This window comes from Kribbella sp. CA-247076, assembly GCF_050942445.1.
Classification (GTDB): domain Bacteria; phylum Actinomycetota; class Actinomycetes; order Propionibacteriales; family Kribbellaceae; genus Kribbella.
Map to the genome: position 1 here is coordinate 4440680 of NZ_CP192051.1, position 461373 is coordinate 4902052.

396 protein-coding genes and 1 pseudogene (2 of these 397 only partly in view) are annotated in these 461373 nt (G+C 70.6%); 142 read left to right on the plus strand and 255 right to left on the minus strand.

Annotated elements, in window-relative coordinates; translation table 11 throughout:
• Positions 1–1208, minus strand: partial view of a macrolide family glycosyltransferase gene (locus ACQPYZ_RS21030; protein WP_433158536.1) — the 5' portion only. Its footprint begins 10 nt before the window's first position; 1208 of the gene's 1218 nt are visible here — the first part of the coding sequence; it begins with the start codon at positions 1206–1208; its stop codon lies beyond the left edge, outside the window.
• The gene (locus ACQPYZ_RS21035; RefSeq protein WP_433158539.1) at positions 1205–2161 is read right to left on the minus strand and encodes a patatin-like phospholipase family protein; all 957 of its coding nucleotides are present in this window, start codon (positions 2159–2161) and stop codon (positions 1205–1207) included. Before ACQPYZ_RS21035 ends, ACQPYZ_RS21030 begins: the two co-directional genes overlap by 4 nt.
• 159 nt (positions 2162–2320) lie before the next feature.
• Between ACQPYZ_RS21035 and ACQPYZ_RS21040 the strand changes: the two genes are divergently transcribed.
• The gene (locus ACQPYZ_RS21040; protein ID WP_433158541.1) at positions 2321–3241 is read left to right on the plus strand and encodes a hypothetical protein; all 921 of its coding nucleotides are present in this window, start codon (positions 2321–2323) and stop codon (positions 3239–3241) included.
• Between the two features lie 74 nt (positions 3242–3315).
• On the opposite strand, the gene ACQPYZ_RS21045 is transcribed toward ACQPYZ_RS21040, so the two are convergent.
• On the minus strand, positions 3316–6090 hold the full coding sequence (locus ACQPYZ_RS21045; RefSeq protein WP_433158543.1) for an AfsR/SARP family transcriptional regulator: 2775 nt from the start codon (positions 6088–6090) through the stop codon (positions 3316–3318).
• A gap of 113 nt (positions 6091–6203) precedes the next feature.
• Here ACQPYZ_RS21045 and ACQPYZ_RS21050 point away from each other — a divergent pair, with 113 nt between their 5' ends.
• The 3 genes from ACQPYZ_RS21050 (at position 6204) to ACQPYZ_RS21060 (ending at position 9820) form a co-directional block, all read left to right on the plus strand.
• The gene (locus tag ACQPYZ_RS21050) at positions 6204–7076 is read left to right on the plus strand and encodes a carbohydrate kinase family protein (RefSeq protein WP_433158546.1); all 873 of its coding nucleotides are present in this window, start codon (positions 6204–6206) and stop codon (positions 7074–7076) included.
• Positions 7077–7200: 124 nt separating this feature from the next.
• Positions 7201–8118, plus strand: coding sequence for a pseudouridine-5'-phosphate glycosidase (locus tag ACQPYZ_RS21055; RefSeq protein WP_433158549.1), 918 nt, complete (start codon positions 7201–7203; stop codon positions 8116–8118).
• Positions 8119–8482: 364 nt separating this feature from the next.
• Positions 8483–9820, plus strand: coding sequence for a sigma-54-dependent transcriptional regulator (locus tag ACQPYZ_RS21060; RefSeq protein WP_433158551.1), 1338 nt, complete (start codon positions 8483–8485; stop codon positions 9818–9820).
• Here the strand turns inward: ACQPYZ_RS21060 and ACQPYZ_RS21065 are convergent.
• The 11 genes from ACQPYZ_RS21065 to ACQPYZ_RS21115 all read right to left on the minus strand — a co-directional run bounded on the left by ACQPYZ_RS21065 (position 9817) and on the right by ACQPYZ_RS21115 (position 21382).
• Positions 9817–10434, minus strand: coding sequence for a hypothetical protein (locus tag ACQPYZ_RS21065; protein ID WP_433158553.1), 618 nt, complete (start codon positions 10432–10434; stop codon positions 9817–9819). The two genes, ACQPYZ_RS21060 and ACQPYZ_RS21065, sit on opposite strands and share 4 nt — an antisense overlap.
• Entirely contained in the window at positions 10431–11240 is an 810-nt protein-coding gene (locus tag ACQPYZ_RS21070) for an amidohydrolase family protein (RefSeq protein ID WP_433158555.1), read from the minus strand. The genes ACQPYZ_RS21065 and ACQPYZ_RS21070 overlap by 4 nt, the downstream gene beginning before the upstream one ends.
• On the minus strand, positions 11237–12286 hold the full coding sequence (locus tag ACQPYZ_RS21075) for an aminotransferase class I/II-fold pyridoxal phosphate-dependent enzyme (RefSeq protein ID WP_433158557.1): 1050 nt from the start codon (positions 12284–12286) through the stop codon (positions 11237–11239). The genes ACQPYZ_RS21070 and ACQPYZ_RS21075 overlap by 4 nt, the downstream gene beginning before the upstream one ends.
• A complete protein-coding gene (locus ACQPYZ_RS21080; protein WP_433158559.1) occupies positions 12283–13890 on the minus strand; it encodes a hypothetical protein in 1608 nt (535 codons plus the stop codon). Before ACQPYZ_RS21080 ends, ACQPYZ_RS21075 begins: the two co-directional genes overlap by 4 nt.
• 22 nt (positions 13891–13912) lie before the next feature.
• The gene (locus ACQPYZ_RS21085) at positions 13913–15217 is read right to left on the minus strand and encodes a hypothetical protein (RefSeq protein WP_433158561.1); all 1305 of its coding nucleotides are present in this window, start codon (positions 15215–15217) and stop codon (positions 13913–13915) included.
• Positions 15218–15226: 9 nt separating this feature from the next.
• Entirely contained in the window at positions 15227–16111 is an 885-nt protein-coding gene (locus ACQPYZ_RS21090) for a hypothetical protein (RefSeq protein WP_433158564.1), read from the minus strand.
• Positions 16104–16724 carry a hypothetical protein gene (locus ACQPYZ_RS21095; RefSeq protein ID WP_433158567.1) on the minus strand — a complete coding sequence of 207 codons (621 nt, stop codon included), beginning with the start codon at positions 16722–16724 and terminating at the stop codon, positions 16104–16106. Before ACQPYZ_RS21095 ends, ACQPYZ_RS21090 begins: the two co-directional genes overlap by 8 nt.
• Positions 16725–16845: 121 nt before the next feature.
• Positions 16846–18132, minus strand: coding sequence for a helix-turn-helix domain-containing protein (locus ACQPYZ_RS21100; protein ID WP_433158570.1), 1287 nt, complete (start codon positions 18130–18132; stop codon positions 16846–16848).
• Between the two features lie 39 nt (positions 18133–18171).
• Positions 18172–19611 (minus strand): Gfo/Idh/MocA family protein, encoded by a 1440-nt coding sequence (locus ACQPYZ_RS21105; protein WP_433158572.1) that lies wholly within the window; start codon positions 19609–19611, stop codon positions 18172–18174.
• A gap of 196 nt (positions 19612–19807) precedes the next feature.
• Positions 19808–21076: a protein kinase domain-containing protein gene (locus ACQPYZ_RS21110; RefSeq protein WP_433158575.1), complete on the minus strand. Its 1269-nt coding sequence runs from the start codon at positions 21074–21076 to the stop codon at positions 19808–19810.
• A 27-nt stretch (positions 21077–21103) separates the two neighbouring features.
• Positions 21104–21382, minus strand: a complete 279-nt coding sequence (locus ACQPYZ_RS21115) for a hypothetical protein (protein ID WP_433158578.1) — start codon at positions 21380–21382, stop codon at positions 21104–21106.
• A gap of 317 nt (positions 21383–21699) precedes the next feature.
• Here ACQPYZ_RS21115 and ACQPYZ_RS21120 point away from each other — a divergent pair, with 317 nt between their 5' ends.
• Both ACQPYZ_RS21120 and ACQPYZ_RS21125 read left to right on the plus strand, forming a co-directional pair.
• Positions 21700–22500 carry an NPP1 family protein gene (locus ACQPYZ_RS21120; protein ID WP_433158580.1) on the plus strand — a complete coding sequence of 267 codons (801 nt, stop codon included), beginning with the start codon at positions 21700–21702 and terminating at the stop codon, positions 22498–22500.
• Between the two features lie 91 nt (positions 22501–22591).
• Positions 22592–24151: a PucR family transcriptional regulator gene (locus tag ACQPYZ_RS21125; protein ID WP_433158582.1), complete on the plus strand. Its 1560-nt coding sequence runs from the start codon at positions 22592–22594 to the stop codon at positions 24149–24151.
• On the opposite strand, the gene ACQPYZ_RS21130 is transcribed toward ACQPYZ_RS21125, so the two are convergent.
• The 7 genes from ACQPYZ_RS21130 to ACQPYZ_RS21160 all read right to left on the minus strand — a co-directional run bounded on the left by ACQPYZ_RS21130 (position 24139) and on the right by ACQPYZ_RS21160 (position 33004).
• Positions 24139–24999: a polysaccharide deacetylase family protein gene (locus tag ACQPYZ_RS21130; RefSeq protein WP_433158585.1), complete on the minus strand. Its 861-nt coding sequence runs from the start codon at positions 24997–24999 to the stop codon at positions 24139–24141. The two genes, ACQPYZ_RS21125 and ACQPYZ_RS21130, sit on opposite strands and share 13 nt — an antisense overlap.
• Complete coding sequence (locus ACQPYZ_RS21135) at positions 24986–26107, minus strand: tRNA-dihydrouridine synthase (protein WP_433158588.1); 1122 nt, start codon at positions 26105–26107, stop codon at positions 24986–24988. The genes ACQPYZ_RS21130 and ACQPYZ_RS21135 overlap by 14 nt, the downstream gene beginning before the upstream one ends.
• Complete coding sequence (locus tag ACQPYZ_RS21140) at positions 26104–26733, minus strand: DUF1989 domain-containing protein (protein WP_433158590.1); 630 nt, start codon at positions 26731–26733, stop codon at positions 26104–26106. The genes ACQPYZ_RS21135 and ACQPYZ_RS21140 overlap by 4 nt, the downstream gene beginning before the upstream one ends.
• 81 nt (positions 26734–26814) lie before the next feature.
• Positions 26815–28236, minus strand: a complete 1422-nt coding sequence (locus tag ACQPYZ_RS21145; RefSeq protein ID WP_433158593.1) for a purine-cytosine permease family protein — start codon at positions 28234–28236, stop codon at positions 26815–26817.
• A gap of 277 nt (positions 28237–28513) precedes the next feature.
• Entirely contained in the window at positions 28514–29533 is a 1020-nt protein-coding gene (locus tag ACQPYZ_RS21150) for a GlxA family transcriptional regulator (protein ID WP_433158595.1), read from the minus strand.
• 7 nt (positions 29534–29540) lie between these two features.
• Positions 29541–31253, minus strand: coding sequence for an ATP-binding cassette domain-containing protein (locus tag ACQPYZ_RS21155; protein WP_433158598.1), 1713 nt, complete (start codon positions 31251–31253; stop codon positions 29541–29543).
• Complete coding sequence (locus tag ACQPYZ_RS21160) at positions 31250–33004, minus strand: ABC transporter ATP-binding protein (protein ID WP_433158601.1); 1755 nt, start codon at positions 33002–33004, stop codon at positions 31250–31252. Before ACQPYZ_RS21160 ends, ACQPYZ_RS21155 begins: the two co-directional genes overlap by 4 nt.
• A 114-nt stretch (positions 33005–33118) precedes the next feature.
• Here ACQPYZ_RS21160 and ACQPYZ_RS21165 point away from each other — a divergent pair, with 114 nt between their 5' ends.
• Positions 33119–34411 carry a TolB family protein gene (locus tag ACQPYZ_RS21165; protein ID WP_433158604.1) on the plus strand — a complete coding sequence of 431 codons (1293 nt, stop codon included), beginning with the start codon at positions 33119–33121 and terminating at the stop codon, positions 34409–34411.
• Positions 34412–34413: 2 nt separating this feature from the next.
• Here ACQPYZ_RS21165 and ACQPYZ_RS21170 read toward each other — a convergent pair whose 3' ends face one another.
• On the minus strand, positions 34414–35682 hold the full coding sequence (locus ACQPYZ_RS21170; RefSeq protein WP_433158606.1) for a hypothetical protein: 1269 nt from the start codon (positions 35680–35682) through the stop codon (positions 34414–34416).
• Between the two features lie 87 nt (positions 35683–35769).
• A complete protein-coding gene (locus tag ACQPYZ_RS21175) occupies positions 35770–37758 on the minus strand; it encodes an acyl-CoA dehydrogenase family protein (RefSeq protein WP_433158609.1) in 1989 nt (662 codons plus the stop codon).
• Between the two features lie 144 nt (positions 37759–37902).
• Between ACQPYZ_RS21175 and ACQPYZ_RS21180 the strand changes: the two genes are divergently transcribed.
• On the plus strand, positions 37903–39846 hold the full coding sequence (locus ACQPYZ_RS21180; RefSeq protein WP_433158612.1) for a heparinase II/III domain-containing protein: 1944 nt from the start codon (positions 37903–37905) through the stop codon (positions 39844–39846).
• 50 nt (positions 39847–39896) lie between these two features.
• On the plus strand, positions 39897–40409 hold the full coding sequence (locus ACQPYZ_RS21185; RefSeq protein WP_433158614.1) for a DUF1801 domain-containing protein: 513 nt from the start codon (positions 39897–39899) through the stop codon (positions 40407–40409).
• 7 nt (positions 40410–40416) lie between these two features.
• On the opposite strand, the gene ACQPYZ_RS21190 is transcribed toward ACQPYZ_RS21185, so the two are convergent.
• From ACQPYZ_RS21190 to ACQPYZ_RS21205, 4 genes are read right to left on the minus strand one after another with little or no spacing between them, the layout of a single operon-like run.
• Positions 40417–40845: a hypothetical protein gene (locus ACQPYZ_RS21190; RefSeq protein WP_433158617.1), complete on the minus strand. Its 429-nt coding sequence runs from the start codon at positions 40843–40845 to the stop codon at positions 40417–40419.
• A gap of 9 nt (positions 40846–40854) precedes the next feature.
• Complete coding sequence (locus tag ACQPYZ_RS21195) at positions 40855–41964, minus strand: NAD(P)/FAD-dependent oxidoreductase (protein ID WP_433158620.1); 1110 nt, start codon at positions 41962–41964, stop codon at positions 40855–40857.
• A complete protein-coding gene (locus ACQPYZ_RS21200) occupies positions 41961–42728 on the minus strand; it encodes a hypothetical protein (RefSeq protein ID WP_433158622.1) in 768 nt (255 codons plus the stop codon). The genes ACQPYZ_RS21195 and ACQPYZ_RS21200 overlap by 4 nt, the downstream gene beginning before the upstream one ends.
• On the minus strand, positions 42725–43654 hold the full coding sequence (locus ACQPYZ_RS21205) for an ABC transporter ATP-binding protein (protein ID WP_433158625.1): 930 nt from the start codon (positions 43652–43654) through the stop codon (positions 42725–42727). Before ACQPYZ_RS21205 ends, ACQPYZ_RS21200 begins: the two co-directional genes overlap by 4 nt.
• Before the next feature lie 85 nt (positions 43655–43739).
• Here ACQPYZ_RS21205 and ACQPYZ_RS21210 point away from each other — a divergent pair, with 85 nt between their 5' ends.
• Positions 43740–44165 (plus strand): hypothetical protein, encoded by a 426-nt coding sequence (locus ACQPYZ_RS21210; protein WP_433158628.1) that lies wholly within the window; start codon positions 43740–43742, stop codon positions 44163–44165.
• Positions 44143–44817 (plus strand): hypothetical protein, encoded by a 675-nt coding sequence (locus ACQPYZ_RS21215; protein ID WP_433158631.1) that lies wholly within the window; start codon positions 44143–44145, stop codon positions 44815–44817. Before ACQPYZ_RS21210 ends, ACQPYZ_RS21215 begins: the two co-directional genes overlap by 23 nt.
• Here the strand turns inward: ACQPYZ_RS21215 and ACQPYZ_RS21220 are convergent.
• The 3 genes from ACQPYZ_RS21220 to ACQPYZ_RS21230 all read right to left on the minus strand — a co-directional run bounded on the left by ACQPYZ_RS21220 (position 44759) and on the right by ACQPYZ_RS21230 (position 49657).
• The gene (locus tag ACQPYZ_RS21220; RefSeq protein WP_433158634.1) at positions 44759–47176 is read right to left on the minus strand and encodes a glycosyl hydrolase; all 2418 of its coding nucleotides are present in this window, start codon (positions 47174–47176) and stop codon (positions 44759–44761) included. The two genes, ACQPYZ_RS21215 and ACQPYZ_RS21220, sit on opposite strands and share 59 nt — an antisense overlap.
• 82 nt (positions 47177–47258) lie before the next feature.
• Entirely contained in the window at positions 47259–48992 is a 1734-nt protein-coding gene (locus ACQPYZ_RS21225; RefSeq protein ID WP_433158637.1) for an L-aspartate oxidase, read from the minus strand.
• Positions 48993–49096: 104 nt separating this feature from the next.
• Positions 49097–49657: a GNAT family N-acetyltransferase gene (locus tag ACQPYZ_RS21230; RefSeq protein WP_433158640.1), complete on the minus strand. Its 561-nt coding sequence runs from the start codon at positions 49655–49657 to the stop codon at positions 49097–49099.
• A 176-nt stretch (positions 49658–49833) separates the two neighbouring features.
• Between ACQPYZ_RS21230 and ACQPYZ_RS21235 the strand changes: the two genes are divergently transcribed.
• The 3 genes from ACQPYZ_RS21235 to ACQPYZ_RS21245 all read left to right on the plus strand — a co-directional run bounded on the left by ACQPYZ_RS21235 (position 49834) and on the right by ACQPYZ_RS21245 (position 54668).
• Complete coding sequence (locus tag ACQPYZ_RS21235) at positions 49834–50448, plus strand: sigma-70 family RNA polymerase sigma factor (protein ID WP_433158643.1); 615 nt, start codon at positions 49834–49836, stop codon at positions 50446–50448.
• Positions 50449–50528: 80 nt separating this feature from the next.
• The gene (locus tag ACQPYZ_RS21240; RefSeq protein ID WP_433158645.1) at positions 50529–53264 is read left to right on the plus strand and encodes a helix-turn-helix transcriptional regulator; all 2736 of its coding nucleotides are present in this window, start codon (positions 50529–50531) and stop codon (positions 53262–53264) included.
• A gap of 66 nt (positions 53265–53330) precedes the next feature.
• The gene (locus ACQPYZ_RS21245; RefSeq protein ID WP_433158648.1) at positions 53331–54668 is read left to right on the plus strand and encodes an NAD(P)/FAD-dependent oxidoreductase; all 1338 of its coding nucleotides are present in this window, start codon (positions 53331–53333) and stop codon (positions 54666–54668) included.
• Positions 54669–54670: 2 nt separating this feature from the next.
• Here ACQPYZ_RS21245 and ACQPYZ_RS21250 read toward each other — a convergent pair whose 3' ends face one another.
• The gene (locus ACQPYZ_RS21250; protein WP_433158651.1) at positions 54671–55135 is read right to left on the minus strand and encodes a hypothetical protein; all 465 of its coding nucleotides are present in this window, start codon (positions 55133–55135) and stop codon (positions 54671–54673) included.
• Positions 55136–55277: 142 nt separating this feature from the next.
• Between ACQPYZ_RS21250 and ACQPYZ_RS21255 the strand changes: the two genes are divergently transcribed.
• Complete coding sequence (locus ACQPYZ_RS21255) at positions 55278–56717, plus strand: alkaline phosphatase PhoX (RefSeq protein WP_433158653.1); 1440 nt, start codon at positions 55278–55280, stop codon at positions 56715–56717.
• On the opposite strand, the gene ACQPYZ_RS21260 is transcribed toward ACQPYZ_RS21255, so the two are convergent.
• Both ACQPYZ_RS21260 and ACQPYZ_RS21265 read right to left on the minus strand, forming a co-directional pair.
• On the minus strand, positions 56705–57373 hold the full coding sequence (locus tag ACQPYZ_RS21260; RefSeq protein ID WP_433158656.1) for a lysoplasmalogenase: 669 nt from the start codon (positions 57371–57373) through the stop codon (positions 56705–56707). The genes ACQPYZ_RS21255 and ACQPYZ_RS21260 overlap by 13 nt on opposite strands.
• A 38-nt stretch (positions 57374–57411) precedes the next feature.
• On the minus strand, positions 57412–58491 hold the full coding sequence (locus ACQPYZ_RS21265; RefSeq protein ID WP_433158658.1) for a mandelate racemase/muconate lactonizing enzyme family protein: 1080 nt from the start codon (positions 58489–58491) through the stop codon (positions 57412–57414).
• Positions 58492–58574: 83 nt separating this feature from the next.
• Here ACQPYZ_RS21265 and ACQPYZ_RS21270 point away from each other — a divergent pair, with 83 nt between their 5' ends.
• The 3 genes from ACQPYZ_RS21270 to ACQPYZ_RS21280 all read left to right on the plus strand — a co-directional run bounded on the left by ACQPYZ_RS21270 (position 58575) and on the right by ACQPYZ_RS21280 (position 61891).
• Positions 58575–60086 carry a hypothetical protein gene (locus ACQPYZ_RS21270; RefSeq protein ID WP_433158661.1) on the plus strand — a complete coding sequence of 504 codons (1512 nt, stop codon included), beginning with the start codon at positions 58575–58577 and terminating at the stop codon, positions 60084–60086.
• Positions 60087–60158: 72 nt separating this feature from the next.
• A complete protein-coding gene (locus ACQPYZ_RS21275; RefSeq protein WP_433158664.1) occupies positions 60159–61118 on the plus strand; it encodes an ATP-binding cassette domain-containing protein in 960 nt (319 codons plus the stop codon).
• Positions 61115–61891 carry an ABC transporter permease gene (locus tag ACQPYZ_RS21280; RefSeq protein WP_433158667.1) on the plus strand — a complete coding sequence of 259 codons (777 nt, stop codon included), beginning with the start codon at positions 61115–61117 and terminating at the stop codon, positions 61889–61891. The genes ACQPYZ_RS21275 and ACQPYZ_RS21280 overlap by 4 nt, the downstream gene beginning before the upstream one ends.
• Positions 61892–61894: 3 nt before the next feature.
• Here the strand turns inward: ACQPYZ_RS21280 and ACQPYZ_RS21285 are convergent, their stop codons facing one another.
• Both ACQPYZ_RS21285 and ACQPYZ_RS21290 read right to left on the minus strand, forming a co-directional pair.
• Entirely contained in the window at positions 61895–63187 is a 1293-nt protein-coding gene (locus ACQPYZ_RS21285; protein ID WP_433158670.1) for a BNR-4 repeat-containing protein, read from the minus strand.
• Between the two features lie 39 nt (positions 63188–63226).
• Positions 63227–64315, minus strand: a complete 1089-nt coding sequence (locus tag ACQPYZ_RS21290) for a serine hydrolase domain-containing protein (RefSeq protein WP_433158673.1) — start codon at positions 64313–64315, stop codon at positions 63227–63229.
• Between the two features lie 80 nt (positions 64316–64395).
• Between ACQPYZ_RS21290 and ACQPYZ_RS21295 the strand changes: the two genes are divergently transcribed.
• Positions 64396–64977 (plus strand): TetR/AcrR family transcriptional regulator, encoded by a 582-nt coding sequence (locus ACQPYZ_RS21295; protein WP_433158676.1) that lies wholly within the window; start codon positions 64396–64398, stop codon positions 64975–64977.
• On the opposite strand, the gene ACQPYZ_RS21300 is transcribed toward ACQPYZ_RS21295, so the two are convergent.
• The 6 genes from ACQPYZ_RS21300 to ACQPYZ_RS21325 are packed head-to-tail and all read right to left on the minus strand — an operon-like array spanning position 64946 to position 70330.
• Positions 64946–66079: an MFS transporter gene (locus ACQPYZ_RS21300; RefSeq protein ID WP_433158679.1), complete on the minus strand. Its 1134-nt coding sequence runs from the start codon at positions 66077–66079 to the stop codon at positions 64946–64948. The genes ACQPYZ_RS21295 and ACQPYZ_RS21300 overlap by 32 nt on opposite strands.
• 35 nt (positions 66080–66114) lie before the next feature.
• A complete protein-coding gene (locus ACQPYZ_RS21305) occupies positions 66115–67080 on the minus strand; it encodes a quinone oxidoreductase family protein (RefSeq protein WP_433158681.1) in 966 nt (321 codons plus the stop codon).
• A gap of 9 nt (positions 67081–67089) precedes the next feature.
• Complete coding sequence (locus ACQPYZ_RS21310) at positions 67090–67449, minus strand: hypothetical protein (RefSeq protein ID WP_433158684.1); 360 nt, start codon at positions 67447–67449, stop codon at positions 67090–67092.
• A complete protein-coding gene (locus ACQPYZ_RS21315) occupies positions 67446–68309 on the minus strand; it encodes a hypothetical protein (protein ID WP_433158686.1) in 864 nt (287 codons plus the stop codon). The genes ACQPYZ_RS21310 and ACQPYZ_RS21315 overlap by 4 nt, the downstream gene beginning before the upstream one ends.
• 24 nt (positions 68310–68333) lie before the next feature.
• Positions 68334–69182: a citryl-CoA lyase gene (locus ACQPYZ_RS21320; RefSeq protein WP_433158689.1), complete on the minus strand. Its 849-nt coding sequence runs from the start codon at positions 69180–69182 to the stop codon at positions 68334–68336.
• The gene (locus ACQPYZ_RS21325; protein ID WP_433158692.1) at positions 69179–70330 is read right to left on the minus strand and encodes a CaiB/BaiF CoA transferase family protein; all 1152 of its coding nucleotides are present in this window, start codon (positions 70328–70330) and stop codon (positions 69179–69181) included. Before ACQPYZ_RS21325 ends, ACQPYZ_RS21320 begins: the two co-directional genes overlap by 4 nt.
• 183 nt (positions 70331–70513) lie before the next feature.
• On the opposite strand from ACQPYZ_RS21325, the gene ACQPYZ_RS21330 reads away from it, so the two are divergent.
• Both ACQPYZ_RS21330 and ACQPYZ_RS21335 read left to right on the plus strand, forming a co-directional pair.
• Positions 70514–71986 (plus strand): amidohydrolase family protein, encoded by a 1473-nt coding sequence (locus ACQPYZ_RS21330; protein WP_433158695.1) that lies wholly within the window; start codon positions 70514–70516, stop codon positions 71984–71986.
• A gap of 189 nt (positions 71987–72175) precedes the next feature.
• The gene (locus ACQPYZ_RS21335) at positions 72176–73024 is read left to right on the plus strand and encodes an IclR family transcriptional regulator domain-containing protein (protein ID WP_433158697.1); all 849 of its coding nucleotides are present in this window, start codon (positions 72176–72178) and stop codon (positions 73022–73024) included.
• Here ACQPYZ_RS21335 and ACQPYZ_RS21340 read toward each other — a convergent pair.
• Complete coding sequence (locus ACQPYZ_RS21340; protein WP_433158700.1) at positions 72924–73472, minus strand: DUF4386 family protein; 549 nt, start codon at positions 73470–73472, stop codon at positions 72924–72926. The two genes, ACQPYZ_RS21335 and ACQPYZ_RS21340, sit on opposite strands and share 101 nt — an antisense overlap.
• Positions 73469–74062 (minus strand): DUF4386 domain-containing protein, encoded by a 594-nt coding sequence (locus ACQPYZ_RS21345; RefSeq protein ID WP_433158703.1) that lies wholly within the window; start codon positions 74060–74062, stop codon positions 73469–73471. The genes ACQPYZ_RS21340 and ACQPYZ_RS21345 overlap by 4 nt, the downstream gene beginning before the upstream one ends.
• 1159 nt (positions 74063–75221) lie before the next feature.
• Here ACQPYZ_RS21345 and ACQPYZ_RS21350 point away from each other — a divergent pair.
• From ACQPYZ_RS21350 to ACQPYZ_RS21360, 3 genes are all read left to right on the plus strand, one after another.
• Positions 75222–76706, plus strand: a complete 1485-nt coding sequence (locus ACQPYZ_RS21350; protein WP_433158706.1) for a hypothetical protein — start codon at positions 75222–75224, stop codon at positions 76704–76706.
• 113 nt (positions 76707–76819) lie between these two features.
• Positions 76820–77287, plus strand: a complete 468-nt coding sequence (locus ACQPYZ_RS21355) for an RDD family protein (protein WP_433158709.1) — start codon at positions 76820–76822, stop codon at positions 77285–77287.
• Between the two features lie 32 nt (positions 77288–77319).
• Positions 77320–77961 (plus strand): neutral zinc metallopeptidase, encoded by a 642-nt coding sequence (locus tag ACQPYZ_RS21360; protein WP_433158712.1) that lies wholly within the window; start codon positions 77320–77322, stop codon positions 77959–77961.
• A gap of 32 nt (positions 77962–77993) precedes the next feature.
• Here the strand turns inward: ACQPYZ_RS21360 and ACQPYZ_RS21365 are convergent, their stop codons facing one another.
• The 3 genes from ACQPYZ_RS21365 to ACQPYZ_RS21375 all read right to left on the minus strand — a co-directional run bounded on the left by ACQPYZ_RS21365 (position 77994) and on the right by ACQPYZ_RS21375 (position 83326).
• Positions 77994–78893 (minus strand): TIGR03619 family F420-dependent LLM class oxidoreductase, encoded by a 900-nt coding sequence (locus ACQPYZ_RS21365; RefSeq protein ID WP_433158715.1) that lies wholly within the window; start codon positions 78891–78893, stop codon positions 77994–77996.
• Positions 78894–78965: 72 nt separating this feature from the next.
• Positions 78966–79406: an SRPBCC family protein gene (locus ACQPYZ_RS21370; protein ID WP_433158718.1), complete on the minus strand. Its 441-nt coding sequence runs from the start codon at positions 79404–79406 to the stop codon at positions 78966–78968.
• Between the two features lie 485 nt (positions 79407–79891).
• The gene (locus tag ACQPYZ_RS21375; RefSeq protein WP_433158721.1) at positions 79892–83326 is read right to left on the minus strand and encodes an error-prone DNA polymerase; all 3435 of its coding nucleotides are present in this window, start codon (positions 83324–83326) and stop codon (positions 79892–79894) included.
• 64 nt (positions 83327–83390) lie between these two features.
• Here ACQPYZ_RS21375 and ACQPYZ_RS21380 point away from each other — a divergent pair, with 64 nt between their 5' ends.
• Complete coding sequence (locus ACQPYZ_RS21380; protein WP_433158724.1) at positions 83391–83726, plus strand: hypothetical protein; 336 nt, start codon at positions 83391–83393, stop codon at positions 83724–83726.
• An 88-nt stretch (positions 83727–83814) separates the two neighbouring features.
• On the opposite strand, the gene ACQPYZ_RS21385 is transcribed toward ACQPYZ_RS21380, so the two are convergent.
• The 5 genes from ACQPYZ_RS21385 to ACQPYZ_RS21405 all read right to left on the minus strand — a co-directional run bounded on the left by ACQPYZ_RS21385 (position 83815) and on the right by ACQPYZ_RS21405 (position 93950).
• Entirely contained in the window at positions 83815–86085 is a 2271-nt protein-coding gene (locus tag ACQPYZ_RS21385) for a penicillin-binding protein (RefSeq protein WP_433158727.1), read from the minus strand.
• Positions 86086–86094: 9 nt separating this feature from the next.
• Positions 86095–91608 carry a carboxyl transferase domain-containing protein gene (locus ACQPYZ_RS21390; RefSeq protein ID WP_433158730.1) on the minus strand — a complete coding sequence of 1838 codons (5514 nt, stop codon included), beginning with the start codon at positions 91606–91608 and terminating at the stop codon, positions 86095–86097.
• Between the two features lie 125 nt (positions 91609–91733).
• Entirely contained in the window at positions 91734–92615 is an 882-nt protein-coding gene (locus ACQPYZ_RS21395) for an LLM class flavin-dependent oxidoreductase (RefSeq protein WP_433158733.1), read from the minus strand.
• 46 nt (positions 92616–92661) lie between these two features.
• On the minus strand, positions 92662–93273 hold the full coding sequence (locus tag ACQPYZ_RS21400) for a DUF6529 family protein (RefSeq protein WP_433158736.1): 612 nt from the start codon (positions 93271–93273) through the stop codon (positions 92662–92664).
• Positions 93274–93281: 8 nt separating this feature from the next.
• Positions 93282–93950, minus strand: a complete 669-nt coding sequence (locus tag ACQPYZ_RS21405) for a hypothetical protein (RefSeq protein WP_433158739.1) — start codon at positions 93948–93950, stop codon at positions 93282–93284.
• A 105-nt stretch (positions 93951–94055) separates the two neighbouring features.
• Between ACQPYZ_RS21405 and ACQPYZ_RS21410 the strand changes: the two genes are divergently transcribed.
• Both ACQPYZ_RS21410 and ACQPYZ_RS21415 read left to right on the plus strand, forming a co-directional pair.
• The gene (locus tag ACQPYZ_RS21410) at positions 94056–94775 is read left to right on the plus strand and encodes an alanyl-tRNA editing protein (protein ID WP_433158741.1); all 720 of its coding nucleotides are present in this window, start codon (positions 94056–94058) and stop codon (positions 94773–94775) included.
• A gap of 43 nt (positions 94776–94818) precedes the next feature.
• Positions 94819–96174, plus strand: a complete 1356-nt coding sequence (locus ACQPYZ_RS21415; RefSeq protein ID WP_433158744.1) for an FAD-binding oxidoreductase — start codon at positions 94819–94821, stop codon at positions 96172–96174.
• On the opposite strand, the gene ACQPYZ_RS21420 is transcribed toward ACQPYZ_RS21415, so the two are convergent.
• On the minus strand, positions 96171–97019 hold the full coding sequence (locus tag ACQPYZ_RS21420) for an NAD-dependent epimerase/dehydratase family protein (protein WP_433158747.1): 849 nt from the start codon (positions 97017–97019) through the stop codon (positions 96171–96173). The genes ACQPYZ_RS21415 and ACQPYZ_RS21420 overlap by 4 nt on opposite strands.
• 91 nt (positions 97020–97110) lie before the next feature.
• Between ACQPYZ_RS21420 and ACQPYZ_RS21425 the strand changes: the two genes are divergently transcribed.
• From ACQPYZ_RS21425 to ACQPYZ_RS21435, 3 genes are read left to right on the plus strand one after another with little or no spacing between them, the layout of a single operon-like run.
• A complete protein-coding gene (locus ACQPYZ_RS21425; protein ID WP_433158750.1) occupies positions 97111–98280 on the plus strand; it encodes a pyridoxal phosphate-dependent aminotransferase in 1170 nt (389 codons plus the stop codon).
• A gap of 11 nt (positions 98281–98291) precedes the next feature.
• Positions 98292–99245, plus strand: a complete 954-nt coding sequence (locus ACQPYZ_RS21430) for an MBL fold metallo-hydrolase (RefSeq protein WP_433158753.1) — start codon at positions 98292–98294, stop codon at positions 99243–99245.
• Entirely contained in the window at positions 99238–100794 is a 1557-nt protein-coding gene (locus tag ACQPYZ_RS21435) for an FAD-dependent monooxygenase (RefSeq protein ID WP_433158756.1), read from the plus strand. The genes ACQPYZ_RS21430 and ACQPYZ_RS21435 overlap by 8 nt, the downstream gene beginning before the upstream one ends.
• On the opposite strand, the gene ACQPYZ_RS21440 is transcribed toward ACQPYZ_RS21435, so the two are convergent.
• From ACQPYZ_RS21440 to ACQPYZ_RS21450, 3 genes are read right to left on the minus strand one after another with little or no spacing between them, the layout of a single operon-like run.
• Positions 100757–101449 (minus strand): hypothetical protein, encoded by a 693-nt coding sequence (locus ACQPYZ_RS21440; RefSeq protein WP_433158759.1) that lies wholly within the window; start codon positions 101447–101449, stop codon positions 100757–100759. The genes ACQPYZ_RS21435 and ACQPYZ_RS21440 overlap by 38 nt on opposite strands.
• Before the next feature lie 56 nt (positions 101450–101505).
• Positions 101506–101991: an N-acetyltransferase family protein gene (locus ACQPYZ_RS21445; RefSeq protein WP_433158762.1), complete on the minus strand. Its 486-nt coding sequence runs from the start codon at positions 101989–101991 to the stop codon at positions 101506–101508.
• A gap of 5 nt (positions 101992–101996) precedes the next feature.
• Positions 101997–102374 (minus strand): DUF5997 family protein, encoded by a 378-nt coding sequence (locus ACQPYZ_RS21450; protein ID WP_433158765.1) that lies wholly within the window; start codon positions 102372–102374, stop codon positions 101997–101999.
• Positions 102375–102432: 58 nt separating this feature from the next.
• On the opposite strand from ACQPYZ_RS21450, the gene ACQPYZ_RS21455 reads away from it, so the two are divergent.
• Both ACQPYZ_RS21455 and ACQPYZ_RS21460 read left to right on the plus strand, forming a co-directional pair.
• Positions 102433–103128, plus strand: coding sequence for a LysR substrate-binding domain-containing protein (locus tag ACQPYZ_RS21455; RefSeq protein ID WP_433158767.1), 696 nt, complete (start codon positions 102433–102435; stop codon positions 103126–103128).
• Between the two features lie 40 nt (positions 103129–103168).
• Positions 103169–103714: a VOC family protein gene (locus ACQPYZ_RS21460; RefSeq protein WP_433158770.1), complete on the plus strand. Its 546-nt coding sequence runs from the start codon at positions 103169–103171 to the stop codon at positions 103712–103714.
• Positions 103715–103762: 48 nt separating this feature from the next.
• On the opposite strand, the gene ACQPYZ_RS21465 is transcribed toward ACQPYZ_RS21460, so the two are convergent.
• On the minus strand, positions 103763–105778 hold the full coding sequence (locus ACQPYZ_RS21465) for a GMC oxidoreductase (RefSeq protein ID WP_433158773.1): 2016 nt from the start codon (positions 105776–105778) through the stop codon (positions 103763–103765).
• Between the two features lie 98 nt (positions 105779–105876).
• Here ACQPYZ_RS21465 and ACQPYZ_RS21470 point away from each other — a divergent pair, with 98 nt between their 5' ends.
• Entirely contained in the window at positions 105877–106971 is a 1095-nt protein-coding gene (locus ACQPYZ_RS21470) for an aldo/keto reductase (protein WP_433158776.1), read from the plus strand.
• Here ACQPYZ_RS21470 and ACQPYZ_RS21475 read toward each other — a convergent pair.
• Positions 106958–107548: a TetR/AcrR family transcriptional regulator gene (locus ACQPYZ_RS21475; RefSeq protein WP_433158779.1), complete on the minus strand. Its 591-nt coding sequence runs from the start codon at positions 107546–107548 to the stop codon at positions 106958–106960. The genes ACQPYZ_RS21470 and ACQPYZ_RS21475 overlap by 14 nt on opposite strands.
• Before the next feature lie 90 nt (positions 107549–107638).
• Here ACQPYZ_RS21475 and ACQPYZ_RS21480 point away from each other — a divergent pair, with 90 nt between their 5' ends.
• A complete protein-coding gene (locus ACQPYZ_RS21480) occupies positions 107639–108598 on the plus strand; it encodes a TIGR03885 family FMN-dependent LLM class oxidoreductase (RefSeq protein WP_433158782.1) in 960 nt (319 codons plus the stop codon).
• On the opposite strand, the gene ACQPYZ_RS21485 is transcribed toward ACQPYZ_RS21480, so the two are convergent.
• The 11 genes from ACQPYZ_RS21485 to ACQPYZ_RS21535 form a co-directional block, all read right to left on the minus strand.
• Entirely contained in the window at positions 108595–109749 is a 1155-nt protein-coding gene (locus ACQPYZ_RS21485; RefSeq protein WP_433158785.1) for an alkaline phosphatase PhoX, read from the minus strand. The two genes, ACQPYZ_RS21480 and ACQPYZ_RS21485, sit on opposite strands and share 4 nt — an antisense overlap.
• Before the next feature lie 107 nt (positions 109750–109856).
• Positions 109857–110396, minus strand: a complete 540-nt coding sequence (gene cpt, locus ACQPYZ_RS21490; RefSeq protein WP_433158788.1) for a chloramphenicol phosphotransferase CPT — start codon at positions 110394–110396, stop codon at positions 109857–109859.
• A 36-nt stretch (positions 110397–110432) separates the two neighbouring features.
• The gene (locus ACQPYZ_RS21495; protein ID WP_433158790.1) at positions 110433–111125 is read right to left on the minus strand and encodes a GAF and ANTAR domain-containing protein; all 693 of its coding nucleotides are present in this window, start codon (positions 111123–111125) and stop codon (positions 110433–110435) included.
• 29 nt (positions 111126–111154) lie between these two features.
• Entirely contained in the window at positions 111155–112405 is a 1251-nt protein-coding gene (locus tag ACQPYZ_RS21500; protein ID WP_433158793.1) for an MFS transporter, read from the minus strand.
• A 65-nt stretch (positions 112406–112470) separates the two neighbouring features.
• Complete coding sequence (locus ACQPYZ_RS21505) at positions 112471–113076, minus strand: maleylpyruvate isomerase family mycothiol-dependent enzyme (protein ID WP_433158795.1); 606 nt, start codon at positions 113074–113076, stop codon at positions 112471–112473.
• 59 nt (positions 113077–113135) lie between these two features.
• A complete protein-coding gene (locus ACQPYZ_RS21510) occupies positions 113136–113948 on the minus strand; it encodes a class I SAM-dependent methyltransferase (protein WP_433158798.1) in 813 nt (270 codons plus the stop codon).
• A gap of 75 nt (positions 113949–114023) precedes the next feature.
• Positions 114024–115901 carry an FAD-dependent monooxygenase gene (locus tag ACQPYZ_RS21515; protein WP_433158801.1) on the minus strand — a complete coding sequence of 626 codons (1878 nt, stop codon included), beginning with the start codon at positions 115899–115901 and terminating at the stop codon, positions 114024–114026.
• Positions 115898–117061 carry an MFS transporter gene (locus ACQPYZ_RS21520; RefSeq protein ID WP_433158804.1) on the minus strand — a complete coding sequence of 388 codons (1164 nt, stop codon included), beginning with the start codon at positions 117059–117061 and terminating at the stop codon, positions 115898–115900. The genes ACQPYZ_RS21515 and ACQPYZ_RS21520 overlap by 4 nt, the downstream gene beginning before the upstream one ends.
• Positions 117062–117113: 52 nt before the next feature.
• Positions 117114–120257: a BTAD domain-containing putative transcriptional regulator gene (locus ACQPYZ_RS21525; protein ID WP_433158806.1), complete on the minus strand. Its 3144-nt coding sequence runs from the start codon at positions 120255–120257 to the stop codon at positions 117114–117116.
• 15 nt (positions 120258–120272) lie between these two features.
• Positions 120273–120683, minus strand: a complete 411-nt coding sequence (locus ACQPYZ_RS21530; RefSeq protein WP_433158809.1) for a PRC-barrel domain-containing protein — start codon at positions 120681–120683, stop codon at positions 120273–120275.
• Positions 120684–120798: 115 nt separating this feature from the next.
• A complete protein-coding gene (locus ACQPYZ_RS21535; RefSeq protein ID WP_433158812.1) occupies positions 120799–121659 on the minus strand; it encodes a Gfo/Idh/MocA family oxidoreductase in 861 nt (286 codons plus the stop codon).
• Between the two features lie 79 nt (positions 121660–121738).
• On the opposite strand from ACQPYZ_RS21535, the gene ACQPYZ_RS21540 reads away from it, so the two are divergent.
• The 6 genes from ACQPYZ_RS21540 (at position 121739) to ACQPYZ_RS21565 (ending at position 129741) form a co-directional block, all read left to right on the plus strand.
• On the plus strand, positions 121739–122950 hold the full coding sequence (locus tag ACQPYZ_RS21540; protein WP_433158815.1) for a helix-turn-helix domain-containing protein: 1212 nt from the start codon (positions 121739–121741) through the stop codon (positions 122948–122950).
• Positions 122951–123064: 114 nt separating this feature from the next.
• Positions 123065–125005, plus strand: coding sequence for a PQQ-binding-like beta-propeller repeat protein (locus ACQPYZ_RS21545; RefSeq protein WP_433158818.1), 1941 nt, complete (start codon positions 123065–123067; stop codon positions 125003–125005).
• A 9-nt stretch (positions 125006–125014) separates the two neighbouring features.
• Positions 125015–126970, plus strand: a complete 1956-nt coding sequence (locus tag ACQPYZ_RS21550) for a hypothetical protein (RefSeq protein ID WP_433158820.1) — start codon at positions 125015–125017, stop codon at positions 126968–126970.
• A complete protein-coding gene (locus tag ACQPYZ_RS21555) occupies positions 126967–128226 on the plus strand; it encodes a DegT/DnrJ/EryC1/StrS family aminotransferase (RefSeq protein WP_433158823.1) in 1260 nt (419 codons plus the stop codon). Before ACQPYZ_RS21550 ends, ACQPYZ_RS21555 begins: the two co-directional genes overlap by 4 nt.
• Positions 128223–128948, plus strand: coding sequence for a hypothetical protein (locus ACQPYZ_RS21560; protein WP_433158826.1), 726 nt, complete (start codon positions 128223–128225; stop codon positions 128946–128948). The genes ACQPYZ_RS21555 and ACQPYZ_RS21560 overlap by 4 nt, the downstream gene beginning before the upstream one ends.
• Positions 128949–129009: 61 nt before the next feature.
• Positions 129010–129741: an amidohydrolase family protein gene (locus ACQPYZ_RS21565; RefSeq protein WP_433158828.1), complete on the plus strand. Its 732-nt coding sequence runs from the start codon at positions 129010–129012 to the stop codon at positions 129739–129741.
• 76 nt (positions 129742–129817) lie between these two features.
• On the opposite strand, the gene ACQPYZ_RS21570 is transcribed toward ACQPYZ_RS21565, so the two are convergent.
• The gene (locus ACQPYZ_RS21570) at positions 129818–130354 is read right to left on the minus strand and encodes a GNAT family N-acetyltransferase (RefSeq protein WP_433158830.1); all 537 of its coding nucleotides are present in this window, start codon (positions 130352–130354) and stop codon (positions 129818–129820) included.
• Positions 130355–130474: 120 nt separating this feature from the next.
• Here ACQPYZ_RS21570 and ACQPYZ_RS21575 point away from each other — a divergent pair, with 120 nt between their 5' ends.
• The 5 genes from ACQPYZ_RS21575 to ACQPYZ_RS21595 all read left to right on the plus strand — a co-directional run bounded on the left by ACQPYZ_RS21575 (position 130475) and on the right by ACQPYZ_RS21595 (position 137656).
• Positions 130475–131554 carry a HupE/UreJ family protein gene (locus tag ACQPYZ_RS21575; protein WP_433158833.1) on the plus strand — a complete coding sequence of 360 codons (1080 nt, stop codon included), beginning with the start codon at positions 130475–130477 and terminating at the stop codon, positions 131552–131554.
• The gene (locus tag ACQPYZ_RS21580; RefSeq protein WP_433158836.1) at positions 131551–135189 is read left to right on the plus strand and encodes a PQQ-binding-like beta-propeller repeat protein; all 3639 of its coding nucleotides are present in this window, start codon (positions 131551–131553) and stop codon (positions 135187–135189) included. The genes ACQPYZ_RS21575 and ACQPYZ_RS21580 overlap by 4 nt, the downstream gene beginning before the upstream one ends.
• Positions 135190–135235: 46 nt before the next feature.
• Positions 135236–136054, plus strand: coding sequence for an endonuclease/exonuclease/phosphatase family protein (locus ACQPYZ_RS21585; protein ID WP_433158839.1), 819 nt, complete (start codon positions 135236–135238; stop codon positions 136052–136054).
• A 9-nt stretch (positions 136055–136063) separates the two neighbouring features.
• Complete coding sequence (locus tag ACQPYZ_RS21590) at positions 136064–136831, plus strand: helix-turn-helix transcriptional regulator (RefSeq protein ID WP_433158842.1); 768 nt, start codon at positions 136064–136066, stop codon at positions 136829–136831.
• A 69-nt stretch (positions 136832–136900) separates the two neighbouring features.
• Positions 136901–137656, plus strand: a complete 756-nt coding sequence (locus ACQPYZ_RS21595; protein WP_433158845.1) for an SDR family NAD(P)-dependent oxidoreductase — start codon at positions 136901–136903, stop codon at positions 137654–137656.
• A gap of 94 nt (positions 137657–137750) precedes the next feature.
• On the opposite strand, the gene ACQPYZ_RS21600 is transcribed toward ACQPYZ_RS21595, so the two are convergent.
• The 3 genes from ACQPYZ_RS21600 to ACQPYZ_RS21610 are packed head-to-tail and all read right to left on the minus strand — an operon-like array spanning position 137751 to position 139485.
• Entirely contained in the window at positions 137751–138026 is a 276-nt protein-coding gene (locus ACQPYZ_RS21600; RefSeq protein WP_433158847.1) for a hypothetical protein, read from the minus strand.
• A gap of 48 nt (positions 138027–138074) precedes the next feature.
• The gene (locus ACQPYZ_RS21605) at positions 138075–138869 is read right to left on the minus strand and encodes a CPBP family intramembrane glutamic endopeptidase (protein ID WP_433158850.1); all 795 of its coding nucleotides are present in this window, start codon (positions 138867–138869) and stop codon (positions 138075–138077) included.
• 7 nt (positions 138870–138876) lie between these two features.
• On the minus strand, positions 138877–139485 hold the full coding sequence (locus ACQPYZ_RS21610; RefSeq protein WP_433158853.1) for a TetR/AcrR family transcriptional regulator: 609 nt from the start codon (positions 139483–139485) through the stop codon (positions 138877–138879).
• Between the two features lie 47 nt (positions 139486–139532).
• Here ACQPYZ_RS21610 and ACQPYZ_RS21615 point away from each other — a divergent pair, with 47 nt between their 5' ends.
• On the plus strand, positions 139533–141953 hold the full coding sequence (locus ACQPYZ_RS21615) for a glycoside hydrolase family 3 protein (protein WP_433158856.1): 2421 nt from the start codon (positions 139533–139535) through the stop codon (positions 141951–141953).
• Between the two features lie 31 nt (positions 141954–141984).
• Here the strand turns inward: ACQPYZ_RS21615 and ACQPYZ_RS21620 are convergent, their stop codons facing one another.
• Complete coding sequence (locus ACQPYZ_RS21620) at positions 141985–142953, minus strand: ArsR/SmtB family transcription factor (RefSeq protein WP_433158859.1); 969 nt, start codon at positions 142951–142953, stop codon at positions 141985–141987.
• 59 nt (positions 142954–143012) lie between these two features.
• On the opposite strand from ACQPYZ_RS21620, the gene ACQPYZ_RS21625 reads away from it, so the two are divergent.
• From ACQPYZ_RS21625 to ACQPYZ_RS21635, 3 genes are read left to right on the plus strand one after another with little or no spacing between them, the layout of a single operon-like run.
• Entirely contained in the window at positions 143013–144242 is a 1230-nt protein-coding gene (locus tag ACQPYZ_RS21625) for a hypothetical protein (protein WP_433158862.1), read from the plus strand.
• Positions 144190–145008, plus strand: a complete 819-nt coding sequence (locus ACQPYZ_RS21630; RefSeq protein ID WP_433158864.1) for an ATP-binding cassette domain-containing protein — start codon at positions 144190–144192, stop codon at positions 145006–145008. Before ACQPYZ_RS21625 ends, ACQPYZ_RS21630 begins: the two co-directional genes overlap by 53 nt.
• Positions 145005–145652 carry a hypothetical protein gene (locus ACQPYZ_RS21635; RefSeq protein WP_433158867.1) on the plus strand — a complete coding sequence of 216 codons (648 nt, stop codon included), beginning with the start codon at positions 145005–145007 and terminating at the stop codon, positions 145650–145652. The genes ACQPYZ_RS21630 and ACQPYZ_RS21635 overlap by 4 nt, the downstream gene beginning before the upstream one ends.
• Here the strand turns inward: ACQPYZ_RS21635 and ACQPYZ_RS21640 are convergent, their stop codons facing one another.
• The 3 genes from ACQPYZ_RS21640 to ACQPYZ_RS21650 are packed head-to-tail and all read right to left on the minus strand — an operon-like array spanning position 145653 to position 148879.
• On the minus strand, positions 145653–146555 hold the full coding sequence (locus ACQPYZ_RS21640) for a carbohydrate ABC transporter permease (protein WP_433158870.1): 903 nt from the start codon (positions 146553–146555) through the stop codon (positions 145653–145655).
• 1 nt (position 146556) lies between these two features.
• The gene (locus ACQPYZ_RS21645) at positions 146557–147522 is read right to left on the minus strand and encodes a carbohydrate ABC transporter permease (protein WP_433158872.1); all 966 of its coding nucleotides are present in this window, start codon (positions 147520–147522) and stop codon (positions 146557–146559) included.
• A gap of 1 nt (position 147523) precedes the next feature.
• Positions 147524–148879 (minus strand): extracellular solute-binding protein, encoded by a 1356-nt coding sequence (locus ACQPYZ_RS21650; RefSeq protein ID WP_433158875.1) that lies wholly within the window; start codon positions 148877–148879, stop codon positions 147524–147526.
• 300 nt (positions 148880–149179) lie between these two features.
• On the opposite strand from ACQPYZ_RS21650, the gene ACQPYZ_RS21655 reads away from it, so the two are divergent.
• The 4 genes from ACQPYZ_RS21655 to ACQPYZ_RS21670 all read left to right on the plus strand — a co-directional run bounded on the left by ACQPYZ_RS21655 (position 149180) and on the right by ACQPYZ_RS21670 (position 156464).
• The gene (locus tag ACQPYZ_RS21655) at positions 149180–151558 is read left to right on the plus strand and encodes a glycoside hydrolase family 3 N-terminal domain-containing protein (protein WP_433158878.1); all 2379 of its coding nucleotides are present in this window, start codon (positions 149180–149182) and stop codon (positions 151556–151558) included.
• A 4-nt stretch (positions 151559–151562) separates the two neighbouring features.
• Positions 151563–152609, plus strand: a complete 1047-nt coding sequence (locus ACQPYZ_RS21660; protein ID WP_433158881.1) for a LacI family DNA-binding transcriptional regulator — start codon at positions 151563–151565, stop codon at positions 152607–152609.
• Between the two features lie 107 nt (positions 152610–152716).
• Complete coding sequence (locus tag ACQPYZ_RS21665) at positions 152717–155134, plus strand: penicillin-binding protein (protein ID WP_433158884.1); 2418 nt, start codon at positions 152717–152719, stop codon at positions 155132–155134.
• Positions 155135–155219: 85 nt separating this feature from the next.
• Positions 155220–156464: an aminotransferase class I/II-fold pyridoxal phosphate-dependent enzyme gene (locus ACQPYZ_RS21670; protein ID WP_433158886.1), complete on the plus strand. Its 1245-nt coding sequence runs from the start codon at positions 155220–155222 to the stop codon at positions 156462–156464.
• A 2-nt stretch (positions 156465–156466) separates the two neighbouring features.
• Here the strand turns inward: ACQPYZ_RS21670 and ACQPYZ_RS21675 are convergent, their stop codons facing one another.
• Positions 156467–157234: a phytanoyl-CoA dioxygenase family protein gene (locus ACQPYZ_RS21675; RefSeq protein WP_433158888.1), complete on the minus strand. Its 768-nt coding sequence runs from the start codon at positions 157232–157234 to the stop codon at positions 156467–156469.
• A gap of 85 nt (positions 157235–157319) precedes the next feature.
• Between ACQPYZ_RS21675 and ACQPYZ_RS21680 the strand changes: the two genes are divergently transcribed.
• Positions 157320–158069: an AraC family transcriptional regulator gene (locus ACQPYZ_RS21680; protein WP_433158891.1), complete on the plus strand. Its 750-nt coding sequence runs from the start codon at positions 157320–157322 to the stop codon at positions 158067–158069.
• On the opposite strand, the gene ACQPYZ_RS21685 is transcribed toward ACQPYZ_RS21680, so the two are convergent.
• On the minus strand, positions 158063–158575 hold the full coding sequence (locus ACQPYZ_RS21685; RefSeq protein WP_433158894.1) for a PaaI family thioesterase: 513 nt from the start codon (positions 158573–158575) through the stop codon (positions 158063–158065). The two genes, ACQPYZ_RS21680 and ACQPYZ_RS21685, sit on opposite strands and share 7 nt — an antisense overlap.
• Before the next feature lie 65 nt (positions 158576–158640).
• On the opposite strand from ACQPYZ_RS21685, the gene ACQPYZ_RS21690 reads away from it, so the two are divergent.
• Positions 158641–159129: a winged helix-turn-helix transcriptional regulator gene (locus ACQPYZ_RS21690; RefSeq protein ID WP_433158896.1), complete on the plus strand. Its 489-nt coding sequence runs from the start codon at positions 158641–158643 to the stop codon at positions 159127–159129.
• Here the strand turns inward: ACQPYZ_RS21690 and ACQPYZ_RS21695 are convergent.
• The 3 genes from ACQPYZ_RS21695 to ACQPYZ_RS21705 form a co-directional block, all read right to left on the minus strand.
• Positions 159062–159952: a hypothetical protein gene (locus ACQPYZ_RS21695; RefSeq protein WP_433158898.1), complete on the minus strand. Its 891-nt coding sequence runs from the start codon at positions 159950–159952 to the stop codon at positions 159062–159064. The genes ACQPYZ_RS21690 and ACQPYZ_RS21695 overlap by 68 nt on opposite strands.
• Positions 159953–160042: 90 nt before the next feature.
• Positions 160043–160996: a trypsin-like serine peptidase gene (locus tag ACQPYZ_RS21700; protein WP_433158901.1), complete on the minus strand. Its 954-nt coding sequence runs from the start codon at positions 160994–160996 to the stop codon at positions 160043–160045.
• A gap of 139 nt (positions 160997–161135) precedes the next feature.
• Positions 161136–162494 (minus strand): NAD-dependent succinate-semialdehyde dehydrogenase, encoded by a 1359-nt coding sequence (locus tag ACQPYZ_RS21705; protein WP_433158904.1) that lies wholly within the window; start codon positions 162492–162494, stop codon positions 161136–161138.
• A 427-nt stretch (positions 162495–162921) separates the two neighbouring features.
• Here ACQPYZ_RS21705 and ACQPYZ_RS21710 point away from each other — a divergent pair, with 427 nt between their 5' ends.
• Positions 162922–164952: a M6 family metalloprotease domain-containing protein gene (locus tag ACQPYZ_RS21710; protein ID WP_433158907.1), complete on the plus strand. Its 2031-nt coding sequence runs from the start codon at positions 162922–162924 to the stop codon at positions 164950–164952.
• On the opposite strand, the gene ACQPYZ_RS21715 is transcribed toward ACQPYZ_RS21710, so the two are convergent.
• The gene (locus ACQPYZ_RS21715; RefSeq protein ID WP_433158910.1) at positions 164942–165562 is read right to left on the minus strand and encodes a histone deacetylase; all 621 of its coding nucleotides are present in this window, start codon (positions 165560–165562) and stop codon (positions 164942–164944) included. The two genes, ACQPYZ_RS21710 and ACQPYZ_RS21715, sit on opposite strands and share 11 nt — an antisense overlap.
• Before the next feature lie 138 nt (positions 165563–165700).
• Between ACQPYZ_RS21715 and ACQPYZ_RS21720 the strand changes: the two genes are divergently transcribed.
• The 3 genes from ACQPYZ_RS21720 to ACQPYZ_RS21730 all read left to right on the plus strand — a co-directional run bounded on the left by ACQPYZ_RS21720 (position 165701) and on the right by ACQPYZ_RS21730 (position 171550).
• Positions 165701–167737, plus strand: a complete 2037-nt coding sequence (locus ACQPYZ_RS21720) for a phosphocholine-specific phospholipase C (protein WP_433158912.1) — start codon at positions 165701–165703, stop codon at positions 167735–167737.
• A gap of 198 nt (positions 167738–167935) precedes the next feature.
• Positions 167936–170728: a BTAD domain-containing putative transcriptional regulator gene (locus tag ACQPYZ_RS21725; protein WP_433158915.1), complete on the plus strand. Its 2793-nt coding sequence runs from the start codon at positions 167936–167938 to the stop codon at positions 170726–170728.
• 42 nt (positions 170729–170770) lie between these two features.
• Complete coding sequence (locus ACQPYZ_RS21730; protein ID WP_433158918.1) at positions 170771–171550, plus strand: class I SAM-dependent methyltransferase; 780 nt, start codon at positions 170771–170773, stop codon at positions 171548–171550.
• Here the strand turns inward: ACQPYZ_RS21730 and ACQPYZ_RS21735 are convergent.
• The 5 genes from ACQPYZ_RS21735 to ACQPYZ_RS21755 are packed head-to-tail and all read right to left on the minus strand — an operon-like array spanning position 171543 to position 177045.
• Positions 171543–172436, minus strand: coding sequence for an ABC transporter ATP-binding protein (locus ACQPYZ_RS21735; RefSeq protein ID WP_433158920.1), 894 nt, complete (start codon positions 172434–172436; stop codon positions 171543–171545). The genes ACQPYZ_RS21730 and ACQPYZ_RS21735 overlap by 8 nt on opposite strands.
• Positions 172433–173245 (minus strand): ABC transporter ATP-binding protein, encoded by an 813-nt coding sequence (locus tag ACQPYZ_RS21740; RefSeq protein ID WP_433158923.1) that lies wholly within the window; start codon positions 173243–173245, stop codon positions 172433–172435. The genes ACQPYZ_RS21735 and ACQPYZ_RS21740 overlap by 4 nt, the downstream gene beginning before the upstream one ends.
• The gene (locus ACQPYZ_RS21745; protein WP_433158926.1) at positions 173238–174113 is read right to left on the minus strand and encodes an ABC transporter permease; all 876 of its coding nucleotides are present in this window, start codon (positions 174111–174113) and stop codon (positions 173238–173240) included. Before ACQPYZ_RS21745 ends, ACQPYZ_RS21740 begins: the two co-directional genes overlap by 8 nt.
• Before the next feature lie 5 nt (positions 174114–174118).
• Entirely contained in the window at positions 174119–175192 is a 1074-nt protein-coding gene (locus ACQPYZ_RS21750; RefSeq protein WP_433158929.1) for an ABC transporter permease, read from the minus strand.
• Between the two features lie 17 nt (positions 175193–175209).
• Entirely contained in the window at positions 175210–177045 is a 1836-nt protein-coding gene (locus tag ACQPYZ_RS21755) for an ABC transporter substrate-binding protein (RefSeq protein ID WP_433158932.1), read from the minus strand.
• 299 nt (positions 177046–177344) lie between these two features.
• Here ACQPYZ_RS21755 and ACQPYZ_RS21760 point away from each other — a divergent pair, with 299 nt between their 5' ends.
• Positions 177345–178160 carry a class I SAM-dependent methyltransferase gene (locus ACQPYZ_RS21760; RefSeq protein WP_433158935.1) on the plus strand — a complete coding sequence of 272 codons (816 nt, stop codon included), beginning with the start codon at positions 177345–177347 and terminating at the stop codon, positions 178158–178160.
• Between the two features lie 227 nt (positions 178161–178387).
• Entirely contained in the window at positions 178388–180274 is a 1887-nt protein-coding gene (locus tag ACQPYZ_RS21765) for a BTAD domain-containing putative transcriptional regulator (protein WP_433158938.1), read from the plus strand.
• Here the strand turns inward: ACQPYZ_RS21765 and ACQPYZ_RS21770 are convergent.
• Positions 180265–183225, minus strand: coding sequence for a sacsin N-terminal ATP-binding-like domain-containing protein (locus ACQPYZ_RS21770; RefSeq protein WP_433158941.1), 2961 nt, complete (start codon positions 183223–183225; stop codon positions 180265–180267). The two genes, ACQPYZ_RS21765 and ACQPYZ_RS21770, sit on opposite strands and share 10 nt — an antisense overlap.
• Before the next feature lie 42 nt (positions 183226–183267).
• On the opposite strand from ACQPYZ_RS21770, the gene ACQPYZ_RS21775 reads away from it, so the two are divergent.
• Positions 183268–184062 carry an SGNH/GDSL hydrolase family protein gene (locus ACQPYZ_RS21775; RefSeq protein ID WP_433158943.1) on the plus strand — a complete coding sequence of 265 codons (795 nt, stop codon included), beginning with the start codon at positions 183268–183270 and terminating at the stop codon, positions 184060–184062.
• 9 nt (positions 184063–184071) lie between these two features.
• On the plus strand, positions 184072–184650 hold the full coding sequence (locus ACQPYZ_RS21780; protein ID WP_433158946.1) for a GNAT family N-acetyltransferase: 579 nt from the start codon (positions 184072–184074) through the stop codon (positions 184648–184650).
• Here ACQPYZ_RS21780 and ACQPYZ_RS21785 read toward each other — a convergent pair.
• The 11 genes from ACQPYZ_RS21785 to ACQPYZ_RS21835 all read right to left on the minus strand — a co-directional run bounded on the left by ACQPYZ_RS21785 (position 184647) and on the right by ACQPYZ_RS21835 (position 199912).
• On the minus strand, positions 184647–184811 hold the full coding sequence (locus ACQPYZ_RS21785) for a hypothetical protein (protein WP_433158949.1): 165 nt from the start codon (positions 184809–184811) through the stop codon (positions 184647–184649). The genes ACQPYZ_RS21780 and ACQPYZ_RS21785 overlap by 4 nt on opposite strands.
• Before the next feature lie 84 nt (positions 184812–184895).
• Entirely contained in the window at positions 184896–185618 is a 723-nt protein-coding gene (locus ACQPYZ_RS21790) for a YqjF family protein (protein ID WP_433158951.1), read from the minus strand.
• Between the two features lie 4 nt (positions 185619–185622).
• The gene (locus ACQPYZ_RS21795) at positions 185623–185946 is read right to left on the minus strand and encodes a hypothetical protein (RefSeq protein WP_433158954.1); all 324 of its coding nucleotides are present in this window, start codon (positions 185944–185946) and stop codon (positions 185623–185625) included.
• A gap of 59 nt (positions 185947–186005) precedes the next feature.
• Positions 186006–187007 carry a sugar phosphate isomerase/epimerase family protein gene (locus ACQPYZ_RS21800; RefSeq protein ID WP_433158956.1) on the minus strand — a complete coding sequence of 334 codons (1002 nt, stop codon included), beginning with the start codon at positions 187005–187007 and terminating at the stop codon, positions 186006–186008.
• 217 nt (positions 187008–187224) lie between these two features.
• Positions 187225–192597, minus strand: coding sequence for a ThuA domain-containing protein (locus ACQPYZ_RS21805; RefSeq protein ID WP_433158958.1), 5373 nt, complete (start codon positions 192595–192597; stop codon positions 187225–187227).
• An 89-nt stretch (positions 192598–192686) separates the two neighbouring features.
• Positions 192687–193847, minus strand: a complete 1161-nt coding sequence (gene xylA, locus ACQPYZ_RS21810) for a xylose isomerase (RefSeq protein ID WP_433158960.1) — start codon at positions 193845–193847, stop codon at positions 192687–192689.
• Positions 193844–195007 (minus strand): Gfo/Idh/MocA family protein, encoded by a 1164-nt coding sequence (locus ACQPYZ_RS21815; protein ID WP_433158962.1) that lies wholly within the window; start codon positions 195005–195007, stop codon positions 193844–193846. Before ACQPYZ_RS21815 ends, xylA begins: the two co-directional genes overlap by 4 nt.
• A 9-nt stretch (positions 195008–195016) precedes the next feature.
• Positions 195017–196063 carry a substrate-binding domain-containing protein gene (locus ACQPYZ_RS21820; RefSeq protein WP_433158965.1) on the minus strand — a complete coding sequence of 349 codons (1047 nt, stop codon included), beginning with the start codon at positions 196061–196063 and terminating at the stop codon, positions 195017–195019.
• 14 nt (positions 196064–196077) lie between these two features.
• Complete coding sequence (locus tag ACQPYZ_RS21825; RefSeq protein WP_433158968.1) at positions 196078–197145, minus strand: ABC transporter permease; 1068 nt, start codon at positions 197143–197145, stop codon at positions 196078–196080.
• Complete coding sequence (locus ACQPYZ_RS21830) at positions 197142–198644, minus strand: sugar ABC transporter ATP-binding protein (protein ID WP_433158971.1); 1503 nt, start codon at positions 198642–198644, stop codon at positions 197142–197144. Before ACQPYZ_RS21830 ends, ACQPYZ_RS21825 begins: the two co-directional genes overlap by 4 nt.
• The gene (locus ACQPYZ_RS21835) at positions 198641–199912 is read right to left on the minus strand and encodes an ROK family protein (RefSeq protein WP_433158973.1); all 1272 of its coding nucleotides are present in this window, start codon (positions 199910–199912) and stop codon (positions 198641–198643) included. Before ACQPYZ_RS21835 ends, ACQPYZ_RS21830 begins: the two co-directional genes overlap by 4 nt.
• 255 nt (positions 199913–200167) lie before the next feature.
• On the opposite strand from ACQPYZ_RS21835, the gene ACQPYZ_RS21840 reads away from it, so the two are divergent.
• Positions 200168–201673 carry a lectin gene (locus tag ACQPYZ_RS21840; protein ID WP_433158976.1) on the plus strand — a complete coding sequence of 502 codons (1506 nt, stop codon included), beginning with the start codon at positions 200168–200170 and terminating at the stop codon, positions 201671–201673.
• Positions 201674–201684: 11 nt separating this feature from the next.
• Here the strand turns inward: ACQPYZ_RS21840 and ACQPYZ_RS21845 are convergent, their stop codons facing one another.
• Positions 201685–202347, minus strand: a complete 663-nt coding sequence (locus ACQPYZ_RS21845; protein WP_433158978.1) for a hypothetical protein — start codon at positions 202345–202347, stop codon at positions 201685–201687.
• Between the two features lie 384 nt (positions 202348–202731).
• Between ACQPYZ_RS21845 and ACQPYZ_RS21850 the strand changes: the two genes are divergently transcribed.
• Positions 202732–205584: a S8 family serine peptidase gene (locus ACQPYZ_RS21850; protein ID WP_433158980.1), complete on the plus strand. Its 2853-nt coding sequence runs from the start codon at positions 202732–202734 to the stop codon at positions 205582–205584.
• A 48-nt stretch (positions 205585–205632) separates the two neighbouring features.
• Here ACQPYZ_RS21850 and ACQPYZ_RS21855 read toward each other — a convergent pair whose 3' ends face one another.
• Positions 205633–206988 carry an amidohydrolase gene (locus tag ACQPYZ_RS21855; protein WP_433158983.1) on the minus strand — a complete coding sequence of 452 codons (1356 nt, stop codon included), beginning with the start codon at positions 206986–206988 and terminating at the stop codon, positions 205633–205635.
• 75 nt (positions 206989–207063) lie between these two features.
• Positions 207064–207843: a 4a-hydroxytetrahydrobiopterin dehydratase gene (locus ACQPYZ_RS21860; RefSeq protein WP_433158985.1), complete on the minus strand. Its 780-nt coding sequence runs from the start codon at positions 207841–207843 to the stop codon at positions 207064–207066.
• Positions 207844–207907: 64 nt separating this feature from the next.
• On the opposite strand from ACQPYZ_RS21860, the gene ACQPYZ_RS21865 reads away from it, so the two are divergent.
• Both ACQPYZ_RS21865 and ACQPYZ_RS21870 read left to right on the plus strand, forming a co-directional pair.
• On the plus strand, positions 207908–208879 hold the full coding sequence (locus ACQPYZ_RS21865; RefSeq protein WP_433158988.1) for a helix-turn-helix transcriptional regulator: 972 nt from the start codon (positions 207908–207910) through the stop codon (positions 208877–208879).
• 87 nt (positions 208880–208966) lie between these two features.
• The gene (locus ACQPYZ_RS21870; protein ID WP_433158990.1) at positions 208967–209611 is read left to right on the plus strand and encodes an alpha-ketoglutarate-dependent dioxygenase AlkB; all 645 of its coding nucleotides are present in this window, start codon (positions 208967–208969) and stop codon (positions 209609–209611) included.
• A gap of 55 nt (positions 209612–209666) precedes the next feature.
• Here ACQPYZ_RS21870 and ACQPYZ_RS21875 read toward each other — a convergent pair whose 3' ends face one another.
• Entirely contained in the window at positions 209667–210119 is a 453-nt protein-coding gene (locus ACQPYZ_RS21875; protein ID WP_433158993.1) for a hypothetical protein, read from the minus strand.
• A gap of 143 nt (positions 210120–210262) precedes the next feature.
• Between ACQPYZ_RS21875 and ACQPYZ_RS21880 the strand changes: the two genes are divergently transcribed.
• The 3 genes from ACQPYZ_RS21880 to ACQPYZ_RS21890 all read left to right on the plus strand — a co-directional run bounded on the left by ACQPYZ_RS21880 (position 210263) and on the right by ACQPYZ_RS21890 (position 213396).
• Positions 210263–211540 (plus strand): MFS transporter, encoded by a 1278-nt coding sequence (locus tag ACQPYZ_RS21880; RefSeq protein WP_433158995.1) that lies wholly within the window; start codon positions 210263–210265, stop codon positions 211538–211540.
• Positions 211540–212178 (plus strand): MSMEG_1061 family FMN-dependent PPOX-type flavoprotein, encoded by a 639-nt coding sequence (locus tag ACQPYZ_RS21885; protein WP_433158998.1) that lies wholly within the window; start codon positions 211540–211542, stop codon positions 212176–212178. The genes ACQPYZ_RS21880 and ACQPYZ_RS21885 overlap by 1 nt, the downstream gene beginning before the upstream one ends.
• A gap of 78 nt (positions 212179–212256) precedes the next feature.
• Positions 212257–213396 carry a sensor histidine kinase gene (locus tag ACQPYZ_RS21890; RefSeq protein WP_433159001.1) on the plus strand — a complete coding sequence of 380 codons (1140 nt, stop codon included), beginning with the start codon at positions 212257–212259 and terminating at the stop codon, positions 213394–213396.
• A 23-nt stretch (positions 213397–213419) separates the two neighbouring features.
• On the opposite strand, the gene ACQPYZ_RS21895 is transcribed toward ACQPYZ_RS21890, so the two are convergent.
• A complete protein-coding gene (locus ACQPYZ_RS21895) occupies positions 213420–214637 on the minus strand; it encodes an alpha-hydroxy acid oxidase (RefSeq protein WP_433159003.1) in 1218 nt (405 codons plus the stop codon).
• A 149-nt stretch (positions 214638–214786) separates the two neighbouring features.
• Between ACQPYZ_RS21895 and ACQPYZ_RS21900 the strand changes: the two genes are divergently transcribed.
• The gene (locus ACQPYZ_RS21900) at positions 214787–215503 is read left to right on the plus strand and encodes a FadR/GntR family transcriptional regulator (RefSeq protein ID WP_433159005.1); all 717 of its coding nucleotides are present in this window, start codon (positions 214787–214789) and stop codon (positions 215501–215503) included.
• Here the strand turns inward: ACQPYZ_RS21900 and ACQPYZ_RS21905 are convergent.
• A complete protein-coding gene (locus ACQPYZ_RS21905) occupies positions 215487–215915 on the minus strand; it encodes a DUF6069 family protein (protein ID WP_433159008.1) in 429 nt (142 codons plus the stop codon). The two genes, ACQPYZ_RS21900 and ACQPYZ_RS21905, sit on opposite strands and share 17 nt — an antisense overlap.
• Before the next feature lie 156 nt (positions 215916–216071).
• Here ACQPYZ_RS21905 and ACQPYZ_RS21910 point away from each other — a divergent pair, with 156 nt between their 5' ends.
• The 6 genes from ACQPYZ_RS21910 (at position 216072) to ACQPYZ_RS21935 (ending at position 220919) form a co-directional block, all read left to right on the plus strand.
• A complete protein-coding gene (locus ACQPYZ_RS21910) occupies positions 216072–217232 on the plus strand; it encodes a sensor histidine kinase (protein ID WP_433159011.1) in 1161 nt (386 codons plus the stop codon).
• Positions 217233–217308: 76 nt separating this feature from the next.
• Positions 217309–217962: a response regulator gene (locus ACQPYZ_RS21915; protein ID WP_433159013.1), complete on the plus strand. Its 654-nt coding sequence runs from the start codon at positions 217309–217311 to the stop codon at positions 217960–217962.
• Positions 217963–217983: 21 nt separating this feature from the next.
• Positions 217984–218649 carry a response regulator gene (locus tag ACQPYZ_RS21920; protein WP_433159015.1) on the plus strand — a complete coding sequence of 222 codons (666 nt, stop codon included), beginning with the start codon at positions 217984–217986 and terminating at the stop codon, positions 218647–218649.
• A 51-nt stretch (positions 218650–218700) separates the two neighbouring features.
• Positions 218701–219111, plus strand: coding sequence for a hypothetical protein (locus tag ACQPYZ_RS21925; protein WP_433159018.1), 411 nt, complete (start codon positions 218701–218703; stop codon positions 219109–219111).
• Between the two features lie 76 nt (positions 219112–219187).
• On the plus strand, positions 219188–220084 hold the full coding sequence (locus ACQPYZ_RS21930) for an ABC transporter ATP-binding protein (RefSeq protein WP_433159020.1): 897 nt from the start codon (positions 219188–219190) through the stop codon (positions 220082–220084).
• Positions 220074–220919 carry an ABC transporter permease subunit gene (locus ACQPYZ_RS21935; protein ID WP_433159023.1) on the plus strand — a complete coding sequence of 282 codons (846 nt, stop codon included), beginning with the start codon at positions 220074–220076 and terminating at the stop codon, positions 220917–220919. Before ACQPYZ_RS21930 ends, ACQPYZ_RS21935 begins: the two co-directional genes overlap by 11 nt.
• On the opposite strand, the gene ACQPYZ_RS21940 is transcribed toward ACQPYZ_RS21935, so the two are convergent.
• From ACQPYZ_RS21940 to ACQPYZ_RS21955, 4 genes are read right to left on the minus strand one after another with little or no spacing between them, the layout of a single operon-like run.
• Positions 220912–222180: a glycoside hydrolase family 125 protein gene (locus ACQPYZ_RS21940; protein ID WP_433159026.1), complete on the minus strand. Its 1269-nt coding sequence runs from the start codon at positions 222178–222180 to the stop codon at positions 220912–220914. The genes ACQPYZ_RS21935 and ACQPYZ_RS21940 overlap by 8 nt on opposite strands.
• A 7-nt stretch (positions 222181–222187) precedes the next feature.
• Positions 222188–223459, minus strand: a complete 1272-nt coding sequence (locus ACQPYZ_RS21945) for an ROK family transcriptional regulator (RefSeq protein WP_433159028.1) — start codon at positions 223457–223459, stop codon at positions 222188–222190.
• Complete coding sequence (locus ACQPYZ_RS21950; protein ID WP_433159031.1) at positions 223456–225024, minus strand: hypothetical protein; 1569 nt, start codon at positions 225022–225024, stop codon at positions 223456–223458. The genes ACQPYZ_RS21945 and ACQPYZ_RS21950 overlap by 4 nt, the downstream gene beginning before the upstream one ends.
• A gap of 39 nt (positions 225025–225063) precedes the next feature.
• Complete coding sequence (locus tag ACQPYZ_RS21955) at positions 225064–226266, minus strand: cysteine desulfurase-like protein (protein ID WP_433159034.1); 1203 nt, start codon at positions 226264–226266, stop codon at positions 225064–225066.
• 128 nt (positions 226267–226394) lie between these two features.
• On the opposite strand from ACQPYZ_RS21955, the gene ACQPYZ_RS21960 reads away from it, so the two are divergent.
• Positions 226395–227345, plus strand: a complete 951-nt coding sequence (locus ACQPYZ_RS21960) for a DMT family transporter (protein WP_433159037.1) — start codon at positions 226395–226397, stop codon at positions 227343–227345.
• A 5-nt stretch (positions 227346–227350) separates the two neighbouring features.
• On the opposite strand, the gene ACQPYZ_RS21965 is transcribed toward ACQPYZ_RS21960, so the two are convergent.
• From ACQPYZ_RS21965 to def, 4 genes are read right to left on the minus strand one after another with little or no spacing between them, the layout of a single operon-like run.
• Positions 227351–228340 (minus strand): DMT family transporter, encoded by a 990-nt coding sequence (locus ACQPYZ_RS21965; protein ID WP_433159040.1) that lies wholly within the window; start codon positions 228338–228340, stop codon positions 227351–227353.
• 48 nt (positions 228341–228388) lie between these two features.
• On the minus strand, positions 228389–229822 hold the full coding sequence (locus tag ACQPYZ_RS21970; protein ID WP_433159043.1) for an RsmB/NOP family class I SAM-dependent RNA methyltransferase: 1434 nt from the start codon (positions 229820–229822) through the stop codon (positions 228389–228391).
• A complete protein-coding gene (gene fmt, locus ACQPYZ_RS21975) occupies positions 229819–230748 on the minus strand; it encodes a methionyl-tRNA formyltransferase (RefSeq protein ID WP_433159046.1) in 930 nt (309 codons plus the stop codon). Before fmt ends, ACQPYZ_RS21970 begins: the two co-directional genes overlap by 4 nt.
• On the minus strand, positions 230745–231293 hold the full coding sequence (gene def, locus ACQPYZ_RS21980; RefSeq protein WP_433159048.1) for a peptide deformylase: 549 nt from the start codon (positions 231291–231293) through the stop codon (positions 230745–230747). Before def ends, fmt begins: the two co-directional genes overlap by 4 nt.
• Before the next feature lie 159 nt (positions 231294–231452).
• Here def and ACQPYZ_RS21985 point away from each other — a divergent pair, with 159 nt between their 5' ends.
• Together ACQPYZ_RS21985 and ACQPYZ_RS21990 are read left to right on the plus strand one after the other, a co-directional pair.
• Positions 231453–232763 carry a C39 family peptidase gene (locus ACQPYZ_RS21985; protein WP_433159051.1) on the plus strand — a complete coding sequence of 437 codons (1311 nt, stop codon included), beginning with the start codon at positions 231453–231455 and terminating at the stop codon, positions 232761–232763.
• Between the two features lies 1 nt (position 232764).
• On the plus strand, positions 232765–233901 hold the full coding sequence (locus ACQPYZ_RS21990; RefSeq protein ID WP_433159054.1) for a hypothetical protein: 1137 nt from the start codon (positions 232765–232767) through the stop codon (positions 233899–233901).
• On the opposite strand, the gene ACQPYZ_RS21995 is transcribed toward ACQPYZ_RS21990, so the two are convergent.
• Together ACQPYZ_RS21995 and ACQPYZ_RS22000 are read right to left on the minus strand one after the other, a co-directional pair.
• Positions 233894–234514, minus strand: a complete 621-nt coding sequence (locus ACQPYZ_RS21995) for an HAD family hydrolase (protein ID WP_433159057.1) — start codon at positions 234512–234514, stop codon at positions 233894–233896. The two genes, ACQPYZ_RS21990 and ACQPYZ_RS21995, sit on opposite strands and share 8 nt — an antisense overlap.
• A 23-nt stretch (positions 234515–234537) precedes the next feature.
• Entirely contained in the window at positions 234538–235752 is a 1215-nt protein-coding gene (locus ACQPYZ_RS22000) for an MDR family MFS transporter (RefSeq protein ID WP_433159060.1), read from the minus strand.
• Between the two features lie 73 nt (positions 235753–235825).
• Here ACQPYZ_RS22000 and ACQPYZ_RS22005 point away from each other — a divergent pair, with 73 nt between their 5' ends.
• Complete coding sequence (locus tag ACQPYZ_RS22005; RefSeq protein WP_433159062.1) at positions 235826–236815, plus strand: helix-turn-helix domain-containing protein; 990 nt, start codon at positions 235826–235828, stop codon at positions 236813–236815.
• An 11-nt stretch (positions 236816–236826) separates the two neighbouring features.
• Here ACQPYZ_RS22005 and ACQPYZ_RS22010 read toward each other — a convergent pair whose 3' ends face one another.
• The 10 genes from ACQPYZ_RS22010 to ACQPYZ_RS22055 form a co-directional block, all read right to left on the minus strand.
• A complete protein-coding gene (locus ACQPYZ_RS22010; RefSeq protein WP_433159065.1) occupies positions 236827–238851 on the minus strand; it encodes a primosomal protein N' in 2025 nt (674 codons plus the stop codon).
• A 93-nt stretch (positions 238852–238944) separates the two neighbouring features.
• Positions 238945–240138, minus strand: coding sequence for a methionine adenosyltransferase (metK, locus tag ACQPYZ_RS22015; RefSeq protein WP_433159068.1), 1194 nt, complete (start codon positions 240136–240138; stop codon positions 238945–238947).
• Positions 240139–240319: 181 nt separating this feature from the next.
• Complete coding sequence (locus ACQPYZ_RS22020) at positions 240320–241435, minus strand: winged helix DNA-binding domain-containing protein (RefSeq protein WP_433159071.1); 1116 nt, start codon at positions 241433–241435, stop codon at positions 240320–240322.
• Between the two features lie 41 nt (positions 241436–241476).
• Complete coding sequence (locus tag ACQPYZ_RS22025; protein WP_433159073.1) at positions 241477–241959, minus strand: GNAT family N-acetyltransferase; 483 nt, start codon at positions 241957–241959, stop codon at positions 241477–241479.
• A 48-nt stretch (positions 241960–242007) separates the two neighbouring features.
• The gene (gene coaBC, locus ACQPYZ_RS22030; RefSeq protein WP_433159076.1) at positions 242008–243372 is read right to left on the minus strand and encodes a bifunctional phosphopantothenoylcysteine decarboxylase/phosphopantothenate--cysteine ligase CoaBC; all 1365 of its coding nucleotides are present in this window, start codon (positions 243370–243372) and stop codon (positions 242008–242010) included.
• Between the two features lie 36 nt (positions 243373–243408).
• On the minus strand, positions 243409–243711 hold the full coding sequence (gene rpoZ, locus ACQPYZ_RS22035; RefSeq protein ID WP_132320044.1) for a DNA-directed RNA polymerase subunit omega: 303 nt from the start codon (positions 243709–243711) through the stop codon (positions 243409–243411).
• Between the two features lie 2 nt (positions 243712–243713).
• Positions 243714–244325, minus strand: a complete 612-nt coding sequence (gene gmk / locus ACQPYZ_RS22040; protein ID WP_433159080.1) for a guanylate kinase — start codon at positions 244323–244325, stop codon at positions 243714–243716.
• Between the two features lie 119 nt (positions 244326–244444).
• Complete coding sequence (mihF, locus tag ACQPYZ_RS22045) at positions 244445–244759, minus strand: integration host factor, actinobacterial type (RefSeq protein WP_132320042.1); 315 nt, start codon at positions 244757–244759, stop codon at positions 244445–244447.
• Positions 244760–244907: 148 nt separating this feature from the next.
• Complete coding sequence (locus ACQPYZ_RS22050) at positions 244908–245282, minus strand: hypothetical protein (RefSeq protein ID WP_433159083.1); 375 nt, start codon at positions 245280–245282, stop codon at positions 244908–244910.
• Between the two features lie 94 nt (positions 245283–245376).
• Positions 245377–246270 carry an EamA family transporter gene (locus tag ACQPYZ_RS22055; RefSeq protein ID WP_433159085.1) on the minus strand — a complete coding sequence of 298 codons (894 nt, stop codon included), beginning with the start codon at positions 246268–246270 and terminating at the stop codon, positions 245377–245379.
• A 68-nt stretch (positions 246271–246338) separates the two neighbouring features.
• Here ACQPYZ_RS22055 and ACQPYZ_RS22060 point away from each other — a divergent pair, with 68 nt between their 5' ends.
• Entirely contained in the window at positions 246339–247193 is an 855-nt protein-coding gene (locus tag ACQPYZ_RS22060; RefSeq protein ID WP_433159088.1) for a LysR family transcriptional regulator, read from the plus strand.
• On the opposite strand, the gene ACQPYZ_RS22065 is transcribed toward ACQPYZ_RS22060, so the two are convergent.
• From ACQPYZ_RS22065 to pyrR, 9 genes are all read right to left on the minus strand, one after another.
• Positions 247190–248152: a DUF4037 domain-containing protein gene (locus ACQPYZ_RS22065; RefSeq protein ID WP_433159091.1), complete on the minus strand. Its 963-nt coding sequence runs from the start codon at positions 248150–248152 to the stop codon at positions 247190–247192. The two genes, ACQPYZ_RS22060 and ACQPYZ_RS22065, sit on opposite strands and share 4 nt — an antisense overlap.
• Positions 248153–248265: 113 nt before the next feature.
• The gene (gene pyrF, locus ACQPYZ_RS22070; protein WP_433159094.1) at positions 248266–249102 is read right to left on the minus strand and encodes an orotidine-5'-phosphate decarboxylase; all 837 of its coding nucleotides are present in this window, start codon (positions 249100–249102) and stop codon (positions 248266–248268) included.
• Positions 249099–250136 carry a quinone-dependent dihydroorotate dehydrogenase gene (locus tag ACQPYZ_RS22075; protein WP_433159097.1) on the minus strand — a complete coding sequence of 346 codons (1038 nt, stop codon included), beginning with the start codon at positions 250134–250136 and terminating at the stop codon, positions 249099–249101. Before ACQPYZ_RS22075 ends, pyrF begins: the two co-directional genes overlap by 4 nt.
• The gene (carB, locus tag ACQPYZ_RS22080; protein ID WP_433159100.1) at positions 250129–253434 is read right to left on the minus strand and encodes a carbamoyl-phosphate synthase large subunit; all 3306 of its coding nucleotides are present in this window, start codon (positions 253432–253434) and stop codon (positions 250129–250131) included. The genes ACQPYZ_RS22075 and carB overlap by 8 nt, the downstream gene beginning before the upstream one ends.
• Positions 253434–254567 carry a glutamine-hydrolyzing carbamoyl-phosphate synthase small subunit gene (carA, locus tag ACQPYZ_RS22085; RefSeq protein ID WP_433159103.1) on the minus strand — a complete coding sequence of 378 codons (1134 nt, stop codon included), beginning with the start codon at positions 254565–254567 and terminating at the stop codon, positions 253434–253436. The genes carB and carA overlap by 1 nt, the downstream gene beginning before the upstream one ends.
• Positions 254564–255058: a hypothetical protein gene (locus ACQPYZ_RS22090; RefSeq protein ID WP_433159106.1), complete on the minus strand. Its 495-nt coding sequence runs from the start codon at positions 255056–255058 to the stop codon at positions 254564–254566. The genes carA and ACQPYZ_RS22090 overlap by 4 nt, the downstream gene beginning before the upstream one ends.
• A complete protein-coding gene (locus tag ACQPYZ_RS22095) occupies positions 255055–256359 on the minus strand; it encodes a dihydroorotase (protein ID WP_433159109.1) in 1305 nt (434 codons plus the stop codon). The genes ACQPYZ_RS22090 and ACQPYZ_RS22095 overlap by 4 nt, the downstream gene beginning before the upstream one ends.
• Positions 256356–257291 carry an aspartate carbamoyltransferase catalytic subunit gene (locus ACQPYZ_RS22100; RefSeq protein WP_433159112.1) on the minus strand — a complete coding sequence of 312 codons (936 nt, stop codon included), beginning with the start codon at positions 257289–257291 and terminating at the stop codon, positions 256356–256358. The genes ACQPYZ_RS22095 and ACQPYZ_RS22100 overlap by 4 nt, the downstream gene beginning before the upstream one ends.
• The gene (pyrR, locus tag ACQPYZ_RS22105) at positions 257291–257887 is read right to left on the minus strand and encodes a bifunctional pyr operon transcriptional regulator/uracil phosphoribosyltransferase PyrR (protein ID WP_433159115.1); all 597 of its coding nucleotides are present in this window, start codon (positions 257885–257887) and stop codon (positions 257291–257293) included. The genes ACQPYZ_RS22100 and pyrR overlap by 1 nt, the downstream gene beginning before the upstream one ends.
• 206 nt (positions 257888–258093) lie before the next feature.
• Here pyrR and bldD point away from each other — a divergent pair, with 206 nt between their 5' ends.
• Positions 258094–258606, plus strand: a complete 513-nt coding sequence (bldD, locus tag ACQPYZ_RS22110) for a transcriptional regulator BldD (protein ID WP_026163359.1) — start codon at positions 258094–258096, stop codon at positions 258604–258606.
• Between the two features lie 280 nt (positions 258607–258886).
• On the opposite strand, the gene nusB is transcribed toward bldD, so the two are convergent.
• Positions 258887–259297: a transcription antitermination factor NusB gene (nusB, locus tag ACQPYZ_RS22115; protein WP_433159118.1), complete on the minus strand. Its 411-nt coding sequence runs from the start codon at positions 259295–259297 to the stop codon at positions 258887–258889.
• Between the two features lie 25 nt (positions 259298–259322).
• Positions 259323–259856 carry an elongation factor P gene (efp, locus tag ACQPYZ_RS22120; RefSeq protein WP_433169727.1) on the minus strand — a complete coding sequence of 178 codons (534 nt, stop codon included), beginning with the start codon at positions 259854–259856 and terminating at the stop codon, positions 259323–259325.
• A gap of 173 nt (positions 259857–260029) precedes the next feature.
• On the opposite strand from efp, the gene ACQPYZ_RS22125 reads away from it, so the two are divergent.
• Complete coding sequence (locus ACQPYZ_RS22125; protein WP_433159121.1) at positions 260030–260803, plus strand: hypothetical protein; 774 nt, start codon at positions 260030–260032, stop codon at positions 260801–260803.
• Here the strand turns inward: ACQPYZ_RS22125 and fxlM are convergent.
• The 7 genes from fxlM to aroC form a co-directional block, all read right to left on the minus strand.
• The gene (fxlM, locus tag ACQPYZ_RS22130) at positions 260787–261986 is read right to left on the minus strand and encodes a methyltransferase, FxLD system (protein WP_433159124.1); all 1200 of its coding nucleotides are present in this window, start codon (positions 261984–261986) and stop codon (positions 260787–260789) included. The two genes, ACQPYZ_RS22125 and fxlM, sit on opposite strands and share 17 nt — an antisense overlap.
• A gap of 30 nt (positions 261987–262016) precedes the next feature.
• Positions 262017–262694 carry a LuxR C-terminal-related transcriptional regulator gene (locus ACQPYZ_RS22135; RefSeq protein ID WP_433159127.1) on the minus strand — a complete coding sequence of 226 codons (678 nt, stop codon included), beginning with the start codon at positions 262692–262694 and terminating at the stop codon, positions 262017–262019.
• Positions 262695–262799: 105 nt separating this feature from the next.
• A complete protein-coding gene (gene aroQ, locus ACQPYZ_RS22140) occupies positions 262800–263240 on the minus strand; it encodes a type II 3-dehydroquinate dehydratase (protein ID WP_433169729.1) in 441 nt (146 codons plus the stop codon).
• A 26-nt stretch (positions 263241–263266) separates the two neighbouring features.
• Complete coding sequence (locus ACQPYZ_RS22145; protein WP_433159130.1) at positions 263267–264352, minus strand: Gfo/Idh/MocA family protein; 1086 nt, start codon at positions 264350–264352, stop codon at positions 263267–263269.
• 130 nt (positions 264353–264482) lie between these two features.
• Complete coding sequence (gene aroB / locus ACQPYZ_RS22150) at positions 264483–265571, minus strand: 3-dehydroquinate synthase (RefSeq protein ID WP_433159132.1); 1089 nt, start codon at positions 265569–265571, stop codon at positions 264483–264485.
• On the minus strand, positions 265568–266065 hold the full coding sequence (locus tag ACQPYZ_RS22155) for a shikimate kinase (protein ID WP_433159134.1): 498 nt from the start codon (positions 266063–266065) through the stop codon (positions 265568–265570). The genes aroB and ACQPYZ_RS22155 overlap by 4 nt, the downstream gene beginning before the upstream one ends.
• Positions 266062–267267 carry a chorismate synthase gene (aroC, locus tag ACQPYZ_RS22160; protein WP_433159137.1) on the minus strand — a complete coding sequence of 402 codons (1206 nt, stop codon included), beginning with the start codon at positions 267265–267267 and terminating at the stop codon, positions 266062–266064. Before aroC ends, ACQPYZ_RS22155 begins: the two co-directional genes overlap by 4 nt.
• A 67-nt stretch (positions 267268–267334) precedes the next feature.
• On the opposite strand from aroC, the gene ACQPYZ_RS22165 reads away from it, so the two are divergent.
• On the plus strand, positions 267335–268459 hold the full coding sequence (locus ACQPYZ_RS22165) for an ADP-ribosylglycohydrolase family protein (protein WP_433159139.1): 1125 nt from the start codon (positions 267335–267337) through the stop codon (positions 268457–268459).
• Here ACQPYZ_RS22165 and ACQPYZ_RS22170 read toward each other — a convergent pair.
• The 10 genes and pseudogenes from ACQPYZ_RS22170 to ACQPYZ_RS22215 form a co-directional block, all read right to left on the minus strand.
• Positions 268444–270042, minus strand: coding sequence for an FAD-binding protein (locus ACQPYZ_RS22170; protein WP_433159142.1), 1599 nt, complete (start codon positions 270040–270042; stop codon positions 268444–268446). The genes ACQPYZ_RS22165 and ACQPYZ_RS22170 overlap by 16 nt on opposite strands.
• Before the next feature lie 86 nt (positions 270043–270128).
• Positions 270129–270836 (minus strand): prepilin peptidase, encoded by a 708-nt coding sequence (locus ACQPYZ_RS22175; protein WP_433159145.1) that lies wholly within the window; start codon positions 270834–270836, stop codon positions 270129–270131.
• 31 nt (positions 270837–270867) lie between these two features.
• On the minus strand, positions 270868–271911 hold the full coding sequence (locus tag ACQPYZ_RS22180; RefSeq protein ID WP_433159147.1) for a DUF2330 domain-containing protein: 1044 nt from the start codon (positions 271909–271911) through the stop codon (positions 270868–270870).
• Between the two features lie 13 nt (positions 271912–271924).
• Positions 271925–273403, minus strand: a complete 1479-nt coding sequence (locus tag ACQPYZ_RS22185) for an FAD-binding oxidoreductase (protein ID WP_433159150.1) — start codon at positions 273401–273403, stop codon at positions 271925–271927.
• Entirely contained in the window at positions 273390–274211 is an 822-nt protein-coding gene (locus ACQPYZ_RS22190) for a shikimate dehydrogenase (RefSeq protein ID WP_433159152.1), read from the minus strand. The genes ACQPYZ_RS22185 and ACQPYZ_RS22190 overlap by 14 nt, the downstream gene beginning before the upstream one ends.
• Entirely contained in the window at positions 274212–275408 is a 1197-nt protein-coding gene (gene mltG / locus ACQPYZ_RS22195; RefSeq protein WP_433159155.1) for an endolytic transglycosylase MltG, read from the minus strand. It abuts the gene before it with no gap.
• Complete coding sequence (gene ruvX / locus ACQPYZ_RS22200; RefSeq protein WP_433159158.1) at positions 275405–275863, minus strand: Holliday junction resolvase RuvX; 459 nt, start codon at positions 275861–275863, stop codon at positions 275405–275407. Before ruvX ends, mltG begins: the two co-directional genes overlap by 4 nt.
• A gap of 10 nt (positions 275864–275873) precedes the next feature.
• Entirely contained in the window at positions 275874–278543 is a 2670-nt protein-coding gene (gene alaS / locus ACQPYZ_RS22205; RefSeq protein WP_433159160.1) for an alanine--tRNA ligase, read from the minus strand.
• Between the two features lie 5 nt (positions 278544–278548).
• A complete protein-coding gene (locus ACQPYZ_RS22210; protein WP_433159162.1) occupies positions 278549–278785 on the minus strand; it encodes a DUF6167 family protein in 237 nt (78 codons plus the stop codon).
• A 224-nt stretch (positions 278786–279009) separates the two neighbouring features.
• A pseudogene (locus ACQPYZ_RS22215) lies at positions 279010–279204 on the minus strand (DUF948 domain-containing protein); the annotation flags it as partial.
• A gap of 131 nt (positions 279205–279335) precedes the next feature.
• On the opposite strand from ACQPYZ_RS22215, the gene ACQPYZ_RS22220 reads away from it, so the two are divergent.
• Positions 279336–280265: a hypothetical protein gene (locus tag ACQPYZ_RS22220; protein ID WP_433159164.1), complete on the plus strand. Its 930-nt coding sequence runs from the start codon at positions 279336–279338 to the stop codon at positions 280263–280265.
• On the opposite strand, the gene ACQPYZ_RS22225 is transcribed toward ACQPYZ_RS22220, so the two are convergent.
• From ACQPYZ_RS22225 to ACQPYZ_RS22240, 4 genes are all read right to left on the minus strand, one after another.
• Positions 280246–280368 (minus strand): hypothetical protein, encoded by a 123-nt coding sequence (locus ACQPYZ_RS22225; protein WP_433159166.1) that lies wholly within the window; start codon positions 280366–280368, stop codon positions 280246–280248. The two genes, ACQPYZ_RS22220 and ACQPYZ_RS22225, sit on opposite strands and share 20 nt — an antisense overlap.
• A gap of 181 nt (positions 280369–280549) precedes the next feature.
• Positions 280550–281917 carry a replication-associated recombination protein A gene (locus tag ACQPYZ_RS22230; RefSeq protein WP_433159169.1) on the minus strand — a complete coding sequence of 456 codons (1368 nt, stop codon included), beginning with the start codon at positions 281915–281917 and terminating at the stop codon, positions 280550–280552.
• 216 nt (positions 281918–282133) lie between these two features.
• The gene (secA2, locus tag ACQPYZ_RS22235; RefSeq protein ID WP_433159172.1) at positions 282134–284656 is read right to left on the minus strand and encodes an accessory Sec system translocase SecA2; all 2523 of its coding nucleotides are present in this window, start codon (positions 284654–284656) and stop codon (positions 282134–282136) included.
• A gap of 85 nt (positions 284657–284741) precedes the next feature.
• On the minus strand, positions 284742–285539 hold the full coding sequence (locus tag ACQPYZ_RS22240; protein WP_433159175.1) for a GNAT family N-acetyltransferase: 798 nt from the start codon (positions 285537–285539) through the stop codon (positions 284742–284744).
• A gap of 63 nt (positions 285540–285602) precedes the next feature.
• Here ACQPYZ_RS22240 and ACQPYZ_RS22245 point away from each other — a divergent pair, with 63 nt between their 5' ends.
• Entirely contained in the window at positions 285603–286208 is a 606-nt protein-coding gene (locus tag ACQPYZ_RS22245) for an AMIN-like domain-containing (lipo)protein (protein ID WP_433159178.1), read from the plus strand.
• 57 nt (positions 286209–286265) lie between these two features.
• On the opposite strand, the gene ACQPYZ_RS22250 is transcribed toward ACQPYZ_RS22245, so the two are convergent.
• The 5 genes from ACQPYZ_RS22250 to ACQPYZ_RS22270 all read right to left on the minus strand — a co-directional run bounded on the left by ACQPYZ_RS22250 (position 286266) and on the right by ACQPYZ_RS22270 (position 291092).
• Positions 286266–288317, minus strand: coding sequence for a GxGYxYP domain-containing protein (locus ACQPYZ_RS22250; RefSeq protein ID WP_433159181.1), 2052 nt, complete (start codon positions 288315–288317; stop codon positions 286266–286268).
• A 645-nt stretch (positions 288318–288962) separates the two neighbouring features.
• Positions 288963–289316, minus strand: a complete 354-nt coding sequence (locus ACQPYZ_RS22255) for a GntR family transcriptional regulator (RefSeq protein WP_433159183.1) — start codon at positions 289314–289316, stop codon at positions 288963–288965.
• On the minus strand, positions 289313–290137 hold the full coding sequence (locus tag ACQPYZ_RS22260; RefSeq protein ID WP_433159186.1) for a hypothetical protein: 825 nt from the start codon (positions 290135–290137) through the stop codon (positions 289313–289315). The genes ACQPYZ_RS22255 and ACQPYZ_RS22260 overlap by 4 nt, the downstream gene beginning before the upstream one ends.
• Positions 290138–290202: 65 nt before the next feature.
• The gene (locus ACQPYZ_RS22265; RefSeq protein ID WP_433159189.1) at positions 290203–290628 is read right to left on the minus strand and encodes a VOC family protein; all 426 of its coding nucleotides are present in this window, start codon (positions 290626–290628) and stop codon (positions 290203–290205) included.
• Positions 290625–291092 carry a helix-turn-helix transcriptional regulator gene (locus tag ACQPYZ_RS22270; RefSeq protein ID WP_433159191.1) on the minus strand — a complete coding sequence of 156 codons (468 nt, stop codon included), beginning with the start codon at positions 291090–291092 and terminating at the stop codon, positions 290625–290627. Before ACQPYZ_RS22270 ends, ACQPYZ_RS22265 begins: the two co-directional genes overlap by 4 nt.
• Positions 291093–291116: 24 nt before the next feature.
• Between ACQPYZ_RS22270 and ACQPYZ_RS22275 the strand changes: the two genes are divergently transcribed.
• A complete protein-coding gene (locus ACQPYZ_RS22275; RefSeq protein WP_433159194.1) occupies positions 291117–292484 on the plus strand; it encodes a DUF2254 domain-containing protein in 1368 nt (455 codons plus the stop codon).
• Here the strand turns inward: ACQPYZ_RS22275 and ACQPYZ_RS22280 are convergent.
• From ACQPYZ_RS22280 to ACQPYZ_RS22295, 4 genes are all read right to left on the minus strand, one after another.
• Positions 292478–293410: a glycoside hydrolase family 19 protein gene (locus tag ACQPYZ_RS22280; RefSeq protein ID WP_433159197.1), complete on the minus strand. Its 933-nt coding sequence runs from the start codon at positions 293408–293410 to the stop codon at positions 292478–292480. The two genes, ACQPYZ_RS22275 and ACQPYZ_RS22280, sit on opposite strands and share 7 nt — an antisense overlap.
• Before the next feature lie 110 nt (positions 293411–293520).
• A complete protein-coding gene (aspS, locus tag ACQPYZ_RS22285) occupies positions 293521–295299 on the minus strand; it encodes an aspartate--tRNA ligase (protein ID WP_433159200.1) in 1779 nt (592 codons plus the stop codon).
• Positions 295296–296627: a histidine--tRNA ligase gene (gene hisS, locus ACQPYZ_RS22290; protein WP_433159202.1), complete on the minus strand. Its 1332-nt coding sequence runs from the start codon at positions 296625–296627 to the stop codon at positions 295296–295298. The genes aspS and hisS overlap by 4 nt, the downstream gene beginning before the upstream one ends.
• Complete coding sequence (locus ACQPYZ_RS22295) at positions 296624–297313, minus strand: MBL fold metallo-hydrolase (protein WP_433159205.1); 690 nt, start codon at positions 297311–297313, stop codon at positions 296624–296626. The genes hisS and ACQPYZ_RS22295 overlap by 4 nt, the downstream gene beginning before the upstream one ends.
• 235 nt (positions 297314–297548) lie before the next feature.
• Between ACQPYZ_RS22295 and ACQPYZ_RS22300 the strand changes: the two genes are divergently transcribed.
• Together ACQPYZ_RS22300 and ACQPYZ_RS22305 are read left to right on the plus strand one after the other, a co-directional pair.
• Positions 297549–298775: a DUF349 domain-containing protein gene (locus tag ACQPYZ_RS22300; protein WP_433159208.1), complete on the plus strand. Its 1227-nt coding sequence runs from the start codon at positions 297549–297551 to the stop codon at positions 298773–298775.
• A 99-nt stretch (positions 298776–298874) separates the two neighbouring features.
• Entirely contained in the window at positions 298875–299738 is an 864-nt protein-coding gene (locus tag ACQPYZ_RS22305; protein WP_433159211.1) for a hypothetical protein, read from the plus strand.
• A gap of 20 nt (positions 299739–299758) precedes the next feature.
• On the opposite strand, the gene ACQPYZ_RS22310 is transcribed toward ACQPYZ_RS22305, so the two are convergent.
• The 11 genes from ACQPYZ_RS22310 to ACQPYZ_RS22360 form a co-directional block, all read right to left on the minus strand.
• Positions 299759–302134 carry a RelA/SpoT family protein gene (locus tag ACQPYZ_RS22310; protein ID WP_433159214.1) on the minus strand — a complete coding sequence of 792 codons (2376 nt, stop codon included), beginning with the start codon at positions 302132–302134 and terminating at the stop codon, positions 299759–299761.
• Between the two features lie 142 nt (positions 302135–302276).
• A complete protein-coding gene (locus ACQPYZ_RS22315) occupies positions 302277–302816 on the minus strand; it encodes an adenine phosphoribosyltransferase (protein WP_433159216.1) in 540 nt (179 codons plus the stop codon).
• Positions 302816–303997, minus strand: coding sequence for a protein translocase subunit SecF (gene secF / locus ACQPYZ_RS22320; RefSeq protein WP_433159219.1), 1182 nt, complete (start codon positions 303995–303997; stop codon positions 302816–302818). Before secF ends, ACQPYZ_RS22315 begins: the two co-directional genes overlap by 1 nt.
• The gene (secD, locus tag ACQPYZ_RS22325) at positions 303997–305769 is read right to left on the minus strand and encodes a protein translocase subunit SecD (RefSeq protein WP_433159222.1); all 1773 of its coding nucleotides are present in this window, start codon (positions 305767–305769) and stop codon (positions 303997–303999) included. Before secD ends, secF begins: the two co-directional genes overlap by 1 nt.
• Before the next feature lie 88 nt (positions 305770–305857).
• On the minus strand, positions 305858–306334 hold the full coding sequence (gene yajC / locus ACQPYZ_RS22330) for a preprotein translocase subunit YajC (RefSeq protein WP_433159225.1): 477 nt from the start codon (positions 306332–306334) through the stop codon (positions 305858–305860).
• A gap of 181 nt (positions 306335–306515) precedes the next feature.
• Positions 306516–307562, minus strand: a complete 1047-nt coding sequence (gene ruvB, locus ACQPYZ_RS22335) for a Holliday junction branch migration DNA helicase RuvB (protein WP_433159228.1) — start codon at positions 307560–307562, stop codon at positions 306516–306518.
• Between the two features lie 3 nt (positions 307563–307565).
• Complete coding sequence (ruvA, locus tag ACQPYZ_RS22340; protein WP_433159230.1) at positions 307566–308168, minus strand: Holliday junction branch migration protein RuvA; 603 nt, start codon at positions 308166–308168, stop codon at positions 307566–307568.
• A gap of 25 nt (positions 308169–308193) precedes the next feature.
• On the minus strand, positions 308194–308790 hold the full coding sequence (gene ruvC, locus ACQPYZ_RS22345; RefSeq protein ID WP_433159233.1) for a crossover junction endodeoxyribonuclease RuvC: 597 nt from the start codon (positions 308788–308790) through the stop codon (positions 308194–308196).
• A gap of 45 nt (positions 308791–308835) precedes the next feature.
• On the minus strand, positions 308836–309996 hold the full coding sequence (locus ACQPYZ_RS22350; RefSeq protein ID WP_433159235.1) for a GNAT family N-acetyltransferase: 1161 nt from the start codon (positions 309994–309996) through the stop codon (positions 308836–308838).
• A 38-nt stretch (positions 309997–310034) separates the two neighbouring features.
• Positions 310035–310496, minus strand: coding sequence for a hotdog fold domain-containing protein (locus ACQPYZ_RS22355; protein WP_433159238.1), 462 nt, complete (start codon positions 310494–310496; stop codon positions 310035–310037).
• A gap of 42 nt (positions 310497–310538) precedes the next feature.
• Positions 310539–311963, minus strand: coding sequence for a PLP-dependent aminotransferase family protein (locus ACQPYZ_RS22360; RefSeq protein ID WP_433159241.1), 1425 nt, complete (start codon positions 311961–311963; stop codon positions 310539–310541).
• Between the two features lie 161 nt (positions 311964–312124).
• Here ACQPYZ_RS22360 and ACQPYZ_RS22365 point away from each other — a divergent pair, with 161 nt between their 5' ends.
• The 8 genes from ACQPYZ_RS22365 to ACQPYZ_RS22400 are packed head-to-tail and all read left to right on the plus strand — an operon-like array spanning position 312125 to position 319909.
• Complete coding sequence (locus ACQPYZ_RS22365) at positions 312125–313414, plus strand: ABC transporter substrate-binding protein (RefSeq protein WP_433159244.1); 1290 nt, start codon at positions 312125–312127, stop codon at positions 313412–313414.
• Positions 313411–314307 (plus strand): carbohydrate ABC transporter permease, encoded by an 897-nt coding sequence (locus ACQPYZ_RS22370; RefSeq protein ID WP_433159247.1) that lies wholly within the window; start codon positions 313411–313413, stop codon positions 314305–314307. The genes ACQPYZ_RS22365 and ACQPYZ_RS22370 overlap by 4 nt, the downstream gene beginning before the upstream one ends.
• Positions 314308–314312: 5 nt before the next feature.
• Positions 314313–315137 (plus strand): carbohydrate ABC transporter permease, encoded by an 825-nt coding sequence (locus tag ACQPYZ_RS22375; RefSeq protein ID WP_433159250.1) that lies wholly within the window; start codon positions 314313–314315, stop codon positions 315135–315137.
• Positions 315134–316189 (plus strand): Gfo/Idh/MocA family protein, encoded by a 1056-nt coding sequence (locus ACQPYZ_RS22380; protein WP_433159253.1) that lies wholly within the window; start codon positions 315134–315136, stop codon positions 316187–316189. Before ACQPYZ_RS22375 ends, ACQPYZ_RS22380 begins: the two co-directional genes overlap by 4 nt.
• Positions 316190–316192: 3 nt before the next feature.
• Entirely contained in the window at positions 316193–316555 is a 363-nt protein-coding gene (locus ACQPYZ_RS22385; RefSeq protein WP_433159256.1) for a cupin domain-containing protein, read from the plus strand.
• Position 316556: 1 nt separating this feature from the next.
• Positions 316557–317774, plus strand: a complete 1218-nt coding sequence (locus tag ACQPYZ_RS22390; protein ID WP_433159259.1) for a Tm-1-like ATP-binding domain-containing protein — start codon at positions 316557–316559, stop codon at positions 317772–317774.
• A 2-nt stretch (positions 317775–317776) separates the two neighbouring features.
• A complete protein-coding gene (locus ACQPYZ_RS22395) occupies positions 317777–318601 on the plus strand; it encodes a phosphoenolpyruvate hydrolase family protein (RefSeq protein ID WP_433159262.1) in 825 nt (274 codons plus the stop codon).
• A gap of 36 nt (positions 318602–318637) precedes the next feature.
• Positions 318638–319909: an aminotransferase class V-fold PLP-dependent enzyme gene (locus ACQPYZ_RS22400; protein WP_433159265.1), complete on the plus strand. Its 1272-nt coding sequence runs from the start codon at positions 318638–318640 to the stop codon at positions 319907–319909.
• On the opposite strand, the gene ACQPYZ_RS22405 is transcribed toward ACQPYZ_RS22400, so the two are convergent.
• From ACQPYZ_RS22405 to ACQPYZ_RS22430, 6 genes are all read right to left on the minus strand, one after another.
• Positions 319906–320448: a hypothetical protein gene (locus ACQPYZ_RS22405; RefSeq protein ID WP_433159268.1), complete on the minus strand. Its 543-nt coding sequence runs from the start codon at positions 320446–320448 to the stop codon at positions 319906–319908. The two genes, ACQPYZ_RS22400 and ACQPYZ_RS22405, sit on opposite strands and share 4 nt — an antisense overlap.
• Before the next feature lie 184 nt (positions 320449–320632).
• Complete coding sequence (locus tag ACQPYZ_RS22410; protein ID WP_132316240.1) at positions 320633–321397, minus strand: YebC/PmpR family DNA-binding transcriptional regulator; 765 nt, start codon at positions 321395–321397, stop codon at positions 320633–320635.
• Between the two features lie 33 nt (positions 321398–321430).
• Positions 321431–322024: a pyridoxal 5'-phosphate synthase glutaminase subunit PdxT gene (pdxT, locus tag ACQPYZ_RS22415; RefSeq protein ID WP_433159272.1), complete on the minus strand. Its 594-nt coding sequence runs from the start codon at positions 322022–322024 to the stop codon at positions 321431–321433.
• On the minus strand, positions 322021–322593 hold the full coding sequence (locus ACQPYZ_RS22420) for a DUF6891 domain-containing protein (RefSeq protein ID WP_433159275.1): 573 nt from the start codon (positions 322591–322593) through the stop codon (positions 322021–322023). The genes pdxT and ACQPYZ_RS22420 overlap by 4 nt, the downstream gene beginning before the upstream one ends.
• Positions 322590–323438, minus strand: coding sequence for a pyridoxal 5'-phosphate synthase lyase subunit PdxS (gene pdxS, locus ACQPYZ_RS22425; protein ID WP_433169731.1), 849 nt, complete (start codon positions 323436–323438; stop codon positions 322590–322592). The genes ACQPYZ_RS22420 and pdxS overlap by 4 nt, the downstream gene beginning before the upstream one ends.
• A 177-nt stretch (positions 323439–323615) precedes the next feature.
• Positions 323616–324968: a PLP-dependent aminotransferase family protein gene (locus tag ACQPYZ_RS22430; RefSeq protein ID WP_433159278.1), complete on the minus strand. Its 1353-nt coding sequence runs from the start codon at positions 324966–324968 to the stop codon at positions 323616–323618.
• 136 nt (positions 324969–325104) lie between these two features.
• Between ACQPYZ_RS22430 and ACQPYZ_RS22435 the strand changes: the two genes are divergently transcribed.
• A complete protein-coding gene (locus ACQPYZ_RS22435; protein WP_433159281.1) occupies positions 325105–325608 on the plus strand; it encodes a hypothetical protein in 504 nt (167 codons plus the stop codon).
• Positions 325609–325677: 69 nt separating this feature from the next.
• Here ACQPYZ_RS22435 and ACQPYZ_RS22440 read toward each other — a convergent pair whose 3' ends face one another.
• The 3 genes from ACQPYZ_RS22440 to ACQPYZ_RS22450 all read right to left on the minus strand — a co-directional run bounded on the left by ACQPYZ_RS22440 (position 325678) and on the right by ACQPYZ_RS22450 (position 337135).
• The gene (locus ACQPYZ_RS22440; protein ID WP_433159284.1) at positions 325678–326334 is read right to left on the minus strand and encodes a response regulator transcription factor; all 657 of its coding nucleotides are present in this window, start codon (positions 326332–326334) and stop codon (positions 325678–325680) included.
• Positions 326331–327794: an ATP-binding protein gene (locus tag ACQPYZ_RS22445; protein ID WP_433159287.1), complete on the minus strand. Its 1464-nt coding sequence runs from the start codon at positions 327792–327794 to the stop codon at positions 326331–326333. Before ACQPYZ_RS22445 ends, ACQPYZ_RS22440 begins: the two co-directional genes overlap by 4 nt.
• 98 nt (positions 327795–327892) lie before the next feature.
• Positions 327893–337135, minus strand: a complete 9243-nt coding sequence (locus ACQPYZ_RS22450; protein ID WP_433159290.1) for a right-handed parallel beta-helix repeat-containing protein — start codon at positions 337133–337135, stop codon at positions 327893–327895.
• A 304-nt stretch (positions 337136–337439) separates the two neighbouring features.
• On the opposite strand from ACQPYZ_RS22450, the gene ACQPYZ_RS22455 reads away from it, so the two are divergent.
• Together ACQPYZ_RS22455 and ACQPYZ_RS22460 are read left to right on the plus strand one after the other, a co-directional pair.
• On the plus strand, positions 337440–339095 hold the full coding sequence (locus tag ACQPYZ_RS22455; protein ID WP_433159293.1) for a bifunctional 3'-5' exonuclease/DNA polymerase: 1656 nt from the start codon (positions 337440–337442) through the stop codon (positions 339093–339095).
• 98 nt (positions 339096–339193) lie between these two features.
• Positions 339194–339373: a hypothetical protein gene (locus ACQPYZ_RS22460; protein ID WP_433159296.1), complete on the plus strand. Its 180-nt coding sequence runs from the start codon at positions 339194–339196 to the stop codon at positions 339371–339373.
• Between the two features lie 186 nt (positions 339374–339559).
• Here ACQPYZ_RS22460 and ACQPYZ_RS22465 read toward each other — a convergent pair whose 3' ends face one another.
• The 3 genes from ACQPYZ_RS22465 to ACQPYZ_RS22475 are packed head-to-tail and all read right to left on the minus strand — an operon-like array spanning position 339560 to position 341870.
• Positions 339560–340045 (minus strand): hypothetical protein, encoded by a 486-nt coding sequence (locus ACQPYZ_RS22465; RefSeq protein ID WP_433159299.1) that lies wholly within the window; start codon positions 340043–340045, stop codon positions 339560–339562.
• Positions 340042–341175, minus strand: a complete 1134-nt coding sequence (locus ACQPYZ_RS22470; RefSeq protein ID WP_433159302.1) for a sensor histidine kinase — start codon at positions 341173–341175, stop codon at positions 340042–340044. Before ACQPYZ_RS22470 ends, ACQPYZ_RS22465 begins: the two co-directional genes overlap by 4 nt.
• Positions 341172–341870, minus strand: a complete 699-nt coding sequence (locus ACQPYZ_RS22475) for a response regulator transcription factor (protein ID WP_433159305.1) — start codon at positions 341868–341870, stop codon at positions 341172–341174. Before ACQPYZ_RS22475 ends, ACQPYZ_RS22470 begins: the two co-directional genes overlap by 4 nt.
• A 101-nt stretch (positions 341871–341971) precedes the next feature.
• On the opposite strand from ACQPYZ_RS22475, the gene ACQPYZ_RS22480 reads away from it, so the two are divergent.
• Complete coding sequence (locus ACQPYZ_RS22480) at positions 341972–342820, plus strand: ATP-grasp domain-containing protein (RefSeq protein ID WP_433159308.1); 849 nt, start codon at positions 341972–341974, stop codon at positions 342818–342820.
• A 26-nt stretch (positions 342821–342846) separates the two neighbouring features.
• On the plus strand, positions 342847–343776 hold the full coding sequence (locus ACQPYZ_RS22485; RefSeq protein WP_433159311.1) for a threonine ammonia-lyase: 930 nt from the start codon (positions 342847–342849) through the stop codon (positions 343774–343776).
• On the opposite strand, the gene ACQPYZ_RS22490 is transcribed toward ACQPYZ_RS22485, so the two are convergent.
• From ACQPYZ_RS22490 to ACQPYZ_RS22500, 3 genes are all read right to left on the minus strand, one after another.
• Positions 343773–345224, minus strand: coding sequence for a glycosyltransferase family 87 protein (locus ACQPYZ_RS22490; RefSeq protein WP_433169733.1), 1452 nt, complete (start codon positions 345222–345224; stop codon positions 343773–343775). The genes ACQPYZ_RS22485 and ACQPYZ_RS22490 overlap by 4 nt on opposite strands.
• Positions 345225–345329: 105 nt before the next feature.
• A complete protein-coding gene (locus ACQPYZ_RS22495) occupies positions 345330–347246 on the minus strand; it encodes a glycosyltransferase family 4 protein (protein ID WP_433159314.1) in 1917 nt (638 codons plus the stop codon).
• A gap of 152 nt (positions 347247–347398) precedes the next feature.
• Positions 347399–347893 carry a MarR family winged helix-turn-helix transcriptional regulator gene (locus ACQPYZ_RS22500; protein WP_433159317.1) on the minus strand — a complete coding sequence of 165 codons (495 nt, stop codon included), beginning with the start codon at positions 347891–347893 and terminating at the stop codon, positions 347399–347401.
• A gap of 39 nt (positions 347894–347932) precedes the next feature.
• Between ACQPYZ_RS22500 and ACQPYZ_RS22505 the strand changes: the two genes are divergently transcribed.
• A complete protein-coding gene (locus tag ACQPYZ_RS22505) occupies positions 347933–348826 on the plus strand; it encodes an EamA family transporter (protein ID WP_433159320.1) in 894 nt (297 codons plus the stop codon).
• The gene (locus ACQPYZ_RS22510) at positions 348823–350826 is read left to right on the plus strand and encodes a glycoside hydrolase family 36 protein (RefSeq protein WP_433159323.1); all 2004 of its coding nucleotides are present in this window, start codon (positions 348823–348825) and stop codon (positions 350824–350826) included. The genes ACQPYZ_RS22505 and ACQPYZ_RS22510 overlap by 4 nt, the downstream gene beginning before the upstream one ends.
• Here ACQPYZ_RS22510 and ACQPYZ_RS22515 read toward each other — a convergent pair.
• Positions 350816–352339, minus strand: coding sequence for an FAD-dependent monooxygenase (locus tag ACQPYZ_RS22515; RefSeq protein WP_433159326.1), 1524 nt, complete (start codon positions 352337–352339; stop codon positions 350816–350818). The genes ACQPYZ_RS22510 and ACQPYZ_RS22515 overlap by 11 nt on opposite strands.
• Before the next feature lie 198 nt (positions 352340–352537).
• Between ACQPYZ_RS22515 and ACQPYZ_RS22520 the strand changes: the two genes are divergently transcribed.
• Positions 352538–353593, plus strand: coding sequence for a LacI family DNA-binding transcriptional regulator (locus tag ACQPYZ_RS22520; protein ID WP_433159329.1), 1056 nt, complete (start codon positions 352538–352540; stop codon positions 353591–353593).
• Here ACQPYZ_RS22520 and ACQPYZ_RS22525 read toward each other — a convergent pair.
• Together ACQPYZ_RS22525 and yicI are read right to left on the minus strand one after the other, a co-directional pair.
• On the minus strand, positions 353525–355447 hold the full coding sequence (locus ACQPYZ_RS22525; RefSeq protein ID WP_433159332.1) for a beta-galactosidase: 1923 nt from the start codon (positions 355445–355447) through the stop codon (positions 353525–353527). The genes ACQPYZ_RS22520 and ACQPYZ_RS22525 overlap by 69 nt on opposite strands.
• Positions 355444–357645 (minus strand): alpha-xylosidase, encoded by a 2202-nt coding sequence (gene yicI, locus ACQPYZ_RS22530; RefSeq protein WP_433159335.1) that lies wholly within the window; start codon positions 357643–357645, stop codon positions 355444–355446. The genes ACQPYZ_RS22525 and yicI overlap by 4 nt, the downstream gene beginning before the upstream one ends.
• 104 nt (positions 357646–357749) lie before the next feature.
• Here yicI and ACQPYZ_RS22535 point away from each other — a divergent pair, with 104 nt between their 5' ends.
• Together ACQPYZ_RS22535 and ACQPYZ_RS22540 are read left to right on the plus strand one after the other, a co-directional pair.
• Positions 357750–358397 carry a LysE family translocator gene (locus ACQPYZ_RS22535; protein WP_433159338.1) on the plus strand — a complete coding sequence of 216 codons (648 nt, stop codon included), beginning with the start codon at positions 357750–357752 and terminating at the stop codon, positions 358395–358397.
• Between the two features lie 73 nt (positions 358398–358470).
• Complete coding sequence (locus tag ACQPYZ_RS22540; RefSeq protein ID WP_433159341.1) at positions 358471–358659, plus strand: DUF1918 domain-containing protein; 189 nt, start codon at positions 358471–358473, stop codon at positions 358657–358659.
• 9 nt (positions 358660–358668) lie between these two features.
• Here ACQPYZ_RS22540 and ACQPYZ_RS22545 read toward each other — a convergent pair whose 3' ends face one another.
• The 7 genes from ACQPYZ_RS22545 to ACQPYZ_RS22575 form a co-directional block, all read right to left on the minus strand.
• Entirely contained in the window at positions 358669–359328 is a 660-nt protein-coding gene (locus tag ACQPYZ_RS22545) for a response regulator transcription factor (protein WP_433159344.1), read from the minus strand.
• Positions 359325–360770, minus strand: coding sequence for a sensor histidine kinase (locus ACQPYZ_RS22550; RefSeq protein ID WP_433159347.1), 1446 nt, complete (start codon positions 360768–360770; stop codon positions 359325–359327). Before ACQPYZ_RS22550 ends, ACQPYZ_RS22545 begins: the two co-directional genes overlap by 4 nt.
• Positions 360727–361068: a hypothetical protein gene (locus ACQPYZ_RS22555; protein WP_433159350.1), complete on the minus strand. Its 342-nt coding sequence runs from the start codon at positions 361066–361068 to the stop codon at positions 360727–360729. Before ACQPYZ_RS22555 ends, ACQPYZ_RS22550 begins: the two co-directional genes overlap by 44 nt.
• A gap of 71 nt (positions 361069–361139) precedes the next feature.
• A complete protein-coding gene (locus ACQPYZ_RS22560; protein ID WP_433159352.1) occupies positions 361140–361709 on the minus strand; it encodes a superoxide dismutase family protein in 570 nt (189 codons plus the stop codon).
• Positions 361710–361805: 96 nt separating this feature from the next.
• On the minus strand, positions 361806–363224 hold the full coding sequence (locus tag ACQPYZ_RS22565; RefSeq protein WP_433159355.1) for a ricin-type beta-trefoil lectin domain protein: 1419 nt from the start codon (positions 363222–363224) through the stop codon (positions 361806–361808).
• Positions 363225–363348: 124 nt separating this feature from the next.
• Positions 363349–364233, minus strand: coding sequence for a hypothetical protein (locus tag ACQPYZ_RS22570; protein ID WP_433159358.1), 885 nt, complete (start codon positions 364231–364233; stop codon positions 363349–363351).
• Between the two features lie 35 nt (positions 364234–364268).
• The gene (locus tag ACQPYZ_RS22575) at positions 364269–365366 is read right to left on the minus strand and encodes a DNA glycosylase AlkZ-like family protein (protein WP_433159361.1); all 1098 of its coding nucleotides are present in this window, start codon (positions 365364–365366) and stop codon (positions 364269–364271) included.
• 65 nt (positions 365367–365431) lie between these two features.
• Here ACQPYZ_RS22575 and ACQPYZ_RS22580 point away from each other — a divergent pair, with 65 nt between their 5' ends.
• Entirely contained in the window at positions 365432–366721 is a 1290-nt protein-coding gene (locus ACQPYZ_RS22580; protein WP_433159364.1) for an NTP transferase domain-containing protein, read from the plus strand.
• A gap of 14 nt (positions 366722–366735) precedes the next feature.
• Here ACQPYZ_RS22580 and ACQPYZ_RS22585 read toward each other — a convergent pair whose 3' ends face one another.
• The 4 genes from ACQPYZ_RS22585 to ACQPYZ_RS22600 are packed head-to-tail and all read right to left on the minus strand — an operon-like array spanning position 366736 to position 371251.
• A complete protein-coding gene (locus ACQPYZ_RS22585) occupies positions 366736–369108 on the minus strand; it encodes a glycoside hydrolase family 65 protein (RefSeq protein ID WP_433159367.1) in 2373 nt (790 codons plus the stop codon).
• On the minus strand, positions 369105–369851 hold the full coding sequence (locus tag ACQPYZ_RS22590; RefSeq protein WP_433159370.1) for a beta-phosphoglucomutase family hydrolase: 747 nt from the start codon (positions 369849–369851) through the stop codon (positions 369105–369107). Before ACQPYZ_RS22590 ends, ACQPYZ_RS22585 begins: the two co-directional genes overlap by 4 nt.
• 9 nt (positions 369852–369860) lie before the next feature.
• Positions 369861–370829 carry an RNA polymerase subunit sigma-70 gene (locus tag ACQPYZ_RS22595; RefSeq protein ID WP_433159373.1) on the minus strand — a complete coding sequence of 323 codons (969 nt, stop codon included), beginning with the start codon at positions 370827–370829 and terminating at the stop codon, positions 369861–369863.
• The gene (locus ACQPYZ_RS22600) at positions 370826–371251 is read right to left on the minus strand and encodes a VOC family protein (protein WP_433159376.1); all 426 of its coding nucleotides are present in this window, start codon (positions 371249–371251) and stop codon (positions 370826–370828) included. Before ACQPYZ_RS22600 ends, ACQPYZ_RS22595 begins: the two co-directional genes overlap by 4 nt.
• 123 nt (positions 371252–371374) lie before the next feature.
• Here ACQPYZ_RS22600 and ACQPYZ_RS22605 point away from each other — a divergent pair, with 123 nt between their 5' ends.
• The 3 genes from ACQPYZ_RS22605 to ACQPYZ_RS22615 all read left to right on the plus strand — a co-directional run bounded on the left by ACQPYZ_RS22605 (position 371375) and on the right by ACQPYZ_RS22615 (position 373892).
• The gene (locus ACQPYZ_RS22605) at positions 371375–372898 is read left to right on the plus strand and encodes a sulfatase family protein (protein ID WP_433159379.1); all 1524 of its coding nucleotides are present in this window, start codon (positions 371375–371377) and stop codon (positions 372896–372898) included.
• Positions 372899–373039: 141 nt separating this feature from the next.
• The gene (locus ACQPYZ_RS22610; RefSeq protein ID WP_433159382.1) at positions 373040–373288 is read left to right on the plus strand and encodes a hypothetical protein; all 249 of its coding nucleotides are present in this window, start codon (positions 373040–373042) and stop codon (positions 373286–373288) included.
• A 31-nt stretch (positions 373289–373319) separates the two neighbouring features.
• On the plus strand, positions 373320–373892 hold the full coding sequence (locus ACQPYZ_RS22615) for a GNAT family N-acetyltransferase (protein WP_433159385.1): 573 nt from the start codon (positions 373320–373322) through the stop codon (positions 373890–373892).
• A 46-nt stretch (positions 373893–373938) separates the two neighbouring features.
• Here ACQPYZ_RS22615 and ACQPYZ_RS22620 read toward each other — a convergent pair whose 3' ends face one another.
• Together ACQPYZ_RS22620 and ACQPYZ_RS22625 are read right to left on the minus strand one after the other, a co-directional pair.
• Entirely contained in the window at positions 373939–375570 is a 1632-nt protein-coding gene (locus ACQPYZ_RS22620) for an ABC-F family ATP-binding cassette domain-containing protein (protein WP_433159388.1), read from the minus strand.
• 210 nt (positions 375571–375780) lie between these two features.
• Positions 375781–377016, minus strand: coding sequence for an alpha/beta hydrolase family protein (locus ACQPYZ_RS22625; protein ID WP_433159391.1), 1236 nt, complete (start codon positions 377014–377016; stop codon positions 375781–375783).
• 142 nt (positions 377017–377158) lie between these two features.
• On the opposite strand from ACQPYZ_RS22625, the gene ACQPYZ_RS22630 reads away from it, so the two are divergent.
• The 5 genes from ACQPYZ_RS22630 (at position 377159) to ACQPYZ_RS22650 (ending at position 382670) form a co-directional block, all read left to right on the plus strand.
• A complete protein-coding gene (locus tag ACQPYZ_RS22630) occupies positions 377159–378172 on the plus strand; it encodes a LacI family DNA-binding transcriptional regulator (protein ID WP_433159393.1) in 1014 nt (337 codons plus the stop codon).
• An 87-nt stretch (positions 378173–378259) separates the two neighbouring features.
• On the plus strand, positions 378260–379360 hold the full coding sequence (locus tag ACQPYZ_RS22635; RefSeq protein ID WP_433159396.1) for a glycoside hydrolase family 172 protein: 1101 nt from the start codon (positions 378260–378262) through the stop codon (positions 379358–379360).
• Positions 379361–379367: 7 nt separating this feature from the next.
• Positions 379368–380675, plus strand: a complete 1308-nt coding sequence (locus tag ACQPYZ_RS22640) for a glycoside hydrolase family 32 protein (RefSeq protein ID WP_433159399.1) — start codon at positions 379368–379370, stop codon at positions 380673–380675.
• 37 nt (positions 380676–380712) lie between these two features.
• Positions 380713–382188, plus strand: a complete 1476-nt coding sequence (locus ACQPYZ_RS22645) for an SDR family oxidoreductase (protein ID WP_433159402.1) — start codon at positions 380713–380715, stop codon at positions 382186–382188.
• On the plus strand, positions 382185–382670 hold the full coding sequence (locus ACQPYZ_RS22650) for a TspO/MBR family protein (protein WP_433159405.1): 486 nt from the start codon (positions 382185–382187) through the stop codon (positions 382668–382670). Before ACQPYZ_RS22645 ends, ACQPYZ_RS22650 begins: the two co-directional genes overlap by 4 nt.
• Here the strand turns inward: ACQPYZ_RS22650 and ACQPYZ_RS22655 are convergent.
• On the minus strand, positions 382660–382851 hold the full coding sequence (locus tag ACQPYZ_RS22655) for a hypothetical protein (RefSeq protein ID WP_433159407.1): 192 nt from the start codon (positions 382849–382851) through the stop codon (positions 382660–382662). The two genes, ACQPYZ_RS22650 and ACQPYZ_RS22655, sit on opposite strands and share 11 nt — an antisense overlap.
• Positions 382852–383184: 333 nt before the next feature.
• Here ACQPYZ_RS22655 and ACQPYZ_RS22660 point away from each other — a divergent pair, with 333 nt between their 5' ends.
• The gene (locus tag ACQPYZ_RS22660; protein ID WP_433159410.1) at positions 383185–383535 is read left to right on the plus strand and encodes a hypothetical protein; all 351 of its coding nucleotides are present in this window, start codon (positions 383185–383187) and stop codon (positions 383533–383535) included.
• 36 nt (positions 383536–383571) lie between these two features.
• Here ACQPYZ_RS22660 and ACQPYZ_RS22665 read toward each other — a convergent pair whose 3' ends face one another.
• From ACQPYZ_RS22665 to ACQPYZ_RS22675, 3 genes are all read right to left on the minus strand, one after another.
• Entirely contained in the window at positions 383572–384582 is a 1011-nt protein-coding gene (locus ACQPYZ_RS22665; RefSeq protein ID WP_433159412.1) for an aldo/keto reductase, read from the minus strand.
• Positions 384583–384699: 117 nt separating this feature from the next.
• Complete coding sequence (qcrB, locus tag ACQPYZ_RS22670) at positions 384700–386253, minus strand: cytochrome bc1 complex cytochrome b subunit (protein WP_433159414.1); 1554 nt, start codon at positions 386251–386253, stop codon at positions 384700–384702.
• Positions 386254–386371: 118 nt separating this feature from the next.
• The gene (locus ACQPYZ_RS22675; protein WP_433159416.1) at positions 386372–388945 is read right to left on the minus strand and encodes a BTAD domain-containing putative transcriptional regulator; all 2574 of its coding nucleotides are present in this window, start codon (positions 388943–388945) and stop codon (positions 386372–386374) included.
• A gap of 68 nt (positions 388946–389013) precedes the next feature.
• On the opposite strand from ACQPYZ_RS22675, the gene ACQPYZ_RS22680 reads away from it, so the two are divergent.
• On the plus strand, positions 389014–389817 hold the full coding sequence (locus ACQPYZ_RS22680) for an alpha/beta fold hydrolase (protein WP_433159418.1): 804 nt from the start codon (positions 389014–389016) through the stop codon (positions 389815–389817).
• Between the two features lie 7 nt (positions 389818–389824).
• Here ACQPYZ_RS22680 and ACQPYZ_RS22685 read toward each other — a convergent pair whose 3' ends face one another.
• Complete coding sequence (locus ACQPYZ_RS22685; RefSeq protein WP_433159420.1) at positions 389825–391723, minus strand: serine/threonine-protein kinase; 1899 nt, start codon at positions 391721–391723, stop codon at positions 389825–389827.
• A 189-nt stretch (positions 391724–391912) separates the two neighbouring features.
• Between ACQPYZ_RS22685 and ACQPYZ_RS22690 the strand changes: the two genes are divergently transcribed.
• Together ACQPYZ_RS22690 and ACQPYZ_RS22695 are read left to right on the plus strand one after the other, a co-directional pair.
• The gene (locus ACQPYZ_RS22690) at positions 391913–393052 is read left to right on the plus strand and encodes a zinc-dependent alcohol dehydrogenase (RefSeq protein ID WP_433169734.1); all 1140 of its coding nucleotides are present in this window, start codon (positions 391913–391915) and stop codon (positions 393050–393052) included.
• 12 nt (positions 393053–393064) lie between these two features.
• Positions 393065–393637: a hypothetical protein gene (locus ACQPYZ_RS22695; protein WP_433159422.1), complete on the plus strand. Its 573-nt coding sequence runs from the start codon at positions 393065–393067 to the stop codon at positions 393635–393637.
• 62 nt (positions 393638–393699) lie between these two features.
• Here ACQPYZ_RS22695 and ACQPYZ_RS22700 read toward each other — a convergent pair whose 3' ends face one another.
• Positions 393700–394548 (minus strand): alpha/beta fold hydrolase, encoded by an 849-nt coding sequence (locus ACQPYZ_RS22700; RefSeq protein WP_433159425.1) that lies wholly within the window; start codon positions 394546–394548, stop codon positions 393700–393702.
• A 165-nt stretch (positions 394549–394713) separates the two neighbouring features.
• Here ACQPYZ_RS22700 and ACQPYZ_RS22705 point away from each other — a divergent pair, with 165 nt between their 5' ends.
• On the plus strand, positions 394714–395061 hold the full coding sequence (locus tag ACQPYZ_RS22705) for a hypothetical protein (protein WP_433159427.1): 348 nt from the start codon (positions 394714–394716) through the stop codon (positions 395059–395061).
• On the opposite strand, the gene ACQPYZ_RS22710 is transcribed toward ACQPYZ_RS22705, so the two are convergent.
• The 5 genes from ACQPYZ_RS22710 to ACQPYZ_RS22730 all read right to left on the minus strand — a co-directional run bounded on the left by ACQPYZ_RS22710 (position 395058) and on the right by ACQPYZ_RS22730 (position 398418).
• Positions 395058–395375, minus strand: coding sequence for a J domain-containing protein (locus tag ACQPYZ_RS22710; protein ID WP_433159430.1), 318 nt, complete (start codon positions 395373–395375; stop codon positions 395058–395060). The two genes, ACQPYZ_RS22705 and ACQPYZ_RS22710, sit on opposite strands and share 4 nt — an antisense overlap.
• Positions 395372–395848: an Hsp20/alpha crystallin family protein gene (locus tag ACQPYZ_RS22715; protein ID WP_433159433.1), complete on the minus strand. Its 477-nt coding sequence runs from the start codon at positions 395846–395848 to the stop codon at positions 395372–395374. The genes ACQPYZ_RS22710 and ACQPYZ_RS22715 overlap by 4 nt, the downstream gene beginning before the upstream one ends.
• A gap of 593 nt (positions 395849–396441) precedes the next feature.
• A complete protein-coding gene (locus ACQPYZ_RS22720; RefSeq protein WP_433159436.1) occupies positions 396442–396885 on the minus strand; it encodes an Hsp20/alpha crystallin family protein in 444 nt (147 codons plus the stop codon).
• 109 nt (positions 396886–396994) lie between these two features.
• A complete protein-coding gene (locus ACQPYZ_RS22725) occupies positions 396995–397654 on the minus strand; it encodes a trimeric intracellular cation channel family protein (RefSeq protein ID WP_433159438.1) in 660 nt (219 codons plus the stop codon).
• 65 nt (positions 397655–397719) lie between these two features.
• Entirely contained in the window at positions 397720–398418 is a 699-nt protein-coding gene (locus ACQPYZ_RS22730) for an alpha/beta fold hydrolase (protein WP_433159441.1), read from the minus strand.
• 86 nt (positions 398419–398504) lie between these two features.
• Here ACQPYZ_RS22730 and ACQPYZ_RS22735 point away from each other — a divergent pair, with 86 nt between their 5' ends.
• Positions 398505–399236, plus strand: a complete 732-nt coding sequence (locus tag ACQPYZ_RS22735) for a GntR family transcriptional regulator (protein ID WP_433159444.1) — start codon at positions 398505–398507, stop codon at positions 399234–399236.
• 130 nt (positions 399237–399366) lie between these two features.
• Here the strand turns inward: ACQPYZ_RS22735 and ACQPYZ_RS22740 are convergent, their stop codons facing one another.
• The 5 genes from ACQPYZ_RS22740 to ACQPYZ_RS22760 form a co-directional block, all read right to left on the minus strand.
• Positions 399367–399966, minus strand: a complete 600-nt coding sequence (locus ACQPYZ_RS22740; RefSeq protein ID WP_433159447.1) for a hypothetical protein — start codon at positions 399964–399966, stop codon at positions 399367–399369.
• A gap of 109 nt (positions 399967–400075) precedes the next feature.
• Positions 400076–403018, minus strand: coding sequence for an AfsR/SARP family transcriptional regulator (locus ACQPYZ_RS22745; RefSeq protein ID WP_433159450.1), 2943 nt, complete (start codon positions 403016–403018; stop codon positions 400076–400078).
• Between the two features lie 62 nt (positions 403019–403080).
• Complete coding sequence (locus tag ACQPYZ_RS22750) at positions 403081–403563, minus strand: hypothetical protein (protein ID WP_433159452.1); 483 nt, start codon at positions 403561–403563, stop codon at positions 403081–403083.
• A complete protein-coding gene (locus tag ACQPYZ_RS22755) occupies positions 403560–404396 on the minus strand; it encodes a PrsW family intramembrane metalloprotease (protein ID WP_433159455.1) in 837 nt (278 codons plus the stop codon). The genes ACQPYZ_RS22750 and ACQPYZ_RS22755 overlap by 4 nt, the downstream gene beginning before the upstream one ends.
• A gap of 27 nt (positions 404397–404423) precedes the next feature.
• Positions 404424–405092, minus strand: a complete 669-nt coding sequence (locus ACQPYZ_RS22760; protein ID WP_433159458.1) for a hypothetical protein — start codon at positions 405090–405092, stop codon at positions 404424–404426.
• Between the two features lie 189 nt (positions 405093–405281).
• On the opposite strand from ACQPYZ_RS22760, the gene ACQPYZ_RS22765 reads away from it, so the two are divergent.
• Positions 405282–405737: a VOC family protein gene (locus ACQPYZ_RS22765; protein ID WP_433159460.1), complete on the plus strand. Its 456-nt coding sequence runs from the start codon at positions 405282–405284 to the stop codon at positions 405735–405737.
• Between the two features lie 359 nt (positions 405738–406096).
• Here ACQPYZ_RS22765 and ACQPYZ_RS22770 read toward each other — a convergent pair whose 3' ends face one another.
• A complete protein-coding gene (locus ACQPYZ_RS22770) occupies positions 406097–406552 on the minus strand; it encodes a hypothetical protein (protein WP_433159462.1) in 456 nt (151 codons plus the stop codon).
• 332 nt (positions 406553–406884) lie between these two features.
• On the opposite strand from ACQPYZ_RS22770, the gene ACQPYZ_RS22775 reads away from it, so the two are divergent.
• Positions 406885–407736: an alpha/beta hydrolase fold domain-containing protein gene (locus ACQPYZ_RS22775; RefSeq protein WP_433159465.1), complete on the plus strand. Its 852-nt coding sequence runs from the start codon at positions 406885–406887 to the stop codon at positions 407734–407736.
• Positions 407737–408099: 363 nt separating this feature from the next.
• Positions 408100–408651 carry a hypothetical protein gene (locus tag ACQPYZ_RS22780; RefSeq protein WP_433159468.1) on the plus strand — a complete coding sequence of 184 codons (552 nt, stop codon included), beginning with the start codon at positions 408100–408102 and terminating at the stop codon, positions 408649–408651.
• Positions 408652–409253: 602 nt separating this feature from the next.
• Here ACQPYZ_RS22780 and ACQPYZ_RS22785 read toward each other — a convergent pair.
• From ACQPYZ_RS22785 to ACQPYZ_RS22795, 3 genes are all read right to left on the minus strand, one after another.
• Positions 409254–410462, minus strand: coding sequence for an acyl-CoA dehydrogenase family protein (locus ACQPYZ_RS22785; protein ID WP_433159471.1), 1209 nt, complete (start codon positions 410460–410462; stop codon positions 409254–409256).
• Complete coding sequence (locus ACQPYZ_RS22790; protein WP_433159474.1) at positions 410462–411769, minus strand: acyl-CoA dehydrogenase family protein; 1308 nt, start codon at positions 411767–411769, stop codon at positions 410462–410464. Before ACQPYZ_RS22790 ends, ACQPYZ_RS22785 begins: the two co-directional genes overlap by 1 nt.
• Before the next feature lie 176 nt (positions 411770–411945).
• On the minus strand, positions 411946–413163 hold the full coding sequence (locus ACQPYZ_RS22795) for an alpha/beta hydrolase fold domain-containing protein (protein WP_433159476.1): 1218 nt from the start codon (positions 413161–413163) through the stop codon (positions 411946–411948).
• Between the two features lie 109 nt (positions 413164–413272).
• On the opposite strand from ACQPYZ_RS22795, the gene ACQPYZ_RS22800 reads away from it, so the two are divergent.
• Positions 413273–413689, plus strand: coding sequence for an alpha/beta hydrolase (locus ACQPYZ_RS22800; RefSeq protein WP_433159478.1), 417 nt, complete (start codon positions 413273–413275; stop codon positions 413687–413689).
• Positions 413686–415215, plus strand: coding sequence for an MFS transporter (locus ACQPYZ_RS22805; RefSeq protein WP_433159481.1), 1530 nt, complete (start codon positions 413686–413688; stop codon positions 415213–415215). Before ACQPYZ_RS22800 ends, ACQPYZ_RS22805 begins: the two co-directional genes overlap by 4 nt.
• A gap of 4 nt (positions 415216–415219) precedes the next feature.
• On the opposite strand, the gene ACQPYZ_RS22810 is transcribed toward ACQPYZ_RS22805, so the two are convergent.
• Both ACQPYZ_RS22810 and ACQPYZ_RS22815 read right to left on the minus strand, forming a co-directional pair.
• Positions 415220–416416, minus strand: coding sequence for an RNA polymerase sigma factor (locus tag ACQPYZ_RS22810; protein ID WP_433159483.1), 1197 nt, complete (start codon positions 416414–416416; stop codon positions 415220–415222).
• Positions 416417–416735: 319 nt separating this feature from the next.
• Positions 416736–417341 carry a TetR/AcrR family transcriptional regulator gene (locus ACQPYZ_RS22815; RefSeq protein ID WP_433159485.1) on the minus strand — a complete coding sequence of 202 codons (606 nt, stop codon included), beginning with the start codon at positions 417339–417341 and terminating at the stop codon, positions 416736–416738.
• Between the two features lie 96 nt (positions 417342–417437).
• Between ACQPYZ_RS22815 and ACQPYZ_RS22820 the strand changes: the two genes are divergently transcribed.
• Positions 417438–419207 (plus strand): ABC transporter ATP-binding protein, encoded by a 1770-nt coding sequence (locus ACQPYZ_RS22820; protein WP_433159488.1) that lies wholly within the window; start codon positions 417438–417440, stop codon positions 419205–419207.
• Here the strand turns inward: ACQPYZ_RS22820 and ACQPYZ_RS22825 are convergent.
• Genes ACQPYZ_RS22825 through ACQPYZ_RS22855 form a run of 7 tightly spaced genes read right to left on the minus strand, consistent with a single transcriptional unit; the run spans position 419198 to position 427394 of the window.
• A complete protein-coding gene (locus ACQPYZ_RS22825) occupies positions 419198–419605 on the minus strand; it encodes a TIGR03668 family PPOX class F420-dependent oxidoreductase (RefSeq protein WP_433159491.1) in 408 nt (135 codons plus the stop codon). The genes ACQPYZ_RS22820 and ACQPYZ_RS22825 overlap by 10 nt on opposite strands.
• A gap of 7 nt (positions 419606–419612) precedes the next feature.
• Entirely contained in the window at positions 419613–421205 is a 1593-nt protein-coding gene (locus ACQPYZ_RS22830; protein WP_433159493.1) for a phytoene desaturase family protein, read from the minus strand.
• 9 nt (positions 421206–421214) lie between these two features.
• Positions 421215–422042: an HpcH/HpaI aldolase/citrate lyase family protein gene (locus ACQPYZ_RS22835; protein ID WP_433159495.1), complete on the minus strand. Its 828-nt coding sequence runs from the start codon at positions 422040–422042 to the stop codon at positions 421215–421217.
• 1 nt (position 422043) lies between these two features.
• On the minus strand, positions 422044–423231 hold the full coding sequence (locus tag ACQPYZ_RS22840) for a CaiB/BaiF CoA transferase family protein (RefSeq protein ID WP_433159497.1): 1188 nt from the start codon (positions 423229–423231) through the stop codon (positions 422044–422046).
• Positions 423228–425216, minus strand: a complete 1989-nt coding sequence (locus tag ACQPYZ_RS22845) for an SUMF1/EgtB/PvdO family nonheme iron enzyme (RefSeq protein ID WP_433159499.1) — start codon at positions 425214–425216, stop codon at positions 423228–423230. Before ACQPYZ_RS22845 ends, ACQPYZ_RS22840 begins: the two co-directional genes overlap by 4 nt.
• Positions 425213–426106 (minus strand): ribokinase, encoded by an 894-nt coding sequence (locus tag ACQPYZ_RS22850; protein ID WP_433159501.1) that lies wholly within the window; start codon positions 426104–426106, stop codon positions 425213–425215. The genes ACQPYZ_RS22845 and ACQPYZ_RS22850 overlap by 4 nt, the downstream gene beginning before the upstream one ends.
• A complete protein-coding gene (locus ACQPYZ_RS22855; protein ID WP_433159503.1) occupies positions 426096–427394 on the minus strand; it encodes an ADP-ribosylglycohydrolase family protein in 1299 nt (432 codons plus the stop codon). The genes ACQPYZ_RS22850 and ACQPYZ_RS22855 overlap by 11 nt, the downstream gene beginning before the upstream one ends.
• A gap of 80 nt (positions 427395–427474) precedes the next feature.
• Here ACQPYZ_RS22855 and ACQPYZ_RS22860 point away from each other — a divergent pair, with 80 nt between their 5' ends.
• Both ACQPYZ_RS22860 and ACQPYZ_RS22865 read left to right on the plus strand, forming a co-directional pair.
• Positions 427475–429040, plus strand: coding sequence for an alkaline phosphatase D family protein (locus tag ACQPYZ_RS22860; protein ID WP_433159506.1), 1566 nt, complete (start codon positions 427475–427477; stop codon positions 429038–429040).
• Positions 429041–429052: 12 nt separating this feature from the next.
• Positions 429053–429871, plus strand: a complete 819-nt coding sequence (locus tag ACQPYZ_RS22865; RefSeq protein ID WP_433159508.1) for a galactose-binding domain-containing protein — start codon at positions 429053–429055, stop codon at positions 429869–429871.
• 3 nt (positions 429872–429874) lie between these two features.
• Here ACQPYZ_RS22865 and ACQPYZ_RS22870 read toward each other — a convergent pair whose 3' ends face one another.
• From ACQPYZ_RS22870 to ACQPYZ_RS22905, 8 genes are all read right to left on the minus strand, one after another.
• A complete protein-coding gene (locus ACQPYZ_RS22870) occupies positions 429875–431011 on the minus strand; it encodes an ADP-ribosylglycohydrolase family protein (RefSeq protein WP_433159511.1) in 1137 nt (378 codons plus the stop codon).
• On the minus strand, positions 431008–432285 hold the full coding sequence (locus ACQPYZ_RS22875) for an ABC transporter substrate-binding protein (RefSeq protein ID WP_433159514.1): 1278 nt from the start codon (positions 432283–432285) through the stop codon (positions 431008–431010). Before ACQPYZ_RS22875 ends, ACQPYZ_RS22870 begins: the two co-directional genes overlap by 4 nt.
• Positions 432286–432293: 8 nt before the next feature.
• On the minus strand, positions 432294–433127 hold the full coding sequence (locus ACQPYZ_RS22880; protein ID WP_433159516.1) for a carbohydrate ABC transporter permease: 834 nt from the start codon (positions 433125–433127) through the stop codon (positions 432294–432296).
• Complete coding sequence (locus ACQPYZ_RS22885) at positions 433124–434047, minus strand: carbohydrate ABC transporter permease (protein ID WP_433159518.1); 924 nt, start codon at positions 434045–434047, stop codon at positions 433124–433126. The genes ACQPYZ_RS22880 and ACQPYZ_RS22885 overlap by 4 nt, the downstream gene beginning before the upstream one ends.
• Before the next feature lie 115 nt (positions 434048–434162).
• The gene (locus ACQPYZ_RS22890; RefSeq protein WP_433159521.1) at positions 434163–435155 is read right to left on the minus strand and encodes a LacI family DNA-binding transcriptional regulator; all 993 of its coding nucleotides are present in this window, start codon (positions 435153–435155) and stop codon (positions 434163–434165) included.
• Positions 435156–435265: 110 nt separating this feature from the next.
• Positions 435266–436216: a potassium channel family protein gene (locus tag ACQPYZ_RS22895; RefSeq protein WP_433159523.1), complete on the minus strand. Its 951-nt coding sequence runs from the start codon at positions 436214–436216 to the stop codon at positions 435266–435268.
• A complete protein-coding gene (locus tag ACQPYZ_RS22900) occupies positions 436188–437303 on the minus strand; it encodes a GNAT family N-acetyltransferase (RefSeq protein ID WP_433159525.1) in 1116 nt (371 codons plus the stop codon). Before ACQPYZ_RS22900 ends, ACQPYZ_RS22895 begins: the two co-directional genes overlap by 29 nt.
• A 127-nt stretch (positions 437304–437430) precedes the next feature.
• Positions 437431–437829: a hypothetical protein gene (locus ACQPYZ_RS22905; RefSeq protein WP_433159528.1), complete on the minus strand. Its 399-nt coding sequence runs from the start codon at positions 437827–437829 to the stop codon at positions 437431–437433.
• A gap of 59 nt (positions 437830–437888) precedes the next feature.
• Here ACQPYZ_RS22905 and ACQPYZ_RS22910 point away from each other — a divergent pair, with 59 nt between their 5' ends.
• The gene (locus ACQPYZ_RS22910; protein ID WP_433169736.1) at positions 437889–438503 is read left to right on the plus strand and encodes a hypothetical protein; all 615 of its coding nucleotides are present in this window, start codon (positions 437889–437891) and stop codon (positions 438501–438503) included.
• Positions 438504–438784: 281 nt separating this feature from the next.
• On the opposite strand, the gene ACQPYZ_RS22915 is transcribed toward ACQPYZ_RS22910, so the two are convergent.
• The gene (locus ACQPYZ_RS22915; RefSeq protein WP_433159530.1) at positions 438785–442153 is read right to left on the minus strand and encodes a S8 family serine peptidase; all 3369 of its coding nucleotides are present in this window, start codon (positions 442151–442153) and stop codon (positions 438785–438787) included.
• Positions 442154–442306: 153 nt separating this feature from the next.
• Here ACQPYZ_RS22915 and ACQPYZ_RS22920 point away from each other — a divergent pair, with 153 nt between their 5' ends.
• The 4 genes from ACQPYZ_RS22920 to ACQPYZ_RS22935 all read left to right on the plus strand — a co-directional run bounded on the left by ACQPYZ_RS22920 (position 442307) and on the right by ACQPYZ_RS22935 (position 448642).
• Complete coding sequence (locus ACQPYZ_RS22920) at positions 442307–443272, plus strand: hypothetical protein (RefSeq protein ID WP_433159532.1); 966 nt, start codon at positions 442307–442309, stop codon at positions 443270–443272.
• A 74-nt stretch (positions 443273–443346) separates the two neighbouring features.
• Positions 443347–444093, plus strand: coding sequence for an ABC transporter ATP-binding protein (locus ACQPYZ_RS22925; protein ID WP_433159535.1), 747 nt, complete (start codon positions 443347–443349; stop codon positions 444091–444093).
• Positions 444090–446744, plus strand: a complete 2655-nt coding sequence (locus ACQPYZ_RS22930) for an ABC transporter permease (RefSeq protein WP_433159537.1) — start codon at positions 444090–444092, stop codon at positions 446742–446744. Before ACQPYZ_RS22925 ends, ACQPYZ_RS22930 begins: the two co-directional genes overlap by 4 nt.
• Before the next feature lie 122 nt (positions 446745–446866).
• The gene (locus ACQPYZ_RS22935; protein ID WP_433159540.1) at positions 446867–448642 is read left to right on the plus strand and encodes a glycerophosphodiester phosphodiesterase family protein; all 1776 of its coding nucleotides are present in this window, start codon (positions 446867–446869) and stop codon (positions 448640–448642) included.
• 7 nt (positions 448643–448649) lie between these two features.
• Here the strand turns inward: ACQPYZ_RS22935 and ACQPYZ_RS22940 are convergent, their stop codons facing one another.
• Entirely contained in the window at positions 448650–449705 is a 1056-nt protein-coding gene (locus tag ACQPYZ_RS22940) for a carboxylate-amine ligase (protein WP_433159542.1), read from the minus strand.
• A gap of 57 nt (positions 449706–449762) precedes the next feature.
• Between ACQPYZ_RS22940 and ACQPYZ_RS22945 the strand changes: the two genes are divergently transcribed.
• Together ACQPYZ_RS22945 and ACQPYZ_RS22950 are read left to right on the plus strand one after the other, a co-directional pair.
• A complete protein-coding gene (locus ACQPYZ_RS22945) occupies positions 449763–450500 on the plus strand; it encodes a HipA family kinase (protein WP_433159545.1) in 738 nt (245 codons plus the stop codon).
• Positions 450497–450883 carry a DUF3037 domain-containing protein gene (locus ACQPYZ_RS22950; RefSeq protein WP_433159547.1) on the plus strand — a complete coding sequence of 129 codons (387 nt, stop codon included), beginning with the start codon at positions 450497–450499 and terminating at the stop codon, positions 450881–450883. The genes ACQPYZ_RS22945 and ACQPYZ_RS22950 overlap by 4 nt, the downstream gene beginning before the upstream one ends.
• Positions 450884–450987: 104 nt before the next feature.
• Here ACQPYZ_RS22950 and pgm read toward each other — a convergent pair whose 3' ends face one another.
• Both pgm and ACQPYZ_RS22960 read right to left on the minus strand, forming a co-directional pair.
• Positions 450988–452610 (minus strand): phosphoglucomutase (alpha-D-glucose-1,6-bisphosphate-dependent), encoded by a 1623-nt coding sequence (gene pgm / locus ACQPYZ_RS22955; RefSeq protein ID WP_433159550.1) that lies wholly within the window; start codon positions 452608–452610, stop codon positions 450988–450990.
• 52 nt (positions 452611–452662) lie between these two features.
• A complete protein-coding gene (locus tag ACQPYZ_RS22960; RefSeq protein WP_433159552.1) occupies positions 452663–454129 on the minus strand; it encodes a fused MFS/spermidine synthase in 1467 nt (488 codons plus the stop codon).
• A 49-nt stretch (positions 454130–454178) separates the two neighbouring features.
• On the opposite strand from ACQPYZ_RS22960, the gene ACQPYZ_RS22965 reads away from it, so the two are divergent.
• Genes ACQPYZ_RS22965 through ACQPYZ_RS22975 form a run of 3 tightly spaced genes read left to right on the plus strand, consistent with a single transcriptional unit; the run spans position 454179 to position 456205 of the window.
• Positions 454179–454871, plus strand: coding sequence for a maleylpyruvate isomerase N-terminal domain-containing protein (locus ACQPYZ_RS22965; protein WP_433159555.1), 693 nt, complete (start codon positions 454179–454181; stop codon positions 454869–454871).
• 34 nt (positions 454872–454905) lie between these two features.
• A complete protein-coding gene (locus ACQPYZ_RS22970) occupies positions 454906–455391 on the plus strand; it encodes a VOC family protein (RefSeq protein WP_433159558.1) in 486 nt (161 codons plus the stop codon).
• Positions 455392–455404: 13 nt separating this feature from the next.
• Positions 455405–456205 carry a MerR family transcriptional regulator gene (locus tag ACQPYZ_RS22975; protein WP_433159561.1) on the plus strand — a complete coding sequence of 267 codons (801 nt, stop codon included), beginning with the start codon at positions 455405–455407 and terminating at the stop codon, positions 456203–456205.
• Between the two features lie 6 nt (positions 456206–456211).
• Here the strand turns inward: ACQPYZ_RS22975 and ACQPYZ_RS22980 are convergent, their stop codons facing one another.
• From ACQPYZ_RS22980 to ACQPYZ_RS23000, 5 genes are read right to left on the minus strand one after another with little or no spacing between them, the layout of a single operon-like run.
• The gene (locus ACQPYZ_RS22980) at positions 456212–457258 is read right to left on the minus strand and encodes a DUF2332 domain-containing protein (protein ID WP_433159564.1); all 1047 of its coding nucleotides are present in this window, start codon (positions 457256–457258) and stop codon (positions 456212–456214) included.
• Complete coding sequence (locus tag ACQPYZ_RS22985; RefSeq protein ID WP_433159567.1) at positions 457258–457617, minus strand: MmcQ/YjbR family DNA-binding protein; 360 nt, start codon at positions 457615–457617, stop codon at positions 457258–457260. Before ACQPYZ_RS22985 ends, ACQPYZ_RS22980 begins: the two co-directional genes overlap by 1 nt.
• A gap of 10 nt (positions 457618–457627) precedes the next feature.
• Positions 457628–458293 (minus strand): response regulator, encoded by a 666-nt coding sequence (locus ACQPYZ_RS22990; protein WP_433159569.1) that lies wholly within the window; start codon positions 458291–458293, stop codon positions 457628–457630.
• Complete coding sequence (locus ACQPYZ_RS22995) at positions 458268–459581, minus strand: histidine kinase (protein WP_433159572.1); 1314 nt, start codon at positions 459579–459581, stop codon at positions 458268–458270. Before ACQPYZ_RS22995 ends, ACQPYZ_RS22990 begins: the two co-directional genes overlap by 26 nt.
• Positions 459582–459606: 25 nt before the next feature.
• The gene (locus tag ACQPYZ_RS23000) at positions 459607–459867 is read right to left on the minus strand and encodes a hypothetical protein (protein ID WP_433159575.1); all 261 of its coding nucleotides are present in this window, start codon (positions 459865–459867) and stop codon (positions 459607–459609) included.
• 509 nt (positions 459868–460376) lie between these two features.
• Between ACQPYZ_RS23000 and ACQPYZ_RS23005 the strand changes: the two genes are divergently transcribed.
• On the plus strand, positions 460377–460922 hold the full coding sequence (locus ACQPYZ_RS23005) for a hypothetical protein (RefSeq protein ID WP_433159577.1): 546 nt from the start codon (positions 460377–460379) through the stop codon (positions 460920–460922).
• A gap of 323 nt (positions 460923–461245) precedes the next feature.
• Here ACQPYZ_RS23005 and ACQPYZ_RS23010 read toward each other — a convergent pair whose 3' ends face one another.
• Positions 461246–461373, minus strand: partial view of a hypothetical protein gene (locus ACQPYZ_RS23010; RefSeq protein WP_433159580.1) — the final stretch only. 376 nt of this gene lie beyond the right edge of the window; 128 of the gene's 504 nt are visible here — the last part of the coding sequence; the start codon falls outside the window, past its right edge — the gene reads right to left on this strand; it ends in the stop codon at positions 461246–461248.

Genomic DNA, 461373 nt, shown 5'->3' on the forward strand with positions numbered 1-461373 from the left:
TGCGCGGGATCGGCGGCGCGGGAGGCTCCGCCGGAGGCGCTCAGGTAGCGCTCGAGCTCGTCGGCCGCACGGACGTAGCCGCCCGCCTCTCGCTGGGCAGCCTGCAGCTTGGCCGCCGCGGCCTGGAACTGCGGGTCGTCCAGCAGTTGCCGGGCGGACGTATGCACGGTCGCCTCGGCCACCTCGTCGGTCCGCAAGGTCAGACCGGCGCCGAGCTCGACGATCCGGGCGGCCACCAAGGGCTGGTCGGCACCCTGCGGAACCACGAGCATCGGCACTCCGGCGTACATCGCCTCGTTGACGCTGTTCATCCCGCCGTGGGTGACGAACAGCGCGGCCCGGGCGAGTACGTCGGGTTGCGGCACGGAACGGCGTACGAGCACGTTGTCCGGCAGCACGCCGAGCGCGGACGGATCGGTCTGGCCGGTCGAGACCACGACCGTGCCACCGAGGGGGGCGAGGGCGGTGGTGATCGTGCGCAGCAGCGCCGGCTCGGCCTTGAAGACGGTCCCCAGCGAGACGTACAGGACCGGATCCTGGAGCTCGCCGGCCGGGAACTGCGGGTCGGGGGGACGGGCGCCGATGCTCGGGCCGACGAACCGGTACGACTGGTCGAACTCGTCGGCGCCGGGCTGGAAGGCGGATGACGTGTAGACCAGATTGAGCCCTTGCTCGATGTTGCCCAGGTCAACCAGTGGCAGCGTGCTGACGTCGTACTTGCGGCGCAGCTCCCAGCGGGCACGCAGGTAGCCCTGGGCGCTGCCCGGACGAGACAGTGCCGAGAGCAACAGGTCCGCGGACGGACCGGTGGGACTGGACACCTGCTCGTTGAACGCGAAGGTGGTGTACGACGAAGCCGCCGGCACCCCCAGCTCACGAGCCGCGACCGCTCCCCACACGCACGCGGCGTCGTGGACGATCAGGTCCGGCCGGATCTCCCGCAGCTCCGTGAGCACCTTGGGCAGCACGCGGACCGCGGTCTCGGCGAGCCCCTCCAGCAACCCGAGCGGGATCGGTGGATCGGGCAACGGCTGCTCGCCGCCCGAGTAGAGCCGGACGGTCGCACCGGCGGCCTCGATCTCCGCCTGGAAGGCGGGCGTGGCGTGGTAGCTGACCGTGTGCCCACGGCGGACGAGCTCGGCGACGACCGGCAGCGTCGGGTTGACGTGGCCGTGCATGCCGATGTTCAGGAACGCGACGGTGCTCACTGTCCGGCCCCCGATCGGGAGGAGGGGATGGCTGAGGCGATGCTGCCCGCGGGATCGTCGGTCCGGTACAGACCGGGCCCGCTGATCCGCAACCCGTCGAGGAAGCGCCCGGCGGTGACGGACGCGGTGCTGATCAGCCGCTGGGAATGACTGAAGTCCCAGGGTGCGGGCCACTCGTCCACGCCGGTCGGCAGCACGACGGTCGGGATGCGCTTGGCGACGTCCTGCAGGTCGACCTCGATCTGGTGGTGCACCTGCAGGACCGCGGCCCGCGAGGCGATCGCGCCGGGACGCCGGCGCGGCAGGGTCGGGCGCACCGGCCAACTGGCCGGACCGGTCGACAGCACCACCACGCTGGCGGCACCAGCCTGCTCGGCCTCACGGACCGGCACGTAGGCGACCAGCCCGCCGTCGACCAAGGTCCGCCCTTGCCGTACGACGGGAGGCAGCGCGCCCGGGATCGCCGCACTCGCCAGCAATGCGGACGGCAGATCCCCGTGGTCCAGGCAGACCGGGTCGCCGGTCGCCAGATCCATCGCGACGGCCGTGAACGGGATCGGCAACTGCTCGATCCTGGCCGGCAACTCGGCTCGTTCGATCAGCCGGCGCAGGCCGCGGTCGGTAAAGATGCTGGTCCGCGAGGACAGGTAGCCCAGTGGGAACACGTCCCGGCGGCGCAGGTTGGTCCAGACGTGGTCAAGCCAGGGCGCGGCCCGGTCCGGGTGGGCCGCCGCGATCGCGCCGGTGAGCGCTCCCACCGACGTACCGACGACCAGGTCGGGGACGAACTTGCGGTGCTCCAGCGCGTAGCCGACGCCGACGTGCGCCGCTCCGAGCACTCCTCCGCCACCCAGCGCCACGGCGACCGGACGGGGCAGCGCGTCCAGACCCGCCGACCGCGGATCGTCGGGCGGGTCGTCGGGCGGGTTGTCGGGGCGCCACGTCGTACTCATGCCTTCCTCTTCCTGACCAGGTCCTCGGCTACCTGTCACCAAAGATGACCGGACAGCGACGCCGCCTGTGACAGTCAGCGGTCGAACTTTTCGGCGGCGGCCGGAATCCAACGCACGACGAAGGTCAGGGGGCCTTCGCCCACAGGGGAGGAAATCCACATGCTTCGCAAGACCACAGGTCTGGCCGCTGCCGCCGTACTCGCGGCCGGCCTCGGCTTCGCCGCCGGTGCACCCGCGCAGGCCGGCACCTCGGCGACCACCGGCACCAGTGCCGCGAACGCCGCCTGCTCGCTGCGGCTGGGCTCGGTGACCGCCACCGGGGCGCACACCAGCCGTACGGTCACCGCGACCGCGCCGATCACCGTCGGCGGCGTCCGCGGAACGGCCGGCGTGTTCGCGCCGGGCCAGGTCCAGCACACTGGCACGTTCGTCGGTTCGCCGTTCGGCAACGGCGAGTCCCGCCGGGGACTGACCGTGCTCGGCGGCGCGCTGCACTCGAGCGCGTACGTCGTCGACGGCCAGAGCCAGATCGACCCGCACTACCCGCACAACAACCTCCGGATCGGCGGCGGCTGGGGCAACTTCCGGTGGATCGAGCAGTCCATCCACCGGCCGTCGCGGAACACGCTGTACGGCCAGCAGACCGACGGCACCATGCACCGCTGGGTCGCCGAGGGTGCCGGCTGGCGCAAGACCGGTGGCGTCGGTGGGCTCAGCACGGTGAAGTCGATGACGCTGATCAGCCGCACGGCGACGTACGAGACGTTCCTCGCGAACACCCGGTCCGGCCAGCTCATGACCGTCCGGTGGCCGACCAGCTACCTGAGTGTGCCGAGCGCGAGCACGGTCCGGGCCACCACCTGGCAGGGCTTCGAGCAGCTGATCGCGACCAAGTGCGGCGCGACCGGGACGCTGCTGCTCGGCATCGACCGGGACACGCAGTCCGGTTACCTGTACGCCGTCGGGCACGCGGCCGGCGGCAGCACCGTGATCAAGAGTCTGGGCAAGGTCCCGATGACCTTCTCCGACCCGAAGTACTTCCGCTGGGCGCCGGTGAACGACACCCTCAACGGCGACTGACCCCACCGGACGGTCCCGCCCCTGGGAGCGGGACCGTCCGACGTGGTTCAGACCTCGGGCGCGACCGGCGTGAGTCAGTGAGTGTCGAGGTCGTGGAGCAGTTGCTCCACCTCGGCGGCCCTGGGATTCGAGGCGGCGAGGAGTAGGTCGCGGGCCTCTTCCCAGGCCTTCGCGGCCTCGTCGACCGCCCCGGCAGCCAGGTGGGCGCGGCCCAGCACGATCAGCGTGTTGGGCTTGCCCTGCTTGCTGTCGATGGACGCGAACAGGTCCAGCGCCTGCCCGCAGTAGTGCCGGGCCTGGCCGAAGTCGCCCAGCGACAGGTAGCCCTCGGCCACGTTCGACAGCGCGAGTGCCTCCATGGTGGCGTTGCCACGCTCGCGGAACTGGGCGGCGGCGGCCTCGCCGTACCGGATCGCCTCGTGGTAGTTGCCAAGGGCACCTTGTGACGCGCTCAGGTTGAGGGCGGTGGTGCTGACCGCACGCTCCGACGACGGCGCGGCCGCTTCGGCGACCAGAGCCTGCTCGTGGAACTCGACCGCCCGCCCGTGGTCGCCCTGGTTGGCGAAGACCAGGCCGAGGTTGGACAGCGACGTGGCCTCGCGGGCGCGGTCGCCGAGGCGTCGCGCCATCTCCAGGGCGGTCCGGAAGCCCTCGGCGCTCTCCTCGAACCGCAACGACTCGAGGTGCATGATGGCCTCGGTGTTGGCCGCGAACAGGACCGCGCGGTCGTCATCGAGCCGCTCTGCCGCCTGACGGCCGATCATGGCGGTGGTCCGCCAGTCGTCGAGGTGCTGCCGGGTCGCGTAGAACGGGAGCAGTGACCAGGCGAGCTGCCAGGTGTGGGCGTCGAAGCCGAGGTCGTAGGCCCGGCGGACCAGGTCGAGCAGCGTCTCCCGCTCGGTCTCGAACCAGTCCAGCGCCTGCGCCGGACCGGCGACCCGCAACGGGGCCGTAGCCGGATCGGGTGCGTCGACGACGTCCTGGGCCGAGCCGCGCGAGCGAACGAGCCGCCCGGACACGGCCACGGTCCGCAGGTACCAGTCCAGCATCCGCCGGGTGGTCGCGTGCAGGTCCGGCGCAGACTCCTCCGCGGTGGCCAGCTCCGCGGCGTACAGGCGGAGCAGGTCGTGCAGTTTGAAGCGGCCCGGTTGAGGCTCCTCGAGCAGGTGGTGGGCGACGAGCCGGTCCAGGGAGCGGCGTACCTGGCTCGCCGGCCGATCGGTGAGGATCGCGGCCGCGGGCAGGCCGAGGGTGCCGGACGGGTGCAATCCGAGCAGCCGGAACGTCCGGGCGTCGTCCGCGGCGAGGGTCCGGTACGACCACGAGAACGCGGCCCGCAGATCCGCGGCCGGGTCATCGGCGCCGGCCAGCCGGTCGAGTCGATGGTGCTCGTCGGACAGCTCGGCGGCCAGCTCCGCCAGCCCGTGCCCCGGGAACCGGGACGCGCGTTCACCGGCGATCCGCAACGCCAGCGGAACCCGGCCGCACAGCTCGGCCAACTCGGCCACAGCAGCGGGATCGTCGGCCGAACGGCGGCTGCCGACCGCGCCGGTGAGCACCCCGCCGGCCGCCTCCGCGGTGAGCGGACGCAGCGTGATCCGACAAGCGCCGTCATGCACCGCCAGACCGCGGAGCTGGTTGCGGCTGGTGACGAGCAGGAGGCAACCGGCTGCCGGCAGGAGCGGCCGCACCTGCTCCGCGCCGCGGACGTTGTCCAGCACGATCAGCATCCGGTGACCGGTCAGGCAGGACCGCAACATCGCCGACCGCTCGTCCAGGCCCTCGGGAATCCCGTCCGGTGGAACTCCGAGAGCGCGCAGCAGCATGCGCAGAGCCGCGGACGACTCGACCGGCTCGCCGGACGAGTAGCCGCGCAGGTCAACGAAGAGCTGGCCGTCACCGTAGCGCTCGCGCACCCGGTGGGCGGCGTGTACGGCGAAGGTCGTCTTACCGATGCCGGCCGGGCCGTCGATCGCGACCACCAGCGGTGAGGAGGCGGCGTCATGCTTGTCGACCAGGTCGGTCAGCTCGTTCAGCTCCGCGGCCCGCCCGACCACGTCGGCTGGATCCGGCGGCAGCTGCTGCGGCCGGACCGGGTCGGGGCCCGCTGTCCCGACCTCGATCTCGTCAGCCGCGGCCAGAATCGTCGCCTGCGCCCGGCGCAACTCCTCACCAGGCTCGAGGCCCAGCTCCTCGATCAGCTGGGCGCGGGCCCGCTGGTACGCCGCCAGCGCCTCGGCGCGTCGCCCGCACTGGTGCAGGCCGAGCATCAGCAGCGCGGACAGCCGTTCGCGCAGCGGATGAGCGCCGGCGAGCTCCGAGAGCTCGGCGAGTATGTCCGCCGCGGATCCGCGCCGGATCTCCCCGTCGTACAGGTCCTCCAGTACGGCGAGACGCTCGCTGCTCAACCTGGCCGACTCGGCGGCGACCTGCGGTGGATCGTCGATTCCGGTGAAGGGGTCGCCCCGCCAGACGTCGACGGCTTCCCGCAGCCGTCGTACCGCCTCGTCCGGATCGTCGGCGTTGAGGGCGGCGGCACCTGCTCGCCGGAGACCCAGGAATCGGTCCACGTCGAGCTCTCCCGGCGCGACGGTGACCCGGTAGCTGCTGTGGTCGTGCTGGATCCGGTCCGCGTCACCGAGGGACTTCCGCAGGCGGGAGACCAACACCTGCAGGCGCGCCTGGCTGGTGCCCTCGGCGCCCCACAAGGCGTCGGCCAGCGCGTCCGCGCGGATCCACTGGTTGGGCTGGCACAGCAGCACCGCGAGCAGTCGCCCCTGCGCCCGGGTGACGGTCAGCGGCTCGCCGGCCACCCGCACCGTCAGCGGACCGAGTACCGCGAACTCCATGCGCCGCTCCCCAGTCATCCTGAGCACGCCAACCTACCCGAATCGGCGACGCCGTGCTCCCGTGCCCGGACCGTTGCCTGGGTCAACGTTCTTGTTCGTTAGGCTCTGCCCCAATGCTCGTGTGCATCGGAGATCTGGTCGAGGACGTCGTGGTCTGGCCGCTGGGCGGTGGTCCGCTCACCGGGACGGACAATCCGGCGCGCGTCCAGCGTGTGCGCGGCGGTGCGGCCGCCAACGTCGCGGCGTTCGCGGCCGGTCTTGGTACGCCGGTTCGGTTCATCGGCCGCGTCGGCGACGACCCGGCCGGCGAGGCCCTCGTCCAGCAGTTGACGACCGCCGGCGTCGACGCCCGGGTGCAGCGTCAGGGACGGACCGGCACGATCGTCGTCCTGGTCGACGCCTCCGGCGAGCGCACGATGTACCCGGACCGGGCCGCCGCGGCCGAGCTCGCCGACGTCCCCGATTCCTGGATCTCCGGCGCGTCGGCCATCCACCTGTCGGCGTACTCCCTCAGTGGCCCGTGCCGGCAGGTCCTCCGCCAGGCCGCTGCGATCGCGTACGCCGAGCGCGCGGTCCTCAGCGTGGACGCGTCCTCGGTCGCGTTGATCTCCTCCGTCGGCCCGGCGGCCTTTCGCGACCAGATCGGCCGACTGCGACCGGCGTACCTGTTCGCGAACGGCGCCGAGGCCGACCTCGGTTCCCTGCGCGACCTGGCCGGCCCAGGTACGACGGTCGTCGTCAAGAACGGCGTGGGGCCGACCGAGGTCCACGTCGGCGGCGACCGGCCGGCCACTGTCGCGGTCCCGCCGGTCGACCACGTGCTGGACACGACCGGCGCCGGGGACGCGTTCGCGGCCGGCTTCCTGACCGCCGTACTGCGGAACGCCGGAGTCATCGAGGCGGTCGAGGCCGGGCATGCGCTGGCCAGTAGGGTCCTGACGGCGCCCGGAGCCACCATCGACCTCAAGGACGCTGCTCGTGACTGAAGGATGTTGCTCGCGACTGCGGACGTTGCTCGTGACCGGGGATGCTGCTCGTGACCGGGATGCTGCTCGTGACCGGGATGCTGCTCGTGATTGGGGATGCTGCTCGTGATTGGGGATGTTGCTCGTGACTGACACCGCTGCCGGACTTGTCGTCGCCGAGGACGTAGCGCACGCGCTCGCCGAGGGACGCGCCGTCGTCGCGCTGGAGTCGACGATCTTCTCCAACCTCGGGCTGCCCGCGCCGGCGAACGCCGAGGCGCTCGAGCTCTGCAAACGCGCCGTCCTCGACCAGGGCGCCACCCCGGCCGTGACCGCGATCCTCGACGGCCGGCCGCACGTCGGTCTCACTGCCGACGAGGAGAAGCGCGTGCTGCACGGCAGCCGGAAGGTCGCCGAGCGGGACCTCGCGGTCGCCCGCGCCCAGAGGTGGGACGTCGGGGTCACCACGGTCTCGGCGACGGTCGCGCTGGCTCACGCGGCCGGCATCTCGGTGTTCGCCACCGGCGGGATCGGCGGCGTCCACCGCGCGTCGGAGCTCACCGGCGACATCTCGGCCGACCTCGACGCGATCGCGAACCACCCGGTGATCACCGTGAGCGCCGGCGCCAAGGCGTTCCTCGACCTGCCGCGCACGCTCGAGTACCTCGAGACCGCCGGCGTGCCCGTCCTCGGGTGGCAGCACGACTGGTTCCCGGCGTTCTACACCCGGTCGAGCGGGCTGCCCGTTCCGCACCGGGTCGACGACGAACAGGTGGTCTGCGACGTCCTGCGCTTCCGGACCCGCCCGTCCACCGGGGTCCTGCTGACCGTCCCGATCCCGGTCGACGACGAGATCCCGGCCGAACGCATCGACGCCGTCCTCGCCGCCGCCCTCGAGTCGAGCACCCAGGCCGGCATCACCGGCCCGGCCGTCACGCCGTACGTCCTCGAACGCATCGAGAAGGAAACCGACGGCCGCAGCATCCCCGCCAACCTCGCCCTCGCCCGCAACAACGCCACCATCGCCGCCCGGATCGCGACCGCCCTGGCCGCGAACCCCTGACGGACAAGCGCGAGCACCGGGCCTGGACGGTATGGAGTGACCGCTCGCGGCTGGGTGGTTGCGGGCCGGGGCCTCACTCACACAGATTCGTGGGTTGCCGAGTAGGGGTTCAGAGCAGCGTCAGCGGGGGACACGAAGGCCTCCGGTTGGTGAAGCGGTTCCTTGGACAGCTCCACTTCACAACCGGAGGCCTTCACCTGTCGGACAGGCTCACCGACACCGACCGGGACAACCTCCCTGGACATCACACCTAGTGGAACCGGTGAGTGCCGTTTAGGCTGGAAATCAGGGCTGGGTGGCCGGTTGACGGCCGGTCGGGGTGAGTGTGGGCCCATGCCCTAGCGGGGTGCTCCCGGGGGATCTCATGACGTGGGTGCTCGACCTTGGCGTGGGTGCACGGACGAAGGCGATCGCGCGCGCCCTCTGCTCGGCCCACCGCGACCTGCGGCTGGTGACGTCGCCCGAGCCGGACGACCTCACCGGAGTTGTCGTGTGCTCGGAGTTCTCCCAGGAGCTCGAGCAGACGCTGTCGACGGCAGCGGCGGCCAACGCGCACGTGATCGTGGTGGCGGATCCCCGGCACGCGCTCGAACCGTGGTCGCTGCTGGCGTGCGGGGCGACCGACCTGATGAGCTGGTACGACGATCCCCAGCCGGTCCTGGCCCGCCTCGCGCGGCTGATCGAGGTGGAGAAGGTGGTCGAGTCGCCGCCGGTCGCCGACGTCATCCGGGGCACCAGCCCGGCACTGCGCCAGGCCCTGCGCGACCTGGTCACCGCCGCCAAGTTCGGTGGTGGACCGATCCTGATCACCGGTGAGACCGGAACCGGCAAGGAGCTCGCCGCGAAGGTCGCCCACGCGGTCAGCACGTCCGGCCGGTCCGGGCACCTGGTCGTGGTCGACTGCACGACGATCGTGCCCAGCCTCTCGGGCTCGGAGCTGTTCGGCCACGAACGCGGCGCGTTCACCGGCGCGGTGAGCGTCCGGACCGGGGCTTGTGCCGCCGCGAACGGCGGCACGCTGATGCTCGACGAAGTCGGTGAGCTCCCGCTGGAGCTGCAACCCGAACTGCTGCGCGTGGTCCAGGAGGGCATGTACAAGCGGGTCGGCGCGGACACCTGGCAGCACACCAGCTTCCGGCTGATCTGCGCCACCAACCGCGTCCTCGAGGACGACGTCTCGGCCGGCCGGTTCCGGGCCGACTTCTACTACCGCATCGCGGCGTACTCCGTGCGGCTGCCGCCGCTGCGGGACCGCCCCGACGACCTCCTCCCGCTGTTCCGCAGCTTCGTGTCCGAGGCACAGGGTCAGACCGAACCGGCCGAGGTCACGCCCGAGGTGGAGCAGGCCCTGCGGCGACGCGACTACCCCGGCAACCTCCGCGACCTCCGGCAGCTGGCCCACCGGGTCGCGTCCCGGCACGTCGGGCCCGGACCGGTCACCCCGGGCGATCTGCCGCCGTCGGACCGGCCGATGCCGACCGCCGGTACGGCGGACCGCCGGGCACCCAGCCTGATGGACTCGATCCGGCAGCAGCTGCGGCAGGGCATGACCCTGAAGGAACTGCGGGACCACGTCGCGGACCTCGCAGTCACGGCCGCGCTCGAGGAGTCCGGTGGCAGCATGCGCGCGGCAGCGGCCCGGCTCGGCGTCACCGATCGGGCCCTGCAGTTGCGCCGCGCCAAACGCCGGACCGCGGGCTAGGCGGCCATCGCCTCCAGCTCCGAGGCCAGCTCGGCGTACAGCGGATCGCGCAGCTCGCGGGCGAGCTCGCGGTAGAAGCCGGCGAGCTCGGAGTACGTCATGTCCGGGCCTGCGGCCGGACCGCCGCCGAGCGTCCACAACCGCTTCGGCGTCGACAGCGCGACCCCGAGCTTCACCTGCGCCTGGACGACCGGCTCGACCGCCCAGCCGAACGCGGGCGCGTGGTCCACCGGCGGATGACTGATCGTGTCCCGCAGGGTGCTGGTCCCCAGGTAGTGCCACTTGCCGGGTCGGTTGTACTGCGCGAGCGTGGGTTTCGGCGTCGCGTTCACGAGCACCCCGTAGACCCGGAGGTGGGTCGCCTTGCCCTTGCGGAGCGGATTGCCGCGGGAGTCGGTTCCCAGGTAGGTCGCCAGGACTCCAGTCGGAAAGTTGGCCTTCGCCAGGCGGGCGCCGAGTTGAGTCAGGCCGGAGCGGATCCCGGAGAGCGTGTGTGGCTTGATCTCCACGAACCCCGGCGTCGTCAGGTTCAGGCCGCGCCCCGGCGAGGTGGCGGGCGGAAGGATGTTGGTCACCCAGTTCCGGACCTCGGACTCCTGCGATGTGATGGTCATCGTGTGTACCTCGGATTCTTGCCGGCCGCTCGGCGAGCGGTCCGGGTCAGGCGGAGCAGATTGCCGCCGAGCACCAGGGCGGCGTCCGCGACGGGCAGGTGGAGGGCGTGGATCTTGCTGATCTCGACCGCCGGATGGAGGAACGGGCCGTCGGAGCCGAACAGCACCTTGTCCGGCCCCGCGCGCCGGACCGCGTCGGCCAGGACGTCGAAGTACCGCACCCCCGAGGTGTCGGCGAACAGGTTCGGCAGCCGGACCAGCTGGTCGACGAACGCGACCTGCGCCTTCCAGTCGTCGGCGAAAGACGACAAGTGCGGCACGATCCAGGTGACGTCCGGGTACGACGTCACTGCCAGCTCCACCGTGGCGGTGTCGCCGGCCGGGTCGTAGAGCACCGGCAGGTCGCGGCGGCGGGCGACCTCGGCGATCTCCCGGGTGATCCGGCCGTCGCTCCAATGGACCTTGATGCCGCACGCGCCCCAGCCTCTGGCCTCGTCCACCATCGCGCCGATCCGCCCCCGGTCGGCGACCGGATTGACGAACGCGAAACCGAGGAAGCGACGCGGCGCCGCGGTCACCAACTCCCCGACCACCCGGTTGGCGCGGCGGTAGTCGGTGGTGAGCGGCGCCAGGAGCACGGTCCGGTCGATGCCGGCCTCGCGGGCCCGTTCGCGGTAGCGGTCGAGCGACGTGTCGGGGTCCCACGGGTTGTCCCACGGCTTGTTCCATGGCTTGTCCCATGGCTTGGTGAAGCCGTCGCCGAGGCCGGCGTGGCAGTGCGAGTCGACGACGAGTGGGCGTCTCATGCCGCACCTCGCCGTACGGCTCGCAGCGCCGCGGTGAGTCGATCGAGATCGGCGGGCGAGTGATCGGCTCGAACCAGCACGCTCAGCATCACCCCGGGCCGGCAGCGCGACTGCTGCAGTACGGCGCGGATGCCGGCGGACCGGAGTTCGGACCACCACTCGTAGGCGTCCGGCACGCGGATGCTCACGACCGGAAAGGGCAGGCCGTTGACCGGCAGCCCCAGGTCGCGCAGGCGGTTGCGCAAGCGCAGCACGTTGGACTGCAGTTGGGAGCGTCGGGCGCGGTGGTCGCCGTACAGGGCCATGGTCGCGGCACCGAGGTCGGCGGACGAAGGCGGACTGCTGTGGACCCGGTTACCGCCGGTCCGCGCCAGTCGCCGGATCGTCGCACGGTCTCCGGTCGTCACCGCGAGCGGTGCTCCGCAGGCCTTGGCCAGCGACGCGACCCAGAGGATGGCTTGGTGATCCAGTCCGCGCCAGGTCGGCGTACCGCTGCCCTCGCCGAAGGCGTCACCACGCCGTCGACGGCCGAGGACGCCGAAGGCGAGTGAGTCGTCGACGACCAGGGTGCCGCCGGCCTCGACGGCAGCGCGCTGCAACTCCCGCAGCGGCGCCGGCTGGTTGCAGCCCGGGCACCAGCCGTCGGTCAGCAGGAAAAGGCGCCGGCCGGACTCGGCGGCGAACTCCGGCCTGTGGTGCGGGTACTTGCGCACCACAGCGCCGTTCGCCGCCGCCCGCAGCGCCGCCCACCAGGCGAGCGGGTACGCCGCAGCGTCGATCGCGACGACGTCACCACGGTGCGGAAGCATTCCCATCACATCCATCAGCGCGTGCAGTGCGGACCGTCCGACCACACCCGCCTGCGCACCCTGGGCGGCCGCGACGGTCGCGGCGATCCGGTGGGCGGCGGCGGGCTCGTGCAGTACGGCGGGGACCCCGGTCGTGAGCGTGGTGAACGACGGCAGGGTCCCGGTGCCGTACCGCAGACCGAGGAACGACGACGACGTGAAGTCGAGCCCCGGGTCACCGACGGCATGGTCGGTCACGCTCGGCGGATCTGCCGGCTGCCGCGGCGGGCCAGCAGGACCGAGGGCATGGTGGCGTCGATCGTGGTGGCCAGGTCGACGCCGGTGACGGTCCGGTAGGCGTGGATGTAGCGCTGCACCTCGTTGCGCCACGTCAGCGCCCAGTTCGCCGCGTCCTCGCGGGTGCGGCCGGACTCGTTCCAGCGGCCGTGCCGGATCGACAGCAGCAACTGCTCGCCGTGGACGGCCAGCTCGAAGAAGTGCGTGATGCTCGCCTCGGGCCAGCCCTGGATGTTCTTCATCGTGTCCACGCGGTCCATCCAGTCCTCCTCGTACGGCACCATGGTCGGCCCGCCGAGGAACTCCCGCATCTCCGGCTGCGCGAGGATCCACTGCATCGTCAGCATCTCCGCGCGGGCGACCAGCGGCAGGTCGGCGAACTGGTTGTGCGCGCCGTGCGCCAGCACCAGGTGAACCTCGCGCAGGCTGCTGAGCAGCGGGAACGCGTCGGCGTCGACGGTCTTGTCGTCGCGTTCCTTGTAGAACTCGTACGCCGCGTGCAGCAGCGCGTGGAAGCCCTCCAGGAACTGCGTCCGCCGATCCACGATCGTGTGCGCCGGCGGCACCGCCCGGCCGACCAGCGGCAGCCCGTACTGCACCATGTACTCCGCCGCCCGCCGGCGGACCGTCAGCCGGCTCTGCTCGTCCTCGGCGAACCCCCACAACAGGTTGCGCAGCGGGAGCAGCGGATTCAGGTCGAACCGGGCGAGGACGTCGTACCGGGGCCCGACCCGGCGGTTCTGGAAGCGGGCGAGGATGTGGTTCATCGTCTGCACCAGCCCGCCCTCCTCGTGCCAGTAGTTCCAGATCAGCTCGACGAACGGCACGTTCGGCAGCGGGAACTGGGCGGCGTTGCCGCCGGTCCCCCGGGCGACCGTGCCCTGCTGGTTGCTGAAGGCAACGTCAGGGGCGAACCGCAGGAACGGCTGCGCCAGGTCGTCGCGCTCACTGCTCACGTAGGACCGCTGGAGACCGCCGCTGACGGTGCCCGGGGAGATCTCGTGCTTGAGCAGGTTCCGCCGTTCGGCCGCCCGGGTCGGATCGGCGGCTGCCTCGACGAACGTCTCGGCGGCCCGGAACAGCCGGCGGTAGGCGTCGGTCCCGAACCACTCCGGCCCGGACAGTCCGGTGAGCCTCGGCTCGACGAACTCGTGGAACTCCTCGAACCGCAACTGCGCGGTGAGCTGGCGGATGAAGCTCCAGAGCACCTCGTCGGCGCTCTGCGGCGGATCGCCGGCGACGAGCGCGACCGTCTGGGTCGGCACCGGCGCGGTGATCGCGCCGAGCACCGGGATGACGACCTCCGGATCGCCCTCGTTCGGGCCTTCCTTGCCCCGCGTGATCGTCAGCGTCTTGTTGCCCTCGACAGTGAACAGGGCCTCGGGTTCGAAGTCCGATCCGCGCCGCATCCGGTGGGTGATGCCGGCGCCGAACGGGTTCGTCTCCTCGGCGTCCACCGCGAGCCGGAAGGTGTAGTCGCCCGGGTCGTCGGTGTCCTCGAGCAGGATCTGCAGGACCGCCAACTGGCCGGCCCGGACAGGATCCGGTGTCCACGAAACGTGCACGGTCGTGTCCTTTCGCTAGGTCTTACGACGCCCGTCGTACGGACGGCGTGGAAGTGCGGTGGGGGCGCTGGACGACGTCGAGGCTGCTGCGGACCGCCCAGGCCTTGAGCAGGACCGTCAGCAGGTGGCTCTCCGCCTCCGGGCTGATCAGGCCGGCCGCCTTGGCCTGGCCGACGACCGCGAACACCAGCGACGGCGGCTGGCGGGCCATCACCGCGACGTCACCGCCCCACGCGTGGTGCAGCCGGATCAGTCGGGCCGGCCGGCGTTCGGCGGCCGGCCAGAGATCGCCGAGCCGCCGGCCGTGCAGCGCGGGCGGCCGGTGCTCGAGCAGTAGCCGGACGAACGCGGGGATCGACGCCTCGAGCCGTTCGAGCTCGGTCCGGCGATCTGGCGGCAGGTCATGGGTCGGGTACAACTGCTTCCAGGTGCGCCGCATCGCGGCCCACTGCGGATGGGGATAGATCGCCTCGCCGATGGTCGCGCTGACCAGGACCCGCAGGTACGGGACCGGGTGCGGGTCGTCGCCGGACGGCCGGAAGACGAAGAAGGCCGGCAGGCTGACGACCGCGAGCAGGCCGATGGTGGAGGTGATCCCGAGTTTGCCGACCGACCAGCAGTCGGCGACGATCTCGCTGATCCACTTGTCCCAGGTCGGCCAGGTGCCTTCCAGACCCTTGCTCGCCGCACCGGCGAGGTCGACGCGCAGCGACTCCACCAGCCCGAGTTGCGCGGCGCCCTGGTGTCCGGTCTCGTGCAGCAGCGAGCTCGCGATCCCACTGCCGACCATCCGCTCCCGCGGGACCCGGATGATCGCCACCGGGTTCGCCTGGCCGCCGGGCAGTCGCGTGCGGGCCCGCCGGATCGCCGCGCCCGGCCCGCGGGCCAGGTAGCAGACGGCCGGCACCTGTTCGTAGCCGTCCACGTCGACCCGCAGCGCGTCCCGCGCCAGTGAGTCGAGTCCGGACAACCAGACGCCGGTCTCGTGCTCGCTGCGCTGGGTCACGACCTCGGTGAACAGGTCGAACTGCGACAGGACGTCGTTGAAGCCCAGCCGGATCAGCACGAAGCGTCGCTGCTGCTCCTCCGGACCGGCCCGGAGCCCCGGGCCGCGCAGCCAGTCGACGTACCCGTGCACTTTCTCCCGGAGGCGGCCGCGGCTCGCGTGCAGGAAACGCTCGATGATCAGCTGCGCCTCGTACGGCAGGGCGGCGGCGAGCACCATCGTCTCGTGCAGCGCGAACGGCCGCACCTGGTCCAGCCGGGCCAGCAGGCCGCGAGCCTCGTGCTCGAGCAGGCGGGTCGCCAAGCCTCCGGGATCGGCCATCGGAACCTCTCACACCCCGAGCAGGACGATCTTGCCGCCGCGGCGGACCCACCGGCCGGACGCGGCGCGCGATCCGCCGCCGCCGCCCGGCCGGCCCGGGGCCTCGCCCTCGCCTTCGCCTTCGGACTCGTAGTCGTCGCCCTGCCACCACTGGTCCGGCTCGTAGCCGCCGCCGGCGTAGTCGTCGCCACCGCCGTACCACGGCGCCGGCTCGGCGTACTGCCAGGACTGGCGGTAGCGCCCGCCGCCGTACCCACGGCGACGCGAGCGCCACTGCGACGAGCGCCGGTCGGAGCCGCCGAGCAGGCTGGGTGCGTACCGCCGCGCGGAGCTGATGCTGGCCGCCCGGACGGCGGCCCGGGTCGGCACGTTGCGCGGTGCCCTCGCGGCGTTGGCGAACGCCCCGCGGGCGAACCGGACGTAGCGGCTCGCGGCCTCCCACTCGGCCTCGACCTCGCCCATCGACTCGGCTTCCTGCGCCTCGAGCAGCCCGCCGGCCATCGACCCGAGCTTGGCGCCGATCGCGGTCCCGGCGCCCGGTAGCACCAGCGATCCGAGGGCGCCGCCGACGGCCGGCAGCGCAGTCTTGGCGACGTTCTTGAGTACGCCGCCCAGCGCCTTCCCGATCGGTGACTTGACGAACTTGGACGCACCCTTCATCACGGTGCTCGCGAGCTTGCCGAGGAACTGGTCGAGTTCGGCCTCGGTGGTGATCTCGAACAGCTCCTGCACGAGCTCGGCCTCCAGTGCCTCGGCCTCGCTCTCGTACGTCTCGCCGGACTCCCACTCGGTCGACTGCTCGGCCTCACCGGGGAACTCGAAGCTCTCCCCCGGGATCTCGAACGCGGTCTCGTACATGCCGATGTCCCTTTCTTCGTTGGCTGTTTCACGCATCCAGGACGATGATTCGGTCGCCCCGCCGGATCCAGCGGCCCTCCGCGCCGCGACCGCCGGCCGCTCCCTGCGGCCGCAGCAGTCCGGGCAGGTGTCGCTGCGCGGCGGCGACCGCGGCCCGCTGGGCCGCGAGGGCCGGCGGCATCCCCGGCGGAGCCTGCGCCGCCCGGCCGGCCGTCTCGTTCGCGAACCGCACGAACGCGCGGGCGACCTCGTATTCCTCGTCCTCGGCCGACAACCCCTCGGTCTGCAACCCGAGCTCGAGCCGGCTGCCCAGCCACTGGCCGGCACGCTGCCCGAGCGCACCGCCGCGGCCGGGTGCCACCACGTCGCCGACTGCCTTGCCGAGCTGCGGCAGCGCCTGCTTGGCCACCGACTTGAGCACCCCGCCGACAGCGCGGCCGGCGTCGGACCCGGCGAAGCTGCGGGCGGCCGAGAGCGCGCCGCTGACCAGCTTGCCGAGGAACCGGTCGAGCTCGGCCTCGGTGGTGATCTCCAGCAGCTCGGAGGCCAGCGCCAGCTCGCTCTCCGACGCCTGACCGAACTCCTGGTACTCCTCCTCCCCCTCGCCGAAGGTTTCGGACTCGAACAGCGCCCGGTCGATGTCGTGCATGGGTGTCTCCTTCTCCGCGTGGTCTGACCCACCTACCGCACAATTCGTGCCAACCCGGCCGGAGCGCGCTGCGCGGGCCGTGCGCCCGAAATGCTGTTCGCGGCGACGGCCACCGACGAAGTCAGCTTCGGCGCAGGCCGCCCGCCTCGATCCCCAGCTCCGCGCGGTACTTCGCGACCGTCCGGCGGGCGACGACATACCCGCTGTCGGCAAGCGCACGGCACAGCCGGGCGTCGCTGACGCGCCCCGCCGCCGCGAGCTCGGCGATGCGTGCCTTGATCGCCACCGCGCCGCCCAGCAGGTCGGCGAGGGCGGCGATCCGGCCGTCCGGGCGTCGCATCGTCTTGCCGCGGACGCACCGGCTGACCGTGGATGGATGGAGTCCGAGAGCGCGCGCGACATCGGTCCGGGTGAGCGGGACATGGGCCGCCGGGCCGCCATCGAAGTACCCGGCCTGACGATCGACCAGGTACGTCGCCACCCGGCGCAGCACACTCGCCCGCGTATCCACCTGTCGCAGCAACTCCCTGGCCTCCCGTTCGTGTCCGGCAAGCCAGGCCGAGGCGTACGCGTCGGCAAGTACGGCGGGCTGGACCTCGGCCAGCGCGAGTCCGAACCACCCGCTGTCGGGCACCTCCACCTCGACATGCCCGTCGGCAGCCCGGTAGACGAAAACGTCCGGAAAGGCCGTGAACTCTGGGCCTTCCGGGATCTCGACGACCGCGACCGGCCGCAGCCGCTCGCGGACCAGGCAGAACGCTTCCCCGACCTCGGCCGGCGAGATGCACAGCTTCTGGGCGACGGTGTCGACGTCGTTCGCGGCGACTGCCTCGAGATCGTTCCGGACCAGCTCGACGATCCACGGCGCCGCGACCCCGGTCGCGACGAGTTCGTGCGCCTGGGCGACCAACAGGTCGCGGACGGACGTCTCCGCCACGCCGACCGGACCGGCCGCCTTGATCGCCCGAACGGCTTCGACGACGACGTCGGCCGGGAGGTCGTGGGCCGCCGCGATCCGGTCCGGTTCGGCGTCGAGGAGTCCTCGTCCGGTGAGATGTGCGATGAGGACCGGCAGCGCGGACCGGCAGTCGGACCTGATCTCGCAGGCGGCCGCGGCTTCCAGGTTGTCGAAGGGCGTGACCGCCGGGTCCTGGACGGCGTACCGGAGAACGCTCGGGCAGCGCGGGCAGGTGCTCGACCGGTGGTGGCGGCCGCAGCCGGGGCAGGTCGTCCCCGGCGATCGCTCGAGCATCGGGTTGTCGATCAGCGCCTGCTCGACGGTTTCGCGCAGGGCGTCGGAGCCGAGTGGCAGCAGGCGCAGCGACTGCAGAACGCCGGGACGGAGCTGGAGCTCGGCCCGAGCTCCCAGCTGCAGCCCCACCCCGGGGCCGGCCGCCCCCTTCCCCACCCTTCAACAGTAGGGCGTGGCGACCGGCCCGTCAGGTGCTCAGCGGCCTTCGAGCCAGGGGTCGTCCGGGCGCGGGCGGTCGAAGGTGGGGCGGGCTTTCTTCCAGTGGCCGCGGGTGAAGTCGGGGATCTTCACCGGGCGCAGGTGCTTGGTCTTCATCGACTCGTGGCTGAGCGGGACCACCGAGCACCACGCGGCCGAGTCGTACACGTCGATGTCCGGCGTCATCCCGAGCCGCATCAGCTGGATCAGCCGGAAGATCGCCACGAAGTCGCCGCCACCGTGGCCGCCGTACTGCTCGGCGAGACGTTCGAGGGCCGGCCAGAGCCAGTGGTCGTGCTGGGACAGGATGCTGCTGTAGCTGCTGCCGGTCCGCCAGGTGTGGTTGGTGTGCCCGAGGGACTCCAGGTAGACGCGGGCGTTGTCGAGCTCGATCGAACCCCGGGTCCCGGTCAGCGTCGTCTCGCGGGTGTACGGGTGCGGCGAGTTGACGTCGTGTTCGACCCGGATGAACCGGCCGGACGCCGTGGTGACGAACGCGCTGTGCCGGTCCCCGGAGATGTACGGCCGGTCGTCCCAGGACGAGTGGTCCGGACCGACCCGCGGGTCCTCGGACCGGAACAACGCCAGCGCCTTCGGCGGGCTCGACACCGCGACGATCTCCTCGAACCGGTCGCCGCGGTTGATCCCCATCGCCGCCGAGACCGGGCCGAGCCCGTGCATCGGGTAGTGCAGCGCGTTCATCCGGGTCTGCCAGCGTCGCCGCCAGTGCTCCGGGTAGTAGGCGCCGCCGAACAGGTAGGGCCAGCGCAGGTCGTGGACGTAGCCGCCGGAGGCGTGCTGGACGTCGCCGAAGAGCCCGGCCGAGACCATATTGAACAGTTGCAGCTCGGGTCGGAAGTAGTTCACGTTCTCCAGCAGCATGCAGTGTTTGCGAGTGCGTTCGGACGTGCGGACCAGGTCCCAGATCTCGTGCAGGTGCGGGGAGATCGGCAGCTCGATCGCGACGTGTTTGCCGTGTTCCATCGCGGCCTTGGCCTGCGGGTAGTGCCACTCCCACGGGGTCGCGATGTACACCAGGTCGATGTCGTCGCGCTTGACCAGGTTGAGGTAGTCCTCCTCTCCGTCGGAGTAGCCGGCCGGCGGGGTGTCCTGGAACCCCTGGGCCATGATCCGGCCGATCGTGCGCTCGACCTGGGCGGGCCGGAGGTCGCACACGGCGGTCACGGTCGAGACGGCGCCGAAGCGCACGTCCTGACCGCCGCCGCGGTTGCCCAGGCCGATCAGCCCGACCCGGACCTTGTCGAACCCTTCGAACGGTACGTCGACCATCGGCTTCTCACCGCGGTCGCGGACCGGCTCCCAGGCGGCCGCCTCGGCCGGACCGGCGACGGCACCGACGCCGACCCCGGCACCGAGGACGGCACCGGACCTGATGAGATCGCGGCGAGAGGGTTGGTAACGGCTCGGAGACGACACAGTGATCACTTCCCTTGGGCGGTAGGTGTGATTGAACATGTCCCGTAGCAAGACGTAACGAGCAGTATTGGTCACCCCACCAACCAACACAAGACAAACTCCCCAGTAGTCCCCACCCACCCACCAACACCCGACCCACCCACCGCTTGCCGACCCGTCGCCGTCCCGAGCCGTCGTCGCTCGAGCCCTGGTTGAGCTAGTCGTCGTCGGACTCGTCGTCGTTCTCGTCGTCGTTCTCGTCGTCGTCGCCGTCGTCGTCGTCGCTGGGTGCGGGCTTGCGGGCTCTTTCGGGTCGCTCGGGTTTCTTCTTTTCGATCCGGTTGGCCTTGGTGGTCTTCGTAGCCGGGCGTTGCTCGGCTGCGGGAGCGGGCGGCTTCGGCTTGAGCGAGGTGCGGGTGCTCGGTCGGGGCGGCCTGGCCGTCGCCCGGGGCTCGGGTGCCTTGGCCGGCGTGGTGGACGGCGCCGACGGCACCGGGGACGCGCCGGCTCCAGGGGCGAGCCCGGTCGTCGCCGGTAGTTGCACGCCCCTCGTCTCCAGGATCAGGCCGACGGTGGCGGCGACGACCAGGGCGATCCCGGCGGCCACCGCGGCGAGCACGGGCCGTACGCGCGTCCGGCGTACCGGCGTGAGGTCGGTCGTCTCCGCGAGTTGAGGGGGCTGTACGCCGTCCGCGAGTTGCACCGCGGTCGGGCGGCGGGCCGGGTCCTTGGCGAGCATCCAGAAGAGCAGCGGCTCGAGACCGGCCAGGTCGGGGCGGAGCTCGCTCGGCGGCACCGGGTCGTTCGTGACGTGCTGGTACATGATCGCGGCCGGCGACTCGGCCATGAACGGCGGATGCCCGGTGACGAGCTGATACAGCACACAGCCCAGCGCGTAGATGTCGGACGGCGGCTCGGCCGGCTGACCGACGGCACGCTCCGGCGCCAGATAGTGGCTCGTGCCGACGATCTGCCCGGTCGACGTCAGGGTCGTCGTGGCCTCGTCCAGGAACCGGGCGATGCCGAAGTCGGCGACCTTCACCGTGCCGTCGTCGGCGAGCAGCAGGTTGCCAGCCTTGACGTCACGATGCACGATGCCGTGCCGGTGGACCGCGGCCAGCCCGGCCGCCGCCTGCCGGATCACCCGTTCGGCCCGCTCGGCAGTGAACAGCCCGTCGCGCGTGAGCTCGTCGGCGACCGACCGGCCGGTGACCAACTCCATCGCCAGGTAGTAGCCGTCGCCGTACTCACCGAAATCGTAGGCGGCGACCACGTGCGGGCTGCGGATCCGTGCGGTCGCCCGCGCTTCCCGGAGGAATCGCTCGGACGCGGCCAGGGTCTGCGGGATCGGCAGCATCAACTTGACCGCGACCTCGCGTCCCAGCACCTCGTCGGTCGCCCGGCGGACCTCGCCCATGCCGCCGCGGCCGAGCACCTCACCGAGCCGGTAACGCCCGGCGACCAGTCCCTCGTCAGCGTGACTCACCGCATGTCGGTACCCGCCCGCATGCGTCTACGTCGCCAGCGCGACGATCACCAGGACGGCGGCCAGGAAGGCGAGCACCATCAGCGCGACGGCGACGCCGGAACTGCGGGCGCGGGGTGACCGGCCGTGCTCGAAGAAGTAGTCGCGGCCGTTGCCGAACTCCGGCCCCCAGCCGAGGTCCGGCAGCACGGGATCGCCGCCAGGCATCCCCGGCAGCGGATGATCGCCGTACAACGGCATCGAGCCGTCAGGCAGCGGGCCTGGCGGACCGTCCGTCGCCGGCCGTGTCGAGTCCTCGTCGGGCACCGCGGCTCCCCACCCCTAGGACGCCCCTCGCAAGTCGCTGAACGGTTGCTGACTTCTCAACAATCCGGCGTATCGCAGTCTGCCACCGCGACTCCGGCCCGCACCAGTCCCCGAAATCGTTGCCGACAGCGCACACTCCGTCGCCAATCGATGCCCTTGGCAACTGTCTCGGATCACCGACGTGTTCACGGAACGTCAACCTGTAGGCACGTGACGTATGGGCACCGGTGGGTCCGGGCTGTCATCGTCGTCTCGTTGTTCCCGCCCCGGGATCCCGTCGTACGCGGCGGGATCCGACGTTCCTGAAGGAGCGATGCATGACCGAGTCCGCCCCTCCCCCACGACGCCGGCGGCTCCGCCGTCTGCTCGGCGTAGTCCTCGCCACCACCGCACTGATGGTCACCTCGGCCGCGGTCGCGTACGCCGCCCCGCCGCCACACCTCCCGCAGAACGCCGACGGGTACGAGCAGTCGTTCTCACCGGCGTACGACTACGACACCGACGGGTGCTACGCGACGCCGGCCATCGGCCCGGACGGCACGCTGAACCCCGGCCTCAACCCGACCGGCGCCGTCAACGGCAACTGCCGCGACCAGTCCGATCTCGACAACTCCCAGACCTACGCCCGCTCGAAGTGCAACAACGGCTGGTGCGCGGTGGTGTACGCCAGCTACTTCGAGAAGGACCAGGCGCTGCCCGGCAGCAGCCTCGGCGGCCATCGACACGACTTCGAGCACGTCATCTCGTGGGTCGACCAGGCGGCCAACCGGGTCGAGTTCGTCACCACGACCCAGCACGCGACGCAGGTCACCTACCCGCGTTCGCAGGTCCGCTTCGACGGCACGCACCCCAAGGTCGTCTACCACAAGGACGGCGCGAGCACGCACTTCTTCCGGCTCGCCAACAGCAACGACGACCCGCCGGAGAACCACTACCACACCTGGCGGTACCCGCCGCTGGTCGGCTGGGGCGGCTGGCCCGGCACCTCGCTGCGTGACCAGTTGATGAACGCGAACTTCGGCTCGGCCACCATCAAGATCACCGACAAGGACGACCGCTTCCGCAACCTCCTGAACGCCGCCAAGCCCGCCGGCATCCCCTTCAACCCCTGGGCCTGACCCCACCACAAGGCCCGGTCATCCCGACCGGGCCTTGTGCGGTTGGGCGGTTCTCTAGTGGATCGCGGGGTTCGGTGGATATGTTCACAGCATGCTCACGCTTCAGGCTCTGGTGGCGGATGCGGCGCTCGAGTTGCGGGTGCTGGAGGCCGGTGAGCCGGGGGCGCTCGAGGCCCGGGCGCTCTGGCTGCACAACACCGAGCTCGCGGACCCGTCGCCGTACGTGCGGGAAGGCGAGATCGTGCTCACGAACGGGCTCTGGCTGGCGGAGGCCACCCCGGCGGAGTTCGTCGCGAACGTCCGGCGGGCCGGCGCGGCGGGGATGGTGTTCGGGCTGCGGGAGCAGACGCCGACGACACCGGCCGAGCTGATCAAGGCGTGCCGCGCGGCCCGGTTCCCGTTGCTGGAGATCTCGATCCGGGTCCCGTTCACCGCGGTCACCGAGGCGGCCGCCGCCATCTACACCGAGCAACGCCAGGACGCGCTGGTCGGCCTGGTCCGCCGGGGCAACGCGCTGGCGGCCGCGATCTCGCACGGCGCCGGCGCCTCCGGCGTTCTGTCCGTACTGCGTCGTGAGCACGAGCTCCCGCTGGCCGTCGTCGACCGGATGGCGCGGCAGCTTGCGGCGGCCGGTGCCGACCTGACTGCCGACCAGCTCCGGCGGGCCGCGGACGGTCTGGCCCGCCGGCCACCGCCACTGGAGATCGACCTGGGTGAGGCCGGCCGCGCGAGCATGTTCCTGGTCAGTGCGGTCGGCGATATCGACGCGGCCCTGCTGTGCCTGCGACCGATCACCGAGCTGTCCCGCGCTGAGCAGGACGCACTCGAGCAGACCGCCCGGTTCCTCAGCCTGGAGGTCGCGAAGCAGCAGGCCGTGCAGGCGATCGAGCAGCGGTACGCGAGCGAGCTGCTCGACATGATCCTGTCCGGCCCGCAGCGTGCGGCAGAGGTGCCGGACCGGTTGCGCGCCTTCGGTGTCGACCCGGACGGCGCGCTGGCGGTCTGCACGCTGGCGTTCGCGGACGGCGAGACGTTGCCCGGGATCGCCGAGGCGGTGACCGACTTCTTCCTCGACAACAGCACGGCCGTCGTGGTCGCGGCCGGCAGCCAGGACGTGGTCGCTGTGCTGCCCTGGCGGCGGCCGGACGACGAGTTGCCCGAGCTGGCCGGCCGGCTGCGGGACGCCGTACGCCGGAAGTTCCCCGGGCATCGGCCGGTGGTCGGGATCGGCGAGCCGGCGGCGTCGGCCGCCGAGCTGCGCCGTCCGCTGGTGCAGTCGCGCGAAGCCTGTCAGGTCCTGCGCCGTCGACCGGGCTCCGACGTCGCCACGATCGGGCAGCTCGGCACGCACCGGTTGCTGCTCGGGCTCCACGACGCCGAGACGCTGACCGGCTTCGCCCACCGCGTGCTCGGCCCGCTGCGCGCGCACGACCAGCGGCACAGCGGGGAGCTCGAGCACACGCTGCGCGTCTTCCTGGAGCACGACGCGCAGTTCGGCGCGACCGCCGCCGCGCTCTACGTGCACGTCAACACCTTGCGGAACCGGCTGGCGAAGGTTGCCGAGCTCACCGGTCTCGACGTCGCCCGGACCGTCGACCGGGTCGACCTCTTCCTCGCCCTTGAGGCCGACTCGATGCGTCAGTCGGGGTAGACCGTCGGGTCCGCGTCCACCTCCGGCAGCGGAGCCTTCCGTACGTCGGCATCCGCCAACGCGGCCTCCGCGACCTCCCGGCAACGGGCGAACCGGACGTCACCGCAGGACAGCGCGTACTCGACCAGCTCGCGCAACGCCTGCAATCGGCCCGGCCGACCGGACAGGAACGGATGTATGCACAGGTTGAACAGGCATTGGTAGTGCCGCATGCCGTCCAGTTCCGCGCGCCACAGCTCAAGGACCTTGCGCGGCGACTGGATCACCGACCCGATGTCCGGCTCCGGCAGGAACGCGTACTGCTCCCAGTCGTCCAGCGACCAGTGCACCGGCAACTCGACGATCGCCGACGCACCGAGGTCGAGCAGGTAAGGGCGATCGTCACCCATCAGCGAGGAGTCGTACAGCAGACCGTGCTCGGCGAGCCGCCCGTAGGTGGTCCGGCTCGCCTCCCACAAGGCGGCCCGGTAGCCCCTGATCTCGACGCCCTGCCGGGCGAACACGTCCAGCCCGCGTTCGAAGTCGGCCCGCTCCGCCGACGGGTCCAGCGACGTCGGCGCCCGGTGGCTGTAGGTGTGATGGGCGATCTCGTGCCCATGCTCGGCGATCGTCGCGACCGTCTCCGGCCGCCGCTCCGCCACCCACCCCGGCACGAAGAACGTGGCCGGCACCGCCAGCTCGTCCAGCAGCGCGAGGATCCGCGGTACGCCGACGTCCGGCCCGTACCCCTGGTGCGACATCGTCATCAGGTGGTCGGCGTACCGGCGTCCGTGGGCGAGGATCGGGGTCTCGGCGTCGACGTCGAAGGTGAGCGTGGCCACCGCGGCCGCGCCGTCATGCCAGGTCATGAGCAGCAGCTTGCCGCCACCGGCGGACGTTGGCCAGCGTCACCGTCGGCTGCAGCATGTCGTGGTCGAACCGGGCGACGTCGGCGTCCTTCGCCCAGCGGGTCGGCAGATCCGGGTTCGCGAGCGCGCCGCGGGCGACCGACAGCAGGTCGGCGTGCCCGTCGGCGAGCACCTGCTCGGCCTGGCCGAGGTGGTGCATGCCGCCGTTCGCGATCACCGGCAGCCCGCTGATCCGCCGGGCCAGCCCGGTGATCGTCTGGCCGCCGTCGAGCCGCGCGGTGTCCAGCCAGTTGCGGCCCTCGCTGGCGATGTGCAGGTAGCTCGCGCCGGCGCCGGCGAGCGCCTCGAAGATGATCTCGCCGTCGCGCGCGCCACCCGGCCAGCGGTACTCGAAGTCGTTCACCTTGGTCTGCGACAACCGCACCCCGACCAGGAAGTCGCCGGGTACGGCGGCCTTGATCGCGGCGGTCACCTCGGCGGTCAGCCGGATCCGGTTCGCGACCGGTCCGCCGTACGAGTCCGAACGCCGGTTGGTGTAGACCGTGATGAACTGGTCCAGCAGGTAGCCGTTGGCGGCGTGGATCTCGATCCCGTCGAACCCGGCCGCCCGGGCGTTGGCCGCGGCCGCGACGAACCCGTCGACCACGTCGTTGATCTCGGCAACGGTCAGCTCGCGGGGCGCGGTCCACGGGCCGCTGCCGCCGTACTCCGGCATCATCTCGCCGAGCGGCTGGACGGCGGACGGGCCGACCCGCTCGGTGCCGTACGCGCTTCCCTGCGAGAGCGCGCCCGCGTGCATCAGCTGCGCGACGATCGGCCGGCCGGCGGCGTGCACGCGCGCGGTCACCGCCCGCCAGCCCTCGACGTGCTCGCCGGTCGCGAGCCCGGGCTGGTTGAAGTAGCCCTGGCTATAAGCGGTGTCGGGGTAGATCCCTTCGGTGATCACCAGGCCGAATCCGCCGGCCGCGAACTCGGCGTAGTAGTCCGCCATCTCCAGGGTCGGTACGCCGTCCGGCGACGCGGACACCCTGGTCATCGGCGCGACCGCGAGCCGGTTGGTCAGGTCGTGCGAGCCGAGCCGGGCCGGCTGCAGCGCGGGATGGGTCATCGGTGGTCAACTCCTAGCTGGTCGATGGCAAGGGGGGACGGCTCGGTGCCGTTGATCCCGGTCAGGTCCTGCGGGCAGGCCGAGACGACGACCACGCAGTCGGTCATCGCCTCGAAGGTGATCGAGTCGCCGGGCGCGGTCGGCGCCGGCAGCCAGCGCAGGCTGCCGTCGGCCGCCACCGGGACGTTCATGAAGACGTTGACCGGCTGCGGGACCGGGACGCCGCTGCCGAGTCCGAGACGCTCGAGAGCGTCGGTCAGGTTCTGCGCGCACGACGGGTGATCGGGTACGCCGAGAACGGCGTACCGCTCGGGGTCACAGGCCGCGATCAGCAGGTCGTGCCGCCCGGGCGAGTCGTCCGCGACCAGGCGGAGGATCGGCCGCCGCCGGTCGGTGACGAAGTCCTCGCCGACCGCCGGGAAGGTCCGCTCGGTGTGCGCCCGGGTGTGCGACGCGCTGAGGTGTTCGGTGAGGACCGGGCGGCCGTCGTACCCGAAGGCGAACAGGTCGCCGACCTGCGCGCCGGCCAGGTCGACGATCCGGAACCGCGCGCCGCGGTCCAGCCGGATCGCCCGGCCGGACCGCGCCGGCACCACCACGCGCCCGCTGAGAGTCTCGGTCACCATGCGGAGAACTCAACCAGTTCGCCGACGCCGACTCGATGGACAGACGAACAGCAAGTCGCGTGGACAGTGGAGAATCCTCCATCAGCGCGGCTCGAGACCGCTCAGCACAGGGCGAGGGCTCCGCTGGCGAGAGAGCGCGTAGTAGCAGCCGCCCGCGACGACGGCGCCCGACAACCAGGAGAAGTCGGTGTTGTTCAGGCTGGTCGCGATCGGACCCTGCATCGCGGGGACCAGACCGTACTGACAGGACCAGGCCGCCACCAGCCCGAGGCCGAGACTGACCAGGCCGCGCGCGTTCACCGCGCCGTACCGGGAGTCCTCGGCGTACAGCGCGGACACGTCGATCCGGCCCTTGCGCAGCAGGAAGAAGTCGACCAGGACGACGCTCGCCCAGGGGCTGATCCAGACCAGGATCGACACCATCCAGTGGTCGAACGCGAGCGCGAAGCTGTCCGCCCGGACGAACACCGCGAGTACGACGCTCGCGATCAGGCCGGCCACCAGCGTCACCTTCCACCGGCTGACCCGGAGCCCGATCGACAGGGCGGCGAGCGAGCAGGAGTACAGGTTCAGGATGTTGGTCGCCACCGGGCCGTGCATGATCAGCAGCAGGACGGGCAGCGCCATGATGCCGAAGGCACCGATCACCAGCGCGGACGGATCACTGCCCGCGCCGGCACTGGCCAGGCACGCGCCGAGTCCGGCCAGCCACACCGTCGGCACGTACATGCCGAGCGCGGTCGACCAGAACACCTTGCGATCGGGGACGTCGGTCCGCACGAACCGGCTGTAATCCGCCGAGTACGGAATCCACGAGATGCCCCAGCCGACCCCGATCGCGGTCAGCAACTGGGTCACGGCGGTCAGCTTGGCGCCGGGACTGTCGGCGGTCGCGCCGGTCCAGTTCAGCTCGGTCTGGCTCAGCGCGAGCACGGTCATCACCACCATCACGACCGCGGTCGCCGGCACCGTGTACTTCTCGAAGGTGCGGATCGCGTAGAAGCCGTACAGCGCGAGCCCGAGCTGGACCACCATGATCACCACCGCGACCGCGACCTTCAGGCCCGCGCCGCCGGTCACACCGAGCTCGCGGAGCACCGCGAGCGCGAGGTCGAGCACGACCCAGGTGTTCACGCCGACCCAGGCCATCGTCAGCAGACCCTGGACCACTCCTGGCACGACCGCACCCCGGCGGCCGAACGGCGCCCGGCCGAGGACCATCTGGTTGACCGCGGTCCGGTGCCCGATCACGTTGAACAACCCGAACGCCGCGCAGCCCAGCACGTTGCCGAGGGCAATCACGATGAGGGTCTCCAGCAGGCTCAGGCCCAGGGTGATCCCGAGCGCGCCGAGCACCCAGTTGATCGGGGCCAGGTTCGCCCCGGTCCAGATCCAGAACTGCTCCCACGGCGTCGAGTCCCGGCTGCTCGCCGGGATCGGCCGGATCCCGTGCGCGTCGAACGGGACCGCCTCGGGCTGTTGTACGGTCTGCCGGCTGTTCATCTGCCACCTCCGCAAGGCTGAGTTGCCTCACCCAAGCAGTCCACCTCGCCGTCGAGCAGTGGGCGATCCTCCAGCGCTGGGCGCGTCGGACTGGAGAACCGCACACCGACCTAGGGCGTGTCTGACAATTCAGCGCCGTAGCGAGCAGGTGCTCGGTGCGGTAGCTCGGCGTGCTGGAGTGAAGGCCTCGATGTGGGTTTCATCGTGGCCTTTGCTCCAGTGCGGCGAGGTGCCGTGCCGAGTGCCGCGCAGTAGGCGATGGATTGTCAGACACGCCCTAGACCTGGGCGGTCCGGAAGCGGTCGCGGTACTCCGACGGTGCGATCCCGACCAGCCGGTGGAACGCCCGGCGCAGCGTCTCCGCCGTCCCGAAACCGTTCCGCCGGGCGATGCTGTCCAGCGTGTCGTTGCCATCGGCAAGCGCCCGCTGGGCCGCCTCGACCCGGACGCGTTCGACGTACGCCGCCGGTGGCAGGCCGACCTCCTGGGTGAAGCGGCGCTGCAGGTGCCGCGGACTGAGCCCGGCCAGCGTGGCCAGGTCGGCGAGCGCGTGATCGCCGCCGGGATCGGTATGGATCGCGTCGACGACCGCCCGCAGCGCGTCGCCCTCGGCCGGCTGGCGCGACCACAGCGGCACGCTGAACTGCGACTGGTTCCCCGGCCGGCGCAGGAACAGCACGAGCTCGCGGGCGACGTCCAGCGCCACCTCACGGCCGAGATCGTGCTCGACGAGCGCCAGCGCCAGGTCCATCCCGGCCGTCACCCCGGCCGAGGTCCAGCAGCGGCCGTCGTGCACGAAGATCGGTGCGCCGTCGACCTGGATCGACGGGAACTCCTGCGCCAACTGATCGACGTGCCGCCAGTGCGTGGTGGCCCGTCGACCGTCCAGGACACCGGTCTCGGCCAGCAGGAAGGCGCCGGTGCACACCGACGTGACCCGCCGGGCCTTCGACGCCGCCGCCGCGACCCAGTCCACCAGCGCCCGGTCGGAGCGCGCCGTCCACACCCCGTCCCCGCCGGCCACGACCAGCGTGTCCGTCGGCCGTACGTCGACGTCCGCCATGCTGACGTCCGCGTGCACGGCGAGGCCCCGGCTGGACCGGACCGGTCCGGCTGACGGCGCGACGATCCGGCAGTTGTACCCCGGCCGGCGCAACACCTCGTACGGGCCGGTCAGATCGAGGCTCTGGTAGCCGTCGAAGATCACGAAGGTGACGTCACGTGCCTTCATACGACCCAGCATCGCCATCACCGCCGGCGTCGTCCAGGGCGTCGTACCCACCGATCGCGCCGTCATGCCGCCGTCACGCCGCCGTCTCCTGGGTCAGCGTCGCGGACACGACCCGGCCGTGGTCGAGGGTGACCACCTGGTCGGCCCGGGCGATCGTGGCCGGACGGTTCGACACGACCAGGAGGGTACGGCCCGGCTCGGCGAGCAGCCGGTCCCACAGGCGGCGCTCGGTCTCCACGTCGAGCGCACTCGACACGTCGTCCAGCACGAGCAGGTCGGCCGGACGTGCCAGCGCCCGCGCGATGGCCGCGCGCTGCGCCTGACCACCGGACAACCGCACCCCGCGCGCGCCGACCTCGGTGTCCAGTCCGGCGGGCATCGACGTGACGTCCTGATCCAGTACGGCGGTGTGCACGGCTCGGGACAGACCGGACTCGTGGTCGGCGCCGAGCAGCAGGTTCTCCCGCAGCGACTCGGAGAACAGTCGCGGTACCTGCGGGACGTACGCCGACCTCGGCGGCACGAAGAACTCCGCGGGGTCGGTGACGTCGGCGCCGTTCCAGGACATCGTGCCGGCGCGCAACGGCAGCAGACCGAGGACTGCGCGCAGCAGCGTCGTCTTGCCCGCGCCCGCCGGGCCGGTGATCACTGTGAAGCTCCCGCGGTCGACCGTGAGGTCGATTCCGTGGATGCCACGAGTCGAGGCCGGATAGGTCGCGGTCACCCCACGCAGTGTTAGGCAGCTCAGCGGCCCGAGATCCGGTGCCGTGCTGGCCAGGCTCTCCGGATCCCGCAGCGGTCGGTGAACGGTGAGGGCGGCCGGCTCACCGGCCGGAAGCAGGGCGGCCATCCGCTCGATCGACACGCCGGCCTGACGATGCTTGGCCAGCACCCGGCCTGCGTACACCGGCGCCCAGACGAGCGTCCCCAGATAGCTGACGAACAACGCGAGCTCGCCGACGGTGAAGTCGCCGCGCCGAGCGGCCGGCACGGCCAGCAGCAGGACGACGCCGAGACTCAGGTCCATGGTCACGTGCACGAACCGGCTGAGCAGCCGGGTGACGAGCTCGTCCCGCAGGCCGGTCCGGCGCCGGCGTTCGTTGTGGTCACGCAGCCGCGCGAGCACCCCGGCCTCGGCCTGTGCGGTCTTCACCGCGAGCACACCACCGAAGAGGTCACCGAGCAGCCCGGTCACCGCCGCCGACGCCCGGCGGTAGGCGGCGCGATGCGCACGAATGCGTCGGCTGACCAGGCGTGTGACCACCACGATCAGAATCAGCGGCACGACGACGGCCAGCACCAGCATCGGCTCGATCGTCGTCATGATGATCAGCGAGCCGAGCACCAGCGCGACCTTGCCGGCGGCGGAGATCACCGTGGACAGGAAGTCGAGGAAGTCGTCGACGTCATCCCGGAACCGGCTCACCGCCTCGCCCGGCGACGTCACCGGCGGACCCGCCTGCGGGCCGCCACTGGCCAGTTGTGCACGGATCAGGTTGAGCCGGAGCAGACTGCGCATCTGCTCCCAGCAGCGGCTGCGCACCACGTTGGCCCAGATGATGCCGATTTTGCTCGCCTCGGCGGCGGCCAGCACCGCGATCAGGTGGTAGATCCCCAGCTCCGTCGCGGCTCCGCCGAGCGCGTCGAACACCAGCTTTAGTGCCCAGCCGATCAGCAGCGTCGAACCGTCCATCGCCATCAGCAGGACGAGACTCAGCACGAACAGCCCGAGCCGGTAGCGCGACATCCGGCCGGTCAGCCGCCAGGTCGAGAGTCGCTCGGTCATCGCAGTACTCCTTCCGAGGCCGTGGCCAGCAGGCCGGCGAAACGCGATCCGGGATCGGCGGCCAGGTCTCGCCGCGGCCCGTGCTCGACGATCCGTCCCCGCTCGAGGACGACGATGTCGTCCGCCCGGTCGAGCGTGCTCAGGCGGTGCGCGATGACGATGGCCGTCCGGCCGGCGACGAGTCTGTCGATCGCGCGCTCGATCAGCCGCTCGCTGACCGGATCGAGTCGGGACGTCGCCTCGTCGAGGATGACGACGCCGGGATCGCGCAGGAACACCCGGGCGAAGGCGACCAGCTGGGCCTCCCCCGCCGACGCGCCGGCCCCGCCCGCGCCGAGCTCGGTGTCGAGTCCGTCGGGCAGCGCGTCGTACCACGGGCCGAGGCCGAGCTCCCGCAGTACGTCGGTCAGCCGGTCGTCGCCGGCCTGGAACGCGCCGAAGAGGGTCAGGTTGTCGCGCAGCGTCGCCTCGAACAGCTGCACGTCCTGGGTCACGAGCGCCACGTGCTTCCGCAGCTCGGCCAGGCGGACCTCCTGCACCGGCAGGCCACCGATCCGCAGTTCGCCTTCCGTTGCCTCCAGCAACCGAAGCAGCAGCCGGGTCAGCGTGGTCTTCCCACTTCCGGTCCGGCCCACCACCCCGAGTACGCCGCCCGCCGGCACTGTGAGATCGATGTCGTGCAGGACCTTCGCACCGTTGGGGTACACGAAGCTCACGCGGTCGAGCGCGACCGGGAGCGGACCGGTGGGCAGCGCGTGCCGGCCGAGATCGCTGATCGCAGGTCGCTCGTCGAGCAACTGCTGCACCCGCGAGAAGCCGGCGATCGCCTCTTGCGCGACGTGTTGCTGGTCGGCGATCTGCTCGAGTGGATCGCGGACCATGGTGGTGTACCGGAACAGCAGGTAGACGGTCCCGAGCGTGATCGCGCCGGCCTCGAAGAGCGCCGACCCCGCGACCAGACTCAGGATGCCGCCGGCGGCGAAGACGGCGATCGTGACGACCCAGGTGGTGCGGGTCGCGATCGCGGCCCGGATCGACGCCCGCGAGAAGACCGCGAGCACGTCCTGGAACCGGCGGACCGCGTGGCTGCCGCCCGCGTTCGCGCGCAGGTCCTCGGCGCCGTACAGCCGCTCCTCGATCTCGCCGAACATCCGCGCCGAGGCGGCCCGCAGCTCGGTCGCGCGCGGTACGGCGACGTTGCGCAAGGCCGCGATCGTCGCGGTGGCGACCGCGACGAAGCCGAGCAGACCCGCCCCGAGGCGCCAGTCCTCCAGGAACACGAGCACCAGCACGCCGATCAGCGTCAACGTGCTGCCGGCCAGCTGGACGACGAACGACGAGACGAACGACGACAGCGCGGACACGTCCCCGTCGGTCCGCTCGATCAGCTCACCCGGCGTGTGGCGGTCGTGGAACGCGGGGTCCAGCCGGAGGACGTGGTCGGCCACCTCCTCGCGGAGCTCGTTCGTGGTGTCCCACGCCAGCCGGGCGCTCGCGTACGCGACCACGACGGAAAGGACCTGGTTCACGATCGAGACAGCCAGGAAGCCCGCCGCGATCAGGATCAGCAGCCGGACCGGCCGGCCGAGGACCGCCTGGTCGATGAACAGCCGGATCAACTGCGGCCCGGCGAGCGGGACCGCCGAGCTCACGACCAGCAGCACACCCAGACCGGCGAGCTGCTTGCTCCGCCCGCGAACGAGCAGGCCAACCAACCGCTGCCGCGACGCCGGACGAACCACAAGCTCCATACATCTACCCTGGCCGCGTCCTTCGCGTGGCGTCCACGACGCACACCCCACACATCACGCCATAACTTCGGACCGAATGGGTGCATCGAGCTAAGTGTCCTGAAGGGGGGCACCATGAGACTCCGCAGTGCAGTCGCAGTCCTTGTTGTAGCCGCTGTCCCGCTGAGCGCGGTCGTCGCGCCGGCGAACGCCGGAGGTGACCGGATCGACCTGGTGTCGGTCGGCGTGGACGGAGGTGGTGGCAACGGCCCGTCGTTCGCGGGGACCGAGAAGGGACTGGGGGTCTCGGCGCACGGCCGGTACGTCGTCTTCTCGTCGTACGCGAGCGACCTGGTCGCCGGCGACACCAACGGCGACCGGGACGTCTTCGTCCGGGACACCGTGACCGGACGGACGACGCTGGTGTCGGTCGGTGTGAACGGCGCGCAGGGCAACGGCGAGAGCCGGCAGGGCTCGATCTCGGCCGACGGCCGGTACGTCGCCTTCAACTCCTACGCGACCAACCTGTTCCCCGGCGACACCAACGACGGCCCCGACGTCTTCGTCCGGGACCTGCGGACCGGCCGGACGACGCTGGTCTCGACCGGCCTGGAACGGCTGGCGAACCACGGCGCGCACCAGCCGGAGATCTCGGCCGACGGCCGGCACGTGGTCTTCACCTCGGCCTCGACGAACCTGGTCGCCGGCGACACGAACGACTTCGAGGACATCTTCGTCCGCGACCTGCGCGCCGGCCGGACCGAGCGGGTCTCGCTGACCGCCGACGGGCAGCAGACCGCGATCTTCTCCCGTGATCCCGCGATCTCCGCGGACGGCCGGATCGTCGCCTTCACCTCCGAGAACAGTCGCGTCCTGGTCCGCGACCGCGCGAAGAAGACCACCCGGGTGGTCTCGGACGGCGTCGTCATCGACCCTGGAACCTTCATCGTCGAGATGGTGTACCTCTCGGTGTCCGGCGACGGTGGGTCCGTCCTGTTCACGGTGGTCGAGTACGGCGGGCCCTTCGATGCGGTCGCGAACATCTGGCTGCGCGATCTGCGCACCGACCGGCTGCGACTGATCACCGCCGACGACCAGGGCAGACCGAACTCGACCGTCGGGCCGGTGTTCCGCAGCGACGTGTCCGCAGACGGCCGCTACGTGACGTTCGGGACACCGGCGCGCCTGACCGCGGCGGACACCGGGAACCTCAGCGACGTGTTCCGCCTCGACCGCAGGACCGGTGCGCGCGTGTGGATCACCCGGAAACAGGACCAGAACCCGCCCAACGGCGGCAACGGGAGTGTCGGTCCGGCGATCTCCGACGATGGGCAGCATGTCGCGTTCGACTCCGACAACCAGCAACTCGTCCCCGGCGGCAGCCCGTCCGGCAACGACACGTACCTCTGGAGTACCGCCCGGCGGTGAGGTCAGCGGACCGGGGCGGCGTCGACGGTCGGGTACGGCGAGTCCGGGAGGCCGAGGTTGCGCCAGACGAAGCGGGGGATGCGGGCGAGGAAGCCGCGGAGGAACAGCGAGCAGTGGGCGATCGTCGGCTGGTTGTGGTCGCCCGGTGAGAACCAGGCCCAGTCGTCGGCGATCCGGAAGGACACTGGCGGGTTCGCCATTAGGTACTCCATCTGCCGGGGATGGATGACGTCGTAGGCCCACTTCGTGTCCTGCGCGGTGACCGCGAACTGGTCGTTGAACGCCGCGCTCTCGAAGCTGATCCCGCGGCTGAACCCACGCTTGCCGACCTGGAGCCAGGGCATGCGTGCCGGCAACTGGAAGCCGAGGATCGCCTCGCTGTGGTTCTCGGTGACCGTGCGGGTCTGCGTCCGGCCCTCGCTGTCGGTGTAGGTCTCGGTCCGGGTCGTCTTCCAGTGGTGGGTGAACGCGACGAACGGCGGGCCGTCGCCGTCGCGCCCACGGACGACCTCACTGGTGCTGTGCCCGTGGCCTGACTGCGTCACCGGCGGCAGGTGCAGCAAGCTGTCGTCGACACCGACCCAGTACCAGTCCGGGTGGTGGTAGAAGGTTAGCCGGGCGGGCTGCTCGGGCTGGATCCACGCGTCCAGCGGCGCGGCGTCGATCGCGGCGGCGACGGTGGCCAGCAGTTCGAGCCAGGGCCCGAGCAGCTCGACCTCCTTGCGCGGCGGGTCGAGCACGACCAGCTGGTCGCCGTCGATGCTCAGGTTCACCCCAGCCTGCCCGGCGGCCAGCGCGTGCAGCCGCTCGGCCACCTGCGACGTCAGCACGGCCGACGCGAAGGTCTGGTCCAGCGCGCCGACCTGCCAGCCCGGCCCGAGCTGCGGCGCCGGTACGACGGTCGCGTCCACGCCGTACCGCGGTTGCGTCTCGCCGCCGGTGACCCACAGCTCCGGGAGCCGGCGGCTGAGCGTGACCATCCCGACCCAGCCCGACCAGTGCTCGGTCGCGTACTCGATCACCTGGAACGGCCGGCCCAGGCTGGTGTGCCCGACGATCTGGTCGTCCGGCTGCCGGCGGAAGCCGAGCCCGAACGGCGGGTTGCCCAACCTCGCGACCGCCTCGAACGTCGGACTGTTCACGAATGTCCAGCCGCGATCCCGCAACGACTTGATGTACCGCTGCCGCCGGACCAGCGCGACGATGCCCCACGTGATCCCGGCCGCGACCAGCAGCACGACGAACAGGCCGACGAACCCCACACCGTCCACAGCAACCTCCTCGGTTCACGGCCGAATCCAGGGCGACGATAGCCGCCGACCTGGTCAACCAGCCGGAAAGGGATGCGGTTCGAGGTGTCAGCGGTAGCGGCGGGAGGCGTCGGTCGCCTTCGACTCGCCCGGCTGCCACTGGGCGATCCAGGGGCCGGTCCCCTCGGACGGATCGACGATGCCGTCCTCGAGCCAGTCGTAGGCGCCGTCCAGCACCCGGCTCGCCAGCCGCCGGTCGAGATCGTCGGAGTTGTTCCACAGCTGCTCGAACAGGTGGTCCACCCGCAGCCGCGACTGCTCGCAGAACGCCTCCGCCAGCTCGTACGCCGGCCCGCCGCGCGACGGGTCCTCGGAGCGCAGCTGCTCGGCCCGGGTGCACGCGGCCGCCATCGCGAACAGCTCCGCACCGATGTCGACGATCCGGGCCAGGAACCCCTGCCGGTACTCGAGTTTCGCCTGCCACCGGCCCATCCCGTAGAACGTCTGCCGCGCCAGCTTGCGCGACGACCGCTCCACGTACCGCAGGTGCTTGGCGAGCGGCCCGAGCTCGGCGTACGACCGCGGCACGGTTCCCTTGCCGACGGCAAGCTTCGGCAGCCACTTCGCGTAGAAGCCGCTCGCGCCGACGGCCGCCTTCGCCTTGGCCTGCAGGTCGGCGTCCGCGGAGGCGAGGTCGCCGGCCGCGGCCAGGTGCGCGTCGACCGCCTCGCGGGCAATCAGCAGGTGCATGATCTCGGTCGAGCCCTCGAAGATCCGGTTGATCCGCAGGTCCCGCAGGACCTGCTCGGCCGGCACGGCGCGCTCACCGCGGGCGGCCTGGGAGTCGGCGGTCTCGTACCCCCGCCCGCCGCGAATCTGCACGAGCTCATCGGCCAGCTTCCACGCCATCTCGCTGGCCCACAACTTGGCCAGCGCCGCCTCGATCCGGATGTCCTTGCCGCCCGCATCGGACAGCCGGGCGGACAGCTCGAACACCGACTCGAGCGCGTACGTCGTCGCCGCGATGAACGAGATCTTCTCCGCCACCGCCGCGTGCTTGCCGATCGGCCGGCCCCACTGCACGCGTTCGGCCGACCACTCCCGGGCGATCTTCAGGCACCACTTGCCGGCTGCCGTACAGGTCGCCGGGATCGACAGCCGACCGGTATTCAGGGTGGTCAGCGCGATCCGCAGGCCGTCGCCCTCGCGGCCGAGCCGGTTCTCGGCCGGCACCCGGACCTGGTGGAACCGGGTCACGCCGTTCTCGATGCCGCGGAGCCCCATGAAGGAGTTGCGGTTCTCCACGGTGACGCCCGGCGCGTCCGCCTCGACCACGAACGCGCTGATGCCGCCGCGACCGCCGTCGTGCTCCGGCACGCGCGCCATCACCACGACCAACTCGGCGATCACGCCGTTCGTGGTCCACAGCTTCACCCCGTCGAGCAGGTACGCCGAGCCGTCCTCGGTCGGGGTCGCGGTCGACGCCATCCGCGCCGGGTCCGACCCGACATCCGGCTCGGTGAGCAGGAACGCCGTGACCGCGCCGGCCGCGCAGCGCGGGAGGAACCGCTGCTTCTGGTCGTCGGTGCCGAACATCTTCACCGGCTCCGGGACCCCGATCGACTGGTGCGCCGAGACCAGCGCGCTCAGGCTGGGGTGGACCGAGGCGACCATCATCAGGGCCCGGCCGTAGTACAGCATCGGCAGGCCCAGACCGCCGTACTCCACCGGGATCTTGATGCCGAAGGCGCCGAGGTCGGCGAGACCGCGCAGGTACTCGTCCGGGATCCGGTCCTCGCGCTCGATCAGCAGCCCGTCGAGCGTCTCGCAGTACGCCGTCAGCCGGGCGAGGAACTCGTCGCCGCGGGCACTGGCCTCGGCGGGCGGCCGCGGGTGCGGATGGATCAGGGACAGGTCGAAGTCGCCGAGGTACAGCTTCTTGGCGAAACTCGGCCGGGTCCACTCGGTCTCGCGAGCCTCCTCGGCGACCTGCCGGGCCTCACGCTCGCTGGCGTTCCGGCCGGTCACCGGCTGCCCGGTGGACGAGGCCGTGCCCTGGTCCGTGCCCTGGTCCGTCGCTACCCGATCCGTGGTCATGCCACTTCCCTTCCGCCTGGGGCCGCGCACTACCCACCAGTCTTACCCGGAAGTAGCCCGCACGGAACCGCACGCGCCAAGTCCGGCGATGCTCGACCCCACGTTCTGGTATATATCTTTACGGCGGGGTGGGGGGAGGCTGGGGTGTTGTCGCGGCGACCGCGGGTGCGGACCACGATCGGGCTGACTGCGGTCTGCCTGCTCGTGTGTGCGGTCGCGTTCGCCGGCGCGGTCACGGTGCTGATGCCGGGTGGGCGCGAGCGCAGTGTGGCGGCGACCGTCCCCGGTGCGTCGGTCACTCCGAGCGTGCCCTCGGCATCCGCCCCGCAGAGCCCCACACCGACGCGGGCCCCGTCGACGCCGGTCGCGCAGACGGGCACCTACCAGTGCACCGGGTTCAGCGGGATCGACGCGAAGATCCCGTTGCCGATGCTCTTCAAGGACACGTTCGCCTGGGGCGACGATCCGCCGTACCAGGTCGGTGACGGCTCCGGCGACATCCGCTGGCGGTCCGATCCGTACGCCAAACCGAGCTGGTACATGTGGCTGCACTCGCTGCGCTGGCTCGGGCAGGGCATCACCGCGGCCGGCAAGGGGAACCGTCAGGCGCTGACGCATGTGACGGCGGTGATCCAGGACTGGGTGCGCGACAACCCGTACTCCTGGAAGGGCGACGTCGGCGCCTGGGAGTCCACGATGCACCGGACCAACGTGCTGATCTGTGCCCGGCAGGCGGTGCTGTCCGGTCTGCGGGTCCGCCGACTCCCGGCGCAGTACGCGTGGCTCGACCAGGCGTTGCTCGACCACGCCAGGTTCCTGCAGGAGACCTGGGGTGGCCCGTCGAACCACGGGACGGACGAGAGCATCGCGCTGTTCGGCGTCGGCTGCACCCTCAACCGCCCCGAGTTGAAGACGCTCGCGGTCGAGCGGCTGACCGAGGCCATCACCACCGCGATCGACCCGCAGGGCTCGACCAACGAGCAGTCGATCGGGTACGCGATGTTCAACTACCAACTCTGGGGCCGGGCCACGACCGCACTGCAGCGCTGCGGCGCGAATCCGAGTCCCACCATCAACGAGCGACGCCGTGCGCTGGCGGAGTGGCTGGCCCTCGCCACCACGCCGACCGGGCAACTCCCCCAGGTCGGCGACGCGATCCGCCAGAAGCCCGACGTCGTGCGCGGCACGTCCCTGGAGTACGCCGCCTCCCTCGGCAAGCACGGAACCCGGCCACCTCGCCGTACGGCCGTCTTCGACGCCGGTTACGTCTTCGGGCGGACCGGTTGGGGTGAGACCCGGCCGTTCACGCAGGAGTCGGCGTACACGATCCGGTTCGGGCCCGGGCGCCGGTACCACGGCCACGAGGACCGCACCTCGATCACCTACGTCTCGCACGGGCGGGACATCCTGATCGACCCGGGCCACTCCGGCTATCAGCACGACAAGTGGCAGGCGTGGACGAAGAGTCAGTCGGCGCACAACGTGATGACCGTGCCGAACGGCACGCCGACCGGGTCGGAGACGCGCCTGACCGGAGCGGCCATCGCCCCGACCTCGGAGTACTACGCCCTCGCCGACACCCCCGTCGAAGGCGTGGAGCGGACCCGGGACGTCCTGGTGCTGAAGGACCCCGACCTGATCATCACGCTGGACCGCGGGAAGTCGGGCAGCGAGCAGCGGTACGAGACGTTGTGGCACCTGGCCGCCGACCAGAAGGTGACCGTGCAGTCGCCGACCACCGTGGTGGCCGCCAAACCCGGCGACACCGTCCGGACCCACCTGCTGCAGATCCCGTACCAGCAGGAGTTGCCCGCCGACGCCGTCAGTGTGGAGCAGGGCCGGAGCGACCCCGTCCAGGGCTGGTACTACCCGACGATCTTCGACCGGCTCCAGGCACCGGTGGTGAAGTTCAACCGCACCGGCGCGAACGCCACCGTCCTGTCCGCGATCGTGCCGTCGAACCGCGGCGAGACCGTTGCCTTCAGCACCCGAACGGCCGGGGGTATGTTCTTCGTCGACCTCACCGTCGGTGCCCGGAAGACCACCGTCCGCATCACCGAGAACGGCCGCCTGTCCCGGATCAGCTGAGCGGCCGGCCGTGAAGGTGAATTGAAAGCGGCCTACGTGACCCTCGTGTCATGGAACGTCCGTCCCTGCGTGCGGCCGCGCTGGCGCTCAGCCACTCCTGGCTCTCGCCGACCGGCCCTCCCCGGCAGACTGGTGCCATGGCGGAGACGACAGGAGTGGTGAACGCGGCCGGGCGGGAGCACGACGCGGACTTCGAGCGCGTGATCGCGGACTCGAGCGACCACGTGCAGGCGGTGGCACGCGCCGTCCGGGACCTGGTGTACGACGTCCTGCCCGGGACCGTCGAGGTGGTCTGGGCGCAGCAGGGGTCGGTCGGCTGGGGTGTCGGGCCGAAGAAGTTCAGCGAGCAGTTCGCCTACCTGATGCCGTCCAAGAATCACGTCACGCTCGGCTTCTACCGCGGCGGCGAACTCCCCGATCCCGAAGGCCTGCTGCCTACGACCGGCGGCCGCCAGGCCGGCGGCAAGCTGAGCATGCGCAGCTTGAAGCTCACCAGCCTCGACGACGTGAACCGGCCGGCGCTGCGTGACCTGATCGACGTGTCGACCCGAACGGGTATCTGACCGTCCCTCAGGCCGGGCCGTCGACCTCCTCGAGTCGGAGGTCGAGCAGTTGCCGCAAGGGCATGGACTCGCCGTCGCGGGCACCGAGGCCCACAGTCAGAGGTGGGTCCGACGGCAGCAGCCGCACGCCGGCGAGCCGGGACTTCAGGCCGGCGGGCGTGGCCAAGATGTAGAAGTTGCCGTCGGCGTCGACTCCGAGGGAACGGTTGCGCCGGAGGTACCAGCCGGTGACGTTCGTCCGGTAGCTCGCACTCGAGCCCGCGACCGGCGCCCGCAGCGGCTGCGGTTCGATGCCGCGCGCCTGCAACTGCCGGACGAAGTCGGTCAGCAACGCCCGGGCCTGCGCGGTCTCGGCGGCCTTGCGCTGCTCGAGGGCCGCGGCGTGCGCGGCGGACGCTTCCCGCCGCTTGTCCCGCCAACTCGGCTCAGTGTCCACCCCGCGAGCCTAGCTGGTGGGGAACGAGCGGTCGCCGAAGAGGATCCGCCGGGCGGCGGCCTGCCCGGCGGATGTCCGGAGGACCTTGAAAGCCAGCGCCGCGGCCGCGGGCGTCCGCACCTGTGCCAGTCCCCGACGCAGCAGGAGCCGCCCGCGGAATGAGGCCCGCAGCCCCGCGCCGTCGTACCTCGTCAGTGCCGCCGGCCTGCCCCGCAGAGCGTCGTCGAGTACGTCGGCCGCCAGCGAGGACAGCCGCAGACACGGATCAAGGCCGCCGGCTGTCAACGGAGAGACCGCTCCGGCCGCGTCGCCGACGAGCAGCCCGTCCACACAGCCGATCCGGCGCAGCAGCCCGCCGACCGGGATCGGGCCGCCACGTCGCTCAACGTCGATCGGACGGTCCGCACCGGGCAGGCCTGGGGCTTCCTTCGCGAACCGATCGAGCGCGCGGCGCATCCCGTCCGGGAAGCGGTCGGCGTACCCGGCGACCCCGACGTGGGCGTGCTGTCCGTCGTTGACCACCCAGGCCAGGTAGCCCGGTGCGAGCGAGGGATCGAGCACGCAGTGGAACGTCGGCGGCTCGTGGCCGCGGGGAATCGCGAACACCTCCTCGGCACCGATCAGCAGGTGCCGGTTGCGGTCCAGCCCCAGGTCGCGAGCCACCCGGGACCGGGCTCCGTCCGCGCCGACGACGTACCGCGCCCGGACCGTCGTCGGCCTGCTCGGATAGACCACGACGAACCCGTCGCTACGCCGGCCGGCGTAGCGCGTGCCCAGCCGGAGCTGTACCCCGGCATCACGTGCTCGCTGCGCCGCGGCGACGTACAACGGAGCCATGTCACCGACCCGGTACTCGTCGCGATCGCTGACCAGCGTCACCGGCCGGCGCAGGTCCGGCGGGTAGAGCGCGACCCGGCGGATCGGTGGGCCGAGACACTCGGCCGGCAAGGTGAAGTCGTCGAGCGTCTTCCGGACGAAGATGCCCGTCGTGCGGATCGCGGTGGTGAGGTTCGTACGCCGTTCGACCAGGAGGACCTCGTGTCCGCGCTCGGCCAGCAGCGTGGCGGTGTGGAGGCCGGCCAGCCCGGCCCCCACGACGAGCACGTCGGTCGTGGTCATCGGTCGGCGTCGGTGCGCATCAACCGGAGCCCGCCGGCCACGAGCAGGGCGACCGCCCACAGCCCGAGCGTGAGCCGGGCCGACGCGGTCGTCATGTCGTCCCGCGGGCCCTCGCCGAAGATCAGGAACAACGCTCCGGAACCTGGCATCCGGGCGGACAGGTCCACGGACCACTCGTACGGGAGCTGAGCCAGCAGCAGCGGCAGGACGAGCACCAGCGCGATCACGCTCACCAGCGCGGCCGCGGTGCTGCGGGTCACCAGTCCGAGGCCGACCGCGAGCCCGGCGGCCGCGGCGTACACGAAACCGAGCTCGGCCAGCGTCTCGACGCCGGCACCGAACGGCAGCCCGAGCGACGGCCGGAACGCCCAGACGATCGCACTCGCCCCGGCCACGAACAGCGCGCCGAGCACGGTCATGGTCGCGACGATGACGCCGGTCCGGGCCGCCAGCAGCACGCCCCGCCGCGGGGTCCACTGCAGGGTCGGCACGATCCCGCCGGTGCCGTGGTCGGCGGTGCTGGTGACCACGGCCATCGCGAGTACGCCGAACAACGCGAACATCGCGGTGAACCGGCCACCGTCCCAGGCGGTCGCGTCCGGCCCCGGACCGGTCGGATCGTCGGAGACGTCGTACCCCATGATCGTGCCGAAACCGAGCACCACCAGCGCGGTCGCGGCGGCGAAGATCCAGGTCGAGCGGACGCTCCACAGCCGGCTCCACTCGGCGCTGCCGGTGCGGGCGAGGACGGTCGGGGTGCTCATCGGTTCGCTCCGTCCGCGTACGACGGCGTGCTGCCGTGGTAGTCGACGCTCTCCTCGGTCAGGGCGAGGTAGGCGTGTTCGAGCGACTGCTCGAGCTCGGCCAGGTGGTGGACCGGCAGACCGAGCGCGTGCGCGAGGTCGCCGATCTCGGTCGCGCCGAGACCGGTGATCTCGAGCTCCTCCGGGGCCGTGCGCTCGACCGCGGCCCGGTCGGCCAGCGCGTGCTGCAGTTCCTCGATCCGCGGCGTCCGGATGCGGACGCGCTGCCCGCCGAGGCCGCGGAGGATGTCGTCGACCGGCGCCTCGGCGATCAGCCGGCCGCGGCCGATGATCACGATGCGGTCGGCGATCAACTGCATCTCGCTCATCAGGTGGCTGGAGACCAGCACGGTGCGGCCCTCGTCGGCGAAGCCGCGCAGCAGCGAACGGATCCAGCGGACACCGTCCAGGTCGAGGCCGTTCACCGGCTCGTCGAACAGCAGCACCTCCGGGTCACCGAGCAAGGCGGCCGCGATGCCGAGTCGTTGCCGCATGCCGAGCGAGTACCCCTTGATCCGCCGGCGGGCTGCCGAGCCGAGGCCGACCTGTTCGATCACCTCCTCGACCCGCTTCAGCGGGATGCCGTTGGTCCGCGCGCCGATCCGGAGGTGACCGCGGCCGGTCCGCCCGGGGTGCATCGCGCCCGCGTCGAGCAACGCCCCGACCTGGTACAGCGGCTCCGCGAGGTCGACGTACCGCTGCCCGTTCACCAGCGCCGTCCCCGCGGTCGGCCGGTCGAGGCCCATCACGATCCGCATCGTCGTCGACTTGCCGGCGCCGTTCGGCCCGAGGAACCCGGTCACCTCCCCGGCCGGCACGTCGAAGGTCAGATCGTCCACGGCCCGCACGGCGCCGTACTGCTTGCTGAGTCCCCGCACGCTGATCACCTATCGATAATCGATCCTCACCTATCGACTGTCAACACTCAGGCAACGATTTTCAATCGCGGGCTGAACAGTGCAGAGTGGTCGCATGGGTCTGGTCGCCGTGCTGCTGGTGTTCGTCGTCGTCGCCGGTCCAGGGCTGTTCCTCTGGGGGCGCGCGCTGGTGACCGGCCGCTGGCGGCGCAGCGCGGCCTGGTACGCCGGGACCGGCGTCCTGCTGGTGGTGGCGACGGGGGTCACGTATCTCGCCGGGGCACTGGCCGGGGCGAGCCTGGATCCGGAGGAGGCTTGTCATGCCGACGGCGAGCCGTACGACCGGGCCTACCGGCGGGCGAACTTCGAGGAGTACACGCGGTGGTTCCCGCTGCACGACAAGTGCCATGCCGGCTACGACCTCGTGCCGGCGTGGGTGAATCCGACGCTGGTGGTGCTGCCCGTGCTGGCCGTGGCCTGTCTGGCCTACGCGGCGTGGTGCCGGTCACACTCAGGGCATGAGATCACTCGAGGGTGTTGACGCGGGCAAGCCACATGCGCAGTTCCTGGCGACCGAGCACTGGAGTCTGCTGGCCACGCGGAGCATGACGTGGCAGGAGATCTTCAGCCGGACCGGGACCTACCTGACCGTTCTCTCGGCCGCCGTGGTCGCCCTCTCGCTGGTCGCCAACGCCACCGGGTTCGGGCGCGGTTTCATCACCTTCGCGTTGCTCGTCCTGCCGGTCGCCCTGCTGGTCGGGCTCGGCACGTTCTTCCGGCTGGTCGAGGCCGACATCGAGGACACCTGGCTGATCATCGGGATGAACCGGCTGCGGCACGCGTACGTCGAGCTCGCCCCCGAGCTCGAGCCGTACCTGGTCGCGAGCCACCACGACGACGTACCCGGCGTGCTGGAGACCTACAGCTTTCGCAGCCGGGTCGGCATCACCCACTGGCTGTCGGGATCGCCGGTGATCGTCGGCGTCATCAACGCCCTCGTCACCGGCGTCCTGGCGGCGGTGATCTGCGAATCCGCCGGCACCGGCGACACGCTCCGCACGACCGTCGCGATCGCCGCCGCGGTCGTCACGCTGCTGGTGCTCGCGTACCTCGGGCTGCGCAAGATCCAGCACTTCAGGCGGACCTACCGCCCCCGCTTCCCGAACGACGAAGGATCAGCGCCGGCGGCCTGAACAACCCCGAGCTGACCGAGTCGGCGGCGTGCTCGAGGTCCTGCAGGTCGAACCGGCGGCCGTAGCGAGCCGTCACCGACTCGACCAGCGGGGCCAGGTGCTCGTCCGCCGACAAGGCGTTCGCGGCCGTGTTGTGCACGACGACCCGCAACGCGTTGGCGCCCGGCTTCGCCGCCTCGGTGATGTCGACGCGGTAGGGCGGAGCCCACACCGCCCCGCAGCGCACGTCGTTCACCCACACCTCGGCGGCGACCCCGACCGGCGGCTCGAGCAACGCGTGATACGAGTGCGCCGGCAGATGAGCCGACCGCTCGGCCGGCGAGCCGTCACCGAAGTCCAGCATCACCCGTCCGTCGTACTCCGGAAGGTCGAGCTCGAGCTCGTACGACGCCGAGCCCGAGTACGCCGCCCGCGCCGGATCGTCCTCCCACCGATGCGGCAACCGGACCGAGTCACCGAACACCCGCCACGACCCGTCCACTACGCCCAGCGGTACGTCGACCACCTGCTCGGCATCACCTGTCGACACCGGCACGAGCACAGCCGCCTCGTACGGCGCGAGCGTCACCTCGGCCGGGCCGATCACCGTCGTCGACCCGGTCCCAGGATCCCACCGCTCGGCCGTCGGCACGTCGAGCGTGAAGGTCCGCGTGCGGTTGCCCGTGTTCGCGACGAAGTACACGTCGCCGTCGTCGAGCCGCCGGTGCACGATCCCGACGTCGTCCGGCAGCCGCTCCGGGAGGTGATCGGCCAACTCGGCCGGATCGTCGACCACCACTCCCCCGGCCGCAACGACGGCCTCGAGCCAACGCCTCGTCTCCGCCGGCACGTTCGTCGTGGGTACGACGACCAGCCCGGCCGCCGCGGGGTCGACGACGGCGATCGCGTCGTCGTCGATCAGGTCGAAGTCGAGCCCGGACTCGCGGATCATCCGCGGGAGGTCGTCGCCGATCAGCCGCCGGGCCGTGCGATACAGGTTGAGCGACCCGGTCGCGTAGGCGTCCGAGGCCGGGACGTACACCTTGACCGGGCGGACCGGCGTGCCCTGCTGAAGCAGCCAGGACAGCCGGTGCAGGTAGCCGAACAGGTCGGGCGCGACCGGCCACCACGGGTTGCGGTCGTCCAGCGCACCGGCGGCGTAGAAGATCCAGCCAAGTCCTGGTTCGCCCGAGGGCGAGTACGGCCAGCCGTGCCCCATCAACTGGTTCACCCCGGACAGGAAGTGCTCGTGCGCCTCACCCTTGAGATCGAGCGGCGTCGCCCGGAACGACGGTGAGTGCACCCAGGTCCACGCCTCGGCCGACACCACCGGCCGGCCGTAGAGGCTCGCGGCCGACGACGCCCAGCGCGTCTCCGGCAGCCGCGTCCACCCCCAGCCCTCCCCCTCGAACAGGTCGGCGTGCCGGTAGCTGCTCACGGTCGCCGGCGGCTCGCCGTACGACTGGATCCGGAACGGTACGCCGCGGCCGGCCGCCCAGCGCCGGACGACGGCGAGGAAGTTCTCCTCGTACAGCTCCGACAAGGTCCGGTAGAAGTCGATCCGGACCTGCTCCGAATCGGTTAGCAACTCCCACAGCCGCGGTCGCAGGTCGTACCCACGCCGCCGCTCGAACTCCACGGGCAAGGACGGCGTCCAGTCCGCCTGGTACACCTCGAGACTGTCGCAGAACACCGAGCCCACCAGCTCAGGTGTCGCCGCCGAGAGCAAGGGGTGCGCCACCGACCTGAGGTGCTCCTCCGCGGCGGCGACCGAGTAGTGGTCGAGCACCGGCCCTTCCGCACCGGCCGCGGCCCGCTTGACGTTCTGCCCGGTCAGCCGGGAGGTCGCGATCAGCACCTCGCGCGGCCCGTTCCCGGTCGGGACCCGGATCATCCCGTTGCTGATGGCAACTTCGTCGTACGTCGAGGGGACGCCGGCCGACCCGTCACCGACGAACGCCGCGACCACCTGGTCGCCCGGCCACGCCTCGGCCACGGGCACGTCGTACGCCTCGGCGCCGATCTCGCGCCGGTCCCAGCTGAGCCTGCGCGCCGCCAGCTCCGGCGGGATGTGGCCGCCGCCGAAGGACCACCCGCTGCCGAGGGTCAGGTCGAACCGCAGCCCGAGCGCACGGGCCGTCCGGGCCGCGAACCCCACGTCCTGGAGGAACTTCTCCGAACCGAACGGCGCGTCGACCGCGCTCATCGGGTAGACGAAGGCGGCCTCGACCCCGCCGAGTCCGGCCGCCGCCATCGCGGTCAGCTGGCGTTCGAGCTCCCGCCGGTCCACCGCCGGGCCGAACCACCACCACCGCATCATCACCCGGCCGTGACCCGGCGGCGCCGCGAACCCCCGTCGTACGTCGTGCACCGTCGCCACAGGTCCCGACCTCCGCAAGTCTCGGTTCGGTCCACCCCATCCCGAGCCCTGACGTCCGGTCAACGCCGGTGACCACTACCGGTCACTCGACCAGCTTGCCCTCGGTGGAGATGTCGTCGCGCATGAGTGCGCGGATCTCGTCGGGGATCGGCGGGATGCTCTCGTGCTCGACCTCGCCCGGCCCGGACCAGACCATGTTGACCTGGAGGGACTCATCGAGGTCGGGGAAGTCCGAGCGGTTGTGGCAGCCCCGGGTCTCGCGGCGTTCGAGGGCGGCGTCCAGGGTGGCCCGCGCGGCCAGCGCGGACGCCTTCAGGTCGAACGCGTGCGCCAGGTCCTGGAACCCGGCGATGTCCGGGTGGACGCCCATCCGGGTCATCCGCTCCTCGAGGTCGCCCAGCTCGGAGATGCCGGCCAGCAGCCCGGCCGCGTCCCGGACCACGCCGGCGCGGTTCGTCATGGTGTCCCGGAGCGCGCGCTGCAGGGCGCGGACGTTCTCCTCGCCGTCGTTGGCGAGCAGGTCGTCGATCTCGGCCCGGGCCTCGGCGACGGCCTCCGCGGACCGCTCCTGCGACTGCCGCCCGACCGAGAACTTCGCCGCCTCCTCGGCCACGATCCGGCCGAACACCAGCAGCTCGATCAGCGAGTTGCCGCCCAGCCGGTTCGCGCCGTGCAGGCCGCTGGCCGCCTCACCGAGCGCGAACAGCCCCTCGACGTCGGTGCTGTGGTCGTCCGGGCGGACCCACACCCCGCCCATCGAGTAGTGCGCGGTCGGGGCGATCTCGATCGGCTGCTTGGTGATGTCGAGCATCTGCAGCTCGAGCAGCGTCTGGTAGACCCGCGGCAGCCGGCGCATGATCGTCTCCCGCGGCAGGTGCGACACGTCCAGCCAGACCCCGCCGTTCGGCGTACCGCGGCCGGCCATGATCTCGGTGTACGCCGCCAGCGCGACCCGGTCCCGGGTCGACAGCTCCATCCGCTCGGCGTCGTACCGGGTCATGAACCGCTCGCCCAGCGCGTTCCGCAGCTGACCACCCTCACCGCGGGCCGCCTCGGAGACCAGCGTGCCGGCCGCGTTCTCGGGCTCGATCAGGCCGGACGGGTGGAACTGCACCAGCTCGGGGTCGCGGATCCGTCCACCGGCGAGTACGGCCAGGCGGAAGGAGTCGCCGGTGTTCTCGTCCCGCCGCGACGACGTCCGCCGCCAGATCCGGGTGTGACCGCCCGCGGCCAGGATCACCGCGTCGGCGTGGATGACGTAGCGCCGCCCGGTCGTCAGGTCGAAGCCGTAGGCGCCGAACACCCGGTTGTCCTTGACCAGGATCCGGGTCACGTAGACGGTGTCCAGGATCGGCACGCCCAGCTGGACGGCGCGGTTGATCAGCGTGCGCTGGATCTCCAGCCCGGTGTAGTCGCCGGCGAACGCCGTCCGGCGGTAGCGGTGCGCGCCGAAGAACCGCTGGGAGATCCGGCCGTCGGCCTCGCGCGCGAACGGCATGCCGTAGCGCTCCAGGTCCTCGATGCCCTGGGCCGCACCCTCGGTGACGATCCGGACGGTCTCCGGGTTCGCCAGCAGGTAGCTCTCCTGCAGGGTGTCGGCGGCGTGCTGCTGCCAGGAGTCCTCCGGGTCCATCGTGGCCAGCGCCGCGTTGATCCCGCCGGCGGCCAGCGAGGTGTGCGCGTCCGAGCGCGGGCGCTTGCCGAGGGCGAGCACCTCGACCCCCTGCTCGGCCAGCTCGATCGCGGCCCGCAGACCGCCACCACCGGTTCCGATCACCAGGACGGACGTGGCGATCTGCTGCTCGGTGGTCTTCATCGGGTCTCCTTCGACTCGGCTCCGGAGGCCTCGTTGCCTCCGCAGCTAAGACAACTCAAGGCAGCGGTCTGTGACTATCGGACCGGTCACAATCTGACTGTCTGTCACCTCTCACCGGCGTCCTCCTCCGGGGTGTCCGCGTGATAGGCGAGGTCGTAGTGGCGCAACCGGTACAGGTTCAGGCGCTGACCGTGGTACTGGTCGGTCTCGCCGATCAGCTCCATCCCGATCCGCTTGGCGGTGCCGGCCGCACGGGCGTTCGTCGGGCCGACCAGGGCGAACACCTCCTCGAGGTCGGTGTGGTGCATCGTCCAGTCGGCCACCGCCGCCCCGGCCTCCGCGGCGTACCCGTGCCCCCACGCCGTCCGGGCCAGTTGCCAGCCGATCTCGATGTCCTCCCAGGGTGCGAGCCGGAGCAGCGCCACTCCGCCGACCACCCGGCCGGTGTCCCGCAGCTCGACGGCCCAGTGACCGGCCGGCGCGGTGTCCTCCGCCTTCCAGCGGTGCAGCAGGTCGCGCATGGCGAGCACGTTCGGCACCCAGGTCATCTCCGGGGTGAGCCACCGGGTGACGTGCTCGTCGCCGTAGATCACCAGCGCGTCCGTGGCGTCGGTGTCGCGCCACGGCCTGATCACCAGTCGTTCGGTCTCGATGCTCGGCTTCATCTCGTCCCTTCCGCGGCAGGAACCTGCAGAGGGTAGGACCGCGTAGCCGACGCCGTTGTGACACAGCGGTCCGTGGGGGGACCACGGACCGCACCACGTACTTCCGGGGCGCGACGGCCACGGACCCGCGGCCAGGCTGGAACCACCATCCCGGGAACGGAGCAGAGGAGCCGACCATGAACCTGGACCAGGCAGCCGACGACTTCGCCGTACTCCGTCCCCGCCTGTTCGGGATCGCCTACCGGATCGTCGGCAACGCGCCCGAGGCCGAGGACATCGTCCAGGACGTCTGGCTGCGCTGGCAGCGCACCGACCGGTCGGCGGTCGTCGACCCGGCCGCCTTCCTGGCCACCGCCACGACCCGGCTGGCGATCAACCTCGCCCGCTGCGCCCGCCGCCGGCACGAGACGTACGTCGCCTCCTGGCAGACCGAGGAGCGCGCGGCCGACGACGCCGATCCGCACCTGCTGGCGGAGCGTGACGACTCCATCGACCGGGCCGCCCGGCTGCTGCTCGAACGCCTCTCCCCCGCCGAGCGGGCCACCTACGTACTGCGGGAAGGCTTCGAGTACCCGTACCGGCAGATCGCGGAGACGCTGCGGATCGGCGCCCCGAACGCCCGGCAGCTCGTGAAACGGGCTCGCGACCGGTTGGCCTCCGACCGGCGCCGTCCGTACAGCCCGGTCGCGCACAGCCAGTTCGTCCGCGCGCTGGCGTCGGCATCGCGGGCCGGTCAGTTGGCCGACCTCGAGCAGTTCCTCACCGCGGGCCTGGCCGAGCAGGCAGCCTGACCCAGTTTCGGCGTACCGGCCCGTACTCCTACCCCCGAACGCTATCGCCCTCTAGCCTCTGATGGGGAGGGTGTTGAGCGGTGACGGGTGCGACGGACAACCTTCGCGGCCGGGCTGCGGAGTGCGCACGTCTGGACCGTCTGGTGGCCGGCGTGCGCGCCGGCCGGGGACAGGTGCTGGTCGTCCGGGGTGAGGCCGGGATCGGCAAGTCCGCGCTGCTGAACCACCTCGCGCACAACGCCGAGGGATGCCGGGTCGCCCGGGCGTCGGGAGTCGAGTCCGAGATGGAGCTCCCGTTCGCCGGTCTGCACCAGTTGTGCGGCCCGATGCTGAACCTCGCCGAGGAGTTGCCGCCACCGCAGCGGGCGGCGCTTTCCGTTGCCTTCGGCATCGAGTTCGGCGGTCCGCCGGACCGGTTCCTGGTCGGCGCGGCCGTCCTCAGCCTGTTGTCGGAGGTGGCCGACCGCAAGCCGCTGCTGTGCGTGGTGGACGACGCGCAGTGGCTCGACCAGGCCTCCGCGCAGGCGCTCACCTTCGTCGGCCGGCGGCTGTTCGCCGACCGCATCGGCATCGTGTTCGCGGTCCGCGAGCCGGTGACCGCGCCGGAGTGGCGCGGCTCGCCGGAGCTGGTGGTCGGCGGTCTGCCGGACGAGGACGCGGGCGCGCTGCTCGATTCCGTGGTGCCGGGCCGGCTGGACGAGCACATCCGCGACCGGATCGTGGCGGAGACCCGTGGCAATCCGCTGGCGCTGCTCGAGCTGCCGCGCGGCCTGACCGTGTCCGAGTTGGCCGGCGGGTTCGAAGCCCCGGACGCGCGGCCGCTGGCGAGCCAGATCGAGCAGAACTTCACCCAGCGCGTGCAACTCCTCCCGCCACCCACCCAGCACCTCCTGCTGACGGCCGCCGCCGAACCGCTCGGCGACCTGCCGCTGCTGCTCCGTGCGCTGCGGAACCTGGACGTGCCGTTCACCGAGGCCGAACCCGCGGAGGCTTCCGGGCTGATCGAGTTCGGCGCGCGTGTGCGGTTCCGCCATCCGCTGGTCCGGTCGGCGGTCTACCGGACCGCCCGCCCGTCCGACCGGCGCGCGGTGCACGCCGCCCTGGCCGCGGCGATCGACCCCGGCCTCGACCCCGACCGGCGCGCGTGGCACCGGGCCCAAGCGGCCGACGAACCGGACGAGGACGTCGCCCGCGAGCTGATCGCCTCGGCCGCCCGGGCCGAGCGCCGTGGCGGCCTGGCCGCCGGCGCGGCGTTCCTGCGGCGCGCGACCGACCTGACACCGGACCCGGCCGTCCGGGCGGGCCGGGCGTTGTCCGCCGCCCAGGCCACCTTCCGGGCCGGCGCCTTCGAGGCCGCGCACAAGCTGCTCGTCGTCGCGGACGAGTCGACCGACGAACTGCAGCAGGCCACCGTGAGCCTGCTCCGGGCCCAGATCACGTTCGCCTCCGGGCACGGCGGTGCGGCCGCCCCGCTGCTGCTCGACGCGGCCCAGCGCCTGGAGCCGCTCGACCCCGCGCTGGCCCGCGACACCTATCTCGACGCCTTCGTGGCGGCCATGTTCGCCGGTGTGCTCGCACCGGGCTCGCCGCACGTCGACGTGGCCAGGGCGGCGCGCGCGGCGCCACAACCGCCGACGCGCCGCAAGCACGATCTGCTGCTCGAGACCCTCGCGGTCTCGTTCACCGACGGGTACCCGGCCGCCGTGCCACTGGCCCGGGCGGCGATCGAGGCGTTCGCGGACCCCGCCCAGGCAGCGCCGGACGACGCACGCTGGTTGTGGATGGCGGCGCGCATCTCCGTCGACCTCTGGGACTACGAGCACTGGGACGTCCTCACCGACGCGCACACCCGGATGGCCCGCGAGCTCGGCGACCTCGCCGAGCTGCCGCTGGTGCTCAACTCGCGGCTGATGATGCTCCTGTTCGGCGGCGAGGTCGGGACCGCTGTCTCCCTGCAGGCGGAGATCCGGACGATCGAGGAGGCGACCGGCAGCGCGATGGCGCCGTACGGCGAGATCGGCCTGGCCGTCCTGGGTGGACGGGTCGACGAGGCCGTCCCGCTGATCGCCCGGTCCTTGGAGGACGTCGTCGCGCGCGGGGAAGGCGGCGGCCTGACCTACACCCGGTGGGCGAACTCGGTCCTGCTGAACAGCCTCGGCCGGTACCCGGAGGCACTGGCGTCGGCCCAGGCGGCCACCGCGGACCCGAACGACCGCGGGGTCGGCAACTGGGCACTGCCCGAGGTGGTCGAGGCGGCCGCCAGGAGCGGGCGGCGGGAGCAGGCGACCGAGGCGTTCGACCGGATGGAAATGCTCGCGCAGGCCACCGGGACGGACTGGGCGCTCGGTCTGCTGGCCCGCTCGAAGGCCCTGCTGTCGTCCGGTGCCGCGGCGGAGCCGTGCTACCAGGAGGCCGTCGAGCGATTCGGCCGGACCCGTCTGCGGATCGAGCTCGCCCGGTCGCACCTGCTGTACGGCGAGTGGCTCCGGCGCGCGGGCCGTCGCCACGACGCCCGGGCCGAGCTGCGGACGGCGTACGAGCAGCTGGTCGCGGTCGGCTCCGACGCGTTCGCCGAGCGCGCCCGGCACGAGCTGGCAGCCGCGGGCGAGGCCGTCGACGAGCGGACGAGCCGCCCCGCCGATGCGCTCACCGCGCAGGAGGCCCACATCGCCGAGCTCGCCGCGGACGGGCTCACCAACGCCCAGATCGGCGCGAAGATGTTCCTCAGCCAGCACACGGTCGAGTGGCACCTCCGGAAGGTCTACACCAAACTCGGCATCTCCTCCCGCCGTCAGCTGCGCCCGCAGCAGGGCTGAACCTGTCACAAACGGGTCGCCTGACTTGTCTTAACTGGTGACAAGACAGACAGCTGGAGGCACTAAGTGCGCAGGATCCTCGTGGTCGGCGGCGGGTACGCCGGCTTCTACGCGGCATGGAAGTTGGAGAAGAAGCTTCGCAAGGGTGAAGCCGAGGTCGTCGTGGTCGATCCCCGGCCGTACATGACCTATCAACCGTTCCTCCCGGAGGTCCTGTCCGGGAACGTCGAGGCCCGGCACGCCGCGATCTCGCTGCGCCGCAACCTGCACCGGACCAAGCTCGTCGCCGGCGCGGTCACCTCGATCGAGCACGCCCGGCGCGTGGTCACGGTGCACCCGGTCCAGGGCGCCGACTTCGAGCTCCCGTACGACATCATCGTCGTGACCGCCGGTGCGGTCACCCGGACGCTCGCGCTGCCCGGCGTGGCCGAGCGCGCGATCGGGATGAAGCACGTCGAGGAGGCGGTCGCGATCCGCGACCAGCTGCTGACCGCCTTCGACCGGGCGTCGGTGCTGCCGCCGGGCCCGGAGCGCAAGCGACTGCTGACGGTCACCTTCGTCGGCGGCGGGTTCGCCGGCGTCGAGGGCTTCGCCGAGCTGCTCTCGCTGGCGAACGGGCTGCTCAAGACCTACCCGGAGCTCCAGCCGAGTGACCTCGCCTTCCACCTGGTCGAGGCGAGCCACCGGATCCTGCCGGAGGTCACCGACAAGCCGGCCGCCTGGGTGCGCGCCACCCTCGAGCGGCGCGGTGCGCAGATCCACCTGGACACCACGCTGGTGTCCGCCGCCGACGGACACGTGGTGCTGTCGGACGGTACGACGTACGAGTCGGACCTGATCGTCTGGACGGCCGGCAACGCGGCCACCCGGCTCGTCCGCGGCCACACCGACCTCCCGGTGACGCCGCGCGGGCTGGTCCAGGTCCGGGCCGACCTCCGGGTCGGCAGCGAGGACGAGATCGTGCCGGACGCGTGGGCGGCCGGTGACGACGCCGCCGTCCCCGACCTGGCGTCGCCGGTGCCCGGGGCGTTCACGGTGCCGAACGCGCAGAACGCCGTACGCCAGGGCAAGCTGCTGGCGAAGAACCTGCTGCGTACGCTGCGCGGGCGGAAGCCGAAGAACTACGTCCACCACACGCTGGGCGCGGTCGCCACCCTCGGCCTCGGCCGCGGGGTCTTCCAGTACAAGCGGATCGTGGTCAAGGGGTTCCTGGCGTGGCTCATGCACCGCGGGTACCACGTGCTGGCGGTGCCGACCTGGGACCGGAAGATCCGCGTGCTGTCGGTCTGGCTGGCCGCCGCGTTCTACGGGCGGGACATCGTCTCGCTGGCGTCGGTGCAGCGGCCGCGGGACGCGTTCGTGACCGAGGCCGACCTCCCGGAGCTGATGTCCAAATCCGCCTGAGGTCAGCGCGGGTTGGTGCAGAGGAACGGCGGGCGGGTGCCGCCCGAGTGGTAGTGGTACTCCTTCCCGCCGGCCTCGAGCACGACCCGGCTGCCCGGGACCAGGGCCTGGGTGTAGTTCATCCCCGGCTCGGGACAGCCGAGGCTGCCGTCCGGCCAGGTCACCTCGCCGGCGCTGACCACGGTCACCTGATTGGCCTCGATCCCCAGCCGCTTCACCAGGTCGGCCTTGGCCTGCTCGATCGCGCCGGCCGCGGGGCTCCCCGGCCCGGACGGCTCCGGGCTCGGTGTCCCCGGGCTCGGTGTCCCCGGGCTCGGTGTGCCGGGGTCCGGGGTGCCGGGGCTGGGTGTGCCCGGGCTGGGTGTGGTGCTCACAGTCGGCCGTCCTTCCGTGCCAGATTCGTTGCCGCACGCAACCAGTAGGGCGGCGGCCGCGAGCACGGCGGCGGCCACGGTCGGGTTTCGCATCCGATCACCTCCCCCTCTGGACGCCGGCGGCGCCCGGTTCGTTGCGGCGTCAGTTGTTCAGGTCCCGTTTCCCCGGCGGCAGCCGTCCGGGGGCAGGATCGCGTGGGGCCGCCCGCCCGCCAACGTACCAAGGAGCATCGTCATGTCTGTTGACCGCCGTTCCGTCCTCCGGGGTGCCGCCGCCGGCGCCGCGGGAGTCGGCTTCGCCACCGTCGGCACCGTTCCGTCGCTCGCCGCGGCGACGCCCGGTCCGCGGCACACCCCGTTCCCGACCCACCGGCCGTTCCCGCCGCTGCTGGACGACCCGAACGGCATCCTCGCGCTGCCGCCGGGCTTCCGGTACCGGATCGTCACCAAGGCCGGCGAGACCAAGCTCCGCACCGGCCAGCCGACCCCGTCGCTGCACGACGGTACGGCGGTCTTCGACGGCGGCCGGAACCGGTACCTGCTGATCCAGAACCACGAGGTCGGCAGCAACAACGCGCTCGGCGTCCCGCCGATCGAGGGCACCGTGTACGACGCCGGCGTCGGCTCGGCCGGTGGTTGCACGGTCATCTCCGTCGACCGCGACGGCAAGAACCTGGGCGAATGGGTCGGCATCTCCGGCACGCTGACGAACTGCGCCGGCGGCCACACCCCGTGGGGCACCTGGCTGACCTGCGAGGAGACCGAGTCCAAGGCCAACGGCACCACCCGGCTGAAGGACCACGGCTACGTCTTCGAGGTCTGGGGCGACGGCAGGACCGCGCACCCGGTCCCGCTGAAGGCACTCGGCCGCTACGCCCACGAGGCGCTCGCGGTCGACAAGGAGGGCGACCACATCTACCTGTCCGAGGACGCCTCCGGCCCGAACGGGCTGTTCTACCGGTGGTCCGCCCCGCGCGGCTACCAGCTCGGCCCGTACAGCTGGCGGCACCTGGCCGACGTGAACTTCGGCACGCTCGAGGCGATGGCCATCCTCGGTGACGACGGCAAGCCGATCCCGGACGTCGCGTACCTGACGTCGGCGCAGCTCCTCCGGCCGTTCCGGGTCGCGTGGGTGCCGGTGCCGGACCGGGACGCGGTCTCGGTCTCCTGCCGCAAGCAGTTCACCGACGACCAGGTCACCCGGGGCAAGAAGTTCGAGGGCGTCTTCGGCACCGACGAGGGCGTGTACGTCGTCAACTCCTACGCCGAGTCCGGCACCGCCGACCTCCCGGCCGACGCCGTACCGCACGACGGCATGGTGTGGTTCTACAACTACCGGAACCGGACCATCCAGCTGGTCACCTACTTCCCGGAGAGCGCGGCCGCCGACCTCGGCTCCGAGGCGCGGTACGACGACTACAACTTCGACAGCCCGGACAACGTCACCGTCACCCCGTGGGGTTCGCTCGTGCTCGCCGAGGACGGCAACGCCAGCAGCCACGTGCTCAGCTCGACCCCGGGCGGCCCGACGTACGCGATCGCCCGGAACATGCTGAACGACTCCGAGTTCACCGGCCCGGCGTTCTCCGACGACGGCCGGATCCTCTTCGTCAACCTGCAGACCCCCGGCATCACCTTCGCCATCACCGGCCCCTGGCGCGACTACCTCGACTGATTCTTCGGAGGGCCGTCCGGTGGGTTGTTCACCGGGCGGCCCGCCGCGGTGTCCCGCAGGGCGCCGGAGGTGAGGAAGTACTGACCGGCGGCGTACGTCGTCATCACCAGGATCCCGCGGCCGCGGAAGTTGTGGCCGGCCAGGCGCATCGCGATCAGCGCGTCCGAGATCAGGAACAGCGTCCCGCCGAGGCCGCTGCGCGGACTGTGCCAGCGGGACACGATGGCGGTTGCCGTCAGCAACAACGCGTACGCCGCGACCGGAACCCGCTGGCCGCCGAGGCCCGGGGACAGCACCGCCACCAGCGCCGCCCACAGCGCGCCGTACGCCGCGACGACCCGCCACGACCGCTGACCGGGTTTGCCCAGGTAGACCGCGAGGTAGCAGACGTGCGCCGCGGCGAAGGCGGCGATCCCGGCAAGCTGCAGGTCCGTCTCCAGCAGCAGGTCCCCGGCGGCCGAGGCGAGCAGCGCGGCCTGTATCAGGGGCGGCGCCTTCTCGGACCGCGACCAGGAGAGTAGCAACGGCATCAGCGACACCTTGCTGGCCTGCTTCAGCGCCTTGGCGTCGCAGGCGATGGCGACCACCTGCACCACCGTCGCGCCCCAGTACGCCGCCAACCGCCGCCGCCCGTTCGCCAGCTGACCCAGTCTCATGGCGGCGAGTGTGGACCACCCCGGTGAACTCCCGGGAACTACCCGGCCAAGTCGATCCCGAACCCGGGGCGGTCGGACAGCGTGAGATGACCGTCGTCCAGCCGGAAGCCGTCACCGTCGACGCCGAGGATGCGACCGGGGACGCCTTCGATGATGGCGACGTTCCCCAGGCCGGCCGCGATGTGGGCGGCGTACACGGTCTTGAGCGGCGCGCCCCAAGCGTGCGGCGACGCCTCGGCGCCGGCGGCCTGTAGTTGCGGCATGAACCGCCGCCATGCGGTGAAACCGAAGCCGACGCCGTCCATCAGCGCGACGTCGATCAGACCGGCCTGCGCGAGCCGCAGGATGTAGCCGGCGTCCGGGTCGAACTCGCCGTCGGCGATCCGCGGCTGCCAGGGCAGCGTGGCGAGGTGGCTGCGGAGGAACTCGAGGTCCTCACGCCGCTCGGCGTACACCTCCTCGAGCCAGTAGAGCCGGCAGTCCGAGACGGCCGCGAGGTACTCGGTCAGTGCGTTCACCGAGAAGCCGTCGTTCGGGTCGACCAGGATCTCCGCGTCCGGGTAGAGCTCGCGGGCGAGCCGGGTCACCTCGATGTCGCGCTCGAGGCCGGCCTGGTACGGCATCCAGCGGTAGCCGCGGCCGAGCTTCAGCTTGAAGTCCCGGAAGCCGAACGCGTGGTCCTGCGCCAGGTTCTGCTTGATCGCGGTCAGCCCGGCCGGTGCGGCCTCCGGGTCGAGGTCGTCCAGGTAAATCCCGCCGCTGTAGCACCGCACCCGCGGTGACCCCGCGGCCCCGATCATCGCGTACACCGGTACGTCGAGGATCCGCGCCGCCAGGTCGTGCAACGGATAGTCCAGGAACAGAGCCCGCGCGTCGATCACCCCGGCGTCCGGGTCGATCAACTCGGCGACGGACCGTCCGATCACCGCGTCCGGATCGCCCACGGACAGCGGCAGTCCCCATCCGCTCGCGCCCCGGTCGGTCTCGACCACGTACGCCGTCTCCGCGCCGCCCCGCCCGTGATGCCCCCGGAACGAGTTCCGCCCCACCTCCCGGAGGTACTCCGACCCCACCTGAACAGTCCGGACCCCAGTCACCACATGCCGGGAAAGGCTCATCAGTCCTCCGCAGTCAGCCGCGAGCGATCACCTCTGACCCTACGGGGCGGGATGCTGTGGACGCTGACGAACTGGAGGGTCGGATGTCGGACTGGTACACCGAGCGGCGGCAGAACCAGGAGCTCGAGGAGCTTCGCAGTGAGATGTCGGTGGCGATGTCGGAGGCGTCCAGCCTGCGGTCGCGGGTGTCGCAGCTGCAGGGCAGTCTCGACTCGCGGCTGCGGCAGTTGACCGACGCGTTCGACGCCTTCGTAGAGCTGTCCGACATCCGGTACGAGCTGATCGGCTTCGCCGACGCGGCCGAGGTACGGCGGCATGCCGGCCAGGTGCTGACCGCCCTCGCGTCCGCGAAGCAGCCGCCCGCGGCCGGTGCCGACGTCCCCGGCTACTGGTTGCATCCCGCGGTCGCGGCGATCCACGACCTGACCCCCGAGACGACCGAGCTGCCCCCGGGACAGTTGTCCCAGGCAATGACTCTCGACGAGACCCGGACGGCGACGTTCCTCTGCCTGGCGCTGGCGGCCCTGGGTCGTCGCGACCTCGTCCGCACCACCTGGCTGGAGACCGCCTTCGGTACGCCGGCCGACGGCAAGGTCACCCGGGTGCAGCGGGCCCTGTGGTCCACCGGAGCCCGGGGTGGGCTCGGCGCGGACGGGCTGACGCTGGTCGTCGAGCGGCTGCGGGAACACGTGAAGGGCCTGAGGTGGCTGGAGTCCGTCGTCAGCCGGGCCCGGCCGGGGACGCTCACCGGCCCGGACTTCCAGGAGATCGCCACCGCCCGGAACGCCCGCGCCCGGCTCAGCCAGCTCCGCGCCGCGGTCGAGACGATCGCCGGCCACACCGCCGTCCGCGAACCCGACAGCGAGCTCGCGTACGGCGAACCCGACCCGGACAGCGCGTCCGCCGTCCTGCGGATGCTGATCTCCGAAGGCAGCGAGCCCGAACGCGAGCCGCTGGCCCGGGTCGCCGAGCTGCGCAGCCGGATCACCAACAGCAGCGCCGCCTCGACCGGCGCGATCACGGACCAGGTCGACACGATCGAGAACCTGCTGCGCGCCGACCTGCGGCGGGACGACGAGCCGCACCTGTCGGCGACCGCTCTGCGGGTGGTGGCGGCCGACGTACTGCCCGAGGCGGAGGAGCTCGCGCGGACCGCGAACGCGCTCACCCCGACCGAGGTCGTCTGCAACTACGGCCGCCGGCAGATCACCGTGCGCCCGGACGGTCCGGACGCCCGGTCGATGGCGGCCGCGGTCGACAGCATCAAGGCCGAGGCTCCCCCGCTGACCGTGCGCGCGCTCGGCGGACCGATCGCGATCGCCGCGACCGGGCTGGTGGTCGGGGTCGGCCTCGGCTTCGTGCACTGGTTCTGGATTGTCGTCGGGCTGGCCGTCCTCGGGATCGCGGCCTACCGGTACTCGCGGGCGCGGACGCGGGCCGCCCAGGACCGGGCCGACGTGGCGAACCAGCTCGTCGGGCTGGAGGAGGCGACCGCTGAGTCGGTCGCGGCGCTGGCGTCGTACAAGGCGGACGCCCGCGATCGCGAGACCGCGGTCACCGCCGACCTGGACGCGATCCGCAAGCAGTTGGCTTAGGCAACCGACGTTGACGAGGTGCTGATCGAGTAGTCGACTGGGAGGCCACACCGAGCTGGGAGGGCGCGGCGGATGGACCACTCGATCTGGGCGGAAGGTCTGACCAAGCGGTTCGGCGAGACGCAGGCACTGGCCGGCGTGGATCTCGCCGTACCGACCGGCAGCGTGCTGGGCCTCCTCGGCCCGAACGGCGCGGGGAAGACCACGGCCGTGCGTGTGCTGGCGACCCTGCTGCGACCGGACGCGGGCCGGGCCACCGTCGGCGGGTACGACGTCCTCGAGCAGGCACACCAGGTCCGGCAGCTGATCGGGCTGACCGGCCAGTACGCCGCCGTCGACGAGAACCTCACCGGCACCGAGAACCTGCTGCTGATCGGCCGCCTACTCGGTCAGTCCAGGCGGGATGCCCGGCACCGCGCCGCCGAGCTGCTCGAGGATTTCGGCCTCTCCGACGCCGCCGACCGGGCCGCGAAGACGTACTCCGGCGGCATGCGGCGCCGCCTCGACCTGGCCGCCAGCCTGGTCGGCCGGCCACAGATCCTCTTCCTCGACGAGCCGACGACCGGGCTCGACCCGCGTGCCCGCCTGGAGCTCTGGAACCTCGTCCGCGACCTCGTCCGCGGCGGATCCACGGTCCTGCTGACCACGCAGTACCTCGACGAGGCCGACGCGCTGGCCGACAACATCGCCGTCATCGACCACGGCCGGCTGATCGCGACCGGTACACCGGACGAGCTGAAGGCCAAGGCCGGTGCCCAGTCGCTCGCGGTCCGACCGGCCGACTCGTCGGACCTGCCCACGGTCATCGCGGTCGTCGGCGAGCTGGCCCAGGCCGAGCCGGAGGTCGAGCGCGACCAGGTGACCGCTCCGGTGACGGACCCGGCCGTGCTCCCGGCCGTCGTACGGCGGCTGGACGACGCGGGCGTGGTGATCAACACGCTCACACTGCGCGGCGCCAGCCTGAACGAGGTCTTCCTCTCGCTCACCGGCCACGCCGCGGAGGAAGCGGCCGACGAGGAGGTGCGGGCATGAACACGCGCGTCACCCCGGTGCAGGGGTTGCGGCAGTCGGCCACGCTGGCGTGGCGGACGATCGTGCAGATCAAGCACAACCCGTGGGAGCTGGGCGACTACAGCTTCCAGCCGATCCTGTTCGTCGTGCTGTTCACCTACGTGTTCGGCGGCGCGATCTCCGGCAGCACCGACGAGTACCTGCGGTTCACGCTGCCCGGGATCATCGTGATGAACATGTTCTTCGTCGCGATGTACGTCGGCACCGGCCTGAACTCCGACCTCACCAAGGGCGTGTTCGACCGGCTGCGGTCGCTGCCGATCGCCCGCTGGGCGCCGCTGGCCGGCCGGATCGCGGCCGACCTGGTCAAGCACGCCTGGTCGGTGTTCCTGCTGCTCGCCGTCGGCTACCTGCTCGGCTTCCGGGTGGAGACGTCGTTCCTGCGGCTGCTCGCGATGGTCGGCCTGGTGCTGTTCTTCGCGCTGGCGTTCTCCTGGATCTCGGTGCTGATCGGGGTGCTCGCGCGCGACCCGGAGCAGGTGCAGATCTTCGGCTACACGGTGCTCTTCCCGGTGACCTTCGTCAGCAACGTGTTCGTGCCGACCGAGACGATGCCGGGCTGGCTCCGCCCGATCGTCGAGGCCAACCCGGTGACGATCCTGTCCGACGCGGCCCGCGGCCTGCTCATCGGCGGCCCGGTCGCGGAGCCGGTCGCCTGGACCCTGCTCTGGGCCGGCGGGATCCTGCTCGTCTTCGCGCCGCTGTCCGTCTACGCCCTGCAACGCAAGGTCTGACGGTCACTCCCGCGGCCGGTCGAGCAGGACGACCTCGCAGTCGTAGTGCTGGGAGGCGGTCATCTCGCCGCGGAACCAGAGCAGCGGGACGCGATCCGGGTCCCCGGGCGCGACGATCGGCCGGAGGTTGTCGGCGGCGGAGTTCTCGGTCACCGGCGTCCACGTCGTCCCGCTGCCGTTGACGCGGGCGTGGAAGATCTCGCGGTGGGCGAGCTCCGTGCCGTCACGCGGGTCGATCGGCGTCGAGACGTAGAGCGACTCCACGTCGTACGGGTCGATCGCGACCAGACCGGTGTAGTCCTGCTCGTGCGGCAGCAGACCCGGTCCGGCCTTCGCCAGTTGCCGGACGTCCCACTCGCCGCCGGGCACGAGGCGCGCGTAGAAGTAGCGGTGGTCGAGGACGTTGCGCCGCCGCGCGAACGCGTCCTCGGGCTGGTCCGGTGTGTCCTGCCGGGCGAGCAGGACCGCCGCCACCGTGCCGTCGTCCGCCCGCCGGATGTCGATCGTCCAGCAGTGCGTCATCGGCTCGCCGTCCCAGACCGATCCGGCCTCGAGCACGGTGGTGAGCTCCACCTGGGACGGCGCCTCGCCCTTGAGCGCGACCGGGTCCACGACGGTCCCGTCCGACCGATGCAGGGCACCGCCCTCGAGGTAGCCGTGGTAGATCGAGTTGTCGTAGTCGCGCGGGTGGTGGTCGGTCGTCACCAGATCGACCCGCGTCGGCGTCGAGACGTACCGCGTGTAGCCGTTGACGTAGCCGACCTTCGGCCGGGTGAACAGCTTGCCGGCGTACGTCCAGCTGTCGCCGTGGTCGTCGGAGACCAGCGCGCACGGGTCGTCGTTGACCGCGCGGGCGAAGCAGTACAGCCGGCCGTCGAGCTCGTGCAGGTTCGAGTACGTCACCCCACGGCCGCCGGTGAACTCGCTCCAGTCGAACGTCCGCACCGGACCCCACGTCCGCGGATCCCCGGGCTCGCTCACCCGCCAACGGGTCAGGTCGTCCGTCTTGTGCTTCGTGTACACCGCCAGCCATCGCCCGTCCGGCCGCCGCCACAACGCCGGTACGTCGTGGTCGTCCGCCTCGAACCGTTCGTCGAGTACGACGACCTCGCTCGCGCCGGACCGCAGGTCGACGACCGTCAGCTCGACGTTCCCGGACCGCTCCGCACCACCCGGACCTTCGGGCGCCGCGATCGACCCGACCACCAGCGTCTGGCTGTCGGGGTCGACCAGCGCCCGCTCGTCCTGGAACCAGCACCAAGCACCGTTGTCATTGATCACCAAAGGCTCACGCATGGGCCCCCAGTCTGCCAGCAAGCGCTTACCAAGACGACTTCACCCGGCGTTTTCCAGGGCGGTCAGGAGGTCGAGCGGCCGCTCGTCGGGTGCCGCACGGACCTCGTTCATCAGATAGGAGAAGGCGATTCTCCGGCTCGGCCAGGCACCGTGCCGGGAGCCGCCGGCGCCGCCGTGCCCGAACGAGTCACCGGGTCGTCCGAGATGGCCCGACGGGACGTGCAGCTCGAAGCCGGCGCCGTACGCGATCTCGCCTCCCCAGGTCGGTTCGATGCCCCGGCGGAGCTCGCGCCGGCCGAGCTCGACCGTCTCCGGAGCCAGCACGCCCCCGCCGAGCAGTGAGGAGTAGAAGCGCGCCATGCCGCGAGCCGTCGCGAATCCGCCGACCGCGGCCAGACCGGCGGCGCGGTACTCGGTGCTGTTCCAGATCTTCTCCGCACCGGGCACCCAGAGCGGGTTCCGGTTGAGCCGGAGCAGTGCATCGGTCTGCGGCTCATCCACGAGTACGCCGTCCGGTGCGACCATCGTCGTCGCCCGCCGGTGCAGCTCGTCCGGGAGGCCGATCCACACCTCCAGGTCGAGCGGGGCCGCGAACTCGTCGGCGAAGAACCGGCCCGCGGTCCGACCGTCCACCCGCCGGATCAGCTCGTCGAGCAGCCAGCCCCAGGTGATCGCGTGGTACATGAACCCGGCCCGCGGGTCGGTCGCCGGCGCCTGCGCGGCGAGCTGGGCGGCCATGACGTCGTGGTCGAGCAGGTCGGCGTACCCGGTCTCGACCCAGGGCAGCCGAGCCTGGTGGGACAGCACCTCGGCGACCGAGGTCGCGTCGGACCTGAACTCCGGCCAGTAGCGTCCCAGCGGATCGTCGAGCGACAGCACTCCCCGTTGCACCAGCAGCAGGACGCACGCAGACACGAGTCCCTTGGTGCCCGAGAACATCAGCTGGATCGCGTCCCGCTCCCACGGACGCCCGGTGTCGCGATCGGCGACGCCACCCCACAGATCGACCACCAGCTCGCCGTCCCGGTACGCCGCGAACGCCGCGCCGAGCTCGCCGCGCTCGGCGAAGTTCCGCGCGAACGCCGCGGCCACACCCTCGAATCCCGTTGCCGTCCATCCGTTGACCATGGCCGAGATGGTACCGATCGGTTTTATTTGGCGCCAGCACATGACACCGATCGGTACTATGAGTGCCGGAGGTGGTGGACATGCCGGTCAAGGCGGGCGAGCGACTGGATCCCGAGGCGACCCGGGCGCGGATCCTGGCGGCCGCGTCGGACGTCTTCCTGCGGCGGGGAATCCATGCCGTCGGGATCAACGAGGTCGCCGAGGCGGCCGGTGCCTCGAAGCTCACCATCTACCGCAACTTCGGCTCCAAGGAGGGCCTGGTCGAGGCCGTGCTGACCGACCGCACCCGGCGGGTCCGCGCCTGGCACGAGCAGGCGGTCGAGCAGGGCGGGTCCGGGCGCGAGCGGATCCTGGCCGTCTTCGACCTCGTCGCGACCTGGTACGCCGAGGCCGGATTCCGGGGCTGCGCGATGATGAACGCGGCGACCGAGGATCGCGGTCATGACGGCGCGCCCCGGCGGCTCGCCCAGGACCATCTGAACTTCTACCGCGACCTGTTCGGCCGGCTGCTGACCGAGGCCGGAGCACGCGACCCCGCGACCACGGCCCGCCAGCTGGTCGTCGTCCTCGAAGGCGCCACCGTGATCAGTGCGGTCGACCGGGACCCGGGGCTCGGCGCGGAGGCACGGGTCATCGTGGAGACCCTGCTCGACGCGGCCTGAGGAACACCAGGCACACGGTCAGACACACCGCACCGGCGCCCGCGGCACCGAAGAACGCGGCCGGGAATCCGTGGCGTTCCGCGACGAGTCCACCGAGTGGGCCTGCGGCCAGCACGCCGAGATCCCAGCACGACGTCAGCACCCCCGTCGACAACCCGGGCCGCAACCCGCCGACACGGTCGAGCGTCAGCGACACGCAGGCCGGATAGACGAGCGCCAGCCCCACCCCGGCCAGGGCGGTGAAGAGCAACGAGGCCACCGGACCACCGGCGGTGGCGATACCGGCCAAGGCCACGACTTCCAGCGTGATCGTCGACGCCGCCACCGCGCGGCCGCCGTACCGGTCGACCAGCGGACTGCCGGCGAACCGGGCCACCAGGAACGCCGCGGCGAACACGCCGAGCGCGTAGCCGTCGACGCCGATCCCGTCCGCGCGCAACCGCAGGACCAGCAACGCCGCGATCGTGCCGTAGCAGTACGCCGCCAGTCCTATGGTTGCTCCGGGCAACGGTACGCCGGCCGGCAGCAGGTCCCGCAGACCCCGGATCCGGGTCGGCGGACCGGTCCGGGTGGAATCCGCCCGGGTCGTCAGCACGAGCACCGTCGACGCGACCGCCAGGCCGACGACCGTCCACCAGACCCGGTCGCCGACAAGGGACGCGACCACCGGCCCACCGGCCAGACCGCCCCACATCGACAGTCCGAACCAACCCGCGGCCCGGCCGCGCTGCGCGACTCGCGTCCCGGCCAGCACCCACGGCAAAGCGGCCGAGAACAAGGCCGCCTCACCAGCTCCCATCACCAGTCGAGCCACGAACAGCGATCCGAGATTCGGCGCCACCAGCTGCCCGAGGCCGCCGATCGCAGTCAGCACTCCCCCGGCCAGTACGACGGGACGCGACCAGCCGCCGTCCGCCAGTCGGCCCGCGAACGGCCGGGCACACGCGGTGGCAAGGAAGGCGATCCCCACCGCGGTCCCGCCGGCCAGCGCGCCGCCGCCGTACTTCTCCGCCACGTGTGTCGGCAGCGCCTGCAGCGTGGCGCCGAAGGCGAGGTATCCACACAGCACCGCCACCCACAACCGCCGGACCGGAACAGCCATGGACTAGATGATACCGATCGGTGTTATCTGGTCTGCTAGAGGGTGAGGACGAGGCGGCCGGTGGTGTCGCCCTTGGACTGGCGGGCCCACGCGGCGGTGATGCCGGGCAGCGGGACCGTTTCATGAGCGACGGTGATCTCGCCGGCGGCGGCGTGCCGGAGGACGGCGGTCAGCGCGTCGCGCCGCTGGTCGGACGTGATCGCGTTGTTGGTGTAGCCGAGGATGCTCGCGGACCGGCTGCGGAGGATCGCCGACGAGAACGTCGCCTCGTCCCCCGATGCACCGCCGAGATTCACCAGCCGGCCACCCGGCGCGAGCAGTCGAGCGGCCGCGGACGCGAGCTCGCCGAAGACCGGATCCACCACCACGTCCACCGCACCACCCGTTGCCTCAGTCAACTGTTTGGCGAAGTCCTCGGCAGCCACGGTGACTACCTCGTCCGCCCCCGCCGCGAGCGCCCGGCCGCGGGCCTCCTCGGAGCGGCAGACGGCGACGACCCGGCTCGCTCCGAGCACTCGCGCCGTACCGATCGCGGCCTGCCCGACCGCTCCCCCGCCACCCAGCACCAACACCCGCTCCCCCGGCTGAAGCTGCGCCCGCCAGGTCAACACCATCCACGCAGCCACGCCGGACAAACCGATCGCCGCCACCGCCGCGTCGGGCACTGGCGTGTCGAGAACCACCAGATCCTCGTCCGGCACCGCACACCGCTCGGCGAAGCTCCCGTCACCCGGCGCCATCCCCGCCGACGTCGCGAAGAACACCTTCGTCCCCAGCGCCACCACCGCCGACTCCTCCACCACCCCGACCCCTTGTACTCCGGGCACGTACGGCACCGCGGGCGCACCGAAGTACGACGTACCCGAAGCACACAACAGATCGAGCGGTACGACGGGAGCGGCCGTCACGCGAACGATCGACTCCCCCTCGGCCGGCACGGGATCCGGACGTTCACCGTGAGCCGGCGCCTCACCGTGGACATGGACTACGGCTGCTTGCACGCCAATCTCCTACGTCGCGATGTCCGGATACGGCAGCGTCAGGTGCTGGAGCGCCTTGCCGTAGGCCTTCTGGTACTCCAGCGGACCGTGGTCGCGCTCGAACATCGCGATGAACAACGTCAACGTGAGGAACGGATGCGCGCCCATCCGGAACAGCGTCACGTGGTCCTGCGCGACCAGCGCCTGCCGCTCCTCGTCCGTGAACGCCAGCCAGGTCGACCGCTCGCCGGAGGTGCAGTTGAGGATCCGGTTCGCCAGCTCCTCCTCCCACCACGCGACCGTGCCCGCGGCGTCCTCGCGGTACCGCTCGACCAACTCCGGATCGCGGTCGATCGTGAACAAGAACTTGTCCAACAGGTACTTACTCATGCCGGCACCCCGTTCGGATACCAGGTGAAGTACGCCTCCATGGTGTGGAAGAGGTCGAGCGAGTCGACGTGGTCGGCCTTCTCGCCCGCGCCGGCCACACCCATCATCAGCATGAAGTCCATGAACCCGTGGGTCGCGTTCCCGGGCAGGTGCAGGCTGTCCAGCGTCACCTCGGCCAGGCAGCCGTCGATGTCGCCACTGGCGATCCACTCGATCGCCTTCCGGTCGAACTCCGGATCGGGGCCGTGGGCACCGAACTGGCGCGGCCCGCCGAGCTCGAGCGAGAGGTGACCGGTGCCGATGATCGCCACCCGCTTGTCGTCCGGCCAGGACTCGACCAGCCGCCGGATCGTCCGCCCCAGCTCGACGAACCGCTTCGGCCGCGGCAGCGGCGGCGCGAAGATGTTGGTGTAGATCGGCACGATCGGCAGGTCCGCCTCCGGCCGGAGCGTGATGATCGGGCAGGTGATGCTGTGGTCGATCCGCAGTTCGTTGCTGAAGGCAAGGTCGAAGTCGGCGTCCAGCCCGTTCCGCAGGATGTGCGCGGCCAGCCGCTCCTCCCCCGCCAGCGTCATCCGCGGCAACCCGAACTCGCGCTCCTCGTTGTACCAGTTCGCATCGAAGTACGGCGCCTTGCCGACCAGGAACTGCGGCATGTTGTCCAGCCAGAGCTGGTGGAAGTGGTCGCTGCCGACCATCACCAGGATGTCCGGCCGGGCCTTGGTCAGGGTCTCCCGGAAGGCCTCGATCTTGGCCACCCACTCGTCGGCGAACGGCGGCCGGTCGGCGCCGGTCGCCGTACTCGCCCGGTAGTAGAACGGATGGTGGGTGGAGGCGATGACCGCAACCACGGTGGCCATGTGCTGCTCCCCTCGGCTCTGGTCTCAGGTCTGGGTCGGGTCGACGTAGACCGCGTTGCGGTCGACGGTGAGGTAGGTGTCCATGCCGATCGGGCGGCGGCGCTCCTCGGCGAGCTGACCGAGCAGGCCGGCCGCCCTGGCCAGCAAGGCGAATCCGCGGAGCAGCTCGACCGGCAGGCCCAGGTCGGCGAGCGCCGCACCGCAGACCCCGGCGCCGTTCAGCGGGAGCTTGCGGCCGAGCACCTGCTCGTGGGTCCGCCCGATGGCCTGGAACAGCTGCAGGTGTGGTCCCAGGAGGCCTTCCTCCGTGGCGATCCCGATCAGCACCGGCGTGCGTGGGTCCTGCACCTTGTGCACCGGGTGCCCGAGACCCGGGACGTACCTGCCCGCCGCCTTCGCCTCCCGCACAACCTCCAGCGCCAGCGCGTCCCAGCCGTCCTCATCGGTCGGCAGCCCACGCCCCGCACGAGCCTCATCGCTTGGCAACTCGCGCCCCGCGAGGGCCTCGTCGGTCGGCAGGTCGCGCCGTGCGAGCGCCTCGTCGAGGAAGATCCCGCAGTCCTCGGTCACCCCGAGGAAGCGGGAGCCGCCGCCGAGCAGACCGGCGGCCAGCGCGCCCTGCAGGGAGTCGGGCGCGGAGAGGTAGGTCAGCCGCGCGGCGATCGCCGTCGGCGTGAACCCGTGATCGGCCAGCGCGACCAGCACCGCCTCGAAGAGTCTCGTCTCGGACGGCGTCGGCCGGCGCAGCGCGACCAGCCAGAACGCGAGCTCGCCGAACCCGACCTTGCCCATCAGGTCGGCGGTGAGGTCCTGGCCGAGCAACCGGATCTCGTCCGCGGTCGACGTACCGAGTGAGGTCGGGAAGCTCGTCATGCCGAACGCTCCTCGTCGGTCAGCCAGCGGCGCAGCTCGGCGCCGTGCTCGTCCAGCTCCGGCGGCGGCAGCCGGTACGACGCCTGCGTCTCGGAGAAGGTGATCGGGTTGCGCACGGTCGGGATCGCTCCGAGCGTCACCACCGGGTCGAGCCCGATGTCCTCGGCGAACGCCACGCCGGCGTCGACGGTGTTGATCGGCCCGCACGGCACACCCGCGGCGATGATGTCGCCGAACCACTCCATCCGGGTGCGGGTCCGCAGCCGCTCGACCAGCAGCGGCCGCAGGTCCTCGCGGTTCGCGGTCCGCTTCTCGTTCTGGTCGAACCGCGGATCGTCGGCGAGCTCCGGCACGCCGAGCACCTCGGTGAGTTTGCGGAACTGGCCGTTGTTCCCGGCCGTGATGATCAGCTCGCCGTCGGAGCACGGCAAGGGTTCGTACGGGAACAGGCTCGGATGGCTGTTGCCCATCCGCAGCGGTACGACGCCGCCGGCGACGTACGCGCTCGACTGGTTGACCAGCCCGGACAGCGCCGACGACAGCAGATTCACCTCGACGTGCTGACCGCGGCCCGACTCGTGGCGAGCGTTGAGCCCGGACAGTACGCCGATCGTCGCGTGCAGCCCGGCCATCACGTCGAACACCGAGATGCCGGCCCGGAACGGCTCGCCGTCCGGGTCACCGGTCAGACTCATCAACCCGGAGATCGCCTGGACGATCAGGTCGTACCCGGGCAGCGCCGCCCCCTTCGGCCCGCTGCCGAAACCGCTGATCGACGCGTACACCACCCGCGGGTTGGTCGCCGCGACCGAGTCGTAGTCCAGCCCGAACCGCGCCAGCCCACCCGGCCGGAAGTTCTCCAGCAGAACGTCGGCCCGCCGCGCCAGCTCCCGCGCGACCGCCACGTCCTTCGGGTCCTTGAGGTCGAGCGCGATCGACCGCTTGTTCCGGTTCACCGCGAGGTAGTACGTCGAGATGCCGTCGCGGACCGGCGGCTGCCACGACCGGGTGTCGTCGCCGCCCGGGGCCTCGACCTTGACCACCTCGGCACCGAGGTCGGCCAGCAGCATGGTCGCGTACGGCCCGGCCAGGATGCGGGAGAAGTCGGCGACCAGCAGGCCGGCCAGCGGACCTCGAGCATCGGGCACGAACCTGCTCCCTTCGGACATCTGTCCGCAAACGCACTGTTGCCCCAGTCTCGGAGCGCACCCGGCACCTGTCAAGCGTCGATGGTTGAACTCTTGACACCGACCAGACCCGCTCGGATAGTGACGCTATCGCCGTGGTGACCGGCATACGGACGTATGTCCGGCACGACTCTGGAGGGGATCATGACCACTGCCGAGACGCCGGTGCCGGGCCGGCCGGTGCTGCTGCGCGGCGGGACCGTATTGACCATGGACGACAACCACACCGTGGTGACCGAGGGCGACGTACTGGTCGTGGACGACCGGATTGAGGCCGTCGGTGCGGCCCTCGACGCGCCCGAGGGCACGCAGGAGATCGACGCCCGGGGCGGGATCGTGATGCCCGGGATGATCGACACCCACCGGCACATGTGGCAGACGGCGATGCGCGCGTACGGCGCCGACTGGACGCTGACGCAGTACTTCGTCTGGTACTACCTCGAGCACGGCAAGACCTTCCGGCCCGAGGACATCCACGCCGGCAACCTGACGTCGGCCTGGGAGTCGCTCGAGGCCGGGGTCACCACCACGGTCGACTGGTCGCACGGCCTGCAGTCCGTCGACCACGCCGAGGCCGCCGCGGACGCCCTCCGGTCCGTCCCCGGCCGGTTCGTCCTTGCCTATGGCAACATCCAAGCCGGGCCGTGGGAATGGACCGCCGACCCGTCCGTGCGCTCCTTCCTGGAGCGGCTGCGGGACGACGACCGGCTCGGGCTGCAACTCGCCTTCGACGTCACCGGCGACCCGTCGTTCCCGGAGCGGGCAGCGTTCGAGGTGGCCCGCGAACTCGGGCTGGGCGTAACCACGCACGCCGGCGTGTGGGGCGCGACCAACGACGACGGCATCCGGCTGATGCACGAGAACGGGTTCATGACCCCGCAGAACATCTACGTGCACGCGGCCACGCTGACCGAGGACTCGTACCAGCGGATCGCCGCGACCGGCGGGTCGGTGTCGGTCTCCACGGAGTCCGAGCAGAGCGCCGGCCAGGGCTATCCGCCCACCTGGCAGGTCCGCAAGTACGGGATCCCGGTGTCGCTGTCGATGGACACCAGCGTGTGGTGGAGCGGCGATCTGTTCACCGCGATGCGGACGACGCTCGGCGCCGACCGGGCCCGTGAGCACCTCGAGGCCCACGCGAAGGGCGACACCGTGACCCACAGCCACCTGCGCGCCGAGCACGTGGTCGACTGGGCGACCCGAGGCGGCGCCCGCGCAATCGGGCGGGACGACCTCGGCAGCCTCGAGCCGGGCAAGAAGGCCGACGTCGTGCTGATCAAGAACGACTCCTCGCCGGTGTCGTTCCCGCTGGTCAATCCCTACGGTCACGTGGCGTTCCAGGCGCAGCGCGGCGATGTCCACACCGTGCTGGTCGACGGGCAGGTGGTGAAGTACGCGAACCGGCTGACCGGCGTCGACCTTCCCGCCGTACGCCGGGCGGTCGAGGCGACCGTGGATTATCTGCGCGGGGCGCTCGGCGACGAGGCGTGGGCCGGCGGGATGAACCCGGACCTGCCGAAGGACGAGGTGCTCGACAATCCGTACCAGTACACCGAGTACAAGTCCGAGTCGACGCGAGAGGCGCGCGGCACGATCTTCGGCGACCCAGGCTCGTGAGCCCGAGCCACGATCTCCGGCGCGGGCTTGTGAGGCCGCGGTCCGACCTCGGCGGACTCGTGGGTCCGCGGTACGGGCCTGAGTCGTGCTCGCGGGACGTGCGGGGCATCGTGGGCGAGCCGGGGTCGTGGCGCGGGCGGGCGTCGTAGGCTCGTCGGCGAGCGGACGTCGTACGGAAGGCAGGAACTGATGGCAGGACGCGGCGCAGGCCCGGACTTCGTCGAGTCGCTGGCGCGCGGGCTGGACGTGCTCGCCTGCTTCGACGCCGACCACCGGACCATGTCGCTGTCCGAGGTGGCAACCGCGGCCGGCCTCGCCCGCCCGACCGCGCGCCGCCTCCTGCTGACACTGGAAGAGCTCGGTTTCGTACGCTCCACCGACGGCTCCTTCCAGCTCACGCCGAAGGTGCTCACCCTCGGCATGGCGTACGTCGGCGCGCTCGGACTCTGGGACATCGCCCGCCCGCATCTCGAAACCCTGGTCGGCCGGACCGGGGAGTCGTCCTCGATGGCGCAGCTCGACGGCTCCGACATCGTGTACGTCGCCCGCGTGTCGGTACCGAAGATCATCGCGCTCCGGGTCGACATCGGCACCCGGTTCCCGGCCGCGCAGACCTCACAAGGCAAGGTCCTGCTCGCGGCCCTCTCCCCGGCCGAACTCGCGGATACGCTCGCGCAACCCAGTCGCGCTGGGCTTCCGCCGTACATCGGCCGAACGGCTGAGCAACTACGCGACGAACTGACCGAGATCCGCGCCCGCGGCTGGGCCCTCGCGGACGAGGAGCTCGCGCCAGGCGTACGCTCGGTCGCCGCCCCGGTCCGCGACGGCACCGGAACCGTCCGCGCCGCGATGAACGTCACCGTGCACGCGGCCGAGACGACCACCGAGAAACTCCTGCACGACTACCTGCCACTGCTCCTGCGCACCGCCGGCGACGTCAGCGCCGAATGGGCCCTGTGGCAATCTCGCCCTCATCACGAGGTGGGCCCGTCGTCGTCCCAGTCGTCGACCCCGTCGTCGTCGCAGTCGTCGGCTTGAAGCCGCGCGCGATCAGCAGCACGCCCAAGGCGAGCTCGAACAGGCCGCCGGGAATCGAGCACACGAGTCCCACGCCGTACCCTCCGAGTTCCAGAATCCCGCCGAGCACGAGTACGGCGTACCCAATCAGTCCCAGTTGGGCGAGCCGGCGAGGGACCAAGCGGTCCTGCAGCAACACCCGGCAGAACGGCAGGCTCCCCAACCCGAGGCCGATCATGGCAGGCCAGTACGCAACCTCACCGTTGCCGACAGCAAGCACCAGGCCCTCGAAGATCCTGGTCCCCAGGTAGGCGACCGCGACTCGTGGGTGCGACCGCCACAGCACCGGAAAGACCAGGACGCCGATCGCGATGACCGCGACCGAGTTGAGCAGCATCAGCGCGTCGACGCCGGAGCCGTAGAGGACGAAGGCGAGCAGGAAGAGTACGCCGACAACTCGTGACCTCATGGGATTCGCCTCAGCTGCCGGGCGCGGATCAGGAGCCAGATCGCGAGGAGAAGCTCGCCGAGGAACGTGTACGTCGACACGGTCAGCTCCACGGCGAAGAAGACGCCCATGCTGTCGACGACGTACCCGAGGCCGGCAACAGCAAGCAGAACACCCAACCAACTGGGCAGCAGGCTCGACCGGAACGCCAGGTAGCCGACGACCACCAGATGCGCGCCGAACAGCCCGAGCCCTGCCTTCCAAAGATCCGAGAACGCCTCGACATGCGCCAGCGCTTCGTCGTCCAGCATGCGAAGCGCCTCGAGCAGACTGCCCAACGCGACCATGAACACCCCCGCGTAGACCAGCCTGAACGCTGCCGCCAGCAAGGACATCGTCCGATCGACCTCGCTGAACACCCGATAGAGCGCCGCGGCAACCACCACATCCAGCACAACCACCAGGAACAGACTCGCCACCCCCGCCCGGAACAACCCCTCCGACCCCGCAATGTCCCGCGCCGTCCCCGCCGGGTCGCCCGCCGTCACCAACCCCTCAACAGCCACAAAGTTCCCGAACCCCGCCAGCACCGCCATCACCAACAACCCCACACCCCCAACCCCAGCCCACGCACGCATAGCCCTCACGTTCCCCTCCTGGTCTTCGTACTTAGTACGGCCAGAGTAACGTACTAAGTACGAAACCGCGACATGTCGCAGACCCCGCAGCTCCGGACCGCGCAGGCGGCAGCCCTCAAACTTCGTCAGCTCACCCCGGCACGGCGCACGTCCCGGGCACGGCCCGCCATCCGTCACGCGCCACCACCCAACGCCCGCCGTACGAGACCACCCCGGCCGCCCGCCGTACCCTCGTCAGCTCCCCCAGCACCCGTCGTCCATCGCCCACGACCCCGGCAGGCGCCATATGCCCACTGACCCGGCCTGCCATACGTCACACGCGCACACCCGACGCTCACCCCCGCCTCCCGACGGGACCGTGAACACCTGGCGGTGGCCTTGCACAGAAAATTCCATGTCCAAGCCCACCACAGGCTGTTCAAGGCCCCGACAAATCAACGGCGACCGTCGTACGACCGGACCACCCCGCCACCTGTCGTCCATCGCCGACCACCCGGCCAACGTCGTACGCCCGCCGGCACGGACTGCCGTAAACGCAAGCGCACACCCGACGCTCGCCCCCACCCCGGCAACCGTCGTAGCCCGGACCACCCCGCCACCTGTCGACCAGCCTGCCAACGTCGTACGTGCGCCTGACCCCTGCAGTCGTCGTAGGCCCGCTGGCGCCGACTGCCGCACATCGCGTCCCCACACCGCACGTTCGCCCACATCCGAGCCCACACCGGCAACCGTCGTACATCCCGAGTCGACCCCGGCACCAGTCGTCCATCGCGGACGACCCGGAACGCGTCGTACGTGCGCCCGACCTCTGCAGTCGTTGTACGCCCGCTGGCGCCGACTGCCGCACATCGCGCGTTCACACCCGGCGCTCACCCCCACCCCGGAGCCCACCCCGGCAGCCGTCGTACATCGCGGACCATCCCGGCAACCCGCCGTACACCGCGGACCACACCGGCAACTGTCGTCCATCGCGGACGACTCGGCGCGCGTCGTACGTCGGGTCCGAGCATGCAGTCGTCGCAGGTGCCGACCCGCGCCGGTGATCCGGGCGGTTCACCCGGGGCGGGGGATCCGGCGTTGCGTACGAACAATCAGGGTGAGCACCACCAGCGACTGCCGGGAGGTGCCTGCGATGAGTCACCCCGAGTCCGCGAGCGCCCCCGGCCGGCTGATCGGCCGCATCGCCGGCAAGGTCACCGGCCGCGTCGTCGAAACCGTCCCACCCGACATCATCCTCGAACACATCGACGTCGACGCCCTGGTCGATCGCATAGACATCAACCGCCTCCTCTCCCGAGTGGACGCCAACCACCTCCTCGACCGCATCGACCTCAACCGCCTCCTCCCCCGTCTCGACCTCAACGCCGTCCTCGAACGACTCGACGTCAACCCCCTGCTCGAACGGATCGACGTCGACCAGCTCCTCAACACGGTCGACCTCGACGCAGCAGCCGACCGCATCGACCTCAACCGCCTCCTCGCTCGCCTCAACCTCAACCCGCTGCTCGAACGGCTCGATCTGAACGCGACGCTGGAACAGGTCGACCTCGACCGGTTGCTGGCGCGGGTCGACGTCGGGCGGTTGCTGGACGGGGTGGATCTCGATGCCGTGGTCGAGCGCGTCGACGTGAACCGAGTCCTGGCGCGCGCCGACCTGAACGCCGTACTGCGCGACGTCGACCTCGATGCCGTGGTCGAGCGGATCGACGTGAACCGGGTCCTGGCGCGGGTCGACGTGAACGCCGTACTACGCGAGGTCGACCTCGACGCCGTGGTTGGACAGCTGGACCTGAACGCCGTACTGCGCGACGTCGACCTCAACCCACTGCTCGAACGGCTCGACCTAAACGCGGCGCTGGAACAGATCGACCTCAACCGGTTGCTGGCACGGGTCGACGTCGGGCGGTTGCTGGACGGGGTGAATCTCGACGCCGTGATCGAGCGCATCGACGTGAACCGGGTCCTGGCGCGGGTCGACGTGAACGCCGTACTCCGCGAGGTCGACCTCGACGCCGTGGTTGCACGGCTGGACCTGAACGCCGTACTGCGCGACGTCGAGCTCAACCCGCTGCTCGAACGGCTCGACCTGAACGCGGCGCTGGAACAGATCGACCTCGACCGGCTACTGGCACGGGTCGACGTCGGGCGGTTGCTGGACCGAGTGGAGCTCGACGCCGTGGTCGAGCGCGTCGACGTGAACCGGATCCTGGCGCGCGCCGACGTGAACGCCGTACTGCGCGACGTCGACCTCGATGCCGTGGTTGGGCGGCTGGATCTGGACCGGATGCTGGCGCGGGTCGACGTGAACGCCGTATTGCGGGGCGTTGACCTCGACGCGGTGGTTGGGCGGGTTGATGTTGATCGGGTGCTCGGGCGGGTTGATCTGGACGCGGTGTTGGGGCGGGTGGATGTGGAGGGGTTGGTTCGGCGGGCTGGGGTGGCGGAGGTTGTTGCGGAGAGCACCGGGCGGGTGGCGGGGTCGGTGCTTGATCTCGTACGGCGTCAGCTGGCCGGGCTGGACACGGTGCTGGACCGCTTGGTCGCGAAGCTGTTGCGCCGGGATCTGGCGTCGCTGCCGACGGCGCCGGCTCTGCTGTCCGGCCCGGACAAGACATGAGCGAGCGGGTCAGTCCGGGTACGGGTGGGGAGATGAGCGGCGCTGTCGGGCGGGAAGGTGCGGCTGGCCGGATTGGTGTTAGTGGGCATTACGCCGGAGTGGTCAGTCGGTTGGTGGCTGGGGTTCTTGATGTGGTGTTCGTGTTCGGGTCGTACACGTTGGGGCTTGCGGGGCTTGATCTGTTGACCAGCGCCTTTCTGGGCGTGTCGTTGCGCGCCGATCCGTCGGCTCCGGCGGCGTCGGTTGTGCTGGTCGGCTGGGCGTTCTGCTACACGTTCGGTTGTCTTGCGGTCGCCGGGCGTACGCCGGGGAAAGGCATCGTCGGGTTGCGGGTGGTACGGGCGGACGGCGGGACGCTGCCGACTGGGCGCGCGCTTGTGCGGGTGTGCGCCGTACCGTTGAGCATGGCGTTCTTCGGCGCGGGTTTCGTCCTCTCCGTCTTCCAGCGCGAGCATCGGGCGCTGCACGATCTGATCGCGGGGACCGCCGTCGTGTACGACTGGGGTGAGCGGCCGGCTGAGCTTCCCGGACCACTGTCCGACTTCCTCCGGCGCGCCAACGCGACCGGTACGCGCCGATGAGAGCCGGCACGCCGACTTCAGCCTCCGCGCTGATGAGAGTTGTTGCGCTGGTCTTGGGGCTCTTTCTTGCCGGGTGCACCATCACGACGCCGACCGAGTCCGAGGCGCCGTCCGTCGACCGCGGGGCGATGGCGGAGGACGAGGGTACGGCGGTGGACGCGGTGAGTGGGTTCTGGTCCAGGAACTTCACGCGGGCGTTCAACCAGCCGTATCAGAGTCCGCGGGTGGCGGGTGCGTACACCGGGACCGATGGGCCGACGTGTGGAGGTGAGCCGTCGGTTGCGTTCAACGCGTACTACTGCCGGCCTGGCGACTACCTCGCCTGGGACGAGGAGCTGATGGCCGCCGGCTACAGCCAGATCGGGGATGCGTGGGTGTACTTGATCATTGCCCACGAGTGGGGACACGCGATCCAGGCGCGGCTCAACGCCGAGCTCGTCTCGGTCGCCGCCGAACTGCAGGCGGACTGTCTGGCCGGGGCGGCTCTCCAGGGAGCCGCGCAGGACGGGGTGATCGCGATCGAGCCCGGTGACGCTCAGGAGCTCGCGCAGACGCTCGCGGCTGTGGCGGACGACTACCCATGGACCGACGTGAGCGACCACGGGAACGCCGAACAACGGACCGCATCGTTCAACACCGGCGTCCGCGGCGGCATCCCCGCCTGCATCACCTAAGCCACCGAGTCGCTGCTGGAGGTGGCGGGGAGTCAGGTGGGGAGTTTGTGGAGGAGGGTGGCGAGGGTGGTCAGTTGGTCTTCGGGGGTGGTGTCCATCGTCCAGACGACGTGGTCTATGCCGGCGGTGCGGAGGCGGTCGAGGTCCTCGAGGACCTGCTCCACGCCGCCGGTGAGGGGCGCTCGGTCGTCGGTCGAGGAATTCGTCACGGTGCCGTTCACCTTGACGATGATCGGGAGCGAGTCGTGGCCGGCCTTCTCCGCGGCCGACCGGAACAGCGCGACCGCGCCGTCGAACATCTCCCACGTCATCATGATCGGCAGCAGCCCGACCCCGAGGCGGCCGGCCCGTTCGATCGCGGCCGGCGCCATCGACCCGGCCAGCAGCCGGACGCCATCCGGCGACACAGGCTTCGGCCCGGCGTACGACGGTGCGATCCGGTAGAACCGGCCCTGATGCTCGACCGGGTCCGGTCCCCACACCGTGCGCATCGCGGTGATGTGCTCCCCCAGCCGTGGCCCACGCTGCGCCTCGGGTACGCCGGCCGCCTCGTACTCCTGGGCCATCCAGCCCACGCCCAGACCGGCGAGCAGCCGCCCACCGCTCAGCCGGTCCAAGGTCGCGAGCCGCCGGGCCAGCACGATCGGGCTGTGCAGCACCGCATCGATCACGCAGGTCCCGAGGGTGATCGACGTCGTCCGCGCGGCGACGTACGCGAGCGTGGTGACCGGGTCCCACACGCTGCCGTAGCTGTCCGGCAGCGGTACGGCGTCGCCGCCGCCGATCGGGGTCGCGCCGTCGACCGGGTTCATCAGCCGCTCGAACGTCCAGACCGACGCCAGCCCGATCCGCTCGGCCTCCGCGGCCACCTGACCGAGGCTCTCCGGGCTCACGTCCGGGCCACCGGTGGGCAGTGTCAGTCCGAGCTTCATCCCCTGGTCCTCCTTCGACGTCCGGGCCACCACTCAACCGGGCACGCCTTTCAAATCGCTTTCATCCCGCGTTCACCGGGACTCGAGGAGGGTCTTGAGGCGGCCGAGGTCCTTCTGGTTCGCGCGCCGGATGGCGGCCGACATCAGCGGCGCCGCGATCCCGGCGAAGCCCGACGGTTCCCCGCGGTTGCGCAAGGTCATGTGCGTGGACCGGTTGTCCGGCGCGGACCACCGGTAGCTCGTCTCCATCGGGAACGGTCCCTGCGCGGTCCGCATCACCAGCCGCTCCCCCTCGACGAACTCGACGACCTCGTAGGTGTAGGCGATCCGCCGCCCGAGGAAGTGGGCGACGAAGTCCAACCGCGAACCAGCCGCGACCGGTGGTTCGGTCCGCCACTCGACCGACTCGATGTTCGTGTACCACTCGGGCGCGTTCGACGGATCGGCGACGTACTCCGCCACCTCCCGCACCGGCCGGTCGATCACGATCTCGGTCAGGACGTCGACTGCCATGCGTGCCTCCCCTCACCCCGACAGTACGCCGTTTCGTGATCGGAGGTTGACCGTCTCGACGCCGTTCGCGGACTAGCCTGGAGACATGGCCACGTACGGGCACAGCCCTCGAGGCGATGTGGGGCTGGAGCAACTTCTCGACGAGTCGCCGGCGCCGCGGGCACGGATGTCCGCCGCCGCCGAGACCGCGCTGGTCTGCGGCCTCGGAGCGGTGCTCACGGCAACGTTCTCGATCCTGTTCGGCGTGTCCCTCGCCCTCGGCGCCCTCGCCGTCCTGGCCGGTCTGATCGGCCTCGTCAGCACCCACCGCGCCGACGTCGCCGGCAGCGCCTCAACGTTCTCGGACTCCTCCTCGCCCTGCTCGCCCTGGCCCTCCTCGGCATCCGGTACCTCGGCCTCGACACCGCCGTCGGCGATCCCCTCGTCCCCTGGCTCACCGATCAGCTCCACCACTGGAACACCAAGCTTCCGCAGCCCTGACGATCTCAGCGGAAGTCGCGAGAGGCCGTCCTGGCGGCCAGCGGGAGGCGTTGGAGGTGTTCGGCGGAGAGGTTGGTGACCTCGCCGGCGCGTTCGACGCGGCCGCGGATGATCAGGGCGCCGGCGGTGCGGGCGACGGTGGCGTGACGATGCCAGCAGCCGACGGTGACGACGATGTTGGCCATGCCGGTCTCGTCCTCGAGGTTCATGAAGGTGACCCCGGACGCGGTCGCCGGGCGCTGGCGATGGGTGACCACGCCGGCCACCCGGACCCGGGCGCCGTCGGGGGCCTCGCGCAACTGGGCGGCGGACAGGATGCCCTCGGCCCGGAGTTGGTCGCGGATGCGCTGCATCGGGTGGCTGGTGGTGGTGATCGAGGTCGACCACAGGTCGGCCATGTCGGACTCGATGTCGGTCATCCCGGGCAGGGTGGGCGGCGGCCCGGCGGCGGTGATACCGGCGAGCTGGCCGGGGCGTTCCTCGGCGGCCCGGCCGGCCTCCCACAACGCCTGCCGGCGGTCGAGGCCGAAGCAGTCGAAGGCGCCCGCGGTGGCCAGCGCCTCCACCTGCGCGGCGGTGATCCCGGTCCGGCGGACGAGGTCGGCCATCTCCGCGAACGGCCCGTTGCGCTCGCGCTCCTCGACGATCAGCTTCGCGCCCTTCTCGCCGACCGTCCGCACCTCCGACAACCCCAGCCGGACCGCGAACGCGCCGTCGCGGCGATGGGCGGTGGTGTCGAACGGCGCCTTCGGGTCGAACGCCCCGACCAGCGGCTGCGGGTCGACCAGACATCCCGGATCCCCCGTCGGCCCGGTGAGCTCCTGCCCGTCGACCAGTTGCTCGAGGCCCGCGTCGATGCCCGAGAGGTGCAGGTCGGGGCGGCGTACTTCCACGCCGTGGCGGCGGGCGTCGGCGACCAGGGACTGCGGTGAGTAGAACCCCATCGGCTGGGCCCGCAGCAGCGCGGCCAGGAACGCGGCCGGGTAGTGCAGCCGCAGCCACGTGCTGGAGTAGACCAGCAGGGCGAAGCTGATCGAGTGCGACTCGGCGAACCCGAAGTTCGCGAAGGCTTCGATCTTGTCGTAGATCTCGTCGGCCAGGTCGCCGGTGATGCCGTTGTCCGCCATCCCGGCGTACAGCTTGTCCTTCAGGGACGAGATCTTCTCGATCCCGCGTTTCGACCCCATCGCGCGCCGGAGCAGATCGGCCTCGTCGCCGTCGATCCCGCCGACCGCCATCGCCATCTGCATCAGCTGCTCCTGGAACAGCGGCACGCCCATGGTCCGCTCGAGCACCGGCCGGAGCTTCGGGTGCAGGTAGGTGACCGGCTCCTCGCCGGTCCGGCGGCGGATGTACGGATGGACCGCGCCACCCTGGATCGGACCGGGCCGGATCAGCGCGATCTCGGTGACCAGGTCGTAGAACCGCCGCGGTTTCAGCCGGGGCAGGGTCGCCATCTGCGCCCGCGACTCCACCTGGAACACACCGACCGAGTCCGCCCGGCACAGCTGGTCGTAGACGCCGGCCTCCTCCTTCGGGATCGTGTGCAGCAGCCACGACTCCCCCACGTGCTCGCGGACCAGATCCATGCAGTACTGCAGCGCGGCCAGCATCCCGAGACCGAGCAGGTCGAACTTCACCAGCCCCATCCAGGCGCAGTCGTCCTTGTCCCACTGCAGGACCGTGCGGTTCTCCATCCGGGCGTGCTCGATCGGCACCACCTCCCCCACCGGCCGCTCGGTCAGCACCATCCCGCCCGAGTGGATCCCCAGGTGCCGCGGGAACTTCAGCAGCCCGGTCGCCATCTCCACCACCCGCGGCGGGATGTCGTGCTCGGTCGAAGTGATCTCCGGGCTCCAGCCGTCCACCTGTTTCGACCACGCGTCCTGCTGACCGACCGAGTACCCCAGGGCCTTGGCCATGTCGCGGACGGCGGACTTCGGCCGGTAGCTGATCACGTTCGCGACCTGGGCGGCGTTCCGGCGGCCGTACTTCGCGTAGACGTGCTGGATCACCTCCTCCCGGCGGTCGGAGTCGAAGTCGACGTCGATGTCCGGCTCCTCCGTCCGGGTCGAGGCGAGGAAGCGCTCGAACGGCAGGTTGTAGAGGATGCTGTCGACCGCGGTGATGCCGAGCGCGTAGCAGACCGCCGAGTTCGCCGCGGAACCGCGGCCCTGGCAGAGGATGCCGTGGTCGTGCGCGAACTTCACGATGTCGTGGACGATCAGGAAATACCCCGGGAAGCCTTTCTCCTCGATGACGTCGAGCTCACGCTGCAGCCGCTCGTAGGCGTCCGGGCGCTCCGTGCGCGTCCCGTACCGCAGGGCGGCGCCCTCGAAGGTGAGGTGCCGCAGCCAGGACATCGGGTCGTGCCCGTCCGGCACGTCGCGCAGCGGCAGCTTCGGCTTCGCCCGGGCCAGGTCGAAGGACAGCTGGTCGGCCAGCGTGACCGAACGCGCCACCGCCCCCGGGAACCTCCGGAACCGGCCGGCCATCTCGGCCCCCAACCGCAGGAACGCCATCCCGGCCGGGGGCAGCCAGCCGTCCATCGAGTCCAGGTCGCGGCGGGCCCGGACGGCGGCGACCGCCGAGGCCAGCTTGCGCTGCGCCGGGGTCGCGTAGTGAACGTTGTTGGTGGCAACCACCGGGAGCCCGCGGTCGGCGGCCAGGCCGGCGAGCACCTGGTTCCGGGTCGAGTCGGCAGGCAGGTGGTGGTCGATCAGCTCGACCACCACCCGGTCCTTGCCGAACAGGCCGGTCAGCCGGTCGAGCTCCCGCCCGGCGGCGGCCGGACCGTCGGCGAACCCGCCGAGCTCCAGCGCCTGCCGGACCAGCCCCTTCCGGCACCCGGTCAGGATCAGCCAGCGGTCGCGACCACGCTCGGCGAGCTCCTCCAGCTCGTAGACCGGCTTGCCCTTCTCACCACCGGCCAACTGCGCCTCGGTGATCGCGCCCGCCAGCCGGTGATACCCCTCCTGTCCCTCCGCGAGCACCAGCAGGTGGCTGCCCTCCGGATCGGCCACGCCGTTCTGCGGGCCGGTCAGGCCGAGGGAGAGCTCCGCCCCGAACACCGTCGGCAACGAGTACGCCGCGGCCGCCTCGGCGAACCGGGCGGCGCCGTAGAACCCGTCGTGATCGGTCAGCGCCAGCGCGTGCAGCCCCTGCCGGACCGCGGCCTCGACCAGGTCCTCCGGCTGGGACGCGCCGTCCAGGAAGGAGAAGTTCGAGTGCACGTGGAGCTCGGCGTACGGCACCGCGTGCTCCGGCCGGCGGGCGGCGAGGGCCCGGGCAGGCACGTACGGACCGCGGTGCTGTGACCAGGCCGGGCTGTCGCCGCCGTCGGCCGTCACCGGACGGTCGCCGTGGCTGCCCGGGCGTGACCGGTTCGACAGTTTGCGCTCCAGCTCCGACCACTTGATCGGCGGATTGTTGTAGCCCATCGCACACACCTCCCATCGACCACAAGACTAGAACATGTGTTCGAAGTAGCGCTAATCTGAGGTCATGCTTGGGCGGTTCACGGTGCGGCCTCTCGACGACGGATCGGGCAGATTCGGCGTCTGGGACGGCGCGGTCAACGGGTGGCGGGCAACAGACATCGACGACGAGACGGAGGCACACCGGACAGCCAGCGATCTCGACGTCCAGTACGACGCCCACGGCCCGCGGCCGGCCGACGCCGTCCGGAAGGTGGACCCGGCCCAGCCGGTCCAGCGGGCGCAGTGGCACAACGGCGAGCTCGACGTCTGGATCCGGGACAACGGCGAGTGGCTCGGCCGCGTCCGCGACCAGGACGGCCGGATCTCCTGGATCCCGGGCGCGGACCTGCGCCCGCTGTAGGAACCGCCGGAGAACCGGTAGGTCACCGCTGGACCCAGGCGCCCGCGGGCTCAGGCGCCAGCGGGCCCAGGCGCCGATCAGTCGCCGGTCAGTCGCCGTTGGAGATGTGGATGGTGATCAGGGAGCCCTCCGGGGCGCCCTCGCGGAATCTCGGGTCGGTGTAGGCGACGGTGCCCTCGTTCTCCGCGGAGCGGACCCGGTCCTCGGCGACGACGACGTCGAACCCGGCCTGCCGCAGCCGGTCCTCGGCGTCGTCGGGGTTCATCCCGTTCACCGGCGGGATGTCCTTGCGGGCGCCGTCCCCGGCCACGACCGGCCGGGGCGCCACGAAGCGGCGCAGCGGCATCCCCTTGAGGGCACCCTCCATCGCGGTCTGCCAGAGCGGGCCGGCGGTGCCGGAGCCGGTCGGGTCGGAGATGTCCCGGCCGTCCAGGGTGTGCCGGTACATCAGGTTCGTGTACGGCAGGTTCGCGTCGGCCACCACGGCAGCGGCGGCCAGGTTCGGCGCGTAGCCGGCGTACCAGACGGCCTTGTTGTCCTGGATCGTGCCGGTCTTGCCGGCCAGGTCCCAGTTGCCGAAGTTCAGCCGGCCGCCGGTGCCGCCGGGCTCCATCACCGCGCTGAGGACCCGGTTCACGCCGTCCGCGACCTCGGGCTTGAGCGCCTGCTTGCACTCGATGCCCGGGGTCTCGATCGGCCGCCGCGACTTGTCCTGGACCGCCGTCACCAGCAGCGGCTTGCAGTACTTGCCGCGGGCCGCGAAGGTCGCGTACGCGTTCGACAGCATCAGCGGTGTCACGTAGCCGACGCCCAGCGTCATCGAGATCACCTGGTCGAGCGGCTCCATCGTCTGCCCGTTGTACATCCCCAGCGACTGGGCGATCTTCGCGATCGGGCACAGGCCGACGCGCTGGGACAACTGGAGGAAGTACGTGTTGGTCGAGTAGCGGGTCGCCTCGACCATGGTGAGGTTGCCGCCCTGGGTGGAGTTCTGCGGCGTGTAGTCCGGGTCCCTGGTCCAGCCCGTGCAGGTCTTGAACCGCTTGCCGCTGAGGTTGATCTGCTGCGGCGAGTTGATCCGGTAGTCCAGCGGGACGCCCCGCGAGATCGCGGCCGCTACCGTGAACGCCTTCATCGTCGAGCCGTTCTGGAACCCGCCGAACCCACCGGCGTACGACTTCTCCACGTTGTAGTTGTACGCCGTCTGGAACGACCCGCGCCCGTACTCGCGGCTCTGCACCATCGCCTTCACCAGACCGGTGCCCGGCTCGACCACGGTGATCGCCGCGACCGCGCTGTCGGTCCGCTTGGTGTGCTCGTCGATCGAGGCCTGCGCGGCCTTCTGGATCCGCCGGTCGAGTGACGTGGTCACGGTCAGGCCGCCGGTCTTGAGGTAGTGCTCCCGGTCCTTGACCGTCCGCCCGAGCGCCGGGTTCTGCAGCAGCTTCGAGACGACGTACTCGCAGTAGAAGGGGTACTTCGAGCTCGCGCAGCCGTTGGGGACCTTGAGGACCCTGGCCGGGTCGATCACCGGGGTCTTCAGCGCGGTGTTCGCCTGGTGCACCGAGATGACCTTCAGCTCGAGCATCCGGCGGATCACCACGTCGCGGCGGGCCTTGGCCCGGGCCATGTTGTTGGTCGGGTCGTACCCGGTCGGGTTCTTCACCAGGCCGGCCAGCAGCGCGGCCTGCGGGAGGGTGAGGTTCTTGGCGGTGGTCCGGAAGTAGTGCTGCGCGGCGGCCTGGACGCCGTACGCGCCGTCGCCGAAGTTGACCACGTTCAGGTACCGCTCGAGGATCTCGTCCTTGGAGTACTCGCTCTCGACCGCGATCGCGTACCGCAGCTCGGTCAGCTTGCGCTCGTACGTCACCGCGGTCGCCTTGTGCCGCTCCTCGGCGGTCTTGGCCTTCTCGACCAGGCTGAGCTTCACGTACTGCTGGGTGATGCTCGACCCGCCCTGCTGGACGTCGCCCGCGGTCTGGTTGCGCAGCATCGCCCGCAGCGTGCCCTTGAGGTCGAGGGCGCCGTGCTCGTAGAAGCGGGAGTCCTCGATCGCCACGATCGCCTTGCGCATGATCGGGTTGATGTAGCTCAGCGACACCGGCACCCGGTTCTGCTCGTAGAGCGTGGCGATCAGCGTGCCGTCCGCGGCCAGGATCCGGCTGCGGACGGCCACCGGCTCGATCTCCAGCTCGCGCGGCAGCGTCTGCACGGTCTCCACGACCTTCTCGCTGCCGACACCGGCCAGGCCGGCGAACGGGATCGCGAGCCCGGCCGCCAGCGCACCCGACATGACGCTCACGGCGAGAAAGGTCACCAGTGCGCGTGCTTTGTTGCGACCGCCCCTGTCGGTACGCATACCTCAAGGTTAGAGGGGCTCGGCTCCTCGGGCCAGGCCACCGGCGATTGCCTCGATCAACCGGGGGCGCAGCTCGGCCGCGCTGATGACCGCATCCACCGAGCCGACCTCGACGGCCCGCTGGATGCTGTGCACCCGGTCGAACCCGGTCGCGACCTCGCCCAGCTTCTCCGCGCGGACGGCGGTCCGGACCTCGGCCAGCTCGGTCGCCAGCGCGGCCCGCTCGGCGCCGCTCGCCTCCCGGACGCGCTCGGCCAGCGACGCCACCCGCGGGTCGGACGCGGTCCGCGCGTCCACCTCGCCGGCGAAAACCACGGCCGCCGCGGGCGCGCCGCCGATCACGGACGCGAACGAGCCCTCGACCGCGAGCACCGTCATCGACGGGTTGAGCGCCTTGGAGAACACCACGAACGCGCCGCCGTGGTACCGCGACACCACGCAGAACACGATCGGGCCCCGGAAGTTCACGATCGCGCGGCCGATCTCGGCGCCGTACTCGAGTTGCAGGTTGCGCATCGAGTCGGGCGAGCCGTCGAAGCCGGACAGGTTGGCCAGCACGACCAGCGGCCGGTTCCCGCTGGCCGCGTTGATCGCCCGGGCCGCCTTCTTCGACGACCGCGGGAACAGCGTGCCGGCGGTGTAGGTGTCCGGGCCGTCGGTGGGCGGGAAGCCGCGGCGCGGCACCGAGCGGGACTCGATCCCGAGCAGGCAGACCGGGTAGCCGCCGAGCCGCGCGTCCTGCACGACCGCGGTGTCCGCGTCGGCCATCCCGGCCCAGCGCTCCAGCACCGGATGGTCCTGGTCGGTGACGGCCCGCATCAGCGTGCGGATGTCGAACGCCTTCTTGCGTTCCGGGTTCGTCTCCGCCGAGAAGATCTCGCCGACGGTGCGGAAGTCGCTGCCCGCGACGGTGTGCGGGTACGTCGTCACGTCGCGGTCCACCGGGTCCGACGTCTCGGCCCGCCGCGGCCCGCGCTCGCCGGGAACGACGTACGTGTGGTCGTAGTGGGCCATCAGCACGTCCCGGGCACCCTTGAGGTCGGGCGCCCAGTACTGCGCCTGGCCGTTCGGGCCCATCACCCGGTCGTAGCCGCCGATGCCGAAGTTGTCCTCCGCGGACACCCCGCCGGAGAAGTCCAGCGACTGCTTGCCGGTGAGCACCATCGCGCTGTCCGGGGTCATCACCAGGATGCCCTTGGTGTGCATCAGCATGGTGGCCTCGGCGTTCCAGTACGGCTGCGCGCCGACGTTGATGCCGGCCACCACGATGTTGATCTCGCCGCCGTCCTGGGTGAACTCGACGATCCGCTTCAGCGCCTTCGCCACCCAGTCCATGTTCTCGGTGCCGGAGTCCATCGAGATCCGGGCACCGGCGGACAGCGAGTACCACTCGACCGGCACCCGCATCCGCTCGGCCAGGTCGAGCGCCGCGATGATCCGCGAGCACTCCGCCTCCGCGACCGCGCCGAGCGCCTTGGTCGGGTCGCCGCTGAGCACCACCCGGGTGACGCCCTCTGGATGCCGCGTGGTCGGCGTGGTCACCACACCGGCGATCAGCCCGGCCTTGTTCAGCCCGCGCGGACGCTCGGCCGGCATCAGCGTGCCCGTGTCGTCCAGGTCGTACTCCGTCCACGTGCCACCCGGCCCGGCCACCATGCCGGCGACCTCGTACGGGTACACGGTGTTGCGGCGGCGGGACCGCTGCACCTTCTGCGCGTAGTCGTCGAGCGGCTTCAGCCGCTCGGTCGGTGGCTGCTCGACCGACGTGACCACACCGGCGCCGTGCTGGTAGTAGAACCGCGCGGCCAGCGTGTTGACCGAGCCGTCCGGGGTGGCGACCGAGCCCTGGACGAGGACCTCCTCGATCCCGGCGCCGGCGGTCATCGGCGCGATGTTGCGGCGCAGGGCGGTGAGCTCGTCGACCTGGGCGTCGATCTGCGGCCAGATGTGCACCCAGACGTGGTTCATGTCCAGCTTGGCGCCGGCCGCGCCGCGCTCGGTGCGGGCCCGGCGGATCGCCTCCAGGCAGTTCGCGATAGCCCGCTCCGCGTGCGGCAGCGAGGTGACCTGCCCGTCCTCGTCCCGGACCACCGCGAACTGGCGGACCTGGGCGAGCGCGACCAGCCGCTGGTCGGCTTCGTTGTCGCGGGCGACACAGTGGTAGAGCAGCACGTCCTCGGGCCCGTCCAGCCGGGTGATCCGGAAGTCGTGCAGCCGCCACAGCGTCAGCCGCCGGCCGACCATTGGGTGCACGCCGCGGACGTTGTCGTCCTCGGTCATCGAACCGGCGGCCGGGCGGTACGTGAAGTACCAGACCGGGTGGCCCTCACCCGGGGCGATCGCGACCGACAGGCGCCGTACCTGGTGGGAGACCGGGAGGGCGGCGACCAGGTCGCGCAGGTGGTCGGACGCCTCCTGCTGTCCCTGCGGGATGTCCGGGCCGTACAGGTACAGCTCGGCGACGACCTCGTGCCCGGCCGGGCGGGCGTCCACCTGGGCCGTCAGCGCCTGGACCAGCCCGCTATCGGGGTCGGCCAGCTCGGCGACCGTGCCGACCGTGGTGACGAGGTGGCTCAGCCGGTCGTCGATCGAGTAGTCGGCGGTCACGAACGGCCGTCCCTCGACCGCGAACTCCCGCAGGTCGTGCAGCTCGTACTCGCGGTAATGCCGGCGGACGAGCACCTCGAGCATCGGCTCCTGCTCGCTCCAGCCGTGCTCGAGCCGCTGCGCGAGGAACCGGACGATCGGCTCCGGGATGGACGCCAGCGCGTCGATCCGCTCCTTGCGGTTCGGCGCCGACGGGTCTGCGGCGAGCGCGGCGACCTCGTCGCTGACCCCGGCCAGCACCGAGGCCCGCTCCGCGTCCACGAGCGGCTGGTCGTACCAGCGGAACCGGACGCTCCGGGCCAGGTCGCCGATCACCGGGAAGCGCAGCTGGGTGGCCACGACCAGGCGGTCGAGCAGGTCGTGCGCGCTCTCGTCCAGGGCGGCGGCCGGTCGCGGCTCGGCGATCCAGCGCTGCAGCACCGAGGTCACCAGCAGCACGTCCGGCGTGGACCGCTGCTGGGCGAGGAAGACCCGGAAGACCGCTTCCTCCAGCTCGGTACTGCGCTCGAAGTCGGTCACCCCGTAGTGGCCGAGCACCCGGGCGAGCCGGGTCCGGAACTCGGTCGGCAGGCCGCCGCGTTCGGGGTCCAGGCTCTGCAGGTAGGTGTGGAAGTGCTCGCGCGGGCTGTGCACCCGGTTCTCGGTGCTGATCTCCTCACCGGCCGGCCGGTTGCGGCTCAGCTCGGCGAAGTCCGCGAACACCTGCAGCAGGTCGATCTCGGCCGGCACCGGCGGCTCCGGCAGCTCGGACCGCGCGGCCAGGTAGTCGGCCAGCATGCCGCCCTCGTCCTGCGGGTCGATGTCGAACCCGAGCAGCATGCTGCGCAAGTCGTCCAGCCCTCGCTCGACCCGCTCGGCCGCGGACTTCTCCCCCGACCCGTTCGGCAGGTCCAGCTGTACGCCGTTGTCCACCGGAGCGGCCTCCTCCGCAACGGCCTCGTCGTCGACCGGCTCGAGCCGGACCAGCGGCGCACCGGTCTCCACCTGGCTGCCGGTGGCGACCAGCAACTCCTTCACGGTGGCCTTGAACGGCGCGTTCAGCACCGTCTCCATCTTCATGCTCTCCAGCACGAGCACGGGCGCACCGGACTCGACCACGCTGCCCGGCTGGACCGGCGTCGCGACCACGAGCGCCGGCGCGGGCGAACGCAGTACGCCGCCCTCGTCGCGGCTCACGCGATGGGTGACTCCGTCGACCTCGACCAGGTGCACCGGGCCGTGGGTCGCGGTGACCAGGCGGAACCGCTGCCCGCCGACGACCAGCCGGCCGGTGTAGGAGTCCAGCCGCTCCAGCTCGGCGTCCACGACCTTGAACTCGGTGCCGTTGCCGACGCCGACCCGGAACCGGTCCGGGCCGATCCGGGCGACCGTGACCCGGTAGCCGACGCCGCGGAGCTTGAGGTCGATCGCCCGGCCGACCTCGTGCTGCACCTGCGGCCGGCCGCCGTGCGCGGTCTCCAGGAGCCGGGTCCGCTCGACCTGCTCGGCGTCCTCGTAGCCCTCGATCGCGGCCGCGACCAGCGCGACGCCGGAGTGCCGGTGCGAGACCAGCCGGCCCTCGCCGCGGACCCGGTCGATCCAGCCGGTGTCCGCGCTGCCGTCGATCACCTCGGGCTGGTCGAGCAGCTCGAGGATGAAGCTCTTGTTCGTCGTCCCGCCCTCGATCAGCACGGTGGTCGCGGCGACCGCCCGGCGCAGCCGCGCGAGCGCCTCGTCGCGGGTCCGGCCGTAGGCGATGATCTTCGCGATCATCGAGTCGAAGTCGGCGGGGATGCTGTCGCCCGCGCTGACGCCGGTGTCGACCCGGACGCCCGGGCCGGCCGGCAGGTCCAGGACGGCGATCCGCCCCGGCGACGGCGCGAAGTCGCGGTCCGGGTCCTCGGCGTTCAGCCGGGCCTCGACCGCGTGGCCGGTCTCGGCCGGCTTGCCGCCTTCCAGCCGGCCGCCGGCGGCGACGTGCAACTGGGCCTTCACCAGGTCGAAGTCGGTGGTCAGCTCGGTGATCGGGTGCTCGACCTGCAGCCGGGTGTTCACCTCGAGGAAGGCGAACGCCTTGTCGCCCGGGTGGTACAGGAACTCGACGGTCGCGGCGCCGCGGTAGCCGACCGCCAGGGCCAGCCGCTCGGCCGACGCCTTCAGGTCCTCGACCTGGGACGCGGACAGCAGCGGCGAGGCGGACTCCTCGATCACCTTCTGGTTGCGTCGCTGCACCGAGCAGTCCCGGACGCCGAGCGCCCAGGCCGTGCCCTGCCCGTCCGCGATCACCTGCACCTCGACGTGCCGCGCGCCGGTCACCAGACGCTCCAGGAACACCACGCCGCTGCCGAACGCACGGGCCGCCTCGTCGCTGGTCCGCGCGTACGCGTCCGTCAGCTCCTCGGCCGACCGGATCACCCGGATCCCGCGGCCGCCACCGCCCGCGGTGGCCTTCAGCATCAGCGGATAGCCGATCGACGCCGCCGACTCCAGCGCCGCCTCGAGCGACTCGACCGCGCCACGGCTCCACGGCGCGACCGGTACGCCGACCTCCTCGGCGATCAGCTTGGACCCGATCTTGTCGCCCAGCTTGCGCATCGCCTCCGGCGGCGGACCGATGAACGTGATTCCGAGCCGCTCGCACAGCTCCGCGAACGCGGGATCCTCGGCGACGAAGCCCCAGCCGACCCAGGCGGCGTCCGCGCCGGTCTCGCGCAGGGCGCGCTCGAGCACCTCGAGGTCCAGGTACGGCCGGGCGGACGCCGGTCCGAGCGGGTAGGTGAGGTCGGCCTCGCGGACGAACGTCGCGGTCCTCTCACCCTCCGTGTACAGCGCGATCGTCTCGATCGGCTCACCGCCCTCGGCGTTGAGCTCCCGAACCGCGTTGATCAGCCGCATCGCGGCCTCGCCCCGGTTCACCACTGCGATACGCTTGAACATCGACCGCCTCCGTGTCTCACCCTGCGTTGCGCGGCTGGGATCGCCTGCCGCGCGCACAGGTTTTCAGCCCGGAAGGCCTACCGTCGAGTCGGCCCCCTCTTCGGCGGCAATGTCACGCGTGGTAGTCAGTCCAGGAGCGCCTTCGTCGCGGGTACGACGTCGTGGGCGAACCGGCCGAGCTGGGTCAGGTCGTGCTGCTCCGGCCAGAAGACGAACGTCCGGAACGGCTGCTCGGTGGCCAGCCGGGCGAAGAACGCGGCCCACTGGTCCGGCGTACCGCGGACCGGGGCGTCGCCCCGGGTGGTGTCGGTGTCGCCGGGGACGTCGGTGATCGTGCCGACGATCTGCGCGATCCGGCGGACGTCGGCCGGATCCCGGCCGGCCGCGGTGGCAGCCTCGTCGATGATCGCGTTCGCTCCGGCCCACTCCTCGTACGGCAGGTACTGCGGGATCGGGGCCGCCCACCCGTCGGCCAGCCGGCCGGTGAGCCGCATCGACCTCGGCCCGACCGAGCCGACCCAGATCGCGATGTCGTGCACCGGCAGCGGGCCGGGACGCACGTTCACCGGATAGTACTTGCCGTCGGCAACCACGCGGCCGGGCTCGGTCCACAGCCGCCGCAGGAGCGGGATGGCTTCGGCGAGCGCCTCGAGCGACTCCCCCGGCGTACGGTCCGGGCCGCCGATGCCGGTGATGCCGCGCGGGATCCCGCCGGCCCCGAGCCCGAGCTCGAACCGCCCGCCGGACAGGACGTCGAGCGCCGCGGCGGCCTGCGCGAGCATGCCCGGCGGCCGGAGCGGTAGCGGCGCCACGTCGGGGAAGAACCGCAGCCGCTCGGTCCGGGCCAGCAGATCGCCGATCAGCGTCATCGCGTCGAGCTGGCTGGGCGCGTACGGATGGTCCTGGACGGCGACCAGGTCGAGACCACCCTCGTCCGCCGCCGCGACCAACTCCCGGTGCAGGCCGACCTCGGCGGTCGGCGTCACCTGTACTCCGAATTCGACCATGCCGTCAGCATGTCAGTTCAAGAACACTTGAGCTCAACGAAGACTGTCACCGGATGAGGCCGAAGGTGGTGAAGAACCACAACGACGACGTGAGCCAGAGGCAGACCAGTCCGGTGAAGACCGCGCCGCCGACCGCGGGCAACAGCCAGCGCGGCAGGTCGTTCCGGCTCAGCGTCAGCATCTTGGCGGCGAACGCTCCGTAGAAGAAGCAGCCGAGCAACGAGTGCACGAGCACCCGCGGCTCGTCGTACTGGAATCCCAACGCGTACAGGCAATGCGCAACGACCGGCAGCGTCACCGCGACCGCGGCCCGCCCCGACCACCGATGCACCGGGCCGATCCACCTCCGCCCGGCCAACGGCCCGAGCTGCCCGAACAACGCGAGCGCCGAGACCAGTTGTACGACGGCCAGCACCAGCGCGACCGTGGTCAGCCAGGCCTTCACCGCCTGCGGACTGGAGAAGCCGGCCAGGTTGACGGCGACTCCGGTCGGCTCGTGCAGCCGGCCGTAGACGCCGAGCGCCACGGCGACCGCCGCGCCGACCGACAACGGGATCACGGCTCTGCCCGCGGCCCGGACCGGCCCGGTCGTCGTCACGGTCATCGGCCCGGTCGTCGGCCCGGTCTTCGTCTTGGTCGTCGTCTTGGTCGGCCTCATGGTTGGCCTCAGAACGTCTCGTCGCCGGTGATCGACCTGGCCGTGACCGCCGTGCCGCCGACGGTCGCCGTACCGCTGGCGGGGTCGAGGGCGGGCGCCGGGCCCGGGGTGCCGTCGTTGTCGACGCCGACCTGGCTGCCGTCGGGCAGGACGATCCAGCCGATGGTGCCGCGGGACGTGCGGCCGCGGTACAGGCCGGCGGGCGGGGCCGCCTGGTCGATCGTGAAGGACAGTGGGCGGCCGCGCACGGTGAGCGAGCCGGTGACGGCGTCGGCAGCGACCGTGGCCGCCAGCCGGTCGCCGCGTTTGGAGCGCAAGGCGAGCCGGCCGGCGTCCTGCGTTCCGGTGAACCAGGCTTCGACGCGGCGGCCGTCGCAGACGTACGCCACCGCCCGGCCGCCTTTCACCGCCACCGCGAGGGTGGCTTCGCGTCCCGTCGTCCGGCCGGTGAACACCCCGACGAGCTGCCGGGTCGGGATTGCCGAAGGAGTCGGAGTGGCGTCCGGTGAGGGCGTCGGGGTGGTGGCGGGGGCTGAGGTCGGGCCTGAGGTTGGGGCTGAGGTCGGGGCGGTGCCGGGCGCGGCCAAGGTGCCGGTCTGGGTGCTGCTCACGACCAGTAGCGCCACCAGGCCGACGGCGGCGACTGCGAGCGTGACCAGCGGACTGCGTTGCCCCATGGCTCCCCCTTACCCTGCGACCGAGAATCCACGCGCGCTCCCGCCGCGGTCAACTCCTGGGCAAACGCCGAGCGACGCCGGCCGCGGCGCGCTAGATTCGGCAGGGTGACGCACACGCATCGGCTGGATCTCGACGACGCCACGCTGCGCGAGTGGGACGCGACCGTCGTCGGTGTCGACCCCGAGCGCGGCATCGTGCTCGACCGGTCCGCGTTCTACCCCGGCGGTGGCGGTCAGCCGCCGGACCACGGCGTACTGCTCTGGGGCGGGGTGCGGACGCGCATCCTCGGCACGGCCAAGGGCGACGACCTGTACCTGGTGCCGCACGAGGAGGATCCGGTGCCGCCGGTCGGCACGGCGGTCCGCGGCGCGCTCGACGACGAGCGCCGGACGGACCTGATGCGGACGCACTCCGGTCTGCACGTGCTCACCGGTGTGGTCTTCCGCGACTTCGGTGCGCTGGTCACCGGCGGGAACATGGAGCCGCTGACCGCCCGGATGGACTTCGACCTGGCCGAGGTGCCGCCGGACTTCAAGGACCGGGTCGCCGAGGCGGTGAACGCGGAGATCCGCACCGACCGCCGGATCACGGTGAGCAACCTGCCGCGGGCGGAGGCGTTCGCGATCCCGGACATCATCCGGACCGCCACCAACCTGCTGCCGCCGGACATCGAGGTCGTCCGGATCGTCGACATCGACGGCCTGGACACCCAGGCCGACGGCGGCACACATGTCGCGTCCACGGCGATGATCGGCCGGATGGAGGTCGTGAAGATGGAGAGCAAGGGCCGCGGCTTCCGCCGGCTCCGGGTGCGGATCGTCTGACCCCTTCGCGGGAAAGACTGCCGTCTGGAGAGGGGAGGCACTGATGGGTGCGTTGGCAGAACAGCTTCGGGGCGCGGTGCGGGGGCCGGTGTTCGGGCCGGAGGACGAGGGTTTCGCGGCGGAGGTGTCGGGGTTCAACCTCGCCGTCCGGCACACGCCCGAGGTGGCCGTCGGGATCACGTCCGAGGCGGACGCCGCCGCGGTCGTGCGGGCCGCGGCCGACAGCGGTACGCCGGTCCGCGTGCTGGCGACCGGGCACGGTTCGGCCCGCGCGATCGAGGACGGCGTACTGGTCACCACCTCGCGGATGGCGAACGTGACCATCGACGGCCGGATCGCGCGCATCGAGGCGGGCTGCCGCTGGGCCGAGGTGGTCGCGGCCGCGGCCGAGCACGGGCTGGCGCCGATCACCGGAGCCTCCGACGCGGTCGGCTGCATCGGCTACACCCTCGGCGGCGGCCTCGGCCCGCTGTCGCGGACGTACGGCGTCTCCTCCGACTGGGTCCGCGGATTCCGGGTCGTCACCGGCGCCGGTGAGGTCGTGACCGCGACCGCCGACGAGAATCCGGACCTCTTCTGGGCGCTGCGCGGCGGCAAGGGTGGCCTCGGCCTGGTCACCTCGATGGACTTCGAGCTGGTCGAGCTCACCTCGTTGTACGGCGGCTCGCTGTTCTTCGGCCCCGAGGACGTCGAGTCGGTGCTCACCACCTGGCTCGAGTGGACCACGTCGGTCCCCGAGACGGTGAACTCCTCGGTCGCGATCCTCCGGCTGCCGCCGCTGGACGCGATCCCCGAGCCGATCCGCGGCAAGACCACGCTGACCGTGCGCTACGCGTTCGTCGGCGACCCGGCCGAGGGCGAGCGGCTGTTCCAGCCGGTCCGGGACGCCGGTACGCCGATTCTCGGCGGCGTCGGCGAGATGCCGGCGAGCGACATCGCGCTGATCCACAACGACCCCAAGGACCCGGTGCCGGCCTGGGACCGCGGGGCGCTGCTGACCGAGGTCGACGCCGAGTTCGCGGCGACGTTCGTCGACGTCGCCGGACCGGACCGTCAGTTGCCGCTGGTCGCGATCGAGATCCGGCACCTCGGTGGCGCGATCCACCGCGACGTACCGGCGGGCAGCGCGGTCGGCGGGCGCGGGGCGGCGTACAGCCTGGTGATCATCGGCGTGCCCGACCCGACGCTGTTCGCGGACGTCCTGCCGGGCGCGGCCAACGGCGTACTCGGGCCGCTCGGCCGCTGGATCTCCCCCGAGATGACCGTCAACTTCGCCGGCGCGCTCTCGGTGCCCGGGGTCTACGAGGCGTGCTGGCCGGCCGACACCCTGACCCGCCTGACCGAGATCCGCACGGCGTACGACCCGGACAACCTGTTCCCGTACGGTCCGCCGCGCTAGTCGCGCCAGGAGTGCTGCGGTTCGTAGCCGAGGAGGTTGCGGGCCTTGTCGATGGACAGCAGCGTCTCGTTCGGGCCGAACGGCCGCTTCACCGGGACGCCCGGGAAGACCTCGGCCAGGAGCTCCTCGTTCGGCCGGGTCATCACCGTGTCGGCGTTGGCGATGATGAACACGTCCGTGCCGGTGACGTCGTACTCGAGGGCCTTGCGGACCGCCTGGGCGCCGTCACGCGCGTCGATGTAGCCCCACAGGTTCCACTTGCGGAGCCGGGCGTCGGCGTCGAACGACGGGAAGTTCGCGTAGTCCTCGGGGTACATCACGTTGGAGAACCGCAGGCCGATCAGCTTCAGGTCCGGATGCCACCGGACCAGTTGCCGGGCCAGCTCCTCCTCCAGCGTCTTCACCAGTGAGTACGTGCTGTTCGGCCGCGGCGGGTACTCCTCGTCCACCGGCACGTACGGCGGGAACTCGTCGAACGGCAACCCGAGCACGGTCTCGCTCGACGCCCAGACGAGGTTGCGCACACCGGCCCGGACGGCCGCCGAGAACACGTTGTACGTGGCCACCATGTTGTTCTCGAAGGTCGCCGCGTTCGGCCGCAGCCCCGGCGCCGGGATCGCGGCCAGGTGGACGACCGCGTCGACGCCGTCGTGCCGGTCGTCGATCCCCGCGATCGCCTCGTAGGTCTGGCCGAAATCGGTCAGGTCGACCCGGGATGCCGTCACCCCGGTCCGTGCCGGCGGAGCCTGGTCGAGGGCCACCACGTCCCAGCCGTGGTCCTGCAGGTGATCGACCACCGCCCGGCCGAGTTTCCCGCTGCTTCCGGTGACCGCTACCCGTGGCATCCGCACTCCTTCTCGAGCTCCTGATCCTGATGATTCCACGGGCGGCCGGCGGTGTCGGCGGGTAACCGACGGGTGGACTAGGCTCGGTGGGATGAGGCTTGCTGGGCGGATGGGGCGGCTGGGGACCGAGTCTGCGTTCGAGGTGCTGGCGAAGGCCAAGGCGCTGGCCGCGAGCGGCCGCGAGGTCGTGCACCTGGAGATCGGCGAGCCGGACTTCGACACTCCGGCCCACGTCGCGGCGGCCGCGCAGCAGGCCATCGACAAGGGTCACACGCACTACGTGCCGGCGCCCGGCATCCCCGAGTTGCGGACCGCGGTCACCGACTTCCTCGAACGCACCGGCCGGCTGCGGACGACGCCCGACCAGGTGGTCGTGACGCCCGGTGCCAAGCCGATCATGTTCTTCACGATCATGGCGCTGTGCGAGGAGGGCGACGAGGTCCTCTACCCCGACCCCGGCTTCCCGATGTACGCGTCGATCGCCGCGTTCGCCGGGGCGACACCGGTCCCGGTGCCGCTGCGCGAGGAGAACGGCTTCGTCATCGACCCCGACGAGCTCGCGTCGCTGATCACCCCGCGGACCAAGCTGCTCATCCTCAACTCCCCGCACAACCCGTGCGGCAGCGCGTCCACGCCGGAGCAGCTCGCGGCGATCGCCGAGCTCGCGGTCCGGCACGACCTCGTCGTGCTCAGCGACGAGGTCTACTGGGCGCTGCGGTACGACGGTGACGGTTCCGGGGCGCACCACAGCGTGCTCGACCTCGACGGGATGGCGGACCGGACGATCCTGCTCGACGGCTGGTCGAAGACGTTCGCGATGACCGGCTGGCGGCTCGGTTTCGGCGTGTTCCCGCAGCCGCTGGTCGAGCCGATCACCCGGCTGGTGATCAACTCGGTCTCGTGTACGTCGGCCTTCAGCCAGTACGCCGCGATCGCCGCCCTCGAAGGCCCGTGGGACGACGTGGACACCATGGTCGAGGCGTTCCGCGAGCGCCGCGAGGTGATCGTCTCCGGCCTGAACGCCGTACCAGGGGTGTCGTGTGTGGAGCCGGACGGCGCGTTCTACGCCTTCCCGAACATCACCGGAACCGGCCTGTCCGCGGCCACGCTGGCCGACCGCCTGCTCGAGGAGGCCGGCGTCGCCTGCCTGCCGGGGACGGCGTTCGGCGAGTACGGCGAGGGCCACCTGCGGTTCTCGTACGCGAACTCGGTCGAGAACATCCGGCGTGCCCTGTCCGCCTTCCGGGACCTGACGTCGTAGCGAGGGCCGGCATGAAACCGTTCGCATCCTCGGCCGACCTGTCGGCGAAGACCGAGACGCTCGAGATCCTCGCCGACGGGGTGTACGCGCTGACCGCCGAGGGCGATCCGAACGTCGGGGCGATCGAGGCCGAGGACTTCCTGATCGCGTTCGAGGCCAGGGCCACCCCAGTCGCCGCCCGCGCCTGGCTGGACAAGCTCCGCGAGCACACCACCAAACCCGTGCGCTACCTGGTGCTCAGCCACTACCACGCGGTCCGGGTGCTCGGCGCGTCCGCGTTCGGCGCCGACGTGATCATCACCCACGACACCACCCGTGCGCTGATCGAGGAGCGCGGCCGGGAGGACTGGGAGAGCGAGTTCGGCCGGATGCCGCGGCTGTTCACCGAGCCCGGCTCGATCCCCGGACTGACCCGGCCGGACGTGACGTTCTCCGACCGGCTCACCATCGACCTCGGCGGCGACCGCGGTGAGCTCGTCCTGCAGTACTGCGGCCGCGGCCACACCGCCGGAGACATCGTCGCCTGGTTGCCCAAGCAGCGCGTGCTGTTCGCCGGTGACCTGGTCGAGGCCCAGGCCGCGCTGTACACCGGGGACGCGTTCCACACCGACTGGTCGACGTCGACGCTGGACCGGGTGAAGGAGTTCGGGGCCGAGATCCTCGTCGGCGGCCGCGGCGCGGTGCCGCGGGGACGCGAGGCGGTGCATGCGGCGATCGAGCAGACCAGGAACTTCCTGCTCGTGCTGCGGGAGGAGGTCGGCGCCGTGCACGCGCGCGGTGGGACGGTGGCCGAGGCGTTCCGGGCCGCGCACGACGCGCTCGCCCCGCAGTACGGTCGCTGGCCGATCTTCGAGCACTGCCTGCCGTTCGACGTACAGCGGTTGTGGGACGAGTTGGACGGCATCGACTGGCCGCGGATCTGGACCGCCGAGCGGGATCGCGAGGTCTGGGACAGCCTTGCCTGACGGCGGCGCGGTCGCGGTGATCGGCAACGGACCGGTCGGGCAGACCACCGCGTTGCTGCTGGCCCGCTGGGGCGTCCCGGTGATCCTGCTCGACCGGCGACCGGCCCGGGACGTCGTCGGCTCGAAGTCGATCTGCCAGCAGCGGGACGTCCTCGACATCTGGGCGTCGGTCGGTGCGGACCGGATCGCCCGCGAAGGGCTGGCGTGGACGACCGCGCGGACGTTCTACCGCGACCGCGAGCTTTTCTCCTGGACGTTCGCGGATCCGGGCCGCTCGGCGCTGCCGCCGTGCGTGAACATCTCCCAGAGCCGCACCGAGGCGATCCTCGACGACTGCATCGCCGCCCAGCCGCTGATCGACGTCCGGTGGGGCTGCGAGGTCACCGCGATCTCGCAGGACGACGCCGGCGTCACGCTGACCTGCGACGCCGGGCCGGTGCGGGTCGAGTACGCCGTACTGTGCGCCGGCGCCCGGGCCGAGTCGCTGCGGCGGCACCTCGGCATCACCTTCACCGGCGAGAGCTTCGACGACCGGTTCCTGATCTGCGACATCCGGGCGATCCTGCCGGGCCGGGAGACCGAACGGCGGTTCTTCTTCGACCCGGTCTGGAACCCGGACCGCCAGGTACTCATCCATCCGTGCCCGGACTCGACGTACCGGATCGACTGGCAGGTGCCTGCAGACTTCGACGCGGATGCGGAACGGGCCGACGGGCGGCTGGACGCGCGCATCCGGCACGTCATCGGCGACCGTCCGTACGAGCTCGAGTGGCAGTCGGTCTACCGGTTCCAGTCCCGCTGCGTGGACCGGATGCGGGCCGGCCGGGTGCTGCTGGCCGGCGACTGCGCCCACCTGTACGCGCCGTTCGGCGCCCGCGGGCTGAACTCGGGCGTCCCCGACGCGGAGAACGCCGCCTGGAAGCTCGCGTTCGTCCTGCACGGCTGGGCGCCGCCGGAGCTCCTAGAGACCTATCACGTCGAGCGGCACGCGGCCGCGCTCGAGAACCTGGCCGTCACCAGCGCGACCATGCGGTTCCTGGTCCCGCCGGACGAAGAGCACTGGGTACGCCGCCGCGCCCTCCTCGACGCCGCCGTGAGCGATCCGGCCAAGGTCGCCGAGGTGGACTCCGGCCGGTTCGCGGAACCTTTCTGGTACGTCGATTCGCCGCTGACCACTCCTGATCCGACCCGCCCGTTCGGCGGCCGGCCGACCCGCGGACAGCTCCCGATGCCGGGTCCGGGCATCATCGTCCCGGACACGCCGGTCACCGGAGGCAGCCGACTCCGGGAGCTGGTCCGGGACGGGTTGTTGCTCTTGACAACCACAGGCACGGCGGAGCTGCCGACCTCTGCTCCACACCGGACCCTGAGCCTCACCAAGCTCGGCGTCGACCCCGCGATCCTCGGCGCCCGGCCCGGCGAAGCGTGGCTCCTCCGCCCGGACGGCTACGTGGCCGCGGTCCTTCCCGATCCGACACCCCGTTCAGTCGCCGCCGCCGTCCGCCGTACCCTCAGTCAGCCGGCACCGCCATCACCCAGTCCGCGCTGACCACGCGGTAGCCGAGCGTGTAGAGGCCCCGCAGGATGCCCGGCACGTGCGCGGCGCCGTACACCACCCCGACGTCGATCCGTTCCTCGGCGCGGTCGCGCACGATCTCGGCGAGCGCGGCGATGACTCTGACGTCGCGGTTGCCCAGCAGCACGTCCGCGAACCTGTCCAACTCCTCGCCGCGCAGTTCCTCGGCCGCGGTCGGCAGGTCGTTCACCTCGACGTTCAGCAAGGTCCGGCGGCCGGAGAAGAACTGCCCGACCGTGACCACCGGGATCACCGCCCAGGTGACCAGCTTGGTCTTCCACGACAACCCGCGGAAGCCCTCGTCGAGCTCCTCCGCGGTCACGTCCGGAAGCACGACCGGTACGCCGAGGTCGCCGTACGGGATGTCGTCCTCGACCAGCCCCGACTCGTCGTTGGCGGGCATCACCTTGTACGTCGTCATCAGCGCATTCCCCATCGCGGAGTCGCCGTCGACGCCCTCGACCACAAGCAGGTCGCACGCGCGCAGCCGCTGCTCGACCTCCCGGTAGAACTCCGGCGCGGCCACGTGCAGCATGGGAAACACCAGCACGACCGGCCCACCACCACGTCGCGTCAACCGCAGCACCGCGGACCGCGTCCCGATCACACTGCTCTCGACGATCTGCACGTCCCCACCCCCACGTCACACCCCACGGACACCCCAATGGACGCCCCCGGAACGCCTCACGTTCCCAGTGGTGCGGTGGAGAGTGTGGGGTGGGGGTGGAGGTTCGCGGGGCGCAGCATGAAGACGTCGATCGGATCCTCGTGTTCCACGCTGAAGCCGTGGCGCTCGTACAGTCGTCGAGCTGCGCTGCCCTGCAGGACATTCAGCCGGACGGGAACGCCGTCGGCGTCACTGCGGGCCAGCAGGCCTCGCAGGATCGCCGAGCCGAGCCCCCTCCCCTGCGCGTCGGGGGCGAGGTAGAAGTGCTCGAGCCATCGGCCGTCGTCGGCCGGGCGCAGGGTCACGCAGCCGGCGAAGGTGCCGTCGGTCTCGATCACCGAGGTGTGTTCGGGGGAGAACGAGTCCCGCAGCCGCTGACGCACGCGATGCTCGTCGTACCGCCCCAACCGCTCGAGGTCCGGGCGCATGACCACGGCTCGAAGCTCGGCGATGGCCTCGACGTCGGCTGCTTCCGCGGCCCGCAGCTTCCAGTTCGCGGGCACCCGGGTCAGTCCGTGGTGGACTGGTGTTTGAGGCGGGCGGCTTCCTTGCGGACGTCCGACTGGGTGGCGCGTTCGTGGGTGAGCCAGTCGGGGTTGTCCGCCTTGATGGATTCGATCTCGTCGGTGGTGAGGGCTTCGGTGATACCGGCCCGGGCCAGGCCGCTGATCGAGACGCCGAGCTTGGCAGCGACCACCGCGCGCGGGTGCGGGCCGTCGCGCCGGAGGTCGCGCAGCCACTCGGGCGGGTCGGCCTGCAGCGCGTTCAGCTCGTCGCGGGACACCACGCCCTCCTGGAACTCCGCCGGAGTGGCCTGGAGGTACACGCCCAGCTTCTTCGCGGCCGTGGCCGGCTTCATCGTCTGGACCGTCTTGCGCGCCGTCATGGCAGCAAGCCTAGCGAGCGGGTACGCCGCCGCCGATCACACCCGGTAGCCTGACCAGGTGACCGGCCCGCAGACGTCGTTCCGGCTCGGGTACGTCCCGGGCGTGACGCCCGCCAAGTGGGCGCGGATCTGGCAGGACCGCTCGCCCGGGATCCCGCTCGAGCTCGTCCAGGTCGCCGCCGCCGACGCGGTCGCGCTGATCCGCGGCCGGGAGCTCGACGCGGCGCTGGTCCGGCTGCCGATCGACCGCACCGGCCTGCACGCCATCCCGCTGTACGTCGAGATGACGGTCGTCGTGGTCCCGAAGGATCACGTGGTGACCGCGGTCGAGGAGGTCACGCCCGCGGACCTCGCCGACGAGCTCGTGCTGCACCCGCTGGACGACGTACTCGACTGGGACCGTCCGCCCGGCCGGCTGATCGGCGACCGGCCGGCGACCACCGCGGCGGCGGTCGAGCTCGTTGCCGCGGGCACCGGACTGCTCGTCGTACCGCAGTCGCTCGCGCGGCTGCACCACCGCCGGGACCTCACCTACCGGCCGATCGTGGACGCACCGGAGTCCGGGGTCGCGCTGGCGTGGCCGGAGGACGAGACGACCGACCTGATGGAGCAGTTCATCGGCATCGTCCGCGGCCGCACGGTCAACAGCAGCCGTGGCCCGGAGCCCACGGCGAAGAAGAAGACCCCTGCGCAGAAGTCCGCACCGCGCACGCCGGAACGCCGTGGCGGTCAGCGCCGGAGGCCTCGGCGGTAGCAGCACTGGTGTCAAGTTGAGCTTTCAACTACCATCGGAAGTGCACGCCGTCGAGAAGGAGTACGTCATGGCGATCTTCCGGTTGAACCACGCGGTGCTGTTCGTGCGCGACCTGGCCGAGAGTGTCGCGTTCTACCGCGACGTGCTCGGCTTCGGCTACACCGAGACCGGGGACGCGTTCCAGGGTGCGGCGTTCCTGCGTGCGCCGGGGTCGACCAACGACCACGACCTCGGGCTGTTCGAGCTCGGCGCCCAGGCCGGTCCGTCCGGTGCCGGGCGGTCGACGGTCGGGCTTTACCACCTCGCCTGGGAGGTGGACACGCTCGGCGACCTCGAGGACCTGGCCGCGACGCTGGGCGAAGCCGGGGCGCTGGCCGGGGCGTCGGACCACGGCACGACCAAGTCGCTCTACGGCAAGGACCCGAACGGGATCGAGTTCGAGATCGTCTGGATCATTCCTGCGGAGCTGCTCACCGACGAGGACCGGCAGAAGGCCGGCGTGGGCCGGCTCGACCTGGCCGGTGAAGTCGCGAAGTACGGCCGGGACGCCCGCAGCGGCGTCGGCATCTCCCGCGTCCTCGGCTGACCGCGACTTCGGCTGACCGCGCCCTCACCTGACAGCCCGCGGGACCGCTCAGCGGGTCAAGTGGTCGGTGATGCGCAAGGAGTTGGCGAGCACGGTCAGCACCGGGTTGACGCCGCCGTTGGTCACGTGCACGGACGCGTCCGCGATCCACACGTTGCCGTGACCCCAGACACGCCCGTTCGGATCGGTCACCGACCGCACGGGATCGTCGCCCATCCGGCACGTCCCCGCCTGATGCTGACCGACGCTCGCCTGCCGCGTGCTCCCCAACCCGCCGACAGCCGTCCGGGCCGCGCCCGCCTCCACCAGCCACGCCCGCGCCTTCTCGCTCATGAACGCCTGCGCGCGCACGTCCTCGGGGTGGATCGATCCACTGATCATCACCGCCGGATTGCCGAACCGGTCGACCACGCCCGGATCCACCCGCACCCTCGACTCCGCCGACGTGACCTCCTGGATCGGCCCGACCACCCGCATCATCCGCCGCGCCGCGTGCCGCATCGCCTGCTTCCCGGCCGCGCCGGCCGGCGGGATCAGCCCGGCCGAGGTCAGATAGTCGTACGTCGCGGCCGGCGTCGGCACGAACTCGTTCGCCAGCATGCCGCCACCGACGATCCCGTCGTTGCCGTGCCGGAAGTCGCACGTCGCGACCGAGACCCCGGGCCCGACGAGATCGATCACCTCGTCCTCGAACAGCCCGACCGCCCCGGCGTACACGTGGGCCTGTAGGTAGCGGCCGACCTGATCACGGTTGTTGCCGATCCCGTCCGGCTCGTCGTCGTGCGCGCTGTTCAGCAACAATCGCGGCGTCTCGGTCGCGCCCGCTGCGACGACCACCTCCGCGCACTCCACTGTCCGGCGCCAGACCTGGCCGCGATCGGTCCCGACCAACACGACGCCGACGACTCGGCCCCGAGAAGTCACCAGCCGCTCGGCGGTGGCCTCGGTCACCAACGTGCACCGGCCGGTGGCGAGCGCGGCCGGCAAGGCGGTGTTGTGCGTGCCGGCCTTGGCCTCCACCGGGCACGCAAACCCGACACACTGCGCGCATCGCACACAGCCCGCGCGACCTTGGTATTCGACCGAGTTGATCAGCAGCGGTACGTCGAGAGTCCCCCAGCCGAGCCGCTCGGCGGCAGCCGCGAGCCGGTCACCCGGAGCGGTCCGCGGCATGGCCGGCATCGGCAACGGGATCGATCGCGCGTCGTGCCACGGGTCGACTCCCCCACCACTGACCCCGAACCGCTGCTCGGCCAGGCTGTAGTACGGCTCGAGGTCGTCGTAGGTGATCGGCCAGTCCGCCAGCGCACTGCCCTCCGGTACGCCGTACGTGCCGGCCATCGTGAAGTCGCGGGGCACGAACCGCCACGCCTGCGCCCCGTACACCCGGGTGCCGCCGCCGACGGTGAAGGCGTTGTTGCCCCAGCCAGGATCCGTAGGCAGGACAGTACGTCGTACGCCGTCGATGACCGCGATCCGCGGCCGGCCCTGCGGATCCGGGTCGGTCGGAGCGGGAAGTCCGGACCACGACCGCGGGTTGCGCAGATGGTCGCGGGCGAGGGACTCCGTCGTCGGATAGCCGCCGGCCTCGACCACGAGCACCGAGCGCCCCGACTCGGCGAGCACCTGGGCGGCGGCTCCACCACCTGCCCCCGAGCCGATGACGACAACGTCGTACCGCTCCTGCACGGCCGACCACGGGGTGACGGTAAGCGCCGTCTGCACCGAGCGCGAGCCGTCACCGGCTTCCCAGCCGACCGTCGTCCATCCCGGCGGCTGGTTGCCTCCTGCATCAGACTGGCCGGCGTAGTACCCCTGGGCGATCAGGCGGACGAGCCACGCCCCGTCCGGATCCGTGAGCACCGCCTCGAGGTCGGGCTCATCCCCGGCGACGTCGAGTGCCCGCGCGACCCGCGCCCGCCAGTCCGGCCGGTCCTCGGCGAGCACCCGCTCGACGAACGCCACCGCACCCGCCTCGCCTGCCGAGGCAGACTCGTCCCCGGGCACGGCCAGGTCGGCCAACCGCCCGAGCACCACCCGTTGCCCTGCCGAAAGTCCATCCACCCTGCCATCCCTCCGCCGGTCGTCCGGCCCCAGCCTTCCAGACGTGCTGCTGAGTTCTGTACTTGTGGGTCCAATTTTGCCGAGCCACGATGGATCCCATGGCACTTGACGACTACTACCTTCTCGGCCGGTCCGGACTGCGGGTGAGCCGGCTGGCACTGGGCACGATGAACTTCGGCACCGGCGGATTCCACGCGCCGTACGGCAAGACCCCGGACGAGGCTCGCGCCATCTTCCACCGGTACGTCGAGGCCGGCGGCAACTTCGTCGACACCGCCGACTTCTACACCGCGGGCGAGAGCGAGACCATCCTCGGCCGCCTGATCGCGGACGCGGGCCTCCGCGAACGGCTGGTGCTCACCACCAAGTTCACCAACAGCGTCGATCCCGGCGACCCGAACGCCGGCGGCAACGGACGCAAGGCGATGATCCGCGCGGTCGACGCGTCCCTGCGCCGGCTGCGGACCGACTACGTCGACCTGTTCCTGCTGCACACCTGGGACCGGATCACCCCGGTCGACGAGGTGCTCCGGACGTTCGACGACCTCACCACCGCCGGCAAGATCCGGTACGCCGGCCTGTCCGACGTACCGGCCTGGTACGCCGCCCGCGCGCAGACCCTGGCCGACGCGAACGGGCTCGCGCCGATGGTCAGCCTGCAACTGCCGTACTCGCTGGTCGAGCGGACGATCGAGACCGAACACGTTCCGGCCGGGCAGGCACTCGGCCTCGGCATCACGGCCTGGAGTCCGCTCGGCGGCGGCTTCCTCACCGGCAAGTACCGCAACACCGACCGAGGCGTGGCCGGCACCGGCCGGCTCACCGGTGACGGCGCCCCCGTCCGCACCTGGACCGACCGGCACTGGGAGCTGCTGAAGGTCGTCGAGACCGTCGCCGGCAAGCTCGGCGTGACCATGGCGCAGGTCGCGCTCAACTGGGTCGCCACGCAGCCCGGCATCGCCTCGGCCATCGTCGGCGCGAGCAGTCCGGAGCAGTTGGACAGCAGCCTGGCCGCACTCGACTTCGAGCTGCCGGCCGAACTGCGGGCCGCGCTCGACGAGGCCAGCGCCGTACCGCCGGAGTCGGTCTACCGGATGTTCACGCCGGAGTACCAGGCCTGGCTGGTCAACCCCGGTGCGAAGGTCGCCGACAAGCCGGCCGGCTACCGTCCGCCGGTGGTCAACGCGAGCTGACCCGCAGGTAGTCGAGGCACAGGTCCAGCGCGTCCTCGAGATGCTTGGACGAGCCCGACGACATCAGGATGACGACCCCGCCCTGGATCGCGGCGATCAGCGCCGCCGCGGCCCGGTCGGGGTCGACGTCTGCCCGGATCTCCCCGGCCGCCTTCATGTCCTCGATCCCGGCCCGGATGCGACCCTGCCACTGCGCGAGCAGCTTGCCGGTGACTTCCTGCGCCGCCGGGGTGTGCCGGCCGATCTCGGTGATCAGTACGCCGAGCGGGCAGTGGATGCCCTGACGGCGGTACCGCTCGACGATCACGTCCCGCCACTCCTGCCAGGCGTCCCACGTGCTCAGCCGCCCGAGCTGCGGCTCCTGATCCTCGATCACCCGGTCGGCCTCGCGCTCGGCGACCGCGAGCAGCAACTGCTCCTTGCCGTCGGGAAAGTAGTGGAACAGCTGGCTCTTCCCGGTCCGGCTGCGCCGCCCGACGTCGTCGAGCGTGACCGACGCGATCCCGCGCTCCCGGATCTCGGCGGCCGCCGCGTCCACGATCCGTCCGCGCGTCGCCGCACCCTTCGCCGTCAGCACACGGACAACTGTACCCAGAGGTCCACAACAGTTTTGCCGGCGACGCCGGTGGGCACCGGTAGCCGGATCAACGATCCGGAGGTTTTCTGCATGCCCGTCGTCGGATGGCACGCGTCGCACGAGCAAATTCCGCCCAGTCAGTTGCTGCGGGACATCCAGCTGGCCGAACAGGCCGGCTTCCACGCAGCCTGGTCCTCCGACCACATCACCCCGTGGAGCACGCGGCAGGGTGAGTCCGGCTTCGCGTTGTCGTGGCTGGGAGCGGCGATGGCGACCACGTCCATCCCGGTCGGAGTCGTGAGTACGCCGGGGCAGCGCTACCACCCCGTGGTCATGGCCCAGGCCCTGGCGACGCTGGCCGAGATGTTCCCCGGCCGGTTGTCCGCGGGCTTCGGCAGCGGCGAGTTCATGAACGAGCACATCACCGGCGACCCGTGGCCGGACAAGGCCACCCGGAACGCGCGGCTGAAGGAGTCCGTCGACGTGATCCGGGCGCTGTTCGCCGGCGAGGAAGTGACCCACCACGGCCTGGTCCGGGTGGACCGGGCGAGGCTGTGGTCCCTGCCGGAGCAGCCGCCGCGGATGCTCGCGCTGGCGGTGAGCGAGGCGACCGCCCGGTGGGCGGCGGAGTGGGCGGACGGCCTGGTGACGATCTGGCAGCCGGCCGGGATGCTGAAGCGGATCGTGGCAGCGTTCCGGGAGAACGGCGGCGAGGACAAGCCGCTCGCGATGCAGGTCCACGTCAGCTGGGCGCCGGACGACGACGAGGCCGAGAGCATCGCCTTCGACCAGTGGCGGTCCAACGTGTTCGAGGCGCCGCTGTGCTGGAACCTCGCGACCGCCGAGGAGTTCGACCTGGCCGCCAAGTACGTGCGGCCCGAGGACATGTACCGCAGCGTGGTGATCTCCTCGGATCCGGCGCGCTTCGTCGAGTGTGTCCGTGAGGCGGTAGACCTCGGCTTCGACGAGATCTACCTCCATCACGTCGGTCAGGTCCAGCAGCCGTTCATCGAGACCTTCGGCCGCGATGTCCTGCCCGCGCTCGGTTAGAGGCTGGTGCGGAACGGGCCGGTGACCTCGTAGGTGATGCCGCCGCTGCTCGAACCGCTCGTCCCACGCTGCGACGAGAAATAGAGCCGGTTGCCGGCCGGGTTGAACGCGACGCCGCACAGCTCGGAGCCGGACTGCCCGGTGACCCGCAGGAACGGCGCGACGACGTCGTTCGGCGTGATGATGCAGATCTCCATGTTGCCGCCGTCCTCGGCGACGTACAGGTCACCGACGGCCGCACCGGTGATGTTGTCGACGCCGGTCAGCGGCGGGTTGCTGGTGAGGTTGTCGTCGTACGCGATCGCGATCGTGTTGTTCACCGCGTTGTAGGCCCAGACGCGGTTGTCGCCCTTGGTGGTGAAGAAGCACGTGCCGTTGCGGTAGTAGCAGCCCTCGCCGCCGTTGAAGACCTTCATCCCGGAGACCTGCCGGCGGGTGCGGGTCGGGCTGCCGTCCGGGTCCGGGACGTTCGCCCAGGACAGTGCGCCACCGGACTCCCGCAGTACCTGCAAGGTGCCCGCGGACAGGTTGCCCCAGGTCGACGGGACGAAGCGGTAGAAACCGCCGTCGGGGACGTCCTCGGTCAGGTAGATGACGCGCCGGTCCGGGTCGACCGCGGCCGCCTCGTGCGAGAACCGGCCGAGGGCCGGCCGTCGTACGGCGGCCTGAGCGCCGGTCGGGTCGGTCTCCCAGATGTAGCCGGTCTCGGTCTCCTCGCCCGACAACCAGGTGCCCCACGGGGTCGCGCCGCCCGAGCAGTTCCGCGTCGTACCGGACAGGATGCGATAGGCGCCGGTGATCGCGCCGCTGCTGTTGAACCGCAACGCGCCGGCGCCGCCGGTACCGCTGCTCAGCTCGGAGTTGGACACGTAGATCCAGCCCGTGCCGTTGGCGAAGCAGGCGCCACCGTCCGGGGCACCGTGCCACCGGTAGCCGGTGCCGGGAACGGTCTGCCCCGACCGCGCCAGCACCCGGCTGGTGAAGCCCTGCGGAAGCATGATGCCGTTCGCGTCGGCCGCCCGCAGGCCGCCGTACGGGCTCGGGCCGGTCTGGGCCGGGAACGCGAGCGCCTCGGGCGCCACGCTGAACCCGAAGGCCACCGAGGTCGATGTGCCGATCACGGCCGCGCGAAGAAAGGTACGACGGTCCACGACTGCTCCTCACAACGTTGGGCGGTTGCTGTGCCCGAACAGTCAAGCGAGTCGCACGTGAACACCGCACGAGACCATCCGTGAACGCTGAGTCACAGTACGGCGAATCACCGGGCGGACAGGTGGTGGGCGATCGTGTGCGCGCAGTCGATCGACTCGGTGTGGGTGGTGTCGACCTCGACGTCGTACTTGACGCCCTCGTGGACGACGGCCGCCTGCAACTCAGCCATGCCGGTCACCCGGTCGCCGCGGGCCAGCTCACGTCCGGCGGCCACCGCGGCGTCGCACCGTACGCCGACCCACAGCGCCTCGAGGTCGCCGAGGGCGTCGATCCACCGCTGCTGGGAGCCGGCCCCACCGAGGAACACGTCGTCGACGATCACGCGGCCACCCGCTCGGCACATGGCGACGATGCCCGCCACCCAGGCTGCCTCGAGCTCCCGGAAGACCGGGCCGACGGCGATGTCGCCGTCCGGCTTGAACTCGATGCCGGCGTCCGAGTTCTGCATCGCCGCCGGCAGGGACTCGACGAAACTGTCCACGCCGAACGCCATCCACGGCTCCGGCAGCACCGCCTGCAGGCACCGCACGATCCCCGACTTGCCCGAGCTCGACCCGCCGTTGAGCACAATCATCCGCACTGTCACGCGCCCCAGGCTAGGGCACTGGTGCACCGCTGGGTGTCACTTGAGCTCGTTGCTCTGCCGCTCGACCTGCTCGACGACCTCCTCGGAGATCCGGCGGAGTTTGACGTTGCTGGTCTGCGACAGCCGGGCCAGGAAGGCGAACGCCCGCTGCTCGGTGAGCTTGTAGCGCTCCATCACGATGCCGACCGCCTGGCCGATCGTCGTCCGGGTCCGCAGGGCCTCCTCGAGGTTGTCGATCTCGCGCGCGTACTCGAGCGCCATCGCGGACTGGTGCGCGAACAGCGCGGCCAGGGTGTCGAAGTTCGTGAACGCTCCGACGTCCAGCGCGTAGAGGTTGAGGGCGGCGTTCGCCTTGGGTGCGTCGAACAACCGCAGGCCCGCCTGGGCCCGGATCCCGGCGGCGACGGCGACCGCGGCGTACTTCGGGAACCGCTGGTCGGCCGCCAGGTCGGGCGAGATGACGTGCACCGTGTCCACGGCGGCCTGGTAGCACGGGCCCTGGCGCAGTTCGTACTGCGCGGCGTCGAGCGGCAGCAGCAGATCGTGCGTCGGCGCGATCGTCTCCAGCCGGCCGTCCTCCTCGTGGAGCAGGGTGATGCTGGCGTACTGGACGTCCGGCAGCAGGTCGACGGCCGCGGCCGTGATGTTGCGCAAGGTGTCGTCCAGCGCACGCGGTGTCAGCGCCTTCGACAGCCGGCGCATCGTCTCGACCAGGTCCTCATCGGGCATGAGAACACCAGTACCCGATAACGCCGGAGTCAACTCGGGGCGCCGACCGGTACGCGGACCTCCGCGGCCTGCGAACGGCGGGCCAGCAGGATGAACGGCAGGGCCAGCAGTTGGACGCCCGCGCCGACGACGTACGCCGGACCGTAGCCCCACACGTCCGCGGCCCGGCCGAGCGTGGGCTGGACGACCACGCCGCCACCGGACGCGAGCAGGCTGTCCGACGACAGCACGGTCGCCCGCTGGGCCGACGGAATCAGCTCGTTCAGGTACGCCTGCCGGACCGGCGAGAGCGCCGCGAACAGCACGCCCCAGACCGCGAGCAGCAACAGCGCCGCCCAGAAGCTCGACGTCTGGCCGATCAGCACCAGCACGACGCCGGTGGTCGCGGTCACGGCCAGCATGACCGACGTCCGCCGACGGAACACGCGGGCCACGGACGCCGCGGACAGGCCGCCGACGATCTGGGCACCGGCGACCAGGCCCGCGCTCAGGCCGGCGATCGCGTAGGAGTCGCTGCTGCCGTACAACTCGAGCAGGAACGGCTGCGCGGCGTAGAAGCCGTAGACACTCACCCCGGCGGTGAACGGGGCGGCGAGCATCACCCAGCGCACCGGCGGGTTCAGCAGGCCGTGGTCGAGCGACGACCGCAGGATCCCGCGCATCTCGGCAATCACGGACACCCGCGGTTTCGGGGTGAAGCCGATGTCGTGCATCGCCCGCCAGGCCAGCACGAACGTGACTCCGAGCAGCGCCGCGCGGACGACGTACGGAACGCCGAGATGCGTCCACTGGGCCAGCAGTCCGCCGCCGATCGAGCCGGCCAGCATCGCGGCGCCGTTGGCGATCTGCCCCTTCGCGAACGCGGCGTCCAGCGAGCCCTCGTACCCGGTCGCGTTCAGCCCGTCCACCAGCCACGCCTCGGTCGCGCCGCTGAAGAACGTGAAGCCCAGCCCGAGCAGGACGGATGCGACCGCCCAGGCCGCGAACGGCGACTCGGGCCGCTGCCACAACAACAGGTACAGCAGCGTGGAGCCGAACAACGTGACCGTCCCGAGGAGGTACGACGTCCGCCGGCCGACCGTGTCCGCGACGACGCCGGTCGGGACCTCGAACAGCACCATCCCGACGGTGAAGAACGCGTTCGCCGCGAACGCCTGCCCGATGCTCAACCCGGCGTCGAGCAGGAACAGCGTGTTGACACCCCAGATCATCGACGACGCGGCCGTCGACACCACCGTCAGCGTGATGTACGTCCGCAGAACCTGCTCCGGCCTGGTCATCAGGGACCTCCTCCGTAGTCACCTGCTACGTCGGAGCCGTCCCAGCGATCTCTACACGGCGATCTCTACAACCACGGCGGCAGCGACTGCGCCGGTGCCCCGGAGGCGGTGGTCACGTCCGCGAACGGCCGCCCGGAAAGGTACGCCGCGATCTGCGCCAACGGCCCGTGAAGCTCCGGGACGTCGCCGCGCGTGGCCCGGATCTCGGCGCAGAGCTCCTCGAGGAAGTCCTCCGGCAGGTCCGCGAAGGTGACTCCGGTGCCGAGGTCGACGGCGTGGATCATCACCTCGCGGCTGCGCAGCCACGGAATCGCGGTCGCCGGGATCTCCCGGCCCTGAGCGGTCCGCACGTGCGCCTGCCAGTGCTCGTCGGTCAGGGTGGCCATCGACTCGTCCAGGGTCCGCGCGGACTCGTCGAACCAGCCGATCAACTCCTCGGCCGGTCGCCCTGCACCGGCCTCGATGTCCTGGTTGCGCTGGTCGGGCGAGGAGTACATCGGTCGTTCCTCGCCGGTGCGCGCCCAGTGCACGAGGTTGCCGAGGGCCTCGGCGTTCAGCGCGAGGTGCGCGGCGACATGCTTCCGGGTCCACCCGGGCAGCCGGGACGGGCCGTCCAGGTCCACGAGGGCCTTCCGGCAGAGCGCCGTACCCTCGGCGATCCAGTGCTTCACCGTCGCAACGTACCGGACGAGGCTGTCGCCGGAGCCACAGCCTCGTCCGGCTCGGGTGGTCAGGCCTTGGTCGCGATGGCGATCAGGTACTCCCAGTCGCTCGCCCAGGTGCCGTCGGTCGCGTGGTTCGAGGCTTCCGCCAGCGCGATCACGTCGGCCCGGAAGGCCTGCCGGCCGTCCTCGTCGAGCCGCTCGGCCGCCTTGTACGTCGGTCCGTAGTACGTCAGGAAGAAGTCGGCGAAGTGCTCGGCCGACGCGAACCGCTGGGTCACGGTCGCAACGGTCGTCTCCACCGAGGCGACCCGGTCGCCGAACAGCTCCCGCAGGACCTCGTCGGTCCCCCAGCGAGGTGGCGGCAGCGCACCGGCCGGCGGGGCCGCGTGCTTCCCGACGGTCTTGAGCAGCTGACCGATGAACCCGGTCGGCGTCCAGTTCGCCAGCCCGATCCGGCCGCCCGGGCGGGTGACCCGGACGAGCTCGTCCGCGGCCTTCTGGTGGTCGGCCGTGAACATCACCCCGATGGCCGAGGTGACGTAGTCGAACGCGTCGTCGCCGAACGGCAGGTTCTCCGCGTCGGCCTCGCGGAAGTCGGCGGTCAGGCCCTCGGCCTGCGCCCGCCGCCGGGCGATCTCGACCAGTTCGGGCACGTAGTCGATCCCGCTGACGACCGCGAACCGGCGCGCCGCGGCGAGCGCGACGTGGCCCGTCCCGGTCGCGACGTCGAGCAGGGTCGCGCCCGGCCGCGGATCGACGGCGGCGGTCAGGGCCTCGGCGACCGGCACGGTCACCCAGGCGATCCTGCCGTAGTCGCCGCTCCCCCAGGTAGCACGCTGCTTCGCCTTGATCTCCTCGAAGGTGGCGGTGGTGGTCATGACGGTGGTTCCTCTCTGTGATGCGTGGGCACGCCGACCGTCCTCAGGTCGTGCGCGACGAAGGGAAGTCCGGCCCTAGCGGGCCGCGACCTGATCGGCCGGCAGCGCGTACGGCGCGATGACCGGCAGGTACGGCGACGGATCGCCGGACCACTCGTAGGCGCGGATGGCGGCCGCGCTCCGCCGGCCGGTGATCGCCCGGAACAACTCGGTGCGACCGGCCGTGAGCGTGGTCCCGGGCTCACCCGGACCCAGCACCCAGTCCTTGTGGCCGTCCGACAACCGCAACGCCGGCAGGCCGTGCTCGGCGATCCGCGCGTGCAACCAGTCCCGGTACGCGGCGAAGCCGAAGTGGGTGATCGGTGACCTCTCGTCGGGCTCGAGGCCGAGCGCCTCCCGGAGATCGGCGAGATGGACGGCCAGGTCACCGACAGGGGCCGAGAGCAACCATGGCGGACCGTCCGGCAGTTCGCCACGACGCATCGCCGTCACCAGCCGGCCGCCGTACTCGTCGAACTCGCGGAGCACGGACTCGATCGGGCGGTCGACGCGGGTGGACACCTGTCCGGCGGTCCAGGTCTCGCGTTGCTCGGCGAGCGCGGGATCGCGCCAGGCGTCCAGGGCTTCGGCGAAGTACGACCCGCGGAGACTGTCCTCGGCGATACCGGCCAGGTGGGCGATCAGGTCACGGACCGTCCACTCCGGACAGGCGGGCACCTGCCGGGCGAGCCGCTCCTCGTCGAGATCCAGTGCGAGCACCTGCCGGCGGCCGTCGTCGTACGACCAGGCCGCCGTCCAGCGGGCGACGCGCTCGCGAGTGGTGACGCGGGACGGACGCACCTGCTTGGTGAACGTGTCGAGGAACTCCTGCCCGGCCACGGGATCCGACGCCAGCCCCGAGAAGGTGGCGGCGGCCCGGCCGCGGGCGAAGATCGCCAGCCCGTAGGACCACTCGTAGTACTCGGCGGCGCGTTGGTCGCGCCAGTCCTGGTACCCGTCCAGGTCACCTCCGGCGGCGAGCGTCGTACCGATGTACCAGGCCTGCTCGATCGCGTCGCCGATCCCCTGGGCGGTCACCGGGTGCTTGAAGTGGCCCGCGTCGCCGAGCAGCGCCCAACCCGGGCCGGCCGCCTGGCGGTAGTGACCGCGCAGCATCGTCTCCGGGACGACGACGATCGGCGAGATCCGCTCGGCACCGTCCAGCAGCCGTGCGTTCAGCACCGCCGGGAACTGGTGCAGGGCGGCCAGGTAGCGCTCCTCGCGTTGGGCGGCCGAGCCCCGGGTGATCTCCGGCGTACCGGTGACCGACAGCAGGTGGATGCCGTCCTCGCACGGCACCGACATCAACGCCGACTGCTCGTGCACGTCGATGTGGCACCAGTCCGACGGCGGCAACCCACGCCAGTACGCCAGCAGGAACGCCATCTCGCCGCGGCGCTCGTCCGTCGCCGGCACGCCCAGCCGTCGCGCGACCGTCGAGACCCGCCCGTCCGCGCCGAACACCCAGGTCGACTCGATCCGCTCGCCGGTGTCCAGTACGACGCCCCGCACCGGATCGTCACCGATCAGCTCCGACACCCCGGCCCTGCGGAACTCCGCCCCGGCCGCCGTGGCCAGGTCGACCAGCGCCGCGTCGAGCGTGATCCGGCGAACGCAGGTCGCCCGGTCGAAGCCACCGATCGGCGTGAACCCGCCGGCCACGTCGTGACCGAGCACCCGCCAGCCGAACTTGACCATGCGCAGCTCGTGCTCGGCCCGGAGCGCGGCCAGCGCACCCAACTCGTCCAGGCGCTGGAGCGTGTCCGGGAACATCACGTGCGTGGACACGGTGTCGCTCGGGAACTCATCCCGGTCGACCAGCAGGACTCGCTGGCCGGCCCGGGCGAGCAGGGTCGCGAGGGTCGCCCCGGCACAGCGTGCGCCGACCACGACGGCGTCGTACCGCTCGGTCATCGCACACCCACCTTCGGACGGGCAGTGGTCTGATGATCGGTCGCGGTCACACCGACCGCAAGGAGCAGAGGTACGGCGAGTGCGACGCCGACGACCGTCCAGCCGCCGAGGGCGAGGCCGAGCCCGCCGAGTACGGCGCCGGCCAGGTAACCGGCCTGCATGGACGCGGCCCGCACACTCATCGCCTGCAGCGGACCGACGTCGCCCAGGTCGAGCCCGACCGAGCTGCCGGCCATCATCCGGACCCCGGCGACGAAGGCGGTCACCGCCCACATCCCCACGGAGAAGGCGAACGACGGCCGGACCGCACCCAGGATCAGGGTCGCCGCGATCAGCGCCGATCCGGCCACGAGAACCATCGGCCGAGAGGCGCGGTCCACCCAGCGCCGGGCCAGGAACGTGGCGACGACGTACGCGACCGCTCCGCCACCGAGTGCGAGACCGGTCGTTGCCGTCGACGCGCCGTGGGCCTCGGTGAGCAGGGTCCCGACGTACACGAGCACGCCGGACCAGCCGCCGTACGCGAGCAGCTCGCTGACGGCCCACCGGGTCGCCTTCGGGCGGCGCAGGATCGACAGCACCGGCAGTGGAGTCGGCTCGAGCGGGCCATGCTCGCGACGCGAGACCGCGCGCAGGGACAGTAGGCTCGCCACGAGCGGGACCAGCCAGGCGAGTCGCCAGCTGTGGCCGCCGAGCAGCCCGATCAGCGGCATGCCGGCGATCCACGCGCTCGGTGCGCCGACCATCGCCCAGGACAGCAGCGTGGCCCGATCGCCTGCCGGCGCCCAGCTCCCGGCCGCCGCCAGCCCGCCGGCCAGGACCAGGGAGACCCCTGCTCCGAGGACGGCCTGGGCCGCGGCCAGTGCGGCGAAGGACGGGGCGAGCACACTCGCCGCGGCGGCGAGGGTCAGCAGTCCGAGCCCGAGCTCCAGCAGGCCGCGCAGCTCCCGGCGCCGGCGGCTCACGGCCAGACCGATCGCGACCAGGGCGGCGACCATGCCGGACATCGCCCGCAGCTGACCGGCGGCCGCCGAGGAGACGCCGAGGTCGGCAGCGACCCCGGACAGGATCGGCGTGAGCACGAGCAGACTCAACTGCCCGGCGAACATCGACCCGAACAGCCTCGCGCTGTCCGCGGCCGGAGACTTCGATGCGTTCATGCCGGCAACGATGACGAGCCGATGTTGAAATCCTGTGGAACCGCTGTTGAGGTCAGCGGCCCCAGGCCTTCAGCGCGGCGGCTCGCCGCCACGGCAGCCGGTACGCCGTGAATACGTCGACGGCTCGCTGGTACGCCTCGTCCGCCCCGGTCACCGCCGCGCGAGCAAGCTCGACCACGCCAGCCAGTCCACGCCAGTCCTCACCGGCCGCGACGATCTCCTCACACCGTGCCAGCTGTTCCGTTGCCTCATCGCGCTCGCCGACCTCCGCCAGGATTCGGGCGAGCTCAGCGCGCGCGGCGAGCTCGGTCGGAACCTGCGGACCGTCGACAGCGATGGTCACCGCACGTCGCAGCGCGGCGACGGCTCCCTCCTGATCACCGAGCAGCCTGCGCACTCCCCCGAGCCAGCGAGCATTCAACGCGGCGTCGTGCAGGTCGCCCGCGTCCTCGTCCCGGCGGAGCGCCGCGGACCAGTCCTGCTCGGCCTGCGCCCAGTCGCCGCCGAGGAACGTGAGCACCCGCCGGCTGACCGCATCAGCCGGCAACGGGCCGGCCACTCGCCGCGCGTCGTCCAGCTCGCCCATCGCCGCGAGCGCCAGCGCGAGCTGGTCGACGATGGTGTCGTGCGGCCGCTCGAACGTCTCGAACCGCGCCTGCGCCAGCCCGCGCCGGCACCACGCCCGGCCGGCGACCGGATCCAGCAGGTACGCCGTCGCGGTCAGCGCGGCCCCGCTCACCGAGGTCCAGCCCAGGTACGGATCGGCCACCTCGTGCGCGGTCGCCCACATCGCTTCCCGGAGCTTCTCCGCCTCGCCCACCCGCCCGCGGTTGAACTCGTACCACGCCCGCCCCCAGGACGCCATCACGACCAGATCCCGTCGGCCCAGGTCGGTGGCCAGTGCGTCCGCCCGGCGTGCGGCGTCCCCGAGCAGCTCGGTGCGTGCGCCGTACATCGCGGCCTGCGTCAGCCCACGGTGCAGGTGGAATCGGTCGCCGTTGAGGCGTTCGGCGGCGGCGAAGTGCTCGATCGCCCGGGGAATGTCCATGACCGCGTGGTTCGTGCACAAGGCACCGCCGAGACGGCTGTGGACGGTCGCCGACGCGGCCCGGTCACCGGCGTACAGCTCGAGGGCGCCCTCCAGCAGTTCGATCGCCCGCCGGTCGCCGAGGCTCGACTTGAGCCGCAGATTCGCGGTCGCGACCGCGGCGGCCGCCCGTCGTTCGGCGGCGGCGCCGGACTGCTCGAGTACGTCGACCGCGGCCTCGGCGTGATCGACCGCCTCGTGCCAGGCGTAGAGCCGGGCCGCCTCCTCCGCGGCCCGTAGGCTGAGGTCCGCGGCCTGCTCCGGATCCGCCGCCGGCCCGGCCGCCCGCAGCTGCACGGCGGCCGCGGCGACCGTTGCCCCCGGCAATAGTGCGGTGGCCGCGCGGACGTGCAGCCGCCGGCGGCGGGTCTGGGGTAGGTCGGCGTACACGGCCTCCCGCATCAGGTCGTGCGGGAACCGGTACGTCGCCTTCCACGAGCTCCCCGCCTCGACCAGGAACCCGGCACCGATCGCCTGGTCGAGCGCGTCGATCAACGGATCCTCCGCCAAGTCGACCACCTGCGCCAGGATCCCGAACTCCGCCTCGCTCCCGAGGACGGCCGCACACCGCACGACCTGCTGCGCCTCGGCCGGCAGGGCCTGCAGACGATGCCGCAGTACGTCGCGCACGCCGGACGGCACCACGAACGGCCCGTGACCGGCGTCGAGGTCCCGCACGACCTCGCTCGCGTAGAACGGATTGCCGCCCGTACTGCGCCACAGCTCCTGGACGAACTCGGCCGGCCGGTCGCCGACCAACGAGCCCAGATCCCTTTCGGTCAACGGCTGCAGCGCTATCCGATCCGCCCCCGGGACGTCACCGACCAGCTCCAGCAGCGCGGGATGCCTCGTCCCCGGTGGGTCGCGGAAACACACGATCACCAGGACACCGTCGGGAAGCCGACGCACGACGTTCCGCAGCAGTACGGCGCTGGCGTGGTCGATGCGCTCGGCGTCCTCCAGCACGAGGGCGACCGGCGCCTGCCGGTCCAGCAGCCCGACGACGCGGTCGCGCATCATGTCCGGGGACTGGGCAACGATCTCCGGACTCTCGTCGAAGGCGGCCAGGATCGGCTGGTACGGAATCTCGGCCTGATCGCACCGCCCGACCAGCACGTCAACCCCCGTGCCGTCGGCGAACTCCGCGACCAACCTGGTCTTGCCGACTCCGGCCTCACCGGAGACCAGTACGACGCGACCGGCACCGGCTCGCACGTCCTGCCAGAGCGCGCGCAACCGTTCGAGCTCGGTCGACCGTCCGACCATCCGGTCACGGCGGACGCTGCTGAACAACGCATCCGGCGGAGCCTTCACCCGACCCGCCGGCTGCGTACGCGCAAGCAGCAGCGCCGGATCGCCACGCAGGATCGCCGTCTCGAGTTCAGTCAGTGCCGGGCCGGGATCCAGGCCCAACTCGTCCGCGAGCCGTTGCCGAGCCGCGGCGTACGCCGCCAACGCGTCGGCCTGCCGTCCGGCCCGGTAGAGCGCAAGCATCAACTGGCCGTGGAAGGGCTCCCGGAACGGATGCTCGGCCACCAACCGCTCGAGCTCGGGGATGACGTCGTACCGGCCCAGTGCGAGGTCTGCGCTGATGCGGGCCTCCAGCGCGTCGAGGCGGAGTCCGTCCAGCCGCGCGGTCTCGGCCTCGGCAAACAGTGGTCGGCCCAGGTCGTGGAGGACCGGTCCACGCCAGAGCGCCAACGCCTCCTGCAGTAGCTGCGCGGCTCGCTCCGGGTCGGCCAGCCCGACGGCTTCCTGGCCGAGTCCGGCCAGCCGCTCGAAGCGATGGGCGTCGACCTGGTCCGGATCGACCGCGAGGCTGTAGCCGGTGCGACGGGTGACAAGGACGTCCGCCGCCCCGACAGACGCGAGGCGGCGGCGCAGATGTGAGACATGCGTGCGGAGGGTGACTTCGGCGCCCGCCGGCGGTTCTTCGCCCCACAGGGCCTCCGCCAACCGGCCGGCGGACACCGACTGGTTCAAGTGGATCAGCAGCACCGCCAGCAGCCCGCGTTGCTTCGGGCCCCCGAGGTCGAGCCGTCGCCCGTCGATCACGACCTCGAGCTCGCCCAGGAGCCCGAACCGCGATGCGCTTCCCCCTGCCGTCACATAGGCAAGGTACGACTACCGCGGCCAGCCAGGGTAGAAGTAGCCGGGACCCCAGAACGGCGGAGTGTCGTAGTAGCCGTAGACGTCTTCGAGGTAGTGGCGTTCCGGGACGACGTCCGGGTCGTATACGGGCGCGCTCGCGACCCGGTTGCGATCCGTGGAGATGTGGACGTTCTCGTCGTCCACGCGGGTGATCGCGTCGACCGGCACCAGCCGCTTCTTCTCGCCGAGGCCGAGGAAGCCGCCCGAGCCGATCTCGAGGAACCGCACCCGGCGTTCGTCCTCGTCGACCAGCAGTCCGTCGACCTTGCCGACCTCTTCCTCGTTGAGATCCATCACCCTTCGACCGCGCAGGTCGTCGGCGGGATCGGCCAGTGTCAGGCCGGCGTCGTCCAGCCGGACCAGAGTGTGCGTGAGCTCGTTCATCGGTCCTCCTTCGCAGGTTGCCCGATCAGATTGCTCGGTGCAGCCGGCCGGTGACACCGTGTGCGAGCGGACCCATCGGCCGGCAGCACCGTTCCGGTACCCAGAGCGACCGCGGCTAAGCCGGTGGCGTGTAGGCGGCTGTGTAGGCGGCCGCGTCCCAGGGCGAGAACGTGTCCGGCAGCGAGGCCGGATCGACCCAGTCGCTGCCGGTCGCCGCCGACTGCGCCAACGCGAGCAGCATCAGCTCCGGCTCGACACTGAGTTTCGGCGGTACGTCGCGGACGTGCGCGGTCAGGAACGGCTGGTAGAGCCCGGCCGGATCGGGCCGCAGGTGCTCGACCGACGTCGGGGTCGCCACGGTGGCGAAGTACGGATAACCGTCCTGGATGTCGACGAGCACCTCGGCTCCGCTCGCGTGCCGGAGCAGTCCACGGCGGCCGGCCGAGTCGAGCGCCCGGGCGGCGGTGAAGCCCGGCCCGAGCAGCGCCTCCGCGAAGGACACCGCGTGGACTCCGTAGTAGAACGGGTGCCCTGCGCAACCAACGACCACGAGCGACGCCGTTTCACCACGCTCTCGCCAGGCGAGTGCTTCCGGTAGACAGCGGAACGACGACCCGCCGCTGACGGGCTGACCGGCATCCGCGCGCGCCGCTAGGTCACGAAGATCGCCAACCCGGCCCGCGACCGGCTTGTCGAGTACGACCGCCAGGCCGGCGGCCAGCAACGTGCGCGCCTGCTCGTACCGCTGGTCCCAGTCGCACCCCAGCAACAACGCGACGTCGGCCGGCAGCTCGTCCAGCCGGTCCGCGACCACCGGGATCCCGTGCCGCTCGGCGAACTCTGCGGCGTACGACGGCGGCCGCACCCGGCCCGAGTCGAAGACGGCACTGACCTCCAGACCCGACGCCCGCACCAGCGGCACGAAGGCCGCCGGATGTGACGTGTCCAGCTCGACCAGCGCGATCCGTCGGGGCATGGGGTCAGTGTTCTACGGCGAGGGTTCTTGCAGCGGCCTGGGGTTGTGGTGAGACTGGCCCGATGGAGGGGATCCGGGCATGGTGACGACGGTCGGTGTCGTCGGTCCGTCGGACCTGGTCACCTCCACCAGCCGCATCGTCGCAGCCCTGCGTGGCGTCGAGGTCGTGCCGCTGCGGTACCGGCGGGAGACCGACACCCCCCGGATCATGGCCGAGGCGCCGGCGAGTGTGGACGCCTGGCTGTTCACCGGGGTCGTGCCCTACCAGATCGCCGCCGCCAACGACCTGCTCGACCGTCCGGCCGCGCACGTCGAGTACACCGGCGCCACGTTGATGCGGGCCTTGGTGCAGCTGCTCCGCGAAGGCCAGGACGTCACCTCGATGAGCATCGACGTACTCGACGAGGCGCAGGTCCACGAGACCTTGGACGAGGTCGGTCTGCCCACCGACGGCGTCCGGGTGTTGCCGTACCGCCGGGGGTTGGGTGCCGACGACGTGATCGCGTTCCACCGGGAGGCGGGTGCGACGATCGCGGTCACCTGTCTGCGGTCGGCGTACGAGAAGCTCCGGACCGAGCGGACGACCGTCCGGCTGGCTCCGTCGGTGCACTCGGTCCGGGCCGCGGTGAACAGTCTCCTGCTCGTTCATGACGCTTTGCGCAGTGACGATGCGCAGATCGCCCTGGGTCTGGTCGAGATCGCCGCCGACGGTGAGCAGGCGCTGCGGCGCGAGGCCGGCTCGCTCGGCGGCAGCGTCATCCGGTACGACGACAAGCGGTATCTGGTCGTGGCGACGCGCGGACCGCTCGAACAGGCGACCGCGGCGTTCAGCGAGCTCGGCATGCTGACCCGGCTCAAGGAGGAGTACGGGCCGGTGCGGATCGGCTTCGGGATCGGCGGCTCGGGGATCGAGACCGAGGCGCTGGCCCGACGCGCACTCGGCCGCGCGAAGACGGCGGGCCGGACCGCGGCGGTCGTCTCCTTGCGCAACGACATCGACCTGGTCCTGGTGGGCGGCGCGGCCCCGCGCGCCCAGCAGCGGTCGAAGCTGCAGGTGCTCGCGCAACGCGCCGGGTTGTCGAAGGCAACGCTCGAACGCCTGCAGGAGCTCGTGCGCGCGGCCCCGGAAGGGCTGACCACGCGCAGCGTCGCCGATCACCTCGGCATCCAGCCGCGGACCGCGCGCCGGGTGCTGAACCGGCTGGAGCGCGCCGGTCTCGCCGACGCCACCGGCACCCAGATCGGCTCCGGCAGCGGCCGGCCGCTGGTCGTCTACCGCGTCCACCTCTGACGCTTTTCCACAGCCTCGGTCGTCAGCTGTTGACGTCCCGATTCGGCCCTGCGTACGCTGCCGGGTAATTTCAGCCATGACCGTAAAACTCGCCGTGGCGATCCGGGAGGCCTTGTGGACAAGCGATTCGCACGGAGAATGCTCGGTGTGCTCGGCATTTGCGCACTGCTGCTGAGTGTTTCGGCCCCGGCCGGCGCAGGCCCCGGCCCGGTCACGGTCGACAGTCTCGGACCGGCGTCGGCGGTCACCTCGACCAGCGTCGCCGAGCAGGTCGGCGACCGGATCTGGACGGTGACGTCCGGGGTCTCGCCGATCCAGGTCGGTGCCTTCGACCCGGTCACCCGCACGGTCGACCGCAAGCTCACGCTGCCGACCGGAGCCGGCGCCTGGGCGATGACCCACCTCGGCACCGACCTGTACGTCGGTCTCTACACCCCCGGCGACCTCTACCGGATCGACACGGTGTCGGGCGAGGCCACCAAGGTCGCGCGGTTCGGCTCGTTCATCTGGTCGATCGCGGCCACCCCGGACGGCAAGGTCGTCGCCGGCACCTATCCGGACGGCGCCGTGCACGAGTACGACCCGGCCACCGGCGCGACCAGGACCTACGGCGCCGCCGTGGCCGGCGAGCAGTACGTCCGCAGCATCGCCGCCGACGCGACCACGATCTACGCCGGCGTCGGCACCAAGGCGCACCTGATCGCCATCGACCGGGTGACCGGTGAGCGCCGGGACGTGCTGCCGCCGGCGTACGCCGATCGCACCTTCGTCGCCACTCTCAGCCTGTCCGGGACGAAGCTCGCGGCCGGCCTCTCCCCCACCGGCACGATGCTGGTGTTCGACACCACCGACCTGAGCGACCCGGTCGAGGTGCAGACGCCGGGCGGCGACCAGTACGTCACCGCGATCACGATCGACGGACCCACGGGCGACGTCTACCTCGGCACCCGTCCGTCCGGCACGCTCTACCGGTACTCCGGGTCCACGCTCGAACGGCTCGGGTCGCCGTACGACGGGGCGTACTTCAACCGGATCTTCGTCGACGGCCCGACCGTCCGGGCCGAGCTGACCAGCCAGGTGGTCGAGTACGACGCCGGCACCGGGACGTTCACCGGGACCGATCTCGGCCAGGCGGGGCTGCCGCCGGCCCCGGAGCAGGCGATGGGGATCGCCGCCACCGCGACCTCGGTGCTCGTGAGCGGCAAGGCCGGCATCCAGGTGCACGACCTCGCGTCCGGTACGAGCACGCGGACTTTCCTCCCCGGCGAGGCCAAGACCCTGACCCCGGTCGGGCGCGACGTCTACCTCGGCGTCTACACGCTGGCCCGGCTGTGGTCGATGAAGCCCGACGGCTCCGGCCTGGACGAGTTCGGCCGGATCGGCCACGAGCAGACCCGGCCGACCGACGCGACGTACGACGCCCGGTCACGCACCTGGCTGATCTCCACCGAGCCCGACTACGGCAAGTACGACGGCACGCTGACCGAGCAGCACCTGGACACCGGCCGGCTCGAGGTGCACCGCGGTGTCGTGCCGCAGCAGTCCGTCCGCTCGGTCGCCACCCACGAGGGCGTCGCTTACCTGGGCGGCGCGACCCGCAACAGCCTGGGCACCGAGCCGATCTTGCCCGAGGCAACGATCGTCGCCTTCGACCAGCGCCGCAACCGCCGCCTGTGGGAGGTCGCCCCGCTGTCCGGCGCGCAGTCGTACAGCGACGTCGTCGTCTACCGCGGGCGGCTCTACGCGACCACGGACGACGGGCGCCTCGCCGTCCTCGACCCGCGGACGGGGAGGGTACTCGCCGACGCTGTCATCGGCACCGGTCAGAGCACATTGACCATCGCGCGCTCGGGACTGTTCGGCACCGACAGCAAACGGGTCTTCCAGGTGGTGCCCCGGCGATCCGGGCCGCCGGCGGTGACCACGGTGGTCGACGGCCTGGGTGCCCAGATCTACGGCTTCCCGTTGATCACGACGTCCCACACCGGCGACGCCCTCTACACGATCAAGGGCCGCGACCTGGTCCGGATCGGCAACCTCCCCCGGCAGAAGTGAGGCCTTCCGATGACGCTCTCTCGCCGTACGGTGCTGACCGGTGCGCTGCTCACCGGGGCGGCGAGCGCGCTGCCGATCTCCGGAGCACGGGCAGCCGGGCAGGCTGAGCCGGTCGACGGCTCGACGCTGCCCAGGTTCGGCGCCGCCTGCCTGACGGCGGCCGTGGTCGCGATGGCGGTGCACGACGGGCACGCGTATGTGATCACCCGTGGAATCGTCCCGCCGAAGCTGGTGGAGATCGACCTCGCCACCCGTCGGGTGAGCAGGACGATCGAGCTCCCGGTCGGCGAAGGCGGCTGGGGTATCACGGTGGCCGCGGGCCGGATCTACGTCGGTCTGTATCCGGTCGCCGACGTCTACTGCTTCGACCCGATGACCGCTGCGCTGACCCGCGTCGGCAGCCTGGCCGGCGCGGGTGGGTTCGTCTGGGACCTGACGACCGCGCCGGACGGTCAGGTGTTCGCGGTCAGCTACCCCAACGGCGCCGTCTGGCAGATCGACCCCGCCACCAACGCGCTCACCCGACTCGGTGCGCCGGTGGCCGGTGCGCAGTACGGTCGCTACGTCGGGGCCGCCGGCGACTACGTCTATGCCGGGATCTACACGCCGTCGCAGCTCGTCGGCTACCAGCGGTCCACCAAGACCTTCCGTGACCTGACACCCGCGGAAGTGCGCGGGCAGAACTTCGGCCCGTTCGCGGCGACGGCGGACCGGATCCACGCGGGCGCGACCGGATCGCTGATCAGCATGGGCCCGGACGGTAGCGACGTTCGCGTCGTGCCGCTGCCGGACGGGGAGTCCGGGGTCGACGCACTGTCGGTCAGCGCCGACGGGACGGCGTACCTGACGACCCGGCGCTCGGGCACGGTCTGGTCCTGCGGTCCGGACGACACCACCCTGACCGCGATCGGCACGCCGGCGCCGGCCGACGAGCATCGCCGACTCGTGCTGCTCGACGAGACCACGCTCCTCGGCGCGACCGGATCCGGCGTGCTCTGGTGGCTCGACCTCCCAACCGGCGCCGTCGAGCTCCTCGATCTCGTCGACGCCGGCTTCACGCCGGCGCCGGACAAACCGCAGTCGCTCGAGCTCGGCAACCCCCACCTGTACGTCGGCGGCCACTGGGTCGTCACCGAGCACGCGATCGGCACCGGCGGCACCCGCCGCATCCGCGTCCCCGGCGAGGCCAAGACGCTCACCTGGGTGAAGGACGGGCTGTACTCCGCGATGTATCCGAGCACCGAGGTGGTCCGGATCAACCCGCGGACCAAGGAGGTCCGCAGCCTCGGGACCATCGGTCACGACCAGATCCGGCCGTGGCAGGCGGCGTACGACGAGAAGTCGAAGCTGCTCGCGATCGCGTCCGCACCGGGCACCGGGAAGCTGACCGGCGCGCTCACGCTGGTGGACACCAGGACCGGCGAGCTCGACGTCCACTACGGCATCCTGCCGGATCAGAGCGTGATGTCGGTGGCGATCGTGGACGGCATCGCCTACCTCGGCGGCGACGTGGTCGGTGGTGGCGGGATCACGCCGACCCGCCCGGCGGCCGCGATCGGCGCCTTCGACCTGCGCCGCCGGAGGCTGCTCTGGACGGTCGACCCGCTGGCCGGCGAGCGCTCGATCCAGAGCGTCGCGGTCCACGACGGCGTCCTGTACGGCGTCCTGAAGCGGACCAGCGGCGGCTGGTTCCGGTACGACCTGCGGACCCGGACCGTCGTCCGCGGGACGAACACGCTGTCCGGCTACGGCGACATCTTCGTGGACCGGACCGGCGTCTATTGTGAGACGAACTTCGGCGGGAACCTGTACCGGCTCGGCCCAGGCCTCACCGAGGCCGAACTGCTGGTGAACAAGCTCGGCGACGGGTGGTACACGGTGCCACAACTGTCGCCGGTGCGCGGCGGACCGCACCGCGTGTGGGGCCTCGCCGACCGCGACCTCGTCCAGCTACCGTTGCCATGAGCAACCTCAAGGTGGGGACCGATCCGATGACCGAACTCGCACGCGACGGCGGTACGCCGGTGCGCTCCACCCCACTGCCGTCGGTGATGGAGGCCTCCGGCCGCCGGTTCGGCGACGAGGAGGTGAAGGCCGCCGAGCGGGTGCTCCGCAGCGGCATGCTGTCGGCCACCTGGGGCACCGAGGTGCCCGCGCTGGAGCAGGAGTTCGCGGAGCTCCTGCGCGCCGGTCACGCGGTCGCCTGCAGTTCCGGCACGGCGGCGCTCCACCTCGCGGTCGCCGCCGTGAACCCGGCGCCGGGCGAAGAGATCATCACCACGCCGATCAGCGACATGGGCACGGTGTTCCCGATCCTGATGCAGAACGCCGTACCGGTGTTCGCGGACGTCGACCCGGTCACCGGGAACCTCGACCCGGCCGCGGTGGCCGCTGCGATCACTCCCCGGACCCGAGCCGTGATGGCCGTTCACCTGTTCGGCAAACCGGCGCCGATCGCCGAGCTGCGCGCGCTGTGCGACCAGCACGGCCTCGTGCTGATCGAGGACTGCGCGCAGGCCTATCTCGCCCCCGTCGGGGACACGTTCGTCGGCCGGATCGGCCATATCGGCTGCTTCAGCCTCCAGCAGACCAAGCACATCAGCGCCGGCGACGGCGGCCTCGTGATCACCGACGACCCGGCGCTGGCCCAGCGGATGCGCTTGTTCGCCGACAAGGGCTGGCCGCGGGCCACGAATGAGCGCAACTACCTGTTCCTCGCGCTCAACTACCGCATGACCGAGCTGGTCGGCGCGGTCACCCGGGCCCAGCTGACCCGGCTGGCCGGCGTGGTCGCGGACCGTCGTACGGCGGCCGCCCGGGCCACTGCCGGGATCGCGGACCTGCCCGGGATCACGCCACCACCGGACACCGGTGACCACGTCTACTGGCAGTACCCGCTCGTCCTCGATCCCGCGGTCGCGGGCGACCTGCGGGAATGGGCGGCCGCGCTGACCGCCGAGGGCGTGCCCGCGAACGGTGGCTACCTGACCAGCCCGTTGTACGGCGCGCCCGCCTTGCGCGAGCGGGTGACGTACGGCGACTCGCACTTCCCTCTGCAAGACGTGGAGTATCCGGTGGGGCTCTGCCCGACCGCGGAGGAGCTCATCGACCGCCGCCTCCTCGTCCTCCCCTGGAACGAGAACTACACCATCGAGGATGTGGACGACATCGTCACCGCGATCCGCAAGGTCCACGGCGCGCTGGCTAAGGTGGCCCGATGAGCGACGGACCCGTGCTGCTGGACTGCGACGTACTGGTCGGGCATGACGTCACGACCGGGCGGTGGAGCCGACCCGACGGCGTCCGGGACGTGCTGAAGGCGACCGGGATCTCCGGCGGGGTGGTGTCGTCGCTGCGGGCGACGTACTTCGACGTCCCCAGCGGGAACGACGAGGCCCTCCAGGTTGCCGAGGGCAACGGGTTGACGGCGTGCCCGGTGCTGGACCTGCGCGATCCGCTCGGTGCGGAGCGGGAGCTCGACCGGTGGTTGTCCAGGCCGGAGCCGCCGCGGGTGGTCCGGCTGGCGCCGACGGCGCAGAGCGTCGAGCCGACGTACCCGGCCTTCGAACACGTCGTCCGGCTGCTGGTGGACGCCGGGCTGACGATCTTCACCGAGGGTGACGTCCGGAAGGTCGGGCCCGCGCTGCGCGGACTCGGGGCGACGGTGGTGTTCCTGGACACGCACTTCTACTACCTCGGCGACTTCGTCGTGCTGGCGCGCGGTGAGGCCGGGTTCCACACGTCGACCCGGATGCTGACCGGCCCCGACTCCCTGGAGATCGTCGCGGCGGAGGTCGGCGCCGACCGGCTCGTGCTCGGCTGCCGGACACCGTTCCACGAGACCCAGGCCGTCGTCCGCCGCCTGCTCACCTCCAAGCTCACCGCCGACGAGATCGCCCAGGCCGGCAGCCACAACCTCACCCGACTCCTGGAGCAAGCATGATCATCGACGTGCACGCCCACCGGGGGCCCACCGACCACCACCCCCACGTCCTGGAGCCCGCATGCTGATCGACGTGCACGCTCACTGGGGGCCGTGGTTCTTCTCCATGGACGTCGGCAGTGTCGGCGTCAACAGCGAACTGATGGACCGCTTCGGCATCGACATCCAACTGGTGTCCGCGATCGAGGGGATCGTGTACGACGCCCCGGCCGGCAACCGCTCGCTGGCAGCGCAACTGCCGACCGACCCGCGGTTGCGCGGCATGGTCGTGGTCGACCCGCGCCGGCTCGACGAAGCCCGCGCCGACCTCGACGAACTGCTCGCCGGCGACGGCCGGTCCCGGTGGGTCGGCGCGAAGATCCACACCGACTACAGCCGGACGCCGATCGACTCCCCCGACATGCGGGCGGCGATCGAGCTCACCACCGAGTTCGGCCTGCCCACACTCGTGCACACCTGGGGCAAGAACATCCTCGACCTCGCCGACGTCGCCGCCGACGTGCCCGGCGCGCGTGTGATCGCCGGGCACATGGGCGCGAACGGCTGGCCGCTCGTGCCCGAGGCCGCGAGCCGCAGCGACGGTATCTGGTTCGAGCCGTGCTGGTCGGCGCCCGAAGCCGGCCGCATCCGCTGGATCCTCGACCGGATCGGCCCGTCCCGGCTGATGTTCGGCACCGACGCCACGTTGATCGACCCGTCGGTCGCCCTCGGCACGTTCGAGGCCGCGAACCTCACGCCACCGGAGGAAGAAGCCATCATGTGGCGCAACGCCACGAACCTCTTCAACCTCTGACCGGACCCGCCGCCGTCACCCTCTGGCCGGCCCGCAGCCGTCACCCTCTGACCGGCCCCGCACGCCGCCGCGGCCGTCAGCCTCCGACGCGGTTCGGGGCGAGGAAGACGACGATGTCGGTCTCCGGTCCGCGGACCGGTGGTTCGCGCCAGCCCACCCGGCGGTAGAACGCGATCGCGTCGTGCGCCTGGTTCCACGTCAGCAGCCACGCCCGAGGGTGATCGGCCACGGCCGTCTCCAACAGCCGCCGCCCGAGCCCGGTCCCCCGCGCGCTCGCCAGCACCCCGAGCTCGTCGATCTCGAACGCGCCGACCAGCGACTCCTCCACCTGCTCCCGTCCCAGCCGCTCGAGCACCTTCCCGTACGCCCGGTCCGTCCGGAACGGCGCCGGCGTCGTCCACCCGGTCACGAACCCCACGATCGCCCCCTCAGCCGACCGCTCCACCAACGCCCGGAACCCGTCCCGCCGCGCATCCTGCGTGAGCCGCGCCCGGAACGCGACCCGGGTCTCCTCCGGATCCCGATGCGACCACGGCGGTGCCGTGAACACCTGCACGTACGCCGCGGTCAACTCGTCCGCGATCTCCAGCACGTCGTCCCGATAGCTCTGCACCCCTCGAACCTACCCCGCTGCGACCGGTTCGCAGGTGCGATTTTCTGGCCTCGCGACAGGGGGAAATCGTTTCCTGACTGGACACCCACTGCTTGCCGGAGTCGCATGGGATGAGGTCCCATGCGGCGTCTGCTTGCCTTCTCCGGACTGGTCCTGCTCCTGTTCACCGTCGGAGCCACGACCGCGTCCGCCCACGTGATCGCGTCCACCGGCTACTCGACCGTGCGCCAGACGGGCAGCCAGGTGACGTACCAGCTCAGCCTGGAGTACGCCGTCCTCGCGCGGGCCGTCGATCTCGGCGTACCCGCGGCCGACGACGGGCAGCGGGCGCAGGCGCTGGACGCAGCCAAGCCGGAACTCGAGGAGTATCTGCACGACCGCGTGGTCGTCTCTCTCGACGGCGCCGCCTGCGAGCCCGCACTGGAGACCACGTCCGTCGGCCGGCGAGCGGAGAAGCCGTACGCCGACCTCGGCCTGGTGTACTCCTGTCCCGGCGACCGCGGCCAGTTCCGGCTGCAGTACGACGTCTTCGCGGACGCCGAGGCGGTCGCCGACGACCACACCAACGTGGTCGAATACACCTTCGCCGACACGTCCGGGCGGACCGTCCTCGACCGCTCAAAGCACGACTTCACGGTCGGCGACAACACGCTCGCCTCCTCCAGCCTGCAGTTCGGGAAGATGGGCGTCGAGCACATCCTGCTCGGGCTCGACCACGTGCTGTTCGTCGTCGCCCTGATGCTGGGTGCGACCACCTTCCGCAGCCTGCTGCAGGTGGTCTCGATGTTCACCGTCGCGCACAGCGTCACGCTCGTCTCCACGCTGTTGGGCGGGATCTCGGTGCCGGCGGTCGTGGTCGAGCCGCTGATCGCGCTGTCGATCGCCTTCGTCGCGGTCGAGAACCTGCTCGGCTCCACCCGCCACCGGCTCCCGGTGGTCTTCGGATTCGGTCTGCTGCACGGCCTCGGCTTCGCCGGGTCGCTGCGCATCACCGATGAGGTCAGCCCGGAACTGCTCGTGTCGCTGCTGAGCTTCAACGTCGGCATCGAGGCGGGCCAGGCGATGCTGCTGGTCGCCGTGTTCCCACTGGTCCTGCTCATCCGCCGGAGCCGCCTCGCGGTCCCGGCGGTCCGGACGGCGACCGGGGTCGTCGCCGCCTTCGGCCTCTACTGGTTCGTCGAAAGGTTCCTCTTCGCATGATTCGCCTGACCCGCTCGTCTCGCGAAACACGGACAACGACAGCGCACAGAATCCTGTACGGCGTCACCGCCGGCCTGACCGCGATCGTCATCGGCGTGCCGCTCACCGGGGTCATCGCCGACGCCGTCGACGGCCCGAGCGCCACCCTCTCCGGGACGGTCTTCGAGGACCGCGACAACGACGGCCGGATCGACCGCGGTGAGCCGGTGCTGCCCGGTGTCAGCGTGTCCGACGGTCAGCGGATCGTCGTGACCGACACCGAGGGCCGCTACACGCTGACCACCGACGTCGAGCGCCGCGACGCCGACCTGGTGTTCGTCACCCAGCCGGCCGGCTACTCGGTCGGCACCGACGCGAACATGACCGCGAAGTTCTACCGCGACCTCGGTCAGCTCGCCACCGGCGACACCAAGGAGGTGAACTTCGGCCTGCGCAAGGACAAGCAGTCCGCCGGCGGCGGTTTCACCTTCGGCAACGTCGCCGACCCACACGTGAACGCCCAGCTGGCCGAGCAGATCACCGAGATCAACTCCACCCGGCAGAACCTGGCCTTCATCCAGGTCAGCGGCGACCTGACGAACAACGCGACGGACGCGGAGTTCGAGTTCTACAAGGCCGGCACCGCGCACTCGAAGGTCCCGGTCTGGCCGGCCGTCGGCAACCACGAGTACTCGGCGGGGGCGACGTACAAGGAGCGGATCAACAACTACCGCCGGCACGTCGGCCCGGAGTGGTACTCGTTCGACTACAGCGACCGGCACTTCCTGGTGCTGGAGAACAACGGCGCCGCGCCGTTCGCCGAGCAGCTGGAGTGGGTCAAGGCCGACCTGGCCCAGAACGTGAAGAAGGGCAAGCACCTGGTCGTGCTGGCCCACCAGCCGATGAACGTGCCGTTCGGCTCGCCGTCGGTGTACGACGAGTACGGCAAGCTGCTCGAGCAGTACGGCGCCGAGCTGATGCTGGTCGGCCACGAGCACTCCAACGACGTGGAGCCGCGCAGCGACTTCGCCGGTACCGCGAAGCACGTGCAGACGGTGTCCAGCTCGTACACGATCGACAACTCGCCGCGCGGGTTCCGGTTCGTGAACATGGACAACAAGGCCTTCGACAACCCGTTCCGGCTGTACGGCGCGGACAAGGACCTCACCATCGTCAGCCCGGCCCCCGGCACCGCGGTCCCGCTCGACCGCTTCCCGGGCATCCAGGTGAACGCCTACGACACCAGTGACGCCCCGAAGAAGGTGCGCTACCGCCTGGACAACGGCAACTGGCAGTCGCTGCAGTCCACCGGCGAGTTCACCTGGTACGGCGACCTGCCCCGCCGCACCCGGATCGGCAAGCACACCCTCACCGTGGAGGCGGCCGACAAGAGCGGCGCCACCTGGAAGCGCTCGTCGACGTTCACCCTGACCAACGAGAAGGCGATCAAGCCGGTCGCCGGCGCGAACTGGTCTCAGCACCACGGCGACGCCGCCCACAGCGGAGTGGCGGCCGACTTCATCGCCGCCGGTCAGCGGCTCGCCTGGTCGTACCGGACGAAGGGCACCTTCCTCACCGGTTCCCCCGCGATCGTCGACGGCGTCGTGTACGCCGGCACGCGGGACGAGAACGGGGACGGCAACAGCGCCGTGCACGCGGTGTCGCTGGCGACGGGCAAGAAGCTGTGGACGTACGCCGTACCGTCGTCGGTGCACGGCAGTGTCGCGGTCGCGGACGGGCTGGTCTACGTGCCGACGCTGCGGGGCACGCTGTTCGCGGTCGACGCCAAGACCGGCAAGCTCAAGTGGCGCCACGACCCGGGGCCGGCGCCGGAGGGCAACAACCAGCGCACCTACGGCTACTACGGCGTGACGGTTGCCGACGGCAAGGTCCTGTACCCGTACCAGACCCGTCACGGTGAGGCCGCCCGCGGCCTGCTGGTCGCGCTCGACGCCAAGACGGGCACCCGGATCTGGGCCTCGCCGATGAGCGGCGCGACCATGAGCGACGGTACGCCGGTGGTCGCCGACGGGCACGTGTACGTCGGCAACGAGACCGCCGACCGGGTGATCTCGTACAACCTGCAGACCGGCGCCCAGGAGTGGACCGGCGCGGCCGCGCTCGGCGGCTGGCAGGACGGAATCCCGTCGGCGGGCGGCGGCCGGGTCTTCATCGGCTCCGGCAACGGCATCATCGCCCGCGACGGCACCACCGGCGCCACGCTCTGGAGCTACCGCAGCTCCTGGCCGTCGCTGGTCAACGGCAACGCCACCCCGGCAGCGGCCGCGATCAAGGGTGACGTGGTCTACATGGGCTTCCCGAGCGGTGAGGTGGCCGCGCTCAACGCCGCCACCGGCGCGGTGATCTGGAAGCGGCTGCTGCCGGGTCAGCAGTACCGCGGGGGATCGTTCACCTCGCCCGCACTCAGCGGCAACACGCTGTTCGTCGGCTCCAACGGCGGCAGCTTCTACGCCCTCGACGCCCGGACCGGACAGCCGCTGTGGCAGCACGACCTCGGTACCTGGGTCTCGGCCGGTCCCGCGGTCAGCGGGAACACGGTCGTCGTCGGCGCACTCGACGGCAACCTGTACGCCTTCACCCCCGGCGGGGCCGCGGCTCGGCCGTGGCCGGTGGTGTCCGGCAAGGTGACCAAGAAGTCCACCGGCGAGCCGCTCGCCTCGACCGCGGTCAGCCTGCTCCAGAACGGTACGGCGATCGCCTCCACCTCGACCGACTCGGCCGGCAACTACCGGGTCGCGGTCGAGAAGGGCGCCGGAACCTACACCGTTCAATCCGCGCAACTCGGCTACGCGACGGCCGCCCGCGACGTCACCGTCGGGACCACCGGGGTGTCGGGCGTCGACCTGGCGATCTCGCCGGTCGCGGTGGACGCCAGCATCGGCAAGCGGCTGCCGAGCGGCCTGGTCGAGGCCGGTGTCGACGACATCGTGATCGAGAACAAGCACCTGGCGATGGCAGTGGCGAAGGTCTTCCAGGACCCGCAGATGGCCCCGTCGACGCCGGGCAAGGTCGTCGATCTGGCGATCACCGGGCAGCCTGACCAGCTCGACTGGATCAACCTGCCGTACGTGAGCACCACCGAACCGGCCGGCGGCAGTGCCTGGCAGCAGCTGCAAGTCCGGTCGACCGACGTACAGATCGTCGAGAACACCGGCGCGAAGGCGGTCGTCCGGGTCACCGGCACGTCGGCGGAGAACCCGGATCTCAAGGTGGTGACGACGTACACCGCGACGCCGGACGAGCAGTTCATCACCGCGGCGACGACGTTCACCAACGCCACCGGTGCGCCGCTGACGGTGTGGGCCGGTGACGCGCTCGACCACGACGGGCCCGGGTCGCGGTCGGCGGTCTCGGGCAACGCGCCGATCACCAGCGGTGGACCGTTCGCCCAGACGCCGGACGCGAAACGCTGGATCGGCCAGTCCGGGACCAGCGCCGACAACCAGACGTACGGGCTGGTCTACAGCACCGACAGCGGTGCGTTCACCGGCTACTCGCAGGCGATCTGGACGATGAGCAAGTTCAAGCTCGATCTGCCCGCGGGTGGCGGCCACACCATCACCCGCCGCATCGTTGCAGCCGGCAACGGTGGGGCCGCCGACAAGTTCGCCGTACTCAACCAGTTCGCGTTCTGAGCACCTGGCGGTACCCCGGCGCATGCGCCGGGGTACCGCGTTTTGTATGGGTCAGACGCTGCGGGTCGCGACGCTCAACATCTGGGGCCGGCACGGGGACTGGGACGCGCGCCGGGAAGTGCTCCAGGAGGGCTTCCGGGCTCTGCAGCCGGACCTGATCGCCTTGCAGGAGACCGTCGTCACCGACGAGTCGGACCAGACCGCCGAGCTCTTCGGCGACGACTGGCACGTCCTGCACCAGGGCCGGCGGTCGACGGACGGGACCGGCTGCTCGATCGTCAGCCGGTGGCCGGCGGTCGCGGTCGAGGAGGTCGACCTGTGTGTCACCGACCGGGTCGATCCCGACGACTTCCCGGGGCGGACGACGGCGGCCGAGTTTGAGACCCCGGCCGGGCCGGTGCTGTTCGTCAACCACAAGCCGAACTGGCAGCTCGCGTACGAGCGCGAACGTGAACTGCAGGCGGTGACCGCGGCCCGGGCGATCGAGCGCATCACCGCCGGCCGCGAGCTGCACGTCGTCCTGGCCGGAGACTTCGACGCCCGGCCGGAGACCGGCAGCATCCGGTTCTGGACCGGTCGGCAGTCGCTCGGTGACCTCAGCGTCAACTACCAGGACGCGTGGGAGTTCGCGCATCCCGGCGAGAGCGGGCACACCTTCACGGTGGAGAACCCGGCCATCCTGGCGGAGGCCGACTGGGGTCGCATCCCGGCACGGCGGATCGACTACGTCATGGTCCGCTGCGATCTGCGCGGCCCGACCCTACGGATCCGTTCGGCCGAACGCCTTTTCGACCGGCCGGTCCGCGGCGTCTTCGGCTCCGACCACTTCGGCGTCATCGCCGAGCTCGAGGAGTTGTCCGGGTAGCCTCGTGGGGTGGTGCGGCGTGAGCAGTTGCGGGATTTCCTCCGCGCACGGCGGGCGGAGGTCTCGCCGGCCGAGGTCGGGCTTCCCGTCGTCGGCAGGCGACGTACGCCGGGGTTGCGGCGCGAGGAGGTCGCCTCGCTGGCCGGCGTCGGGGTGTCGTGGTACACCTGGCTCGAGCAGGGCCGGGACATCAACGTGTCCGGCGAGGTGCTCGACGCGATCAGCAGGACGCTGCGGCTGACCGAGCCCGAGCGCGCGCATCTCTACCTGCTGGCCGGACTCAATCCACCCCTGAGCCGGACGACCGGCAGCGAGGTCTCCCCCGAGCTGCGGCGACTCGTCGACGCCTGGTCGCCGCGACCGGCGATCCTACGCGACCGGTACTGGAACCTGCTCGCGATCAACGACGCGACCCGCACCGTCTTCGGGTACGACGACGCCGACCACAACTGCCTGATCTCGTTCTTCACCAACGCCCGCTACCGGGGCATGCACGTCCACTGGGCCGCGGTCGCGCCGGCCGTGGTCGCGGCGTTCCGGGCGGACGCGGCCCGGGCTCCGGAGGATCCGGAGTTCCGGCGGGTCGTGGACGAGCTGACGGCGGCGAGCCCGGACTTCGCCGCGTTGTGGGCCCGGCAGGAGGTCGGCGTCCCCGGACAGGTCGTGAAGGCGGTGAACCATCCGAAGCAGGGTGAGCTGTTCTTCGACCTGACCACGCTCGCGGTCACCGACCACCCCGACTGGCTCCTGGAGCTCTACGTCCCGCGGCCTGCCTAGCCTGGTGGTGCCGAACCCAGGTTCGGCCCGCACTGTTTGCCGCGCGCAACAACCGGCACGCTGGCCGGTATGACTCACCGATTCGCAGACAAGGTCGCGCTCGTCACCGGCGGCTCCAGCGGGATGGGACTCGCCGCGGCCCGGCGGCTGCTGACCGAGGGCGCCCAGGTCGTGATCACCGGACGCGACAAGACCCGGCTCGACGCCGCCGCGGCCGGCCTCGGCGCCCCGAACCGGGTGGTCGCAGTCCCCGGCGACACCGCCAGCCTGACCGATCTGGACACCCTGGCGACCACCGTCCGCGACCGCTTCGGGCGCCTGGACGTCCTCTTCGCGAACGGGGGCGTCGCCGCGTTCGAGCCGGCCGGGCAGACCAACGAGGCCGAGTTCGACCGAGTGGTGGACATCAACTTCAAGGGCGTGTTCTTCACCGTCCAGAAGCTGGTCCCCCTGCTGTCCGACGGCGCGGCGGTGGTGATCAACGCGTCCTGGACGATCCAGCGCGGTCTGCCGGGGGCGTCGGTGTACGCGGCGACCAAGGCGGCGGTGCACAACCTCACGCACACGTTCGCGGCCGAGCTGGCGCCGCGGCGGATCCGGGTCAACTCGGTCAGCCCCGGCTACATCGAGACCCCGATGTTCCACGACAACGTCACGCCGGAGGCACACGCGGCCGTCGTCGCGGCCGTGCCGGCAGGGCGGATCGGCACCGCGGAGGACGTGGCCGGTGCGGTGGCGTTCCTGGCGAGCGACGAGGCGTCGTACGTCAACGGACAGGACCTCGTGATCGACGGCGGCCTGGTCACCGCCGGCGCTCCCGTCTGACCGTCCCCTGCCCGTGGCGGCGGGACTGGGCTGGCCGGCGGGGTCCGGCCGCTCTCACTCGGCCGGGCCGCCGCCGGCAGCCCTCAGGCGGCGGTTACCCGGTCGTGACGGGCGCGGGATCGGCGGCGATGGTCTCCAGCTCGGTGCGGAACTGCGGCAGCAGCCAGCGCAGCGGCTGGTCCAGGACGCGGCCGATGGTCGCCTCGTCGACGTGCAGGAGATCGCCGATGCGGGCGAGCGCGTCCGGCTCGTCGACCGCGGCGTACAGCAGGTGGACCACCTCGTGCCGGTGCGCGAACACCGCGAGCGCCGCGGCCGCCAACCCCGGATCGATCTCCGGCGGACTCGTGATTTCCCCGTGAACAGTCACGTCATCACAACCTGACAGAACACCGATCGGTTACGTGCAAGCTCGATTTCAGCCCGGCAGCCAGCCCACTTTCCCGATCAGGTACGTCGCCCCGACCAGCGCACCGATGTCGATCAGGGAGTGCGCGACCACCAGCGGCATGACCCGGCCCCATCGGCGGTAGAGGTAGCAGAAGATCACGCCCATGAGCACGTTGCCGAGGAAACCGCCGAGCCCCTGATAGAGGTGGTACGACCCGCGCAGCAGCGCGCTGGCCGCCGTACTGCGGCCGACGGACCACCCGAGCTGGTCCAGCCGCCGGTTGAGGTAGGCCAGCACGATGACCTCCTCGAGGATCGCGTTCTGGGCCGCGACCAGGATCAGGACCGGGATCCGCCACCAGGCGTCCGGCAGCCGGGCCGGGTCCACGGTCAGGTTGGCTCCGGTCGCGTAGGCGGCCAGGTAGAAGGCGAGCCCGGCGCCGCCGATGCCGGCGGCCACCGCCGTCCCGCGCCCGAGGTCGCGGAGCCGGTCCCTCAGGTCGAAACCGAGCGTCCGCATCGTCTCGCCACCCCGGGCCAGGAAGTGCGCGACCAAGGCGACCGGCACGAGCGCGGTCACCACCGCGAACAGCTGCCAGGTCAGGTCCAACCAGGGCCGGCCGGGCGCGCGCGAGCCGACGATCACCGCGGTCTGCCCACTGATCGGCCGCTCCGACGTCAGCACCCCGGTGAACGAGATGATCGCCGAGACCCCGGACGCTCCGAGCGACAGCGCGAGGACCAGCCAGACCTCCTTGGTCAGCACCCGCCGGTCAGGGCCCGGAGCCACCACCGGTTCGACCTCGTCCGCGGACCTCGTCATGCCCCAACTATCCCGCGCCCAGCAACTCCAGCAGGTGGTCCAGGACGTCGCCCGGCTCCACCTCCAGCCGGTACTGCGACTGGATCTGCAGCCCGTCCGACAGCGCGATCAGCAGCGTGGCGATCGTCTCCGGGTCGGCCGCCGTACTCATCGTCCCGTCCGCCTGCCGCGCCCGGACGCCCTCGGCCAGCGCCGCACGCAGTCGCCGGTAGCGCTCGACGAAGTACTCGTGCGCGCCGTGCTGCGGATCGCCGGCCTCGGCCGAGAACGTCGAGTACAGCTGGACCAGGCCCGGGACGTCGGTGTTGTGCCGGACGACCGCGCCGAGCTTGCCGATCACGTCGAGCCCGCTGTTGAGTGCACCGTCGAGCCCGCTGTCGAGTCCCCCGTCGAGCCGCGCGGTGTCGGCCTCGTCCCGCGCCCGCAGGACCGCCTCGAAGAGCTTCTCCTTCGAGCCGAAGTAGTGCAGCAGGCCGGCCTCGCTCAGCCCGACCGCGGCGGCCAGCTCGCGCGTGGACGTCTTCCGGTAGCCCTGCCGGGCGATCACCTCGAGCGCCTTGGTGAGGATCTCCTCGCGCTTGGCGACACCCTTCGCGTACGGCCCTCTCGTTGCCATGCCTGAAAACCTAGCATCACTTGGTTTTGGCGCGTACAGTGACACGCATGAGTGCCACCCCCGCTGATTTCGAGGCCTTGCTCGGCCGCCTGACACTCGAGGAGAAGGTCCGGGTCCTCACCGGCCAGGACTTCTGGTCGACCCATCCGCTCCCTGGGATCGGGCTGCGGTCGATGGTGCTGTCCGACGGCCCGAGCGGCGTGCGCGGAGCGGTCTGGGACGAGCGTGACCCGTCCCTCAACCTCCCGTCCGCGACCGCGCTCTCGTCCTCCTGGGACCTCGACGTCGCCCACCGGTACGGCGTGGTGTCCGCGCTCGAGGCCCGGCGCAAGGGTGTGGACGTCGTCCTCGGCCCGACCATCAACCTGCACCGGTCCCCGCTCGGCGGCCGGCACTTCGAGGCGTTCAGCGAGGACCCGGTGCTGACCGCCGAGCTGGCCGCGGCGTACGTCGCCGGCGTCCAGGAGCTCGGCGTCGGCGCGACCCCGAAGCACTACGTCGCGAACGACTTCGAGACCGACCGCTTCACCGCCGACGTGGTGGTCGGCGAGCGCGCCCTCCGCGAGGTGTACCTGCTCGCGTTCGAGAAGGCGGTGATCGAGTCCAAGGCCTGGCTGGTGATGAGCGCGTACAACTCGATCAACGGCGCGACCGCCTCGGAGAACGAACTGCTCGAGACCCCGTTGAACAGCGAGTGGGGTTTCGACGGTGTCGTGGTCAGTGACTGGACCGCGGTTCGCAGCCTGGAGAGCGCCAAGCACTCGCAGGACCTGGCGATGCCCGGGCCGATCGGAGCGTGGGGGGACGCGCTCGTTGAGGCGGTCCGGTCCGGGGAGGTCAAGGAGACCGCGATCGACCGGAAGGTGCTGCGGCTGCTGACGCTGGCCGCCCGGGTCGGCGCGCTCGACGGTTTCGCGAAACCGGCCGACGTACCGGCGGTCGACGGCGTCGCGTTTGCGCGGTCGGCGGCGGCCGAGGGTTCGGTGCTGCTGCGCAACCAGAACGAACTGCCCTGGGACGCCGCCGCGCTGCAACGGGTGGCGGTCATCGGGCACAACGCTCGGGACGCGCGGACGCAGGGTGGCGGTAGCGCGACCGTCGTACCGTCGTCGGTGGTCTCGCCGCTCGACGGACTTCGGGCAGCCCTTCCGGACGCCGAGGTGACGTACTCGATCGGTGCGATCGTCCAGGAGGGCGTGACGGAGCTGCCGCCGGGCTCGATGACCAACCCGGAGACCGGCGCGCCGGGAGCGCGGGTGCGTTTCCTGGCCGCGGACGGGGCCGAGCTGTTCACCGAGGACCGGTTCGCCAGCGCGCTGGTGTACCTGGGCGGGGACGCACCGGTCGCCGAGACCGCGGTCCTCGAGTTCCGGACGACGTACACGCCGGCGGAGTCCGGGCCGGTCCTGCTCGGCTTCGCGTCGGTCGGCCGCGGCCGGATCTTTGCCGACGGCAAGCTTCTGCGTGAGGACGTCGCTGAGCCGGTCGGCACGGATCTCGGCGCCGCGCTGCTGTCGCCGCCGTCGGTCTGCGCTCCGCTGGAGCTGACCGCCGGCCGGCCGGTGGACGTCCGGGTCGAGCTCGAGGTGCCGAAACTCGAGGGCGGCCTGAGCAACGCGCTGAGCATCACCGTCGGCATCGAGCCCCACCCGGCGAACCCGCAGGACCTGATCGACGAGGCCGTCGCGGCGGCGCGGGCCGCGGACGTCGCGGTCGTGGTCGTCGGCACCAACTCCAAGGTCGAGTCGGAGGGGTACGACCGGACCAGTCTCGCGCTGCCCGGCCGTCAGGACGACCTGGTCCGTGCGGTCGCCGCGGCCAACCCGCGGACGGTCGTGGTCGTCAACGCAGGCTCGCCCGTCCTGCTGCCCTGGCGTGGCGAGGTTGCCGCGCTCCTGGTCACCTACTTCGGTGGCCAGGAGTACGGCAACGCCCTGGCCGACGTCCTCCTCGGCGTCCTGGAGCCGGGTGGGCGGCTACCGACCACGTGGCCGCGCGCGGAGTCCGACGTACCGGTCATCGACGTCACCCCGCGCGACGGCGTGGTCCGGTACGACGAAGGCATCCACATCGGCTACCGCGCCTGGCTCCGGGCCGGCACCGAGCCGGCCTTCGAGTTCGGCCACGGCCTCGGCTACACCACCTGGGAGCTCTCCGCACTGCGTGCCATCGACCCGTCGTCGGTCGCCCTGACCGTGCACAACACCGGCGACCGGGCCGGCAAGCACGTCGTCCAGGTGTACGCCGAGCGCCCCGATTCGACCGTGGACCGCCCGGTCCGTTGGCTGGCCGGTTTCGCGGTCGTCCGCCTGGACGCCGGGCAGCGCCGCGAGATCACGGTCCACCTCCACGAGCACACCTTCGACCACTGGGCCGACGGCTGGACCACCGAGCCCGGCACCTTCACCCTCCACGCCGGCTCATCGGTCACCGACCTCCCACTGTCGACCGAGCTCCGCATCGAGTAGCCGGTGGCGGGCTTGGGGTGGGTGGTCGGTCTCAGGGCCGGTGGCGGCCCGGGGTAGGTGGTCGGACCAGGCGGCGGGCGGTGTCGGACTGCCAGTAGAGGACCGAGCGGCCGGAGCGGCGGCGTTCGAGCAAGCCGGCATCGGTGAGGATGCGGAGGTGGTCGGAGACCGTGGCCAGTGAGAGACCGGTCGTGGCGACCAGGACGGTGGTGCTGACCGGGTCGGCGGCCTCGACCAGGACCCGGGCCCGGTTGCGTCCGAGCAGCTGGACCAACGGCTCGGCGGGTGCTTCGGTGCCGGCGAAGATCCCGGTGACGGGATACGTGAGCGCGAACCGGTCCGGCTTCCGCCAGGAGACGTTCACGCCGTACGTGTGCGCGGCGATGAACATCAGGTCCTGGCCGCGGACGTCGGTCGTCGGGTAGTCCCAGCGATTCACCTGGATCCGCCCGTCCCCCAGCCACCGGACGTGCGGACCGAGCCCGCGCAGTACGCCGGACCAGCCGTGCTCGCTGAGGCGCGACGTCCGCGAGACGATGTCGGCCTGGGGCAACCGCAGCCGCCGCGGCCAGTCGGGCTCGACCGTCGCCGTCCAGATCCACCTCAGCAGGTCGGCCACCTGCTCGGCCAGCCCGGTCGACTCGAGCAGGATCTCCGGCAACGGCGTCCGTACGACGCGCAGGTCCGCGCGGATCTGGTCGTCGTCCAGCGAGGTCAGCAGCTCGAGCTCGTCGTCCAGCCGCTGGTCCGGCTCGAGCGGCGGGACGGTGAGGAAGTCGGCCACCCAGCTGCGGCCGAACGCGTTGTCGACAATCGACGCCCAGACCGGGTTCCGGGCCAGCTGATCGGTGTAGGCGCCGACGTGAGCGTCCTTCCAGGCCCGGTACCAGGGCTGGCTGGGCGCGCGCAGCAGCTTCAGCGCGGCCACCGTCTCGGTGAGCTGCGACGTCCCGAACCGGGCGTTCGCCAGGGTGTCGGCGTCGACGAGGAACTCGGACAACGTTTCGCCTCCACCCGAAACTGTAGGCGCCGGCCGGGCCGGCGTCGATCCTCACGGGTATGACCTACCGCCAACTGTTCGGCAATCGCGAGTTCCGCAACCTGTGGATCGGCAGCGCGCTCGGGAACGCGTCGGCGACCATGACGAGCCTGACGCTCGCACTGATGGTCGACGCCGCGACCGGGTCCGCCCTGCTGGCCGCACTGGTGATGTTCGGGCCGTCGCTCGCGCAGGTGCTGGGCGCGTCCACCCTGATGTCCGCAGCCGACACCGCTCCCCCGCGACGCATCCTGACCCTGCTCGCCTGCCTGTCGACCGTGGCGGTGGGCGTTCAGGCCGCGCTCGACCTGAACGCCGCGACCCGGCTGCTGCTCGCGCTGCTGGTGGCGTACGGGTTGTCGATCGGTTCCGGCGTACGGTGGGGCCTGCTGAGCGAGGTGGTCGCGGAGGATCAGTTCGTCCTCGGCCGCTCGGCGATGAACCTGTCGGTCGGCGCGATGCAGATCGCCGGCTTCGGCACCGCCGGGTTGTTGCTGCAGGCCCTCGAACCGTCCGACGTGCTCTGGCTGGCGACGGCCTGCTCGGCGCTCGCGATCCCGATGATCCGCTTCGGCCTCCGCGACCGCCCACCGCGCCGGGTCGCCCGGACCGGCTTCCGCGAGACCTGGCGCGGCAACCGTCGCCTGCTCGGTCAGGCGCGCACCCGTCCGTTGCTATTGGCCCTCACGCTCCCGAACGGCCTGATCGTCGGCTGCGAGGCGCTCTTCGTCCCGTACGCCGGTGCGGGCGCCGGCTGGCTGCTGGCCGCGGGGGCCGCCGGGATGATGACCGGCGACCTGGTCGTCGGCCGCTTCCTCAGCCGCTCGGGCCGGCGGTTCGCCGCGCGTTGGCTGCGGATCGTGCTGGCCGTCCCGTTCCTCGGCTTCGCCTTCGACCTGCCCATCGCCGTCCTGGCGGTGCTGGTCGCGATCGGCAGCAGCGGCTACGCGGCATCCCTGTCCCAGCAGGAGGTCCTGGTCGACCTGACGCCGCTGGACCTGCGCGGCCAGGTCCTCGGCCTGGAGTCCGCCCTGCGGATGACGACGTTCGGTGTCGTTGCCATCCTGGCCGGCGCCGCCGCCGACCTCACCTCTCCCGCCCCCACCATCACCGCCTTCGCCGCCGCGTCCCTGCTGGTTTCCCTCGCCCTCACCCGGCCGCTGACCCGCGTGATGAACCACGTCCTAAGCTCGCCGGGTGGAGGTCGTGGGGCTGCGGAGGGTATCGAAACGGTACGGCCGCCGGCGTGAGGTGCTCGCCGAGGTCGACCTGCAGGTCGCCGCCGGTGACCTGCTCGCGCTGGTCGGAGCCAACGGCTCGGGCAAGTCGACGGTGCTGAAACTGATGGTCGGGCTGTCGCGGCCGTCGTCGGGAACGATCCGGCGGAACGCCCGGGTGGTCGGGTACGTCCCGGACGTCTTCACGACGCACGACCGGATGCCGGCGTCGGCGTACCTGCGGCACCTGGGCAGGATCCGCGGCCTGAGCGACCGCGCCGCCAGGCAACGATCCGGGGACCTGCTGGACCGGCTCGCCCTCGACGGCGGCGCGGACACCCCGATGCGGAAGCTGTCGAAGGGCAATGCGCAGAAGGTCGCGCTGGCCCAGGCGCTGCTCGAACCGCCGGAACTGCTGGTCCTCGACGAGCCGTGGGCGGGTCTGGACGCCACCGCCCACGGGACCTTGTCCGAACTCCTCACCGAGACCGCCGGCCAAGGCGCCGCCGTCGCCTTCACCGAGCACTCCGATCACGTCGTCCGCGCGACCGCGACCCGGATCTGCGAGCTCCGCAACGGCAGGCTCCAGCACGACACCACTCCGGCGAGCCTCACCGAGATCACGCTGGCCCCCGGTCAGGACCTCGATTGGACGGTCCAGCCCGACGTCCTGGAGGTACGGCGTACCGGCGACAGCGTCACGGTGACCCTGCCGACCGGCCGCCATGACGCCGCGCTCCTGACCGCGCTGCAGCACGGCTGGTCCGTCACCACCGTCCGCCGGCGGGGGCGCGAGTGACCGCTCTCTATCGCTACCTGATGACCAGCGTGCTGCTCTCCCAGCGGTACCTGCCGCCCACCCTGATCTTCCTCGCGGCGATGGCCGTGGGCACCAGTTCGGACAGTGGCCCGCTGCAGTCGTCGTACGCCTTCTGTGTGCTCGCGATGCTCGTCTGCACCACCTGGCTGACCGTCGCGATCGTCAACCACGAGGATCCGACCCAGCGCAAGATCATCCGCGTCATGCTCGGCGACTCGCTCCGCGTCCTTGCCGTCACCGTGACCGTGGTCCTGACCTGGTGTCTCCCGCTGGTGGTCATCGGTCTCGTCTATCCGATCGTCACCGGGAAGCACGACATCACTGCCGGAGCACTTGCGGCCGGCGCCTTCGCCCAACTCTCCGCCGCGATGATCGGTGCGTCCATCGGGCTGCTCTGTTCCCGCCTCCTCATCCCCCGCATCGGTATCGCCATGCTGACCGCGGCCGCCGCCCTCCTCGCCGTACTGCTGCTGCGCTGGATCTCCCCGATCCGCCCGCTGATGGCGATGCTCTCCGACGACCGCGTCACCGCCGTACCCCTGACTCTGCTGACCGCTCTGTCGGCGGCGATCCTCACCGCCGCGCTCCTCACCACCCGCACTCTCGCGGACCGCAAGGACTGATCAGCGGCTGAAGCCGGCGGTGAGACCGCTGAGGAGTTGGCGGCGGCCGATGGCGTAGAGGAGGACGATCGGGAGGGTGGTCAGCATGACCGACGCAAGGACGGCCGGGATGTTGACGCTGTACTGGCCCTGGAAGGTCCACAGCGCCAGCGGGAGCGTGCGCTTGTCCGGGCTCTGGGTCAGGATCAGCGGGAGCAGGAAGCCGTTCCAGACGCCCAGGCCGTTGTAGATGCTGACCGTGACGAGCGCGGGCCGGGTCAGCGGCAACGCGAGCCGGCGCAGCATGTCCCACTCGCTCGCGCCGTCCACCCGCATCGACTCGAACAGCTCCTTCGGGACGTCGCGGATGAAGTTCGACAGCACCAGCACCGACAGCGGGATCGCGAACGCGATCGACGGCAGGATGATCGCCAGCAGGCTGTCGTACAGATGCATCCGGATGATCAGCAGGTAGACCGGGATGATGGTCGCCTGCAGCGGGATCGCCAGCCCCATCAGAAACAGGCCGTTGACCCCGGCAAGGAACTTGCCGCCGGCCCCGCGGACGATCGCGTACGCCGCCATGAACGCGATCGCGACCGCCGGGAGGATGGTGCCGGCCGTGACGATCACGCTGTTCAGGAAGTACTGCGGGAAGTCGGACTCGATCACCAGTCGGTAGTTCGCCAGGGTCGGCGCACTCGGCAGCGCGAACGGGTTCTGGCTGAAGTACGCCGTCTGGTCCTTGAAGCTGGTGACCACGATCCAGTAGAGCGGGACCATCACGATCACCAGCCACACCCAGGCCGCGGCGCCGCCGAACCAGTTCAGGTGCAGCAACTTGCGCAGGTTGACGGCTCCACGGGAGGCCGGGCGGGTCGTCGTACCGGCTCCGCTGGGTGCCAGTGCTGTGTCACGCGCCATCTCACGCACCTTCCAGCTGGCTTGCCGTCGTACTGCCGCCGAGCCGGCGGAGCAGCAGCGCGAGGGCGAGTCCGATCAGGACCAGCAGGACGGCGATCACGCTCGCCGGACCCATCAGGTTCGCCTGGAAACCACGCTTGTACATGTCGAGCGCGAGCACCCGGGTCGCGTCGCCCGGGCCGCCCGCGGTGAGGACGAAGATCAGGTCGAAGAACGTCAGCGAGCCGACCACCATCAGCGTCGACGAGGTGATGATCGTGTACTTCAGCTGCGGCAGCGTGATGCTGAAGAACTGCCGGACCCGGCCGGCGCCGTCGATCGACGCGGCCTCGTACATCGAGACCGGGATCTGCCGGACCCCGCCCTGGTAGATCAGCGAGTGGAACGGGATGAACTGCCAGGACACCACGAAGATGACCACGCCGAGGGCGAGGTTCTCCCGGCCGAGCCAGTCCTGGGTGAGGAGGCCGATCTTCAGCCCGGCGCCGAGACCGAAGTTCGGGTCGAGCAGCGCCTTGTAGGTGATCGCGATCGCGGCCGAGCTGAGCAGCAGCGGGACGAAGAACAGGACGGCCAGGAAACCGCGGTACCGCTGCCGGCCGGCCAGGAAGGTGCCGAGCAGCAGGCTGAGCGGCGTCTGCACCGCCCACGACAGGATCATGATCTCGAACGTCACCCAGACCGTGTGTGGCAGCGCCGGATCGCTCAGCACCGAGCGCCAGTTGGCGAACCCGGCCGGGTTGATGGCGCCGAGCCCGTCCCACTGGGTGAAGCTGAGGAAGAGTACGCCGAACAGCGGCACCACCCCGAAGACGACGAAGATCAGCAGCGCCGGGATCGCCATCCAGGCGACCGGCCCGGCCCGCCCGGCGGCCGTCGACCCGGAACGCCGGCCACCGGGGTGCGGCAGGCCGGTGGGCGAGGCGGCCCAGTCGGTGGCGACCGGGCCGCTGGACAGATCTGTCACGTCACTTCCCGATCACGGCGTTCATGCCGTCGGCGAACTGCTGGGGAGAGATCGACAGCTGGAATAGCTTGGCGATGTTGTCGAGCAGGGTCTCGGCCTGGGTCGGGCTGAGCGCCTGGTCCCACGACTGGCCGAAGTTCTTCGCGTTCGCCGAGGTGTCGTAGACGAAGTTCAGCCAGTCGGAGTCGTTCTTGTCCGTCACCGTGGACAGCTTGTCCTTGGCGCTCTTCACCACCGGGATGTTGCCGGACTTGACCCACGCCTCGACCGAGGCATCGTCCAGGGTGTTGCTGGCGAGGAACTTCTTGGCGGTCTCCTTCTCGCCGTCGCTCGCCTTCGAGGAGATCGACAGGTACTGGCCCGGGTTGCCGACGGTGCTGCTCGGGTCGCCCTTGCCGCCGTCGACCGGCGGGAAGTTCATGTAGCCCAGGTGCCCGCCGGTGACGAAGTCGCCGCCGGAGGCCTTCATGTTGCCGTAGGTCCAGGCGCCGTGCAGCATCATCGCGGCCTTGCCGGTGAACAGCAGCGCCTGGTCGGCGTTCGAGTCGGCGGTGATCGAGGAGAAGCCCTTGATGAAACCGTTGGCCTTGATCAGCTTCTGCATCTCCTCGAGCGCCTTCAGCGCCGACGGGTCCGACCAGCTGTTCGGCTTGCCGTCGAAGATGTTCTGGAAGACCTCGGAGCCGCCGATCCGGTCGAACAGGAACTCCAGCCACATCATGCTGGTCCAGCGCGACTGGCCGCCGAGCGAGAACGGCGCGATGCCGGCGTCGTTGAACTTCGGCACCAGGTCCAGGATGTCGCCCCAGGACGTGGGCGGCTCGGCGCCGACCTTCTCGAAGGACCGCTTGTCGTAGAACAGCACGATCGGCGTGGTGGTCTCGACCGGCATCGCGTAGATCTTGCCGCCGACGGTCGCCGCGCCGAACGCGGACGGGAAGATCGAGTCCTTCAGGGTGGCGTTCTCGCCGAACCAGCCGGTCAGGTCCTCGACCTGGCCGGCGTCGACGTAGCTCTTCAGGCCGCCGCCGCCCCAGCCCCAGATCAGGGTCGGGCCCTGGCCGGCGCCGATGGCGGTCTTGATCTTCTGCTTGAACGCGTCGTTCTGGAACTCGGTGTGCTTGATCTGGGTGCCCGAGTTCGCGTCGTTGAACCGCTTGACCTGCGCTTCCCGGATCGCCTGCTGCGGCTGGCCGGTGAGGAACCAGTACGACGCACCGCTGCCGGCCGCAGCACCGCCCGCGGAGCTGCCGGAGCTCTGTGGGCCGGAGGTACCGCAGGCTGCCAGGCCGGCGGCGAGCGCGCCGCCGCCCACCAGGCTGAGAAAGGAACGCCGAGATGTCGTGATCGGATCCACAGTGATCTCCGTACTCCGTGCCGCGGACCGCTCCACGGCGCCAGGGGTTGCGGGGTGCCGAGGGTGTGACCGACAGCACGTCCGTTAAGACTATGTTTCGTAACGTAGATTTCGAAGGTTTCGCTGTCAAGACTTGAACTACCCGGTCTTTAGGGTCACAGTGAGGTCACGGATCCCCTGCTGACATTAGTGATCCGTCGACTTCTCCGATGCCGTGACAGATTTCGCAATCCTCGTAGAAGCGTCGAAACTTTTTCGATACTTTGTCACGACAACGGCTTCAGGTTAAGGGAGAATTTCTTGTCCACACCGTCGGACCGACCGTGGAGCGACCCCGCGCTCGCGCCCGAGAAGCGCGCCGAGCTGCTGCTGCAGGCGATGACGCTCCCGGAGAAGATCGCGCAGCTCGGCAGCCGCTGGACCGGGAACGACCTGGCCGACCACGATCTCCCGGAGGAGGGGACGCTCAACGTCGCCCCGATGGAGGACGTGTTCGCCACCGCCGGGACACGCTCCCTGGCGGAGTCCAGCGAGCACGGCCTCGGTCACCTCACCCGTGTCTGGGGCAGCGTCCCGCAGTCGGTCGAGGAGGGGGTGGCCGAGCTCGTCCGTCAGCACCGGGTGGTGCTCGACGGTTCACGTCTCGGCGTACCGGCGCTGGTCCACGAGGAGTGCCTCACCGGTTTCACGACGTACGGCGCCACCGTCTACCCCGCGTCGATCGCGTGGGGTGCGACGTTCGACCCGGCGCTGGTCGAGCGGATGGCGGCCGCGATCGGCCGGGACATGGCCGCGGTCGGTGTGCACCAAGGGCTGTCGCCGGTGCTGGACGTCGTCCGCGACTACCGGTGGGGCCGGGTCGAGGAGACGATCGGCGAGGACCCTTACCTGGTGGCGATCCTCGGGTCGGCGTACGTCCGCGGGCTGCAGAGTGCGGGCGTGCTCGCGACGCTGAAGCACTTCGCCGGATACTCCGCCTCGCGCTCCGGGCGCAACCACGGGCCGGTGTCGATGGGCCGGCGCGAGTTGCTCGACGTCGTCCTGCCGCCCTTCGAGACCGCGATCGCGACCGCCGGCGCGGAGTCGGTGATGAGTTCGTACTCCGACGTCGACGGTCTGCCCGCGAGCGCGGATCCGTGGCTGTTCACCGACGTACTGCGGGACGACTGGGGTTTCGGCGGCACGGTCGTCTCGGACTACTGGGCGGTGCCGTTCCTGGCGTCGATGCACCGGGTGGCCGTCGACAACGCGGACGCCGGGGCGGTCGCGCTGGCCGCGGGCACCGACGTCGAACTCCCGGACACCATCGCGTACGCCGGCCTGGAGGCCAAGGTCAGGTCGGGCGAGATCTCCGAGGACCTGATCGACCGGGCGGCCCGCAGACTGCTGCTGCAGAAGGTCAAGCTCGGGCTGCTCGACCCCGGCTGGACCCCGGAGGGTTCGGTCCGTGCCGACGGTGTCGAGCTCGACTCGGCCGAGAACCGGGGACTCGCCCGGCAGCTCGCCGAGCGCTCGATCGTCCTGCTCGACGCGGGATCCGCGCTGCCGTTGAGCTCCGCGCTGCGCAAGGTCGCGGTGATCGGGCCGATCGCGGGCGACCCGCGCACGTTGATGGGCTGCTACGCGTTCCCCAACCACGTCCTCCCCCGCTACCCGGACCGTGGCCTCGGCGTCGACGTCATCAGCCCGGTCGATGCCCTGCGCAACGAACTCCCCGACGCGGAACTCACCCACGTGCAGGGCTGTGCGGTCATGGGCGACGACCGCTCCGGCTTCGACGACGCCGTGGCCGCCGCGCGGGAGGCGGAGCTCGTCGTCGCGTACGTCGGGGACCTCTCCGGACTGTTCGGCCACGGCACGTCCGGCGAGGGCTGCGACGCCGAGGACCTGCGGCTGCCCGGCGTACAGGGTGAGCTCCTCGCTCGGCTGCTCGACACCGGTACGCCGGTCGTCGTGGTGGTCGTCTCCGGCCGCCCGTACGCCCTCGGAGACTTCGCGGACCGGGTCGCCGGGCTGGTGCAGGCGTTCCTCCCCGGCCAGGAGGGTGCGGCCGCGATCGCCGGCGTACTGAGTGGCCGGATCGTGCCGGGCGGCAAGCTGCCGGTCCAGGTCCCGCGGCACGTCGGCGGTCAGCCCGGTACGTACCTGCAGCCGGCGCTCGGCAGTGTGGAGAGCGCAGGGATCAGCGGGCTGGAGACCAGGCCGTTGTTCCCGTTCGGGTACGGCGGTTCGTACACCACCTTCGAGGTCGGCGACCTGCGGCTGAGCGCCCGTGAGATCGGGACCGACGGCGAGTTCACCGCGACCGTGCGCGTGCGCAACACCGGCGAGCGCGCCGGTGACGAGGTCGTGCAGCTGTACCTGCACGACGTGGTCGCGCGGATCGCCCGGCCGCTGAAACTGCTGACCGGGTTCGCGCGGGTGTCGCTCGAGCCGGGTGCGGCCGCCGACATCACCTTCCGTGTGCACGCGGACCGGACGGCGTACACGGGTCCGGACCTGCTCCGGATCGTCGAGCCGGGCGACGTCGAGGTGATGATCGGCACGTCCTCGGTGGACCTGCCGTGTCGGGCTTTTGTCCAGGTCACCGGGGATGTGAGGGTGGTGGGGCACGATCGCAGGCTGACGACCCCGGTCGAGGTCACCCCGGTGGCCGGGACGGGAGCAGGAGGAGGGTGATGAGATGCCGCGGTTGAAAGGTCGCGTCACCCTGGCCACCGTCGCCGGTACCGCCGGCGTCTCCGTCGCCACGGTCTCGAAGGTGCTCAACGGCCGCAGCGACGTCTCGCCGGCCACCCGGGCCCGGGTCCAGGACATCCTGCAGAAGCACGGGTACGTCGGCCGCCGGCCGGAGCCCGTCGACCGGGACACGATCGAGCTGTTCTACCAGGGCGTGCTGAACGCGTACTCGGTCGAGGTCATCCAGGGCGTCGTCGAGGCCGGCCAACTGGCGGGGGTCGACGTCGTCCTGAACGCCCACCCGCCGCACCCGCCGACCTCGAGCAGCGGCCGGGCCGCGCGCTGGATCCGCGAGCTGATCGCGAACGGCCGGCGGGCGGCCATCGGCATCACCAGCGAGCTGGCCGACGCCGACCTGGCCGCGCTGGCCCGGGCACGGCTGCCGCTGGTGGTCATCGACCCGGCCAACATCCCGCACCCGGACGTGGCGAGTGTCGGATCGACCAACTTCGCCGGCGGCATGGCGGCGACCCAGCACCTGCTGTCCCTCGGCCACCGCCGGATCGCGTACGTCGGCGGTCAGCCGACGTCGACCTGCAACCAGGCCCGGATGAGCGGTTTCCGCAGTGCGATGGAGGCGGCCGGCGCGCCGGTGCCGCCGGAGTACGTCTGGATGCGCGACTTCCTGTACGACGACGGGCTGGCCGGCGGTGCGACCATGCTCGACCTGCCGGACCGGCCGACCGCGATCTTCGCCGGCAGCGACGAAGTCGCGCTCGGCGTCATGGAGGCGGCCCGCGCCCGCGGCCTGCGGGTGCCCGACGACCTCAGCGTGGTCGGTTTCGACGACACCGAGGTCGCCCGGCTGGCGTCGCCACCGCTGACCACGGTGAAGCAGCCGCTGCGCGAGATGGGCGCGGTCGCCGTACGGACCGCTCTTCAACTGGCGGCCGGCGAGAAGGTCGACTCCCATCACGTCGAGCTGGCGACCACGCTGATCATCCGCGCCTCGGCCGCCCCCAACCACCTGCCCTCGATCGCGGCCTCGTGACCGCTTGGTGAGTGCATCGTCACCGACGGTGAGAACTTTAGGCAGATGTGTTAACTCTGTAACGAAATGGCCCCGGACGGGCCGTTCCTGACGTAACCTGCCGGACCATGCACAGAGGTGAGCCGGCGCCGCCTTCGGTCGTCCAGTCGGTGATTCTTTTTCTGCTGGTGAGTGGTCTCTGCGGCGCCCTGGTCGCGGGACTGGTCCTTCCGTTCGCCGGCCTGGCCGGGGTCACCAGCGAGAAGGCGCACAGCACCGTCCAGTTCCTGCCGCAGGACCTGAAGACGGAGCCGCTGGCGCAGAAGAGCCAGATCCTGGCCGCCGACGGCTCGCTGATCGCCACCCTGTACCAGGAGAACCGGACGCCGGTCACGCTGAAGCAGATCAGCCCGGTGATGCGGAAGGCGATCGTCGCGATCGAGGACGACCGGTTCTACGAGCACGGCGCGCTGGACGCCAAGGGCACGCTGCGCGCGCTGCTGCGCAACCAGACCTCGGGCGACGTCCAGCAGGGCGGCTCGAGCATCACCCAGCAGTACGTGAAGCTCAGCCTGGTCGCCAAGGCGCGGACCCCGGAGGAGATCCAGGCCGCCACCGCGGAGACGTACGAGCGCAAGGTCGCCGAGCTGCGGTACGCGATCGCGGTCGAGAAGCAGTTCACCAAGGACCAGATCCTCGAGCGGTACCTCAACCTGGCCTTCTTCGGCGACCGTTCGTACGGCGTCGAGGCCGCGGCCATGCACTACTTCGGGGTGCACGCGGCGAAGCTGAACCTGCCGCAGGCCGCGCTGCTGGCCGGCCTGGTGAAGAACCCGACCGGCTACAACCCGACCAACAACCCGAAGCGGGCCAAGGAGCGCCGCGACGTCGTCCTGCGCCGGATGCAGGAGCTCGGCATCGTCACCGCGAAGGAGGCCGAGGACGCGATCAGGACGCCGGTGCTCGACCCGGCCAAGGTCCGCAACGTGCCGAACGGCTGCGCCAACTCCAAGTACCCGTTCTACTGCGACTACATCGTCGCCAAGCTGAAGGAGAACCGCGCCTTCGGCAAGACGAAGGAGGACGCGGAGAACTACATCGAGACCGCCGGCCTGATCGTCCGGACGTCGCTGGACCCGAGGATCCAGAAGGCGGCCGAGGCCTCGATCAAGAAGCACTCCAAGGCGACCGACCAGGCGGTCGCGGCGATCACCGTCGTCGAGCCGGGCACCGGGCTGGTGAAGGCGATGGCGCAGAGCCGGCCGTACGGAAACAAGAAGAACCAGACGTCGTACAACTACAACGTCGAGAAGTCCTACCCCGGTGGGTACGGCGGCTTCCAGAACGGCTCGACGATGAAGGCGTTCACGATCGCCGCCGCGATCGGCAAGGGCGTCCCGATGACGTACCGGATCGCCTCGCCGCAGACGATCGACCTCAGCGGCAAGAAGTTCAGCACCTGCTCGGGCACCACGTCGGACGGGGACTACAAGCCGAAGAACTCGACCAGGACCGTCGCCGACCCGTCGATGATCGAGGCGGCCAAGGCGTCGACGAACACCTACTTCCTGCAGCTGTCCCAGCAGATCGGCATCTGCCCGATCGCGACCGTCGCGCAGAAGCTCGGCATGTACGACGCCCAGACGATGGACCCGCTCCAGCAGGTCGTCTCGTACACGCTCGGCTCCGCCGGCCTGATCACCCCGCTGATGCTGTCGAACGCGTACGCGACCTTCGCGGCCCGCGGGATGTACTGCACGCCGCAGGTGATCACCGCGGTTGCCACCAGCAAGCGCAAGTCGATCCCGACTCCGGGACCGAACTGCAAGCGCGCGCTGTCGCCGACCGTTGCCGACGGCGTCAACTACGTGCTGCAGAAGGTGATGGAGCCCGACGGCACCGGCGGCAAGCTGAGGTTCGGCAAGAGCCACCTGGCCGGCAAGACCGGAACGATCGACCAGAACCAGGCGGTCTGGTTCGCCGGGTACTCCTCGAAGCTTGCGGCCGCATCGGTCGTCGCCGACGCCAGCCCGCCGTACAAGGATCTGATCGGGCAGACGTTCAACGGCAAGAAGCTGCGCGACGCGTCCGGCTCGGGCACCGCGGGTCCGATCTGGGAGAGCGCGATGCAGGCCGCGCTGCAGGGTCTGCCGACGAGCAGGTTCGTGACGCCGGACGACAAGACGATCCGCGGCAACGTGAAGGACCTGCCGCACCTGAAGGGGATGCCGCCGGCCGAGGCGCTGGCCAAGCTCGCGCAGCTCGGCTTCAAGGGCCAGGTCGCGCCGCAGCCGGTCGACTCGGACGCGCAGCCGGGCATGGTCGCCTACACCACCCCGCGGCAGGAGGACGGCGCACCGGCCGGCGCGATGGTGACGCTGTTCCTCTCCAACGGCAGCCGGGCGACCCCGCCCACTCCCCCGCCGACGGTGCCGACTCCCCCGGTGCCGCCGATCCCCCCGCCGACGATCAAGCCCCCGCCAGGCTTCCCCACCTGCCCACCCTGGGATCCCAAGTACCCCAACTGCCGCCGCGGCGGCCGCTGACCGGCCTGTGGATGGCGGCGGCAAGCCCGTGCGGTGAGTCACTAGGCTGTGGTCGGCAACACACCACAGCTGAAAGGGAAGTTCTGTGACCGTCGACGAGCTGCACCGCGCCCGCCAGGAGTACGACGCCCTAGTCGCGCGGGGGCTCGAGCTCGACCTGACGCGGGGCAAGCCGTCGCCGCGACAGCTCGATCTCGCCAACGCGATGCTCGAGCAGCCGGTGGGCGCGGTGTCCGCGGCCGGTGTCGACCTGCGGAACTACGGTGGGCTCGAGGGACTGCCCGAGCTGCGGGCGATCTTCGCCGACGCGTTGCAGGTGCCCGTCGACCAGCTGCTCGCCGCCGGCAACTCCAGCCTCGAGCTGATGCACGACGCGGTGGTGTTCGCGCTGCTCGGCGTCGTACCCGGTGCGGAGCGGCGGTGGGCCGACGTCGAGGGGCTGACGTTCCTGTGCCCGGTGCCCGGGTACGACCGGCACTTCGGGATCTGTGAGCGGTTCGGCATCCGGATGATCCCGGTGCCGATGACGCCCGAGGGTCCGGATCTGGACGTGGTCGAGCGGCTGGTCGCCGGGGACCCCGCGATCAAGGGCATGTGGTGCGTGCCGAAGTACAGCAACCCGGACGGCACGGTGTACTCCGACGAGACCGTGCGCCGGCTGGCCGCGATGGAGACGGCCGCGCCGGACTTCCGGATCTTCTGGGACAACGCGTACGCCGTCCATCACCTGACCGACACCGAGACCGGGATCGCCGGCCTGCTCGCGCTGGCCGCCGGGCACGGTCATCCGGACCGGGTGTTCGTGTTCGGGTCGAGCTCGAAGATCACCTTCGCCGGGGCCGGCGTCGCGTTCTTCGGGTCGTCGCCGGCCAACCTCGAGTGGTGGCTGAGCCACACCGTGAAGCGCAGCATCGGGCCGGACAAGCTCAACCAATTGCGGCACGTGCAGTTCCTCCGCGACGCCGACGGCCTGCGGACCCACATGCGGAACCTGGCCGACCTGATCCGGCCCAAGTTCGAGGCGGTCGACAAGATCCTCAGCGCCGAGCTCGGCGGCACCGGGCTCGCGTCCTGGACCAGCCCGGCCGGCGGCTACTTCATCACCCTGCAGGTGCCGCCGGGCTGTGCCCGCGCGGTCGTCGCCAAGGCGAAGGAGGCCGGGATCGCGCTCACCCCGGCCGGCGCCAGCCACCCGTACGGCGACGACCCCGACGACCGGGTCATCCGGATCGCGCCGACGTTCCCGGAGCTCCCCGAGGTCGAGGCCGCGATCTCCGCCGTCGCGACCTGTGTCCGCCTGGTCGCCGCCGAGAAGGCGGTCGCCGGCTGACGTCAGTCGGTGCCGGTGACGTCGAGGATGAAGCGCTGGGCGGAGCTCAGCCGCTTGTAGGTCTCGACCCGGAGGTAGGCCTGCTGGTCCAGCTGCTGCGGCAGGTGGCGCAGGGCGAAGTACGAGTGCATCGCCCGGCGCGGCTTGTCGGTGCGGTTGAGCGTGCCGCCGTGCCACAGGTGGCTGTTGAACACCACGACCGTGCCGGCCTTGCCGGTCAGCTGGATCTGCTCCGGGTGTTCGTCGCCCGGATTGGTCATCTCGTCGCCGGGCATCGTCCCGCGCCGGTGTGACCCCGGGACGACCCGCGTCGCGCCGTTCTCGGGAGTGAAGTCGTCCAGTAGCCAGATTGAGTTGCACACCTCGTACGCGCCGGGCTCGACCGGATGACCGAAGTCGGCGTGCAGGCCCTGGTGCCCCTGACCGGGAAGCGCCGCGCGACTGTTCAGCGACGACAGCTTGAACTCGCCGAGCACGTGCCGCATGGCCGCCAGCACCCGCGGGTGACTGAAGCACACCTCGAACATCGGGTCCTTGTTGACGAGGTCGGCGAGCCGGTCGGTGCCCTTCTCCTGGTGGACCTCGAGGCCGGCCCGGTCGCCCTCGGCCGCGGTCAGCTCCGCCATCCGCTTGTTCAGGGCGGCGACCTCCTCCGCGGTCAGGATCCCTTCCAGCGCAAGGAATCCGTCCCGGTCGAGCTGGTCCTTCTCGGCCTGGTTGAGGAGGTCGTCGGTCACGCCGAGGTCGCGCAGTGCGGTCGTCATATCCATCAAGAGCAGTCCTTTACAGGTGCACGAATCGATGCCAGCATCGACCGGACCGGCAACGGAGACAATGCAGAAGGCGACGGCGGTTATGCACGAATCGCTTCGACTGCTCGGCGCCGGGGTGCACACCGCCGGGCCGGGCAAGGACTATCCCTCGCACGCGCACAGCAGCTGGGAGCTGGTGTACTACGTGCGCGGACGCATCACCTGCCCTGTCGGCGACGAGACGTACGCCGCCACGCCGGGGACCGTACTGCTCACGCCACCGCGGACGTGGCACGCCGAGCTCAGCCGCACCGGGTACGTCAACCGCTTCCTCCAGGTCGACGCGGCTGTCGACCGGCCCTGGCCCCGGGTCTGTTTCGACGACGGCGACCGCAGCCTCGGCCGGGTCTTCGACGCGCTCGTCCGGGAGAGCACGCAGCCCGGCGACGACAGCGACCGCCTGTGCACCTTGTTGCTCGGCGAGCTCGACCTGCTGCTGCGACGTGCCGCCGCGGCGGAGCCGGCGACCGTGCCGGAGCAACTGGTCGCGCAGGCCGAGCGGATCTTCGAGGAACGCTTCGCCGCCCGCATCCGGATCGCCGAGGTCGCCGGCGAGCTCGGCGTCTCGCCGTCCGCGCTCCGGACGTATTTCGCCCGCCTGCGCGGCACGAGCCCCCGCGCGGCGCTGCAGCACGTCCGGCTGCGGCACGCGCTCGGTCACATCCGCAACTCCACGCTGACGCTGCAGTCGGTCGCGGAGCTGACCGGCTACGACTCGGTCAGCCACCTCAGCCGGCACGTCAAGGCCGCGACCGGTTCGGCGCCGGGTGCGTTGCGCGCCGTGGACTACTGAGCCGGGATCTCGAAGATCAGGCAGGTCGAGGTGGCGTGCGCCAGCAGGGTGCCCCGCTCGTCGAACAGGCGCGCTTCGGCCGCCGCCGTACGACGGCCGCGGTTGATGATCCCGCCCTCGCACCGGAGCAGCCCGGACGCGACCGTGACCGGCTTGATGAACCGCGTCATCAGGTCGAGCGAGGTGTAACCGACGCCGGCCGGAAGGGTCGAGTGCACGGTGCAGCCGGCCGCGGTGTCGAGCAGCGTCGCGATGATCCCGCCGTGCACCGTGCCGAGCGGGTTGTAGTGGAACTCCGCGACCGGCATCAGGACCGTGACCTTGCCCTCCTCGACCTCGATCCCGGTCCCACCGACCAGTTGCAGGATCGGCGGCACGGGCAGCTTCCCGTCCCGCATCGCCTGCAACATCTCGAGCCCGGACACCGCACCGAGCGAGGCCGCCGTGACCGCCGGGTCGGACCAGGAGAAGGTACGGGTGCGGGTCGCCTGCTCGGTATCGGTCATGGACCGAGCCTCACATCACGCCGCTGGGTCTGTCAACGAGACCTAGCCCTCACTACGATGGCCGGATGAGTACGACGTACGACGCCCTGGAGTGGTCGGTGGACAACTGCCCGATCGGGCGGGCGATGGAGATCCTCGGTGAGCGCTGGACCGTGGTCGTCTTGCGCGAGGTGTTCAACGGCATCCGCCGGTTCGACGACCTGCGGATCCGGACCGCGATCCCCCGGCAGGTGCTGTCCAACCGGCTCGGCACGCTGGTCGACCACGGCATCCTCCGCCGGGTGCCGTACCGCGAACCCGGCGCCCGGCAGCGCGACGAGTACCGGCTGACCGATAAGGGCTTCGACCTCTACCCGCTGCTGATCGCGATCCGCGACTGGGGTGACAAGTACCTGGTCGGTGAGGAGGGCTCGCCGCTGACCATCAGCCACCGCGACTGCGGCGCGACCGTCCACACCGAGCTCCGCTGCGAGGCCGGCCACCCCGTCACGTCACCGCGCGACGCCGTACCCCGTCCTGGTCCGGGAGCGCGGCGTCGTTCACCGGCCGGTTAGCCCGCAGGCCCTCGTTCCACAGCTCCTGGGTCTGCAGGATCCAGAAGATCGCGAACAGCGAGATCAGCACGCCCTCGATCCACAGCACCGCGTGCTCCCAGCCGAACAACGCCTTCCACGCCACCATCAGCAGCGGTACGACGGTCATCGCGACCGCGAGCACGAAGTACCGGTTGCTCGCGCCGGCCGGCCGCTGCTTGCGGCGGAACTGCTGCGCGTTCAGCAGCACGACCGCGACGATGCAGACGAACATCACCACGGCCGCCGCGTAGTGGGCGTTGCCGGTGAACCCGTCGCGGTCGGCGAAGAACCAGGCCACGCCGCCGCCGAAGAGCGCCAGCGCGACCGCGAACCCGAGCAGGTACATCGGGTTGCGGTCCGCCCGCGACCACCGGGCCCGCAGCACGAACACCGCCGTGACGACCAGGCACGGTACGCCGACCACGAACAGCGCGAGCAGGTTGTTGGCGATGTTCGCCGCCGTGTCCCCGACCGTCACCGGCACCGACCGGCACGCCCCCTGCCCCGGCGTCGGCACGAGCGCGACCACGGGCGCGAGGATCCCGGCCACGTTGAGCAGGATGTCCTCCCGCTCGCTGTTGCCCTTGAGCACCACCATGCACACGCCGATGGCGATCAGCGCACCGACGAAGATCGCCTGCACCGGGGTGTAGTAGTACGCGCTGATCGACGTCTGCAGACAGCGCGGGTTCGTCTTCGACCACTCGATCACCAGCGCCGCGCCGAGCAGCACGACCATGGCGACCATGGCCATCCGCAGATAGCGGTACGTCTTGACGGAGTAACCAGCCGGCTCAGCCATCGCGGTCCCCTCGGGCGAGCTCCCCCTACACCTCGCAGTATGCGCGCGCGTGGGCCGCACGGCAGCACCGTGCGGCCCACGTGTCCCGGGTCAGCCGGCCTGCGCCGTGGTGTAGACGTTCTGGGCGTCGGTGCCGAAGTACGGGCCGAACATCCAGGTCGGGATGAAGTTGATCTTGTAGCTGTTCACGGAGTTGACGATGCCGGCTCCGGTGGACTCGCTGAACTGCAGGAACCAGCCGCCGCCGCTCGAGCCGCCGGTCATGTTGCAGGTCATCCCGATCCCGTTCGAGATCAGCGCGTTGAACGTCCGGCCGCTGCAGTAGATCAGCTTCGAGCCGTCGTACGGCGCGGCCGCCGGGTAGCCGAAGGCGTACATGTTCTGGCCGCGGGCCTGGTTGAACGCGATCCCCTGGCCGCCGACCACGTCGGTCAGGTTCTGGCCGTTGAGCGGGTTCACCGCCGCGGCGCCGACGTCGTAGTTGATGTCCTCGCTGGCGACCCACTGCGGCGTCGCGTAGGTCTTCTTCGCGGTCCAGGTCCCGTACGGCGTGCTGCCGTTGTCGTACGCCGGGACGAAGACCCAGTTGGTGTGGAACGCGCCGTCGAGCTTCACGCAGTGCCCGGCGGTGATGACCGTGCTCTCGTTCGTCGAGGTCACCGCCGTACCGCTGCACGACGCCGTCCGGCCCTGGTAGGTGAAGAACACCCGGCCTTCGGTGCTGACGATCTTCCCGCCACCGGTCCACTGACTGCCGCCGTTCGGGAACGCGGTCGGCGCGACCGTGGCCGGCTTGCCGGCGGGCGCGACCGGACCGGCCACCCGCTGCTTCGGTGTCAGCAGCCGGTCGATCGGTACGGCGGACCGCATGCGTTCGGGCGTCCAGAACCCGGCCACCTCGGCCTGCTCGGCCTTGGTCGACGCCTGCTCGGACACGGTCGGCAGGGTTGCGGGACCTGGTCCCGCGGTCGCCGTACCGGTCATCGGTACGACGAGTCCGACAGCGCAGGTGGTGACCACCAGGGCGGTGCGCAATCGCTTCATCTGCAGCCACTCTTTCCCGGCCGGGTGGGCGCACCGGCCGTCCTCACGGAAATGATCTGGCCGGACCGGTGTCCCACAGTGACCGGTCCGTTACTTCAGGTGCGTCACGATAGGCGCAAACGAGGCGCGGCAACAGCCTTCAGAGGCGGATCGACTTCTTGTTCATGAACTCCTCGATGCCGGCCGGCCCGAGCTCGCGGCCGATGCCGGAGCGTTTGATGCCGCCGAACGGCAAGTCGGCCTGGGATCCGCCGGCCCGGTTGAGGTACACCATCCCGGCTTCGATCCGCTCGGCCACGCGGCGCAGGCGCTCCGGATCGGTCCCCCACACACTGGCGCCGAGGCCGAACGGGGTGTCGTTGGCCAGCCGGACCGCGTCGTCCTCGGTCTCGGCCCGGAACACGATCACCACCGGCCCGAAGATCTCCTCGTAGTACGCGTCCATGCCGGGCGCGACGTCGGTCAGCACGGTCGCCTCCAGGTACGCGCCGGGCCCGATCCGCCGGCCGCCGGTCCGCAGGGTCGCGCCCTGCTCGACCGCCTTCGCCACCTGGCCGGCGACCTCGTCGGCCGCGGCGACCGATGCCAGCGGCGGGAGTTTCGTCTCCGGGTCCGCCGGATCGCCGGGGACGTAGTACTCCGCGACCCGCTTGGTCAGCCGGTCGACGTACTCGTCGTAGATGCCGGCGAGCACGATCATCCGCTTCGGCGCGTTGCACGACTGGCCGCAGTTCCGCATCCGCGCGGTCGCGGTGGCGTTGACGGTCTCGTCCATGTCGTCGGTGTCGAGGATGATCAGCGGGTCCGACCCGCCGAGCTCGAGCACGGTCTTCTTCAGGTGCCGGCCGGCCTCGGCCGCGACCGACACGCCGGCCTGCTCGCTGCCGGTCAGCGACACGCCCTGGATCCGCGGGTCGGCCAGGATCGCCGGGATCTGCCGGCTGGACGCGAACGTGTTCACGTACACGTCGTCCGGTACACCGGCGTCGCGCAGGATCTCCTCGATTGCGCGGGCCGAGCGCGGGCAGATCGACGCGTGCTTGAGCAGGATGGTGTTGCCGAGCACCAGGTTCGGCGCGACGAACCGGGCCACCTGGTAGCACGGGAAGTTCCACGGCATGATCCCGAGCAGCGCGCCGATCGGGCTCTTGGTGATGACGGCCTGGCCGCCCTTGATGTCCAGCGGTTCGTCGGCCAGCAGGGCCGGCCCCTGCTCGGCGTAGTACCGGAAGATGTCGACCACGATGCCGATCTCGCCGCGGCCCTCGTTGACCCGCTTGCCCATCTCCAGCGTCATGATCGCGGCGAGCTCGTCGGTGCGTTGCTCGAACAGGTCGGCCGCCCGCGCCACGATCGCGGCCCGGTCGGCCACCGACCGGCTCCGCCAGGCCGGGAAGCCGGCGTGCACCCGGCCGATCGCCGCCTGCACCTCCTCGTTCGTCGAGTTGGCCACCTCCTCGACCAGCTCCCCGTTCGCAGGGTTCGTCACCACGTACATGAGTCCTCCATCCAGAGCCGACACAAGCGCCCAGGCTAACCACTTCTCTCCATACTGTATACAGTGGCAGTGGTGTACAGCTCGACAGGTAGTACGCCGCGAGACGCCGTACGCACCGAGGACCTTCACGCTCAGGTGCACTGCTCGGCCCCGGACACCTCCTGTCGAACTGTCGGAGATGCATCCCCGGACCGGGCGCACAGTGCTGATGACCTGCAGCCGGACGGTCCGCCCGGCGGGCGCGGCGCAGCTCTACCGACAGCAGAAGACTTGCGGTGATCGGTTGTGGAGGCTGCGGTTCCCGGGAGATGCTGGTGAGCCCGTTGTCCCGTCCTTACTGATCGGATGCCCGCCCGTGTCTGAGCAACGGAAGTTTCGTGTTGTCCTGAAGGTTGTCGCGGTTCTGGCCGCGGTGTCGGTTCCGTCGATGGCGCTGGCGTCGCCGAGTGCGACCGCTCCCCCGGATCCGGAGAACGCGTGGCAGTACCCGCACTGGCCGCAGCAGCAGCCGTGGCAGCAGTCCGGGCCGCAGGAGCGGATCGCGGCCACCACCGCGCAGGGTCTCCCCGGGCCGATCGACCCGCAGAACTGGGAGAACCCCGACCACATGACCTGGAGCGACTACCGCAAGCCGCCCGGGACGAACTGGGCCGATCCGGATGTGAAGGGGTCGACCAGGACGTTCAAGGGTGCGCTCGTGCTGCTCGACTACCCGAACCAGGACTTCGTCGTCACCCAGCCCAAGGGGTCCACGGTGTTCGGCAACCCGAGCGCCGAGGCGAACGGCGTACCGCGTGACCAGGTCGCGGAGTTCTACAAGAACTTCCTCAACACCCCCGGCGAGCTGAACCGGGGCCACACCATCCACGAGTACTGGATGGAGGACTCCGGCGGCCGGTACGGCGTCGACCTGACCGCGTTCGGCCCGTACCGGATGCCCGGCAAGTCGCACGAGTACGCGATGGAGTTCCAGGGCGGCGGCGCCTGCCCGGCCGGCGATACCTGCAACAAGAACATCCGCACCGACGGCCGCGCCGCGTGGGTCGCCGACCAGGGGCCGGAGGTGCCCGCCGGCTTCGACTTCGTCTTCTTCCTCAGCGCCGGGCAGGACGAGTCGTCCACCTGGCAGGAGTTCGGGATGATGAAGTTCCCGACCAAGGAGGACGTCACCGACGAGTTCGGCCCGCCGGATCCGGCGCTGCCGAACTGGTCTGACACCCGGTACGTCGACTGGACGTCCTGGGCCGCGGGCGCGTCGATCTGGCCGAACGCCGGCGGCGGCTCGTCGACGCAGGCCGAGAGCTCCGGGATGGGCGTCTACGCCCACGAGCTCAGCCACATCCTCGGCATCGGCGACAACTACAACAACCCGTACGGCGTCCCGCCCCGGCGCTCGTACACCGGCATTTGGGAGATGCTCAGCCGCGGCAGCTTCAACGGACCGGGCGGACCGCACAGCCGGTGGATGATCCCGGCCACCGGCGGTGCGTCGATGGGCGCGCAACACATGCTGCGGAACAAGATCAAGCTGGAGATGGTCGACGAGCGGAACGTGCTCCGGCTCTCCCGCGACGCGTTGAAGACCTCCGGCGTGGTCGTCGCCGACGTCACCGCGCGCGCCGTACAACCGGGTCCGAAGGGGCTCGCCGGCGTCAACCTTGACCTCGGCACCGCTGGTGACCTCGCGCCCGCGTGCGACGTCGCGACCGACCCGATGTGCGACGGCCGGGGCTACGAGAACTACACGATCGAGGTCGTCGACCGGATGGGCACGGACTCGTTCACCCCGGACTCCGGCGTGCTGCTGGCGAAGACGAAGAACGAGGACCGGGCGCCGTTCGAGTGGGTGATCGACGCCAACCCGCAGGACATCGGCATGACCGACTACGTGCTGCCCGACGGCACCGAGGTCCCGATCACCATCGGCGACTACCGCCAACTGTCGGACGCGCTGTTCCACGCGGGCACGAACTCCGGCAGCGAGTACGAGTACACCGACACCGCCAACCGGCTGCACTTCTATGTCACCAACGTGAAGCGCGACCGCAAGGGCGTGCTGTCGTACACGGTCGCGATCCGGTCGCTCGACGGCGCCGGACCGCAGCAGCGCGGTGTGCGGGTGCTTCCGACGGCCGCGGTGAAGGCGCAGAACGGCGTACTGACCTGCAACTTCCCGCTCGTCAACACCGGCCGGGCCGGGGCCGGAGGCCAGCACCCCGAGGACGTCACGCCGTACCTGAAGGGCGACGTCTACCGGGTCAGCGCCACCATCGCCGGCAAGGGCTGGTCGATGTCGCTGCCCAACGCCCTCGCCACCGCGAACGCCGGCCAGCTCACCAAGGTCCCGGTCCACACCAAGGCGGGGACGTCGACGCTGGCCAAGATCACCCTGACCGCGGTCTCCGAAAGCGATCCCACCAAGAAGTCCACCGCCACCTGCCTGGCGGTCAAGCGCTGAGCCCGACCAGCTCGTCGAGGGTCCAGACGTCGCTGACACCGGGCGCGGAGAGCAGGTACTCCGCGACCCGGTGGGCGCTCCACGCGTGCGCCTCGATCAGGCCCGCGGCGATCCAGCGCAGGTACGGCAGCGTCGGCGCCCTCGGCTCGAGGTCGGCGACGGTGCCGTGCGTGACGGTGAACATCGGTACGCCGTCCCGCTCGCCCACCCGGGCCACGGTCTCGTACCGCCCCGGCCCCATCGCGTGGACGGCGTCGACCTCGGGCAGCAGGGCGGCCAGTTCCCGGGCGTACTCACCACCCGGCTCCCGCCGCATCTCCTGCGCGGCCACATCCCCCAACTGCTCGGTCGTCAGCAGATAGGCCCGCCCAGCCACCCGACCGGGCGCCGCCGGATCGTAGAACGCCGACCCCCCGCCCCACACCCGCGACTCCCCCGCGAACACCAACCCACCCGGCACCTCGACCCCCGCCAACCGAGCCGGACCCCGCGGATCCCGGCACCCCGGATAAACCCGGGCCCCACCCACCGGCCGCCCACCCGCCAGATAACACCGAAACCGCCCCAACGCCAGATTGGACCCGTAGGCGACGTACCAGACCAGGTCCATGCGCTCACAATAGTTCGAAAGCTACGTGTTCCAAACAACAGAGTTCATCTTCCGTGGGTTAATCGTTCAGGCTAGGGTGCGGGCGACGCAGTGCTGGTGTTTCAGACTCCATCCGCCCCCGCCCACAGGAGAGCCGCCATGCCAGACATCAATCGCCGGAGGTTCTTGCAGCTCGCCGGTGCGTCGGCCGCGTTCGGTGCGATGGCCCACAGCATCGAGCAGGCCGCCGCGATCCCGGCCCACCGCCGGTCCGGCACGATCGAGGACGTCGAGCACATCGTCGTCCTGATGCAGGAGAACCGTTCGTTCGACCACTACTTCGGCACGCTCAAGGGCGTGCGCGGCTTCGGCGACCCGCGGCCGGTGACGCTGCCGAGCGGCAGGCCGGTCTGGCACCAGGCGAACGGCAGCGGGAAGGAGACCCTGCCGTTCCACCCGGAGGCCGACGACCTCGGGCTGCAGTTCCTCCAGGGCCTGCCGCACAGCTGGCCGGACGGGCACCAAGCGATCAACCGCGGCAGGTACGACCAGTGGATCGCGGCCAAGTCCGCGGTCACGATGGCGTACCTGACCCGCGAGGACATCCCGTTCCACTTCGCGCTCGCGGACAAGTTCACCGTCTGCGACGCCTACCACTGCTCGTTCATCGGCGCGACCGACCCGAACCGGTACTACCTGTGGACCGGTTACACCGGGAACGACGGCACCGGCGGCGGCCCGGTCCTCGGCAACGACGAGCTCGGCTACGGCTGGACGACGTACCCGGAACGCCTCGAGCAGGCCGGGGTGTCGTGGAGGATATACCAGGACATCGGCGACGGGCTGGACGCGGCCGGGCACTGGGGCTGGATCGACGACGCGTACCGCGGCAACTACGGCGACAACTCGCTGCTGTACTTCAACAAGTACCGCAACGCACAGCCCGGCAATCCCTTGTACGACAAGGCTCGCACCGGCACGAACGCCAAGGCCGGCGAGAGCCTGTTCGCGCGACTGGCCGCCGACGTACGGGCGAACCGACTGCCGCAGATCTCCTGGATCGCCGCGCCGGAGGCGTTCAGCGAGCACTCGAACTGGCCGACCAACTACGGCGCCTGGTACATCTCCCAGGTCCTGGACGCGCTCACCGCGAACCCGGAGGTCTGGAGCCGGACCGCGCTCTTCATCACGTACGACGAGAACGACGGCTTCTTCGACCACGTCGTCCCGCCGTACCCGCCGGCGTCGGCGTCCCAGGGACTGTCGACCGTCGACACCACGCTCGACCACTACCCCGGCAGCAGCCGGTACGTGGCCGGCCCGTACGGACTGGGTCCGCGCGTACCGATGTTCGTGGTGTCGCCGTGGAGCACCGGTGGTTACAGCTGCTCGGAGGTGTTCGACCACACGTCGGTCATCCGGTTCATGGAGAAGCGGTTCGGCGTGCACGAGCCGAACATCTCGCCGTGGCGGCGGGCGATCTGCGGCGACCTGACGTCGGCCTTCGACTTCGGTACGTCGTCCACCCGGCCGGCCGAACTGCCGGACACGTCGGCGTACGAGCCGCCGGACGACGACCGGCACCCGGACTACCGGCCGACGCCGCCCGCGGTCGGCAGCCTCCCGGTCCAGGAACGCGGCCGGCGCCGTACCCGGCCGTTGCCCTACGCACCGGTCGTCGACGGATCCGTTGCCGGCGGCAAGTACACCCTCACCTTCCGGTCCGGCCCGAAGGCGGGCGCGCAGTTCCTGATCACCGCCGCGAACCGCACCGACGGTCCGTGGACCTATACGACCGAGGCCGGCAAGAGCATCGCGGACAGCTGGAACACCGTCTACTCCGGCGGCGTCTACGACCTGACCGTGCACGGGCCGAACGGCTTCCTGCGGACCTTCCAGGGCAAACCCGCGACCGGCCTCGAGATCACCGCCCGGGAGAACGCCCGCAGCGGCGACCTCGACCTCACCTTCCGCACCGACGTCGCCCGCCGCGTCACCATCACCAACGCGTACGGCGGGAACCCCAAGCGACTCGACCTCCGCCCGGGCACGACCCACCGCACCATCACCACCACCAACCGCTGGTACGACGTCCAGATCCGCACCGACGCCGACCCGACGTACCTCCGCCGCTTCGCCGGCCACGTCGAAACCGGCACGCCCGGCCTCAGCGACCCCGCCATCCGCACCGTCTGACTCACACCGAGGACGCGCCGGTAGGCGACGTGCAGGGATGCGCCCAGTTCCAGGCCAAGCACTGCCACCAATCCGGCTGCACGGCCGTGCTGGAGGCTGCCGGCCACCACGAACGCGCCGCTGCCGAAACGCTGTCAGTCGGCTGTCAGGTGGCGGCGACCCTCGGGATCGGTACGGTGGTGGTCGCCTGGGGGTGAGATGACGGGTCTCGACATTCGGCTGCTCGGGCCGTTCGAGATCTTCCGTGACGGCCCACCGGTGACGCTGCCCGGCCGCAAGGTGCGCGCGCTCCTGGCAATACTCGCCCTCAACTGCGGCCGGACCGTCCCGTTCGACGTTCTCGGCCGGGCGGTCTGGTCCGACGATCCGCCGCAGCGACTGCGCGGCAGCCTGCAGACGTACGTCGGCCGCCTGCGCCGCGTCCTCGGCGACGAGACGGTCGTGACGGAGCCGACCGGATACCGCCTCGACGCTTCACCGGACTGCGTCGACGTACTGCGTTTCCGTCGGCTGCTCGACCGGTCGGAGTACGACGCGGCGCTGGCGATCTGGAGGGGTGATCCCTTCGGCGAGCCGTTGTCGGCGTGGTTCGAGGAGCACGAGACACCGGTGCTGCTCGAGCTCTACCTGACCGCCTGCGAACGGCGCATCGACCGCGAAGCACCGACGGGCGAGCACATCAGGCGCCTCCCCGAACTCCACGAACTGACGGCCCGCTTCCCGCTCCGCGAGACCCTCTGGCAACGCCTGCTGACCACGCTCGCCGACGCAGGACGTCAGGCCGAAGCACTCGACCGTTACGAGGCCCTCCGCACCAGGCTCGCCGACGAGCTCGGCGCCGACCCGTCCCCCGAGCTCCAGGCGATCCACCAGTCACTCCTGGAAGTACGGCGACCAGCCGCCCCCACCCGGCGTCCGCTCTCCCGGCCCCTCACCCGGTTCTTCGGACGCGACGACGAGCTCAGGCAACTCGACCGGCTGCTGCGCGACTCACGACTCGTCACGATCGCCGGTCCGCCCGGAGCGGGTAAGACCCGGCTGAGTCGCGAGGTGGCGACTCGGATCGCAGCCCGGTTCCCCGAAGGCGTCGTACTCGTCGAACTGGTGTCCGCGAGTGTGCGGACCGCACTCGACGAAGTACCACCGGACGCTGAGCTGCTGCTCGTCCTGGACAACTGCGAGCACGTGGTGGACGAGGCACGGGCAGCCGCCGAGCGCATCCTGGCGACCTGTCCACAGGTGCGGATCCTGACCACGAGCCGGATTCCGCTGGGAACTCCGGGCGAGCAGGTCTTCCGGTTGCCGGCCCTCGCGCCGGACTCCGCCGGGGACCTGTTCAACGATCGCGCGATGCTCGTCGCCGGCTCGATCCCGGCCGATGCCGAGGTCGTCGACGAGATCTGCCGGAAGCTCGACGGCCTGCCGCTCGCCATCGAGCTCGCGGCCGCGTGGAGCCGAGTGCTGTCGCCGCGGCAGATTCTGCACCGCCTCGCTCCCCTGCTGCACGAGAACGACGCCACGATGCGGACCGCGCTCGACTGGAGCTACCAACTGCTCTCCGAGCCGCAGCAACTCCTGCTCCAGCGGGTCGCGGTGTTCGTCGGCGGCTTCGACCTCGGCGCGGTCGACCAGGTCGCCGACCTCGGCGACGCCCTGCTCGGCGCGTTGACCGGACTCGTCGACCACTCCTTGGTGGTGGCGGACCGGCTGCCCGACGGACGCATCCGCTACCGCGTGCTGGAACCGATCCGGCAGTACGCGCTGACACTGCTCGGCGAGGCGCCTGAGGTCCGGTCGCGGCACGCGGCGCACTACCTCACGGTCGCGCAACGCGGCGACACCAAGCTGCACGAGAGCGACCGGGCCGCCGCGGTGATCGACCTGCAGCGCGACGAGGGCAACTTCCTCGCCGCCCTCGGCTGGGCCCGATCACAGCCCGGCGAGCTCGGTCTGCGGCTGACCACTGCCCTGGCCTACTACTGGGAGAACCGCGGGGACGTCAACGACGGCCGCTCCCGGCTGGAGGAGTTCGTCGACCGGGGCGAACCGGCCCTGCGTGCCGTCGCACTCGCACGGCTCGGACGGTTGGCCTGGCGGCAACGCGACTACGAGGCGTCCCGCCGCGCGTACCAGGAGAGTCTCGAGCTGCACCGCCGGCTCGGCGACGAGCCGGGAACGGCGCGGGCGCTGCGCAATCTCGCACTCACCGAAGCGGCCACCGGGCAGACGGCCGACGCTGTGCACCTTTGCGCCCGGAGTACGGCGATGTTTCGCCGCCTGGGGAACGAGCGCGGCCGCGGTTGGACGCTGTCGGTGCTCGGCCTCGCGCACTGCGAGCACGGCGACTGGGCGGCCGGCGAGTCGTGCTTCCGGGAAGCACTCGAGATCGGTCGTACGACAGGCGGCGCCGCGCTGGTGGTCGCCGGCCGGCTCGGAACGGCGTACACCGCGGCTGTGGCCGGGGACGTGCGGACCCATCGCGAGCAGCTGACCGCGATCGTTGCCGAGCTGCGGAAGGCCTCCGGCCTGATCGAGGATCCCGAGTGGCTGTGGGCCGCGATGAGTCTGGCGGCGAGTGAGGGACGCGTACTGTCCGCGCTACGACTCAGCGGAGCCGCGATCGCGCTGAGCCGACGGGGCGGGCGGATGTCGAACGTGACCACCAGGTACTGCGACGCCGTCGTCGAACGCCTGCGGCAGCAGGTCGGTGGCCGGGTCGCGAACCGGCTGATGGCGGCCGGCCGGCAGCTGACGCAGGACGAGCTGATGGCCGAGGCGCTCGCACCGCCGACACCGACCGACAAGCCGCTGACCGCCCGCGAGCTGGAGGTCGCCGACCTCGCCGGCCAGGGCCTGACCAACGAACAGATCGCGTCCACGCTGGTGGTCTCGCGCCGTACGGTCGAGTCGCATCTGGAGCACATCCGGCAGAAGCTGGACCTGGCCAACCGGTACGAGATCATCGCCTGGGCGCTGGCACGATCCGGGTGATCACGGATGTGACGGTCGCCCGCGACGCCGCAGGCTCGGAAGATGAACGACTACCTCTTCGACACCGGCAGCGAGCTCGGCCACCATCACCTCGACCACCTCGGCAGACTGCTCGACACCCCGACGACCTGGCGCCTGCAGCGACTCGGTCTCGAGCCGGAGACGCGATGTCTGGAACTCGGCGCGGGCAGCGGGTCGATCGCGAACTGGCTGGCCGGGCGCACCCGCGAAGTGGTTGCCGTCGACATCGACACGGCCCAGTTGACCGACGTCGCGCCCGGCGTCCAGGTGATCCGGCACGACCTGCGCGACGGCCTCCCGGTGGACGGGCCGTTCGACCTGATCCACGCCCGGCTACTGCTGCTCCACCTTCCCGAACGAGAACAGATCCTCGACGAGCTGGTCGAGGCGTTGGCGCCAGGTGGCCACCTGGTCCTCGGCGACATCACCGATCGTCCGCTGGAGGCTGTCGCCGTACCGGAACCGGCTGACCGGGACCTGTGGAACAAGATGCTGCACCTGTCCCATCACGTGGTCAGCCCGGCGCGCGGTGTCAGCTGGACCTGGGCCCGCGAGACCGCCGGCCGGATGGTGACCGCCGGTCTCGTCGACGTCGACGTGATGGAGTACTCACAGACCACCGCCGGCGGCACCGACGGCTGCCTGCTGCACCGAAACCTCAACCAGCAGGCCGAACCGCTCCTGCTGGCCGCCGGTGCGACCGAGCCCGAGCTCACCCGCTACCGGGACCTGATGACGAACCCGGCCTTCCGGGCCTGGTTCTACGAATTCCTCGTCACCAGCGGACGGCGCCCTAGATGATCGGGGTCTCCGGGCCGCTGGTGGTGGCGGGGGCTTTCTCGGCTTCGTCCTCCTCGTCGAGTTCGTCGACCCGGATGCGGGTGGTCCAGCGGTCGTCGGGGTCGGGTTGGGGGATGGAGTCGAGCAGGAGCTGGGTGTACGGGTGCGAGGGCTCGTGCATGACCTGGGAGACCGGGCCGCGCTCGACGATCGAGCCCTTGGTGATCACCATGACCTCGCCGCCCAGGTAGTACACGGTGGACAGGTCGTGGGTGATGAACAGCGTGGTCATCCCGTGCTCGCGCTGGAAGTCGAGCAGGATGTCCAGGAAGTGCTTGCGCACCTGGGCGTCCAGCATCGACACCGGCTCGTCCGCGATGATGAACGACGGCCGCAGCATGTGCACCCGGGCCAGCATGATCCGTTGCCGCTGGCCACCGGACAGCTGGTGCGGGTACCGGCCGAGGACGTTCTCCGGGTCCAGCCGGACCGCCCGCAGCGACTCCTCGATCAGTTGCAGGCCCTTCGACCGGCTGGACGTCAGCCCGAACTTCTTCACCGCCTTCCAGAGCACGCGGTCGACCCGGTAGAACGGGTTGAAGATCGCGTACGGGTCCTGGAACACCGGTTGCACGTCGCGCCGGTACTCGTCGTACTCGGACCGGCTCAGCTTGAAGATGTCCTTGCCGCCGTACAGCACCGATCCTTCCGTCGGCTTCTGCAGGCCGAGCACGTTGCGGGCGATGGTGCTCTTCCCGCTGCCGCTCTGGCCGACCAGGCTGACCACCTGCGGCGGCTCGGCCGCGAGCGTGAAGCTCACGTCGTCGACGGCGGTGATGTAGCCGCCGGCGACCCCACGGGCGTGGAACCGTTGCTGCACACCCCGAAGTTCGAGCTCGGACTTCACGACGCCCTCCTTCCGACCCGCGGGATCGACTCGATCAGCTGGCGGGTGTAGGGATCCTGCGGGTTCTTGAACACCTGCCGTACGTCGCCGACCTCGACCATCCGGCCCTCGTACATGACCGCGACGCGGTCGGCGAGCTGGGCGTGCACCCCCATGTCGTGGGAGATCACCATCAGCGTCACGCCGAAGTCGGTGCGCAGGTCGGCCAGCGACTGCAGGATCACCCGCTGGATGGTCACGTCCAGCGCGGTGGTCGGCTCGTCCGCGATCACCAGGTCCGGCTCGAGGGCGACCGCGATCGCCATCAGGACGCGCTGCTTCATCCCGCCGGACAGCTCGTGCGGGTACATCCGCGCCACCCGCGGCTCGAGCCCGACCTGGGCCAGCAACCGCGGGATCAGCTCCCCCAGGGTGTCCTTGCGGGCCGGGGCGTGTTCGAGGATGACGTCCTTGAACTGGTCCCGCACCCGCGCAACCGGGTTGAGCGAGCTCATCGAGCCCTGCGGCAGGTACGAGAGCGCCGACCACCGCAGTACCCGGAGCTCCTCGCCGTTCACCGTGAGCAGGTCGACCGGCGACCGGCCGGCCGGGTGGAACATCGCCGACCCGCCGGTCACGTGCCCCGGCGGTTTCAGCAGCCGGAGCAGCGCGACCGCGAGCGTGCTCTTCCCGCTGCCCGACTCGCCGGCGATGCCGAGGATCTCGCCGCGCCTGACCGCCAGGTCGACGCCGCGAACCGCCTGCACGTCGCCGTGGGTCGAGCGGTAGGTGACCTCGAGTCCCTTGATGTCCAGGACGATCTCACTCACCGGCCACTCCCCTCAGGCGCGGGTTGTAGACCTCTTCCAACCCGATGTTGACCATGTTCAGCGCCGCGAACAGCAACGTCAGCAGCACGATCGGGACCACGAACATCGGCCACGCGCCGAGCGTCAGCGCGCCCGTGGTGATCGCGTTATAGATGATCTGGCCGAGGTCGATCACGCCGCCGGGCCCGAGCCCGATGATCTCCAGCCCGACCAGCCCGAAGATCGCTCCCAGGGCCGACGAGGCGAACCCGACGCCGATGAACGGCAGCAGGTTCGGCAGCAGCTCGGTGGTGATGATCTCCAGGTCCCGGGCCTTGCTGACCCGGGCCAGGTCGACGTACGGCCGCGTTCGCAGGCTCAGCACCTGGGAGCGGATCGTCTTCGCCGCGAACGGCCAGGCGAAGATCGAGATCATCACGCCGACCTGGAACAGGGTGACGTTCTTCGCGTACGCCGACAGCGCGATCAGCAGCGGGAACGTCGGGATCACCAGCAGGATCCCGGTGAACGTCGACAGCACGCCGTCGATCCACCCGCCCTTGTACCCCGCGACGAAGGCGACGATCACGCCGACGACGGTCGAGATGACGCCCGCGATCGCCCCGATCTGCAGCGACACCGAGAGCGCCTTGATCACCATCGCGAACACGTCCCGGCCGAACTGGTCGGTGCCGAGCAGATGGTCCGCGGACGGCACCAGCCACCGCTCGTACGCCGCCACCTCCACCGGGTCCTTGCCACCGCCGATGGCCTTCGCGATCAACGGGCTGCACACCGCGAGGAGCACCATCACCCCGAGGATCACCAGTCCGGTCGCCAGCCGCCGGCTGCCCCGGATCGTCCGCAGTACCGCACGCAGGAGTCTCATCGGCATCACTTCCAGTACTTGACCCGGGGGTCAAGCAGAGGCAGGAGGAGGTCGAGCAGGAGCACCGCGGTCAGCACCGAGAAGATCGCGATGTTGGTCACCCCAAGGATCGTGTTGAAGTCGAGCTGCTGGATCGCGGTGACCAGCGTCGTCCCGAGTCCGGGGTAGTTGAACAGCTGCTCGACCAGGACGTTGCCGTTGAAGATGAAGCCGAGCGAGATGCCGAACGCGGTGACCTGCGGCAGGTAGCAGTTCCGCAGCGCGTACCGGGTCAGGATCCGCGAACCCTTGAGGCCCTTGGCCTCGGCGTACACCAGGTAGTCCTCGCCGAGGATCGGGATCATCAGCATCCGGGTGGACAGGATCCAGCTGAACGTCCCGATCAGCACGATCGACATGCCGGGCAGCAGGCCGTACTTCAGCACGCTGCCGATGAACTCGAGACTGATCCCGGGATCGATCCGGGAGTCGTACGCCGATCTCGGCGGCAGCACGCCCATCGAGTACGCGAAGATGTAGACCAGGATCAGCGCGACGAAGAAGTACGGCACGTGCGACAGCGCGATCGACAGGTTGGTCACGATCGACGAGCCGATCCGGCCGCGGCGCCAGCCGGCGAGCGCGCCGAGCACCACGCCCAGGACCCAGGCCAGCACGGCCGAGATCCCGAGCAGACCGATGGTCCACGGCAACGACCTGAGGATCACGTCCTGGGCCGGCGTCGGGTAGCTGATCAGCGACGGCCCCATGTCGCCGTGCAGGACCAGCTTCTCCATGTACTTGAGGTACTGCGCGAACAGGTTGCCGTCGAGACCGAACTCCTGCTGGTAGCGGGCGATGATCTCGGCGCTGGCCTGCTGGTTGTAGACGTAGTTCTGCTGCAGGCTCTGGATCAGCGTCTGGATCGGGTCGCCCGGCATCAGCCGGAAGAAGAAGAACGCGATCGTCAGCGCGCCCCACAACTCGATCAGGTAGATCCCGAACCGGCGGATCGCGTACGCCGCCAGCGGATGCCGCGACAGCCAGGGCCGCAACCCGCGCGGGGGCGCGGCCTGCTCGGCCTTGTCGACAGGTGCCACCGGCGGCGCCTGCGCCGTCACGCCGGTCCCTTCTGCCCGGTGGCCTCCAGCTTGCCGAGAATGAAGATGAAGTGCTGCCACCAGTTCAGCGGCACCTCGTACAGGTCGTCGTCGGTCGGCCAGCCCTTCCAGAACGTCGTGTTGAAGTACGACGGGTAACCGGTCTGGATCACCGACAGCATCGGCAGCTCCTGGAAGTAGATCTCCAGCGCCTCGTCCAGGATCGGCTTGGCCTCCTCCGACGCCGGGTCCATCGCGGCCAGCTTGCGCGACAGCTCGTCGAAGCGCTTGTTCCGGAACCGCATCTTGTTCTTGCCGGCCGCGTTCTTGCCGACCGGCTGCGCCTTGGTGCTCTCCCAGTCGGAGTACAGCTGCGCCGGGTCCATCGCGAAGCCGGCCCAGTTCGCGTCGATGTCGTACTCGCCGCGCTGGAACTTCTCGTCGTGCACGCTGCCGGCCAGGCTGCGCAGGGTGGCCGGGACCCCGACCTTGGCCAGGTCGGTCTTGACCACGTTCGCGATCGCGTACTCCGGGCCGTCGACCGGGGAGACCGTGATGATCTCGAGGTTGATCTCCTTGCCCTTGTACGTCCGCTTGCCGGCGGCGTTCTTCGGCGCGATCTCGTCCAGCAGCTCGGTGGCCTTCTGCGGGTTGAACTCGAACTTGTACTTCTCCGCCAGCTCGTCGTTCTTCCACTTCTCGTTGGTCGGGTAGTCCGCCCACGGGTACACCGCCGGCGGCACCTCGACCGGCCAGATCGACTTGCCGATCTTCTCCCGGTCCACGCAGTAGTTGATCGCCCAGCGCATCTTCGGCTCGGAGATCACCCCGCGGGCGGGATCGCAGTTCAGCCACAGCACCCGGGGGTTCGGGTCGTGGAACTGGGTGGTGACCATCGCCGGGTAGCCGGTGTTACGCAGCTGCTTGGCGTGCGGCTCGTCGATCGAGCCGACGTCGAACTCGGCCCGCTCGAACGCCAGCGAGGCCTGGTCGAGCTGCTTCGACGTGCTCTGGAAGACGACGTACTGCGGCTTGACGTCGAGCTTGTCCTTGGCCCAGTAGTCCGGGTTCTTCTCCCAGACGAACATCTTCTGGTTCCGAATGGCCTGCTTGAGCTTGTACGGACCGGTCCGCACCGGCGGGTTGTCCTTGAACTTGGTCGGGTCCTGCCCCTTCCACCGGTGCTGCGGCAGGATGTCGAATCCACCGGCGATCGCGGAGATGAAGTTGTAGTGCAGCCGCGGCGACCCCTCGGTCATCGCGATCACCGCGGTCTGCGGATCCGGCACCGCGATGTCCTTGACGAACTCCTTCAGCTCGCCGCCGCCACCGAACAGGTCGGGCCGGTCGCGCAGCAGCATGACGGTGAACTTGAAGTCGTTCGCGGTCAGTGGCTGGCCGTCGCTCCACTTCGCCTTCGGGTCGAACTTCAGCGTGAGCTCGGTGTGGTCGGCGTTGTACTTGTACTCCGTGCACAGCCACGGCTTCAGCTCACCGGTGGCGAAGCTCAGGTAGAACATCGCCTCCCGGCAGATCTCGAAGCCGGCACCCGACTGGTGACCGTTCGGAATCATCGTGTTGAAGCTGTCGAACACCGTGTACTCGACCTGACCGATGATGACGGTCTGATCCCGTGGGGTCGGGATGTTGGCCTTGCCGATCTGCACCGACCTGGTCGCGGCGGGTTTGTTGTCGGCTGGCTTGTCGGAGTAGGAGCCACCACCACCGGAGCAGGCGGCGAGCAGGCCGGTCAGCGCGGCAGCCGCGCCTCCTCCGACCAGGCTCCGCCGGCTCAGCTGGTAGCGGACTACGTCAGCGACGTCTTCGAACTGGGGGCGCGGCGCTTCGTTCATGACGAAAGTCACCTCCGTTTCCGTTGCGCGGACAGGGCGATCACCGACCGAGAGGTGCCACGGACTATAAGTAGGGATGACAACGTTGGCAAGAGTTCATTGCCACGTTGGAACATTCTGGATGAATCCGCTGATCAGTCGATATACCAACCTCTGACAACGTTGGCTCGCTCTACGTAACAGGCCTCAGGCGGGAAGTTCCCCGGTTCGTCACACGCCGCGTCACACGGCGACCGTCTTCCATCGAGTACGACGGCCGCACCGGGCGGCCGCGAAATCAGTGATTCCCAGGGGGAGACATGACGAACACGACGGTGGACTTCGAGGCGATCAAGGACAAGCAGCGGGCCGGCTGGCAGACGGGTGACTACCCGCGGGTCGGCAACACCCTGCAGATCATCGCCGAGCTCCTGGTCGAGGCCGCCGACGTCCGTGCCGGGCAGCGGGTGCTCGACGTCGCCTGCGGTCAGGGCAACGCCGCGATGGCGGCCGCCCGCCGGTTCGCGGAGGCGACCGGGGTGGACTACGCGCCGAACCTGCTGGAGCAGGGGCGGGAACGCGCCGCGGCGGAGCATCTGCCGGTGACGTTCACCGAGGGTGACGCGGAGGACCTGCCGGTTCCGGACACGTCGTTCGACCTCGTCTGCAGCACGGTCGGCGTGATGTTCGCGCCGAACCACCAGAAGGCCGCCGACGAGCTCGTGCGGGTGACGGCACCGGGCGGCAAGATCGCGCTGGCGTGCTGGACGCCGGCCGGCATGATCGGCCAGCTGTTCAAGACCGTGTCGAAGTGGGCGCCGCCGCCGGCCGGCGTACGGTCGCCGACGCTGTGGGGCACGGAGGACCACCTGTTCGAGCTGTTCGGTGACCGGGTCGAGTGGGTCGCGCTGAACCGGCGCGAGTACGTCTTCCGGTACTACTCGCCCGAACACTTCTCGGAGTGGTTCCGCGACTTCTACGGCCCGATCACCCGGCTCGCCGGGACGCTCGACGGCGAGGACCTGAAGCAGTTCGCCCGCGAACTGGCCGACGTACCGCGAGCCTTCGACCACGCCGACGACGGCACGATGGCCGCCCGCGCGGAGTACCTCGAAGCAGTAGGCATCCGCCGCTGACCGCGTGACACTGGCACCAACACCATTTGGCTGGTTGACCCACGAAATGCGGGGTTCTCCACCGTGGTCCCGGGTGGAGAACCCACAAGCCGACGGGTCAACCAGCCAAATGGGGGCGGACGGGGGTGGACGGCCGGCAGGTGCGGCGGGGTGCGTGCGGGGGCAGGTGCGGGCGGTGCGGCAGGGCTGAGGGGGCCGGGGGGCCGGCGAGGTGAGGGGGACGAGGGATGGTGGCGATTCGGTTGCTTGGGCGGCCGGTGGTCGAGCACGGCGGGGAGCTGGGGCGTCAGCCGCGGGGGCGGAAGGCCTGGGGGCTGCTCGGCTACGTGCTGCTGGCCGAGCGGCCGCCCAGCCGTCGGCGGCTGGCGGAGCTGTTCTTCGCCGACGCCGAGGACCCGCTGGGCGCGCTGCGCTGGACGCTGGCCGAGCTCCGGCGGGCGATCGGCGTACCGGAGCTGCTGACCGGTGACCCGGTGGTTGCCAGGCTCAACGGTACGGCGACCGTCGACGTGCTGGCGTTGACCGAGCCGGACTCACGGACCGACCGGGGATCGCCGACCGACCAGGGACCGCTGACCGACCGGGGAGCGTCGACCGACCGGGGATCGTTGACCGACCGTGAATCGCTGACCGGCCCGGAGGCGCTGCTTGGGTATGGCGGGGAGTTGCTCGAGGGGGTGGAGCTGGAGGGGTGTCCGGAGTTCGAGTCGTGGCTCCTGGTCGAGCGGCGCCGGGTGGCCGGCGCGATCGAGGCGCGGCTCCGGCAGAACGCGATCGCCCTGCTCGCCGCCGGGCAGCCGGGAGCGGCGATTCCCTTTGCCGCGAAGGCGGTCGAGATCAATCCGCACGAGCAGGGCAACCACGAGTTGCTGATCCGCAGCATGGCCACGTCAGGCGACCGGGTGAGCGCACTACGACAGGTCTCGATCTGCGAGGACCTGTTCCGGCGCGAGCTCGGCATCGGGGTGTCCGGCACGCTCCGGGAGGCCGCCGAGGTCGGGCCGAAGTCGGGTCCCCCGCTGAAGGGCCGGGCCGCCGCGGTCAGTCAGCTTCAGGCCGGCCGGGCGGCGATCGTGGCTGGTGCGGTCGATGCCGGCCTGCAGTGTCTGCGCCAGGCCGCGGCGCTGGCGGTCGAGTCCCACGACAAGACCCTGGAGGCGCGAGCGCTCGCCGCACTCGGCGGCGCGCTCGTGCACGCGATCCGCGGACACGACGAGGAAGGCGCGATCATCCTGCACGAGGCGCTCGCGGTCGCCGACGAGGCCGGTGAACGGGCGACCTCGGTGCTCGCCCTGCGTGAGCTGGGCTTCATCGAGGTCCAGGCCGGCCGGCGTCGGACCGGCGACGAGTGGCTCGCCAAGGCCCACGCCCTGGCCGAGACGGACGCGGAGCACGCCGCGATCCTGGGTGTCCGCGGGATGAACTCGTCGGACCGCGCCGACTATCCGGCCGCCTTCGAGCAGCTGGGCGAATCGGCCGAGCTCGCCGCCCGGTGTGGCGATCACCGGCAGCAGGCGTGGTCGCTGTCCCTCGTCGGACGGGCGCACCTGCTGCGCTCGGAGTACAGCCAAGCCGCGGCGGTCCTGGCCGAGACGCTCGGTCTGGTCCGGCAGGAGCGCTGGATCGCGTTCCTGCCGTGGCCGCAGGCACTCGCCGCCGAGCTCGACCTGTACGCCGGGAAGTTCGACACGTCGGCGGAGGGGTTCGAGCAGGCCTGGGCACTCGGCTGCCAGCTGAACGACCCTTGCTGGGAAGGGATGGCGGGCCGTGGGCTCGCGTTGCTGCATGCCGGGCGGGGTGACTATCCGGGTGCGACCGAGTGGCTCGACCTCGCCCTGACACGCGCGAGCCGCGAGCCGGATCGCTACCAGTGGGTGCACGCGCATGTGCTCGACACGGCCGTCGGTACGGCGCTCGATCGCGCCGACGGGCAACGCGCCCGGAACCTGGCGGAAAGTCTCTCCTCGCTCGCCGCTCGCTGCGACCTGCGAGAGCTGCAGGTGCACGCCCAGGTGCACCTCGGACGGCTCGGCGATTCCCGGGCTGCCGCGGCCGCACGCTCGCTGAGCGCCGACATCGACAACCCGGCCCTGCGCGCGCTGGCTCAGTCGTAGGCGGCGTCGATCAGCAGCTCGGAGCTGCGGCCGGGCTCGTTGAGTACGGCGCGGATCACGTGCCGCTGGTCCCACCGGCCACTCGCCCACGCCAGCGCCTTGGCCAGACCGTCGAACGTCGCGGCATGCGGCGCGCCCTGGTGATCCACCCACCACGACACCTCGACGCCGTCGACAGTGAGCTCCTCATGCTCCCACCACGTCGGCGGCACCTCCGGGACGAGCTCGAGCACGATCGCCGGTACGTCGGCCGCCGTCCCCTCGTCGTCAATGGTGCCTTGGGCAACTTCATGCGCCAGTGGTACGTCGAACAGGTCGCTCAGCCCATCCGCGGCCGCACCGGACGCGACCACGAAACCGCCGAGATCCGTGCGCTGCAACCACATCGGGCCGTCCACGACCACCGCGTCGTCGATGTCGGTGACGCGGGTGAGACCGTCGTCGGCGAGGACGCGCACCTGTGCCGGGGCGTCGCCCGGGAACAGGGGCAGGGTGCCGAGCCGGCTCCACAATCGCAAGATCGCGCTCTCGTCCACCTCGCGTTCCGGGTCCGCGAGCCGCTCCAGCAGCAGACTGATGCCGTCGGCATCGAGATCGCCGACCTCGCGGACCAGACCGACCGCCGTCCGGACCTCGGGGTCGAGCCGTGCGGTCCAGCCCGGGGCCTCGTCGAGGAAGCTCGCGAGCACCGGGTCGGCGTCCGGATCGGCCCGGCCGGCCAGCGGTTCGCCGTCCTCGAGCAGCACCCGTTCGCGGATCCACCAGGCCGAGTACGACGGGACGCCGAGCGGCCGGTCGTCCGGGCCGACGACGCGCACCTGGGTGACCAGAGCCCGCCGGAGCTCGGGTGACGACCCGAACAGTTCGAGGACTCGCGGCCAGGCGTCGTCGGTGATCCAGTCGAGATCACGGATCGCGGTCAGCTCACCGACCGTGGCGCCGTACCGGGATCCGTCCGGGGCGACGTCGTCCGCCCAGTCCTCGATGCCGTCGAGGTCTCCGAGGGACTCGGGCAGCTCGTCCAGCGCCACGTCCGCGGCGGTGACGACGCCGAGGGTCGCGAGGACACCGACCGCCTCCAGCGCAGGAAGCCCGTAGCGGTCGAGCAGGGCACGGTCGACCGGCGCGACCTCGTCCTCGTCGAGGAGCTGCTCGGCCTCGGAGCCGGGGACGACGAGCGCGTTCGCCGGGACCAGTTCGCCGTCGGCGTCGCGGAGGGCGAGGTCGGCGAGCCACCACAGGCTGTCCGCCTGCGACGGATCTGCGGCGATCAGGCTCAGGACCGCGTGCGCGATCGCATCCGGGTCGTCGGCCTCGAGCGAGTGCTCGACGGCCGTGCGTACGGCGCTGTCCTCGAGCAACGTCCGCGGGGTCGCCGGGAGTGCACCGAGGCGTTCGAGGGCCGGGTCGACGGCGTCCGGGTGGACCACGCGGACGCCGTACTCGCCGAACTCCTTGAGGACGTCGACCGGAAGCTCCGGACCCGGCAGGAGCAGGCCGCGGACGCCGCGGACAAGCCGGCCGTCGGCGAGCGGGACGGGCAGCGTGCCGAGGGATTCCCGCAGCAGCGCGTCCGTCACCATGCCGGTGAGCGAGGCGTAGAGGCCTCGCCACCAGCCGGGGGACTCGTTCGTGGGGAGTTGGTCGATCACCTCGGCCAACTCGAGCCTCCGGACCCCGAGCGTGTCGAGCGCGGTCCGGACCTGCAGGCTCGACCGGATCAGTCCGGGGACGATCGGCGCGAGCACCTCGATGAAAGCGTCGTCCGCACCCTCGACCACGACGGCATCCCGCGGCCGGATGATCGTGCCGTCCTCCACGGCCCTGAGGATCGGGGTCGTGGGCAGCACGGCGACGATCTCGTCCCGGATCGACCGATCCAGCGCCCCCGCCGCCAGGCCGGTCGGCACGAGCCGCAGTACGTCGTCCCCGTCCTCGACCCGCTGCCGCAGCAGCTCGGCGTACGCACTCGCCGCTTCGCGCGTCAACCGGTCGGTCAACGGCCCCGCCGCCACGTGCCGCCGGGTCGGGTCCAGCGGGAAAGTTGCCAACAGCAACGCTTGGACGCTGAGCGCCTCATCGGTAGGCGTCGGCGCCTGCACCACGCCCGGTAGTTCGACCGCCGGATCGCGAGGGAGCGCCCAGACGACCGACCAGTGCGGACGGGATCGTTCCTCTGTGGGGCGGTCGGAGAGCAGTCCTTCCCGCTCGTGCTCGTCGAAGGTGCCGCCGGTGCGGTGGACGTGCCAGCGGGAGTCGGCGTCCTCGATGACACGCCGGCCGTCGGGGGTCTCGATCTCGAGGCGCGCGAGGCCAGGCAAGGCGAGCAGCAGCGCATCACCGGCCTGGTCGAGCAGACGCCGGACGAGCGCGGCCGCGGCCTCGTCGCGCAGCGGCAGGATGACCGCGGTGTCGTACCCCGCCGGCGGCTCCCCCTCGGCCTCGAACGGCAGCCGCAACACCGGCACCTGCCCGTCCCGGCGCCGTACCTCGGTCGCGAGCCCGGCGGACCCGAGCTCCGCGATCGCGGCCGCGGTGTCGGCCTTGGAGAACCGCACCCCACCGGTCCGGGACAGGATCACCGGCTCGTCGGTGATCGCGAGGACGGCGGAGAACCCGACACCGAAGCGCCCGACCGTGGCCTCGTCGCGCTTGGCCGACGCCCGGAGCGTGGCCAGCGACTCGACCCCCTCGGCGGACAACGGCGTCCCGGTGTTCGCGACCACCAGCGTGCTTCCCCGAAACGAGAAGTGCACGCGCCCGGGCACACCCGCGCGAGCGGCCGCGTCCGCGGCGTTCTGGGCCAGCTCGACGACCACCCGGTCGGCGTACCCACCGAGCGCCAGGTCCTCCTCGGCGTTCGCGTCCTCGCGGAACCGCACCGGCGCCGCCGCCCAGCCGGCCAGCACCCGCTCCCGAATCCCCGCCGTCCCGAACCTGTCGTCAGTCACGCCGTGCAGTATGCCAACAGAAGGCGCGGCTATCGTGGTCCGGTGATCGCACCCGGCAGCCGGTACGTCGCCCTCGGCAGCTCGTTCGCCGCGGGCCCAGGAATCGACCCGATCGTGGACCGGGCCGCCGGCCGATCCGGCAACAACTACCCGCACCTGGTCGCCGCCGAGCTCGGCCTCGACCTCACCGACGTGACCTACTCCGGCGCGACCACCGCGAACCTGCTCGACACCCCGCAGGACGACGCCCCACCGCAACTCGACGCGGTCGCGCCGGACACCGTACTCGTGACGATCACTGCCGGAGGCAACGATCTCGAGTACGTCGGCACGTTCGTCCGCGGCAGCCTGCTGAACACGCTCGCCAAGCCCGCGACCTTGCTCGGTCGCCGGGTCGCGAACCGGATCCGCGCGCGGGTCAGCTACCTCAAGGACGACGCCGCGTACGAGGCCGTCACCGCCTCCCTCGTCACCGTCGTCGAGCGTGTCCGCGAACGAGCTCCGGAAGCACGCGTCGTACTCGTCGACTACCTGACCCTGGTTGGACCGGCCACCCGGCCGCGGCTCGACGTACCGCTGAACGAAGAGCAACTGCCCAGCGTGGCGATGATGGCCGACGGCCTCGCCGCCGCGTTCGCCAAGGCGGCCGCCACCACGGGCGCGGACCTCGTCACCTCCTCGGCCGCGAGCCGCGAGCACGCGATCGGCTCTGCCGAGCCGTGGACGACCGGCTTCTCCCTCCGGCCGCCGGTGCTGGGAGGTGTCGTCCCCTACCACCCGACCGCGGCCGGGATGCGAGCGGTCGCCGACCTGATCGTCCGGACGCTGAAAACGTAGTCTCGGAGCATGGAGGTGCGGTACGCGACCGAGACGGACGTCGACGCGGCGGTCCGCACCCTGACCCGTGCGTTCGAGGACTACCCGATGACCCGGATGGGCCTCGACCCCGATAACTACCTCGACCGGTTGACGCAGTACCAGCGGCTATTCCTCACGCAGATCGGCCTGCAGCACGGTCGCGTCTGGGTCACCGCGGACGTCAGCGGCGTCGCGGTCTGGACGACGCCGGCCACTCCCCCCGACGCGTTCGCGCCGCATGCGGAGGCGTTCAAGGAGCTGGCCGGGTCGCGGGCCGGGCTGGCGACGGAGTACGAGCAGGCGATGGGGATCTTCCGACCGCAGTCACCCGTCTGGTTCCTGGCGCTCGTCGGCGTCGACCCCGACCGTCAGCAGCAGGGGCTCGGCCGAGCGGTCATCAGTCCCGGTCTGGCGGCCGCCGACGCCGAGCACTCCCCCGCCTTCGTGGAGACCCAGGAGCCCGCCAACCTCACCTTCTACGAATCGCTCGGCTTCACAGTCGTCGCCGAACTCGAACTACCCCACCGCGGCCCGATCCACTACGCCCTGTACCGCCCGGCGCACTAACGCGCCGTGACGACCCGCAGCCAACGGCGGGCGACCGACACGTGCGGCACGCAGTCGGCTGCCGTGCGTGACTTCCGTCCACGACGGGGCTGCTTGGGCGGGAGTGTCGACTTGCTGTCGCCGAAGTGGCTGAGCGAGACCATCAGGTTCAGCGGTTCCATCCGTCCGTCCTCCGGTTTCCGGACACCTCTGGCGGGTGCCTCTACCCGAACGTCGGAGCTGATCCCGGTTTCTTGACATGCCACTCACAGGCGCAGCGGAAGTCCGAACTCGGCGGGTACGCCGGAGCTGTAGGCGACGTGGTCCGGCGACCGATTCAGTCCGGTGAGCCCGACCGACGCCAGCAGGCCGTGGTCGTCGAAGGTGACCAACTCGGCGGTCTGCAGAACCCACGGTGGGTGATGATTCGGGAGGTACCAGGTGCGGCCGGCGCGGGCGATGTGCAGGCCCCAGCGGGCGGTGAGGAAGTGCTCGAGCGGACCGGCGTCCAGGCTCTCGCCAACTCGTACGCCGATCCTGGACGACGCCCGTACGCCGGGGTGCCGAAGGATCGACGTGTAGGTGTGCTGGTTGCCGTCGGCACTGTGGGTCATCGCGGCCCAGCGGTATGGCAGGCCGAAGACGGACCGGGCAGCGCCCACGACGGCGAGCCGGTCGGTGTCCAGGCTGAGGAAGACGACTCCACGCCGGCCGGACCGGTCCACGGAGTACAGGCGGATGTTCGTCTCCAGGAACGAACCGAAGTACGGGACGGCCGGGCCGTGCGGGAGCCCGGTGCCGACCATGCGGAACGGGACGAGGCCGACGTACGTGCGTCCTTCGAAGGTGTCCGGCCGGACGCCGGGTGGGAAGAAGTGCGCGACCGTGGACGGATCCACCGCCCAGTGGAGGAACGTCAGCTCCCGCCAGCCCTGCCGCAGGATCCGCGGTCGCCGCAGCGGCGGCGCCTCCGGCCAGCTCGTGTCCACCCGATCAGTCGGCGCTCGGCCGGACCTCGCAGGTGGGGCGGCCGTCGTTCAGTTCGCAGACGATGTACGCCGTACCGTCCGGCCCGTCGCCCGCACTCCAGGGCATCGTGGTGTCACCGCTCAGGAGCGCGTCCAGGGTCTGCAGCTCGGGATCGCGCATCTCGGCATGGTGCCGGTAGCCGGCGGCACCCAGGGCCAGCGCGACCGCCATCCCGAGCAGGTTCACCTCGGTCGGCTGGTCCGGCGCGACCGAACCATCCGCCGGCTCGAGCCTGATCCCGTGCTCCGGGACCTCGACGATCCGCGCGACGTACCTGCCAGCTGTCATGGCATCGAGCGTAAACCCGGTCCTGGAGGTCCCGGACCGCGGGACCTCCAGGACGCAGATCAGGAGGAGAAGGCGGCGTCGAAGGAGGCGCTCGGCGGGTCGAAGGCGAGCGAGCGGACGAACTGGAGCGCCTCGGCGGCGCCGACCAGACGGTCCATGCCGGCGTCCTCCCACTCGACCGAGATCGGCCCGGTGTAACCGATCGTGTTCAGCATCCGGAAGCACGCCTCCCACGGGACGTCGCCGTGGCCGGTGGACACGAAGTCCCAGCCGCGGCGCGGATCACCCCAGGCGAGGTGCGAGCCCATCCGCCCGTTGCGGCCGTTGCCGACCTGCCGCTTCGCGTCCTTGCAGTCGACGTGGTAGATCCGGTCCTTGAAGTCCCAGAGGAAGCCGACCGGGTCGAGATCCTGCCAGACGAAGTGCGACGGGTCCCAGTTGAGCCCGAAGGCCGGCCGGTGCCCGATCGCGTCCAGGGTCGCGGTGGTCGACCAGTAGTCGTAGGCGATCTCGGACGGGTGCACCTCGTGCGCGAACCGGACGCCGATTTCGTCGAACACGTCCAGGATGGGGTTCCACCGGTCGGCGAAGTCGCGGTACCCGGCCTCGATCATGGCCGGCGGCACCGGCGGGAACATCGCGACCGTCTTCCAGATCGACGAGCCGGTGAAGCCGACCACCACGTCGACCCCGAGCGCGCGGGCGGCCCGTGCGGTCGTCGTCATCTCCTCGGCGGCCCGCTGCCGGACGCCCTCGGCGTCACCGTCGCCCCAGATGTGCGCCGGCAGGATCGCCTGGTGACGCGCGTCGATCGGGTCGTCGCAGACGGCCTGGCCGAGCAGGTGGTTGGAGATCGTCCACACCTTCAGGTTGTGCTTCTCCAGGATGTCCAGCCGGTCGCGGACGTACGCGTCGTCCTCGGCCGCCCGCCGGACGTCGAGATGGTCGCCCCAGCAGGCGATCTCCAGTCCCTCGTAGCCCCAGGACGACGCCAGCCGTGCCACCTCCTCGAACGGCAGGTCGGCCCACTGGCCGGTGAACAGGGTGATCGGTCGAGCCATGTCCTCTACTCCTTCGTCGAACCGGTTCTCGGTACTGCGTCCAGCCGGGGCGAGCTGGGGATGCGGGATGTCCCCCGGCGGCGCCTGGAGCGCGCGGGGCGGCGCCGGGGGGTCCCCGCCGGCCGTGGAAGATCACGCGCTGCCGGGTGCCCCGGTCGGGGCCGAACCAGCCGGGGGCGCGGCAGGTGACAGAAAGCGATCTCCCACGGCGACGTCATCAGGCCGACCTGGCCCTCAGGTCCTGGCCAACGGCGGTGAGCAGGGTCCGGGCGGGTACGTCGCGGACCGTCCGGACCTTCGCCAGGAACAGATTGAGCGCGACCGCCGCCACGACCTGCTGGTTCCGGCGGACCGCACGTTCCGCCAGGCCCAGCTGGACCTTCAGCACCGTGGCGGTTGCCAACGGCACCGTTCCTGCGACCCGGTAGCGCTCCACCAGCTTGATCGCCTCCGGGTACGACGCGACCACGGTGAACGGCACCGCCGTCGTCGACCTGTTGCCGGCGGCATCAGCCGCGACGGCTGTCAGGGTGTGCGTCCCGAGACCGAGGACCGTGCCGTCGAGTGATCCGGCCAACGGCTTGCCGTCGACCGTGAGCTTCACCCCGGCCGGTCCCGACAACGCGTCCGTGACCTGGGCCGACACCGGCCGCACCGACGCCACCCCGAGCGACCCGCCGCTCGCGAGACCGCTGACCACCGCGACCGGCGCCGTACGGTCGATCTTCACCGTCACCGACTCGGGTGGCGAGACGTTCCCGGCGGTGTCGCTCGCGCGCACGGAGATCGTGTGCGTGCCGTCCGCCGACAGCGTGACCGGCGCGGTGTACTCGGACCAGGAGCCGTCTCCGACCTTCTGTTCCAGATACACCTGCCCGGACTGGTCGTCCGTCGCCATCGCCGTAGCGATCACCGGGTCGGTCCACCACCCGTCGAGACCCGAGGGCGTCGACGGGTTCAGCGACAGGTTGACCGACGGCGCGACCGTGTCCCGGACCAGCTTGAAGTAGTCGAACCGGGCCGTCTTCGACGCCACCTGGTCGGCCCCGAAGGCGTACACCCCGAACGACGCCGACCCGAGCGCCGGGTTGGTCACCGCCGGCAGCGCGGTCCACGCCATGCCGTCGGCACTGTAGGAACCGGTGAACGTCGACCCGGTCTTCGCCAGCCGCAGGTACCACACGCCCTGCGTCGCCGCGGCGTTCGGCGCCGGATCGACGACCGCGTCCGCGACCTCACTGCGCAACTCCAGCCCGCGCGTCACCGGCGATCCCGGTGCGTTCGTGGTCAGGTAGTCGAGCTTCACGTAGTTCGCGTCGTCGGCGTACACCATCAGCCCGGCCTGCTGGTAGCGCTCGTCGAAGGCGGACGCGTCCACCTTCGTCTCGATCGTCCAGTCACCGTCCGGCGCGGGCTGCAGCATCAGGTTCTTCGGGTTCGTGTTGCCACCCTGGTAGATGTCGCCGTTGCCGGTGTCGATCTCCAGCACGTCACCGGCCACCCGGTACGCCGCCGGATCGGGCCGGACGACGTCCGACCACCGGCACGCGTCCAGCGTCGTACCCGCGAACTCGTCGTCCGGAGCCGGCTGCTCGGCACTGTCGTCCGGGGTGATCGTGAAGTAGTCGAACGACGCCGTGATCGGCAACGCCTCGGGCCGGTTGGTCAGCCCGAACAGTCCGATCCGCGGGTTCGCGATCCCGGCCAGCTGCTTGGTCTCCGGCATCTGGGCGAACGTCGCGCCGTCCGCGCTGTACGCCGCCGTCAGGTTCGTACCGTCCGAGGTGAAGCGCACCCACACGGTGTCCGGGTACGACGCTCCCAGGGCGGCCGTGTTCGACCCGGCCACCTCGTTCGGTACGCCGGCTTCCTCGCGGATGAACTGGAAGATCCGGTCGGCCGCCGACGGCGCACCGGTCGACCGTCCCTGGACGACCATCTTGGCGTAGTTGTCGTCGTCGCCGTAAACGATCAACCCGGCCTGCTGGTAGGCCAGCCGGGCCGGCAGCGTGACCTTCGTGGTCGCCTGCCACGGGCCGGATGGCAGCGGCTGCAGCACGATGTTCGGCGTGCCCGAGTTCCCGGTGCCGTAGATGTCGGTCGCCGTCAACGGGACCGACAACTTGCCGTCGGCAACCGCCAGCTCCTGGTTGCCCCGGACGACGGCGGACCAGCGTTCGGTGTCGAGCGCGGTCCCGTCGAAGCCGTCGGACCGGCCGGTCAGGCAGGTCGGCAACGCCGGCGAGTCGACCGTGATCGTCGTCTTCGCGGTCCCGGTGGCACCCCGGGCGTCGGTCACCGTGACGGTCGCCGCGAACGTGCCGGCCGTCGTGTAGGTGTGGTTCACCGACGCCCCGGTCGCGGTCGCTCCGTCACCGAAGCTCCAGGCGTAGCTCAACGGCAGATCGCCCTCGGCATCGATCGCCGCCGCGCTGAACTCGACCGCCAACGGCGCCTTGCCCTGGGTCACCGAGGGGGTCGCCGTCACCGCCGGCCGCTGGTTCTCCGTGACGCCCTTGCCGATGAACTTCACCCAGTTGACGTTCAGCTGCCCGGTCGTCTTCACGAAGTACAGCGGACCGCTGTCCAGCGACGCGCCACTGACCGCCGCCGTGAAGTCGCCGTACGTCTGCCAGGCTCCGGTCGGCGACACCTGGATGGTGGCCACGACCGGACCGTCGGTCGGCGATCCCTGCCGGACCTGCACGGTCGCGCCGGCCTCGGGCGAGGCGGCCCGCAACTGGATCTCGTCGATGTTGGTCAGGTTGGTCGGCTTCCAGCCCCACCAGTCGCCGTCCTCGATCCAGCCGATGTTCTTCCCGCCGCCGGCGACGTCCCCGGTGTCCTCGACCTGTACGCCGGGTGCGGATCCCGGACCGCCCGTCTCGTCGAAGTACTCCGCCTCACGGGTCTTCGGTTGCAGTTGGACGACCTTTTGCGTGGTGATTCTGCCGGTCCCCGGCGCGCCCTTGTCCGTGTAGGTCACGGTGACGATGCCGAAGATGTTCGCGCCGACGTGACCGTCGTCGCCCGGCAGCGGGAAGGTCCCCTCGCAGCCGTGGTACTGCTCGTAGCCGTGCGCGTGCTCGTCATGACCGAGCGCGGGCTGGGTGATCACGTCGTCGCAGTCGACCACGCCGTCCTCGGGATCGGTGACCGTCACCTGGTAGCGGATGGTGTCGCCGAAGTCGAAGAACCCGCCGTCGACCGGTGCCTGCACGGTGATCGTCGGTGCGGTGTTCCCGGCCGTGATGGTCCGGTTCGACACCGCGGTCCGGCCGTCCGGATCCGACACCGTCAACCGGGCGGTGAACACGCCGGGGGTCGTGTAGGTGTACGACGGCTTGGTCTCGGTGCTGTCCGTCGTACCGTTCCCGTCGAAGTCCCAGGCGAGCGTGATCGGCTGCCCGTCGGGATCCCGCGAGCCGGTCGAGTCGAAGGCGACCGTCAGTGGCACCGGACCGGACGTCTTGTCGGTGCTGAACTGCGCGATCGGCGCCCGATTCCCTTGGACGTAGTCGATCCGGTAGATCCCCGAGTCGGCGTTGTTCCCGCCGAACCCACTCCCCCACTCGATCACGTACAACGCGCCGTCCGGCCCGAACTGGAGTGCGTGCGGCCGGATGAAGCTCAGCTTCTGCAGCATCCGGGACACGTCCACGACGCCGTCGCGGTCGTCGTTCACCTGCACCGAGAACAGCCGGCTGTCGTTCCAGTCCGCGAACACCGCCTTGCCGTCGAAGTACGCCGGCCACTTGCGGTCCGACGTACTGTCGGCGTCGTACCGGTAGGCGCCGCTCGTCATCGGCGCGCCGCTGCCGCCGATCTCCGGTACGCCGGTCGTCGACTTCCCCATCCACAATGTCGCGGGGATCGCACCCGGCAGCTGGGTGATGCCGGTGTTGTTCGGCGACTCGTTGACAGGCGCGTTGCAGTTGAACGTCGCACCCGACGTCCCGGTCGCGAAGTTGTGGTCGTTGTACGGCGTGTTGTTGCCGACGCAGTACGGCCAGCCGTAGAAGCCGGGCTTGTCGACGATGTCCCACTCGACCCGGCCGTCCGGGCCACGCGTCGGTGAGACCGTGCCCGCGTCCGGCCCGTAGTCCGCGACGAACAGGTGGTCGGTGGTCGGGTCGATCCCGATCCGGAACGGGTTCCGGAAGCCCATCGCGAAGATCTCCGGGCGGGTCTTCGCGGTGCTGGCCGGGAACAGGTTGCCGGCCGGGATCGTGTACGAGCCGTCCGGCTCCGGGTGGATCCGGAGGATCTTGCCGTTGAGGTTGTTGCTGTTGGCCGCACTCCGCTGCGCGTCCCAGGCCGCGCGGCCCGGCCGCTCGTCGATCGGCGTGTAGCCGTCGGAGTCGAACGGGTTGCTGTTGTCTCCGGTGGCGACGTACAGGTTGCCCTGGCCGTCGAACTCGAGCGCGCCGCCCGCGTGGCAGCACTGGTCGCGTTGGGTGTCGATCCGCAGGACCTGCTGCTCACTCGCGAGGTCGAGCGTGTCGCCGGTGACCGTGAACCGCGAGACCCGGTCGAAGGGCTCGGTGCCGGCCGGCGAGTAGTAGAGGAACACGTGACCGTTCGAGGCGAAGTCCGGGTCGAGCGCGATCCCGAGCAGGCCGAACTCCTGACCGGTGTACACGTTCAGCGTGCCGGCGGTGACGACCGAGCCGTCCGTCTTGACGATCTTCACCGCGCCGTTGCGGTCGATATAGAACACCCGGCCGTCACCGGCGACCGCGAGCTCCATCGGGTTCGACGTGTCGTCGTCCAGCGTCACCTTCTGGTAGCTGTCGCTCAGCGAGGCACCGCAGTCCGCCGGCTCGACGCCGGCCGCCGTCCGGATCCCGCCCAGCAGCAGCTGCCGGAACGCCGGTTCGGCGTACGACGCGATCGTGTGCCCCATGCCCGTGTACCAGGCCCGGCCGCCGTCGTAGTCCTGGCACCAGGTGATCGGGTGCTCCGGCCCCATGTTTCCACCGGTGTACGACGACTCGTCGAGCGAGGCGAGCACGTGCACCTTGTCCCGCGGGTTGGTGCGGTAGTTGTACCACTCGTCCGTGCGCTGCCAGAGCGTCGGTGCGTCCGCCGTCGACGGGTGCGCGTGGTCTTCCACCTTGACCATGCCGGCCGGCGTCCCCGGTGGATGGCTGTCGAAGTACGAGCCGACGAGCTCGCCGTACCAGGGCCAGTCGTACTCGGTGTCGGAGGCCGCGTGCACGCCGGCGTACCCGCCGCCCGCGCGGATGTAGCGCTCGAACGCGGCCTGCTGGTCCGCGTTCAGGACGTCGCCGGTGGTCGACAGCCAGATGACCACCTCGTACTTGGCCAGCTCGGTGTCGTTGAACAGCGACGCGTCCTCGGTCGCGGTGACGGTGAAGCCGTTCGCCGCGGCGAGCTCGGTGATGGCCTGGATGCCGGCCGGGATCGAGTCGTGCCGGAAACCGGCGGTCTTGCTGAAGATCAGGGCGTTGAAGGTCTCGTCACCGTGGCCCGGGTGGGCCGTCGCCGGTGCGGGGGTCAACAAGGTCGCGAACAGGGCGAGCACGAGAGCGCACACGAGGGTGCCGTGCCGGCGTAGCTGGATCATGCGGAGCTCCTCATGGGTCGGACAAGGGCGCGCGCTCCATCACTACAAACTCCCGTGCTCTGCCCTGCGCGGGATGTACTGCTACCGGATCAACGGACGCCGAGCAGGTGCTCCATCGCCAGCTGGTCCAGCCTTTCGAACCCGAGACCGCGCTCGGCCAGCGCGTCCGGGTCGTACTTCGCGTTGCGGAGGTCGGCCAGGCTCTCACCCTCGGCCAGGGTGGGCTCGGCCAGCTCCGCGACCTTGGCCGCGGCGAGCGCCTCGGCCACCTCGGGGTCGGCACGGAACGCCCGCACCTTCTCCCGCAGGATCAGGTAGTTCCGCATGCAGCCGCGGGCGGTCTCCCAGACACCGTCCTCGTCCTCGGTCCGCGGCGGCTTGTAGTCGAAGTGGACGTACCCGTCGTACCCGGGCCGGCCGTCGGTGCCCTGCAGGACGTCGACGGTCCAGAACGCCTCGCGCAGGTTGCCCGCGCCGAAACGCAGGTCCTGGTCGAAGCGCGGACCGTGCTGCCCGTTGAGGTCGATGTGGTACAGCTTCCCGTGCCACAGCGCCTGGGCGATCCCGTGCGCGTAGTTCAGCCCGGCCATCTGCTCATGGCCGACCTCGGGGTTGATGCCGACCAGTTCCGGGTCGGCCAGGTCGTTGATGAACGCGATCGCGTGGCCGATCGACGGCAGCAGGATGTCGCCGCGCGGCTCGTTCGGCTTCGGCTCGATCGCGAACCGGAGGTCGTAACCCTGCTCACGCACGTAGGCGCAGAGCAGGTCCAGCGACTCCTTGTACCGGTCGAGCGCCGCGTTCACGTCCTTCGAACCGCCGGACTCGGCGCCCTCACGACCGCCCCAGAGCACGTACGTCGTCGCACCGAGCTCGGCCGCGAGGTCGACGTTGCGGAGCACCTTCGCCAGCGCGTACCGCCGGACCTGGCGGTCGTTGGCGGTCAGGCCGCCGTCCTTGAACACCGGGTGGGCGAACAGGTTGGTGGTCATCATCTCGACGCCCAGACCGGTGTCGGCCAGCGCCTTGGTGAACCGCTCGAGCACCTGACCGCGGGTCGTGTCGTCCGGCACCACGTCGTCGTCGTGGAACGTGACCGCGGCGGCCCCGAGCTCCGCGAGCTTCTCCACGGCGTGCACCGGGTCCATCGCCGGGCGGACCGCCGTACCGAAGACGTCGACGCCCTGCCAGCCGACGGTCCACAGACCGAAGGAGAACTTGTCGTCCTTGGTCGGGGTGTAGCTGTTCATCCAGGAATCTCCTGCCATTGTCGGGAGGTCGAGCTGGTCTCCACCGCGGCCAGCACACGCTGGACCCGCAGCCCGTCGGCGAACGACGGTGCCGGATCGGCTCCTTCGGCGATCGCGGTGACCAGGTCGACGGCTTGATGGGTGAACCCGTGCTCGTACCCGAGCAGGTGGCCGGGCGGCCACCACGCTCCGACGTACGGGTGGGCGGACTCGGTGGCGAGGATGCGGCGGAAGCCGGCCGTGGCCGCGTCGTCGGTCGCGTCGTAGAAGTGCAGGAGGTTCATGTCCTCGAAGTCGAACGCGAGGCTGCCCTGGCTGCCGTTGATCTCGATCCGGATCGCGTTCTTCCGCCCGGTCGCGAACCGGGTCGCCTCGAACACGCCGAGCGCGCCGGAGCCGAACCTCGCCAGGAACACCGCCGCGTCGTCGACCGTCACCGGTCCGCGGTCGGCACCCGCCGTACCGGCCAGGCCGGAGTGTTCGGCGGCGACCGGGCGCTCCTTCACGAAGGTCTCGAGCTGACCGCTCACCTCGGCGATGTGGTCGCCGGTGATGTACTGCGTCAGGTCGATGATGTGCGCGCCGATGTCGCCCAGCGCGCCGGAGCCGGCCTTCTCCTTGTCCAGCCGCCACGACAGCGGCGCCTCCGGATCGGCGATCCAGTCCTGCAGGTACTGCGCCCGGACGTGCCGGATCGTCCCGAGTCTGCCCTCGGCGACGAGCTGACGGGCCAGCCCGATCGCCGGCACCCGGCGGTAGGTGAACCCGACCATCGACCTGATCCCCTTGGCCGCCGCCGCCTCGGCCGCGGCCGTCATCGCCTCGGCCTCCTCGACCGTGTTGGCCAGCGGCTTCTCGCACAGCACGTGCTTGCCGGCCTCCAGTGCGGCGATCGCGATCTCGGCGTGGCTGTCCCCCGGCGTACAGACGTCGACCAGCTGGATGTCGTCGCGGCCGAGCAGCTTGCGCCAGTCGGTCTCGGTCTCCTTCCAGCCGAGCTTCGCCGCCGCGGCCGCGACCGCCTCGGGGTTGCGGCCGCAGAGCACGTTCATCGCCGGGTTCAGCGGCAGGTCGAAGAAGCGCGGCGCGCTCCGCCAGGCCTGCGAGTGGGCCGCGCCCATGAACGCGTAGCCGATCAGGCCGATGCCCAGGTCAGTCATAACTCTCCCTTAGCTCTCGAAGGCGGTGGGCAGGTACTGGTCCACGTTGTCCTTGGTCACCACCGGCGCGTACAGCTGGATCGTGCGGGGCACCTCGACCTCCACCAGGTCGGTGAGGGCCTTCTTCTGCACCAGCAGCCGGGCCAGCCGGACGCCGTCGGCGCCCTGCGTGGACGGGTAGATGACGGTGGCCTTCAGCAACGAGTTGCCGGACTTGATGTCGCGCATCACGTTCGCCGAGCCGGCCCCGCCGACCACGAAGAACTCCTTGCGGCCGGAGTTCTTGATCGCCGCCATCACGCCGACCCCCTGGTCGTCGTCGTGGTTCCAGATCGCGTCGATCTTCGGTGCCGCCTGCAGCAGGTTGGCCGCGGCCCGCTCACCGGACTCGACGGTGAACTCGGCGGCGACCCGGTTGCCCACCTTCAGCCCGCAGTCGGCCAGTGCCTCCTTGAAGCCCCGGCTGCGGTCCTGGGTCAGCGGCAGCGAGTCGATGCCGGCGATCTCGGCGACCACCGAGTTCGGCTTGTCCTTCAGCTGCTGGCAGACGTACGTCCCGGCGGAGCGGCCCATGCCGTAGTTGTCGCCGAGGATCGTGGTCCGGGCCGCGAACGGGCTGTCGAACTCCCGGTCCACGTTCACCACGGTGATCCCGGCCTCCATCGCCTTGACCGCCACCGGGGTGAGCGCCGCGCCGTCGAACGGCAGCAGCACGATCGCGTCCACCTTCTGGTTGATGAACGTCTCCACCTGGCTGATCTGCAGGTTCACATCGTTGGTGCCCTCGGCAACGATCAGCTCGACGTCGGAGTACTTCTTCGCCTCGGCCTGGGTGGCCTTGGTGATGGCGCCCATCCAGCCGTGGTCGGCGGCCGGCGCGGAGAACCCGATCCGGACCTTCTGGCCGGGCTCGTCGTTCTTACCGGCCGCGGCGCCCTGCGGCGCGGCGTTGTTGCCGTTGTTCTCCTCGGCCTCCGGGGTGTTGCTGGTGCAGGCGGCCAGCGCGAGCACGCTCAGGCCGGCGATGATCAGCGTGCGGGCGGAACGTGTGGACATCGTTGTCCTCCTTCTCATTGGCGGGTGGTGCGGGCCGCGAAGATGCGGTCGCCTCCGGCGAGGCGCTGCTGGAGAAGGACGGCGATCACGATGATCAGGCCCTTCGCCACCGACTGGGCGGAGATACTCAGGTTGTTCAGGGTGAAGACGTTGTTCAGGGTGGTGAAGATCAGTACGCCGAACACGGTGCCGACGATCGTCCCCCGGCCACCGGACAGCAGCGTGCCGCCGATGACCACGGCCGCGATCGCGTCCAGCTCGTACAGCCCGCCGTGGGTCGAGCTGCCGGTCGTCGTCCGGCCCATCAGCATCACCGCGGCGATCCCGCAGCACAGCCCGGCCAGGACGTACAGCGCGACCGTGTGCCGCTGGACCTTGATGCCGGCCAGCCGGGCGGCCTCGGCGTTCCCGCCGACCGCGAAGGTGCGGCGGCCGAACGTGGTCCGGTTGAGCACCACCCAGCCGGCCGCGGCGACCAGCAGGAAGATCCAGACCAGCACCGGGACGCCGATCAGCGAGCCGCCGAAGAAGTCCACGAACCCGTTGACCGAGATGATCTGCGTCTTCCGGTCGGAGATGATCTCGGCCAGACCACGCGCCGAGGCCAGCATGGCCAGGGTCGCGATGAACGGCACCACCTTGCCGTAGGCGATGAGCAGGCCGTTCACCAGCCCGGCGGCGGAGCCGACCAGCAGCGCGGTGGTGACCATCAGGATCCAGTGGAAGTCCTCGGCCAGCTGCTGCGTGGCCAGCGTGGTCGCCCAGACCGAGGCGAGCGCCACCATCGCACCGACCGACAGGTCGATCCCGCCGCCGGTGATGACGAACGTCATGCCGATACTGACCACGCCGATGACGGCCGCCAGCCGCAGAATGGTGAGCACGTTGGCCCCGGTGGCGAACGTGTCCCCGGCGGTGATCAGACCGACCAGGCACAGCAGGACGAGCGCGACCACCAGGCCCACGTTGCGTCCGAGTCCCGTCCTCAGCAGGTTGCTGCCGGACCGCGGTGCCGCCGGCGGCGTGACCGTCGCCTGCGTCGACGCGGTTTGTTCAGGTGGGCGTGCGATGTCCTCACTCACACGGCACTTCCTTCCATCACCAGGTCGAGCACCTGGTGCTCGTCGATGTCTTGCGCGGGTCCGCTGTACACGGCCCGTCCCTCCCGCAGTACGACGACCCGGTCGGCGAGGCCGAGCACTTCCTCGACCTCGCTGGAGACCAGCACGATCGCCACCCCGTTGGCGGCCAGCTTGTGGATCAGCGCGTAGATCTCGGACCGCGCGCCCACGTCGACGCCCCGGGTCGGTTCGTCGAGCAGCAGCACGCGGCAGTCCCGCAGCAGCCAGCGGGCCAGCACGACCTTCTGCTGGTTGCCGCCGGACAGGTTGCGCACCGGTCGTTCCACCCCGGCCGGGCGGACGTCCAGCGCCTTGGACAACTCGGTCGCCGCCTCCCGCTCGGCGCGGCCGTTCAGGAATCCGCCGCTGGCGAACCGCTGCATGGTCGACACCGTGATGTTCTTGTACACGGCCTCGTCCAGCAGCAGCGCCTGGCTCTTCCGCTCCTCCGGCGCCAGCCCGACGCCCGCCTTGACGGCCGCCTGCACCCGGCCGGGTCGCAGCGGCCTGCCGTCGACCTTGACCGACCCGGTCGCCGCGCGGCGAGCGCCGTACACGGTCTCGAGTACTTCGGAACGCCCGGAGCCCACGAGACCGGCGAGGCCGAGGATCTCACCGGCGCGGACGGTGAACCCGATCCCGGCGAACTCGCCCGGCCGGGTCAGGTCGTCCACCTCCAGTACGACCGGCGCCGTACTGAGGATCTCCCGGCGGGGCGGGAAGACGTACTCGATCGAGCGGCCGGTCATCAGCCGGATGAGCTCCTTGGTCGGCGTCTCCCGGGCGTTCAATCCGGTGGCGACGGTGGCGCCGTCCTTCAGCACGGTGACGCGGTCGCCGATCTGGCGGATCTCCTCGAGCCGGTGCGAGATGTAGACCACCGCGACCCCGCGGGACGTCAGGTCCCGGATCACCCGGAACAGGTTCGCGACCTCTTCCGGGTCGAGGACCGCGGACGGCTCGTCCATCACGATCAGCCGCGCGTCCCGCGACAGCGCCCGCGCCATGCTGACCACCTGCTGCCCGGCGGCCGGGAGCGAGCCGACCGTGCGGTGCGTCGGGATCTCTGCGTGGCCGAGCCCCTTGAGGATCTCGCGGGCCCGGGTGGTCGCCTCGTGCCGCCGGCTGAACCCGAACCGGGCCGGCTCGTGACCGAGGAAGATGTTCTCGGCGACGCTCAGCTCGGGGACCAGGTCGAGCTCCTGGTAGATCGCCGCGATGCCGCGCTGGATCGCGTCCGTCGGGCTGTTGAACTGCACCTGCTCGCCGTTGATCTCGATCGTGCCGGCGTCGGGCTGGTGCGCACCGGTCAGCACCCGGATCAGCGTGGACTTGCCGGCGCCGTTCTGGCCGAGCAGGCAGTGCACCTCGCCGGCGCGCACGTCCAGGTCGACCCCGTCGAGCGCCCGCACCCCGGGGAACTGCTTCACGATGCCGGTCATGGTCAAGAGGTCGGTCATTGCGCTACTCCGGTTTCGGCGCGGCCGATCAGCGTCGGGTCGACGAAGACCTGGTCGAGCGAGATCTGCGCGCCGCCGCGGACCGCCGCGGTGAAGCCGAGCTCCGAGCGGACGACGCGGCAGCCGCCACCGTCCGGGGCGATCACGCGGTCGCGGATCGCCGTCTCCAGCGGTTCCTTCAGCCACGGCCCGAGGACGGCGAAGTAGCCGCCGAGCACGAGCACGTCCGGGTTCAGGATGTTCACCAGGATCGCTCCCCCAATCCCCAGCCAGGTTCCGACGTCCGTCAGCGCGGTCAGCGTCCGCGGCTCCCCCGCCTCGGCCCGCGCGGTGATCTCGGCCAGCCGGCGTTCGACGTCCAGCGACGGATCGCGGACGGGATCGTTCCCATCCGTTGCCTTGTGCAACAGCGCAGTCAGGCCGACGACGGTCTCCCAGCAGCCGGTCCGGCCGCAGCCACAGGTCCGGCCCGCGGGCGCGACCGGCATGTGCCCGACCTCGCCGCTGTAGCCGCGGCCACCGCGGAGCAGGTGCCCGTTGGACACCATTCCGCCGCCGACACCGACGGCCCCAGTGAGCAGCACGAGGTCCTGGACGGCCTCCACCTTCCGCAGCTCCGAGTACGCCGCGAGTGCCGCGAGGTTCGCCTCGTTGTCGACATGCAGCGGGTACGACGGCTCACCCAGCCGCTCACGCATCTCCTGGATCACCGGGACCTCGCCCCAGCCCAGGTTCGGCGCCAGCTTCAGCTCGCCGGTGTCGCCCTGCACCAGACCCGGTACGGCGAGCGTCACGCCGGCGACCTGGCCGCCTCGGGCGTCCACGGCCGCCACCGCCTCGCGAATCAGGCCGGCCAGCCGGTCGAGCGTCGTACCCGGGTCGAGGTGGGCGACGTCGAGCGGGACGCGCCGCTCGATCACGGTATCGCCGGCCAGGTCGAGGGCGGTGACCGCGAGGTAGTCGACGTTGATCTCGGCACCGACCCCGCAGACACCGCTGCCGTCGAGCTCGACGAGCTGCCCGGGGCGGCCGAGCGCGCGGGTGGCGTCGGCCGAGCCCTCCCGGAGCAGTCCGCGCTCGACCAGCTCGGCGACCAGGCTGCTGACGGTCGCCTTGTTCAGGCCGGTGTCGGCGGCGATCCGGGCCCGCGACCGGGGACCGAGGTCGCGGACGTGCCGCAGGACGACGGAGAGGTTGTTCCGGCGCAACGAGACGTGGTCGGCGGCGACGGCGCGGCTGCCCGGACGGCTGCTTCCGCTCAACGTCATGCGACCCCCACCTCCGGCCCGATGTGACTCCGGTCACAGACTTTGTCTGTTGAGGCAACAAACTAAGTACGACGATGAGGTGGCGTCAAGACGTCGTGCGAAAGTTTTCGCCGACGCTAGCGGGCAAACGCTCTCTTTGGCCAGAGTTCGGCGTGGCTCCGGAACTTGCGTGATATCCGTTCAACTCTTGCGAGTGTTCTTCGGCGTTTGTACTCTCGCGGCACTTCTCCTGTCCGCCCCCACCAGGAGCATCACATGACTCTCAGCCGTCGTACGTTCCTCGCTGCCACCGCCGCCACCGCAGTCGGCGGTACCCAGTTCACCTCGGCCTTCGCGGCCAGTCCGCCCGGTGACGTCGTCGGCAAGGTCACCGTCGGCTACCAGGGCTGGTTCGCGTGCACCGGCGACGGTGCCCCGATCAACGGCTGGTGGCACTGGAGCCACAACTGGAGTCAGCCGCCGTCGCCGACGAACACCGCGATCGTCAGTTGGCCGGACGTGCGCGACTACACGTCGACGTACCAGACGGCGTACCCGAACCTGAACAACGGGCAGCCCGCCAAGGTGTTCTCGTCGTACGACCAGCAGACCGTCGACACGCACTTCCGGTGGATGCAGCAGCACGGGTGCGACACGGCCGCGCTGCAGCGGTTCAACCCGACCGGCGGCGAGGGGCCGACCCGGGACGCGATGGCCGTCAAGGTCCGGCAGGCGGCGGAGCAGTACGGGCGCAAGTTCTACATCATGTACGACGCCACCGCCTGGGTCTCGATGCAGTCGGAGATGAAGGCGGACTGGACGTCGAAGATGAGCGCCTACACGGCCTCACCGGCGTACGCGCGGCAGAACGGCAAGCCGGTCGTGTGCATCTGGGGCTTCGGGTTCGACGAGCCGAACAAGGCCTGGCCGGCGTCGGTCTGCCTGGACGTCGTGAACTGGTTCAAGAACCAGGGGTGCTACGTGATCGGCGGGGTGCCGACGCACTGGCGGCGCGGCGTGGAGGACTCGCGGCCCGGCTACCTGGACGTGTACCACGCGTTCAACATGCTGTCCCCGTGGATGGTCGGCCGGATCAGCGATCTCGCGGGCGCCGACCACTACTACAACAACGTCAACCAGCAGGACCAGGCCGACTGCAACGCGCACGGCATCGACTACCAGCCCTGCGTCATCCCGGGCGACCTGCAGTCCGGACACCGCCGGCACGGCGACCTGATGTGGCGGCAGTTCTACAACCTCACCCGGGTCGGCGTACAGGGTCTCTACATCTCGATGTTCGACGAGTACAACGAGGGCAACCAGATCGCGAAGACCGCCGAGTCCGCCGCTTGGGTTCCGGCCGGCTCCGGGATCCGCGCCCTCGACGAGGACGGCACGGCGTGCTCCTCGGACTACTACCTCCGCCTGACCGACGACGGCGGCCGGATGTTCAAGGGCCAGGCGCCGCTGACGCCGACGCGGCCGACGGCACCGATGCCGGACCAGGGAGTCGGCGGAGTCGTCTTCTACGAGCATGTCGACTACGGCGGCGCGGCCGGTGCGTCGCTCGCGAAGGGCCAGTACACCCGGGCGCACCTGCTGGCGGCGGGGGTGCAGGACAACTGGGCGTCGTCGGTGCGCGTCCCGGCCGGGTGGTCGGTGACGATCTTCGCCGAGGACAACTTCGGCGGGCAGTCGTGGACGCGGACCGCGGACACGCCGAACTTCGTCGCGCTGTCGCCCAACGCGAACGACCAACTGACGTCCTGCCGGATCTCCTAAACCCCCTTGGTTCAGAAGAGCTCGAGGCTGTCGGAGGCCAGGGTGATGACGGCGTCGTCGAGGTAGAGGCGGCAGGCGATCGCGTGGCCGGCGCAGGTGAACAGGGCCGGGCCGGCGGCGTCGACGACGCGGTAGGCGACCGGGTGCTCGCAGCGCTCCACGGCGCCTTCGTTCTCGCGGCGGCAGCCGAGGACGTGGCAGGTGACGGTCTCACCGACGTTCATCAGGGTGAGGCCGTGCTCCGGGCAAACGCCCCAACCGACGCCGCACGCCTGGCCTTCGTTCGCGGCCAGCCGGATCAGGCTGCCGGCGGTCGCCTCGAGCTCGTTCGCGACCGCTCGGAAGGTGCTGGCGGCCTGGTCGAGGTCGGCCCGGAAGCGCCGCAACTGCGGTGATTCCGGCATCCCGCGGGTGGCCGCCTGGAGGTTCTCCGACAGCGCCATCGCGGCCACGGCGATCTCGTCCACCCGGACCGGGGTGTTGAACTCGCCGAGCGTCGTACCGTTCACCCGGCCGTTGGCGGCACGGTGTTCCGGGACGTCCTCCGGTGGCGGGTCCGGGTGCTGCAGGTGGTTCAGGTGAGCTTCCGGTTGCGGACCGTGACCGTTCGTCCCGTTCGCCGCCGCGGTCCCGTTCACCGGGAGCCGGCTCTCCTGCGCAGTCCGCCCGTTCATACAGCCTCACTCGTCAAGTGCCTGGCCATCGCCATGCCCGCCCCCTGATGTGCCTCCGGTGGCCGATCGTGCCATGTTTCCGACGGTCCCGGCCAGAGGAAATCACCCAGCGTCACCCACTGCTCCCCCTCACTTGCGCACTGCAACGATCCGCCCCAGACTCCGACCAGATTCCCCACTCTGCGTCGGCATAGTCACACGCTCAGCATTCCTCAACGCTGCTTTAACATTTCCGCACGCACGGTCACCACGACGTCGCCGTTCGCTGCATTCGGCGACGGTGACCTTGGTATTGCTGCTTTTGACATCCGCCGCGAGGAGCAAACCGGACCAGACCTCTGGCATACTCCGGGCGACTGTTACTTGCGGCCGTGGGGGGTCCCCGTGTCTGTTCGTCCTGCTCAATTGCTGCGACTCGGCCTGCCGGCGGCCATGGTGGCGGCGACGCTGGTGGCGGTGACCGGCTCGTCCGGAACCGCCGAGGTGTCGGTCGCGACCCGCCCGTTCCCGGCGGACTTCCGGCCGGAGAGACCGAGCGGACCCGCGTACGACGCGAAGTCCGTGATCGTGCAGTTCAAGGACAAGGCGACCACGTCGGCTCGCAAGGCCGCGCTCTCCCGGGTCAAGGGCACGTCCGACGTCTCCGTCACCTCGGACGTAGTCACCGTCACCGGTGAGGTGCCGGCCCCGGAGCTGCTGAAGAAGGTCAAGGCCGATCCCGCGGTCGAGCTCGCCTCGCTCAACTACCTCCGCCGCAAGTCCGCCACCCCGAACGACTGGCTCTACACGAACTACCAGAAGTACCTGCCGAACGTCCGGGTCAACCAGGCCTGGGACCTGAGCAGGTCGGCCGGCAGCCAGACGGTCGCCGTGCTGGACACCGGTGTCGACGCCGGCCATCCGGACCTGGCCGGTCACCTGCTGTCCGGCTACAACACCTTCAACACCGCCCTGCCGCCGACCGACGGCGACGGCCACGGCACGGCGGTGACCGGCATCATCGCGGCCGGCACCAGCAACACCATCGGCATCGCCGGAGTGGCCTGGAACGCGCAGGTCCGGCCGGTGAAGGTGCTCGACGACAACGGCGAGGGCAGCGACGCCAACGTCATCAACGGCATCAACTGGGCGGTCCGGAACGGCGCCCGGGTGATCAACATGTCGCTCGGCGGCGACGGCGACAACCCGATCCTGCACACCGCGATCAAGAACGCGGTCGCGCAAGGCGTCGTCCTGGTGGCCGCCTCCGGCAACAGCGGGCTCTCCGCCCCGCACTACCCGGCGGCGTACCCGGAGGTCCTCTCGGTCGGCGCCACCAACTGGTACGGCGCGCTGACGGAGTTCAGCACGTACGGCGACACCGTCGACATCGCCGCACCCGGGTACAACATCACCAGCACCGCTCCGCGCGCCAAGACGCCCCCCGGCTACGACCCGTACTGGCTCGGCCTGTCGGGTACGTCGTTCTCGTCGCCGATCGTCGCCGGCGTCGCGGCACTCGTGCGGAACAAGTGGCCGTCGTTCACCCCCGCCCAGGTGATGGCCCGGTTGAAGGCGACCGCCCGGGACGCCGGGCCGCGCGGCATCGACCCGTACTTCGGCGCCGGCATGCTGGACGCGTACGCCGCGCTCGGCGGCCGGTGGACCACGGACTTCCCGGTGGCCGGTGCCGACGGCAACGACCAGCCCGCCCGGGCGACCGCTCTGACGTTGCCCGCGACGGCCAGCTCCACCTTCGCGGTCGAGGGTGACGTCGACTGGTACGTCGTCGAGTCCACCGCGGCCCGCAACCTCAAGGTGTCGCTCACGGGTCCGCCGTACAACCTCGACTACGCGGTGAACATCGGGCCGCGGGTGGAGGTGTACAACGCCGACCTGGAGTCGCTGGCGACTGCGGTGAACCCGTACCCGTCGACCTCCAACGTGCCGTTGACGGCGACCGCCGAGGTCAGCGTCGCGGCCGGTCGGACGTACATCGCCGTACGCAACGACAACGGGTCGCGGGACACCAGGAAGTACACGTTGTCGGTGACCGAGGACGACACAGGCGGGACGGATCCCGAAGCCGATTACCCGGTGCGGGACGTGGCGCCGGCCAACCTGTCCGCGGGTGCACCGGTGGCCACCAAGCCGTCGGTGACGTTCGCCCGGCCGGTGGTCGCGGCCAGCGTGACCGCGAGCACTGTTCGCTTGGTGAACGGCAAGACGGGGTCGACCGTCGGCGCTGCGGTCGCCTATGACGAGGCGACGAAGAAGGCCGAGCTGACACCGACCGCGCCGCTGCTCGACAACCAGCCGTACCGGATCGTCGTCAGCGGAGTGGCGGAGGCCGGCGGGACTGCGCTGGCGCCGTTCTCCAGTGTGTTCACGACCGTCGACCTCGTGCCGGCCGCGCCGGTGTTCGACGCGAGTGGCCTCTACCTGGCCGCGAACCTGGCCTGGAAGACCGGGGCGATGTCGGATCTCGACCAGGTGATCGTGCGCCGGAACGCGAGCAGCCACGTGCCGACGCTGACCACGGGCACGCTCGTCTACGCGGGGACGGCGTCGGCGTACAAGAACACCGGGCTCGCCCAGGGTGCGACGTACACCTATGCGGCCTGGGTGAAGGACCGCAGCGGCAAGGTCAGCCCGGTCGCGGTGACCCGGCTGCTCGGGATGAAGACGGGCATCAGGCTGAGCACCACGGCGGTGACCTACGGCGGCTCGGTCCTGATCAAGGGCAGCACGCTGCGGATCGACAACGTGGTGTACCCGGGGCTGCCGGTCAACCTGTACGTGCGGCCGAAGAACGGCACCAAGTTCACCCTGCTGGCGGCGCTGAAGACGTCGTCGACCGGGACGATGTCGTACGTGCACAAGCCGGCGGTCTCGTCGGTGTACATGCTGACGTTCCCCGGCAACGGCGACCTGATGGGGACCCGGACGCCGGACGTCACCACGCAGGTGACGCCGACGATCTCCGCCGCGCTGGCGCCGGCCGCGATCCGGCTGGGCCAGGTGACGAAGTTCAGCGGGTACGTCGCCCCGGCGCACACCGGGCAGTACGTCTACCTGCAGCAGTACGGCAACAAGGTGTGGAAGTCGATCGCCTGGATGAAGCTGAGCGCCTCCGGCGGGTACGCGTTCGGCATCAAGCCGGCCGTCCGCGGCCAGATCGCCTACCGGGTCTGGTTCCCGGGCGACGCCGACCACACGCAGGTGTACACGCCGAACAAGATCCTGACGATCAGCTGACCTCCCGAGCCGGCACGTCCCGGACTGGTGGCCGGGGCGTGCCGCTTTCTACGGCGCGTAGTGCTGGACGGCTCCCCCTTGGGAGAGGTCGACCAGGGTGTGCGCGAGGTCCTTGGCGTCGGTGAACACCTCGTCGAGGTCCATCCGGGTGAGCTTGCGGTCGCGTACGACGACCTCGCCGGCGACCAGGACCGTGCGTACGTCGGACGAGCGGACCGAGTACACCAGCGCCGCCCTCGGGTCGTGGACCGGCTGGCAGTGCGGCCCGGAAAGGTCGACCAGCGCGATGTCGGCCTGGCGACCCGGCTCCAGCGCACCGACCTGGTCGGCGAGCCCAGCGGCCGCCGCACCACCTCTCGTCGCCAGCCGGAGAGTGTCGGACAGGTTCATCCACTCGGCGTCCTGCTCGCGCTGCTTCTGCGTCAACGCGACCATCCGCAACGCTTCCCAGACGTCCAACGTGTTGTGAACCGCGGCGCCGTCCGTACCCACGCCGACCCGCACTCCGACGGACCGCAGTCCCTTGATCGGCGTCACCGTCCCCATTGCGAGCTTGAGATACACCTTCGGGCAACTCGCGACGGTGACGCGATCGGCGTACTGCTCGAGAATCGGCAGGTCGGCGTCACGGATCCCGCAGCCGTGGGCGATGAGCGCGCCCGCGTCGAGTACGCCGGTGCGATCGAGGACCTGCACCGGTGTGACGCCGAGCCGGTCGACGGACGACTGCGTCTGGTCGTCGGTCTCGGCCGCGTGCAGGTGGATCCGGAAGCCTTCCGCCCGCGCGAGGTCCGCCGTACGGCGAAGGTCCTCGTCGCCGACCGTGTACGTCGCGTGCGGGCCGAGGCTCGCGGTGATGCGCGGGCCGCGGGTGCGGTGGTCGCGGGCCGTGTCGACGGCGGCGTCGATGGCTTCGGGGCCGGCGGACGAGAAGAACGTGGGCGCGAGGTCGGCGCGGATGCCGGACTCGATCGCTGCCTCGGCGATCTGGTCGGCGTGGAAGTAGTGGTCGACGAACGTGGTGACGCCGGCCAGCAACATCTCCGCACACGCGAGCCGCGCGCCCACCCGTACGCGCTCCGGCGTCAGGTTCACCTCCATCGGCCAGATCCGCCGGTTGAACCAGTCGTCGATCGACAGATCCTCGGCCGCGCCCCGCATCATCACCATCGGACTGTGCGTATGCGAGTTCACCAACCCAGGCACCGCCACCAACCCGGCCCCGTCAACCACCTCCCCCTCACCCGCGCCGTCCGCGGCCGCGCCGGGCGGAGGTGTGCCGGTGGGAGTGATCGCTGTGATCCGGTCGTCCTGGATGTGGATGTCCTGGGCTTCGTCCACCCGGCACTCACCGGACTCAGGCACAACCAGAACCGAGACATTGCGAATCAGCACGCGGGCCATCCATCCTCCAGCCGATGAGTCGACGTACGCAGTCTCCTCCACCGAACGGTCCACCCGAACAAGAGCAAGAGGACATCAGCTTCGGGCGGTCCAGTTGGCTCCTCCGGGTCGGTATTGCGAGTCGCACAGGGTGCTGACGCCTGGTTGCCAGGTGCACAGATACAGGTGGTTGCCGTCGGGGTCGGACAGGACCCAGGCCGACGGCGCGCCTCGGTCGCTGACGAGGGTGCCGCCGGCGGCCAGCGCCGCGTCGATCCGTGGCCGCACCTGATCCGGGTCGACCCAGAGGTGCGGATGCCAGACGCGCTGTGCCGATCCAGCATCCGCGGTCTGGAACCAGATCATCGGCAGGCCTGTCCGGGGATCACCGACATCGCCCCAGCGCTCGGTGCCGATGACGTGCTGGGAGTCCAGCACAGCTGCCCAGAACGGTGCGATCTTGTCGTAGGCCGGCGTGTCCAGGCCGAGTTCGATGCGGGTGAGGCTGCCGCATTCGAGTTCGGCACCACCAGCAGCGACGATGCCGCTGATCTGACGAGCCAACGTCACGTCGGTCTCGGTCACGCCACCGCCGTCACGGCTGGCCAGCCGGACATCGATCTGAAAGGCCCGCAGGTCAAGGTCGGCGTGATGACCGAGGGCCTCGGCGGCCTGCCCGATCGACTCCACCAGCCGTAGCCCTTGGCTGAAGCTCTCGGTGTGGATTCGAGATTCGAGGCCGCCCTGGCCGAACGACAGCAGGAGGGTCCAGCCGTCGAGCTCCGCTGCGGCGATCTGCTGTCCGGTCAGCACCTGTGTGGTCATGGGTGGTCTCCCTCTCCCGGCCGTGATGTCCGGGCCGGATCGCTCGGACATGTCTGAGACCGTACGAAACAAAACTGGCCAGCTGTCTGTCCTGTTTCTCTGCTACTTTGCGAAGATGCGCGCCGAACGTCTGGTGGCCATCGCGCTGCTGCTGCAAGCGCACCGAAAACTGACCGCGCCCGACCTGGCGCGGCGCCTCGATGTCTCCGAGCGGACGATCCGCCGTGACCTGGAGGCGTTGCTGCTGTCCGGCCTGCCGCTGTACTCCGAGCGCGGTCGCGGTGGCGGCTGGGCGTTGCTCGACGGCCCTGCGATCAACCTCTCGGCGCTGACCGCGCAGGAGGCCCAAGCACTCTTCCTGGTGACCGGGCCGGAGCTGCTGGCCGGCCTCGGGCTGGAACAGGGAGTCACGTCGGCGGTCCGCAAGCTCCTCGCCGCCCTCCCGGCGAACACTCGCGAGCAGGCCGACCGGACCCGGCAGGCCATTCACATCGACCCCACGCGATGGGGCCGACCCGCACAGCCTGCGCCGGCCACGCTCGTGCCGTTGCGGGACGCCGTGATCGCCGGAGTCCAAGTGGACCTCGCCTACGCCCCACCAGGAGTCGATGCCACGGTCCAGCGCGTCCATCCGTACGGGCTGGTGTCCAAGAACGGCATTTGGTACCTGGTTGCCGGTGCAGACACGGGCCTGCGCACTTTCCGCGTCTCCTGGACCATCGACGCCGCGGCCACCACCAAACCCGTCGAGCGGCCCGACGACTTCGACCTCGTGCGGGCCTGGGAGGACGTCAACCGCCGTCGCGTGCCCTGCTCGAGCAATCGGGTCGAGGTGGAGTTCCAGGTCCGCCCGGAGGATCTCGGCCGGGTCACCCTGGCGCTGTCGGAGGACACCCAACTCCGGCCGATCGACAGTGGCACCGGAACGGCACGCCGGTTCACAGCGACCTTCAGCTCGGTCCACGAGGCGGCCTGTGAGTTGATCTACCTCGGTGATGGCGTGCAAGTGCTCGAACCGGCGTCCGTACGCGCCGAGCTGGTACGCATCGGGCACCGGCTGATCGCCGCACACACCCCGAAATGGTGACGGTCGGCCGCAACCGCACAGCGCCCAGTTCGGGAAGGTTTCGAGCTTAAGGGAACGGATGTTCGAATCTCGGGGTATGGTGGAGGTATGGCCGGTGATCTTCAGGGATCGCTGCTGGATGCGTTCGAGGATCCTGCGTTGGGGTCGGTGGACGGGGTCCGGCGGACGGATCTTGGGCGGGGTGCGTGGGTCGATGTGCTGCCGCGATGGTTGACCGGGGCCGATCAGGTGTACGAGCGGTTGGCGCGCGACGTGCCGTGGCAGGCCGAGCGGCGGCAGATGTACGACCGGGTGGTCGACGTGCCGCGGCTGCTGTGCTTCTACGGCGAGAACGAGGCGCTTCCGCTGCCGATCCTCGACGAGGCCCGTGACCTGCTCAGCGAGCACTACGCCGCGGAGTTGGGCGAACCGTTCTGTACGGCGGGTCTGTGCTTCTACCGCGATGGGCGCGACAGCGTCGCGTGGCACGGCGACCGCATCGGTCGCGGGAACCACGAGGACACGATGGTGGCCATCCTTTCCGTCGGCGAGCCGCGCGTGCTCGCTCTCCGACCTCGTCCGGGCGGGTCCAGCGGTCCGGTGAGCTCGACCGTCCGCTATCCGCTGGGTCACGGCGACCTGATCGTCATGGGCGGCTCCTGCCAACGCACGTGGGAACACGCCATCCCCAAGGCGTCCGGCCACATCGGGCCCCGCATCAGCATCCAGTTCCGCCCCCGCGGCGTCCGCTGACACCAGAGCCGCCACGCACCGTCCACCCAGCAGTCGAGCCGACGCGCTCAGGAGCTCAGGCTGCGGCATGGGTTGGTTGTAGGGGTTGGTAGATGTGGTGGGGGGTGGCGATGTAGAAGGCCAGGAGCGGGACTTGGGCGGCCTGGCAGGTTCGGGTGGCGGCGGTGGCCCATTCGGTGTCGAGGGCGGGCCAGGTGGGTGGACCGGGGCGGCCGAGGGCGAGGAGCATGGTGGTCCCGGGGGCGGTCCGGACGGCGGGCATGATCGGGGTCAGGGCCGACGTGCACAGGTCGCCGGCGGCGAGCGAGCGGCCTCGGTGTTCGAACTCCGACGGGAGGTCGACCGCGACGGCCGCGCGGTAGCGGGTGTCCTCGTCGCAGAGGACGACGGTGAACGTGCCGCGCTGGCGGTCGCCGAGGCTCACCAGGAGGTCGACGACGTCGGTCGCGAAGGCGGGGTCGGAGAGTGGCTGATCGGTCCAGGTCGGTGGGAGGTCTTGGAAGCTCATACCTACAAGGTGCCGTCGTTCCGACCGCCGATCCGGGTTGTCCACAGGCCAAAGTGGCCCAACTTCTGAGCGCAGAAGTGGATCTGCCTGCTGGGCCGCCACGCTCCTAGGCTCGAACCAAGCCGAGTCCGAGGGAGACCACCATGAGCACCACCACCAGCCGCCTCCGCAGTGGTCGCGACAGCCTGCTCCCGCCCGCCGGTGCACCGCGTGACCTGGCGATGGCCCAGCTGGCCAACTCCGTCGGCGACGGCGCGTTCATCGTCACCAGCGCCCTCTTCTTCACCCGCGTCGTCGGCCTCTCGACCGCCGAGGTCGGGCTCGGCCTGACGGTGGCCTGGCTGATCGGCTTCCTGATGGGCGTCCCGCTGGGCAACCTCGCCGACCGCAAGGGTCCGCGCGGCGTCGCGGTCCTGCTCGCCCTGACCACAGCAGCGTCGGTCGGCAGCTTCCTGGTCGTCCGCAGCTTCCCGCTGTTCCTCATTGCGGCGATCGTGTACGCGACCAGCCAGACCGGCCTCACCGCCGCCCGCCAGGCACTCCTGGCCGGCCTGGTGCAGCCGTCGGAACGCACCCGGATCCGCGCCTTCCTCCAGGCCACGGTCAACGCCGGACTCGCGGTCGGCGCGGCCCTCGGCGGCATCGCGCTGCACTACGACACCGAGACGGCGTACCTGATCGTCTTCGGGCTCGACGCGCTCAGCTTCCTGGTCGCGGCCCGGTTGATCCACCGTGTCCCGCGCGTGGCCGTCAGCACCAGGGTCAAGGGTGAGCCGCGGCTCGCCGTACTCCACGACCGCCCGTACGCCGTCCTCGCGCTGCTGAACGCGATCATGCTGCTGTTCATGCCGCTCCTCAGCCTGGTCGTCCCGCTGTGGATCGTCACCCGCACCGACGCACCCGACTGGGTCGTCGCATCCCTGCTGATCGTCAACACCCTCGGCGTCACGCTCTTCCAGGTGCGGACCGCCCGAGCCGTCCGTGACCTCCGCACCGCCACCCGGTCGATCCGGTACGCCGGAATCGCCATGCTGGCCGCCTGTGGGGTGTTCGCCCTCTCGGCCGTCAATATGAGCGCCTCGACGGCTGCCGTCGTACTCGTCGGCGGTGCCGCACTCCTGACGCTCGGCGAGATGAAACTGGCGTCGGGCGCGTGGGAGATCAGCTTCGGGTTGGCGCCCGCCGACAAGCAAGGGCAGTACCAAGGCTTCTTCGGCACCGGTCCGGCGATCGCCCGGATGCTCGGTCCGGCGCTGCTCACGACCGTCGTCCTCGGCTGGGGTCCGATCGGCTGGATCGCCGTCGGTGCACTGTTCCTGGGGACCAGTTGCGCAACTGGTCCCGCCGTACGATGGGCCGCACGGACAAGGGCCGTCAACGAGGACGCTCTACCGTTGCTGGTGAAGGAGAACGCCGCCTGATGGAGATCCCTGGACTGGTCGAGATCACCACGTACGACGAGCTGCGCGAGGTCGTGCCGGCACCGCTGGCCGCCGCCGCGGGCAAGACCCGCAAGCAGTTGCACGCGCTGGACCGGCAGTGGCTGGCCGCGTCCCCGTTCTGCCTGATCGCCACCTCGGCCGCCGACGGCAGCTGTGACGTCTCCCCCAAGGGCGACCCGGCCGGGTTCACCAAGGTCTTCGACGACAGCACGATCGCGATCCCGGAGCGCGCGGGCAACCGCCGGGTCGACGGGTTCGCCAACATCCTCACCAACCCGCACGTCGGGCTGATCTACTTCCTCCCCGGCCGTGGTGACACGCTCCGGGTCAACGGTCGGGCTCGGATCGTCCGGGAGGCGCCGTTCTTCGACGAGATGATCGTCCGCGGCAACCGTCCGCAGCTGGCCCTGCTGGTGGAGATCGAGGAGGTCTTCCATCACTGCTCGAAGGCGTTCCTGCGCTCGCAGCTGTGGAAGCCCGAGACCTGGGACCCCGACGCCGTACCGAGCCGCCCGCGGATCGCGAAGGCGCTCGAGCGGCAGGACGACGACCTGGCCGAGCTGGAGGCGTACTACGGGGCGGCGTACGAGGAGAAGATCTATAAGGTCAAGTACTGAACTACCGCGCCGGGAGCAGGCCCGGATACTCCGTGGCGACGATGACACCTGACCGCGCCGACCTCTACGGTTTCGAGTGTGACCAGTCCTGAGCCGATCGCACCGCCGACCTGGGGAGCCCGGGTACGGCGGATCGCGCTGCCCGTCGTGATCAGTTTCGTCGCGGTGGTCGGCTCGTTCGGCGCGGCCAACGGGCAGACCGACCGCCGCGACGGCGACTGGTTCATGGTCGTGCTGCTGCTGATCGGGTCGGTGTCGCTGTATTGGCTGCGGACCCACCCGATCCCGGTGCTGTGGGCAACGGTCGGGTCGACACTCGTCTACGTGCTGATGCAGTACCCGTACGGCCCGATGATCTTCGCGTTCGTGATCGCCGCGTTCACCGTCATCCGCCTCGGTCACCGGCTGGCGGGGTGGGTCGGCATCGCCGCCCTGTACGTCGGCCATGTCGGCGGCCGGCTGATCCTGGGGATCAACGAGGACGGCGTCTACCAGGTGCTCCTGGTCGGCACGTGTTTCGTCGTACTCGGGTTCACCGCGGAGCTCTTCCGGGCCCACCGGGACCGGGTCACCGCGGCGGCGCGGACGCGGCGGGAGGCGGAGCTGCGGAAGGCCGGGGAGGAGCGGCTGCGGATCGCGCAGGAGCTGCACGACGTGGTCGCGCACCACATCTCACTGATCAACGTGCAGGCCTCGACCGCGCTGCACCTGGTCGATCGGCAGCCCGAGCAGGCCGGTCCGGCGCTCGCCGCGATCAAGGACGCGAGCAAGGAGGCGCTGGTCGAGCTGCGGTCGATCGTCGGCATCCTGCGGCAGTCGGACGAGTCGGCGCCCCGGCAACCGGTGGCCGGCCTCGAGCGGCTCGATCACCTGGTCAGCCGGACGTCGCGCGCCGGCCTCGAGGTGCACACGATCGTCCACGGGGACCCGCACCCGTTGCCGACCGGGCTGGACCGCGCGGCCTTCCGGATCATCCAGGAGTCGCTCACGAACATCGTCCGGCACGCCAAGGCGACCGCGGCGACCGTACGCATCCAGTACGGCGAGGAGGCGCTGACACTCCAGGTGGACGACGACGGCCAGTCTCTCACCGGTCCGCCGAAGGAGGGCAACGGCATCATCGGCATGCGTGAACGCGCCACCGCTCTCGGCGGAACCCTGACCGCAACCCGCACCCCCGCCGGCGGCCTGCGCATCACCGCCCACCTGCCGCTGTAGGTCGTACCTGCTGTTGGTGGTCCTCAGGCCTGCGGCAAACGGACGTGGGAGGGGTTGAGGTCGGCCACCCGGGAAACGCCCAGCAGCGCCATCGTCCGGCGGACCTCCTTGGTGAGGATCTCCGCCGCCCGCGCCACGCCACGCTGCCCACCGGCCATCAGACCGTAGAGGTAAGCGCGACCGACCAGGCACGCGTCCGCACCGAGCGCGATCGCGGCGACGATGTCCGCGCCGGACATGATCCCGGTGTCGAGATAGATCTCGGCGTCGCTGCCGACGGCCTTGCGGACGTCCGGCAGGATCCGCAGCGGCGTCGGCGCCCGGTCGAGCTGGCGGCCGCCGTGGTTCGAGAGCACGATCGCGTCGGCGCCGGCGTCGACCACCCGGCGCGCGTCGTCGACGGTCTGGATGCCCTTGACGATCAGCGGGCCGGACCAGATCGACCGCAGCCAGTTCAAGTCGTCGATCGTCATCGTCGGGTCGAACAGCTTGTCCAGCAGCTCGGCGACCGTGCCGTCCCAGGTCGACAGCGACGCGAACGTCAACGGCCGCGTGGTCAGCAGGTTCGCCCACCAGGCCGGGTGCAGGGACGCGTCCAGCACGGTCTTCGCGGTCAGCGACGGCGGGATGGTGAACCCGTTCCGGACGTCGCGCAGCCGCGCACCCGCCACCGGTACGTCGACCGTCAGCATGAGCGCCTCGTACCCGGACGCGGCCGACCGCTTCACCAGGTCCTCGCCCGCGTCGCGGTCCTTCCACACGTACAGCTGGAACCACTTGCGCGCGTCCGGACCGGCCGCGGCGACGTCCTCGATGGACGTCGTACCCATGGTGGACAGCGCGTACGGGATGCCGATGTCCTCGGCGACCTTGACCACCGCGCTCTCGCCCTCGTGGTTCATCATTCGGGTGAAACCGGTCGGCGCGAACGCGAACGGCAGCTCCGAGCGACCACCGAGGATCGACGTCCCGAGGTCGATGTCGGAGACGTTGCGCAGGATCGACGGCTGCAGCTCCATCTCGGCGAACAGCCGCCGGGCCCGCTGCAGGCTGATCTCCGCCTCGGCCGCGCCGTCGGTGTAGTCGAACACCGAGCGCGGCGTACGGCGTTTGGCGATCGCCCGCAGGTCGTGGATCGTGAGCGCCTTCTCCAGCCGGCGGTCGGTCCGGTTCACCGTGATCGGCTTCGGCCGCAGCAACGGCTTCAACTCGGACCATTTCGGGAGCTGTCGGTCGGTCATCGGTACTCCGGGGCCGGCGGGGTCATGTGGTCGGACCACAGCATACCTGTGGTCCGACCACACAGGTAGAGTCGACTCTTGGGAGGTCTGGGGAGGATCGTGGTCCGGATCAGGCCGGCAATCCTCCCCGAACCGGTCGGAGGGTGTGGGTGAAGAACTACGAGCTGGTGCTGCACGGGGTCGAGGCCGAGCTGGCGGCGGGGCGGCTGCGGATCGGCGAGCGGCTGCCGGGTGAGCGCGTGCTCGCCGAGCAGCTCGGGATCAGCCGGCCGTCGGTGCGCGAGGCGGTCCGGGTGCTCGAGGCGATGGGCGTGGTCCGGACGGCCACCGGGTCCGGGCCGGACGCGGGCGCGGTGATCATCGCCGAGCCGGTGTCCCCGCTGACCGCGGTCCTGCGGTTGCATCTGGCCACCAACCACCTGCCGATGAACGACGTCGTGCAGACCCGGATCCTGCTGGAATCCTGGGCCGCGCGGGAGGCCGCCGCCCGGGAAGCCGCCGGCCGGCAGGTCGAGACCGGTGAGCTCAAGCTGGCCGAGGACCTGCTCGACCAGATGGACGCGCCCGGGCTGTCACCCGAGGAGTTCCACCTGCTGGATGCCGAGTTCCACGTGGCGTTGTCCGGCCTGGCGGGGAACGTCCTGGTCGCGGCCGTGATGGCCTCGCTGCGGTCGGCGATCCACGGGTACGTGCTGGCCGCCGTACCGAATCTGCCGGACTGGGAGGCGACCACGGTCGGGCTGCGGTCCGAGCACCGCGCGATCCTGGACGCGATCCGCGCGGGGGCACCGGACGACGCCGCCGACCTGGTCACCGCCCACATCCGTGGCTTCTACCAGGCCGCCCGGCTCAACACCGCTCCGTAGCCGAGAGCGCCGTACGACGCAGGCCGAGGACGACCGCGGCGCCGACGACGAGGTGCAGCGACGCCAGGCCGAGCTTGGCACCCGCGCCGATACCGCTGGTCAGCGGACTGCCGAGGGACAGGACGCAGGCGATCACCGCGGTCACGGTCCAGACCTTGCGTGCGTTGACTGTGCGGCGCTCGAGGATCGCGAGCAGGCCCCAGCCGGCGAACGCCATCGCGGCCGCCGCGAAGAACACCGACACCGCGCCGACCTCGACGGTGCCGCTCCCCTGCTTGGCCGCGAGGTCGATCCCGGCGACCGGCTCGAGCAGCGCCCACAGCGCGAGCGCGGCGACCACGGTGACACCGGCGACGGCGAGCCGGCTGCGGCCCTCGACGCGGACGGGACGGGCATCGAGTTGGACTGACATGAGTTCCTCCTGACGGGGTGATGGACCCCTTCAACCTCCCCGAACACGCGACCGCGCGGCATCGGCCGGAGAGCTGGACCCACCTGGTCCGAAGTCGGCCGGGCACCGACTTTGGTCGGTGGTGACGGACCGCGATCGCGGCCTAGGGTCGGGACCATGCAGGAGTTACCGACCCGGAACCGCAGCGCCTTGCTGTGCGCGGGGCAACGCTGGGCGAACGTCGCCGCGGTCCTGGCGATCGGCGGGTTCTCGGCGGCCACCATCGTCGGCCGCCATGCCAACGGCGCCGAGAGGTCGTGGCTGGTCCTCGACATCGTCGTCGGGATCGTTGCCAGCGGCCTCATTCTCACGCTCGCCCGCCGGCCGGTTCCCGGCGCGCTGGCGCTGGCCGTCCTCGCGGCCGTCTCCCCCGCCGCCACCCCGGCCTCGACCAGCGGCACGTTGACCGTCGCGCAGCGCCTGCCCCTGCGGACCGCGGTGCTAATCGCGGCGGCGGGCACGGTCGGTCATCTCGTCCAGGGGCTGTGGCGGCCGATCGGCAACCTTCCCTTCCTGTGGTTCGCGGTCCTCGACGTCGCCATCCACGCGGCCTTCCTCGGCTGGGGTCAGTGGACCCAGGCCCGGCAGCAGGTGCTCGACTCGCTGCGTGAGCGCGCGGTCCGGGCGGAGACCGAGCAGGGGCGCCGGGTCGCCGAGGCCCGGTCGCTCGAGCGGACCAGGATGGCGCGCGAGATGCACGACGTACTCGCGCACCGGTTGTCGCTGCTGGCGACGTACGCCGGTGCGCTGGAGTACCGCCCGGACTCGTCGCCGGAGAAGCTGGCGCAGGCGGCCGGGGTGATCCGGGTCGGCGTGCACCAGGCGCTCGACGAGCTGCGTGAGGTGATCAACGTCCTCCGCGACGAGGACGTCTACGAGGGCCGGCCGCAGCCGACGTTCCAGGATCTCGAGGCGCTGGTCGCGGAGTCCCGGCAGGCCGGTACGACGATCGCGTACGACGACCGGGTGGACGACTCCACGACGTTGCCGCCGGCCACCGGGCGGACGGCGTACCGGGTCGTCCAGGAGGGGCTGACGAACGCCCGCAAGCACGCGGCCGGCCGGCCGGTGAGGCTGACCGTCGCCGGGCAACCCGGCGATGGCCTGCGGATCGAGCTGACCAACCCGGCCGCCAACGGCGCCTCGGTCACTCCGGGCAGCGGGACCGGGCTGGTCGGGCTGACCGAGCGGGTCCAGCTCGCGGGCGGCTCGCTGGACCACGGGAAACGGCCCGACGGCGGCTTCCGCCTGGAGGCCTCGCTACCGTGGCCGTCATGACCGAGCGGAGCGAGGGCATCAGAAAGCACAGTCCGACTCGTACCTCAGCCGCGCCCGGAGCGAAGCGAGGACGCGGATGAGCAACACCATTCGTGTTCTCGTGGTGGACGACGATGCGCTGGTGCGGGCGAGTCTGGAGATGATGCTCGACGGCGCGAACGGGATCTCGGTGGTCGCTCAGGCCGCCGACGGGGACGAGGTGCCGGAAGCGGTGGACGCGCACTTCCCGGATGTCGTCCTGATGGACCTGCGGATGCCGCGGGTGGACGGGATCGTCGCGACCCGGCGGGTCCGGGCCCGCAAGGATCCGCCGGAGGTCGTCGTCCTGACCACCTTCGACACCGACGAGAACGTGCTGCACGCGCTCCGCGCCGGGGCGAGCGGGTTCCTGCTGAAGGACACGCCGCCCGCGCAGATCGTCGACGCCGTCCGGCGGGTCGCGGCCGGGGACCCGATCCTGTCGCCCGGGATCACCCGGCGGCTGATGGACCGGGCCGCCACCCAGGCCGACGCGCACACGGTCGCGCAGAACGCGCTCGAGCGGCTGTCACCGCGGGAGTACGACGTCGTCCTCGCCGTCGCCCAGGGGAAGTCGAACGCGCAGATCGGCTCCGAGCTGTACATGAGCGTGGCGACGGTCAAGGCGCACATCTCGCACATCCTCACCAAGCTCGAGCTCGGCAACCGCACCCAGATCGCGCTGCTCGCGCACGACGCCGGATTGGCCTGAGGATGGCTTAGGTTGGGCGGCATGATTCGGGTGCTGCTGGCGGATGACCAGGCGTTGGTGCGGGCCGGGTTCCGGTCGCTGCTGAACGCCGAGGACGACATCACGGTGATCGGCGAGGTGTCGGACGGCGCCGAGGCGGTCGCGGTGGCGCGCGCGGAGAAGCCGGACGTCGTCCTGATGGACATCCGGATGCCGGGCACTGACGGGCTGGACGCGACCCGGCAGATCGGCGCCGACGACGCGCTGGCCGACGTCCACGTCGTCATCCTGACCACGTTCGACCTGGACGAGTACGTGTTCGAGGCGCTCCGGGTCGGGGCCAGCGGGTTCCTGATCAAGGACACCGAGCCGGTCGAGCTGCTCCAGGCCGTCCGGGTGGTCGCGCGCGGTGACGCGCTGCTGTCCCCCGGCGTCACCCGGCGGCTGGTCGCGGAGTTCGCCACCCGCAGCCGGCAGCCGCACGCGAGCAAGGAGCTCGACGTCCTCACCGACCGGGAGAAGGAGATCGTCGCCCTGGTCGGCGAGGGGTTGTCGAACGACGAGATCGCCGAGCGGCTCGTGCTGAGCCCGGCGACCGCCAAGACCCACGTCAGCCGGGCGATGATCAAGCTCGGCGTCCGCGACCGCGCCCAGCTGGTCGTCGTTGCCTACCAGACCGGCCTGGTCCGTCCCGGCTGGCTGGGTTGAGTCTGGGTTCGGGTTGACCTTCAACCAACCCGAACCCCCAGGCTCCAGGGCATGAGGTATCTGGAGCAGATCACCGCGGCCATGCAGGCCGACGACCGCCGGACCCGGCTGACCGGCCTCTGGGAGGAGGCGGCCGACGACCGGCAGTCCCGCTGTGCCATCGCGCACTACCTGGCGGACGTGCAGGACGAGACCGAGGACGAGCTGGCCTGGGACCTCCGCGCCCTGGAGTACGCCGAGGACGAGAACTGGCTGCCGTCGCTGCACGTGAATCTCGCGGACGACTACCGACGGCTCGGTGACGCGGCCAAGGCGTCGCAGCACCTGGAGACCGCCCGGGAGAAGCTCGGACTGCTGGCGGACGATGCGTACGGCGACCTGATGCGGAGCGCTGTCGAGCACGTCGCGCAGGCGCTCGCCGACGGGAGCAGGCAACGCCTGGAGACCAATCCGAGCACCTGACTACTCCAGCGGCGGTAGTCGCGGTCACTCCCGCTGGGCGACGCCGTACCCCGGCCCGGACCGGCAGGCTCGAGGTATGGATGCACTAGTTGAGGTCACGGGGCTGACGAAACGGTACGGCGACACCCTCGCGGTCGACGGTGTCGATCTGACGGTGCTGCCGGGTGAGGTCTACGGGTTCCTCGGGCCGAACGGTGCCGGGAAGACGACGACGCTGCGGATCCTCACCGGGCTGATCGCGCCGACGAGCGGACGCGTCCGGGTGCTCGGCGGTGCGCCGGGGCACTCCGACGTCCTGGGACGGACGGGGTCGATGATCGAGTCGCCCGCGTTCTACCCGTACCTGTCCGGCCTGGACAACCTGCGGCTGCTGGCCGAGTACGCCGCGGTCCCCCGCCGGAAGATCGACGAGGTGCTGGAGCTCGTCGACCTGACCGACCGGGCCCGCGACCGCTTCTCGACGTACTCCCTGGGGATGAAGCAGCGGCTCGGGGTGGCCGCGGCGCTGCTCAAGGATCCCGAGCTGGTGATCCTCGACGAGCCGACCAACGGACTCGACCCGGCCGGCATGCGGGACATGCGCCGGCTGATCCGCGAGCTCGGCTCCGGCGGGCGGACGGTCCTGCTGTCCAGCCACCTGCTGGGCGAGGTGCAGCAGATCTGCGACCGGGTCGGGATCATCAACTCCGGCCGGATGGTTGCCGAGCACAACGTCGAGGACCTGCGCGGTGAGCAGGAGCTGCTCGTCCGCGCCGCTCCGCGCGACCAGGCGCACACGCTGCTGGCGAACTTCGGACCGGTGCACCAGTACGACGACACGCTGCGGGTGCAGGTGGACCCGGCCCGGGCGGCCGAGGTGAACCGGGTGCTGGTCGAGGCCGGGGTCGCGGTGTCCGAGCTGCGCAGTACTGAACGAGCTCTGGAGGACGTCTTCTTCCAGCTCACGAGCGAGGAGAAGGCCGATGTTGGGTAGTTACCGCGCGGAGGTGCTGAAACTCCGCAAGCGTTCGGCGGTCTGGGTGCTGTTCGGGGCCGGGCTGGTGCTGAGCCTGATCTTCGGCTACCTGCTGCCGTACCTGGGCTACGTCACCGGGGATGAGAACCCGCAGACCGACGGCGTACCGCGGGCCGAGATCCTGCGCGGGATGCTGCCGGAGCGGGTGATGGACAACACGATCGGCGGCTACCCGATCTTCGCCGGCGCGCTCGCGCTGGTGCTGGGCGCGATCGTGGTCGGCGGCGAGTACACCTGGGGCACGCTGAAGACGATCCTGACCCAGCGGCCGGGACGCGGTGCCGTGCTGGCCTCGCAGTTCCTCGCGCTGGCGACGATGATCGCGATCTGGGTGCTCGGCATCTTCGCCGCGTGTGCGCTCTGCAGCATCGGGATCGCGGCCGCGGAGAACGGGTCGATGGACTGGCCCGGGCCGACCGCGATCCTGGAAGGACTCGCCGGCGGCTGGCTGGTGCTGATGACCTGGTGCCTGGCCGGGGCGGTACTCGCCGTTGCCTTCCGCAACGTCGCGCTGCCGATCGGGCTCGGTGTGGTCTGGATCCTCGGCATCGAGACCCTGCTGGCCGGGGTGGTGAGCAGCCTGCTGCCCGACCTGGAGTTCCTGGCCGACGCCCTGCCTGGCGCGAACGCGGGATCGCTGGTGTTCAGCGTGACCGGGATGGTCGCCGCCGACGCGCCACCCGGCGTGCGCGACGCGGTCGGCGGTGGACGGGCCCTCCTGACGCTAGTGGCCTATTGCGCGGTCTTCGCCGTACTCGCGGCCTGGACGACCCGGCGCCGGGACGTCACCTGATCCCGGCGTGGACCAGGGCGAGCTCGCAGAACATGGCGTTCGCCCAGGAGAACCACTCGCGGGTGTACTGCGACGGGTCGTCGACGTCGAAGCCCTCGTGCATCTGCCCGGTACCGCCGGTCGTGTCCCGGAGGAGCTCCAGCAGCCGCTGGCGCTCCTCCGCCGACGTACTGGAGATTCCCTGGACGGCGAGGGCGATGTGCCAGACGTAGTTCGGCGGGGTGTGCGGGCTGCCGATGCCGGCGGCGTGCGTACCGCTGTAGTAGTACGGGTTCTCCGGGCTGAGCAGGAGCTTGCGGGTGGCGAGGTACGTCGGGTCGTCGGCGGCGGCGTACCCGGACAGCGGGATCGACAGCAGGCTCGGCATGTTGGCGTCGTCCATCAGCAGCGACCCGCCCAACCCGTCCACCTCGTAGGCGTAGACGCGACCGTGCTCAGGGTGGTCGACCGTCCCGTACTGCGCGATCCCGTCGTCGATGTCGGCCTTCAGCGCCTTCGCCCGGTCCGCCAGCGCCTCGTCCCGGAGCACCTCGGTCGCGATCTCCTGCAGGTAGCCGAGCACGACCGAGGCGAACATGTTGCCGGGCACGTTGAAGCCCAGCTCGGTGGCGTCGTCACTCGGCCGGAACGCGCTCCACGACATCCCGGTCGGCCGGGTCAGCCGGCCGCGGCCGTCGCGGACGAGGGTGTCCGACGGCCGGTCGTCGTGCCGCTGGAACCGGTACGGCGACCGGTTCTCGTGGTCCTGCTCGACGGTCCACAGCTCGATGATCGCCTCGGCCGCGGCGGTGAAGCGGGCGTCGACGACGTCGTCGCGTCCGGTCGTCCGCCACAGCCGGTAGGCCAGGTCGAGCGGGAAGCAGAGCGAGTCGATCTCGTACTTGCGCTCCCACACCCACGGCGACATCTCGGTGTCGTCGGTGGTGTGCCCGGCGCCGTTGGCCTCCCGGTTGAACGCGTTCGCGTACGGGTCCAGGACGACGTACTCCAACTGCCGGTGGAGTACGCCGATCAGCACGTCCTGCAACCCGGGGTCGTCCTTGCACAGCAGCAGGTACGGGCGCAGCTGGGCGGCCGAGTCACGCAGCCACATCGCCGGGATGTCGCCGGTGAGCACGAACGTCGTGCCGTCGGGCAGCCGCTCGGCCACCGCGGGAAGGTTCTCGGCCATCGATCGCCGGAACATCTCCGCGATCACCTCGTCACCGGTCGCCCGGCGAACCTCCGCGGTGGCGCGGGCCAGTACCTCGGGATCGATCATCGACAGTTCACCTTTCAGCAACGAGTTCCTTGTGCGGCAGGACCGACGGGTTCGGGGAGAAGGTCCGGTCGAGGACCAGGCTGGCCGCGCCGATGGCGCCGACGTCCGCGCCGAGCGCCGTTCCCGCGACCTCGAACGGGTGGACCGAGCGGACCAGGAACCGTTCGGCCAGGGCGGTCCGGACCGCGTCGCCGAAGAACGGCGCGAGCTGCTCCCAGTGCGGCCCGCCGAACACCACCCGCTCCAGGTCGAGCAGGTTGGCGATGTCCTCGACCACCTTGGCGATCCGCTCGGCCGAGGCGGCGACGATCTCCCGGGCCACGCCCGGGCCGGCCTCGGCCACCGCGCACAGCCGGGTGAACGCAGCATCCACCGCCTGCCGATCGGCCAGGTCGATGCCCTGGGCAAGTACTCCGGCCTGGATCGCCTGCCGCACCAGGTAGCGCGGCTGGGAGGTCTCGCCGACGCAGCCGCGGCGGCCGCAGTAGCAGAGCGGGCCGTCCGGGTCGACGATCACGTGGCCGAGCTCGCCGACGTTGCTGGACGAGCCGCGGACGACCTCGTCGCCGATCACCAGGCCGGCACCGATCCCGGTGCCGAGGTAGAAGAACACGAAGCTGCCCCGCCCGTTCGGACCACCGGCCCACTTCTCCGCCGACGCCGCGGCGGTCACGTCCTTGTCCAGCAGGACGGGCAGACCGGTCCGCACCCGCAGCTCGTCGCGGAGCGGCACGAGGTGCCAGGCGGCCAGGTTGGGCGGGTCGACGACCACACCGCGGTCGACGTCGATCGGTCCCGGCGCCGCGATCCCCAGGCCGACCACGCGATCCCGCGGGGCGCCGGCCTCGCCGATCACCTCCTCGATCGTGGCCGCGATCCCGTCGATCAGCACGTCGGGGTGGTCGCCGTACGGCGTCTCGACCCGGCGCCGGGCAACGACCTCACCGGTCAGGTCGAGCATCACGACGGTGACGACGGCGGGGTCGAGGTGGACGCCGACGGCGTACTGGCCGGTGGGCTCGAGTTCGAGGAGAGTGCGGGGCTTGCCGAGCCCGTTGCCGCGCTGACGGCCCGCCTCACGGACGAGCCCGGCCTCGAGCAGTCGCCGGGTGATGTTGGAGATCGCCTGTCCGGACAGGCCGGTCGCCTCGGCGAGCTCGACCCGGCTGAGCTTCTGCTCGGTCCGGCGGATCGTGTCGAGTACCACGGCGTCGTTGTACCCGCCGACCCGATCCAGATTCGTCCCCCGGCGTACTGCCACCGAACCCCCAGCTGTCACGGTGAAACCGGATCGGCGCCCCACGGACGTGACCAGTCGTAGTGGATCGCCTCGCCGCCCGATCGCCACGCGGTCGGCGTGGTGTTCTCCAGCCAGTCGACTGGCTCGATCCCGGCCGCGTCACCGCCATCGAGCGCCAACCGGATGCTTTCGCTCAGCGCCTGGTCCGACCGCTCAGTCCGGGCCGCCGGGTCGACCGACACGAACAGCGCCGTGCCCGACCGGGCGATCAGCTCCAGGAACCGCTCGTTCAGCTCCCACGGCGTTTCCGGCGTGCACGGGACGCAGTCGGCGTCGACGGTGAAGAAGCGGTCGTGCTGGGGCAGCCGGAAGGCGAGCGTGTTCACGCCCATCTTGCGAGTCCGCTCCCAGTCGCGGCCGGAGGTGTCGTCACCGGTGCGCTGGATGTCGACCAGCCCGGCCGCGAGGTGGCCGACGGTGTTGCAGCCGATCAGTACGACGTCGTCCGCGGCCGCCCGGACCTCGCGGTAGAACGCCAGCACGATCTCGGCCGTCGTCCGCGTGGGGTCGTGGAACTGCCACCCGTGGTTCGTCAGCCCGGCCCCCATCGCCGGCCCGAACCGGCCGAAGACGTCGTACGTGCTGAAGTCGTGCTTGACCAGCTCGAAACCCCAGTCCTTGAACCGCTGCAGGTCCGCGCGGACCAGGTCGAGCACTTCCGGGTACGTCGGATCGAGCGCCCGGCCGTCGTCGACACCGGGCCGTCCCCAGGCGCCCGCCTCACGGACCCGCAGCGGGCGGAACCACAGCCCTGGACGGGCCCCGATCGCCTTGATCGCGGCCGCCGTACCGGCCAGGTCGTCGAAGACGCCGGGGATGCCGACGTCCCACGGCCCGCCGGCGGCGTTTCCTCCGCCCGGATACCAGCCGTCGTCGACGACGCTGAAGGGTTTGACCTGGTGGCCGTCGGCGAGTTCCACGACGGTGGTCGCGTCCTGGAGGACGGCCTTCTCGTCGAAGTTCTCGCCGTACGCGTAGTACCAGTTGTTCGCCCCGACCACCGGCGCGGGCTCAGGTCGCGCCGGTAGCCGGGAGCTCATCGCGGCGACCGCTGCGTGCAGGGTCAGCCAGGGCGTGCCCGCGTCCGCGAACCGCCGTACGGTCGTGGCGGTCAGGGTCCGGCCGTTCAGCTGGACCGGGCCACCGCCGTTGCGGAGGTCGAGCCAGAGCGTGAAGCCGTCGGCGTCGACCGTCCACGAGCAGAACGCGTTCGGCTGGACGTCCACGCCGGCGCCGGTGGTCCGGCCGGTGCTCGGGTCGTGGGCGAGGAAGTACCACGGCAGCAGTCGCTCGGGTTGCTGGTGCCGCCACTGCAGGTCGCCGTACGAACGTTCCCACGCGTCACCCAGGACGAGCGCACCGGCAGGCAGCGGCTCGGACCAGCGGAGCGCGACCCGGGAGACGGACCGGGCGCCGACGTCGATCGTGCCGTCGGACCAGCGCACCTCGACGCCGTTCGCCGACCAGGTGTCGCCGCGGCGGACGGCAGTGGTCAGGGTGTCCGAGGGGCCGACCTGGACGAAGACCGCGCTCGGTTCGTTCACCTGACTCCCTTGCGGACGGAATTTCCCCACAGACTTTAGTTAGTCGCGCGAGACAGCGTCAAGGCTCTCCACGGCCTCCACCAGACGGTCGACATCGGACTGGTCGGTGTACGGCGCGAGGCCGACGCGGACCGCGCCGGCGGCGCCGAGGCCGAGGTGGCGAGCGGGCTCGTAGGCGTAGAAGGAGCCGGCCGGCGCGTTCACGTCGGCCGCCGCGAGCCGCTCCGCGACCGCCGCCGGCGCCCAGCCGTCCAGAGTGAACAGCAGGGTCGGCGTACGGCGTGCCGCCCGGGCGTAGCGGGTGATCCCGGGGACGGCCGCGAGCCTCGTCTCCAGCTGGACCCGGAGCCCGTCCTCGTACTCCTCGACGAGCTGGAGCGAGCTCCGCAGACGCTCCCCACGCGTCGACCCGGTGCCGCCGAGACCGGCGATGAAGTCGACCGCCGCGGTCGTCCCGGCGAGCAACTCGTACGGCAGGGTGCCGAGCTCGAAGCGCTCGGGTACGGCGTCGGTCGCGGGCGCGAGCTTGTCGGGCCGGAGTGACTCGAGCAGCTCCGGGGAAGCGGTCAGCGCGCCGAGATGCGGGCCGAAGAACTTGTACGGCGAGCAGACGTAGAAGTCGGCGGACGCGGCGTCGACCGGGGCGTGCGGGGTCAGGTGGACGCCGTCGACGTACAGGAGGGCGCCGGCCTGGTGGACGAGGTGGGCGATGCGTTCGGTGTCCGGGCGGGTGCCGAGCAGGTTGGAGGCGCCGGTGACCGCGACCAGCCGGGTGCGCTCGTTCAGGAGCGGCGTGATGTCGTCGAGCTCGGACGTCTCGGTGTCGAAGCCCAGCCAGCGGACCGTGGCGCCGACCGCCTCGGCGGCCTGCACCCACGGGCGCACGTTCGCGTCGTGGTCGAGCCTGGTGACGACGACCTCGTCGCCAGGCTGCCAGGTCTTCGCGAGCGTCCTGGAGAAGTCGTACGTCAGCTGGGTCATGCTGCGACCGAAGACGACGCCGCGCGGGTCCGTGCCGAGCAGGTCGGCGATCGCCTGGCGGGCACCGACGACGGTCTCGTCGGCCCGGCGCTCGGCGGCGGTCAGCGCGCCGCGGTTGGCCATCGCGGACGTCAACGTCCGGGCCACGGCGTCGGCGACCACCCGCGGGGTCTGCGAGCCACCGGGACCGTCGAAGTGGGCGGCCCCTTCGTCGAGGGCGGGGAACTGCTTCCGGACAGCAACGACATCGAAGACACCCATGACGGTCATCCTCTCCTGTCGCCGGGACGTCTGCCACCGGTCGTCCATTTCTCACAAGCACTGCCCGATGACGGGCAAATGTGTACGAGTTGTCCGTGGCGTAGTGCAGGATGTCAGGAGTGAGCACCGTGACGACTACTGACCGGGTCCCGCTGCAGGCCTGGCTCCCGACGATGTTGACCCTGGCCGCCATCTGGGGTTGCAGCTTCCTGTTCATCTCGGTCGGCGTGCGCGAGCTGCACCCGCTCTACCTGGCCCTCGGGCGGGTGGTCGCCGGATCGCTGGTGCTCGTGGTCATCCTCGCCGTCAAACGCGAGTCGCTCCCCCGCGAGCCCCGGCTGTGGGTGCACTCGTTCGTCGTCGGCGCGGTCGGGTCCGCGATCCCCTGGACCTTGTTCGGGTACGGCGAGCAGCGCATCCCGTCGCTGCTGGCCGGGATCTGGAACGGCATCACCCCTCTCGTCGTGCTGCCGATCGCCGTCCTCATCTTCCGGACCGAGACGTTCTCGCTGCAGCGGGTGCTCGGCCTCGTGGTGGGCTTCGGCGGCATGCTCGTCGTACTCGGCGCCTGGAACGTGCAGGGCGGCGCCGACCTGACCGGTCAGGCGCTCTGCATGCTGGCCGCGGTCTGCTACGGGTTCGCGGTGCCGTACCAGAAGCGGTTCATCGCCGGCACGACGCTGTCCGGGACGGCGTTGTCCGCCAGCCTGCTGATCTGCGCGACGGTCCAGCTCGCCGTGGTCGCGCCGATCGTGACCCGGGAGGCCCCGCCGGTGCCGTGGTCGCTGTCGATCGAGGTGCTGGCGAGTGTGATCGCGCTCGGGGCGCTCGGGAGCGGGCTCGCGTTCGTCCTCAGCCTGCGCAACATCCGGCTGATCGGCGCCAGCCGGTCGTCGATGGTGACCTACCTGATGCCGGTGTTCTCGATCCTGGTCGGCGTGATCGTGCTGCACGAGCACCTCACCTGGTACCAGCCGGTCGGGGCGTTGATCGTCCTGCTCGGGGTTGCGGTCTCGCAGGGCCTGGTGCGGAGCCTGCGCCGCAGACCGGCCCTCGCCCCGGAGGCCTCAACGGCGTAGGCCCGTCAGCGGCGGAGGTTGGGCACGGCCGCGACGACGACGGCGACCAGGGCCAGGACAGTCCCGGCGACGACGGGGAACGTGACCGCCTTGTCGGCGGCCGGGACGAACAGGTCGATGAACAGGCTGGCGATCAACTGCCCGGCGATCGTGCCCAGGCCGAGCACGAACACGCCGACCACGCGGACCACGGCCGCGGCGGCGCTGATGAAGATCACGCCGCACGCCCCGCCGAAGTACAGCCAGGGCTCGCTCGGCAGGTGCTGCGGTGCGCCCCGCAGTACGAGGTCGGCGAGGAAGACCACGAGCAGCGCGACGAAGCCGACGAGGAAGTTGACCACGCCGGCCGCGACCGCGCCGTACGCGTCCGGCGAGGCGGTGCGGGCGACCCGACCGTTGATCGCTTGCTGTACCGCGCTACCGACGCCGGCGAGGGCGGGCAGGACGGCGAGCAGCAGGCCGTCCGGGTGACTCAGCTGGGACGACACCGCGAGTACGACGGCCGCCAGCGCCATGACCGCTCCGACGAAACGAAGCGTGGTGTAGGGCTGCGGACCGGCCGGACCGAAGCCGAGCCGGTCGACCACGAGACTGCTGACCGCCTGGCCGGCGACGCCCGCGACCGTGAAGACCGCGACGCCGATCACGGAGACGGTGATCGACTGGGTCGCGACCAGGAACGCGCCGGCCACTCCCCCGATGCACTGCCACCAGCGCAGGCCGCCGTGACCGCGCATCGGGGTCCGGATCGCCCGCCAGACGTTGGCCAGGGAGGTCCGGATCCGCGGGACCAGCGCCGTACCGATCAACAGGATCAGCAGTCCGGTGCCGAACGAGATCAGCGCGGCCGCGACCCCGTCGCCGAGCACGTGGCCGAGCTCGCCGTTCAGGCGGGACTGCACCGCGACCAGCATCCCGATGCCGAACGCCGCGCTCAGGCCGACGATCTGGTGCTGCCGGGCCGAGCGGGGAGGACGGGTGGCGGTCGTTGTCACCCCTCTATCATGACCGTTCGCCGTCTTGCTCCTGACCGCTGGTCCACATTACGACCGTCTGATCAGTGCGAGATACATCGCATCGGTGCCGTGCAGGTGCGGCCAGAGCTGGACGTCCGGGCCGTCGCCGAGGTCGGGGACGCCGGGGAACAGGTCGCGGGCGTCCTCGAGGCGGGCGTCGTCCCGCTTCCCGAGGACGGCGTCCACCACCGCGCGGGTCTCGTCCGGGTGCGGGGAGCAGGTGACGTAGGCCACCACGCCGCCCGGCCGGACCGAGGTGATCGCCGAGTCCAGCAGGTCCTCCTGGAGTGGGCGCAGCTGGACGACGTCTTCCGGCGTACGGCGCCAGCGGGCTTCCGGGCGACGGCGAAGAGCTCCGAGGCCGGTGCACGGGACGTCGGCGAGCACCCGGTCGTACGAGCCGGCGGGCCAGGTCGGCTTCGTGCCGTCACCTACCAGCACCTTGTGATCGCCGGGGATCGCCCGCAGGTTGGCCCGAACGAGGTCCGCTCGATGCTTGAGCGGCTCGACTGCTGTCAGGAGGCCGCCACGCTGTTGCACCAGCGCTGCCAGCAGGGCCGACTTCCCGCCGGGCCCGGCGCAGAGGTCCAGCCACCGCGCGTCGTCGCCGTCGATCGGAGCCGCGGCCAGCGCCGCCGCCACCAGCTGCGACCCTTCGTCCTGTACGCCGGCCCGCCCGGTCGCCACCGCGTCGATCCGTCCCGGATCCCCACCACCCTGCAGGACCGCCGCATACGGCGACCACTTCGCCCGGCTGGCCCCGGCCTCGACCAACTCGTCCACGTCCGCGACTCCGGGCCGCGCGACCAACGTCACCCGAGGCGGCTCGTTGTCCGCGTCGAGCAACCGCTCGAGACCCGCGCCGGCGCGACCCGCACCGTCACCCGACGGCTCGCCAGGCGGGCTGTCCGCCTTCTCCCCCAGAGCCTCGGCGAAGGCCTCGATCACCCAGCGCGGGTGGGCCTTGGCGATCGCGAGATGGCCGAAGCGGTCGTCTTCGATGGCCGGAGCGACCGCTGCGACCCACTGGTCGAGGGTGCGTTGGCTGATCTTGCGGAGTACGGCGTTGACCAGGCCGCTGCGTTTCTGGCCGATCTCGGCGCGGGTCAGCGTGACCATCTCGCTGACCGCGGCGTACGAGTCGACCCGCATCCGGAGCAGCTGGTGCGTGCCCAGCCGGAGCAGGTCGAGCAGCTCCGCGTCCAGGTCGGCGAGTGGTCGCGACACGCTGCGCGCGAGGAAGGCGTCGTACGTGCCCTGCCAGCGGAGCGTGCCGTGCACGAGCTCGGTGCAGAACGCGGCGTCCCGGCCGCCGAGGCGCTGCTCACGGAGCGCCTTGTTGAGCACGAGATTCGCGTACCCGCCCTCGGCCGTCACCTGCCGGATGACCTGGTACGCGACCCGGCGAACCCGGTCCGGCCGGCGTTGGGGCGCCCGGTTGCGAGGCGACCGATCACTCACGCGGACGGTCCCAACCGATCCTCGTCGGTGAGGCGCACACCGCGAGCCCAGTCGGCCGCGGCCATCGGCTTCTTGCCCTGCGGCTGGACCGTCACCAGCTCGACCGCCTTGCTGCCGGTGCCGACCTTCACGCTCGACTTGGTCGCCTGCAGCTCACCCGGCTTCAGCTCTTCCTCGGTCAGCCGGACGGCGAGCACCTTCAGCCGCTCCCCGCGGAACGTCGTCCACGCGCCTGGCGCCGGGTTGCACCCGCGCACCAACCGGTCCACCCGCTGCGCCGGCGCGGCCAGGTCCAGCTCGGCGTCCTCGACGTTGATCTTGGGCGCCAGCGTGACGCCGTCGGCCGGCTGCTCCCGCGCCTCCAGGACGCCGGCCTCGACGCCGTCGAGCGTGTCCACGAGCAGCTTCGCGCCTGACTCGGCCAGCCGGGTGAGCAGGTCGCCGGCCGTGTCCTCGGGCCCGATCGGCTCGGTCAGTACGCCGTACACCGGGCCGGCGTCGAGCGCCTTGACGATCCGGAACGTGCTCGCGCCGGTCACGTCGTCGCCGGCGATGATCGCGTGCTGCACCGGCGCGGCCCCCCGCCAGGCGGGCAGCACCGAGAAGTGCAGGTTGATCCAGCCGTGCTCCGGGATGTCCAGCGCCGCCTGCGGCAGCAGTCCGCCATACGCGACCACCGGGCAGCAGTCCGGCGCGATCTCGGTCAACCGGGCCAAGAAGTCCGGCTCGCTCGGCTTGACCGGCTTGAGCACCTCGATCCCGAGCTCCTCGGCGAGCTGGGCGACCGGCGACGCGACCAGCTTGCGGCCCCGCCCGGCCGGCGCGTCCGGACGTGTGACCACGGCAACGACATCGTGGCGGCTGGCGACGATCGCCTTCAACGCGGCGACCGCGGGCTCCGGCGTCCCGGCGAAAACGACTCTCACAGACCGAATCCGTTCATCCCGTGGGGTGAGACCTTCACCTGGGGCATGCCGCCGAGGCCGGACCAGTCGGCCTCGCGGATCGCCTTCATCGCCTGCTTGCGGGTGTCGGTGTCCAGCCGGTCGATGAACAGCACGCCGTCCAGGTGGTCGGTCTCGTGCTGGATGCAGCGGGCCAGCAGGTCCGACCCCTCGATCACCACGGGGTCGCCGTACATGTTGAAGCCGCGGGCGATCACGGACTGGGCGCGGCGGCAGTCGAAGGTCAGGCCGGGGAGCGACAGACAGCCCTCGGGGCCGAACTGCTCGTCCGCGGACAGCGTCAGCTCCGGGTTGACCAGGTGCCCGAGCTCACCGTCGACGTGCCAGGTGAAGACCCGCAGGCCGACGCCGATCTGCGGCGCGGCCAGGCCGGTTCCGGGCGCGGCCTGCATGGTCTCGGTGAGGTCCTGGACCAGGCGGCGCAGCTCGGCGTCGAAGTCGACGACCGGGTCCGCCTTGGTGGTCAGGACAGGGTCGCCGAACAGGCGGATGGGTGTGACCGACAACAGACTCTCCAGCGTTCCACGGACCGGGACCTGCCAAGTCTAGTTGGCGGGGGCGGGGCGCCCAGGCGGGGAGGGGGCTCCCCATTGTTGCCACAAGCACGTACTGTGGTCTCAGGCGTACCTACAGTCACTGCCGTCCCACGCCTCACGGGAGACCCAATGCCCACAGCAGCACGGGGGGCAACTCTGATCCTCCTGGGCGCACTGCTCGCCCCACTTGTCACAGCCCCGGTCACCGCCGCGGCCTACGAGCCCCGCGACCGTACGACGCCCGGCCCACCGACCACCGCGATCCCGGCCCCCGAGCCCACCACCGCCGAGCGGACCGCCGAGCCCACAGCTGCGACCGAGGCGACCGTCCAGCCGGTGGCGCGGAGTTGGAGCGAGCTCGCGAAGCAGGTCGCCGAGACCTCGCCCGACGATCTGCAACTGCGTTCCGCGGACACCTCCACCCGGGCGTCCTCGGTCCTGCGGTGCTTCCGGCTCGAGCAGGAGAACTACTGCCTCGGCCTCGGCTTCGTCGACCAACTCCCGGACGGCGCCCAGCTGCAGGAGCTGATGACCCCGCCGAGCGTTCATGCGGACAGCGAGGCCGGGGTCGAGCAGGACATCCCGACCGGTGCGCTGGCGCCGGAGGCTTTCGTCGCCGACCGTACGTCGATGCCGAAGAGTGCCCGGGTGAACGCCGAGCTCGACGAGATGCAGGCCGCCTGGGACGGCCGCGACAAGGCCCGCGCCCTGCGCCTGCTCGACGCGACGCCGACGACCTCACCTGGCGCACCCACGGACCGAACGCTCAGCACCAGACCGTCGACGGCGCCAGCCACCCCGACGACCGCCCCGACTCCGACGCCCACGCGGACGGCGCCGTCGCAGGGGACGCCGACGCCGGTGCCGGCTCCGGTGGCGCCGGTGAAGCCGCCGAAGTCGTCGTACATCATGAAGGGGTTCCAGACCTCGCAGGAGAAGGGGTACTGGTGTGGTCCGGCGACGTTCCAGTCGATCGACTGGGCCGACGACAACCAGAAGGACACCCAGGCGTCCTGGGCGAAGGACCTCGGCACGACGACCTCCGGGACGGCCATCACCGCGATGGTCAAGCAGACCAACCTGAAGACGAACTGGGACCTGGCGGCCGGGACGTACATCGTCCAGAGCGTCGGCCACTGGAACGCGCAGAAATTCTTCGCCGTGCACCAGAACCACCTCGGCGACGGCAAGCCGGCGCCGATCATCGAGCACACCCAACTGCTCAAGCGCTACTTCCCGTACCTCGCGTTCAACCACAGCGGCCACTTCCAGGTCGGCCGCGGGTACGACCGGACGAAGGGCACGATCGCGATCTACGAGGTGTTCAACGAGCGCCGGTTCAACAGCCGCGGCAACATCACCAGCGGCCCGAAGAATATCCCGGCCACCGCGCTGTTCAACGCGACCCTGGCCAACGCCTTCAAGAACATCGGCCTCTGACATGCGTCGTGCCCCCGTGGCGGCCGTCGCCGTCCTGCTGCTCGTGGCCGGCTGCTCCTCCACCCCGCAGGACACCGGCACGAGCACACCGACAACGAGCAGCACCCGACCGAGTACGCCGACCACGACACCGTCGGCGCCCACCGACCCCGGCACGGCTCTGCCGGTGTGGACCCGGATGATGCGCCAGCCGGTGGACGGTCTGCACCTGGTCACCCAGCAGCGCAAGTACGTCGTCACCCGCGCCAGCGACGAGGCCGGTACGACGACCATCACCGACCGCACGAGCAAGAAGGTCGTCGTCCGGCACGTCCCGCCCGCCGGCTTCGTCGCCCAGTCCCCGGTGGTCATCGACGACCGCTGGGCCCTGATCGAGGACATCCGCTCCGAAGGCGCGGACCCACAGATCCGCGTGTACCGGTACGACCTGACGACCGGCCGGGCGACGGATCTGGCCGGCCGGCTGCCGACGGTCTCCGAGCCGGAGATCGGCGCGCTCGACGGCACGTTCGCCTACAGTTCGACCGACGCCCGGAACCGCTCGTGCCTGATCGTCGCCGAGCTGTCGACGCTGAAGCCACGGACCGTGGCCTGCGTCGCGAACCCTGGGTACGTCGCCGACCCGGTCATGTCCGTGGACTCGGTCACGTTCAGCGAGATCACCGCCCCCGAGACCGCCGGCCGCTGCAAGCGCGTGCTGACCGCCTCGCTGTCCGGTGGCCCGGCCCGGCCGGTGCCGGCCGCAACGAAGTGCATCCAGTGGAGTGGTGCGTCCTTGCGCGGGGCAACCGTGTGGTCGGAGGTCGGCGCGACCGACCCGGACCAGTACCAGAGCAAGGCGTACGTACGAGAGTCGGCCGACTCCCCCGCCCGCCCGCTCGGCGTGATCGTCACCGACACGATCCTTGCCTGCGGCCACTGGATCTTCTGGCAGACACGGACCGTCGCCGGCGGCAACGAGGCCTACCAGATCAACCGCTGGCGTCCTGGCCTGGAGCAGCCGCAGCGCATCTACAACGGCAAGCCCGGCACCGCGCTGACGCCGCTGACCTGCCAGGACGACACGGTCTACGTCGAGGCGGCTCAGCTCGCGACCGCGCCGACGTACACGGAGACCTTCTCCGCGCCGGCTACCTGACCGGCAGTCCGCGGTCGCGGAGGTGCTTGCGCAGGGTCTCGGCGTCGGTGAACAGCTCGGCGTCGAGGCCGACCGCGCGGGCGCCGTCGACGTTGTGCTGCACGTCGTCGGTGTAGAACGTGCGGGCCGCGTCCAAGCCGTACCGCTCGAGCAGAACCCGGTAGATCTTCTCGTCCGGCTTCACCGTCTGCTCGACGCCGGACACGACCTCCCCGTCGAACCCGGTCAGCACCGGGAACGTCTCCTTCGCGATCTCCCATTTCTCCGCGGAGAAGTTGGTCAGCGCGTACGTCGGGATGCCCGCGTCCCGCAACTCGGTGACGACGTCGACGGTGTCCTGGAAGACGCCCTTGACCATCTGCAGCCAGCCGGTGTCGTACGCCGCGATCCACTCGGCGTGGTGCGGGTGCAGCGCGGTCAGCTCGGCGATCGCCTCCGCCCAGGGCCGCCCGGCGTCCTGCTGCTGGTTCCACGCCGACGTCGTCACCTCGGTCAGGAACCGGGTGCGCTCCTGCTCATCCGGGATCAGGTCGGCGTACAGGTAGTCGGGACTCCAGTCCAGCAGCACCCCGCCGATGTCGAACACCACCACGTCGATCGCGCGCTCCGTCATGCCGGCAACCTTATGCGACCGCGCTAGACGGAAGTCCCCGTGTTCGCCGCCGCCCGTGCGTGCAGGGCCGGTGCGAGCGCGTACTGACCGGCGAAGATCAGTACGCCGAGCAGTGCGCAACCGATCCACGTCGTCACCGGGCCGAAGTACTCGAGGGAGTTGGCCCCGGCCAGCGGGCCGACCACGGCGCCGACGCCGAAGGCCATCCCGGACAGGCCCATGTAGCCGCCGCGGAGGTCGACCGGAGCGAGATCCGCGAACACTGCACCGATCACCGCCGCGAACCCGATCTCACCGATCGTCCACACCACGACCGACAACCCGTATCCCCACCACTCGTGCACGACCGCGCCGATCCCGAACCCGAGACCGACGACCAGCATCGACGCCGCCAGCAGCTTCGGCCGGTCGAACCGTGCCAACCGCTTGCCGAGGAACGGCTGCGCCACCACGATCACCACGCCGTTCAGCGCGATCACCAGCCCGTACGTCGACGACGGCAGCCCGTCGTCCGCCATCGCCAGCGGCAACGTCGAGTACCCCTGGAAGTAGATGGTCGCGTAGCCGATCTGCAGCACGACCATCAGCAGGAAGACCGTGTCCCGGAGCGCGACCGGCAACAACGGCCGGCGTGCGGTGCCCTCGTCCAGGGCCGGACGGGTCTCCGGGACCATCGCCCAGATCACCAGCCCGGCGATCACCGACGTACCGGCGTTGATCCAGAAGAGCAGGCCGTAGCCGATCGAGGCGAGCACGCCCGCGCTCACGGTGGAGACGGAGAAGCCGAGGTTGATCGCCCAGAAGAGCAGTCCGTACGCACGGACTCGCTCACCCGGCTGCAGCAGGTCGGCCACGGTCGCCTGCACGGCCGGGCGGAACAGGTCCCCCAGCAGGCCGACGACGAACGCCGCCGCCCAGATCATCACCATCGAGCGGGCCGATCCCAGCATGATCAGCGCGGCCGCCGTACCGAAGAAGCAGGTCAGCATCGTCACGCGGCGGCCGACCCGGTCGGCCAGCCAGCCGCCGACGAGCTGCGACGCCACCGAGCCGGCACCCACCGCGGCCGCCACGGCGCCCGCCGTACCGGCCGAGAGATGCCGGTCCTGGGTCAGGTAGAGGACCAGGAACGGCTGGACGAAGCTGCCGAGCCGGTTGACCAGTTGGCAGACCCAGAGCGCCCAGAACGCCCGCGGCAAGGCGGGCGCGGGCGACTGGACAGCGGCGGCAGCACTCATGGTGACCACTGTCCGGGACGATCGGGCCACCTGTCGAACATTAGGGTCAGGACTAATCGACTACGATGGCGGCGTGATCACGATCAGGCTGAACGCCGGGGACGTGGGCCGGATCCGGTTCGCGCTCTCGCCGGTGTGGGAGATCGTCACCAGCGTGCGGGCGCTGAGCAACGACACGGCCCGCAGCGTGCACCGATCGTGGTTGCAGAAGGTCCGGCCGATCATCGACGGGCCTGACCTGACGTTGCTCAAGGCGCTCGTCCCGCCGATCGGCTACATCCCGGACTTCATCACCCCGGCGCCGCCACGACGGTCGACCAGTCTGGAGTCCGGGCTGGCCGCGATCGCCGCCACTCCGCACCACCTGGTGGTCGGCGAGCTCGGGAAGCTGCACACGGACACGCCGAATCCGTTGCTTCCGGACCTGATCGCCCATCCGGCCAAGGCACTCGACCTGATCACGACGTCGATGGAGAGCTACTGGCGCCGCGCGCTCGAGCCGGACTGGCGGCGGATGCGGGCGCTGCTGCAGGAGGATCTCGCGTTCCGGATGGACGAACTGACCAGCGGCGGGATCGAGCGGCTGTTCCGCAACCTGCATCCGTCGATCCGCTTCAGCGGCACGCGGATCGAGATCGACCGGCCGTTCCTCTGCGACGGTGAGCCGATGGCCGGGCAGGGCCTGTTGCTCGTGCCTTGCGTGTTCACGTGGCCGGGGGGGCTGGCGGTGACCGCGGCTCCGCACGTGCCGACGATCACCTATCCGCCGCGCGGACTCGGCCGGTTGTGGGAGGACCGGCAGGACACGGCGGAGTCGCCGCTCGCGGATCTCGTCGGGCGGACGCGGGCCGCGATCGTGAGCCATCTGGACCTGCCGATGTCGACCACCCATCTGGCGCATCAGCTCGGGGTGTCCGCACCCACGCTGAGCGTGCACCTCGGCATCCTGCGGAACGCGGGCGTCGTCGACTCGCGCCGGGACGGCCGGGCCGTGCTCTACTACCGGACCGCGCTCGGCAACCAGCTCCTGGCCGCCGCCACTCCCCTCGCCACCACCGCGTGAGGGCTCACTTCCTAGCCGAAGCTCGGTGGATCCACCTGGACGCGGACCGAGCCCGGGTTCTTCTTGGCGCTGCGGGCCGCCTGCGCCTCCTTCAGCATCCGCGCCAGCGCCGACCCGGCCGCGCGTGGTGTCCGGACGACCGCGCGCACGGTCTCGTCGTCGACGTCGACCGGGCCCAGGACCTCCAACCCGGCAGTTGCCAGTAGCAACTGACGTAGCCGGGCGATCAAGTCCGTCACTGCCTCGGACGGGCCGGTGAGCTCGGCCAGCTTGGCGGCAGGCGCCAGCCGGGCGGCCCGGCGCTCCTCCACCTCGCGCGCCGCGAACCCCTCCGGGCTCCACCGCACGATCGCCTGCAACGGCAACGCGGACGGCTCGCCGACCAGTATCACCGTGCCGGTCGACCGGACCAGGGCCGCCGCGTTGAACCACCGCCGGACAGCCTCCTCCGGCGCCCGCAGATCGGGCCGGGCCAGCATCAACCACGTGTCGAGCAACAGCGCCGCGCCGTACCCGCCCTGAGCCACCGGCTCGGCTCCCGGTGTGCTCACGATCAACGCCGGCTGCTCCGGTACGACGTCGAGCACGTTGTCGCCGCCCGACGTACGCACGACCAGACCCGGGAACGCGCGGCCCAGCTCCTCCGCCGTACGACGAGCGCCGACGACGGCAGCGCGCATCCGGGTGTCCCCACACTCGGGGCAGCGGTGGTCCGCCGCCGGCCGACCACACACGCTGCAACTCGCCGGCCCGGATCCCCCGGTCCGACGCAAGGTCCCGCCGCAGGTCAAACACCGTGACGGGGCGCGGCAGGTCTGGCACACGAGGCTCGGCAGATAGCCGGCTCGCGGCACTTGCACCAGCACGGGCCCGGATTGCAGTCCCTCGCGGGCGATCTCGAACGCCCGGTGCGGCAGCCGCGCGGCCCGGGCCGCCGGATCGCGGGCGAGATCCGTGTCCGACTCCCCGGTGATGTGTACCGACGGCGCGGCCGCCCGGATCGCCGTCCGGTCCGCAATCAACTCGTGCGCGAACCCGGACTCCAGCAGCGCGGCTGCCTCCGCCGTCCGCGCGAATCCACCGAGCAGCGCCGCACACTGCTGCCGGTACGCGCGTAGCAGCAAGACTTCCCGGGCATGCGGGTACGGCGCGCGCGGCTCGGCGTACGAGTCGTCGCCGTCGTCCCACAACGCGACCAGCCCGAGGTTCATCACCGGCGCGAACGCGGCCGCCCGGGTGCCGATCACCACGCGCGCACAGCCACGCAACGCGGCCAGGAACGCCCGGTACCGCGCCGTGGGGCCGAGATCCGCCGACAGCGTGACGAACCCGTTCGCGCCGAGCACCGTCGTACACGCCGCTGCCAGCCGCTCGAGATCGCGCGCATCCGGCACCAGCAACAGCGCGCCTCGCCCCGACGCCGCGCACACCGCGGCCGCCTGCGCGAACGCGAGCGCCCAGTCGGCCCCCGGCAACGCCGTCCAGATCGCCCGCGGCGCCTCCGACCGGGAGACCGCATCGAGGAAGCCGGGCGGGTACGGCGACCACTCGGAGCGGGACGTGGACAGCGGCGGGGGCGTGGGCTGGTCGCACCGCAGCGCCTCGCCCTCGACCTTCGCGTGCCGTGGCGGCACCGCCAACCGGGTGACGTCGGCGAACACCCCGGCGTACCGATCGGCGACCGCGCGGCAGAGATCGGCGACCTCCGGGGTGAGCACCTGCTCGGGCGAGACGACCTTGCGGATCCGGGTCAGCTTGCCGTCGTGGTCGGAGGACTCGAGTCGCTCCAGCACGAAGCCGTCCAGGTCCTTGCCGGCGAACCGGACCTTGACCCGCGCCCCGGGCTGCGCCGCCTCGGCCAGGTCGTCGGGCACCAGGTAGTCGAACGGGCGATCCAGGTGCGGCAACGAGATGTCGACCGCGATCCGGGCCACCGGCAACGACGAGGTGATCCCGGCCGGCTCCTTCGTCCGCGACCGGCGAACGGTGTCGCGCAGCAGCGTCAGCTGCTCCGGCGAGTCCCCGTTCGATGTCACCGGGAAACTCTAGTCCGCCGCGGCGACAGTCCGTGCGAACACGGCGGCCCGGCTGTGGACAACCACAGCCGGGCCGACGTCTTGGTGCTGTGCCTACTTGTTGATGGCGGCCTTGAGCTCCTCGACCCGGTCGGTGCGCTCCCAGGTGAAGTCCCCACCGGTGCGTCCGAAGTGCCCGTTCCGCGCGGTCTGGGCGTAGATCGGCCGGAGCAGCTCGAGGTCCCGGATGATCGCGGCCGGCCGCAGGTCGAAGACCTCGCGGACCGCGTCGCTGATCTTGTCCACCGGCACCTTCTCGGTGCCGAAGGTGTCCACGTAGAAGCCGACCGGCGCGGCCTTGCCGATCGCGTACGCGACCTGGCACTCGACCCGGTCCGCGAGCCCGGCGGCGACGATGTTCTTCGCCACCCAGCGCATCGCGTACGCCGCCGACCGGTCCACCTTGGACGGGTCCTTGCCGGAGAACGCGCCCCCGCCGTGCCGCGCCATCCCGCCGTAGGTGTCGATGATGATCTTCCGCCCGGTCAGCCCGGCGTCGCCCATCGGGCCGCCGACCTCGAACCGGCCGGTCGGGTTCACCAGCAGCTTGTAGTCGGCCGAGTCGATGTCGAACTGCTCGAGCACCGGGTCGACCACGTGCTTCTTGATGTCCGGCGACAGCATCGACTCCAGGTTGATGTCGGCCGCGTGCTGGCTGGACACCACCACCGTGTCCACCCGGACCGCCTTGTCCCCGTCGTACTCGATGGTGACCTGGGTCTTGCCGTCCGGCCGCAGGTACGCCAGCGTGCCGTTCTTGCGGACCTCGGACAGCCGCTCGGACAGCCGGTGCGCGATCGTGATCGGCAGCGGCATCAGCTCGGGCGTCTCGTTGGACGCGTAGCCGAACATCAGCCCCTGGTCGCCCGCCCCCTGCAGGTCCAGCGCGTCCTTCGACGCGTCCGAGCGCGTCTCGTACGCCGTGTCGACCCCCTGCGCGATGTCCGGTGACTGGCTGCCGATGGCGACCGTGACCCCACAGGACGCGCCGTCGAACCCCTTCAGTGACGAGTCGTAGCCGATCTCGAGGATGCGCGACCGCACGATCCCCGGGATGTCGACGTACGCCGTCGTGGTGACCTCGCCGGCGACGACCACCAGACCCGTGGTGACCAGGGTCTCGACCGCCACCCGGCTCTTCGGGTCCTCGGCCAGCAACGCGTCGAGGATGGAGTCGCTGATCTGGTCAGCGATCTTGTCCGGGTGACCCTCGGTCACCGACTCGGACGTGAAAAGGCGCCTCGCCACAGTTCTCCCTCGGATTCCTCTTGTGCCGCGCGACGTGCGACCGCCGCACGATCCCCCCATGCACCGGCGGTTGGCGATGCATCTGGGAAGTATGCCAGCAGTTTCCGCCCGCGTCCCGGTGACGCTCCGAATTCATCCACTATCCGAGACTCATGATCATATAGTGGGATCCCGTCGGATTTCAGGCGTGCGGACCGACGGCGACGTCGCCCAGGGTGAGCGACGGTGTGCAGCGCAGGATCGCAGCGAGCCGGTCCACCTCGGCCTCCAGCAGGCCGACCCGGGCCCGGCTGAGCGGGGTCAGCGCCTCGACGGTGACGTGCAGCTTCCGGCCGGACTTCTTCTGGTGCCAGACCCCGGCGACGACCCCGTCGACGAGCAGGAGCGGATAGTTGCCGGCCTGGCCGCGGGCGAGCGCCCGGGTGAACGCCTTCCCCGGGAAGAGGAGCTCGCGCGGGAAGCTGCCGACGCCGTACGCGTCGAAGTACGGCAGCAGCCGGACCCCGCGCACCGGCTCGTCGGTGAACTGGTCGTCACCGGGTGCGAGGCAGGCGGGCTGACCGGCGAGCTCGACCGGGGGCAGGTCGGCGAAGTACGGCTTGACGAAGGCGACGCTCGTGCTCAGCCAGCGGGCGAACTGTTGTGGGGTCGCGGGGCCGTACGCGTAGAGGTAACGGTGCAGGAGCTCGGTGAAGGCCTTGTCGGCGGGCAGCGGCTCGAACGGTTTGAAGCGATGCGGGTTCGAGTACGTCGTCAGGCGGCCACGGTTCGGTCCGTAGCAGAGCACTCCGGCGGTGGCCGCGTCCGGAATCAGCTGACGCCAGCGCGGCCAGTACGTCTGGAAGGCCGGCATCACCAGGTCGCCGGCCCACGATCCGGTCCGGCGGACGACCTCGACCGTGAGCTCGTCGACGGTGAGGTCGTCGTCCGCGAGCGCGTCGCCGATCGCGGCGATCACCTCGAGGCGCTGCTCGGGTCTCAACCGCATGGGCTCCGGCACCGGCGTACCAGCGGGCAAGGCCGACAGCGCGCCGGTCCACAGCGGCAGGTCGTCGAGCGGCAGCAGGTGGACGGTGCCGCGCGGCCCGAAGGTCTTCACCAGGCCCTCGGCCTGCTGGACCGTCTCCCTGGTCGCACCGTCGAGCCGGATCGCGACCGACACCTCGCCGGCCGACAGCACCTGCGCGTGTGCCCCGCACACAGCTCGTACGGCGTCCGCCGCGGACGGCGCCGGGTTGCCTGCCAGGTGGTGTCGCCGCATCCGCCGAGCGACCACGGACCGCCATGAGATCTCCATGGCCCCGACGTTAACGGCAGAAGCGGACAGCTTCGGTCCTCTTAGCCGGTCAGCCGGAAGACCTGGCGCGAGCCGCCTTCCGGCCCGTCGGGCGCGGGCTCGGCCGGCACGAACCCGAGCCGCTCGTAGAACACCCGCGCGCCGCTCTCGACCGCTCCCGGATGATCCTCGCCGAACGTGACGACGTCCATCACCTCACCCGGCGCCAGACCGCGCCCGTCGGTCAGCCTGTCCAGGACGGCGGTCATCAGGACGCGACCGACGCCCTGACCACGGACCCGGTTGGAGACGACCAGCCAGTGCACCGCGAAACGCGGCGACTCCCCGCCGAACAGCACGCCGCCGACCGGCTCCCGGTCCGCAGCGAAGGCGAGCAGGGCGCGCCGCTGGGCGATGTGTTCGTCCAGGGCGCGCAGGAAGCCGGGATGGCCGACCATCGGGCCGAACCAGTGCTCGACCTCCCCCGCCAGCCCGAGAACGACGGGGACGTCGGCCTCGGTGGCCACCTCGATCGTCACCGTCACCGCTCAGCTCCAGTGGGTAGCGACCAGGTTCCAGCTGACGCCCACTGCTCACACCTTCTTCTCTGAAGACCAATGGGTGGCGACCAGATTCCAGATCACGCCCGCCAGGGCGTCCTTCGAGCCGGACGGAACGGGTAGCGCGTTGCCGTCGCGGTCGAGGACGACAGCCTCGTTGACGTCGCTGCCGAAGACCTTGCCGCCGGAGACGTCGTTCACCACCAGCAGGTCGCAGCCCTTGCGCTCCAGCTTGGCCCGGCCGAGGTCGAGCACGCTGTGCTCCGCGTCGCCGGTCTCGGCCGCGAACCCGACGATCACCTGGCCGGCGCGGCGCCGGTCGTGCGAGATCGTCTGCAGGATGTCCGGGTTCTGCACCAGGCTGACGGCCGGGACCGCGCCGTCGGAGGTCTTCTTGATCTTGTGCTCGGCGACGTCGGCCGGCCGGAAGTCCGCCGGAGCCGCCGCCATCACGATCGCGTCCGCGTCCCCCGCGCGGCCGGTGATCTCGTCGTACAGGTCCCGCGTGCTGGTCACCGGGACGACCTGGACGCCGGCCGGGTCGGCCAGCTCGGAGTTGGCCGCGACCAGCGTGACCTTGGCACCGCGGGCGGCCGCGATCCGGGCGAGTGCGTACCCCTGCTTGCCGGACGAGGAGTTGCCGAGGTAGCGGACCGGGTCGAGGTGCTCGCGGGTGCCGCCGGCGCTGATCAGCACGTGCTTGCCGGTCAGGTCGGCGACCGCCTGCCCGGCGGCGCGGGCCGCCTGGTCGGCGAGCATCAGCTGGCTGATCGCGAAGATCTCCGACGGCTCGGGCAGCCGGCCGCGGCCGGTGTCCGCGCCGGTCAGGCGGCCGACGGCGGGATCCAGCACGGTGATCCCCCGGGAACGGAGGGTGGCGACGTTGGCCTGGGTCGCCGGGTGCTCCCACATCTCGGTGTGCATCGCGGCCGCGAACAGGATCGGGCAGCGGGCCGTGAGCAGGGTGTTGGTCAGCAGGTCGTCGGCCAGGCCGTGCGCGGCCTTCGCGATCAGGTTGGCCGTGGCCGGGGCGACCACGACGAGCTCGGCGGCCTTGCCGATCCGGACGTGCGGGACCTCCTGCACGTCGTCGAACGGGTCGGCGGTCACCGGCTGGCCGGACAGCGCCGCCCAGGTCGCCGCACCGACGAACTCCAGCGCGGCCGCGGTCGGCACCACCCGCACCTGGTGCCCGGACTCGGTCAGCCGCCGCAGCAGATCACAGACCTTGTACGCCGCGATCCCGCCACCGACCCCGAGGACGACGTTCGGCCGGTGCTTCGCGGGCAGCTCGGCCCCCGCGGCGTCGGCGACGGCGCCGGTGCCCGCGGGAACTGCCGAAGCCCCCGGGCCGGAGGCGCCGGGGGTCGGGCGAGACTCGTCACCGGTTGCGGACATCAGCAGACCCCGTCCCGGTCGTCATCGCGAAAGGAGTTACGCGGACTTCTCCGCGGCGGCGGCTTCCGCCTCGGCCTCGGGGTCGATGTCGGTGCAGGTCAGCACGCCCTCGTTGATCTCGCGCATCGCGATCGACAGCGGCTTCTCCTGGACGTGGGTCTCGACCAGCGGACCGACGTACTCCAGCAGGCCTTCGCCGAGCTGGGAGTAGTAGGCGTTGATCTGCCGCGCCCGCTTGGCCGAGTACAGCACCAGCTTGTACTTGGAGTCGGTGTGGGTGAGCAGGTCGTCGATCGGCGGGGAGGTGATGCCGATGGCGACGGGCTGGTTGCCAGACAAGGTCAGCTCTTTCCAGGGATGGAGGGTGATCGGATCAACTTTACCAACTGATCGGCCGCCTCCCGAACCGAGGCGTTCACGATCGTCACGTCGAACTCCTTCTCGGCGGCCAGCTCGACCGTCGCGGTCTCCAGCCGGCGCTCCCGCTCCGCCGGGGTCTCGGTGCCGCGGTAGAGCAGCCGGCGGACCAGCTCGTCCCAGCTCGGCGGGGCCAGGAAGACGAACTGTGCCTCCGGCATCGTCTCGCGGACCTGGCGGGCGCCCTGCAGGTCGATCTCGAGCAGCGCCGGCCGCCCTTCGGCGAGCTTGTCCAGCACCGGCCGCTTCGGCGTCCCGTACCGGGCCGCCTTGTGGACGACCGCCCACTCCAGCAGCTCACCGGCGGCGATCATCCGGTCGAACTCCTCGTCGGAGACGAACAGGTAGTGCACGCCGTGCACCTCACCCGGCCGGGCCTTGCGGGTGGTCGCCGAGACCGAGATCCAGATGTCCGGGAACCGCTCCCGGATGTCGGCCGCCACCGTGCCCTTGCCGACCGCGGTCGGCCCGGCCAGCACGGTCAGCCGGGCGTTCCCGCCCCCGGCCGTTCCTGGCAGGTCCCGCCGCGGAGCCATCGTCTCGTCCGTCCTGTGCTGGGTTGTGTTCACCGTCACGTCCGCAGTTACATTCCCAGGCACGTTCACCGTCGTGTTCACACCAGTGTCCAACGAGCCGGGCAGGATTTCGGTCCGGCTCACTCGGCGAATTCGCGCTCGAGGGCGGCGATCTGGTTGGAGCCGAGGCCGCGCACCCGCCGCGTCTCCGAGATCCCCGCGCGTTCCATGATCTGCTGGGCGCGGACCTTGCCGACGCCCGGGATGCACTGCAGCAGCGCACTGACCCGCATCTTGCCGATCACGTCGTTGGTCTGCCCCTCGTGGAGCACCTCCGTCGGAGACGCTCCCGAATGCCGGATCCGGTTCTTGATCTCGGCTCGTTCACGCCGCGCCGCCGCGGCCTTGTCCAGAGCCGCCGCTCGCTGCTCCGGGGTCAAAGAAGGAAGTGGCACCGTTTCACCTGTCCCGTTGTGTGGCTTCGCAAGGGAACCTAACACGGCTTCGCCCACGTCACGGCGCATCCGCTGGAGTTCAAGCAGGCCTTGATCAGTGACCGGTCGGACCGGAGCGACGAATCGAACGTTCCACTCGGGGCGGCGGTCAGCCGAGTTGCGGGACGTCGACCTTGCAGGCGTCCTTCGCGTGCGTGGTGATGGACTTGTACGCCGTCATCACGCCACCGGTCTGCTGGCTCAGCCGGGCCAGCTCGACCCGGTCCGAACCCGCCGCCTTGGCCTTCTCGGCGAAGCTGACCACGACCCCCCAGTCGTCCTTCACCTCGGCCGGCGCGGTGCTCTGCAGCTTCTTCGCGTCCTCGAGGATCTTGGTGTAGTCGGCCGGGTTCTGCGGGTCCACGTTGACCGCGTTCGCGGCGTACCCGGCGAGGTCGACGCAGTACGCCTGCTCCTCGGTGCAGGCGGTCAGGGTGGCGGTGCCGGCGATCAGCGTCGCGGCGACGGCGAGTGTGCGCTTCAAAGCTCTCATCCTCGGGAGTCGGAGGGCGTCCTCGGGGGTGCTGGTCCCGACGCTACCGCTGGTGACCAAACCATCCGAAACCGATCCTTTCCGCTCACAGGCCGTGGTCGCGCCGTCGGCCGGCCGAGAGGGCCACCGCGTTGGCGGCCACGATCACGGCGATGGCCAGCCAGTCGAGGGGCGCGAGGTGCTGGTCGAGGACGACGACACCCACCAGGGCGGCGAGGACCGGGTTGACGCTCATGAAGACGCCGAAGAACTGGGCGGGCACCCGGCGCAGGCTGAGCAGGTCGACGAGGAACGGTACGGCGGAGGACAGGACGCCGGCGGTGACGGCGTACAGGAGAGCCGTCGGGCTCGGCGGGTGGTGCCAGAGGACGACGAGGCCGATCGGGACGTAGGCCAGACCGGAGACGGCGGCTGCGGCACCGACGCCCTGTACGCCGGGGAGCTCGCGGCCGATGCGGCGGTTGAGCAGGATGTACGACGCCCAGCACAGAGCCGCCAGCAGGCCGAGACCGATCCCCAGGTAGTCGGTCGTGGCTTGTGGTCGGGTCAGCAACATCACTGCGGGTGCGACTGCGAGCGCACACACGAGGTCGATCAGCCGTCGGGAGCCCAGCAGTGCCACCGCCAGCGGCCCGAGGAACTCCAGAGTCACCGCGAGTCCGAGCCCGATGCGGTCGATGGACGTGTAGAGCGACAGGTTCATCACCGCGAACACTGCGGCGAGCCCCAGCACCAGCCTCCATTGCCGGGCCGTCAGCGCTCGCAGCCGCGGCCGCCCCACCGCGACCAGGACGACCCCGGCCACCCACTGCCGAACAGCCACCACGCCCACCGGCCCCACGACCGGGAAAGCAAGGGCGCCCACCGACGCCCCCACCTGCGTGGACAACCCACTCCCCAACATCATCAGCACACCCGTCAGCCGGTTGTCGGTCGCCGGGACAGCAGGCTGCGGGGTGAGTTCCAGCGAGGTGGTCATGAAGCGAGCGTGCGGTGACTGACCACTCAGGCAAAATGCACGAGTGCGGGCATCTATACGCTGGGCGCATGGCTCGGATCGAGTTGTGGCAGTTGCGGTGTCTGGTCGGGGTGGTGGAGACCGGGACGTTCACGGATGCGGCGATCGAGTTGGGGGTTTCGCAGGCCGCGGTCTCGCGGAATGTGATCGCGCTGGAGCGGGCGCTCGGGGTTCGGCTGCTGCATCGGACGAGTCGATCGGTCGCACCGACGAGCGCCGGGGCGCAGGTGCTCAGGAGGGCTCGGCAGGTGCTGGCCGAGGTGGACGAGTTGGTGCGCGAGGCAACGAGCGGGCACACCCGGCTGCGGATCGGGCACGCGTGGTCGGCGATGGGCCGGCACACGCGAGAGTTTCAGCGAAGGTGGGCCGCCGAGCACCCGGACGTGGAGCTGCAGTTCGTCCGTACCAACACAGCGACCGGCGGACTCGCCGAAGGCCTCTGCGACCTGGCCGTCGTCCGCACCCAGGTCGACCGCCGGTTCGCGCACGCGACCGTCGCCAGCGAACGCAGGTACTGCGCCCTGGCCGCGGACGACCCGCTCGCGCAGAAGCGAACCCTGACCCTGGACCAACTGAAGGACCGCACCCTCGCGATCGACCGCCGAACCGGCAGCACCACCGCCGACCTCTGGCCGGAGGACGCCCGCCCGAAGCTCGAGTACACGCACGACGTCGACGACTGGCTCGCCGCGATCGCCGGCGGACGGTGCGTCGGCCTCACACCGCACGCGACCGTCACGCAGTACCGCCGCGACGGCGTGGTCTACCGCCCGGTCCGGGACGCACCCCCGGTCGACGTCCAGCTCATCTGGCACCGCGAGGACCCACATCCGGCCACCCGAGCGGCGGTGACGCTACTCACCGACCTGTACGAGCGCGACTAGCCGAACAGCACCAGCAATTGCCGGCGGTCACGCGCCAGCCACAGCACGTTCCGCAGCTCGTCGACCGTGCCGACCGGCCAGCGGTCGGCGATCCGCCGTACGCCGGGATCCTTGATCGCGGCCAGCAGCGCCCCGGGGAAATCACCCCAGACCACCTTGAACGGCCGGCCACACATCCGCTCGATGCCGATCGTCACCGGCTCGGTGATCTCCAGCCGGTTGTGGAGCTTCGCCACCCCGGTGTACGCCGCCATCAACGCTTCCTCGCGTTCCTGCCACGACTGGGTGCGCAGCACCTTCGCGAACAGTGGCGACAGCTCATCGGCGCACGACAGCCGGGAGAAGGCCGTCCCGAACCATTTCGAGTACGGCGCGTACTGCCGCTCCATCAGGAAGCACAGTTGCATCAGGTCGTGCACCAGCCGCGACCCGATCAGCGCCGACCCGAGCTCGTCCCCCACGAATCCGGCGCGCCCGGTCAGGTTCATCTCCGGATGCACCCGCCACCAGGCACCGATCTGCAGGTAGCGCCAGACGTCGTCGGGATAATAGGCCAGTTGATCGCGCACGGCCTGCAGCCCGAGTTCGTCGTGGAAGATCGCCCCCGCGGTCATCATCCGCAGGTTCCGCTCCGGAAACGTGAGCCAGTCCGGCGCGGTCAACTCGTCGGCGGGATCCCAGCCGAGCTGATCGCGGAAGTAGGACCTGACGGTATGCACCTCGACCAGGGCCGGACGCCCCGCGAACCGCTCCGGGGCCTCCGGCCGCAACCCGGCATGCTCATCGGCGACGAACAGCAGGACGCGCGGCTCACAGTTGTGGTCCGTGGACATCTCGTCGTCGAACCCCAGCACCTCCGAGCCGCGCCCGAGCAGCGCGGCGCTGTGCGGCACCCGGAGCCCGGGCGCCACCTCCTCCCGGTAGAACCGCCGGCACAACTCCAACCCAGGAATGTACATACCGACGAAGATCGCACGCCCGCACCGGGAAATTCAATACACAATACACAAATGGCGCGAAATTGATCGCGCCATTGTGCAATTCATATTCTAGCGTAATTCAGGGTATTTCGTCAGTACCCCAGCACCGCCCGGAACGCGTCGTTCGCCCGGTCGGCCGCGTCCTGCAGTGCAGCGGCGGACGGACCGGCGCCGAGGATCTCGCGGGAGCTCGAGGGGACGACGTTGCGCACCGCCGATCCGAAGACGTTGGTCAGCCCCTCGGCCGTCCCGCCCTGGGCGCCGAGCCCGGGGGCGAGCAGCGGGCCGTGGATGTCCAGGTCCTCGTCCGTCGAGGAGATGGTCGCGCCGACCACCGCACCGAAGGACCCGAGGCCGTCGTACTCCGCGTTCAGCGACCGCAGACCGTCCAGTACTGCGCCCGCCACCGTCGGACCGTCGACCGTCCGCGCCGACTGGAACTGCGGTCCCTCCGGGTTCGACGTCAGCGCGAGCACGAACAACCCGGCCCCGGCCGCCCGGGCCTCGTCGATCGCCGGCTGCAGCGACCCGAACCCGAGGTACGGGCTGACCGTCAGCGCGTCGCACGCCAGCGGCCCCTTCTCGGCCAGGTACGCCGACGCGTAGCCGGCCATCGTGGAGCCGATGTCACCGCGCTTCGCGTCGATGATCACCAGCGCCCCGGCGTCCCGCAGCCGGATCGTGGCCTGCTCGAGGACAGCGATCCCGGCCGACCCGAACCGCTCGAAGAACGCCGACTGCGGCTTGAACACCGCGACCCGCTCGGCCAGCGCGTCCACCACGCCGTAGGTGAAGGACGCGAGACCCTCCGCGGTGTCCGGCAGGCCCCATGCGTCCAGCAGGTGGGCGTGCGGGTCGATGCCGACGCACAGCGGACCGCGGGTGTCCATCGCCGCCCGGAGCCGGGCGCCGAAAGGTTCGTTGCTCATGGCAAGCTCCTGTTGATGCGGCGGACCAGGCCGGGTCCGCGGTAGATGAGGCCGGTGTAGAGCTGCACCAGACTGGCGCCGGCGTCGAACAGCCGCGCGGCGTCGGCCGGCTCGAGGACGCCGCCGACACCGATGATCGGCAGCGCTCCCCCGGTCTCGGCGTGGATGTGGGCGACCGTCTTGGCCGCGGTTTCGGTCAACGGCCGGCCGGACAACCCGCCGGTCTCACCGGCCAGCGGATGCGACTCCACCCCGGGACGGCCGATGGTCGTGTTGGTGGCGATGATGCCGGCCACCCCGACGTCGGTGCAGACCTGCAGGAGTTCGTCGATCGCGGACGGGGTCAGGTCGGGCGCGATCTTCACCAGGATCGGCTTTCCGGCCAGACCCGCGACGCTCAGCGAGGCGGCCTCGGCATGCAGAGCCGTCAGCAGCTCCCGCAGGTGTCCCGCGTCCTGCAGCGACCGCAGCCCAGGCGTGTTCGGCGACGAGACGTTGACCGCGAAGTAGTCGCCGTACCGATAGAGCCGTCGCAGTGAGGTCACGTAGTCCTCGACCGCGTCCGCCAGCGGCGTGACCTTCGACTTCCCGATCGAGATGCCTAGCGGGTAGCCGAGGTTGCCGTACGCCGCCAGCCGGGCGGCCAGCGCCGCGCTGCCGAGGTTGTTGAACCCCATCCGGTTGATGACGGCCTCGTGCTCGACCAGCCGGAACAGCCTTGGCTTCTCGTTGCCGGGCTGCGGATGCGCCGTGACGGTGCCGACCTCGACGAAGCCGAAGCCCAGCGCCGGCCAGGCCCGCAAGGCGACCCCGTTCTTGTCCATGCCGGCAGCGAGTCCGACCGGGGACGGGAAGCGGACGCCGAAGACCGTGCGGGGTGAGGCGGCGGCCGCGCCGGCCAGGCGGGCACCGGCCCACCCCGCGCCGGGGATGCGGCCGAGGAGCCGGAGGCCGGCGAGCGTCTGCTCGTGCGCGACCTCCGCGTCTCCGCGACCCAGCCGGTACAGGACCGGCCGCACGACCTTCCTATACACCGCGGATCCTCGACACCCAATCCTGCAGCGACCGGACGCCGATGTCCCCGGCCTGCTGGGCCTCGATCCCTTGGACGGCGGCCGCGAGCCCCTGCACCGTGGTGATGCACGGGATGTTCCGGGCCACGGCCGCACTGCGAATCTCGTACCCGTCCAGTCGCGGCGAACCGCCCTTGGTGATGCCGATCGGGGTGTTGACGATCAGCTGGAGCTCACCGTCCTGGACCATCTGCACGATCGTCGGCTCGCCGTTCGGGCCCGGTCCCTGGCTGCTCTTGCGGACCGTGACCGCGTCGACCCCGTTGCGGCGGAGCACGTCCGCCGTCCCTTCGGTCGCGTAGATCTGGAAGCCCAGGTCGGCCAGCCGCTTCACCGGGAAGATCATGTGCCGCTTGTCCCGGTTCGCGACCGACACGAACACCTTGCCGGCGCCCGGCAGTGGCTGCGACGCCCCGGCCTGCGACTTCGCGAACGCCGTACCGAAGGTGTCGTCGATGCCCATCACCTCGCCGGTCGAGCGCATCTCCGGGCCGAGCACGGTGTCCACCGACCGGCCGTCGACGGTCCGGAACCGGTTGAACGGCATCACGGCTTCCTTCACCGCGATCGGCGTCGAGGTCGGCAGCGTGCCGCCGTCGCCCTCGGCCGGCAGCATGCCCTCGGCCCGCAACTGCGCGATCGTCGACCCGAGCATCACCCGGGCCGCGGCCTTGGCGAGCGGGGTCGCGGTCGCCTTGGAGACGAACGGGACCGTCCGGGAGGCCCGCGGGTTCGCCTCGAGGACGTACAGCACGTCACCGGCGAGCGCGTACTGCACGTTCAGCAGACCGCGGACGCCGACGCCGCGGGCGATCGCCTCGGTCGACCGCCGGATCTTCTCGATGTCCGCGTTGCCGAGCGTGATCGGCGGCAGCGCGCAGGACGAGTCGCCGGAGTGCACGCCGGCCTCCTCGATGTGCTCCATCACGCCGCCGAGGAACAGTTCCTCGCCGTCGAACAGCCCGTCCACGTCGATCTCTACCGCGTCGTCGAGGAACCGGTCGATCAGCACCGGGTGCTCCCACGACCCGAACCCGCCGCTCAGCCGGTCCAGCGCCGCGGTCAGCTCGGCCGAGCTGTAGACGATCTCCATGCCGCGACCGCCGAGCACGTACGACGGCCGGACCAGCACCGGGAAGCCGATCTCCTCGGCCACCCCGTGCGCTTCGCCGGCCGACAGCGCCGTCCCGTGCTTCGGCGCCGGCAGCGACGCGTCCGCGAGCACCTTGCCGAACGCGCCGCGCTCCTCGGCCAGGTGGATCGCCTCGGGTGAGGTGCCGACGATCGGTACGCCGGCGTCCGCGAGCCGCTGGGCCAGCCCGAGCGGGGTCTGGCCACCCAGTTGCACGATCACCCCGGCCACCGGCCCGGCCTGCAGCTCGGCGTACACGATCTCGAGCACGTCCTCGCAGGTGAGCGGCTCGAAGTAGAGCCGGTCGGAGGTGTCGTAGTCGGTCGAGACCGTCTCCGGGTTGCAGTTCACCATGATCGTGCAGTAGCCCGCTTCGCGCAGGGCCATCGACGCGTGCACACAGGAGTAGTCGAACTCGATCCCCTGGCCGATCCGGTTCGGCCCCGACCCCAGGATCAGCACGGCCGGCGTCTCCCGCGGCGCGACCTCGGTCTCCTCGTCGTACGACGAGTAGTGGTACGGCGTCTCGGCCGCGAACTCGGCCGCACAGGTGTCGACCGTCTTGTAGACCGGCCGGATCCCGAGCGCCTGCCTGACCCCACGGACGACGTCCTCGGTCAGCCCGCGGATCTCGGCCAGCTGCAGGTCGGAGAACCCGTGCCGCTTGGCCAGCCGGATCACCTCGGGCGTCAGCCGGGGCGCGGCCGCGACCTGCAGCGCGGTCTCGTGGATCAGGTAGAGCTGGTCGACGAACCACGGGTCGATGCGGGTGGCGTCGAAGATCTGCTCCGGCGTCGCGCCGGCGCGGATCGCGTCCATGACGGTCCGGAGCCGGCCGTCGTGCGGCGTCTTGATTGCCTCCAGCAACGGCTCCAGCTCGGTGGCCGGCTGGCCGGCCCAGGAGAACCTGGCCTCCGGCTTCTCCAGCGACCGCAGCGCCTTCTGCAGCGCCTCGGTGTAGTTGCGGCCGATCGCCATCGCCTCGCCGACGCTCTTCATGTGCGTGGTCAGGGTGGCGTCCGCGGCCGGGAACTTCTCGAACGCGAACCGCGGCACCTTCACCACCACGTAGTCCAGCGTCGGCTCGAAGCTGGCCGGCGTCTGCCGGGTGATGTCGTTCGGGATCTCGTCCAGCGTGTAGCCGATGGCCACCTTCGCCGCGATCTTCGCGATCGGGAACCCGGTCGCCTTCGACGCCAGCGCGGACGAGCGGGACACCCGCGGGTTCATCTCGATCACGATCAGCCGGCCGTCGGCCGGGTCGACCGCGAACTGGATGTTGCAGCCGCCGGTGTCCACGCCGACCTCGCGGATGATGCCGATGGCAAGGTCCCGCATGACCTGGTACTCACGGTCGGTCAGCGTCATCGCGGGCGCGACCGTGACCGAGTCGCCGGTGTGCACGCCCATCGGGTCGACGTTCTCGATCGAGCAGATGATCACGACGTTGTCCGCCTTGTCGCGCATCACCTCCAGCTCGTACTCCTTCCACCCGAGGATCGACTCCTCGATCAGCACCTCGGTGGTCGGGCTGGCGTGCAGGCCGGCGCCGGCGATCCGGCGCAGGTCGGCCTCGTCGTACGCCATCCCGGAGCCGACGCCGCCCATCGTGAACGACGGCCGGACGACCAACGGGTAGCCGAGCTGCTCGGCGGCGCCCATCACGTCGTCCAGCGAGTGGCAGATCACCGACCGGGCCACCGACGCGCCCAGCTTCTCGACGATGTGCTTGAACGACTCCCGGTTCTCGCCCCGCTGGATCGCGTCGACGGACGCGCCGATCAGCTCGACGCCGTACTTCTCCAGGACGCCGTTGTCGTGCAGGGCGATCGCCGCGTTCAGCGCGGTCTGGCCGCCCAGGGTGGCCAGCAGCGCGTTCGGGCGCTCCTTCTCGATCACCTTCTCGACGTACTCCGGAGTGATCGGCTCCACGTAGGTGGCGTCGGCGAACTCCGGGTCGGTCATGATCGTGGCCGGGTTGGAGTTCACCAGGACGACCCGGAAGCCCTCCTCCTTGAGCACCCGGCACGCCTGCGTGCCGGAGTAGTCGAACTCGCAGGCCTGACCGATCACGATCGGGCCGGAGCCGATCACCAGGACCGACTCGATGTCTGTACGACGTGGCATCAGGCCCGCCCCTCCATCAGTTCGACGAACCGGTCGAACAGGTACGCCGAGTCGTGCGGACCGGCCGCCGCCTCGGGGTGGTACTGGACCGAGAACGCCAGCACCCTGCCGTCCCGGCCCGTCAGTCGGAGCCCCTCGACCACGTTGTCGTTCAGGGACACATGGCTGACCTCGGCCAGTCCGTATGGCGTCTCGACCGTCTCCTCGATCGGCGCGTCCACCGCGAACCCGTGGTTCTGCGCGGTGATCTCCACCTTGCCGGTCGCCCGGTCGAGCACCGGCTGATTGATGCCACGGTGTCCGTACTTCAGCTTGAAGGTGCCGAGGCCGAGCGCCCGGCCGAACACCTGGTTGCCGAAGCAGATCCCGAAGTACGGCTTGTTCTGCTCCAGGAGCTGCTTGAGCAGCGTGGTCGGGTGCTCGGTGGTCTCCGGGTCGCCCGGGCCGTTGCTCATGAAGATGCCGTCCGGGTTGACCGCGAGCACCTCGTCCAGCGACGCGGTGGCCGGCAGCACGTGCACCTCGATGCCGCGCTCGGCCATCCGCTTCGGCGTCATCGACTTGATCCCGAGGTCGAGCGCGACCACGGTGAACCGCTTCTCGCCCTCCGCGGGCACGACGTACGGCTCGAAGGTGGTCACCTCCGACGCCAGGTCCGCCCCGACCATCGGGGGCTGCTGCAGGACCTTGTCGAGCAGGGCGGCCGGGTCGAGGATCTCGGTGGAGATCCCGGCCCGCATCGCGCCGCGCTCGCGCAGGTGCCGGGTGAGCGCCCGGGTGTCGATCCCGGAGATCCCGACGATCCCCTGGGCCTTCAGCTGGTCGTGGAGGGACCTCCGGGACCGCCAGTTCGACGGCACCCGGGCCGGGTCGCGGACGACGTACCCGGAGACCCAGATCTTCTGCGACTCGTCGTCCTCGTCGTTGACGCCGGTGTTGCCGATGTGCGGCGCGGTCTGGGTGACGATCTGCCGGTGGTACGACGGGTCGGTCAGCGTCTCCTGGTAGCCGGTCATCCCGGTGGTGAACACCGCCTCGCCGTACGTCTCGCCGGTCGCCCCGTACGACGTACCGGCGAAGCTCCGGCCGTCCTCCAGGACGAGCAGCGCCGGCTGGTGGGCAGGCTGGCTCATGTCTCCTCGGCTCCGATCAGGGTCGAGATGGATTCGGTCAAGGGGGCGGTGTCGGCCTTGCGGCGCGGGCGGAACCCGGTGTCGAGCGCGCGGCCGTCGTGGGTCCAGGTGACCACCACCAGGCCGGACTTCTCCGCGGTCACCTTGCCGGCGATCCCGCGGTCGGTCCGGACGCCGATCAGGTGGCCGGCGGGGATGAACACGTCCGCCGCGCCCTGCCGGTGGAAGATCAGGCCGGCCTCGCTGACGGCCAGGTCCGCGGTACTGCGGACGCCCAGTTCGTGCACGGCGATCCGGTCCATCCAGTCGCCGGCCGAGGTGGTGGCGACGTACACGCCCTCCACTCCCCGGCTCTTGTCGTCCGCGGGCACCTCCGGAAGAGGCGCCAGGTCGACCTGGCGGGCCTGGCGGTTCCGCCAGCCGCGGTACATGCCGTAGTAGGCCACGGCGATCACCAGCAGCGTGCCGACGACGCCCAGGAAGGCTTTCACCGGGACAGCGCTCCGTCCAGGACGGTCGGCGTACCGCGCAGGAAGGTCGCGACCACCTTGCCCGGCAGCGTCATCCCGTCGAACGGCGTGTTCCGCGACAGCGACGCCGACTCCGACGGTACGACGGTCCGCTCGGCCGCCGGGTCGACCAGGACGACGTTCGCCGGCGCACCCGCCTCCAGCGGCCGGCCATGACCACTGCCACCGTCGCCGGCCTGACCGATCGCGGCCGGCCGGTAGCTCATCCGGTCGGCCAGGTCCGCCCAGGTCATCAGCTTGGTGTCGATCATCGCATGCTGGACCACGCTCAGCGCGGTCTCCAGGCCGAGCATGCCGAACGCGGCCGCGCTCCACTCGCAGTCCTTGTCCTCGACCGGGTGCGGCGCGTGGTCGGTGGCGACGATGTCGATCGTGCCGTCGGCCAGGCCTTCGCGGACCGCCTCGACGTCCTCCTTGGTTCGCAGCGGCGGGTTCACCTTGAAGACCGGGTTGTAGGAGGCGGCCAGGTCCTCGGTCAGCAGCAGGTGGTGCGGGGTCACCTCGGCGGTCACCTCGTACCCGCGCTTCTTGGCCGCGCGGACGATCTCCACCGAGCCCTTGGTGGACAGGTGGCAGATGTGCAGCTTCGAGCCGACGTGCGCGTTCAGCAGGATGTCGCGGGCGATGATCGCCTCCTCCGCGACCGCCGGCCAGCCGGTCAGCCCGAGGACGCCGGACAGCGCGCCCTCGTTCATCTGCGCGCCCTGGGTCAGCCGCGGCTCCTGCGCGTGCTGGGCGATCGTGCCGCCGAAGGCCTTCACGTACTCGAGGGCGCGGCGCATCAGGGCGGCGTCCCAGACGCAGTCGCCGTCGTCGGAGAACACCCGGACGCGGGCCGCCGAGTCCGCCATCGCGCCCAGCTCGGCGAGCTGCGTGCCCTTCCGGCCGACCGTGACCGCGCCGATCGGGTACACGTCGGCGTACCCGCTCTCACGGCCGAGGCGCCAGACCTGCTCGACCACGCCGGCGGTGTCGGCGACCGGGTCGGTGTTGGCCATCGCGAACACCGCGGTGAACCCGCCCAGCGCGGCCGCCCGGGTCCCGGTGAGGACGGTCTCCGCGTCCTCGCGGCCCGGCTCACGCAGGTGGGTGTGCAGGTCCACCAGGCCCGGCAGCGCGACCAGGCCCGTGGCGTCGATCGTCGTCGTACCCGCGGGCGCGGTGAGATTGGCGCCGACGGCAACGATCTCGCCGTCGTCGATCAGCAGGTCCGCCACCTCACCGCCGACGATGCTCGCTCCGGTGATCAGGTACGCGGTCATGCCTTGGACTCCTCTTCGTTGCTTCCGGACAGCAGTAGGTACAGGACGGCCATGCGGATGGCGACGCCGTTGGTGACCTGCTCGACGATCACCGAGCGGGTGGAGTCGGCGACCTCGGCGCTGATCTCCATGCCGCGGTTCATCGGGCCGGGGTGCAGCACGATCGCCTCGTCCGGCAGCTGCGCCATCCGGTGCACGTCGAGGCCGTAGCGGCGGGTGTACTCCCGGGCGCTCGGGAAGTAGGCGTCGTTCATCCGCTCGCGCTGGACCCGCAGCATCATCACCGCGTCGCTCTTCGGCAGTGTTGCGTCCAGGTCGTACGACGTGACGCACGGCCAGCTGCGCATGTCGACCGGGAGCAGGGTCGGCGGCGCGACCACGGTCACCTCGGCGCCGAGCGTGGACAGCAGCAGCACGTTCGACCGGGCGACTCGCGAGTGCAGCACGTCGCCGACGATGGTGATCCGGCGGCCCTCCAGCGAGCCGAGGTGGCGGCGCATCGTGAACGCGTCGAGCAGCGCCTGGGTCGGGTGCTCGTGGGTGCCGTCGCCGGCGTTCACCACCGCCCCGGTCATCCAGCCCGAGGTGGCCAGCAGGTGCGGCGCGCCGGACGAGCCGTGCCGGCAGACGACGCCGTCGGCGCCCATCGCCTGCAGCGTCAGCGCGGTGTCCTTCAGGCTCTCGCCCTTGCTCACGCTCGAACCCTTGGCGGAGAAGTTGATCACGTCCGCGGACAGCCGCTTGGCCGCCGCCTCGAACGAGATCCGGGTCCGGGTCGAGTCCTCGAAGAACAGGTTGACCACCGTCCGGCCGCGCAGGGCGGGCAGCTTCTTGATCGGGCGGTCGGCCAGCGACCGCATCTCCTCGGCTGTGTCGAGGATCAGGTTCGCCTCGTCCCGGGACAGGTCGCCCGCGCTCAGCAGGTGCCTCATCACGCCTTCACCCCCGTCGTGGTCTGGTCGGCGATCAGGACGGCGTCGGCGCCGTCGTACTCGGTCAGGTGGACGGTGACCCGCTCGACCAGCGAGGTGGGCAGGTTCTTGCCCACGTAGTCGGCGCGGATCGGCAGCTCGCGGTGGCCGCGGTCGACCAGGACCGCGAGCTGGACCGCCCGCGGCCGGCCGATGTCGCCGATCGCGTCCAGCGCGGCCCGGATGGTCCGGCCGGAGAACAGCACGTCGTCGACCAGGACGACGACCTTGCCGTCGATCCCGCCGGCCGGGATGTCGGTGTGCTCCAGGCCGCGGGGTGGTTTGAGACCGATGTCGTCGCGGTACATCGTCACGTCGAGTGACCCTGTCGGCACGCTCTGCCCCTCGACGGCCGCGATCCGGCCGGAGATCCGGGCGGCCAGGCCGACGCCGCGGGTCGGAATGCCGAGGAGTACGACGGGGTCGGCGCCGCGGTTGCGCTCGAGGATCTCGTGCGCGATCCGGGTCAGTGCCCGGGATATGTCGGAAGCGTCCAGCACGGTGCGGGTACTGCGCTGCGGGGCAGCGCTCTGGCTCGCACTTCGGGCAGGATTCATCGCCACCGTTCCTCCTTTCCCGCCTCTCGGGACGGGTCTTTAAAGGACGTTCGGACCGCTTGACATGGTATCGGAAGTGACACGCCGTCTTGACGCTGGCCTCGCACCCGGAATATTGTTACTCTGTGTAACCGAGGGGGGTTTCACCAGGCCGACCCGTTCCGGCGGGCCGGACACAACGAAACTAGTCGGAGGGAAGAACCAGCGTGCCTAGCGAATACGCGAAGACACTGGGTGGCAAGTTGCGCGCCATCCGCCAGCAGCAAGGGCTGTCGCTGCACGGCGTGGAAGAGAAGTCCAAGGGTCGCTGGAAGGCGGTCGTCGTCGGCTCGTACGAGCGCGGCGATCGAGCCGTCACGGTCCAGAAGCTCGCGGAGCTCGCCGATTTCTACGGCGTGCCGATCCGTGAGCTGCTGCCCGGTTCCGCCAGCGCGGCCGCCGCGGCTGCCGCTCCGCCCCGGTTGATCCTCGACCTGGAGGCCCTGCAACACCTCGACGCGAGCGAGGCCGGTCCGCTGACGCGGTACGCGGCCACGATCCAGGCTCAGCGAGGTGACTACAACGGCAAGGTGCTGTCGATCCGGCAGGACGACATGCGGACCCTGGCCGTGATCTACGACGAGTCGCCGACGACTCTGACCGAGCGCTTCATCTCCTGGGGCGTGCTGAACCCGGAGGCCAAGGGCGACGTCGAGGAGTCCGAGGCAGCCGGCGCCTGATCAGAAGGCAGCAGAGACGGTCGGGGCTCGTAGCAGCTGGCCCGCGGCCGCCCGCCTTCTCCCTCGGGCACCAACCGCAGTACCGGAAGGACCTCGCAGTACCGGTAACACTCGCAGGACTCGCGGCGGGCACCACCTCACCCGCTGCACCGAAGGCCGGGGCCGTTCCCCCCGCGCCACACCACGGGGACGCAGAGCCGGCCCGGGACCGTACCGAGACGGTCACCGGGCCCCGACTTCAGGACTCCGAGAGGGCTCGCCCCCCTCGCTCCTCAGCGCTTCAGACGCCGAGGGTGGGCTTGAGCTGCAGCAGTCTGGCCAGCAGCCCGTTCACGAACGCCGGCGACTCGTCGGTGGACAGGTCCCGCGCTAGCGCGACCGCCTCGCTGACCGCCACCACGTCCGGCACCTGGTCGTCGAAGAGCAGCTCGTAGCTCCCGAGCCGCAGGATGTTGCGGTCGACGGCCGGCATCCGGTCGAGCGACCAGCCGACCGAGTGGGTCGCCAGCAGGTCGTCGATCACCTCGATGTGTTTCGCGACACCCTCGACCAGCGCCACGGTGAACTCGTTCACCGGCGGGTCGTTGTCGGCCACCCGGTCGGCCAGGGTGCCGCCGACCGGCAGTCCCCTGACCTCGGACTCGTACAGCACGTCGAGGGCGCGCTTGCGGGCCTTACTGCGGGCAGACATGTTCTGTTGTCAGCTCTCTCAAGCCTCAGGAGGTGACGCGGCCGAGGTAGTCACCCGTGCGGGTGTCGACCTTGACCTTCTCGCCCGTGGTCAGGAACAGCGGGACCTGGATGGTGTAGCCGGTCTCCAGCTTGGCCGGCTTGGTGCCGCCGGTGGACCGGTCGCCCTGCAGGCCGGGCTCGGTGTACTCCACCACGAGCTCGACCGAGGCCGGGAGCTCGACGTACAGCGGGAGGTCGTCGTGCACCGCGACGATGGCGTCCTGGTTCTCCAGCAGGAAGTGCGCGGCGTCGCCGACGGTCTCGGGCTGGATCTGCAGCTGGTCGTAGGTCGACTTGTCCATGAAGACGTACGACGTGCCGTCGTTGTAGAGGTAGGTCATGTCGCGCTTGTCGACGGTCGCGACCTCGACCTTGACGTCCGCGTTGAAGGTCTTGTCGACCACCTTGCCGGACAGCACGTTCTTCAGCTTCGTCCGGACGACGGCGCCGCCCTTGCCGGGCTTGTGGTGCTGGAACCAGACGACGGACCACAGCTGCCCGTCCAGGTCGAGCACCATGCCGTTCTTGAGGTCGTTCGTCGTTGCCACGCGGATATGCCCTTCGAATTCGATCAGCGGTAACACCGGATTGTAGCGGTCACCTGCCCGTTCCTCCGATTCCGCGCCCGCGGGCGGACCCGGCCGGGGCTTACGCTGGCAGTCCCTGAGGACGACTGCGACGGAGGCGGCCGGTGTTGGAGTTCGCGATCTTCATCATCGTCATGATCGTGGTCAGCGTGGTCGGCAAGGCCAAGCAGCAGGCCGCGAAGTCCGACGGCCGGCCGAACCCGCGGGTGCAGAAGCTGATCGAGCGGATCCAGGCCCAGCAGGGCGGCAACCTGCCGGTGCAGTTCCAGGGACAGTTCACCCAGCCCACCGGCGGTCCGGTCCCGCCCGCGCAGTTCCAGCCGCTCCCCCAGCACCAGCACCAACCCCAGCCACATCCTCACCACCAGGCGCAGCCTCAGCATCACCTGCAGTACCAGCCGCCTCCGCAGTACCAGGCGCCGGCGCAGTGGTTGCCGTCGTACGGGCCGCCGCCGGGGCACCGCCCACCGCAGCAGCACCTGCCGACGCCCCGGAAGGACACCGACGCCCGGGTCCGCGAGTTGATGGACGCCGGCAACGAGGTGGCCGCGATCCGGCTGCTGTGCGACGAGCAGGACATGGGCATCCTCGAGGCCCAGGAGCACGCCCGCGCCCTGCTCGCGCCGGCGGGCGGGACCCCTGCTCCGGCCCGGCCGACGACACCGCGCGCACCGGCTCCGGAAGAGCAGAAGGAGCCCGAGGAACGGTACGTCGGCTCGGCCGCGTTCGCGGAGTCGATCTTCGACCTGGACCGCGAGGAGGACACCTGGGCCAGCGGCTGGGTGGACACCCCGGAGCCCGAGGACCGCTCGGACATCGACGAGCTCTGGCAGACGGTCCGGAACCCGCCACGCCCCGGCGCTACTCCGCCCAGCTGACCACCAGGCACCCGTGCCGCCGCGCGATCCTGAACCCGGCCGGTACGTCGCCACCCGCGGGCCACAGCTGGAACGACGGCCCCGGCCCGTGCCGGTGATGCGCGTCCCACCACCGCAACTGGTCGATCAGCCGCGCCATCAACTCGCCGGCGTCCGGCCCGTGCCCCTGGACGCCGAGCTCCACGAACGACGCCGGCCTGCGCCGCGCCGGACACGACGTCACATACGCCACGCTGTCCGCGGTCACCGCCGCCGCGGCACCCCACCGCGGCGTCGGCGCGACGGCCTGCACGGACCGGTCCGCGCCGAGGATGCAGAAGCCGGGCAGGGTCGCCGCCAGCCAGAGGTTGAGGTCGGCCAGCGGCTCCTCCCGGTTCATCACCATCCCGGACCACGCCTGTAGGTGCGGTTGCTGGAGCAGCCCGTCGTACGGATGGGCCTCGATCTCCTGGTCCTCGTCGAAGCTGACGAACACGTGGTCCCCCGCGATCGGCACCAGTCGCTCGTAGTTCGCCCCGGCGCCCTGCATGCAGACGAAGCCGCAGATCGTCGCCGACCGGCTCTCCAGGTGGTCGCCGACCCGGTCGAACCCGATCGACCGCGTCTGTCCCCGCAGCCGCAGCGGTACGACGATCCGCCCGCCGGGCCGGAGCTGGTCGATCCAGGCCGGTGGCACGTCCCACGCCGTCACGGTCACCACGATCCGGTCGTACGGCGCGTCCTCCGGTACGCCGAACTCCCCGTCCGCCCGGACGACCCGGACGTCACCGTACCCGGCCGTGGTCAGCAACTCCCGGGCCCGGTCGGTGACCTCGGGATCGATGTCGACCGTGGTCACGGCGCCGGCCGGGCCGGTCAGCTCGCGCAGGAGGGCTGCGTTGTAGCCGCCGGAGCCGATCTCGAGGACGCGATCGCCGGGCCGGACGCCGGCCTGGCCGAGCATCAGCGCGACGATGCTCGGCTGGGACACCGAGCTGATCGCGACCCCGGCCTCGTTCCGCTTCATCAGCACGACGTCGTCGGCGTACGCCCGGTCGAGGGGCGCGTGCGGGACGAACAGGTGCCGCGGCACGGTCCCGAACGCGGCGGCCACCCGCTCGTCCCGGATCGAGCCCTCGGCCACCAGCCGCCGGGTGAGCGCCGCACGCAACGCCTCCGCCCGGCGCACGTCGTCCGCACTCATCTCGGTCCCCTCGTTCTGGGACTCAGGACACTAGATCAAGCCCTCGCGTAGAGCGTAGGCGACGGCGTGTGAGCGGTTGCGCAGCTGGAGACGGCTGGTGACGTCGTGCAGGACGTTCTTGACCGTGCGCTCCGAGTAGGACAGCTCGCGGGCGATCTCCTGGGTGTCCTTGCCGTCAGCAACCAGGCGCAGGACCTGGGTCTCGCGGTCGGACAGGCCGGTGTGGGACAGCCCGCGCGGCTGCAGCACGTGCCGCTGCATCCGGGAGACCTGGCCTAGCAGGCGGCCGAGGAGGTCCGGCGGCAGGGTGCCGTCACCCGCGGCCGCGGTCCGGACGAGGTGCACGATGCGGTCTGCGGTCGCCTCGGTCCGCCTGAGTACGCCGGACACCCCGAGCTCGACCGCGGTCATCAGCGCCTCGTCGTCGAACCTGCCGCCGATCAGCACGGTCCGCCGACACCCGCGCTGCGACGCCGACCGGAGTACCTCGACGGCCGCGGCGTCCAGCGAGTCGACCGCGATCAAGGCGACCGTCGGCGGGGCGGTGCGCTGGTCGGTCGTCCGGGCGTGCAGCGCGGCCAGGTCGGCGTCGGAGAGCAGAGCGACCTCCGGCCGGGGACGGAGCGAGTGCACGAGCCCGAACTGCGACAGCGGATCGAAAGCCTTCACCCAGACCGGAATGCGTTGTGTCGTCAGTTGTGTCGTCATCGTGCCACTCCCCCAGAGCATCTGTGCCAGACCTGAACGTGCTCACTGGCTAGATGCCCGAAAGGGCAGTTTGGTTGCCTCGCGCTTGGTCTCGGTTCGGCAGCGTCAGTCCGGGAGGGCGGTGAGGGCGCGCAGGGCGAGGCGGTAGGAGTCGACGCCGAAGCCGGCGATGGTCCCGGTGGCCACCCCGGCCACGACGCTGGTGTGCCGGAACTCCTCGCGGGTGGCCGGGTTGGTCAGGTGGATCTCGATCAGCGGCGCGGTCCGCTGGGCGCAGGCGTCGCGCAGCGAGTACGAGTAGTGCGTGAAGGCGGCCGGGTTCAGTACGACGGGGAGCCTGCCGTCGGCCGCCTCGTGCAGCCAGCCGACCAGCTCGGCCTCGTCGTCGGTCTGCCGGACCTCGACGTCGAGACCGAGCTCGGCACCGGTCTTCTCGCACTCCGCGACCAGGTCGGCGAACGTCGTCGTACCGTACTTTTCCGGCTCCCGGGAGCCCAGACGGCCGAGATTCGGCCCGTTCAGCACCAGCACGCGTCGCCCAGTCACATCAGTCACAGCCCAACCCTAGGGCCTCACGTCCAGGGAGCGCCCGGGCCGCCCATCCGCTGGGCGTACTCCGAGCCGCGCGCCAGCTCACCCCGGCGGACCGACTTGTCGGTGAAGGCCGAGGCGTAAATCGCGGCTGCGAGCTCCAGCGTGTCGCGAGCTTCGGCGAGCGGGACCGGCCCGGGTTCGCCGGCCGCGAGCGCGTCGAGTACGGCGGCCAGCTGGGCGGAATGCCCGCTCGGGACCTCGGGCAGGCCGTTCGCCCACGCCGAGGCCACGGTCTCCTGGGACGGCCTTGGGGTGACCGTCCAGTCCTCGTTCTTGTAGCCGTAGAGGTGCTCGAGCTCGATGGTCGCGTTCTCATAGTCGAACCGCAGCTGCGAGGTCTGCCGCGGCGAGACCAGCGAGTTGACGACCGATGCCACCGCGCCGTTCTCGAAGGTCACTAGCGCCATCGAGACGTCCTCGGTCTTGGTCGGCCGGGCCTGCCGGGCCGCGACCGCGGTCACCTTCTCCCACGGGCCCAGGATCGACAGCAGCAGGTCGAACTGGTGGATCCCGTGCCCCATCGTCGGTCCGCCGCCCTCGACCTCGAACGTGCCGCGCCACGGCATCGCGAAGTACTCGTCGTCCCGGTACCACGTGGTGTTGCACAGGGCAACCAACGGCCGACCGAGGACGCCGTTCGCGGCCAGCTCGCGCAGCCGCACGGCACCGGAGCCGAAGCGGTGCTGGAACACACAGACGACTTGCGCCGAGGAGGCACGCTCCGCGTCGAGCAGCGAGTCCAGCTCGTCCAGGGACAGGGTCGGTGGCTTCTCGACCAGCACGTTGACGTTCGCGGCCAGGCACTCGGCGGCCAGCGGTACGTGCGTGTTGGGCGGCGTACACAGGTGGACGAGGTCGAGGTCACCGGCCGCGAGCAGGTCGGTCAGACTCGGGTAGACGGCGGGGATGTCCCACTTGGCCGCGAACGCGTCCGCCCGGTCGACGTCGACGTCCACCGCCCCGACGAGGTCGGCGCGGTCCGCGCACGCCTGGACGGCCTTGGCGTGGGCGTTGGCGATCCCGCCGGTTCCGACGATCGCGATCCGGTACTTGCTGTCAGACATGCAGGCCCTTTCGATGGAAAGCCCTTTCCCAGCCACCCTCCGGGACGAGGCCTGCACAGCGCAAGAGGCAGTCCGCTCTCTGACCACATCCGGCCACCCGACGCGACCTCCGTGCGCCGGCGAGCTGTGGTCAGGTGATTTCGGTGTAGGCGGCGATCAGGAGGCTCGGGTCCGGGGCCTCGAAGATGGCCGGCTTGGCCAGTCCGTCCAGGACGACGAAGCGGAGGCGGTCGGCGCGGGTCTTCTTGTCGAGCTTCATCGCGTCCTGCAGGTGCGGCCACGCGTCCGCCCGGTACGTCACCGGCAGCCCGAGGCTCTCCAGTACGGCGCGGTGCCGGTCGGCGGTCGCGTCATCGAGCCGGCCGGCCGCGCGGGCGAGCTCGGCGACGAAGACCATGCCGATGCTGATCGCCGCGCCGTGCCGCCACTTGTACCGCTCGACCCGCTCGATCGCGTGGCCGAGCGTGTGCCCGTAGTTCAGCGCCTCCCGGCCGATCTGGCCGCCGATCGCGGTGGTCCGCTCCCGCAGGTCCGCGCCGACGGTGTCCGCCTTGACCTGGATCGCGCGGGCGATCAGCTCGGCGGTGGCGTCGTACGCCGGACTCGTGGCGCCGGCCGGGTCCTTCTCGACCAGGTCGAGGATCACCGGGTCGGCGATGAAGCCGCACTTCACCACCTCGGCCAGACCGCTGACGTAGTCGTTGCGCGGCAGCGTCTCCAGCGCGGCCAGGTCGCACAGCACGCCGGCCGGCTCCCAGAACGCGCCGACCAGGTTCTTCCCCTCGGCGGTGTTGATCCCGGTCTTCCCGCCGACGGCCGCGTCGACCATGCCGAGCAGCGTGGTCGGGATGTGCACGACCTTCACGCCCCGCAGCCAGGTCGCGGCGACGAACCCGGCCAGGTCGGTCGTCGTCCCGCCGCCGACGCCGACGATCGCGTCCGACCGGGTGAACCCGGCCTGCCCGAGCACCGACCAGCAGTAGGCCAGCACCTCCGCGGTCTTCGCGTCCTCGGCGTCCGGGATCTCGATCGCGTGCGCGGTGTAGCCGCTCGCGGTGAGGTCGTCGCGGATCGCGTCCCCGCTCGTCCGCAGCGCCCGCGGGTGGATCACGGCGACCCGCTGCACCCCGTCGCCCAGCAGCCCCGGCAGCTCCCCGAGCAGGTTGTTGCCGATGACAACGTCGTACGGCGCCGCTGCCGAGACCCTGATCCGCTTCACTTGAGGTGCTCCAGGATCTCGTCGGCGATGTCGGACGGGGTCCGGTCGTCGGTCTGAACGGTCAGCTTGGCCACCTCGGCGTACAGCGGACGGCGGGCTTCCATCAGGTTGCGCAGCTGGGTGCGGACGTTGCCGAGCAGCAGGGGGCGGGCGACGCCGAGGCCGACGCGTTTGGCCGCCTCGCCGAGGGAGACGTCCAGGAAGACCACGTTGTGGCCGGCCAGGTCGGCCCGCGTGTCCGGGTCGAGGATCGCGCCGCCGCCGAGCGAGAGGACTTCGTCCCCGGCCAGCGCGGCCACGATCGCGGCCCGCTCGAGCGCGCGGAAGTGCGGCTCGCCGTGGTCGACGAAGATGTCCGAGATCGGCTTGCCGGCGCCGGCCTCGATGTCGGTGTCGGTGTCGCGGTGGGGCACGCCGAGCCGCTCGGCGAGCAGCGCCGCGATGGTCGACTTCCCCGATCCCGGCGGACCGACGAGCACCACGACCGGGCTCACAGCTCCGCCCACTCCCGCGGCGTGATGGTCGACGGCAGGCTCGCCAGGTACGACTGGTGGTTGCGCGCCGTCTCGGCGACCGAGTCGCCGCCGAACTTCTCCAGCGCGACCTCGGCCAGCACCAGCGCGACCATCGCCTCGGCCACGATCCCCGCGGCCGGTACGGCGCAGACGTCGGACCGCTGGTGATGCGCGGACGCGGCCTCGCCGGTGGTGGTGTCGATCGTCCGCAGCGCCCGCGGGACGGTCGCGATCGGCTTCATCGCGGCCCGCACCCGCAGCGTCTCGCCGGTGCTCATCCCGCCCTCGGTGCCGCCCGAGCGGCCGCCGGTCCGCCGGACCACGCCGTCCTCGGCGACGATCTCGTCGTGCGCCTTCGACCCCGGCGTCCGGGCCAGCTCGAACCCGTCCCCGAGCTCGACCCCCTTGATCGCCTGGATCCCCATCAGCGCGCCGGCCAGTTTCGAGTCCAGCCGCCGGTCCCAGTGCACGTAGCTGCCGAGCCCCGGCGGGAGACCGTCGACGACCACCTCGACCACGCCGCCGAGGGTGTCGCCGGCCTTCTGCGCGGTGTCGATCTCGGCCACCATCGCCTTGCTCGCGTCGGCGTCCAGGCAGCGCACCGGGTCCGCGTCCAGTCTCGCGACGTCGTCGTACGCCGGGATGACGCCGTACGGCGCCTTGACCGTGCCGAGCTCGACCACGTGGCTGACGATCGTCACGCCGTAGGCCTGCCGGAGGAACCGGGCCGCGACCTCGCCGAGGGCGACGCGGGCCGCGGTCTCACGGGCGCTGGCCCGCTCGAGCACTGGGCGAGCCTCGTCGAAGCCGTACTTCTGCATGCCGGCCAGGTCCGCGTGGCCGGGACGCGGACGGGTCAGCGGAGCGTTCCGGGCCAGGTCGGCCAGCGTCACCGGGTCGACCGGGTCCGGTGACATCACCTGCTCCCACTTCGGCCACTCGGTGTTGCCGACCTGGATGGCGACCGGGCTGCCGAGCGAGAGCCCGTGCCGGAACCCGCCGACGAACGTCACCTCGTCGCGCTCGAACTTCATCCGCGCGCCGCGGCCGTACCCGAGCCGACGACGGGCGAGGGCGTCGGCCACGTCATCCGTGGTGACCTGGACGCCTGCGGGAAGACCTTCGAGTACGGCGACGAGCGCTTGTCCGTGCGACTCGCCGGCGGTGAGCCAGCGCAGCATGCCCCGATTCTTCCACGCTGCCCCCACCGCCCCGACCCCGGTCTCATCCCTGGATAGGGTTCCGGACATGGATCGGGTCGCGGAGGAGGCGTGGCGGTCGCGGGTTCGCGGGTGCCTGTTGGGTGGGGCGATCGGGGACGCGCTGGGTGCTCCGGTCGAGTTCGACAGCGCGGGGTCGATCGTTGCCGCGCACCCCGAGGGCCTACGGACGTTCGTCTCCGGCTCGGCCGGCTGGCCGCCCGGCACGATCACCGACGACACCCAGATGACGTTGTTCACGGTGGAGGGACTGATCCGGGCGGGCGTGCGGACCGACCGCGGGATCGGGTTCACGGTGGCCGTCGTCCACCACGCGTACGACCGCTGGCTGGACACGCAGCTCCTGCCGGCGCCGAGTGGTGAGCGCAGCGGCTGGCTCCAGGGCCAGCAGTGGCTCTACGCGCGGCGCGCTCCCGGCAACACCTGCCTGAGCGCGCTGACCGAAGCCCGCGCGGCCTGGACGGACTTCCCGCAGTACGGCGCTCAGGCGAAGAACGACTCGAAGGGGTGCGGCGGCGTGATGCGGGTGGCGCCTTTCGGGTTGCTGCCGACGAGGTGGTCCGAGCGCGACTGGGTGTTCGACTCCGCCGCCCAGGCGGCCGGCTACACCCACGGCCACCCCACCGGCAAGCTCGCCGCCGGTGCGCTGGCCGTGATCGTCCGCGAGATCTGCGACGGAGCCGACCTCGACACCGCCCTCGACGGTGCGGGCGCCGTACTCGCGCAGCGGCCGGACCACGAGGAGACCAGTACGGCGCTCGCGGCCGCACGTCACCTCGCGGCGACCGCGCCCGAGCATGGTCCCGACACGGTGGAGAAGCTCGGTGGCGGGTGGGTCGCCGAGGAGGCGCTGGCCATCGCGGTCTACGCGGCGCTCGTCCACCGCGAGCCGGAGGCGTTCCTGGACGCACTGTCGTTGGCGGTCACGCACTCCGGTGACAGCGACTCCACCGGCGCCATCTGCGGCAACATCCTGGGCGCCCTCCACGGTGAGACGGCGCTGCCACCGGAGCTCGTCTTCACCGTCGAGGGCCGTGCGGTCATTCTCGAGTTGGCGGACGACTTCGCTCTGGAGTTCACCAGACCGGACCGCCTCCACGGCGACTACGGTCCCCACACGGCGTGGAGCCTGGCTCGCTATCCCGGCGCCTGACCTTCGATCGACAGCTTGTGCCGGAAGACGTTCCGCGGGTCCCACTTCGCCTTGACCTGCTGCAGACGCGGGTAGTTGCCGAGGTAGTACAGGTCGTGCCACGGCACGCCTGACTTGTTGTACGCCGGGTCGGCCAGATCCACGTCCGGGTAGTTGATGTACGAGCCCGCGTTGATCGCGTTCGGCACCGGCACCCCACCGGTGTCCTTGTAGATGTCGGCGTACAGCTTGCGCAGCCAGGCCAGGTGGGTCTCGTCCTGGGCCGGGTCGGTCCAGGCGACGGTCGTCACCATCTTGCACATGACGTCGCGCTGCGCGGTCGCGGTCGCGCCGGACGGGACGGTGTTGACCTTGCCGCCGTACGGGACGAACAGGATCGATGCCTCCGGCGCGGTGAGCGAGCCGTCGGTCAGGTAGCGGTGGATCGTCGTCAGCTGGGTGTCGGTGTACCCCTTGCGCAGGTAGCCGGCCTTGTACTTGTTCCGGCTCGCCGACGGGGACTCGGCGATCGAGCGCTCGATCGTCGTCCGCAGGAACGGCCCTTCGCCGACCTCGATCAGCTGCGGCTTCGGGTCGAGTCCCGCGGTCATCGCCGCGTTGAAGTCCTTCAGCAGCCGGGCCGCGTTCGGCGCGCCCGCGTCCAGCTGGGTCGACATCAGGAAGTTCCCGGCCGACGCCGGCGTGATGATCAGCGGGCTGTAGAGGCTGGCGTACGGCGAGTCGGCGGTGTTGTGCCGCTCGTAGAAGTCGAAGAAGTTGCGGACGGCCCGGACGAACTGGGCCTGGTCGAGCGTCTTCCAGTCGTAGACGATCAGGCTGGACAGCAACGCGGCCGGTGCCTTGGGCAACGACTTGGACGGGTCCCGGCCGCTCGCCCCGGCGGACCGCATCAGGTAGCGGGTGACCACGCCGAAGTTGCCGCCGCCACCACCGGTGTGCGCCCACCACAGGTCCTTGTACGCGTTGTCGCGGGTCGCCACCACGGCCTTGGCCCGGCCGCGGGCGTCCACGACCACGACCTCCACGCCGTACAGGTGGTCGACGACCGAGCCGTACTTCCGCGACAGCGGCCCGTACCCGCCACCGCTGAAGTGACCGCCGACGCCGACGCCGAGGCAACCGCCGCCGGGCACGGTCACGCCCCAGCCGTAGAACAGCTCGCGGTAGACGACCTCGAGCGTCGCCCCCGCCCCGATCGAGAAGGCGCGGTAACGGTGGTCGAAGGTGACCTCGTTGTACGTCGACAGGTCGAGCAGCACCTCGACGTCGCTGCTGTCCACGAAGTCCTCGAAGCAGTGGCCGCCGCCGCGGACCGCGATCCGCTTGCCGCTCCGGACGGCCTCCTGCACGGCGTCGACGGCGTCCTCGGTCGACCGGATCACGCGCGCGTAGTCCGGCGTACCGACGAACCGCTGGTTCTGGCCCCGCCGGACCAGGTCCTGGTAGCGCGCGTCGTCCGGCTGGATCCTCTCCCCGCTCCCGACCGCCCCGACCGTCCCGGCCGCGGCCGCCGTACCAGGCATGGCCAGCGCGGCCCCGGCAACCGCCGTCCCGGCCAACAACCCCCGACGACTGACAGACATCAGTTTCCTCCCGAACTCGGTTGCCTCGACCCTAGGCAAGCGGGCCCGCGGCCCACATCAACCATCCGGCTGAGTCGGCGTATCCCCTATCCGGTGTAGAGGCGTTCGAGCGGCGTGGCCAGGGCGACGCCGGCGAGGGCGCCGATGAGCATGTAGGGGCCGAACGGGACCATCTGTTTGCGGGTCATCACCCGGGTGGCGATCAGGATGATGCCGACGACCGCGCCGAGAAAGAAGCCGCCGTACAGGCCGGTGACGAACTCCGCCCAGCCGAGCCAGCCGAGCGCCGTCCCGAGCAGCCCGGACAACCGGACGTCGCCGAAGCCCACGCCGCGCGGGAACACGAACCACAGCACGTAGAACACCGCGAACCCGATCGCCCCGGCGAGCACCGCGCGGCGGAACGACCCCCACTCCCCCGACACCACGGCCGCGCCCAGCAGCGCGAGCCCGATCACCAGGTACGACGGCCAGATGATCGCGGACGGCAGGTACCGCGTCCGCGCGTCGATGTACCCGAGGATCGCGCCGACGACCGCCAGCAGCAGCCAGGCCGCCAGCACGGGTGTCGTGCCGAGCATCCACCCGAGCAGTCCGCCGGAGACAGCGGCGAGCAGGCCGCACCAGGCCGCCGCGCGCGGTCCGGCGAGGTCGGCGTACGGGACCTTGGTCTCACCCTCCTCGAGCGACGGCTCGGGGATCCGCCGCATCAGCCACGGGCCGAGCAGGTACGCCGCCGGACCGCAGAAAGCCACCCCGGCCCCTGCGGCGAGCAACGCGTTGTCAGCCGGCACGATCCAGGAGCCTAGACGATCCCGGGCAGGTTCACGCGCGCCCTGTGGACGACCGGCGGACCAGGATCCGCGCGATCACCGCCGCGCCTCCACCGATCAGCAGAAGACCACCACCCAGTACGCCGATCGTGCTCCAGAAGCCCTCGTTCCGGGTCACGTACTCGATCCGCTGGTACTCGTCGTCGGTCGCCGCCCGCTCGAAGGTGAAGTCGTCGGTGATCCGGGACGGCTCGTCGTAGGTCACCGTGTACGCCGTCAGGTAGTCGGCCGGTGCGGTCAGCGCGTCGTCCCGGACACGACCGGCGTACAGCAACTCCGGCTGCACGTCCGGGTCCGGGAGCTTGGTCGCGTCGACCCGGTGCTCGGCGGCGACGTACACGGTCACCGTCTGGTCGGTGGTCGCGCCCTTGCTCAGCCGCATCGGGTACACGATCCGGTCGGACGCGAACGTCAACCGCAACGGCGGCGTCGCCCCGCTCATGCGCTCGCCGTCCTCCGCCGGCGCGAGCTTCACCGCGACGATCTCCCACTTCTCCGTCAGGTACGGCGTGAGGTTCGCGGCCAGCGTGTCCGGTACGACGTACCCGTTCGTCCGCAGCCAGTCCGTCACGGCGGCACCGCTGCTCCCGTCGAGCCGTGCGACCGAGAACGGGCCGAGCCGCATCTGCTCGCGCACGGTCACGCCCGCGCCGGCCATCGGCGCGCCGGCCGAGTCGCGGCCGCCGCCCATGATCCCGAGGTCCCGGAACGGCCAGTAGGTCTTGCGGACGACGACCTTCGGCCGGGTCAGCCGCTCGAGCCGGCTGAACAGACCGTCCTCGCCGAGTTCCACCTTCGCCGCGGCGGGCACCGGCATGATCCAGGCCGCCTTCTTCGACGAGCCGTTGATCGCCATCGATAACGTGAGCTGCTCGGTGCCGTCGGCGTACCGGACGAGCGCGTTCTCGCCGTACGCCCGGGCACGGGACGCGGCGTCCGGCAGGTAGCCGCCGCACGCGCACGCCCACGCCGGTGTCACCCCGGCCGCGACGAACCCCAGCGCCAGCACCCCTGCGACGACCCGCCAGAACCTCATGGCGGGAGACTAACTAGCTGAGGGTGTACGGCGTCCGGAAGAAGTTGCCGGGATCGTACTTCTGCTTGACCGACCGCAGGCGGTCCAAGCTCGCGCCGTAGTACGTGCTGACCGAGCGGCCGGTCTCGACGTAGTTCACGTAGCCGCCGGCCGAGTACTTCCGGACCGCGCGATGCCCGTTGGTGACGAACGTCTGCGCCACCCGGAGCTGCGCCGACGACGGGTGCGCGGCCAGGCCGGAGTACCACTGGATCACCCCGAGCGCCGACCGCCACGGCCAGGACGCGCCGCCGGCCGGCTGCTTCGCCGCCTGCCCACCGAGCGGGTCGATGATCGCGGACGCCGGCGTCTTCGCCCGCGCCGCCGACTTCACCGCACCGAGCAGCGCGATGATCGTGGCCGCGTCCATCGGGCCTTTCAGTACGTCGGAACCGGCGAGGAACCCGGTCCGCGGGCTGGTCGTCCCGCCACCGAGGTACTCGACCGCCTCCATGTGCGTCTTCACCGTGATCGAGCGCGTCGACGCCCTCGACCCGACGAACGATTCCAGCTGCGCGGCCGCGGCCGCCGCGTCGCCGGTGGTGGAGATGCCGAGCACGTGCACCGACAGCGACCCGTTGCTACGGGCAACGAGGTGCAGGTTGCCCCAGGAGGTGACCGGTGCCGAGCGGGCGAACTGCTGCCAGCCGCGGACGACGGCCGCCGCCTTCGACTCCGGCCAGGTCAGCCGGAAGAAGCCGAGTCTGGTCGCCGGGATGGTCGCGAACCGGAACGAGGTCACAACCCCGAGGTTCCCGCCGCCACTCCCCCGCATCGCCCAGAACAGGTCGGGGTCGACCGTCGTACTGATGGTCCGGGCCACCCCGTCGGCGGTGATCACGCCCATCGAGAGGATCCGGTCGCAGGTCAGCCCGAAGGCGCGGGTGTGGATCCCCAGGCCGCCGCCGAGCGCGAGCCCGGCGACCCCGACGGTCGGGCACGTGCCGGTCGGCAGCGAACGCCCGTACCGGTCCAGGAACGCGTGCACGTCGTACAGCCGGGCGCCGGCGCCGACGGTGAGGACGCCGTTCGCGTAGCTCATCCCGCGGATCGCGCCGAGGTCGACCATCAGGCCGTCGGCGATCGCGGACGCGCCGACGTACGAATGCCCGCCGCTCTTCGGGACCATCACCAGCCGGTTCGCGCGGGCGAAGGTGATCGACCGCTGGACATCGGTCGCGTTCACGGCCTTGACCACGGCGGCCGGCCGGGTCGCGTCCCAGCGCGGGTTGAACAGCTGGTGCGCGGCCGCGTAGCCGGAGGTCGACGGCAGGAACAGACGGCCCTTGAGCGAGCGGGCGAAGCTGTTCCAGTTCGGCGCGGCGGCTGCGGCCGTGGGTCTCGTCGTGCCCGTAGGTTTGGGCGTGGCTGTGGCCGGCTCGGAGTCGGAGCAGCCGGTCAGCGCGACGGCGGCGCCGGCCTTCAGGAACGTACGGCGGTCAAGCTGGCCCACGATCGTCGAGCTCCTCACGCGCGGCGGACCTCATGGCCGCCAGCGGGGCAGGCGACCTACCGGTCATCATCTCCACCTGGAGCGTCGCCTGGTGCACGAGCAGATCAAGGCCGTTCAACAGCTCCGTACCGATCCGGTGGGCCGCGATCGCCAGACCTGTCGGCCACGGGTGGTAGGCCACGTCGAACACGACCGGCGCGACCGCCGCGAAGTGCTCTGCCCACGGATCGACCGCGCCGCCCGGAAGGGTCGAGACACACAGGTCGAAGCCGCCGATCTGCTCGACCTGCGAGAAGTCGGCGACCGACGTCTTCAGGCCCAGCTCGGCCGCCAGATCCAGCAGCCGCTCGGCCCGGGAGACGTCCCGGACGACGAGGGTCACCTCGGTGACCTTCAGCCCGCGCAACGCCGCCAGCGTGGACGCCGCGGTCGCTCCACCGCCCAGGACCACGGCACTGTCGGCCGCAGTGATCCCCCGCTCGGCGAACGCGTTCACCAGCCCGGGTACGTCGGTGTTGTGCGCCGACCGTGTCCCGTCCGGCTCGAACAGCATCGTGTTCGCCGCACCGATCAGCTCCGCGACCGGGTCGACGGTGTCCACCAGGTCGAGCGCGACCCGCTTCAACGGCATCGTCAGCGACAACCCGCGGATGTCGTCCCCGAGCGACGCGACGAAGCCCCGCAGCTCGTCCTCGCCGACCTCGTACACGTCGTACCGCCAGTCGATCCCGAGCGCGGCGTACGCGGCCCGGTGCATCGCCGGCGACAACGAGTGCGTGATCGGGCTACCGAGGACCGCACACCGCATTCAGCACCGGCCCTTGTGCGCCTGGCACCAGGCCTGCAGCTTCTTCACGTTCGCCAGGTGCTGGTCCGACGTACTCGCGAACGCGGTCTCGCCGGTGTCCAGGTTGACCAGGGTGAAGTACAGCCAGTTGCCCTGGACCGGGTTCAGCGCCGCGCGCAGGGTGTCCTTGGTCGGCGAGTTGATCGGCGTCGGCGGCAACCCACGGTTCTTGTAGGTGTTGTACGGCGAGTCCATGTCCCGCTGCTCCTGGGTGGTGAACACCCCGCCGTCCTTGCCGGCCACGTAGTGGATGGTGGAGTCCATCTGCAGCCGCATCCCGACCCGCAGCCGGTTGTAGATCACCCGGGACACCTTGGCGTAGTCCTGCGGCCGGTTCGTCTCCGCGCCGATGATGCTGGCCACGATCACCGCCTGGTACGGGTCCAGCTTCTTCCGCTTCGCGGTCGCCACCAAGTCGAGCGCGGCCGCCTGCCTCGCGTACTGCGCCGTCATCAGCTTGATGATCGTGTACGCCGTCGCGCCCTTCGGCACGTCGTACGTCCCCGGGTACAGGAACCCTTCGGCGTTGTTGTTCGCGTACGACGGCAGGCCGAGCGCGGCCGGCTTGCCCAGTGCGGTCGCGGCGGCCCCGGCCGGCAGCTTCAGCTTCGGCGACTTCTGCAGCGTCTCGCTGACCTCGGCCTTGGTCAGGCCGGCCCGGAACCCGATCCGGGTGACCAGGATCGACTTGCCGGTGTCCAGCATCAGCTCGAGCGCGGCCGCGGCCGACATCTCCTTGCGCAGCGTGTACGTGCCGGCCTGCAACTGACGGGAGCGGGTATCGTCCCGGGCCACCCGCTCGAACGCCTTGGCGCTCTTCACCACGCCCTTCTTCTCCAGCGTGTCCGCGATCGCCTGCGCGCTCTGGCCCTGGGTGATCTCGACGACTACCGAGCCGGTGCCGGCACCCTCGAAGTCGGGCGCGGCGAACATCTGCTCGATCGCGTCCCGGCCCTTGCCGAACCCGATCACCGCCCCGGCCACCAGCGCACCGACGACGACCAGCGAGATCAGGCCGGCGAAGCAGCCGAACCCCCGCCGGGCGCGCGCCTTGCGGCGGTTCGCCCGGCGCTCGACCCGGCTCTCCGGCCGCAGCCCGAGACCGGTGCTGAGATCGTCGCCGTCGGTCACGTCGTCGTCCACCGATGTTCTGTTCACAGGGGCCTCCCGGGTGGGTTCCCAGTCTCGCGCTCGAGGTCGAGCGCATGTTGCAGAATCACGACCGCCGCGGCCTGGTCGACCACGGCCCGCCGCTTGGAGCCCTTCTTTCCCCGTTCCCGCAGCATCCGCTCGGCGGTGACCGTGGTGAACCGCTCGTCCACCAGGCGCACCGCCGTTCCCGAGTCGCCCTCCCGCACCTTGGCCCGCACCAGCTCCGCCGTCTCCCGGATCTTCACCGCGGCCGGGCCCTCGCCCCCGGACAGCGAGCGCGGCAGACCGACCACGATCTCGACCGCCTCCAGCTCGGCCGCGAGTGCCGCGATCCTGTCCAGATCTCCCGGTCCACGCTGAATAGTAGTCACCGGAGTGGCCAGGATTCCGTGCGGATCGCTGCTGGCGACGCCGATCCGGACGTCGCCGATGTCGAGCGCGAGCCGCACGCCGTGTCTCATCGCGGTCGCGTCAGCCGGTGACGAGCTGGCCGATGGTGTGCTCGACCGCGGCCAGCGCGTCGTCGGAACCCGCCGGATCGGTGCCGCCACCCTGCGCGACGTCGTCCTTGCCACCACCGCGACCGCCCAGCTTCTCGGCCGCGACCCGGACCAGGTCACCGGCCTTCAGCCGCCACTCGCGCGCGGTGTCGTTGAGCGCGACCACGACCCCGGGCTTGCCGTCGTTCACGCTCAGGACGGCGACCACGGCCGGCTTGTCGGCAGGCATCCGGCCGCGCACATCCAGGGCCAGCTTGCGCAGGTCCCCGCCGTTCACGCCGTCGGGTGCACGATGACCGACGTACTGGACGCCGAAGACGTCCTTCGGGTTCGCGGCGAGCTCGGCGGCAGCGGCCAGCACCTGGCCGGCCCGCATCCGCTCCAGCTCCTTCTCCGCGGCCCGCAGCCGCTCGGCGAGGTCGGCCACCTTGGCGGGCAGCTCCTCCGGCCGGGCCTTCAGGTTCTCGCTCAGCAGCCGGACCAGCGCGCGCTCCTTGCCGAGGTAGCGCAGCGCCTCCATGCCGACGAACGCCTCGAGCCGGCGGACCCCGGCACCGACGGACGACTCGCCGGTCACGGTCAGCGCGCCGACCTGGGACGAGTGCTTCACGTGCGTGCCACCGCACAGCTCACGCGACCACGGGCCGCCGATCTCGACCACGCGGACCTGCTCGTCGTACGTCTCGCCGAACAGCGCGAGCGCACCGAAGTCCCGGGCCTCGGGGAGCGTCATGTACTGCGCGGAGACCGGCAGGTCCTGGCGGACGGCGAGGTTCGCCACCTCTTCGATCTCGGACCGGGTCGCCTGGTCCAGCGCCGACGACCAGGCGAAGTCGAGCCGCAGGTAGCCGGGCTTGTTGTACGAACCGCTCTGCAACGCGTTCGGGCCGAGCACCTGCCGCAGCGCCGCGTGGACGACGTGCGTGCCGGAGTGTGCCTGGCAGGCGGACACCCGCCACTCGTGGTCGACCTGGGCGTGCACGTCGAGACCGGGCCGGAGGACACCCTCGAGCACCTCGACCTTGTGCACGATCAGGCCCTTCACAGGGCGCTGTACGTCGAGCACCTTCAGCTTCACGCCGTCGGCGAGGATCAGGCCCTCGTCGGCGATCTGACCACCGGACTCGGCGTAGAACGGGGTCTTCTCCAGCACGACCTCGACGGTCTCGCCCTGCTCCGCGGCCGGCGCGACCGCGCCCTCACGGAGCACCCCGCGGACCTGCGAGTCGGTGGCGAGCTCCTGGTAGCCGGTGAACTCGGTGACGCCCTTCTCCCGCAGCTCCCGGTAGCCGCTGGTGTCCGCGTGGCCGGCCTTCTTCGCGCGCGCGTCCGCCTTGGCCCGCTCGCGCTGTTCCTTCATCAGCGCCTTGAAGCCCTCGGTGTCGACGTTCAGGCCCTGCTCGGCGGCCATCTCGACGGTCAGGTCGATCGGGAAGCCGTAGGTGTCGTGCAGCTGGAACGCCTTCGCGCCCTCTAGCTGGTGGGCGCCGCCGGCCTTGGTCTCGCGGACGGCGACGTCGAAGATGCTCGTCCCGGCCGTCAGCGTCCGCCGGAAGGCCTCCTCCTCGGCGTATGCCACCTGGCTGATCCGGCCGAAGTCGGCGGCCAGCTCCGGGTACGACTTCTTCATCTGCTCCAGGCTGACCGGCAGCAGCTCGACCAGGCTCGGGTCCTCGTAGCCGAGCAGGCGCATCGAGCGGATCGCCCGGCGGAGCAGCCGGCGCAGCACGTACCCGCCCTGCTCGTTGCCCGGGGTCACGCCGTCGCCGATCAGCATCAGCGCGCTGCGGACGTGGTCGGCGACCACCCGGAAGCGGACGTCGTCGACGTGCTCGACGCCGTACTTGCGGCCGCTGAGCTCGGACGCCCGCTCGATCACCGGGTAGATCTCGTCGATCTCGTACATGTTGTCGACGCCCTGCAGCAGGTAGGCCACCCGCTCCAGGCCGAGACCGGTGTCGATGTTCTTCTTCGGCAGCTCGCCGAGGATCGGGTAGCCCTCCTTGCCGCCACCCTCACCGCGGATGTTCTGCATGAAGACCAGGTTCCAGAACTCCAGGTAGCGGTCGCCCGCCTCCCAGTCCCGGTCGGCGCCGAACTCCGGGCCGCGGTCGATCAGGATCTCCGAGCACGGGCCGCACGGGCCGGGGATGCCCATCGACCAGAAGTTGTCCTTCATCCCGAGCCGGACGATCCGGTCGTCGGGCAGGCCGGCGACCCGCTTCCAGATCTCGATCGCCTCGTCGTCCTCGTAGTACACCGAGGCGTAGAGCACCGACTCGTCGAAGCCGTAGCCGCCGTCGTGCTGGGGCCGGGTGACCAGGTCCCAGGCGTACTCGATCGCCTTCTCCTTGAAGTAGTCGCCGAAGGAGAAGTTGCCGTTCATCTGGAAGAAGGTGCCGTGCCGGGTGGTCTTGCCGACCTCGTCGATGTCGAGGGTCCGGACGCACTTCTGCACACTCGTCGCCCGCGAGTACGGCGGCGTCTGCTGGCCGACGAAGTACGGCACGAACTGGGCCATCCCGGCCACGTTGAACAGCAGGTTCGGGTCCGGCGACGGCAGCGGTGCGCTCGGCACCACGGTGTGGCCCCGGTCCTCGAAGTACTGCAGGAACCGCCGCCTGATCTCACTGGTTTCCATGGGTGTTACCGGTAGTCCTCACGCGTTGTCTTCGTGTCGATGCCGAGTGCGTCGCGCAGCTCGGTCTCCCGCTCGGCCATGCCCTCGCGCACCTCGTCGCCGAAGTGCCGGATCGCGGCGGCCACCTTGGCCGCGGACTCCTGCAGGCTCTCCGGGGCGAGCACCTGGGCGCGCTTCTTCAGCCGGGTGACGGCGTACACGCCGACCGCGATGCCGACGACCAGCCAGAAGATCCGCTTCACCGGACGTCACCCCGCTTCCGTGCCTTGCGCTCGGCCTTCATCTCGTCCTTGACCCGGCGGCTGACGTCCTTGCGCTGGCTGTCGCCGAGCGCCTTGCGGACGCCGTACGTGAACGCCGCCGCCTTCACCATCGGCCCGCCGGCGGTCGCCGAGAACAGCGACATCAGGGCGGCCGCGTTCGTGGTCACCGTGGTCGCGTTGTCGGTGATGGTGTCGACCTTGGCGAGCTGTGCGTTGGTGGTTGCCACGGTACTGGTCACCTCGCCGAGCAGCGGAACGCTGGAGTCGGAGACGCCCTTGACCATGATCCGGGTCTCGTCCAGGACCTTGCCCAGCTTCAGGATCGGATAGGCCAGCAGGCCCACCAGGATGAGCAGCGCGCAGGCCGCTATCAGCCCCGCGACTTCACCGACGCTCATGGGAAACGATCCACCTTCCGTTGCGACCTCGTGGACCGCCCGACCTTATCGCGCGCCCCAGTCACACTCCGCTCCAGGACACCATCCCCCACATCACAGTCCCCCACCAAACCGCGACGGTCGGTGTCCGGGTGCGACGGAGAGTGGCCGGGTCTGGTCAACTGGCCGGCGGGTCGGTCGGTGTCGGAGTCGTCGGGGCTGGCTCCGCGGGGGTGCCGGTCGGGCTCGGCTCCGGTGACGGCGTCGTGGGAGTCGGCTCCGTCGGGGTCGGCTCCGTCGGGGTCGGCTCGGTCGGGGGTGGCGTCGTCGGTTCTGTCGGTGTCGTCGTCGGTTCTGTCGGTTCCGTCGGCGGCTGCGTCGGTTCCGTGGGTGTTGGCGACGGCTGGGTGCTGGGCGGTGCGCTCGGGGTGGGCGGTGTCGACTCCGGCGGCTGCGTCGGGTCCGGTGACCACGGTGGGCTCGGCGCGACAGGGGTCGCCGACCTCTGCGTGGCAGGGAACCAGCTGGTCGCCGGTCCACTCGTCGCCGGTCCGCTCGTTGCAGATCCGGGTGTCGGCGAGGTCCGTCGCGCCGGGCTGGGCGACTGGGACGCCGGGTCTCGCGCCGGTACGCCGGGCCGCAGCTCGCTCGGCGTCGACCCGGACTCGGTGGTCTTCGTCGGCAAGCTGCTCTCCGGCGCTTGCAGGCTCGGCGTCGTGTTCGCCGACTCCCGCGGATTGAACGGTACGGCGAGCAGCAGGCCGACCACCGTGACGACGACGGCCGTCAGCCCGGCCAGCTTGAGGACCGGCGGACCGCCGTACCGGCCGATGGGTCCGCGCACCGGAACGCCGTTCTCGTCGACCCAGAAGGACCAGCCGACCGGCGGGTCCGGCCAGTCACGCTCGGGCTTCCAGTTCTTCGGTGGCCGCCAGCGCGCGTTCGGCGGCTCGGGCCAACCAGGGGGCGGGTTGAACTGCCTCAAAACACATACCTTTCACCCCCAGGCCGCCTCGCAGCCTACCGACCTGAGCCCGTCACTCAAGCAGGCCCCCACACCCGTCAGTCGAATGCAACGGTGAGTGCCCGGACGGTGCCGTCGGGTGCCCACGCGAAACTCATCTGGCCGGTGCCACCCGCCGACCAGATGAAACGGGCGAAGTCGTCGGCTTCCTCGAGCAGCATCATGGTGTCGGTGGGCGGGCTGTCGTGGTAGGCCCGCGCAATGGCTGTGCGGCCCTGGAACGGTCCGGCCGGAACGTCGACGAACGACAGCGTGGCGTCGTCGGCGAAGCGAGCGGCGAAGGTGTCCCAGTCGCCGGTGCGGACGGCGTGTTGAAGGCTTCGACATGGTCGCCGATGCGGCTCACGGACGGTCTCGGAGGATCTTGCGGATGTTGGCGACCCGGTCCGCGTACGCCGCCTCGCCGCCGCGGCGGGTGGGGTTGTAGTAGTCGGTGCCGTCGATCACGTCCGGAGCGTACTGCTGCGGGACGATGCCGCGCGGGTCGTCGTGCGAGTACTGGTACGACGACCCGTGGCCGATCTTCTTCGCCCCGGCGTAGTGGGCGTCGCGCAGGTGCGGCGGCACCGGGCCGACCTTGCCCGCCTTCACGTCGGCGATGGCCGCGTCGACGGCCATGATCACCGCGTTCGACTTCGGCGCCAGCGCGAGCGCGACGACCGCCTGGGCCAGATTGATGCGCGCCTCCGGCATCCCGATCAGCTGGACCGCCTCGGCCGCCGCGACCGCGACCCCGAGCGCCGTCGGGTCGCCCATGCCGATGTCCTCGCTCGCGGAGATCACCAGCCGCCGCGCGATGAACCGGGGATCCTCGCCGGCCTCGATCATCCGGGCCAGGTAGTGCATCGCCGCGTCCACGTCCGAACCGCGGATCGACTTGATCAGCGCCGAGGCGACGTCGTAGTGCTGGTCGCCGGCCCGGTCGTACCGCACCGCGGCCCGGTCGACCGCCGTCTCGAGGGTCTCGAGGTCGATGACGTCGGCGTCCTTCGCCCGCGCGCCGCCGGCCGCGGCCTCCAGATAGGTGAGCGCCCGCCGGGCGTCTCCCCCGGCCATCCGCAGCAGGTGGTCGCGGGCGTCCGCGGCGAGCTCGAACTCCCCGTTCAGCCCGCGTTCGTCGGTCAGCGCCCGATCCAGCAGCACGGCGATGTCGTCGTCGGTCAGTGATTCGAGCGTGAGCAGGAGGGACCGTGACAGCAGTGGCGAGATGACGGAGAAGAACGGGTTCTCGGTGGTGGCCGCGACCAGGGTGACCCAGCGGTTCTCCACCCCGGGCAGCAGTGCGTCCTGCTGGGCCTTCGTGAACCGGTGCACCTCGTCGATGAACAACACCGTCTCGACCGCACCGGTCGCCCGGGCGAGATCCCGGCGCGCGGCGTCGATCACCTGCCGCACGTCCTTCACCCCGGCCGTGACCGCCGACAGCTCCACGAACCTCCGGTTCGTCTGGTGCGAGACGACGGCCGCGATGGTGGTCTTCCCCGTCCCCGGCGGTCCCCACAGCAGCAGCGACATCGGCTGGTCACCCTCGACCAACCGCCGCAGCGGCGATCCGGGCGCCAACAGGTGCTGCTGCCCGACGAGCTCGTCCAGACTCCGCGGCCGCATCCGCACAGCCAGCGGCGCGGCCGTGTGATCCATGTCCGCCAGACTCCCGCCACCCCGGGCAGGCGCCGGCGCACCAGGAAGATCGAACAAGCCTTCGCTCACACCACGAGCCTAACCAACCCCACCGACACCCACGTCCGCCCGCCCGACGGTCACCGGCCGTACCCGCGAGGCGCTGAGAACCACCTTGTGCACCGTTCGAGCACGAACGCGGTCGCGCGATGCTCAGACAGCGCACAAAGTCACCAGCTGTACGGCGTCTCCGTACGGCGTCCCGGCTGCGTCGCGCGGTGGTCGGGACGGACGTGGCGCAGGTGGCTACTTCTTCTTGCGGTCGGTGTCCGGGTCCGCGTCCGCGTCGTCGGTGTCATCGCCGGCGCCGCGGAGGTCCTCGGGCTGGTCGTCGTCGGTGGCGCGGAGTTCTTCCGGGAGGTCTTCGTCGTCGAGGTCGCGGAGTTCCTCCGGGAGGTCGTCCTGGTCGAACTCCTCGGGCAGGATCTCCTCCGGCTCGGCGCCGGACTCCGGCTTGATCGCGTTGCGGAGGCGGCCCAGGATCCGGTCGGCCTCGGTGCCGAACGGGTTGTCGTTGACCAGGTAGGTCCAGGTCGCGGTCGGCCGCGGCACCCCGCTCGCCCCCTCGTCCAGGCCGTCGGCGGTGATCTCGGCGGTCTTGAAGGTCTCGGCCGCGTCGGTCCACGCGTCGGCGATCAGGGTGTCGAACGACGCGATCGCGGACTTGTTGAACTCGTCGATCGGCTTCAGGTGCACGATGCCGCCGGCCAGCGAGCGGAGGTGGATGCCCTCGCGCAGGTCGGCCAGGTACGCAAGGTGGTCGGTCCAACGCCGGTCCAGGTGGTGCAGCGCGATCCGCCGGGCCGCGTCCTTCACCACGTCCTCGCCGAGCTCCTCGACGAGTTCGTCGTACCGCTCCTTCGCCCGCGCGGCGAACTCGGTGGCGGCGAGGTCGTCGGCCAGGACTTTCTCGCGGGTGTCGAGCAGGATCGCGCGCTGCTGACCGGTCAGCCGGTGGTACTGCCAGGTGGTCCGGTGCAGCTCCGCGTTCGCGCCGTCCGCGACCCGCTGGGCGTGCTCGAGGACGCCGATCGACTTGCGGTCGGTCAGCCGTCCGGTCTTGTCCGGGTTCGGTCGCAGGCCCGACGACACGGAGTACCGGGTGACGAGCTCGTCGGCGAGGCTGGCGAAGAACAGCGAGCCACCGGGGTCACCCTGCCGGCCGGCGCGACCGCGCAGTTGGTCGTCCAGCCGGCGGGACGCGTGCAGGCCGGTCCCGATGACGTAGAGCCCGCCGAGCTCGAGCGCCTTCTCCTTGTCGTGCGACTCGTCCCGGCCGCCCAGCCGGATGTCCGTACCGCGGCCGGCCATCTGCGTGGACACGGTCACCGTCCCCGGCACACCGGCCTCGGCGATGATCGCGGCCTCCTCGGCGTCGTTCTTCGCGTTCAGCACGACGTGCGGGATCCCGGCCGCCTCGAGCCGGTCGCTCAGCTGCTCGGACTCCTCGACGCTGTGGGTGCCGATCAGGATCGGCCGGCCGGTCTCGTGCACCTCGGCGATGTGCTCGACCAGGGCGGCGTTCTTCTGCTCGACAGTCAGGTAGAGCCGGTCCGGGTCGTCGATCCGGATGTTCGGTTTGTTGGGCGGTACGACGGCCACCTCGACGTCGTAGAACTCCTGCAGGGACTCCCCGACGACGACCGCCGTACCGGTCATGCCGCAGAGCGTCTTGTAGCCCATGACCAGCGCCTGCACGGTGATGCTGTCGAGCACCTCCCCGGAGTCGCTGACCGGCACGGCCTCCTTGGCCTCGACCGCGGCCTGCAGACCGTCGGGCCAGCGCTGCAGCTTGGCGATCCGGCCGCGGTTGTTGTTGATCAGGCTGACCTTGCCGTCGCGGACGAGGTAGTCGACGTCCTTGCGCAGCAGCACCTCGGCGTGCAGCGCGACGTTGATCTGGGTCAGCCGGTCGAGGTTGTCGTCCTCGTACAGGTTGATCCCGCCGAGCGTCTCCTCGACCTTGTCGGTGCCCTTGTCCGTCAGCGCGACCGTCCGGCCGTCACCGTCGATCTCGTAGTCGACGCCCGCGCGCAGGGTCCGGACCAGCTGGACGACGTCGTCGTCGAGCTCCTCGGTCCGGGTCGCGCCGGCCAGCACGAGCGGCACCCGGGCCTCGTCGATCAGCACCGAGTCGGCCTCGTCCACCAGCGCCACGTCCGGCGTCACCGTGACCCGGTCGGCGACGTCGGTGACCAGCCGGTCACGGAGGATGTCGAACCCGACCTCGCTGACCGGCACGTAGCAGACCTCCGCCTGGTACGCCGTCCGCCGTTCCTCCGGTGTGGACGCCTGGCCGATGTGCGCCACGGTCACGCCGAGCAGCTCGTAGACCGGGCCCATCCACTCGGCGTCGCGGCGGGCCAGGTAGTCGTTGACCGCGAGCACGTGGACCTTGCGGCCGCCGATCGCGTACCCGGCCGCGGCGAACGCGCCCGCCAGCGTCTTGCCCTCACCGGTCGCCATCTCGACGACCCGGCCCTGCAGCATCGCCAGCGCGCCGACGACCTGGCCGTCGAACGCCCGCTCACCGATCGCCCGGTGGCCGGCCTCCCGGGCGAGCGCGAGGAACTCGATCTGCTCGTCCTCGTGCAGCCCGCCGGTGGTGCGCAGCTCGCCGACCGCCTCGGTGAGCTCCTCGTCGGTCAGCGACGTGACCGACTCCTCCGCCTCACTCACCAACTGGGTGAGCCGTTCGTACGGGCCGAGGTCGATCGAGCCGGGGCGCTGCAGCAGCCGGCGGAAGCGGGAAGCGATCTTCAGAGCCATGATTCGGCAACGTACAGCCTCGGCGTGTCGTTCCGTACGTCAGGTAGGCGTGTCAGGGCGTGGACGAGCGCAGCGAGCCCACCGTTCAGCACTTCCATTCGTACGGCGTGGTCGTGGTGACGGCGTGGAGACCGAGTTTCTGCAGGATCGGCCGGGAGTCCTCGGAGGCGTCCACCCGGAGGAACTCGTACCCGCGTTCCTTCGCCAGCCGGGCCCGGTGCGCCAGCACCGCGCTGTACAGCCCCTGCCGCCGCCACTCCGGCAACGTCCCACCACCCCACAGGCTGGCGAATCCGGTCCCGGGATGGAACCGCACCCACGCCGCCGTCAGCGCCGGCCCGTCCGGCCCCTTCAGCGCGTCCTCGACCAGGAACACCGACAACCGGTCCGGGAACATCCGCGCCTCGGCCGCCAGCCGCTCCTCGATCCGCTCCAGCCCGTTGTGCCACAGCGTGTCCATCAGTACGGCGATCCGGTGGTAGTCCTCCGGTCCTTCGGCCTCCCGCAGCCGCACCTTCGACGGCAGAGCGGACGGTCGCACCAGGATCGCGTCCACCTCGCCGAGGATGAGGGTCTCCGGCTCCCCTCGCGTGAACCCGGCCCGGACCAGCCGCTCGCCGACGTCGGCCGGCTCGTCGTACGCGTAGGTCTTCCACTCGAACGGCAGCCCGCGCTCGCGGAAGAACCCGACCTGGCCCGCGATCACGCCGTCCGGGTCCTCACCCAGCCCGCGCGGCGCCTCGACGAATCCGGCCCCGTCCGGGCCCTCGACGTACGACCGGTGGATCAGGCCGTCGTGCTCGGTCTTCCAGCCGGGGATCGTGTCGGCGTCCGGTAACCGGATCCGGCGGTGGAACTCGTCGAGCAACTCGTCAGGCGTCATGGTCGCAGTCAACCAACGGGCGAAGTACGGCGTCTAACCAATTGTCCTGAAAGGGGGGACATCATGATCATCCACCGCATCACCCGCAAGACGATCCTCGCCGCACTCGCCGTCATGGCGGTGCCGGCGGCCGCGATCGCCGCACCGGCCGTCGTCGGCTCCTCGTCCGCCCCCCGCGCTGCCACGACCGCCGCCAGCACGAGTGCCGCCTCCTGCCCCAAGGGCTGGGGATCATTGCCTGAGGCAAACAGCCGGATGACGGTCGCACCGGTCACGAACGTCCGCACCGGCCGGCACGCCTGCTACGACCGGCTGGTCGTCGACGTCCGCGGCCGAGCCGCCGGGTACGACGTCCGCTACGTCACCAACGTCACCCAGGACGGATCGGGTTCCGTCGTCCCGCTCCGTGGCGGCGCCAAGCTCCAGGTCGTCGTGCGGGCTCCCGCCCACACCACGGCCGGGCAGCCGACGTACCGCCCGGCGAACCGGCGTGAGCTGACCAGCGTGGCCGGCTACAGCACGTTCCGTCAGGTCGCGTACGGCGGCAGCTTCGAGGGCCAGACCACGATCGGCCTCGGCGTCCGCGCCCGGCTGCCGTTCCGGGTCTTCACCCTCGCCGGACCGGGCTCGAACACCCGGCTCGTCGTGGACGTCGCCCACCACTGGTAATCGACCCCACCCAGCGGTCGCCCGGCAATCCCCGCCGGGCGACCGCGTCACGGCGTACTAAAGAACCTTGTGCAGCAGGTCGAAGAACGTGTTGCCGAGGACGAGTTCGTACGGGTCCGTCAGCAACGGCGCCAGGTCGGCGATGTCGGACGGCATCCAGCCCCAGGCGTTGATCCCGCACGCGATGAAGCGCGGGCTTGCGCCGTCCCAGTCGGCGATGTGCTCGTCCAGGGCGGCCTTGTACTCGGCGGCCTTCCCGGGTGCGCCGAAGTTCCCGATGATCGGCAGCCCGCCGCGCTTCACCAGGAGGTCGCCGCCTTCCCAGGACTGGATGATGCCCTGCAACGGCGTGTGGTCGTTGTAACCCTGGGCGATCTCCTCCGGGAACGCGACCCAGCCGTCCTCGCCCCGGTGGTTGTACGCGTACACCAGGTCCATGCCGGTACGGCGCATGAAGTCACCGGACAGCTTGAGGTACGCCGTCAGCTCGTTCGCCGGCCAGGATCCCGGGTAGGTGTAGCCGGCGCCGGACGGACCGCAGATCAGCAGGTCGTTGGCCGTCGCGGTCCGCTGGAAGTAGCTGAAGAGACCGGGCCCGATCTCGGCGAGCAGCGGGCTGATCGTCCAGTTGACCATCGCCTCACCCCGGCGCGGGTCGTCCCACATGTCCCGCATCCGCCGCTGGCAGTACTGCACGTTGTCGCCCTCGCCGAAGGTCAGCGTGACGTACACCTTGTTTTTCGGCGTCAGCCGCCGGACCTTCCGCACCTTGGTCGAGATCGGCGCCTGGAACCCGGAGTGCACGGTCCCGTTCATGTAGAAGTCCGCCGGGATCACCTCCGAGCCGCCCTGGGACGCGAGGTCGACCCCGCTCCACTCGCCGGCCACGTCGTTCGAGAACCAGCCGGCGTACGGCGTCGTCGGGGCGACCTTGTCGAAGTGCTCGGTCAGGAGCTCGCCGGTCGGGCCGTTCGGCGGCAGCCAGCTCACCAGGGCCTTGCTCGCCACCACGTAGTCGCGGAAGAACGGGAACGGCTCGATCCGCGTCGGCGCGGTGTCGGTCGCGGTGACCAGGTACTGGTTCCACATCTCCACGGTCACCACGAGACTCGTCGTACCGGCCGGAGGGTCGAAGCGGTAGATCCAGTAGTTCCCGCCGTCGGCGAAGCGGTTGCCCGCACCACCGATCGACGAGTTCGCGGCCTCGAACAGGTACGGCGCCTCTTCCGGGGTGTCCGGCAGGAACCGCGCGATCTCGGTGCCGTTCGCCTTCACCGACACCTGCAGCACCGACGCACCCCAGCCATCGTCCCCGAACGAGTCGCCGAACCGGACGAACACGCCTTCCGGACCGAGCTTCGCGGACACGTCGAGGTCGTAGGTGCCGCGGTTCGACTCATCCCGGATCTGCCGGGTCTCGCGGGCGATCTCCTGCCACTCCACGTCCTCGACCTGCACCACCATCGTGGGCGGCAGACCGGTCAGCAGCTTCTGGTTGCAGCGGGGGAACAGGTTCTCCAGTTGCCAGCGGTAGATCGCGACGCGGTCGTTCTCGAACACCCCGCGCAGGTCCTTCACGATCCGCAGCCCGTGCGCCTTCGCCTGGTCCGCGGTCGCGACGACCGCGTTCTCCAGGCCGGCCAGGGTGGTCGCGACGTTCAGCGAGTCCGGTACGGCGGGGTCGTGCACGATCGCGCCCCGGATCCGGCGCCGGAACTTCGCGACCAGGTCGAGCGGATCGTCGTACCGCGTCGTCGGCAGGCGCATGTCGGCGAGCCACTTGGCGTCGGGACCCTCGGGACCGCCGGGGTTGAACAGGAAGTACAGCTCAGGCTTGGTGCGGTTGACGACACCCTGCAAGGTGGTCAGCAGGGTCTGGTCCCCACCGCTCAGCTTGCTCACATCGCCGTAGTGCAACCGCCCCGGCCGCGCGAACCGCGGCAGCAGCCGGGTCGCACCGGCCGTCATGTTGGCTGCGTTGGCGGCGTCGGTCGCGGTTGCAGCGGTGGCAGCGTTGTCTGCGGCGGCCGCAGGCACGGTCTGGAAAACCCCGAACCCTCCCGCCGCCACCGCACCACTACCCGCCAGGAACGTTCGTCTCGAGACCATCGTGACCACTCCCCTGTCGCTGACATCGATGTCAAATCAGCCGGGAGATTAGCAACGGGAGGAGAGCGTGTACATAGCTCGTTACATCGTTGACCGGAGAAATTGGAATCGTTTCCGATTCAACCGTGGAAGGGGTGTTGTCCACGCGGGTAGGTGGTTGAGGTTGGAGGTGAGGCCTGGGGTTGAGCCCACGCGGGCTTTCGCGGTCGCTCCTACGTCACGCCCGCTACGCGCACTCCCACTCACCCCCGGCTCAGCGCCGTCTACATTGCCGGCTACCGCCGTCGAGTTGCCCGGCTACCGCCGGGGTGTCGGGGTGCCGCCGTCGAGGGCACGGGTCGGCGTGTTCGGGATGGCGACTGTGATGACGGGGCTGGGTTCGACCCACGCTGTTGATCACGCCGACGAGCAGCAAACCACGGGCGACAGCCTGCACCACGTCGGGCGGCAGGCCGACAGACCGTCGGCGGTAGCTGACAAGAAGTGCACCGGCGATGAGCCGGGGGCGGGTGGGAGCGGGCGTAGCCGGGGCGACGCAGGAGCACCGGCGTAGCACGCGTGGGCATCACCAGGCGCGGCGTACGAGCACTGGCGTAGGACGCGTGGGCGTCAGGCGCGGCGTACGAGCACCGCGTAGGACGTGGACTACCAGGCGCGGGCCAGGATTTCGGTGGCTTCGGTGAGGGTTAGGCCGGCTCGGTGGGCGGCTCGGGCGAAGACGGTGGCGGCGGCTCGGGTTTCCTCGTCGTTGACGCGGCTGCGGGACGCCAGCACGAAGGTGCCGTTGCGGCCTCGGGTCTCCACCAGGCGTTCGGCCTCGAGTTCCTTGTAGGCGCGGGCGACCGTGTTCACCGCCAGGCCGAGGTCACCGGCCAGTTGGCGCACGGTCGGCAGCCGGGTTCCCTGGGCGAGCTCACCGCGCCGGATCAGTCCGTCGATCTGGTCCTTCACCTGCTCGTACGGCGGTTTGGCCGCACCCGGATCGATCGAGATGATCACGCGAGCACCCGCCGCAAGCCGCGCCTGCTGACGGACACCACCAAGGAGGCGACGATCAGCAGGGTGCTACCGAGGAACAGCACGTACGTCGCGGGCTGCACGAACCCCGGCACGTCGTCCGGCCATTCGAAAGACAGCGCCGCCGCGGCGCCGAGCAGCCAACTGATGGTCATCCCGGCCAGGCCGAGATCGCGCAACGTCACCGCCCGGAACGCTTCCTGCCATTGGAGTCCCGCCGCGTCCGTCGCCGACTGCCTCAACAGAAGAGACAACCGCTGCAGATAGAACGCGGCCGCCGCCATCGGCACTGCCACCAGTCCACCGGCCACGAGCGTCCACCCGCCGCTGTGGAGGGCGAACAGTCCCAGCACAGCGGCGAGCAACGGCACTGCGAGCAGGCCGTACTGCAACCAGATCTCGAACGCACTCAGGTAGTCCACCAACCGCCGCGGCCGCAGCGCCGCCGCCCTCGGCTCGTCCGCACGCGCGTTCCGCACCGCCAGGTAGCTTCTGGCGCACGTCGCGATTCCACCACCGAGCAGAACCGCCGCGAACCACCAGGTGAGGACCGCCGGATTCAGGCCGGCCCCGGTGACCAGCAGCAGCACTCCGCCGAGCATCATCCCCACCCAGACACCGATCGCCACGCTCGTCTGGCGCCGCTCGAACCAGGTCTGCGCCGCCGCGACCAGGTCGGGCTCAGCCGGCAGCCCGCCACGCCCGACCCACCGACTCACCTCGGCCCGAGCCGCCGACTTCCGCCACAGCCAACCTCCTGCGGTCCCGACCGTCATCGACACCATCCACCACACGACGTCCACCAGAAACCACTTCCTCCCCGATCTTTGTACCAAATGTATTGATACAAAGTGTGAGAGTCAAGCGGTCAGGCGAAGTCCTCCGGGCTGTACGGCTTCTCCTCCACCAGGACGAGCCAGTTGCCGGAGTTGTCGCGCAGGACCGCCTCCACGCCGTACGGGCGGTCCGACGGCTCCTGGACATACTCGACGCCCTTGGCCACCAGCTCCTGGAAGGTCTTGTGGCAGTCGTCGGTCGCGATGCCGAAGCCGTGCATCGAGCCCTTCGCGAGCGCCCGGCGGATGACGTCCGCGGCCTCCTCGTCGAGCGGCGGGCCGGGCAGCATGAGCGCGAGCCGCAGCTCGGGGTGGTCGGCCTGGTGGACCGTGCACCAGCGGAAGTCGCCGAGGTTGACGTCCTCCTTGAGCACGAAGCCGAGCTTGTCGGTGTAGAACGCTTTCGCCTCGTCGATGTCGTTCACGTAGACGGTGACCAGGCTGACGTTGGTGATCATGGCCCCTCCTCGGGTGTGTCGTCGTCGGTACGACGGTAGGCGCCGCGCGACCCGGATGGCTTCTCCGGAATTGCGGAGTTCAGCCCGAGCATGAACACGAAGCACCCGGGGATCCGCGCGCCCGCCTGCGTCCGCTGGTACTCCGATGGAGTCATCCCCACCAGGTCGGTGAACCGCTGCGAGAACGACCCGAGGCTGCTGTACCCGACCAGCGTGCACACCTCCGTCACGGTCAGGTTGGTCGCGCGGAGCAGATCGGTGGCCCGCTCGATCCGTCGCCGGGTGACGTACTGCATCGGCGTCTCGCCGTACTCGGCCGCGAAGCACCGGAGGAAGTGGTACTTCGACACGCCCGCGGCGGCCGCGAGTCCGGCCAGGTCCAGCGGCTCCGCATAGTTGCGATCAGCAACATCCCGCGCACGCCGCAGGTGCGTCAGCAGCTCCACCGGTACGCTCCCCGCCACCCTCAGAGCCTAGACCGTTGACCGGTGCGGACGCGGAGCGCGACGCTGTCCGAGGGAGGGGGTGGTCGCGTGCGGCGGGACGCGGCGAACGAGTACCTGCGGGGAGCGCTCTGGGCGATGCCGTCGCTGGCGGTCGTGATCGCCCTGATCGCCGGCTCCGGTCTGTCGTACGTCGAGGTGCGGCCGGGCTCGTGGCGTGACCGCTTCCTGTTCCAGGGCACGGCCGACGACGCCCGTACGCTGCTGATCGCGGTCACCAGCACGATGGCGACCGTGATCGCGCTCGTGCTCGGCCTCACGGTGGTGGCGCTGCAACTCGCGTCCACCCAGTTCTCCCCCAGGCTGCTGCGCAACTTCCTCCGCGACCGGGTCAACCAGTTCGTCCTGAGCGTGTTCGTGGCGACGTTCGTCTACAGCAGCGCCGGCCTCTACACGGTTGGGGTGAAGGCCGGCGAACGGACCGACGAGTACCCCCGGCTCGCGGTCACGGTCGCGCTGGTGCTGCTGTTCGTCAGCCTGCTGATGCTGGTGTTCTTCGTGCACCACCTGACGCACTCGATCCAGATCGACGAGGTGATGCGCAGGGTGGAACGCAAGACGCTGCAGGTCATCGACCGGGACCTGCCGACGGTCGGCGTGACCACGGACCCCCGGCCGGTGCCACCCGAGTGGGCGGTCGACATCCCGGCGTATCGCTCCGGCTACGTGCAGACCATCCACCCCGAGGCGCTGGTCGCGGCCGCGGCCGCCACAGGCGTCACCGCGTCGGTGACGCGGATGGTCGGCGAGCACGTCATCGCCGGCTCGGCGCTCGTCCGGGTCTGGCAGGACCCGCCCGGTCCGCCGCCGGCGCTGGACCGGCTCGCGGCGGCGGCCCGGGACGCCATCCGGATCGGGTTCGAGCGGACCGCCGAGCAGGACGTCGCGTTCGGCGTCCGGCAGATCGCGGACATCGCGGTCAAGGCGCTCTCGGCCGCGATCAACGACCCGTACACGTCGATCCAGGCGATCGAGCACCTGTCCGTCGTCCTGGCCGCGCTGGCGAAGCGAGAGCTCGGCAGCCAATTCCTGCGCGACCAGGCCGGCGCGTTGCGGGTCGTCGTACCCGGCCGAGATCTCGAGTACTACCTCGACCTGGCCTGTGGACAGGTACGGCGGTATGGCAAGAGCGAACCGCGCGTCGTTCGGGCCCAACTGCGGCTGCTGCACAGCACCGGGCTGTTCTGCCGGGACGTCGATGGCCGACGGCTCGTGGTCGAGCAGGTGAAACTGCTGACGGCCGACGCCGAACGCGGGATCGTCCAGCCTGCCGACTTCGTCGCCGTCCGCGACCACGCCGACCTGGTCCTCGGTGACCTCACCAAGGACCAGGCGGCGCGCCCCGCCTACTGACGGGCCAGGGCCTCGAACTGGTTGCGGGTCAGCTGGGTGGTGTCGCCGGTCAGCTTGGCCGGGCGGGTGCACTTGACGCCGCTCGGGACCGAGCCGGTGAAGTAGCGGATCGCGTTCTTGAACGAGTCGCACCGGCGCTGGTCCTCGGCACCGGCCGGGTAGCCGATGGCGGCGTTGACCCGGCCCATGTCGAGGGCGTCGGCGTACGGATTGATGTTGCGGGCAACAGTCCAGTACCAGCGGGCGATCGGCGCGCTCCACTGCAGCGACATCGCCAGATCCGGGTTGCCGAGCAGATCGATGCCGAAGTACTGACCGGCCGGGCCGTAGTTGAAGTCGCCGGTCAGCTGGATGAAGCCGCGGCCGCCGTACGGGCGGGTGTCGCCGATCTCGCGGATGTTGTACTCCAGCCGCGACTCGTGCACCAGCGTGGCCAGGAACGCGGCCTTGCGGTACGCCGTGTTGATGTTGGCGTCCCGCATCGCCTGGTTCAGCGAGGGCAGGCCGGTCTGGACGATCGACGGGTTCGCGATCCGGCTGCCGAACATCGCCTGGACGTCGGCCAGCGTGACGTCCTCACCCGGCGGCTCGGGGTCGTCGCCACATTCGGGGACGCCGGGCAGCTTGTCCTCCGGGATCGCGACGTACACGACCGTCACGTACCCGCCGAGCGCGGGCACGTGCGCCCACCACCGGCTGGTCCCCTCGGAGTTGCTGACCAGGTCGCCTTCCTTCTGGCAGTCCACGTCGATGGACGTCGGGCCGGGAAGGGTGGTGACAACTGGCGAGGACAGGTAGGCGTCGGCGCGGACGTTCACGCCGGTCCCGTAGGTCTGGAAGACAGCGGCGTGGGCGGGTGTCGCGGCCACCAGACCGGCGACCACGACGCCGAGACACGCGAGCAGAGCAGTGACGGTACGACGCATTGAGCACTCCCGGGGCGGAGAGAGATGGGCGGCGCCGTGAAATCCTGCCTGAGCAGACTCACGACGCCGCCAGTTTCCTCCGAACTGCGGTCGAGCTCAAGCCTTTCGAGCTAGCTCGTCGCCTTCGGCTCAGGCTTGGCGTCGACGCCGGCCTCCTTGCGCTGTGCCGGGGTGATCGGCGCCGGGGCCGCGGTCAGCGGGTCGAACCCGCCACCGGACTTCGGGAACGCGATCACGTCGCGGATCGACTCGGTGCCGGCCAGCAGCGCGGTGATCCGGTCCCAGCCGAACGCGATCCCGCCGTGCGGCGGCGCGCCGAACTTGAACGCGTCCAGCAGGAAGCCGAACTTCTCGGTCGCCTCCTCGTCGGACAGGCCCATCACCTGGAACACGCGCTTCTGCACGTCCTCGCGGTGGATACGGATCGACCCGCCGCCGATCTCGTTGCCGTTGCAGACGATGTCGTACGCGTACGCCAGCGCCGAGCCCGGATCGGTGTCGAACGTGTCCAGCGAGTCCGGCTTCGGCGACGTGAACGCGTGGTGCACGGCTGTCCACGCACCCGAACCGACCGCGACGTCACCGGCCGCGGTCGCCTCGTCGGCCGGCTCGAACAGCGGCGCGTCCACGACCCACACGAACGACCAGGCCGACTCGTCGATCAGCCCGCCGCGGCGGCCGATCTCCAGCCGGGCCGCGCCGAGCAGCGCCCGCGACGACTTGACCGGCCCGGCGGCGAAGAAGATGCAGTCGCCCGGCTTCGCGCCGACGTGGTCGGCGATCCCGGCGCGCTCCTCCTCGGACAGGTTCTTCGCGACCGGCCCGCCGAGCTCGCCGTCCTGACCGACCAGCACGTACGCCAGCCCGCGAGCACCACGCTGCTTGGCCCAGTCCTGCCACGCGTCCAGCTGCTTGCGCGGCTGGTCCGCACCACCGGGCATCACCACGGCACCGACGTACGGCGCCTGGAACACCCGGAACGGCGTGTCCTTGAAGTACTCCGTGCACTCGACCAGCTCCAGGCCCATCCGCAGATCCGGCTTGTCGCTGCCGAACCGGGCCATCGCCTCGGCGTACGTCATCCGCGGGATCGGCGTCTGGACGTCGTACCCGACGAGCTTCCAAAGCGCGGCCAGGATCTCCTCGGACAGCGCGATCACGTCGTCCTGGTCGACGAAGCTCATCTCGATGTCGAGCTGGGTGAACTCCGGCTGCCGGTCGGCCCGGAAGTCCTCGTCGCGGTAGCAGCGGGCGATCTGGTAGTACCGCTCCATCCCGGCCACCATCAGCAGCTGCTTGAACAGCTGTGGCGACTGCGGGAGCGCGTACCACGAGCCCGGCTGCAGACGGGCCGGGACCAGGAAGTCCCGGGCCCCTTCCGGAGTCGACTTCGTCAGCGTCGGCGTCTCGATCTCGACGAAGTCGTGGTTCGCCAGTACGTCGCGTGCCGCCTTGTTCACCTGGCTGCGCAGCCGGAGCGCGGCACCCGGGCCCTGCCGGCGCAGGTCGAGGTACCGGTACTTCAGCCGGACCTCCTCGTTCACCGGGGTCGCGTGGTGCTCCTCGACCGGGAACGGCAGCGGGTCGGCCGAGTTCAGCACCTCCACGTCGGACGCGATCACCTCGATCTCGCCGGTCGGGAGGTTCGGGTTGGCGTTGCCCTCCGGGCGGGCGTTCACCGCACCGGTGATCTTCAGGCAGAACTCGGCCCGCAGCGGGTGCGCGACCTCCTCGTCCCGGATGACCACCTGGACGGTGCCGCTGGAGTCGCGCAGGTCGATGAACGCCACGCCGCCGTGATCACGCCGCCGCGCCACCCAGCCGGCCAGGGTGACGGTCTGCCCGGTGTGCTCTGCGCGCAACGAGCCTGCGGAATGGGTACGGATCACTGATTCTCCTGAGGGGTGTCGATACGAGGTAGAAGGTCTGTGGCGGGCGGCGTCCAGGTGGCCGGGTCGGCGGCGACCTGCTCGCCGCTGCGGATGTCCTTGACCTCCGGCCCACGGTCGGTGCTGAACCACACGAACGGGATGCCGCGCCGGTCCGCGAACCGGATCTGCTTCCCGAACTTCGCCGCCGCCGGAGCCACCTCCACCGGGATCCCCCGGCTCCGCAGCCGCGCGGCCGTCCGCATGGCCTCGGCCCGGTCCTCCTCGGCGTTCAGCGCGACCAGTACGGCGGTCGGCGTACGGCGACTGGCCTGCAGCAGCCCCTGGTTGACGAGCCGGTGCACGAGCCGCGAAACGCCGATCGAGATCCCGACCCCGGGGTACGTCGTCTTGCCGTCGGAGGCGAGCGCGTCGTACCGGCCGCCGCCACCGACGGACCCGAACGACTCCTGGCCGACCAGGTAGATCTCGTAGACGGCGCCCGTGTAGTAGTCCAGACCGCGCGCGATCCGCAGGTCCGCCATCAGCAGGCCGGGAGCGTGCTCGCCGGCGGCCGCCATTACCTGGCTGAGCTGCTCGAGCCCTTCGTCGAGGATCTCGTGCTCCACGCCCAGCGCCCGGACCTTCTCCACGAACGACGTGTCCGTGCTGGAGATGTCCGCCAGCTGCACGGCCAGCCGGGCCTGCTTGTCGGTGGCGCCCGACTCGACCAGCCGCTCGATCACCTTCTCCGGGCCGATCTTGTCGATCTTGTCGACGATCCGCAGCACGGTGGTGACGTCGTCCAGCCCGAGACCCCGGTAGAACCCCTCCGGGATCTTCCGGTTGTTCACCTTGATCACGAACTCGGGCACCGGCAGCTTGCGCAGCGCGTCCGCGATCACCAACGGCAGCTCGACCTCGTAGTGCGTCGGCAGCTCGCCACTGTCGACGATGTCGATGTCGGCCTGGGTGAACTCGCGGTACCGGCCCTCCTGCGGGCGCTCGCCCCGCCACACCTTCTGGATCTGGTAGCGGCGGAAGGGGAACACCAGCTTGCCGCTGTGCTCGAGCACGTACCGCGCGAACGGCACGGTCAGGTCGAAGTGCAGGCCGAGTGCCGCGTCCTCGTCGCTGTCCGCGGCCAGCCGCCGTACGCCATAGATCTCCTTGTCGGCGTCCTCGCCCTGGTTGGACAGGCGCTCGACCGGCTCCACCGCCCGCGTCTCGATCGACGCGAACCCGTGCAGCTCGAACGTCTCCCGGATCACGTCGAGGAACTTCTGCTCGACGATCCGGTCCTGCGGAAGGAATTCGGGGAACCCGCTCAGTGGGGTCACCTTTGTCATGGTTTCGGAATCTCCAGGTCCTGCAAGTAGGGGTTGGTCGCCTTCTCCCGGCCGATCGTGGTCTGGCCACCATGACCCGGCAGGACGACGATTTCGTCGCGCATCGGCAGGATCTTGGTGGCCAACGTATGCAGCATCGCCGGATGGTCGCCCCCAGGCAGATCCGTCCGGCCGATCGACCCGGCGAACAACACGTCACCGGAGAACAGAACCGCGGGCACGTCTTCCGGCCCGTCGTACGGCGTGGTGAACGTGACCGAGCCCCGGGTGTGGCCCGGGGTGTGGTCGACGGCGAAGGTCAGCCCGGCCAGCTCCAGGCTCTGGCCGTCCTTGAGCTCGGCGACGTCGTCCGGCTCGGCGAACTCGTGCTTGCCGCCGAGCAGCATCCGCGCCGTCTCCGGGCTGATCCCGGCCATCGGGTCGGCCAGCAGGTGCCGGTCGTCGGGGTGGATCCAGGCGGTCGCGTCGTACGTCCCGCAGACCGGGAGGACCGAGAACATGTGGTCGAGGTGACCGTGCGTGAGCAGGACCGCGACCGGTTTCAGCCTGTTCTCCCGGACCACCTGCTCGACGCCCGCGGTCGCGTCCTGACCGGGGTCGATGACGAGGCATTCCGCGCCCTGGCCGGTGGCGACGACGTAGCAGTTCGTACCCCACGATCCCGCGGGGAACCCGGCGATGAGCACGACTGACCTTCCTGGAACGGTTCGGGACCACCCAAGGTTACCGGTGTGGGCACCCGCAGAACGAACCGGATTGTGACTCAACCCCGTTGCGTCACAGCGTGGAGTTTGTGATTGTTCAGGGATAGGCGCCGAGACAGCGGCTCGACGCGCCCGGGCAGGGCCTGTCCACGCTGATGGACCGGGGACTGACCAGAATGGGCACGAGCGCAGTACATACCGCCGGAAGGGGCGAGTTGTGGCCGGAGAGAGCTGGGGCCGGGTAGCCGAGGACGGAACGGTCTTCGTACGGACCAAGGACGGTGAACGGGCGGTCGGCCAGTGGCCGGACGCGAACCCCGAGGAGGCCCTCGCCTTCTACACCCGCCGGTACGACGCGCTGGCGTTCGAGGTCGACCTGCTGGAGAAGCGCGTCCAGGCGGGCACGGTGTCTCCGGACGACGCCCGGGCCGCGGTGAAGAAGGTGGCCGGCACGATCGAGGAGGCCCAGGCGGTCGGCGACCTCGACGGCCTGCGCGCCCGGCTCGAGGCGCTCACACCGCTGGTCGCCCAGCAGCGCGAGAAGCGCAAGGCCGAACGCGCCGCGAAGGTCGAGGAGGCGCGCGCCTCCAAGACCAAGATCGCCACCGAGGCCGAGACCATCGCCGCCGGCACCGACTGGCGCCACGGCGTCACCCGGCTGCGTGAACTCCTGGACGAGTGGAAGGCGCTGCCGCGACTGGACAAGTCCAGCGACGACGAGCTGTGGCACCGGTTCTCCTCGGCGCGGACGACGTACACCCGGCACCGCAAGCAGCACTTCGCCGAGCTGTCGTCCAAGCGCGAGGAAGCCGCCGTGGTGAAGGAGCGGCTCGCGGCCGAGGCGGAGACGCTCGCGTCGTCCACCGACTGGGGCCCGACGTCCGGGCGCTTCCGCGACCTGATGCGGCAGTGGAAGGCCGCCGGCCCGGCACCCCGCGAGGTCGACGACAAGCTGTGGGCCCGGTTCCGTGCCGCCCAGGACCAGTTCTTCGGCGCGCGGGACGCCGTACAGGCCGAGGAGAACGCCGAGCAGGTGGAGAACCTGCGCGCCAAGGAAGCCCTGCTGACGGAGATCGAGACCATCCTGCCGGTGGAGGACGCGCGGGTCGCCCGCGAGCAGCTCCGCGACTACCTCGACCGCTGGGACCAGATCGGCAAGGTGCCGCGCGACTCCATGCGCGCGATCGACGCCCGCCTGCGCGCCGTCGAGCAGGCCGTCAAGGCCGCCGAGGACGAGGTCTGGAACCGCAGCAACCCCGAAGCCCGCGCCCGCGCCGAAGCCACGGTCAAGCAACTCCAGTCCCTGATCGCGGACCTGGAGAAGCAAGCCGCCAAGGCCGAGTCCCAGGGCAACACCCGCAAGGCCAACGAAGCCCGAGAAGCCATCGCCGCCCGCCGCGAATGGCTAACCCAAGCCCAAAACGCCCTCGCCGAATTCAGCTGACGCATCCCACGCAGTACGCAACCGCCGACAGGTAGCCGGCTGAACTGAGCCTGTGGATAAGTTTCGGCGGGAAATGTCGGGATCGGTCATGCTTCTGGGATGTTTGAGTACGACGCGCCGTATTACTTTGCTGGGTTGCCTTTTACCGCGCGGCAGGTGCCGCGCAAGCTGGCGTGGTTGCTGGGGCGCGGGCAGATTCGCCAGGTGCTGAAGGGCGTGTACGTCGACGTGCGCATCCCGGACACGCTGGAGCTCCGGGTGGCGGCGGCGCGGCTGGTGGTTCCGGAAGGTGCTGTCGTCTGCGGGAGGACGGCGGCTTGGATTCACGGGATCGACACCACGGCGCTCGGCTCGGAGGAGTTCGTGAGCGTGCACTGGACGCGGGAGTCGGTCGAGACGGTCGAGATCGAGGGGCTGCGACTCACCAGCCCGGTGGCGACCGCTGTGGAGTTGGCGATGCGACTCCCCCGGCCGTTCGCGCTGTCCGCGGTCGACGCCTTCCTCCGCACGGGAATGGCCGACCGCTCGGCACTCCGTGCTGCATCGGCTGCCTACGAAGAACGTCCCGGCCATCACCAGAGCCAGGACATCCTTCGGTACGCCGATCGACGCGCAGCCTCGCCCGGTGAGTCGTGGCTCCGGCTCCGGTTGATCGACGCCGGCTTCGGCGTACCCGAGCTGCAGCTCCGTGTCGACGGGGCGGACCGCGTCTATCGGCTCGACCTCGGCTATCCCGAGGGGACGGTCGACGGGCGGCGGCTGGGGCTGGAGTACGACAGTGACCAGTGGCATTCAGGTCCTCGTGCTGAGCGGCGCGACGAGAAGCGTCGTACTCAGCTCGAAGCCCTGGGGTGGCACGTCATCGGCGTGCGCCGCACCGACCTGTGGGGCTCATACCCCGCGCTGGAGCTCGCCGTGGGCGCATTCCTATGTCAGCACCCACGCCTGCCGCGCCGCTGGTGACGTCTGCTTGTCTTGGGTGACTACTGGGTGACGCGGTAGACGTCGAAGACGCCTTCTACTGAGCGGACGGCTTTCAGGACGTGGCCGAGGTGGGTGGGGTCGCCCATCTCGAAGGTGAAGCGGGACTTGGCGATGCGGTCGCGGGTGGTGGTAAGGGCCGCGGACAGGATGTTCACGTGGTAGTCGGAGAGGACCCGGGTGATGTCCGAGAGCAGGCGGGCCCGGTCCAACGCCTCGACCTGGATCGCCACCAGGAACACCGACTGCGCGGTCGGGGCCCACTCGACCTCGACGATGCGCTCGGGCTGGGTCTGCAGGTTCTCGACGTTCGCACAGTCGGCGCGGTGCACGGACACACCGGCGCCTCGGGTGATCCACCCGATGATCTCGTCGCCGGGCACCGGCGTGCAGCAGCGGGCCAGCTTCGACAGCACGTCGGTCGCGCCCTTGACGATGACACCGGCGTCGCCACGAGCGGCCCGCTTGCGGCGCTCCTTCGAGGCCGGCAGCCGGAGGCCCTCGGCCAGGTCCTCGGCCGCGCCCTCCTCACCGCCGTACGTCTCGATCAGGCGGCGTACGACGGCCTGCGCGCTCACGTGGCTCTCGCCGACCGCGGCGTACAGGCCGGTCACGTCCGGGTAGCGCAGCGAGTTGGCGACCGCGGTCAGCGTCTCGTGCGACAGCAGGCGCTGCAGCGGCAGGCCCTCCTTGCGGAGCTGCTTGGCGATCGCGTCCTTGCCGTGCTCGATCGCCTCGTCGCGGCGCTCCTTGGAGAACCAGTGCTTGATCTTGTTGCGGGCACGCGGGCTCTTGACGAACGAGAGCCAGTCGCGCGACGGACCCGCGCCCTGCGCCTTCGAGGTGAAGACCTCGACGACGTCACCGTTCTCGAGGGTGCTCTCCAGCGGGACGAGCCGGCCGTTGACGCGGGCGCCGATGCAGCGGTGCCCGACCTCGGTGTGGATCGCGTACGCGAAGTCGACCGGCGACGACCCAGCCGGCAGCGACATCACGTCGCCGCGCGGGGTGAAGACGTAGACCTCGGAGTTGTTGATCTCGAACCGCAGCGAGTCGAGGAACTCCGACGGGTCGGAGGTCTCCCGCTGCCAGTCGACCAACTGCCGGACCCACGGCATCTCGTTCGGGCCGCCGATCTCGGTGCTGGGCGGGCCGGCCACCTCGGGCGCCGCCGAGGTCGGGTCCTCCTTGTACTTCCAGTGCGCGGCGATGCCGTACTCCGCGCGGCGGTGCATCGCGAACGACCGGATCTGCAGCTCCACCGGCTTGCCCTGCGGGCCGATCACGGTCGTGTGCAGCGACTGGTACATGTTGAACTTCGGCATCGCGATGTAGTCCTTGAACCGGCCGGGCACCGGGTTCCACCGCGCGTGCAGGATGCCGAGCGCGGCGTAGCAGTCCCGGACCGACTCGACCAGCACGCGAATGCCGACCAGGTCGTAGATGTCGCCGAACTCGCGGCCGCGGACGATCATCTTCTGGTAGATCGAGTAGTAGTGCTTCGGCCGGCCGGTGACGGTCGCCTTCACCTTGGCGGCGCGCAGGTCCTCGTGCACCTGGTCGATCACGGACGCGAGGTACTCGTCGCGGGACGGCGCCCGCTCGGCGACCAGCCGGACGATCTCGTCGTACACCTTCGGGTGCAGGGTCGAGAAGGACAGGTCCTCGAGCTCCCACTTGATCGTGTTCATACCCAGCCGGTGGGCCAGCGGGGCGTAGATCTCCAGCGTCTCCCGGGCGATCCGCTCCTGCTTCTCCTGCCGCAGGAAGCCGAGCGTGCGCATGTTGTGCAGCCGGTCGGCGAGCTTGATCACCAGCACCCGGATGTCCTTGGCCATCGCGACGACCATCTTGCGGATCGTCTCGGCCTGCGCGGACTCGCCGTACTTGACCTTGTCCAGCTTGGTGACGCCGTCGACCAGCATGGCGATCTCTTCGCCGAAGTCGCGGGTCAGCTCGTCGACCGTGTACGGCGTGTCCTCGACCGTGTCGTGGAGCAGGGCGGCGCACAGGGTCGGCGCGGTCATGCCGAGCTCGGCCAGGATGGTGGCGACCGCGAGCGGGTGGGTGATGTACGCGTCACCGCTCTTGCGGAGCTGACCGGTGTGGTACTTCTCCGCCGTCCGGTAGGCGCGCTCGATCATCCCGAGGTCGGCCTTCGGGTGGGTCGCGCGGACGACCCGGAACAGCGGCTCGAGCATGGGCGCCCGGTTCGGATGGCGGGTGCCGCCGAGGCGGGCGAGGCGGGCGCGGACCCGGGCGGGCGCGATCCGGGGCGGGGTGGCGGGCGGCGCGGCGGCAGGCGGCGGTGACGGAGCCGGGCGCACCGGGGCGCGCGGGGGCTCCTGCGGTACGACGTTCGGCACCGCTGATGTCATCGCCGGGTCTTCGCCCACGTTTGTGTCCCTCCGCCGACAGACCACCAGTCTAGGGGGAACCGTCCAACGACGGTGAAAGGGCCTGTGGACAACACGCCGAGCCAGCCGCTGATCGCGGAGCGTTATCCGAATTCAGGCAAGCTCAGACCGTGAGCAGGGCGCTGACGTTCTCGCCGGCGAGGCGCTCCCGGCCGGGCAGAAAGGAGAGCTCCAGCAGGACCGAGGTGGCGGTGACCTCGGCCTCGCACCGGCGGATCAGGCGGAGGCACGCCTCCACCGTGCCGCCGGTGGCCAGAACGTCGTCGATGACCAGGACCCGGTCACCCGGGGTGAACGCGTCCTGGTGGACCTCGATGGTCGCCTCGCCGTACTCGAGCGCGTACGACTCCTCGTACGTCGCCGCCGGCAGCTTCCCCTTCTTCCGCACCGGCACGAACCCGGCGCCGAGCGCGAGCGCGACCGGGGCCGCGAGGATGAACCCGCGCGCCTCGATCCCGACCACCTTGTCGACCACCGGGGTGCCGTCGTCGTCCTCGCCGAAGGCGGCCAGCGCCTCGACCACCTGGGCGAACCCGCTGTGGTCGGCCAGCAGCGGGGTGATGTCCTTGAACACCACGCCCGGCTGCGGGTAGTCCGGGATGTCGCGGATCCCGTCCTTGAGCACCTGCTCGAGCGACCGCATCACTTACCGCGCTTCGATCGCGGCTTGCGGGTCGGCTGCGGCCGTCCGGACCCGGTCGACTTCATCGGGCGAGCCGCCGGCGTCGGCGCCGTACCCGCGGGCCGGTCCTGCTTGCGTGGCGGCGCCTTGGTCGCCGTCCCGCCGCCCGAGCCCACCGCGACCGGTGCACCGGCCCCGGCCGGAGTCAGCGAGGCCGCCGTCTGGGCCCGCTTGGCGGTGACCCGGCGGTTCAGCGCCTGCATGCCCGGCTCGCGCTCCTTGAACGCCGCGAGCAGCGCCGGCGCGATGAACACCGACGAGTACGCACCGACCGCGATCCCGACGAACAGCGCCAGCGAGAGGTCCTTCAGCGGCCCGGTCCCGAGGACGACGGTGCCGACGACCAGGATCGACCCGACCGGCAGCAGGGCGATCAGCGTGGTGTTGACCGACCGTACGACGGTCTGGTTGACGGCCAGGTTGGTCGCATCCGAGTACGTGTACCGGTTGGACCCGGTGATCCCGCGGGTGTTCTCCCGGACCTTGTCGAACACCACGACCGTGTCGTACAGCGAGTACCCGAGGATCGTCAGTACGCCGATCACCGTGGCCGGCGTGACGTCGAAGCCGACCAGCGCGTACACGCCGACCGTGATCAGCACGTCGTGCAGCAGCGCGATGATCGCGGCCATCGAGGCCTTGGGTTCCCGGAAGTAGGCCCAGATGACCAGGAACACCAGCCCGATGAACACGACCAGCGCGATGATCGCCTTGTTCGCGATCTGCTGGCCCCAGGAGGCGCCGATCTGCTGCGAGGTCACCTGGTCGACCGGGACCCCGGCCTCCTCGGCGATCGCGGCGCGGACCTCGGTGATGTCGTCCTGGCTGAGCGGCTTGGTCTGCACCCGCACCTTGTCGGCGCCGACGGTGGTGACGATCGGGTCGCCGAGGTCCTCGGCGTTGGTCGCCTTCACCGCGTCGCCGAAGTCCTGCACGGTGCTGTCGGTGACCTTGACGTTGGCCTGGTACTCGACGCCGCCCTTGAACTCGATGCCGAGCGCGAGGCCGCGGGTGAACAACCCGGCCAGCGAGATGGCGATCAGCACCAGGGAGACGACGAACCAGAACTTGCGCTTACCGATGAAGTCGTAGGAGACCTCGCCGCTGTGCAGCTTGGCGCCCAGCTGTCCGAGCTTCGACATCAGACCTGCCCTCCCACCGGCTTCGAGGTGGACGTCTTGGCCGGCCGGGCCGACGGCTTCATCTGGCCCGGCAGCCGTTCCACCCCGAGATGCTCCGGATCCAGGCCGGACAGCTTGTGGCCGTGACCGAAGAAGTCGGTCCGGGACAGCAGGGTGACCAGCGGCTTGGTGAAGACGAACACCACGACCAGGTCGATCAGGGTGGTCAGGCCGAGCGTGAACGCGAAGCCCCGGACGCTGCCGATCGCCAGGATGTACAGCACGATGGCGGCGAGCAGCGAGACCGAGTCGGCCGCGATGATCGTGTGCTTGGCCCGCGCCCAGCCGGTCTCCACCGACGAGCGCAGACTTCGACCGTCACGGACCTCGTCGCGGAGTCGTTCGAAGTAGACGACGAACGAGTCCGCGGTGATACCGATGGCCACGATCAGACCGGCGATCCCGGCCAGCGTCAGGGTGAACCCGATCGCCTTGCCGAGCAGCACGACCGACGCGTAGGTGAGGACGGCGGCCGCGGCCAGCGACAGCACGACGACGAGGCCCAGACCGCGGTAGTACAGGAACGAGAACAGCACGACGAGCGCGAGACCGGCGAGACCGGCCCAGATGCCCGCGGAGAGCTGGTCGCCACCGAGCTGCGGCGACACCGTCTCGACCGAGGAGATGTCGAACGAGACCGGCAGGGCGCCGTACTTCAGCACGTTCGCCAGGTCGCGGGCCTCGGACTCGGTGAAGGTACCGGTGATCTGCGCCTGGCCGCCGGGGATCGGGTTCTCCACGCTCGGGGTGGAGATCGTCTCCCCGTCCAGCACGATCGCGAACAGGTTCTGCCCCTGGCCGCGGGCCGAGATGTTCTGCGTGGCCTTGAGGAACTTGTCGCCGCCCTCACCGGTGAACTCGAGGTTGACCTGCCACTGGAAACCGCCCTGCGGGATGCCGGCGGTGGCGTCGGCCAGGTCGGTGCCCTTCATGATCGCGGGGCCGAGCAGGTACCGGTACTGGCCGTCGCGGTCGCAGGAGAACAGCGGCTTGTTCGGGTCGTCGGTCTGCTCGTCGCCGCACTTGTACGCCGCGAAGGCGGTCTGCGTGGCCGCGTCCGGAGTCCACTGCAGCGGGTCGCCCGCCGCGGCCGGCGTCGACGGTGTCGCGGCCGGGGTGCTCGGCTTGGCGGTCGGCGTGCTCGGCTTCGCGGTCGGAGTCGGCGTGGGGGTCGGCGTCGGGTCCGCCTGACCCAGCACGCTGCTCCAGGCCCGGCCGTTCGGCGTGGCGGTGGGAGTCGCGCTGGGCTGCACCGTCGTGCTCGGCTTCGGCGTCGTGCTCGGCTTCGGCGTCGTACTCGGCTTGCCGGTCGGCGTGCCGCTCGGGGTCGGTGACGGCGTCGCCTGCGGTGCCGCGGCCTGCGCGTCGTACACGATCCGGAAGTAGAGCAGGGCGGTCTGGCCGACCTGCTTCACCAGGGCGTCCTGCGTGGCACCCGGAACGGCCACGTTGATGTGGTTCGAACCGGAGGTGGTGATGTCGGCCTCGGCGACGCCGGCACCGTTGACCCGCTGGGAGATGATGTTCTTCGCCTCGTCCAGCTGCTCGGCGGTCACCGAGCCGCCGCCGGCCAGCGAGTTCGCGGTCAGCGTGATGGTGGTGCCGCCGCGCAGGTCCAGACCGAGCTTGGGCTTCCAGGTCTTGGTCAGCCCCATGATCCCGAACAGCAGGACCACGATGACTCCCAGGACGATCAGGAGCCGCCCGGGGCGCGATGTCGTCGTCGTTGCCACGTCAGTTTCAACCTTTGTGCTTCTGGGCGCGCCGCATCGTCGGATGGACGCCGGGGCGGCGCGCCGCAGGCCGTTGGGAGCGGGTGCGTCAGTTCTCGGTGTGCGTCGGCGGCAGCTTGCTGGTGTCCTGCACCTTGCCGTCCTTGCTCTTGCCCGCGTCCGGTACGTCGACCGGGTCCTTGGCCGGCTCCTCGACGGCGACCGGCTCCTCGGCGGCGTCGGCCGGGTCCTCGACCCGGTCCTCGGCGGCCGGGGTCTCGGCGACGTCCTCGTCCGGGATGACCCGGCCGATCGCGGCCTTGACGACCTGCACCAGGACGCCGTCGGAGATCTCCAGCGTCACGTAGTCGTCGTCGACCTCCTCGACGATCCCGACCAGGCCGCTGGTGGTGATCACCTTCGTGCCCGGGGTGAGGGCGGCGACGGTGTCGGCCTGCCGCTGGCGCTGCTTGCGCTGCGTGCGGCTCATGAACCAAATCATCCCGACGATCAGGATCAACGGCAGCAGCAGCGTGAAGCCGGAGCCGCCCCCGGAAGAGGCCATCGGTACGGCGATCAGTTGCATCGGGACTCAGAATCCTTCGTCATCGGGGGTACGGGGCGTCCGGCACGCTCTGCAGAGGCGTGCAGGTCGCAGCGGAACGACCTGAGGTCAGGCCACCGGGGAGTCTAACCCTGGGTGGCAACATTTCCCTCATGACACCGGGTCACGTTTGAGTTACTCAAGCGGTCGTCCGGTGCCGTGTTCACTCTGTGTCGAAGAGCGTGTCCGCGAACGTCGCGCCCTTCGGGACTTTCAGCCCGATGTGCCGCCAGGCCGCGGGCGTGGCGACGCGACCGCGCGGCGTACGAGCCAGATAGCCCGACCGGACCAGGAATGGTTCAGCCACTTCCTCCACGGTCTCACGTTCTTCGCCGACCGCAACCGCGAGCGTCGACAGACCGACCGGGCCGCCCCCGAAGCGGCGGCAGAGCGCGTCCAGGACGGACCGGTCCAGCCGGTCCAGACCCATCTTGTCCACCTCGTACAGCTCGAGCGCCGCTTTCGACAGCGCGAGCGTGATGATCCCGTCGGCGCGGACCTCGGCGTAGTCGCGCACCCGGCGGAGCAGCCGGTTCGCGATCCGGGGCGTACCGCGGGACCGGGAGGCGATCTCGGCCGCGCCCTCGGGGGTGATGTCGACCTCGAGCAGGGCGGCCGAGCGGTTGACGATCTTCTCCAGCTCGGCGGCCTCGTAGAACTCCAGGTGACCGGTGAACCCGAACCGGTCCCGCAGCGGCCCCGGGAGCAGACCCGCCCGGGTGGTCGCGCCGACGAGGGTGAACGGCGGGATCTCCAACGGGATCGCGGTCGCGCCCGGCCCCTTGCCGACGATCACGTCGACCCGGAAGTCCTCCATCGCCATGTAGAGCAGCTCTTCGGCGGGCCGGGACATCCGGTGGATCTCGTCGAGGAACAGCACCTCGCCCTCGCTCAACCCGGACAGGATCGCGGCCAGGTCGCCGGCGTGCTGGATCGCCGGACCGCTGGTCACCCGCAGCGGCGCCGACAGCTCGCTGGCGATGATCATCGCCAGCGTGGTCTTGCCGAGGCCGGGCGGCCCGGACAGCAGCACGTGGTCCGGAGCTCGGTTGCGCCCGCGGGCCGCGTGCAGGACGAGCTCGAGCTGCTCGCTGACGCGGCGTTGACCGCCGAACTCGGCCAGCGTGCGCGGCCGGAGCGCGGACTCGATCTTGCGTTCCTCGAGATCCACGGCGTCCGCGGACACGAGCGGCCGGACGTTGTCTTCCATCGGCTACGCCTTCGACAGCACGCGCAGCGCGGCGCGGAGCAGATCGGGGACGGACGGGTTCGGGTTGTCGGCGGCGAGCGGCGACACCGCGGTGACCGCGTCCTCCGCGTCGCGGGCGGACCAGCCGAGCCCGACCAGACCGGCGTGCACCTGGTCCCGCCAGGCCTCCTGCGACTGCAGCGGCCGGCCGGTCACCGTCTTCGACGGCGCACCGATCTTGTCCTTGAGCTCCAGCACGATCCGCTGCGCACCCTTCTTCCCGATCCCCGGGACCTTCACGAGTACGGCGAGGTCCTCGGTCGCCACCGCCTGCCGCAGCTGCTCCGGGCTCAGCACGGCCAGCGCGGCCTGGGCCAGCCTCGGGCCGACACCGGAGGCGGTCTGCAGCAACTCGAACAGGCTCTTCGCGTCGTCGTCGGCGAAGCCGTACAGCGTCAGCGAGTCCTCACGGACCACCATCGACGTCGCGACCCGGGCCTCCTGCCCCGGCCGCAACCCCGCCAGCGTGCCGGGATCGCAGTACACCTGCAGGCCCACTCCCCCGACCTCGATCACGGCACTGTCCACACCGATGGCCGCCACCGGCCCCCGCACGAACGCGATCATCGCCATCCTCCCGGTACGCGCCTACTCATCTCTTGCTCTCCTGGGCGGCCACCGCCGCACGGAGTCTCGCCACCTGCAGGCGGGACTGCGCCTGCGCCATGGCCTCGAGGTTCGTCCGGCTGCCGGCCGCCTCCTGCAGCCGGGACGCCGTCCCGCCGCGCCAGACCTGGCAGATCGCCAGCGCCAGCGCGTCCGCCGCGTCGGCGGGTGTCGGCCGCTCGGCCAGCTTCAGGATCCGGGTCACCATCGTGGTGACCTGCTCCTTGCCCGCGCGGCCGGAGCCGGTGACCGCGGCCTTGACCTCACTCGGTGTGTGCAGCGCGACCGGCAGACCACGCCGGGCCGCGACCACCATCGCGACCCCGGACGCCTGCGCCGTGCCCATCACCGTGCGCACGTTGTGCTGCGCGAACACGCGCTCCACCGCGACCGCGTCCGGCCGGTGCTCGGTGATCCACTCCTCGAGCTCGGCCTCGATCCGGACCAGCCGCTTGGCCACATCCAGCTCGGCAGGCGTTCGGATCACGCCCACGGCGACCAGCGCCGGCGGCTTGCCGGGTGAGCCCTCGACGATGCCGAGGCCGCACCGGGTCAGCCCCGGGTCGACGCCGAGCACCCGCATGGACCACCTCCGAACGTTTGTTCGACAACCCTATCGGCAGCGCGATCAGAAGTAGTCGAGCATGTACGGCGTGGCGCCCGCGAAGACCATGTCGAGGGCGGCAGCGGCTCCGCCGGAGGCCAGACCACTCGCACGCAGCGTGGCCAGCGGCGTACCGGCGTAGAGAGCCGCGAGACCGCGCGGTCCCAGGTGAAGGACGTCCCCGCCGGCTTGGGTCGGGGTGAGTCGTCCGGAGCCGTCGGCGACCGACAGGTGCCAGTCGCCGCTGTTGGCCGGTACGTCGGTGTCGTCGATGCGCAGATCGACCTCTACGGCGACGTCCGGCGCGTATCCGCGTGCGGCGATCGCAGCCGGTGCGTCGAGCAGCCGCACCATCCAGCGCTGGTGCTGCACGTCCTTGTGGGCCTCGTGCTCGATCATGAGGTGCACCGGGTCGTTCGGGGAGATGTACGCCTGCACAGTGCTCGCGATGGACGACCCTGAGCCGACAGTGGCCCACAGTGCGCGGGCGGTCGCCTCGGAACCGGCCACAAGCTCGTCCACGCACAGGTCGGAGCCGGACCAGTTGTAGACGACGAATCCGTCGTCGGCGAGGTATGCGAAGTTGTCCTCGTCCGCGAGCCACTCCGTGACCTGCTGGACCGGCCAGATGAGCGGACCGCTGGTACGACGCCGCTCGTGCAACTGCCCGACCACCTCGAGGAACCGCGCCGCGTCCTCCGGCCCGGCCCGCCGTACGTCGACCTCCTTGCCGCCGAGCGCACGGAGATCGGCCGCCGGGAAGGAGTACCGGTACCGGCCACCGCCGAACTCGTAGCCGAGATGCCGGTAGATCACCGTGGTCGCCGGATAGAGCCCGGTCAGCGGGAAGCCCTTGTCCACGGCCCGCTGCAGCACTCCGCGCATCAGCATGCTGCCGACACCACGCCCGCGGTACTCCGGTGAGACGACCACCCCCGCGACGCCGGCCATCGGCACCCGGCGACCGCACCACCACTGCTCGAAGTCCCAGAACCGGGCGGCCGCCACCACCTCGTCCCCGTCGGCCACACCGACGTACCGCCCGTCCTGCAGGAACACGCGGGCGTCCCGCAGCCACTGCTCCCGATCCCCCGCCGCCAGCATCCCGAACGACCGCGCCCTGACCCGGATCACCGCATCCAGCTGGTCCTCGGCCACATCCACGAACCGCAACCCGTCACTCACCCCGCAGACCCTACGCGTCGCCGGTTTCGTCGGGCGAACTACTTCTTGTCGGTGACCCAGAGGTGGATGGTGCCTTCGACCACCACGGTCCCGTCGGTGCGGGTGGCTTTCACGTGGACGGGGACGTCGGGGCCGGTGGTCCAGGACTGGGGATCGGTCTCGGCGGAGCAGGTGAGGCTGGTCGTGGACTTGGCGAGGTAGGCGACCTCCATGCCCTTCGGGAGCCAGCGTTTGCCGTCCGGGATGGTTGCCTCCGCCAACGCGCCCATGGCCGCCTCCAGGCCGTTGCAGACGGCGATCGCGTGGACGGTGCCGATGTGGTTGTGCACGGCGCGCCGCTTCGGCAGCACCAGGGCCGCGTAGTTCGGGCTGACCTGCACGAACCGCGGCCGGATCGACCGGAAGTACGGCGCCTTCCAGGTGAACCCGCGTGAGAACACCCGGTCCCCGCCCGGAACCGTCCGCAACTTCTCCCACATTCCCAGCACTTGGTTCGCCATGCCGCGCATGTTACCCGCGAGTTACTTACGACGTCGAGCCCATCACGTGACCGTGGACGTCAGGGTGACGTCCACGGTCGCGCGGTTCAGGTAGTCGGTCCAGGCCTGCGCCAGTCGGGTGACACCTTGCTGCAAGGTCGCCGCGGGCAACGCGTACGGCAGCCGGGTGTGGTTGTCGGTGCTCCCGTCGGCCGAGAAGACCGCGCCCGGCAGCAGTGCGACGCCGTACCGCAGAGCGATCTGGGCGAAGTGCGTCGCGTCACCCTGCGGCAGCCGGACCCACAGGGACGCACCGGCCTGCGGTTCGCGCCAGGTCCAGTCCGGCAGGTGCCGGCCGAGCAGCTCGGTCAGCGTGCGCAATCCTTCCGGCAACGCCGTACGACGTTCCGCCTCGGCGTCGTCGCGGTGGTCCATCAGCCGTACGGCGACCTCCTGGGCGATCAGGGAGCTGCCGAGATCGGTGATTCCGCGGACCTGCGCGAACCGCGAGACGGCCTGCGGGACGGTCCGGATCCAGCCCAGCCGCAACCCGCCCCAGAACAGCTTGCTCATCGAGCCGATGGTCACCAGCCGCTCGTGCGTGGTCAGCGCGGGCGCCGTCGGCCGGCCGTCGAACGACGTACCCGCGAGGGAGGTGTCGTCGACGAGCACGACCTCGTGCTGGTCGAGCAGCTTCGCCAGCCGCTGCCTGCGATCCTCGGACAGCACGGCGCCGGTCGGATTGTGGGCGGCGGTCTGCACGTAGACCAGCCGCGGCGCTTCGGTCGCCAGCATGGCCTCCAGCGCGGCGACGTCGAGCCCATCGGCGTCGGTCCGCACGGTTCGCAGCCGGCTGCCCGTCCGGGCGAACGCTTCGAGAGCCCCGCGGTACGTCGGCTGCTCGACCACCACCCCGTCCCCGGGCTGCACGCACCCACGCGCCACCAACTCCAAAGCCTGCTGCGCACCGGAGGTGATCAGGATCTCCTCCGGCGCGGTCGGCATCCCTGCATCGCTGTACCAGCGGGCGATCCGCTCGCGCAGCGCCGGCAGCCCGCGCAGGTGGTAGCCGTGGTGCGTGCCGGTGAGGCGCAGGTAGTCGTCGCGGGTCAGACTGGCCGCGACGTCGGCGACCAGGTCGAGGCTGGGCAGCGCGGCGGTGGCGAAGTCGATCGTTGCCAACGGCCCGTTCAGGAACTGGCTGGCCGCGTGGTCCCCGGCCAGCATTCCGCCGGAAACAGTCTCCCGGGCGTGCGCCGTGCTGACCCGCGTCCCACTCCCCTGCCGGCGCTCGAGCCGCCCGCTCTCCCGCAGCGCCTGGTACGCCGCGACCACCGTCGTCCGGCTCACGGTCAGGGCCGCCGCGAGCGCACGCTCCGGCGGGAGTACGGCGGCCGGCGGCAGCTCACCGCGGTCGATCAACTCCGCCAGGCTCTCGCTCAACTGCCGGTAGAGCGGACCCGAGCGCGCGCCCGTGCCGACGAGCATCCGCGCGAGCTCATCGGCCGAGAATCTGAGGCCATTGCCGTCCGGAATCACGAAACAGAGTCCAATTTCGTTGATGTGGCTCTAGAGAACTGTCTTCAATGAAGCCAATCTAGCGCTCATTGAACCGAGTGGGAACGAATTGGTCTGTGAGGTGAGGCGCAATGAGGTCGACACTGGGTGCCTTGCTGCTCGCCGTCACGACGGTGGTCACGCTGCCGGGATGTGCCACGGTCGCCGCACCGGGCACCGGGTCGCTGAACGCCGGCGGCCCACAGGACACGTTCCGGTCGCTGCGCATCATGGGATCCGACTTCCCCTACACCGATGCCACGGTCGCCGCGTTCGAGCAGCAGCATCCCGACATCGACGTCGAGTACGTGAAAGGTGCGGTCTCGTTCGAGGAGGGCAGCGTACAGACGCTGCTGCGGTCCGGCAGCGGACCGGACCTGTTGCTGGTGAACTCGGGTCCGGGCCGGGTCGGCCTGCTCGCCGACGCCGGGCTGATCTGGCCGCTGGACGAGGTGTTCGCGACCAACGGCCTGGCCGACCGGTTCCAGCCGGAGGTCGTCCGGCAGACCCGGGCCGGCAACGACGACCGCGTCTACGAGATCGTCGAGGGCCTGGACGTGTTCCAGGTGTACTACAACAAGAAGATCTTCGCGGCTCACGGTCTCGACGTCCCGAAGGACTGGGACGCCTTCCTGGACACCTGCGGGAAGCTGAAGGACGCGGGCGTGAAGCCCTTGCTGGCCGGGGCCCGGGACAACTTCGCCGGTGGCTGGCTGCTCGGCTCGCTCGTGCAGGCATCCGCGGGTCGGGACCTGATGAGCGACATCCTGGCCGGGTCCGCGTCGTTCGCCGACCCCGCGGTCGTCACCGGCGGCCGGATGCTGGCCGAGTTGATCGAGCGCGGCTGCGTCGACGGCGGTCAGGCGGCCGCGCTCGACGGTGGCCAGGCCCAGGCCGCGTTCTGGCGGGGCGGTGGCGCGATGACCGTCGTACCGCAGGGGTCGATGGCGGACGCGCGGCAGGACGGTGTCGACGTGTCGGCGTACGGCGCGTTTCCGATGCCGCCGCGCGATGCGGAAGCCGAAGCGCTGCCGACCGCGGGGCTGGCGCTGAGCTGGGTCGTCAACAAGAGCACGAAGTCCCGGTCCGCGGTGGTCGAGTGGCTGCGCTGGCTGGCCAGTCCCGAGTACCTGGAGCTGACCGCGGCCGAGGGCCGGACGCTGGTGCCGGCGCAGGTCGTCCCGGCGGGCCTGAAGCTCGACCCGGCGGTCCAGGACGGGTTGGACAAGGTTGCCAAGGGCACCGGCTTCAACCCGAGCGTGTACCTGCCGGACGCCGCGAAGGAGGCCTGGTACCAAGCCGTCCAAGGGCTGCTGACCCGGCGCCTCTCCCCCGAGCGGGCGATGCAGGCCGTGCAGGACGAACTGGCGGCGAGCCGATGACGACCCGCACTGGTTCGAGACGTACGGCGCTGATCGCCGTCATGCTGCTGCCGTCGTTGCTGCTGCTCGCGGTCTTCCTGTTCCTGCCGCTGCTGCGGGGGATCCAGCTGAGCTTCTACACCTGGGACGGCATCGCCCCGGTGATGCACCGGGCCTGGTTCGACAACTACGCGAACGTCTGGACGGACCCCGCGTTCCTGCGGGCGCTGAGCCGGACGGTGATCTGGTGGGCGATGCACCTCGGGCTCGCGGTCGGCGGCGGACTGTTGCTGGCGGCACTGATCAGCGAGATCCGCTGGCGCCGGGCGCAGACCCTGTTTCGGAGCCTGGCGTTCGTCCCGCACATCATGTCGCTGGCCGTCGTCGGCGTGATCTGGAGCCAGCTCTACCACCCGACCATCGGGCTGCTGAACGGATTCCTCGGCGCGATCGGCCTGGACAGGCTGGTCGAGCCCTGGCTGGGCAGTACGACGTTCGCCCTGCCGGCCGTCGGGGTCGCGAGCGCCTGGCAGGCGTACGGCTTCTACCTGGTGATCTTCCTGGCCGCGATCCAGGCGGTGGACCCGGCGCTGCACGAGGCCGCGGCGATCGACGGCGCCGGGCCGTGGCAGCGGTTCCGCAACATCACCGTGCCGTCGCTGCACAACGCGATCAGCCTGGTCGTCGTCCTCGCGTTCATCAACGCGCTGAAGGGGTTCGGGACGGTCTGGTCGATGACCGAGGGCGGTCCGGACCGCTCCACCGAGCTGGTCGCGGTCTACGCGTACCGGCAGGCGTTCAGCCTCGGCGACATCGGCACCGCGAGAGCCGCCGGATTGAGTATCGCGGTGATCGCCGTCGTCATCTCGGTCGGCTTCAACCGCTGGCGTGACCGCGCCGCGATGGGAAGGTGAGCACGATGCGAACCGTCAGCCGATGGCACCACACGCTGGTCGTGCTGGTGGCCGTGATCGCCGGCGCCACCATGGTGCCGGTGCTGTGGGCCGCGTTCAGCGCGTTCAAGAACGACACCGAGATCTTCGGCGAGCCGCTCGGCCTGCCCGGTCAGTGGCGCTGGGAGAACTTCCGGACCGTCTGGACCACCGGCGACTTCAGCACGTACTTCGTGAACAGCGCGGTGATCGCGGTCGCGGTGACCGCGCTGACCGTGGCCGTCACCTGCCCGGCCGGGTACGCCTTCGGCAAGCTGACGAAGGGCCGGAGCAACGGCATCTTCTACGCCTACCTGCTGGTGATGACGCTGCCGGGTGAGGCGATCATGGTGCCGACGTTCTACCAGTTGCGGGAGATGTCCCTGGTCGACAGCCGGGTCGGCCTCGGCCTGATCCTGGTCGCCGGCGGCGTACCGCTCGGGGTCTTCATCGCCCGCAACTTCTTCCGGGACCTGCCGAACGAGCTGATCGAGTCGGCCCGGGTCGACGGGGCCGGCGACTGGCGGATCTTCCGCAGCGTGATGCTGCCGCTGGCCAAGCCGGCCGTGCTCGCGGTCGGCGTGTTCAGCTTCCTCGGCGCCTGGAACGAGTACCAGCTGGCGCTGCTGTTGCTGTTCAGCCAGGAGAAGCGGACGATCCCGCTCGGGCTGGTGCAGTTCCAGGGCCAGTACAGCGCCGACTCGGGCGCGTTGTTCGCCGGCATCGTGCTGGCGATGATCCCGTCCGTGCTGGTGTACGTCGTGTTGCAGCGATCCTTCACCCGTGGCCTCGTGGCTGGAGCCTTGCGATGACCGTGACCTATCAGTTCGAGTATCCCGAGCGGCTGCGCTGCGCCTTCATCGGCGCGGGCGGCCACTCGTACCGCAACGTCTATCCGACCTTCCAGTACGCGCCGGTCGACCTGGTGGCGGTGTGCGACGTCCAGCTCGACCGCGCCCGGACGTACGCGCGGAGCTTCGGCGCTCCGTCGGCGTACGACGACCATCGCGAGATGCTGGCCGCCGAGCGGCCGGACGCCGTCTTCATCGTCACCTCCTACACGGCCGACGGCGACGTCCAGGCGACGGCGCTGGCCGAGGACTGTCTGCGCGCGGGCGCGCACGTGTGGATGGAGAAGCCGACGGCCGCGGGACTCGCGCAGCTGGACCGGTTGCAGGCGGCCGCCGACGAGACCGGACTGACCGTGATGACTGGGCTGAAGAAGATCTTCACGCCGGCGATGGAGAAGGTGAAGGCGATCCTGGCGACGCCGGAGTTCGGTACGCCGAGCTCGATCTCGGTGCGCTACCCGCAGTCGCTGCCGGCGCCCGCCGACCGGTCCGACGACGTCCGGATGATCGGCTTCCTGGACCACATCTTCCACCCGGGTGCGGTACTCACCCACCTGATGGGCCCGGTACGGCGGCTGACCTACGAGTGGGAGCCGACGACCGGGGCCAGCGTCTCCAGCCTGCTGTTCGAGTCCGGAGCCGTCGGCACGCTCCACCTCGCCGCCGGATCCGCCACCGGAGCTCCGCTGGAGCGGGTCGAGGTGGTCGGCGACGGCGCCAACGTGGTCGTGGACAACGGCGTACGGCTGACCTACTACCGGGCCGGTGCCTCGTTGCCGTACGGGCGCTCGGCGTCCTTCGTCACCCCGGACGAGGTCGCGCCGCTGCACTGGGAGCCGGAGTTCTCACTCGGCCAGCTCTACAACAAGAACCTGTTCTACCTCGGGTACGTGCCCGAGGTGGTGCACTTCTGCGAGAGCGTGCTGGCCGGCAAGCCTCCGGAGAAGGGCACCCTCGCCGACGTCCGGGAGATCCTCAAGCTGTACGAGCTGTATCGACGAACTGGGAGCTGACAGATGGCAGAGAAGAGCCGGATGACCCCCGCGGCCGCGGTCCAGGTCGAGGACCAGACGTGGGGACGGCTGGAGTGGATGGTCTCCGGTGCCCTGGGCAACTCCGACACGATGACGGTCGGCCGGTGCTACATCCGTCCGGGCGAGCAGAACCCGCGGCACTACCACCCCAACTGCGACGAGGTGCTGCACGTGCTGCAGGGCACCATCGAGCACACCGTCGACGACGACAAGGTGACGATGGGGCCGGGCGACACCATCAGCATCCCGGCGGGCGCGCTGCACAACGCCCGCAACGTCGGCACCGACGAGGCGATCTTCGTCATCTCGTTCTCGGCGCCGGACCGGCAGACGGTGGGTGAGTGAGATGCCGACCGTGGTGCTGCTCGGCACGCTCGACACCAAGGGCGAGGAGTACGCGTTCGTCCGCGACCGACTGACGGCGGCGGGCCTGACGGTGGTCGTGGTCGATGCCGGGGTGCTGGGCGAGCCGCGGCTGACCGCCGACGTCCCGCGCGAGGACGTGGCCGCCGCGGCGGCCGCCGATCTCGCGGCGCTGCGCGATGCGGCTGATCGCGGTGCGGCCGTGACCGCGATGGCTGCCGGCGCGGCGGCCGTCGTCCGCCGATTGTCCGATCAGGGCCGGTGCGACGGCGCCCTCGCCCTCGGCGGCACCGGTGGTACGTCGATCGCCGCCGAGGCGTTCCGTGGTCTGCCGCTCGGCGTACCGAAGGTGATCGTGTCGACCGCAGCGGCCGGCGACACGTCGGCGTACCTGCGGGAGACCGACCTGGTGCTGATGCCGAGCGTGGTCGACGTGGCCGGGGTGAACCGGCTGTCGGCCCGCATCCTGGCGAACGCGGCGGCGGCCGTGGCCGGGATGGTGACCGCCGAGCCGGTCGAGGTCGCCGACGACAAGCCGTTGGTGGCGGCGAGCATGTTCGGCGTGACCACGCCGGCCGTGGACGCGGCGCGGGGACGGTTGGGCGAGCTCGGGTACGAGGTGCTGGTGTTCCACATGACCGGGACCGGTGGGCGGACGCTCGAGTCGCTCGCGGCTTCGGGTCAACTGGCCGGCGTCCTGGATCTCACGACGACCGAGCTGGCCGACGAGCTCGTCGGCGGGGTGTTCTCCGCCGGGCCGGACCGGCTCACCGCGGCCGGACGGGCCGGGATCCCGCAGGTGGTCTCGGTCGGGGCGATGGACATGGTCAACTTCGGGCCGCGGGACACGGTGCCCGCGGAGTTCGCGGACCGGAAGCTGTTCGTGCACAACCCGAGCGTCACGCTGATGCGGACGACGCCGGCCGAGTGCGCCGAGCTCGGCCGCCGGCTGGCGCTGCGGCTGAACGGCGCGACCGGGCCGACCGCGTTGTTGCTGCCGCTCCGCGGGGTGTCCGCGATCGCGGTCGGGGGCGGCGTGTTCCACGACCCGGACGCCGACGCCGCCCTGTTCGGCGCGATCCGGGACACCCTGGACCGCTCGGTCGTCGAGCTGGTGGAAGTCGATGCCGCGATCAACGACGAGGCCTTCGCCCACGCAGCCGCGAACATGCTGAACACCTACCTGCAGAAGGGGAACTGAGTATGGAACGCGAGGCCATCCTGGAGCGACTGCGGGCGAAGCGGGCAGCCGGTGAGCTGATCGTCGGCGGCGGTGCGGGCACCGGGCTGTCGGCCAAGTGCGAGGAGGCCGGTGGAATCGACCTGATCGTGATCTACAACTCCGGCCGCTACCGGATGGCCGGTCGCGGCTCGCTGGCCGGGCTGCTCGCCTATGGCAACGCGAACGACATCGTGCTGGACATGGGCCGTGAAGTGCTGCCGGTGGTCAAGCACACGCCGGTCCTGGCCGGCGTGAACGGGACCGACCCGTTCTACCAGCCGACCGAGTACCTCCGCCGCCTGACCGGCCTCGGCTTCTCCGGCGTGCAGAACTTTCCCACGGTCGGCCTGATCGACGGCACCTTCCGGGCAAACCTGGAGGAGACCGGGATGGGGTACGCCGAGGAGGTCGCGATGATCGCCACCGCCCACGAGCTCGGGCTGCTGACCACGCCGTACGTGTTCTCCGCCGCGGACGCGACCGCGATGACCGAGGCCGGCGCCGACATCGTGGTCTGCCACCTCGGCCTGACCACCGGCGGGTCGATCGGTGCCGGGACCGCGCGGACGCTCGAGGGGTGCGCCGTACTGATCGACGAGTGGACGGCCGCGGCGCGGGCGGTCCGGCCGGACGTCTTCGTGCTGTGCCACGGCGGCCCGATCGCCGAACCGGACGACGTCCGGCGGATCCTCGAACTCTGCCCGTCGATCGACGGCTTCTACGGTGCGTCCTCGATGGAGCGGCTGCCGACCGAGCAGGCGATCACCGCGACGACCAGCACTTTCGTGAACCTGCGCCGGCCGTAGCTGTTCAACCGGGTCGGGGTGCGGTATCAACGGGAGATGATTCGCAGGCGGGCGGTGCTGGGGGCCGGGGTTGTGTACGGAGTGGCGTCCGGGGTGGCGCTGACCGGGTGTACGGCGGGCGAGGCGGACACCCCGACGCCGTCCCAGCAGTTCGACCCGAACGACTGGGCGTCGGTGCGGGCGCAGTTCGCGCTGGATCCGAAGCTGGCGCACTTCGCGTCGTTCCTCTTCGCCTCGCACCCGGCCCCGGTGCGGCAGGCGATCGACCGGCACCGCGCGGGCCTCGACGCCGATCCGGCCGGCTACCTGGAGAAGGACATCGAGTACGAGGAGCGGGTCCGGACGGCCGCGGCCGAGTACCTCGGTGCCCAGCCCGGCGACGTCGCGCTCACCGACAGCACCACGATGGGGACCGGACTGGTCTGTGGCGGCCTCAAACTCAAGCCCGGGCAGGACGTCCTCACCACCGAGCACGACTTCTTCGGCACGTACGACGCCCTGCAGAAGCTGACCGCCCGGACCGGCGCGCGAGTACGCCGAGTCCGCCTGTACGACGCTCCGGCGACCGCGACCGCTGGTGACGCGGTCACCAGGTTGAAGGCGGCGATCGGACCGCAAACCCGGCTGGTCGTGGTCACCTGGGTGCACTCGTCGACAGGCGTCCGGCTGCCGGTGCCTGAGATCGCCGCCATGCTGCGGACGGTCAACGCCGGTCGCGCACCGGCCGACCAGGCGCTCCTGTTCGTCGACGGCGTGCACGGCTTCGGTGCCGTGGACACGAAGGTGGCCGACCTCGGCTGCGACTTCTTCACGACCGGGACTCACAAGTGGCTGCACGGCCCGCGCGGTACCGGCGTGCTGTGGTCGAAGTCGTGGGACGCGATCGCGCCGGTGATCCCGAGTTTTTCGATGCCCGACGCACCCGGCCGGTTGGCGACGCCGGGTGGCTATCACTCGGCGGAGCACCGCTGGGCGCTGGCCGAGGCCTTCGAGTTTCACGCGGCGATCGGCCGGTCCCGGATCGGGGCGCGCATCACCGAGCAGGCGACCCAGCTGAAGGACGGGCTGGCCGGGATCGCCTCGGTCACCCTGGCCACGCCGAAGGCCGCCGAGCTGTCAGCCGGGCTGGTGATGTGCTCGATCGACGGGGTCGCTCCACACCAGGCGGCCGGCACGCTCCGGCGCGATCACGGGATCGTGGCCAGCGTGACGCCGTACAACGATCCCCTGCTCCGCTTCGGCCCGGGCATCGTGACCACGCCCGAGGAGGTCGAGCGCGTGGTCAAGGCGGTTGCCTCGATCAACTAACGCGCGTCGCGCTTGGCCTGGCGACGCGCCCCGGCGGCGCGGGTCGACGCGTCCTTCTTCAGCCCGCCGGTGGTCTTGGTCGCCGCCCGCTTGGTCGCCGCCCGCTTGGTCGAGACGGCCGGCTTCGGCTGGGCGGTCGCGCGCTTCGCCGGCGCGGGGGCGGCTGCCTTCGCCGGTCCGTTGACCGCGGCCTTCGCCGACCGGGCCGCCTCGAGCCGCTCGGCGCGCAGTTCCTTCGCCGCGCGGGTGGCCGCCGACGCGACCTCACGGCTCACCCGCGACAGGACCGTCTCGAACAACTCGGCCTTGTCACGGTCCCGCTGGTTCTTCGGGTACGCCTTCCCGCGGCCGCCCGACGGCGCGACCGCCGCACTCGCGCCCCGCCGGTAGTTCTTCACGTACTTCGTCCGGGCGCGGCGGATCCGCTGGTGCAGGTCGAGGAGCTCGTCCTCGTCCAGATCCTTCAGCACCGCCCGCTCGGTCCCGGCGACCAGCATCCGCTCGGCGTCCGTCAACGAGTTCAGCAAGCCCTGGTTCATCGCAGTCTCCTCCGCCCCCTCGCAGACTACGTGACCCCCGAACGACCGTCGAGAACGAGCGATCAGGCGTTGGCGGCCTACCCGGTCAGGCGTTGGCTGCTTCCATGATTTCGTCCGAGACGTCGCCGCTCGTCGGAGACGAGAATCAGCGCAGCGCGCCTACGCGAACTTCTCCGGTGCCCGGTCAGGCGTTGGCGGCTTCCATGATCTCGTCCGACACGTCGAAGTTCGCGTAGACGTTCTGGACGTCGTCGCTGTCCTCGAGGGCGTCGATCAGGCGGAAGATCTTGCCGGCGCCGTCGGCGTCCAGCTCGACCGTCATCGACGGGACGAACTGCACCTCGGCCGACTCGTAGTCGATGCCGGCGTCCTGCAGCGCGGTCCGGGCGCCGACCACGTCGGTGGCCTCGGTGACGACCTCCCAGGACTCGCCGAGGTCGTTCACCTCCTCGGCGCCGGCCTCGAGCACGGCCTCCATCACGTCGTCCTCGGACAGCGACTTCCCGTCCTGCTCCTTGGCGAGCACGATGACGCCCTTGCGGTTGAACAGGTAGGCGACCGAGTTCGGGTCGGCGAGCGAGCCGCCGTTGCGCGACATCGCCGTCCGGACGTCCGCCGCGGCCCGGTTGCGGTTGTCGGTCAGGCACTCGACCAGCATCGCCACGCCGTTCGGGCCGTAGCCCTCGTACATGATCGTCTGGTACTCCGCGCCGCCGGCCTCGGCCCCCGAGCCGCGCTTGACCGCGCGGTCGATGTTGTCGTTCGGGACCGAGGACTTCTTCGCCTTCTGGATGGCGTCGTACAGGGTCGGGTTCCCGCCAGGGTCGCCACCGCCCATCCGGGCGGCCACCTCGATGTTCTTGATCAGCTTCGCGAAGAGCTTGCCGCGCTTCGCGTCGATGACGGCCTTCTTGTGCTTCGTGGTGGCCCACTTGGAGTGGCCTGACATGGCGAACCCAACCCTTCTACCTACTACACAGACTCAGCGGCCCCGGACCAGCTCGGCGAAGTACCCGTGCAGCCTGGCGTCCCCGGTCAACTCCGGATGGAACGACGTGGCCAGCAGCCGATCATGGCGGACCGCGACGATCCTACCCGTGGCAGGTCCTGACCTCACCGTCGAGAGTACTTCGACCTCCCGTCCGACCCGCTCCACCCACGGTGCCCGGATGAACACGGCGTGGTACGGCGTGTCGAACGCGGCGAAGTCCAGGTCGGCCTCGAAGGAGTCCACCTGCCGTCCGAACGCGTTCCGCCGTACCGTGACGTCCAAGCCGCCGAGCGTCTCCTGGCCCTCGATGCCGCCGGTGATCTCGTTCGCCAGCATGATCATCCCGGCGCAGGTGCCGAACACCGGCATCCCGTCGGCGATCCGCTTCTGCAGCGGCTCGAACAGCTCGAACGCACGGGCGAGCTTGTCCATCGTGGTCGACTCGCCGCCCGGGAGCACGAGTCCGTCGACCCGCTCGAGCTCAGCCGGCCGCCGTACCGGCACCGCCTCGACGCCGACCCGGTGCAGCATGTCCACGTGCTCGCGCACATTGCCCTGCAGCGCGAACACGCCGATGACGGTCATAGCGTTACCCTTCGCTGCCAGTCGATGGTGACCTCGATGCGGCCCTCGTCGAAGGTGGCCGGGAGGCCGTTCTCGTTCAGGAGTGCGAGGATGTCGTCCAGCAGCGGCTCGCCCGGGGCGACGTTCGCGGTGTCGGGGTGCCAGAGCTTCAGCTCGAGCATGCCGAAATCGACCGCGTGCCAGACGTCGGTGTCGGTGAAGAACACCAGCCCCTTCGGGTCCGCCGCCGCCTCGAGCTCGCGCCTGGCGGCGTGATGGTCCGACGTATACCGGACGACCACCAGACCACGCCGCTCCAGCTCGTCCAGTACGGCGTCCAGCCGGTTCGGAGCTGTGGTCTCCGGCCAGCCGGCCGCCTCGGCGTCGAGGTCGATCACGGCCTCACCGATCAGCAGCGGCACGAGCGCGGCCGGGTCCATCGCGGGCGCGTCCTCGCGGACGGCCTCGGTCAAAGCGGCCGTGATGGCGGCGTGGTCGGCGTACCCGGACCGCACCAGGACGCGAGCCAGACCGCGCAGCTCGCGCGCGGTCCGCTCGTCCACCGCCAGCAGGCCTTCCGGAGTCGTCACCAGCCGCGCTCGGCCAGGCGGTGCGGCTGGGGGATCTCGTCGACGTTGATGCCGACCATCGCCTCGCCGAGGCCGCGGGACACCTTCGCGAGCACGTCCGGGTCGTCGTAGAAGGTGGTCGCCTTCACGATCGCCTCGGCGCGCTGGGCCGGGTTACCGGACTTGAAGATCCCGGAGCCGACGAACACGCCCTCGGCGCCCAACTGCATCATCATCGCGGCGTCGGCCGGGGTGGCGATACCGCCGGCGGTGAACAGCACCACCGGGAGCTTGCCGGCCTGCGCGACCTCCTTGACCAGCTCGTACGGCGCCTGCAGCTCCTTGGCCGCGACGTACAACTCGTCCTCGGGGAGGCTCTGCAGCCGGCGGATCTCCTGCCGGATCTGGCGCATGTGAGTGGTCGCGTTGGAGACGTCGCCGGTGCCGGCCTCACCCTTGGAGCGGATCATCGCCGCGCCCTCGGTGATCCGGCGCAGCGCCTCGCCGAGGTTGGTCGCACCGCAGACGAACGGCACGGTGAAGGCCCACTTGTCGATGTGGTTGGCGTAGTCGGCCGGGGTGAGCACCTCGGACTCGTCGATGTAGTCGACCCCGAGGCTCTGCAGCACCTGGGCCTCGACGAAGTGACCGATCCGGGCCTTGGCCATCACCGGGATCGAGACGGTGTCGATGATGCCGTCGATCATGTCCGGGTCGCTCATCCGGGAGACGCCGCCCTGCGCGCGGATGTCGGCCGGGACCCGCTCCAGCGCCATCACCGCGACCGCACCGGCGTCCTCGGCGATCTTGGCCTGCTCCGGGGTGACCACGTCCATGATCACGCCGCCCTTGAGCATCTCCGCCATCCCGCGCTTGACCTTCGCGGTCCCGGTCTGCGGGGTCCCTATCTGCGCGGTCTCGGTCTGCGCGGTCTCGGTCTGCGGCGTCTCGGTGGTCCGGTTGTCCGTCACTGCATCCTCCTGGTCCTGGGGCACGGCATCAGCCTAGGGCGACGCCGCGACCGATCCTCAGTCCACCTCGGATCAAGTGGACTGAATCGCCTCGCCGAGCCTGGCGACCACCAGCCGGAGGGTGGCAGGCGGTGCCGTGAACGGGATCCGGATGTGCCGGCGATCCGTCCCGTCCGGCGTGAACAGGTCCCCCGCGCCGAGCAGCAGCCCCTGCTCCCGCGCCTTCTCCAGCACCCGCCGTGCCCTGGTCTCGGTCAGCTCGAGCCACAGCGTCATCCCGCCCGTCGGCGTGGGCCACGCCACACCGTCGAGCGTCTTCAGTCCGGACTCGAGGGCCTGCAGGTTCGCCCGCAGCCGGGTCCGGCGCCGGCTGATCACCCGGTCCAGGCGGCCGACGATCGCCTGCGCCAGCAAGTCGTCCAGTGCGCTCGGCGATGCCACGCTCAACTGAGCCGCGGTGTTGATGCGCCGCCGCAGCTGCTTGCCCGTCCGCACCCAGCCGACCCGCAGTCCGCCCCAGACCGTCTTGCTCAAGGAGCCGACGCTGACTGTCCGCGGATAGCGACTCAGCGGTTCGGCCTGCTCGCCACCGGCCAGCCAGAGCGGCCGCATCGTCTCGTCGCTGATCAGGGCGGCGCCGTACCGCCGGGCGATCTCGACGACCGCCGTACGACGGTCCGGCGGCAGGCTGAGACCGGTCGGGTTGTGGTTGTCGGCCTGCAGGTAGATGACCTTCGGGCGGTGTCGCCGGCAGAGGTGGGTGAGCTGGTCGGTGTCCCAGACGCCGGCGGGCCAGCCGGCGACGTCCAGGCGGTGCTTGCGGAGCAGGTCGAAGGCGGCCGGGTACGTCGGCGTCTCGGTGATCGCCACCCCCGGGCCGAGATCCAGACCGGCCAGCGCGGCGTTGAGTCCGGCGGCCGCTCCCACGGTCAGCGTGAGCTGGTCGGGCTCGGTCGGTACGCCCTCGACGGTGAGCCTTTCCGCGAGCGCCGTACGCAGCTCGAGGGAGCCGCCCGGCGGCGGACCGTCGCCACCCATGGCCTGCGGGAGGCCGTCCTGGACGATCTGCGCGGCCACCTCGGCGACGTCGTGCGGTGCGGCGGTCGTGGCGAACCTGAGATCCAGCAGCGGCTTGTCCCCGGCGGTCACCGTCGATGCGGGCGCGATCGGATCCAGCAGGCGGTCGAGCGGCCGGACGACGGTCCCGGAGCCGCGTTTGGTCTCGAGTACGCCCTCCGCTCGCAGCTGATCGAGGGCGCGGACCACCGTCACCCGGCTGAGCCCTAACCGCTCGGCCAGCACCCGCTCCGACGGCAGCCGCGACCCGATCGACAGGTCACCCCGCTCGATCCGCCGCAGCACCAGCGCCTCGACCTGCTCGGTCTTCGTCCCGTCCACCGGGTCGAGGTCGCCCTCCCGCCACATAAGTCCAGTCTGCCACGACTGGACTAGTGGCTTTCGATGAAGCCGATCTCATCGACGCTTCACGGTGCTCTCATCCGGCCCGGCCAGAGTGTTCCGCAGACGGCCGGACCGGCCGTCCCGAGACCGGAGGACATCAATGAAGCGCTCCATCATCGTGGCCGGAGCAGGCGCCGTGGTTCTGGCCGGCAGCGTCCTGACCGCCCCCGTCGCCGTCGCCGAGGAACGTGTCTGCCGCGGCAGCCTCGGGGCGATCACCGTGGACAACCTGCGGGTCCCGGCCGGCGCCACCTGCAACCTCAGCCGGACCACCGTCAAAGGCACCCTGAAGGTCGAGCGCGGCGCGACCCTCGGCGCGTCGGCGATCCGGGTCGTCGGCAACATCCAGGCCGAGAACCACAAGGGCGTGATCATCACGTCGTCCACCGTCGGCGGCAGCATCCAGCTGAAGCAGGGCGGGACCGCGTCGCTGCGCTCCAACCGGGTCGGCGGCGACATCCAGTCGTTCACCAACCGCGGCGCGCAGTACTTCGCCGGCAACCGGGTGAACGGCAACCTGCAGTGCAAGTCGAACGTGCCCGCCCCGGGCGGGACCGGAAACATTGTCGGCGGCAACAAAGAGGACCAGTGCCGCCGACTCTGACGCCCTGAGCCCCTAAGCCTCTGACCCCTCCCGAGGCCTCTCACCCCACGGGAGGCACGGTGCGCGGCGCTACACGAGCCGGTAGCCGGCGCCGCGCACCGTCTCGAAGCGCTCGGCACCGAGCTTGCGGCGCAGGTACCGGACGTACACGTCGACGACGTTGGACGTCGGGTCGAACTCGAATCCCCAGATCCGGCTCAGCAGCAGCTCGCGCGACAGCACCTGGCCGCCGTTGCGCAGGAACGTCTCCGCGAGCATGAACTCCCGCGCCGTCAGCGGCACGACCTTCCCGTCGACCACCGCGCAGCGCGCCCGCAGGTCGAGCGCGAGCGAGCCCCAGCGCAGCGTCGTCGGTTCGCCGGTGCGGTCCTCCCGCAACCGGAGCCGGATCCGCGCGAGCAACTCCTCGAAGCGGAAGGGCTTGCTGAGATAGTCGTCCGCTCCACCCTCGAGCCCCGCGACCGTGTCCTGCACCGAGCTCCGCGCGGTCAGGATCACTACGGGCATCGTGCTGCCGGCCGTCCGCAGCCGGCCGAGCACGCTGAACCCGTCGAGCACCGGCAGGCCGAGGTCGAGCAGCAGCAGGTCGAACTCACCGGTCAGCCCGTGCTCGAGCGCCGACCGGCCGTCGCCCACCACCGTCGGCGTGAACCCGTTGGCCCGCAGCCCCTTGGCGACGAAGGACGCGATCCGCTCCTCGTCCTCGGCGATCAGCACCCGGCTCACAGCACCACTTCCTCGGTCGGCGCCGTCGGTGAGCTCCAGGCCGGTACGACGACCCGCGGGATCCGCAGCAGGAACGTCGCTCCCCGGCCCGGGCCGGACTCGACCGCCACCGAACCGCCGTGCGCCTCCGCGATCGCCCGGACGATCGCCAGCCCCAGACCGGACCCGTCCGCCCGGATCGCGCTGTGGCCGCGCTCGAACCGCTCGAAGATCCGCTCGGTGTCCTCCGGCGGGATTCCGGGCCCGGAGTCGCGGACCCACAACCGCACGGTGTCACCGTCGGCCGACGAGCCGATCACCACCTGGTCGGACGGCCGGGTGAACTTCACCGCGTTCTCGGCCAGCTGGACCAGCGCCTGGGTGAGCCGCTGGCCGTCGGCCACGACCCACGCCTCCGCCCGCTGGTCGATCCGCCACGACCGGTCGCCGAGCGCCCGGGCCTTGTCCAGGACGACGTCGGTCAGCCGGCCGATGTCGACCACGTCGGTGCGCAGGAAGTCCGGCCGTTCCGCCTTCGCCAGCACGATCAGGTCCTCGACCGAGCGGCTCATCCGGTCGAGCTCGTCCAGCAGCAGCTCCCGGACCTCCTCGGTCTCGTCGGCGTCGCGCGGGTTCATCAGCTCCAGGTGGCCGCGGACGATCGTGATCGGCGTGCGCAGCTCGTGCCCGGCCTCGTCGAGGAACCGGCGCTGGGTGGCGAACGCCTCCTCCAGCCGGTCCAGCATCGCGTTGAAGGTGCGGGCCAGCGAGGACACGTCATCGTTGCCGTGGACAACGATCCGGCGGACCAGGTCGGTCTCGCTGATCTGCTGCGCGGTCTGCCGGACGTCCCTGATCGGCCGTAGTAACCGGCCCGCGGCCAGCCAGCCGGCCAGCGCGATCACCGCCAGTGCGGCGACCGCCACCACCGAGTAGATCTGGAAGACCTCGGTCAGCTCGGAGCGCTCCGGCGCGGTGAAGTACACCACCACGAACGTCCCGCGCTCCTCCCCCAGCCGCACCGGCACGGTGGAGTAGCGGATCTCACCGTCGTCCGGCGACCGGTAGGCCCCCGACGTCGGCTGCCGGGAGCCGGCCACCAGGTCCCGGAACGCCGGATCGGCGTGCAGCGCCAGCGTGCCGCCGATCGGCGAGAGCGTCTTGTTCGGCAGGTACGCGGCCAGGGTCTGGTGGTGGTCGGCCACGTTCCGCCGGAGCGCGACCTCGAACATCCGTTCCAGCGTGGTGAACTGCCCGCCGTCGCGCGGGTCCACCGCCGACCGGCGGAACTCGGCGAACTCCGACACCTCCTGCTGCAGCGCCTGCTCGATCCGTACGTCGATCCGCCGCCGCTCAAGCACGTACGCGGTCCCCGCCGCGCCCGCCATCCCGACCGCGGCCAGCAGCAGCACCCACGCGAGGATCCGCGCGCGCACCGAGCGTGGCCCCTCCCCCGAGCCGATCCCCCACATCGCACTCATCACCCACTTGCCGTCCCGCCCCCGCCGGCCGGGAGATCCCGGCCGGCGGGTCCAGCGTCCCACGTGATCACCGATCGCACACCGGTGACCGAGGTTTCTCATCCGAACGTGATCACCAGGCGGGGTGGGTTGTCCGTGCCCTTCTCCCGGCTGTGGAACCCCTGGTCCAGCCCGCCGCCGTTCTCCGCGGCGTCCCGGACCAGGAACCCGTAGTTGCTGCCGGCGTACATGCTCTGGAGCTGCGACACCACGCCCCATTCGACGTACCGGTTGGACGTCGGCGAGGCCGCGGTGGCCGCCGCGCCGGTGGTGGCCGGCTGGTTGTTCCAGGTCACGTTGGTCTCGGTCCACGGCCCGTTCAGCCGGATCGCCTGCAGCGTCCGCCCGGACTTGTACGACGTCGCGTACAGCCTGAGCTTGGCGTCGGTGATCTGGCATCCGGCCGGGACCTCCGGCAGGTTGAACCGGACCACGGCCCGGGAGTTTGCACCGGACTTGGTGTCGACCTTGAGCACCGAGTCCGTGCCGTAGTTCTGACCGCCCGAACTCTGCAGCAGCCAGCTGTCCGCCACCGCGCCGACCGTGACCGTGGTCGGCGTACAGACCGGTGCCGGGGTGGTGATCGTCCAGGTGTGCACGGCCGGAGTCGCGTCCACCAGGCCGTCCGGGTCGACCGCGTGCACCCGGAAGGTGTGGCTGCCCAGCGCCAGGCCGGTGAGGTTGACCGGCGACGTGCAGGCTGTCGCCGCCGCGCCGTCCAGCGAGCACCGGAAGGTGGAGCCGGCCTTCGTGGCGGAGAACGTGAAGCTCGCCGTCGTGGCCGTCGTACTGGCCGACGGTGCCGTACCGATGGTCGTGTCCGGCGGAGCGGGCGCGGTCACGTCCCACTCGTAGTCGGCCGGGCTGGCGTCCACCTCGCCGCCGGGATCGGTGGCGCGGACGGAGAAGGTGTGTTCACCGATCGCCAACCCGGTCAGGCCGACCGGCGAGGTGCAGGCCGCGTACGGCGCCTCGTCCACCGAGCACTCGAACGTCGAGCCCGCCTGGTCGGCCGTGAACGTGAACGTCGCGGTCGTGTCCGAGGTGGTCGCGTCGGGCTGCCCGGTGATCGTCGTCTCCGGCGGGGTCGGCGGCGGGGCGTCGACCGTCCACGTGTGCTCGGCCGGCGACTCGTCCACCTGCCCGAGCGTGTTCGTCGCCCGTACGGCGAACTCGTGCAGACCACCCGCCACCGTGTACGTCGCCGGTGACGTGCACGCCGAGAAGGCCGCGCCGTTCAGCGAACAGGTGAAGGTGGATCCGGCCTGGTCGGAGCTGAACGCGAACGTCGCGGTCGTGCTCGTCGTCGTGGCAGCCGGTCCGGACGTGATCGTCGTCTCCGGAGCGGCGACCACGGTCCAGCTGCGGACCACGGGCGTCGCCTCGGTGTTGCCGGACAGGTCGGTCGCCCGCACCCGCAACGTATGCGCTCCGGGCTCGAGGCTCTGGACCTGGTGCGGCGACTCGCACGCCTCGAAGGCCGCGTTGTCCAGCGAACATTCGAAGGTGGCGAACGGGTCGTCGGCGGCGAAGGTGACCGTCGCCTCGGTCGCGGTGGTCGTGGCCGGTGGGCCACTGACGAACGCCGTCAGCGGTGCCACTGTGTCACCGGTGTACGTCCAGGTGTGCCGGACCGGTGTCGGGTCGACGTTGTCCTCGACGTCGATCGCCCGGATGTCCACCGTGTGCTGCCCGGCCGCGAGCGGCTCGGGGAAGTCCGGGTTCGGGTAGGTGTACGGACTCGTGCACTCGGCGAAGTCCGCCTCGTCGTCACTGTCCAGCCGGCACTCGAACGTGAGTCCCTGCGGTGACGTGACGTTGTCGGTCCCGGTGAACACGAAGGTCGCGTCACCGCTCGAGGCCGCCGGGCCGCTGGTCAGCGCCGTCTGCGGCGGCACCGTGTCCAGCGACGGCTCGACCGTCCACTCGAACACGCCCATCTCGTCCGGTCCGGAGACCAGCTCGTCCAGGTCGGTGGCCTGGATCCGCAGCGAGTGGTCGCCGACCGCGAGACCCTCGAACGTCACCGGCGAGGTGCACTCGGTGAAGGCGCCCAGGTCGAGCGAGCACTCGTACTTCGTGACCGGCTCGTTCGCGGTGAAGGCGAACGTCGCGTCGTTCTGGGTGGTCGGGTCGGCCGGTCCGGAGGTGATGGTGACCACCGGCGGTCCGGTCCGGGTCCAGGTGTGCACGGCCGGGCTCGCGTCCACGTTGCCCTCGGGGTCGATCGCCCGGACCTGGAACTCGTGGGCACCGTATGCGACCTCCTCGTACTCCTGCGGCGACGTACACGCGGTGAACGCGGCGCCGTCCAGCGAGCACTGGAAGGTGGTGTCCGGCTCGTTGCTGCCGAAGGTGAACAGCGCGTCCTCCAGCGGCGTCTGGCTCGGCGGCCCGGACTGCACCGTGGTGTCCGGTGGGACCCCCGGCGGTGGCAGCTCGATCACCCAGGCGTAGCTCGCCGGGGTCGGGTCGACCTTGCCGGCCAGGTCGACGGCGCGCACCTGGAAGGCGTGCGTCCCAGGTGCGAGGCCGGAGTACAGCCGCGGGTTCTCGCAGTCGGTGAACGTGCCGTTGTCGATCCGGCACTCGAAGGCGAGCTCGGTCAGCGGCGTGTTGTCGTCGATCCCGGTGAAGATGAACGCGGCCGACCTGCTGCCGCTCGGGTTCGCCGGGAACTCGAGCAGCTCGGTGTCCGGCGGCGCCAGCTCGGGCGGCACCGGCGGCCCACCATTGCACTCGATGTTGTAGCACTGCGCGAGTTCGGTGTTGCCGACCGCGCGGTTGCCGCCGCCGTCGACGTTGTTGATCTCCGCATAGATGCCCCAGCCGTCGTTGCTGTTCGCGCTGTTCGCGGTGACGGTGTGGCCGGCCTTGTTCACCGTGATCCCGTCGCCGGAGTTGTCGTGCGCGGTGTTGCGCTCCAGCAGGTTGCCCGGCAGGACCGACTCGGGCAGCACCTCGGCCTCGACCGAGATGCCGTCCGAGTCGTTGGCGCCGGCATCGTTGGTGAGGACAACGTTGCCCAGGGACAGGGCGCCGACGGAAATGCCGGTGTCGGAGTTCTCACTGGCGTTGTTGGACTCGATCCGGTTGCTGTTCGCCTCCAGCAGCTCGATACCGCCGCCGTTGAACCGGACGTCGTTGCCGCGGACGACGGTGTCGTGGGCGCGCTCGAGCACGATGCCCGGTTTGTCCATCTGGTTGGCGATGTTGGCGACCACCTGCGTGTCGTCGGAGTCGGTCAGCTCGATGCCGGCCTCGCCCTCGCGCAGGGTGTTGCCCTGGATCAGGTTGGCGTGCGACCCGGTCTGGACCAGGATCGCGCTCTTGGCGCTGGCCGTCACCGAGTTGCTCACCACCGTGTTGTTGCCGGCCGCATCGAACAGCAGCCCGTTCTCGCTCGACCCGGTGACGGTGTTGCCCTCCAGCGTGTTGCCGGTCGCCCCGAGCACCTGGATGCCGTGCAGCGCGCTGCCGCCGATCGTGTTCCGGAGCACGGCCGCACCCTGCGTGCCACCCTCCAGACTCAGCCCGGCGCCGTTCCCGGCGATCGAGTTCTCCCGGACGATGTTGCCGTTGACACCGTCGTCGGCGTCGACCAGCTGGATGCCCACCTCCTGGTTGAGCCGGATGGTCAGCGCCCCGACGATGCCCAGCGCCGTACCGGCGGTGAGCTGGACGCCGTAGTCGAACTCCTGCACGGTGCCACCGGTGACGGTGACCGAGTCGAAGCCCGGGTTCCGGATGCCGACGCCCTGGCCGATGCCGTCGACGACCGATCCGTCCAGGTCGACGGTGATGCCACTCGCCCCGATCACCAGCCCGTCGTTCGGGCAGTCGGTCAGGTCGTTCGTGATCAGGCTGCTCTGGGTCAGCACCTGCCCGCAGGTGACCGTCACCGGCACCGGCGCCGACTGGACGGTCCAGCTGTACGCCGCCGGTGTCTGGTCGGTGTTGCCCGCGGCATCGGTCGCACGGACCCGGAAGGTGTGGTCACCGACCGTCAACCCGGTCAGCGTCCGCGGCGACGTACACGGCACGTACGTCGTCGTGCTGTCGAGTGCGCACGCGAACGTCGACCCCGGCTCGGTGGACGAGAACGCGAACGTGGCCGTCGTCGCCACCGTGCTCGCGTCCGGTCCGGAAGCGATCAGCGTGTCCGGCGCGGTGGTGTCCGGCGGCGGCGCCTCGATCGTCCAGATCCGGGTCGCCGGCGTCGGGTCGGCGTTCCCGGCCAGGTCGATCGCCCGCACCTGGATGGTGTGCGAGCCGAGCGCGAGACCGGCGTACGCCTTGGGTGAGACACAGGCCGTGAAGGCTCCGCCGTCGAGCTTGCACTCGTAGCGCAGGTTCGGGCCCGGTGTCGCGTTGTCGCTGCCACGGAATCCGAAGGACGCCTCGGTGCTCGTGCTGACCAGCTCCGGGCCGGAGTAGATCGTCGTACTCGGCGGAACGTTGTCCGGACCCGGCGGAGCGGGAACGACCGTCCAGGTGAAGGAGGCCGGAGTCAGGTCGACGTTGCCGGACGGGTCGATCGCCCGGACGTCGAAGGTGTGCTCACCGGCCGGCAGGAACCCGTAGTTCGTCGGGTCCGGGCACTCGGCCCAGCCCTCGCCGCCGTCGGGGTCGTTCGGGTCGATCGGCGGCCCGTCCAGCCGGCACTCGAACCGCAGTGCGCCGGGTGGGGCGACGTCGTCCGTCCCGGTGAAGGAGAACACCGCGGTGCCCAGGCTGCTGCTCGGGTCCGCCGGATGGGCGGTGATGCTCGTGTTCGGCGCGACCAGGTCGGGCAGGACCGGCGGCACCGGCGTACCCGGGCCGCAGACCACGCCCTCGCACTGCTCGGGGGTGCCGTTGCCGTTGGCAAGGTTGCCGCTGCCGTCGATGCTCGGCTCGGCCGCCTGGATGCCGTACGCCGCGTTGTTGTGCGTCAGGTTGCCGGTCAGGGTGTGCCCGGCCGCGGTGGAGATGCCGTCGCCCAGGTTGCTGTGCGCGACGTTGCCCTGGACGAGGTTGCCGCCCGAGGGATCGCCGTTCGCGTCCAAGGCCTCGCCGATGATCGAGATGCCGTCGGCACCGGTGGCGATCGCGGTGTTGGCCAGGATCCGGTTGCGGAACGAGTCGCCGCTGACCGCGATGCCGTTGCCGGTGGACCGGCTGGCGTCGTTGTCCTCGACCACATTGTCGGACGAGTCGTCCAGCTCGACGCCGCCAGGGTTGAAGCGGACGTCGTTGCCGCGGACGACCGACGACTGCGCGCCGGTCAGGCTGACGCCGCTGTCCGAGGCGAGGTACGCCGCATTGCCGAGCACCTGGCTGCCGTCCGACTCCTCCACCGCCACGCCGGCGTCACCGGTCCGGCTGAACGTGCCGTCCTCGACCCGGTTGCGGTGCGCGCCGGCCGTGATCACGACGCCGGCGTCACCGGTGTCGCTCACGGTGTTCCCGACCAGCACGTTGTCGGTGGACCCCTCCAGCCGGATCCCGCCGTCGCTGTCGAGCAGCGGGTCGCTGGTGACCCCGCTGATCCGGTTGCCGGTCAGTTGGTGGCCGCTGCCGGACCAGGCGTGCACAGCGACGCCGAAGTTGCCGGTCAGCGTGTTGTTCTCGACCACGCTGTTCTCGGAGTCGTCGTACAGCGCGATCCCGATCTCGTTGCCGGTCAGGGTGTTGCCGAGGATCTTGTTGCCGTTGCGGCCGTCGTCGGCGTCGGACAGCTCGATGCCCGCGGTCGCGTTCCCGCGCAGGGTCAGCCCCTCCACGGTGCCGAACCGCGACCCGGCCATCAGGTGGACGCCGTACCCGAACTCGGTGATCGTGCCGTTGCGGATCATCACGCCGGCGTACCCGACGTTGCGGACGCCGGCCGGCAGGCCGTCCTCGGGCAGCTCGACCGGCGAGCCCGGCTGGTCCGGGAAGTAGCCCGGGCCGTCGACGGTGTGACCGTTCAGGTCGACCGCGATGTTCGGCGCGCCGATGACCAGGCCGTCGAGCGGGCAGTCGGTCAGGTCGTTGAGCAGTTTCGTGCTCTGGGTCAGCACCTGACCACAGCTGACCGTCGCCGGGATCGGATCGGCCGGTGGCGGCGGTGGCGGCGTACCCGGACCGTCGAAGCGCAGCACGAGCTGCGGCTGGACCGGCGGCTGGCTCGGGTCGGGTTCGACCTGCCGGCTCGCGAACGACTGCTCCGCCGCCGGGTCGGCCTCCTCCGCGGTGTCCCGGATCAGGAAGCCGTGATTCGGCCCGCCCGCGAGCATCGCGGTCACCGCGGCGGTCAGGTTCCACTCGCGGAACCCGGATCCGGACGTCGCGGTGACGGGCGTGCCGGTCGCGGTCGGCTGGTTGTTCCAGGTGACGCCGGTCTCGGCCCACGCCGCATCGATCGGTACGGCGGCGAGCGTACGACCGGGGTCGCCGCCCTCGGAGTGCAGCCGCAGCGTCGCGGACGTGAGCTCGCAGCCGGCCGGGATCGTCCCGGGCAGACCGAACCGCACCAGCGCGCGGGCGTCCGCGCCCGGACTGTCGGAGCGAACGGTCAGGTCCTCGAGGGTGCCGAAGTTCTCCAGCGGGTTCTCCTCGTCGACCCAGCTGTCGGCGTTGGCGGCCAGGGTCACGTTCGCCTCGTCACAGTCGACCGGCGAGGCGACCGTCCAGGTGTACGTCGCCGGCGTCGGGTCGATGTTGTCCAGCTCGTCGATCGCCCGGACCTGGACCGTGTGCTGTCCCGGGGTCAGGTTGGAGAAGGTGGCCGGATTGAAGCACTCGACCCAGGCCTCCTCGTCGGTGCTGTCCAGCCGGCACTCGAACTCGATCAACAGCGGCGGGGTGATGTTGTCGGTCGCGGTGAACCCGAAGGTCGCGGTCCGGCCGTTGCTCGGGTTCGGCGGCGTCAGCGTGAAGCTCGTCTGCGGCGGCGTACCGTCCTCGCCGGCGACGAAGTCGTGCACGGCCGGGGTCTGGTCGGTGTTGCCGGCCCGGTCGACGGCCCGGACCTCGATCCGGTTCGGGCCCTCCTCGACGGCCTGGACGACGTACGGGTTCGGGCAGCCCACGAAGGCGAGCTCGGGATCCGGCGGCTCGGTCGGATCGGTCGGATCCGGCGGGTCGGTCGGGTCGTTGTTGAGGATGCGGCACTCGAACAGCAGCTCACCCAGCGGGGTGACGTTGTCCGTGCCGCCGAAGCGGAACGTCGCGGTCTCGCCCACCGACGTCGGCGGGTCGATCAGCGTCGTGGTCGGCGGCGTCGTGTCCGGCGGACCGAACGGGCCCTCGTGCTCGTACGCGCCGCTGTCGCAGCGGGCGTTCTTCGGCCGGGTGATCCCGCGCTGGTCGGTCGGCGGGCAGGGCGAGACCCCGCCGTCCACCGCGAAGCTGTCCACCTGGAGGGCCTGCGTCATCGTCGGGCCGCCGTTGTCGGCGACCGCGTCGAGCCGTGGATCACCAACGTTGTTCCGGTCCCGCGGGCCGCGGAAGTAGCAGGTGTCGGCCGAGTCCAGGTTGCCACCCTCGGACCCGATCGCGAAGTTGCAGTCGGCCCCCATCCGGTTGCCGGCGACAACGGAGTTGCGGAAGATCACCGACGGGCTGGGCACGATCGGGACCGACGGCACGGTCACCTCGCCGCCGACACCGCTGGCGACCGGCGAGGTGTTGTGCGAGATCGTCGTACTGTTCACGAAGACGGTGGAGTCGGAGTCGATGTACAGACCGCCACCGCGCACCTGGGCGTAGTTCCCGCTGATGGTGGTGTTCTCGTACGTCGCCTCGGCGTCGCCCAGACCGTACACACCGCCACCCAGCCCGCTGTCCTCCTCGGCGCCGAGCCGGGCGCTGTTGTTCCAGATGGTCGTCCGGACCACGCGCAGCGCGCCGTCGGCCTCGTTGGCGAGACCGCCGCCGCTGGCCGCGGTGTTGCCGCTGAGCGTGCTCTCCAGCAGCGTGAAGTCGCCGCTGCCGTCGTTCAGGATGCCGCCGCCGTCGGCACCGGCCCGGTTCCCCGTGACGGCGAGGCGCTCGAGGGTGGTACGCATCCCGCTGTTCGCGATCGCTCCACCGCCCGCGGTCGACGTGTTGTCCCGGAACGTGCTGTCCCGAACCGTCACCGAGCCGTTGTTGGACGTCGCCAGCGCGCCGCCCTCGGCGATCGCCTTGTTGGCGGTGAAGGTCGCGCCGGTGATCGTGACCGCGCCGCTGCCGCCGGCCTCGATCCCGCCACCTCCGCCGTCACCCGACACCGGATCGCCGGCCGTGTTGCCGGTCAGCGTGACGCCGGTGACGGCGACGGGTCGCTCGGTGTCGCTGAACAGGCCACCGCCGGATCCGCCGGCGGAGTTGCCGTCCATCGCACCCCGATTGATCGTGACCGTCGTCTTCGCCACGGCCGCGACCGCACCGCCGTACTCGACCGCGGTGTTGTCCTTGAAGGTGCTGTCGGCAACGACCAGCTCGCCCTCGTGGCCGACGAACACCCCGCCGCCGGCGCCGAGGGCGTCGTTCGCCTCGAAGGTCGTGCCGGAGATGGTGGCGATGCTGGGCAGGCCGTCCGGGCCGGGCTCGCCACTGTTGAACAGGCCGCCGCCGGTCCGGGCCTCGTTGTCCGCGATCCGGCTCGGCGCGGCCGACGTACCCGTGATGGTCAGGGTGCCCAGGCCGGTCGAGATCCCGCCGCCTTCGCCGTCGGTCCGGTTGCCCTCGACGGTGATGCCGGTCAGGTCCAGCCGGCCGGTGCCCTCGTTGGCGATCCCGCCGCCGAACGCGCTCGCCGAGCTGTCCCGGACGGCGACGTTCTGCAGCCGGACCGTGCCGGTGGAGCTGTTGAGCAGGCCGCCGCCGAGCTCTTCGTCCGCGCCTTCGCGCAGGGTGAGGCCGGAGATCGTGACCGCGCCCGCCTCCGGATGAATCTCCACCAGGCGGTCGATGCCGTTCGCGTCCACGGTGACGGCGGTCGGGCCGGCACCGAGCACGGTCAGCGGTCTGGTGATGTCGAGGTCGCCGCTGTGGGCGAGGTTGTCCCCCTGCGCGGGCAGGGTCAAGGCATAGCTGCCGGCCGGGACGTGGACGGTGTCCGCGGCGCTGGTGGCGTTCGACTCCTGGATCGCGGCCCGCAGGCTGCAGGCACCGGCGCTGGTCGCGCAGATCCCGTTACCGATGGCGGCGTCCACGGCGTCGACCGTGGTGGTGACCGCGTAGACCGAACTGGCCGCGGCCGGCGTCACCGGGACCGCGACCAGGCCGATGAGAACCGTCAGGGCGGCGGTGACCGCGATCAACCGGCGCCGTGTCTGCTTCGAATCCGACATGACCAAACCCCCTTCTCCCAGGGGTTCGTCACGGGGCGTGCGGCAGCGCCGGGACCCGTCGTGCTGCCGGAGCACCGACGGTCCCGTCGCGGACCACGTCCGTGGATCAGCCGAACGGCTGTGTGAACCCCACCCCAACTGCCGGAACCGGCCCCCACCGGTCGCACCCGACGCCTCGGATCCTAGGAGCGTGGACCGCTGCCCGGAGTCATCATGAGGAGACTCTCACCTAGATGAGAGGCTTTCTCATCCCCTTGTTTCCGGGCGGACGGTTCTGTCGGTGCGGGATGACAGGATCGGGGGTATGGACGAGCGGTGGGCGATCGCGCCGGCAGAGGGTGGCGGGGCTGTGCTCGCCGCCCTGCGTCCGGACGGGCGACCCGACGGGCCTGTGCTGCACGAGCCCGACCTCGCGGCCGCGGTCGCGTCCCGTCCTCAAGTGACGCGGTGGGTGTGGCGGGCGACCTCGGAGATCTACCCGCGGCTGCTCGAGAGCGGCGTCCGCGTGGAGCGGTGCTACGACGTCGAGAACAGCGAGGGCCTGCTGCTCGGCCACGAGGGCCGGCTCGGTGAGCCACGGTCCGCGGCGGCCGCCCTGGCTCGGTTGACGGGGCATCCGGTGCCACCCGATCCGCCGCTGCGCGCCGTCGTACCGGGTGAGCAGTCGTCGCTCTTCGACATCCAGGAGGAGCCGGTCCCGTTCGAGGGTTTGCTTCAGGTGTACGCCGACCAGCTGCGACGGCACGGGCTCGCGGAGCACCCGGATCGGATGCGGTTGCTCACAGCATCGGAATCGTCGGGGATGCTGATCGCGGCGGAGATGGACCGGGCCGGCCTGCCGTGGAGTGCCGCGGAGCATCGGTCCCTGCTGACGGAGCTGCTGGGTGAGCGGTTCGGCGGGACGGGCGAGCCGCGGCGGTTGACCGAGCTGGCGGACGAGGTGTCGGCGGCGTTCGGCCGACGGGTGCGGCCCGAGCTGCCGGCCGACGTACTCAAGGCGTTCAAGGCCGCCGGGTATCAGCTGAAGTCGACGCGGCGGTGGGAGCTGGAGACGATCGACCACCCGGCGGTCGCGCCGTTGATCGAGTACAAGAAGCTCTACCGCATCTACACCGCGAACGGGTGGTCCTGGTTGCAGGACTGGGTCCACGACGGTCGGTTCCGGCCCGGATTCCTCCCGGGCGGGACGGTCTCGGGCCGGTGGGTCACCAACGGCGGTGGCGGCCTGCAGATCCCCAAGGTGATCCGGCGCGCGGTCGTCGCCGACCCGGGGTGGCGGCTCGTGGTCGCGGACGCCTCCCAGCTCGAGCCGCGGATCCTGGCTGCCATCTCCCGCGATCCCGCGCTGATGGAGGTCGCGAGCTCGCCGGGCGACCTCTACAAGGCCGTGTCGGACGCGGCGTTCGCCGGCGACCGCGCGATGGCGAAGCTCGCCGTCCTCGGGGCGATCTACGGCCAGACCTCGGGCGACGGCCTGAAGAACCTCGCCATGCTCCGCAAGCGATTCCCGTTGGCGGTCCAGTACGTCGACGACGCCGCCCGGGCCGGTGAGGAAGGCCGCCTCGTCCGGACGTGGCTCGGCCGGACCTGCCCACCGGCCGGCGCACCGCTCGACGCCGCCATGCTCGAAGGCCCACCCGCCGACGAACCCCACACCGACGCCCGCCACGCCCGGGCCCGCGGCCGCTTCACCCGCAACTTCGTCGTCCAAGGCTCCGCCGCCGACTGGGCCCTGCTGATGCTGGCCGCCCTCCGCCAGTCGATCGCGCACCTGAAGGCCGAGCTCGTCTTCTTCCAGCACGACGAAGTCATCGTCCACTGCCCCACCGAAGAAGCTCCCCAGGTCGCCGAAGCCGTCCAGTCCGCCGGCAACCTGGCCGGCACCCTGACCTTCGGCCCCACCCCCACCAACTTCGCCTTCACCACCGCCACCGTAGAAAACTACGCCGACGCGAAGTAGGTCCGCGCCATATCCGCCGAAAGGCTGATCCGGACCATCCGTGACCTCACGCCGTTGTAGGGTCGAATTACGTCGACACCGAGACGAGGAGAACACTGGTGAGTTGGGGCAAAGGAACGTCGGACAAGCGCGAGAAGCAGGAAAAGAAGGCCGACAAGAAAGAGTCCAAGGAACGCGGAAAAGACATCGAAACCGGTCAGCGGATCGACCGTGGAGGCGTCATGAGCGGCCGGGAAGCCGCGCGCTTCGCCAAGCGCATGAACGGCCGCACCCGTTAGCAGACCCGCGTTCGTCAGGCTTTCTCTTTTCCCTTGAGCCTTGCTATTTACACCGAACAGAGGTGGCGTTTCCCGAAGCTCGTGTCAAGGCAAAGCTTCTCCGCCGAGTTTCGCGCCGCGGGGAACGTGACATTGCAATCCTGTGTTCTGCTGTCGGGAATTCATCACCCGCGGCGGCCGGGACGTTCAGCTGCCGTCCTCCAGTTCGATGGTGGTGGGCATGGGGGCGTGGCCGGCCAGGCGTAGCCAGGTGACGAGGCGGCGGTGGCGGAGGTCGCGGGTGGACACCACGATGTCGTTGTGGAACCGGCGGGCGAGCTGGACGCGGCGCATCGCGAGGCTCAGCTCGCCGTGCCAGGGTTCGACGTCGGTGCCGGTGGCGTTGATCGCTCGGGTCAGTGCGGATTCACGCTGCTCGCGGTCGTCCGCCGAGGCGGTGCGCGCGCGGTGCGCGGCGTCGAGCAGGAGGAGCGACGACGCCGGGTCGAGGATCCCGGCGCCGGCCAGCTCGGCGACCAGGGCAGCACGGCGGGCAAGCTCCGTCTCCAGCGCCGACCGCGCACTGTCCACGCGATGATGCAGCCGGTCCAGCCGGCCGGCGGTCCAGCTCGCGTACGCCCCGAGCAACAACAACCCAGCCGCCACCAGCACCAGGACCCAGGTCAGGCTCACGGCTGTACGGCGGGCAGCTCGAGACGGAAGCTGCAGCCGTCAGGAACGTTGCTGACGGCAATGGTTCCGTGGTGGGACTCGACGATGCCGCGGGCGATGGCCAGGCCGAGGCCGGCGCCGCCGTGGGCGGGAGTGCGGCCCGCGTCACCGCGCCAGCCGACGTCGAAGACGCGGTCCAGATCCTCCGGAGGAATTCCCCCGCACGCGTCCGTCACCGCCAGGCTCACGCCGCCGTCCGCCGCCCGATCGACGGACACGGTGACCTGCTTCTCCGGCTTGGTGTGGCGAATCGCGTTGTCGACCAGGTTCGTGACCGCGCGCGTCAGCTCGTCCGGATCGCCTTCGACGGCGAACCGGTCGTCCCCCGGCGCCTCGACGCACAACGCGACGGCCTTGGCGCGCGCGTGTTCGGCGTTCTCCCCGACCACGTCGTCGGCCAGCTCCCGCAACGACACCGCCGTCCGCCGCCGAGGCTCCGGCGTGGACGACAACCGCGAGAGCTCGAACAGGTCCTCCACCAGTCCGGTCATCCGGTCGACCGTCGCCCGCATCTGCCGCAACGCCCCGGGCACGTCGTCGATCACGCCGTCCTCGAGTCCTTCGGACACGGCTCGCAACCCGGCCAGCGGCGTCCGCAGATCGTGCGACATGAAGGCCACCAGCTCGCGCCGGCTCGCCTCCAGCGCCTGCTCCCGCTCGTGCGACGCGGCCAGCTTCATCCTCGTGAGCTCCAGCTCGTCCGTCAACGCCGCCAGCTCGGCCGGCACCGTCCCGGTCGGCGCAGCGGCCGGCGGCTCGTACGACGTCCCGAGATGACGTAACCGGCGGCCGACGTCACGCGAGCCCGCAGTCACCCAGTGCCCGATCAGCACTGACAGCCCGACTCCGAGCAGCGCCGAGAAGGCCAGAGTCCACAGCACCACCCACGAGTCGTGCGCCGAGATGAACATCGCCCGCACACTCTGCAGTACGGCGGCCAGCGCGGCCGCCATCGGGACGAGGGCCGCCACGATCATCGCCGTCCGCAACGACCGCCGCCGGAACTGCCACAGCACCAGCGCGCCCACGGCCGCGACCACCAGCGTCCACAGGGTGGTCAACGCGAGGATCGTCGCGGTGTCGCGGTTCATCCCGGGTCCCCCACGAACCGGTAGCCGGTCCGCGGAACCGTCAGCACCAGCTTCGGATCCGACGGATCGGCCTCGATCTTCTCCCGCAACCGGCGGATGTGCACGGTCACCGTGGACGAGTCGCCGAAGTCCCAGCCCCACACCCGGCGGAGCAGCTCGGCCTTGGTGTACGCCTTCCCGGGATGCGACACGAGGTACGTGAGTAGGTCGAACTCGCGATGGGTCAACGACAGCTCCCGCCCATCGAGAAAGACCGACCGCGCGCCGGTGTCGATGGTGATCGGCCCGGCGCTCAGCTTGGTCGGCGTCAGGTCGAGCCCGGCCAGCCGTTCCTCCCGCCGCAGCATCGCCTGCACCCGCAACGTCAGCTCCCGTGGGCTGAACGGCTTCACCACGTAGTCGTCGGCGCCGACCTCCAGCCCGACCACGCGGTCCTCCTCCTCGCCGCGGGCCGACAGCATGATCACCGCGGCGCCGTCGTCGGCGGCCCGCATCCGGCGCAGGACCTCCAGCCCGGACAGGCCGGGCAGCATGACGTCGAGGACGACGACCGACGGTTTCCACTGCTGCCAGACCTCGACCGCCGCGACCCCGTCGGCGACCACGCGGGCGTCGTACCCGGACTTGGTCAGGTACGCCGAGACGACGTTGGAGACGGTCGGGTCGTCGTCCACCACGAGCACACGAGTAGCCACAGGACGAGCGTAGATCGTCGGCACGGACTGACGGTGGGTGACCGACCGGACGCGGTAAAGCAGTTTGACGGGCCGACGGCGGCCTGCCGACACTGTCCGGCGTGACGAAACGCCTTGCCCTCGCGACCTCGGCCGACTACCCCGGGTTGCACGAGCACGACCTGCCCCTCGTCGACGCGCTCCGCGCCACCGGTCTGGACCCGGTCGCCGAGGTGTGGACCGACCCGTCCGTCGACTGGTCGGCGTACGACGCCGTCCTGCTGCGCTCGGTCTGGGACTACCACCTGCGGTACGACGAGTTCACCGAATGGCTGAGCCTGGTCGACAAGGCCGGCGTACCGGTGTTCAACGACAGCGGCCTGGTCCGGTGGAACGGCGACAAGCGGTACCTGGTCGAGCTGCGTGAGCGCGGCGTGGCGATCGTGCCGTCCCAAGTCGCGGCCGGGGCATGCCTGCGTGAGGTGGTCGCGGGGCTGGACGGCCAGGAGATCGTGATCAAGCCCACGGTGAGCGCCGCCGCCCGGCACACGGTCCGCGGCATCGCCGGCTCCGAGGAGCTCGGCCGGGCGCTCGACGACCTGCCGGACCTGGTCTACCTGGTCCAGCCGTTCGTGCCCGAGATCGTGGCCGACGGAGAATGGTCGCTGATGTTCGTGGACGGCGAGTTCACGCATGCCGTCGTCAAGCGGCCGGCCGACGGTGACTACCGGGTCCAGGTGATGTTCGGCGGCGTGTCCACACTGACCGACCCGCCGGCCGACGTACTCGAGAGTGCTCGCGCGGCGCTGGCGGCGGCCGGTCCGGCCCCGGTGTATGCGCGCGTCGACGGGGTGGTCGTGAACGGCCGCTTCCTGTTGATGGAGCTCGAGCTGATCGAGCCGTATCTGTTCCTGCCCGAGTTCCCGGCCGCGGCGGAGAAGCTCGCGACGGCGGTCGCCGCGCGGCTCTGAGAGGCGGCTCCAATACAGTCGAGGGCATGCCGACGCTCGAGGAGATCCAGCAGGCCGCCGACCAGCTCGCCGGCCGCATCCACCGCACCCCGATCCTGACCTCGAGCGCGCTCGACGACCGGTTCGGCGGCACGCTGCTGCTGAAGGCCGAGCTGTTCCAGAAGACCGGAAGCTTCAAGGTCCGCGGCCTGCTCACGAAGCTGCTCCGGCTGAGCCCCGAGGAGCGCGAGCGCGGCGTCGTCACCGTGTCGGCCGGGAACGCGGCCGGCGCGCTCGCCTGGGCCGCCCGGAACGCCGGCGTCCCGGCGACCGTGGTGATGGCGACCACCGCGGTGCAGGCGAAGGTCGACGCGGCCCGTGGGTACGGCGCGACCGTGGAACTCGTCGAGGGCGACCTGATGGCGCAGTACGAGCGCATCCGCGACGAGCGCAAGCTGACCGGCGTCCATCCGTTCGACGACGACGACGTGATCACCGGTCACGGCAGCCTCGGCCTCGAACTCCTCGCCGACCGCCCGGACCTCGACACCGTCCTGGTCCCGGTGGGTGGTGGCGGCCTGATCTCCGGCGTCGCGCTCGCGGTGAAGCTGGTCAAGCCGGAGATCAGGGTGATCGGCATCGAACCCGAGCAGGCGGACGTGGTCAGCCGCAGCCTCGCCGCCGGCGCACCGCAGAAGCTGCCGACCGCCCGCTCCATCGCCGACGGCCTGGCCGCACCGGTCTGCGGCACGCGCAACTTCCCGATCATCCAGCAGTACGTCGACGACGTCGTCCGCGTCCGCGAAGAGTCGCTCCTGGACGCCACCCGCCTGGTGATGTCGCGCACGAAACTCGCCCTGGAGCCGGCCGCCGCGGCCCCGTTCGCCGCCCTGCTCGAGGGCAGCGTCCACCTGTCCGGCACCACCGCCGCCGTCGTCAGCGGCGGCAACCTGGATGTGTCGAAGCTGAAGCTCTAAGCCGGCGCGAGGGCGCGGACGTCGGACTTCACGCCGTCACCCGGGTCGTCGACCACATCGCCCTGGCGGACCGGGTCGTTCTCCGGCAGCAGGATGTCGCGTGCGACCACCAGCATCAGCCAGAGTGTGCCGGCCATCCGCAGGATCACCGAGAGCCAGTAGATCCGGTCGGGCTGGTCCGGGTTCCCGGGAGCCAGGAACTGGGCCAGATGCAGCCACACGAGCATCCAGTAGAAGCACTCGCACGCCTGCCAGATCAGCCAGTCCCGCAACCGCGGCCGGGCCAGCGCCACCAGCGGAAGCAGCCACAGCACGTACTGCGGCGAGTAGACCTTGTTGATCAGCAGGAACGCCGCCACCACCAGGAACGCGAGCTGGGCGAAGCGCGGTGGCCGCGGCGCCATCAGGCCGAGGATCGCGATCGACAGGCACAGCCCGGCGAAGATCACGATGTTCAGCTGGTTGACGTCGGCGACCTCGTGCTTGGCCAGCTTCAGTACGTACCAGATCGAGCCGTAGTCGCTCTCCCGCTGGTCGTTGAACGTCCAGAACGACATCCACTCGCTCTTCGCCAGCAGGTAGATCGGCGCGTTCACCAGACCCCAGGCGAAGATCGCGGCCACGGTCGCCTGGAACCACGGCCACAGCTTGCGGCCCCGCAGGCAGACGATCAGCAGCGGGCCGAGCAGCAGGAACGGGTAGAACTTCGCGGCCGTCCCCAGCCCGAGCAGGATGCCGAACCAGATCGGCCGCCCCCGCGACCAGGCGAACATCGCGCCGGCGGTGAGCGCGACCGCGAACAGGTCCCAGTTGATCGTCGACGTCAGCGCGAGCACCGGCGCGGCGGCGACGTACAGGGCGTCCAGCGGCTGCCCGCGGGCCGCGCCGGGACGTTTCTCCACCCCGCGCGCGGTGGCGACGGTGAGGCCGACGATCACCAGCGCGCAGAGGAACAGCATGATCACGTTGACCAGGAAGAAGACGCCCGCGGTGTCGCGCTTCTGCTCGACGGTCAGGTCGTTCGCCGGGTCGCCGGTGATCACCCAGGTGAGCTGGGCCGCGACCTCCATGAACCCGCCGGTGAGCACCGGGTACTCCAGGACCGGGTAGTTGCCGGTGTCCAGGAACGGCCGGTTGCCCTCCGCGAATCCCCGCTCCTGGTACAGGAAGCCGATGTCGGAGTAGCACAGCGCCTTGAACGGCCGCCAGCTCTGCCGGTCCCAGCCGGCCTCCATGCACGGGGCCTTCTGCAGTACGCCGAGCGCGAAGGTGACCGTGCACACCGCCAGCGCGATGCGCAGCGGCGTCCACCAGGACGAGCTGAGCCGGGCGAACCGCCCGGCGGGCCCACCGAGCCCCACGGTCAGGCCGGCGACGGACGGGTCGGCCTCCGACGGGGTCAGCCGGTCCTGCGCGTCCTGGCTACGTGGTCCGGTCACGGGGGGCATCATCTCCTATCCGCTCGACCGACGACCAGGGAAGGTTACCCACCGCTCCCCGGCGCCGCCAGCAAGCCCTCCGGGCGCCCCGGATCGAACGCGGACCGGACCCGCTCAGTCGGCCATGAACTTCCGGAGCACCTCGACGCCGTCCTCGCCCGGGGGCAGGTAGACGGTGCCGGCTATCTGCTCGGCGATGACCGGGTCGGTGACGAACACCGCACCGTTGTAGGCCCGGATCCGCCGGCGCAGCTCGGTGCGATCCGGTCTCGCGTAGACGATCACGCCGTGCTTGACCCGGGCCGCGGCCAGCAGCATCAGGTCCTCGGTGAGGGTCTCGCTGCCGAGCAGGGAGTTCCAGTCCTCCATCAGCAGGTGGGTGATCCCGTTCAGGTCGGCCGGGCTCAGCCGGCGGCGCGTCACCTCGGCCTCGTCGATCGAGGCCGCCCAGCCGCTTGGCACCCGGCTGCCGTCCAGCGGCCCGATCACCAGGCGGGGCCGGACCGGCCCGGGCGGCTCGACCGGCCCGAGCAGGTCGTCGTACAGGGCCCGGAGGCGCTCGGCCTGGGCCTGCCAGGACATGTCCCGGCGCAGCTCCGGCGCCGCGCAGCGCTCCCGGTACGGCGCCGGGTCGGCGAGGATCCGGGCGACCGCGGCGGCGAGGTCGGCCGGGTTCGCGGTCTCGAACACCTCGCCGATCCCGGTCCGGCCGACGAACTCCTGCAGCGTCGGCATGTCGCTGGTCACCACCGGCAGCCCGGCGAAGGTGTACTCGAAGACCTTGTTCGGCAATGCCATCTCGTGACTCGGGTAGCGCAGGATCGGGATCAGGCCGAGGTCCGCGGTCCGCAGGAACGCGGTCACGTCGTGCGGTGAGACCGGGTCCAGGTAGTGCACCCGCCCGGTCACACCCAGCTCGGCCGCCAGCGCGCGCAACTCGTCGACCGGCTTCATCCGCGTCGTCGGCACGCACACCACGCCCAGATGGACGCCCGGCAACTGCCGGAGGGCGGCGATCGCGGTCTCCACGCCCCGGGCGCGGGTGATCGCACCGCTGTAGACGATCAGCGGTACGTCGGCGCCCAGCCCGATCACGGTGCGGATGTCGGTCACCGCGGCGTTCGCCTCGACCAGCGCCGGGCTGTTGATCACCACGGTGGGCTCGCGATCCAGCTTGTGGCGCCGCTGCAGCGTCTTCGCGATCGCGGGACTCACGGTGACGACCCGGTCGACGGTCCGGATGTACTCACGTTCGTGCTGCGCCCAGGCCGCGACGATCCGCGGCGTCCGCGGCGGGTACGTCGACAAGCCGGGAACGTACTCGTGGGCGTCGTACACGACCTTCACGACCCGCTTGCGCAGGGCGGCCCGGCCGGCGGCCCGGGAGGCCACTCCGATCACGTGCATGTCGTGCGCGTGCAGGACGTCGGGCAGCAGGTGGTCGAGGACCTTGGCGAAGATCGCCTCGTAGTCGTCCGCCTCGGGGATGACCTTGCGCCAGTCGACCGGCCACCGCCGCTGGGACAGCCAGCCGTCCCACTTCTGCCACAGGTCCGCGGCGTTGCGTCCCTCCCAGTCGGCCAGCCAGTTGCGCACCGCGGTGCCCTTCCCCGACCGCAACCACCGCTGCCGCTGGACCCCCCGCCGCACCTGCCCGGCCCGGAAGGCGACCGGACCGATCGCCCCGGCCCGGCGCAGGGTGAGCGCGTGGCCGGCTTCCGCCGTCAGGTCGGCCAGCCGCGCGGCGATCCGAGCGGCCTGCAACGATTCCGGCTGCGTGGTCGTCAGCAAGCGCCTTCCGCGGCGCGCGCCCCGGCGCCGGATCCGCTCGTTGCGCAGCAGGAACCGGCCGGGCAGCTGGATCATCACGACGCCGGCGTCGATCGTGTCGATCACCGGGCGGTCGGACGCGGACACACCGAGCAACGTCACCCGCCGGCCGGCCTGACCGAGCGCGATCGCTTCCTTCAGGACGCGGGTGTCGTTGGTGATGTCGTTGGCCACGAGCATGACGACGTGAGGGCCGTTCATGCGCTCTCCTTCGCTGAGTAGCGGCACTGGCGAAACGTGCCGGGCTCAGGAAGCGTTGCACGATTTCACGGAAATAATAGAAACAACCCGTGTTTCGTTACGGCCAGGTTCACTTGTGGCCGGATCGCAACCTGGCGTGACCGCGGTCCGGATCAGCCGGCCGGCGGCTCCAGGACAGCCAGCCAGGTGGTGAGCAAGTGCTGCAACTGGGCTGCTTCGTCCGGAGTCAAGGCTTCGAGCAGCCGGCGTTCGTTGGCCATGTGGGCGGTGAACGCCCGGTCGAACAGGCGGCGCCCGGCCGGAGTCAGCCGGACCACCCGGCCGCGCCCGTCGGCGTCGCTCCGGCGCCGCTCGACCAGCCCGGCCCGCTCCAGCCGGTCGACTCTCTTGGTGACCGCGCCGGTGGTGACCATCGTGTGCAGCGCGATCTCGCCGGGCGCCCGCTCGTACGGCGTACCCGCTCGGCGCAGCGCGGCGAGGACGTCGAACTCGCCCTCGGTCAGCCCGAACTTCGCGTAGACCAGGTTCAGCTCCCCGGTCAGATGGTTCGCGATCCGGTGCAGCCGGCCGATGACTCCCTGGGGACCGGTGTCCACGTCCGGCCGCTCGACCTGCCACTCCGCCTGGATCCGCGCTACATGGTCCACCGGGCCACTATATCTTCCCAGGAAGATATAGTAGTTTCCATGGAAAATACTCTCCGGTGGGTGCTCGTCACCGCGATCGCCCCGATCGCCTGGGGGACGAACTACTTCGTCACCCACGAGTACCTGCCGGCCGGCTACCCCTTGTACGGCGCCGTCCTTCGCGCACTGCCCGCCGGCCTGCTCCTGCTGTGCATCGCCCGCCGCCTGCCGCACGGTGCCTGGTGGTGGCGGTCACTCGTGCTCGGCATCTGCAACATGGGAGCGTTCTTCGCGTTGATCTACGTCGCCTCCCAACTCCTGCCGGTCAGCCTCGCGTCGACGATCATGTCCGCCACCCCGTTGACCATGGCGTTGTTCGCCTGGGCCCTGCTGGCCGAGCGTCCGACCCTGCCCGTTCTCGTCGGCGCGGGCGCCGGAATCACGGGAGTCTGCCTGCTCCTGGGCGCCGGCACGACCGCCGCGGATCTCCGGGGCGTCGCCGCCTCGGTCGCCGCCCTGCTGATGTCCTCCGGTGGCTACATCCTCACCAAGAAGTGGGGCCGCTCCGCGAGTCCGCTGGCCACCACGTCCTGGCAACTCGTCGCCGGCGGCCTGGTCCTGATCCCCTTCGCGGTCGCCGTCGAGGGCGGACCACCCGCGATGGACCTGTCCGCGATTGCCGGCTTCGGGTACGTCGGCCTGATCGCCACCGCACTTGCGTTCACCGCCTGGTTCACCGGCCTCCGGCATCTCCCGGCCGCGACCGTCGGCCTGATCGGCCTGCTGAACCCGGTCACCGGCGTACTGCTGGGGACGACCTTGTCGGGCGAGTTGCTCACGGTCCCTCAGCTGGCCGGCCTCGCCCTCGTGCTGGCCGGCATCACGCTCGCCCGCCCGCGACGCGAGACGACCGTTGCGCCGGCGCCCGCCGAGCCGCCTAAGGTTTATCGATGACTCTGCGCTGGAGCACGCCCGAGCTGACCCTGGTGTTCACCCTCGACGACGGACCGGTGCGGGTGACCGCCGGGGAGGTTGCCGGCGAGGCGAACCAGCCGTTGGTGGAAGTGTCCGCGCTCGGGTACGGGCGCTCCCCCGGGACGAACCGGCACGTCGACACGATCCTGGGCCGGCGCCTGCGGTACGTGCGCCATGACGAGGACGGCTCCACCCTGCGAATCGTCCAGGAGGACCCCGAGACCGGGCTGCGGATCACCAGCGTGTTCGAGGCCAGGGCCGGTGTCCGCGCGTGGTCCGAGGCCTCCATGACCGGAGCGGGCTCGCTGGAGCTCGACTTCCTGTCGTCGCTTGTCGTCGGGCTCGAGTCCGTGGACGCGGACCTGCACTGGGCGGCCAACACCTGGATGGCGGAGAACCGGTGGTCCGTCCAGCCGCTGCGGTCCGGCGATGTCCCGGACATCGTGCGCGATCCGCACTACCCGGTCTCGAAGAGCCGCCAGGCGGTGACGAGCACCGGCTCCTGGTCGAGCGGTGAGCGGCTGCCGGTCGGCGTACTGGTCGATCGGACGACGCCGTCCGCGCTCGGCTGGCAGATCGAGCACAACGGGCCGTGGCACTTCGAGCTGGGCGAGAACCGGCGCGGCGGATACCTCCTGCTGAGCGGGCCCACCGATCAGGAACACCAGTGGACCGTAAGGATCACGGCAGACGAGCCGTTCACCACCGTGCCGGTTTCGCTGGTCGGCGGGACCGACCGGGACAGCGTGTTCGCGGCCCTCACGCGCCAGCGCCGTACGCTCCGGATGCGGCGGCCGGTCGACGACCGGATGCCGGTGATCTTCAACGACTACATGAACACGCTGGTCGGCGACCCGACGACCGAGAAGCTGTTGCCGCTGATCGACGCCGCGGCCGAGGCCGGTGCCGACTACTTCTGCATCGACGCCGGTTGGTACGCCGAAGGGCACTGGTGGAACACCGTCGGCGCGTGGCAGCCGTCGAGCACCCGCTTCCCGAAGGGTCTCGGCGAGGTGATCGACCGGATCCGCGAGCGTGGCATGGTGCCCGGTTTGTGGCTGGAGCCGGAGGTGATCGGCGTGCACGCACCGATCGCGTCGGCACTGCCCGACGAGGCGTTCCTCACCCGCCGCGGCATCCGCGTCGCCGAACACGGCCGCTACCTGCTCGACCTCCGCAGCCCGCTCGCCCGTCAGGACCTCGACGACACCGTCGACCGGTTGGTGAACGACTTCGGCATCGGCTACTTCAAGTTCGACAACAACACGATGACCGGCCCGGGCACGGACAAGGACGGCACGTCGCTCGGCCACGGACTGCTCGAGCACAACCGGGCCGTGCTCAGCTGGCTGGACGCGGTGCAGACCCGCCACCCGGAGCTGCTGATCGAGAACTGCGCCTCCGGGGCGATGCGGATGGACTACGCGATGCTGTCCCGGCTGCACCTGCAGTCGACCTCCGACCAGGAGCATCCGTTGCTTTACGCACCGATCACGGCCGCGGCACCGGCCGGCGTACTCCCCGAACAGGCCGGCCACTGGGCGTATCCGATCAGTGGGACGACCCGCGAGGAGTTCACCCTTGCCCTGGTCAACGGCATCCCGGGCCGGCTCTACCTGTCCGGCCATCTGAACCGGATGACCGAGGCCGAGCTGGAGCTGGTCCGGTCCGCGGTGGCGGCGCATCGCCTTGTCCTGCAGGACATCGAGACGCTCGTGCCGAGCTGGCCTCTGGGGCTGCCCGGCTGGACCGACGACTGGATCGCGCTGGCGCTCGGCAACTCCTCGAGCACCTACCTGACCCTGTGGCACCGGGCCGCCGGGCCGTCACAGACCACCCTTCCGTTACCTGAAGCAACGATAGAGCAGCTGTTCCCGAACGACCCGGGCGGCTGGTCCTACACCTGGTCCACCGACGGTCTGACGGTCACCACCGACGTCGCCGAGCCCTCAGCCCGGGTCCTGCGCCTCAGCCACTGACACCGCATGTCGACAGGGCTTTACACAGCGGTGCGGTGACGCCGTTCGACTGATCGAGGTCCGCGGCCCAGGCGATGACGGCGTCCGGACGGATCAGCAGGACGTCCGCCGGGCGGTCGTCGGTCTTGGCGGTGACGACGTCGACACGAGCCGGCCGGTTTGCCGCAGCCTGCCGAACGTCCGCGCTGTCCGCGAGGTCGAGGAGGACGGGCCGGGCGGACCGCATCAACTCGGCCACGGTGGTCGTGCCCTGCTCGGTGTGCAGCGTGAGGTCGGGTGCGAACGTGCCGATCAGGCCGTGATCGCCGGCGCCCGGAAGCGGGTAACGGATGTCGGTGCCGGCGACCATGCCAGCCAGTCGGCGCAACGGCGCCTCCTCGGCGAGCAACTCCTGGAAGACCTCGCGCAAGGCGTCGGCCGCCGGGTCGAGTCCGCGGCGCAGCGCGACCTGAGCGCGCGTGTGCACCAGGGTCCGAGCACCCGCGTAGTGACGCTCGGTGTGGTAGGTGTCGAGCAGGCCGTCCGGCGCCCGCCCCTGGACGTCGGCAGCCAGCTTCCAGGCCAGGTTCACCGCGTCGAGCATGCCCGCGTTGAGTGCGACACCCGTGGCCGGGAACAGGTGAGCCGCATCGCCGGCCACGAAGACCCGGCCCGCCCGATACCGCTCGGCCTGGCGGGCGTGGAAGGTGAAGCGAGACAACCGGTGCGGTTCACCGAGAGGCACCTCCTTGCCGAGCACGCGGCGAATGCTGTCCCGCAACTCGGCCAGGGTCAGCGGTACGTCGTCGTCGTACTCGGCGGTCTCGTCCTCGGAGGTGTACACCATCAGAACGTCGTCGGTGAGGGCGCCGAGCCCGAAGACACCGTTGCCGGTCCGGCTGAACCCGGCCGGGATCGTCCCGGCGCCGGGCACGTCGAGGTCGCCGTTCCCGAGCCGGGTGACCGACTCGTGCACCGTGACCTGGGCGAGCCGGTTGACCTCGGGGTACGTCGTACCGGGGAAGGCGATCCCGGCCAGGTCGCGGACCCGGCTGCGCGGACCGTCGCAGCCCACGAGGTAGCGCGCGGTCAGGTGATAAGGCCCGTCCGGTCCGCTGACCTGAACCGTCACGGCGCCGTCGGTCTGGTCGAGCCCGGTCACCTGATGCCCACGGCGTACGTCGGCGCCGAGCTCACGGGCGCGCTCGGCGAGCACGGCCTCGAGCCGCGCCTGCGGGATCTGGATCGCCCGCAGCGGCGGGTCGGTGAGGTGGGTGAAGTCGAGGTCCATGCCGCCGAACGGGAATCGGGCCGGTGGATGCGGGTCGGTGCTCACCGCCTCGAACCGTTCGAGCAGACCGCGGTAGCGCAGCAGGTCCAGGATCTGCCCGGCCAGCCCGTTCGCCTTGGCCGTCTCCCGAGGGCGCGGCTGCCGCTCGAGCACGACCACCCGCACCCCCGCCAGCCGCAGCTCACCCGCCAGCATCAGTCCCGTCGGCGCACCGCCGACGACGATCACGTCGACGTCCGTCACCACCCCTTCCCCCGGTCGTCCTGCCGCTGCCTGATCGCGATGAAGTCCAGTCACGAGCGGCGATTCTCCGCCACGAACCGGGGCTTGCGGCAAGTCCCCACCTACGCTATAAGTTGAAACTGGCAAGGAGAGCTGTGCTCCTTGCCGTTTGTTTTGTCCGTCGGTCGAAGCGCTTCGACCGGGACGAGGAGAGCCCCGATGGTCACGATCGCGGACGTCGCCCGGCATGCCGGGGTCGCGGCCAGCACGGTCTCGTACGTGCTCAGCGGGAAGCGGTCGATCTCACCCGAGACCCGCGAGCGCGTGCAGCGCAGCGTCCGCGCGCTCGGCTACCGGCCGAACGCGAGTGCCCGCGCGCTGGCCGGCCGGCGCTCCAACGTCATCGCGCTCGTCATGCCGCTGCGCACCGGCATGCACGTCCCGGTGATGATGCAGTTCGCGTCCGCGGTGGTGACCACGGCTCGCCGGTTCGACCACGACGTCCTGCTGCTGACCGCCGACGAGGGACCGGACGGGCTGGAGCGGGTGGCGCAGAGCGCGCTCGTGGACGCGCTGGTGGTGATGGACGTCGAGCTGGACGACCCGCGGGTGCCGGTGCTGCGCGAGCTGCCGCTGCCGTCGGTCCTGATCGGCTACCCGGCCGACGCCGCCGGGCTGACCTGTGTCGACCTCGATTTCGTTGCCGCGGGCGCCCACTGCGTCGACCACCTAATCGGTCTCGGCCACCGCGCACTCGCGTTGCTGGGGACGCCGTCCGCCGTGTACGAACGCCAGACCGGCTTCGCCCAGCGGACGCTGACCGGGTTCGCGGACGCCGCCGAGCGACAGGGCGTCCTCGGGGTCGAGACACCCTGCGAGCACACCTTCGAGGCGGTCCTCGGCACGGTCGAGCGGCTGCTGCACGACCATCCCGGCATCACCGGGCTCGTGGTGCAGAACGAGCCGATCATCGGCCCGCTGCTCGACGTCCTGCGACGACTCGGCCGACGTGTTCCCGAGGATCTCTCGCTGGTGGCGATCTGCGCGGACGACGTCGCCGAGCGGCAGGTGCCGCGCCTGTCGTCGGTCACGATCCCGGCCGAGCGGATCGGCGAGCAGGCGGTCGAGTCGCTGATCACCAAGCTGGCCGGTGGCGACGTAGCCGAGCTGACGCTGATGCCGCCGACGCTGACCGCGCGCGGGTCGTCAGGGCGAGCGGACGACCGCGACCCCGCCACCGGGCACCGTGAGCGATCCGTGCACCGCCGCGCCTGAGATCAGCTCGACGCCGTCAACGGGTACGACGACCTCGGCCTCGTCATGGTTGAACAGGAACGTCCAGGTGGTCTCGCCGGAACGCCGGCGAACCGTCTCCACCGCCGACCGCGTCAGGCCGAACAACCCGGCCGCGGTCTCGAAGTCGATCGAGGTCGACACGTACCACGCGGTCCCGGCGCCGGCGTCGCGCCGGGTGATCGCCGGCTTCCCGTCCAGCACTCCCCCGACGTACCGGTCGACGACCTCGGCCGAGACCGCCTCCACGTCCTCGCTCCACACCCGTCCACGCCCGCCGGACGACAACTCGACCTCACCGTCCTCGGGGAGCGGGTGGAACTCCTCAACCCGAGCTCCCAGCAAAGAGGTGAAGGCGCCCGGATAACCACCGAGCCGGACCTGCGCGTCGGGGTCGACGATGCCGCTGAAGTACCCGACCACCAGGTGCCCACCGCTCTCGACATACGCCGCCAACGACGCGGCCGCCTCGTCACTGATCAGGTACAGGGACGGCACCACAACGAGCCGGTACGACGACAGGTCCGCCGACGGATCCGCGAAGTCGACGGTCACCCCCGCGCGCCAGAAGTGACGATGCGCGTCCTGCACCGCCGACAGGTAGTCGAGCGACGACGACGGCAGGTGCGTCCCCTGCATCGCCCACCAGCACTCGACGTCCCAGAGTACGGCGACGTCGGCGACGACCTCGGCGTCCCCGAGCTCGGCCAGCGACGGCAGCGCCGTACCCAGCTCGGCCACCTCGCGGAAGATCCGCGACGACGGTCCCGCGTGCGGCACGAGGGCCGAGTGGTACATCTCCGAACCACCCCGCGACGCCCGCCACTGGAAGAACAGCGCACCGGCCGAGCCGCGCGCGATGTGCGACAGACTGTGGCGTGCCATCCGCCCAGGTTCCTTGGTGTGCAGGCGTTTCCCGTCGTTCAGCGTCCCGGCCGCCTGCTCCATCAGCAGCCACGGCCTGCCGCCGGCCCACGACCGGGCGAGGTCGGCACCGAACGCGGTCTGCTCCTCGGCACCGCGATCGGTCCGGGTCGGATAGTGGTCGATGGCCACGACATCCACCTCGGCCGCCCAGCGGGCGTGGTTCACCGGCACCCAGCCGCCGAACACGAAGTTCGTGGTCACCGGCAACGACGACCGGTCCCGGATGACCGCCTTCTGCTCCAGGTACGCCGCCAGCAACTCGTCCGACCAGAACCGCCGGTAGTCCAGGTAGTGCGTCGGATTCACCAGGTACTGCGTCCGGCGCGGCGGCTCCACGTCCTGCCAGTCGGCGTACCCCTGACTCCAGAAGGCGGTCGTCCACGCGGCGTTCAGCCGGTCGAGCGAGCCGTACCGCTCCCGCAACCATTCACGGAACCGCTCGGCAGCCAACGGGCAGTAACACACCGTCCCGTACTCGTTGTGGACGTGCCACATCGCCAGCGCCGGATGGTCCTCGTACCGATCGACCAGGACGCGCGCGATCCCTTCGGCCGCGGCGCGGTACGCCGGCGCGCACGCGCAGTACGTGTCCCTGCTGCCGTGCGTCAGCCGCACGCCGTCGGCCGTCACCGGTAGCGCTTCCGGATGCAGTCGGCTGAACCACGGCGGCGGAGACGCGGTCGGCGTGGCCAGATCCACCTGCACACCGCCGCTGTGCAGCAGATCGAGTACGCGGTCCAGCCAGCCGAAACGGTACTCCCCCGGCGACGGCTCGAGACTCGACCACGCGAAGACGCCGACCGTCACCAGGTTGACACCAGCCCGACGCATCAGGTCCACGTCCTCCCGCCACACCGAGGGATCCCACTGCTCCGGGTTGTAGTCGCCGCCGTACCAGAGCTTCCTCATGACAGCGTCACTTTGAAGCGCTCACAGGTGCCTTGCACGACGCGGGCCTGTGGCACACCGTCGCGCAGGGTCAGCTCGATCGCCGCCTCAGGCAGCCGCGCGACCGCCGTCTGCCCTTCGGTCGGCGCGAACCAGCGGAGCTCGACGTCGTTCGACCAGTCGTACTCCGGCCGGTCGTCGACGGCACCGATCGGAATCACCGCACCTTCACGGACCAGGACCGGCAGAGTGTCGAACCCGTGGGTCTGGTGCACCCACCGCGGGCCGGTGAGCCGCTCACCACTGAACAGGTCGGTCCAGGTCCCCGCGGGCAGGTAGAACGAGACCTCGCCGGTCCAGCTCATCACCGGCGCCACCAGCAGATCCGGGCCGAGCAGGTACTGCCGGTCGAGGTAGGCGACGCCGGGGTCGTCCGGGAACTCCAGGATCATCGGCCGCATCATCGGCACGCCCTCGCGATGTGCTTCCTCCGCGGCCGTCATCAGGTACGGCATCAGCGACAGCTTCAGCTTGGTGAACTTCCGCAGTACGTCGACCGCCTCGTCGTCGAACGCCCACGGCACCCGGTACGACGACGAGCCGTGCAGCCGCGAGTGCGAGGACAGCAACCCGAACGGCACCCAGCGCTTGAAGATCGCCGGATCCGGCGTGCCCTCGAAGCCGCCGATGTCATGACTCCAGTAGCCGAACCCGGACGCCGCCAGCGACAACCCGCCGCGCAGGGACTCGGCCATCGCCTCGAACGTGGACTCGCAGTCGCCACCCCAGTGCACCGGGAACTGCTGACCGCCGGCCGTGGCCGAGCGCGCGAACAGCACGGCCTCGCCCTCGCCGCGGTTCTCCTGCAGCAGCCCGAACACCGCATCGTTGTAGAGGTGCGCGTAGTAGTTGTGCATGCGCCGCGGGTCCGAGCCGTCGTGCCAGACGACGTCGGTCGGGATGCGTTCACCGAAGTCGGTCTTGAAGCAGTCGACCCCGAGGTCGATCAGGGCCTGCAACTTCGAGCGGTACCACGCCGTCGCGTCGGGATTGGTGAAGTCGACGATCGCCATCCCGGCCTGCCACAGGTCCCACTGCCAGACCGAGCCGTCCGGACGTTTCAGCAGGTAGCCGAGCCGGCGACCCTCCTCGAACAGGATCGACCGCTGGGCGATGTACGGGTTGATCCACACGCTGACCCGCACCCCGCGGTCCTTCAGCCGGCGGAGCATCCCGGCCGGGTCCGGGAACGCCACCGGATCCCAGACGAAGTCGCACCAGTGGAACTGCCGCATCCAGAAACAGTCGAAGTGGAAGACGCTCAACGGCAGGTCGCGCTCGGCCATCCCGTCGACGAACGCGCTCGTCGTCTCCTCGCTGTAGTCGGTGGTGAACGACGTCGACAGCCACAGCCCCATCGACCACGCCGGCACGCGTGCGGGCCGGCCGGTCAGGGCGGTGTAGCGCCGGAGAACGTCCTTCGCGGTCGGTCCGGCGAAGACGTAGTACGTCAACTCCTGGCCCTCGACGCTGAACTGGTTGCGGGAGGTGACCTCGGAGCCGACCTCGAACGAGACGTCGGCCGGCGTGTCGACCAGGACGCCGTACCCCTTGCTGCTCAGGAAGAACGGGACGTTCTTGTACGCCTGCTCGCTCGACGTGCCGCCGTCGGCGTTCCAGATGTCGACGACCTGACCGTTCTTCACCAGCGGGCCGAACCGCTCGCCCAGGCCGTAGATCGTCTCGCCGACGCCGAGCGCCAGTTGTTCGTGCAGGAAGTGCCGGCCGTCCTGGTCGGTGATCAGCCCGATGCTGCGGGCGCCCGAGTCCGTCACCGGCTGCCCGTCCTGCTCGAACCGGACGTCCCACGGCCCGTCCAGGCCGACGACCACACTCAGCTCGCCCGCCGTCAGCCGCGCCTCGGCCGGACCCACCTCCACCTTGACCGGATGGTCGTCACCGGAGTTCAGCCGGTACGACGGCCGCGCGGGCAGGCCACCGAGATGGTGCGCGATCCGGACCCCGATCACCCCGGGCGCCGGTGAGGTGAAGGTGACCGTGAACACCGGCTGGTTGAGGGTGTCGCCGCGCCGCTCGATCCGCTTGGCCGGAGCGAACACGGTGAGCTCCCGCTCGCCCGCCTGCACGCTCTCGACCTCGGCCGGCCGCAGCCGGGTCAGCCCGTCCCGCAACTGCCAGTATCCGTCGGTGAACTTCATCGGGCGGCCCTCTCGTGCGGCGGTCGTCGAAGCGCTTCGACGAGCCTAGACCACGGACTGGAAAAGGGTCGTGGACCGTCCACAGGCCGGGCGAGGATGGACCCATGGAGCTCTCGATCGTGATCGGGTTCATGCTGGCAGCCCTCGTGGTGAGCATCGTGCCGGGGCCGGACATGCTGTTCATCGCGGCGAACGCGGCCGCCGGCGGGCGGCAGGCCGGTGTCGTCGCCGCGGCCGGGGTGTCGACCGGCCTGGTGGTGCACACCGCGGCCGCGGCCCTCGGGCTCGGCGCGCTGATCCAGGCGGCACCCCAGGTGCTGGACGGGATCCGGATCGCCGGGGCGGCGTTCCTCGTCTACCTCGCCTATCTGACCTGGCGAGCGAGCCGGCGCGAGGTCGGCGAGGCGGACGACGAGTCGATCGACCTGCCGCGGCGTACCCTCCGCCGGACCTACCTGATGGCGGTGCTCACCAACGTCGCGAACCCGAAGGTCATTTTGTTCTACCTGGCGTTCGTGCCGCAGTTCATCAGCACCGGCCCGGACGCCTGGCCGGCGGGTCCGCAGATCCTCGCCCTCGGCCTGATCCTGATGGTCATCGGCTTCGCCGTGGACGGCTCGGTCGGTCTGCTCGCGGGCAGCCTGACCGACCGCTTCCTGCGGGCCGGCAGCACGGTCCGCCGCAGGCTCGAGCGCGTCTGCGCCGGCATCTTCGCCGCGCTGGCCGTCCGGCTGGCCATCGACGTCCGCTGACGTCTGGTGCTCGCCGGGGGTCTGGGGTCAAGCTGGGAGGAAGCAGCAGTCACCGACTGATGGAGGCGGTCCGATGAAGGCGGCGGCGGGTGACACAGTGATCGTCGAGGGCACCCACGTGATGGCCCACCGACGGCAGGGCGAGATCGTCGAGGTCCACGACCCGAACGGCGCCCCGCCATACCTGGTCCACTGGACCGACACCGACACCGAGTCCCTCTTCTTCCCCGGCCCCGACGCCCACATCGTCCACGCGGACTGAGCCGCGGACCTACGGGAGCAGGCGGTAGCCCATGCCGCGGACGGTTTGGATGCGGTCCGGGCCGAGTTTGCGGCGGAGGTAGCGGATATAGACGTCGACCACGTTGGAGCCGGGGTCGAAGTCGAACCCCCAGACCTGCGAGAGCAGTTGCTCGCGGGACAGCACCTGGTCGGGATGCCGGCAGAACACCTCGGCCAGCAGGAACTCGCGGGCGGTGAGCTCGACCGTCTCGCCGCCGACGAGCGCGCGGCGGGTCCGGAGGTCCAGGCTCAGGTCGCCGATCTGCAGGATGTTGGCGTCCGGCGTACCCTCACCGCGCAGCCGCAGCCGGACCCGCGCCAGCAGTTCCTCGAACGCGAACGGCTTGGCGATGTAGTCGTCGGCACCGCCTTCCAGCCCGGCGACCGTGTCCCGGACGCTGTCGCGCGCGGTCAGGATCACCACCGGCATCGCGACCCTTGCCTCACGCAACCGCCGGAGCACGGTGAAGCCGTCGACGCGCGGCAGGCCGATGTCCAGGATCAGCAGGTCGTACGTGCCGCCGGCCCCTTCCTGGTACGCCGTCTCGCCGTCGCCGACCACGGTCGTGACGAACCCGTTGCTGCGCAGACCGCGTTCGACGAACGCCGCGATCCGCTCCTCGTCCTCGGCGATCAGGATCCGGTTCATCGCGACATCGCCTCCTTGGCCGCGGGCAGGGTCAACTCGAAGCGGGCCCCGGGACCGGGCACCAGCCGTACCTCACCATCATGCGCCTGCGCGATCGACCGGACGATCGCCAGCCCGAGCCCGGCGCCGTCGGTCCGGCGCTGGTCGTTGCCCCGGGCAAACCTCTCGAAGATCCGCTCGCGGTCCGCCGTCGGCACCCCCGGGCCGGTGTCGGCGACCCACAACCGCGCGGTGCCGTCGGGGTCGAGGCGCGATCCCACCTCGATCCGGTCGCCGGGCCTCGTGTGCCGGACCGCGTTGGACACCAGCTGCATCAGCGCCTGGGTCAGCCGCTGGCCGTCGGCGACGATCGTCGCGTCGGCCGTTCCGGCGACCCGCCAGGACCGGTCCGCCAGCGGCCGGGCCTTCGCGACCACCTCGACCACGAGCTCGGTCAGGTTGACCTCGCCGACCTCCAGGAAGTCCGGCCGCTCGCTCTTCGCCAGCACCAGCAGGTCGTCGACCATCCGGTTCATCCGGGCCAACTCGTCCAGCACCAGGGCCTTCGTGTCCGCGCGGTCGTGCGGGTCCTCGCTCATCAGTTCCAGGTGACCGCGGATCACCGTGATCGGGGTCCGCAGCTCGTGCCCGGCGTTGTCGACGAACTCGCGCTGGGCGGTGAACGCGTCCTCCAGCCGGTCCAGCATCGTGTTGAACGTCCCGGCCAACTGGGCCACGTCGTCGTTGCCGACGACCTCGATCCGGCGTCGCAGGTCGGTCTCGCTGATCCGCTCCGCGGTCGTCCGCAGCTGACGGATCGGCGCGAGCACCCGCCCGGTCACCAGCCAGCACGCACCCGCGGCGAGCACCAGCGTGATCGCGCCGATCAGCACCAGCGCCCGGGCCGCGGCCATCGACGGCTCGGCGATGACGTCGCGGAACTCGAGGACCACCAGGTGCGCGCGGTCCGGCTGCGACCCGACCCGCACCGGGATGACGCCGTACCGGACCTTGCCGGCGGGGCTGTCGACCCAGCCGTACGACGGTTCGGTCGCGTCGGCGGCCCGTCGGACGAAGGCCGCGTCGGTGTCGAGCCGGGCGGGTGGCGTGCCCTGGCTGCGGTGGTCCTCGCGGCCGCCGACGATGGTGAAGAACGCCTCCGAGTCGTCCGGCAGGTTGCTCTGCAGCCAGCGGTCGAGCAGGGCCTCGGAGCGGGTGAAGGTGGCGGCCTCCGGGGACCTCGCGAACGCGCGGAACTTGTTCGCCTCGTGGGTGAGCTCGTCGTCCGCGGCCGCGTCGGCGCGGGCCGCCAGCACCTGCCAGGTGAGCACGACCAGCGCGGACAGGGCGAGCGCGAGGACGCCGAACATCCAGCCGATGATCCGCACCCGCGCACTGACCACCGGCCGCAGCCGGCCATCACCCATCGTCGTCGTCCGGCTCGTCCGCCCCGTCGTCGTCATCGTCTTCCCCCGCGGTCGGCGCCGCCGGCGGCGAGACCGGCTCGGCCCCGGTGGTGCCGGTCGTGGCCGTTGACTTCACCGGCGTCGTGGCCGTGGGCTTCCCTGGCGTCGTGGACGTCGTGGGCGACGGGGTCGGCGTACGCGTCGGCGTCGGGATCGGTGAACTGGACGACGCGGGGACGACGACGGTGTCGCCGAGCTCGGGTGAGGACCGGTCGGCCAGGAAGCGAGGCAGCAGCAACCCGGCCACCACCAGCAACCCGGCGACGACCCCGTACACCACCCGTGGAGACCGCATCCTCAGAGCCTGCGACCCCTACCGGAGATTCGCATGAGCGGAAGATTACAGAATTCTCATCTTCGCGCCGGTCACCACGACAGCGGCAGGCACGCCAGGCGGGCGCCGGCCGCACCATGGTGGTCGGTGGGCTTCTCATGAATCACGATCGAGCGGTTGCCCGGAAGCGGGGTGAACGGTACGACGGTCAGCGCGTTGCCGGCGCCGGACGGGCTGACGGTGAAGTCGAGCCACACCTCGGTGCTCGGATTCACCCGCGGCGGGACCTTTCCGGCGACCGTGTCGGTGTTGTAGTGCGGACCCGCGGCCGCACCGTCCCCGGCAACGCACGGGCCGGCATGCAGGTGTGCGCCGAAGGCCCGTCCCGCGACCGTCCGCCCGATCCCCCGCACCTGCAGGATCGCCAGCGTGGACTGACCCCGCGACACCAGCACCGCCAGACCCCGCGCCCGGTCGAACGGTCCGTCCGCGGCCGGGGTCAGATCCCGCAGCCGGTCGTGGGCGGTCACCACATCCGCTGCTGCCGTGGCGGCCGGTGAGTGCGTCGGCACCGCCGCCGAAGATGAGGCCGCCGCAGGTGCGGTCGTGGCGGTCAGCAGGACGATTGATGCCGCGAGCGCGCGGCGAACGATTGCTGCCATGACTCCCTCGAGCTCCGTACGAACCGGTCGACCGTCGCGGGCGGGTGACAGCTCAGCACTCAGCGTAGCGGCCCCTCAGTTCGTGCATGAGGCCGGCTACGAGCGGGTCCACTTCTGGTGGTCGGCGTTGTTGCAGTGCCAGACGTCGACCGCCGTACCGTTGCCCGTCCCACCGCCGACGGCGTTCAGACAGAGGTCGGGGCTCGCGACGCTGGTGATGGTGAGGTCGGCGTTCAGGTTCCAGGCCTGGTTGGGCGCGCCGGTGCAGGTCTCGATGGTGACCGGGCTGCCCGCGGCGCCGGCGGTCATGCACTTGTCGCCGTAGACGGTGAGTTGCCGGTCGGCCGTGTAGTTCCACGACTGGTTGCCGCCGTTGTTGCAGTCCCACAGGTCCAGCGCCGTACCGGGTGCGGTGGAGAAGCCGGGGACGTCGACGCACCGGTTGCTGGCCATACCGCGGATCGGCTCGCCCGGCGGCGCCGGCGGCAGGTCGTTGCTCGGCTCCTCCCGCAACAGGCCCCAGCCCCACCACAGCTGGGCCAGACCGCTCTCGCTGTTGACCTCCAGGTCCTTCGGACCGACCTGGGTCGTCATCGAGTACGAGTCGCCGGTGCGCAGGCCGGGCCAGTAGACGATGCCCATCCGCTGCTCGCGCGCGACCTGCGTGAGCGCTGCGAAGTACGACGTGTAGACGTTGCCCTCGTGGTTGCCGTAGTTCAGCCCGATCGTCATCGGCGAGCCGGCCTCGTCGATGATCGTCCGCCAGCCGTAGTCGCCGATCCGCGGGCGCAGGTTCGCCAGCCAGGCCGCCTCGTTCTCGTCGGACGCCCAGAACCCGTAGAAGTGCAACGAGAGCAGCGTGCCCTTGAGTTCGGGGGCCGCGCCGACACCGGTGACGTCGTCGTTGTAGCCGGTGCCGGAGATGACGATCCGGCCGCGCGGGACCCGGCGGTGGTCGGCGATCCAGGACGAGGTGAGCGACACCCACTCGTCCAGCGAGTAGCCGAACGGCTCGTTCATCGGCTCGAAGTACACGCGCGGGTTCCTCCCGTACGCCTTCACCACCGTGTCCCACATGGCGGCATACTTCACCGGGTCGTCGACCCGGCCGTCCTTGGCGTTGTCGGCCTCCCAGTAGCTGAGGATGACCTTGAACCTGTTCGCCACCGAGGCGTCGATCGCCGCGCGGTACGACGCCCACCAGTCGGTGCCGACGCTGGACGGGTTGATCGGCAGCCGGATCGTGTTCGCCTTCAGCTCCTTGCGGAACTCACCGACGATGCCGGTGGCCTTCCGGTACGTCGTCGCGTACGAGTCCGCCGTACTCAAGCCGGACGGGACCACCTCGTCGTCGGCGTAGTTGTCCCGCGGGTCCGCCCAGTTCACGCCACGGAACTCACTGGTCCCGCGCGTCGACTGACCGGCTGCGCCCGCCGACTCGATGGCGGTGCTCGTCGACGCTCCGGCCGGCGCGGTCAAGGCCGGCGCGGTCAGCGCCCCGGCGATGGCGGTCACGGCGCAAGCGGCCACGGCAAGACGTCCAAGAAGTGATCTCACGCGGCGATGTTCACGTAAACATCCGCTGACGTCAACGGATGGTGTTTGCGTCAACATCAACTGTGACCGGCGTCACACCACCTCAGCCGACGCGGACACCGGTGATGGCGAAGCGCTCGACGTCCTGCACGTGGCCGCCGGTGGAAGCGACGATCGTGGCCGACCCGGCCTTGGCACCGCGGAAGCTCAGTCGGGTCGACCACGGTTGCCGCTCACCGCCACCCGGGACGCAGCAGGCAGTACCGAGCGGCCGCTCGGAGCCGGCTTGCCGGACGTCGACCCGGATCGATTCGTCGACGCCGGTGATCCGGCCGCCGGCGGTGATCGGTGAGCTCACGCGCGCGCCGTACCGCGGCCGCTCGAGGGTGAGCAGCGTGTCGGCCGTGCCGACCACCTCCCACGGCGCGTCCGGGCCCTGGCCGATGCGGACCAGGTGGATCACCGCGGCGACACTCGCCGGGCCCTCGGCGGACGCGTACCCGACGGAGATCCGCGCGTCGTCGCCCTTGATCGTGCGGCCGATCACCCGGTCGATCTCGGTGAAGCCCAGGAAGCCCGTGGTGAAGGACAACGCGGTCTGCTCCGCGTCCAGATGCCATGCCTGGCCGCCACCGTCGCGGTGGCTGCGCTGCCACGCGGCGGCCTCCGCGACCGAGGCGAACGGCCACAACGGCTGGTACCGGAACGTCGGCGAGGGACTCGGCGGCGCCTGCCTGGTCGGCGAGGGCTCCGGCGGTGCCGGCGAGGAGGACGTCGTTTCCGACGGCTGGCTGGAAGCCGTCGACGTGGCCGCCTGACCCGGCAGCGGTACGGCGCCTTGCCCGGTCGAGGCCGGGTCACCGCCGAAGTACAGGACGCCGAGACCGGCCAGCAGCGCGGACAGCAGCGTCAGCACCACAGCGCCCGCGATGATCGCGCCCGGCCGCATCCGCCGTCGCCGCTCCTGCTCCGGGCCGCCCGTTGCCATCTGACCAGCCTCCCCCAACTACCTCTATTAGACCGCTACTTCACCCGCACGAGCTCCAACCGCAACCACTTCGCCAAGTCTTCGAGCTCGCGCCGGACGGCGGCCGCCAGGCTCTTGCCGAACGGTTCGTCCTCGTGGATCGCGTCCACCCGCAGGACGCCGGCCTTGCGGTCCGAGGTCGCGTCCACCTTCCCGACCAGCCGGTCGCCGTGCAGGATCGGCAGCGCGAAGTACCCCCAGCGGCGCTTGGCGACCGGCTTGTACATCTCCAACTGGTAGTCGAACTCGAAGATCTCCGCCAGCCGCTTGCGGTCGTAGACGAGCCGGTCCAGCGGCGAGAGCAGCGCCGTACGACCGGTGAAGGGCTGACCGAGCAGGGCCGGATCGACCCGCCACTGGCCGCGGACGCCCTCGACCACGGCCGACTCCCCCGCCGGTCCGACGTCGAGCGGCTCGCCCGGACAGGCCGGGCCCTTGGCGCGCGCGATCCCGAGTGATCGCAGGCGCTGCTCGTCGCGGATGCGTCGGGCCTCCTCGACCGGGACGGCCGGCTCGTCGGGGTAGATGCGCGAGGCGAGGTCCCACAGGCGGTCGCGGCCGTCGCGACCGGCGACCGCGACCTCGCCGCGCTGCAGCATGAACTCGAGCAGCTGGGAGACGTTGCGGTTGTTGGTCCAGCCGGACGACTTCCACGGCACCACGCAGGTGTCCGGGAGCTCGCGCATCACCAGCGGGCCGTCCTGCCGGAGTCGTTCGAGGATGTCGAGACGGCAGCCTTCGTTCGCCTTCACCCAGTCCCGGCGGTACTCCTGCCAGTCGAGCAGCGGTCCGTTCCCGGGCCACTCCGCCATCTCCGCGCGGAACAGCCTCAGGCTCTCGCTCGGCCGCACGAACCCGCGCAACTCCAGCAGAGCCTGCGTCTCCAGCGCCTCGACCAACTCACTCGGCGAGTACGACGACCCGAGCCGGCTCCACGCGACCAGGTCCGCATTCGGTGCCACGGCGGCGGTCTGGTCGTACTGCACGACCGTCAGCCGCCGTACTACGTCGAACAGGTCCTCGGGCCGCTCTCCGTCCAGCGCCTGTGCCCGGACGGCGATCCGCCGGGCATCCCGCCGCGAAAGCTTGTGCACATGCCGAGGCTAAGGCACCGGGCGGCGGTTGAGGCATCCTGGGAAAGGGTGAGGGGAGGTCGGCGGTGGTCAAGGAGAACGCGGTCAGGGTGGCCCTGCTGCTCGCGGCCGGGCGCGGCCAACGGATGCGGTCGGCCCGGCCGAAGGTGCTGCGCCGCGTCGGCGGCACCACTCTGCTGGAGCGCTCGGTCAGCGTGCTCCGGCGCGCCGGAGTCGAGCGGATCATCGTCGTCCTGGGTTACCGCAGCGACGAGGTGGTCGCCGCGATCGAGGACCGGGACCTGCCGGTTGAGGTGGTGGTCAACCCCGACTGGGAGAGCGGTACGGCGTCCTCGGTGCTCACCGGGCTCAGCCGGGTCGACGACCGGCGCTGCCTGGTGGTGATGGGTGACCACGTGTTCGAGGCGGACGACGTACGCCGCCTGATCGAGACGCCGGCCGGGAACGTGGCAGCCGTCGACCGCTCCGGTCAGCCCGCCATCGCGCAGAACGGCACCCGGCCGAACCGGGTCCGCCTGCGCGACGACGGGTCGGTGGCCGGTCTGGGCCCCGATCTGGAGGAGTACGACGCGGTGGACGCCGGCCTGGCCGTGGTCGACGTCCAGGACGTGCTGCTCGTGACCTATCGCGAGCGGGAGTCGTGGCTGGAGGTCCGGCAGCAACTGCTCGCGCACGGGTGCGAGATGCAGTCGCGGGAGGTGCAAGGGCTGTGGGCCGACGTGGACACGCCGGAGTCGGTCCGGGCGCTCGAGCGGTCGATGTGGCGTCGCTACGGCCCGAAGCCTACGGACGGCGTGATCGCCCGGGTCTTCAACCGGCGCATCTCCGGACCACTGACCCGTCTGCTGCTGCGGACTCGGCTCTCCCCGGACGTGGCCACTGCTTTGGCCTTTGCGGTCACGCTCATCGCCGCGGGTTTGGTAGCGACGGGTGAGACCTGGTTGACGGTCGCCGGCGGTCTGGGCGTCCTACTCGGGTCCGCACTCGACGGCGTCGACGGTGAGCTGGCTCGTGTCAGCGCGAGAGCCTCCCGACACGGCGCCACACTGGACACGCTGCTCGACCGGTACGCCGATCTGGCTGTCGTGCTCGCGCTCGTGCTGGCGAGCGGCGGGACCAGGATCGCGTGGGGCTGGGGGTTCGCCGCGGCGGTCGGCTGTCTGCTGATCTCGTACGTCCACGCGGTCGGGCGGGACACCGACGTACGACTGCTGTTCCGGCGCGAGTTCCGGCTGCTGATCTTCGCGATCGCGGCGATCGCCGGCGTCCCGCTGTGGGGTCTGATCGTCGTCGCGATCGCCGCGAACGTCGACGCAGTCCGGGGTGTGGTGCTGCTCGTCCGCGCCGTGCCGTAAGCCTTGTCGATGCCCTAGCCGCCGAGGCCGTTCTGGGCGAGGGCGGAGCGTGGCTCGCGACCCGGCGGCTGGGTGGGCCGTGGCAGCAGCGGGGTGCGTTTAGTGAGCGGGCGCGTCAACGGGGTCTCGGGTGTGACGGTGACCGGCTCGCCGGCGTGCTTGAAGGAGATGCTGCAGTCGGCGCCGTCGTGCACGGTGTAGGTCACCTCGAGCTCGCTGATGTCCACCTTCAGCCGCGCGGTCCGCCAGCGGATGGAGAACACCAGCCGGGACATGCCCTGCGGCAGCGCCGGATCGAAGCACAGGCAGCCGTCGCGCTCCCGCAGCCCGCCGAAGCCGGCGACGAGTGCGGTCCACGCGCCGGCGAGCGAGGCCATGTGCAGGCCGTCGCCGGTGTTGTGGTGCAGGTTCCGCATGTCGATCAGCGCGGCCTCGTAGGCGTAGTCGTAGGCGAGATCCAGGTGCCCGACCTCGGCCGCCATCACCGCCTGGACGCACGCCGACAGGGACGAGTCGCGGACGGTCAGGCGCTCGTAGTAGTCGAAGTTGCGCGCCTTCTCCTCGGCCGTGAACGCGTCACCGCACCAGTACGTCGCCAGCATCAGGTCGGCCTGCTTGATCACCTGCTTGCGGTACAGCTGGAAGTACGGCGCGTGCAGCATCAACGGGTACTTGCCCTTGTACCCCTCGAAGTCCCACTCGGCGTACCCGGTGAACCCCTCCGACTGCGGGTGGACGCCGAGCTCCTCGTCGTACGGGATGTGAACCGCGGCCGCCGCGTCCCGCCAGCTCGCCTCCTCCTCGCGGTCGACGCCGAGCGCGCGGGCCCGGGCCGGGTGCTTCACCGACACCTCGGCCGCCGCCCGCAGGTTCCGCGCGGCCATCAGGTTCGTGAAGACGTTGTCGTCGGCAACCGCGCTGTACTCGTCCGGCCCGGTCACGCCCGGCAGGTGCCAGCGGCCGTGCCGGTCGTGGTGGCCGAGCGACATCCACAACCGGGCCGTCTCGACCAGGAGCTCCAGCCCGACTTCCTCGAGGAACTCCTCGTCCGCGGTCGCGGTGTAGTACCGCATCACCGCCTCGGCGATGTCGGCGTTCAGGTGGAAGGCCGCCGTCCCCGCGGGCCAGTAGCCGGAGCACTCCTGGCCGCGGATCGTCCGCCACGGGAACGCGGCGCCCTTCAGGCCGAGGACGGCGGCCCGCTCCTTGGCCTGGTCGAGGATCGAGTGCCGCCAGCGCAGCGCGTCCGCGGCGGCGTGCGGCATGGTGTAGTTCAGCACCGGCAGGACGAAGCCCTCGGTGTCCCAGAACGTGTGACCGTCGTACCCGGCACCGGTCAGGCCCTTCGACGGGATCGCCCGGCGCTCGGCCCGGGCGCCGGCCTGCAGTACGTGGAAGAGCGCGAACCGGGCCGCCTGCTGCAGCTCGGGGTGGCCGTGCACCTCGACGTCGGCGCCGTCCCAGAAGTCGTCCAGGAACTCGGTCTGCTGCTTGGTGAGCCCGTCCCAGCCGGAGAAGCGCGCACTGGCCAGCGCGGCCGCCACCTGGTCGCGGATCGCCGTCTCGGTCCGCAGGCTCGACCAGCCGTAGGCGAGGTACTTCACCACCCGCAGGGTCTCCCCCGGCTGCAACTGGCAGATCACCGTCGAGCGGGCCCAGTCCTCCCGGACGTCCCGGTCCAGCGCGTAGCGCACCGACGTGTCCACCTCGTGCACCATCGCGGCCGCCATCAACTGCCGGCTGCGGGTGGTCCGGTGGATCAGGACGATGCCGTTCTCGCCGCCGTCGTGGCTGACCGGCTTGAGCGGGTTGTCCAGCACCGCCGCGACCCGGGGGTCGTCGGACAGCTTCGGCTGCGACTCGTTGGCGACCAGCTCGGACTGGATCACGAACCGGGCCGGCTGGTCGATCGGCTCGACGACGTACTCGATCGCGGCGACCGCGCGCTGGGTCAGCGACACCAGCCGGCGGCTGCGGACCCGGATCCGCTTGCCGCCCGGCGAGGTCCAGTCCACGTCGCGCTCGAGCAGGCCGGTGCGGAAGTCGAGCGTGCGCTCGTGGTGGCTCAGGTAGCCGTAGCGGATGTCGAACGGCGAGTCGTCCACCAGCAGCCGGATCAGCTTGCCGTTGGTGACGTCGACCAGCGTCTGGCCGGACTCGGGGTAGCCGTAGCCGGCCTCGGCGTACGGCAGCGGGCGCTGCTCGTAGAACGAGTTCAGGTAGGTGCCCGGGATCGCGTACGGCTCGCCCTCGTCCAGGTTGCCGCGCAGGCCGATGTGTCCGTTGGACAACGCGAACAGCGACTCCGACTGGGCCAGCTTGTCGAGTTGCAGCCGGGTCTCCCGCAGCCGCCACGGCTCGATCGGATGGTGCCCGCGGTCGATCATCGGTCCTCCCCGAGCAGCTCGGCCAGATCCCGGACGACGATGTCGGCACCGTGCGCCTTGAGCTCGTCGGCCTGGCCGACGCGGTCGACGCCGACCACGAAGCCGAAGGCCCCGGCGCGTCCCGCGGCCACCCCGGCCAGCGCGTCCTCGAACACCGCGGCCTCGGCCGGATCGACGCCGAACAGCTGCGCCGCCCGCAGGAACGTGTCCGGGGCCGGCTTGCCGAGCAGTCCCTCGGTCCGGATCGTCACCCCGTCGACCACTTCCTCGATGTACGGCGCCAGTCCGGTGACGTCGAGCACCTCGCGGGTGTTGGCGCTCGAGGACACCACGGCTCGCCGGAGACCGGCCTGCTCGGTGGCCTGCAGGTACCGCCGCGAGCCCTCGAACACCTCGACGCCCTGGGTCCGGATCCGTCGCTGCACGGCCTCGTTCTTCCGGTTGCCGAGACCATTGACCGTCTCCACGTTCGGTGGGTCGTCCGGGCTGCCGTCCGGCAACCGGATCCCGCGGGCCGCCAGGCAGTCCCGCACCCCGTCCACCCGCGGCTTGCCGTCGACCTTCTCGTCGTACTCCGTCCGCGCGTCGAACGGCCGGAACGCCGTGCCGTGCTCGGCGGAGTACTTCTGGAAGAACTCGTCGAACATCTCCTTCCAGGCGGCCGCGTGCACCGCCGCGGTGTTCGTCAGCACACCGTCCAGATCGAACAAGCAGGCCCTGATTCCCGCCGGCAGTCCCAACATGTCTCCAGACTAGGTGGTCAAGCTGTCCGGAAGGCCGAAGGCGGGGAAACGGGAGTAGCCGAAGGTGGTGATCTCGGCGATCCGGCCGTCACGGAACCGCAGTACGTCGAGCTTGAACGCCCGGAACACGGTGTCGCCCGGCCGGCGCAGGTAGCTGGCCGCGGCGGGCAGCCGGTTCGCCGACGTCGGCACCAGCCGCCAGTCGCCGTCGCGGTCCGGACCGAACGCCCGCTCCAGCAGCGGCCGCAGCCCGTCGAGGCCCGTGAAGGCGAGCTGGTCGGGCGGCATCGAGATGCGGATGTCCTCGGCGGCGATCGCGATCGCCGCCGCGGCGTCACAGCGCTCGTGCGCGTCGATGAATCTGTTCAGCAACTCCCGTTCCTCCGCGGTCGGTCGCTGCGCACTCCAGTCGGTACGCCGGGCCGGTAGGCGTTGCTGCATCGTCGCCCGGGCGCGCTGCAGTGCGCTGTTCGCCGCCGGCACGCTCGTCCCGAGCAGCTCGGCGGTGTCGATCGCGGACCAGCCGAGCACGTCCCGGGCGATCAGCGCGGCCCGCTGCCGCGGCGGCAGCGACTGCATCGCGACCAGGAACGCGAGCTCGATCGTCTCCCGGTCCACGGCCACCGCGTCCGGCTGATCGGTGGGCGGCGCGAGCTCGTCGAGCAGTTGGTCCGGGTACGGCTGCAGCCACACCATCTCCCCCGGAGCAGCGGCCTGCCTCCGGGCGTGCCGGCGGGCCGCGTCCAGGCAGACGTTGGTGGCGATCCGGTAGAGCCAGGCGCGGAAGTACGTCCGGCCGTCGTACCCGTCCCGTCCGCGCCAGGCCCGCAGCAGGGTCTCCTGGACGGCGTCCTCCGCGTCGTCGAAGGACGCCAGCATCCGGTAGCAGTGCACGTGCAACTCGCGCCGGTGCCGGCCGGCGAGGCCGGCGAACGCGGCCTCGTCGCCCGCGAACGCCGCCTCCTCCAGTGTGGTCACAGCCGGGCCGGGTTGGTCTGGCGAACCTCCTGGACCGTCCAGCCGTTGCCGTCGGGGTCCTGGAAGTTCAGGAACGTGCCGTAGTCGGGCCGGTCCGGGTGGACGCCGGGCTGCTGCCCCTCGGCGGTGAAGTGGAACGGCTCGCTCACCTCGACACCACGCTCGACCAGCTCGGCGCGGGCCGCCTCGATGTCGTTCACCACCAGGTGCGTGCCCTGGTAGGTCCCCGGAGGCGCCGTGGTCAGCCCGGTGCCGATGGTGATCGAGCACGCCGAGCCCGGCGGGGTCAGCTGCACCACCCGGAACGAGTCGCCGGCGCTGTGATCGACGTCCTCGCGGAAGCCGAGCTGCTCGGTGTAGAACTTCTTGGCCCGGTCCACGTCCGACACCGGGACGATGACGAGTTCGAGTTTCCAGTCCATTTGCGGCCTCCCGCGGTTCGGGTCGGTCACAGTCTGACCGACGCTGTTGTCAGGTGAAACGACCGCGCCGCCCGAAACTCATCGGTGCATCGATGACTGTCCGGATGCCTGATGCTGGTGCCTATGACCTCAGCGACGACCGCAAGGCCCAATCTGGTGTTCGTCATGTCCGACGACCACGCCGCGCACGCGATCTCGGCGTACGGCAGCACGGTGAACCGGACCCCGCAGCTGGACCGGCTGGCCGCCGAGGGGGTCCGGATGGACGCGACCTACTGCACGAACTCGATCTGCTCGCCGTCGCGGGCGTCCATATTGACCGGGACCTACAGCCACGTGAACGGCGTCGCGTCGATCTTCACCGAGATCGACTACCGGGTCCCGACGTTCGCCGAGGTGCTCCACGACACCGGGTACCAGACCGCGCTGTTCGGCAAGTGGCACCTGGGCGAGCGGGCCGAGTCGGCGCCCCGGCACTTCGACGCGTGGAAGGTCTTCCCCGGCCAGGGCGCGTACGTCGACCCGGTGATGATCGGCCCGGACGGGGCCGGGACCGTGCCCGGGTACGCGACCGACATCGTCACCGACCAGAGCATCGACTGGCTCCGGGACCGCGACCCGGACCGGCCGTTCGTGCTGCTCGTGCACCACAAGGCGCCGCACCGGCCGTGGGTGCCGGACGAGAAGCACAAGGAGCTGTACCCGCTCGGTTCGATCCCGGAGCCGAGCACGCTGTTCGACGACCACAGCACCCGGAGCCAGGCCGTCCGCGGCGTCCGGATGTCCGTCGCCGACGACCTCAGCTCCGACGAGCTCGGCGAGGACCTGCCCGCCGAGCTGCGCGGGCCGGAGAACCGGGTCGAGCGGATGCGGTGGAAGTACCAGCGCTACCTGCGCGACTACCTGCAGTGCGTGCAGTCGATCGACGACAACGTCGGCCGGCTGCTCGACGTCCTGGACGCCGAAGGCCTGACCGAGTCGACCATGGTCGTCTACACCTCGGACCAAGGGTTCTTCCTCGGTGACCACGGGTGGTTCGACAAGCGGCTGATGTTCGACGAGTCGCTGCAGATGCCGATGCTGATCCGCTGGCCGTCGGTGATCCCGGCGGGCAGCACGTGCGACGCGATGGTCACCAACGTCGACTTCGCCGCGACCTTCCTCGACCTGGCCGGCCTGGACCCCGCGACCGCCTTGCCGACCTCCCAGGGCCGCAGCTTCCTGCCGTTGCTGCGCGGCGACCAGGTCGACGACTGGCCCGACGCCGTCTACTACCGCTACTGGGAGCACGACGACCCGATCCACCATGCGCCCGCGCACTACGGCGTACGGACGGCCGACTTCAAGCTGATCCACTACTACGGCGCCGGTCTCGGCGTACCGGGGTCGTCGGAGCGGTTGTTCGAGGCCGAGTGGGAGCTGTACGACCTCCGCACCGACCCCGAGGAGTTGGTCAACGTCGCCGACGACCCGGCGTACGCCGACGTCCGCGCGCGGCTGACCACCAGGCTCGCCGAACTGCAACACCAGTACGCCGACCAGCCCTACGCCGGCCCGGACACGCCACACCCCACCTGGTCCTGGGCCGACGAGAAGTCCCTGCAGGACGTCGCGGCGTACACCAGCACCCTCCGCTCGGACGCGTGACCGCCGGGGCCGAAGGGTCCCGGGTGGGTTGGGACCTTCGGCCCTGGTTGGGGGTGTTCGCGGGGTGGTTCGATCGGTGCGAGAAGCCTGGCGGTCTACGGACCGGACACGTCGCAGCGTCGCGGTGGTGGCCTGGGGCGGGTGCGGTTTCGAGGCTCGGAGTTGCCGGTGTTCGACCAGCTTGATGCACGACCCGCGGTCGAGACATACTTCCGCGACGGCGCCTGGCACACCCGGCGGGGTGACTGCCCGCGGCCGTTCGCATCCGGATCCCGCCGGGAGCGGCTGATCTCGGTCGGCGTGGACGTCGCCCGCTGGAACGCGGTTCCGCACATCATCCGCGACGCCGACGGCGCGGTGGACGAGGTCAACGTCTACGTCACCGGGTGATCCGCCGGCCGTGGTCTGACATGGTGGGGGCATGACCATCGAGGTTCGCCCGGCGTCCGTGTTCGCGGACGTTCGCGCCGTACTCGGGCCGAAGTCCCCCGACGCGAACGTCTGCTGGTGTCTGAGCTACCGAGTCCCGTCCAAGCTCAACAACGAACTGCGCGGTCCGGCCCGGGGTGAGTACGTCGCCAAGCTGGTCCGCGCGAAGCCTGCGCCTGGGGTGCTCGCGTACGACGGCGACGAGCCCGTCGGCTGGGCGGCGATCGCACCGCGGTCGGAGACGTCGTTCGCGCGCAACCGGAAGATCCCGCAGATCGACGACCAGCCGGTCTGGTCCCTGTGGTGTGTCCGGGTCCGCCCGGGTCATCGCAAGCAGGGGATCTCCCACGCGCTGATCGCCGGCGCGGTCGACTTCGCCCGCGAGCACGGCGCGCCGGTCGTCGAGGCGTACCCGCTCGACAACGGCAAGGCCAAGGTCGACCTGACGATGGCGTACGCCGGTCTCCGCAAGAACTTCGAGCGCGCCGGGTTCACCAAGGCCGCCGACACCACCTCCGTGCTGGCCGGCCACCCCCGCATCCTCATGCGCCTCGACCTGAGCTGACCGGCGCTGCGAGGTGGGCTGCGCCGGCAGCCCACCTCGCAGCCGGCTATTCGCGGCCGAGCGTCAGCTGAGGCCAGTCGGCCGCGTCGCGCAGGAGTTGCCGGTCGTGGGTGGCGATCACCACGGCCGCCGGGGTCGTGGCGAGCGCCTCGGTCAGCTCGTCGACCAGCGTGATCGACAGGTGGTTCGTCGGCTCGTCCAGCAGGACGACGTGCGGCCGGGACGCGAGCAGGATCGCGAGATCCAGTCGCCGCTGCTGACCGATCGACAACTCGACGACCGGCCGGGCCGCGTCCCGGGACCCGAGCAGACCGAGCTGGCCGAGCGAGACCCGGTCGGCCTCGGCCACCTTCCCCGCGCTCACGAGCCGGCCGAGCGCGTCGTCGTACACGTCGATGGCGCGCCGACTCGCCGGTGGCGGGGACTCCTGCGCGAGCAGGCCGATCCTTGCCCCAGGCCCGAACTGCACCGCCCCGGACGTCGGGGTGAGCGTGCCCGCGAGGATCGACAGGAAGGTTGACTTGCCCGACCCGTTCGCACCCGTGACCAGGAGGCGATCCCCGGAGCGCAGCAGGACCGGGTCGACCAGTTCGAGTCGTCCGGGTACGGCGACGTCGGCGGCGTACACCAAGGTCGCGCCGGGCTTCGCACCCAGCTCGGGCAGCCGGAAGCGCAGCGGCGGACGCGGGACGTCCATCACGTGCGCCTCGAGGTCCTCCTGGCGCCGGTGCACCGTGCGAACCAGACCCGGCGCGCGGGTTTGCCGCGTGTGCTTGCCGGTCCCCTTCTCCGGCCGCCATCCGGTGGACAGCCGGTTCTGCGCCGCCGACAGGTCGTCGGCGAGCCGCTGGCGTTCGGTGAGTTGGGCACGGTGGGCGGCCTCCCAGCGTTCGCGTTCGGCGACGCGTCCGTCCTGGTATCCCTGATAGCCGCCGCCGTAGGTGCGGGGACGGCCGTCGCTGGTCGGATCCAGGTCGAGGATCGACGTCGCGACGTCCGCGAGCAACGCACGGTCGTGGCTGACCAGCACGATCCCGCCCGGGTGGGCCTTGAGTTGAGACGTCAGGTGGTCGAGGCCGCTGGCATCGAGATGGTTGGTCGGCTCGTCGAGCAGCAACAGGTCGTGGCCGGCGCCGAGCAGACAGGCCAGCCGGATCCGGTACCGCTGGCCGACCGACAGCCCGGACAGCAGCCGGCTCCGGTCGTCGACCGCACCGAGAGCGGCGAGTGAGATCTCCACCCGGCGGTCCGCATCCCAGGCGTCCAGCGCCTCGACGACGCTCAGCGCGTCGGCGTACTGCTCGTCGGCCCCCGGCTCCTCCGCCGCAAGGGCAGCCGTCGCCGCATCCAGTACGGCGAGGGCCGCGCGGATCTCAGCCAGCTCGACGTCGATGAGATCGCCGACGGTCCGGTCGGCGCTGACCGGCATCTCCTGGTCGGCGATCCCGAAGCCGCCGGTTCGCTGGACCTGGCCCGCGTCGGGCGCGAGCCGCCCGGCGAGGACCTGCAGCAACGTCGTCTTGCCGCGACCGTTCTCGCCGACCACACCGAGCCGATCACCGGCCGAGACGGTCAGGTCGACGCCGGTCAGCACAGGTTTGCCACCGCGAGCCACGTGCAGGTCGGTGGCGGTCAGATGGGCGCGCGAGCGCGCCGGTCGGGTAACAGTGATGGACATTCTTCCTCCGAGGCGACCGCGGACTGCGGAACGCCGAGTGCAACGGACAGCGGACACGAAGAACCGCGGCCGGCACACCACCCGTGCCACGACCGCGGACGTCCAGCTGTCAGAGGAAGAAGAGATATTGCACGGAACAATCGTACCCAACCACCCAGGCCCCCGCCTGTGAATTAACCCACGGGGCGTCCGGCAGGCGGGGACTTCGGCTCATCGGTTGAAGGTGACTTCCGGGTGGCGGGGAGAGGGGTGGTTGAGGAGGGGTTGGGGGAGGCCGCGGAGGGTCTTGGTGAAGAAGGCGGCCAGGTAGGCGCGCTGGGCCCGGATGCTGCCGGCGGGATCGACCGTGCCGAGGTACCCGGTGACGACGTCGCCGGGGAGGTCGTATTCGGCGGCGACGGCCGGGACGGAGAACTGGTAGTCGGCGAACGCGCCGTGGGTTCCGGCGGGGATGCCGAGCTCGAGCTGCCAACCGCGCTGGTGCTCGGAGAAGCTGGCCCAGGACGGGTCGAACATCGGCGCACCCGGCACGTGCGAGTGCCCGCCGGCGCCGAACAGCAGGAACGGACGGTCCAGCCCGCGCTTGGCCGACTCACTCAGCTCGCCCTCGGGGAAGCCGTACTGCAGGGTCCCGTCGAGGTTGGCGCCGGCAACGAGCCGGCGGTCCACGAGCATCGTCTCGGCCGCGGTGAACCCACCGGCGCTGTAGCCGAACATCCCGGTACGCCGCAGGTCGAGCGCCTCCCCGAGTCCGTCCGGCAGCCGGCGCCCCGAAGCGTCCGGGTTGTTGCCGGCAGCAAGATCCTGGAGGCGGTCCAGCACGAACCGCGTGTCCGCCACCCGCGCCCGGATCGCGGTCCTGACGTCGTCGAGCGGTACGACGGACGACACCGAGCCGTCCGGGAACTGCACCGGCGCCTCACCCGGGTGGTCGATCGTCACCACGACGTACCCGCGACTCGCCAGGTCCTCGACGTGGTTGGTCCCGAGGATCCGCGACGTACCGAGTCCCGGTGAGTAGAGGACGACCGGGCGACGCCGGCCCAGCACGGGTGCGCTGCGCCGCGCGTGGGTCGCCGTACGGGCGTAGTCGAGCTGGCCCGGCTGGAGACCGAGCGCGCCGCCGAGCTCATCCGCCAGGAGGACCGCCGCCTTCGCGGGTGCGTAGGCGGCCTGTGGTCCAACGGGAAACGCCGGGTACCACACGCTGACCATGAGCTCGCGGACCCGACCGCTCCCCCACGGGTCCTGCCGTCGCTCGTCGACAAGATGGAGCTCGACAGTCCCGATCGGATAAGGCCCGGTCGGTCGTGGCAGCCGCAGCCGATAGCCCGCGGCAACGCCGCTCGCGCTACCCACGTGCGCCTGCGCCGTCCACGGAACGGCCGACGCCGCAACCCCCGAAGCAACCAGACCAAGAACCCTACGGCGACTCACAACTGTCATACCCCGACCCTGCCCGCCCCCGGCGTCATCCCGAATCCTCCCCCGGGAGGACCTCCCACCACCAACCCCAGACGGACCGCCGCCGAACCAGGTTGGGTGAGAGTTGCCGTGAGATGCTGGCGGGGTGATGGGTAGGCGGCGGGTGACGTCGGCGGATATCGCGAAGGCGTCGGGGGTGTCGCGGTCGGCGGTGTCGCTGGTGCTCAACGGTCGCGGTGCCGGCATGGTCGACGCGGAGAAGCAGGAGCGGATCCGTGCGATCGCCCGCGAGCTCGGCTACATCCCGAACGCGTCCGCGGTGAACCTGCGCCGCCAGCGGACCGCGACCATCGGCCTCGTCACCGACGCGATCGCGAGCGCGCCGTTTGCCGGTCCGTTGCTGTCCGGTGCGAGCGACGTGGCGCTCGAGGCCGGGTACATGATCCTCACCATCGACACCTGGCAGCATCCGTCGTACGTCGACGGCGCACTGGCCACGCTCCGGGCCCGGGACGTCGACGGCCTGATCTACGCCGACGCCGGCCTGCGCGAGGTCGGCCGGCTCGACGTGCCGCCCGGGCTGCCGTTCGTCCTGGCCAACGCGTACGTCGCCGACCACTCCATGCCGGCGTTCATCCCCGACGACGAAGGTGGTGGACGCGCGGCGGCCGAGCTCGTGATCGAGGCCGGTCACCGCCGGATCGCCTTCGTCACCGGCGATCCGGACGCGCCCGCGACCATCGCCCGGACCCGCGGCTTCACCACCGCGATGAACGCCGCCGGAGTACCGGTCGAGGGCACCGTCGTCCCGGCCCGCTACAGCGTCAGCTCCAATCACGCCGCCGCTCTCGAACTCCTCCGCCGCCCCGATCGGCCGACCGCCATCCTGGCCGCGAACGACCGCGGCGCGACCGGTGTCATGCTGGCCGCCGCGTCCCTCGGACTGTCCGTGCCGCGCGATCTGTCCGTGGTCGGGTACGACGACGAGCAGTTCCTCGCCGCCGAGATCCCGCCGGGTCTGACCACGATCGCGCTCCCCCACCGCGAGATGGGCCGGCGGGCCACCGCCGAGCTGCTCGCCCGGATCGCCGGCGGCGACCACGGCCCGGACCGTACCGAACGGCTCCCCTGCCTGCCGGTCGTCCGCAACACCGTCACCACACCCCCGGGCGCCTGACACCGCAGCCTTGACCCCCCAGCCTTGACACCGCCGACCTAACACCTGTTAGGTACTACGGACCTAACACGAGTCAGGTGGTCCCCGATGACAGACTGGGCAGCACTCACCCGATCCCCCGGCCGACGCCGCAGCCGCTCCGTCAACGCCGAGAACCCGACCGGCGCACCGGGTCAGGCGGCGATGACCGCCTCGGCCCTGGGCCCGTCCCGCAAAGGCCGTCCGGCGATCTCGCTCGAGCCCGGCCGGACGGCGACGCTGGCCGAGATCGACGGCCCCGGCGTCATCCGCCACCTCTGGATGACCGTCCCGGACCAGACCTCAGCGGGTCCGTGGGTACTGCGCGACCTCGTCCTGCGGATGTGGTGGGACGGCGAGGATCGGCCGGCGGTCGACGTACCGCTGGGCGACTTCTTCTGCAACGGGTTCGGGCAGCGTGCGCTGGTCACGTCGGAGCCGATCGTGGTCGCGCCGACCGGCGGGATGAACTGCTACTTCCCGATGCCGTTCCGCCGGCACGCGCGGATCGAGTTGATGAGTGAGCACCCCGGCGTGGTCGACGGGATCTACTACCAGGTCGACTACACCGTGGACGACGTACTCGACGACGACGCCGCGCACTTCCACGCGCACTGGCGCCGGAGCAACTGCTCGACCGCGAAGGCCGAGGATCACGTGATCCTGGACGGAGTCGTTGGCAGCGGCAACTACGTCGGCACGTACATCGGGCTGACCGCACTGGAGCGGTACTGGTGGGGCGAGGGCGAGGTGAAGTTCTACCTCGACGGTGACGACGCCTACCCGACCCAGTGCAGCACCGGCCTGGAGGACTACGCCGGGGGTGCGTGGGCGTTCCAGGATGCCTTGCGCAATGATCCACCGCCGGTGCCGTTGACGTTCAGCGCGCCGTACTGCGGCTATCCGTTCTACTCGGCCGAGGACACGACCAAAGCGTCGCCGTTCGTCACCAGCACGCTTCAGTCCCACGGCATGTACCGCTGGCATCTGCCCGACCCGGTGATCTTCCACGAGCGCTTGAAGATCACCCTGCAGCAGATCGGCGCCTGGGACCACGGGCACTTCGAGCGGTCCGACGACATCAGCAGCGTCGCCTACTGGTACCAGCTCCCCGGTGGCGCGAACGACCTGCCGCCGCTGCCGGCCCGTGAGTTCCGCCGCCCCCGATAGGAGAACAGTGACCGACTACCAGGAAGCCAACCGCGGGCAGTTCCACTTCAGCCCGCGGCGCGGGTGGATGAACGACCCGAACGGGCTGCTCTACTACCGCGGCACCTACCACTTCTACTTCCAGCACGCGCCGGACAACCTCGTCTGGGACACCATGCACTGGGGGCACGCGACCAGCGCCGACCTCGTCCACTGGGAGCAGCAGCCGAACGCCCTCGACCCGGCCCGGCATCCCGGCGACCTCTGGTCGGGTGGCGGGGTGGTCGACGTACGGAACACCTCCGGGCTGAAGGACGGCGACCACGACCCGATCCTGGTGTTCACCGGCACCCAGGGCGTGCGGGTGTGCTACAGCCTCGACGGCGGGATGACGTTCACGGCGTACGACGAGGGCCGCATCGTCGCCCGGCCGAGCGGGCACGAGAGCCGCGACCCCAAGGTCGTCTGGCACGAGCCGACCGGACGCTGGGCGATGGTGGTCTGGTCGAACGACGGCGGCAACGGCGCCGACTTCTTCGTGTCGCCGAACCTGCTCGACTGGGAACGCACGAGCCGGTACGTCGCCGACTGGTTCTTCGAGTGCCCCGACTTCACCCCGATGACGCTGGACGGCGAGACCACCTGGGTCCTGCGGGACGGCCGCGGGACGTACGTCGTGGGGGACTTTGACGGCCGCGAGTTCCGCACGTCGTGGACGGAACCGCGGACGATCACCGTCAACCCCGGGGCGGCCGGCGGCCCGTACTACGCGGCGCAGTCTTTCGACAACCTGCCGGACGGGCGCATCGTCACCATGGCCTGGCAGGGCGAGAACCGCGGGAACACCTGGACCGGCAACGCCAGCTTCCCGGTCGAGCAACGCCTGCTGCGGACCCCCGACGGACCGCGCCTCCACAGCCGACCGGTCGAGGAGATCCGCACGCTTCGGCGTTCGACCCGGACGCTCGGCCCGACCCGACTGACGCCCGACACCCCACTCCTCGACGACGAGCCTGCCGAGACCTACGACTTGGAGGCGACCTTCGAGGTCGGCGAGTCCGCGGCCGGTGAGTTCACCGTCCACGTCCGCGAGGGCGTCGACGTCACGTACGACCTCGCGTCGGGCCGGCTGAACGGCGTACCGGTGCCACCGAAGGACGGCCTCGTCACCATCCGCCTCCTCGTGGACCGAGGGCAGCTGGCCGTGTTCGCGGCCGACGGCGCCTACTACGCCTGCCATAACGTTGCTCCCGGCAACTCACTCCGCCTGACCACGAGCACCCCGCTGAGGCTGACGTCGCTGACCCTCCACCAGCTCGACTCCAGCTGGCACTAGGCTGCATCGATCCGCTGGATCCGGGAACCTGGAACCCATGGATCAACAGCTCGCGCTGGTCACCGGTGTCACCGGGTACATCGGCGGGCGGCTCGTGCCGGAGCTGCTCGCGGCCGGGTTCCGCGTCCGCGCGATGGCGCGCAATCCGCGGCGACTGCGCGACCGGGACTGGCACAACGACGTCGAGGTCGTCGAGGCGGACGCGGGCGACGCCGAACAACTGCGGGCGGCGATGGACGGCGTCGACGTCGCGTACTACCTGATCCACTCGCTCGGCACCGGCCGGCGGTTCGAGGCTCGCGACCGGCACAACGCGCTCACGTTCGGCACCGCGGCCCGGGAGGCGGGGGTGCGGCGGATCGTCTACCTCGGCGGCCTGTATCCCGAAGGCGAGGAGCTCTCGCCGCACCTGGACTCCCGGCGCGAGGTCGGCGAGATCCTGCTCGCGTCCGGCGTCCCGGTCACCGTGCTGCGGGCGGCAGTCATCCTCGGCTCGGGCTCGGCGTCGTTCGAGATGCTCCGGCACCTCACCGATCGGCTGCCGGTGATGGTCACGCCGCGCTGGCTCAGCACCCGGATCCAGCCGATCGCCGTCCGCGACGTCCTGCACTACCTCGTCGGCAGCGCGTCGATGCCGGCCGACGTGAGCCGCGGCTTCGACATCGGCGGCCCGGACATTCTTACGTACCAGGGGATGATGCAGCGATACGCGAAGGTGGCCCGGCTCAACCATCGCCGGATCGTCATGCTGCCCGTGCTCACGCCGTCATTGTCGAGCCATTGGGTCGGCCTGGTCACACCAGTGCCGAGCAGCATCGCCCGGCCGTTGGTGGACAGCCTGGTCCACGAGGTGGTGTGCAAGGAGCACGACATCGCGAAGTACGTCCCCGACCCCGAGCTCGGCCTGATCGGCTTCGACCAGGCGGTCGAGCTCGCACTCAAACGGGTACGGGACCTGGACGTGACGACGAGCTGGGCGTCCGCCTCCACGCCGGGCGCGCCGAGCGACCCGTTGCCGGGCGACCCGGACTGGTCCGGTGGTTCGCTGTACGTCGACGAGCGGGAGAGCGTCGTACCGGCGAGCCCGGAGCAGTTGTGGCGGGTGATCGAGGGCATCGGGGGCGGCAACGGCTGGTACTCGTGGCGGCTCGGCTGGTGGGCGCGCGGCGTCCTCGACCGGCTGTTCGGCGGGCCCGGGCTGCGCCGCGGCCGGCGGAACCCGCACGACCTGTCCGTCGGCGATCCGCTCGACTGGTGGCGCGTCGAGGAGATCGAGGAGTTCAAGCTGCTGCGCCTGCGGGCCGAGATGCGGCTCCCGGGTCTCGCCTGGCTGGAGTTGATCGTGGACGACGACGGCTCCGGCAACACCGTCTTCCGCCAGCGCGCCCTGTTCCATCCGCACGGCTTGCCCGGTCACCTGTACTGGTGGGCGATCAAGCCCTTCCACGGTGTCGTCTTCGGCGGCATGCAACGCAACATCGCCCACGCCACTCGAGCCGGGAGGCCACTGTGACGACCTACACCGACCATCAACCCGCGCGGAAGCTGGGAGCGCTGCTCGTCTTCGCGGCCGCCGTCGCGGTCGCTGCGCTCGTCGGCGCCCTGGGCGTGACCGGTACGTCGACCGAGTACCAGACGCTCGACCGGCCGGGCTGGGCCCCACCGAGTGCGGTTTTCGGGCCGGTGTGGACGGTGCTCTACGCAACGATCGCGGTCAGCGGCTGGCTCGTCTGGCGCCGGGTCGGCTGGTCGCGTGAGCTCGCGCCGTACGCCGTCCAACTGGCGCTCAACGCGTTGTGGACGCCGCTGTTCTTCGGCGCCGGCGCCCGCGGTCTCGCCCTGATCGACATCATCGCCCTGTGGCTCGCGATCGGCTGGACCGTCCTCCGCTTCCGCCCGATCAGCACCCCGGCCACCCTCCTGCTGATCCCCTACTGGGCCTGGACCTCCTACGCCCTCGCCCTGAACGCCGCAGTCTGGACCCTCAACCGTTGACCGCCTGCGACTGACGCCACGCGAGTCCGACGCCTGCCAGACAGCCGACGACCGCGGTGGCCAGCGGCCAGTTCATCGCGCCGTCGGTCAGCGCGGCGGCGAGGGCGACCGTGAAGACGCCCAGGCCGACGCCGAAGGCCACCCCGAGCGCGACCACCGCGCCGCGGTCAGGCGTGGCCACGGCCACGATCAAGTACTACGTGCGCGAAGGCCTCCTGCCCGGCGGCGAGCGGACCGGCTACAACTAGGACGTGTCTGACAATTCAGCGCCGTAGCGAGCAGGTGCTCGGTGCGGTAGCTCGGCGTGCTGGAGTGAAGGCCTCGATGTGGGTTTCATCGTGGCCTTCACTCCAGTGCGGCGAGGTGCCGTGCCGAGTGCCGCGCAGTAGGCGATGGATTGTCAGACACGTCCTAGGTCGAGTACGACGACTCCCACCTGCAGCGGCTCCGCCTCCTCCGCGCACTGATCGGCCTGGCCGGGCTCCCGATCGCCACCGTCAAACAGGTCGTCGCGGTGGTCGACGATCCCGGGCGAACCGTCCACAGCACTCTCGGTGAAGCGCAGCGCGCCGTTTCCACGACCTCGGTCGACGAGGTCCTCCGCACCGCCGACGCCCTGGGGCACAGCGACCTGGCCGACATGCTCATCCCCTACCGCGAAGCAGCCGACCAGCTCGCGGAGTTGGAGCTGCAGTGGCTCGCCGGCCCCACACTCGACCGCGCCGGCATTGATCCCGACCGCACCGGCGCTGATCTCGACACTCTGGCCGAGCGGGCCGTCATCGGCACCATCCTCGGCGACGCGTTGCTCACCGCGGTCCGCCGGGAAGCCCAGAAACAAGCGTCCGCAACCCGCTTCCGTTGACCGCTCGTCGCCGTACCCGAGGATGAACGGCCGTGCTCAGGCGGGGCGGCGGCGGAACCTGGTGAGGAGTTGGTACGGGTAGACCGTGGGAAGTGGGCTCGCCGTGGTGAGGCGGTCCATCTGCTCGTCGGTGAGGGTCCAGCCGACCGCGCCGAGGTTGTCCTCGAGTTGCTCGGTGGAGCGGGCGCCGATGATCGGTGCGGTGACGCCCGGACGCTGGAGCAGCCAGCGGAGGGCAACCTGCGCGGCCGAACGGCCGGTCTCCTTGGCGACGTCCAGCAGCGCGTCGATGACCTGCCAGGTCCGGTCGTTGTTGTACGCGTCCCAGTCCTCGTTCGCACCGTTGCGCCTGGACTGGTCGATCCGCGACCCGGCCGGCGGGGCGTCCATGCCGCGGCGGTACTTGCCCGAGAGCCAGCCGCCCCGCAACGGGCTCCAGGCAACGAGCCCGAGACCCTCGTTGAGGCACACCGGGACGAGCTCGAACTCCGCGTCCCGGTCGAGCAGGTTGTAGAGCGGCTGCAGGCAGACGTACGGCTCGAAGCCGTGCTGCCGGGCCAGGTCGACCCCCTTCTGCAGCTGCCAGCCGGTGTAGTTGCTCGCACCGATGAAGCGCACCTTGCCGCTGCGGACGAGGGTGTCCAGCGTCGACAGCGTCTCCTCCATCGGCGTCGCGTCGTCGAAGACGTGCATCTGGTAGAGGTCGATGTAGTCGGTGCCGAGCCGCCGCAGACTCGCCTCGACCGCGGCCAGGATGTGCTTGCGGCCGGTGCCGGTGTCGTTCGGGCCGGGCCCCATCTCGCCGTACGCCTTGGTGGCGATGACCAGCGAGTCCCGGTCCTTGGACTTCAACCAGCTGCCGACGATCTCCTCGGACCGGCCGGCGCCGTACACGTCCGCGGTGTCGACGAACGTCCCACCGGCGTCGACGAACCGGTCCAGCATCGCGTGACTGGCCTGCTCGTCCGCATCCCCGCCAAAGGTCATCGCCCCGAGGCACAACTCACTGACCTGCAGTCCCGTCCGACCGACATACCGAAATTCCATGAACCGACGATCTCCTTGTGTTCGACCACCTGCGATCGTAAGTACGGCGATTCGCGGCGTCTAATGCAACCTGCGCACTGATTTGATGCATGCGGCGCATGAACTGCCGGCGGCAGGTCAGACCGGCTGCTCGGCGTCGGCCTTCGGTGGCTGTTCGATCGCTTCGTGGTCGGCTGGGGGCGGGAGCGGGCGGCCGTCCGGTGGTGGGGTCAGGTGGCTCTCGTCGAAGTACGTCGCCAGCCGGCTGCGGAATCGCCGGGTCGCCGAGATCCTGGGGTCGCCTTCGGGGAGGGTGTGGGGCTCCGTGCGGACGAGCCCCGCCAAGCGCCAGCGCCGGTAGCGGTTGAGCCCGCGGTGACGCTCGACGTACCCGCCGTCGGGCAGCCGGACGATCTCGCCGGTCTCCAGCCCGTGCTCCGCGAGCTCGTGGTCGCTCAACTGCAGACTGATGCAGATTCGGCGCGTCACGACGAGGGCGATCGGCGGGCCGACGATCAGCAGCACCTGGAACGCGTGCAGGAGCGCGTTGACCGACGTGTGGAACAGGACCGCCATGGTGTCGGCCGCGGCCGCGGCCCAGAGGACGCCGTAGAAGACGATCCCGGCGACGCCGATCCCGGTGCGGGTCGGGGTGTTGCGGGGTCGTTCGAGCACGTGGTGGTTCTTCCGGTCACCGGTGATCCAGTCCTCGACGAACGGATAGACCGCGAGCAGCAGCAGGAACAGCGTGCAGACCGCGACCGGCACCAGGATGGCGAGGGTGAACGTCCTCCCCCACACGACGAACTCCCAACCCGGTGCGAGCCGGAGCGCGCCGTCCAGGAAGGCGAGGTACCACGCCGGGCCGATCCCGGCCGAGGCGTTCGCGGGATCGGCCGGGCCGTACATCCAGACCGGGTTGATGGTCGCCGTCGCACCCATCAGCAGCGCGACCGCGGCCACGAAGCAGAACAGGCCGGCGCTCTTGACCGCGGCCACCGCGAACGGCCGCCCGACGACGTTGTCCTCCTTCCGTCCGGGACCGCCGAACTGCGCCGGCCCGTGCTTGAGCGCGAGGACCGCGGCCGCGACGAAGAGCGCGACGAGTACGGCGGGCAGGACGTAGACGTGCAACGGGTAGAAGCGGGCGATCACGTCCCCCGGGAACGGCCCGCCGAACAGGAGCGCCGACAGGTCGGTGCCGATGAACGGAGTGGCCTGCAGGACACCGTCCAGGACGGCCAGGCTCGACCCCGACAACATGTCGTCCGGGAGCGACGTACCGGTGAGGCAGGCGCCGAGCGCCGCGATCAGCAGCCCGAAGACGACCAGCCAGCTCATCCGCCGCGGCCGGCGGAACCCACCGGTGAAGAACAGCCGCAGCAGATGCAGCATGATCGCCGCGACCATCAGCAGCGACGCCCAGTGGTGGACCTGGCGGATCAGCAGACCGCCGCGTACGTCGAAGGTGAGCGCCAGGGTCGATTCCAGCGCCTCCGACATCGACACACCGCGCAGTGGCACGTACGAGCCGTCGTACACGACGTGGTCGACCGACGGTTCGTAGAACGGCATCAGCGCGACGCCGCTGATCATCACCATCACGAAGCTGTAGAACGCGATCTGGCCGAACAACAGCGACCAGTGGTCGGGAAACACCCTCCCCCGCAGCTTGGTCCACGGGCCGTTCATCGGCTCGATCCTCTCGCCGTCCCTGTCCAACCGGCCGCGAATCGCGGCTACAACTAAGACGCCACAGCCCCCCGATTCGTGACATCACCAGGCGGCTGCCGCGGCTATGTGAGCAACGTCATGCCAGCAAGGACTGCAGCTGTACGGCGGCGGGCGGGTCGAGCTCGCGGAGGATCGCCTCGGCGCGTCGGCGCGCCTCCGAGTCGCCGACCAGCTGCGCAAGGTGTGCATAAGTGCTCGCCTCGCCGAACCGGTCACCCAGCTCGGCGAAGACAGCCAGCGCTTCCCGGTACGCCGCCTCCGCCGACGCCACCTGGCCGGTCCGCGTGTACATCTCCGCCAGGCAGGTCAGCGTGTGGGCGTCGTACGCGCGATTGCCGACCTGCCGGTGCAACGCCAACGCTCGCTTGCCGTCCGCAACCGCCGTCGTCAACGCACCCAGCCGGCCGGAGTACCACGCCACGTTGCTGAGGGCCATCGCCTCGCCCGCGACCTCCCCTGCCTCGCGAAACAGCTCCAACGCCGACCGCGCCGCCTCCAGCGCACTCACCTGGTCACCCTGCAGTCCGAACGTCAGGTCGCGGTAGTGCTGGGTCCACGCCCGGTCGACCGGATCCGACGCCAACGCGAGCGCTCGGTCCAGGTGCATGTGGGCATCGGCGAACCGCCCGAGGTCGGCGTACGCGAAACCCAGGAATCGGCGCGAACGCGACTCCGCCGCCGCCGACCCGAGTCGACGTGCCGCCTCCACGGCCGCGTGCTGCGCGGCGATCCGATCGTGCCAGTGGCCCTGCCGGTGCAGGTAGACGTGCGTCGCCCAGGCCAGCTGGCAGACGTACGCCGGCTCGTCCAGGCGGAGCAACGCCAGCAACGCCGGCCGCTCCGTCTCGAACCAGGCCATCGCCTCGTCCTCCGACCCCAGGGCCGGCACCACCACGCCGTACGCCGGCGCGTCGACCGGGATCGTCTCGCCATGACTGAACAGCAGCCGATCCGCTGCCCGGGCAGTGTGCACGTAGTGGTCGAGCATCCGCGTCAGCGCTGTGTCGTCGCCCGCACCAAGCTCGCGTGCGTACGCGCGCAGCAGATCGTGGAAGGCATATCGTCCCGGTGTCTGCTCCACCACGAGATGCGCGCGAGCCAGCTCGGCGAGCTCGCGCCGTACGTCGCCGCCCGCCAACGACGCCGCGGCGTCGAGCCCCACGTCAGGTCCCGGATGCAGCGCGAGCAACTGGAACACCCGCGCGGCCGGCTCGGACAGCGAGCGGTACGACCACGAGAACACCGCCCGAGCGCTGCTCATCGGATCGCCGGCGTCGAACCCGTCCAGCCCGGCCTCGGCCAGTTCCGCCTCGAGCGCGGCCAACGCGTACCCCGGCTGCAGGACAGCTCGTGCCGCCACGATCGCCAAGGCCAGCGGCAGTCCAGCGCACCGGGCCGCCAACCTTGCTACGTCGTCCGACTCGGCGTCAGCCCGGGCTGGTCCGAGCCGAGCAGCCAGCAGCCGTTGCGCGGCCTCGACGTCGAGCAAGTCCAGCGTGAGCGGGCGAGCTCCGGCGCTCGTCACCAGACCGGCCAGCTGATTCCGACTGGTCACCACCGCCGAGCATCCGGGAGCTCCCGGCAGTAGCGGCGCTACCTGGCCGGCGTCGCGGGCGTTGTCCAGCACCACCAGCGTGCGGGTGTCCGCGAGCAGACTGCGGTACAGCGCAGCCTGAGCGGATGGGCTCGTCGGCACCTGTCGCCGTGGCACCCCCAGTGCCTCGAGGAATCCGCGCAGCGCCTCGCTCGGGGCCAGCGGTGGCTCGGACGGGTCGAAGCCGCGCAGGTCGACGTACAGCTGGCCGTCCGGGTAGCGGTCCGCGATCCGATGCGCCCAGTGCACCGCCAGCGTGGTCTTGCCGACGCCCGCCGTACCGGAGATCACCACCGGTCCTTGCGGGAGTGCGTCGAGCGCCGCGAGCTCCGTCTCCCGGCCGCTGAACAACGCCGGATCCGCGGGCAGCTGCCGGGGCACCGCCCGCGCGGACAGCTCCCCGGCCAGCAGTGACGCGTGCAGGTCTCGCAGCTCCGCACTGGGGTCGACGCCGAGCTCGTCCGCGAGCCGGCGCCGCAACTGCTCATACCATTCCAGGGCCTCTGCGTCCCGGCCCTCCGACCGCAGTGCCTCGAGCAATCGCGCCCACAGGGACTCCCGCAGCGGATACCGGTCGGCAAGCTCGACCAGCGCGGCCAGGTCGCCACGCTGCTCGACCGCGTCGACGTACCGCTCCCGTAAGCGGACGCCGTACGCCTGGTCCAGCCAGTCCGAACGCAGCCCGTCGAACGGCTCGCCCCGCCACAGCGTCAGCGCGTCCTCGACCCGCCCCGCATCCAGCAGCTCGCCAAACCGCAGTGTGTCCACGGCTTCCGGTGCGACCGCGAGCGCGTAGCCGGCGCCGCGGGTCTGTACGGCGGAGTCGCCCAGCAACCGCCGGAGCCGACGTACGTTGCTCTGCACGTTCGTGCGCGCGTCCACGCCACTGTCGAGGCCCCAGACCGCGGTGGCGATCCGCTCGGCCGGCACCGCCTCCCCCGCGGACATGGCCAGCACCGCGAGCAGAACGGGTAGCCGCTCACCAGGCAGTGCGATGGCCTCCCCGCCGACGACCACCCGCAGCGGACCGAGCAGGCCGATCTCGAGCGGCGTCACGGGCGTCATTGTAGGCGCGCCCTCAGCGGTTTCAGCGTCCTTTCAGCGCGACCTGGTTCGCTCGCTGCATGACGAACTACGTGACCTCGACCGACGGCACCTCCATCGCCTACGACCGCCTGGGCTCCGGCCCGAACGTCATTCTCGTCGGCGGCGGGCTCGACGACGGCCGCGAGAACGAGCCTCTCGCCGCCTGGCTCGCCACCGACTTCTCCGTCTTCAACTACGCCCGCCGCGGCCGCGGCCGGAGCGGCGACACCCCGCCGTACGCGGTCGAGCGCGAGCTCGAGGACCTGGAGGCGCTGCTCGCCGAAGCCGGCGGAACCGCGCACCTGTTCGGCGCCTCGTCGGGCGGCGCCCTCGCGCTCAGGGCCGCCGCGGCAGGCCTCCCGGTCGACCGCATCGCTGTGTACGACGTGCCGTACTGCCTGGACGACGAGACCTACCGGCGCGCGCAGGAGTACGTCACCAAGGTCGGGCCTGCCGTGGCCGAGGGACGGCTCGACGACGCGCTCGAACTGTTCCTGTGGTTGGCGGGCTCGGCGCCGGAGGAGATCCACGCGATGAAGGCCGGGCCGTACTGGCCCGCGATGCGCGAGGTCGCGCACACGCTCGCGGCCGAGGCCGCCTGCCTCGGCGACCACCGCCCGCCCAAGGAGTTGGCCGCCATCACCCGGCCGGTCCTGGCCATCGACAGCGGTCAGAGTGCGGGATCCCCTGGCATGGCCGGCCTGCCGAAGGACTTCTTCGCGGTCGCCGCGGACGCCATCGCCGACCTGGTCCCACAGGCCGAACGCCGGACCCTCGCCGATCATGGTCACGTCGGCGCCCCCGACGTACTCGGGCCGGTGCTGAAGGGCTTCTTCCATTGAGAGCTGATCAGGATGCCGGGCGGAAGGAGTCGGTGAAGGTCCGGTAGAGCGCGCGGCTTTCGTCCCACTGGGAGTCCGGGGTGGACCAGTAGAGTCCGTAGGCCTGGTTCGCGCTGGTGACGACGCCGCGGTTCAGCACGTGCCGGCGACCGGACGAGGTGGTGTAGGTGAACTCCCAGTCGGCGGCCTTCTCGAAGTACTCGACCGGCTCGATCCGGATCCGCTCGTAGTCGTCGTAGCCGTCCGCACGCGCGGCCTCCTGCTGGCGCCAGTCGGCGACCGGATCCGGTTTCGGTTGGTCCGTCTGGTCGATGAGCAGGAAGCGTGCCCCGCCTGGCTCCCGGAAGTAGACCCGCTGGCCCTCTCGCTGCACGGTCCAGTCGGCCGGGACCACCAGCGAGAACCCGGTCGCATCCGTGTGCCGCTCGAAGCCGGCCGGGACCGACTCTGGTTGCCCGGTTGGTGAATTCGGTCGGCTGGTCGGCGAGTTCGGCCGGGTGGTCGGGGAGTTCGGTTGGCTGCTCGGGGAGGTTGGTTTGCTGCTCGGTTGGGTGGTGGCGGCCGACGAGGGCCGCTCGCTGGTTGCCGTCGGGTTGCTGCTCGGCGCCTGGCTGCTGGGTGGGGGTGGTGAGTTCTGCGCCTGGTTACCTTCGTTCTCGTTGATCGCCCGCACCAGCGCCCAGCCGATCACCACAGCCGCAACCAGCACGCACGCAAGCAGCACCCCCACAACCCGTCGCCTGTTCCCAGACGCAGGCTCCTCGCCGGACGCCGGCCCGTCTCCGGACGTCGGCGGGTTTCCGGTCGGAGGCGTGGTTGCGGGCGGAGGCGTGGTTGCGGGCGGAGGCGTGGTTGCGGGCGGAGGCGCGGCTCCGGACGGCGGCGTGGTTGCGGGTGGCGGCGTGGTAGCCGACGGCGGTGTGGTTGCGGGTGGCGGCGTACTTGTGGGTGGTTGGGCGCTGTGATCCGTGGGGGGCTGGGAGACGACCGGCGGAAGGTGCAGGATCCGGGTGCGCTGCCCGCTGTCGACCCGGGTCACGTCGGCACCGCTGTCCTCCAGCGGACCGCCGCCCGCGTCCGGCGCCGTCTCCGCCTCGCGCAGGAGACGTCGCGCCTCCCAGGCGTCGATGCGTTCCGCGGGATCCTTCCGCAACAACCCGTCGAGCACCGGCCACAGCGGACCCGCCAACCGCGGCGGGTCGGGATCATCCATGACGGCGGCCGCCAGCGTCGGCAGCGCTCCATCCCGGTCGTACGGCGGCCGTCCCTCGACCGCGGTGTAGAGGGTCGCCCCCAACGACCACAGGTCCGACTCCGTCCCGGCGCCGTGCGCCTGCACGCGTTCCGGCGCGATGAATGCCGGCGATCCCAGCAACGTCCCTGAGGTCGTCAACGACGGATCGCCCTCCAGCGTCGCGATCCCGAAGTCCGTGAGCACGACCCGACCCTCGCCGGTGAGCAGCACGTTGCTGGGCTTGACGTCCCGATGCAGTACGCCGGCCCGGTGCGCGGCCCGCAGTGCGGCGAGCACCTGGAGGCCGATCCGGGCCACCTCCCCCGGCGGCAGCGGCCCGTACTCGCGGATCGCGTCGGCCAGTGTGGTGGACGGGACCAGCTCCATCACGATCCAGGGCCGGCCGTCCTCCTCCACGACGTCGTACACGGTGACGACGTTCGGATGACTGAGCCGCCCGGCGGAGCGGGCCTCGCGCAAGGTGCGCTGTCGCAGGATCTCGCGGTCCGGGTCCGGCAGCTCCGGCGGCAGTAGGATCTGCTTCACCGCGACCGTCCGGCCGAGCAACTCGTCCCGCGCTTCCCAGACGACACCCATGCCGCCGCGGCCCAGCGTCGAGACCAGCCGGTACCGACCGGCCAGAACGCGCCCCACCATCGTCGAGTCGGTCATCGGTCTACGGCGTCCTCCGCAACTCCCCCCACGAACAAGAACGCCTTTGCAAGTGCCCACTCCACCCCACTCCCGAACGCGGAGACCACCGACCGGCCCGGAACACGCACTTTTGCGGCGACCCCGTCGGGGTACTGCGCCCGGAGCCGAGGGCCGGCTCTTGCGGGAAGGGGTTCGTCTGTGCGTGCGATGGTCTACCGAGGTCCCTACCGGATCCGCGTCGAGGACAAACCGCGGCCGGTGATCGAGCATCCGAACGACGCGATCGTCCGGGTCACCCGGGCCGCGATCTGCGGGTCCGACCTGCACCTGTACCACGGGATGATGCCCGACACCCGGGTCGGATCGACGTTCGGCCACGAGTTCATCGGTGTCGTGGACGAGGTCGGCCCGTCGGTCCGGACGCTGCGGGCCGGCGACCGGGTGATGGTGCCGTTCAACATCTTCTGCGGGACGTGCTTCTTCTGCGCCCGCGGGCTGTACGCGAACTGTCACAACGTGAACCCGAACGCGACCGCGGTCGGCGGCATCTACGGCTACTCCCACACCTGCGGTGGGTACGACGGCGGCCAGGCGGAGTACGTCCGGGTGCCACTCGCCGACGTCGGACCCAGCCTGATCCCGGACTGGATGGACGACGAGGACGCCGTCCTGCTGACCGACGCCGTCGCCACCGGCTACTTCGGCGCCCAGCTCGGCGACATCGCCGAAGGCGACGTGGTGGTCGTCTTCGGCGCCGGCCCGGTCGGGCTGTCCGCGGCCGCGTCCGCGTGGCTGATGGGAGCCGGCCGGGTCATCGTGATCGACCACCTGCAGTACCGGCTGGACAAGGCGAAGACGTTCGCGCACGCCGAAACCTACAACTTCACCGAGTACGCCGACATCGTCGTCCTGCTGAAGAAGCTGACCGACCACATCGGCGCGGACGTGGCGATCGACGCGGTCGGCGCCGAGGCCGACGGCAACCTGCTGCAGCATGTGACGGCCGCGAAGCTCAAGTTGCAGGGCGGCTCCCCGGTCGCGCTCAACTGGGCCATCGACTCGGTCCGCAAGGGCGGCACGGTCTCCGTGATGGGTGCCTACGGCCCGATGTTCAGCGCGGTCAAGTTCGGCGACGCAATGAACAAGGGGCTGACACTGCGGATGAACCAGTGCCCGGTGAAACGGCAGTGGCCACGGCTGTTCGAGCACGTCCGCAACGGCTACCTCACACCCCGCGACCTGGTCACCCACCGCATCCCGCTCGAACACATCGCCGAGGGCTACCACATCTTCTCGGCCAAGCTCGACGGCTGCATCAAGCCTCTCGTCGTACCCGAAGCCGCCTGACGGAGCATTCACATGGCCTACACCCCGCACAAGCCGTCCAACCCCGAGACCAGCGACGAACTGCGAGCCCGCATCCCCGGTTGGGGTGCCGATCTCGATCCGAAGCACCGGCCCGCCGTACCGAGGGAGGTGTACGAACCGAACCCCTACGGCGCGGTCTGGGAGTTTCCCGAGTCCCAGCAGGAGAAACGGCCGCGGGAGCGGTCGACAGAGCACGCCTACCTCACGCCGGTGTTCGGCACCTCCTGCCCGCCGCGCGGCGCGTCCGGCGTGATCCGCAGGTTCGCCTACCGTCGCTACAGCGAGGGCCGGGCCGCGCACTGGCTCCTGCTGATCGCCGCGGACCGGGTCGACGCGTTCGAGAGCACAGCGCGGTCCTTCGTCTCGAAACACCCGGACAATCCGCTCACGGAGACCGGCATCGTGACCGAGCTCAGCCACCACGGGCTGCGCTCACGCCGCCACCAGAAGCGTGCCGACGTGATCCACCATCCGCTGGACCCGGTCATCGTCGCCGCGCCGTGGATCGCCGCCGGCTTCGTGGTCGTCCGCGTCGTACGCCGGATCCGCCACGCGCTCCGATGACCGGGCCGACGTCAGATGCCGCCGCGGGTGGGCCGCGGCGGCATCTGCTGGGGTGTGGGTGATCAGCGGGACGCGCGGGCGGCCTGCTCGATGACCTTGGTGACGGTGCTGGAGTGCGTCATCAGACCGAGGTGACCACCGTCGTACTCGGTGATGGTCGCGCCGGCCCGCTTCGACATCGTGCGCTGCTCCTTGGCCGGGATGATCTGGTCCTTGGTGCCGATCACGCTCCAGGCCGGGATCGTCTTCCAGGCCGGGGTCGCGGACGGCTCGTTCAGGGCGCCCAACGCGCCCGGGCGCTGGGTCGCGAACACGAGATCCTTGTCGTCGGACTTCAGTCCGGTCGCGAACGAACTGTAGACGGTCGAGCGCTTCAGGTACACGTCGCTGTCCGGGCCGGGCGGCTGGTCGGCGGGCACCAGGTCGAACACGGTCGCCGGGTCCACGGCCAGCGCCGAGTCCGGTCCGACGAGCTGGAACGGGGTCTCGCCGGCCTCCGGTAGGAACGAGTTGACGTACACGAGCGCCTTCACGTTCGGCAGGCCGGTGGCCGCGTTGCTGGTCACGAAGCCGCCGTACGAGTGACCGACCAGCACGACCGGTCCGGGCACCGACTCGATGAAGCTGCGCACCGACGCGGCGTCACCCGCCACCGAACGCAGCGGGTTGGGGATGGCGCGGACCGTGTACCCGTCGTCCTGCAGTCGCTCGGTGACGGCGTTCCAGCTCGAGCCGTCCGCCCAGGAGCCGTGCACCAGCACGATGGTCGGCTTCGTCCCGCGCTGCTCTCCGGCGACACTCTGCACCGGGTTGAAGCTCGCCAGGGCCAGCGCCACCGCGGCGAGCAGGAACGCGAGCGCGCGCCCGCGTCGCCTGGTACGGCGTGCTGGATTGGTCAGGGGATTCGTCATTGATCTGTCCTGTTCCGTGCAATGAACAGCCGGCCGCGTACCGGTCGGCTCGTGGTGTATGTCCGCGCACCGCCTCCCGATGTGACAACGAACCCGGCTGTCACACCGGATCGCGCCGCCCGGTCGTTGTCGACGTACCAGTGATCGAAACAGGAGGCCCCGGCCGTGACGCACGACGATGTAGCCCGCAACCTCAAGGGCATGGACGAGCTCGACTTCAACGGATGGAACCGCGCCGACTGGCACGGGAAGTTCGCCGACTGCCACACCGACGACGTCTACGTGGAAGTCAAAGGACAACCGACGACCCACGGGATCCAGGAACACATCGAGGCGATGGAGGCTCTGGTCGAGTCCACCGGCGGTACGCCGGTCCAGGTCGCCTCGCACCCGATCAGCTTCGGCTCGGGCGACTGGACCTGCGTGGTCGGCGAGTTCGAAGGTGGCGGCCGCATGGTCACGATCGCCAAGTGGCGCGACGGCGCGATCGCCGAGGAATACATCTGGCTCTAAGTCCGCAGCGGTTTCCAGCGGACCGGTCCGACGCGGATGGCCGGCTCAGCGCGCGCCGGCCTGACGGGGCGTGCTGTGGCTGGCGCCGGTGGAGTTCGGGCGCAGTCGTAGGCGGCACGGCGCACGGGGTCTCGCAGGGTCGTGTACGCGGCGAGAAGCTCCTGCAGGCGCCTGTCAGCGGTGGCGTCCTCGGCATACGACCGGGTGTCAGGATGCAGCCGGCGGACCAGACCACGAAACGCCCGGTCGAGCTCATCTCCCGACGCGTCAGCGCCGACCCCGAGCACCACATACGGATCCGGCAACGTACTCATGACCGCTCTTCCCGTGGGCCGTCGAGATCGACGATCTGGACGCGGCGGGCAGGACCAGGGCGGCTCTTCGGCGCGCGGATGGTGAGTACGCCGTTGGTCAGCGTGGCCGTGAGCCCATCGGCCTGCACGGAACACGGCAGGTCGATCGTGAGGTGCAGCGGTCCGGGGTGACGCGCGTGCCGGTGCATCGTCCCGCTGTGTTCGCGATCAGGGATCCGGCCGCGGACGGTCAGCGATCGACCGTCGTGTTCGACGACGAGGTCCTGGGTGGTGGCGCCGGGCAGGTCGATGTCGACCAGGCACTCGTCGTCGGTCTCCTCGAGGTCGACCGCCGGCCACCACGTTCCCGACGCGTGGGGTCTGGCGAGTTCGTGCATCAGCTGGCTCGTCCGGCGGTGGATGTCCTCGAGGTGGGCGAACGGCTCAGTCGGCAGCCACCGCACGGCTGCCGGCCGCTGGTTGGTCCGGGGCATCGCGCTCACCACCTCGTCGTGAGGACCGGGTCGGGGTGATGCGGCCGCCCGCCGTACGTTGATGTCCTGGGCAGGACTGGCGGCTGGAGATGGCAAGGGCCGCCGGTTCAGGGTGTGACCGTGGCGGGCGGCCGCATCACCGCTTCAAGGGCTCCTGCTAGGTCGGATGTGCTCACCTCCTCCCTTAGGCGTGGATTCGGGCAGTGCCTCGGTACGGCGGAGGGCCGCGCTGGCGACCGTGAGGCCGTCGCCGGGGTACGCCGCCGTGACGGAGACCGATCCGGGGTGACCACCGGCGTGGTGGCCGCTCGGCCCACTCGCCGACGGGTGGGCAGCGCCGTTGGGTCGGTGGCTCGCAGGGCGCTTCCCAGCAGGCAGCGATGAGGGCGTCGAACTCCGCGTGCACCAGTTCGTCGTCGGCGAGCACGAGATCCACGAAGGCCTCGGCCTCGTCGAGTGTCTGCCGCAGCTGCAGTGTCGGTTGTGTCTGCGGTGCCCTGATCGCCCTCATCGATGTCACCTCGTCGACAAGTGCCCGGCCGGCGGGTGGCGGCGTACCTCAGCTTGCTGGTCAGGCGTCGACAGCCTGCTGGTCAGGCGTCGATCTGCTTGTGGCCGGTGTCGGTGTTCGCGATCTCGATCTTGCGCGGCTTGGCCTGCTCGGCGATCGGGATCTTCAGCGTCAGTACGCCGGACTCGTAGCTCGCCTCGATCCGGTCGGCGTCCAGCGTGTCACCGAGGAACAGCTGCCGGGAGAACGCCCCGAGCGGCCGTTCGGCCACCTGCATCTCCACGCCTTCACCGAGCTCGAGCGGCCGGCGTTCGGCCTTCACCGTCAGGACGTTGCGTTCCACGTCCAGGTCGATCGCGTCCGGCGAGACACCGGGAAGATCGAAGGCGACGACGTACGTGTCGCCCTGCCGGTAGGCGTCCATCGGCATCGCGGTCGGCCGGGACCACGTCCCCGGCGCCTGGCTCCCGAAGACCTGCTGGGTCAACCGGTCCAACTCACGGAACGGGTCAGTGCGCATCAACATCGCTCCTCCACCTCCTGCTCATCCCGTCAGCGCTGTGTCAATACGCATCAATTCTTCTACCACGTCAACGGAACGATGACAAGACCCATGTCATCCAACCGCTGACAATTCAGTCAGGCCTGGTACGACGTAGCGGACGTACGACGAACTGCTCCGGGACGGTCCAGTCGAAGTGGACGGCGGCCAGGCGTACCAACGCGGTCACCACCAAGCACGCGACTCCCGCGATCGGGATGGGTGTGCCGAGCTCGGCGAGCAGGACAAGGAGTCCGGTGCCGGCGCCCGCTGCGACGGCGTACAGGGACCCCACGTGCAGGAAGGAGAACGGCAGGCTCAGCATGACATCGCGCAGCATCCCGCCGCCGATGGCTCCGATCACGCCGACCACTAGGGCCCCAGCCACGCCCACGCCGAGGGACAACGCCTTCGAGGCCCCGATCGCCCCGAAGAGCCCCATCACGACGGCGTCGAGCGCGGTGATCAGCCAACCCGCGCGCGCCAGCACGGGTTGCAGCACCATGCCGAGGATCGCCGAGAGGCCGGCCACGGTCAGGTACCAGTTGCTCCAGACCGCGACCGGTGGCTGGTTGAGCAGGACGTCGCGGAGCAGGCTCCCTCCGAGCGCGACCGCGAGGCCGATCACCATGACGCCCAGTACGTCGATGCGGCGAGACCTGACCGTCGCAGCGAAGAGGGCTCCTTGCAGGCCGCCGAGTCCGGCGGCCAGGAGTTCGATCCAGAGCGTCACCTGGAACGGCGTGACCGACATGTGCGATCCCTCCGCGTGGTCGGGCCGACCGCGGCCGGCCCTCGAGCCGGACGCGGATCAGCTGTTCACCGCGACGCGTTCTTGGCGGCCTCGTCGATGACGTCGGCCACGACGCCGGCCTGCGTGACGAACAGGGCGTGACTGGCGGACACGTCGGTGATCTTCGCGCCGGCCCGCTTCGCCATGTGCTGCAGCATGGCCTGGTCGAACGCCTTGTCCTCCGTGGCAATGACGGCCCAGGTGGGCTTGTCCTGCCAGGCGGCGTTCTTCACCGGAGTGGCGAAGACCGACATGTTGATCGGGATCTGGGTGTCCCGCAGGAACGCGGCGTCCGCGTCGGTGGCGTCGTGGGCGAACCCGGCCTTGAACTTGTCGTGGTTGAGGAATCCGTAACCGTCGTCGACGACGTCGATGACGAAGTCCGGCGTCTCGGCGAATCCGTCGTACTGCTGGGCCGTGGTCTCACCGGCGTCGGGTGCGAGCGCGGAGACGTAGACCAGGCCGGCCACGTTCGGGTGGACACCGGCCTCGGTGATGACGGTGCCGCCCCACGAGTGACCCACGAGGATCGTGGGGCCGTCCTGCCGGTTCAGTACCCGCGTCGTCGCGGCGACGTCGTCCTCCAGCGAGGTGAGCGGGTTCTGCACGATCGTCACCCGGTAGCCGCGCGCCGTCAGGTCGTCGTACACGCCACGCCATCCCGAGCCGTCGGCGAACGCGCCGTGCACCAGTACGACGTTCTTGATCTCCTGGTCGGTGCTCATGAGCTGGTCCTCCCTCTCCCGCCCGGAGCTGCCGAGCGGCTGTGATGAGATCGGTGATCGATCTCTGATATGCAATATATCGCACGATGGAGACCGTCACAAGGCACGCGTGGGATTTCCGGTCTGACCCGATCTGTGTGCAATATGTTGCTATGCCGATCCCTACGAACACCCCGGCCGTCGACCGCACGCTCCTGCGCGACGACGTCTACCGGCGGCTGCGCGACGCGATCGTCGACGGCACGTTCCGGCCCGGCGAGCAGCTCAAGGACGGCGAGCTCGCCGACTGGCTGGGCGTCAGCCGCACCCCGGTCCGCGAAGCGCTGCTGCGCCTCGGGGCTAGTGGTCTGGTGGTGGCGTTGCCGGGTCGATCCACCAGGGTCAGCGCCATCGACATTCAGGTGGTGCGGGACGCGAAGGACGTGGTCGCGGCGATGCACGAGCTGGCCGTGCGACAGGTGACCGGCCGGCTCAGTGAACAGGACGTCGAGCGCATGCGCGACGCCAACCGCCGGTTCGCCGCCGCCGTGGCCTCAGGCGACGTCAACGCCGCCATGGAGGCGGACGAGGAGCTGCACCGGGTCCCGGTCGCCGCGCTCGGCAATCAGGCCCTCGAAGCCGTGATCGAGCGCTTCGACCCCGTGATCCGCCGCGCGGAACGGATGCGCTTCGGCGTCGACGGCCAAGTGTCTGCCGCCCGCCACGACCAGCTGATCAACCGCATCGTCGCCGGCGACGCGAACGGCGCCGCCTCCGTAGCCTTCGACATCTGGCACAGCCTCCCCATCGACGACACCCCCACCTCCGCCACTACTTGAGCTCAGCGGAGGTCTTGCCAGGACCGCCCGACCCCCACCGCCGCCATCCGGCTCGCGTCGAGGGTCGATCTCGTCAGCCGGCCCGCGGAGCGGGTCCTCGGCGAGGGTCGGGCGATCCTGGGTTGTTGGCCTAGTCGCCGTCGGTGTTGAAGTCGAGGTCGACCCAGGAGTGGGCACCCCCGCTGTTCGACGTGGAACCGCCGTAGGCGGGATCGACGTCTCCGCAGTTGCCGAACTCGTCCAGGTTCTTGGCGATGTAGCCGCTGATGTTGTGCGGCTGGTCGTTGGTGAGTTCCCCGGAGCTCAGCGAGACGCAGGCGAACTCGCCGTTGTCCAGCTTCCACATCAGGTTCCAGGTGAATCCACCGAGCTGGTCGGTGTAGGCGGTCATGGTGTCGGCGGTCTGGTCGGTGATCGTGCCGGTGGGCCGTTCGTTCCAGTGCCCGTTGGAGAGATTGCCGCCGTACCAGGTCATGGTCTGGCCGGTGTTGTTGGACACGGACAGCTGCACGCTGTACGCGCCGCCGGTGTAGATGAGCGAACCGGGGCCGCCGGGCTTCGCCGACGACACCGAGCTCGACGGATCGTTGGCCTGGGCCTCCTCGCTGGAGTTGGCGCCGGCCGACGGTGCCAGCATCAGTACGCCGGCGAGTACACCGGCGGCCGCGAGGCCACCGACGACCATCGGCAGACGACGACGGCGGCGGGTGGGGGTGGCTGAGGAACTCATGGTGGATCTCCTTGTGGCGTGTGGACCTTTCACCACGAGGATTCCGCCAGGACCTCCAACCCGACTCCAGCCCCACTCCAAAGCGTCGACAACCGTGGACGGTTGCGGATCACTCGGGTGTTACGACGGCGCCGAGGTCGACCAGGGTCAGCCGCTCACCGGACTGGTACGCCTTCTCGAAGTCCGCCGCTGGGAGTGTCGCCTGTACTTCGCGGAGCAGGCGAGCAGTCAGCGCTCGTCGTGGCCACCGACCGCCGAGGCGGAGTGCCTGAGCCGATGCCGCACCGTACATCCTCGCCGCTTCCGCCGGCCGGCCGCACTCGGCCAGCAGGTTGGCGCGGGTCTCCACCACCCCCGCACCGTGCAGACTGCCGTAGGTGAGGCTCAGGTCGAGGGCACGATCGGACCATTCGAGACCGCGCTCCGGGTTGCCCAGGGCAAGTTCTGCGTAGGCGCCGGCGGACGCGCTGAGGAAGGCGGCGAAGACGTGGCGCGCGTCGACGGCCCGGCGGTGCGCCGCGGCAGCACCGGCCGCGCACTGGCGAGGGTCGGCGCCGCTGCTGATGTCGACGAGGCCGCGTACCGCCGCGCACAGTACGTCGAGGTCGGGGTCGGCGACATCCGCGGCCACCGCCGTGACGGTGTCGAAGATGGTCCGCATGTAGTCGAACTCATCCGTCGTCATCGCCGCGGCCGCGGTGACCGCCAGCAGGTCGCCGACGAACGCCCGCCGCGAGACCGGCACCTCGTCGAGCAAAGCCGTCACCGCCTCGGTGTGCGGGCGGGCCAGGTCCGCGCGTCCCTGGAAAGTCAACGTCCAGGCCAGCGCGGCCTGCGCAGCGGCCTGGTCGGCGGCCGGCGCGTTGCGAGCGCGGCGTACTGCGAGGTCGAGCCACCGGCGCGCCTCGACGATCTGCTCGCGGGTGTACCAGAACATCGTCAATTGCGCGGCCAGCAGGGGTACCGCCGGTTCGTCGTCGCTCGTGAGCTCCCGTTCGAGCGTCGCCCGTACGGCGGCGTAGTTGGCCTCGAGCGTGCGGTACTTCATGATCTCACCGCGGCCGAGGCGGAAGCGGGGGCCGAGCACCGAACGGACCCAGCGATCACGGCGGTCGAGCATCGCGTCCCGCTCGCCGGCGTCGGTCAGCAACTGACGGGCATGCGCGCGGACGGTTTCCAACTGGCGGAAGGACGAGGCCCAGCCCTCGCGGTTCGACCGTGTCGACGTGAGCATCGAGCGGTTGACGAGCATCGGAATGAGGTCGACGGTCCGTCCGCCCACCGACTCGTCGGCGACCGCGGCGGCAGCAGCGGCGGTGAACGGTCCCGGGAACACCGCCAATGCCCGGTGCAACGCCTGCTCCGCATCGGTCATCTGCCGGTAGCTGCGGTCGATCTCGTCCCGCAAAGTGCCGTGGTCAGGTACGGCGGCCGCACCTTGGCGGGCCAGTCCGGTGGGGTCGAGCGTCACCTGCTCGGCGATCTCTGCGATCGAATAGCTGCGCCCGCGGGCAGCGGCGAGTTCGATCGCGAGCGGCAGACCATCGAGTCCGACGCAGATCTGAGCGACCCGCCGCAGATCCTCCTCCGTCAACGTGACGGTCGGCTCGGCCAACCGGAAGCGGCTGCGGAACATCTCCACCGCCGGGGAGGCATCCTGCGGGCGCTCGGAATCGGGCAGACGGAGCGGGGCGAGGGTGTAGATCAGCTCCCCTGGCAGGGCCAGCGGCTCGCGGCTCGTCGTGACGACGGTGCAGTCGGCCTCGTCGTCGACGACAGCCTCGACGAGTTCACGAACGCCCGGCAGGACATGCTCGCAGTTGTCCAGCACGATCAGCGCCTGCCGGCCGCTGACCTGTGACGCCAGCGCACGCAGCGGTGTTCCGACGGCCGGTACGGCGACGCCCAGGGTCGCCAGGGTCAGGTCGACGACCAGTGCCGGGTGGTCGACCTGTGCGAGGTCGACGAACCAGACGCCGTCGGGGAAGCGCGGGGCGAATCTGTGAGTCAGTTCGATCGCGAGCCGGGTCTTGCCGCAGCCGGCGGCGCCGACGATCGACAAGAGGTGGCTCTCACCGATGAGTCCGGCGAGTTGGTGCAGCTCGGTTGCGCGGCCGATGATCGGTGTGCCGCGGCGAGGCGGCCGTGACCCGGTGCGGGGCGCTCCGGGCTGCTCAGCGGCCGCCGCCGTGGATGTACTCGCGGGCGTGGCCACGGCCGGCGGGATCGGGACTGTCGTCGTCGGACGTTTCGCCACCGGGGCTGCCGTCGGCGTGGCCGCTGTGATCGGCAGCAGGGTGGGGTCGCCGTCCAGGATCCGCTGCTGCAGGTCCCGCAGTTCGGCACCTGGCTCGATGCCGAGCTCATCGATCAGGGAATCGCGTGCGACGCGGTACGCGTTCAGACCTTCCTCGATCCGGCCCTGCCGGACGAGCGCGAGCATCCGCTGCCAGTGTAGGTGCTCGCGGAACGGCGCCTCGTGGATCAGCGGCTGCAGGTCGAGGAGAGCCTGGTCGTTGCGGCCGAGTGTCAGCAACGCGTCGACGCGCCGCTCCCGGACCTGGGTGTACAACTCCTCGAGCCGCGCCACGTACGCCTCCGCCCACGGCTGGTCGCCGCAGGGGGTGAACGGCGGGCCACGCCAGAGTTCGATGGCGGCGTCGAAGCGCTGCAACGCCCGGTCCGGACGGTCGGTGGCGAGCGCGACGCGGCCTTCGTCGGCCAGCCGCTCGAAGACGGCCGAGTCGATGTCGGCGGGGTCGACCAGGAGCCGGTACCCGCCGGTGTCGTTCACGAGCACGGTCGGCGCCGCCCCGCGCCGCCGATCGGGCTCGAGCACCCGCCGTAGTCGCCAGACGTGCGACTCGAGCGTCGAGGCCCGGCCGCCGGTGACCTGGTCTCCCCACAGTGCCTCGATCATCGCGTCGACCGGCACCCGGCGGTTGGCGTGTACCGCGAGCAACGCGAGCAGAGTCGTCGGCCGGCTGCCGTTCGGCGTACGCAACCGGCCGTCGATCTCCAGCGAGAGGTGACCGAGGTCATGCAACCGCACACAGTGACAGTACGAGCGAGGGCGGCCGGGCGAAAAGCCCGGACCGCGAACTCACTGCCGCGTCAGGCCGCCGCGTGCAGTCCATCCGGAGCCGGAGTACGCAACGCTCCGGCACGGCGCCAGATCAGTTCTGCCTGGACGGCGAGCATGACGCCGACCATGACCAGGACGCTGCCGATGCCGCTCTCGTACGGGGTGTGGGTCAGGTAGGCGAACGTGCCGAGCGCGAACTTGAACGCCACCAGGCCGAGGAACAGACCGACCGTCGCGACCGTCCCTCGGGTATAGATGCGGCCGTCGGCCGCCCACATCCGGGTACGGCGGCCCCGCAGCAGACCGGTCACGAGACTCGCGACCAGGCTGACAGCGAGTAGCCCGTACGCCGTGCGGTTGTGGGCGACGTGCACACCACTCAGAACGCCGGCCGCCGTGTAGATCACCGCGAGCTTGAAGCGTCCTCGGCCGGTGACCTCGTTGACCCGTGTCTGCCGATAGAGCGCATAGCCGACCAGGGCGATGATCGCGATCATCTCCACGGCGTTCATGAGCGTTCTCCCTTCGGTACCGCGACACCGACCCGGCGGGCGGTCAGCCACAGCAGGCCGAGACTGGACAGCGCGAGGACGGCGTGGACGGGAAGCGCGCTGCTGGCGTCCCACAGTGCGTGCAGCACGACGGCGGCAACGAAGGCCAGCGCGAAGTGCAGCACCCGGCGTGCCTTCCACCCGGACGCGGCCGCTGCATACAGTGCTGCGGCCGCGATGCCTGTCCAGGCCATGTGACACGCCGGGCTCAGAGCACCGCGTAGTACGAGGAGGTCGACGGTGGCGCTCACCTTGCCGCCGGTGCCGACCAAGGTGACGAAGGCGTAGCCCATGGTTTCCAGGGCAGCGAAGCCGGCCCCGCAGGCGACCCCGAGCAGCAGGCCGTCGGCTCGGGTGCGGTTGCGCAGGACCGGGAGGAGCACCAGCGGCGCGATCAACTTGCTCGCCTCCTCGGCGAGCCCGATGCCCAGGACGGGCAACGCATCGAGATGGCGGACGGTGTCGTACTCGAGCCAGCCGGCCACGACGGTGCCGACCACGCCACCGAAGAAGGCGGCGCCGACGACCATCCCCAGCGGGACCGTGTACGGCATCGGCCGGCCGTTGACGAAGGCGAGAAACGCCACCGGGATCACTGCGGCGCCCAGCAGGATCGCGGTCGGCACGTAGTTCGGGTTGTTCGTGGCGACCATGGTGCGTTCCACGGCGGCGAACAGCGCGGCACCAGTGACGAGCACCAGCAGCCAGGCGTAGCGGCGAAGCCGGCTGACGGGGCCGGCCGCTTCGAGCGGGCCGGCCGTGATCGACGGGGTGACGGGAGGCATTGTGAACATCGTCGTACTCCTGATCGTCGTGGCGGGTCAGGCCCGGATCCGCTGGCGGCTACGCGTGACGACGTAGGTGCCGGCACCGGCGACGGCGACGGCGAGCGCACCGATGCCGACACCGAGCCAAGGCTTGCTCGATGGATCGTCGTGGGCCTGGACTGCTGGCCCGGCGTGGTGGACAACTGGCACGCCGCCCGGCGCAGGAGCCGCCGCGGCGTGACCAGGCCGGCCGGCAGAGTGCTCCTCCGAGCCGATCACTCGCACCACAGTCGAGGCGGTGCTGTTGCTGCAGGTGAGCATGACCGGGTAGTGGCCCGGGGCCGTGGTGCGGGAGATCGTGGCGGTGCCGTCGAAGGCGTCGGGATCGGTCTTGGAGAACCGTTCCGGACCGACGAAGGCCGGCGAGGTCACTGATACGACTGTCGGCATGGCCGCGGTGCCGGAAGCCGGTAGAGCACAGGTGCCTGAGACGTGCACGGTCGTGCCGGGCCGGACCGAGGCGGACGAGACGAACACAGCTGCCGGTGAGCCCTGCTGCGACGGTGTCGTCAGGCCGGTAGGCACGGAAGCCGCGCCGGTGGGCACAGGCGTTGGTGCGGCGGGCACAGGCGTTGGTACGGCGGGCGCAGCGAAGGCAATGCCGGCAGTACTCAGGGCGAGGACGGCGCCGGCGAACATGCCGACGAGGGTGCTGGTGCGCATGACAGGACTCCTGATCCGGTCGCTGGTGGCGGGATGTCACCGTTCACGCTGCACCGCGCCGCGCCAACGGCGCTCCAAAACCCCTTCAACGACCGCACCGCCACGGTTGGAGCGCGGGGTCTGTCACAACCAGCGTTGCTATCTGGTCTGTACCGGCGACGGAACTCGAACGATCGTTTGGAGATATCTGTGACGGATCTTCCCGACCTCCCCGCACCAGAGCACGGGCTGGTGGTGACCCAGTTCCTGACCGTCCGCGACGTCCGGGTCTCGAGTCAGTTCTACGCCGACGTCTTCGGCGGGAGCGTCGTACTGCCCGAGAATCCCGCCATCGTCCGGGTCGCCAACACCTGGATCATCATGAACCCCGGCGGCGGACCGACACCGGACAAACCGGACGTCACGCTCAGGGCACCCGAGGCCGGCGACCCGGTCTCGGCGTTCCTCAACGTCCGGGTCGCCGACATCGCCGCGTTCTACGCCGACGCCCGCTCGAAAGGCGCACAGTTCCTCACCAAGCCCCTCGACCGCGGCGCCGAACTGCGCTGCTACCTGCGCGACCCCGACGGCTACCTCATCGAGATCGGCCAGGCCACCGGCCTCCTCCACGGCATCACCGCCGACCAGTCACCCCCCACGAACTAGGCGCGCCACCGCCTTCGTTCGGCTCGAGAACCGCCGCGCGGGACAGCCGGCCGTCGACCAGCAGCGGCGAGCTCGCGACTCATCTTGAGTCGCGCGCTCGACGCTGCCGGATTGCTGGGTTGTCAGCGTCGTGGATGATCCGGGCTCGGGCAGGGCGAAACTGTGGCCATAGGCAACCTGCTCCCCGGGTCGGTCGGCCGAAGCGGTCGACCCGGCGGTCAAGGAGTCCGATCAGCCGTCGGCCGGGTTTGGATATCGACGCGGTGTCGACTGCGGTCAACGACGTACGCCGGATTAATGGCCTGCGCCTGCTCAACCCGCTGGCACTCAAGTGAATTGAGGGTGCCTGCGGTCGAGCGCTAGTAGCCTCCGCGGCTGTTGACCAGGAACGGCGCGTTGGCGTTCTTGCCGTTCGTCCCGACGAGGAAGTTCTGGCCGGTGCAGCGGTCGCTGCTCCACACGCGCTGGGTGATGCTGGTGCGGTTCCAGAAGGAGCGGCTGCCGATGTAGCTCTCACTCGGCTGGACCTTTCGGCACTGCCCGGACGGAATCGGCTGCCCAAGGAGAATCGAGTTGTTCGGCGAGGTGTAGTTCGCCTTCACCCAGAAGCACATCACGCCAGTTGAGTAGCACTGGCTCAGCGCCGTCGGCCCGAGCCACTTGCTCGGGATCGACGAGCCGGCCGAGCTGATGTCGGCCGCAGGCGCAGACCGCTTCGCAGCGACCTGGTCGTCAGCAGCTTGTGCCGGAAGTCCCAACAGTCCAGCGCCGACGAGGACAACGGGAGCCGTCAAGGCGAAGAGTCGTTTATTCATAAGGAAGAGCTCCTTTGTCCGGTTGCGCGCCTGAGCACGGGGCGAATTGACCTTTCGGAGGAGCCTAGGAACTGCCGCTTTCACACCACTTTCACTACATACCACAGATCGAGTCGGAGACGCCTGATGGTCGAACCGAGGTGGCGTCGTTGGCAGTATCCCGCCGTACAGACCGCGACCTGGTCGACCGCAACGATAGGGGACTTGCCCACAGCAGGCGGGATTCCAGCTCGACTGGCCAGCTCGCGGCGCCCTCCGCGCATTCGAAGCCGACAATGCACCCGACGTCCCAGCCTTACATCGAGCGGGCAGGTGGTCATAGGGTCCCGTCCATGCTGCTGTCGGTGGATGCAGGACCTTGGCCGTTCGAGGTGATTCCAGCGGTTCGGTACCGAAGGCTGCGGGATCGGCCGGCGTGGGAAGCGGATCTCCATCTCGACCTGCTCAAGCCGCAGGGTCCCATCGGCACGCGGACTTCGCTGGTCGTCTACTTCCACGGCGGGGCCTGGGAATCAGGTGGACGCGAGCTGGGGATGTACCCGTGGGTCAACCCTGTCCTGGCCGCGAACGGCATCGCCACAGCGAGTGTCACTTATCGGCTCACAACGACTGATCCGTTTCCGGCTCAGCTAGAGGACGCACAGGCCGCGCTCCACTGGCTACGGGATCACGCTGACGAGTTCGGCTTCGAGCCGAATCGTCTAGGTGTCTGGGGAGATTCGGCGGGGGGACATCTGGCGCTACTGCTCGCAACTCAACCGGCGATGCGTGTACGAGCCGTCGTCGCACGCTGTGCACCAACCGACTTCCGCGACTGGCATCTGGACGATGAGGACCAGCCAGGATCCGTCTTTCATCGCCTCTTCGGCGGCCCCAACAGCGCCGACACCGCACTCCGAGCCGCCGCCAGCCCAGCGAGATACCTCGAATCACGTGAGCCGGGCAGCGCAGCCCTGCCGCCGATGCTGCTGTTTCACGGTGATCGCGACGAGACCGTCCCCTACAGCCAAAGCCTCGACTTCGCCCGCACCGCCCGCACCCTCGGCGTCGACATCACCCTTCGCACAATTCGCGGCGGACATCACAACCTCACCCCAGACCAGATCGCGCCATGGACCAATCAGCCCTGGGAAGCTCTGGCCTTCGAAGCACGGCGCTTCTTCATCCATCACCTAACCAACTAGCCTTTCGGCAAGAATGTCGCACCCACCGCACCGGGCCAGCGAAGGCTGTCGGCCGCGCCACGAGCTTGACTTGTTCAGTGACGGTAGCCATCCCACTTCGGCTCGTGCCGGGATCCGCCCGGCGAGCCGGGCTCACGGGTCTCCTCACGCCGTGCGCCGGCCACTCCCCTGACGGAGCCCACTACTTCGTGTCGCGGCCGGAGCAGCGCTCAAGGACGATTCACAGGTCTCGTCACTCACGTTGAACCAATCCCGTGAAAGTCAACTGAAAGCGGCGCTCGGCAGACTGCCGGCAGACACCGACCGCAGCGTCAGCCGGGCCGGTGCGAGTCAATTGGACGTCCAACCTCACGGAGGCAATGCATGAATGCACGCAATGGTGCCACCCGGGTTCGCCGACCGCTTGCGATGCTCGCGGCGGCGCTGTTCATCACAGGTATCTCGACCGGCGCCGCCACGGCGGCCGTGGAACACGAGGCTAAGCCGGACGGAAGGTTCTGCGTAGTCGAAATCGGCAAGGCGGTAGACGGGGGCTTGTCGCCGGTGAAGTCGCAGACGTGCAGCAATGACCCGGATTCGTCGGCCTTCAAGGCAGCAGGCGCGCCTGACGTCCTGCTCATGGGGTGGTTCTGGAACGCGTACAACAGTCCGCCCGACATCACGCGCATCATCGTGTCGGCGGAGGACGGACCCTGCGACGCATCCGGCTACCGCATCCGGCCTAGCTGGCTGTGGAACAACGAGATCTCCGGTTTCTACACATACAGCAATTGCCATGAAGTGACCATTTTCGACGGCTCGAACTGGGACGGCGACTACCAGTACTGGTTGGACGACAAGGGCGATGGACCCAACGTGGGTTATGTCGGGGCGCGCATGAACGACCGGACCAGCTCGCTCTGGATCCGGTCCTGACCCGCGATCCTGCCGCAACACCCGAGTAGGCCGCCGGCTCGATTCGGCCGGATCGCGGATCGAGCCGGCCTGGCCCGGTCGGCGACCGCATCGTGGGAGATGTAAACGTCGACGCGGCCGCGGTTGAGCTCTACGGGTTGCCGCCCGAGCAGTTCACCGTGGCCGCAACCATGCCGCTAAGGCCGCCGGCGACGGACTACAGCGGCGGCAACTGACCCGGCGGCGCGCAGCTCCTGCGAACCGGTGAGCTGGCCAGCGCACTGCGCCACGTAGGGTTCGCGTGGTCGACGAGACTGGCGGACCAGACCCGCTCGCCCCGATCAGCCCCCGAGTAATCCGCAGCACCCGCTGCAGACACCGGCCAACGATCGGCCAAGCAGCCGGCGATGAAGGCCGCGGCGCGACCAGCGACCGACGGCAGCGACCAGCTGCCACGGCGGCGCGCGGAACTCGAAGCCCGTGCACGAGAGAGCGACACCGAGTACGCCGGGGCCGAAGCCGACCGTGTCGCGGCCCAGGCGGCGCTGGACGCGCGAGCACCAGATCGCCGACCTCGAGGCCACGATCGAGCGACTCGCCGAAGAAACCCCTTCTAACCGAAGCTATTTCAGCTCCGCGGAGGTCTTTCCGAGGAGGCGGCGGGCGACGATCAACTGCTGGATCTGTTGGGTGCCTTCGAAGATGTCGAGGATTTTGGAGTCTCGGGACCACTTCTCGAGGAGGTGGTGTTCGGAGTAGCCGAGGGTGCCGGTGAGTTCGACGCAGCGCAGGGTGATGTCGTTGGCGGTGCGGCCGGCCTTGGCTTTGGCCATGGAGGCCTGGAGGGAGTTGGGTTTGCCGTTGTCGGCCATCCACGCGGCCTGCAGGGTCAGCAGGTACGCCGCCTCCCAGTCGGCCTCCATCGCCAGGTACGACGCGGCCGCCGCCGGCTGGAGGTGGACCGGGCGGTCGTAGTCGACCTCCACCCCGGCCTCGGCCAGCAACTCGCGCGTCAACTCCAACGACGCCCGGGCGACGCCGACCGCCATCGCGGCGACCAGCGGGCGGGTGTTGTCGAAGGTCTGCATGACGCCGGCGAAACCCTTGTCGGCGTCGACCGACGGTGAGCCGAGCAGGTTCGCGGCCGGCACTCGGCAGTTCTCGAAGCGGATGGTGGCTGTGTCGGAGGCACGGATGCCGAGCTTGTGGTCGAGCCGCTCGACCGTCATCCCGGGTGTGCCCTTGGGTACGACGAACGACTTGATCCCCGCCCGTCCCGACGACTTGTCCACGGTCGCCCACACCACGACCGCGTCGCAGCGACCGCCCGCGGTCACGAAGATCTTCTCGCCGTCCAGGACGTACGAGTCGCCGTCGAGGCGGGCCGTCGTCCGGATGCTCGCCGAGTCGGAGCCGCACCCGGGTTCGGTGATCGCCATCGCGGCCCACACACCCTCGAACCGCCGCAGCTGCTCGTCCGACGCCACCGACGCGATCGCGGAGTTGCCCAGCCCCTGCCGAGGCATCGACAGCAGCAGCCCGACGTCGCCCCAGCACATCTCCATGATCGACAGCACCGACGACAGGTTCGACCCGTTCACGACCCCGTCGGCGGCTTCCGTCGTACGTCGTACGCCGGAAGCGCCCGCGCCCGAACCGGTGCCTGAGGCACCTAATCCGTCGACCATCGCGGCGAGCAGGTCGAGCTCGACCGGGTAGGCGTGCTCGGCCAGGTCGTACTTGCGTGAGTTCGGCCGCAGCATCTCGGCCGCGACCTGGTGCGCCTGGTTGACGAAGGCGCGGAACTTGCGCGGCGTCTCGAGGTTGATCATCAGACCAGCACCGCACCTTCCATCACGCCGATCGCCCGGAGGTCGCGGTACCACCGCTCCACCGGATGCTCCTTCACGAACCCGTGTCCGCCGAGCAGCTGCACACCGTCGGTCCCGATCTGCATGCCCTTCTCCGTGCACAGCCGCCGCGCCAGCGCGACCTCACGCGCGAACGGAAGCCCTTGCTCGGCACGCGATCCGGCCCGGTAGGTGACCAGTCGCATCCCTTCCAGCTCGATCCCGATGTTCGCCACCATGAAAGCGACCGACTGCCGGTGGCTGATCGGCTCGCCGAAGGCCGTCCGGGTGTTCACGTACGGCGTGACGTAGTCCAGCACCGCCTTCGCCGTACCGAGGGACAACGCGCACCACGCCAACCGGGACAACCGCACGCAGTCGGCGTAGTCCTCGAAAGTTCCCAGTTGCACCGCCGGCACGTCCTCGAGGATCACCCGGCTCAGCGACGCCGCCCGCAAACCCATCGACGGCTCGGCATCGATCGTCACGCCCGGCTGGCCGGACTCGACCAGGAACAACGCCGGCCCCCGCTCCCCCACCTGAGCCGCGATCACGAACAGCTCGGCGTCGGCGCCACGCGGAACCAGCGACTTCACCCCGTTCAGCCGGCCACGCTCGAAGGTGGTCTGCAGCGCGAACGGGTCGAACAGCGGCCGCGGCTCGAGGATCGCCAACGCGGCCGCGGGCACCGACGAGCCGGTGAAGGCGGGCAGGTACGTCGCCTGCTGCGTCTCGTCACCCCACAACGAGATCGCCGTACTCACGGCCGCCGGCGCCAGGCACGCGACCGCCTGTCCGAGATCGCCGTGCGCCATCGCCTCGGCCACCAGTACGCCGGTCATCGCGGACCGCTCGCTGACGATGCCGCCGAGGTCCTCCGGTACTTCGATCAGGCTCAGCCCGAGCTCGGCCGACTGCTCGACGACGGTGGCGTCGGTCGCGCAGGCCGTGTCCGCGTCGGAGGCAGCCGGCCGCAGTACCTCGGCGGCGAACTCCCGGACCACCTCGACGACCATCTGCTGGTCCTCGGTCGGGGTCAGGTCGAACCGGCCGGTGCCCTTCGCCGCGGGCAGCCGCGACGGTTGCGCGAGCTTGGAGGCGGCGCTGAAGCTCCGGCTGAGCGCACCGGCCGTCCGGAACCCGGTCCTGGTCGCCTCGAACACCACCCGCTCGGTCTGCTTCCGCAGCCCGAACCGGTCGATCGCCCGCGAGCTCGCCAGCCGGTTCAGCAAAGCCACGCCGACACCGATCGGGTCCCGCCGGCCCTTCATCCGTTCCTGCAGGCTCATGCGCTTACTGTAAACCGAAGTTACAACCCAGGTCACGTGACCCCCGACCACTCAACGTGGTGCAGATCGACAGGAGGTATCCGGTCGTCGGCCTCTTCGGTGGCCCGGTTTACACGGGGAGTTGCCGGCAGTGGGCGTATACGTCCTGTCGGTCGGTACCCAACCCGAGCGCGGTGCTACTGGCCGACGTCCTGATCGAACGCGCCCGCACCGCGTACCCGCGCGACGAACTCGCCGATGCGCGTCATCGCCTGCTGCGCCTCGGGCAGGAACGACCAGAACAGCTGGAAGACATGGGTGTCCGCCGTGTACAGCTCGGCGGTCACGTCGACGCCGTACTTCTCCGCGCGCTCGGACAGCCGGCGCATGTCGTCCCCGACCGGGTCCCCGGTCGCCGACTGGACCAGCATCGGCGGCAGCCCGGTCAAGTCCGCGGTCAACGGGCTCAGCAGCGGATCGTCGACCGGATGGTCACCGACGTACGAGCCGGTGATGCGGGCCATGGTCTTGAAGTGGACGTGGTTCGCCAACGGTGACGTCCCGTTGAGCACGCCGGCGATGTCGAGCCCCGGGCACATCAGGACCGCGCCGACGGGTAGCGGCAAGCCCTGCTCATGCAGCACCAGCAGCAGGGACATCACCAGCCCGCCACCCGACGAGTCTCCGGTCACGATGAGCTCGTCCGGCGGGACTCCCTGCTCGAGCATCCACAGGTACGCGTTCCGCGCGTCGTCCAAGGCTGCCGGGAACGGATGCTCGGGCGCGAGCCGGTAGTCCGGAACCAGTACGCCGGATCCGGTGGCAACCGCCAGCGCCCCGGCCAGCGCCCGATAGCCGTACGCCGACCCGAGCACGAACCCACCACCGTGCAGGTGCAGCACCGACGGCATCCCACCGGTGCCGATCTGCAAGGCCGGAACGCCTCCGGCCGTCGTCGGTACGACGGTCAGCTCGGCCGGCAGCTCGACCTGCGCGAGGGTCCCTTCGTACGCCGCGCGCATCCGGCCCAGCTCGCCCTCGTAGCCTTCGTCGGCCAACGGCGCCCACATCCGGTTCACCCGGTTGATCAGCTCGCCGCCCACCGAGCGCGTGGTCGCGATCGCACTGTCCAGGTCGCCCAGGAGTGTGCGGGCCCGGTCGAGGAACGCCTCCCCCGCGAGCGTGAGCTCCACCCGATGGGTCGAGCGCCGCAGCAGGTCGCAGCCGAGCAGCCGTTCCAGCGCGCGGATCTGCCGGCTCAGCGCCGGCTGTGACAGGTAGAGCCGGGTCGCCGCCCGGCCGAAGTTCAGCTCCTCCGCGACCGCGACGAACGCCCGCAGGTGCCGGAGCTCGATCGCGTCCGGCGTCCGCGGCATCGCCAGTACGTCGGCCGTCCCGTCACCGCTGTCAGTCATGCCGTCATTGTGGCCCGGATCCGGGCCGGGTGGTGATGCCGATGGCGCACCACCGTCATGCACGAACGGTCTTTCCCTTCGGTCCCGCACCGATGCCAGCGTTCTGGGCATGACGACCGTACGAAGTGCCGCGGTTCAGCTCCGCGGATGCGCCGGGCCGATCTGGGCCCGCGTGTACTGGCCACCGGCCGGCGGCGCGAGGCCGCCGTTGCTGGTGTTCTTCCCCGGCTCCGGAGACCCCGACGCGGAGTGCCGGCAGCTGTGTCTCCGCGGCGGTCTGGTGATCCTGGCCGGCCCGACCAGCACGCGGTACGACGAGGCCGTCGCGGACGCCCGGGCGATCGTCGGCTGGGCCGCGGACCACGCCGTCGACCTCGAGGCCGATCCGGCCCGGCTGCTGATCACCGGCACCGGCGAAGGCGCGGACGTCGCTGCCGCGGTCACCCGGATCGCGGCCGACGAGGGCTGGCCGGAGCTCGTGCTGATGCCCGACCTCATCACAACACTGGAGGGAACGAACCGATGACGAACCATGTGGCCCCACGGGCGACCAGGCGGGAGTGGACCGGGCTGGCCGTGCTCGCGCTGCCGACCCTGCTGTTGTCGCTGGATGTGAGCGTGCTCTACCTGGCGTTGCCCAGTCTCAGCGCCGACCTCGGCGCGGACAGCACCGAGCAACTGTGGATCCTGGACATCTACTCGTTCCTGCTGGCCGGGTTCCTGGTCACGATGGGAACGCTCGGCGACCGGATCGGCCGGCGGAAGCTGCTGCTGATCGGCGGTGCCGCGTTCACGGTCGCCTCGGTGCTGGCGGCGTACTCGACGAGTCCCGAGATGCTGATCGTCAGCCGGGCCCTGCTCGGGATCGCGGGCGCGACGCTGATGCCGTCGACGATGGCGCTGATCCGCAACCTGTTCCACGATCCGGCGCAGCTCGCGCAGGCGATCGGGTTGTGGTTCAGCTGCTTCATGGTCGGCATGCTCATCGGGCCGGTGGTCGGCGGGCTGCTGCTCGAGCGGTTCTGGTGGGGCTCGGCGTTCCTGCTCGGCGTACCGGTGATGGTGCTGCTGCTGGTCGCGGGTCCGCTGCTGCTGCCGGAGTACCGCGACCCCTCGGCGGGGAAGCTCGACCTGGCGAGCGTCGGGTTGTCGCTGGCAACGATCCTGCCGGTCATCTGGGGACTCAAGGAATTCGCCCGGGACGGATGGTCAGCCGTTCCGCTGGTCGCGATGGTCGCGGGAGTGCTCATCGGCATCGTTTTCGTCCGGCGGCAGCAGCGGCTGGAGCATCCGCTGCTCGATCTGACGCTGTTCCGTACCGCGAGGTTCAGCGCCGCACTCGGGATCTCAATCGCCGCGGGTGTCGTGATGGCCGGGATCTCGCTGCAGGCCGCGCTCTTCCTCCAGGTCGTGGAAGGACTGAGCCCGTTCCGGGCCGGGCTCTGGCTGCTGCCGCAGAGCGTTGCGATGATCCTCGGCCTGTCGCTGGCGCCGCGGATCGCGCAACGGCTGCCGACGTCGACCACCGCCGCGATCGGGCTGGCGCTGGCCGCGCTCGGCCTGCTGATGGTCACCGTCGGCGGGCTGTCGTTCGTGGTCGCCGGTCTGACGGTGACCTCGTTCGGCATGGGCATGCCGATGGCCCTCACGATGAACCTGATGATGTCGGCCGCACCGCCGGAGCGGGCCGGCTCGGTGGCCTCGCTCGCCGAGACCAGCGGCGAAGGCGGGATCGCACTGGGAGTCGCGCTCCTCGGCAGTCTGGGTACGGTCGTCTATCGCGGACAGCTCGACGTACCGCTGAGCGTGCCCGGCGACGCCGCGCAGCAGGCCCGGGAGAGCGTCGGCTCGGCAGTCGGCCTGGCTCACCAGCTCTCCGGGTCCGTCGGTGCCGAGCTCGCCGCCGCCGCGAAATCCGCGTTCACCAGCGGCCTGAACGTGGTCTCGCTGGTCGGAGCCGCCGCGTTCGTCGGATGCGCTCTGGTGGCTGCCGTCGCTTTCCGGGAGGCGCCTGCCGAGGTCGCCGAGGACAAGGTGACCGAGCCAGTCTGATGCCTCAGCCGCCGGCGTTCTCCTGGGAGATGCCGGCGGCTTTGGCGGTCAGGTAGCGCTGCTCGGGCAGGCTGGTGGTACGGCGCGCGGCGGCGAGGTAGTGGGTGTGCGCGGCCGTGAGGTCGCCGGCTCGCTCGAGGAGGTGAGCGCGGACGGCGTCCAAGCGGTGGGACTCGGTGAGGCTCTTGTTGTCGTCGAGCGTCGCGAGCAGGTCGAGACCTGCCTGCGGCCCCTCGACCTGGGCGAGGGCGATCGCGCGGTTCAAGGTGACCATCGGGTTCGGCGTGAGCTTCTCCAGCAGCAGGTAGAGGCCGAGGATCTCGCGCCAGTCGGTCTCCTCGGTGCTCGGTGCCTCCGCATGCACCGCCGCGATCGCCGCCTGCAATTGGTACGGACCGACCGCGCCCCGCGACAGCGTGCGCAGGATCAGCGCCGCCCCCTCCTCGATCTGCCGGCGGTCCCACAACGACCGGTCCTGCTCGTCGATCGGAACCAGGCCGCCGTCGGCCGTCGTCCGCGCCGTACGGCGGGAATCCGTCAGCAGCATCAACGCGAGCAGGCCCGCGACCTCGCCGTCGTCCGGCAGGACGTCGTACAGCATGCGCGTCAGCCGGATCGCCTCGGCGGTCAACTCGACCCGTTGCAGCTCCTCGCCGGAGCTCGCGGTGTAGCCCTCGTTGAAGATCAGGTAGAGCACCTGGAGCACGACCCGCAGCCGATCGGCCCGCTCCTCCTCCGGCGGCATCACGAAACGGCTGCCGGCCGCCTTGATGCTCTTCTTCGCCCGGCTGATCCGCGGCGCCATCGTTGCCTCCGGCACCATGAACGCCCGGGCGATCTCCGCGGTGGTCAGACCGCCGACCGCGCGCAGGGTGAGCGCGACCTGCGACGCCGGGGTGACCGCCGGGTGGCAGCAGAGGAACAGCAGCGTGAGCGTGTCGTCGGAAGCCGGCGCCGCGTCGAGGTCGGCCGCGGGTGACACCAGCTCCTCCGGCCCGGCCATCGCGGCAACCGTGTCCTCACGCCGGCGCCGCGCGTTCTCACTCCGGAACTGGTCGGTCAACCGCCGCGTCGCGACCGTGATCAACCACCCCCGCGGATTGGCCGGCACCCCGTCCACGGGCCACTGCGTCGCCGCCGCAAGCAACGCCTCCTGTACGGCGTCCTCACACAGATCGAACTGCCCGTACCGCCGAGCCAAGAACCCCAAAACCTGAGGCGCCGACTCCCGCAACACCCCCTCAACACCCCGAGCGTCAGCCACCCCGCCAGTCACAGTCCCCACCCGCAGGCCCCTCCACCCATCCACACGCCTCTCATCACACCCCCACCCTAAAACCGCCCCCACCACCCACCAGAAGCCCACACCCAAGAACCCCCGGCGTCACGACCGAACACATCCACCCCGCCGACGCGTACCGCGCGGATCGTGGCCCAGCCGGCGGGCGTTTGAGCGGACAACCCCTGAGGTTGCCGGTTGTCCCCCAGGATTTTCGGCTGACAACCGGCAAGGCGAACGGTTATCCGTTCAAACGCCCCGGGGTGAGGATGCCGGATTCGAGGGTTTGGAGGACGGCGGTGGGGGCGGTCAGGCGGGTGAGGTCTCCTTCGGCGACGGCTTCCCAGCCGATGTAGACCATCCACCAGACCAGGCGGCTGATCCAGGCCGGCGGGAGCGACTGGGCGAAGACGCCGTCGGCGTGGCCGCGGGCGATCAGTTCCTCGATCGGCTTGCCGACTTCGTCGAGGCGGGTGAAGAAGTCCTGGACCCACTGAGCCGCTTGCGGGTACGTCGTGGTGAAGCTCGGCTCGTTGAAGAGGAAGAACAGCCGCGGCCCGAGGTCGAACCAGCCGGCCATCAGCCGCTGCAGCGCCTCGCGGGCCGGGCCCTGGTCGAGTTGGGCTTCCTGGACCGTCTGCTCGACGAGTACGAGGACGTCGGCGGCGAGCGCGCGGACGAGGCTCTCGCGGTCCGGGAAGTACCGGTGCAGGGTGCTGCGGGCGACCTGGGCCTCGGCCGCGATGTCACCCAGTGAGGCGGTCCGGCGCTTGCTGAACATCTCGACCGCGGCGTCCAGGATCGCCCGCCGCGTCCGGCTCCGGCTGCCCGACTCCCTCTCCGTCATGCGCTGCACTGTAGTCCTTTGAACCCGTGAAGTTTAATAATAGGACATCACTGTCCGATTCTGCTACGCTGCCGTTCGAGTGGAGGGGAGCTGCAGATGGACCAGGAGACCGCGCAGGCGGCACCGGCATCGAAGGAGCGGTGGGGCAATGTCCGCGTCCTGTGGGGGTTCGTGCGCCCCCATCGGCGGACGCTGGGCGTCGGGATGGTGCTGGGGTTGGGGACGACGGCGGGGTCCCTGGCGACTCCGATGGTGTCGAAGGCGGTGCTGGACGGGCTGGCCGCGGGGACGTCGATCGCGCCGGCGGTGACGTTGCTCGTCGTACTGCTGCTGGTCAGCTCCGGTCTCGGCCTGGTGCAGTGGATCCTGCTCGGGAAGATGGGCGAGCGGGTGGTGCTGGACGCGCGGAGCTCGATGGTACGGCGCCTGTTCCGGGTGCGGGTCGGGGAGCTCGCGGGCCGCTCCCCCGGCGAACTCGTCACCCGCGTCACGTCCGACACCGTGCTCCTGCGCGAAGCCGCCGCGTCGAGCCTCGTCCAGCTGGTGAACGGCGTGATCTCGCTGGTCGGCGCGTTGATCCTGATGGCGATGCTCGACGGCGTGCTGCTGCTCGCGACCCTGGCCTCGCTGGTCGTGGTCGGTGTGATCATCGCGTTGCTGATGCCGCCGATGGCGAAGGCGCAGGAGCAGGCACAGGGTGCGGTCGGCCGGCTCGGCGGCGTACTGGAAGGCGCGCTGCGGGCGATCCGGACGGTCAAGGCGAGCCGGGCGGAGGCACGCGAGAGCGACCGGGTGATCTCCGAGGCGACCGAGTCGGCCCGGCAGAGCGTCCGCGCGATCCGGTACGAGGCGGTCGCCTGGACCGTGGCCGGATTCGGCATCGGCTCGGCGACCCTGCTCATTCTCGGGCTGGGCGCCTGGCGGGTGAGTGAGAACCTGCTGACCGTCTCCGCCCTGGTCGCGTTCCTGCTGTACGCGTTCCAGTTGATGGAGCCCGTCGGCACCCTGACCCAGACCGTCAGCGGACTCCAGTCCGGCATCGCCGCCGCGATGCGCATCCGCGAGGTGGACGCCTTCGAGCTCGAGCCCGACGACCGGACCACCGCCAGAGCAACGATCGCCGACAAGGCCAGGACCACACTCACCTTCGAGAACGTCACCGCCCGCTACGCCCCCGGCGCCGCGCCCGCCCTGCAGGACGTCACCCTGACCATCCCCCGCGCCGGCCACACCGCGATCGTCGGCCCGTCCGGCGCCGGCAAGACGACGATGTTCTCGCTCCTCCTGCGCTTCCTGAACCCGGAGTCCGGCCGCCTGGTCCTCGACGAGATCCCGCTCCCCGACTGGTCGCTCGAGGACCTGAGGCGAAGGATCGTGTACGTCGAGCAGGACACTCCCCTGGTCCCGGGCACTCTCCGCGAGAACCTCCTCTACACCCACGAGGACGCCGCCGAGCCCGCCCTCTGGGAGGCACTCCGAGCCGTCCGCCTGGAGGACCGCGTCCGCGAACTACCCGACGGCCTCGACACCGTCCTGTCGACCGCCGCGATCTCCGGCGGCGAACGCCAACGGATCGCGCTCGCCCGGGCCCTGGTCAGCGACCCGGAGATTCTGCTCCTCGACGAGGCGACCGCTCAACTGGACGGCCTGACCGAGGCCGCCGTCCACGAGGTGATCGCCCGGATCGCCAGGAGCGGCGCCGTGCTGACCATCGCGCACCGGCTGTCCACGGTCATCGACGCCGACCAGATCGTCGTGCTCGAGTCCGGCCGGGGCCGCGCCCGCGGCACCCACCAGGAGCTGCTCGCGACCGACGCCCTCTACCGCGACCTGGTCGCGGCCCTGCGGATCGCGACTCAGGTGTAGGACCAGCCCGACCAGCCGTCCACCTGCACCACGATCACCGGTCCGCGCGGCGGATCGTCGTCGTACTGCGGGTACTTCGCCTGCAGCAGGCCGACCGCCGACGGCAGCTCCGGCACCACCCGCGCGACGCCGTCGACCCGGACCCACCACAGATGCGTCCAGTCCTCCTCGTACTCGTCCACCAGGACCGCGACCCGCGCGTTCTCCGCGATGTTCCGCAACCGCTTCAGCGCGGTCGTGGTCTTCGGCTTCTGATCGATCGCGACGAACACCTCGTCCCCGTGCACCGCGTAGGTCACGGGTACGACGTGCGGCCGCAAGTCACGCCCCACGGTCGCCAGCCGCCCGACCCGGGCCGCCGCGACCCGGGCCCGGCAGGTGGCCTCGTCGAGTCGCACGTCGGCGTCAGCGTTGCAGGCGGCGAAGGGCGGCGGCCGGGAAGGCCCGCGTCAACGGGCCGATGACGGACGCGTCGCGCAGCGCCGTCCGCGCCGCGAGGTGGCCGCAGGCACCGTGGACGCCGCCGCCCGGGTGGATCGCGGAGCTGCCGAGGTACAGGCCGGAGACGAAGGTCCGCGGACTGCCGAGGCCGATGGTCGGGCGGAAGATCAGCTGCTGCTGCAGCTGCATGGTCCCGCCGCCGACCGCGCCGAGGCCGAGGGCCGCGTTGCCGGCCTCGAGCTCGGTCGGCCGCTGGACGTCGCGGTCGATGATCAGGTCGCTGAAGCCGGGCGCGTACCGCTCGATCGCCCGTTCCATCCGGTGCGCCAGCTTGACCGCGGACTCGTCGTCGGCGACCCCGCGCGGCAGGTGCGAGTACGCCCAGACCGCCTCGGTCCCTTCCGGCGACCGGGTCGGGTCGGACGTGGTGGTCTGCCCGATCAGCAGGAACGGCTGCGCCGGTAGCCGCCCGGTGTCCAGGTCCGCGGACAGGTGGACCAGCTCGTCCGCCGTACCCGCCAGATGGACGACGCCCGACGACCGCGCCTCCTCCGACCGCCACGGGATCCGGCCGCTCAGCCGGAAGTTCACCTTGACCGTCGGGTAGTCCCACTGGAACCGCTCGTCCAGGTCCCGCCGCAACCCCGCCGGAATCGTTGCACTCGGCAACAGCTCGCCGTACAGGTCGGGCGCGGACACGTCCGCGATCACGGATCGCTTCACCACGACCGTCTCACCGGAAGCGGTCCGTACGCCGGTGACGCGGCCGGAAGACACCTCGATCGCGGTGACCGGCGTAGCCGGGACGAGGAGGGCGCCCGCGCGCTCGGCCCGGCGTACCAGCGCGGTCGCCAGGCCGCCGGATCCGCCGGTGACGACCGGGTAGCCGACGTCCTGGGCGAGCATGACCAGCAGCCAGCCCATCGTGCCGCTGACGCTGCCGCTCAGGGGCGCGTCGGCGTGCAGCGAGTTGCCGGCGATCAGCGCCGGGCCGCGTGGACCCTCGAACAGCTCCTGGCCCATCCGGTGCATCGGCATCGCCATGAACCGCGCGAACCGCAGGAGCTCCCCGACCGACCCCAGCCTCCGTGCCAGCTGGATGCCCGGCAGGACCGGCGGCCAGGTGGTCAGCAGCGCCTTCAGCAGCGGCTCGCGGATCTCGACGTACTGCTGGTAGAGCCGCAGCCAGGCGTCGCCGTCGCCGGGGTGGTCGGCGCCGATCGACTTCGCGGTGCTCTCCGGGTCCGGATGGATCGCGACCGCGGCGCCGTCCGGGTCCATCAGGTGGGCGACCGGCAACGGCGCGTAGGACCACCGCAGGCCGTGCTTCTCCAGCTCCAGCGCGCGCAGCACCGGAGACGCGACGCCGAGTGGGTAGTTCGAACTGAAACGGTCGCTGATCCAGCCGTCACTCTCGGTCGACCGGACCGCACCACCGAAGGCGTCCGCGGCCTCCAGCACCAGCACGTCCCAGCCCGCGTCGGCGAGGGCGTTCGCGCTCACCAGCCCGTTCGGCCCCGACCCGATCACCACGGCATCAACACTGCGCGGGAGCATACGTCGAGCCTAGCCCGAGCGGGCCTCGATCTCCCGCATCAGGGTGGTCAGCTCGCGAGCGCGCCCCACCATCGCCGGGTCGACCATCCGTCCGTCCGGGAGCACGATCACCCCACCCTCGGCGACCCCGGCCTTCTCCACGGCCGCGAGCAGCGCCTCGGCCTCGGCCAGCTGTACGGCGGTCGGCGTGAAGCACTCGACGATCGTGGACAGCTGTCGCGGGTGGATCGCCGTACGCCCGACGAAGCCGAGGGCCCGGCCCTCCAGGCACGTCTGCCGGAGCCCGTCGGGATCGTTGACGTGCGGATACACCGACATCATCGGAGCACCGAGCCCGGCCGCCCGCGATGCCGTCACCAGCCGGCCGCGCGCCCACGCCAGCCCGGCCGGACCGTCCACTCCCAACGAGCTCGCCAGGTCCGCCTCGCCCAGCGCCACCGCGACCAGCTGAGGATGGACGGAGGCGATCTCGAAGGCCCGCTCCAACCCGAGCGGTGACTCGATCAGTGCGGTGATCCTTGCCGAAGGCACCTGCTCGAGCACGGCCCGGACATCGGCCGCGCTCTCCACCTTCGGCACCCGGACCCGGATCCCCGGTACGGCGGCCAGCGCGGCCAGGTCGTCCTCGATCCACGGCGTCCCCGGCGCGTTCACCCGGACCTCGACCGGACCGGTGGCGTTGGCGGCGATCCAGGCGACCGCCCAGCCGCGGGCGTCGGCCTTGTCGTCGACCGGCACCGCGTCCTCCAGGTCGAACACGACCAGGTCGGGGCCGGCGGCAACTGCCTTCGCGAACCGGTCCGGCCGGTTGGCCGGCACGTACAGCGCGGTCAGCATGTCAGACCACTCCGGCTGCCCGCAGCGCCGCGAGCTGCTCGGGTGTCACGCCGATCTCGGCGAGCACCTCGTCGGTGTTCGCGCCGTGCGGCCGGCCGGCCCAGCGGATCGATCCCGGCGACTCCGACAGCCGGAACAGCACGTTCTGCATCTGCACCGGTCCGCCGAGCTCGTCGTCGTCCACGGCGACGATCGTCTCCAGGGCGGCGTACTGCGGGTCGGTCATGATGCCGCGGATGTCGTGCACCGGCCCGACCGCGGCCTCCGCCTTCTCGAACTCCGCCATCACCACGTCCAGCGGGCGTTCGGCGATCCACGACCCGACCGCCTCGTCCAGCTCGTCCGCGTGCAGTGCGCGCTCGCGCCCGGTCGCGAACCACGGCTCGGCGACCAGATCCGGCCGCCCGACCAGCGTGACCACCCGCTCGGCGATGCTCTGTGAGCTCGTCGACACCGCGACCCAGCGGCCGTCGGCGGTCCGGTAGACGTTGCGCGGCGCGTTGTTCGACGACCGGTTCCCCAGCCGCGGCTGGACGTATCCGGTCTGCTGGTACGCCGTGATGCCGCCGCCGAGCATCATCAGGATCGGCTCGATGATCGCCAGGTCGATGACCTGGCCCTGACCGGACCGATCGCGTTCGTGCAGCGCGACCATCACGGCGTACGCCGTCGCCAGCGCAGTGATCCCGTCCGCGAGGCCGAACGGCGGCAGCGTCGGCGGACCGTCCGGCTCACCGGTCACGGCCGCGAACCCGCTCATCGCCTCGGCCAGCGACCCGAACCCGGGCCGCTTCGACCACGGCCCGACCTGGCCGAACGCCGTCACCCGGGCGATCACCAGCCGCGGGTTGGCCTCGAGCAGGACGTCGGGACCGAGGCCCCAGCGCTCCAGGGTGCCGGGCCGGAAGTTCTCCACCAGGACGTCCTGGGAACGCACCAGGTCGAGGAAGACCTCGCGGCCGCGGGACAGGTCCAAAGTCGCGAGCCGTTTGTTCCGGCCGAGCGTCTTGAACCACAGCCCGATGCCGTCCTTCGAGGCGCCGTGGGTGCGCGCGGCGTCCGGCCGGGCCGGGTGCTCGATCTTGGTGACGTCGGCCCCGAAGTCGGCCAGGAACGTCGCCGCGAGCGGCCCCGCGAACAGCGTCGCCGCCTCCAGCACCTTCACTCCGTCGAGTGCGGCAGCCCTCATCCCGCGATCCTGAAACCGATGGTGCCGGCCCGGTCCAGACCGCCACCCGTCAACACCAGTTTGAAGCTCACTTCGGGCTCCTGCGGTCCGCCGTCGGCGTACCAGTCGGAGCCCTCGGCAACATAGTGCGACCCGCCCTTGAGGATGCAGAACCGGCTGCGGCCGTCCCGGTGCTCGCTCTCGGTCAGGTTCCACACCAGTGGCTCGCCGCGGGTGAAGCCGTCCAGCCCGGCGGCGACCTGCCACTCGTCCTCGGTCGGCAGCCGCCCGCCGCGCCAGGCCGCGTACGCCCTTGCGTCCGGCAGGTCGACGTACGTGACCGGCTGGTCCTCGGTCCCGGCCGGTGGTGCGCCGTCCACCCAGTGCTTCAGGAAGCGATTCGCCACCAGCGGCCGGTAGCCGGTCGCGGCGAGGAACTCGGCGTACTCGGCGTTCGTCACCTCGGACACCGCGACCGAGATGCCTGGCAGGGTCACCTCGCGCCGCACTGTCTGGATGTCGTGCAGCCGTGGCGGCAGCGGCTTCCACTCCTCCACGTAGGGCGCCTGGTCGTACAGCCCGGTCTCGCGCCGCCGGTGCCGCACGGTCAACGCCTGCTCTCCCGCCGGTACGACGACCGCCGGGCCGATCGACGCGTCACCCGTGACCTCCGGTACGTCGATCCGCCGGGCGGGCGCCATCGGGAACGCGGAGTCCTTGACGTGCGGTCGCGGCAGCGTGCCGAGCCGGCGCGCGGTGGCCCGGCAGTTGGTTCCGGCGGTCGCCCCGACCCGGACGATCCCGGTGACACCGCGGCCCGGAACGACCAGGTGCACACCATCCTCGTCGGCCGTGATCGGGACGCCCGAGGTCACGTCGTACCAGTCGCCGACCTGATCCTCCGAGCGCAGTACGACGCCCTCGAAGTCCTGCTCGTCGCGGTTGATCAGCGTCCAGAAGGTGATGTCGGCGAGGTCCCAGCGGGAGCCGTAGATGCCGTGCTCACGCGCCTTGTCCGGGACCTCCGGGGTGAGCTGGATCCAGTCGCCGTTGATCAGCACCGGCGCGAACGCGCGCTGCGCGGCGACCATCCGGCGCAGGGTCGCCCGGTCGCGCGCGTTCCAGCCGACCCACGCGGAGAACACCGACTCCCATACGAGCATGCCGACGCCGTTCACCCAGGCGGACTGCAACTCGTCGCTGTGGTCGCGGTTCCACCGGCGGGTGTGGTGCATCATGTGCCGGCGCTCGAACAGGTGCGCCCGCAGCACGCCGGGCGCCTTGGTGTCGGCGAACCACTGCGCCCAGGACAGCGCGTGGTCCCCGATCCTTGCCATCGGCAACCGGGACTCGCCCTCGAGCGCGATCGCCGGGTTCGCCTTGCGCAGCGCGCGGGTGAACGCCGGGTCGCCCTCCTTCAACGTGTCCAGGAAGACACCGTCGACGGCGTAGTCGGTGACGAGCGCGGCGAACTCCTCGGCGTCCGAACGCGCGGCCCGGCGGGTGCCGACGTCCCACGGGTTGTAGTCGAAGAACACCTTCAGCCCGAGCCGGTGCAGGTCGTCGACCAGCTCCCGCAGGCCCGGTACGTCGCGGTAGTAGTCGAACTGGTTGCGGTCGTCGATGCCGATCACCGGATAGGCGTGCCAGAGCACGACCGCGTCGTACCCGCCGAAGTCGTCGATCCCGTGCCGGACGAACTTCTCCGGCGTGAACCTGCCGGTCTCGACGTCGTACAGCTGGTCGTCCCAGAGCCATACCAGCGCCACCGAGTACGCCGTCTGGGTCCACTCCCGGCCGGCGACCTCGTAGTGCGTGCCGTCGTACGGCGTCCGGTCGTACGCACCGATCAACCACTCGGCGAGCTTGCCGCGCCAGCGCGGCAGGTCGGCCGGGTCCTCCGGGGCGCCGAGGATCTTGGCGTCGTCGAGGAAGGCCAGGTCGGCCCGGAGTCCGAGGTCCACCCTGGCGGGCAGATCGATGGGCCGCGGCTCGAGCGGATTCACAGGTACACCTCCGCATGACGCGCGTCGATTGCATCCCCGTGAGGCACCGAGGGAATCGCCCCCGCGGCCTGAACACTCAGTGAAGCAGCAACGTTAGCGCGTCGGACAGCATTCGTCAGGTCGCTGGGCGTGATCGAGTCGGTGGCTGACACGGCAGACAATGTTGCCGCCAGCACACCGCAGAACGTGTCTCCCGCGGCCGTGGTGTCGACCACGTCCACCGGTACGCCGGGAACGGCGATCTCGTCGTCGCCGCGGGTCAGGACGACCGCGCCCTCGGCGCCGAGCGTGACCACCGCGGCCGGCACCCGCTTGAGCAGCGCGGACCGATCGGCGCCGGCGATCAGCTCGGCCTCGGTCTCGTTCACCACCAGCAGGTCGACGTCGGCGAGCAGGTCGTCGGACAGCTCGGCGGCCGGGGCCGCGTTCAGGATGAAGTACGAGCTCGTCGCGGCCGCGGCCCGGACGGTCGCGAACGGGATCTCCAGTTGGGAAAGGACGATTTTCGCCCGGCCGACCGCCCGGGCCGCGTCGTCGGACAGTGTCAGCTCGCCGTTCGCACCCGGCGCGACCACGATCGAGTTCTCCCCGGTGGCATCGACCGTGATGATCGCCGTACCGGTCGGGGCGGTCGACGAGGTCACCAGGGACAGGTCCACCTCGTGCAGCGCGTCGCGCAGCAGGTCGCCGGCATCGTCCACGCCGAGTGAGGCGACGATGGCGGTGCGTGCTCCCGCGCGGGCCGACGCGACCGCCTGGTTCGCGCCCTTGCCGCCCGGTCCACGGGTCATCGCACCCGCGAGGACGGTCTCGCCGGGGCGCGGGATCCGCTGGACCGGAAGCACCAGATCCACGTTCGCGCTGCCGACGACCACCACGTCAGACTCCACCCCGGGCCACCTCCACAGTCCTCGCCGCCAGCTCGCTGATCGCGATCTGGTTCATCCCCGGCAGGCTTGTGGCCAGCCGGTTGTCCAGTGGTGCAGACCACTCTGCCGGAACCCCGCGGACGGCGCCAAACACCGCACCGACCGTGGCGCCGGCCGAGTCCGTGTCCCACCCACCCATCACCGCCCGGCCGACCGCGTCCGCGAAGGTCGGCGCGGTCAACGCGTACGCAGTCAGGGCGGTGTTGTTCACCGCATGCACCCAGTGCAGATCGCCGTACTCGTTGTGCAGCGCGTCGAGGGCGTCGTCCAGCTCGGCGTCCGCGAGCGCCAGGCCGAAGTGGACCGCCCGGGCGATCGCACCGTCGGCCGCGATCACGTCGAGGCCGGCGACGGCTGCCTCGCGCGGGTCGTCCACGACCAGGGCCGCCGCCGAGATCGCCGCCACCCAGAGGGCTCCGTCCACGCCCGCGCCGGTGTGGCTCAGCCGGGCGTCGACCAGCGCGATCCGGGCCGCCGCGCTCCGGTCCCCGGGATGCGCCCAGCCGTACGCGTCGGTCCTGATCTGGGCCCCGATCCACTCCCGGAACGGATTGCCGACGACGGCCGCGCGGTCCGGCTCGACCCCTTCGAGAAGGTTGCGGTAGGCAACACGTTCGGCGGTGAACACGCGGCCGGCCGGCAGGTCGTTCAGCCAGGCCTGCGCGACGTCCTCGGTGGTCAGCGCGGAGCCGTGCCGCTCGAGCAGTTGTAGCGCCAGGATGGCGAAGTTCAGGTCGTCGTCCTCGGGCATGCCGTCGATGACCTCGCGCAGGCTGGTCGGCTTCGACCGCCGGTTCCACGGCCAGCGCTGCTGCACCTCGTCCGGTACGCCGACGGCGGTGATGTACTGCGTCAGCGGCCACTGCCCGGACGTCTCCAGGATCTCCCGGATGCCCGCCCGCGGGATCTTCTCCACCGGCTTCCCGAGCAGGTTGCCGGCCGCACGGCCGAGCCAGGCATTCAGCATCCGCTGCTCGAGGTCGTCGGCTCCCTTCAGAACCGGGACCTCCGGAACCACCGGCTCCGGCCGGGCCGGCGCCCGCCGGTCCAGCTCGTCCATCAGCTCGCGCGCCAGCGACCGCAGCTCGGCCGGGGCGGGCTCGTCCGACGCACCCGAGGCCGGCGCGTCCGTAATACCACCGGCGGCACGCCAGCGCGCCTCGACATCGGCGACGTCCACCCCCTCGGCCCGCGACTGGATCAGTTGATGCGGCAGCAGGTCCTCCGGCTGCACCCAGGTCAGTCTCATCCGGGTCCTTCCTTCCCTTGTTGCAGCAGGCGAAACGCGTCCCTGGAACGTCGTGTCACGGCCGCCCGATACTCCCTCACATGCCCACCCGCCGCAGCTTCCTCACCGCGACCGGCGCCGCCGCCGCCCTCGCTCTCACCGGCACCCTCCCTGAGATCCGTGAAGGAGTAGGAATACCGCATCGCTCCGACAACCGGCCGCTGTTCACCCTCGGCGTCGCGTCGGGCGACCCGATGCCGGACGCGGTGGTGATCTGGACCCGGCTCGCACCGGGACCGCTGGAGCCGTTCGGCGGGATGGACGACCGCACGGTGAAGGTCGAGTGGGAGGTGGCCGAGGACGAGAGGTTCCGCCGGGTGGTACGACGCGGGTCCGCGCACGCCCGGCCGGAGTACGCGCACACCGTGCACGTCGACGTCCGCGGGCTGCGACCGTGGCGGCACTACTTCTACCGGTTCCGTGCCCGCGGTCAGCTCAGTCCGGTCGGACGGACCAGAACCGCGCCGGCGCCGTGCGAGCAGCCCGCGTTGACGATGGCGGTCGCGTCGTGCCAGGCGTTCTACGACGGCTACTACACGGCGTACCAGGACGTCGTCCAGCGCGATCACGACGTCGTCCTGTTCCTCGGCGACTACATCTACGAGGTCGGTGTGGGCCCGACCGCCGGCATCCGCAACCAGCCGGTGCCGGTCGACTTCGCCGGCGAGATCTTCACGCTGGACGAGTACCGCGCCCGGTACGCGCTGCACCGCACCGATCCCGACCTGCAGGCGGCGCACGCGGCCGCGCCGTGGGTGGTGACGCTCGACGACCACGAGGTCGAGGGCAACTGGGCCGACTACGTCTCCGAGGACGGTCTGCCGCACGACGACTTCCTGGTCCGGCGCGCCAACGGCTTCCGCGCGTACTGGGAACACATGCCGCTGCGGCTCGGGCAGTCGGCCGACGGGCCGTCCATCCGGCTGCACCGCCATCTCCGCTTCGGCCGGACCGCGGACCTGAGCGTGCTGGACACCCGGCAGTTCCGTGACGACCAGACCGGCACGGGCGGCTGGCTGCCGCCGGACGAGGTGTCGACCGACCCGGCGCGGACGATCACCGGCGCCGAGCAGGAACGCTGGCTGCTGGACACTCTCCGCCGCTCCCCCAGCCGGTGGAACGTCGTCGCCCAGCAGGTCGCGATGGCCCAACTCGACCGCAAGACCGGACCCGAGCTCGAACTGCCGATGGACACCTGGAACGGGTACGCCGCCTCCCGCGACCGCGTGCTGTCCGGCGTTCGCGACCGCGGCGTGCGCAACTTCGTCGTCCTGACCGGGGACCTGCACCGCAGCGTGGCCTCCGACCTGCGGGTGAACTTCGCCGATCCGTCGGACGCCGCGGTCGGCAGCGAGTTCGTCACCACGTCGATCTCGTCCGGCAAGGACGGTCTCGACGAGGACGCCACCGGTCGCGCGCTGCTCGCCGAGAACCCGCACGTCAAGTTCCAGAACGTGCGGCGCGGCTACCTCAGCTGCCGGCTCGACCGCAGCCGGTGGACGTCGGAGTTCCGCATTGTCGACCGCGTCACCACGCCCGGCGGTACGGCGTCCACCCGCGCCACTCTGGTCGTCGAGGACGGCCGTCCCGGAACCCATCTGGCCTGAACGGATCCGCTCATGAAACGCGCCGCCCTGCTCGCCGTCCCACTCACTCTGCTGCTCCCGGCCGTGGCCGTTGCCAGCGGCAACAAGCACGTCGAGGTCAGCGCCACGCCCCGGCCGGTAGAGGTCGTACCGCTGCCCTGCTTCCCGTCCGGCAAGCTCACCCTCGGGATGACCAACACCGGCCGCAAGCCGACCATCGCCGACATGCGGATCAGCGGCGAACCGGAGCTGACGCTGTCCCGACGCCAGTTCTCCAGCTACCTGCCCGTCGGCCAACTCGTCAAGGCACCGCTCGAGGTGACGGTGCCGCGCGGGACGGCGCCCGCGACGTACGGCGTCGACCTCAGTGTCGGGCGGGAGCATCTGCGCGTGCCGATCAGCGTCCAGCCCGTGCCGCGTCGGGACAATGTCCTGCTCGGTGAGCAGGCCGTCGCCTCGTCCACCCACGGCAACATGCGGCTCTGTGGCGGCGTCGACGGCAACGCCGACTCCGCGCAGTGGGGCGCCAGCGGCTGGCACGACGCCACCAAGGGCGTCTTCCCCGACACGTACGGCGTCGACTTCGTCGCACCCGTCACCGTCGGCCGGGTCGTCCTGCAGACCCTGGACTCCGCCCGCTACCCGGCGTCCGTGATGGGCATCCGCGACTTCGACGTCCAGGTCCGGAGCGCCGGCACCTGGACGACGGTCGGCGAAGTCCGCAGCAACGTCCAAGGCAACGTTACCGTCACCTTCGCGCCCCGGCCGGTCGACGCCGTCCAGCTCGTCAGCCGTGATTCCAACGACCACGGGTACTCCCGGATCGTCGAACTCGAGGCGTACAGCTCCTGACATTCAGACCAGTGCGTCCAACGCGGCCGTCCGCCGGGCCCAGCGCTCGGCGTCGGCCGTGCGGATGTCCTCGGCCACCGACGCCATCACCCGGCCGGGCAGCTCGAGGTCGGTCTTGCTGGCCTCGGCGATGTCCGCCGCCCAGTCCGCCGGTACGCCGTCCAGGCCGCTGAGCGCACCGGTGATCGCGCCGGCCATCGACGCGATCGAGTCCGCGTCCCGGCCGTAGTTGGTGCCGCCGAGGACGGCCCGCCGTACGTCGCCACCGGAGACCAGGACGAACCCGAGCGCGACCGGGAGCTCCTCGATCGCCTTCGTCCGGCTCGGCCGGCGGGCGTCCATCGACTGGTCGCGGTACTCCGGCCCGACCAGGTCGTACGGCTCGATCGCCTTGCGCAGCAGCGGGATCGCCTGTTCCCAGTCGATGATCCCGTCGGCTGCGTCGGCCACGGCCTCGACCGCCCTGCGGGTCCCGTCCTTGGCCAGCGCGAGCGCCGCGTCGACCGCCGAGGCGGCTGTTGCCCCGGGCACCATCGCGGCGGCGACGGCGGCCGCGAACACGCCGGCCGCCTCCCGCCCGTAGCTCGACTGGTGCGCACCGGCGATATCGATCGCCTCCGCGTACGCGCCTTCGGGATCGCCCGCGTTGGCGATGCCGACCGGCGCCATGTACATCGCCGCACCACAGTTGACGATGTTGCCGACCCCTGCCTCGCGCGGGTCGACGTGCCCGTAGTGCAGCCGGGTGACCAGCCACTTCTCGGCCAGGAACACCCGGTGCAGCAGCAGCGCGTCGGCCTCGAGCTCGGGGACCCAGCGGCGGCCGTTCAGCATCTTTGGCACCAGCACGTCCGCGATCGCGTACGCGTCCAGGTGCGTCCGGCGCTCGTCGTACACCTCGACCAGCGCGTGCGTCATCAACGTGTCGTCGGTGATGTGCCCGTCGCCCTTGTGGTACGGCGCGATCGGCCGGGCCGTCCGCCACTCGTCGTACCACGGGCCGACGATGCCGGTCACCCAGCCGCCGTGCCGTTCCCGGATCGCCTCCGGGGTCCAGCCCTCGACGGCACCGCCGATCGCGTCACCGACCGCGGAGCCGACGAGGACACCTGTCGCCTTCTGTTCCAGCAGGGACGTCACTGGTTGACCTGACCCCATCCGTCGCTCAGCTTCTTGCCCAGCGTCGCCAGATCGGTCTTGTTCGCCAGGTACTCCTGCAGGGCCGGCGTCGCGATCTGGTCCTTCCACTTCGGGTAGTTCTCCACGCTCTGGAACGGCGCCTTGGTCAGCTCACCGGCCCCGGCCAGCGTCTGCTCCCAGCCGTTCTTGCCGCCGGTCGCCTTCAGGATCGCGTCCCGGGCCGCCTGCGTGGTCGGGATCAGCCAGTCACCCTGACCGACGGCGGCCAGGTTCTCGGCCTTCATGAAGTAGTCGATGAACTTCGCGGACTGCTCGATGTGCTTGCCCTCGGCCGGCACCGACAACGTCTGCGGGTTCGCGGCCTGCTTGGTGCTGGTGCCCTTCAGCGGCGGCAGCACCTCCCACTGGAAGCCCTTCGGCGCCTGCTCGACCATCTGCTGGGCGGCGTAGTTGCCGCCGACAACCATGGCGTACTTGCCGGCGAAGAAGCCCGGCAGTACGTCGGAACCGCTCTGCGTCAGCGAGGTCGGCTCGATCGACTTGTCCGTGTACGCCATCGCGTGGATCCGCTTCGGCACCTCGAGCTCGGCGTCGCCGATCTTCGCCTTCGCGTCCCGGCCGGAGCCCTCGAAGAACTGCCCGTCGAAGTTCATCCCCAGGTTCAGCACGGTCGCGGTCGGGCTCTTCAGCCCCCAGCCGAGGCCGTACTTGCCGCCGGCGGTGAGCTTCTTCGCGTCCGCCTGCAGCTGGTCCCAGCTCAGCGAGTCGCCGGTCGTGGCGACGCCGGCCTGCTTCAGCAGCGCGGAGTTGCCGAAGACGACGTACGACTGCAGCAGCGTCGGCGCCGCGATGATCTTGCCGTCGCCGCTCTTCACCGTGTCCCAGACACCCTGCGGTACGGCGTCCTTCGTCTCCTGACTCAGATGCGGCGTCAGGTCGGCGAGGTACCCCTGGTTGGCGAAGCCGGTGATGTCGGCGGACTCGTCGTGGATGATGTCCGGCGCCGTCCCGCCCTGGAACTGGGTGACCAGCTGGTCGTGCACCGAGTCCCAGCTGCCCTGGACGTACTCGACCTGGATGTTCGGGTTGGCCGCGTTCCAGTCCGCGACGATCTTCTTCGTCGCGGCGACCGTGGTCTTCTGGAAGGCGAGGCTCTGGAACTTCAGCGTCACCTTCTCGTTCGGCTCACCGGACCCCTCGTCGCTGCTGCCACCACAGGCGGCGAGTGTCACCAGCGCACCCGCCGCGAGCAACGCGGTCAATACCTTCTTCATAACCTCTCCTAACCTTTGACTGCGCCGCTCAGCAGGCCGGACGTCAGCCGGCGCTGCAGGAAGGCGAAGAACACGAGACTGGGAACCGTGGCCAGCACAGAGGCGGCAGCCAGCGGACCGAACTGGACCTGACCTTCGGCGCCGACGAAGCGGGCGAGCACCAGCGGCAAGGTCTTGAGCTCCGGGTCCTGCAGCAGGACCAGAGCGAAGAAGAACTCGTTCCACGCCGAGATGAAGGTGAACATCGCGGTCGCGATCAACCCCGGCCGCAGCAGCGGCATCACGATCGACACGATCGTCCGCAACCGCCCGGCGCCGTCCACCGACGCGGCCTCCTCCAGCTCGCGCGGCACGGCGGCGACGTACCCCTGCAGCATCCACAGCGCGAACGGCATCGACCAGACCATGTAGACGATCACCACGCCGGGGATCGTGTTGGTCAGCTGCAGCGGCCGCAGGATCATGAACAGCGGGATCACGATCAGGATGACCGGGAACACCTGGCTGACCAGGATCCAGCCGTTCGTCACCGGCCGCAGCCGGCTGCGGAACCGGGCGAGCGCGTAGGCGACCGGCAGGGACACGATCAGCACCAGGATCGTGCTGGCGATCGAGATCTGCAGGCTGTTCATCAGCCCGCGCACCAGACCTTGCTCGTTCAGCGCGTCGCTGTAGTTGCCGAAGTCGATGTCCTTCGGCAGCAGGCTCGGCGTGACGCTCGCGAACTCCCGCGGCGACTTCAGCGAGCTGGACAGCAACCACAGCAGCGGGAACGCGAGGAACACCAGGTAGACGACGACGGCGACGTACTGCAGGGTGCGCGCGACCGGACGGGTCCTCATGCCTGGCTCCTCAACCGGTTCCGCAGGTAGAACGCCAGGAACACGATGATGATCACGACCATCACGTCACCCATCGCCGCGGCCATCCCGAAGTTCCCGTAGCGGAACGCCTCGTTGTAGGCGAACAGCATCGGCAGCATCGTCTTGCCGCCCGGACCGCCGGCGGTGAGCACGTAGACCAGGCCGAACGAGTTGAAGTTCCAGATCATGTCCAGGCTGGTGATCGCCACGATCACCGTCTTCAGCTGCGGCAGCGTGATGTTCCAGAACTGGCTCCACGCGCCGGCGCCGTCGACCGCGGCCGCCTCGTACAGCGAGCGGTCGATGCCTTGCAGCCCGGCCAGCAGGGTGACCGTGGTCATCGGCATGCCGACCCAGATCCCGACCACGATCACGGCCGGCAGCGCCGTACCGAAGTCGCCGAGGAAGTTGATCGGCTGGTCGGTCAGGTTGAGGGTCTGCAGCACCTCGTTGACCGGGCCGTTCGTCGGGTGCAGCAGCAGCCGCCACATGATCGCGACGACCACCGGGGGCATCGCCCACGGGATCAGCGCGAGCGTCCGGGCGACGCCGCGGAACTTGATGTCGGTGTTCAGCAGCAGCGCCAGGCCGAGCGCGGCGACGAACTGCAGGATCGTCACCGACAGGGTCCAGATGATGCCGATCCGGAACGACGACCAGAACAGGTCGTTCTGCAGCAGCTTCGCGAAGTTGTCGAAGCCGACGAAGTTGGTGTCCACGTTCAGCCCGGCGCGGGCGTCGGTGAAGCCGAGCGCGATGCCGCGGACCAACGGGTACACGCTGAGCAGCAGCACCGGCAGCAACGCCGGCAGGAACAGGAAGATCGCCTCCCGGTTCTGCTTCGGTCGCCCGGTCGGCCGCGCCGGCGTCTCGGGCGGGGCGGTGACGGTAGCGGTCATGGAGCCTCCCGGCCTGGACTGAGGAGCGGAGGGAGCGAAGCGACCGAAGTGACGAGGGAAGGCCGGGAGCAACAGCTCCATGACCCGCCGCGCCGGAGGCGTGGCATCAGTACGGTCATGGAGTCGACCTCCGCACACTCAGGGACGGTTGTACGACGATCCGCCGCGGCGTCCTCGTACTGTCCTCGATCCTTGCCAACAGCAACTCTGCCGCCCGCCGCCCCCGCTCCGCCGACCCCAGGTTCACACTCGTCAACGACGGGAAACTCTGCTCGGCCAGCTCGCTGTCATCCATCCCCACCACAGCGACGTCCGCCGGGACCCGAAGCCCCCGACCGGCCAGCTCATGCATAACCCCCACCGCCAACAAATCGTTCGCACAAATCACCGCATCCGGTCGCTCCGCGGCGGACAGCAGGTGGGGGGCGGTGGTGCGGCCGGCGGGGAAGGTGAAGTCGAGGGCTTCGGCGGTGGCGGCGGGGTGGAGGTTGTGGGCCTTGAGGGCGTCGGCGAAGCCCTTGGCGCGCGCCGTGCCGGGGACGGTGTCGGCGGGGCCGTTCAGGAAGGCGATCCGCGTGCGACCGCGGGCGACCAGGTGGTCGACGGCCAGCCGGATGCCTTTCGGCGAGTTGGCTCGGACCGTGTCCACCTCGGCCTTCGCGGGGACGTTACCGGCGACGACCACGGGGACGTCGCACTCGCGGATCGACTTGATCAGGTCGTCGTCGACGCGCAGCGGGCTGATCACCAGACCGTCGGCGTACCCGCGGGCCATCCCGCGCACCAGCGCGACCTCGTCGACCACGTCCGGCCCGGTCGTCGTCACCACCAGGCGGTAGCCGGCCGCCGAGACGACCTCCTCGACCGCCCGCATCATCGTCACGTACACCGGGTTGCCGACGTCCGCGACCGCGAGCGTGAGCTGGAACGTCCGGCCGACCTTGAGCGACCGCGCCCGCGCGTCCGGCACGTACCCGAGCTCCTCGACCGCCCGCTGCACCCGCTCGGTCATCTCCTCGGTGGCCGGCAGCCCGTTCAGCACCCGCGACACCGACGCCACCGAGACCCCGGCGGCCCGGGCGACCGCGGCGATGGTCGGACGGCTCACCCGCGCCTCCACCTGTAATCGTTCTTGTAATCGTTTACAGATCAGACACTAAGACGCCGATCGGCGGCCGTCAACACCTGCCGACCGCCTTCAGCAGTTGCGCGCCGGGCTCACTCGTCCTGTTCGTCGGCGCCGGGCCGCTCGGCCCACGGGGTCTCCTTGGCCGGCCGGACGACGATGAGTTTGTCGCCGGCGGCAAGGACCGAGACGCTGGAGTCGTAGTACCGGTGGACCCGGCCGTCGCGGACCACGGAGACGACCCGGTCCGGTACGGCGGACGGCGGCTTGCCCACCTCGCGGCCGAGGACCGGGCGCTCGGCGACCTCGAGACCCTCGCCGTACGTGAGCAGGTCCTCCATCACCTCGCCGAGGTTCGGGCTGACCGCCGACAGGCCGAGCAGCCGGCCGACCGCCTCCGACGACGTGACGACCGCGTCGGCACCGCTCTGCCGCAGCAGCGGGACGTTGTCCTCCTCGCGGACCGCGACCACGATGTGCGCGTCCGGGTTCAGCTGCCGGACCGCCAGCGTGACCAGCACGGCCGCGTCGTCGCGGTCGGTGGTGACGATCACCTCGCGGGCCGTCATCACCTCGGCCCGGCGGAGCACCGTCCGGTTGGTGGCGTCGCCGTGGAACGCGGCCATCTGGTCGTTGCCCGCGTCCCCGATCGCCTGCGCGCGCGGATCGATCACCACGATGCTCTCGCGCTTCACCCCGTTGCTGATCAGCGTCTGGACGGCGGACCGGCCCTTGGTGCCGTAGCCGACGACGACCGTGTGGTCCCTCATGCGCTTCCTCCATCGTGTGTCGCGCATGATGCGGCGACCTTCGTTGGCCAGAACTTCCAGTGTCGTGCCGACCAGGACCACCAGGAAGCCGATCCGCAGCGGGGTCACGATGAAGGCGTTGATCAACCGCGCCGCCGGGGTCACCGGCGTGATGTCGCCGTACCCGGTCGTGGTCAGCGTGACGGTCGCGTAGTAGATCGCGTCGATGACGTTGACGGTGCCGTCGTAGCTGTCCTTGTAGCCGTCACGGTCGACCACCACGATCAGCACCATCACGGTCAGCAGCCCCAGCGCGACCAGGAATCGGCTGAAGAGCTGGAAGAGCGGCGAGCGGGTGCTCGCGGGCAGGTTGACCAGCAGACCGTAAGGATTGCGACCGGTGGGAAGGGGTGGCACGAGTCCGACGATATTGCACCGGGGGCCGATCCACCGCATGCGACAGGCTCTGGTCCGACAGTGCGACAGTCACCGTCAGGTTGTCGCCGTCCTGGACCACCCTGGATCGCATCCGCAGCCGCTCGAGTGTCCGGAGCATCGCGTGGTTCTCCGGCTGCACCACGCACACCACCCGGTCCGCACCCAGCGCCCGCGCCTCGACCACCAGCCGCCGGAGCAGCTGCAGCCCGAGCCCCTGGCCCTGCCAGCCGTCCTCGACGAGTACGGCGACCTCCATCGTCGTACTGCCGAGCTCCTCCCACGGCGCGGCCGTCGCCATCCCGATCACCGCGTCCCCGACCGCGGCCACGATCGAGACGCCACCGGCCGGTGCGGCCAGGTGCCGCGCGGTCCGGTGGGTCAGCTTCGGCATCGGCACGTGGTAGCGCCGGGTGCGGCTCTCGTACGAGCACCGCTCGTGCATGTCCACGACAGCCTGGGCGTCCTCGACGGTCGCCTTCCGCAGCTCGGGTACGCCGCTGCCCGGGCGCGGCCCGTCGACCACGAACCCCTCGTACCGCTCGGCCAGCCGGCCCGCGATCTCCACCAGGACGTCGGCCCGGGCCCACTCGGCCGGTGTGTACTCCTCGAACCCCTGCAGGTTGCCCAGCTCCTCGTCGACGGACACCGGGTCGTCGATCAGCCGCAGTACGGCGCGCAGGTAGCGGGTCGGCGCATCACTCAGTACGTCGGCCTGGCACGGGCGGACCGTCGTCCGCGAGCAGCCGGCCTCGGTGACCAGGGTGGTCAGGTCGGCCGCGGTCCAGCCGACACCGGTGGAGACCACCAACTCGTCCACGGCACCGGTCTCGGCGGTGAACACCTCCAGGCTGAGGATGTTGATGTCGTCCGCACCACACCGGGCAGCGAGTTCGGCCAGCGCACCGGGCCGGTCTGCGAGTTCGGTCCTGATCTTCCAGAGCATGCGGACGCCCTCCTCGTGGAAACGTCCTCCCACTCTGCGGTCCGCCTGTTGCCCCACCGGGTCCGGAATGTTACGCCCGCGTCAACCTTTTTGCGTCATCCTTCTGTGGCGACTCTCCCGGCCGGCCTCAGCGCCGGCGCATCTTCGGCAGCCGGGGGCCGAACACCGGCTTGCGGGCGGCGAGCACCACCGCCGGCTCGCGCTTGTCCAGGTCGGCGTGCCGGAGCAGCTCCGGGTAGGTGTTCGGCGGGACCGGCGGGTACGTCGTCACGATCGCGTCGCCGCTGAACACGAAGAAGATCGCCTGGCCCTCCCGGATGACCTTCAGCAAGGAGCCGTCGCGGACGGTGAGCGCGTGCTCGACCGCCTTCTTCCGGGCGGTGCGCTTGGCGAGGGCGGCCTGCATGGCCTGCTGGGCCGGCTCGCGCCCGTGCTTGAACGCCTCGACCGCGAGCGGACCGTACCGCACGCTCCACTTGACCAGATTCTTGGCCAGTCGACCCTGCTTGTCACCAGCACCTGCCATACCACCGAGCGTACTGACTGTGCCGGGTCGGAATGCGCTGCTGCGCCGTGTCAGGCACCATGGAGGCCGTGACCACCCCCAATCCGCGCCGCCCGATCATGCCCGGCAACAAGTTGTTCGAGTCGCTGCCCGGTGCCGCCGACCCGGCGGCCGTCACCGAGGTCGCGCACCGGACCGCCGAGCTGCTGGTCCGTGGGGTCCGGTCCTCGGAGGACGCCGAGGTGCACGCGCGGGTGGTGAAACTGGCCGACGACTACGGGCTCGACGAGCTGGCCGAGCTCTGGTCGGACGCGCCGGCCGACTCGCTGCCGGGTGCGCTGTGGCGGCTCTACCTGCTGCGGTCGTGGGTGCACTCGAACGCGGAGGGTGTGTCCCGCGAGTTCTCGACCGGGCGCAAGTACGCCGAGGTGCACGCGGTGGTCGCCGGGGTCGCCGAGCCGCCGGGTCCGACCGAGGTCCGGGAGATGGTCGACGCCGTACTGCGCGGTGTCGCGACCGGGGACTTCGCCACGACCCTGGACCGCGCGGCCGCGTTCGCGCGGATCGTCGCCACCGGGCGGGCGCACCTGGCCGACGACGGGCACGACCAGGTGCTGTCGGCGTCCAAACTGGTCGAGATGGCGGATCAACTGCAGACCGCGGCGCGCACCGAACGCGCCGGGCAGCTCTGGTAGGTTGCGGGTTTTCGCTTCGGATGCTATGCGTCTTGCGGCCCGAGATCTCAACAGGACAAGGGGTTTTGCCACCCGCTACACTGTTCGAGGTGTCGGGCCGGCGTAAGCCCCGGGTCCCAAAATAAGCCGCTACGAGCGGCCACGCGCCGTGAGGCGCTTCCCGGTCCGACGCCCCAAACTTCCCACCGCACCAACCCACCCGGCGGCTGGCGCGCGTCCGCCGGGTGAACCAGAGCGAGCACCCTCGCGCCGCCCCGGCCTCAGGCCGGGGGCGGCGCTTTCTAGCGGAGACCGTAGAAACGGGTGAGGGTTTGGGTGACCGACTTGTTGTTGGAGTCGGTCAGCTCGACCTTCAGCGTGACGAACTCGGCGGCCTTGGTGTTGTCGGCGAGGGCGATCACCTTGGTGCCGAGGTTGATCGCGGGGATCTGCGTCCAGGTGGCGCCGTCGTCGGGCGACGTCCAGACCCGCGCCTTGGTGAAGCGCCCCGCCTTGTACCAGTGGCCCGTCTCCGCGCTGATCGTGATCGGGAACAGCTTCACCCGCGGCGCACGGTCGTTCAGGTCCACCGGCAGGTCGTAGTCCGGGAACAGCAGCGGCAACGGCTTGCCCGCGTCGGCCGCGGAGCCGTTCCACTTCCACCGGGTCTCGGCCGTCGTCGGCGACTCCCACTTGTAGTCGCCACGCTGCCAGTGGATCAGGTCGTAGACGAGCTCGAAGTTCGTCGCCGCCGCCGGCACGTCCCAGAACCCCTGCCCGTAGAACCCGTACTCCCCCAGCGACACCCCGTCGGCCAGCAACTCGGTGCCGCCCAGTTCGAGGAACCCACCCCGGGAGAAGTGCCCCGGCTCGGTGTCCGACCAGGTCGGGAAGTTGCTCCAGACCGAGTTGCCGTCCCGCGCCGCCGGCACGTACTTCTGCCCGGTCGTCTGGTCGGTCACCATCCCGGGCCGCAGACCGGCCTTCCACCAGGTCTCGCTGTGCCGGCTCCCCGGCCGGTACGCCGTCGCCGTCGACGTCATCAGCGTCGCGAACGGCCAGTTCATCGCGTCCGCGTGCCCGACCATCTGCGACACCTTGGTGTCCCGGTCGGCCGTCACCAGGTGCTGCACCCGGGTGGGCGCGGCGACGGATCCGCGGGTCCCGGTCGGGATCAGGTTGATGCTCCACGGCCGCCACACGTCGACGTACTCGGAGTAGGTGTAGTCCTTGCCCGGGGTGTGGTACGTCGCGTCGATCGTGGCCAGGTCGCGGTCGCGGACCCGGTGTTCCGGCTTGCCCTTGACCTGCTGCTCGTGCGCGAATGCCAGGCTGTAGAGGTACGGCGACTTCGCGCCGGCCGGTGATCCGTACTGCCACCCCTCGACCACCTCGAAGGTTCCGCGCCGAGCCTTCGGCGTCGTCCCGAGGTAGACGGACTTGATCTGCGTGCCGTAGCTGCGGCTCGAGGACAGGATCCAGTTGTCGATCACCCGCCCGTAGCTGAGGCTGCCACCCAGGCGTTGGGTCGGCCGCTGCGTGGTCACCTTCGCCTCGGCAGCCGCCCGGGCGTCGTACGTGATCGTGGTGTTCTCGGTGAGCGTGATCTCGGGGTTGCCGAGGAACGCGTACGACTCGACCATGCCGTCGGCGTTGTCGGTCGCGATCATCGCGGCCAGCGAGTAGGTGCCGGCCCGCAGGTGCAGCGTGCGGTCCGCACCCTCGAACCCGATCCGCTGGGCGGCGATGCTGTCGGTGTCGAACACGTCGAGCGCGGTGATCGACGCGGCCGGCTGCCCGGTACGGTCGGTGAGCTTGAAGGTGACGTCGACGTACTGCGGCTCGAGGTAGAAGCCGAGCGGGGTGACGACCGTCCGGCCGTCATTGCCAGTGGCAACCACTCGGGCGCTGATCGCGCCGTACAGCCCGCGGTCGAGCGAGCCGGACGGGTCGACGGTCACGGGCAGCTCGGCCGTCCCGCCGGCCGGAACGGTCAGCGAACTCGCGCCGAAGCTGATCAGCGACGACGGCACCGGCTTCCCGTTGTTGCCCCGGGCATCGACGGCGAAGGTGAGCGTCACCGGCTGCGTGCCGCTGTTGTGATAGGCGAGCGGCTTGGTCACCTTGTCCGCCGCGGTGTGCGGCCAGGCGAACGTCCCGAGGTCGGTTGTGCCCGGCCCGGTCACCTGCTGGGTCACGGCCTGGGCGACATCGAGCTCACCGGCGCCCTGCTCGTAGATCCCGACCGTGCTCTCGGCCCGGACCGAGTTCTGCAGGGCCGCCTTGAGCTGCTGACCGGTCCAGTCCGGGTGCTGCTGTTTCAGGATCGCCGCGGCGCCGGCCACGTGCGGCGTGGCCATCGACGTCCCGTTCATGTCCGTGTACGCCGCATCGCCGCGGCCACCCGCCCGCGCCGCGGTGATGTCCACACCAGGAGCCGCGATGTCCGGCTTGACCGCGTGGTTGCCCATCACCGGTCCGCGGCTGGAGAAGTCTGCCGTGGTCTGGTTGAGGTCGGTCGCGCCGACGGTCAGCGCGGACGCGGCGCAACCCGGGCTGCTGATCGTCTCGGCCGGTCCGTAGAGGTTGCCAGCAGCAACGACAATCAGGACGCCGGACTCGGCGCTGATCCGGTCGACGGCGGCCGCCATCGGGTCGGTACAGTCGACCGGTTCCGACGTACCGATGCTCATGCTGATCACGTCGGCTCCCTCGGCGACGGCCCACTCCATGCCGGCGATGATCCAGGACAGCTCACCGCTGCCGTAGTCGTTCAGGACCTTGCCGGACAGCAGCTGGGCGCCCGGGGCCACGCCCTTGTGCTTGCCGTTCGAGGCGACCCCGCGACCGGCCACGGTGGACGAGGTGTGCGTGCCGTGACCGTCCCGGTCGCCCACCTCCGGGCTGTCGGTGAAGTTCTGCTGGGCCTTGACCGCACCGGCCAGGTCCGGGTGCTCGGCGTCGACGCCGGAGTCGAGTACGGCGACCGTCGTACCGGAGCCGTCGTACCCGGCCTCCCACGCCTGCGGGGCGCCGACGTACGGGACGCTTTGGTCGAGGGTCTTGCGGACCTTCGCGTCGAGCCACAGCTTCTGGACGTCGCGACCGGTCGACAGCGTCTGCCAGGTCTCGCGGGCACGGGCCTTGTCGGTCCGCAGGGCGGCTGCACCGACGGACGACAGCGTGCGGGTGCGCGTGGACCCGGCGGGCACGGCCTGCTGGGCGGCACGCGCGGTCGGCTTGTAGTCGGCGATGACCGGGATGTGGCTGGTGGACGCGTCGTCGTACCCCTGCCGGATCAGGCCACTGACGTTGAAGAGCGCCTGGTCGACCTTGCCGTTGTTGACGAGCCTGGCCGCGCTGTCGGGAACGACGTACAGGTCCTTGCCGACCGTCCGGGTCTCGTAACCGGACCGGTCCGGGTCGGCCGGGAAGAAGCGGACACTGCTGCGTCCGGCGCCGGCCGGGCTGACCTGCACCTTGTCACCGGTGAGCAGGGTGACGACCTTGTCGGCCGCGACCTGCACCGGCAGTGTCGGGCGCGCGCCGGCAGCGGGGGCGCCAGGGCGCGGATCGGGCGGACCGGCCGCGGCAGGGCCGGCCGCGACGGCCAGCAGGGCGGTGACGGCCGCGCCGGCCGAGGTTTTGCGCGCGAGTGAGCGGAAAAACATGGGGAGGACCACCTTCGGGTCGTGTGTCGCGAGTCAGTCCATCGCAAAACCGCCAGCGACAGAGGGCCCTGGCCTGGCAAGATTGCGACAATTCACGAACCCGCCAGGGTCCGGCCGCCACATAACCACCAGCTGGGAGGCATCGTGCTCGACGTGCTCGGACTGGATGACTCCGAAGAACTCGCGTACCGCGCCCTCGTCGAGGTGCCGTCGTACGACGCTGCCGGACTGGCCGGCCGCCTCGGCTGCCACCCGGTCGAGGCCGCCCGCGCACTGGTGGCGCTGGAGACGCTCGGCCTGGCGGCTCGCTCCAGCAGCGGCACGGACCGGTACGTCGCCTCTCCCCCGTCGGTCGCCCTCGCCGCACTGGCCGTGCAGCGCGAGGAGGAACTACGCCGGGCGCAGCGCGAGATCGAGTCGCTGGCCGAGGTCTACCGCGGGACGGACACCGATCGCTCGGTCAGCGACGTGGTGGATGTCGTCCGCGGCGCCAAGGCGGTCGGGCAGCGGTTCGCGCAACTGCAGATGTCCGCCCGCGAGGAGGTCCTCGGCTTCGTCAAGTCCGAGATCGCGGTCGTTCCGCCGGAGGAGAACACCGAGGAGGACGCCGCCGTCGACCGTGGGGTCCGCTACCGCGTGCTGATCGAGCGAAGCGCCTTCGACCGGCCGGGCTTCTTCGCGGCCGCCTCGGACTCGTTGCAGGCCGGTGAAGAGGTTCGCGTAGTGCAGGAGTTGCCGATGCGGCTGCTGATCGTGGACCGGCGGATCGCGCTGGTCCCGCTGTTGTCCGGATCCGGCGGAAGCATCGGCGCGCTGATCGTGCACAGCAGCGGCATGCTGGACGCGCTGCTCGCCCTGTTCGACCGGGTGTGGCGTGACGGCCTGCCACTCGTCCTCGGTACGGACGGCATGGTCGAGGGACCGTCGGACGGCCTGCCCGAGCTGGACGCCCGCATCCTCGGTCTGCTCCTGGCCGGCCTCACCGACCAGGCCGTCGCCAACCAGCTCAACCTGTCGATGCGTACCGTCCAGCGCCGGGTCAGAGCCCTGATGGACCTGGTCTCCGCCGACACCCGGCTGCAGCTCGGCTTCCACGCCGCCCGCCGGGGCTGGATCTGACCAGTCCGGGAGGCGCACACTCGACAGCATGAGCACATAGGGGCTGGGGGCCGCTGATCCGCCGGGGAGGGGCGATGGTCGGCTTGGAGGGGACTGCCGGGGTCGTGCACGCCGAGAGCGTCGTCCGCGTCTACGGCGAGGGGGACACCACCGTACGGGCGTTGCACGGCGTCGACGTACGGATCGAGCCCGGCCGGCTGACGGCGGTGATGGGGCCGTCGGGGTCGGGGAAGTCGACGCTGATGCACATCCTGGCCGGGCTGGACCGGCCGACGTCGGGATCGGTGCGGATCGACGGCACCGAGATCACCACGCTCGGCGACGACGCGCTGACCAGGCTGCGCCGCAGGCACATCGGCTTCATCTTCCAGTTCTTCAACCTGCTGCCGATGCTGAGCGCCCGGGACAACGTCCTGCTGCCGCTGACGATCGCGGGTGAGAAGCCGGATCCGCAGTTCTTCGCGGCGCTGATCGAGCGGATCGGCCTGGCCGACCGGTTGCACCACCGCCCGGCCGAGCTGTCCGGCGGCCAGCAGCAGCGGGTCGCGATCGCCCGCGCGCTGGTGTCGCGGCCGACGGTGGTGTTCGCGGACGAGCCGACCGGCAACCTGGACTCCCGGACCAGTGCGGAGATCCTCGACCTGATGCGCGGCTCGGTCGAGGAGTACGGCCAGACGACGGTGATGGTCACGCACGACGCCCGGGCCGCGGCGATGGCCGACCGGGTGCTCTACCTGGCCGACGGGAAGATCGTCAAGGAGACCGGCCCGACCAGTCAGCACGAGATCCTGCAGCTGATCGACACGCTGGACGTCCGGTGATCCGGTTCGCCCTGCAGGGACTGCTGGCCCGCAAGCTCCGGGCCGCGCTGACCGCGATCGGCGTCGTCCTCGGGGTGTCGCTGATCTCCGGCACGTACGTCCTGACCGACTCGATCACGTCCGCGTTCGACTCGATCTTCGCCGAGAACTACCGGAACACCGACGCCGCGATCACCGGGAAACCGGCGTTCACCCCGTCCGACGACGGGACCGTCGTGGCGCCGTCGTTCCCGGCCGGGCTGCTCGAGCAGGTCCGGAGCCTCCCGGAGGTCGGTGCGGCCGGCGGCTCGGTGTACGGCGAGGTGCAGCTGATCGGCCGGGACGGCCAGGCGATCGTCTCCAACGGTCCCCCGAACCTCGGGTTCAGCGTGGATGCGGAGCAGCCGCAGTTCAACGTCCTCACCCTCGTCGACGGCGCGTGGCCGACCGCCACCGAGGTGGTCATCGACACCACGACGGCCCGGAAGCAGGGGTTCACCGCCGGCGACACGATCGGCCTGCAGGCCCGTGGCGCCGCCCGGCAGTTGCGGATCTCCGGCCTGGTCAGGTTCGGCGAGGTCTCGTCCATCGGCGGCGCGACCCTGGCCGGCTTCGCCCTCCCCACCGCCCAGCAGCTGTTCGACAAGCCCGGGCAGCTGGACGAGATCCTGATGACCGCGAAGCCCGGCATCGATCCGCAGCGGCTGGTCTCCGCGGTGGAGCCGGTGCTGCCCCCGGCGACGCAGGTCCGGACCGCGTCCGACCAGGCCGCCGAGGAGGCGGCCGGGACGACCGCGTTCATCGGGTTCCTGCAGACCTTCCTGCTGGTCTTCGCCGGGATCGCCCTGTTCGTCGGCTCGTTCGTGATCGCGAACTCGCTGTCGATCACGATCGCGCAGCGCACCCGCGAGTTCGCCACGCTGCGGACGCTGGGCGCGTCCCGGCGCCAGGTGCTCGGCTCGGTCGTGGTCGAGGCCTTCCTGACCGGCCTGGTGGCCGCGGTCGCCGGGCTGTTCCTCGGCCTGGCCATCGCCACCGGTCTGTTCCGGCTGTTCGACGCGGTCGGCGTGTCCATGCCGAACAACGGGCTCGTGTTCCGGACCAGAACGATCGTGGTCGCACTCGTGGTCGGCGTACTGATCACCGTCGTGGCGAGTCTGCGGCCGGCCTGGCGGGCGACCCGGGTGCCGCCGATCGCCGCGGTCCGCGAGGGCGCGACCCTGCCGCCGGGCCGACTGCACCGTTATCGCGCCGCCGGCGCCGCGTTGCTCGCGGTGGCCGGGATCGCCGCCGTACTCACCGGGCTGTTCGTCGACGACCTGGCGACGCGGACGCTGCTGTCCTTGCTCGGTGCCGGCGTCCTGCTGGTGTTCACCGGCATCGCGCTGTTCGCGTCCCGGCTCGTCCGGCCGCTGGCGGCGGTCTCGGATCCGGTCGCCCGGTGGGCCGTCGTCGTCCTGACCGTCATCGTCTGGCCGCTCCTGCTGCTGCTCTGGCTGATCCGCCGGCTCTTCCGGCGGCCGGCGGAGTTCCCGCGCGTCCTTCCCGACCGGCCGGCCGTCGCCATCGGCGGGCAGAACAGCCGGCGCGATCCCCAGCGCACTGCCTCGACCGCGGCCGCGCTGATGATCGGCCTGGCCCTCGTCACCCTGGTCGCCACGCTGGCCGCCGGGATCATCAAGCCGTTCGAGGAAGCGGTCGACGGGATCTTCAGCGCGGACTACGCGATCACGGCCCAGAACAACTTCAGTCCGTTGCCGCCGACGGTGGCCGCGGCCGTGGCCGGCGTACCGTCGGTGACGGAGCTGACCAGCGTCCGCGGCGGGCAGGCCCGGGCGTACGGCGAGACCATCAGCATCACGGCCGTCGACCGGACCGCGCCCGACCTGCTCCGGTTCGACTGGCGGTCCGGCGGGCAGTCGTCACTCGGGCAACTGGAGCCCGATGGCGCCATCGTCGACGCCGAGTACGCCGACGCGCACGGCCTCGCGCTGGACTCGACGATCGGCCTGGAACTGGTGACCGGCGAGGTGCTCCAGGTCCGGGTCCGCGGCATCTTCCGGCCGCCGGCCGGCGGGTCGCCGTTCGGGAACGTCACGATCGCCACCTCCACCTTCGACGGCGCCAGCCCCCAGCCGCAGAACATCTACACCTTCCTGAACGCCGAAGGTGGTGTGTCCGCGCAGAACACGGAGGCCCTCACGGCAGCGCTGACGCCGTTCCCGAACGCGAAGGCGCTGACCCGGGACCAGTTCAAGAAGGCGCAGACGGACAACGTGCGGGGCCTGCTCAACGTGCTGTACGTCCTGCTCGCGCTGTCGGTGCTGGTGAGCCTGTTCGGCATCGTCAACACGCTGGTGCTGACCGTCTTCGAGCGCACCCGCGAGCTCGGCATGCTGCGCGCGATCGGCCTCACCCGGGGTCAGGTACGGCGGATGATCCGGCAGGAGAGTGTGATCACCGCCCTGATCGGCGCCGTGATCGGGATCGTCCTCGGGCTGGTGCTCGCGTCCCTGCTCGCAGCCAGGCTGGACGAGATCACGTTCACGATCCCCGGTGGTCAGCTGGTGATCTTCGCCGTGGTCGCCGTGGTGGTCGGGCTCTTCGCCGCGATCTGGCCGGCCCGGCGCGCGGCCAGGCTCAACCCGCTCGAGGCGTTGCAGTACGAGTAACCCGGCGACACGCCGACGTCACCCTCCGGCCGCTTCTGGGTTACCTTCACGAAGGCACAGGTACCCCTGTGGCAGCCAGCCTCAGGGGCGTCCGCCCAACCGCCTCCGGAAGGAATCCCCTCATGCGCCGCCTGACCCGCGCGCTGCTTCCGCTCGCCCTCGCCGCCGGCCTGCTGCCGGCCGCGCCGGCCGCCGCGTCCCGCGGCGAGTTCGACCTGCAGGCCCACCGCGGCGGCCTCGGGCTCACGGTGGAAAGCACGATCGCGTCCTTCTCGCACGGCCTCGAGCTCGGCGTCAGCACGCTGGAGCTCGACGTCCAGATCACCGAGGACGGCCACGCCGTCGTCACCCACGACCGCCGGATCGCCGGCACCAAGTGCAAGGACACCGCGCCGTACGCCCCGGGTGATCCCGAGTACCCGTACGTCGGCAAGTACATCAACACACTGACGCTGAAGCAGGTCAAGCAGCTCGACTGCGGTTCGCAGACGCTGCCGAACTACCCCGGCCAGCAGCCCGACCCGGGCGCCCAGATGCCGGAGCTGCGCGACGTCTTCGCGCTCGTGCACCGCTTCCACGCGTACGGCGTGAAGCTCAACATCGAGACCAAGGTCGAGGCCGGCGCACCGTCGGAGACCGCGCCGCGCGAGCAGTTCGTGCAGGTGGTCGCGCGAGAGGTCCGGAAGGCGCGCATCTCCCGGCAGGTGACCATCCAGAGCTTCGACTGGGGTGCGCTGATGCGGATGCGTCAGGTCGCGCCCGAGCTGCCGCTGGTCGCCCTGACCAACCACGACTTCCTGCAGGTCGGCCAGCCGGGCAAGTCGCCGTGGCTCGGCGGCATCGACATCGACGACTTCGGCGGCGACCTGGTCAAGGCGACCAAGTCGTTCGGGGCGTCCGCGATCTCGCCGGTGCACGGCTTCCCGCAAGACGGCAAGATCACCGACCCGGCGTACCGGCCGTACGTCACCGAGGCGATGGTGAAGTCCGCGCACAAGGCCGGGATGAAGGTCGTGCCGTGGACGGTCAACGACCCGGCGACCATGCGGTCCCTGATCGACAAGGGTGTCGACGGGATCATCTCCGACTACCCCGACCGGCTGCGCGACGTCGCCCGGTCCGAGGGTCTCCGGCTGCCGCGGTCGTACGACGCTCCCGCCGTACGACCGTTGCCGGCGGCGCACGCGCACAACGACTACGAGCACCGACGGCCGCTGCAGGACGCGCTGGACCGTGGGTTCAGCAGTGTCGAGGCGGACGTGTGGCTGGTCGACGGTGAGCTCCGGGTCGCGCACGACCTGGAGGACGTCGTACCGGGGCGCACGCTGGAGAGCCTGTACCTGAAGCCGCTCGCCGAGCGGGTGCGGGCGAACCACGGCCGGGTCTACAAGCACGGGCGCGACTTCCAGCTGCTGATCGACATCAAGAGCGACGGCCCGACGACGTACGCCGCGATCGACAAGGCGCTGACGAAGTACCGCGGGATCAGCACGATCTTCATCAACGGACGCGTGCTCGAGGGCGCGGTGACGTCGGTGATCAGCGGTAACCGTCCGCTCGACGTGATGAAGGCGCAGAAGGTCCGCTACGCCGGGTACGACGGCCGGCTGGGCGACCTGCAGTCCGGGATGCCGGCGTCGCTGATGCCGCTGGTGAGCGACAACTGGACGAACCACTTCACCTGGACCGGCGCCGGGCCGATGCCGGCCGCGGAGCGGGTCAAGCTGCACGACATCGTCCAGCGGGCGCACCGGGCCGGCTACCGGGTGCGGTTCTGGGCGACGCCGGACGTGCGCGGGATGGCACGGGAGGCGCTCTGGGCCGAGCTGGAGGCGGCAGACGTCGACCACATCAACACCGACGATCTGCACGGGCTGGAGTCGTTCCTGCGCGGTTGAGCCGGAGTTACGCCTGGACTTCCGTGAGGGCGATGAGGTCGCCGCCCTCACGGAAGGCCTTCCGCTGGCGGACGGCTCCGTTGCCGTCCGTCAGGACCCGGTGCAGGCTGTCCTCGACCAGCTCGACCTCGCCGAGCTCCTGCAGCGCCGGCTCGACGTACTTGCGCAGTGCCTTCAGGCTCTCGGGCATCGGCACGAGCTCGGCCCGCCGGACGTCCAGTCCGTTCGCGGTGATCCCGTCGCGGGCCGCCAGCCAGTACGCCGCCCGCAGTACCTCCGGCTCGAGCGTCGGCCCCTTCGTACCGTCCTCCAGCGCCGTCATCACCAGCGCTCGGACCAGGGTCGCGAGCAGCACGGTCTCGTCGACGGTCAGCGGTACGTCGCTGACCCGGACCTCGATGGTCGGCAGGTGCGACGACGGCCGGACGTCCCAGTAGACCATCTGCTCGTCCATCAGCGTGCCGGTCGCCAGGTGCATCGCCACCAGCGCGTCGTAGTGCTCCGCGGACTCGAAGTACGGCGGCGGTCCGGACGACGGCCAGCGCGACCACATCAGCCAGCGCCAACTGGCGAACCCGGTGTCCTCGTCGAGATAGATCGGTGAGTTCGCCGTCAGCGCCAGCAGCGTCGGCAACCACGGCCGCACGTGGTTGCTGACCCTGGTCGCCGCCTCCTTGTCGGGTACGTCGACGTGCACGTGGCACCCGCACACCGCCTGCTCGCGCGCCAGCTGCCCGTACCGGGCAGCCATCTCCTGGTACCGCTCCTTCTTGGTGATCGGCTGGATCGCCTTGCCCTGCGGAGGCACCGCGATGGCGAGCAGCCGCGCGTCCTCGTCGGCGGCCGCGCGCGCCAGCTTCGAACGCATGTCGGACAGGTGGGCGTGCAACTCGAGCGCGTTCCGGCACACCGGGCTGTTGATCTCGACCTGGGCCCTGGTCAGTTCCAGGGCGACGTCCAGGTCCGGTAGCTCCGCGACGACCGCCTTACTGCGGGGTAGCGGGTCACCGGTGGCGGATACGAGCAGGAGTTCTTCTTCGACTCCGATCAGGGGGTGCGTCACGTCAACGTCGGTACCCGGCCGCCGCGCGACGGAAACGAGGTCACTAGGCTCTGCGGCGTGAGTCTGCCGACCGTCACCGCGACCCGCTACGTGCTGCCATTGCGCGAGGGCGGCTCGCTCCCAGGAGTTGTCGAGGGCAACGATCTCGGCACCTACGTGCTCAAGTTCACCGGCGCCGGCCAGGGCCCCAAGGCGCTGGTCGCCGAGGTCGTCGTCGGTGAGTTGTTCCGCCGTCTCGGCCTGCGGGTGCCCGAGCTGAAGCTGATGCACCTCGACCCCGCGATCGGCAAGTCCGAGCCCGACTTCGAGATCCAGGAGCTGCTGCTGCGCAGCGCCGGCCTGAACCTCGGCGTCGACTTCCTTCCCGGCGCCTTCGGGTACGACGGCTCGGCCGGCAACCCCGGTGACGAGGGCATGGCCCGCATCCTCTGGCTGGACGCGTACGTCGCCAACGTCGACCGCTCCTGGCGGAACACGAACCTGCTGGTCTGGCACAAGCACCTCTGGCTGATCGACCACGGCGCCGCGTTGTACTTCCACCACTCCTGGATGCCGGCGGAGAAGTTCGCGACCCTCCCGTACGACGCCTCGGACCACGTGTTCTCGGTCGCGGCCCCCGGGGTACCGGCGGTGGACGCGGAGCTGGCGGCCTCGATCACCCCGGCGCTGCTGACCGAGGTGATCGGGCTGGTGCCGGACGAGTGGATCGAGGACGGCGATCGGGAACGGTACCTCGGCCACCTGACCGCCCGCCTGGAGAACCGGTCCGCGTGGCTGCCGGGAGGTGCCCGATGACCGCCGATCTGGTGCCCTTCGACTACGTGATCCTTCGGGCGGCGCCGCGGATCCACCGTGGTGAGTTCGTGAACGTCGGCGCGGTGCTGTACTGCCGGGCGCTCGACTTCCTCGGCGCCGCCTGGGACGTGGACCCGGATCGGCTCAAGGCCCTCGACCCGACGGTCGACGTCGACGTCGTGTGCGCGTCGCTCGACCACATCCGGGCGATCTGCGCCGGCGATCCGGACGGCGGCCCGGCCGCGGCCACCAAGATCGGCGAACGCTTCCGGTGGCTGGCGGCTCCGCGCAGTACGGTCGTGCACCCCGGCCCGATCCACAGCGGGCTCACCAACAACCCCGCCGCCGACCTGGACCGCCTCCTCGACTCCTTCGTGCGTTAGCTCCCCCCACCCACCCGTTCATTCGTCGCGTTTTGACCGCTCGGCGACCGACGAGCTGATCGCCGGCCTGCAACGGCGGTCAAAACGCGACGAATGAACGGCCATCAGGTGAGGGCGGTCGAGACCACCTCGCGGGCCTGCGCGAACACCTGCTCGAGGTGCTCGGAGCCCTTGAAGGACTCGCCGTAGATCTTGTAGAGGTCCTCGGTCCCGGACGGCCGTGCGGCGAACCAGGCCGACTCGGTGGTGACCTTCAGCCCACCGATCGCCGCGCCGTTGCCGGGAGCGGTCGTCAGCCGCTCGACGATCGGCTCGCCGGCCAGCTCGGTCGCCGTGACCGCGTCCGCGGACAGCGCCGACAGCTTCGCCTTCTGCTCCCGCGTCGCCGGCGCGTCCACCCGGGAGTACGCCGACGCACCGAACCGCTCGACCAGCGTCGCGTGCGTCCGGGACGGCGTCTCGCCGGTCACCGCGGTGATCTCGCTCGCGAGCAGCGCCAGCAGGATGCCGTCCTTGTCGGTCGTCCACACCGTCCCGTCGAACCGCAGGAAGCTCGCGCCGGCCGACTCCTCGCCACCGAAGCCGACCGATCCGTCGATCAGTCCGGGGACGAACCACTTGAAGCCGACCGGGACCTCCCACAGCCGGCGGCCCAGGTCCGCGACCACGCGGTCGATCAGCGAGGACGACACGAGCGTCTTGCCGACCGCGACGTCCGGACCCCACTGACGGTTGGCGAACAGGTAGGAGATGGCGACCGCGAGGTAGTGGTTCGGGTTCATCAGCCCGGCGTCCGGGGTGACGATGCCGTGCCGGTCCGCATCCGCATCGTTGCCGGTGGCCACGTCGTACCGGCCCCGCTGCGCGACCAGTGAGGCCATCGCGGACGGCGAGGAGCAGTCCATCCGGATCTTGCCGTCGTGGTCGAGCGTCATGAACGGCCAGGCCGGGTCGACGGCCGGGTTGACCACGGTCAGGTCGAGGTTGTGCCGCTCGGCGATCGCGGCCCAGTAGTCCACGCTCGCACCACCCAGCGGGTCCGCGCCGATCCGCACGCCGGCCGCGCGGATCGCGTCCAGGTTCAGCACCGAGGGCAGGTCGTCGACGTAGTGGCCGACGAAGTCGTACTCCTCGGCCTCGGACCGGGCCTGCTCGAACGGCTTCCGGCGTACCTCCCGGTTGCCGCCCGCGATCAGTTCGTTCGCCCGGGCGGCGATCCAGCCGGTCGCGTCGGAGTCGGCCGGGCCGCCGTGCGGCGGGTTGTACTTGATCCCGCCGTCCCGCGGCGGGTTGTGCGACGGCGTGATCACGATGCCGTCCGCACCGGCGCCGGCACCCCGGTTCAGCCGGAGGATCGCGTGCGACAGCGCGGGGGTCGGCGTGAGCCGGTCTGCGCTGTCGACCAGAGTCTGTACGTCGTTCCCGGCGAGCACCTCGAGCACGGTTCGCCAGGCGGGCTCGGACAGGCCGTGGCTGTCCCGGCCGACCAGCAGCGGTCCGGAGGTGCCCTCGCCGGCCCGGTACTCGCAGATCGCCTGCGTGATCGCCAGGATGTGCGCCTCGTTGAAGGCGGCGTCCAGGCTGGAGCCGCGGTGGCCCGACGTACCGAAGACGACCTTCTGGGCGGGATCGTCCACGTCCGGCGTGAGATCGTCGTACGCCTTCAGCATCGCGTCGACGTCGACGAGGTCGTCTGGCTGAGCGGGCTGGCCTGCGCGTGGGTGCATGGGGAACATGCAACAAGCCCGCGCCCGCGAGCACAACTCGGGGCGGTTCCGGTCAGCTGCTGTACGGCGTGAGCAGCTGGTCGACCGGCGCGTAGTCGTCGGTCAGCACCGGCGCGTCGCCGACGAACCCGGACAGCTCGCCCTGCACCCGCATCCCCGGCGCGAGACGGCCGGCGATCGACTGCTGGTCGATCGGCCGGTCCGAGGCGAGCAGGACGAAGTTGCCACCGGCCTGGCCGGCGAGCTCGTCCTCGCGCGCGATCACGGCGACATGCGGGAACTCGGCCTGCAGGGTCCTGATCTCGGCCTTCGCGAAGTCGAGGCCGCCGAAGTCGATCACGTTGACGAGGTAGAGACCGTCCGGCTTCAGCACCCGGCGGACGTCCGCTACCAGCTCGCGCGTGGTCAGGTGCCAGGGCACGGACACGCCGCTGAACGCGTCCATGATGATCAGGTCGTCGCTGTCGGTCGCCTCCGCCCGGACACCGAGCCGGCCGTCGCGGACCGCGATGTCCAGCTCCGGTCCGGTGCGTACGCCGAGCTCCTTCTTGTCCAGCTCGACGACGGCACCGTCGATCTCGTACACCTTGTTGTGGCCGGCCGGCCGGGTCGCGGTGAGGTAGCGGGGCATCGTCAGGCCGCCACCGCCGATGTGCAGCGCGTCCAGCCGCCGGTTGTCCGGCCAGGTGCCGTCGATCGCGGCGGCGAAGTTCTTGATGTAGGCGAACTCCAGGTACGTCGGGTCGTCGAGGTCGACGTACGAGTGCCGGAGCTGGTCCAGGTACAGCGTGCGCCCGCTTTCCCGGTTGGGGTCCGCGACCACCCGCGCGCAGTGGTACGCCGTCTCGACCTCACACGGCCGTGGTGCGACCAGGGTCAGCGTCGCACCGATCACCGCGAGCGCCACCGGCTTCGCGGCCGCTCGCGCACCCCGCAGTACGACGGTCAGCACGGCACCGGACACGACCAGCAGAGCGCCGAGGGCGAGCACGATCGTGCTCACCGGCACCTCCGACACGAACACGAACCCGGTCAGCACCGTGCCCGCGATCCCACCGACGGTGGCGTACGCCGACAGCCGGCCGACGACCGTACCGGTCTGTGCCAGCGTCGACAGGCGCAACTTGGTCACCATCGGCGTCACGGCCGAGAGCAGTGCGGCCGGCACGAACAGCGCGACCGCGAGCACCAGGAACACCAGATCGGTCCCGCCACCGCGCAACGACTCACCAGTCCAGCGCACGATCGGGAGGATCAGCATCACCAGCGCCCCGCCGATCAGGATCAGCGGTCCGAGCGTCTTCCGCGGCTCGACGGCGTCGGCGTACCGGCCGCCCAGCGCGGCGCCGGTCGCGATCGCGGCCAGCGCGACCCCGATGACGGCGGTGTTCGTCTCCAGCGTCAGCCCGATGTACGGCGCCACCAGCCGCAGCGAGACCAGCTCCAGCACCATCACAGCGGCCGAGCTGCCGAAGGCCAGCGCGATGGCCAGCCGCGAGCCCACATCACCCTTACTCACCGCGTCACCCTATCTGTCGATCCGAAACACTCCCGTTCGTCAGGTAGGCATGGACCCTTCTCCCGCGACCAGCGCCCAGCTCTACGCCGCCACCCGGGAACGGGTGACCGCTGCCGTCCGAGGCCTCAGCCCAGCCGACCTCGACCGGCAGGTGCCGGCCTGCCCGTTGTGGACCGTGCACAACCTGGTCTCCCACCTGGCCGGCGTGGCGACGGACTTCGCGACGGGCACCCTCGACGGGGCGCCGCAGCCGCCGTGGACCGCCGTACAGGTCGAAGCACGCCGGGCTCTGCCGATCGACGCCGTACTGGACGAGTGGGAGCGCACCGGTCCACTCCTCGAGCAGGTGATTCTGGAGGGCTCGTCGGACCATCCTCTGGTCTGCAACCCGTGGGCCGACGCCGGCACGCACGAGGCGGATCTGCACGGCCTCCTGGGGATCGGGCGGCCGCCGGAGGAGCTCTGGCTGACCGCGCTCGACTGGGCGCTTCCCGATCCGACGCCGTCGGACGACGTACCCGGCACGCTGTCGATCGTCACGCCGTCCGGGACGTACTCGATCGGGTCCGGCTCGCCGGTCGCGGAGGTGCGCACGTCGTCGTACGAGCTCTTCCGGGCGGTGTTCGGGCGGCGGAGCTTCGAGCAGATCCGGTCGTGGGCGTGGTCGACACCGTCGTACGCCGACGCCTGGAGCCGCGAGCTACCCCGGCTGCCGCAGACCGAACGGGCGTTGTCGGATTGACCCTGACGTAGCGTGAGGCCGGACGATCGGGCGCATGAGTACTTTCACCAGTCCCGTTCCGCTGCCCGGTCCCGACGCGGTCGCTCCCGGCATCTACTGGGAGATCTACCCGATGCCGATGTTCGTCACGCTGCCCGCCCGCGACCTGGAGGCGTCGAAGGACTTCTGGATCCGCGGCCTCGGGTTCGCCGACCTCTTCTCCGCGCCGGGTGGGCAGGTGACCCATCTGCGGCGGTGGGCGTTCCAGGACGTGCTGCTGGTGCCCGGCGTACCGGCCGCCTCGCCGGCTGTGCAGAGCGTCAGCTTCGCCGCTGTGCTGAGCGAGCTGTCCGAGATCACCGTGCGGTGCGAGGAGCTCGTGCCGGGGTGCACGTCCGGACCCGAGGTGAAGCCGTGGAACTCGGTCGAGCTGACCGTGAGCACCCCGGAGAACGCGCGAGTGACGATGACGGCCGCACGGCCCTTGGACCCGGCCGGTCCGGAGGCCGCGAATCTGCGCGCGCTCGGGATTCCGCTTTGACAGACTGACGCGGGTGAGTTCACCCGATGCCGAGGAGCTGACGGTCGGCCAGGCGGCGGCGCTGGTCGGCCTCAGCGTCCGGACCCTGCACCACTGGGACGCCGTCGGCCTGGTCCGGCCGAGCGAGCGTACGCCGGCCGGCTACCGGGTCTACTCCGCCGACGACGTCGCGCGGATCCACCGCGTCCTCGTGTACCGCGAGCTCGGCCTCCCGCTCGCCGAGATCGGCCGCATCCTCGACGACCCGGCCGCGGACGCGCGCGAGCACCTGCGGCGGCAGCGCGCCCAGCTCACCGAGCGGATCTCGCACCTGCGGACGATGGTCGACGCCGTCGACCGCATGCTCGCCGCCTCGAACTCGGGGCTGCGACTGACGCCCCAGGAGCAGGTCGAGATCTTCGGCACCGACTGGCGGCCCGAGTGGGTCCAGGAGGCCGAGGACCGCTGGGGCGACACCAAGCAGTGGACGCAGTACGTCGAGCGCACGAGCGGACTGACTCCCGACGACTGGCGCAGGGTCGCCGCTGACACCGAAGCGCTCAACGCCGACCTGGTCGCGGCTCACCGCGCGGGCGTCGTACCAGGCTCTGTCGAGGCGAACGCCTTGGCCGAACGCCATCGGACGTCGTTCTCCCGGTACTTCGACTGCACTCCGGCGATGCACGCTTGCTTGGCCAGGACGTTCGTCAGCGAGCCCGACTACGTCAACTACTTCAACTCCCTGTCCCCGGGCCTCGCCGACTGGCTGCACGCGGTCATCTTCGCCAACACCGCCGCGCACGGCGTCGACCCGGACACGGCAACGTGGTCCTGAAAGTCTTCAGGAATCGGCCAGCCAGGCCATCAGGCGGCCTTGCGACCAGCAGCGGCCGACGGCCTCGGTCCGCAGCGTCGAGGCCTCGAAAACCGCCAGTCCGATGATGCTGTGGCCAGACGCGCGGCGATCGCCCAGCGTCGGGACGGCCGGCGCAACGCCGACACCCTCGACGGACACCCAGGCGACGGGCCGGTCGGTGGCCGCTTCGTCGAGGCGGTGCAGGAACCGCAGCCGTTCCTCGATCGACAACCGCGACAGCGCCCACGTAGTGGTGACGACAGGCAGGGCATCCTTGGGCACCCGACTCAAGGCCTCGGGCAGCATCTCGACGACGTCGCCCTGGACCAACTCAGGCGGTGCCGAGGTCGCCAACGCCAGCTCCGCTTCGAGCCGCGCGAGCTTCTCCGGCTGGTCCGGTGGCACGCAGGCGCGCAGCCAGCGCGACTCCTCCGGGTCGGTCACGTCGACCGGATCCACGTCGACACCGATCCGCGTCACTACCTCGGGCATCGCCCGCGTCGGGAGTGCACGGTCGCCGACGACCGAACAGGTCAACTGCACAGGGGACGTCTCGTCGCCCAGGTACTGCCCGTTGCTGTAGGCGATCCCGACCCGATCAACCGTCAGATTCAACCCGGCCGAACACCCCACGTCGATCAACCCGACCGCCCTCCCGTCGGCCACCTGAGCGACCGCCGGGTACAGCACGGCTCCTCGCCCACCCTCGTTGCCCCGCACCACCCGCCGCCCAGCAATTCCCGCCACGTCGTCGGCCGACCGAACCAACGTCTCGACAGCTACCCCCACCGCGTCATCACCGCCCGCGGCGTAGGCCGCGGCTAGTGCGGGTGACTGGCCGGAGAGGGCGAGGTCATGGAGGGCGGCGAGGATGAGCGCCGGCTGCCGCTTGCGGGCCGGTGCCTGCTCGATCGCACGGAGTGCCTCGTCCGACTCGCTCACCGCCACCGCGATCCGCGCGTACAGCGGCGAGGCCTTCGCGGCGTCCCCCTCACCGAAGCGTCGGTAGACCTCCGCCGGCCGACCGGCCACTACGAGGCGTCCAGCTTGGCGATCAACGTCTTCGGAGCGATCTGCCGGTACGCGCCCTCGACCAGATCCTCCAGGTGCTCCCAGTCGACCTCGTCCACGTCCAGGTACACCCCGAGCCACCCGCGATGACCGACGTACGGCGGCCGGTAGAAGTGCTCGGGATCCTCCTCCACCAACGACTCCTGCACCCCCGGCGGCGCCGCGCACCACAACCCGACCCGGTCGTCGTGGTGCTGGTTCGCGAACATCACGAACACCTTCTTGTCCCGCACGAACCACGTCGGTTCGCCGTGGCTCAGCCGCTCCGTCGTCTCCGGCAGTGCCAGACAGAGTGCTCGCAGCCGTTCCAGCGACTCCATGTGTCCTCCCTCAACCACGTGGTCCCGGCGTCACCACACCGGCTTCGTACGCGAAGACCACGGCCTGAGCGCGGTCCCGCAGGTCCAGCTTGGACAGGATGCTGCTCACATGCGACTTCACAGTCTGCTCCGCCAACACGAGCTCCGCCGCGATCTGCCGGTTCGACAGTCCGCGCGCGACCTGACGCAGTACGTCGGTCTCACGCGGCGTCAGCCGGGCCGGAGCGATCGGCACGACCGGCTGCACCCGCGCGAAGTCCTCGACCAGGCGACGCGTCACCGAAGGGGCCAGCAACGCATCACCGGCCGCCACCACGCGGACCGCACTCGCCAACTCGTCCGGCGTCGAGTGCTTCAGCAGAAACCCGCTCGCCCCGGCTCGCAGGGCGGCGTACACGTAGTCGTCCAGGTCGAACGTGGTGAGCATGACAACGCGAGGTGAGGTCTCCGGCGCAGCATCCGCGACGATCCGGCGGGTGGCCGCGAGTCCGTCCAGCACAGGCATGCGTACGTCCATCAGGATCACGTCCGGCCGCAGCTCCGCCGCGAGGTCGACCGCCTCGGCGCCGTCGCCCGCCTGGCCGACGACCTCGAGATCGGGCTGCGCGTTCAGCAGCGCGCTGAACCCGGCCCGCACCATCTCCTGGTCGTCAACCACCAGCACCCGGATCGGCACTCGTCACCTCCTCGCCCAGCGGTATCGACGCCTCCACCAGATAACCGCCTTCCGGGGTCGGTCCCGTGTTCACCGTCCCATCCACGAGTGCCACCCGCTCCCGCATCCCCATCAACCCGAGCCCACTGCCCGGGCTCGACGGCTCGTCCGACCGCGCCGGGCCGTTCTGTACTCGCACCAGGAGCTCGTCGCGGTCGCGCCGTACCGTCACCTGTACGTCGGACTTGGGCGCATGCCGCACCGCATTGCTCAGGGCCTCCTGCACGACCCGGTACGCGGTCAACTCGACCGCCGGGTCGAGACCGGTCGGCACCTCCTCGTCGAGCCGCACATCCACCCCGGCCCGCCGCGTGCTAGCCACCAACCCGGACAACTCCCCCAACCCCGGCACCGGCCCAAGCTCCCCCACCTCCGACCTCCCATCCAGGTGCCCGCCGGGGTGATCGCCTGGGTGGTTGGCTGGGTGGCTGCTGGAGTGGTTGGCGGGGTGGCTGCTCGGGTGATCGCCTAGATGGTCGGCGGGGTGGTTGCTGGGGTGGTCGCGGAGGAGGCGGAGGACCCGCCGCATCTCGGCCAGTGACGCCCGCGCCGCGCCGGCGATCTCCGCAAACTCGTCCTGTACGTCGTCCGGCAGCCTCGCCAGCCGATGCGGCGCACTGTCCGCCCGGACCACCACGACGGACAGGTGGTGCGCGACAACATCGTGCAGTTCCCGCGCGATCCGGGCCCGCTCCTGCAGCCGCTCGCGCTCGGCACGTTCCTCCTTGCTGATGCCCTCCTGCTGAGCCAGCCGCCGCCGCGTCTCCCCCCGCGACCGCAGCAACTCACCAACCACCCCAGCCACGCCGGACAGCACCGCCATGACGAACAGGCCACCCCAGCCACCACGTTCAGGTGCACTGGCGACCGCCACCAGCCCGAGCACCTGAATGGCGATCCACCACAGCAACAACTCGTTCCGGCCCAGTCCGCGCGCACCGGCGATCGCCAGGACGAACGACGTACCGAACGCCGACGTGGTCGCCCACGGCCACGGCTCACTCGGCGCGACCGGCACGGTCACCGCGGCGGCGATCGCCGTGACGAGCAGGGATCCCACGAGCGCGGCCCGTGGATGCAGCCACACAAGCGCCAAGCTCAGCGCCCGGGCAAGACCCAGCGCGAGGACCGCCCCGACCGCCACCTGATAGTGCTGGGTCAGATCCAGCACGGTCAGGACCTCGAGCGCAGCGACCCCGAGGCCGGCGACCCAGGCCCACCGCCCGCGCGGCCACTCGTCTGCGGTCACGTTCGCGACCCTAGTCGGTCCGGAGTCACAACTGCTGGACCCACGACCAGATCAGCAACAGCCCGCTCGCACACACCGCGATAGTTGCCAAAAGCACCCAGCGTCGATGCAGGCCAACGTGCAACCACCTGATGCCGTGCAACGCGAACACCAGCCCGAACACGATCGGCACCGAGAGCCCCGCATGCACGACCCAAGCCCCAGCCTTGGTCGGCCCACCCCAAGTCCCGGCACCGTACGGCCCGTCCACCACGAACCCGAAGAACGGCCCCCGCACAACAGCCATCACCAGCAACCCCACCAGAAACCAACTCACCACCCCCAGCACCGAACTAACCAACCCAACCCCAAACAACCTCCCCACCCCTCCTCTACCTTCAGCTGAGGCCGGTTGCTCTGACGTACCGCCGTCGCCCGTGATCGCGTCGGCCATCATGCGGACGCCGAGCGGCAGCAGGCGGACGTCGTACCGGATGGACCGGAGCAGACGGGCCGGGAGCGATCGGCGCCCGGATAGCGGTCGGGATGCGCGGGGCAATGTGTCCGTCATGGCCTCTCCTCAGGTCTCGATTTCTGAGATCGAGGCTAGAAACCAGCGGTGCTCGGGACATCCGGCCGGAGAGCGAACCGGCACCCCGTACGCCGGTAGGGGTGCGATGTGATCCAGCTCACAGTGACCATGGTCCGTGTTACAGCGTTACACGGTCAGTGCCGGACGGCGTGCACGGCTCAGTGCACACCTGGGTGCCCGACGGTGCGAGCGCCCCGCCGCGCCCGACAGGAGGTTCGGACCACATGCGCATTCGGAACCTGGTGGTGACCGCCACGCTGATTCCGGTCTTGATGCTCGCCGGGTGCGGAAACGACGGCTCATCGGACATCGCTGCCTCGACGCCTGGGGCGAAGAAGGCCTCCAAGGACGGGCTCACCGAGCAGGTCGGCAGCGCCGGCCGGTCCGACCCGGTCGTCGACGCGTACTACGACTACCGGGTCGCCCTCGACACGATGATGCGCAGCGGCGGCCGGAAGACGAGGCAACTCGCACCGGTGATGACGCCGAACCTGTTCACCGCGATCAGCGTGCAGGCGAAGTACTACCGCACGAAGAAGCTGCGCAACGTCGGCGCCACCAAGGTGCTGTGGGCGAAACGCACGATCGCATCCAGCGGCGTCCTCGTCAGCGCGTGCTATGACACCACAGCCGCCCGCACCGTCAACTCCCGCGGCCGCTCAGTCCTCCCGAACACCACCCCCACCCGCTGGCTAGACCAAATGCGCGTCCAGCAACTCCAAGGCCGCTGGGTAGTAGACGGCGGCACCACCACCCCCAACGCCTGCTAACCCACCGCCGCTGACCCACCCGCGGCCGCCGTGCGTACACACGCACCGCCCAACCCTCGCTCGGACGTGTGCCCGGCCGAACCCCTTGTGCGAACCCAGCCCACCCCCGGCACGCACGCTTGACCCCGACCCCGCCCCACGCGTGGCGGACCCCGTCCCAGCGAACGCTCACTCGGCTTGACCACCAGCGCGTTCGATTGCACGTCGGGTCGTCGTACCAGCTCTACCCGTTGGACGTCCGGCTCGTTGCCTGTGGGCACACCTCGCGGGCCGGAAGGTGCAGCAGCGCGGAGGGACCAGGTCTCCGCGCTGCTGCGTACCCCTCACGCGTGGCGCACCATCTGCCGCAACATGGCCTCCACCGCATCGCGAAGCTCGTCGTCGTGCTCCGGTCCCGACCAGACCACAACGCACCCCTTGTCGCCCAACTTGCTGGCAACCAACTCCCGAG

Bases quoted from the DNA above. Each gene is read 5' to 3' on its own strand.
- ACQPYZ_RS22805 (WP_433159481.1), top strand. From the start codon at position 413,686: ATGACGAACCATGTGGCCCCACGGGCGACCAGGCGGGAGTGGACCGGG.
- ACQPYZ_RS22065 (WP_433159091.1), bottom strand. From the start codon at position 248,152: ATGTACATTCCTGGGTTGGAGTTGTGCCGGCGGTTCTACCGGGAGGAG.
- ACQPYZ_RS21420 (WP_433158747.1), bottom strand. From the start codon at position 97,019: ATGCCACGGGTAGCGGTCACCGGAAGCAGCGGGAAACTCGGCCGGGCG.
- ACQPYZ_RS21340 (WP_433158700.1), bottom strand. From the start codon at position 73,472: ATGAGGTCACGAGTTGTCGGCGTACTCTTCCTGCTCGCCTTCGTCCTC.
- ACQPYZ_RS22410 (WP_132316240.1), bottom strand. From the start codon at position 321,397: ATGTCAGGCCACTCCAAGTGGGCCACCACGAAGCACAAGAAGGCCGTC.
- ACQPYZ_RS21690 (WP_433158896.1), top strand. From the start codon at position 158,641: ATGAGTACGACGTACGACGCCCTGGAGTGGTCGGTGGACAACTGCCCG.
- ACQPYZ_RS21915 (WP_433159013.1), top strand. From the start codon at position 217,309: ATGAGCAACACCATTCGTGTTCTCGTGGTGGACGACGATGCGCTGGTG.
- ACQPYZ_RS22000 (WP_433159060.1), bottom strand. From the start codon at position 235,752: ATGAGTGCTGCCGCCGCTGTCCAGTCGCCCGCGCCCGCCTTGCCGCGG.
- ACQPYZ_RS21350 (WP_433158706.1), top strand. From the start codon at position 75,222: ATGAGTCACCCCGAGTCCGCGAGCGCCCCCGGCCGGCTGATCGGCCGC.
- ACQPYZ_RS21705 (WP_433158904.1), bottom strand. From the start codon at position 162,494: ATGTACGTGGTGACGAACCCTGCGAACGGGGAGCTGGTCGAGGAGGTG.
- ACQPYZ_RS21550 (WP_433158820.1), top strand. From the start codon at position 125,015: ATGACGCTCTCTCGCCGTACGGTGCTGACCGGTGCGCTGCTCACCGGG.
- ACQPYZ_RS21085 (WP_433158561.1), bottom strand. From the start codon at position 15,217: ATGGCCGATCCCGGAGGCTTGGCGACCCGCCTGCTCGAGCACGAGGCT.
- ACQPYZ_RS21895 (WP_433159003.1), bottom strand. From the start codon at position 214,637: ATGACCGACCGACAGCTCCCGAAATGGTCCGAGTTGAAGCCGTTGCTG.
- ACQPYZ_RS22590 (WP_433159370.1), bottom strand. From the start codon at position 369,851: ATGTTGGGACTGCCGGCGGGAATCAGGGCCTGCTTGTTCGATCTGGAC.
- ACQPYZ_RS22700 (WP_433159425.1), bottom strand. From the start codon at position 394,548: ATGACGAATCCCCTGACCAATCCAGCACGCCGTACCAGGCGACGCGGG.
- ACQPYZ_RS21365 (WP_433158715.1), bottom strand. From the start codon at position 78,893: ATGAAGCTCGGACTGACACTGCCCACCGGTGGCCCGGACGTGAGCCCG.
- qcrB (WP_433159414.1), bottom strand. From the start codon at position 386,253: ATGAACGGCCCGTGGACCAAGCTGCGGGGGAGGGTGTTTCCCGACCAC.
- ACQPYZ_RS21320 (WP_433158689.1), bottom strand. From the start codon at position 69,182: ATGACGAGCTTCCCGACCTCACTCGGTACGTCGACCGCGGACGAGATC.
- ACQPYZ_RS21430 (WP_433158753.1), top strand. From the start codon at position 98,292: ATGAAACCGTTCGCATCCTCGGCCGACCTGTCGGCGAAGACCGAGACG.
- ACQPYZ_RS21540 (WP_433158815.1), top strand. From the start codon at position 121,739: ATGGTGACGACGGTCGGTGTCGTCGGTCCGTCGGACCTGGTCACCTCC.
- yajC (WP_433159225.1), bottom strand. From the start codon at position 306,334: ATGCAACTGATCGCCGTACCGATGGCCTCTTCCGGGGGCGGCTCCGGC.
- ACQPYZ_RS22485 (WP_433159311.1), top strand. From the start codon at position 342,847: ATGCCGACGCTCGAGGAGATCCAGCAGGCCGCCGACCAGCTCGCCGGC.
- ACQPYZ_RS22240 (WP_433159175.1), bottom strand. From the start codon at position 285,539: ATGACGCCTGACGAGTTGCTCGACGAGTTCCACCGCCGGATCCGGTTA.
- ACQPYZ_RS21925 (WP_433159018.1), top strand. From the start codon at position 218,701: ATGAGGTATCTGGAGCAGATCACCGCGGCCATGCAGGCCGACGACCGC.
- ACQPYZ_RS22690 (WP_433169734.1), top strand. From the start codon at position 391,913: ATGGTCTACCGAGGTCCCTACCGGATCCGCGTCGAGGACAAACCGCGG.
- ACQPYZ_RS21710 (WP_433158907.1), top strand. From the start codon at position 162,922: ATGGCGCTGGCGTCGCCGAGTGCGACCGCTCCCCCGGATCCGGAGAAC.
- ACQPYZ_RS21785 (WP_433158949.1), bottom strand. From the start codon at position 184,811: ATGGAACCGCTGAACCTGATGGTCTCGCTCAGCCACTTCGGCGACAGC.
- ACQPYZ_RS22800 (WP_433159478.1), top strand. From the start codon at position 413,273: ATGACGACCGTACGAAGTGCCGCGGTTCAGCTCCGCGGATGCGCCGGG.
- carA (WP_433159103.1), bottom strand. From the start codon at position 254,567: ATGAGCCAGCCTGCCCACCAGCCGGCGCTGCTCGTCCTGGAGGACGGC.
- ACQPYZ_RS22165 (WP_433159139.1), top strand. From the start codon at position 267,335: ATGGATCGGGTCGCGGAGGAGGCGTGGCGGTCGCGGGTTCGCGGGTGC.
- ACQPYZ_RS22545 (WP_433159344.1), bottom strand. From the start codon at position 359,328: ATGAACCGGATCCTGATCGCCGAGGACGAGGAGCGGATCGCGGCGTTC.
- ACQPYZ_RS21930 (WP_433159020.1), top strand. From the start codon at position 219,188: ATGGATGCACTAGTTGAGGTCACGGGGCTGACGAAACGGTACGGCGAC.
- ACQPYZ_RS21795 (WP_433158954.1), bottom strand. From the start codon at position 185,946: ATGACAGCTGGCAGGTACGTCGCGCGGATCGTCGAGGTCCCGGAGCAC.
- ACQPYZ_RS21300 (WP_433158679.1), bottom strand. From the start codon at position 66,079: ATGGCTGTTCCGGTCCGGCGGTTGTGGGTGGCGGTGCTGTGTGGATAC.
- ACQPYZ_RS21315 (WP_433158686.1), bottom strand. From the start codon at position 68,309: ATGGCCACCGTGGTTGCGGTCATCGCCTCCACCCACCATCCGTTCTAC.
- ACQPYZ_RS21185 (WP_433158614.1), top strand. From the start codon at position 39,897: ATGGAACGTCCGTCCCTGCGTGCGGCCGCGCTGGCGCTCAGCCACTCC.
- ACQPYZ_RS21310 (WP_433158684.1), bottom strand. From the start codon at position 67,449: ATGAGTAAGTACCTGTTGGACAAGTTCTTGTTCACGATCGACCGCGAT.
- ACQPYZ_RS21255 (WP_433158653.1), top strand. From the start codon at position 55,278: ATGTCTGTTGACCGCCGTTCCGTCCTCCGGGGTGCCGCCGCCGGCGCC.
- ACQPYZ_RS22910 (WP_433169736.1), top strand. From the start codon at position 437,889: ATGGAGGCCGTGACCACCCCCAATCCGCGCCGCCCGATCATGCCCGGC.
- ACQPYZ_RS21210 (WP_433158628.1), top strand. From the start codon at position 43,740: ATGGGTCTGGTCGCCGTGCTGCTGGTGTTCGTCGTCGTCGCCGGTCCA.
- ACQPYZ_RS21175 (WP_433158609.1), bottom strand. From the start codon at position 37,758: ATGACCACGGATCGGGTAGCGACGGACCAGGGCACGGACCAGGGCACG.
- ACQPYZ_RS21725 (WP_433158915.1), top strand. From the start codon at position 167,936: ATGACGGGTCTCGACATTCGGCTGCTCGGGCCGTTCGAGATCTTCCGT.
- ACQPYZ_RS22250 (WP_433159181.1), bottom strand. From the start codon at position 288,317: ATGGTCTCGAGACGAACGTTCCTGGCGGGTAGTGGTGCGGTGGCGGCG.
- ACQPYZ_RS21360 (WP_433158712.1), top strand. From the start codon at position 77,320: ATGAGAGTTGTTGCGCTGGTCTTGGGGCTCTTTCTTGCCGGGTGCACC.
- pgm (WP_433159550.1), bottom strand. From the start codon at position 452,610: ATGCACCCACGCGCAGGCCAGCCCGCTCAGCCAGACGACCTCGTCGAC.
- ACQPYZ_RS23000 (WP_433159575.1), bottom strand. From the start codon at position 459,867: ATGGCTGTTGTGCGGGGGCCGTTCTTCGGGTTCGTGGTGGACGGGCCG.
- ACQPYZ_RS21285 (WP_433158670.1), bottom strand. From the start codon at position 63,187: ATGCGTGAGCCTTTGGTGATCAATGACAACGGTGCTTGGTGCTGGTTC.
- ACQPYZ_RS22245 (WP_433159178.1), top strand. From the start codon at position 285,603: ATGATCATCCACCGCATCACCCGCAAGACGATCCTCGCCGCACTCGCC.
- ACQPYZ_RS21820 (WP_433158965.1), bottom strand. From the start codon at position 196,063: ATGTCCACACGTTCCGCCCGCACGCTGATCATCGCCGGCCTGAGCGTG.
- ACQPYZ_RS21905 (WP_433159008.1), bottom strand. From the start codon at position 215,915: ATGTCAGTCCAACTCGATGCCCGTCCCGTCCGCGTCGAGGGCCGCAGC.
- ACQPYZ_RS21330 (WP_433158695.1), top strand. From the start codon at position 70,514: ATGACCACTGCCGAGACGCCGGTGCCGGGCCGGCCGGTGCTGCTGCGC.
- ACQPYZ_RS22785 (WP_433159471.1), bottom strand. From the start codon at position 410,462: ATGATCAACCTCGAGACGCCGCGCAAGTTCCGCGCCTTCGTCAACCAG.
- ACQPYZ_RS21515 (WP_433158801.1), bottom strand. From the start codon at position 115,901: ATGACCGAGCGGTACGACGCCGTCGTGGTCGGCGCACGCTGTGCCGGG.
- ACQPYZ_RS21765 (WP_433158938.1), top strand. From the start codon at position 178,388: ATGGTGGCGATTCGGTTGCTTGGGCGGCCGGTGGTCGAGCACGGCGGG.
- ACQPYZ_RS21060 (WP_433158551.1), top strand. From the start codon at position 8,483: ATGACGTGGGTGCTCGACCTTGGCGTGGGTGCACGGACGAAGGCGATC.
- ACQPYZ_RS21860 (WP_433158985.1), bottom strand. From the start codon at position 207,843: ATGTCCGAGCGATCCGGCCCGGACATCACGGCCGGGAGAGGGAGACCA.
- ACQPYZ_RS22695 (WP_433159422.1), top strand. From the start codon at position 393,065: ATGGCCTACACCCCGCACAAGCCGTCCAACCCCGAGACCAGCGACGAA.
- ACQPYZ_RS22735 (WP_433159444.1), top strand. From the start codon at position 398,505: ATGGAGACCGTCACAAGGCACGCGTGGGATTTCCGGTCTGACCCGATC.
- ACQPYZ_RS22755 (WP_433159455.1), bottom strand. From the start codon at position 404,396: ATGTTCACAATGCCTCCCGTCACCCCGTCGATCACGGCCGGCCCGCTC.
- aroC (WP_433159137.1), bottom strand. From the start codon at position 267,267: ATGCTGCGCTGGCTCACCGCCGGCGAGTCGCACGGACAAGCGCTCGTC.
- ACQPYZ_RS21880 (WP_433158995.1), top strand. From the start codon at position 210,263: ATGAGCACCACCACCAGCCGCCTCCGCAGTGGTCGCGACAGCCTGCTC.
- pyrR (WP_433159115.1), bottom strand. From the start codon at position 257,887: ATGAATCCTGCCCGAAGTGCGAGCCAGAGCGCTGCCCCGCAGCGCAGT.
- ACQPYZ_RS22535 (WP_433159338.1), top strand. From the start codon at position 357,750: ATGGAGCTCTCGATCGTGATCGGGTTCATGCTGGCAGCCCTCGTGGTG.
- xylA (WP_433158960.1), bottom strand. From the start codon at position 193,847: ATGAACAGCTACACCCCGACCAAGGACGACAAGTTCTCCTTCGGTCTG.
- ACQPYZ_RS22815 (WP_433159485.1), bottom strand. From the start codon at position 417,341: ATGACGGAGAGGGAGTCGGGCAGCCGGAGCCGGACGCGGCGGGCGATC.
- ACQPYZ_RS21615 (WP_433158856.1), top strand. From the start codon at position 139,533: ATGAGTGCCACCCCCGCTGATTTCGAGGCCTTGCTCGGCCGCCTGACA.
- ACQPYZ_RS22645 (WP_433159402.1), top strand. From the start codon at position 380,713: ATGGATCAACAGCTCGCGCTGGTCACCGGTGTCACCGGGTACATCGGC.
- ACQPYZ_RS22180 (WP_433159147.1), bottom strand. From the start codon at position 271,911: ATGAGGTTCTGGCGGGTCGTCGCAGGGGTGCTGGCGCTGGGGTTCGTC.
- ACQPYZ_RS21595 (WP_433158845.1), top strand. From the start codon at position 136,901: ATGACTCACCGATTCGCAGACAAGGTCGCGCTCGTCACCGGCGGCTCC.
- ACQPYZ_RS22605 (WP_433159379.1), top strand. From the start codon at position 371,375: ATGACCTCAGCGACGACCGCAAGGCCCAATCTGGTGTTCGTCATGTCC.
- ACQPYZ_RS22355 (WP_433159238.1), bottom strand. From the start codon at position 310,496: ATGGCGAACCAAGTGCTGGGAATGTGGGAGAAGTTGCGGACGGTTCCG.
- ACQPYZ_RS22495 (WP_433159314.1), bottom strand. From the start codon at position 347,246: ATGAACGGCCCTCACGTCGTCATGCTCGTGGCCAACGACATCACCAAC.
- ACQPYZ_RS21260 (WP_433158656.1), bottom strand. From the start codon at position 57,373: ATGAGACTGGGTCAGCTGGCGAACGGGCGGCGGCGGTTGGCGGCGTAC.
- ACQPYZ_RS22550 (WP_433159347.1), bottom strand. From the start codon at position 360,770: ATGACGACGACGGGGCGGACGAGCCGGACGACGACGATGGGTGATGGC.
- ACQPYZ_RS22840 (WP_433159497.1), bottom strand. From the start codon at position 423,231: ATGAGGGCTGCCGCACTCGACGGAGTGAAGGTGCTGGAGGCGGCGACG.
- ruvB (WP_433159228.1), bottom strand. From the start codon at position 307,562: ATGGAAGACAACGTCCGGCCGCTCGTGTCCGCGGACGCCGTGGATCTC.
- ACQPYZ_RS22265 (WP_433159189.1), bottom strand. From the start codon at position 290,628: ATGATCACCAACGTCAGCCTGGTCACCGTCTACGTGAACGACATCGAC.
- ACQPYZ_RS22600 (WP_433159376.1), bottom strand. From the start codon at position 371,251: ATGGACTGGAAACTCGAACTCGTCATCGTCCCGGTGTCGGACGTGGAC.
- ACQPYZ_RS23005 (WP_433159577.1), top strand. From the start codon at position 460,377: ATGCGCATTCGGAACCTGGTGGTGACCGCCACGCTGATTCCGGTCTTG.
- ACQPYZ_RS22395 (WP_433159262.1), top strand. From the start codon at position 317,777: ATGGAACGCGAGGCCATCCTGGAGCGACTGCGGGCGAAGCGGGCAGCC.
- ACQPYZ_RS22865 (WP_433159508.1), top strand. From the start codon at position 429,053: ATGAAACGCGCCGCCCTGCTCGCCGTCCCACTCACTCTGCTGCTCCCG.
- ACQPYZ_RS21065 (WP_433158553.1), bottom strand. From the start codon at position 10,434: ATGACCATCACATCGCAGGAGTCCGAGGTCCGGAACTGGGTGACCAAC.
- ACQPYZ_RS21610 (WP_433158853.1), bottom strand. From the start codon at position 139,485: ATGGCAACGAGAGGGCCGTACGCGAAGGGTGTCGCCAAGCGCGAGGAG.
- pdxS (WP_433169731.1), bottom strand. From the start codon at position 323,438: ATGGCGGAGATGCTCAAGGGCGGCGTGATCATGGACGTGGTCACCCCG.
- ACQPYZ_RS21160 (WP_433158601.1), bottom strand. From the start codon at position 33,004: ATGGAGCTTGTGGTTCGTCCGGCGTCGCGGCAGCGGTTGGTTGGCCTG.
- ACQPYZ_RS21225 (WP_433158637.1), bottom strand. From the start codon at position 48,992: ATGAAGACCACCGAGCAGCAGATCGCCACGTCCGTCCTGGTGATCGGA.
- ACQPYZ_RS21530 (WP_433158809.1), bottom strand. From the start codon at position 120,683: ATGAACGAGCTCACGCACACTCTGGTCCGGCTGGACGACGCCGGCCTG.
- ACQPYZ_RS22795 (WP_433159476.1), bottom strand. From the start codon at position 413,163: ATGACTGACAGCGGTGACGGGACGGCCGACGTACTGGCGATGCCGCGG.
- pdxT (WP_433159272.1), bottom strand. From the start codon at position 322,024: ATGACCGTCATCGGCGTGTTCGCGCTGCAGGGCAATGTGCGCGAGCAC.
- ACQPYZ_RS21760 (WP_433158935.1), top strand. From the start codon at position 177,345: ATGACGAACACGACGGTGGACTTCGAGGCGATCAAGGACAAGCAGCGG.
- ACQPYZ_RS21885 (WP_433158998.1), top strand. From the start codon at position 211,540: ATGGAGATCCCTGGACTGGTCGAGATCACCACGTACGACGAGCTGCGC.
- ACQPYZ_RS22370 (WP_433159247.1), top strand. From the start codon at position 313,411: ATGACGACCCGCACTGGTTCGAGACGTACGGCGCTGATCGCCGTCATG.
- ACQPYZ_RS21920 (WP_433159015.1), top strand. From the start codon at position 217,984: ATGATTCGGGTGCTGCTGGCGGATGACCAGGCGTTGGTGCGGGCCGGG.
- ACQPYZ_RS22760 (WP_433159458.1), bottom strand. From the start codon at position 405,092: ATGCGCACCAGCACCCTCGTCGGCATGTTCGCCGGCGCCGTCCTCGCC.
- ACQPYZ_RS22390 (WP_433159259.1), top strand. From the start codon at position 316,557: ATGCCGACCGTGGTGCTGCTCGGCACGCTCGACACCAAGGGCGAGGAG.
- ACQPYZ_RS21295 (WP_433158676.1), top strand. From the start codon at position 64,396: ATGCCGGTCAAGGCGGGCGAGCGACTGGATCCCGAGGCGACCCGGGCG.
- ACQPYZ_RS21815 (WP_433158962.1), bottom strand. From the start codon at position 195,007: ATGACTGACCTGGGCATCGGCCTGATCGGCTACGCGTTCATGGGCGCG.
- ACQPYZ_RS22520 (WP_433159329.1), top strand. From the start codon at position 352,538: ATGGTCACGATCGCGGACGTCGCCCGGCATGCCGGGGTCGCGGCCAGC.
- ACQPYZ_RS21270 (WP_433158661.1), top strand. From the start codon at position 58,575: ATGTCGGACTGGTACACCGAGCGGCGGCAGAACCAGGAGCTCGAGGAG.
- ACQPYZ_RS22725 (WP_433159438.1), bottom strand. From the start codon at position 397,654: ATGTCGGTCACGCCGTTCCAGGTGACGCTCTGGATCGAACTCCTGGCC.
- ACQPYZ_RS21290 (WP_433158673.1), bottom strand. From the start codon at position 64,315: ATGGTCAACGGATGGACGGCAACGGGATTCGAGGGTGTGGCCGCGGCG.
- ACQPYZ_RS21050 (WP_433158546.1), top strand. From the start codon at position 6,204: ATGCTCGTGTGCATCGGAGATCTGGTCGAGGACGTCGTGGTCTGGCCG.
- ACQPYZ_RS21380 (WP_433158724.1), top strand. From the start codon at position 83,391: ATGCTTGGGCGGTTCACGGTGCGGCCTCTCGACGACGGATCGGGCAGA.
- ACQPYZ_RS22060 (WP_433159088.1), top strand. From the start codon at position 246,339: ATGGCTCGGATCGAGTTGTGGCAGTTGCGGTGTCTGGTCGGGGTGGTG.
- ACQPYZ_RS21955 (WP_433159034.1), bottom strand. From the start codon at position 226,266: ATGGGTGTCTTCGATGTCGTTGCTGTCCGGAAGCAGTTCCCCGCCCTC.
- ACQPYZ_RS22730 (WP_433159441.1), bottom strand. From the start codon at position 398,418: ATGAGCACCGACCAGGAGATCAAGAACGTCGTACTGGTGCACGGCGCG.
- ACQPYZ_RS22430 (WP_433159278.1), bottom strand. From the start codon at position 324,968: ATGTGGCGGGAGGGCGACCTCGACCCGGTGGACGGGACGAAGACCGAG.
- yicI (WP_433159335.1), bottom strand. From the start codon at position 357,645: ATGAAGTTCACCGACGGATACTGGCAGTTGCGGGACGGGCTGACCCGG.
- ACQPYZ_RS22835 (WP_433159495.1), bottom strand. From the start codon at position 422,042: ATGCTGACCGCGCTGTACGTGCCGGCCAACCGGCCGGACCGGTTCGCG.
- ACQPYZ_RS21935 (WP_433159023.1), top strand. From the start codon at position 220,074: ATGTTGGGTAGTTACCGCGCGGAGGTGCTGAAACTCCGCAAGCGTTCG.
- ACQPYZ_RS22830 (WP_433159493.1), bottom strand. From the start codon at position 421,205: ATGCTCCCGCGCAGTGTTGATGCCGTGGTGATCGGGTCGGGGCCGAAC.
- ACQPYZ_RS22985 (WP_433159567.1), bottom strand. From the start codon at position 457,617: ATGGAGTCGCTGGAACGGCTGCGAGCACTCTGTCTGGCACTGCCGGAG.
- ACQPYZ_RS22405 (WP_433159268.1), bottom strand. From the start codon at position 320,448: ATGAACCAGGGCTTGCTGAACTCGTTGACGGACGCCGAGCGGATGCTG.
- ACQPYZ_RS21125 (WP_433158582.1), top strand. From the start codon at position 22,592: ATGCTCACGCTTCAGGCTCTGGTGGCGGATGCGGCGCTCGAGTTGCGG.
- carB (WP_433159100.1), bottom strand. From the start codon at position 253,434: ATGCCACGTCGTACAGACATCGAGTCGGTCCTGGTGATCGGCTCCGGC.
- ACQPYZ_RS22615 (WP_433159385.1), top strand. From the start codon at position 373,320: ATGACCATCGAGGTTCGCCCGGCGTCCGTGTTCGCGGACGTTCGCGCC.
- ACQPYZ_RS22400 (WP_433159265.1), top strand. From the start codon at position 318,638: ATGATTCGCAGGCGGGCGGTGCTGGGGGCCGGGGTTGTGTACGGAGTG.
- ACQPYZ_RS21150 (WP_433158595.1), bottom strand. From the start codon at position 29,533: ATGACGGCGCGATCGGTGGGTACGACGCCCTGGACGACGCCGGCGGTG.
- ACQPYZ_RS22720 (WP_433159436.1), bottom strand. From the start codon at position 396,885: ATGTTGATGCGCACTGACCCGTTCCGTGAGTTGGACCGGTTGACCCAG.
- ACQPYZ_RS21095 (WP_433158567.1), bottom strand. From the start codon at position 16,724: ATGCACGACATCGACCGGGCGCTGTTCGAGTCCGAAACCTTCGGCGAG.
- ACQPYZ_RS21035 (WP_433158539.1), bottom strand. From the start codon at position 2,161: ATGAGTACGACGTGGCGCCCCGACAACCCGCCCGACGACCCGCCCGAC.
- ACQPYZ_RS21495 (WP_433158790.1), bottom strand. From the start codon at position 111,125: ATGCCCGATGAGGACCTGGTCGAGACGATGCGCCGGCTGTCGAAGGCG.
- ACQPYZ_RS22625 (WP_433159391.1), bottom strand. From the start codon at position 377,016: ATGACAGTTGTGAGTCGCCGTAGGGTTCTTGGTCTGGTTGCTTCGGGG.
- ACQPYZ_RS22225 (WP_433159166.1), bottom strand. From the start codon at position 280,368: ATGCTGCTCGAGGAAGCCGACGACTTCGCCCGTTTCATCTGGTCGGCG.
- ACQPYZ_RS22775 (WP_433159465.1), top strand. From the start codon at position 406,885: ATGCTGCTGTCGGTGGATGCAGGACCTTGGCCGTTCGAGGTGATTCCA.
- ACQPYZ_RS21580 (WP_433158836.1), top strand. From the start codon at position 131,551: ATGATTCGCCTGACCCGCTCGTCTCGCGAAACACGGACAACGACAGCG.
- ACQPYZ_RS21700 (WP_433158901.1), bottom strand. From the start codon at position 160,996: ATGAAGCGATTGCGCACCGCCCTGGTGGTCACCACCTGCGCTGTCGGA.
- ACQPYZ_RS22435 (WP_433159281.1), top strand. From the start codon at position 325,105: ATGAAGCGCTCCATCATCGTGGCCGGAGCAGGCGCCGTGGTTCTGGCC.
- ACQPYZ_RS21375 (WP_433158721.1), bottom strand. From the start codon at position 83,326: ATGGGCTACAACAATCCGCCGATCAAGTGGTCGGAGCTGGAGCGCAAA.
- ACQPYZ_RS22875 (WP_433159514.1), bottom strand. From the start codon at position 432,285: ATGAAGAAGGTATTGACCGCGTTGCTCGCGGCGGGTGCGCTGGTGACA.
- ACQPYZ_RS22490 (WP_433169733.1), bottom strand. From the start codon at position 345,224: ATGCCCCCCGTGACCGGACCACGTAGCCAGGACGCGCAGGACCGGCTG.
- ACQPYZ_RS21425 (WP_433158750.1), top strand. From the start codon at position 97,111: ATGAGGCTTGCTGGGCGGATGGGGCGGCTGGGGACCGAGTCTGCGTTC.
- ACQPYZ_RS21830 (WP_433158971.1), bottom strand. From the start codon at position 198,644: ATGACCGACCTCTTGACCATGACCGGCATCGTGAAGCAGTTCCCCGGG.
- efp (WP_433169727.1), bottom strand. From the start codon at position 259,856: ATGGTGCTCGACCTGGACGGGCAGCTGTGGTCCGTCGTCTGGTTCCAG.
- ACQPYZ_RS21940 (WP_433159026.1), bottom strand. From the start codon at position 222,180: ATGATCGATCCCGAGGTACTGGCCCGCGCCACCGCGGAGGTTCGCCGG.
- ACQPYZ_RS21370 (WP_433158718.1), bottom strand. From the start codon at position 79,406: ATGGCAGTCGACGTCCTGACCGAGATCGTGATCGACCGGCCGGTGCGG.
- ACQPYZ_RS21695 (WP_433158898.1), bottom strand. From the start codon at position 159,952: ATGGCTGAGCCGGCTGGTTACTCCGTCAAGACGTACCGCTATCTGCGG.
- hisS (WP_433159202.1), bottom strand. From the start codon at position 296,627: ATGACAAAGGTGACCCCACTGAGCGGGTTCCCCGAATTCCTTCCGCAG.
- ACQPYZ_RS22820 (WP_433159488.1), top strand. From the start codon at position 417,438: ATGGACCAGGAGACCGCGCAGGCGGCACCGGCATCGAAGGAGCGGTGG.
- ACQPYZ_RS22965 (WP_433159555.1), top strand. From the start codon at position 454,179: ATGGACCCTTCTCCCGCGACCAGCGCCCAGCTCTACGCCGCCACCCGG.
- secF (WP_433159219.1), bottom strand. From the start codon at position 303,997: ATGTCGAAGCTCGGACAGCTGGGCGCCAAGCTGCACAGCGGCGAGGTC.
- ACQPYZ_RS21585 (WP_433158839.1), top strand. From the start codon at position 135,236: ATGGGTCAGACGCTGCGGGTCGCGACGCTCAACATCTGGGGCCGGCAC.
- ACQPYZ_RS22100 (WP_433159112.1), bottom strand. From the start codon at position 257,291: ATGAGGCACCTGCTGAGCGCGGGCGACCTGTCCCGGGACGAGGCGAAC.
- ACQPYZ_RS21985 (WP_433159051.1), top strand. From the start codon at position 231,453: ATGCCCACAGCAGCACGGGGGGCAACTCTGATCCTCCTGGGCGCACTG.
- ACQPYZ_RS22455 (WP_433159293.1), top strand. From the start codon at position 337,440: ATGGACGAGCGGTGGGCGATCGCGCCGGCAGAGGGTGGCGGGGCTGTG.
- ACQPYZ_RS21715 (WP_433158910.1), bottom strand. From the start codon at position 165,562: ATGGACCTGGTCTGGTACGTCGCCTACGGGTCCAATCTGGCGTTGGGG.
- ACQPYZ_RS22305 (WP_433159211.1), top strand. From the start codon at position 298,875: ATGTTTGAGTACGACGCGCCGTATTACTTTGCTGGGTTGCCTTTTACC.
- gmk (WP_433159080.1), bottom strand. From the start codon at position 244,325: ATGGCTCCGCGGCGGGACCTGCCAGGAACGGCCGGGGGCGGGAACGCC.
- ACQPYZ_RS21995 (WP_433159057.1), bottom strand. From the start codon at position 234,514: ATGACGGAGCGCGCGATCGACGTGGTGGTGTTCGACATCGGCGGGGTG.
- ruvC (WP_433159233.1), bottom strand. From the start codon at position 308,790: ATGCGGGTGCTCGGCGTCGACCCGGGGCTGACCCGGTGCGGCCTCGGC.
- ACQPYZ_RS22680 (WP_433159418.1), top strand. From the start codon at position 389,014: ATGACGAACTACGTGACCTCGACCGACGGCACCTCCATCGCCTACGAC.
- ACQPYZ_RS21835 (WP_433158973.1), bottom strand. From the start codon at position 199,912: ATGACGTTGAGCGGAAGCAGCCGTCCGGGCAGCCGCGCCGTCGCCGCC.
- nusB (WP_433159118.1), bottom strand. From the start codon at position 259,297: ATGTCTGCCCGCAGTAAGGCCCGCAAGCGCGCCCTCGACGTGCTGTAC.
- ACQPYZ_RS22715 (WP_433159433.1), bottom strand. From the start codon at position 395,848: ATGCCCCGGACCAACCAGCGGCCGGCAGCCGTGCGGTGGCTGCCGACT.
- ACQPYZ_RS22790 (WP_433159474.1), bottom strand. From the start codon at position 411,769: ATGAGCCTGCAGGAACGGATGAAGGGCCGGCGGGACCCGATCGGTGTC.
- ACQPYZ_RS21275 (WP_433158664.1), top strand. From the start codon at position 60,159: ATGGACCACTCGATCTGGGCGGAAGGTCTGACCAAGCGGTTCGGCGAG.
- alaS (WP_433159160.1), bottom strand. From the start codon at position 278,543: ATGGAAACCAGTGAGATCAGGCGGCGGTTCCTGCAGTACTTCGAGGAC.
- ACQPYZ_RS22315 (WP_433159216.1), bottom strand. From the start codon at position 302,816: ATGCGGTCGCTCGAGCAGGTGCTCAAGGACGGGATCCGCGACATCCCG.
- ACQPYZ_RS21675 (WP_433158888.1), bottom strand. From the start codon at position 157,234: ATGGATATGACGACCGCACTGCGCGACCTCGGCGTGACCGACGACCTC.
- ACQPYZ_RS21875 (WP_433158993.1), bottom strand. From the start codon at position 210,119: ATGAGCTTCCAAGACCTCCCACCGACCTGGACCGATCAGCCACTCTCC.
- ACQPYZ_RS21560 (WP_433158826.1), top strand. From the start codon at position 128,223: ATGAGCGACGGACCCGTGCTGCTGGACTGCGACGTACTGGTCGGGCAT.
- ACQPYZ_RS21865 (WP_433158988.1), top strand. From the start codon at position 207,908: ATGCGCGCCGAACGTCTGGTGGCCATCGCGCTGCTGCTGCAAGCGCAC.
- ACQPYZ_RS22170 (WP_433159142.1), bottom strand. From the start codon at position 270,042: ATGTCTGTCAGTCGTCGGGGGTTGTTGGCCGGGACGGCGGTTGCCGGG.
- ACQPYZ_RS21500 (WP_433158793.1), bottom strand. From the start codon at position 112,405: ATGACCAGGCCGGAGCAGGTTCTGCGGACGTACATCACGCTGACGGTG.
- ACQPYZ_RS22750 (WP_433159452.1), bottom strand. From the start codon at position 403,563: ATGAACGCCGTGGAGATGATCGCGATCATCGCCCTGGTCGGCTATGCG.
- ACQPYZ_RS22525 (WP_433159332.1), bottom strand. From the start codon at position 355,447: ATGAGGAAGCTCTGGTACGGCGGCGACTACAACCCGGAGCAGTGGGAT.
- ACQPYZ_RS22505 (WP_433159320.1), top strand. From the start codon at position 347,933: ATGGAAAATACTCTCCGGTGGGTGCTCGTCACCGCGATCGCCCCGATC.
- ACQPYZ_RS21235 (WP_433158643.1), top strand. From the start codon at position 49,834: ATGAACCTGGACCAGGCAGCCGACGACTTCGCCGTACTCCGTCCCCGC.
- ACQPYZ_RS22895 (WP_433159523.1), bottom strand. From the start codon at position 436,216: ATGGTGCTGATCGTGGTGGTCGACCGTGACGGCTACAAGGACAGCTAC.
- ruvX (WP_433159158.1), bottom strand. From the start codon at position 275,863: ATGAGACACGGCGTGCGGCTCGCGCTCGACATCGGCGACGTCCGGATC.
- ACQPYZ_RS22190 (WP_433159152.1), bottom strand. From the start codon at position 274,211: ATGCGGTGTGCGGTCCTCGGTAGCCCGATCACGCACTCGTTGTCGCCG.
- ACQPYZ_RS22950 (WP_433159547.1), top strand. From the start codon at position 450,497: ATGACCGCCGATCTGGTGCCCTTCGACTACGTGATCCTTCGGGCGGCG.
- ACQPYZ_RS21200 (WP_433158622.1), bottom strand. From the start codon at position 42,728: ATGAGCACCCCGACCGTCCTCGCCCGCACCGGCAGCGCCGAGTGGAGC.
- ACQPYZ_RS21070 (WP_433158555.1), bottom strand. From the start codon at position 11,240: ATGAGACGCCCACTCGTCGTCGACTCGCACTGCCACGCCGGCCTCGGC.
- ACQPYZ_RS22280 (WP_433159197.1), bottom strand. From the start codon at position 293,410: ATGCGTCGTACCGTCACTGCTCTGCTCGCGTGTCTCGGCGTCGTGGTC.
- ACQPYZ_RS22710 (WP_433159430.1), bottom strand. From the start codon at position 395,375: ATGAGTACGTTGCCGGATCCGTATGTGGTGCTCGGGGTCGGCGCTGAC.
- ACQPYZ_RS21155 (WP_433158598.1), bottom strand. From the start codon at position 31,253: ATGACCGAGCGACTCTCGACCTGGCGGCTGACCGGCCGGATGTCGCGC.
- ACQPYZ_RS22555 (WP_433159350.1), bottom strand. From the start codon at position 361,068: ATGCGGTCTCCACGGGTGGTGTACGGGGTCGTCGCCGGGTTGCTGGTG.
- fxlM (WP_433159124.1), bottom strand. From the start codon at position 261,986: ATGAGTGCGGACGACGTGCGCCGGGCGGAGGCGTTGCGTGCGGCGCTC.
- ACQPYZ_RS22925 (WP_433159535.1), top strand. From the start codon at position 443,347: ATGGTCGGCTTGGAGGGGACTGCCGGGGTCGTGCACGCCGAGAGCGTC.
- ACQPYZ_RS22095 (WP_433159109.1), bottom strand. From the start codon at position 256,359: ATGACCGCGTACCTGATCACCGGAGCGAGCATCGTCGGCGGTGAGGTG.
- ACQPYZ_RS21145 (WP_433158593.1), bottom strand. From the start codon at position 28,236: ATGAACAGCCGGCAGACCGTACAACAGCCCGAGGCGGTCCCGTTCGAC.
- ACQPYZ_RS21555 (WP_433158823.1), top strand. From the start codon at position 126,967: ATGAGCAACCTCAAGGTGGGGACCGATCCGATGACCGAACTCGCACGC.
- ACQPYZ_RS22855 (WP_433159503.1), bottom strand. From the start codon at position 427,394: ATGAGACTGACCTGGGTGCAGCCGGAGGACCTGCTGCCGCATCAACTG.
- ACQPYZ_RS21660 (WP_433158881.1), top strand. From the start codon at position 151,563: ATGCCGCGGTTGAAAGGTCGCGTCACCCTGGCCACCGTCGCCGGTACC.
- ACQPYZ_RS21265 (WP_433158658.1), bottom strand. From the start codon at position 58,491: ATGAGCCTTTCCCGGCATGTGGTGACTGGGGTCCGGACTGTTCAGGTG.
- ACQPYZ_RS22510 (WP_433159323.1), top strand. From the start codon at position 348,823: ATGACTCTGCGCTGGAGCACGCCCGAGCTGACCCTGGTGTTCACCCTC.
- ACQPYZ_RS21845 (WP_433158978.1), bottom strand. From the start codon at position 202,347: ATGAACGGGCGGACTGCGCAGGAGAGCCGGCTCCCGGTGAACGGGACC.
- ACQPYZ_RS22685 (WP_433159420.1), bottom strand. From the start codon at position 391,723: ATGACCGACTCGACGATGGTGGGGCGCGTTCTGGCCGGTCGGTACCGG.
- ACQPYZ_RS22860 (WP_433159506.1), top strand. From the start codon at position 427,475: ATGCCCACCCGCCGCAGCTTCCTCACCGCGACCGGCGCCGCCGCCGCC.
- ACQPYZ_RS21415 (WP_433158744.1), top strand. From the start codon at position 94,819: ATGGGTGCGTTGGCAGAACAGCTTCGGGGCGCGGTGCGGGGGCCGGTG.
- ACQPYZ_RS22620 (WP_433159388.1), bottom strand. From the start codon at position 375,570: ATGTCCATCACTGTTACCCGACCGGCGCGCTCGCGCGCCCATCTGACC.
- ACQPYZ_RS21135 (WP_433158588.1), bottom strand. From the start codon at position 26,107: ATGACCCATCCCGCGCTGCAGCCGGCCCGGCTCGGCTCGCACGACCTG.
- ACQPYZ_RS21840 (WP_433158976.1), top strand. From the start codon at position 200,168: ATGACTCTCAGCCGTCGTACGTTCCTCGCTGCCACCGCCGCCACCGCA.
- ACQPYZ_RS21800 (WP_433158956.1), bottom strand. From the start codon at position 187,007: ATGGCTCGACCGATCACCCTGTTCACCGGCCAGTGGGCCGACCTGCCG.
- ACQPYZ_RS22310 (WP_433159214.1), bottom strand. From the start codon at position 302,134: ATGACATCAGCGGTGCCGAACGTCGTACCGCAGGAGCCCCCGCGCGCC.
- ACQPYZ_RS21510 (WP_433158798.1), bottom strand. From the start codon at position 113,948: ATGACCACCACCGCCACCTTCGAGGAGATCAAGGCGAAGCAGCGTGCT.
- ACQPYZ_RS21870 (WP_433158990.1), top strand. From the start codon at position 208,967: ATGGCCGGTGATCTTCAGGGATCGCTGCTGGATGCGTTCGAGGATCCT.
- ACQPYZ_RS22570 (WP_433159358.1), bottom strand. From the start codon at position 364,233: ATGGCAACGGGCGGCCCGGAGCAGGAGCGGCGACGGCGGATGCGGCCG.
- ACQPYZ_RS21745 (WP_433158926.1), bottom strand. From the start codon at position 174,113: ATGAGACTCCTGCGTGCGGTACTGCGGACGATCCGGGGCAGCCGGCGG.
- ACQPYZ_RS21625 (WP_433158862.1), top strand. From the start codon at position 143,013: ATGACCTACCGCCAACTGTTCGGCAATCGCGAGTTCCGCAACCTGTGG.
- ACQPYZ_RS21755 (WP_433158932.1), bottom strand. From the start codon at position 177,045: ATGAACGAAGCGCCGCGCCCCCAGTTCGAAGACGTCGCTGACGTAGTC.
- ACQPYZ_RS21780 (WP_433158946.1), top strand. From the start codon at position 184,072: ATGGAGGTGCGGTACGCGACCGAGACGGACGTCGACGCGGCGGTCCGC.
- ACQPYZ_RS22135 (WP_433159127.1), bottom strand. From the start codon at position 262,694: ATGACGACACAACTGACGACACAACGCATTCCGGTCTGGGTGAAGGCT.
- ACQPYZ_RS21280 (WP_433158667.1), top strand. From the start codon at position 61,115: ATGAACACGCGCGTCACCCCGGTGCAGGGGTTGCGGCAGTCGGCCACG.
- ACQPYZ_RS21720 (WP_433158912.1), top strand. From the start codon at position 165,701: ATGCCAGACATCAATCGCCGGAGGTTCTTGCAGCTCGCCGGTGCGTCG.
- ACQPYZ_RS22935 (WP_433159540.1), top strand. From the start codon at position 446,867: ATGCGCCGCCTGACCCGCGCGCTGCTTCCGCTCGCCCTCGCCGCCGGC.
- ACQPYZ_RS22450 (WP_433159290.1), bottom strand. From the start codon at position 337,135: ATGTCGGATTCGAAGCAGACACGGCGCCGGTTGATCGCGGTCACCGCC.
- ACQPYZ_RS21335 (WP_433158697.1), top strand. From the start codon at position 72,176: ATGGCAGGACGCGGCGCAGGCCCGGACTTCGTCGAGTCGCTGGCGCGC.
- ACQPYZ_RS21140 (WP_433158590.1), bottom strand. From the start codon at position 26,733: ATGGTGACCGAGACTCTCAGCGGGCGCGTGGTGGTGCCGGCGCGGTCC.
- ACQPYZ_RS22470 (WP_433159302.1), bottom strand. From the start codon at position 341,175: ATGAACCGCGACACCGCGACGATCCTCGCGTTGACCACCCTGTGGACG.
- ACQPYZ_RS22900 (WP_433159525.1), bottom strand. From the start codon at position 437,303: ATGCTCTGGAAGATCAGGACCGAACTCGCAGACCGGCCCGGTGCGCTG.
- ACQPYZ_RS22375 (WP_433159250.1), top strand. From the start codon at position 314,313: ATGCGAACCGTCAGCCGATGGCACCACACGCTGGTCGTGCTGGTGGCC.
- ACQPYZ_RS21470 (WP_433158776.1), top strand. From the start codon at position 105,877: ATGGCACTTGACGACTACTACCTTCTCGGCCGGTCCGGACTGCGGGTG.
- ACQPYZ_RS21640 (WP_433158870.1), bottom strand. From the start codon at position 146,555: ATGGCGCGTGACACAGCACTGGCACCCAGCGGAGCCGGTACGACGACC.
- ACQPYZ_RS22880 (WP_433159516.1), bottom strand. From the start codon at position 433,127: ATGAGGACCCGTCCGGTCGCGCGCACCCTGCAGTACGTCGCCGTCGTC.
- ACQPYZ_RS21390 (WP_433158730.1), bottom strand. From the start codon at position 91,608: ATGTTCAAGCGTATCGCAGTGGTGAACCGGGGCGAGGCCGCGATGCGG.
- ACQPYZ_RS22740 (WP_433159447.1), bottom strand. From the start codon at position 399,966: ATGAGTTCCTCAGCCACCCCCACCCGCCGCCGTCGTCGTCTGCCGATG.
- ACQPYZ_RS21250 (WP_433158651.1), bottom strand. From the start codon at position 55,135: ATGCGAAACCCGACCGTGGCCGCCGCCGTGCTCGCGGCCGCCGCCCTA.
- ACQPYZ_RS21665 (WP_433158884.1), top strand. From the start codon at position 152,717: ATGCACAGAGGTGAGCCGGCGCCGCCTTCGGTCGTCCAGTCGGTGATT.
- ACQPYZ_RS22665 (WP_433159412.1), bottom strand. From the start codon at position 384,582: ATGGAATTTCGGTATGTCGGTCGGACGGGACTGCAGGTCAGTGAGTTG.
- ACQPYZ_RS22635 (WP_433159396.1), top strand. From the start codon at position 378,260: ATGACAGACTGGGCAGCACTCACCCGATCCCCCGGCCGACGCCGCAGC.
- ACQPYZ_RS22540 (WP_433159341.1), top strand. From the start codon at position 358,471: ATGAAGGCGGCGGCGGGTGACACAGTGATCGTCGAGGGCACCCACGTG.
- ACQPYZ_RS21520 (WP_433158804.1), bottom strand. From the start codon at position 117,061: ATGAACGCATCGAAGTCTCCGGCCGCGGACAGCGCGAGGCTGTTCGGG.
- ACQPYZ_RS21045 (WP_433158543.1), bottom strand. From the start codon at position 6,090: ATGGAGTTCGCGGTACTCGGTCCGCTGACGGTGCGGGTGGCCGGCGAG.
- ACQPYZ_RS21230 (WP_433158640.1), bottom strand. From the start codon at position 49,657: ATGAAGCCGAGCATCGAGACCGAACGACTGGTGATCAGGCCGTGGCGC.
- ACQPYZ_RS22445 (WP_433159287.1), bottom strand. From the start codon at position 327,794: ATGAGTGCGATGTGGGGGATCGGCTCGGGGGAGGGGCCACGCTCGGTG.
- coaBC (WP_433159076.1), bottom strand. From the start codon at position 243,372: ATGTCCGCAACCGGTGACGAGTCTCGCCCGACCCCCGGCGCCTCCGGC.
- ACQPYZ_RS22780 (WP_433159468.1), top strand. From the start codon at position 408,100: ATGAATGCACGCAATGGTGCCACCCGGGTTCGCCGACCGCTTGCGATG.
- secA2 (WP_433159172.1), bottom strand. From the start codon at position 284,656: ATGGCTCTGAAGATCGCTTCCCGCTTCCGCCGGCTGCTGCAGCGCCCC.
- ACQPYZ_RS21805 (WP_433158958.1), bottom strand. From the start codon at position 192,597: ATGATCCAGCTACGCCGGCACGGCACCCTCGTGTGCGCTCTCGTGCTC.
- ACQPYZ_RS21535 (WP_433158812.1), bottom strand. From the start codon at position 121,659: ATGCCCCGACGGATCGCGCTGGTCGAGCTGGACACGTCACATCCGGCG.
- ACQPYZ_RS22585 (WP_433159367.1), bottom strand. From the start codon at position 369,108: ATGATCGACCGCGGGCACCATCCGATCGAGCCGTGGCGGCTGCGGGAG.
- ACQPYZ_RS21090 (WP_433158564.1), bottom strand. From the start codon at position 16,111: ATGCGTGAAACAGCCAACGAAGAAAGGGACATCGGCATGTACGAGACC.
- ACQPYZ_RS22885 (WP_433159518.1), bottom strand. From the start codon at position 434,047: ATGACCGCTACCGTCACCGCCCCGCCCGAGACGCCGGCGCGGCCGACC.
- ACQPYZ_RS21130 (WP_433158585.1), bottom strand. From the start codon at position 24,999: ATGACCTGGCATGACGGCGCGGCCGCGGTGGCCACGCTCACCTTCGAC.
- ACQPYZ_RS21405 (WP_433158739.1), bottom strand. From the start codon at position 93,950: ATGGGGCAACGCAGTCCGCTGGTCACGCTCGCAGTCGCCGCCGTCGGC.
- ACQPYZ_RS22385 (WP_433159256.1), top strand. From the start codon at position 316,193: ATGGCAGAGAAGAGCCGGATGACCCCCGCGGCCGCGGTCCAGGTCGAG.
- ACQPYZ_RS22905 (WP_433159528.1), bottom strand. From the start codon at position 437,829: ATGGCAGGTGCTGGTGACAAGCAGGGTCGACTGGCCAAGAATCTGGTC.
- ACQPYZ_RS21910 (WP_433159011.1), top strand. From the start codon at position 216,072: ATGCAGGAGTTACCGACCCGGAACCGCAGCGCCTTGCTGTGCGCGGGG.
- ACQPYZ_RS22145 (WP_433159130.1), bottom strand. From the start codon at position 264,352: ATGTCTGACAGCAAGTACCGGATCGCGATCGTCGGAACCGGCGGGATC.
- ACQPYZ_RS21575 (WP_433158833.1), top strand. From the start codon at position 130,475: ATGCGGCGTCTGCTTGCCTTCTCCGGACTGGTCCTGCTCCTGTTCACC.
- ACQPYZ_RS21605 (WP_433158850.1), bottom strand. From the start codon at position 138,869: ATGACGAGGTCCGCGGACGAGGTCGAACCGGTGGTGGCTCCGGGCCCT.
- ACQPYZ_RS21450 (WP_433158765.1), bottom strand. From the start codon at position 102,374: ATGACGGCGCGCAAGACGGTCCAGACGATGAAGCCGGCCACGGCCGCG.
- ACQPYZ_RS22360 (WP_433159241.1), bottom strand. From the start codon at position 311,963: ATGCTCGTCGGCACGGGCGCGCGCTCGGGTCCGCTCTACCGGCAGTTG.
- ACQPYZ_RS22560 (WP_433159352.1), bottom strand. From the start codon at position 361,709: ATGGCAGCAATCGTTCGCCGCGCGCTCGCGGCATCAATCGTCCTGCTG.
- ACQPYZ_RS21040 (WP_433158541.1), top strand. From the start codon at position 2,321: ATGCTTCGCAAGACCACAGGTCTGGCCGCTGCCGCCGTACTCGCGGCC.
- ACQPYZ_RS21730 (WP_433158918.1), top strand. From the start codon at position 170,771: ATGAACGACTACCTCTTCGACACCGGCAGCGAGCTCGGCCACCATCAC.
- ACQPYZ_RS21120 (WP_433158580.1), top strand. From the start codon at position 21,700: ATGACCGAGTCCGCCCCTCCCCCACGACGCCGGCGGCTCCGCCGTCTG.
- ACQPYZ_RS21395 (WP_433158733.1), bottom strand. From the start codon at position 92,615: ATGGTCGAATTCGGAGTACAGGTGACGCCGACCGCCGAGGTCGGCCTG.
- ACQPYZ_RS21680 (WP_433158891.1), top strand. From the start codon at position 157,320: ATGCACGAATCGCTTCGACTGCTCGGCGCCGGGGTGCACACCGCCGGG.
- ACQPYZ_RS22380 (WP_433159253.1), top strand. From the start codon at position 315,134: ATGACCGTGACCTATCAGTTCGAGTATCCCGAGCGGCTGCGCTGCGCC.
- ACQPYZ_RS21855 (WP_433158983.1), bottom strand. From the start codon at position 206,988: ATGGCCCGCGTGCTGATTCGCAATGTCTCGGTTCTGGTTGTGCCTGAG.
- ACQPYZ_RS21565 (WP_433158828.1), top strand. From the start codon at position 129,010: ATGCTGATCGACGTGCACGCTCACTGGGGGCCGTGGTTCTTCTCCATG.
- ACQPYZ_RS22020 (WP_433159071.1), bottom strand. From the start codon at position 241,435: ATGGAGATCTCATGGCGGTCCGTGGTCGCTCGGCGGATGCGGCGACAC.
- ACQPYZ_RS22365 (WP_433159244.1), top strand. From the start codon at position 312,125: ATGAGGTCGACACTGGGTGCCTTGCTGCTCGCCGTCACGACGGTGGTC.
- ACQPYZ_RS21385 (WP_433158727.1), bottom strand. From the start codon at position 86,085: ATGCGTACCGACAGGGGCGGTCGCAACAAAGCACGCGCACTGGTGACC.
- ACQPYZ_RS21400 (WP_433158736.1), bottom strand. From the start codon at position 93,273: ATGAGGCCGACCAAGACGACGACCAAGACGAAGACCGGGCCGACGACC.
- ACQPYZ_RS21480 (WP_433158782.1), top strand. From the start codon at position 107,639: ATGCCCGTCGTCGGATGGCACGCGTCGCACGAGCAAATTCCGCCCAGT.
- ACQPYZ_RS22770 (WP_433159462.1), bottom strand. From the start codon at position 406,552: ATGAATAAACGACTCTTCGCCTTGACGGCTCCCGTTGTCCTCGTCGGC.
- ACQPYZ_RS22970 (WP_433159558.1), top strand. From the start codon at position 454,906: ATGAGTACTTTCACCAGTCCCGTTCCGCTGCCCGGTCCCGACGCGGTC.
- ACQPYZ_RS21195 (WP_433158620.1), bottom strand. From the start codon at position 41,964: ATGACCACGACCGACGTGCTCGTCGTGGGGGCCGGGCTGGCCGGCCTC.
- ruvA (WP_433159230.1), bottom strand. From the start codon at position 308,168: ATGATCGCGTTCGTGCGGGGGCCGGTGGCGGCCATCGGTGTGGACAGT.
- ACQPYZ_RS21165 (WP_433158604.1), top strand. From the start codon at position 33,119: ATGAGACTCCGCAGTGCAGTCGCAGTCCTTGTTGTAGCCGCTGTCCCG.
- ACQPYZ_RS22055 (WP_433159085.1), bottom strand. From the start codon at position 246,270: ATGACCACCTCGCTGGAACTCACCCCGCAGCCTGCTGTCCCGGCGACC.
- ACQPYZ_RS21685 (WP_433158894.1), bottom strand. From the start codon at position 158,575: ATGACCGATACCGAGCAGGCGACCCGCACCCGTACCTTCTCCTGGTCC.
- ACQPYZ_RS22915 (WP_433159530.1), bottom strand. From the start codon at position 442,153: ATGTTTTTCCGCTCACTCGCGCGCAAAACCTCGGCCGGCGCGGCCGTC.
- ACQPYZ_RS21990 (WP_433159054.1), top strand. From the start codon at position 232,765: ATGCGTCGTGCCCCCGTGGCGGCCGTCGCCGTCCTGCTGCTCGTGGCC.
- pyrF (WP_433159094.1), bottom strand. From the start codon at position 249,102: ATGAGCAACGAACCTTTCGGCGCCCGGCTCCGGGCGGCGATGGACACC.
- ACQPYZ_RS21215 (WP_433158631.1), top strand. From the start codon at position 44,143: ATGAGATCACTCGAGGGTGTTGACGCGGGCAAGCCACATGCGCAGTTC.